The following is a 447,859-nucleotide window of genomic DNA, read 5'->3' as shown; positions in this document are numbered from 1 at the left end:
AAATCCTGTCGGGCCTGTTCCAGGGCTCGAAGGGCTCCGCGCCGGGCGAAACAGGGTGAAACGGAAAGGCCAACCATGGCATTGTACGAGCATGTTCTGCTCGCGCGGCAAGACGTCAGCGCGCAGCAGGTCGAGGCCCTTGTCGAGACGTTCAAGGGCATCATCGAGGCGAATGGCGGCTCGGTCCCCAAGGTCGAGTACTGGGGCGTGAAGTCCCTGGGCTATCGCATCAAGAAGAACCGCAAGGCGCATTATTCGCTGCTGAACATCGACGCTCCCGCCGCGGCGGTCGCCGAGATGGAGCGCCAGATGCGCATCAACGAAGACGTTCTGCGCTTCCTGACCGTCCGCGTCGAAGAGCTCGAGGAAGGCCAGTCGGCCATGCTCCAGAAGCGCGACCGCGACGATCGTGGTGATCGCGGCGACCGCTTCGACCGTCCCGGCGGCGGCGACCGCTTCGACCGCGGCCCGCGTCGTGACCGTCCGCGGCGCGACGACGAAGCTGCTCCTGAAACGACCGGCGCGGAGGCCTGAGCCATGTCGACTGCATCTGCCGGCGCCCGCCGCCCCTTCTTCCGCCGCCGCAAGTCCTGCCCCTTCTCGGGCGAGGGCGCTCCGAAGATCGACTACAAGGATGTGCGCCTGCTCTCGCGCTACATTTCCGAGCGCGGCAAGATCGTGCCGTCGCGCATCACGGCCGTCTCGGCCAAGAAGCAGCGCGAGCTCGCCCAGGCGATCAAGCGCGCCCGCTTCCTCGGCCTGCTGCCCTACGTCATCCGCTGAGCGGACCTGAACACCCCGGCGGCGATCGTTCGCCGCCGGGGTTCCTTCACTGAACCAGTCGCCCCGTGGTGAGACTCCACCGGGTTCGTTGAGGCGGGACGCCTCTCACCCTGCCCGGCCCGCACGGCCGGAAGCAGCGGGACAGCAGGACGAAGCATGACCCAGGCCGTCGGCATCGGCGCAGGCCTCGTAGCGGCACTGCTCTTCTCCGTGGTGATCACCGGATCGCCGCTGGCGGTGCTGTTGTATTCGGCCGCCCCCCTCCCGATCCTGATCGCCGCGCTGGGCTGGAACCACCGCGCCGGCCTCTATGCCGCCGGCACCGGTGCGCTCGCCGTCTCCGTCGCGCTGACCCTGCCGGCCGGACTGGCCTTTGCCGCGATCATCGCGCTGCCGGCCTGGTGGATCGCATATCTCGCTCTGCTCGCACGCTCGGACGAGACCGGACCGGTCGAATGGTACCCGCTCGGGAACCTGATGATCTGGGTCGCCGGCACGGCGACCCTGGCCAGCGTCGCCAGCGCGCTGGTGATGACGACGGACTACGACACCTACCGTGCCGTGATCGCGCGGATGGTCGAGAATCTCCTCGCCGAGATGGTGCGCAGCAAGATGCTGACCCTGCCGGCGGGCGTGACCCAGGCCGAAATGGCCGCCAATGTGACGCCGCTTCTGGTGCGCGCCGTGCCGCTCGGCATCGGGGCCTCGGTCGTCACGACGATCACCGCCAATCTCTGGCTGGCCGCCAAGACCGTGCAGCTCTCGGGGCGGCTGCCGCGGCCCTGGCCGTTCATTCCCTCGACGACACTGCCGCGTTCGGCGCTCGTCCTGCTCGTGGCGGGGCTGGTGACGGCGGGGCTGGACGGCTTCGTCGGGCTGGCGGGTGTCGCGCTGATCGGCGCCCTCTTCGCCGCCTTCATGTTCTCCGGCCTGTGCATGCTGCACGACCTCTCGCGCGGCCAGGCCTGGCGCACGCCCATGCTCATCAGCGTCTATGTCGCACTCGTCGTGATGCAGGCCGTGCTGACGCCGCTGCTGGCACTGGCCGGCATGGTCGATTCCCTTCTCGGCCTGCGCAAGCGGGCCGCGATGCCTCCCCCGCCCCCTCCCGGGAGCTGAGGGCGCCCGCCCCGGTTCCAAGAGCTTTCGAAGACATCAACCCTCAAAGGAGACAACACCATGGAAGTGATCCTGCTCGAACGCGTCGCCAAGCTCGGCCAGATGGGCGACGTCGTGCGCGTCCGCGACGGCTTCGGCCGCAACTACCTGCTCGCCCGCGGCAAGGCCCTGCGCGCCACCGAAGAGAACAAGAAGCGCTTCGAGAGCCAGAAGATCGAGCTCGAGACCCGCAATCTCGAGCTGAAGTCGGAGGCCGAATCGGTCGCCGAGACGCTCGACGGCCTGAGCGTCGTGATGCTGCGCCAGTCGGGCGAGTCCGGCGTGCTCTACGGCTCGGTCTCGACCCGCGACATCGCCGATGCGCTGATCGGCGAAGGCTTCCATGTCGCCCGCAGCCAGATCACGCTGAACGCGCCGATCAAGACGCTGGGCCTGCACACGGTCCCGGTCGTGCTGCATCCGGAAGTCGCGGTGAAGGTCACGGTCAACGTCGCCCGCTCCGCCGAGGAGGCCGAGCGCCAGGTGCGTGGCGAGAACGTCACGGCCCGCGAGGAATTCGACCTCGACGATCTCGGCCTCGAGGTCGGCGCGGCGCTGGCGGAAGCCGGCGAGGACGACCGCTGAGCGCTTCGACTCGGCACGACATGTCAAGGGCGCCGCGGTCACGCGGCGCCCTTTTTCGTGACGGCCTGTGCAAAGGCGTGGATCGTCCAATCGCTGCTGGCGCGATCCGTCAGAGTGGTAGAGTAAGCGCAGAGTCGGACAGCCGCAGACCCGAGACATTCGCGCCCTCATGGCCACAGCAACCGCCCTCGTCACACGCCTCGAAACCCGCGAGGCCGAATACCGCGTCCAGCCGCACAACATCGAGGCGGAGCAGGCGCTGCTGGGGGCGGTGCTGGTCAACAACGACGCGTTCTACCGCGTCTCCGACTTCCTGCTGCCGGACCATTTCTTCGAGCCGATCCACCAGCGCGTGTTCGAGCTGACGGCGAGCCTGATCCGGGCGGGCAAGATCGCGACGCCGATCACGCTGAAGACCTTCGTCGGCGAACTCGACCTCGGCGGCATCACCGCCTCGCAGTATCTCGCCCGGCTCGCCGCCGAGGCGACCACGGTCATCAATGCCGGCGATTACGGCCGCACGATCTACGAGCTGGCCATCCGCCGCCAGCTGATCGGCGTCGGCGAGGATCTGGTCAACGTCGCCTATGACGCGCCGGTCGACATGCCGCCGCGCGAGCAGATCGAGGAGGCCGAGCGCAAGCTCTACGAACTGGCCGAAAAGGGCCGCTACGAGGGCGGCTTCCAGAAGTTCGACACCGCGCTCTACACCGCCATCGACATGGCGGCGAACGCCTATCAGCGCGCGGGCGGGCTGTCGGGCATCTCGTCGGGCCTGCGCGACCTCGACCAGCGCATGGGCGGCCTGCAGCCGTCGGACCTGATCGTGCTCGCAGGCCGCCCGGCCATGGGCAAGACCTCGCTCGCCACCAACATCGCCTTCAACATCGCCAAGGCCTGGCGCGGGGAACGCCAGACCGACGGCACGATCAAGACGGTCGATGGCGGGATCGTCGCCTTCTTCTCGCTCGAAATGTCGGCCGACCAGCTCGCGACGCGCATCGTCGCCGAGCAGTCGGGCATCTCCTCCTACAAGATCCGGCAGGGCCGCATCACCGAGGCCGAGTTCGCGCGGCTGACCGATGTCGCCGCCCAGATCGAGAAGCTGCCGCTCTATATCGACCAGACCGGCGGTATCTCGATCGCCCAGCTCGTCGCCCGGGCACGCCGCCTCAAGCGCCAGAAGGGGCTCGACGTCCTGTTCATCGACTACCTCCAGCTCCTTTCCGGCTCGGCCAAGAACGGCCAGAACCGCGTGCAGGAACTAACCGAGATCACGACCAGCCTGAAGGCGCTCGCCAAGGAGCTGGCGGTGCCGATCGTGGCGCTCTCGCAGCTCTCTCGTCAGGTCGAGAGCCGCGACGACAAGCGGCCGCAGCTCTCCGACCTGCGCGAATCCGGCTCGATCGAGCAGGACGCCGACGTGGTGATGTTCGTCTATCGCGACGAGTACTACCTCAAGGGCAAGGAGCCGCGCCCCGGCACCGAAGAACACAACAAGTGGCAGATCGAGATGGAGGCCGCCCATGGCGTGGCCGAGCTCATCATCGGCAAGCAGCGCCATGGCCCGACCGGGGCGATCGCGCTGCAGTTCGACGCCGAGGTGACGCGCTTCTCCGATCGCGCCGACGACATGCGTCTCCCGGACCGCGAATGAGCCCCTTCGACACGCCCGACGCCGAAACCTGCGGCACCATCCTGACGATCGACCTCGGCGCGCTCGTCGCCAACTGGCGTGCGCTCCAGACGCGGGCCGGAACGCAGGCGGCCGCCGTCGTCAAGGCGAACGCCTATGGGCTCGGCATCGAGCCGGCTGTGACCGCGCTCGCCGCCGCCGGCTGCGAGAGCTTCTTCGTCGCCCATCTCTCCGAAGGCGTCAGGGCCCGCGCGGTGGCGCCGGATGCCACCATCTACATCCTCAACGGCCTGCTGCCCGGCAGCTGCGGCCGCTACGCCGAGCATGATCTGTCGCCCGTTCTCGGCTCTGCGGAGGAACTGCAGGAATGGGCGGGCTTCCGCGCCGGCGGCGCGCGGGTCAGGCCCGCGGCGCTGCATCTCGACACGGGGATGAACCGACTCGGCCTCTCGGCGGGCGGCAATGCGGATGCCGTCTCGGCGCTCAAGAACGAGATCGACGCGGCCGGCATCGGGCTGGTGATGAGCCATTTCGCCGCCTCGGAAGACGAGGCGGACCCGGCCACTGCACGCCAGATCGCGGCCTTTGCCGCCATCGCCGCCGCGCTGCCCGGCATCCCGGCCTCGCTGAAGAATTCCTCGGGGCATTTCCTGATGGATTGCCCCTCCTACCAGCTGACACGACCCGGCTATGCGCTCTACGGCGGCAATCCGACGCCGGGCCGGCCTAACCCGATGCAACCCGTCGTGGGGCTAACCTCGCGCATCCTGCAGCTGCGCGACGTCCAGGCCGGCACGCAGGTCGGCTATAATGGGCGCTGGACCGCCAAGCGCGACAGCCGGCTCGCCACGATCTGCCTGGGCTATGCCGACGGCTACCCGCGCAATGCGAGCGGAACCGACGCCAGCCCGGGCGGTAGCGCGATCGTCGATGGCGTGGTCTGTCCCTTCGTCGGCACGGTCTCGATGGATCTGGTCATCATCGACCTGACGGATCTGCCCGCGGCATCAGTGAAGCGGGGCGATCCGGTCACGCTGATCGGCGGCCCGCTCGATCTCGATGCGGTCGGTTCCGGCGCGAAGACGATCGGCTACGAGATCCTCACCAGCCTCGGCCGGCGCCATGCGCGGCGCTATGTCGGGGTGTGAGGTGAGCGGGCCATCGAGCGTCATGCTCGGGCCTGACCCGAGCGTCTCTGGCCCGTCATTCTCGGGTCTTCGCTCCGCTTCGCCCGAGAATGACGGCTGATGGCCAAGCGCGGCCCCACCTACACCTGCCAGGCCTGCGGGGCGGTCTATCACCGCTGGCAGGGCAAGTGCGACGCCTGCGGCACCTGGTCGTCGCTGTCGGAGGAGGCGCAGGCCGCGCCCGTCCCCGGTGCGCGCGGAGCGTCGGGCGGCCGGGCGCGCGGTCGCGTCTTCGCTCTGGAAGGGCTGAAGGGCGAAACCCAGGACGCGCCGCGCATCGTCTCCGGAATCGGCGAATTGGATCGCGTCACGGGCGGGGGCTTCGTGCCCGGCTCGGTGCTGCTGATCGGCGGCGATCCTGGCATCGGCAAATCGACGCTGCTGATGCAGGCCTGTGCCGCGCTCGCCCTGTCGGGACGCCGCGTCGTCTATGTCTCCGGCGAGGAATCGACCGGTCAGGTCCGGCTGCGGGCCGAGCGCATGGGGCTGTCTGAGGCCCCCGTCGAGCTCGCTGCCGAGACCAATGTCGAGGACATCGTCGCCACCCTCGGCCAGGGATCGCGACCGGCGCTGGTGGTGATCGATTCGATTCAGACGATGTGGTCGGGTGAGGTCGAGAGCGCACCGGGCACGGTCACGCAGGTGCGCGGCTCGGCGCAGGCGTTGATCCGCTACGCCAAGACCAGCGGCGCCTGCATGATCCTGGTCGGTCACGTCACCAAGGACGGGCAGATTGCCGGCCCGAGGGTGGTCGAGCACATGGTCGACGCCGTGCTGTCTTTCGAAGGCGAAGGGGCGCACTCGTTCCGCATCCTGCGCGGCCAGAAGAACCGCTTCGGCGCCACCGACGAGATCGGCGTCTTCGAGATGACGGGCAAGGGCCTCTCCGAGGTCTCGAACCCTTCAGCCCTGTTCCTGGCCGGGCGTGACCAGGCGGCGCCCGGCGCCGCGGTCTTCGCCGGCATGGAGGGCACGCGTCCGGTTCTCGTCGAGATCCAGGCGCTGGTCGCGCCAACCTCGCTCGGCACACCGCGGCGCGCGGTCGTCGGCTGGGAGAACAGCCGCCTGTCGATGGTGCTGGCCGTGCTCGAGACGCATGGCGGGCTGCGGCTGGGGCAGCACGACGTCTATCTGAACGTCGCCGGTGGATTGCGGGTCAACGAGCCGGCCGCCGATCTCGCGGTGGCGGCCGCGCTGGTGTCCTCGCTGACAGGGGCGATCCTGCCGCCCGAATCGGTCTATTTCGGCGAAATCGCGCTGTCGGGCGCGGTCAGGCCCGTTTCCGTGGCGGCGGCGCGGCTGCGCGAGGCCTCCAAGCTCGGTTTCGAGGCGGCGCTGATGCCGGCCGGCGGCGCCGAGGCCGGCGACGGCAGCGGCCTGTCGCTGCGGCGTTTCGGCCATGTCACGGAACTCGTTGCCGATATCGCCGCGCGCGCACCGCGCCGGGATGTGAAATGAGCCTGTCGCAATAGTGACGCAACGGGCGCGAACGCGTATAGCAAACCCGATGCGGCCAGCCCATCTGTTGCAGGCCATTCCGAGACCATAACGAAGCGGCTCATCCATGCCTGTGACCATTCTCGATCTCGTCGTCATCGGCGTGGTTCTGATCTCGGCTTTGCTGGCAGCGGTGCGCGGGCTCACGCGCGAGGTGCTCGCGATCGCCTCCTGGGCGGCCGCCGCGGCCGTCGCCTGGGTGTTCCACCCGCAGCTGCTGCCGATCCTGAAGCAGTACATCCCCAATGACATGATCGCGTTGATCGCCTCGATCGCCTCGCTGTTCCTGGTGACGCTGATCGTGGTCTCGCTGGTGACGGCGCGAATCTCGGATTTCGTGCTCGATTCCCGGATCGGCGCGCTCGACCGGACACTGGGCTTCGTCTTCGGCGCCGGGCGCGGCCTTTTGCTGGCGGTGATCGGCTATCTCTTCTTCGCCGCGCTGATGGGCGACAAGAACATGCCGCCCTGGGCCAAGGACGCCAAGGCCAAGCCGATGCTCGAGGAGACCGGGCGCTCGCTGCTGGCGATGCTGCCGCAGGACGTGAATGCCGACTTCATCAAGAAGCTGCTGAAGCCCAAGGGCGAAGGCGAACCGACGGAAGCCCCCGCGGAGGAGCCGCGCCCGCCCGCCACCCCGGGAACCGAGCCGCAGCGCCGCACCGAGGTGCCCAACGCGACGGACCGGCAGGCGCTGCAGCGCGCCATCGACGGGACGCGCCCCGCCACCCCTGCCCCAACTCGCCCGTAATTCGCACGTAAAAGCCCGTCGTCCAGCTTCCAGGAGCCCCGTGATGGTCGCAGAATCCTCGACGAAGGCCCGCGCGAGCGAGGCCGCCTTCGACCCCTATGCCGACCGGCTGCGCGAGGAATGCGGCGTCTTCGGCATCTTCGGCCACGCGGACGCGGCGGCTCTAACCGCGCTCGGCCTGCATGCGCTCCAGCATCGCGGCCAGGAGGCGGCGGGCATCGTCACCTTCGACGGCGCGCGCTTCCATTCCGAGCGTCGCCTCGGCCTCGTCGGCGACGCCTTCTCCGAAGCCTCGGTGATCGACAAGCTGAAGGGCTCGCAGGCGGTCGGGCATGTTCGCTATTCGACCACCGGCGAGACGATCCTGCGCAACGTCCAGCCGCTGTTTGCGGAGCTTCATGGCGGCGGCTTCGCGGTCGCCCATAACGGCAACCTGACCAACGGCCTGACGCTGCGGCGCAACCTCGTGCGGGACGGTGCGATCTACCAGTCGACCTCCGACACCGAGGTGCTGCTGCATCTCGTAGCGCGCAGCCGCAAGCCGCGCTTCATCGAGCGCTTCGTCGAAGCGATCCGCCAGATCGAGGGCGCCTATGCCTTCGTCGGCATCACCAACAAGAAGCTGATCGGCGCGCGCGACCCGCTCGGCATCCGCCCGCTGGTGCTGGGCGAACTCGACGGCGCCCCGATCCTGACGTCCGAGACCTGCGCGCTCGACATCATCGGCGCCCGCTTCATCCGCGAGATCGAGAACGGCGAGGTCGTCGTCATCTCGGAGACCGGCATCGAGAGCCACAAGCCGTTCCCGGCCGTGCAGGAGCGCCCCTGCATCTTCGAATACATCTATTTTGCCCGCCCCGATTCGATCGTGAAGGGCCGCAGCATCTATGAACACCGCAAGGCGATGGGCGCGCAGCTCGCCCTCGAATCGCCGGCCAATGCCGATGTGATCGTGCCGGTGCCGGATTCCGGCGTGCCGGCAGCGCTGGGCTACGCGCAGGCGAGCGGCATTCCCTTCGAGCTCGGCATCATCCGCAACCACTATGTCGGCCGGACCTTCATCGAGCCGACGCAGAAGGTGCGCGAGCTCGGCGTCAAGCTGAAGCACTCGGCCAACCGCTCGGTCGTCGAGGGCAAGAGCATCGTGCTCGTCGACGATTCGATCGTGCGCGGCACGACCTCGTTCAAGATCGTGAAGATGATGCGCGAGGCCGGGGCGCGCGAGGTGCATTTCCGCATCTCCTCGCCGCCGATCACCCATCCCGACTATTACGGCATCGACACGCCCGACCGCGAGAAACTGCTGGCGGCGACGCATTCGCTCGAGGAGATGCGCGAGTTCGTCGGCGCCGATTCGCTCGCCTTCATCTCTGTCGACGGGCTCTACCGCGCCATGGGCCATGAGCGGCGCGATCCGGTCCGGCCGCAGTTCACCGATCACTGCTTCACCGGCGATTACCCGACCTCGCTGACCGACGTGATCGGCGAGAGCGCCAAGCAGCAGATCTCGCTGCTGGCCGAGGCGGGCTGACGACGGCGCCGCGACCTCCGCAGCCCTCATCCTGAGGAGCCGCGGCACGCGGCGTCTCGAAGGATGATCCAGATTTCTCCGGAGCCCCATTTGAGCATCCTTCGAGACGCGCCTTCGGCGCTCCTCAGGATGAGGGCTGCGGATGTGGGCACGGGGGACCAGGAATGACCCAACCTCTCTCAGGGCGCGTCGCGCTCGTCACCGGCGCGTCACGCGGGATCGGGCGGGCGGCTGCGCTCGCCTTCGCCAGGGCCGGCGCCCATGTCGTCGCGCTGGCGCGCACCAGCGGCGCGCTGGAGGAGCTCGACGACGAGATCCGGGCCGAGGGCGGCAGCGCCACGCTGGTCCCGCTCGATCTCGGCGACGCCCCGGCGGTCGAGAAGCTCGGCCCGGCCCTGCTCCAGCGCTGGGGCAAGCTCGACATTCTGCTGGCCAATGCCGGCATCCTCGGCCCGCTCTCGCCGCTGACCCATGCCTCCCCGAAGGAATGGGCCAAGGTCTTCGACACCAATGTCACGGCGAACTGGCGGCTGCTGAAATCGGTCGAGCCCGCGCTCCAGGCGTCAGATGCCGCACGCGTCATCCTGATGTCCTCGGGCGCCGCGCATAAATGCCTCGCCTATTGGGGGCCCTATTCGATCTCCAAGGCCGCGGTCGAGGCGATGGGGCGCACCTATGCGGCTGAGACGGCGACGACGCCGCTGAAGGTGATGCTGGTCAATCCGGGGCCGCTGCGCACGCGCATGCGGGCCGAGGCCATGCCCGGCGAGGACCCGCTGACACTGAGGACGCCGGAAGAGCTGGCGCCGCATCTGGTTGCCATCGCCTCGCCGGACTGGGCCGAGAGCGGCAAGATCTTCGACTTCCCACAGGGCAAGGTGCTCAGCCCGCAGATGCCGGGCTGAGAGCGGCTCTTCCCTTTTCCCCTCGCGGGAGAAGGTGGCAGCGTGCAGCGCTGACGGATGAGGGGCGCTGTAAGCTTCCCGCCTGATCGGCGCGACACAGACGGACGGGGCACGGCGCCCCCTCATCCGTCTGCTTCGCAGACACCTTCTCCCGCGAGGGGAGAAGGGAACGTCTTCACCCCGCGCGCTTGTTCTTGTCGTAGGGGTTCTCGCCGCCGCGGGTGTGCAGGCGGATCGGCGTGCCCGGCAGATCGAAGGCCTCGCGCAGATTGTTGACCAGATAGCGGGTGTAGGACACCGGCAGATGGTCGAGCTGGTTGCCGAACAGCGCGAAGGTCGGCGGGCGCGCCTTGGCCTGCGTCATGTAGCGGATCTTGATGCGTCGGCCGGCCACGGCCGGGGGCGGATGGGCCGAGAGCACACCTTCGAGCCAGCGGTTGATCTTCGCCGTCGAGATGCGGCGGTTCCACACCTCATAGGCGGTGAAGACGGCCTGCATCAGCCGGTCGATGCCCTCGCCGGCGAGGCCCGAGAGCGGGATGATCGGCACGCCGCGGACCTGCGCCAGGAGATGGCTCGCCTTCTCCTTCAGCTCGGCCAGGAGGCCGTTCTTGTCGGCGACGAGGTCCCATTTGTTGAGCCCGATGACGACGCAGCGGCCTTCGCGCTCGGTCAGGTCGACGAGCGTCAGATCCTGCTTCTCGAAGGGGATGGTGGCGTCGAGCAGCACGACCACGACCTCGGCGAAGCGGATCGCCCGCAGCGAATCCTGCACCGACATCTTCTCGAGCTTTTCCTCGATGCGGGCGCGCTTGCGCATGCCGGCCGTGTCGAACAGCTTCACCGGCCGGCCGCGCCATTCATAGTCGACCGAGATCGTGTCGCGGGTGATGCCGGCTTCGGGGCCGACGAGCAGGCGCTCCTCACCGATCATCTTGTTGACCAGCGTCGACTTGCCGGCGTTGGGGCGGCCGATGATGGTGACGCGCAGCGGCTTGTTGGGGTCGTTGTACTCCGCCTCCTCGTCGACGAAGGCAGCCGGAGCCTCGACCCATTTCTTGTCGCCATAGCTCTCGTCGAAGGGCTCTTCCTCCTCGGGCTCGACATCGACGTAAGGCGCCAGCGCCTCGAGCAGATCGGAGGTGCCCTCGCCGTGCTCGGCCGAGAAGGGGACGGGGTCGCCGAGGCCGAGCGCATAGGATTCGAAGATGCCGTCGAGGCCCTTCCGCCCTTCCGCCTTGTTGGCCAGGAGGATGACGGGCTTGCCGGACTTGCGGACGAGATCGGCGAAGGGCTGGTCCATCGGCGTCAGGCCGAGTCGGGCGTCGATCATGAACAGGATGACGTCCGCCTGGGCGATCGCCACCTCGGTCTGCGCGCGCATGCGCCCGGCGAGCGAGCCGGGATCGGCCTCCTCGAGCCCCGCCGTGTCGATGATGGTGAAGCGCAGATGGCCGAGCGCGGCATCGCCCTCGCGCCGGTCGCGCGTCACGCCGGGCCGGTCGTCGACCAGAGCGAGCTTCTTGCCGACGAGCCGGTTGAACAGCGTCGACTTGCCGACATTGGGACGGCCGATGATGGCGACGGTGGCGGTCATTCGGTTTCTTGCATCCTGTTACGCCGACGGCCCGGGCGCCGGCCGAAGGCGCCGGACAAAAGCCCGGCCCCTCACCGGCCTGCACTCCGGCGCCAAGCCCGGCCCCGTGCCGCGGCGCGGCGGGTCCGGGCAGACGGCGTCTACGCGGTCAATCGTCAGTTCTTCGTCTCGACCGGCCCACCGCGCACCAGAGCGAGATAGAGTTCGGTGCGCTGGCGCAGGACGGCGGGCGATTGCGGGTCGGTGACGATGGCATCGAACCAGCGGCCGGCATCCTCGAAGAGGTTGGCCTTGAGCGCGGCGATGCCGAGGAACTCGCGGGCCGAGTGGCGCCAGGCCCCCTGCGGCGTCGCCAGCGGCTCCAGCGCCGTCCGCAACTCCGGATAGGGCACGAGATCGACGCGCAGCATGCCAGCCCGCAGGCGGGCGAGATCGCGGTAGAGTTGGCCGAGCGAGCCATCGGCCGCAATCTGGTCGAAGGCGGTCGCCCCGGCGGCAGCGTCGCGCTTGGCCGTCTCGGCCGCGAGGCGGAAGCGGGCGATCTGGCGGTAGCCCGCCGGCGCGCTCGCCGCGAGTTCGCCGAGGATGGTCTCGGCCTCCGAACCGTTGCCGTCGCGCGAGGCCTTCAAAGCCGCCTCGAGCCGGGCGCCGACGACCTGCGAGGCCTGCTGCTCGCGGTAGAGCCAGAACTGCCAGCCGGCCATGGCCGCGACCGCGAGCACGGCCAGCCCGGTGAGCAGCCAGCCATACTTCTTCCAGAGCTCCGCCGCCTTGTCGCGGCGCACTTCCTCGTCGATCTCGCGGAAAATATCGGCCATGGTCCGTCAGATATCCTGTGTGGTGCTGCCCGGTAGCATTTCCGCCCGGCAATGGCGAGCCGGAACAGGATTTTCCTGGCCCTCATCCTGAGGAGCCGCGTCACCGGCGTCTCGGAGGATGCTCCAGGAGGTGCCGGAGATCGCTGGAGCATCCTTCGAGACGCGCCTGCGGCGCTCCTCAGGATGAGGGCTCAGAAGCCCGGTGCAGCAGGCTGCCGTCGCCATAGGAGTAGAAGCGGTAGTTTTCTGCGATCGCATGGGCATAGGCCCGCTTCATCACGTCCAGGCCGCAGAAGGCGGAGACGAGCATGAACAATGTCGAGCGCGGCAGGTGGAAATTGGTCAGCAGCAGGTCGACCGCGCGGAAACGATAGCCCGGCGTGATGAAGATCGCGGTATCGCCTGAAAATGGCCGGATGACGCCATCCTCGCCCGTGGCGCTTTCGAGCAAGCGCAGCGACGTGGTGCCGACCGCGACGATGCGCCCGCCTTTCGCCCGCACCGCGTTGAGGGCCGCGGCCGTCTCCGGCGCGATCGTCCCCCATTCGGCATGCATGCGATGGTCCTGCGTATCTTCCGCCTTTACCGGCAGGAAGGTGCCGGCCCCGACATGGAGCGTGACGAGATGGCGGGTGACGCCCCTCGCCTCCAGCGCGGCGACGAGGTCGGGCGTGAAGTGCAGGCCGGCCGTCGGCGCCGCGACGGCACCGTCGTTGCTGGCGTGCATGGTCTGGTAGTCCTGCGCATCGGCGGCATCGGTCGCGCGCTTGCCGGCGATGTAGGGCGGCAGCGGCAGTTCGCCGAGGCGGGCGATGGCCTCGTCGAGATGCGGGCCGGCGACCGCGAAGCGCAGCTCGACCTCGCCGCCGTCGGCCTTGGCGACGATCTCGGCCTGGAGGCGGCCGAGTTCGCAGGCGCTGCTCTCGGATTCGTCGCCGAAGGTGACCGTCTCGCCGAGCGCCAGCTTCTTGGCTGGCCGCGCGAAGGCGCGCCAGCGATCGGCACCCTCGCGCTTGTGCAGCATGATCTCGATGCGGGCGGAGGCATCGCCCCGCCGGCGCCGGCCATAGAGCCGGGAGGGAATGACGCGCGTGTCGTTGAGGACGAGCGCGTCACCCGGTTGCAGCAGTTCGACGAGGTCGCGGATGCCGCGGTCCTCGAAGGGCTGCGGGGCATCGGGCCTGACGACGAGCAGCCGCGCCGCATCGCGCGGGCTGACGGGCCTCAGCGCGATGCGGTCTTCGGGCAGGTCGAAGTCAAAGAGCCCGACATCCACGGTGATGTCAGGCCGCGTCGGCCATGACCTTCAGCGAGACGATGGAGTCGGGATCGCGCACGGGCTCGCCGCGCTTGATGTTGTCGACATTGTCCATGCCTTCCACGACCTGGCCCCAGACCGTGTATTGCTTGTCGAGGAAGCGGGCGTCGTCGAAGACGATGAAGAACTGGCTGTTGGCCGAGTTCGGGTTCTGGGCGCGGGCCATCGAGCAGATGCCGCGGACATGCGGCTCGGCATTGAACTCCTGCGCCAGGTCGGGGTGCTTCGAGCCGCCGGTGCCGGTGCCGTGCGGGCAGCCGACCTGGGCCATGAAGCCGTCGATGACGCGGTGGAAGACGATGCCGTCATAGAAGCCCTCGCGCGCGAGCAGCTTGATGCGCTCGACATGCTTGGGCGCGAGGTCGGGGCGCAGCTTGATCACCACCTTGCCCTTGGTGGTTTCCATGACGAGGGTGTTCTCGGGATCGAGCGACATCAGATCGGCCTTTCGTTGGACGGCGCGCGGCCGTGGAAGCGGATGGACAAGGGTCGCCCCGCGATAGCGGCTCCGAGCTGCGGCGACAACCTCATAGGTGTGCAGCTGCGAACGGCTGCGACAACGGAGTCGGTGAAGCGGCGGCGCAGATCGGCTTGCGTCTGCTGCGTCTGCCAGGTCACGCGCGGCTCGCCGAAGAGCGAGCCGTCGCGACGCAGGCTGAAGCGCACGGTCGCCATCGCGCCGCTCGACGGACCGTCCATCGCCGGCGGCGCCCAGCAGCGGCGCAGCGCCGGCGCGATGTCGGCGAGACGGTCGAGCGCGCCGACGTCTGGCGTCTTCATCGCCGGCTCGACCGTGCCGACCACGCCGATCTCGCCGCTGCCGGCGCGAGGCGCCGGCGGGATCGGCCGCGTCGCAGCGCCCGGGAGATCGGGCTCGCCACCGAAGCGGCCGCCGGTGCCGGGCACATAGCGCTGGCCCGACGGCGGCGGCAGCACGGGGTTCTGGGAGCCAGAGGGCGGCGGCAGGACCGGATTTTGCGAACCGGACGCCGGCGGCAGGCCGAGTTCGGTCGTCCCCTGCGCCGCAGCCACGCCCGCCGTGACAGCGGACAGCGCGCAGAGGAACAGGCCGTTCAGGGCGCGCGGCGCCCTGCCCGCCATCGGCTTACTTTACGTCGGACTGGAGCCGCATGCGGACGATCTTGTCGGGGCCGGTGACCATGCCGCTGCCGGCGGCGCCCTTCTTGATCTTGCGGACGGCCTCCATGCCCGAGACGACCTCGCCGAAGAGCGTGTACTGACCGGTCAGCGAGCCGCAGCCCTCATAGCAGATGAAGAACTGCGAATTGGCCGAATCGGGCGACTGCGAGCGCGCCATGCCGACCGAACCAACCTTGTAGGGGGTCGGGGTGAACTCGGCCTTGATGTTGGGCAGGTCGGAGCTGCCGGTGCCGGTGCCCGTCGGGTCGCCGGTCTGCGCCATGAAGCCGTCGATGACGCGGTGGAAGACGATGCCGTCATAGAAGCCGCGCTTGGTCAGCGTCTTGATCTGCTCGACATGCTTGGGCGCGAGGTCCGGCCGCAGGCGGATCGTCACCGGCCCGTCCTTGGTCTCGAGGATCAGCGTGTTGGCGGGATCCGTGGCCTGGGCCCGAACCGGCGCGGTCGCCAGGCCGAGGGAGGCGAAAAGAGCGAGAGTGGCGAGCGAGTGGCGCAGCATGATCGTCTCCTTGGCCGCCGAGATGTCGGCGGGCGTGTCGTCGCGGGCGTCGTAGCGGCATCCTTTGGCCGGAACAAGGCGCCGCAGGACGACGAATCGTACGATGTTGCACCGCACAAGTGCAGCGGAGAATAATTTTGCAAAAAGTTGAGGCTCGACCTGCTCAAAGTGATGACAGACGTGTGGCAATCGGTTATCAAACCCTTGCTGGACACGCTTTGTTGATCGAAGCGCCGCGGACCAGGTCTCGGGAGGACAAACGCCCGTTCAGTATACGAGTCGCACGCGAACAGATGTGTGCCGTTACTGCGGTAAAAACAGACTAAGAAGGCAAGGCATCGGCCTTGCCTTTTTCTTTGTCTGGTGTCCGGCGGGCCGTTGGCCGCCCAGTCTCCGATTGCCCCAGGGCCTGCCCGTGCCCTCCGCATCCGCCGGTCTTTGCCGGCTCAGATGTCGAGCGCCGCCCAGCCATACCAGACGAAGAGGAAGACCACGGCCGCGATCAGCGAGGTGATCACCACCTTGCGGCGAAGGCCCGGCAGGGCCGGAGCGCCGGGCTCGGTGCCTTCGACGACCTCCCCGGTTTCCACCTGGCTGCGCACGCCGAAGGGCAGGACGGCGAAGAGCACCGTCCACCAGATCACGAAGTAGACGGCGAGCGCACTCGCGATCGTCATGGCTGCAGGTCCTTTCCGGCGGTGTCGGCCAGCGCGATGCAGGAGAAGGCGACGCGGGCCTGCGTGGGCACGCCGAAGCGGGCGGTGTGGCGCGCCGGCAGCCCGCCGGGAAAGTGCTTCACATATTCGGCGTTGCAGGCGGCATAGTCGGCCGGATCGGTGATCAACATGGTCATCTGCACGACGCGCCCGAGGGAACTGCCGGCTTCGGCCAGGATGCCGGCGATATGGGCCAGCGCGTTGCGCACCTCATCGGCCGGCGTCTCGCCGCGATGGATACCGCGGGCGGGATCATGCGGCGCCGAATGGCCGGAGACGAAGACGAGGCCGCCGGCGCGCGTGGCTGCGCTGAAGGGGCGCGGCGAGCCCGGCACCGGCTGGCCGAAGAAGCTGATCGCGGATGTGTCCATCGGCTCAGGCCTGCTCGAGCTCGACGAGCGTGCCGGTGAAGTCCTTCGGATGCAGGAAGAGGACGGGCTTGCCATGCGCGCCGATGCGCGGCTCGCCCGTGCCCAGCACCCGCGCACCCGCCGCCTTCAGCCGGTCGCGCGCGGCGAGGATGTCGTCGACCTCGTAGCAGATGTGGTGGATGCCGCCATCGGCGTTGCGTTCGAGGAATTTCGTGATCGGGGAGTCGGCGCCCAGCGGCTCGAGCAGCTCGACCTTGGTGTTCGGCAGCTCGACGAAGACGACGGTGACGCCATGCTCCGGCTGCGGCAGTGGCTGCGAGACGCGGGCACCGAGCGTGTCGCGATAGAGCGCGGTCGCCGCCGCGAGATCCTTCACGGCAATGGCGACGTGGTTGAGGCGTCCGATCATGTTGCTCCCCTGCTGGCTTCGGCGGATCCTAAACCTCGATCACCAGCGCATGCACCAGCGGCTTCTTGCCCCACTCCTCGTTGACCGCGCTGCGCAGGCCGCGCTCCAGCGCATTGCGCAGCGCTTCCGGGTCACGGCGACGGGCCTTGGGAATGCCGTCGATCAGCTCCGATACCGCATCGGCGACGTATTCGTCGAAGCCCGTGCCGTCGCGCGTATAGGGCGGCAAGCCCAGCACCGCGATCTCCGGATCCCCGGCGAGCCCGCCCTTCTCGTCGATCGCGACGGCGACCGAGATCATGCCGACGAAGGAGAGCCTGCGACGCTCGGGAATGGTCTTCTCGAGAGCGTTCACGAGGAGATTGCCATCCTGGTAGAGCCGGCCATGGGTGACCTCGTCGATCTTGCTGGCGCCCTCCGGGGTGATCGCGACGACGTCGCCATTGCCGGCGCGCACCACGATCTTGACGCCGAGCCCGCGCGCGAAGGTCGCGTGCTCCGAGAGATGGAGGTCCTCGCCATGGGCGGGGATCACGATCTTCGGCTTCAGCCAGCCATAGAGCCTGGCCATCTCCTCGCGGCGTGGATGGCCGGAGACATGGACCAGATGGGTCCGGTCGGTGATGATCTCGATGTTGTCGCGGGCGAGCGCGTTCTGGATGGCGCCCACCGCCTTCTCGTTGCCGGGAATCGTGCGCGAGGAGAAGATCACCCGGTCGCCGGGCGACAGCGCGATCTCGGGGTGGTCGTCGGAGGCGATGCGGGAGAGCGCGGCGCGCGGCTCGCCCTGGCTGCCGGTCAGGAGCGCGACGACCTTGTCGCGCGGCAGGTAGCCATAGGTGTCGGCCGAGCGGAAGGCCGGGATGCCGTCGAGATAACCGCATTCGCGGGCGACATCGATGACGCGATCCATGGCGCGGCCGACGACGACGACCTCGCGCTGATCGGCCATCGCCGCTTCCGCGACCGCGCGCAGCCGGGCGACGTTGGAGGCGAAGGTGGTGACCGCGACGCGACCGGGAGCCGAGTGCACCAGTTCCTTGATCTTGGCGGCGACGTCGGCCTCGCTCGGCGAGGTGCCGTCGCGCATCACGTTGGTCGAGTCGCAGACCAGCGCCAGCACGCCCTCTTCGCCGAGCTCGCGCAGGCGCTTCTCGTCGGTCGGCAGGCCGACCCCGGGCGTCACGTCGATCTTCCAGTCGCCTGTATGGACGACGAGGCCCACGGGGGTGCGGATGGCGAGCGCGTTCGATTCGGGGATCGAATGCGCGACCGGCACGAATTCGATGTCGAAGGGGCCGAGCGTGATGCGGCCACCCTGGGCGACGATGTGCATCGGCACCTTGGGCGCGCCCGGCTCCGAGAGGCGACGCGTGGCCAGGAGCCCCGCGGCGAACTGCGTGCAGTAGACCGGCGCGCGCAAGGACGGCCAGAGCGCAGCGAGCGCGCCGATATGGTCCTCATGGGCGTGGGTGATGACGATGCCGAGCAGGTTCGCCCGCTCCTCGACGATGTAGCGCAGGTCTGGCAGCACGATGTCGACGCCCGGAACCTCCGGGCCGGCGAAGGACAGGCCGCAATCGACGAGGATCCATTTCCGCCTCCCCTCCGGCCCATAGCCGTAGAGGGCGGCATTCATGCCGATCTCGCCGAGGCCACCGAGGGGAACGAAAACGAGCTGGTCTTTGGAACGGGTCACGAAGAATCCTGACTGATCGACAGCCGGCGGCGCCGGGATGGTGCGGGAGCCCTAACACGCGGCGCCCCAGGGCTCCATAGCGGCGCGGCGTCGCCCGTCCGCCGGGAGCGGACGCCTCCGTCAGCGGGGCGCGGCCTCGGGGATGGCCGCGCCGAAGAACAGATCGCCGGCATCGAAGGCTCGTATCCCGCCCGGCGTCTCGAGCAGCAGTCGACCGGCGGGGTCGAGGCCGGAGAAGACACCGGTGACGGCGCCCGAGGGCGGGCGGATGGTGATGGTCTGGCCGAGGAACGCCGCCCGCTCCAGCCAGGCCTGCCGCGTGGGGCCGAAGCCGCCGGGCCGCTGCCAGATGGCGAAGCGCTCGGCGAAGGCCTCGGCGAGCGCCGCCAGCGTCGCCTCGATGCTGACGTCGGGCGCATCGGCGCGCAGGAAGCTCGCCGGATAGGGCGTGCCTTGCGCGCAGGACGCGATGTTGACGCCGAGACCCGCGATGACGGCGAAGCGCCCTGCCCCGCTCTCGCCCTCGAGCAGCAGGCCCGAACATTTGGCGCCGTCGACGAGCAGATCGTTCGGCCATTTGAGCGCCAGCCGTGGCGCCGCCAGCCCTGTGACGCGCGCCGCGGCATCGTGAAGAGCGAGCCCCGCGACGAAGCCGAGTTGCGGCGCCAACGCCGGCTCGCAAGGGTTCACCAGGAGAAGGCTCGCGTAGAGATTGCCCGGCGGAGAGGTCCATTGCCGGCCATGGCGCCCGCGCCCGGCATTCTGGCTGCGCGCCACGATCCAGAGCTGGCCGGGATCGCCCTGCTGGAGCGCGCGCCGCGCCTCCTCCATGGTCGAGCCGACCTCGTCACGGACGATCAGCCGGTAGCCGGCGGCGCGGGCGAGGTCGCCTAACATGCGCGTCCGATCGGGAGCCACGCCGTCATGCTCGCCCTTGTGGCGAGCATCCACGTCTTGAACACAGGTCGCGCCAGAGCAAGACGTGGATGGTCGGGACAAGCCCGACCATGATGGCCGCGCCTCAAAACAGCGACTTCGCCGCCGCGCCGGCCGAGTTCAGCAGCGGTGCCGGCAGCAGCGAGAGCGCCAGCACGAACAGCGCGGAGACCAGCAGCACGGCCCGCACGCCGAAGTCGCCCTTCTCGAAGGCGGGCTTCGCGTCGTCGAAATAGATCACCTTGACGAGGCGCAGGTAGTAGTAAGCGCCGATGACGCTGGTGACGACGCCGACCACGGCCAGGACATAGAGCTTGGCGTCGATGGCGGCGAGGAAGACGTAGAACTTCGCCCAGAACCCGGCCAGCGGCGGGATGCCCGCGAGCGAGAACATCATCATCGAGAGCGCGAAGGCCATCCACGGATTGGTCCGCGACAGACCGGCGAGTTCGCCGATCTCCTCGACCGCCTTGCCGTCGCGGCGCATCAGCAGCACGCAGGCGAAGGCGCCGAGCGTCGTCGCCAGATAGATCGCCATGTAGACCAGCACGCCCTGGACGCCATTGGCGGTGCCGGCGGCGAGACCGACCAGCGCATAGCCCATATTGGCGATCGATGAGTAGGCGAGCAGGCGCTTGATGTTGGTCTGACCGATCGCGGCGAAGGCGCCGAGCGCCATCGAGGCGATTGCGATGAAGATGACGATCTGCTGCCACTCGTGCAGCGCGCCCGGGAAGGCCCCGACGAAGATGCGCACGACCATCGCCATCGCCGCCATCTTGGGGGCGGAGGCGAAAAAGGCGGCGACCGGGGTCGGTGCGCCCTCGTAGACGTCCGGCGTCCACATGTGGAACGGAACGGCTGAGATCTTGAAGGCGACGCCGGCGGCGATGAAGACGATGCCGAAGATCAGGCCGATCCCGGGATTCCCGCCCTGGACCGCCGCGGCGATGCCGGCATAGTTGACCGTGCCGGTGAAGCCATAGACCAGCGAGGCGCCGTAGAGCAGCATGCCCGACGAGAGCGCGCCGAGGACGAAGTACTTCAGGCCGGCCTCGGTCGATTTCGGATTGTCACGGTCGAAGGCGGCGACGACATAGAGCGCGAGCGACTGCAGTTCGAGGCCGACATAGAGGCTGATGAGGTCGTTGGCCGAGATCATCATCATCATCCCGATCGTCGACAGGACGATCAGGATCGGGAACTCGAAGCGCATCGAGCCGTCGCGGCGCAGGGCGTCCGAGGACAGCAGGATCGCCGCGGCGGCGCCCAGCAGCGTCAGCACCTTGAAGAAACGGGCGAAGCTGTCGACGACGAAACCGCCGTTGAAGGTGAGCGCCCGGCCCTCGCCGGCGAGAACCAGCACGAGCGCCAGCGCAAACAGCGCCAGGGCCGCGCCCTCGAGCAGGCGTGTCGACCGCTCGCCGCGGATCGCACCGACCAGCACCATGCCGATGGCGCCGATCGCGAGGATGATTTCCGGAAGCGCCGGGCCGAGAGCGGGCAGAGCCATCCTGCGAGACCTTACTGAACGACCAGCATCGCCGTTTTCGCGGCGGTGAGTGCGGCCTGATAATTCTTGATGAGGGCTTCGGTCGGCGCGGCGAAGGCGTCGAGGATGGTCCCCGGACGGATACCGTACCAGACCGTGAGCACGACCAGCGGGATCAGGATCACCATTTCACGGCGATCGAGATCGGCGATGTCCTTGAGCTCGGGCTTGACCAGCTCGCCGAAGACGACGCGGCGGTAGAGCCAGAGCGCATAGGCAGCCGACAGGATGACGCCCGAGCAGGCGATGAAGGCCACCCAGGGATTGGCCCGGAAGGCGCCCATCAGCGTCAGGAACTCGCCGACGAAGCCGGCCGTGCCGGGCAGGCCGACATTGGCCATGGTGAAGACCATGAAGACGACCGCGTAGACCGGCATCCGGTTGACCAGCCCGCCATAGGCGGAAATCTCGCGGGTGTGCATGCGGTCGTAGATCACGCCGACGCAGAGGAAGAGCGCGCCCGAGACCAGCCCGTGGCTGACCATCTGGAACATCGCACCCTGGATGCCCTGCGGCGTCAGGGTGAACAGGCCCATGGTGACGAAGCCCATATGCGCCACCGAGGAGTAGGCGATCAGCTTCTTGATGTCCTCCTGCATCAGCGCCACCAGCGAGGTGTAGACGATGGCGATGACCGACAGCGCGAAGACGAAGGAGGCGAAATAGGCCGAGGCCTCCGGGAACATCGGGATCGAGAAGCGGATGAAGCCGTAGCCGCCCATCTTCAGCATGATCGCCGCAAGCACGACGGAGCCCGCGGTCGGCGCCTCGACGTGAGCGTCCGGCAGCCAGGTGTGGACCGGCCACATCGGCATCTTCACCGCAAACGAGGCGAAGAAGGCGAGCCAGAGCCAGGTCTGCATGCCCGCCGGGAACTTGTGTGCCAGCAGCGTCGGGATGTCGGTGGTGCCGGCGTGCCAGTACATCGCCATCAGCGCCAGCAGCAGCAGCACCGAGCCCAGCAGCGTGTAGAGGAAGAACTTGTAGGAGGCGTAGACGCGCCGCTTGCCGCCCCAGATGCCGATGATCAGGAACATCGGGATCAGGCCGCCCTCGAAGAAGAGGTAGAACAGCACGAGGTCGAGCGCCACGAAGACGCCGATCATCAGCGTCTCGAGGATGAGGAACGCGACCATGTATTCGCGCACCCGCTTCGTGATCGAATGCCACGACGCCAGGATGCAGAACGGCATCAGGAAGGCGGTGAGCACCACGAAGGGGAAGGAGAAGCCGTCGACGCCGAGCTTGAACTGGATCGCGTCGGAGACCCAGGCATGGGTCTCGACCATCTGGAAGCCGGGATTGGCGGGGTCGAACTTCGACCAGGCGTAGCAGGCGAGCACGAAGGTCGCGACGGTGGCGCCGAGCGCCACATAGCGCGCATTGGACTCGACCGCGGCCTGATCGCCGCGCAGCGTCAGGATGAACGCCGTGCCGACCAGCGGCACGATCAGAAGACCGGTGAGGATACCGAAGCCCAACATCATCTCACCCGCGCGCCACGAGATACCAGGTCACCAGGCCCGCGACGCCCATCAGCATGGCGAAGGCATAGTGGTAGAGATAGCCGGTCTGCAGCCGCACGACCCGGTTGGTCACGTCGACGACGCGGGCGGAAATCCCGTCCGGGCCCATGCCGTCGATGACGAAGCCGTCGCCCTTCTTCCAGAGGAACTTCCCGATCCACATCGACGGCTTCACGAACAGGAAGTCGTAGATCTCGTCGAAATACCACTTGTTGAGCAGGAAGCGGTACAGGACCGGGTTGGCGGCCGCGAGCTTGCCCGGCACGTCGGGGCGCAGGACGTACATGTAGAGCGCCAGCACGAAGCCGATCAGCATGGCGACGAAGGGCGACCAGATCACCCATTTCGGCACCTCGTGCATCTCGTGCAGGATGTGGTTGTCCTTGCCCGTGAAGAGCGAAGCCTTCCAGAAGTGCTCGTAGCCGTGCCCGATGAAGGCGCCCTTGAAGGCGAAACCGGCGGCCACCGCGCCGAGCGAGAGCACGGCGAGCGGGATCAGCATCACCAGCGGGCTCTCATGCGGCTTGTGGTCGTGGCCATGGCCGTGGTGGTCGTCATGCGCATGGGCAGCATGGGCATGATCGTCGTGACCATGCGCGGCGTGACCATGAGACGCGTGGGCATCCGCACCCCAGCGCGGCTTGCCCTCGAAGGTCATGAAGTAGAGGCGCCAGGAGTAGAACGAGGTCATGCAGGCGGCGACGACCAGCAGCACATAGGCATAGGAGGCGGCGAAGCCCTTATGCGCGACCGCGGCATAGGCGCTCTCGATGATCGCATCCTTGGAGAAGTAGCCGGCGAAGAGCGGGAAGCCGGTGAGCGCCAGCGTGCCGATGGTCATGGCGGCCGCCGTCAGCGGGATGTGCTTCCGCAGGCCCCCCATGTTCCGCATGTCCTGCTCATGGTGCATCGCGTGGATGACCGAGCCGGCACCGAGGAACAGCAGCGCCTTGAAGAAGGCGTGGGTGAAGAGGTGGAAGACGCCGGCCGAATAGGCGCCGACGCCCAGCGCGACGAACATGTAGCCGAGCTGCGAGCAGGTCGAGTAGGCGATGACGCGCTTGATGTCGTTCTGGACGAGGCCGACGGTGGCGGCGAAGAACGCGGTCGTCGCGCCGATGACGATGACGACGGTGAGCGCCACCGGGGCGTATTCGAAGATCGGCGACAGGCGCGCAACCATGAAGACGCCGGCGGTGACCATGGTCGCGGCGTGGATCAGGGCCGAGACCGGGGTCGGGCCCTCCATCGCGTCGGGCAGCCAGGTGTGCAGCAGGAACTGGGCCGACTTGCCCATGGCGCCCATGAACAGCAGCAGCGCGGTCAGCGTCAGCGCGTTCCAGTCATAGCCGAGGAAGCGGAAGCTCTTCTCGGTCAGGCCGGCGATCTGCGGGAAGATGGTGTCGAAGGCGACCGAGCCGGTCAGGACGAAGACCAGGAAGATGCCGAGCAGGAAGCCGAAATCGCCGACGCGGTTGACGATGAAGGCCTTCATCGCCGCGGCGCAGGCGGAGGGCTTCTGGTACCAGAAGCCGATCAGCAGATAGGAGGCGAGGCCGACGCCCTCCCAGCCGAAGAACATCTGCACCAGGTTGTCGGCCGTCACCAGCATCAGCATGGCGAAGGTGAACAGCGACAGATAGGCGAAGAAGCGCGGCCGGTGCGGATCCTCGTGCATGTACCCGATCGAGTAGAGGTGCACGAGCGACGAGACGGTGTTGACGACGACCAGCATCACCACGGTGAGCGTGTCGACGCGGAAGGCCCAGTCGACCTGCAAGCCACCCGAGGACATCCAGGTCGCGACCTGGACGCGCGTCGTGCCGGCGCCGAAGCCGACATTGAAGAAGGCGACCCAGGACAGGACCGCCGAAACGATCAGCAGCGAGGTGGTGACGATCTCCGATCCGCGCGCGCCGATCAGCCGGCCGAAGAGGCCGGCGATCAGGAAGCCGATCAGGGGGAGGAAGACGATCGCGTGATACATGGGGCGGATCCGGGCGCGTGCGCGCCTCAGCCTTTCATCATGTTGATGTCTTCCACCGCGATCGTGCCGCGGTTGCGGAAGTAGACGACGAGAATGGCGAGCCCGATGGCGGCTTCCGCCGCCGCCACCGTCAGCACCAGCAGCGCGAAGATCTGCCCGACGATGTCGTTCAGGAAGCTCGAAAAGGCGACGAAGTTCAGGTTGACCGCGAGCAGGATGAGCTCGACCGACATCAGGATGACGATGACGTTCTTGCGGTTCAGGAAGATGCCGAGCACGCCCAGCGTGAACAGGATCGCCCCGACGGCGAGGTAGTGGCCAAGCCCGATCATCAGACCGTCTCCTCCGGCAGCGCGGCGCCCGGCTGCACCTTCTTGACGTCCATGGCGGTCGCCTTGGTGCGCGCGTTCTGCTGCGCGATGTCCTGGCGCTTGATGCCGGGGCGGTCGCGCAGGGTCAGCACGATCGCGCCGATCATGGCGACGAGCAGGACGAGGCCGGCGGCCTGGAAGTAGTAGACATACTGGGTGTAGAGCACCCGCCCGATCGCCTCGGTGTTGGTGATGCCGGCGGGGATGGCGGCCACCGGCGCGCGCACGATCTGCGGGTCGATGACCCAGGCGCCGACGACGAGCAGCAGCTCGACCGCGAAGATCAGGCCGATCAGCGCGCCGATCGGCAGGTAGTTCAGGAAGCCCTGGCGGAACTCGGCGAAATCGACGTCGAGCATCATCACCACGAAGAGGAAGAGCACCGCGACCGCGCCGACATAGACGACGATCAGCAGCATCGCGAGGAATTCGGCCCCCAGCAGCAGGAACAACCCGGCCGCGTTGACGAAGGCCAGGATCAGGAAGAGCACCGAGTGAACGGGGTTGCGCGAGGTCACCACCATGAACGCCGAAGCGACGGTGATGCCTGCGAACAGATAGAAGAAAGCCGCTGCGGCATTCATCTCGGTCAGCCTTTCCGCCCCGGCGGGCGGCTCTCGTGTTCACCTGCGCCCGACTCTCGCCGGACGCCGTTTGGAGCGTCTATAGTCAGGCCCACCGGCTGCGACAACCGCGCGACGGGTCTGGCCGAAGCCTCAGCGATAGGGGGCGTCCATCGCGATGTTGCGCGCGATCTCGCGCTCCCAGCGGGCGCCGTTCTCGAGCAGCCGGTCCTTGTCGTAGAACAGCTCCTCGCGGGTCTCGGTGGCGAATTCGAAGTTGGGCCCCTCGACGATCGCATCGACCGGGCAGGCCTCCTGGCAGAAGCCGCAATAGATGCACTTGGTCATGTCGATGTCGTAGCGCGTGGTGCGGCGCGTGCCGTCATTGCGGCGCGGGCCGGCCTCGATGGTGATGGCCTGGGCCGGGCAGATCGCCTCGCAGAGCTTGCAGGCGATGCAACGCTCCTCGCCATTGGGATAACGGCGCAGGGCATGCTCGCCGCGGAAGCGCGGGCTCTGCGGATTCTTCTCGAAGGGATAGTTGATGGTCGCCTTCGGCTTGAAGAAATAGCGCATCGACAGCGCGAACGCGCCGACGAACTCCTTCAGCAGCAGGCCCTTTGCGGCTTGTGCGAGCGACATAGCCTTCGTCCTTCCCACTCAGCCGAACACGGTCCGGCCGATCACGTAACCCATCACCGGCGTGCCGCCGATCATCAGAACGGCCAGCGCCACCTTGAGCCAGCGGATGCGACGCTCGTAGTCGTCGCGCTCCGCCTGCGTCGTCGATCGATCGGTCCGGCGCAGCGCCGCGATGACGACGCCCGACACGATCCTGTACTCCAGCAGCCCCAACACGAAGCCGATGACGGCTCCGATCGCGCCTGCCTGGCTCATGCCGGCACCAGCTCCAGCCAGTGCATCACGCGGTTTCCGAAGAGGCCTCCGAAAAACACCGCGAACACCCAGCCATTCCAGGCGATGTCGAGCACCACATCGCCCACTCCGAACCACTGGCCGCGCCAGGCGAGGTAGCACCCCGCGAAGAACAGCCCGCCGCCCGCGATCATCCCCGCCAGCGCTCCGAGGACGGCGGCCAGCATCAGCGCACCGGCCCCCAGCCCGTGAGCTGCAGCACGAAGGCGACGACCACGACCGAGGCCAGTGACAGCGGCAGGAAGACCTTCCAGCCCAGCCGCATCAGCTGGTCGTAGCGGTAGCGCGGCACGAAGGCCTTCACCATCGCGAACATGAAGAAGACGCCGCAGACCTTGATCATGAACCAGACGACGCCCGGCACCCAGGTGAAGGGCGCGACTGGGAACGGCGGCAGCCAGCCCCCGAGGAAGAGGATCACCATCATGGCGCACATGGTCATGATCGCCACGTACTCGCCGAGCATGAACAGCAGATACGGGGTCGAGGAGTATTCGACCATGTAGCCGGCGACGAGCTCCGATTCCGCCTCGGGCAGGTCGAAGGGCGGCCGGTTCGTCTCGGCCAGCGCCGAGATGAAGAAGATCACGAACATCGGGAACAGCGGCAGCCAGTACCAGCCGAACAGGCCGGCCTTGGTGTTCTGCGCCTCGACGATGGCCGAGAGGTTGAGCGAGCCGACGCAGAGCAGCACGGTGATGATGACGAAGCCGATCGAGACCTCGTAGGACACCATCTGCGCGGCCGAGCGCAGCGCGCCCATGAAGGGGTACTTCGAGTTCGAGGCCCAGCCGGCCATGATGATGCCGTAGATGCCCAGCGACGAGATCGCCAGGACATAGAGGATGCCGACATTGATGTTGGCGATCGCCCAGCCCTCGGCGACCGGGATCACCGCCCAGGCCGACAGGGCCAAGAGGCAGGTCACCAGCGGCGCCAGCAGGAAGACGCCCTTGTTGGCGCCCGACGGGATGATCGGCTCCTTGAAGGCGAATTTGAGCAGGTCGGCGAAGCTCTGGAACAGGCCGAAGGGCCCGACCACGTTGGGGCCGCGCCGCAGCTGCACCGCCGCCCAGATCTTGCGGTCGGCCAGCAGGATATAGGCGATGAAGACCAGGAGGCAGGCGATGAGCAGGAAGCTCTTGCCCAGCATGATCGCGAGATCGAGAACGAGGTCCCAGTTCATGGCCGGTTACTCCGCCGCCTGCTGCAGCCGGCCCGAAGCCAGCGCCGAACACTCGGCCATCACGGCGGAAGCGCGCGCGATCGGGTTGGTCTGGTAGAAGTCGGCGACCGGCGAGACGAAGCCGGTCTTCTCGGCCTTGCCGCCGAGATCGGCGAGCGTGCCGAGCCCCGAGGCGTCCGCCGGATCGAGCCGGTCGAGCGCGGCAAAATGCGGGTGCGCCGCATAGAGCGCCCTGCGCAGGCCGGCCAGCGAGTCAAAGGGCAGCGTCTTGCCGAGCGCGGCCGACAGCGCCCGCAGCACCGCCCAGTCCTCGCGGGCGTCGCCCGGCGGGAAGGTGGCGCGATCGGTCATCTGCACGCGGCCCTCGGTGTTGACGTAGGTGCCGGATTTCTCGGTGTAGGCCGAGCCCGGCAGGATGACGTCGGCGCGGTGCGCGCCCTTGTCGCCATGCGTGCCCTGATAGATCACGAAGGCACCGGCCGGCACCTCGATCTCGTCGGCGCCGAGCAGGAAGAGGACGTCGAGCGCGCCCGGCGCGACCATGCCGGCGACGTCGAGCCCGCCCTCTCCCGGCACGAAGCCGAGATCGAGCCCGCCGACGCGCGAGGCCGCCGTGTGCAGCACGCCAAAACCGTTCCAGCCGTCCTTGACGACGCCGAGCGCGCGGGCCGCCTTGGCCGCCATCGCCAGGATCGCCTCGCCATCGGGACGGGCCAAGGCGCCCTGCCCGATCAGCAGCATCGGCTTCTGCCGGTTGGCCGGGGCGTGGTCGCCGAAGCCGGCGAGCGTCTCCGGCCCTGCGCCGAGATGAGCGTAGTCATAGGTCAGGTCGACCTTCTCGCCGACCAGGCCGAGGGTGAAATCGCCGCGCAGCCAGCGCTTGCGGATGCGCGCGTTCAGGATCGGCGCCTCCTTGCGGGGATTGGCGCCGATGATCATCAGCGCATCCGCCTCCTCGATCCCGGCGATGCCGGCATTGAGGATGTAGCTGGCGCGGCCGAACTTCGGATGCAGCTTGGTGCCGTCCTGACGGCAATCGAGGTTAGCCGACCCGAGCGAGGCGATCAGGCCCTGCAGCGCGAACATCTCCTCGACCGCGGTGAGATCGCCGGCAATGGCGCCGATCTTCTCCGGCTTGGTCGCCTTCACCTTTTCCGCGATCAGCGCGAAGGCCTCGGCCCAGGAGGCCGGGCGCAGGGCTCCGTTCTGGCGGATATAGGGCCGGTCGAGACGCTGAGTGCGCAGGCCGTCGACGATGTGGCGGGTCTTGTCGGAGATCCACTCCTCGTTCACCGCCTCGTTGAGGCGGGGCAGGATGCGCATGACCTCCTTGCCGCGGGAATCGACGCGGATCGCCGAGCCGACGGCGTCCATCACGTCGATCGACTGCGTCTTGGTCAGCTCCCAGGGCCGGGCCTTGTTCTGGTAGGGCTTCGAGGTCAGCGCACCGACCGGGCAGAGGTCGACGACGTTGCCCTGAAGCTCCGAGGTCATCGCCTGCTCGAGATAGGTGGTGATCTCCATGTCCTCGCCGCGGCCGATGGCGCCGAGGTCCTGGCCACCGGCGACTTCGGTCGTGAAGCGGACGCAGCGCGTGCACTGGATGCAGCGCGTCATCGAGGTCTTGACCAGCGGGCCGATATACTTGTCCTCGACCGCGCGCTTGTTCTCGGCATAGCGCGAGGTGTCGACGCCATAGGCCATCGCCTGGTCCTGCAGGTCGCACTCGCCGCCCTGGTCGCAGATCGGGCAATCCAGCGGGTGGTTGATCAGGAGGAACTCCATCACCCCCTCGCGCGCCTTCTTGACCATGGGCGACTTGGTCGAGACGACCGGCGGCTCGCCATTGGGGCCGGGGCGCAGGTCGCGCACGCCGATGGCACACGACGCCTGCGGCTTGGGCGGGCCGCCCTTCACCTCGACGAGGCACATGCGGCAGTTGCCGGCAATCGAGAGCCGCTCATGGAAGCAGAAGCGCGGCACCTCGGCACCCGCCGCCTCGCAGGCCTGAAGGAGCGTGTATTCGGCCGGAACGTCGACCTCGATGCCGTCGATGAGGAGTTTGGTCATTGTCTCACTCCGCCGCCATCATGCGCACGGGCTCGCTGTGCGGGTTGGCGGCATAGTCGTCGATGCGCTGCTCGATCTCGTGACGGAAATGCGCGATCAGGCCCTGGATCGGCCAGGCCGCGGCGTCGCCCAGCGCGCAGATGGTGTGGCCTTCGATCTGCTTGGTGACGTCGAGCAGCATGTCGATCTCGCGCTTCTGGGCGCGGCCCTCGACCATGCGCTCCATGACGCGCCACATCCAGCCCGTGCCCTCGCGGCAGGGCGTGCACTGGCCGCAGCTCTCATGCTTGTAGAAATGGCTGAGGCGGGCGATGGCGCGGATCACATCGGTGGACTTGTCCATGACGATCACGGCCGCGGTGCCGAGGCCCGATTTCAGCTTGGAGAGCGAGTCGAAATCCATCGGCGTGTCGATGATCTGCTCGGCGGGAACCATGCGCACCGAGGAGCCACCGGGAATGACGGCCTTGAGGTTGTCCCAGCCGCCGCGGACGCCGCCGCAATGGCGGTCGATCAGCTCGCGGAAGGGGATGCCCATCACCTCCTCGACATTGCAGGGCTTGTTCACATGGCCCGAGATGCAGAACAGCTTGGTGCCGACATTGTTGGGGTTGCCGAGCGAGGAGAACCAGCTCGCGCCACGGCGCAGGATGGTCGGTGCCACCGCGATCGACTCGACGTTGTTCACCGTGGTCGGGCAGCCATACAAGCCCACATTGGCCGGGAATGGCGGCTTCATCCGCGGCATGCCCTTCTTGCCCTCAAGGCTTTCGAGCAGGGCCGTCTCCTCGCCGCAGATATAGGCGCCGGCACCGTGATGCACATAGAGATCAAAGGGATAGCCGTGGACGTTGTCCTTGCCGATGAGCTTGGCCTCATAGGCCTCGTCGACGGCGCGCTGCAGCGCCTCGCGCTCGCGGATGTATTCGCCGCGGATGTAGATGTAGGCCGCATGGGCGCCCATGGCGAAGGAGGCGATCAGGCAGCCCTCGACCAGCGTATGCGGGTCGTTGCGCATGATCTCGCGATCCTTGCAGGTGCCCGGCTCCGACTCGTCGGCGTTGACGACGAGGTAATGCGGGCGCCCGTCGTTCTTCTTGGGCATGAACGACCATTTCAGCCCGGTCGGGAAGCCGGCGCCGCCACGCCCGCGCAGGCCCGACTTCTTCATCTCGTCGATGATCCAGTCCTGGCCCTGCTCCAGCAGGAACTTGGTGCCGTCCCAGGCGCCACGCGCCATGGCGCCCTTCAGCGACAGGTCGTGAAGGCCGTAGAGATTGGTGAAAATACGATCGCGATCGGCGAGCATCGTCTGGACCTCACTTCACCGTCTTGTCGGCGGGAGCGTCCGCCGACTTCGCGGCTTCCGCCTTCTTGGCCTCAGCCTCGGCCGCAGCCTTGGCGGCGGCAGCTTCGGCGGCGGCCTTGCGCTGCTCGGTGACCCGCTTCTGCCAGTCGCCGGCGCCGATCACCGTGCCGTCATAGAGGGCCGGATCCTTCAGGGTCTCGCCGCCGCCAACCGGCTCGGAGCCGGAGCGGCCGATCTGCGAACCCGCCTTGACCGGGCGGCCATGGCGCAGATCCTCGAGCAGGGCCTTGAAGTTCTCGGGCGTCAGATCCTCGTAATAGTCGAAATTGATCTGCGCCATCGGGGCGTTGCAGCAGGCACCGAGGCACTCGACCTCGAGCCAGGAGAGCTTGCCGTCGGCGCTGACCGTCGATTGCGGGCCGATCACGTCCTGGCAGACCTTCTTCAGCGCCTCGGCGCCGCGCAGCGCGCAGGGCGTGGTGCCGCAGAGCTGGACGAAATGCTCGCCGACCGGCTGCAGGTTGAACATGGTGTAGAAGGTCGCGATCTCCATGACGCGCATCGGCGCCATGCCGAGCTTGCGCGCGACCACCTCGATCGCGGCGCGCGGCAGCCAGCCGTCATGCTGCTCCTGGGCCTTCCACAGCAGCGGGATGACGGCCGAGGCCTGGCGCCCTTCCGGATATTTGGCGATCTGCTGGTCGGCCCAGTTCTCATTCGCCGCGTCGAAGGCGAAGGAGGCGGGCTGGACGGCATCGGGGGCGAGACGACGGACGGACATCAGCGGTCAACTTCACCAAAGACGATATCGAGGGAGCCCAGGATCGCGGAGACGTCCGCGAGCATGTGCTTGCGGCACATGAAATCCATGGCCTGGAGATGGGCGAAGCCCGGCGCCTTGATCTTGGCGCGGTAGGGCTTGTTGGTGCCGTCGGCGACGAGATAGACGCCGAATTCGCCCTTGGGCGCCTCGACGGCGGCATAAACCTCGCCCGCGGGCACCTTGAAGCCCTCGGTGTAGAGCTTGAAATGGTGGATCAGCGCTTCCATCGAGCGCTTCATCTCGCCACGCTTGGGCGGCACCATCTTGCCGTCGAGCGCCGAGATCGGGCCGCCGCCGTCAGCCGAGAGCAGCTTCTCGCAACACTGCTTCATGATGCGCACCGACTGGCGCATCTCTTCCATGCGGATGCAGTAGCGGTCGTAGCAGTCGCCGTTCTTGCCGATGGGGATGTCGAAATCCATCTCGCCATAGCACTCGTAGGGCTGCGACTTGCGCAGGTCCCAGGCGGCGCCGGAGCCGCGGACCATCACGCCCGAGAAGCCCCATTTCCAGCAGGTCTCGAGATCGACCACGCCGATGTCGACATTGCGCTGCTTGAAGATGCGGTTGTCGGTGAGCAGGCCCTCGAGATCGTCGCAGACCTGCAGGAACGGGTCGCACCATTCCGCGATGTCGTGGATCAGCGAGGGCGGCAGGTCCTGATGAACGCCGCCGGGCCGGAAATAGGCGGCGTGCATGCGCGCGCCGCAGGCGCGCTCATAGAACACCATCAGCTTCTCGCGCTCCTCGAAGCCCCAGAGCGGGGGCGTCAGCGCGCCGACGTCCATCGCCTGCGTGGTGACGTTGAGGATATGCGAGAGGATGCGGCCGATCTCGGAGTAGAGCACGCGGATGAGCTGGCCCCGGCGCGGCACCGTGACGCCCATCAGCTTCTCGACGGCCAGGCAGTAGGCATGCTCCTGGTTCATCGGCGCGACATAGTCGAGCCGGTCGAAATAGGGCAGCGCCTGGAGATAGGTCTTGGCCTCGATCAGCTTCTCGGTGCCGCGATGCAGCAGGCCGATATGCGGGTCGACGCGCTCGACGATCTCGCCGTCGAGTTCCAGCACGAGGCGCAGAACGCCGTGCGCGGCCGGGTGCTGCGGGCCGAAATTGATCGAGAAGTTGCGGATGTTGTGTTCGGTCATCGCCAACTACCTCACCGCGAGCCGCGAGCAGTCGAAGGACTGCGACAGACGAAAGCCGACATAGCCCATGCCTGCGTGCAACGCGCCATAACCCATGAAAATCGCGAGACCGGCGAACATGCCGGCGATCCCCGCCGCAGCCAGCCCCGACAGCACCATCAGCCCCGCAAGAGTCCCGATCAGCGCGCCGCGCCATCCGGCGGGACGGCAGCGGTAAACCACGCCGGCGAGATAGCCGCCCGCGAAGGTGGCGCCGCCCAGCAACAGGATGAGACCGAGAATGCCTTCCATCGTCAGACCTTCGCCTTCTCGTCGCCCGGCAGGACGTAATCCGTCCCTTCCCAGGGCGAGAGGAAATCGAAGTTGCGGAATTCCTGGTTGAGCTTCACCGGCTCGTAGACGACGCGCTTCTGCTCGTCGTCGTAGCGGACCTCGACATAGCCGGTCAGCGGGAAGTCCTTGCGCAGAGGATAACCCTCGAAGCCGTAGTCGGTGAGGATGCGGCGCAGGTCCGGATGGCCCGAGAACAGGATGCCGTAGAAATCGTAGGCCTCGCGCTCGTACCAGTTCGCGGCCGGGAAGACCTCGATGATCGAGGGCACGGGGGTCGCCTCGTCGGTCTGGACCTTCACCCGGATGCGGCGGTTCGAATAGGGCGCCAGCAGGTGGTAGACGACGTCGAAGCGCTTCTCGCGGCCGGGATAGTCGGCGCCGGCGATGTCGGTGAAGTTGACGAAACGGAAGCGGCGATCGCCCGAGAGCGTCTTCATCACCTCGAGGATCGAGGCCGCCTCGGCATGAACCGTCAGTTCGTCGAAGGCGACGACGGCATCGGTGACGGCACCCGGCAGCGCCGCCTTGATCTCTTCGCCGAGTTGTACGAGCGCTTCGCTCATCATCTCACCTTCATTGCCCCATCTGCATCATGGTCGGGCTCGACCCGACCATCTCGTGCAGGATTGGGCCCAATCCCTGTCGTGTCCGGCGCCTGTCCGTCGAGAGATGGCCGGGCCAGGCCCGACCATAACGGCGACGGCCTATCGCTCGATCGTGCCCGTCCGCCGGATCTTCTTCTGCAGCAGCAGCACGCCGTAGAGCAGCGCCTCTGCCGTCGGCGGGCAGCCCGGCACGTAGATGTCGATCGGCACGATGCGGTCGCAGCCGCGCACCACCGAGTAGCTGTAGTGGTAGTAGCCGCCGCCATTGGCGCAGGAGCCCATCGAGATGACGTAGCGCGGCTCGGGCATCTGGTCGTAGACCTTGCGCAGCGCGGGGGCCATCTTGTTGGTCAGCGTGCCCGCCACGATCATCACGTCGGACTGGCGCGGTGAGGCGCGCGGCGCGAAGCCGAAACGCTCGACATCGTAGCGCGGCATCGACAGCTGCATCATCTCGACGGCGCAGCAGGCGAGGCCGAAGGTCATCCACATCAGCGAGCCGGTGCGCGACCAGTTGATCAGGTCGTCGGTGGCCGTGACGAGGAAACCCTTGTCGGCGAGCTCGCTGTTGATCGCGGTGAAGAACGGGTCACGCTGGCCGACGGGCAGGCCGTCGGGCCCGAGCAGGCCCTTCGGCGCGGGGGCGACGAGCGGGTCACCGCGGTCGATCGCTGTTGTTGCCATTCTCGTATCCTCGTGAACCGTAACCGTCAGATATGCCTCGCGCTTTGCATCTGCGAGACGACAGTTAGTCCCACTCCAGCGCACCCTTGCGCCACTCATAGACGAAGCCGACCGTCAGCACGCCGAGGAACACCATCATTGACCAGAACCCATACCAGCCGAGGTCACCGAAGGCGACCGCCCAGGGAAACAGGAAGGCGACCTCGAGGTCGAAAATGATGAACAGGATCGCCACGAGGTAAAAGCGCACATCGAACTTCATGCGCGCGTCGTCGAAGGCGTTGAAGCCGCATTCATAGGCCGAGAGCTTTTCCGGATCCGGCTTCGAATAGGCGATCGCGAAGGGCGCGATCAGCAGTGCCAGCCCGATGAACGCCGAGACGCCGACGAAGATCACCAGCGGCAGATAGTCGTTCAGCAGGGACGGCACTGGAAGGGCTTGCATGGGCGTTCCCGCTCAACCGGATGGCGGCGACGTGCCGCCGGTGTCGATTAGACCCTCGATTAGAATGAAGCAAGACTTCGCCGCGCCGCAGCATCGCGAGGGAGGGTTGATTCTGGCGCAAGCATAGCCGTTTCCGCGCTCGCCGTCCGCTGGTCCGCCGGGGCCTGCCGGAATTTTGCCGCATAGTGCGGACTTGTCGCTAGCCGAGGCCGGCGCGACCCGACACACTCGCGCCGAATCGATTCAACAGCGCGGCCCGTCCGCCCAACCGGGAAAGCTCATGATGCGCGCGCACCGTCGGCTCCTGCTCGCTTCGCCGATCCTGCTGCTGGCGGCTCTCGCACCGGCGGCCGATGTCCGCGCCGAGGCGCTCGACCTCGCCCGCGCAAGCTGCGCGGATTTCACCGCGATGAGCGAGGCCGACCGCAGCCAGTTCTCGCTCTGGCTCGCCGGCTATTTCGCCGGCAGCGCCATGCGCCCGCTGCTCGATCTCGAGAAGATCACCGCCGCGCCCGCCGCGCTGGCCGAACTCTGCGCCAAGTCGCCACAGGTGGCGCTGGTCGGCGCCGAGACGCGTGCCGTGTTCATCCCCGCGCCGGCTCCCTGACCGGCATGCATCGCGCCCGGCTCGTCGCGTCGTCGCTGGCGCTCGCCTGTGTCATGGACATCGCGGCCCTCGCGCAGGAGGGCACGACGATGCGCGCGCCCCTGCCGCCGCAACGCCCCTTCGATCTCGAACTGCCCGGCACCCCTGCCCTGCCGGCGATCATCGTTCCGGCACCCACGCAGGCGCAGGATGCGCCCCCGCCCGACGCGAACTCGCCGATGACGAGCGAACCGGACGAGGGCGAAGGTCCGGAATGGCCGCAGCTGACACCAGGCCAGAAGGCGGGCGCGGAGCCGGCCTACGACCCCGACGAGAAGCCGGAGCGGCCGGGCATCTCCACCGATCCGGGGACATCGATCGCCTGCCTGCCCCCACGGCTGAAGCAGATCCTGACCAAGATCTCGGACAAGTACGGGGCGGTGAAGGTGACCTCGACCTGGCGCCCGCCCTGGCGGGCGCGGCGCGGTTCCTATCACAAGCGCTGCGAGGCGATGGATTTTCGCGTCCCGGGCGTGCGGCCGCGGGCGGTCATCGAATGGGTCCGGACCCTGCCCGAGGTCGGCGGGCACAAGGTCTACTGGAACGGCATCCTGCACATCGACACCGGGCCGCGCCGGCCCTGGTGAGTGGCCTCACTCGGGGGCGCGCTCCATGCCCTTCTCGGCGAGGATGCGGCGCGCGGAATCGCTCTGCAGGAAGGCGAGGAAGGCCTTGCCCGCGACCGAGCCGGCCGAGGTCGCGGCGAGACCGCCGGTATAGACGGTGTAGTTCTGGATCTCGGCCGGCAGAGGCCCGACAAGGACCGTGCCGGGAACGGCGAGAATCTCGCTGATCTGGTGGATGGCGAGATCGGCCTCGCCGGTAACGAGCCGCTGCGCGACGAGCCCGCCCGGCACCAGCACCGCCTTGGCGCGGATCGGCTCGGCGATGCCCATGGTCTCGAGCAGCTTCGAGAAGTAGATCCCGCTGGAGCCGCCGGCGGCGGGGTCGATATAGGCGACCTTGCGGGCTTCCAGCAGCGCCGTCTTGAAGGCTGCCACCGTCGCGATGTCGGGGCGCGGCGCGCCCGCCTTCACGGCGACGCCGACCGAGGTCCGCGCCAGATTGACGGGCGTGCCGGCCGCGATCTTGCCGCTGGCGACGAGGTCCTTCACCGCAGCCGGTGTCAGAACAGCCACGTCGAAGGCCTCGCCCCCACCGATCCGGCGCAGCAGCCCGCCGGCCGTGTCGTTGTCGATGACGAGCTTGTGCCCGGTGCTGGTCTCGAATTCCGCCGCGACGGCAGTGACGATCGGCTTGAAGGCGCCGGCGGTCAGCACCTTGATCTCGTCCGCCTCAGCCGAAGCCGCGAAACAGGACAACAGGCCGGCGACGGCCAGGGCAGCGGCTGATCCAAGGCGCATGACGAACTCCCCTGCCCGGGCGACCGGGCCTCCTCGACGCAAGGCCCAGGACTAGGGGGTTGCCGTGACAGGGGCAACGGGCCGGCGGCGCCGCCGCGCCGAACGCCGATCACAGCCTGGTGAGCGGCTGCCGGGAGTGCGCGACGTCAGGCCGCCCGGGCCATCACGTCCTCGATCTCGCGATGGGTCCGGTGCAGCAGGCCGGCGACCACCTCGTAGCTGTCGGGGCCGGGCGGCGTGGCGTCCTCGCGCGCCGCGCGCTCCATCTCGGCCGCCGCCGCCGCCAGGCTCTTCGCGCCGAGATTGGCGCTCATCGACTTCAGCGCATGGGCACAGCGCGCGATCCGCTCGCCGTCGCCCGCACGGGTCGCGTCCGCGAGGCGATCGGCCTCCTCCAGCGACGAGACGCGATAGAGCTCGGCAATGCGCCGGGCGGTCTCGATCGAGCCATTGGTCATGGCGATCAGGTCGTGCAGGACCGCTTCGTCGAGACAACCCTTCTCGGCGACAACAGATTCGGGCGCAGGCTGCGGCGGCAGGCTGCCGCCCTGCCTCTGCCCCGGCGCCAGGGCCGCGATGACGCTGCCGAGCCGGGCGAGCGTGAAGGGCTTGTGGACGACATCGTCCATGTCGGCCTCGCGCCAGGCATCGGCCGCCGTGCCGACGACATGGGCGGTGAGCGCGACGATCGGCACGCGCGCCCGGCCCGTCTCGGCTTCGCGGGCGCGGATGGCGCGCGTGGCCTCGAAACCGTCGAGACCCGGCATGCTGCCATCCATCAGGATCAGATCGAAGCCCTCGCGCTCGACAGCGGCGACGGCCTGCAGGCCGTCCTCGACGAAGCGCGCCGCGATGCCGAAGCGCCGCAGCGCCGCGTCGGCGACCTCGCGATTGACCTCGCTGTCATCGGCCACCAACACGCGCAGCCCCGGAAACTGCAGGCTTTCCGGCGAGGCCGTGCCGGCCGTCCGGGCCCGCCGCAGCGGCTGTCCGTCCTGCAGCGCGGCGAGCAGGGCCGCCAGGTCGCGCCGCTGCACCGGCCAGGTCAGCACCTCGGCGGCTCCGGCCCGGATCAGGGCGTCGGCGTCCTCGGACGGTCCGGCCACGACCACCACGGTCCCCGAACGGCAGCGACAGGCCGGCAGCCTGTCCGGCGAGGCGAGCACCAGATCAAAGCGCGCACTCTCCTGCGCGAGCACGGCGGCGTCGCTGCAGACGGCATAGCCGGCCCGCCCGAGTTCCTGCGCCAGCATCTCGCCGGTCTGCCCCCTGGAGAGAAGGATGCCGACCGTCCGGCCGGTCGGCACGGGGACCGCGGCCGGCGCCGGCTCGGTCACGATCGGGAGCGCGAAGGAAAAGCAGCTGCCGGTCCCGACCGTGCTTTCCACCCTCAGCGTCCCGCCCATGGCGTCGACGAGCTGGCGGGCAATGGCGAGGCCAAGCCCGGTGCCGCCATGCGTGCGCGTGGTCGACTGATCGGCCTGCGAGAAGGATTCGAAGATCGTCCCGAGCTTGTCGGCGGGAATGCCGATGCCGGTATCGGAGACCGCAAAGCGCAGCCACCCCTCGCCCTCGCGGGTCAGGGCGACCGTGACGCCGCCGGCCTCGGTGAACTTCAGCGCGTTGTTGACGAGGTTGGCGAGAACCTGCCCGAGGCGGACCGGATCGGCCTGAACCGTCAGGCCCGGCGGCGTCGCGATCGACCCGCAGAGATCGAGCGTCTTCGAGCGAGCCCGATCGCCGAAGAGCTGGAGGACGGAATCGACGGCTTCCTCGGGATCGATCTCCAGCGCCTCGACCTCGAGCTTGCCGGCCTCGATCTTCGAGATGTCGAGAATGTCGTTGATGATGGCCAGCAGGCTGGTGCCCGAGCGCGCGATCACCTCCGCCTGGCGCCGGGCGCGATCCGGCAGTTCGCCGGCCGCCAGCAGCTCCGCCATCACGAGGATGCCGTTCATCGGCGTTCGGATCTCATGGCTCATCGTCGCCAGAAAATCGGACTTGGCCTGGTTCGCCTGATCGGCGGAATGCGCGGCGCGCTGGTAGTCGGCGGTGCGGTCGGCGACCTCGCGCTCCAGCTTGTCGCGGTGGTCGGCCAGCCGGCGATCGCGCTCGCGGATGTCGCCGATCATGCCGTTGAAGCTGTCGACGAGGATGCCGATCTCGTCGCGGGAGGTCGCGGCGAGGGTGACGGAATAGTCGTGCTCGCGACGCACGCGCATCATCGTCTGCGTCAGGGCGCCGAGCGGGCCGGTGATGCGCCCCTGCAGCCGGAGCGCCAGCGCGACCGCGAGCAGCGTCGCGACGGCTCCGGTCAAAAGGGTGCTCGTGACCGCACGCCCGATCAGTTCGGCCAGGTCGCGCGTGTCGGCGATGATGCGCAGGCTGCCGACCGGCACTCCGCCATGGATGACGGGGACGGCCGCCTCCATGGTCCGGCTGCGCAGGATCGCCGGCAGCGGCCAGCGCGTGTCGGCCCCCTCCACGACGAGATCGCCGGCGAGTTGCTCGGCCGCCCCGATCTCGGCCAGCGGCCGGCCGTCAGCCGTCTCGATGCCGGCGAAGACGATCCCCTTCAGGCGGGCGATGGCGTTGATCGCCTGCGCAGCCGAGACAGAATCCTGGTCCGCGACAGGCGTCGCGGCCGCGGCAGCGATCGCATGGGCCGTGTTCAGGAGCGCATCGCGCCGCGACTGGCCGTAGCTTTCAGTTTCGCGCCAGACGGTCACGCCGACCAGGAAGGCACTGGCCAGCAGCGTCGCGCTCACGACGAGCAGGATCAGCCGGCTGCGAATGGAGAGGTGGGGACGAAAGGTCATGCCCCAGCATAGCCAGACCATGCTTTCGCAATTGCAAACAACGCCCCCGAAAATTTGAACGAGTCGGAACCGTTTGTTTGGAACTCAGTGTCAAGGTGATCGTCGCAGGCACCAGAACAGTGCCAACGGAGCGATGCGATGACGATGGCTGAAGCAGCCGCGATCCCGTTCAGTTACGTCCTCTGCGACCAGATCTCGATCCTGGCCGTGGACGACGATCCGATTCAGCGTGAATTCTGCACGGTCTACCTCGCTTCCCCCCATGCCGAGATCTCGACGGCCGCCTCGGCGGAAGAAGGGCTGGCGTTGCTGGAGCGGCAGCGCTTCGACGTCGCACTGGTCGATGTCGACATGCCCGGGATCAATGGCATCGAGATGGTCCGCCGCATCCGGGCCGACAGCCGGCTCGACGATCTCCCGGTGATGGTGATCACCGGCCGCGAAGACACTCTCTCGATCGACCAGGCCTATGCCGCCGGCGCGACCTCCTTCATGTGCAAGCCGGTTAACTGGCGGCTGCTCGGCCACCAGATCCGATTCATGGTGCGGGCGCACCGCGCCCTGGCGGGAGCCTGACATGGACAGGACCCTGACAGCGGTGATCGGGCGCCTGCGCCGCGACGAGCGCGGCGGCGTGCTGGTGGTGCTCGGCGTCGCCCTGCCGGCCCTGCTGATGGCTGCGGGCGTGGTGATCGACTACGGGACGCTGTCCGAGCAACGCACGGCCTTCCAGGCGGTGGCCGACGGCTCCGCGCTCGCCGCCGCCCGCGAATTCCGGCTCGCCAATGCGACGCCGACCGGCGTGCAGTTGGCGGCGGAAAAATTCGCCAGCACGCAGCTCAAGACCCTCGACAAGACGGGTACGATCGCGGCGACCGTCGACCTCAGGAAGATGACCGTCACCGTCGAGGTGACGAATGTCGCGCGCACGAACATCATGCACATGTTCGGTTCCGACAACGTCACCGTCAGCGCGCGGGCCACCGCCCGCGTCCTCGGCACCTCCTCGATCTGCGTCATCGGCCTGGAGACCAAGAAAAAAGAAACGATCCATCTCGAGATGAACGCCAAGCTCGAAGCGCTGGAATGCGCGGTCTACTCGAACTCCTCCCAGCCGCATGGCCTCGCGGCCAAGCAGAACTCCCAGGTTCGCGCGCGCTTCATCTGCTCGGCCGGCGGCGTCTACAAGGACAAGTTCGACAGCTTCCAGCCCAGCCCGACGCTGGACTGCCCCATCCTCACCGATCCGCTCGCCTCGCGGCCGCCGCCGTCGATCGGCGGCTGCAGCGCCAACGCCCTCAGCATCACCAAGAGCACGATTCTGAGCCCCGGCACCTATTGCGGCGGCATCCGGATCAGCAAGGGCGCCGTGGTGACGCTCAACCCCGGCGTCTACGTCTTCAAGGACGGGCCGCTTGACGTCTCCGGCGGCGCCACCCTCAAAGGTGCGAATGTCGGCCTTTACTTCAACGGCAAGGGCTCGGTGCTGCGCTTCGAGGCCGACACGAAGATCGACCTCACGGCGCCGCAGAGCGGCGTGCTGGCGGGTATCCTGTTCTATGAGGACCGCACCTCGCCGGCGAACCAGATCCACCGGATCCTGAGCAACGACGCGAAGGTGCTGCTCGGCACGCTCTATCTGCCCCAGGGCGAGCTCAACATCGGCGCCAACAAGCCGGTGGCGGCGGAATCGGCCTACACGATCGTGGTGGCGCGCCGCTTCACCCTCTCGGCCGGCCCCACCATGGTGCTGAACGCGAAATACTCCTCGACCAATATTCCCGTGCCGGAGGGCGTGGGACCGGGCTCGACCGCCGCCCATCTGGCGAAGTGAGCGCCTGAGGCGCGATCAGCGGACCGCCGGCCAGCCGTCCCGGACGAAGGCGTCGATCCGCTCGGCACTGACGGCGGGCGAGAACAGATAGCCCTGCAGGAGATGGCAGCCGGCGACGCGCAGGAACTGCTGCTGGGCCACGGTTTCGACGCCCTCCGCCACCACCTTCAGGCCCAGCGAGCGCGACAGGGCTGTGACGGCCTGGACGATCGCGGCCGCCTTCAGTTCGCCGGTTCCGTCGATCAGCGACTTGTCGAGCTTGAGCTTGTCGATCGGCAGCTTCTGCAGATAGGCGAGGCTCGAATAGCCGGTGCCGAAATCGTCCAGCGCGATGCGGACGCCGCTGCGCCGGAGGATGTCCATGGTCTCGATGGCGCGGTCGAAATTCTCGATGATCCCGCTCTCGAGCAGTTCGAGCTCGACCTGCTCGGGGGCGTTGCCGATCTCCGTGATCACGGCCAGCAGCCTGGCGGCAAAGTCCGGCGCCTGGAACTGGCGCGCGCTGATGTTGATCGCGACGGGAAGCTGAGGCCAACGCAAACCGTCGGTGAGCGCCTGTCGGATCACCCACCAGTCGAGGGCATCGGCCTGGGCATCATCGGCGATACTGTCGAGGATGGCACCGGGACCCGAAATCGATCCGTCCGGCGCGACCGCGCGGAGCAAACATTCGAGGCCGATCAGCACCTTTCCGTCGGCGCTGACCTGAGGCTGGTAATATAGGCGGGCGCTCGTGAAAATCGCGTCCTCGGCATGTTCATCTCGGCCGCTCGCGCGGTCCGGCTCGGGCATCCATTGCACCCGGGCAGCACCAGTCATAGTCGATCGACCACAAGCCCGCCATGCGCCGCATGAGCGCAGGCACAGGGCGCCATGGCCGGCTGCCGCCAGCACGAAACCGCCGTCAGCCAGCTTATGCCGCGATGACCTCGACGAAGATCCGTCGCCGGATCAGACGAAGCCGGCGCGTCGGCGGCGATCGTCCGTCTCGGCGACGGCACGCGTAGGCAGTTCGTGTTCGGTGATCTCCCCTGCGGTCAGGCGTTCGGCGCGGGTGGCTCAGCCCAGGTCAGGTGACGACCCAATCTCGGCCTGACGGGTCGATGAAGCTCCTCACGGAACCTGAATCTGATCGCGTCTCTGACACCCATGGGGCCTGACCCTGGCATCGACGCAATATGCGAGTTTTTCTGAAATCATTTTAAGATTCTTAAAATCTGATTGGTCCGATACTGGGGCATGCATGATGTGCTTGCAGGCCCCGAACCAGACAGACGCACGGCGTGGCGTTATCATATCCGCCTGCTGGGACGTTACATGCTTCTTGACCGCAGCGAGTGGAACTGCAGGACTGTCGACATTTCGCCCAATGGCATTCGGATGTCTGGGATGGCCCGCCCTTATCTCGGCCAGACTGTCGTGGTCTACCTGGATGAACTCGGGCGTCTCGAGGGCAGCGTGGCTCGCATCCAGGAAATGGAATTTGCCCTGCATTTCCGTATGACAGAGCGCAAGCGTGAACTGCTTGCGGCATCTCTGGCCATGCTCGCCGAAGGTGGGAGCGCGCCGCGCCGCCTCTATCCCGCACTGGCCACCAAAGTTCTTGGGTATTCCGAAGCGCCAATCCCACCCTCAGTAAGCGCGCCAGTTCACGCCGCAATTCCGCTTTCCTCGAATGCAGGCACTGCTGACAGAGCATTCCGCGTCTATCTTGATGCTTTGTAACGCCGCGCACTGACGCTTTGGATCTGATCGCCCCCGGAGACAAGGTCCGGCTGGAGGCTATCGCTCTGGTCTGTGCGAACTGCCATCGCATGATCGAACGGACGCGCCTTTCCACTCGTCAGATGCTCTGCAAGTCGGCCGAAGATGTCTGCCCAGGTGGCGAGCTTGCGCTCGGCCATCGCCGTGCGCGTCTGATCGAAGATCAGTATCTGCCTTGTGCGGTCACGTCCCAAAGCGCTTTCACCTCATCAAAAAGCTCTTTGGCAGAGTCACGAAGACCCGTCATGGCGCGGGCACCGTTGACGTCTCAGGCTGTTCGCCACGACAGAGCTGAATTCGACGCCCTGGGTCGCGGGGCATTCCTGCGACATTGCCAAGGTCTCGGTCATCATTGGGATCGCCGAAAGCATTTCGCTCGAGGGCGTCCAAGCGGCAGCTGACCGCGCGCTCTACATTTCAAAGGCTCACGGACGCGATCGAGCCGAGCGCTTCGTCGTTTGATGTCAAGGCCAAGATGATGCCGGCTTTCGAGATGCATTTTTCAACTCGCAGATCGAGCCGGTAACGCGCGTCGTCTAAAACCGGCTATTCCGGCACCTCGTCCACCGCCTTGACGACCCAGCGCGTGATCTCGCCTTCGATTTGGTGTTTGAATTCGAGATTGCTCGCTTTCTCGCGCGCGACAAGAGCATCATAGGCCTCGATCACGGCGGTTACGGTGCGGGTGACCTCCAGTTCAACGCAATAGGTTTTGGGCTCGTTCATGATTCTTACCGCGGTCAAATACTATGATGAGACCCTTGGCCTCACTTAGGCCGCGCCAAATATGATTTCGGGCGCATAAAGAAAGCCTTTCGTCGATCGAATAAACTTCGATGTCCGACGTGAACTGCTCCTCGGCGGACAATGGATATTACGTTACGGTAGCCATGGCGTCGTTGACGCGCTCCGTTTCTAAGCGGCCGCGTCCGGAGGAAGCCGGCCGATCAGACGAAGCCGGCGCGTCGGCGGTGATCGGCCGTCGCGTCGCCGGCCAGCAGCTTCACGAGTTCACGGGCGGCCTGCGGATGCGGCGCCCGCAGGGCGACCCCGGCCGTGTAGCGGGTGGCGAGGCTCAGGCCCGGCGGGAGTTCGGCGACGAGAGCGACCCCGGCGACGGCCTTGATCTCCGTCACCTGGGTGCAGCCGATCGGGCGCGCTTCCGGCGCGTTCGCGAGAGCCGCCATGGCCGACGCGCCGTTGGGATAGGTGCGCAGACGCTCCGCCACCGCCGCGCCGATCCCGAGCTTGTCGATGACGCCGGCGAAGTGGATGCCGGCCGTCGCCAGCTTCGGATCCGGGAAATAGATCGCGTCCGCCGAGAGCAGTGCGTCCCGCAGCGCAGCCGCATCGGCGACGTCGGGAACCGGGTCGCCAGCGCGCACCGCAATCGCCGTCCCGACATCGCCGAGATCGGCGATGCTGTCGGGCGCGACGACGCCGCCCGCGACCAGTTCTGCGATGATCGCTGCCGTGAGGATGACGACGTCGGGCTGCGCGCCCTCGGCGAGCCTGGCCCGCATCGCGCCGACGGCACCGAAGCTGCCCTCGATGCCATGGCCGGTGGCTGCAAGGAACCGCGGCTCGAGCGCCCGGACGAGGGCCTGGGCGGCGCCGCCGCTGAGAATGCTGATGTCGGGCATAGGCTACTCCATCGCCGCGATGATGCGGTCGCGCGTGATCGGCATCTGGCGCACCCGGACGCCCAGCGCCGCATGGACGGCGTTGGCGAGGGCGGCCGCGGTCGGCCCCTGCGCGCATTCGCCGGCGCCGAGCGGCGGAAGGTCGGGCCGCGGCACGATCTCGACCGTCACCTCCGGGACCTCGCTGAAGCGCAGGATCGGGTAGGTCTCCCAGGAGGTGCTGGTGACCGCCTCGCGGCTGAAGGCGACCTCCTCCTTCAGCGTCCAGCTCGTCGCCTGCACGGCCCCGCCCTCGATCTGGTTGGCGACGCCGTCGGGGTTGATCGCCTCGCCGACATCGACCGCGATCCAGAGCTGCGTCGCGCGGGGTTCGGACGCGAGGTCGATCTCGGCGACGACGGCGCAATAGGCGCCGGTGTTCTTGTAGCGCGCGAAGGCGAGTCCACGCCCCCTGCCCTCCAGGACGGGTCCGCCCCCATCCGCCATCGCGGCGGCGCGCTCCAGCACGGTGCGCGCCCGCGCGTCGCCGAGATGGCGCAGGCGGAAGGCGAGCGGGTCCTCGCCTTGCTCATGGGCGAGCTCGTCCATCATCGATTCGATGGCGAAGACATTGCCGAAGGCGCCGAGCGCGCGCATCGAGGACGTCCGCAACGGCATGGTCAGCAGGCGGTTCTTGGCGATGCGCCAGGAGGGGAAATCGTAGAGCGGCACGGCATTGCGCTGGGCTCCGCCGCCACCCGCCAGCGGCGGATCCTGCGAGATGTAGAGCGGGAACGGCTTTTCGAGATCGAAGCTCGCCAGCAGGGCCGGGCTACCGGCGCGGCCGGGCCGTGCGACATAGCCGTTGCTCCAGATCTCGTGGCTCCAGCCCGCGATGCGGCCGTCGTCCCCGACCTCGGCGGCGATCTCGATCGCCATCGCGGCCCCGAAGGGCGAGCGCGCCAACTCGTCGGCGCGCGACCAGCGCAGGCGCACCGGGCGGCCGGGCACGGCGCGCGCCAGCAGCGCGGCGTCGAGCGCGGCATCGTCGGCGCCGTTGTGGCCGTAGCAGCCGGCGCCCTCGGCATGGCCGACGACGATCGCGTCCTCCGGCAGGCCGAAGACGAGCGCGAGATCCGCCCGCAGGTTGAAGACGCCCTGGCTGTGGGTGACGACGCGAAGGCCATCCTCCGCCCAGGTGGCGATCGCGCAGGAGGGGCCGATCGAGGCATGGGCGAGATAGGGCTTGAGGTAGCGGCGCACCAGCCGGCGGGTCGCAGGCGATGGCGCCGGGCCCTCGCGGAGATCGACGATGGACGCCTCCGCCGGCTCGGTTTGCAGCCAGGCGCAGAGATCGTGCTGGTCCGGCAGCTCGAAACCACCGGTCCAGCGCGCCGCCGTGGCGAGGCGGCCGAGGGCGGCCTCGGCCTGGACCTCGCTCTCGCAGACGAGGCCGATAAAGCTGCCGTCCCGCACCCAAGCGACCAGCCCGTCGAGGCCGGCCGGCGCCGCCTCGTCCAGGCTCTCCAGCGTCGCGCCGGGGCGCGGCGGGCGCAGGACGCGGCCATGGAGCAGGCCGGGTTCGTCGAGATCGTGGATGAAGGGCCGCGTGCCGAAGACCTTGCCGGCAAGGTCGATGCGCGGGACCGGGCGGCCCGCCAGGGTGCGCGCGCCGGGCGCTTTCGCCTGCACCGCAGGATCGGCAGAACAGGCGAGCGAGACCTGTCCGGCCAGTTCCCAATAGCTGGTGGCGAGATTGCCGGGCCCGGTAATGGCGCCGTCCTCGACCGATAGCGCCTCCTGCGGCACCGACAACAGTCGCGCGGCTTCCGCAAGGAAGAGCCCGCGCGTCTGGGCTGCCGCGAGCCGAACCGAGAGGCCGCAATCGGAGACCGAGAGGCTACCGGAGGTGACGCCCTCATTGGGGCTCGTCGCGGTGTTGGCCGGCCGCAGGCGCACGCGCTCGATGGCGATGTCGAGTTCGTCGGCGCAGATCTGGGCGAGCGCGGTGAGAATGCCCTGGCCGATCTCGACCTTGCCGGGCGAGAGCGTGACATGCCCCTCGGGCGAGATCGAAAGCCAGCGGTCGAGCCGCGGCGTCACCCGCAGCCCTGCGGGAAGGAGGGTCGCGGCGCTCATGCCGCGCGATCCCTCATCGCGGCAGCGGCGCGACGGACGGCGCGCAGGATGCGGTTATGCGCGCCGCAGCGGCAGAGATTGGGGTCGAGCGCGGCCCGGATCGCCGCATCGTCGGGATCGGGCGTGTGCGCCAGCAGGGCCGCGGCGCTGACGACGATGCCGGAGATGCAGTAGCCGCATTGCGCCGCCTGCTCGGCGATCAGCGCCGCCTGCACGGGATGGGGCGCATCCGCCGTGCCCAGCCCCTCCGGCGTCGTGACCTCGCGCCCCGCGACCGACCAGAGCGGCGTGTTGCAGGAGGCGACGGCGTGCCCGTCGACGAGGACGCGGCAAGAGCCGCAGAGGCCCTCGCCGCAGCCGAATCGCGCCGCCTTGAGGCCGAGCTCGCCGCGCAGGACGTCGAGCAGCATCGTGTCGGGCGCCGAGGCCAGCGTCCGGCCCGTGCCGTTGACGGTCAGGCGCGTGCCGGCCTCCATCGCCTCAGTTCACCTTGATGTTCGCGGTCTCGATGATCTTGGCCCATTTGGCGATGTCGGCCTTGATGAAGTCGCCGAACTGCGCCGGGCTCATGTCCATGCCGGCCGTGCCCTGCTTGGCCCAGGCCGCCTTCACATCGGGCCGCGCCTGCGCCTTGCGGATCTCGGCGTTCAGCAGATCGACGATCGGCTGCGGCGTGCCGGCCGGGGCCATAAAGCCGAGCCAGATCGTCGCCTCATAATCCTTCAGCCCGGCCTCGGCGGCGGTGGGCACATCCGGCAGCAGCGCCGAGCGGGTGGCGCCTGTCGTGGCGAGCGCCCTCACCTGGCCGGCCGCGATGCTCGGCGCCATGGTGGTGACTGAGTCGATCATCATCTGGACATGGCCACCGATGACGTTGGAGCGCGCCTCGCCGCTGCCGCGATGGGGCACATGCACGATGTCGGTGCCGCTCAGCGCCTTGAAGCTCTCGCCGGCCAGGTGATAGGGCGTGCCGACGCCCGAGGAGGCGTAGTTGAGCTGCTTCGGCTTGGTCTTGGCGAGCGCGATGAACTCCTGCAGCGTCTTCGCCTCGACCGCCGGATTGACCACGATCACCAGATCGGCCTCGTTGACGGGCGCGACCGGGACCAGATCCTTGGTGAGATTGTAGCCCTTGCTCGGGATCAGCGTCTCGTTGGCGGTGTGCGTGTTGGACATCATCAACAGGGTGTAGCCGTCGGGCGCGGCGCGCGCGGCCTCGGTGGTGCCGATGACGGCACCCGCACCCGGCTTGTTCTCGATGGTGAAGGGCTGCTTCAGCGCCTCCTGCAGCTGCTGGCCGACGGCCCTGGCATAGATGTCGGCCGGGCCGCCCGCGCCGAAGGGCACGATCACCCGGACGCCGCGGCTGGGATAGGCCTGGGCCATGGCGGAGGTCGCGAGCGCGGCCGACGCCAGGGCGGCGAGACAGAGAACCTTGATCCGACGCATCGTTTCCTCCTCCTGATGGGCCGCTTTGGCGCGGCTTCCTTATGGTTTGGTCGTTGGCCGAACGGGTGTTCAGCCGACCGGGTTTTCGAGCACGCCGATCCCGTCGATCTCGATGCGCACGACATCGCCGGCCGCGAGGAACTTCGGCGGGTTGAAGCCGATGCCGACGCCGACGGGCGTGCCGGTGGCGATGATGTCGCCGGGCTCCAGCGTGATGTAGGCCGAGATCGTGCTGATCAGCGTCGGGATGTCGAAGATCAGGTCGGACACCGTCGCGTCCTGGCGTAGCTCGCCATTGACCCAGGTGCGCAGGCGCAGCGTGCGCGGATCGGGCACCTCGTCGGCGGTCAGCACGGCCGGGCCCATCGGGCAGAAGCCGTCGATGCCCTTGCCGAGCACCCATTGGCGGTGCTTGTGCTGGAGCTGGCGCGAGGTGACGTCGTTGACGATGGTGTAGCCGAAGACATGGCCGAGCGCGTCGGCGGTGGCGATGCCGCGCCCGCCCTGGCCGATCACCACGGCGAGCTCGCCCTCGTAATCGACGGACTTCGTCGGATCGAGATGGCCGGGAATCGTCTGGCCCGGACCGATCACCGCCGAGGGCGGCTTGGTGAAGACCACCGGCGCCTCGGGCACGACATCCTTGGTGCTGGCGTCGAAGCCGCTCTGGGCGAACTCCTTGGCATGCTCGTGATAGTTCTTGCCGACGCAGAAGACATTGCGCGCCGGGCGCGGAAACGGCGCATGCAGCGTCACCGCGGCGAGCGGCAGCTTCGGCGCCGCCCCGGCCAGATGGGTCAACCGATCGACGGCCCCGGCGCCCAGCGCGCAGCAGGCCGCCATCGTCTCCGGGGCGCCGTCGACACCCGACAGGTCGGCGATGTGGTCACCGAGGATGACGCCGAGGCGGCCCCTGGCAGCCCCGCTGGTGCCCTGACTGAAGATGGCGAGTTTCATGAGGCCGGCCCGATGCTGGCGCCGAGGTGGCGCGATGCCCCAGAGCTAGAGCAGGCCTCGGCAAGCTGTCAACCAATCAGGCAAAATTGCGTCACATTGGCTCTATTGGTCAACCAATTTAGGTCTCAGCGCCCCAGCAGGTTGCTGCGCACGCGTTCGAGGTGGCCGAGCAGCGCGGTCTCGGCCGCGGCGGCATCCCGCGCCTTCAGTGCCGCGACGATGGCGTGATGCTCGCGCCGGTAATGGTCGCGCCGCTCGGCGCTGAGGCTGCGGCGCTTGAGCTCGCCCCAGGCGGTGAGATCGCGCGCGCGGGTGATCATCGCATAGAGCTCGATCACGAGGCGGTTATGGGTCGAACGCGCAATCGCCTGGTGGAGGGCCGCGTCCCAATGCTCGAAGGCCTCGAAATCATCGGCCGCATCGCCCTGGCGAATGCAGTCGTCGAAGCGCGCGAAATCATCCTGATCGGCGTTGATCGCGGCAAGCTCGGCGAGACGGGGCTCGACCAGCAGGCGTGCCTCCATGATCTCGGCCGGGCTCGCCGAAGGCGGCGAAGGCTCTGCGGGCGGCGGCCCGCTCGCGGCCGCGCGGACATAGGTGCCGCTGCCGATGATCCGCGTGACGGCGCCGCCGCTTTCCAGCACGGCGAGCGCGTCCCGGACGGCCGAGCGCGGCACGGCGAGCTGCGCCGCCAGCGCCCGCTCGGTCGGCAGCTTGCTCCTGGCCCCGTAGACGCCCGCGCGGATCCCATCGGTGATGAAATCGCGAACCCGCTGGGCGTGTCCTGTGGTCGTGCTCATCGTGTTCCAGTCGCGCGCGGCGGGATCGCCCATGGAGGCGCCCCGATTGGTTTACCAATTTCTGCGGGGCTGGCAAGACGTTGCGTCCGGGGCCCCACCCGTAGGGCCGGACTGCGCGGGCGCATTGCCACAGTGGCGCGCCGGCTGTTCAATGCCGGCAGAGACCCACAGCCGAAGAGCGCGACGTGTCCCCACCCGACGGCCCGAAGCGCCCGGTCTTCACCACCATCAACGCCAGCAGCACGGACGGTTTCATCATGAGGACGGGCCTCATCGCGCCGCTGCAGCATCGGATCCTGGTCAAGGGCGGCGCCTGCGTCGCGGGAGCATCGGTATGAGCCTCGGGCGTCGGGACGCGGGACGGACACTGGTCAGCGGGCGCTGGGTCGTCGGCCACCAGGACGGGCGCCACCTTCTGATCGAGCGCGGCGAGGTGGTGTTCGAGGACGGCGCGATCGTCTTCGTCGGCCACGCCTTTCCCGGCGAGGTGGCGCGGCGGATCGATCGTCCCGACGCGCTGATCGCGCCGGGCTTCGTCGATCTCGATGCGGTCAGCGACCTCGACACCGCCGTCCTCAGCCTCGACAACACGCCGTCCTGGCGCAAGGGCCGCGTCTGGCCGCAGAGCTACGTCGCGCGCGGCCCCTACGAGATGTACTCGCCCGACGAACTGGCCTTCCAGAAGCGCTATGCCTTCGCGCAGCTGCTGCGCAACGGCGTCACCACGGCCCTGCCGATCGCCTCGCTGTTCTATCGGCAATGGGGCGAGACCTATGGCGAGTTCGCCGCCGCCGCACAGGCCGCCGAGGAGCTCGGCCTCCGCGTCTATCTCGGACCGGCCTATCGCAGCGGCCATACCATCGTCGACGAGGCCGGCACGGTCAGCCTGCTGATCGACGAGGCGCGCGGGCTGGCGGGGCTCGACGAGGCCGTCCGCTTCTGCCGCGACATGGAGGGCCGGGCCGGCGGGCTCGTGCGAACCATGCTGGCGCCGGACCGGATCGAGGGCTGCACGCCGGAGCTGCTGCGCCGCACCGCCGAGGCCGCCCGCGCGCTCGACGTGCCATTGCGCCTGCACTGCCATCAGTCGCGCTTCGAGGTCGACGAGGTGGCGAAACGCCATGGCCTCTCGCCAACCGGCTGGCTGGCTTCGCTCGGCCTGCTCGGCCCGCGGGTGCTGCTGCCGCATTTCACCGATTTCCCGGCCTTCGACGGCGTCTCGACGCGCGAGCGCGATCTGGCGACCCTGCTCGAGGCCGACGCCACGGTTGTCCACTGCCCGGTGGTGATGGCCCGCAATGGCGCGGCGCTCGACCATCTCTCCGATCTGCGCGAACGGGGGCTGCGGATCGGGCTGGGCACCGACACCTGGCCGCCGGACATGATCCTCAACATGCAGGTCGGCCTGATGCTCGGGCGGGTGATGGCGCGCTCGGTCTCGCGGCCGAGCAGCGCCGAGATGTTCGACGCCGCGACCTGGATCGGGGCCGATGCGCTCGGCCGGCCGGATCTCGGACGGTTGATGCCGGGCGCGCGGGCCGATCTCATCGCGATCGATTTCGGCCATGACGGCATCGGCCAGGTCATCGATCCGATCCAGACGCTGATGCAGTCCTCCTGCGGGCGGGACGTCACCGATGTCATCGTCGACGGGCGCCTCGTGATGGAGGGCCGAATCCTGCCCGGCTTCGATGCGGCTGCGGCCCACCGGCAGGCGCAGGCGCAGTTCGACGGGCTGATCGCCCGCTATCCCGACCGGACCTTCGGTCATCCGCCCGTCTCGGAGATCTTCACGCCGACCTATCCGCTGCGGCGCGCGCCATGACGGAGGCGACGCGGACGATCCTCGGCAATGCGACGGTGATCCCGCTCGATGGTCGGCGCCAGATCCTCGATCCGGGGCATGTCGTGGTCGAGGCGGGCCGGATCGCGACCGTCGCGGCCGGTGCCTGGCCCGAGGGCGAGACGCCGGCTGCGCGCCGGATCGATCTCGACGGCGCGGCCCTGATCCCCGGGCTGATCGACCTCCATCTCCATGCCGGCCACGGGCTGACCAAGAATCTGGGCGGCGACGTCGACGCCTGGATGGAAACGGTGGGCGATGTCTATGCCCGCCACGCCGATGCCGAGTTCTGGGCGGCGGATGCGGCGCTGCAAGCCCTGGAGCGGACACTCGGCGGCACGACGCTGGCCGTGCCGTTCTTCGGCGGCGGCGACAACGTGATGCGCACGGAGGACACCGCCTGCGCGGAGGCCCATCTGCGCGAGATCGAGGCAAGCGGCCTGCGCGAGATCCTCGTCCTCGGCGTCGACCGCCCGCCCTTTCCCAAGCCCCGGCGCGCCTGGGCCGATGGCCGGGCCGTCGAGCGCTCGATGTCCCTCTCCGACCAGATCGCGGCGATCGGGACGCTCGCCGGCCGCTGGCGCGGCGCCGGCCAGGGGCTGATCGACATCGCCGTGTCCGCCCCCGTGATCGGCGAAGCCGAGTTCGCGGTGGCCGATGGCCCGCTCCAGGCCGCCCTGCGCGAGACCACGGCCGCCGCCTGGGCCCTTGCGCAGGGCAGCGGCAGCCGCTTCATCCAGGACGGGCATCGCGACGGGTCGGTGGCCTTCATGGCCGAAACGTTCGGGCTGTTCGACCGGCGCTCGGTCCTGGCGCATTGCATCGACCTGACCGAGGCCGATATCGCCACCTTCGTCGAGCGCGGTGCGGGCGCGGCCTACACGCCGAGTTCGCTGATGGCGGTGTTCGGCTACTGCCCCGCCCCGCGCCTGCTGGCGGAGGGGTTGCGCGTCGGGCTGGGCACGGACGGGCCGGCGCCGGACCGTTCGCTCGACATGTTCCGGACGATGTTCATGGGCCATCGGCACCAGGCGATCCGCTGGAAGGACCCGTCCGCGATCGACGCCTGGACGATCCTCGAGATGGCGACCCTCGGCGGCGCGAAGGCGCTCGGCCTCGACCACGAACTGGGTTCGATCGAGCCTGGCAAGCTCGCCGATCTCGTGGCGGTCTCGCGCCGCGGCGCGCATCTGCAGCCGCGCGACCTGCCCGTGCACCGGCTCGTCTTCTTCGCCAACGCCGCGGACGTCTCGCTGGTCATGGTCGCAGGGCGCGTGCTGGCCGAGAACGGACGCCCGAGCGCCCTCGAGGCCGGCGCGGTTCTGGACCGGGCCGAGCGCGCCTACCGCCTGATGAAAGAACGGGCAGGGCTCTGACACGGCGGCTCACAAACCCGTTGACGAGACTGCATGCAGTTCACCTATGATGACGCATACAAAGGGGGTCGCGATGCGGCTCGAACACAGAGGGGTGTCGTCATGAACCGCATCGCCATGCTTTTGGCCGCCGTCTCGGCCGCCGCCCTGATCTCGACGGCCGCGGAGGCAAAGACTGTGCGCTGGTCGGCACCGACCGACATCGCGACGCTCGATCCCTTCGCCCAGACCGAGAGCTTCACCACTTCGATGCTCCACCACGTCTTCGACCCGCTGGTGCGCCGCGGGCGGACGATGCAGCTCGAGCCGGCGCTGGCGACGAGCTGGAAGACGGTCAAGCCCGACACCTGGCGCTTCGAGCTGCGCAAGGGCGTGAAGTTCCACAATGGCAACGCCTTCACCGCCGACGACGTCGTCGCCTCCGTGACCCGCCTGCTCGACCCCGGCGCCCGCGCCCGCGGCAACCTCTCGCAGGTCATCCGGGCCGAGAAGGTCGACGACTTCACCGTCGATCTCGTCACCAAGGGCCCCTACCCGCTGCTGCTGAACGATCTCGCCGGCATCTACATCATGGACAAGGAGTGGATGGAGCAGACGGGCTCGCTCAAGCCCGGCAACATCGCCACCGGCGTCAGCACCGCCGCCTCCACTACCGCCATCGGCACGGGCCCGTTCAAGCTGGAGTCGTTCAAGCCGGACGCCGGCACGAACATGGTCGTGAACCCGGACTGGTGGGACAAGCCCGAGCACAACATCACGCGCATCGAATTCAAGCCGATCAAATCGGACGCCACCCGGGTGGCCGCGCTGCTGTCGGGTGAACTCGACCTGATCGCCCCGGCCCCGCTGCAGGATCTCGCCCGGATCGGCGCCAACAGCGCCTTCAAGGTGATCGAGGAGCCCTCGCTGCGGCTGATCTTCCTCGGCCTGAGCCAGCGCGACGAACTCAAGTCGATGCCGGGCGAGAAGAACCCGCTCAAGGACCTCAAGGTCAGGCAGGCGCTCTGGCAGGGCATCGACCTCGACGCGATCCAGAAGCGCGTCATGCGCGGCAAGTCCCAGAACACCGGCACGCTCGTGGCGCCGCCGGTGCCGGGCTACGACAAGGCTAACGACACGCTGCCCGGCTACAGCGCCGACAAGGCCAAGGCGCTGCTCGCTGAAGCCGGCTATCCCAACGGCTTCAAGCTCGGGCTGAACTGCCCCAACGACCGCTACATCAACGACGAGGCCATCTGCGTCGCGGTCGCCGCGATGTGGAGCCGCATCGGCGTGCAGACCGATGTGAAGACGGAATCGCGCGCCACCTATTTCCCGAAGCAGGACCGCGGCGAGTTCGACTCCTTCATGCTGGGCTGGGCGACCCTGCCGCCGATGGACGGGTTCAGCGTGCTCTCGGCCCTGCTGACCGCGCCGAAGGACGGTTTCGGCGGCTCGAACCCGATGGGCTACACCAACCCCGAGATCGAGCGGCTGACGCGGGAGGCGGCGGTCGAGCTCGACGAGCCCAAGCGGCGCGCGATGATGGTCCAGGCGCTCAAGGTCGCCAAGGACACCATCGCCTATATCCCCCTGCATCTGCAGCCGGTCGCCTGGGCCTCGCGCCAGGGCCTCGATGTACCGCAGTTCCCGGACGAGTATGTCCGCCTCTGGTTCGCTCAGGTGAAGTGACGCCAGCGACCGGACGGTCCCCAGACTGATGCTGCGCCTGCTTCTCGCCCGCCTCGGCCAGGCCGCGCTCGTCATGCTCGCGGTCTCGGCGGTGTCCTTCGGGATGTTCCGCTTCGTCGGGGACCCTGTCGCGGCCCTCTCGCGGGAGAATGCGACGATCGCCGAAAAGGCCGAGCTGCGCGAGCAGCTCGGGCTCGACCGGCCGGTCGTCGTGCAGTTCGCGGGCTTCCTGAGCCGGATCGTGCGCGGCGACTTCGGCATCAGTTTCCGCAACCAGCGCCCCGTGGCGACCCTGATCGCGGAGCGGCTGCCGGCGACGCTCGAACTGGTTCTCGTCGCGACGCTGCTGTCGCTGGCGCTCGGCATCCCGCTCGGCGTGCTCTGTGCGCTGAAGCCGGACGGGGTTGCGGCACGGCTGGTCCAGGCGGTGTCGCTGATCGGCATTTCGACGCCGACCTTCGTGACGGGAATCGTGCTGATCCTGACCTTCGCGGTGACGCTCGGCCTGTTGCCCTCCTTCGGCCGGGGCGAGACGGTGCAGATCGGCCCGTGGTCGACCGGCCTGCTGACGCTGAGCGGGCTCAAGGCGCTGACCCTGCCCTCGATCACGCTGGCGCTCTACCAGCTGACGCTGATCATGCGGCTCGTCCGCTCGGAGCTGATCGACGTGCTCTCCAGCGACTATATCCGCTTCGCCCGGGCGCGCGGCCTGTCGGCCCGGCACATCCATTTCACGCTGGCGCTGCGCAATGCGCTGATGCCGGTGATCACCGTGACCGGCCTGCAGATCGGCTCGCTGATCGCCTTCGCCATCGTCACCGAGACCGTCTTCCAGTGGCCGGGCATGGGGTTGCTCTTCATCCAGGCGGTCAGCTTCTCGGACGTGCCGGTGATGGCGGCCTATCTGCTCTTCGTCGGGCTGCTCTTCGTGTTGATCAACACCGCCGTCGACCTGCTCTATGCGCTGGTCGATCCGCGCCTACGCGTGAGGGCCTGACCGTGGCGGCTTCCCTCTCCAGGCGGCTGCGGCGCGTGCCGCTTTCGGTCTGGCTCGCCGGGCTGATGGCCGTCGTCATCGTGGCGGCGGCCGCCCTGGCACCGGTGATCGCGCCGTTCGATCCGACCGATCTGACCAGCTTCAACCTGATCGACGCGGAGCTGCCGCCGCGCTTCTCGCCCGATGGCGATCCGCGCTTCCTGCTCGGCACCGACAACCAGGGCCGCGACCTGCTTTCCGCCATGCTCTACGGCGCGCGGGTCTCGATCCTGATCGGCGGCGGCGCGGTGATGGTGGCGGCGGTGGTCGGCGTCGGGCTCGGCCTGATCGCGGGCTATTTCGGCGGCTGGGTCGATGCCGCGATCATGCGCTTCGGCGACATCATCCTGAGCTTCCCGACCATCCTCCTCGCCCTGCTCGTCGCCGGGGTGGCGCGGATGCTGTTTCCCGCGGCGAGTTCGGCCGAATGGGCGCCCTTCATCCTGATCGGGGCGATCGCGATCCATGAATGGGTGCAGTATGCGCGCACCGTGCGGGCTGCGACCATGGTCGAGAGCGCGCGCGACTATGTCCGCGCGGTCAAGGTGATCGGCCTGCCCTCCCGGCAGATCATGCTGCGGCACATCCTGCCCAATGTGATGGGGCCGGTGCTGGTGATCGCGACGATCAACCTCGCCGCCGCCGTGCTGACGGAAGCCACCCTCTCCTTCCTCGGCGTCGGCATGCCGCCGACCTATCCCTCGCTCGGCACGCTGATCCGCATCGGCAACGAGTTCGTCTTCTCCGGCGTCTGGTGGATCGCGCTGTTTCCGGCGCTGCTGCTGGTGCTGCTGGTGCTCGGCGTCAACATCGTCGGCGACTGGCTGCGCGACCTGTTCAACCCGAAGCTGCGGGGGCGCGGATGAGCGCGGTAGCCCCCATCCTCGCCATCGACCGGCTGCGGATCGAATACCCGCTGGCCGATGGCGGCGTGCTGACGGCCGTCGAGGGCGCCACGCTCTCGATCGCGCCGGGCGAGGTCCATGCGCTGGTGGGTGAATCCGGCGCGGGCAAGACGACGATCGGCAATGCGGTGCTCGGCCTGCTCGAAAAGCCCGGCCGGATCGCCTCGGGCACGATCGCGCTCGACGGCCAACCCTTCGACCCGCAGAAGCCCGGCGCGGTACGGCTCGGGCGCGACATCGGCGCGGTGTTCCAGGACCCGATGACGAGCCTGAACCCGCTCTTCACGATCGAGAGCCAGATCGTCGAGACGCTGCGGGCGCATCTGCCGCTCGACCGGGCCGCGGCGCGGACGCGCGCGCTCGAGCTGCTCAAGGCGGTCGGCATTCCCGAGCCCGAGCGGCGGCTGTCGGCCTATCCGCACCAGCTCTCCGGCGGGCAGCGGCAGCGCGTCGTCATCGCCTGCGCGCTGGCCTGCGAGCCCCGGCTGCTTGTGGCCGACGAGCCGACGACCGCGCTCGACGTCTCGATCCAGGCGCAGATCCTCGACCTGCTGCGTGGCCTCGCAGATCAGCGCGGCATCGGCATCCTGCTCGTCACCCACAATATGGGCGTCGTCGCGCAGATCGCCGACACGGTGACGATCATGCATCGCGGCCACATCGTCGAGAGCGGGCCGGTGGCGCAGGTCCTGCGCCATCCCCAGGCGGACTATGCGAAGGCGCTGATCGGCGCCGTGCCGCGCATCGATATCCGGCTCGACCGCTTTCCGATGCTCGACGGGGCGAACCAGACCGAGGCCGGCGCCGCGCGAGACCAGCTGCGGGCGAAGGCCCTGGCCGTCGGGGACCCGTCGTCGGGTCGCGACGTGCCCCTGCTCAGCGTCGACAACCTGAGCGTCGATTACGGGGCGGGCTTCCTCGCCGGCCGTGGCGCCCGCGCCTTCCGGGCCGTCGACGGGGTGAGCTTCGAAATCCGTCAGGGCGAGGTCTTCGGCCTCGTCGGCGAATCCGGATGCGGCAAGACCACGATCGCCAATGTGGTGGCGGGCCTGCGGGCGCCGACCGGCGGCACCATCCGCTTCGACGGCCAGGTGATCGCCGGCGCGGAGGCGGCGCCGCGCAAGGGCAAGGCCCGGCGCGCGATCCAGATGATCTTCCAGGACCCCTATTCCTCGCTGAACGCGCGGATGCGGGTCGGCCGCATCCTGGCGGAGCCGATCCTGTTCTACGAGCTGGCGCGGACACGGGCCGAGGCCGAGGCCGATGTCGGCCTGCTGATCGAGGCCGTCGGCCTGCCAGCGGAAGCCGCGCAGCGCTTCCCGCATGCCTTCTCCGGCGGCCAGCGCCAGCGGCTCTCGATCGCGCGGGCGCTGGGGGCGAGGCCGCGACTGATCGTCTGCGACGAACCGACCTCCTCGCTCGACGTCTCCGTCCAGGCGCAGATCCTCAACCTGCTCAAGGATCTGCGCGACGTGACCGGTCTGACCCTGCTGCTGATCAGCCACGACCTCGCGGTGATCCGCCAGATGTGTGACCGGGTCGCGGTGATGCGCGCGGGCCGGATCGTCGAGATGGCGGCGGCCGAGACGCTCTTCACGGCGCCCCAGGCCGATTACACCCGGCAATTGCTCTCGCTCGTGCCGACACTCGAGCGCATTCGCGGTGAAGCCTGACGGCCGGCTTCACCGAACAGAACACATAGGGCCCGAGGAGACGACCATGACCGACATCCTGATCCAGCACGGCGTCGTCGTGACGATGGACGGCACCCGCCGCGTCATCGAGGACGGCGCCGTCGCGATCAAAGGCGACCGCATCGTCGCCGTCGGCACCAGCGCCGAACTCGCGATCAGCCATGGCGATGCCGCCACCGTCATCGACGCCGCCGGCAAGATCGTGATGCCGGGTCTGATCGACGCGCACACCCATGCCGGCCACGGCCTGATCAAGACCATGGGCGGCGGGCGCAGCGACGAATGGTACGAGGTCTGCCACAGGGTCTACACCGTCGCCTCGACGCCGGAATGGTGGCGCGCGGAGGCGCAGCTCGCGGCGCTGGAGCGGCTGCGCTTCGGGGTGACGACCGCGGTCGCGCTGCTCGGCGGCGGCGACACGATCATGCGCTGCGACGAGCCTGTTTATGGCGAGGCGCATCTCGACGGCGTCGCCGAGGTCGGCACGCGCTCGGTGCTGGCGGTCGGCGCCACGCGCCCGCCCTTCCCGCGGACCTATGCGCGCTTCGAGAACGGCGAGGCCAAGGAGCATGCCACGACCTTCGAGGACATGTTCGCGACCTGCCAATCGCTGGTCGAGACGCAGCATGGCCGGCTCGGCAAGCGGCTCAACATCGCGCTGATCACGCCGACGCTGCGGGCCGAGCACGAGGCCGGGCTCAGCGCGTCGGATCTGGCGGATGCGCGTGCGCAGGGCCGCCGCATGTCCGATTTCGCCAGGGAGGCCGGGCTCGTCTTCACCCAGGACGGGCACACCAGGGGCAGCGTCGCCTATGCCAGGGAGCTCGGCATTCTCGGGCCCCATGCGCTGCTCTCGCACTCGACCGCGCTGACGGACGAGGAGATCGCGATCGTCGCCGATACCGGCACGCATATCGTCCATAATCCGTCCGCCGTCGCCTCGATCCTGGCGCGCTGCCCGGTCACCGAGCTGCTGGAGGCCGGCGCCAATGTCTGCCTTGGCTCGGATGCCACAGCGCCGGACCGCTCGGGCGACATGTTCCGGCACATGCAGCAATGCATGCATTACCACCGCACCTTCCACCACGATCCGAGCTGGCTGCCGCCGGGACGGGTGCTGGAGATGTGCACGGTGGATGCCGCGCGGGCGCTCGGCATGGCCGACGAGATCGGCTCGCTGGAGGTCGGCAAGAAGGCCGACGTCGTGCTGCTCGACTGGCGCCGGCCGCATCTCTACCCGGCCAACATGCCGCTGTTCCGGCTGGTCTACTTCGCCAATGGCAACGACGTCGACACCGTCATCGTCGATGGCCGGATCGCGCTGCGCGGCCGCAAGGCGATGTTCGTCAACGAGGATGCGGTGCTCGACACGGCGCAGGCCCAGACGGAATGGATGCTCGATTACTGCGGATACCGGCCTCTGCTGGAAACGCCGGCGAGCTTCTGGGGCCAGGTGCGCGCCATGGACCAGGTCGAGGCGCGCAGCCTGTCGGGGCTCAAGAAGAACTGAGCTTCGGCCTCAGGGCGCCGGGCGCAGCGGCACCCCGTCGCGGGCGACGATGCGGCCGCGCTTCAGGACGCGGCGGTTCGGCGAGCGGTTGACGACCGCCTCGGCCAGCGTCTCGCCGGGCAGGATCAGCAGGTCGGCGGCGCAGCCCTCGGCCAGCCCGTAATCGGCGACCTCCATCAGCTTCGCGCCCTCGACGGTGCAGGTGTCGAGCGCGAGCCGGACCTCGTCGTCACGGCGGAGATTGTTGCGCAGGCCGACGAGCACGGCGCGCTCCAGCATGTCGCCATTGCCGTAGGGGTTCCAGGTGTCGCGGATGCCGTCCGAGCCGGCGGCGATGCGGATGCCGGCGGCGAGCATGCGCTTGACGGCGGGAACCGGGCGGCTCGCCGGTGCCGTGGTGACGATGGCGATATCGAGTTCGGCGATCGCCTCGATGAGGGGATCCACAAGCGCCGGATCCGGCGTGCCCAGGCAGAAGGCGTGGCTGATCGCGACCTTGCCCTGCATGCCCAGCACCCGCGTCCGCTCGATGATCAGGTCGAGCGAAAACGCGCCCATTTCCCCGGGCTCGTGCAGGTGGATGTCGAGCGGCTTCCCATAGCGCTGGCAGAGCCCGAAGATCGCGTCGAGATGGCCCTTGGGGTCGCGGTCGATGCCGCAGGGATCGAGCCCGCCGACGACCTCGCAGCCGGCCTTCATGGCCGCGTCCATGATCTCGAGCGTGCCCGGGCGGCGCAGCAGGCCCGATTGCGGAAAGGCGACCAGCTCGATGTCGACGATGTCGCGCCAGGCATCGCGGGTCGCCATCACGCCCTCGATGCCCCACAACCCATGCTCGGTATCGACGTCGACATGGCTGCGGATCTGGGTCGCGCCGCAGACCGAGGCCCGCACCGCCTGTCGGGCCGACTGCCGGGCGGGCTCGATGTCGAGCCGCTTCTTGTTCATCCGCTCGTTGTCGATCTTGTCGAGCAGGTTCGGGCCGACCTGGTTCACATACCAGGGCAGGCCGAGCAGGTTCTTGTCGAGATGGGTGTGCGCCTCGACGAGGCCGGGCACGACGATCTCGCCGCGTCCCTCCTCCACCGGGACGCCGGGCGCCTCGATCCCGGTCGCGATCCGGGCGATGCGGCCGTTCTCGATCAGGATGTCGGTCGCCGCCCCGGCATAGGGGCGGACATCGCGCAGGAGCAGGGAAGCCGTCGTCGCCATCGTGACCTCGCGCTGGATCAGGTCCAAACCGGCGCCTGGCCCCGCGGCCGAGCGCTCGATTGCATGCAGTTCATCCTAGCTATGGCATGCATCCGGCCGAGGCAACCACGCGGCCGATGCCCAGGATGGCGGGATCGATCTGACCGTTCATGCGAGGACGCCCTGCCCAGACAAGGCTCTCCTGCAAGGCTCATGACAGCGCGAGCGCCGCCTCGGAGCGGTTGGCGAGCTTGCGCCCGATCAGCCGGCCGGCGCGTTCGACATGCTCGCGCATCACCGCCTCGGCTCGCCCGCCCTGCCGGGCCAGGATGGCCTCGCCCAGGTCGAGGTGATCGTCCTGCGAGCGGCGATAGGCCGCGCGATCCCACCAGACCACGGCGCGTTCGGCGAGGAAGGTCCGGACGCCGGATTCGGTCAGCAGCGGCAGGGTGCGCGTCCGCTGAATCGAATTGGCGAGGTAGCCATTGCCGGAGGCTGCGATGATCTGGCCGTGGAAGGCGATGTTGAGGTCGCCCCAACGCTGCTGCTCGGCATCGCCCCAGCTGTCGCCGGCGACCAGCCGCTCCATTTCGTCGAGCGTCTCGCGAAAGCGCTGGCGCGCGGCATCGGCCAGCCCGATCTCGGCCGCCAGACGTGCGGCCAGCCCCTCGAGCGTCGCCCGGACCGTGTAGATGTGGACGGCCTCGTCGAGCGAGAGGCGGCGGACGACATAGCCGCAATTGGGCTCGTAATCGAGCAGACCCTCGGCGAAGAGCGCGCCCAGCGCCGCCCGCACCGGCGTGCGCGACACCTGCATGGCCTCCGCCAGCGCCATCTCGTTCAGCCGCCCGCCCGGCATATAGGCGCCACCGAGAACCGCCTCGCGCAGGCGCCGGGTGACCGATTCCGCTCGTGTGACCATCTCGCCCTCTGCCCTCCGTCTTGTGCAATTCGGGCCTACCAAACCAGGCCAACTCCGGATCGCTGCTCTTTGTACACAATTTATGCAAAAATCGAAAACGAAGAAGTCATCCTCTAAGATGTTTATCTTGTTACGATATTCGGCGCCGCTCACCAAGCCCTGCCCATCTGCGGATCGCTTCGCTGGCTCTGGATTGAGCACAGTGTCGCGTCAACCGGGATTTGTCGGCCGCCCATGCGATCGAAACCGCGCCGGGACCGGAGCCACAGGCTCCGCGAACGAGATATACAAGGATTAAATCGAATAAATACAGATTCTTATCCGGATCCTCCGAGGCGAAATCCAGATCCAGCATCGGGCCCACAGACCGCTGGATCGGTTGGCATGTGGCTTGCTGAGAGACAGGCAACGGGGGCGAACCGGCCTCCCGATCGACGCCTACATTGCATGCAATACCGGCAGATCGAAGGAGAAGCGCATGTCCGTCATCGAAGCTGAGCCGGTCGCGACCACGGATCTGGTGGATCTCAGCGTTCTCGAACTGGGACGGATGATGCGCTCCGGCGACCTCTCCCCCGTCGTGCTGACCCAGACCTGCCTCGACCGGATCGCCCGCTATGACGGGCGTCTCAACAGCTTCATCACGGTCTGCGCCGAGACGGCGCTGGCGCAGGCGAAGACCGCGGCGCGGGAACTGGCGGAGGGGATCGATCGCGGACCGTTCCACGGCATTCCCTTCGCGCTGAAGGACAATGTCGACACCGCCGGCGTCCTGTCCTCCTCGCATTCGAGAATCTTCGTCGATCGCTTCCCGACTGAGAGCGCGACCGTCGCCAGCAAGCTCGAGGCGGCGGGCGGCATCCTGATCGGCAAGACCGCGACCTTCGAGTTCGCCATCGGCGGCCCGTCCTGGGACCTGCCCTGGCCGCCGGCGCGCAATCCGTGGAACCGCGACTACCTCCCGGGCGGCTCCTCGTCCGGCTCGGGGGCGGCCGTCGGCGCCCGTTTCGTTCCGGCCGCGATCGGCACCGACACCGGCGGCTCGGTGCGCTGGCCCGCCGCGATGTGCGGCATCACCGGGCTGAAGCCGACCTATGGCCGCATCAGCCGGCGCGGCGTCCACCCCAACACCTATTCGCTCGACCATTGCGGGCCGATGACCCGCACGGCCGAGGACTGCGCGATCATGCTCGGGGCCTGCGCCGGCTACGACCCGCGCGACCCGGGTTCGATCGACGAACCGGTGCCGGACTATCTCGCCGCGCTGACCGGCTCGATCAAGGGCCTGCGGATCGGGCTCGTGCGGCACTGGTACGAGGCGGACGCGACCGATGAGGTCGTCGCCGCCGTGGATGCGGCGGTGGCGGTGCTGCGCGACCTCGGGGCGATCGTCGAGCCGGTCACGCTCGATCCGCTGCGCGACTATGTCGACGCGAAGACCACGATCTCGATCGCTGAGCTGTTCAGCGTCCACGAGAAGGACATGCGCACGCGGCCGCAGGATTTCGGCAAGCTGCTGCGCAGCCGCGTCATGGCCGGCGGGCTGGTGCGGGCCGAGGACTATGTCCAGGCGATGCGCTGGCGGGCCGAACTCGCCAGCCGGATGATGGCGCATTTCGGCCGCTTCGACCTCTTCGTCACCGCCGGCTGGCTCGCTCCGGCCGACCCCGCCGATCCCGAGGGCGTCGACTTCTTCAAGAAGCGCCAGCTCGTCACGATGCCGTTCAGTCTCACCGGAATGCCCGCGCTGAACGTGCCCTGCGGTTTCTCGGCCGGCGGGTTGCCGCTGTCGCTCCAGTTCGGCGGGCGCCCCTTCGACGAGGCGACGGTGCTGCGCGCCGGCGACGCCTATCAGCGCGCCACCGACTGGCATCTCGCCACACCCGACCTCGCCTGACGGGAGAGCCCCATGACCGCGACCAAGACCGTGCCGCCCGCCCCCGCCAGCCGCGACGACATCGCGGTGATGGCGCGCCAGGCCGGGCTTGAGCTGCCGCCCGACCTCTTCGAGGAGCTGGTGGTCGCCTACGGCAATGTCGAGCCGATGCTGATGCGGCTGCGTCGTGGCCGCGACCGGGCCGACGAGCCCGCCCATGTCTTCGACCCGCGGAAATTCATGCCGTCCGACGGCGCGTGATCCACGCAGCGATCGCGCGACACCAGCGAGAGCGGCCATCAAGGCCGCCGGTCACCGGGAGCGAACACCGAGGATGCACTGACCGAACACGGGAAGGGTTTCGTTCATGACCAGACGTTCGTTCCTGCGGCTCTCGTCGGCGGCCTCGCTGGCGGCACTCGGCCTGCTGACCGCCCTGCCCGAACCCGCCCGCGCGCAAAGCAGGCCGGGGGTGCTGCGTGTCGCGATGACCGCCGGCGACATTCCCCTGACCACCGGCCAGCCGAGCCAGGGCGGCGAAGGCATCCGCTTCATGGGCATCACGCTCTATGACGGGCTGACGCGCTGGGACCTCTCCAAATCCGACAAGGCCGCGCAGATCGTTCCCGGCCTCGCGGAGAGCTGGGTGGTCAACCCGGCCGATCAGAAGATCTGGACCTTCACCCTGCGCAAGGGCGTCAAGTTCCATGACGGCTCGGAGTTCAACGCCGACGCGGTGGTGTGGAACTTCGACAAGCTGATGAACAAGGAGTCGCCGCAGTTCGACCAGAGCCAGGCGAACCAGGCTGCCTCCTATTTCGCCCCGATCGCGAGCTGGCGGAAGATCGACGACTGGACGGTCGAGATCACCACCAAGCGGGTCGACGCCGTCCTGCCCTACAATCTCGCCAGCCTGTTCATGTCCAGCCCCAAGCGCTGGGAGGAGCTCGGCAAGGACTGGAGCAAATTCGCCGAGAAGCCGTCGGGGACCGGCCCCTGGATGCTGGAATCCTTCAAGCCGCGCGAGCGCGCCGAGCTCGTCCGCTATGCCGACCACTGGGACAAGACCCGCATCACCAAGTCGGCGCGGCTGATCCTGCTGCCGATGCCCGATGCCAACACCCGCGTTGCCGCCCTGCTCTCGGGCCAGGTCGACTGGATCGAGGCGCCGCCGCCGGACTCGGTGTCGCGGCTCAAGCAGCAGAAGATGCAGATCGTCACCAATCTGTATCCCCACATCTGGCCCTACCAGCTCTCCTTCCTGGACGACTCGCCGTTCAAGGACATCCGCATCCGCAAGGCGGCCAATCTCGCGATCGACCGCGAGGGCATCGTCAAGATGCTGGGCGGGCTGGCCGTGCCGGCCAAGGGCATGGTGGACGACAAGCACCCCTGGTTCGGCAAGCCGAACTTCCAGATCAGATACGACCCCGCTCAGGCCAAGGCGCTGCTGAAGGAGGCCGGCTACGGCCCCGACAAGCCCGTCAAGGTCAAGATGATCATCTCGCCTTCGGGCTCGGGGCAGATGCAGCCGCTCCCGATGAACGAGTTCATCAAGGAGAACTTCAAGGATGTCGGCATCGACATGGAGTTCGAGGTGATGGACTGGGAGGCGCTGCGCACCCGCCGCCGCCTCGGCGCCGACGCCCCCGAGAACAAGGGCCGGCACGGCATCAACAACTCCTGGGCCTATTGGGACCCCGATATCGGCCTGATCGCGGCGGCCGGTTCCTTCGCCCGCGTCCCCGTCGGGTTCAACTGGGGCGACTACAAGGACGCCAAGGCCGACGAACTGGCGCTCAAGGCCAAGGCGACCTTCGACGCGGCCGAGCAGAACAAGATCCTCGGCGAGCTGCACACCCGCCTCGTCGACGAGGCGATGTGGATCTGGGTCGTCCACGACCTCAACCCGCGCGCCATGCGGCCCAACGTCAAGGGCTTCGTCCAGGCCCAGAGCTGGTTCCAGGACCTGACGCCGGTCTCGGTCGAGTAAGCGCAGAGGCCTTCCCCCTTTTGGCGCGCGGCAAGCGCCCCTCCCCAGTCTTTCGGAAGGATCCCGCCATGATCTCCCTCAAGCGCCGCACGCTGGCGCGATCGGTTCTCGCCGCCTCCTGCCTCGTCCTGATGACCGGCGTGTCCCCGTCGGTCTGGGCGCAGGGCAAGCCGGGCACGCTGCGTGTCGCGATGACCGCCGCCGACATCCCCCTCACCACCGGTCAGCCCAGCCAGGGCGGCGAGGGCATCCGCTTCATGGGCATCACCGCCTATGACGGGCTGACGCGCTGGGATCTGTCGCGCTCCGACAAGCCGCCGGTCATCATCCCGGCGCTGGCGGAGAGCTGGAGCGTCGGCGAGGCGGACAAGAAGGTCTGGACCTTCAAGCTGCGCCAGGGCGCCAAATTCCACGACGGCTCGGAGTTCACGGCCGATGCCGTGGTGTTCAACTTCAACAAGCTGCTGCGCAAGGACACGCCGGAGTTCGATCCCGCCCAGGCCGCGCAGGGCTCGCTCTGGTCCGGCACGCTGGCGAGCTGGCGCAAGATCGACACCTACACCGTCGAGATCACCACCAAGACGGTCGACGCGGTCCTGCCCTATGCGCTCGCCAATCTCTTCATGTCGAGCCCGGCGCGCTGGGAGGAGGTCGGCAAGGACTGGGGCAAGTTCGCCGAGAAGCCCTCGGGCACCGGCCCCTGGATGATCGAGTCGTTCAAGCCGCGCGAGCGGGCCGAACTGGTGCGCAACACCAACCATTGGGACAAGGCCCGCATTCCCAAGTCGGAGCGGCTGATCCTGCTGCCGATGCCCGACGCCAACACGCGCTCGGCGGCGCTGCTCTCGGGCCAGGTCGATTTCGTCGAGGCGCCGCCGCCCGACGTGATCCCGCGGCTGCGCCAGCAGAAGATGCAGATCATCACCAATGTCTATCCGCACAACTGGCCCTACCAGCTCTCCCATCTCGAGGATTCGCCGTTCAAGGACATCCGCGTCCGCAAGGCGGCCAATCTCGCGATCGACCGGGACGGGCTGGTCAAGCTGCTCGGCGGCATGGCGATCGCCGCCAAGGGCCATATCGACCCGGGTCACCCCTGGTACGGCAAGCCGGCCGAGCCGCTGCGCTACGACCCCGAAGCCGCGAAGAAGCTGCTGAAGGAAGCCGGCTACGGGCCCGACAAGCCGGTCAAGGTCAAGGTGATCATCTCGCCCTCGGGCTCCGGCCAGATGCAGCCGCTGCCAATGAACGAGTTCATCAAGGAGAACTTCAGAGATGTCGGCATCGACATGGAGTTCGAGGTGCTCGACTGGGAGGCGCTGCGGACGCGCCGCCGTCTCGGAGCCTTCGCGCCCGAGAACAAGGGCCGGCACGGCGTCAACAACTCCTTCGCCTATTGGGATCCGGATATCGGGCTGATCGGCACGGCCGCGTCCTTCATGCCGGTGCCCTTCGGCTTCAACTGGGGCGGCTACAAGAACGAGAAGGCCGACATCCTCGCCCGCAAGGCCAAGGAGACCTTCGACACCAAGGAGCAGGACAAGCTCCTGGCCGAGCTGCACGAGGTCATCCTCGCCGACCACATGTGGATCTGGGCGGTGCACGACCTCAACCCGCGCGCGCTGCGGCCCAACGTCAAGGGCTTCGTCCAGGCCCAGAGCTGGTTCCAGGACCTGACGCCCGTCACCGTCGAATAGCCGACCCCGTGCGGCGGCCCGGCTGCCGCCGCCCCACAGGTCCAGAGGAGTTCGGCGATGTTCATCTATGTGCTGCGGCGCATTCTCTACACGGTCCCGATCGCGATCGGCGTCTCGCTGGTGTGCTTCGCGCTGATCCATCTGGCGCCGGGCGACCCGCTGAGCGCGATCATCCCGGAAGGCGCCTCGCCGGAGATGATCGCGCAGATCCGCACCGCCTATGGCTTCGACCGGCCGCTGCCGGTGCAGTATCTGAAATGGCTCGGCCATGTCGTGACCGGGGATTTCGGCACCTCGATCATGACGCGGCGGCCGGTGCTCTCCGAGGTGCTGCCGGCGATCGCCAACACGCTGACGCTGGCGGCCGCGGCGGTGACCTTCGGCTTCCTGCTCGGCTGCGCCTTCGGAGTCGTCTCCGGCTATGTCGCGGGCACGCCGACCGACCGCGCCGTCACCGCCGTCTCGATCACCGGCGTGTCGATCCCGCATTACTGGCTCGGCATGGTCCTGATCGTGGTCTTCGCGGTCAACCTCAACCTGCTGCCCGCCACCGGCATGGGCGAAGGCGGGTCGGGCTCCTTCGGCTTCGGCTGGGACAGCCTGCAATACCTGATCCTGCCTGCCCTGACGCTCTCGGTCATTCCCGCCGGCATCATCGCCCGCTCGGTGCGCGGCACCGTCGCCGAGGTGCGCAAGCAGGACTACATGCAGACGCTCTACGCCAAGGGCCTGCCCGGGCGGCGCGTCTTCGTCCATGTCGTCAAGAACGCGCTGCCGGCCGTGCTGGCGGTGATGGGGCTGCAGCTCGCGCAGCTGCTCGGCGGCTCCATCCTGGTCGAGACGGTGTTCTCCTGGCCGGGCACCGGCTTCCTCCTGAACAACGCCATCTTCACCCGCGACCTGCCGATGCTGCAGGGCACGATCCTCGTGCTGGCGATGTTCTTCGTCCTGATCAACCTGCTCGTCGACATCCTGCAGACCGCGGTCGACCCGCGCATCAAGCGCGCCTGAGGGGACAAGCCATGTCGCAGCCCGCCATCGCCGTCGCCGGCACCGCCCCGCTCAAGGGCAAGCGCCCGGCCACCCGCAGTTTCTGGCGCAACGTGCTGCGCCGCCTGCTGCAGGACCGCTTCACGATGATCTGCTTTGGCGTGCTGATGCTGATCATCCTGGCGGCGATCTTCGCGCCGCTGATCGCCCCGCACGACCCCTACCGCACCAGCATGGCGCGGCGGCTGATCGCGCCCGGCGATGCGCGCCACTGGCTCGGCACCGACGAGCTCGGGCGCGACCTGCTCTCGCGGCTGATCTATGGCGGCCGGCTCTCGCTCTTCACCGGCTTCACGCCCGTCCTGCTGGCGACGCTGATCGGCGGGGCGCTGGGGGTGATCGCCGGCTATGTCGGCGGCGCCGTCAACATGCTGATCATGCGGGTGATCGATGTCTTCTACGCCTTCCCGTCCGTGCTGCTGGCGGTCGCGATCTCCGGCGTGCTGGGCGCGGGCATCGGCAACACGATCCTGTCGCTGACGCTGGTCTTCATCCCGCCCATCGCCCGCGTCGCCGAAAGTGTCGCAACGCAGATGCGGGCTCAGGACTTCGTCGAGGCCGCGCGCGCGACCGGCGCCGCGAACTGGCGCATCGTCACCGCCCATGTCGTGCCCAACGTCACCGGGCCGATCCTGAGCTACGCCTCCAGCCTGATCAGCGTCTCGATCGTGCTCGCCTCGGGGCTGTCCTTCCTCGGCCTCGGCATCACGCCGCCCGAGCCGGAATGGGGGCTGATGCTGAACACGCTGCGCCAGGCGATCTACGTCGCTCCGCTCAACGCGATCATCCCCGGCGCGATGATCTTCATCACCTCGATGTGTTTCAACCTGATGAGCGATGGCCTGCGCAGCGCCATGGACGTCAAGCAGTGAGGTCCCCGCGATGAGCGCCGTTCCCACCTCCCCGCGTGGGGCCGCCATGACCGCGGTTCCCAGCGATCCGGACCCGCGCGACCGCGGCGGGCCCGCCCAGCCGCTCCTCATCGTCGAGGGGCTGAAGAAGCACTTTCCCATCCGCGGCGGGCTGCTCGGCCGGGCCCAGGCCTGGGTGCAGGCGGTCGACGGCGTCGATCTCGTCGTCGACAAGGGCGAGACGCTCGGCATCGTCGGCGAGTCCGGCTGCGGCAAGTCGACGACGGCGCGGCTGCTGATGCATCTGATGGTGCCCGATGCCGGCGAGATCATCTTCGACGGCGAGGCGGTCGGGGCGCTGCGCGGACTCTCGGTGCGCGACCTGCGCCGGCAGATGCAGATGGTTTTCCAGGACTCCTATTCGTCGCTGAACCCGCGCATGACGATCGAGGATTCGATCGCCTTCGGCCTGATCGCGCAGGGCACCGCGGTCAAGGACGCCAAGACCCGCGCCGCCAGCATGCTGCGCATGGTCGGGCTGACGCCGGACATGTTCGCCCAGCGCTATCCGCACGAGCTCTCCGGCGGCCAGCGGCAGCGCGTCAACATCGCCCGCGCGCTGACCATGGGGCCGCGGCTGCTGATCCTCGACGAGGCCGTCTCGGCGCTCGACAAGTCGGTCGAGGCGCAGGTGCTCAACCTGTTGCAGGAGCTGAAGCGCAATCTCGAGCTGACCTACATCTTCATCTCGCACGACCTCAACGTGATCCAGTACATGAGCGACCGCGTGCTGGTGATGTATCTCGGCAAGGCGGTCGAGGTCGGCCCGGTCGACGAGATCTATCGCGCGCCCAAACATCCCTACACCCGCGCCCTGCTCTCCTCGCGCCCGTCGATGGATCCGCGCCGGCGGATGAGCAAGCCGCCCTTGTCGGGCGACCCGCCCAACCCGATCAACCCGCCCAGCGGCTGCCGCTTCCGGACCCGCTGCCCGATCGCCGAGCCGGTCTGTTCGGAGACGGTACCGCTTCTGGGCAGCCTCAAGGGCGGCGAGACGCATCCGGTCGCCTGTCACGCGCACCGCCCGGGCTCCGGCCATAGCGCGGCGCCAAGCGAGGGAGCGGTGCATTGACCCCAACCTCCCCCCTTGCCACGGCCGCGCCGACTGCGGTCCCCACCCGTACCCCTCTGGTCGAGGTCGAAGATCTCACCGTCCGGTTCACCGGACGCGATCTCGACATCGCCGTCGTCAACGGCGTCTCCTTCACGCTCGATCGCGGCTCGTCGATGTGCGTGCTCGGTGAATCCGGCTCGGGCAAGAGCGTCACGCTGCGGGCGCTGATGCGGCTGTTTCCGCCGACGGCCCGGATCGGCGGGCGCATCACCGTCGACGGCACGGACGTGCTCGCGCTCGGCGAGAATCAGCTTCGCCGGATCCGCGGCGGCCTGATCTCGATGATCTTCCAGGAGCCTATGACGGCGCTCGACCCGGTCTTCACCATCGGCGAACAGATCGCCGAAACGCTGGTCTATCACGAGGGCATTTCGTTCCGGTCCGCCAACGCTCGGGCACTGGAACTGCTCGAACTCGTCCAGGTGCCCTCGGCGAAGCGCCGGCTCGCCGCCTATCCGCACGAATTGTCGGGCGGCTTGCGCCAGCGCGGCATGATCGCGCTCGCGCTCGCCTGCAAGCCCAAGCTCCTGCTCGCCGACGAGCCGACGACGGCGCTCGACGCCACCGTGCAGATCCAGATCCTGCTGCTGCTGCGCGAACTCCAGCGCGAGCTCGGCATGGCGACGATCTTCGTCACCCACGACCTCGGCGTCGCCTGCGAAGTCGCCGACAAGATTGCCGTGATGTATGCCGGCCAATTCGTCGAGACCGGCTCGGTCGAGCAGGTGATGGATGCGCCGCGCCACCCCTACACCCAGGGGCTGATGAACTCGACGATCCATGCCGACATGCGCGGCGCGACGCTCGACCCGATCCCCGGCTCGCCGCCCGATCTCACCGATCTTCCCGCCGGCTGCCCCTTCGCGCCGCGCTGCTCGGCCGCCCGCGAGCCCTGCCTTTCCCTCCAGCCTGAGCTGATCGCGCTCGAGGGCGGCCAGAGGGCGCGCTGCCTGCAATACGGCCCCGGCCCGGGCTTCGCCCAGGCGCCGCTGCTGCAGGCCCCCCTCCTGAAGGCGAGCTGAGCGGCGCGACGATGATCTCACCCGGCCATCTCGGGCGCATCGCGCTCGGCCTCGCGATCGGTGCCCTCGGCGGCGCCGTCTTCAATGCGCTCGGGACGCCCCTGCCCTGGATGATCGGGCCGATCGTGTTCAGCGGGCTGGCGACCTTCTGCGGCCTGCCGGTCGCGGGCACGCCGGTCGGTCGCATCGCCGGCATGCTGGTGCTGGGCACGGCGCTCGGTCTCTATTTCACGCCGGAGGCGGCAGGCATGGTGCTGTCGCACCTGCCGGTGATCATCGCCGCCAGCGCGATCACGCTGGTCGTCGGTGCGGCAGCCTCCTTCCTGCTCGCCCGCACGGCGCGCATCGACCACGCCACCGCCTTCTTCTGCAGCGTGCCCGGTGGGGTCGCCGAGATGAGCCTGATCGGCGAGCGTTTCGGCGGGCAACCACTGCCGATCGCGGTGACGCAGCTGCTGCGCGTCGTCAGCGTGACCATCGTGATCCCGAGCGCGCTGACGCTGCTGGGCGCCGGCGGCAGCAGCACCAATGTCCATGGCGTACTGCCGGCCTCCGCCCCCGGCCTGCTGGCGACGCTGGCCTTCTCGCTCGGCTTCTCGGCGCTGCTGGCGGCTTTGCGCTTCCGCAACGCCTGGCTGCTCGGGCCGATGGCGGTGGGCTGCCTGCTGGGCCTGTTCGAGGCAAACCTGTCCTCGATCCCGCCCTGGCTCTCGGCCGCGGGGCAGGTGCTGGTCGGAGCGCAGATCGGCTCGCAGTTCCAGCGCGCGCTGCTCGCCAGCATGCGCCGCTTCATCCCCGCTGCCCTGCTCAATCTCGCGGTGCTGATGGCCGGTTGCGCCAGCGTCGGCCTGCTGGTGGCGCATCTCACCGGAATCTCGCCGGCCAACATGATCCTGGCGACTTCGCCCGGCGGCGTCACCGAGATGTGCATCACCGCCAAGGTCCTGCACCTCGATGTGCCGATCATCGTCGCCTTCCACCTCGTCCGGATCTTCCTGGTGATCCTGTCCTCGCCTCACGTCTTCCGGCTGCTGCGGGCGGCCGGTGTCTTTCCCGCAATGCCGGCCGAGGACGCAAGGCGCGTCCCGGCCGAATGAGAGGTGCCGCCATGAACAAGCCGAGCCCCGCCGCCAGCTTCGCGACCGACAGCACCCCGCTGCACTATCTCACCGTCACCGAGGCCTCGCGCCTGATCGGCAGCGGGCAGCTTTCGCCGGTGACGCTGGTCGAGGCCTTCCTCGCCCGCATCGCCGCGCTCGACGCGACCCTGCATTGCTACATCACCGTGACGGCCGAGCGCGCACTCGCCGCCGCCCGCATCGCCGAGGCCGAGATCGCGGCCGGGCGCTGGAAGGGTGCGCTGCATGGCATCCCCTTCGCGGTGAAGGACAATTACTACGTCGCCGGCCTGCCGACGACCGGCGGCTCGCGGCTGATGCTGGACCATGTCTCGACGACGACGTCGACGGCGGTGGCCCGGCTGGAGGCGGCCGGCGCGATCCTGCTCGGCAAGCTCAACACCTGGGAATACGGCACCGGCAATGGCGGGGTCTATCACGACCTGCCCTTCCCGGTGGCACGCAATCCCTGGGATCTGGAACGCTTTACCGGCGGTTCCTCGACCGGCGCGGGAGCCTCGGTTCCAGCGGGGCTGGCGATGTTCTCGCTCGGATCCGACACCGGCGGCTCGATCCGCCTGCCGGCCGCCGCCTGCGGGCTGCAGGGCCTCAAGGCGACCTTCGGCCGGGTCAGCCGGGCGCATTGCCTGCCCAATTGCTGGACGCTCGACCATACCGGCCCGCTGACCTGGACGATCGAGGACAACGCCATCGTGATGCAGGCGATCGCGGGGTACGACGCGGAGGACCCCTCCAGCGCCGACATGCCCGTCCCCGACTACCGCAAGGCGCTGCATGCCGGCGTGAAGGGGCTGGTCATCGGCTATGTCCGCGATCTCGGACCGGGTGGCGAGGCGCTCGACGCCGCCAATGCGCAGGCGATGGACGAGGCGGCCGCACTGCTGGAGGCGCAGGGCGCGATCATCCGCGAGGTCCGGCTGCCGGCGCCGCTGGCCGAGTACCGCAGCGTGACCAAGGTCATCAACTGGGCGGAGTCATACTCGATCCACGAGAAGGACTTCCTCGAGCGCAGCGCGCTGATGGGCCAGGCCCTGCGCGAGAAGATGATGGCGGGCTTCACCGTCCGCGCCGCGGACTATCTCGCCGCGACGCGGCTGCGGCGCACGCTGACGGCGGCGACTGATGCGCTGATGGCCTCCTGCGACGCGCTTTTGATCGCGGGCGCCTTCCATGTCGCGCCGCGCTTCGACGAGCCGGAGACGATCACCCCCTTCACCACCGACACCGCGACCTCGGTGTTCAACGTCACCGGCCACCCGGCGCTGTCGCTCTGCACCGGCTACGATGCCGGCGGCGTGCCGCTCAACGCCCAGATCGTCGGCCGCTTCTTCGACGAGGCGACCGTGCTGCAGGTCGCCCAGGCCTATGAATCCGCGACGCCCTGGCGCGCGCGCCGCCCCGCGCTCTGACCCATCGAGGAACGACGATGTCCGACATCCAGACCACCAGCCTCGACGAGATCAGGCTCTATGCCGAGCGGCATGGGCTCAACGGCTTGCCAGAAGCCCAGTTCGCGCGGCTCGCCGAGCTGGCGAAGACCGTGCGCGAAGCCGGGCTCGGCGTCCGACGCATGCCCTCCGAGGAGGACGAACCCGCCCATCTCTTCACCGTGACGCCGCGGCGGGCCGCACCGTGACGGGAACCGAACCCTGCTTCCTGACGGCGGCCCAGGCCGCCGAGGCGATCAAGACGGGCCGGCTCACCAGCGAGGCGCTGATCCGCTCCTGCCTCGAGCGGATCGAGGCGCGCGACCCGGTGGTCAAGGCCTGGCTCCATGTCGATCGCGCCCACGCCATCGCCCAGGCGCGCGAGATCGACAAGCGCCCGTCCATGGGGCCGCTGCACGGCCTGCCCTTCGGCGTGAAGGACATCATGGACACGGCGGACCTGCCGACGACCTATAATTCGCCGGCGTGGCAGGGCCACCGCCCGACGCGCGACGCGGCCTGCGTCGGGATCGTGCGCCAGGCGGGCGCGGTCATCCTCGGCAAGACCGACACGGTCGAGTTCGCCTTCAATTCGCGCCGCGCCGCCAGCACCAACCCCTACAACGCGGCCCATACGCCGGGCGGCTCCTCCTCGGGCTCGGGCGCGGCGGTCGGGGATTTTCAGGTGCCCTTCGCCTTCGGCACCCAGACCGCCGGCTCGCATATCCGGCCGGCCTCCTTCAACGGCATCTACGCGCTGAAACCCAGTTGGGGCACCGTCAGCCGCGAGGGGGTGCACATGATCTCGGCCATTCTCGACACGGTCGGCTGGTATGGCCGCAGCGTCGAGGATCTGGTCCTGGCCGCGCAGGCATTCAGGCTCGAGGGAACCGGGGCCATCGCCGTTCCCGACGTGAAGGGCCTGCGCATCGGCTCTTGCGAGACCCCGTTCTGGGCCCAGGCCGAGGACGGCGCGAAACAAGCGATGGCCGCGGCGGTCGAGCGGCTGCGCAAGGCCGGCGCGGTCGTGGAGGAGATCGTCCTCCCCGCCCATTTCGGCGATCTCGCCGAGGCCCATACGATGATCATGTATGGCGAGGGGCGCGTCGCGCTGCATGACGAATATCTGCGCCATGGCGACAAGCTCCATCCGGAATTGCGGCTGACGGTCGAGAACGGGCGCGGTGTAACGCCGAAACGGCTCGTCGAGGCGTTCGATCTGTCCGACATCTGCCGCAAAGAGTTCGACGCCATCGCCGCGGGCTATGACGCCGTGCTGGCGCCGGCCTCGACCGGCGAGGCGCCGAAGGGCCTCCAGAACGTCGGCAACTGGATCTTCAACGGCCTCTGGACGCTGCTGCACACGCCCTGCGTCGCCATCCCCGCCATCCTGGGCGGGCTCGGCCTGCCGGTCGGCGTCCAGCTCGTCGGCCCGCGCCTGTCCGATGCGCGGCTGCTCGGGATCGCGCAGGCGCTCCAATCCGTCATCGACACGGGTGCCGAAGAGCGCACCCGCCTCCTCTCCGCCGCCTGAGAAAGCCCGAGCCCATGGAACCCTGTTTTCTGACCGCAGCCGAGGCCGCCGCGCAGATCCGCGACGGCAAGCTGACCAGCGAGACCCTGATCCGCTCCTGCATCGCCCGGATCGAGGCCCGCGACCCGCAGGTCAAGGCCTGGCTCCATCTCGACAAGGCCAAGGCGATCGCGGCCGCCCGCGAGGTCGACAAGCATCCGGTCAAGGGCCCGCTGCACGGGCTCCCCTTCGGCGTGAAGGACATGATCGACACCGCCGACATGCCGACGACCTACAACTCGCCGGTGTTCCAGGGCCACAGGCCGTCACGGGACGCAGCCTGCGTCGGCGTGGCGCGGCTCTCCGGTGCGGTCATCCTCGGCAAGACCGACACGGTGGAGTTCGCGGCCGGCGGCCGGCGGGCGGCGACGCGCAACCCGAAGAACCTCGCCCATACGCCCGGCGGCTCCTCCTCCGGCTCGGGCGCGGCGGTCGGCGACCGGCAGGTGCCGCTCGCCTTCGGCACCCAGACCGGCGGCTCGCATATCCGCCCCGCCTCCTTCAACGGCATCTACGGGCTGAAACCGACCTGGGGCTCGGTCAGCCGCGAGGGCGCCAAGCAGTATTCCAACATGCTCGACACGATCGGCTGGTATGGCCGCAGCGTCGCGGATCTCTCGCTCGTCGCCTCCGCCTTCCGCCTGCATGATGTCGGTGCACTCACGACGCCCGACCTCACCACACTCAAGGTGGCGGCCTGCCGCACGCCCTATTGGGGCAAGATCGAGCCCGCGGGCGAAAAGGCGTTCGACCTCGCCTGCGACCGGCTCCGGCAGGCCGGGGTGACGGTGACCGAACTGACGCTGCCCGAGCCGTTCGGCGGCCTATTCGACGCCCAGCACACGATCATGATGGGCGAGGGCCGCGCCTCCTTCCTCGATGCGGCGCTCGAATTCGGCGACCGGCTGCACCAGGATTTTCGCGACCGCGCCGAGAACAAGCTCGGCATCACGCCGGCCCAGCTGATCGCCGCCTATGACCTCGCTGCGGAATGCCGGCGCGCTTTTGAAGCGCTCTATGCTGATTTCGACGTGGTGCTGACCCCGGCCGCGCCCGGCGAGGCGCCCGAGGGCAGCTACAACACCGGCGACCATGTCTTCAACGCGATGTGGACGCTGCTGCACGTCCCCTGCCTCGGCATTCCCTGCACGACCGGGCCGATCGGCCTGCCCGTCGGCGTGCAGATCGTGGCGCCGCGCTTCGACGATGCGCGGCTGCTCGCGATGGGCGAGGTCCTGGCGCCGGTGATCGATCTCGAAACGCCGCAATACCGCCCCGAAGCCTGAGCCCCCCGACCGCGAGAGGAAAGCCGCCATGAGCGACGTGCTGGACCAGAGCCTGCGATCGATCTTCGCGGAGAATTCCGCCTTCTATGCGCAGCGCGGCTTCGAGCGCCGCGTCGGCTGGGGCCAGGCGCCGGCACTCGTCGTCATCGACATGGCCAATGGCTGGACGCGGCCGGGCAGCCCCTTCACCTGCGGCGGCATGGACAGCGTCATTCCCGCCAACCGGGCGCTGCTCGACGCCTGCCGCGCCAAAGGCCTGCCGATCATCTTCACCACCACGGCCTATGACGTGACCGCCGGCCCGCACAGTGACATGGGGCTGTGGTCGCGCAAGGTGCCGATCGAGGCGATGAAGACCGGCAGCTGGGAGGCGGAGATCGACGCCGAACTCGCCCCGCGCGAGGGCGAGTTCGTCATCCTGAAGAAGCGGGCGAGCGCCTTCCACGGCACCAACCTGTCGAGCCTGCTCAAGGGCATGGGCGTCGACACGGTGATCCTGACCGGCGTCACGGCCTCGGCCTGCGTCCGGCACTCGACCGAGGACGCGATCGCCGAGGGCTTCCGCCCGATCGTGGTGCGCGAGGCGGTGGGCGACCGGATCGCCGGCGCCGTCGCCTGGAATCTGTTCGACATCGACGCGAAGTTCGGCGATGTCGAGCCGCTCGATGCCGTGCTCGCCCATCTGGCGCGCAACGATGTCTGACGGCGTGGTCATCGATCGCCCGCTCTGGCAGTTGAGCGTCTGCGAGGCGTCGGAGCGCATCGCCGCCGGCACGCTCTCACCGGTCGATCTCGTCGAGGCCTGCCTCGCGCGCATCGCAGCAGTGGACGGGGCAATCCACAGCTTCATTCATGTCGCGGCCGAGCAGGCTCGCGCCGCTGCCCGCGAGGCGGAAGCGGAGATCCGAGCCGGCCGGCGGCGCGGGCCGCTGCACGGCATCCCCTATGCGGTGAAGGACAATTACGACGCCGCCGGGCTGCCCGCGACCGCGGGCTCCCGCGTCAGGCTCGACCATGTGCCGACGCAGGATGCGGCGCTCGTCGCCAGGCTGCGCGCGGCCGGCGCGATCCTGCTCGGCAAGCTCAACACCTGGGAGTTCGGCACCGGCAATGGCGGCGAGTATTTCGACCTGCCCTTCCCGACCGCCCGCAATCCCTGGGACACGGAACGCTTCGCCGGCGGCTCCAGCACCGGTGCCGGTACGAGCGTCGCGGCGGGGACCACGCTGTTTGCGCTCGGCTCCGACACCACCGGCTCGGTGCGCCTGCCGGCGGCCGCGACGGGCACGCTCGGCCTGATCGCCACCTCCGACGTGCTCGACCGCTCGGGCATCCTGCCCAATTGCTACACGCTGGACAAACCGGGGATCTTCGCCTGGACCGCGCGCGATGCGGCGCTGATCTTTGGCGAACTCACCGGCAAGGGCCCGACGGTGCCGGGCCGCCCGGGCCTCGCCGGACTGCGGATCGCGGTCGTGTCCGATCCCGGCCCCGGGATGCCCCCGCCGGACTCACCGCTGGCCGCCGCCTTCGCCGACGCGGTCGCCCTGCTGGAGGCCGAGGGCGCGATCCTCGAGACCGTCGCCCTGCCCGTCAGCGCGGCGGATTGCTACGCCGTGACCCGGCTGATCGGCCCGCCGGAATCGGCGGCGATCCACGAGAAGGAGCTGCGCGAGCGACCGGGCGAGCTCGGCTTCGCGCTGCGCGACAAGCTGATGGCGGGGTCGCTGGCCTCGGCCGTCGACTACATCGCCGCCCAGAGGCGGCGCGGCCAGATCGCGGCGCAGATCGATGCGCTGATCCAGCGCTACGACGCGCTCGTCACCTATGGCCCGCTGCATGTCGCGCCGCGGCTCGGCGTCGAGCCGGAAATGACGGATTTCACCACGCAGACGCTGCTGACGCCGTTCAACCTCTCCGACCATCCCGCCCTGATGCAGTGCATCGGCTTCACGCCGGCCGGGTTGCCGCTGTGCTGGCAGATCGTCGGCCGCCGCCATAGCGAGAGCGATATCCTCGCGCTCGCCGCGGCTTACGAGGACCGCACGCCCTGGCGGGCGCAGCGCGCGATGACGGAGACGGCACGATGACCTGGACGCGCGAGAGCATCGCGGCACTCGCCGCCAGCCGCGGCTTCGACAGGCTCGCGCCCGAGCATCTCGACCGCTGGCTCGCCCTGGCGCAGCGCCAGCCCTCGACCCTGCCCCTGCGCGCTTCGGTGGAGCGCAAGCAGGACGAGCCGGCCTATGGCCCGCAGGCCTTCGCGCCCTCAGGGGTCTCGCCTCGGGAGAGTGCGGCGGAGAACTACCGCGGCGTCTTCAACAACCGGCTCGGCTTCGGCCGGCACCCGGCCGTGATCGCGATCGACTTCGTGCGCTCCTACACGACGCCCGGCGCGCCCTTCTATGCCGAGGGCGTGGTCGGGGCGGTGGCGCAGACGCGGGCCCTCTTCGCCCAGGCGCGCAGGCTCGGCGTGCCGGTCCTGCACACGCGGCCCATCTACCATCCCTCCGGGCGCGACGGCGGGCTCTTCGTGCAGAAGGTGCCGGCGCTGCGCGCCATGGTGCGCGGCGAGCCGCTGGCGGAGTTCGACCCCGCGGTCGCCCCGCTTTCCGACGAGATCGTCTTCGAGAAGGCCTATCCGAGCAGCTTCTTCGGCACGGCGCTGGCGCCGACGCTGACGGCGCAGGGCATCGACACGGTCATCCTCGTGGGATGCTCGACCTCCGGCTGCGTGCGGGCCACCGCGGTCGACGCGCTGCAATACGGCTTCCGCCCGATCGTCGCGCGCGAATGCGTCGGGGACCGCCATCCCGGCCCCCATGACGCCGCTTTGTTCGACATCGACGCGAAATATGGCGACGTCGAGGATCTCGCAACCATCCTGGCGACGCTCGAAACCCTCGCGGCGGCGCGCGCGGCCTCCTCCGGCTCGTCCGAGGGGCGCTGACGGTCGCGCGACACCACGCCCGCCGCCAGAACGGTTCCCGCGGCGGCCGACAGCGGCGGCGCGGGGCCGCCGCCAGGTCAGGTCGGGATGCGTTCCAAGCCGCGCGCATCCCGTTTCGACGGCCGCCCAAAAAGCAGACCCAGCGCAATATCCGCGGTCTTGGCAGCGTCAGGCGCTATGTTACCGTGTCCTCAGAGCGGTTCCAAAAGCCGCCACCGGCTTCGCCGTCAGAACCTTCGGCGCGGCCAGCACGCAGGGAGGACTACGATGCGCAAGACGCTTGCGGCCGCCATCGCGGCCTGTTTCGTCGCGGCTGCACCGGCCGCGCATGCCCAGGAAAAACTCAAGATCGGTGTGATGGCGACGCTGTCGGGCCCTCTGACGTCCGGCGGTGAAGACGGCGTCCGCGGCGTCCAGATCGCGGCCAAGGAACTCGGCAACAAGATGGCCGGGCGCGAATTCGAGTTCATCATCACGGCCACCGACGCCAGCCCGGATTCCGCGCTGCGCGCGGCCCGCAAGCTGGTCGAGCAGGACAAGGTGCAGCTGATCATCGGGCCGCTCTCCGGCTCCGAAGGCATCGCCATGCGCGACTACAGCAAGACGGTGCCGAACCTCGTCATGGTCAACGGCTCGTCGGGCGCGCTCGAGACGACCTTCGTCAATCCCTCGCCGAACTTCTTCCGCTTCAACAGCGACGGCGCGATGTGGATGGCCGGTCTCGGCGAATACGTGCTGAAGGACAAGGGCTACAAGAAGATCTCGGTGATCGCCGAGGACTACTCCTTCCCCTACACGCAGGTCTTCGGCTTCGCGATCGGCTATTGCCGCGCAGGCGGCGAGATCGTCCAGCGCCAGTGGGTTCCGCTCGGCACCAAGGACTTCGGTTCGGTGATCGCCAACATCCCCGACAATGTCGATGCCGTCTTTCTCGGTCTCGGCGGCGGCGACGCGGTCAACTTCCTGAACCAGTACAGCCAGACCGGCGGCAAGGCGAAGTTCATCGGCGGCTCGATCATGGTCGACCAGACCGTGCTGTCGTCGAAGGGCGCCGCCAAGCGCCTGCTCGTCGGCACGCCCTCGTCGGGCGGCGTCGCGGACGCCTGGGACGATCCGCGCTGGAAGACCTGGGTGAAGACCTATCAGGACGCCTTCCCGGCCGACAAGCGCTTCGCCAGCCCCTCGCTCTTCGCGACCAACTACTACAACGCCGTGATGGCGCTCTCGATCGCGATGGACAAGGTCAAGGGCGACCTCTCGGATGGCGGGGCCAAGCTGCGCGCCGAACTCGCCAAGGTCGAATTGAATGCGCCCAACGGCAAGATCCGGCTCGACGACAACCGGCAGGCGATCGCCACGACCTTCATCACCGAGGTCGCTGAGCTGCCCAATGGCGATCTGACCAACAAGTTCGTGCGCGCCGTGCCGGACGTGACGCAGACGCTGGGCCTCCCGCTGGAGGCGTTCAAGGCGATCGGCCTGCCGTCCCGGACCAATCCGGAATGCAAGAAATAGGGCGCACGAGCGCCCGATGGAGGGGACGCGCGCCCTGCGTGCCCCCTCCGCTTCCGTCACGTCCCGACTCCCGGCGCCTGCGAGCGGATCTCGCGGTGCCAAGCCGGTGGCTTGCCTGACGAGGCCCAGCTTCCTGCGTCGGACCTACTTTCGCGAGGCATCATGAGTCGCGCAGTTGCGGTCTGCCACGGCCCCTTCGGCCGCGTCGCGATCTACGATCTCGACCGCCCGCTGGTGCTGCACGCCCACCGCGAGGCCCATCTGATCTTCTTCCTCGAAGGGTCGCGCGGGATCGTGACCGTGAATGGCCGCGCCACGCTGGTCGACCCCTTCATGGGGGTGGCGATCAACCCGTGGGAGCCGCACAACTTCCAGCCGGAACGGGCGGGCGCGCTCGGCCTCTTCCTCGTCGTCTATCTCAAGCCCGAATGGCTCGCGGCCCAGACCATGACGCCGCCCGGTGCGCTGGCCTTCCCGGCGTCCGAGCTGGTGATCACCCGCGAACTCGCCTCCTGGCGTGACGAGGCGGTCGAAATGCTGCTGTCGGCGCATCGCGACCTCAATTTGGCGCCCGTGCTGATGGCCCTGGCCCAGGCCTCGAGCGAGCCGATCGGCCAGGACCTCGCCTCCGCCCTGCTGCATGTCGCGCCGGAAAGCGTGCTCGATCGGCGGGTGGCACGGGCGCAGCGCCTGATCGAGGCCCATCCCGCCCATGAGGGCGCGCTCGCCCGTGTCGCCCGGGAGGCCGGGCTGTCGCGGGCGCATTTCTTCAAGCTCTTCCGCGAGCAGGTCGGCGTCACCCCGACCGTCTTCGCCAACACCGTCCGGCTCGACGCCGCGCTCGATCGCCTCGTGCTCTCGGGCGATCCGGTGACGCAGATCAGCCAGACGCTCGGCTTCTCCTGCCAGAGCGTCTTCACCCGCTTCTTCACCGCCCATATGGGCATGGCGCCGCGCGATTATCGCCGGGTCCTGCGCCGTGTCGGCCAGCCGCCGCTCCTGTCCGGCCCATCGCTGCGGGCCTGCCATGTCTGACTTCGTCGCCCGCCGCCCGATCTGGTCGCTGATCATCCTGCTGGCGCTCGCCGTCCTGGCCTGGCTCGTCTTTTCGATCTGGACGCCGGGGATGGAGGCGATGTTCGGGCGCAAGCGCGTCTTCCTGAGCGCGCTGTTCAACGGCATCACGCTGGGGGCGCTGTATTTCCTGGTCGCCAGCGGGTTCACGCTGATCTTCGGGCTGATGCGCAACGTCAACCTCGCGCACGGCTCGCTGTATCTGTTCGGCGGCTATGTCGGCTACAGCGTCGGCGAATGGACCGGCTCCTGGCTGATGGCGCTGCTGGTCGCCTTCCTCGTCGTGGCGCTGGCTGGCATCCTCATGCAGGTGCTGCTCTTTCGCTGGATGGAGGGCCAGGACCTCCGCCAGACGCTCGTCACCATCGGGCTCTCGATCATCTTCGCCGACCTGCTGTTGTGGAGCTATGGCGGCGACACCTTCCAGGTCACGGCGCCGGACTGGCTCTCGGGGCCGGTGACGCTGCCCTTGGCGGTCGCGCTGCGCAGCAATGGCGAGGCGGTGATGATGACCTACCCGCTGGTGCGCATCGCCATCCTGATCGGGGCGATCGTCGTCGGCGTGCTGATGTGGCTGGCGCTCAACCGCACGCGGGTCGGCATGCTCGTGCGCGCCGGGGTGGACGATCGCGACATGCTGTCGGCGACCGGCGTGCGCGTGCAGCTCGTCTTCGTCATGGTCTTCGCTTTCGGGGCCGGGCTCGCGGGCCTCGCCGGCGTCGTCGGCGGCACCTTCCAGTCGCTGCAGCCGGGCGAGGATACGCGCATCCTGCTGTCCTCGCTCGTCGTCGTCATCGTCGGCGGCATGGGCTCGATCCCGGGCGCGGCGGTAGGGGCGCTGATCGTCGGCCTCGCCGAGCAGTTCGGCTCGGTCTACATGCCGACCTATGCGGTGATGCTGACCTTCCTGATCATGGTCGCGGTGCTGGCGATCAGGCCCGAAGGCCTGGCGGCGAGGCGCTGACGATGGCCATCGCCGACCTCGATCTGGAGCAGCGCGCCCGTCCCCAGGAGGGCTTCGGGGACTGGGTTGCCCGGCGGGGCACCGCCTTCTGGATCGTGGCCGCCCTGTTGCTCGCCATGCCCGCCATCGCCAGCCCGTTCTGGCTCGTCCAGATCATCGCCTATGCGATGATCCTGGGCATGGTTGCGCTCAGCCTGATGTTCCTGGCCGGCTATGGCGGCATCGTCAGCCTGATCCAGATGACGGTGGCGGGCTTTGCCGGCTATCTCGTGGCGATCCTCGGCGGCAGCGCCATCACCCAGATCAGCCTGAACTGGCCGTGGTGGACGGCGGTGCCGGTCGCGATCCTGGTCGCGACGCTGTTCGGCACGCTGAGCGGGGCGCTCTCGGTGCGCACCGAGGGCATCTACACGATCATGATCACGCTCGCGATCGCCTCGGCCTTCTATTACCTGACGCTGCAGAACTACACGATCTTCAACGGCTTCAGTGGCTTCAACGGCATCCTGCCGCCGGTCTTCCTCGGCATCGACTGGGGCCAGAGCCTGCCCTTCTACTACCTGACGCTGGCCTGTGCGGCGCTGGCCTATGGCGTGGTGATCTATGTCTCGCGGGCGCCCTTCGGGCTCGCCTTGCAGGGCACGCGCGACAACCCCCGCCGCATGGCGGCGCTCGGCTTCGACGTCGTCGCACACCGCATCGCCGCCTATACCTTCGCCTCGCTGATCGCGGCTTGCGCCGGGGTGCTGCTGGTCTGGTACCAGCGCCAGATCTCGCCCGGCACGGCCGGCGTCGGGCCCGTCGTCGACATGCTGATCATCGCGGTGGTCGGCGGCCTGAGCCGCCCGATCGGCCCCTTCATCGGCGCGCTCGTCTATGTGCTGCTGCGCACCTTCGCGCTCGACGTGCTCGAGGGTGTCGGCCTCGACGGGCGGCGCTACCAGCTGCTGATCGGGCTCGGCTTCCTCGTGATCGTGCTGTTCTCGCCCGACGGGCTGATCGGCATCTTCCAGCGGCTGCGCGAGCGCTATCGCCGTGGCCGCGACGCCCGCGACAGCCAGATGGGATCCGGCGGAGGCGCGCCATGAGCGCGGTCGTCTCCCGCGAGCGGCTGACGGCGGCGGGCTCCGCCAATGCGCTCGAACTGCGCGGGGTCTCGCGGCTATTTGGCGCGCTGGCGGCGCTGACCGACATCACGCTCTCGGTGAAGCCCGGCGAGCGGCGCGCCGTGCTGGGCTCGAACGGGGCGGGAAAGACGACGCTGTTCAACTGCGTCACCGGCGATTTCGCGCCGAGTTCGGGCGTGATCCGCTTCTTCGGCGAGGACGTCACCGCCTTTCCGCCGCAGGAGCGGATCAGGCGGGGCCTGCGCCGGACCTACCAGATCTCGTCGCTGTTCACCGGGCTTTCGGTGCTCGACAACGTCTATCTCGCCTGCCGGGGCGTCTCGCGGAACCGGTTCTCGCTGCTGCGCCCGCGCCGGGACGACGCGCTGGTCCATGCAGCCGAGACGCTGGTCGAGGCGGTGCATCTCTCGGCCGTCAAGGACAGGCTGGTCGGCGAGCTCGCCTATGGCCAGCAGCGCCAGCTCGAGATCGCGCTCGCCTTGTCGGGCGCGCCGCGCTTCATCCTGTTCGACGAGCCGGCGGCGGGGCTGTCGCCGACCGAGCGGCGCGACCTCGTCCACATCCTGACCTCGCTGCCGAGCCACATCGGCTACATCATCATCGAGCACGACATGGACGTGGCGCTGCGCGTCGTCGAGAGCGTGACGATGATGCACAACGGCCGCATCTTCAAGGAAGGCGCGCCGCAGGAGATCGAGAGCGACCCGGAAGTCCAGGAACTCTATCTCGGCGGCGGTCACGGCGGAGGCGGGCATGGCTGAGCGCCTCAAGGCCCCGCCCGGCGTCGGCGTGCCGATCCTGCAGATCGCCGGCCTCAACGTCTTCTATGGGCGCTCCCATGCGCTTCAGGGCGTCGACCTCACGCTCCAGAGCGGCGTGCTCTCGGTGGTCGGCCGCAACGGCATGGGCAAGACGACCATGTGCAAGGCGATCATGGGGCTGGTGCCGGTCAGCTCGGGCTCGATCCGCTTCTTCGGCGAGGAGATCGCGGGGCGCAGCCCGGCCGAGATCGCGCGGCTCGGCATCGGCTATGTGCCGCAGGGGCGCCGGCTCTGGCGCTCGCTCACGGTCGACGAGCATCTGCGGCTGATGCAGCGCTCCAAGCGCGGGGCCTGGACGCCGGAGCGGATCTACGAGGCCTTCCCGCGGCTGGCGGAGCGCCGCAACAATGGCGGCGCCCAGCTCTCGGGCGGCGAGCAGCAGATGCTGGCGATCAGCCGCGCCCTGCTGATGAATCCCCGCCTGCTGATCATGGACGAGCCGACGGAAGGGCTCGCGCCCGTCATCGTCGCCCATGTCGAGGAGATGCTGGTGCGCCTCGCCGAGCAGGGCGACGTCGCGATCCTCGTCATCGAGCAGAACATCGGCGTCGCCACCGAGATGTCGGACCCGGTCGCCATCATGGTCAATGGCCGGATCAACCGCATCATCGCCTCCGCGACTCTGGCCGGCGATCGCGACCTGCAGCAGCGCCTGCTCGGCGTCGGCCGGCACAGCCACGACGAAACCGACAGCGCGCCCGACACAGCGGAGTCGTCCGAGAGCGGGGCGGCCCGCGCCCCTGCCCCGCCGAGCGGCCCGATGCGGGTCTACAACGCCAATCCGGTGATCCCGACGCGCTGGTCGCAGCCCGTCCCGGCGGCGCGGATCGAGGCGCAGGCACGGACGATCTCGCGCCCGACGCTGGCGACGCGCGACGGCACCCGGGTCGCGGACGGCCGGCGCCATGCGCCCTCGGGCAGCGGCGAGCCGCATGTCGTCGTCGTCGGCACGCTCGACACCAAGGGCGAGGAACTGCGCTTCATCCGCGATCTCGTCCAGGCGGACGGGGTACGGGCACGGCTCGTCGATATCTCGACCTCGGGCCGCAGTGCCGGCGGCGACGTCAGCCCGCAGGAGATCGCGCTCGCCCATCCGCGCGGCTCGGCCGGCATCGCGTCGGGTGACCGCGGCGCGGCCGTGGCGGCGATGACGGAGGCGTTCAAGGCCTGGCTCCCGCGCCAGCAGGGCGTTCTCGGCGTGATCTCGGCCGGCGGCTCGGGGGCGACCGCCATGGTGACGCCCGCCATGCAGGCCCTGCCGATCGGGCTGCCGAAGCTGATGATCTCGACCATGGCGTCGGGCGATGTCGCGGCTTATGTCGGCGCCGCCGACATCACCATGATGCATGCCGTCACCGATGTGCAGGGGATCAACCGGGTCTCGCGGCTCGTGCTCGGAAACGGGGCGCGGGCGATGGCCGCCATGGCCAAGGCGCGGCTGGCCGAATTGACCAGACCGGCGACGACGCGGCGCGCCGAGCCCGAGAAGCCGCTCGTCGGCCTCACCATGTTTGGTGTCACCACGCCCTGCGTGCAGCAGGTCTCGCGGCTGCTGGAGGCCGACTGGGAGCCGCTCGTCTTCCACGCCACCGGCACGGGCGGGCGGGCGCTGGAGAAGCTGGTCGAGTCCGGGCTGGTCGGGGCCGTCATCGACGTCTCCACCACCGAAATCTGCGACATGATGATGGGCGGCTTCCTGCCGGCGACGGAAGACCGCTTCGGGGCGATCATCCGCACGCGCATTCCCTATGTCGGCTCGGTCGGCGCGCTCGACATGGTCAATTTCTTCGCCCCCGAGACGGTTCCGGAGCGGTACCGGGGTCGCAATCTCTATCCGCACAATCCGCAGATCACGCTGATGCGCACGACCGCCGAGGAGAACGCCCGGATGGGGCGCTGGATCGGCGAGCGGCTGAACCTGATGGAGGGGCCGGTGCGCTTCCTCCTGCCCGAGCGCGGCGTGTCGGCGCTCGATGCGCCCGGCCAGCCTTTCCACGATCCCGCCGCCGACGCCGCCCTGTTCCAGGCGCTGGAGCAGACCGTGCGGCAGACGCCGACGCGGCAGCTGATCCGCTGCCCGCATCACATCAACGACCCGGCCTTCGCCGCCGCTTTGGTGCGGGAGTTCAGGGCCCTGCACGCCGGGCGCCGGCGCGAGCGGGCAAGTGGAGGCAGGGCATGAACTCGACGATGATCGCCTCACCGTCATTGCGAGGAGCGCAGCGACGAAGCAATCCAGGGGCGGCAGCGCCCTACCTCCTCCTGGATTGCTTCGCTGCGCTCGCAATGACGGCGTTCGGCGGCGGCTTCGACTTCGAGGACCGCCCATGACCGCCCTCGACAAGACGGCCCTGCTGAAGCGCTTCCGGGCGATGGTGAAGGCCGGCGAGCCGATCGTCGGCGGCGGCGCCGGCACCGGGCTATCGGCCAAATGCGAAGAGGCCGGCGGGATCGACCTCATCGTCATCTACAATTCCGGCCGGTACCGCATGGCCGGCCGCGGCTCGCTGTCAGGCATGATGCCCTATGGCGACGCCAATGCCATCGTCATGGAGATGGCGGCCGAGGTGCTGCCCGTGGTGAAGACCACCCCCGTGATCGCCGGCGTCTGCGGCACCGACCCGTTCCGGCGGATGGACGTCTTCCTCGACGAGGTCGCGCGGATCGGCTTCGCCGGGGTGCAGAACTTCCCGACCGTCGGGCTGATCGACGGCGTCTTCCGCAAGAACCTCGAAGAGACCGGCATGGGCTACGGTCTCGAGGTCGAGATGATCCGTCTCGCCAACGCCAAGGGCCTGCTGACGACGCCTTACGTCTTCTGCGAGGCCGATGCGCGCGCCATGGCGACAGCGGGCGCCGACATCATCGTCTGCCATCTCGGGCTGACGACCGGCGGGGCGATCGGCGCCGAGACGGCGCTCAAGCTCGCAGACTGCCCGGCGCTGGTCGACGCCTGGGCTGCCGCTGCCCTCGCGGTGAAGAAGGACGCGCTCATCCTCGTGCATGGCGGCCCGGTCGCCGAGCCGGCGGATGCCGACTTCATCATGAAGCACACCAAGCACTGCCACGGCTTCTACGGCGCCTCCTCGATGGAGCGGCTGCCGGTCGAGGTCGCGATCCGCGACCAGACGCGCGCCTTCAAGCGCATCGGGCGCGATCTCACGAACAAAAAGCCCGCCGGCAAGGCGGGCAAGGCGAAATGACCCGGGCCACGGGTGGGAGGATGAGGACATGACGGGACAGCTGATCGGATCGCTGATCCTCTGGCTGATCGTGGCGGTGATCATCATCGCCATTGTCGTCTATCTGGTGAACTGGCTGTATCGGCGCTCGTCGAAGGAGGTGTCCTTCGTCCGCACCGGCCTGTTCGGCGAACGGGTGGTAATCAATGGCGGCGCCTTCGTGCTGCCGATCATCCACGACGTCACGCCCGTCAACATGAACGTGCTGCAGCTCGCCGTGACGCGCGCCAGCAACGACGCGCTGATCACCCGCGACCGGATGCGCGTCGACATCGACGCAGAGTTCTATGTCCGGGTGAAGCCGGAGCGGGATTCGGTCTCGATTGCCGCCGCAACGCTGGGCCGCCGCACGCTCCAGCCCGACCAGCTCCACGCCCTGCTGTCGGGCAAGTTCATCTCGGCGCTGCGCACCGTCGCCTCCGAGATGACGATGGAGGAGATGCACGAGCAGCGCGGGATGTATGTCCAGCGCGTCAAGGAGGCCGCGGCCGAGGCGCTCGACCAGAACGGCCTGCTGCTGGAATCGGTGGCGCTCACCGACCTCGACCAGACCGACCTGCAGTATTTCAACCCTTCCAACCGCTTCGACGCCGCCGGCCTGACGCGGATCATCGAGGAGATCGAGGACAAGCGGAAGCTGCGCAACGACATCGAGCAGGATTCGATGATCCGCATCCGCACCCGCAACCTCGAAGCGGAGCGCCAGGCGCTCGACATCGAGCGCGACAGCGAGGCAGCGCGGCTCGAGCAGCAGCGCGAGATCGAGATCAAGCGCGCCGTGCAGCGGGCCGAAATCGCCCGCGAGCGCGCGGCCCGCGATACGGAAGCCGAGCAGGCGCAGATCCTCTCCCGCGAGGAGATCGAGAAGTCGCGCATCTCCAACGAGCGCGCGATCAGCGAGGCGCGCATCGCCTCCGAGCGCGATATCCGCCAGCAGGAGATCGCGCGCACGCAGGCCGTCGAGGAGGCCGAGATCAGCTCGCGCGAGCTGATCGAGAAGGCCCGCATCGCCAATGAGCAGGCGATCAGCGCGGCCCGCATCGCCTCCGAGCGCGACATCCGCCAGAAGGAAATCGAGCGCGCACAGACGCTTGAAGCCGCCGAGATCGCGGCACGGGAGGCGACCGAGAAGGCGCGCATCCTGCAGGAAACCGCGATCAGTGCCGAGCGCATCATCCGCGAGCAGGAGATCCGCAACCGCGAGATCGAGCGCACCCGCGTGCTCGACCAGGAGGACATCGCCGCGCGCGAAGCGGTCGACACCGCCCGCATCGGCCAGGAGGAGCGCGTCCGCGCACTCGGCATCGCGCGCAACCGCGCCCTCGACGAGGCCGAGATCGCAGCCCGCGAGGCGGTCGAGAAGGCCCGCATCGCCCAGGAAAACGTGCTGACGGCCGAGCGCATCGCGCTGGAGCAGCGCAAGCGCCTGCTCGAGATCGAGCAGACCGAGACGATCGAGGCGGCCGAGATCGCGGCGCGCGAGAGCGTCGAGAAGGCGCGCATCAGCCAGGAGCGGACCGTCGCCAGCGAGCGCATCCGCCGCGACGAGGAGGTCCGCAATCTCGAGATCGCCCGCAACCAGGCGATCGACACCGCCGAGATCGCCGCGCGCGAGGCGACGGAAGCCGCGCGCATCGCCCAGGAGAAGGTCGTCGCTGCCGAACGGATCGCGGCGGAACTCGCCACGAAGGAGCTGGAGATCCGCCGCAACGCCGATCTCGACACCGCCGAGCTGAAGCGCCGCGACACCGTCGAGCGCCGGCGCATCGCCACGGAACTCGGTCTGGACGAAGAGCGCATCGACGCGGCGAAGTCCCGCGAGATGCTGCAGATCGCCCAGAAGAAGGCGGTCGAGGTGGCGGAGGAAGACCGCGCCATCGTGCTCGCCGCCAAGAGGGTCGAGCGCACCGACGCCGACAGCGCGCTGCGCCAGGCCGAGATCGCCGCCAAGCAGCAGGTCGAATCCGTCGACATCGTCCGCGAACAGGCGCTGGAGGCCGCCCGGATCGAGCGCCGGCGCGCGCTGGAGCAGCTCGAGATCGCCCGGACTCAGGCGCTGCAGGAGGCGCAGATCGCCTCGAACGAGGAGGTCGAGCGCGCCCGCATCTCGTCGGATCGCGGGCTCGACGAGGCCCGGGTCGGGCGCCAGCGCGAGCTGCGCAAGCTGGAGATCGCGAGGGAGCGCGACGTCGAGGCGGCCGCCATGGACAAGGCGATCGCGCTCTACACCAAGTCGCTTGAGGAATCCGCCGCCCAGGCCAATGCCGAGAGCGCCCGCGCCAAGGCGGTCGAGGCCGAGGAACAGGTCAAGACGATCCGCGAGAGCGAAGGTGCGAAACGGCGCAAGACCGTCGAGGTCCTGCTCGCCGAGAAGGCGGCGGAGGAATCCAACATCGCCGCCGCCGCCGACAAGGTCCGCCGCGCCGTCGAGGCCGAGGCCCAGAAGCTGCTCTACGAGGCCGAAAACGTGCTCAGCGACGGCGCCCGCTACGGGCTGTTCCGGCGCCGCCTGCTCGACAAGATCGAGGGCATCGTGCGCGAGAGCGTCAAGCCGATGGAGAAGATCGAGGGCATCCGCATCCTCCATGTCGACGGACTCGCCGGTGGCGGCGGCTCGGGCGGGGCCGGCGGTGCGGCGCGCTCGCCCACCGACGAGGTCATCGAGTCGGCACTGCGCTACCGCGTCCAGGCGCCCATGATCGACCAGGTGCTGAAGGAGATCGGCATCGAGGGCGGCAACCTCGCCAAGATGGGCGGTCTGATGCGCGAAGCGTCCGACATGCAGCGCGTCGCCAAGGATGCGCAGCCGGCCAGGCCGAAGGGCGGCGGCGATGCCAAGAGCGAGCCTACGACCGGCGGCGAGGGCCCTGCCCCCGAAGCCGGCCCCGGCAAGACCTCCTGAGGCTGCAGCATCATGGCCCGCGTCTACGTCTCCAGCGTCATCTCCGCCCCCGCCGCCAAGGTCTGGGCCCGCGTGCGCGATTTTAACGGCCTGCCGAACTGGCATCCGCGCATCGCCGAAAGCCGGATCGAGAATGGCGAGCCCGCCGACAAGGTCGGCTGCATCCGCGCCTTCTCGCTGCGCAGCGGCGACCGGCTGCGCGAGCAGCTGCTCGGGCTCTCCGACTACGACATGTTCTGCACCTACTCGATCCTGGATTCGCCGATGCCGCTGACGAACTACGTCGCGACGCTGCGGCTGACGCCGATCACCGACCAGGAGCGCACCTTCATCGAATGGTCGGCCGATTTCGACTGCGCGCCGGAGCGCGAGGCGGAGTTGATCGAGGGCATCGGCACCAACGTCTTCCAGGGCGGTTTCGACGCCCTCAAGCGCGCATTCGGGGGATGAGGCATGCCTCACGTCGTCCGCAGCACGATCATCGACGCGCCGGTCGACCTGCTCTGGTCGGTGCTGCGCGACTTCAACGGCCATGACCGCTGGCACCCGATCGTCGCCCGTAGCGAAATCGAGCGCGGCCACCCGTCCGACAGGATCGGCTGCGTGCGCCGGTTCTGGCTGCAGGACGGCAGCGAATTGCGCGAGCAGCTCCTCACGCTCTCGGACCTCGAAATGACCTTCAGCTACTGCCTGCTCGACACGCCGATCCCGCTCTTCAACTACGTCGCCCATGTCCGGCTGCTGCCGGTGACCGATGGCAACCGCGCCTTCTGGCACTGGGAGAGCCGGTTCACCACGCCGCGCGGCCGCGAGGCCGAACTCGCCCGCATCGTCGGCGACGAGGTCTACACCAACGGCATCGAGGCGGTGCGCCGCCTGCCCGAACTCGCACGGGAGGCGGTCTGACATGCTCGCTGTGAGAAGCTGCGCAACCCTGTCTGAGGCCGCCGGCATCCTGTCCGGAGACCGGCAGGCGGTGCTGATCGGCGGCGGCACGCTGGTGATGCGCGATGTCAACGAGGGAAAGCTGACGGAAGGCACGCTGCTGCGCGTCACCGACCCGGCCTTCCGGCGGATCGATGCTGGCGGCGGCCGGATCGAACTGGGCGGGGGTGTCACGATGGGGCAGATCTTGGCGACGCGTGAACTCGCCTTCCTCCACGCGCCGGCCCGCGCCATCGGCGGCCCGGCCGTGCGCAATATGGCCAGCGTTGGCGGAAACCTCTTCGCGAGCGCCCCCTATGGCGACTTCGCCGTCGCACTGCTCGCCCTCGACGCCCAGGTCGTGGTGCAGTCGGGTTTCGGCAGCGGGCGCGCGACGCCGCTGGAGGAATTCCTGTCCGCCCGGGAGAGGATGGGAACGGCGTTGGTGGCCACGATCCAGATCCCGCGTCCGGCCAGCCCCGGCGACTTCCACTTCCGCAAGATCAGCCGGGTGAAGCCCAAGGGGATTTCGGTGCTCTCGATCGCCGCGCATCTGCCACTGGCGGGCGGGCGGGTGAGCCAGACGCGGGTGGCCTATGGCGCGATGGCGCCGACACCGATCCGCGCGCGAGGCGTCGAGCGGGCGCTGGAGGGCAAGGCACTCGATGCCGCGGCCATCGCCGCCGCCAAACAGGCCGCGCTCGAAGGCTGCCGTCCCGCGACCGACGCCATCGCCAGCGAGTGGTATCGCCGCGAGGTGCTGCCCGTCCATCTCGGCCGGCTGCTCGCCGGCGAGCCCCGCTGAGGAGCGCGCGATGGCCAAGATCCCCGTCCAGTTCCGCCTCAACGGCACCGACCGCGCCGCCTTCGTCGATGCGCCCGAGACGCTGCTCAACACGCTGCGCCGGAGCCTGGGCGATTTCGCCCCGAAATATGGCTGCGGCCAGGGAGCCTGCGGCGTCTGCACTGTGCTGATCGACGGCGAGCCGCATCTCTCCTGCCTGACGCTGTCCGTCGCCTGCGAGGGCCGGCAGGTCGAGACGGCGTCGGGGATGGCTGATGGCCCCGATCTGCACCCGCTGCAGGTGCAGTTCATGGAGCATTTCGCCGCGCAATGCGGGTTCTGCACGCCGGGCATGCTGACGGCGGCGCGAGCCCTGCTCGACCGGAACCCCACCCCCACCCGCGACGAGGTCATCGAAGCCATCAGCGGCAACATCTGCCGCTGCACCGGCTATGAACCGATCGTCGCCGCCATCCTCGCCGCAGCCGGTTCGCCCGGCCTTCGCCGCGCCTGAGGGAGTCCGACATGCTGGAAATGCGCAAGGACCTCTTTGCCGATGAGCGCGACGACAATCTCAACGTCGTCGGCAAGGGCATCCAGCGTCAGGACATGCCCGGCCATGTCACCGGGCTGACGCGCTATTTCGACGATCATGGCTTCGACGGCCTGCTGCATCTCAAGGTGGTGCGCAGCCCCCACGCCAGCGCCCGCATCCGCTCGATCGACGTCTCGGCCGCGGCGCGCGCGCCGGGCGTCAAGCGCGTGCTGCGCGCCGCCGACGTGCCGGTGAACAAGAACACGCTGCTGAGCCTGATCGGCTTCGGCAAGGACGACGAGCCTTCGCTGGCGGTCGACAAGGTGCACTATGTCGGCGAGCCGGTCGTCGCGATCATCGCCGAGAGCGAGGCGCAGGCGCTGGCCGCGAAGAAACTCGTCCGCATCGACTATGAGCCGATGCCCGCCGTTTTCGATGTCGAGGAGGCACTGAAGCCCGGCGCGCCCGTCGTCAACGAGACCTATCCCGCCAATTACTTCGAATATCACGAGCGCTTCGACCACCAGAAGCTGCGCTTCGGCGATGTCGAACGCGCCTTTGCCGGTGCCGACATGGTGCTGGAGCATCGCTACCAGATGTCGCCGATCGAGCATGCGCCGACGGAGACCAACGGCTCGATCGCGGCGCCCGAGCAGAACGGCCGCTTCGTGGTGCACTCCTGCGCGCAGGGTCTGTTCTTCGCGCTCGGCACCACCGCGAAGATCGTCGCGGTCGAGTCGAACCGCCTGCATTTCATCGGCGGCACGGTCGGCGGTGGCTTCGGCGGCAAGGTCGACTCGCTGACCGAACCTCTGGCCGTGCTGGGCGCGATGGTGACGGGGCGCCCGGTCCGCTTCGTGCTCGATCGCGAGGAGGAGATGCTCTACGGCTCGCCGCGCGGGGCCGAGCGCATCTACATCAAGGACGGGCTGATGCGCGACGGGCGCATCGTGGCCCGCTCCATCCGCAGCTATTTCGATGCAGGCGCCTATACGCGGCTCTCCAGCTATGCCGCGATCAAATGCACCGCGCATCTGCCGGGACCGTACTGGATTCCCAACGTCGCCTCCGACGTCCATGTCGCCTACACCAACCGCTGCCCGTCCACCGCCATGCGCGGCTTCGGCATCACGGCGGTCGATTTCGCGCTGGAGGTCCAGATGGACCGGCTCGCCGAAGCCGCCGGCATGGACCCGATGGAGTTCCGGATCCTCAACGCCTATCGCGACGGGGACATGAAGCCGCATCGGCGCAAGGCCTCGAACACGGCGCTGATCGAATGTGTCCAGGTCGCGGCCGGGAAGGCGAACTGGCCCATCTCCGAGCAGGCGCAGCGCCAGTCGTCCCTGACCGGCGGCGGCGCCGGCGAGCGCGCCCAGATCCCCGCCACCGTGCTCGATGCACGCGGCCAGATCGGCCGGCCCGACAGCCGCACCTCAGGCCCGACGCAAACCCTGCCGGCAGGCACCTCCCGCATCGCCTTGAGCAAGCAGCCGGTGATGGAGGGCGCGCGCGACGGTCGCGCCGCGCCGACGCAGGTGCCGCGCTACGAGCCGGCGCGTCCGGCGACGGCCGTGCCACCGTCCTACGCAGCGCAGCCGGCCTATCCGCCGCCGCAGGCCCCCTCTCCCTACCAGCCGGTATCTGGCCAGCAGCCGCCACCCTATCAGCCGCCCCCGACGCCGCCTTCGCCTGCGCCCGCTCCGGCCGCGCCGGCCCAGACCCAGCATGGCGCGGTGCGCTTCTCATCCGTCTTCGGCAGGAGGCGCTGAGATGGCCCGTCACGAAGGTCGCGGCATGGCGTCGGTGAACTACCCGATCGGGATGAATCTCGGCGGGGATCCGAGCCAGGCGCTGATCCACTCGAATCCGGACGGCAAGTTCACCGTCGCGCTCTCGGCGATCGATCTCGGCCAGGGCATGAAGCAGGTCTCGCGGCAGATCGCGGCGGAAACGCTCGGCGTGCCCGTCGAGGACGTCTATGTCGACACCGCCGATAGCGACACCGGTCCCCATGACATGGGCTCGTTTGCCTCGCGCGGCACGCACCGCATGGGCAACGCCATCATCGTCGCGGCGCGCGAGGCGCGCGGCGTTCTGCTGGAGGCTGCGGCCGAGGAGCTCGAGGTCGATGCCGGCGACCTCGTCACCGACGGGCGCGGCAACATCCATGTCCGGGGCGCGCCCTCGCGCTCGATCACGGTCAAGGCGACCGCCCAGGCGGCGCAGTTCAAGCAGGGCAAGACCATCGCCGGGCGCGGCATCTTTCTGATCCCGCTCTCGGCCGTCGATGCCGAAACCGGCGAGATGAACCCCAACACCGCTTTCGCCCATGCCTGCCTGGTGGCGGACGTCACTGTCGACGACGAGACCGGCGAGGTCGAGGTGCTCAGGATGACCAGCGCCTATGAGCTCGGCCGGGTGATCAATCCGCGCATGGTCGAGCAGCAGCTGGTCGGCGGCGCCTGGATGGGCATGAGCCATGCGCTCTACGAGACGCCCGAGCCCTATTATCCCGACACCGCCCATGGCCCGCGCGACTTCAACGAATACCTGATGCCGGGGCCGGGCGAGATCGCGCCCTACCATGTCACGGTGCTGGAGCGCCCGGCGCCGGACGGGCCCTATGGCGGCAAGGGGCCCGGCGAGATGTGCGCCAATCCGGTCCTGCCGGCGATTGCCAACGCCGTCTACAATGCCGTCGGCGTGCGCGTCGACGAGCTACCGATCACGCCCGAGAAGATCCTGCGCGGCTTGAAGGCCAATGGCGGGGTCAAGCCCGGCCCGCGCCGCGGCGGCCCCGTGAACTGGCGGTGATTGCATGGCGCTGAGGACAACCGTCGCCGGCATCTCGAGCCCCGAGGACCTCGCCCGGGCCCTGACGGGCGCGATGTATCTCGCCGATGACGGCATCGCCACCGCCGGCTATCTCGCGCTGGCGCTCGGCAAGCCGCTGCTGCTCGAGGGCGCGCCCGGCGTCGGCAAGACCGAAGCCGCCAAGGCGATCGCCGGCATCCTGGGGCGCCAGTTGATCCGGCTGCAATGCTTCGAGGGCATCGACGCGTCGGCTGCGCTCTACGAGTGGAACTATCCGCGCCAGATGCTGGCCATCAGGCAAGCCCGCGAAGGGGAAACGCTCGACATCTACCGCGACGATTTCCTGATCGAGCGGCCGATGCTGACGGCGCTGCGGCGGCCGGAGTCGACCGTGCTGTTGATCGACGAAATCGATCGGTCGGACCATGAATTCGAGGCCTTCCTGCTCGAATTCCTCTCCGATTTCTCGATCTCGATCCCCGAGCGCGGCACCTTGCGCGCCGCCGAGCGGCCGGTCGTGGTGCTGACCTCGAACCGGACGCGGGAGCTGCACGAGGCGCTGCGGCGCCGCTGCGTCTACCACTACATCGCCTATCCCGAGCCCGAGCGGGAGGCGCAGATCATCATGATGCGCTCCTCGGCCGTCGCCGAGGGCACAGCACGTGCCGTCGTCCATGCCATCGGGCTTTTGCGCCAGGAGCCGCTGGCCAAGCCACCGGGCGTGGCCGAGGCCGTCGACTGGGCCGAGGCCGCCACCGCGCTCGCCCGGGCCGGCGCGCCCTGGCCGGAGGCCTTCCGCCGGTCGCTGGGCGCCGCGATCAAGGACGAGGAGGATTTCGTCCATCTGCGCCCCCGCCTGCCACTGATCATTCCGGGGCTGGCGGCATGAGCATCCAATCGTCATTGCGAGCGCAGCGAAGCAATCCAGAAGCGGCCGCGCTCGACGCCCCCCTGGATTGCTTCGTCGCTGGCGCTCCTCGCAATGACGGCTGGGGCGCCTCATGATCGCCCCCCTCCCCGCCGCCGCACGCCTCTTCGTCGCCTTCCCGACGCTCCTGCGCGGCCATGGCTTCTCGGTCGCGCCCGAGCAGACGACGAGCTTCCTGATGGCGGTCGAGCTGCTCGGGCCCCGCAGCATCGAGCACATCCGCAAGGCGGCGGTCGCGACGCTCGCGCCCCATCCCGAGCAACGCGCGCTGTTCGACGCGCTGTTCGACCTGCATTTCCTCGGCGCCATCGCGGAACCCGGCGACGAGGATTTCGCGCCCGACGAGGAGATGGCGGTGCAGGAGGATTCCGGCTCGCGCGAAATCCTGATCGGCGAGGAGGTCAACGAGACCGGTCAGGCCGCAACGGGGGCGGAGGCCTTGTCGGTCCGGGCGCTCAAGCCGCTCGATGAGAGCGAGACCCTGCGGCGCTTCGCCCGGGCGCTGCCGACCGCCCTGCCCCGCCGCCGCGGCTACCGCCATCGCGGTGCCCGGCGGGGCGGAAGCGTCGATCTCGCCCGAAGCCTGCGCGCCGCGATCCGGCATGACGGCGAGGTGATGAGCCTGAAGAAGCTCAGGCGCGTCACGCGCCCCCGGCCGATCCTGCTGCTGATCGACGTCTCCGGCTCGATGAAGCAGCGCAGTGACGCCAATCTCGCTTTGGCGCATGCGATCGTGCAGGCGACACCGCGCGTCGAGGTCTTCACCTTCGGCACGCGGCTGACGCGGGTGACGCGGGCGCTGCGCCGCCGGCGCCGCGAGCAGGCGCTTGCCGAGGCGGCGGGCCTCGTCGCCGACTGGGATGGTGGCACCCGCATCGGCGATGCGCTGCAGGCCTTCCTCGCCGTGCCGCGCTTCGCGTCCTATGCGCGCGGGGCTGTCGTCGTCGTGCTGTCGGACGGGCTGGAGCGCGGCGACCCGGCCGCGCTCGTGTTGGCGGTGGCGCGGCTGGCGGCCCGCGCCCATCGCATCGACTGGCTGACGCCGCTCGCCGCCGATCCCGGCTACCGGCCCGAGACCGAGGCGCTGCGCCTGATCGCGCCTGCGCTCGCCAGCCTCGGCCATGGCGGCAGCACGGCGCGGATCTGCCGGCACATCCTCTCGCTCGGAGGCTCGGCCGCAGCATGACCGGTATCGTCGACTCGCATTTCCATATCTGGCGCCAGGCCGATCTGCCCTGGCTGCTGGGCCCGATGCAGCCGCGCATCTTCGGCCCCTATGAGCCGATCCGGCGTGACTATCCGGTTGCGGAGTACCTCGCGGATTGTCGCCCCCGCGGGGTGACGCAAGCCGTCTATGTCCAGGCGAACTGGGCGCCGGCGCGTCATCTCGACGAGGTCGCCTTCGTGTCGCAGGCCTCCGACGACGCCGGCTTCCCGATCGCCATCGTCGCCTATGCCGACATGCTCGCAGACGACGTCCGGCCGCAACTCGATGCGCTGGCGCGGAACCCGCGGGTGCGCGGCGTGCGGATGCAGCTGCACTGGCATGACAACCCGCTCTATCGCTTCGCCAGCGGCGCCGATCTCTGCCGCGACCCGCGCTTGCAGGCGAGTGTCGGCCGGCTGGCGGATTACGGCTTCAGCTTCGACCTGCAGGTCTTCGCCCCGCAGATGGAAGGCGCGGCCGAACTCGCCGCCGCCTGCCCGCAGGTGACCTTCGTGCTCCAGCATGCCGGCATGCTCGAGGATGTCTCGCCAGACGGCGTGGCGCAGTGGCGCGACGGCATGGCTGCCCTCGCCGCCCGGCCGAACATCGTCAGCAAGCTCTCGGGACTCGGCACATTCCAGCGCCGCAACGATCCCGCGCAGATCGCCTTCGTCGTCGCGGACACGCTTGCGCTGTTCGGCGCGGAGCGCTGCCTGTTCGGCTCCAACTTCCCGATCGAGAAGCTCTGGACGAGCTATCCCGAGCTGATCGGCGCCCATCGCGCCGCCGTGCCTGAAGGCGCGGCGGACGCTGTCTTCAGCCACACCGCGCGGCGGGTCTACCGCCTCGCCCAGCCCTGACGGAGAACCTCCATGGCGCTCGAAATCAAGATCCTCGACTATGGCGACATCGAGCTGGAATCGAGCTTCCTGGTGCTCGGCCGCGACTGCGGCCGCACGCGGCGCGTGCCGACCTATGGCTTCCTGATCCTCGGCGGCCCCTGGCCGGTGGTGGTCGACACGGGCTACCGCCACAACCAGATCATGGAGACGCTCGGCATGCGCGGGCTCCAGTTCCACGAGAACATGATCGAGAACCAGCTCGCCAAATACGGCGTGCGGATGGGCGATGTGCGCTACGTGATGCACACCCATCTCCATATCGATCATGCCGGGAAGGACGAGCTCTTCCCGATGAACACGACGGTGATCGTCAACCGGCGCGAACTGGAATACTCGGTCTCGGGCCTGATGCATCCGCAATATCCGGCGCCCGACATCAAGCACCTGATCGACCGGCTGCACACGCGCGATGCGCTGCGCTTCGAGGATCTGGAGCTGTCGGGAATGATCGAGCTCTTCCCCGGCTGCTATCTCGAGGCCGCCGGCGCCCATACCGAGGGCTCGATGAATGTCCATGTCGACACGATCGAGGGGCGCGCCATCATCTGCGGCGACGTGATCTACGATTTCAACGACCAGATCGTCACGCCCTTCCACGAGATCAGCGCCAACGAGCCGCGCACCACCGGCAATCACGGCGTCTCCAAGCGCGAGGAAAAGGCGGCCATCAAGAAGCTGCTCTCGACGGGCAAATTCCTGCTGCCGGTCCACGACAAGCCGGCCAAGATCGCACACGGTCAGGTCGTCGGCCGGATGGACATGGCGGTTCCCGGCCCGGTCGTGCAGTCGCTGCCGCCGCGCCACTGGTTTGCGGCGTAAGGCCTGCCGCCATGACCACGCACGTCGCCGTCCGCCCGGCCTTCGCCGACCTCGTCGATCTCTGGGCGCCGGTGCGCCAGCTCGGCACCGGCTTCGAATTCTGCGAAGGGCCGGTCTGGCATCCGCGCGATCAGCATCTGCTGTTCTCCGACATGCCTGGCGACGTCCGCCGTCGCTGGGACAAGGCTGGCGTGCGCGAGGTCAGGCGGCCGGCGAACAAATGCAACGGCATGACCTATGATGCCGACCTCAACCTGATCGTCTGCGAGCACGCGACCTCGTCGCTGATCCGCGAGCGGCCGGACGGCCGGCGCGAGGTGCTGGCCTCGCATTTCGAGGGGCAGGAACTCAACAGCCCCAACGACGTCGTGGTGAAGTCCGACGGGTCGATCTACTTCTCCGATCCCTGGTATGGCCGCATGCCCGTCTTCGGCGTCGAGCGGCCCCGGCAGCTCGGCTTTCAGGGGGTGTATCGGATTCCGCCCGGCGGCGGCGAGCCGCAGCTCCTGGTCGACCGCTATCTCTTCGACCAGCCCAACGGCCTGTGCTTCTGCCCGACGGAAGACCGGCTCTTCGTCAACGACACTGTCCAGCACAACATCCGCGTCTTCCCGATCCTGCCCGACGGGCGGCTCGGACCGGGGCGCATCTTCGCCTCCGGCATCGTCTCGGCCAGCGAGCCAGGCGTGCCCGACGGCATGAAGTGCGACGCGCAGGGCAACCTCTGGGTCTGCGGACCCGGCGGCGTCTGGGTCTACACCATCAAGGGCGAGCTGATCGGCACGCTGCGCGTGCCGGAACTGGTCGGCAACCTGAGCTGGGGCGGGCCGGACTGGCGCACGCTGTTCCTGACCGCGACGCATTCGCTCTATGCCGTCGAGACGAAGGTCGGCCCGCGGATGGAGCCCTATATGAAGGCCGGTGGCGGGCCGAGCGGCCGCAGTTCCCAGGCCGAGCCGGTCTCGGGCGTCAAGCCCGCCGCGACCGTCGCCGCCAGCGGCGCGAAGAAGGCCGCGGCCGGCTACCGGCTCGACCCGGCGCGTTGCGCACTGATCATCCAGGACATGCAGAACGACGTCGTGATGGAGGGCGGCGCCTTCGCGTCGTCCGGTTCGCCGGAGCATTGCCGGCAGCAGAACGCGATCGGCAATGCGGCCCGTCTGGCGCAGGCGGCGCGTGCCCGCGGCATCCCGGTGATCCATGTCTGGTTCGTGGTCGAGCCCGGCGCGCCGGGCGTCACCATGAACGCACCACTGTTCGAGGGGCTGGCGGACGCCAAGGCGCTGGTGCGCGGGACCTGGGGCTGCGCGCCCGTGCCGGGGCTCGAGGCGCAGGCCGGCGACCATGTCGTCGAGAAGTGCCGCATGAGCGCCTGGGAGGGGACGAGGCTGGAGACCGTGCTCAAGGCGCTGGGCCGCGACGTCGTCATCGTCACCGGCGCCTGGACCAACATGTCGATCGAGCACACGGCGCGCAGCGGCGCCGACAAGGGCTATTTCATGCTGGTGCCGGAGGATGCCTGCTCGACCATGAACGCCGAATGGCACGCGGCCTCGGTCAATTACGCGCTGCAGAATGTCTGCGTGGTCACGGATGTCGATGCCGTCGTTGCCGCGATGGCGTGACCGTGCCTGGCGATGATCGCGAGGCGTGCCGAAACCGCGGCGGCGGCCGCCTGGGCGAGGGCCGATCGAGCGTCGGACGGGAGATCCCGTCCGGGCCGGCTCGGCCGGAGGTGCCGGCGCGGTGCTGCTGGTTGCGCGCCGCGCCGACGCGGGGTCACGGACGAAGCGAATTCGGCGCGGGCTAGAACATCGCCTCATAGGCGCAGTTGACGGCCAGTTCGGAGATCGAGGCCGTGTTCGGCAGTTGGACGATCAGGGCGACGAGCCTTGCCAGATCCTCGGGGCGCGTCATCTCCTCCTGCGGCACCGGCGCCTGCGCCGTCATGTCGGTCGCGACATAGCCCGGACAGAGCGCGAGCGAGCGCACGCCATCGGCGAAGGCCGCCTGCCGCACCGCATGCGACAGCGCCACCATCGCGAACTTGCTCATCTGGTAGCCGGCATTGCCGTTGCGCACGCGCTTGCCGGAGAGGGAGGCGACATTGACCACCCGGCCCTGCCCGCTCGCCCGCAGAAGCGGCAACGCGGCCTGGATCAACCGGAACGGCGCCTTGAGATTGACCGCGAGCATCGCGTCGAGGTCCTCCTCGGTACCGTCCGCCAGCGAGACGTTGCGCAGGATGCCGGCCGCGTTGACGAGGATGTCGATGCGGCCGAAGTGCGCCATCGTCGCCTCGACCCAGGCTCGTTCGGAGCCGGGATCGGTCGCCTGGTAGGCGAAGCTCATCATCCCGGCCGGTGCGAACCCCTCTCCGGGCGCCAAGGCGGAATCGCGGATGGCGAGGCTGAGCGCGATGCCCTGACGCCCCAGCTCCTCCGCGATCGCCCGCCCGATCCCGCGGCTGGCTCCGGAGATCATCGCGACTTTCGTCATCATCCCGCCCCTCACAGCCGGGCCATGCGGCGATCGATCGCGTCCTGGAGGTGATACCAGCCGCTGACGATCGGCAGGAACCAGGGCCGCCCGTCATAGAAGGGCACGGGAATCTCGGGAAAGGCCGGGCTGTCGAAGGCGCTCGGCTGGTTCTGGTGCCCGAGCAGCTTCAGGGCCGACTGGTGCCCGAGATAGGTCATCAGCGCGACGCCGTTGCCATTGCAGCCTAGAGCGAAGTCGATGCCGTCGCGGCGGCCCATATGGGCGATCTTGTCGGCGGTCATGCCGACCTTGCCGCTCCAGCAATGGGTCACCCGGTAGCCGGCGAGTTGCGGCCAGACCTTCAGCATCATCGCGTGAAGGCGCGGCGCAGCCTCCCGCTCCGGCAGATCGAACAGGCCCGGCCGGCAGCCGAACAGCACGCGCGTCCCGTCCGGCGAGGGGCGCGAATAGACCAGCTCGCGCTTGGAGTCGGTGATCATGCGGCGGCCGGGGTTGATCTGCGCCATCAGCTCCGGCGGCAGCGGCTCGGTCGCGATCTGGTAGCTGCGCACGCCGACGATGCGCTTGCGCAGATCGGGATTGCCCTGGCCGGTGTAGCCATTGGTGCCGAAGAAGACGTTTCGCGCCCGGATCGTACCACGGCCGGTCTCGACGCTGTGGAAACCGTTCGTGAGCGGCCCGACTTTCAGCACCGGCGCATGCGAGCGCAACCTCGCCCCGCTCTCGGTGGCGAGGCGCCGCAGCGCGCGGTGATACTTGCCCGGATGCAGGCCGCCATACTCGTCGATGACGATGCCGCCATGGTAGAAATCCGTCTGGGTGACCTCGTGCTGGCGCGATTTCGGGATCTCGTGAACCGTCACGCCCGTGTGCCTGGCGAGGAGTTCGCCATGCCGCCGCAGGCGGTCGTAATGGCGCGGGACATGCGCCCCGAAGTAGCGCCCGAAGACGCCGAGATCGGCATCGAGCTGCTTCTCGGCGATCAGCGTCCTCAGATGCTCATAGGACGAGATCGAATCCGCCAGCAGCCGCTCCATCCGCGCCGCATCGACGCCCTTGACCGCGCCGCCGATGACGAGCTTCTGGCCGCTGGAGACCATGCCGCCCGAGCGCGTCGAGGCGCCGGCGCCGAGTTCCTCGGCATCGACGACGGTGACGTCGACGCCGTTGCGCGCCAGTTCCGCCGCCGCCGACAGCCCGCAATAGCCCGAGCCCACCACCAGAACGTCGGTTGTCTCCGGCAGCGCCTCGCGGGCCGTCGCCGGGGGCGCGGCATCCCACCAATAGGGATCGGTGGTGAAATTCGGCGCCAGAACGGCGGTTTCGTCAGGCATGATCGGCCGCTCCGAAGGATCTGATATTGGACAGGAAGGCGCGCGTGCGCTCGTGCCGGGGGGCCGCGAAGAAGGGCCCCGGCGGGCCCTGCTCGACGATCTGTCCGTCGGCCATGAAGACGACGCGGTCGGCGACCTCGCGCGCGAAGCCCATCTCATGCGTGACGACCACCATGGTCGTGCCCTCCCGGGCGAGAGCGCGCATGACGTCGAGGACGCCGGTGATCGTCTCCGGGTCGAGCGCCGAGGTCGGCTCGTCGAACAGGATGGCTTTGGGCTGCATGGCCAGGGCGCGCACGATGGCGACACGCTGCTGCTGCCCGCCCGACAGCGCGGAGGGGTAATCGTCCGCCTTGTGGGCGAGGCCGACCTTGGCCAGCAGCGCCCGCGCCTGCGCTTCGGCCTCGGCCCGCGGGAGCTTGTGCCGGCGCTGCGGCGTCAGGGTCATGTTGCGCAGGACCGTGAGATGCGGAAACAGCGCATAATCCTGGAAGACCATGCCGATCTCGGTCCGAAGCACCTGCCAGGCGCTCTCCTTGTGGATGTCGACCGCCTTGCCGGCCACCGTCAGGCTGCCCTCGTCGGGCCGGACGAGCCCGTTGATGCAGCGGATCAGCGTGCTCTTGCCCGAACCGCTGGGGCCGATCAGCACGAGCACGCTGCCGGGCGCGACGTCGAGATCGATGCCGCGCAGCGCCTGGTGGCTGCCGAAGCGCTTGCCGATCCCGCGCAGGCTGATCAGGGGCTCTGCGCTCATGCGGCGAGCTCGGCCAGATCGCGCTTCAGCGTCTCGCGCGCCTTCTGGAGGCGGCCGCGCTTGTCGGCCAGCGCGGCGTGCCGCGCTTCCAGCCGGGCCTGCGCGGCTTCGACCGAGCGGGCCACGGCCTCGGGAGCCGGTCCGCCCGGCAGGGTGCGGCTGGCGACACTGGCCGTGGGATCGAGGCTGCGCCGGACGAGATCGGCATCGAGCCCGATCGCCCGGCCGAGCTGGTCGCGGGCGGCATCATCGACCATCTGCGTGGTGATGCCGTCGGCGGCGAGCCCGGCATCCATCGCCGCGCGCACAACGGCGCCGACGATGTGATGGGCCTCGCGGAAGGAGAGATCGGCGTCCCGGACCAGGACGTCGGCGAGATCGGTGGCCGAGGCGAAATCCTCCGTCACACGGCGCTTCATCAGGGCGGCGTTGGGCCGCCCCGTCGCAATGATCAGATCGAACAGCGAGAGGCAGCGCAGCACCTCCTCGCCCGCCTCCCAGACGCCGCGCATGCCCTCGCGGTTGGCGTCGATCGTGTTGGTGAAATGCGTGCCCTTCACCGCCGTCGCCGAGGCGACGTAGAGGCCCAGCAGATGCCCCGCCTTGCCCTTGAGATGTTCGAGAACGACGGGGTTCTTCTTCTGAGGCATGATGCTGGAGGTGCCGGTGACGCGGTCGGGGAACTCGACCGTCTGGAACTCGTGTGAGACCAGCACATGATAGTCCTGCGCGACGCGGCTCCAGCCGATCGCGATCTGCGAGAGACCGTTCAGGATCTCCAGGCCGAAATCGCGCGTCGCCACCGCATCGAGCGTGTTCTCGACGAGGCCATCGAAGCCGAGCGAGGTCGCGATCGCGTGGCGGTCGATGGCGAAGGTCGTGCCGGCCAGCGCGCCGGCGCCGAGCGGGCTGATATTCGTGCGAGCCCAGGCATCGGAGAGGCGGCCGAAATCGCGCTCCAGCGATTGCGCGACGCCCGCCAGGAAGAAGCCATAGGTCACCGGCTGCGCCGGCTGGAGATGGGTGTAACCCGGCATCACCGCCTCGCGGAAGCGGAAGGCGCCGTCGAGCGCGTGCTCCTCGACGGAGAGCAGCGCCTGGCTGGCATCGAGCAGCAGGTCGCGTGCCCGCATGCGGTCGAGCCCGGCGCTGAGATCGTTGCGGCTGCGGGCGATGTGCATGCGGCCGCCGGCATCGGTGCCGATCAGCTTGATGAGATGGGCCTCGTAGTTGAAGTAGGAATCCTCCCGCTGCGGGTCGAGTTCGACGACGTCGGGGCCCTCCGCCTCCATCCGCAGCAGGCCTCCTGCCAGCGCCTTGGCCGCCTGCGGCGAGATCAGCCCGCAGCGCGCGAGCATGAGCACATGGGCCTGGTTGAGGTCGCTCATATGCCCGAAGACGCTCTTGAAATCGCGGGCGAGGCGCGGCGCATAGATGTGATCGCAGACCTCCTCGGCGACCTTTTCGGTCAGGCGACGGCTGACTTTGGATTCCATGGCGAGGTCCTTCGGGAGGCGAGGAATGCAGTCGGGGGTCAGGGAAGCTGGGTGACGGGCTGCTCGACGACCGGCGTGCCCGGCGCCACGCGGCTCCGGTCGGCCTTCAGGCGTCGTTCGAGCCAGCGGCCGAACCAGCTCAGCGTCGAGCAGATGACGAAGTAGATCAGCAGCACCGCGCCATAGACGGTGAAGGCGGGATTCCAGCCCTCCATCATCGTGGTGCGCTCGACGATGATCTGGCCGACCTTGAAGAACTCGGTCACCCCCACGAGCGCGCCCAGCGACGTCGCCTGCACGAGCAGTGTCAGCAGGCCGACGAAGGGCGGCAGGATCGAGCGCAGCGCCTGCGGGCCGGCGATGAAGAGGTAGACCTCCCAGCCTTTCAGGCCGAGCGCGGCCGCGCTCTGCCACTGGTGCCGGGGCACGGCGTTGAATCCGGCCCGGACGATCTCGGTGCCGTTGGCGCTGCCCCAGAGCGAAAGACCGACCGTGACCGCGGCGAAGGGCGACAGCTCGAGGCCGAAGAGCGGCGCGACGAAGAACACGAAGAAGATGTTCACGATCAGGGGGATGTCGCGGAACAGCTCGACATAGACCTTCACCGCGATCCGAAGCCAGGCGAAGCGCAAGGTCGCCAGCGTGCCCAGCACGAAGGCGATGAGGGTCGAGAAGAACAGCGTCGCCAGCGCCAGCGACAGCGTCATGGCGATGCCCTGGAGGATGAAGGGCAGGTTCTTGATCAGGAGGTCCATCGCCCCGCCCTCAGGTCCGGAACGGGGTGTTCAGCCGGTATTCGAGCCGGCTGGCGAAGAAGGACAGCGTGAGGACGAGCGCGAGATAGATCACGCAGATCGCCGCGAACATCTCGACCGTGCGGAAGTCCATCGAGATCCGGTCGATCGCGACGAAGGTCAGCTCGGCGAGCCCGATCGCCTGGAGATAGGAGGAGTTCTTGAGAAGCGAGATCGATGTGTTGAGCATCGACGGCAGCCCGACGCGGACCGCCATCGGCGCGGCGATCAGCCGGAAGAAGCGCCAGGGCGAGAGACCGAGCGAAAAGGCCGCCTCGCGCAACCCCTTGCCGACCGTCTCGAGCCCGCCGCGAATGTTCTCGATCTGGTAGGCACCGGCCCAGAGCGTCAGGCTCAGGACCCCCGACCAGAACAGGGACAGCTTCAGGCCGAGCCCCGGCAAGCCGTAGAAGATGAAGAAGAGCTGGGCGAGCAGCGGCGTGTTGCGGATGAATTCCACATAGGCCACGACGATCTTGTCGAGCACCGGCACCTGCAGGACGCGAATGGCCGCGCCGCAGAGCCCCACCGCGATGGACAGCCCGATGGACAGGGCACTGACCTGAATGGTCAGCCACAGGCCGCGCATCAGCGCCGGCCGCTGGGCCGCCAGGTAAGCGAGGTCGAATTCCATGGTCGCGCCGGCCCCTGGCCCGAGGGAGGAGCCGGAGGCGGTCTTCCGCCTCCGGCCGACGAAGGACGCGGATCAGCGCGCGGTTGGCTTCGGCTTGGTGAAGGCGTCGGTGTAGAAGGGGCGGATGTCAGCCGGAATCCACTTCTCGACCCATTTCGCGTAGAGGCCTTCGGCCTTCATCCGGTCGAGCGCGGCATCGACATAGGCGAGCCAGGCCGCCTCGTTCTTGCGCACGCCGACGGCTGCATCCGACACCGCGAAGGGCTCGCCGACGAGGCGCAGCGACGGATCCTTCGACGCGATCACGATCAGCGTCGCGGCATCATGGGTATAGGCGTCGCCGCGGCCCTGCTTGAGCGACTGAAGGGCGTCCGAGGCCGTGTTGAGCCTGAGATTGTCGACCTTCGGCATGGTGTCCTCGAACCATTTCGCCTGGGTCGACCCCTTCAGCATGATGACGATCTTGCCGGCGACGTCGTCCAGCTTCTTGATCGGGCTGTCCTTGGCCACGAGGATGTCGGAGCCACCCCAGCGATAGGGCTTGGAGAAATCCACGACGCGGGCACGCTCGGGGGTCACACCGAGCGTTGCGATCAGCAGATCGACCTTCTTGCCGTTGAGCTGCGGGATGCGGTTCTCGGCGGTGACGCAGGTGAGCTCGATCTTGTCAGCCGAGCCGAACGCCCAGGTCGCGATCTGGATCGCCATGTCGGTCTCGACCCCGGCGAACTTGCCGGTCTCGTCCTTGTAGCCATAGGGCGGCTGGTCGCAGCGCACGCCGGCCTTGAGAAGGCCGGCGGACTTGATCGCTTCGGGGAGCGGAGGCAGGCTCTGGGCCTCGGCATGAAAGGCAAAGCCGAGGCCGGCGAGCGCCGACAGGGCGATGCGGCCCGCTGAGATGGTCTTGGTCATCCGTTGTCCCTCTGTTGGACCGATGTTTCGGTTCTCGGTGGCAGAAAGCCGGACATTGCCGGCGGCGCGGCGGCGTGAGGCCGCTCGTTGGTGTGGGGCCATGTGGCCGGATCGTGGGCGCCAGGATCGCGGAGACCGGACCCGGTCAGCACCAGGGTGACGTGTCGACCGGCGAGACATCCATCGCGGGCCATCTCCTCCACGGCGGCCAGTGCCGCGGCGGCGGAAAGCTCGGCGTGAAGACCGCAGGCTGCCAGCGCCGCCTGCGCCCGGCGTGCGGCCTTGTCGTCGACGGGAACCGCGAGCCCGCCGGTCGCACGCAGGGCGGCGAGCGCCTGGAAGGTCACGGTCTCGCCCGCGATCGAAACCTGAGCGGTGCGCCCGTCGAAACGCGAGCGATAATCCTCACCAGCCATCACGCGGGCGAGCCTGGGAAAGGGCTCGACGGCGATCAACCGGGGCATGACACCGCCGATCTCCTCGAAACCCAGACGGAGGCCGGAGAGAAGGTCGCCGCGCGAACTCGGGACCATGATGAGGTCCGGCTGCGCGGGACCGGCGAGTTCGGCCGCGAGCGTCTTGTAGCCGTCGATCCCGAACGGATCCGTGCCGATCGCGGGCAGACGGTAATTGCTGGCGGCGAAGGCGCCTTCGGTGACGCGGCGCGCCAGATGCTCCCAGCGCGCCAGGCTGTCAGGCGCCTCGACCAGTCGCGCGCCATGGGCCGCCATGGCGCGGCGATAGGATGGGACGAGGGAAGCCGTGACGGCGATCTCGGCGGGGAGCCCGGCCCGGGCCGCATAAGCCGCGATCGACAGGCCACCATTGCCGCTCGACGCGGCCACGACCAGCGGAGCATCGCAAGACATGGCGCGGGCGATGAGCCGGGCGCTCATCCGGTCCTTGTGCGAGCCGGTCGGATTGCACCATTCGAGCTTGGCCGTCAGCCGGCCGAGCTGCATCATCTGCGCCAGGGCCGGCAGCTCGACGCTGGGTGTCGCGCCCTCCTCGAGTGCCAGCGCCGCCGGCAGGCGGATACACCTGCCCTCGCTGACATAGGTCAGCTTCAGGTTGGACGCGTGGCCCTCGCTGGCACAGCGCGGGCACCCGGCGGCATACGTCTCCACAGGCCAGGCGGCGTCACAGCGCAGACAGATCATCCCGCTGGGGACAGTCGTCGCTGCGGTGGGGGGCGCGCTGGACATGGACAAAAGTATTGCGACCACCCGCCATCTGGTCAAATCTCAGTTTTTGAGCCTGCTATTCACTGGTGATATGAGCTCCCCGATGAATCTCCGCCATGTCGACGCCTTCCGGACCATCATGCTGCGGGGTTCGATGACGGCTGCGGCGCAGGAGTTGCGCACCTCCCAGCCCAGCATCAGCCGGCTCATCGCGGAACTGGAAACCGAGATCGACCTGAGGCTGTTCGAGCGCAAGGCGGGCCGGTTGCGCCCAACGCCGGATGGACTCGCCTTCTACCGGGAGGTCGAGCGCAGCTTCACCGGCCTCGAGAACCTGGCCTCGGCCGCGCGTGACATCCGCGCCTTCGGCACGGGCCGGCTGCGCATCGCCGCCATGCCGGTGATGGCGCTGGGTTTCATCCCGCGCTGCATCCGCCGTTTCAAGGAGCGCTTTCCGCGCGCCATCATCTCGCTTCAGATGGGCAATGACGGCACAGTGACACGCTGGATGTCCTCGTCCTATTGCGACATCGGCTTCGTCGCCAACGTCATCGACATTCCGCAGGTCGAGCATCAGCCGCTCTACGTCGTGCCCGGTGTCTGCGCGCTGCCACCGTCGCATCGACTGGCCTCGCGCGAGGCCGTCCATGCGAGGGATCTCGACGGCGAGGCGTTCATCTCGCTCTCGCTGGAGGACGGCGCGCGGGCCCGTGTCGACCGGGTCTTCGAGGATGCCGGCATCCGCCGCCAGATGACGTTGGAGACGCCCTTCAGCGCCGCGATCTGCGCCCTGGTCGAGCAGGGCCTCGGCCTGGGACTCGTCAACCCGATCGCGGCGGACGACTACCGGCATACCGAGATCGTCTTCAGGCCCTTCCGCCCGCAGGTGATGTTCCACGGCCATGCGATGTTCCCCAGCCGCAATCGCGAGGATCCGCTCGTCGCGGGCTTCCTGTCGGTGGTCCGGGAGGAACTCGCCGGCTATCAGCCCAAGCCGGCCGAGGATCGCAGGCCCAGGGGCATGGCGCGATAACGGGAGTTGGCGCCCTCCGCGCGCGGCAGAGGTGACCTGGTCAGCACCTCTCGCAGCGCGCATCAGGTCCCCTTGGCAGCGGCTGCGCCCCCGAGCGTGCAGCCTGCATGGCCTAGACGTCCACCATGTCCGAGGCGAAATGCGCGTCCTGCTCGCGGCGCAGCGCGAGCAGGACACCGTCTGGCGGAAGCTCAACGTCGGCGCCGGTGAGGATCGCGCCGCGTGCGACCGGCCGCACGATCCTGGCGTTCGTGGCGAGATAGTATGGAACCGCCTGATGCGGCCCCAGCGGCCGCGCGGGGACGAGCAGCGGATCGAGGCCGTCGATGACGTGACGCGCGCCCATCGCCAGCGTCTCGCCGACGGCCATGTCGCGATTGGTGCGGGCGACCAGATCGACGCGCGGCCGGACGTCCCCACCGCCGGTCGAGGCGCCCAGAAGCGCCGCCGACAACGCCGACATCGGCGCCTCTGCGCCGAGCAGGTGCACCGGGTTGTGCAGCAGGACATAGCGGCCGTCGGACGAGGCGGGCATCCCTTTGGCAGCGAAGAGCCGGCCGCTCTGCAGGTCGGGCGCCTCGACGATGACGAAGACGCCACCGGCGAAACTCAGTTCATCGGGACGGCGCAGGCAGTTGAACATGTCGATGCGCCCTGCCCCCGACAATAGCCCCCCCTCGGAGGCCGGCCTGAACAGACTCGGGAGTTCGATCGTGCGGGCGATCGGGGCGTGAAGTTCGGGACGGTCCGGCATGAAGCCGGTGTGGTTCGCGACGATGCCCATCTCACAGAGATCCGGCACGGTCGTCCGGGGAAATGGGAGGCTGGCGCGCGCCGCCAGCAGCGCCTGCGCTTGGCTGTGCCGGTCGCCGAAGGCAGTCCTGAAATCCGGAGCGTCGACCGCGCGCTCCCAGGCCGTGACGGTTCCGGCCTCGTCATCCCAGACGAAATCCGACTCGCTCGACTTGCCAGCGGCCACCACGGGAAGCCCCAGTGTCCGCGCCCATCCGATCAGCCCGATCAGGAGGCTGGGCTGATCGCCGTCGACCGGCGTGTGAACGACGCCCTGGCGCCGCGCCAATTCGGCCAGGATCGGGCCGATGACGACCTCGGTCTCCTTGGTGACCATCACGACGTGACGCCGATTTCGGATCGCCGCCAGCGCCGTCCGGGCCGCGCCCTCGGGGTCGCCGGTTGCCTCGACGACGACGTCGATCGGCAACCGCGCCATCATCTCGGCATCGGCGACGAGCGCCACCTGCCCGCGCTCGATGGCTGCAAGCGCCTCGCCCTCGCTGTCGCACCGCGCCAGATCACCATCGCAGAAACCGCCGGTCAGGGCCGCCGTCCTGGCACGGCCGAGATCGCGGTCGCAGATGGCCCGTGTCGCGAAATGCGGGGTACGGCGGGCCTGCGCGATGAAGCAGGCGCCGAACTCGCCGGCACCGACCAGACCCGCCGACACGGTCATCACCGTGTTCTGGCGCCTGAGCCGCAGGATTTCTTCGAGGTTCATGGCGGGATCTTGCGCTGGGGGTGGTCGTGGGTGGGCCGGCTCAGACGCCGAGGCCCTCGATGGCGTAGATGCGGGCGGGCGCACCGTCGGCATCCGGAATCAGCAGCGGGGCGGCCGAGAACAGATTGCGCGGCGCGCTGAGCCGGCTCGTGTTGACGACATACTCGATCAGCGTGACGCCGTGACTGAGCAGCACGTCGTGGGTGACGTGCTCGGGCTTGGGGACCTGCTTGCCGTCGAGCAGCAGCCGGATGGGAAAATCCTGCGGAAAATCGAAGGCGACGGCGGTTGGCCTTCGCGCGGCCAGCCACTGCGCCGCCTCGCGCGTCAGCCAGGGAGCCTGCGTCCAGAAGGTCCTGTCGCGGTAGTCGCGCCGGTCGGCCCAATGCGCCGCCAGAAGCAGGATCTCGCCATCGGGGCCACCGGGATCGGCGGCCGCGAGATGTTCGGCCTCGATCGGGGCGTTGTCAGGCCGTCCGCTGAGGTCGAGCACGCGGCACGGCCCGACCACGTTCGACAACGTCGTCGCCTCGATCGTCGGCGCCCCGGCAACGAAGTGCGCGGCGGCATCCACATGCGAGAAGCCGTGGCACGGCGTATTCAGCCGTGACACTCGGAACTGATCGCCCGCCGCGATATCTCCTTTGACGGTGAGCTCTGCTGGCCAACGGAAATGAGGCTCGATCGGCATGGACAGGTCGATGATCTGCATGGCGCACCCTGCTGACGCGACGGGCAAGGGTCGCGGAGTGTGAGCTGTCGCGTGCCCAGCGGCCACGACGTCAGCGAAGCACAATCTTGCATGCAAGAATTTTTAGCCGTCAAGTAGCGCTGGACTAGCAGGAACGGACGATGGTCAACCCGAACGAGACGACACCGCTGGCGGCGCTGCTCGCCCAGATGCCGTTGACGGACACGGACCGACGCAAGGGGCGTCTGCACGGAAGCACCGTTAAGCAGCTGCGCAGCCTCATCGTGACGGGCGTCCTCGCCCCAGGGACGCGCCTCAACGAACGTGAGCTCTGCGAGCAGCTCAACGTCTCGCGCACGCCCGTCCGCGAGGCCATCAAGACGCTGATCCAGGACGGATTGCTGCGCGCCCTGCCGAACCAGTCACCCGTCGTGACCGAGCTCGATCTCGTCGAGATCGCGGCCTTGATCGACGTCGTCACCGCCATCGAGGGGTTGGCGGGCGAACTCGCCGCGGCTCACGCGACCGAAGAGGCCGTCGCCGAGATAGGCCTGCTCCATTACCGGATGATGCTGCATCACACGCGCGACGAGCTCCCAGGCTATTTCGAGGCCAACAAGGCTTTCCATCGCAAGATCGTCGAGCTTTCGCGCAACCCGATCCTGATCTGGGTGTGGGAGCTCCTGGCGCTGCGCGTCGATCGCGCACGCTACTCCTCCAATCTCTGGCCGACGCGCTGGAAGACGGCGATCCAAGAGCATCAGCAGATCCTCGATGCGCTGTCGGCGCGCGACCCAGCCCGGACGGGCCAAGCCCTGAAGGATCATGTCCGCAACGGGCTGTCGGGGCTTGTGGCCGCGCTGCAGGACCGACACTCCCGGCGCGACGGGGTTGCGCGGTCCGCGCCTCGAAGCGATTGACGCCTCAAATCTTGCATGCAAGATTTCCTGCGATCCCGCAGAGGATCGGCGGCACGCGCGCTCACCACGCACCTGACCGTCACACAAGGCGCCGCATTCGTGCAGCGAAGGGACAGGGAGGACGTCATGACTTCACGCCAGGAAACCGCCTCGCGCGGTCTGACACGCCGGAGCGCGCTGGGCGCGACCGCAGCCTTCGCCGTCACACTGCCAGCCATCCGCCCGGCCCGCGCCGCCGTCGAGCTGCGGCTCACGCACCCCGCGGATCTCAGCCATCCGGTCCATCTCGAGGCCGAGGCGATGGTGAAGCGGATCAGCGAACGGACCAATGGCGAGGTGAAGATCACGATCTTCCCCAACAACGCGCTCGGATCACCGGTCGAGGCGGCACAGCAAACGAGGCTCGGCGCCATCGACATGATGCTGCTCAACCCGGCGAACATCGAGGCGCTGTCGAAGACGATCGGGGTGATCAACATCCCCTACCAGTTCGACAGCTACGAGCATGCCCACAAGACGCTCGATGTGACCGCCCGTGACTGGATTTCTGACCAGCTCAAAGCCGCCGGATTCGCCTGGATCGCCAATTTCGAGTGGGGGTTCCGGGCATTGACCAACAGTCGCCGGCCCATCAATCAGCCTGCCGACGTCCAGGGCCTGAAGATCCGGGTGCCTCCCGAGCTCGCGATCAAGGCGGCGTTCGAAGCTCTCGGGGCTTCGACCCAGACCATCGCTTTCCAAGAGGTCTATCTCGCCCTCGCCAACAAGGTCGTCGATGGCCAGGACAACCCGGTGGGCACGACCTTCGCCGCGAAATTCTTCGAGGCGCAGAAGCATCTGGCGCTGACCCGGCACATCTACGCCTCGATCATGTTCTGCGCCAACCCGCGGACCTGGACGACGAAGCTCAACGAGGCCCAGCGCAAGATCGTCCAAGAGGAAGGCACGACGGCCGGCATGGCGGCGCGCAAGGGCGTTCGCGACAACGAGGAAGCCAACCTCGCAGCGATGCAGAAGGCCGGCGTCGAGATCACGCGACCTGACGTTGGCCCCTTCCGCGACAAGATGGGACCGGCCTACGACCAGTTGCGCAAGGCCCTGGGCGAAGAGACCTGGGCTGCCTGGGCCAAGCTGGTCGCCTCTGCGCGCGCCTGACGCGCGCAGAGACCCGCATGCTCATCACGGCTGTCCTCGTCTCGGTCTGCTTCGTCATCCTGATCGGCATCCCGATCGCGGTCGCGCTCGGGCTGGTCGCGATCGTGCTGATGGTTGTGAGCGTCGGCCCGGACCTGCTGGTCGTCTTCATCCAGCGCACCTATGCCGGCACGACTTCGTTTCCCCTGCTGGCGATCCCGTTCTTCGTGCTCGCCGGCAACCTGATGAATGTCGGCGGCACGACCGAGCGCATCTTCCAGGTGGCACAGCTCTGCGTCGGCCGGATTCGCGGCGGGCTCGCGCATGTCAACGTCATCGGCTCGGTCATCTTCGCCGGCATGTCGGGCTCGGCCGTTGCCGATGCCGCCGGAATGGGCGTGATCGAGCACCGTGCCATGACCAAGGCCGGATACACCGGACGCTTCGCTGCGACGATCACGGCCGTTTCCTCGACGATCGGGCCCATCATTCCGCCGAGCATTCCCTTCGTCATCTATGGCAGCCTGGCCAATGTCTCCGTGGGGGCGCTGTTCCTGGCTGGCATCATCCCCGGCCTGCTGATGGCTGCGGCCCTGATGGCCGTGATCATGCTGGTCGCCAAACGCATGAACCTGCCTCGCGGCGATGCGCTGCCGCCGCTGCGCGAAGCCGCCGCGATTGTCTCCAAGGCAGGGCCTGCCCTCCTGCTGCCCCCGACGATCCTCCTGGTGATCCTCACCGGCATCGCCACGCCGACGGAGGCGGCGGTGGTGGCGGCGGCCTATGCCTTCGTGCTGGGCCGCTTCGTCTATCGCGAGCTCGGCTGGGCGGCGACGGTGGACGTGCTCTGGGACACCGCCCGTCAGACCGCACAGGTCATGTTCATCATCGCGCTGGCGGCCCCCTTCGGCTGGGTTCTGATCCAGCAGCAGATCCCCAACGCGATCCTCAATGCCCTCCTGGGGATGTCGTCTGAGCCTTGGGCGATCCTCCTGATCATCAACGCCGTGCTGCTCCTGCTGGGCATGTTCATCGAGGGCATCGCCATCATGATCATCGCCTATCCGGTCCTGCTTCCGATCATCCTGAAAATCGGGGTCGACCCGGTGCATTTCGGCGTGATCCTGGTGCTGAACATCATGATCGGCTTGGTGACGCCCCCCGTCGGCCTTTGCCTCTACGTGGTTGCCGGCATCGCCAAGATCTCGATCGCCGAGATCACACGCGAGATTTGGCCCTATGTGCTGGCCCTGATCGGCGTGCTGATGCTGATCACCTTCGTGCCTGCGATCTCGCTGTGGCTGCCGAACCTGCTCGGCTACGGAGTGACGCGATGATGGCTGTGCTGAGGGGCATCGACCGGATCATCTTCCTCAGCTGCAAATACGGCGCGCTGGCCTGCTTCATCGGTCTGTTCGCCCTGCTCGGCCTCGCCATCATTCTCAGGCTCGTGCCGCTCTTCACGATTCCCGGCTACGACGAGATCGTCGAATTTCTCTTCATCTGGCTGGTCATGCTCACCTCGCTTGCCCTCTGGCGCGAAGGTTCGCTTTACCGCGTCGTCATCTTCGAGGATCTGCTGCCGGCGGCTGGGCGCAAAGTCCTCGAGATCGTCATCAACCTCGCCATGCTCGCCTTTGCATCGACGCTCGCGATCTACGGCTTCGCCTTCATGCAGATGTCGGGTGAGACGACGCCCTTCCTGCGCCTCGACAAGGCATGGTGGTACGCCGCGATCCCACTCTGTGCGGGATTGATGGCGCTCTACAGTCTGGTCTGGCTCTGGCGCGTAATCCGCGGCGAGGCCGCTCTCGAACCGGCCGGTACCTTGATCGGCTGACGACGCATACTCTGACAGGACGACGACATGGCACGCTTGGACGGCAAGGTCGCGATCATCACCGGCGGCGCGGGCGGCATCGGGGCGGCCACGGCCGAACTCTTCGTCGCCGAGGGAGCGGCCGTCGTGCTGGTCGACATCGACGCCTCCGCCCTGAAGGACGTGTCAGAGGCGATCCGCACGAGGGTCCCTGCCGCCCGCGTGCTGGACCTGGAGATCGATGTCGGACAGGAGGCCTCGGCCGCCGCGATCGTCGAGAGAACACTGGCGGCGTTCGGCAAGATCGACATTCTCGTCAACAACGCAGGCATCCGCGCCTATGAGCCGCTCGACGCGGCCAAGGCCGAGACGTGGTCGAAAATCCTGTCGGTCAACCTGCTGAGCTATGCCTACCTCGCCCGCGAGGCGCTGCCGTCACTGCGGTCGTCCCAGAAGGGCGCTATCGTCAATGTTTCGTCGACGCATGCGTTCAACCCCCGCGGGGGCATGGGACAGTATGACGTTGCCAAAGCCGGCATCATCTCGATGACGAAGACGCTCGCCTTCGAGGAGGCCGATCGCGGCGTGCGCGTCAACGCCGTCTGTCCCGGCCTGACGCTGACGCCGTTCCATGTCCGCCGCTTCGCGCCGGAGGGGAAAACCGAGCAGGACCTCCGAACCGAAAGAACCGACCACAATATCCAGCGCCGCTGGGCCGATCCGCGCGAGGTCGCGTGGCCAATCCTGTGGCTGGCGTCGGACGAGGCCTCGTTCATGACGGCCTCCGTCATCATGGCCGACGGCGGGACGCGGGTCTGACCGCCATGGTCTGCGAGCCAGCGGGCTCGACCTGGCATCACCGCGCAATCTGACGTCAGGGAGCCCTGAGGGGCCACCGGCGGCTGCCCCTGTCTCGAAGAGCAAGCCCGGTCTCGACTGGCGAGTCGTTGGCGCCGCCGACATGCTGCGCCGTGAAGGCCGCGCAACGCTTTGAAAGAACGATCCGGGAGCGAAAGCGTCGTGAGCCCACTCAGGACAGTGTGACGGCTCAAGGGCGATGCCATCTCAGCATCGAAAATAAATGGCGCGGGCGACGGGGCTCGAACCCGCGACCTCCGGCGTGACAGGCCGGCACTCTAACCAACTGAGCTACGCCCGCGCAGGGCTGCCGAAGCGCTGTGGCCGTCGGCGAGGTGTGGATTATGGCGACGGGCCCGAAGTGTCAAGCGCGGGTGCCCGGCAAAATGAAGATGTCCCGGACGCATGGCGGAATGGCCCGCTCCCGAGCCGCATGACACGGGCACTGAACGCTTGATGGCGAGGGCGGCAGGGCTTACATCCGGCGACGCGGGCGGTTAGCTCAGTCGGTAGAGCATCTCGTTTACACCGAGAGGGTCGGCGGTTCGAGCCCGTCACCGCCCACCAGGTTTCGCCCTCAGGCCGCGGCAATCTCGCGCGAGAGCGAATCGGCGTGGTGGTCGAGCTGCCGGACCGCTGCCGCCACCCGCGACGTGGCCTCGTCCAGCGCCCGCACGCTGCCCCCTGCCTCGGCCGTCTCGCTGCGAACCCGGTCCAGTGCCGCGACCATGGCGCGGGCTTCCTCGAACACGGTGCGCATGTGGCGCTCGATGTCGTTGGAGACGGCCACGTCGTCGCGCAGCCGCTGGGCGAGATCGCGCGCGGTCGCCCCATCGGCCACGAGTCCGCCGGTCATGTCGGTGATCTGCGCCGCGACCTCGCCAGAAGCCTGCTGAATCTTGCAGATGCGGTCTGAGATGTCCTCGGTCGCCGCAGCCGTGCGCTCGGCCAGCGCCTTCACCTCGCCGGCGACGACGGCGAAGCCGCGCCCGGCCGGCCCGGCGCGAGCGGCCTCGATCGTCGCGTTGAGGGCCAGCAGATTGACCTGTTCGGCGATGTCGCGGATGACGCCGACGACATCACCCACGCGGGTCGCCTCCGTGGCGAGGCGGCGTGTCCTGTCCTCGGCGTCGCGCGAGCGTCTGACGGTCTGCTCGGCATGGTGTCCGACGAGGTCGAGATGCGCCTCCACGGCGTGGACGGCGGTCCCGATGGCCTCGCTCAGCGCGATCACGGCCCGCCCCGCCTCATCGAGACGGGTGGCATGGGTCTGTGCCTGGTGTACCAAGTCGGAGCTCACGGAGGACAGGGCCGCGACCTCGCTCACCGCGCCCCGGATCGCTTCCGAGGACGAGGCGGCTTCGGCCCGCAGGCGGTGCAGGTCCTCGCCCAGCCCGGCACTGAAGCGATGCAGCCGGCCGGCCCGCTCGAGCCGCTGGCGGGCCTCCTCATCGGCCACCTGCTGCGCGGCGAGCGCGGCGCGCCGTTCCAGCTTCAGCATCTGCAGCGCGCGGGCGACGACGCCGAGTTCGTCGCGCCGGGCGACATAGGGAATCGTGACATCGCCACGGTCATGGGCGAGTTGCCCGATCGTCGCGGTCAGGTCGCGCAGGGGACGGACCACGCGCAGCGCCACGAGGATGAAGGTCAGCAGCAGGATCGCGGCCGCCAGCAGCCCGCCCTGGGTCAGCCGCCAGCCGATCTCGCGGGCCTCCTTGGTGACGGTCGCGAGCGACTGCCGGATCTCGATGAGCCCCCGCACATCGCCGACCTTCCAGATGCGGATCGGCGAATCGGGATGGCTGTTGTGACATTCGACACAGCTCTGCGTCATGCGGTCGGCGATTGCGACGCGCAGCACGGCGCCGGGCCCGCTGCCCTCGATGGTGCTGAACGAGGGCGTCCGGTCCTCGGTCAACGCTTTCCAGGCTGCCGTCTGGAAAGCGTCGAGGTCCTCGCGCCGCTGCCGCTGCGGCCAGGGGAAAGGGCTGACCAGCCTGATGTGGTCGCCGCCGGCGTTGAGCCGCGCCGTATAATCGAGGAGAAAGGTCGTGGGGACAGGAATGGCGTGCGGATTTGAGCCGTAGTTGGCGGTGGCGACGACATCCCCCCCGGGCGTCAGGCGCGAGACCACGGTTTCCGAGTAGAAGGCCCTGAGCGACACCAGCCGTGTCGCCGCGGCGACCGCGCGTTCGCGCGCCGCGCGAACCTCGATCGCGACGATCGAATCGGGCAGATAAGCGGCAAGCGCCACCATCAGCAGGGCGATGGTGGCGACCCCCGGCAGAACGATCGACCAGATCAGGGATCGCGGCGCGAAGAAACCCGAGAGGGCATCGCCACGGCCCGCGGCCTCGCCTTGCACCTTCGCCGAATCAACCATCGTCCGTCATGAGTCACCCTGGATCGGGGCGATCATGCGCAGGCGTGGTTAACACATTACCATAGGAAAGGCCGCCGGTTGCCCGGCGGCCTCGGTTGTTCCGTTCAGATGCTTCAGTGAGCGACCACGCCCGCGGCGTCGTCGTCCGAGACCTTGGGAAGCGCCTTGAGGTCCTCCTCCCAGACGATCGGCACGGGCTGCCGCGTCAGGGCGTGCTGGAGAACCTGCTCCATCCGCGAGACCGGAACGATCTCCATGCCCTCCTTCACGGACTTGGGCAGATCGACCAGATCCTTGGCGTTGTCCTCGGGGATCAGCACCTTCTTGATGCCGCCCCGCAGCGCCGCCAGGAGCTTCTCCTTCAGACCGCCGATCGGCAGCACCCTGCCCCGCAGCGTGACCTCGCCGGTCATGGCGACGTCGCGATTGGTCGGGATGCCGGTCAGGATCGAGACGATCGAGGTCGCCATCGCGATACCGGCCGAGGGACCGTCCTTCGGGGTCGCGCCCTCGGGAACGTGGACGTGGATGTCCCGACGATCGAAGAGTGGCGGCTCGATGCCGAAATCGACGGCGCGCGAGCGGACATAGGACGCCGCCGCGGAGATCGATTCCTTCATCACCTCCTTGAGGTTGCCGGTGACCGTCATCTTGCCCTTGCCGGGCATCATGACGCCTTCGATCGTCAGCAGCTCGCCGCCGACCTCGGTCCAGGCCAGACCTGTGACGACACCGACCTGATCCTCCGTCTCGGCCATGCCGTAGCGGTAGCGCGGCGGGCCGAGATACTCCTCCAGCAACTCGCCGGTGACGGTGACCTTCTTCTTCTTGGTCAGCACGATGTCCTTCACCGCCTTGCGGACGGTGTTGGAGAGCTCGCGCTCGAGGTTGCGGACGCCGGCTTCCCTCGTATAGCGGCGCACCAGGGTCTGCAGCGCGTCGTCCTCGATCGACCACTCCTTCGATTCCAGCCCGTGCTTCTTGATCGCGTTGGGGATCAGGTGGCGGCGGGCGATCTCGGTCTTCTCGTCCTCGGTGTAGCCGGCGATGCGGATCACCTCCATCCGATCCAGCAGGGCCGGCGGGATGTTCAGCGTGTTCGCCGTCGTCACGAACATGACGTTCGAGAGGTCGTAGTCGACCTCGAGATAGTGGTCGTTGAAGGTGCCGTTCTGCTCGGGATCGAGCACCTCGAGCAGGGCCGCCGACGGGTCGCCGCGAAAGTCCTGGCCCATCTTGTCGATCTCGTCGAGCAGGATCAGCGGGTTGGCGGTCTTGGCCTTCTTCATCGACTGGATGATCTTGCCGGGCATCGAGCCGATATAGGTGCGCCGGTGACCACGGATCTCGGCCTCGTCACGCACGCCGCCGAGCGACATGCGCACGAATTCGCGCCCCGTCGCCTTGGCGATCGACTTGCCGAGCGAGGTCTTGCCGACGCCCGGAGGGCCGACGAGGCACAGGATCGGGCCGGCGAGCCGGTTGGCGCGCTGCTGCACCGCGAGGTACTCGACGATGCGGTCCTTCACCTTGTCGAGCCCGAAGTGATCGTCGTCCAGCACCGCCTGGGCAGCCGGGAGATCCTTCTTGATCTTCGACTTCTTGCCCCACGGGATGCCGAGCATCCAGTCGAGATAGTTGCGCACGACCGTCGCCTCGGCCGACATCGGCGACATCTGGCGCAGCTTCTTCATCTCCGCGATGGCCTTGTCGCGGGCCTCCTTGGAGAGCTTCGTGCGCGCGATCCGCTCCTCCAGCTCGGCCAGTTCGTCGCGGCCTTCCTCGCCGTCGCCGAGCTCCTTCTGGATCGCCTTCATCTGCTCGTTGAGGTAGTACTCGCGCTGGGTCTTCTCCATCTGGCGCTTGACGCGCGAGCGGATGCGCTTCTCGACCTGGAGCACGGACATCTCGCTCTCCATCAGCGAGAGCACCTTCTCCAGACGATGCGCGACCTGGGTGATTTCCAGCACGGCCTGACGGTCGGCGATCTTCACCGCCAGATGCGAGGCCACGGTATCGGCGAGCTTGGAGGGCTCGTCGATCTGCGACACGGCCGCCACGATCTCGGGCGAGATCTTCTTGTTGAGCTTCACATAGCTCTCGAACTCGCTGATGACCGAACGGCCGAGCGCCTCGACCTCGACCTTCTTGCCCTCCTCCTCGGCGAGGCTCACGGCCTCGGCCTGGTAGAAGGCCTCGTCGGCGACATAAGCCGTTGCCTTCGCGCGGCCGACGCCCTCGACCAGCACCTTGACGGTGGAGTCGGGCAGCTTGAGCAGCTGCAGCACACGGGCGAGCGTGCCGATCTCGTAGATGTCCTTGGTCTCCGGATCATCGTCGCCGGCGTTCTTCTGGGTGGCGAGCAGGATCAGCCCGTCGGTCTTGACGACCTCTTCGAGCGCACGGATCGACTTCTCGCGGCCGACGAAGAGCGGCACGATCATATGGGGGAACACGACGATGTCGCGCAGGGGAAGAACCGGATAAGTGCCGGTCTCGCCGGGCACGAAAGGAGCGCGGGGCGCCGAGCCAGTCATGACTTTTCCTTTGTGGTTGCGCCCGACGTCCCCCCGCAATGGGCGTAGGCGCCGGACGTAAGCGGGCGTGGCGACCATTCACCGCGTCCGCCCCCGCGCATCGCACCCTCGACAGGCATGCGACTCTCGCGAGTGGAATTAAAGTGGAGACTTCCGCGCCGGCTTTCAAGCGATCCGGCAACAGTTGGCCCCAGAAGTTTGCACTGCGTCAATCGGCTCGCGGCCAGACGCAGACCTGTTTTCGCAGGCCTGAGGCAAGGCCCCGTCGGAGCAGCCCCAAGCATACGCCCGAGTGACCGAAGCAGATCTCTGGTCCGATACGCAAAACGCGCGCCAGACAGCGCGCGTTCGACGTCAGCAGAGCTAGCGAAGCAGGTTCGTAGCTTCGTTCGCCGCGGGGGCAATACCTGCCCCGGGCCATCGACCGCGACATCAGGCCGAGGCGGACTTCGCCTCTTCCTCGCGCTCCGAGTAGATGAACAGCGGCCGGGACTTGGATTCCACCGCCTCCGGGCCGATCACGACCTGCTCGACGCCTTCGAGGCCCGGCAGTTCGTACATCGTCTCGAGCAGGATGCCCTCCATGATCGAGCGCAGGCCGCGCGCGCCGGTCTTGCGCTCGATCGCCTTGCGGGCGATCAGGCTGACTGCCTCGTCGGTGAAGGTCAGCTCGGTGTCCTCCATCTCGAAGAGACGCTGATACTGCTTGACCAGCGCGTTCTTCGGCTCGGTCAGGATGGTCTTCAGCGCCGCCTCGTCGAGATCCTCCAGCGTCGCCAGGACCGGCAGACGGCCGACGAATTCCGGGATGAGGCCGAACTTCAGCAGATCCTCCGGCTCGACCTCGCGGAAGATCGCGCCGGTGCGGCGCTCGTCGGGGCCCTTCACGGTCGCGCCGAAGCCGATCGAGGTGCCCTTGCCGCGCCCGGCGATGATCTTGTCGAGGCCCGCGAAGGCGCCACCGCAGATGAAGAGGATGTTGGTGGTGTCGACCTGCAGGAACTCCTGCTGCGGATGCTTGCGCCCGCCCTGCGGCGGCACGGAGGCAACGGTGCCCTCCATGATCTTGAGCAGGGCCTGCTGCACGCCCTCGCCCGAGACGTCGCGGGTGATCGACGGGTTGTCGGACTTGCGGCTGATCTTGTCGATCTCGTCGATGTAGACGATGCCGCGCTGCGCCCGCTCGACATTGTAGTCGGAGGCCTGGAGCAGCTTGAGGATGATGTTCTCGACATCCTCGCCGACATAGCCGGCTTCGGTCAGCGTCGTCGCGTCGGCCATGGTGAAGGGCACGTCGAGGATGCGCGCCAGCGTCTGCGCCAGCAGCGTCTTGCCCGAGCCCGTCGGTCCGATCAGAAGGATGTTGGACTTCGCGAGCTCGACGTCGTTGTGCTTGGTCGCGTGCGAAAGCCGCTTGTAATGGTTGTGGACGGCGACCGAGAGCACCTTCTTGGCGTGCTCCTGGCCGATGACGTAGTCGTCCAGGACCTTGCGGATCTCCTTGGGCGTCGGCACCCCGTCCTTGGACTTGACCAGCGCGGATTTCGATTCCTCGCGGATGATGTCCATGCACAGCTCGACGCATTCGTCGCAGATGAACACGGTCGGTCCTGCAATGAGCTTGCGAACCTCGTGCTGGCTCTTGCCGCAGAAGGAGCAGTAGAGCGTGCTCTTGGAATCGCCGCCGCTGACCTTACTCATCGTCCATCTCCATTCTCGGAGCCGGAGACCACATCAGCCCAAAGCGGATGCAACCGTCGTCTCTTCGTCATCATAGGCGTTCAGTTCACGATCATCAGGTTAACGGCTCGTTCCGAAACGCCTGAATTCGCGGCCGATCCACAATCGGATCAGGCTGAAACACCTGCGGGATCATCCCGCGTCCATTCGATTCCCCATGCAAACACGGGGCCGACCACCTTGCAATATGGGGCCGGATGGCGGGCGAGCCAACCCACAGGCGGCGCGCCCGCTCGTCGCAGCCGCCTCAGGCCGCGTCCTCCGGGCGCTTGTCGATGACCTTGTCGATCAGACCGAACTCGCGGGCGGCCTCGGCGGTCATGAAGTTGTCGCGCTCCAGCGCCGCCTCGATCTCGGCATAGCTGCGGCCGGTGTGGGTGACGTAGATCTCGTTCAGCCGGCGCTTCAGGCTCTCGACCTCGCGGGCGTGGATCAGGATGTCGGTGACCTGGCCCTGATAGCCGCCCGAGGGCTGGTGAACCATGATGCGGGCGTTGGGCAGCGCGAAGCGCATGTCCTTGGCGCCGGCGGTCAGCAGCAGCGAGCCCATCGAGGCGGCCTGGCCGACGCAGAGCGTCGTCACCGGGCAGCGGATGAACTGCATGGTGTCGTAGATCGACAGGCCCGAGGTGACCACGCCACCGGGCGAGTTGATGTAGAAGGAGATCTCCTTCTTGGGGTTCTCGGCCTCGAGGAACAGCAGCTGCGCCACGATCAGCGACGCCGAGTAATCCTCGACCGGACCGGTCAGGAAGATGATGCGTTCACGCAGCAGGCGCGAATAGATGTCGAAGGCGCGCTCGCCGCGGCTCGATTGCTCGACCACCATCGGGACGAGATTGTTGTAGGTCTCGATCGGATCGCGCAGCATGAAACTGTCCTTGGGTGCAGAGCCGGGGGCGGGAGCCGGAAACCGGCGGTCGTTCGAATCGGATGTCCTGAGAGGCTACCCACATAAGCACGGCAAACGCGGCTGAAAAGAGAAGCGCCGCCCGGCATGAGCCGAGCGGCGCCACTGTCTCTGGTTAAGGTTTCCGGCGTGTTCAGGCGGACGCGTCGTCGCCCTCAGCCTTGTCGGCCTTCTTCGCCTTCTTGGCTGCGGCCTTCTTGGGCTTGGCCTCCGCCGATCCCTCGGCGTCCTCGTCGGCGTAGAGCGCCTCGCGGGACACGGTCTGATCCTCGACCTTGATCTGGCCGAGCAGGTGGTCGACGACCTTCTCCTCGAAGATCGGGGCGCGGATCTCGGCAAGCGCCTGCGGGTTCTTGCGATAGAACTCCCAGACCTGCTTCTCCTGGCCGGGGAACTGACGGGCGCGCTCGACCAGCGCCTGGGTGACCTCGTCATCGGAGATCTGGACCTTGGCCTGCTCGCCGATCTCGGCCAGCACGAGGCCGAGGCGCACGCGGCGCTCGGCGATCTTGCGGTAGTCGCCCCGAGCGGCGTCCTCGGTCGTGCCCTCGTCCTCGAAGGACTTCTTGGCGTCCTTCATGTCGGCCTCGACCTGGCTCCAGACGCTCGCGAACTCCTGCTCGACCAGGGTCGGCGGCAGCTCGAAGGTGTATTTCGTATCGAGCGCGTCGAGCAGGCTCTTCTTGAGCTTGCGGCGCGACTGGGTGGCGAAATCGCGGCCGATCTGCTCGCGGATCGCCTTCTTGAGCGCATCGAGCGACTCCAGCCCGAAGGCCTTGGCCAGCTCGTCGTCGATCGTGACGGGCTCGGGGGCCTGGACCTCGGTCACGGTGACCTCGAACTCGGCCGGCTTACCGGCAAGGTGCTCGGCGGTGTAGTTCTCGGGGAAGGTGACCTTGACGGTGCGGGTCTCGCCGGCGGCCGCGCCCTCGAGCTGCTCCTCGAAGCCGGGGATGAACTGGCCGGCGCCGACGTCCAGCGCGATGCCCTCGCCCGTGCCGCCGTCGAAGGGCTTGCCCTCGAGCGTGCCGACGAAGGAGATCATCAGGCGGTCGCCCTTCTCGGCCTTGGCCTTCTCGCCCTTGTTGGAGAAGCTGCGGTTCGAGCCGGCCATCCGCTCCAGGGCGGCGTCGACATCGGCGTCGGGAACCTCGGCGACCGGCTTGGTGAGCGCCACGTCCGACAGGTCGGCGAGCTCGATCTTGGGCAGGACCTCGAGGGCGACGGTGAAGGCGAGATCGCCCTTGGCCTCCATCGCGGCCTCGATCTCGTCCTTGTTCTCGGGGAACTTGATCTGCGGCTCGAAGGCGAGCTTCAGGCCGTGGTCGGCGACGATCTTCTGGTTGGCCTCGTTGACCGCGTTCTGCACGACATCGGCCATGACCGAGCGGCCATAGAGCCGGCGCAGATGGCCGACCGGCACCTTGCCGGGACGGAAGCCATTGATCTTGGCCTTGCCCTGAAGACCCTGCAGGCCGTCATCGAGCCGCGTCTTGAGGTCGGCGGCGTTCAGCACCACCTGAAATTCGCGCTTGAGGCCCTGCGAGAGGGTTTCGGTCACGTTCATCGTTTTCGATCCGCCAACAGCTCGTTACTTCAATGTCCAAAGCGCGACGCCGGGAGACCGCCGCCGCGCTCACGAAACTCGCATCGGACCGAAAAGTGGAATGCACTTTTCGGAAAATCCGATGCAGCATCAAATACATCGATCACCGTCTTTCGCGCCCAAAAGGGCGCGCGGTGATCGAGGCCGATGGTGCGGGCGGAGGGACTCGAACCCCCACGACTTTCGCCGCTGGTACCTAAAACCAGTGCGTCTACCAGTTCCGCCACGCCCGCCGGCCCGATGGCGCCAGCACGCGGGAAAGCGCAGCGCGGCCATCATTGGGCGCCGGTGCTATACGCATTTCAGGCGGCCCATGCAGCAAAAAAATGACGGTTCTGCAAAAGACGCCGGGCGGCCGTCCTCACGCGATCGCAAGGATGCGGCCTCTCGCCTTCGGTCCCGCCGCCGATTATGCCGGTGATCATGACCGACGCGACAGACCGCCCCGCCCCGCCGACCCGCCGCACCGCGCTCGCGGCGCTGGGAGCCCTCGCCGCCCTGCCCGGCCTTTCCTCGCGGGCCGGGGCGCAGACAACGCCTCCCCACGCCGCCACCACCCCTGCCCCCGTTGCCCGGAGCCTGTCGGCCGGGCCGGCGCGGCAGAGGCTGCGCCCGGCGCCGGCCGTCGATACCGAACTCTGGGCCTTCGACGGCGCGACACCGGGGCCGGCCCTGCGGCTCCAGCAGGGCCGCACGCTGCATCTTCGCCTCGCCAACAAGACCACCGCGCCGCTGGCGCTGCATTGGCACGGCCTGCGCGGCGAGGCGGCGATGGATGGCGTCGGCGGGTTCAGCCAGGCGCCGATCGCGCCGGGCGAGAGCTTCGAGTACCGGCTGACGCCGCCTGATTCCGGAACGATCCTGTATCGGCCGCTGGTCCTGGGTGGCGCGGCAGAACCCGCCGGCCGTGGCCTGAGCGGGCTTCTGGTGGTCGAGGAGAAGGACCCACCGCCGGTCGATCTCGACCTGCCGGTCCTGGTCACCGACTGGCTGCTGGGCAACGACAACGCGCTCCAGCCCTTCCCGGTCGAAAGCCCCGCGGCCGCCGCCGCGGGCCGGCTGGGCAGCTGGATCACCGTCAATGGTGCTGCGCCCCCACAGCGCGTGCCGGTCGCGCCAGGCGCGCGGGTGCGCCTGCGGCTCGCCAATGCCTGCAATGCCCGGATCATGCGGTTGCGCTTCGACGGCATCAAGGCCGTGGTCATCGCGGTCGATGGGCAACCGACCGAATCCTTCGAGCCGGTGCGCTCGCAACTGCCCTTCGCACCGGGGACCCGCTACGACCTCCTGGTCGACATGCCCACAGAGGCCGGGGCGACCGCGATCGTGACGGCGCTGGTCGGCTCGGGGGTGCCGCTGGTCCGGCTCGTCACCGAGGGCGCCGCCCGGCCGGCCTCGACCGCGCCGATGGCGCTCAAGGCCAACCCGACGCTGCCGGCGGCGGTGCGCCTGCAGGATGCGGTGCGGCCGCAGATCGTGATCGAGGGCGGCGCGAAGCTCGGCGCCGACCTGAAGCTCGACATGGCGGGGCTCGATCCGTCCCGCCCCTGGCGCCTGAATGGCGGGGTGGGCGACGCTTCGGGCAAGCCGCTCTTCAGCGTCAAGCGCGGCACGCCAATCGTGCTCGCGATCGACAACCGGACCGCCTTCCTGCAGCCGCTGCACGTCCACGGCCATTGCTTCCGCCTGCTCCACCCGCTCGACGATGGCTGGGAGCCCTATTTCCTCGACACGGTGCAGATCCCCGACGGCAAGCGCCTGCACATCGCCTTCATCGCCGAGAATCCGGGACGCTGGCTGATCTCCTCGACGGTGCTGGAACGCTTCGACCGCGGCCTGTGGACCTGGTTCGAGGTGACCTGATGGCCGAGAGCCGCTGGCGCCGGGGGATGCGGTGGCTGCTGGCGGCGTTCTATCTCGCGGCCGGCCTGATGCATCTCGCCCGTCCGGAGGGTTTCCTGCCGATCGTGCCGGACTGGGTGCCGGCGCCCCTGGCGGTGGTGATCGCCACGGGCCTTGCGGAGATCGCCGGTGCCATTGGCCTGATGATCCCGCGCCTGCGCCCGGCCGCGGGAATCGGGCTCGCGCTCTATGCGGCCTGCGTGTTCCCGGCCAACATCAAGCATGCGCTGGAAGGCATTGCAGTGGCAGGCCTTCCCTCCAGCTGGTGGTATCACGCGCCGCGGCTGGCGCTGCAGCCCGTGCTGGTGTGGTGGGCGCTGCAGGCCGGCGGCGTGATCCGCTGGCCATGGCGCCGCCGATGACTGTTTAACGTCATTGCGAGCGTAGCGAAGCAATCCAGGGCCGCGCGCTCTACGAGTTTGGATTGCTTCGCTACGCTCGCAACGACGTCAGCCCTTCACGCCAGTCCGAGCCGCGTCAGCACATCCGCGACGATCGCGTCCTTCGACGATTCGACCGAAACGACGAGCGGTCGCTCGTCCTCGCCCGGCTCCTCGAGCGTGGCGAACTGGCTGTCGAGCAGCGCCGTCGGCATGAAGTGATGCTGCCTCTGCGCCATGCGCTCGCCGATCAGCGCGCGCGAGCCCCTGAGATAGACCAGCGCGACATCCGCCCGGTCGCCGACGATGACGCGGCGATAGGCCCGCTTCAGCGCCGAGCAGGTGACGATGCCGTGGCCGCCCGATGCGCGCAGATCGTCGATCCAGGCGGCGATGGCGGCGAGCCAGGGCTTGCGGTCCTCGTCGTTCAGCGGCGTCCCGCCGGCCATCTTGGCGACGTTCTCCGGCGGGTGGAACGAGTCGGCGTCGCGGAACGGCCAGCCGAGCTGGCCGGCGAGGCGCTCGCCCAGCGAGGTCTTGCCCGAGCTGGCGACGCCCATGACGACGATGACGGCCGGCTTGACGGCCGCGTTGGAGGCAACCATCCGGAGTCAGCCCTGCTTTTTGGGTTCGACATGGCCGCCGAAGCCGGCCCGCATCGCCGAGAGCACCTTCTCGCCGAAGGTGTGGTCGACGCGCGAGCGGAAGCGCGCGAACAGCGCCGAGGTCAGCACCTCCGCCGGCGTCGCGGTCTCGACCGCGGCATCGACGGTCCAGCGCCCCTCGCCCGAATCGGAGACATTGCCGGAATAGGCGGAGAGGTCCTCGTCGGCGGCCAGCGCCTCGGCCGTCAGGTCGAGCAGCCAGGAGGTCACGACCGAGCCGCGGCGCCAGACCTCGGCGATCTCGGCGGTGTCGAAGGCAAAGCCGTATTCAGGCGGCAGGCCTTCCTTGGCCGACGCATTGCGCAGCAGGTCGAATCCCTCGGCGAAGGCCTGCATCATGCCGTATTCGATGCCGTTATGGACCATCTTGACGAAATGGCCGGCGCCGACCGGGCCGCAATGGAGATAGCCCTCCTCGCTCGTCGGATTGCGGCCCTCGCGATGCTTGGTCGGCTCGATCTCGCCCTTGCCGGGCGCGAGCGTCGCGAAGATCGGCTCGAGCCGGTCGAAGGCTTCCTTGTCGCCGCCGATCATCAGGCAATAGCCGCGGTCAAGGCCGTGCACGCCGCCCGACGTGCCGACATCCATGTAGTGCAGGCCCTTGGCCGCCAGCTCGCGCCCGCGGCGGACGTCGTCCTTCCAGAAGGCGTTGCCGCCGTCGATCAGCGTGTCGCCCGGCGAGAGCAGGCCTGCGAGCTCGGCCAGCGTCGCCTCGGTGATCTTGCCGGCCGGCAGCATCACCCAGATGGCGCGCGGCGCCTGGAGCTTGGCGACCATGTCGGCGAGATCGGCCGCGACGAGCGCGCCATCGGCCGCCAAAGCGGCGCCGGGCTTGGGATCGCGGTCGTAGACGACGCAATCATGACCGGCGCGCATCAGCCGGCGCACGATGTTGCCACCCATCCGGCCGAGGCCGACCATTCCAAGCTGCATGAGAGTCCCTCCTCGGCAGCGGGCATCGTCCCGCCAGGGAGCTTCTGGCACCGGGCCGCCGCCGCGACAAGCCGTTCCCCGATGCGGGAACCGTCAGCCGCGGCGCTCGTGCTGGCGGATGGTGAAGGAGAAACCCGAATGCGGATTCTTCGTAGGCGGATGAGGAAGGTAGACGACGAATTCGCGTCGTTTGTTCAACTCAGTGAACAGGTTGCCCTGATAGCACTCATAGAGCCCACCCCTGAAGGTGTAATACAGCGCAGCATGCGCATAGGTGATCTTGGGATCAATCAGCCGAGCGCCCGAGCCTACCGGGTGGAGACCGAAGGCGTGGCAGAAGGCGAACAGGTCGCGCGCCTCCGCGGTCGACTCGGCGAAGCGATCCGCCGCGCGTTCAATCAGGTCTTCGCCGGCCTCATGGAGTTCGGGGGCCCATTGCTGGAACTGATGTTTGATGGCAAAGGCGAGATAGGCGCTGTTTTCGCGTCGGCGCAGCGGGTCCATCTCACCCATGCGCTTGAGTGCCTGGCCAATCCCGAAGGTCAGGACGCTGTCGAGGGCCTTCTTCGCCTTGTCACGGTAGCCTCCCAGCAGGTCCGGAAAGGTTCGCGAGATCGTCGTGATGTCGCCCTTCCTGACAATCGCCACGCACGCGCTCCTCGTCACCGGAGTGCTAATAAACCGCGGCCGCTGAGCGTCCACAAGCTTTGCTGTACCGGGGAGGGTCGGTGGCGTCAGGGGAACATCAGCGCCAGCGGCTCCATCGACCAGAGCGGCTGGACGGCGAGATAGCGTACCGAGGCACCGGTCGGCAGCGCCCCGTCCTCGCGCCAGCGCGCGACGAGCGCCGTGGCCTCGGCCGCCCGCGCCAGCCCGACCGCCAGCACCTCGCGGCCCGGCCCGTCGGCCTCGCCCGGGGCGGTGCCGAGGAAGCTGAGCCGGCCCCGCCCGGAGAGGGCGAGCGCCCCGACCCGCTCCAGCAGGGCCGCGCGCCCGGGCGCGGCAGCCTCGAACTCGATGAGGAGGACGACCTCCATCGCCGTCAGCCGTTTCGGAAGGTGTAGCTGTAGCCGTTGATCGCCGGCACGCCGCCGAGATGGGCGTAGAGCACCTTCGAGCCGGCGGGGAAGAAGCCCTTCTTCACCAGGTCGATCATGCCCTGCATCGATTTCCCCTCATAGACGGGGTCGGTCATCATGCCCTCGAGCCGGGCCGAGAGTCGGATCGCCTCGATGGTCTCCTGCGAGGGCACGCCATAGACGGGGTAGGCATAGTCCTCGTTCAGGACGATGTCGTCTGCGACGATGTCCCTGCTGCCGACCAGGGCCGAGGTCTTCTGCGCGATGTCGAGCACCTGCGCCCTGGTCTGGGCCGGGGTGAAGGAGGCGTCGATGCCGATGACGTTGCGCTGGCGGCCGTCCTTGGCGAAGCCGACGACCATGCCGGCATGGGTCGAGCCCGTCACGGTGCAGACGACGATGTAGTCGAACTGGAAGCCGAGCTGGGCCTCCTGCGCCCTCACCTCCTCGGCGAAGCCGACATAGCCGAGGCCGCCGAACTTGTGGACGGAGGCGCCGGCGGGGATCGGATAGGGCTTGCCGCCCTTGGCCTTCACATCCGCCAGCGCATTCTCCCAGCTCTGGCGGATGCCGATGTCGAAGCCCTCGTCGACGAGCTGGACGTCGGCGCCCATCACCCGCGACATCAGGATGTTGCCGACGCGGTCATAGACGGCATCCTCGTGCGGCACCCAGCTCTCCTGCACGAGACGGCACTTCATGCCGATCTTGGCGGCGGTCGCGGCGACCATGCGGGTGTGGTTCGACTGGACGCCGCCGATCGAGACCAGCGTGTCGGCGCCCGACGCGATCGCATCCGGCACGATGTATTCGAGCTTGCGCAGCTTGTTGCCGCCGAAGGCGAGGCCGGAGTTGCAGTCCTCGCGCTTGGCGAAGAGCTCGACCTGACCGCCAAGATGGGCGGACAGACGCGGCAGCGGCTCGATCGGCGTCGGGCCGAAGGTCAGCGGATAACGCTCGAATTTCGACAGCATGGTTCTTGCTTGCTCCGGATTGAACTCCGGAAAAACTAGCCAAAATCAACTGAAAGGTGCTTCCGATGTTCGATCACGAAACGACGGCTTGACGTCGTATTCGATCCCACCTCCTGTCCTTGCTCTCAGATTGATCCTCTATTTCGGAAGATCCTTTCATGGAGCCCAAACTCGACCGGACCGACCTCAAGATTCTGCGGCTGCTGCAGAGCGACGGGCGGATGGGCAATGCCGAGATCGCCAAGCGCGTGAACACCAGCGCCGCCACCTGCCACAGGCGCATCCAGCGCCTCTTCACGGAGGGCTATGTCACGGGCGTGCGGGCACAGGTCTCGCCGCAAAAGGTCGAGATGGGCACGCTCGCCTTCGTCGGCGTGGTGCTGGACCGCTCGACGCCAGAAAGCTTCGGCGATTTCGAAGCGGCGATCCGGGCCATGCCGGTCGTGCTCGACTGCCACATCGTCGCGGGTGATTTCGACTACATCCTGAAGATCCGCGTGCGCGACATGGCGGATTTCAACAAGCTCCACGGGGACAAGCTGATCGCGCTTCCGGGTGTGCGGCAGACGCGCACCTTCTTCGTGATGAAGGAGGTCGTCGACAACGCGCCGCTGGCGTTCTGATCGCCGCATCCGCCGCCGCCCGAGGCGGCGGGGCGAGCGGTGTCGTCAGGCCGACTGGCCGGGCACCTGCTCGTCGCGCTCGTAGACGAAATTGGCGCGGCCGACGAGCAGCGTGTCGACCGCGCCGATGCGGTCGACGTCCTTGCCGGCATAGGGCAGCGAACGCAGCACATAGCGAAACGCGTTGAGCCGCGCCCGCTTCTTGTCGTCGGACTTCACCACCGTCCAGGGCGAATCGGCCGTGTCGGTGGCGAAGAACATCGCCTCCTTGGCCGCCGTGTAGTCGTCCCATTTATCGAGGCTGGCGAGATCGACGGGCGAGAGCTTCCACTGCTTCAGCGGATGCGCCTCGCGCTCCTTGAAACGCCGATGCTGCTCGTCACGGCTGACCGAGAACCAGAACTTGATCAGGTGGATGCCGCTGCGCACGAGGTTGCGCTCGAATTCCGGCGCCTGGCGCAGGAACTCGCGGTATTCGGAATCGGAGCAGAAGCCCATGACGCGCTCGACGCCGGCGCGGTTGTACCAGCTGCGGTCGAACAGGACGATTTCGCCGGTCGTCGGCAGATGCTGGACATAGCGCTGGAAATACCACTGGCCGCGCTCGACCTCGCTGGGCTTCTCCAGCGCGACCACCCGGGCGCCGCGCGGATTGAGATGCTCCATGAAGCGCTTGATGGCGCCGCCCTTGCCGGCCGCGTCGCGGCCCTCGAACAGGATGACGACGCGCTGGCGCGACTCCTTCACCCAGGTCTGCAGCTTGAGAAGTTCGGACTGCAGCCTGAACTTGTCGCGCTCATAGTCCTTGCGCAGCATCTTGTAGCGATAGGGATAGGCGCCCTGGCGCCAGTCGCCCGACAATTCGTCGCTGGTTTCGCGCGGCTTCCCCGGCGCCTTCGGCAGGCCGAGCGCGCTGCGCATCCGGCGGGCGTCATCGGGTGCAGCGCCCGCGAGGATCGCATCGATCCCCTCTGCCGCGTCGGCCTCGCCGGATACCGAAGCAATGGCGGCGATCTGCGCTTCCTGAACGGCTTCCGTCCGTTCCGCGGCCAGACCGGCCTCAATGCCCTCGGCGGTCATGGCGGACTCGCCGGATTTCGGCGCCGGGCGGGGCTGCCGACGCGCGGCACCGGCTGAGGGCTGTCGACGGGTCGCCACGATCACTCTCCCTCGGAGGGGCCGGCTGGCCCGATCCGAGGAGTGTCCGTGCAATTGACGCTGCGTCGCCATGATCTGGATCAAGCCGCCGCTGCCGGCCGGGCGGTCAACCGAGGCCGGCGTGCTGGCCCTCAGACCTGGATCAGTCGCTGGACCTGGTTGGCGTCGAGGTCCTTCATCGCGCCGGACAGCACGACCTCGCCGCGGTCCATCACGAACATCGTGTCGGCGAGGTCGCGGGCGAAGTCGAAATACTGCTCGACCAGCACGATCGCCATGTCGCCCTTGGAGCGCAGATAGTCGATCGCGCGGCCGATATCCTTGATGATCGAGGGCTGGATGCCCTCCGTCGGCTCGTCCAGCACCAGCAGTTTGGGTCGGGTCACCAGCGCCCGCGCGATCGCGAGTTGCTGCTGCTGGCCTCCCGAGAGGTCTCCGCCGCGTCGGCCCAGCATGGACTTGAGCACGGGGAACAGGTCGAAGAGCTCGTCCGGGACATAGCGCTCCCGGCGCGGCAGCGGCGCGAAGCCGGTCTCGAGATTTTCCTTCACGCTGAGCAGCGGGAAGACCTCGCGGCCCTGCGGCACGAAACCGATGCCGGCACGGGCGCGGTCCTCGGTGCGCAAGGTCGAGATATCCTCGCCGCCGAAGGAGATCTTGCCGGCGCTGATCGCCTGCTGCCCGACGATGGCGCGCATCAGCGTGGTCTTGCCGACGCCGTTGCGGCCCATCACGCAGGTGACCTTGCCAGCCTGCGCGGTGATCGAGACGCGCCGCAGCGCCTGGGCGGCGCCGTAATGCAGGTCGATGGCGTCGACGGTCAGCATGCTCATCGTCCCAGATAGACTTCGACGACGCGCTCGTTGGCGCTGACCTGGTCGAGCGGGCCTTCGGCGAGGACCGAGCCCTCATGCAGCACCGTGACCTTCACGCCGAGTTCGCGGATGAAGCCCATGTCGTGCTCGACCACGATGACCGAATGGTCCCTCGCGATCTCCTTGAGGAGCACGGCCGTCTCGGCGGTCTCGCCGTCGGTCATGCCGGCGGCGGGCTCGTCCACGAGCAGGAGCTTGGGGTCCTGCGCCAGCAGCATGCCGATCTCGAGCCACTGCTTCTGGCCGTGCGAGAGCGAGCCGGCGAGCCGCTCGCGCGCATCGCCCAGCTTGATGATGCCGAGGATGTCGTCGATGCGCTTCTGCTGCGCGGCCGCCGTCTTCCAGAACAGGGTCCGCGCCACCGTGCGTGGCGCCTTCAGGGCCAGCAGGATGTTGTCCTCGATGGTGTGGAAGTCGAAGACCGTGGGCTTCTGGAACTTGCGGCCGATGCCGAGATTGGCGATTGCCGCCTCGTCCAGCCGCGTCAGGTCGATCGACCCGCCGAACATCACCGTGCCGACATCGGGCTTGGTCTTGCCGGTGATGATGTCCATCATCGTCGTCTTGCCGGCGCCGTTGGGGCCGATGATGGCGCGCATTTCGCCGGGCTCGATCGTCAGCGACAGGCCGCGGATCGCCTTGAAGCCGTCGAAGGAGACGCTGACGCCGTCGAGATAGAGCAGTGACGAGGTGAGCTGGCCGGGGGTGGGAGCGTTCATGCGCGTCACTCCGCCGGGGCCGGTTCGGGCGTCTTCGCGGGAGCGGGCCTGCGCCGCTTCTCCCACCAGTCCTGCGCCGTGCCGAGGATGCCCTTGGGCATGAAGATGGTGACGAAGACGAAGAGCGCGCCGAGCGCAAACAGCCAGTAGGGCGCCATGAAGCCCGAGGTGAAGATCGTCTTGGCGTAGTTGACGACGACGCCGCCGAGCGCAGCGCCGACCAGCGTGCCGCGCCCGCCGACCGCAACCCAGATCACGGTCTCGATCGAGTTGGCGGGGGCGAACTCGCTGGGGTTGATGATGCCGACCTGGGGCACGTAGAGCGCCCCCGCGACACCCGCCATGCAGGCCGAGACGGTGAAGACGAAGAGCTTGAAGCGGTCGACCCGGTAGCCGAGGAAGCGCGTGCGCGATTCCGCGTCGCGGATCGCGATGACGACCTTGCCGAGCTTCGAGACGACGATGCCGCGCGCGATCAGGAAGCCCGCGATCAGCATGACGCAGGTCATGGAAAACAGAGCCGCACGAGTCGCTTGCGCCTGGACGTTGAAACCAAGGATGTCCTTGAAATCGGTCAGGCCGTTGTTGCCGCCGAAGCCCATGTCGTTGCGGAAAAAGGCGAGCAGCAGAGCGTAGGTCAGCGCCTGGGTGATGATCGAGAGATAGACGCCGGTAACGCGCGAGCGGAAGGCAAACCAGCCGAAGACGAAGGCGAGCAGCCCCGGCGCGAGCAGCACCATCAGCATCGCGAAGGGGAAGGAGTCGAAGCCGTACCAGTACCAGGGCAGCTCCTTCCAGTTCAGGAAGACCATGAAGTCCGGCAGGATCGGGTTGCCATAGGTGCCGCGCGAGCCGATCTGGCGCATCAGGTACATGCCCATCGCGTAGCCGCCGAGCGCGAAGAAGGCGCCATGGCCGAGCGAGAGGATGCCGCAATAGCCCCAGACGAGGTCGAGCGAGATCGCCAGCAGCGCGTAGCAGAGATATTTGCCCCAGAGCGACATGGTCGAGGTCGGCACGTGGAAGGGCGAGCCGGCCGGCACGAGCAGGTTCAAAGCCGGGATCAGGATGGCAAGCCCGGCGATGATGGCGAGGAAGACCGTACCGCGCCGGTCCATGTCCTGCAGGAGGAAGCGCGCGATCATGCTTCCACCGCCCGGCCCTTGAGCGCGAACAGGCCGCGCGGGCGCTTCTGGATGAAGAGGATGATGAAGACGAGCAGCGCGATCTTGCCGAGCACCGCCCCCGCATAGGGTTCGAGCAGCTTGTTGGCGACGCCCAGCGTCATCGCGGCGACCAGCGTGCCCCAGAGATTGCCGACGCCGCCGAAGACCACGACCATGAAGCTGTCGATGATGTAGCTCTGGCCGAGATTGGGGCTGACATTGTCGATCTGCGAGAGCGCGACGCCCGCCAGCCCCGCCACGCCGGAGCCCAGCCCGAAGGTGAGCGCATCGACGCGGCCGGTCCGGATGCCCATGGCCGAGGCCATGCGCCGGTTCTGGGTGACGGCGCGCATCTGCAGGCCGACCGGCGTCAGCTTCAGGATCGCCAGCAGGGCCGCGAAGACGAGGATCGCGAAGACGATGATCCAGAGCCGGTTCCAGGTGATCGCCATCTCGCCGATCTCGAAGGCGCCCGACATGAAGGCGGGCGCGCCGACCTCGCGGTTGGTCGGCCCGAAGGCGGTGCGGACCGCCTGCTGCAGGATCAGGCTGATGCCCCAGGTCGCCAGCAGCGTCTCCAGCGGCCGGCCATAGAGGAAGCGGATGACGCCGCGCTCGATGGCGATTCCCACCAGCCCCGCCACCAGGAAGGCGAGCGGCACGGCGATCAGCAGCGAATAGTCGAACAGGCCCGGCGCACTGGTGCGGATGACCTCCTGGACGATGAAGGTCGTGTAGGCGCCGATCATGACCATCTCGCCATGGGCCATGTTGATCACGCCCATCACGCCGAAGGTGATGGCCAGCCCGATCGCGGCGAGCAGTAGCACCGAGCCGAGCGAGAGCCCGTACCAGAGGTTCTGTCCGGCCCGCCACAGCGCCAGCCGGCCCTCGATGTCGGAGATGGCGCGGGCCTGCGCTTCCTTGAGCGAGGCGGAGGCATCGGCCGGCAGGGAGCGCAACGTCGCCAGCGCATCCTGGTCGCCGCGCTCGCGCAGCACGTCGATGGCGGCGATCCGGTCGAAGGGCGGCGCGTCGGCCTTGGCGACGAGGATGGCGGCCTGGGCCTGCCGCAGCGCGGCCTTGACGCGGGCATTCGTCTCCTTGGCGATGGCGCCTTCGAGCACGGGCAGCAGCGAGGCGTCGCGTGACTTGAACACGGCCTCGGCCGCGGCGATGCGCTTGCCGGCGTCGGGATTGAGCAGGCCGAGCCCGCCGAGCGCGCCCTGGATGGTGCGGCGGACGCTGTTGTTGAGCCGCACGGCCGCAAGACCCGCAGGCGCCGCGGGCAGGGTCGCGCCGGTGCGGGCGTCGAGGATGCGGCCGTCCGGCATCCGGACGACGACGGCGCCGCCGCCCGCCAGCAGCCGGCCCTCGGCCAGCGCCTCGATGATCACGGCCGCCTGCGGATGCGCCTGGGCGATCAGCCCTTCGATGGCGCGGTTGGTTTCGGAAAAACTGTCGGCAGCGAGCCGGACGAAGGGGTCGTCGGCGTTCTGGGCGGCGGCCGCACCCGGATGGAGCGCGAGCAGCATCGCCAGCGCCAGGGTGCGCAGAAGGCAGGACAGGATCCGCATGGGCTCGCTTCGCATGGTCGGTCGGCGGGCGGGGCGCAGCGCCGGCTCTTGTGTGGCGAACACCCCCGGCCCGAGCCGGGGGTGCCGCTGATTGCGAGGGCCGGCCGGACCTTATGGCGCCCGTGCCGGCCCTCCCCCTCTCAAGTCGTCAGGCGCCGCCGCACTTGCCGGTCTTGGTGTTGAAGTTGCCGCACTTCTTGTCGACCCAGTCGCCGATCAAGTCCTTGGAGCCGTCGAGGTGCTTGGACCAGGCGTCGCCGGGAACGAGATCGGTCTTCGAGACCACGTCGAACTGGCCGTCGGCCTTGATCTCGCCGATCAGGACGGGCTTGGTGATGTGGTGGTTGGGGAGCATCGTCGAGATGCCGCCGGTCAGGTTCGGCGCGGTGATGCCCGGCAGCGCGTCGATCACCTTGTCGGGATCGAAGCTCTTGGCCTTCTCGACCGCCTTCACCCACATGGCGAAGCCGATGACATGGGCCTCCATGGGGTCGTTGGTGACGGCCTTGTCGTTTTTCTTGAAGGCCTTCCACTGCTTGATGAAGGCCTCGTTCTCCGGCGTCTTGACCGACTGGAAGTAGTTCCAGGCGGCGAGATGGCCGACCAGCGGCTTGGTGTCGATGCCGGCCAACTCTTCCTCGCCGACCGAGAAGGCGACGACGGGGATGTCGGTGGCCTTGACGCCCTGGTTGCCGAGTTCCTTGTAGAACGGCACGTTGGCGTCGCCGTTGATCGTCGAGACCACGGCGGTCTTCTTGCCGGCGGTTCCGAACTTCTTGATGTCGGAGACGATCGTCTGCCAGTCAGAATGACCGAACGGCGTGTAGTTGATCATGATATCCTCCTTGGCCACGCCCTTGGCGAGCAGATAGGCCTCAAGGATCTTGTTGGTCGTGCGCGGGTAGACGTAGTCGGTGCCGGCCAGCACCCAGCGCTGGACCTTCTCCTCCTTGGCGAGATAGTCGACCGCGGGGATCGCCTGCTGGTTCGGCGCCGCGCCGGTGTAGAAGACGTTGCGCTCGCTCTCCTCACCCTCGTACTGGACGGGGTAGAACAGGATCGAGTTCAGCTCCTTGAAGACCGGCAGCACGGATTTGCGGGACACCGAGGTCCAGCAGCCGAACACGGCCGAGACCTTGTCCTTGGTGATCAGCTCGCGCGCCTTCTCGGCGAAGAGCGGCCAGTTGGAGGCGGGGTCGACCACGACCGGCTCGAGCTTCTTGCCGAGCACGCCGCCCTTCTTGTTCTGCTCCTCGATGAGCATGAGCATGACGTCCTTCAACGTCGTCTCGGAGATCGCCATCGTGCCCGAGAGCGAGTGGAGGATGCCGACCTTGATGGTCTCCTGCGCCGCCGCCGGCAGATGGGATGCAAACATGGTGGCGCCCGCGAGAGCGGCGCCCAGAATAACGCGACGTGTGGTGTTCACGGATGATCCCCCGAACCAACCCTGGTTGGCCGCGCCGTCGGAGTGAGGCGTCGGCGGGCCTCCCCGGCCCGAAGGCTGAACTGGCAAGCGGCGTGCCAACGGCACAACCGGACGTTACAACCCCGCAAGTCTCTGCCATTCACGCGTCCCGGGCGCCATTTCCTGCGATGCAGCCACGCCGCCACGCAAGGATCGTGCGCCACCGGACGATTTGCTCATTTCGTGAGCAAACAGACCGCCCATCGAACAGGCAGCGGGCCGCAACAGTGACGATATCGCCGCAAAACCCGGGTTCGCGGCCGCAACATGCAGCGCGTTTTTTGACATTTACGCCGCCGCGGGAATCGCCCTAGCCTCTTTGCGTCGGTAACAACTGAAAGGAGGTGATCCAGTGTCTCATTGTCATCAACCGCTGGTTCAAAGCGGGCAGACAGGGTCTCTTTCTCCGTGGGGGTCGTGTTCCGCCTGAGTTTTGGACCTTCAGGCCCGGTTACCGGGGCTGCGGTTCGGCAATGGAAGGGCTGCCCGAAAGGGCGGCCCTTCTTCCGTTGCAGGGACGAAATCCGCTGCGGGTTCTGGTGTCGCGTGCCCGCGCATGCCACATCAGGCGGATGACGCAGCCCCTGCCCCATCCGGAAAGCCCCGGCCTTGTCCGCGCCTGAACCCAGCCGCGAGGCGATCCTCGACTTCATCGACGCAGAGCGCGAAGCCGGGCGCGAGGTCGGCCGCCGCGAGATCGCCAAGGCCTTCGGGCTCTCGGGCGGCGGCAAGATCTGGCTGAAGCGCCTGCTCAAGGAGCTCGAGGAAGAGGGCGAGACCGGCGGCGACGGCGTCGACCGGCCGGTGCATCCGCGTGGCGCCCTGCCCCCGGTGCTGCTCTGCGAGATCAAGGGCAAGGATCGCGACGGCGACGCCTATGGCGTGCCTTTGGAATGGAACGAGGCCGAGCAGGGTGTCGCGCCGCGCATCCTGATCGAGCGGCCGCGTGAGTTCCGGGCCAAGCGCCATGCCGCGCCGGCGCCGGCCTTCGGCGACCAGGTGCTGCTGAAGCTCACGCGGCTGAAGGGCGTCGAGGGCTATGCCTATTCCGGCCGCGTGCTGAAGGTGATGGGCAAGGGCAAGGCGCAGGTGCTCGGCATCTTCCGCGCCATGCCGGACGGTTCGGGCCGCCTGATCCCGATCGACAAGAAGGCGCAGGGCCGCGAGGCGCTGATCCCGAAGGGCCAGACCGGCGACGCCGAGGATGGCGACCTCGTTTCCGTGGCGCTGCGCAGCGAGAGCCGCTTCGGTCCGCCGGAGGCACAGGTCAAAGAGCGGCTCGGTTCGCTGAAATCCGAGCGCGCGGTGAGCCTGATCGCGATTCACGCCCATGGCATTCCCAACGTCTTCCAGCCCGCCACGATCGCGGAATCGGAGGCCGTGCGGCCGGCCGGGACGGCGGGGCGCGAGGACTGGCGCGACCTGGCCCTGATCACGATCGACCCCGCCGACGCCAAGGACCATGACGACGCCGTCCATGCCGCGCCCGACGCCGATCCCGACAATCCCGGCGGCCATGTCGTCACCGTCGCCATCGCCGATGTCGCGGCCTATGTGCGGCCGGGCTCGGCGCTCGACCGCGAGGCGCTGGAGCGCGGCAACTCGGTCTATTTCCCCGACCGCGTCGTGCCGATGCTGCCCGAGCGGATCTCGAACGACCTCTGCTCGCTGCGCGAGGGCGAGGACCGGCCGGCGCTGGCCGTGCGGCTCGTGCTCAAGGCCGACGGCTCGAAGAAGAGCCATTCCTTCCACCGCATCCTGATGCGCTCGGCGGCCAAGCTCTCCTACCAGCAGGCCCAGGCCGCCATCGACGGACAGGGCGACGAGAAGGGCTCGGCCGTCCGCGACACGATCCTGATGCCGCTCTGGGCGGCCTACGGCTTGGCGGCCCGCGCCCGGGACGCGCGCCAGCCGCTGGATCTCGATCTGCCCGAGCGCAAGCTGATCCTGAAACCCGACGGCTCGGTTGACCGCGTCGTCGTGCCGGAGCGGCTGGCGGCGCACAAGCTGATCGAGGAGTTCATGATCCTCGCCAATGTCGCGGCGGCGGAGACGCTGGAGAAGGCCGGGAGCCTGCTGGTCTATCGCTGCCATGACGAGCCCTCGCTCGAGAAGATCCGGGCGCTCGGCGAAGTCCTGGCCTCGATCGGCATCAAGCTGCCGAAGGAGGGCGTGCTGCGCCCGGCGCTGTTCAACCGCATCCTCGGCATGATCAAGGGCTCGGAGAACGAGATCTTCATCAACGAGGTCGTGCTGCGCAGCCAGGCCCAGGCGGAGTATGTCGCCGAGAATTACGGGCATTTCGGCCTCAACCTGCGCCGCTACGCCCATTTCACCTCGCCGATCCGGCGCTATGCCGACCTCGTCGTCCACCGCGCCCTGATCGCGGCCCAGCGCTTCGGCGAGGACGGCCTGCCGAAGGGCACGACGCTGGAGACGCTGCGCGAGGTCTCGACGCGGATCTCGGCCGCCGAGCGGCGCGCCATGGCGGCCGAGCGCGAGACGGTCGACCGGCTGATCGCACATTTCCTGGCCGACCAGATCGGCGCCTCCTTCGACGGGCGCATCGGCGGCGTCAACAAGGCGGGGCTCTTCGTCAAGCTCGACGGCACCGGCGCCGACGGCTTCATTCCCGCCTCGACGCTCGGCGCCGACTACTACCGCTATGACGAGGCGGCGCATGCGCTGATCGGCGAGCGCACGGGCGAAAGCTTCCGTCTCGGCGACCGCGTCCATGTGAAGCTGGTCGAGGCGGCACCCGTCGCGGGTGCGCTGCGCTTCGAGCTGCTTTCGGCCGGCCGGGCGGCAACGGCGGGCGGCCTGGGCGGACGCGGTCCCGCGCCGCGCCGCGGCAAGGGCGGCGCCTTCGGCGGTCCGCCCGGCGGCCGCAGCGGCCCGGGGCGCTTCGCCAAGGGCAAGGCGGGCAAACCCAAATCCGGAAAGAGACGGTGATGGCAGTCCAGATCCATACGGCGAGCCTACAACCTCAGGCGCGGGACTGGCGCCGGGCGATCGGCAACGGCCTGCGCGGGCGCTGCCCGCATTGCGGCCAGGGGCGCCTGTTCAAGGGCTTCCTGAAGCCGGTCGATGTCTGCGAGGCCTGTGGCGAGGCGCTGCACCACCAGCGCGCCGACGATTTGCCGCCCTATGTCGTCATCACCATCGTCGGCCATGTCGTGGTCGGCGGCCTGCTGCTGGCCGAGAAATACGCCGACTGGTCGATGGGCCTTCACATGGCCATCTGGCCGGCGCTGACCGTCCTCCTCTCGCTGCTGCTGATGCAGCCGGTGAAGGGCGGCGTCATCGGGCTGCAATGGGCGCTGCGCATGCACGGCTTCGGCGGCCGACCGGACACCCCCGAGCGCCAGCCCCTTCCCCCTGCGGTCCAGCAGCCATGAACGACCACGCCGTCACGCTGACGAATGCCGAGCGGGTTCGGGTCGCCGCCAATCAGCGCCCCCGCGACGCGGCGACGATGATGATCCTCGACCGCAGGGCCGCCAAGCCGCGGATCCTGATGGGCAAGCGCCATCCCGGCCACAAGTTCATGCCCGGCAAATACGTCTTCCCGGGCGGACGCCTCGATCCCGGCGACCGTCGCATGGCCGCCACCGGGGCGCTGGCCCAGATTTGCGAGGACCGGCTGCTGAAGCGCACCGTGCGTCCCAGCATCGGCAAGGCGCGCGCGCTGGCGCTGGCCGCGATCCGCGAGACCTTCGAGGAGACCGGGCTGCTCTTCGGCTCCGCCGACTATGGTGCGCCCGAGACGCCGCCGGCCGGAAGCTGGGCCGACTTCGCCGGCCACGGCATCTATCCCGACCTCTCCGCCGTCTCCTATGTGGCGCGGGCGATCACGCCGCCGCGGCGACCCAAGCGCTTCGACACCCGATTCTTCACCGTCGACGCCGCGGCCGTCGGCAAGCGCATCGAGAACGTGGTCGGGCCCGATTCGGAACTGGTCGACCTGGTCTGGGTCGATTTCGACGAGGCAAAGGAACTCGACCTGCCCACCATCACCAAGGTGATCATCCAGGAGGTCGAAGCCCGGATTGCCGGGGGTTTCGCGCCCTGGCTGCCGGTGCCCTTCTACTGGGAGAAGAATGGCCGCTTCGTGCGCGAGGAGCTCTGAGGCACGATTTGCGTCGCGGGCCGGCGTGACGCAGCGATCCGCCTTGACTTCGCCGGCCCTTTCCGGCATTCCCACGCCCGACGGTTTGCCGGGCTCGCCCGGCCTTTCTCATTTTCCGTGGGCCTCACCAGCCCCACATGGTTCGAGGATATCCCCATGGCCAAGGCCGTGACCATCAAGATCAAGCTGCTTTCGACCGCCGACACCGGTTACTTCTACGTGACGAAGAAGAACTCGCGTACGATGACCGAGAAGATGTCGATGAAGAAGTACGACCCGGTCGCGCGCAAGCACGTCGAGTTCAAGGAAACCAAGATCAAGTGAGGCGCTTGCGCCTGCCGATCCCGGTCGCCATCGAAACCGCCCTTTCCGGGGCGGTTTTTTGTTGCCGGCGTCGCTGCTGCGGCCGCCTCCGCAGACCTATTTCAGGAAGGTCATGACGCCATGAGCACCGACAGGCCCCGCCGGCCGATGAGCGCACGCGACAAGGCCGAGGCGCTGTTCACCGTGGCCGTGCCGAGGGTGGCCCCGCCCGCCGAGAAGCGCACGACCGTCCCCGGCGCGCGCGAACTCGTCTCGCTGCGGATCGACAGCGACGTGCTGGCGCATTTCCAGGACGAGGGCCCCGGCTGGCAGGATCGCATCAACGCGGCGCTGCGGCGCGCCACCGGGCTCTAGATCCTCTCGCCGGCAGGCGGCGGGCGCATCGGCGCGGCCATGATGGCGCCAGCGAGGGACCTGAGCGCGGTTTTAGCGTGGCTGCGGCGCAATTGTCACGCCGCGGCAAGCAGAATGGTGTCACGCTGAGGATCGGTCGGGGGCGACGACCACCTGCGGCAGCGGCAAGCGCTTCGCAGGCGTTCGTTCCCTGTGACCGGAAGATCGACCCGTGAACGCCGCAGACCCCGATCCCGACGCTCGCAGCACGCCTCACGGGGCCGGCCGCCGGCTGCTGAAGCTCCTCGTCGAAATCGATTCCTCGCGCTTCCTCGGCAACCGCGTCGTCGCGGCCATCGCGCTCATCGCGATCCTCGCGATCTTCGCCGGCCTCGGCTATCTCGTGCCGGCCGTGCTCTCGCAGTATTTCTGAAGCGGGGGAGAGGTGGCCGGCCGGCGGCGGTTCTGAGGAGGCCAGAATGTCCGCAACCGACCGGCCGAGCCCTCCGGGTTCCCAGGAGATGCGGCGGACCTGAGAGCCGAGGGGCGTCGCGAGGCAGCGGATGACGCTGCGTCGACCGGACCATTGCAGGCCTGCAGACCTCGAATCAATCGCCGGAGCGCGATTCACCAATGTTCTTCAAAGCTTAACCTTACCGCGTAACCAGTCGCGGCCGGGCGGAGCGTCCGATCAGGCGGCGTTGGCGGCGATCACGCGATTGCGGCCATTGGCCTTGGCCAGATAGAGCGCGTCGTCCGCGCGCTTCATGATCTCGGCGGGCGAGGCGTCGCCGGCGCGCCGGCTCGACACGCCGATCGAGACGGTGACGGGAATGCTGTTCGTCGCGCCCTGGATGCCGAAGGGTTCGGAGACGACCCGCTCGCGGATGCGTTCAGCGACGGCATAGGCGGCGTCGAGCGCGGTATCCGGCAGCACCACGACGATCTCCTCGCCGCCCATGCGGGCGACGAGATCGATGCCGCGGGTGCAGGAGCGGACGCGGTCGGCAAATTCGCGCAGGACCTCGTCGCCGACATCGTGGCCGTAGTTGTCGTTGACCCGCTTGAAGTGGTCGATGTCGAGCACGAGCAGGGCCAGCGAGCGGGCGCGCAGGGCAGACTCGTCGAACAGCACCGCCATGCGGGAGTCCATGTAGCGGCGGTTGTGCAGCCCGGTGAGCTGGTCCATCACCGCCATCTCCATCGAGGACTGCACGCTGTCGCGCAGCTTCTCGGTGAAGCGCTTGCGGCGCACCTGGGTGCGGACGCGGGCGAGCAGCTCGTTGCGATCGATCGGCCGGATCAGAAAGTCATGCGCGCCGATCTCGAGGCCGCGCAGGATGCGGGTGCGGTCCTCCGCCTCCCCCATCATCAGCACGGAGACGTTGCGGGTCCGCTCGAGCGACCGCAGCTGGCTGCACAGGCGCAACCCGTCATAGCCCTGCAAATCGAGGCTGACGAGGACACTGTCGAAATCGCCCTCGACGGCGCGCAGCAGCGCCTGCTGCGGGTCCGGCTCGGTCTCGACGACATGGAAGGCCGACAGGGCGCTCTCCAGCCGCTCGATCACGCGCGGCCGGTCCTCGACCACGAGGATGCGGCCGTTCAGCCCCGTCTCCGAGGCCGCCGCCGCCAGCGGATCGGCGATGCCGAGGCGGCGCGAGGCGAGCGCACGATTGCGCAGTTCGTCGGTCATCGACTTCAGCCGCACGAGGCTGCGGACCCGCGCGAACAGCGCGGTGTCGTCGAGCGGCTTGGTCAGGAAATCGTCGGCGCCGGCATCGAGGCCCTTGAGGCGGTCGCCCGGCTGGTCGAGCGCGGTCACCATCACGACCGGGATATGCGCCGTCGTCGCCTCGCTCTTGAGGCGGCGGCAGACGTCGAAGCCGTTCATGCCGGGCATCATCACGTCGAGCAGGACGATGTCGGCCTCGCCGCGTTCGCAGATGGCGATCGCGTCGGGGCCGTTCAGCGCCGTGACGACGTCGAAATACTCCGCCGAAAGCTTCGCCTCCAGCAGCTTCACGTTGGTGATGATGTCGTCGACGACGAGGACGCGCGCTGACATGGGTTCGCTTTCGAACGCTCAGGCCGCGCCGGCATAGGCGCGGACGGTCTCCAGGAACTTCGCAACCGAGATCGGCTTCGAGAGATAGGCCTCGCAGCCGCCCTCCCGGATGCGTTCCTCGTCGCCCTTCATCGCGAAGGCGGTGACCGCGACGACCGGAATCGCCTTCAGGTCGTCATCCTCCTTCAGCCATTTCGTGACCTCCAGCCCCGAGACCTCGGGCAGCTGGATGTCCATGAGGATCAGGTCGGGATGATGCGCGCGGGCCAGCTCGATCGCCTCGATGCCGTCGGCCGTCTTCAGCGTGGCGTAGCCATGCGCCTCGAGGAGGTCGTTGAAGAGCTTCATGTTGAGCTCGTTGTCCTCGACGATCAGAACCGTCTTCATGATGCCGCCCTTCATTTGCGCCACGGACATCGGGGACTGATCCAGATTGTCCAAGCTGGCAGCCTCGTTCAATGATGCCTACCACGTAAGCCGTTGACGAAACGCAAACCCGATGACCAATTCCGACAGGAGCCTTTCGAAAGCCATGGCCAGATCACCGAGCCTCGACGAAGCGGAGACGCTGGCCCTGCGCGCCCTGGGCTTTCTCGCCGCCGAGCCCGAGCGGCTCGAGCCCTTTCTCGCCGTCACCGGCCTCGGACCGGCGACCTTGCGGGCGGCGGCGGGGGAGCCGGCCTTTCTCGCCGCCGTTCTCGAGCATGTCGGCGGCAGCGATTCGCTGCTGCTCGAATTCGCCGCCAATCTCGGCGTGGCGCCCGAGACGGTCGCCCTGGCGCGGGAGCGGCTGAGCGGCCCGCCCGGCGGCGTGGCGGATTGAGCCCCGCGCGGCCCCTGGCGGCGCGGCGCGTCCTCTGCCGTGACTGCCTGACCGACCACGAGGCGGAGGGGGATTCGCCCCGCCGCTGCCCCGCCTGCGGTTCGCCACGGCTGCTGCGGCACCCCGAGCGGGATGCCCTGAGCCTCGCGCATATCGACTGCGACGCCTTCTACGCCGCCATCGAGAAGCGCGACGACCCCAGCCTGCTCGACAAGCCGGTGATCATCGGCGGCGGCAAGCGCGGCGTGGTCTCGACCGCCTGCTACATCGCCCGGACCTATGGCGTGCGCTCGGCCATGCCGATGTTCAAGGCGCTGAAGGCCTGCCCCCAGGCTGTGGTCGTCAAGCCCGACATGGCGAAGTATGTCGCGGTCGGGCGGCAGGTGCGCCGGCTGATGCAGGAGCTCACGCCGCTGGTCGAGCCGATCTCGATCGACGAGGCGTTCCTCGACCTGGCCGGCACCGAGTTGCTGCACCATGCCAGCCCCGCCGTGACGCTGGCGCGGTTTGCCCGGCGCATCGAGGCCGAGATCGGCATCACCGTCTCGGTCGGGCTGTCCTATGCCAAGTTCCTGGCCAAGGTCGCCTCCGACATGGACAAGCCCCGCGGCTTCTCGGTGATCGGGCGGGCGGAAGCCGTGGCCTTCCTCTCCGCCAAGCCGGTCGGTCTCATTCCCGGCATCGGCCAGGCCAGCGCGGCTAAGCTGGCGGAGGCGGGCTTCCGTGTGATCGGGGATCTGCGCGAGGCGCCGGTCGAGACACTCTTCCGGCTGGCCGGCAAGGACGGCCCGCGGCTGAAGAACCTCGCCAACGGCATCGACCCCCGCCGCGTCACGCCCGACCGGGACACCAAGAGCGTGTCCAGCGAGACGACGCTGGATGTCGACCTGTCACGCTTCGACGAGCTGGAGCCGGTGCTCTGGCGGCTCTGCGAGAAGACCTCGAAGCGCCTGAAGCATCAGGAACTGGCGGGACGCACGATCACGCTGAAGCTCAAGACGGCGGATTTCCATTCGATCACGCGGGCGACGCGGCTGCCCGAGCCGACCCAGCTCGCCGCGCGGCTGTTCACGGCGGGGCGCGAGCTGCTGCGGCGCGAATGCACCGGACCGCGCTACCGGCTGATCGGCATCGGCGCGAGCGACCTGACCGGCCCGGAGGAGGCCGACCATGGCGACCTCGCGGATGTCGCGACACCGCGGCTGAAGGCGATGGAGGGCGCGCTCGACAGCCTGCGCGCGCGCTTCGGCGACGCCGCCATCGGCAAGGGCCTGAGCCTGCGGCTGCCGCAGCGGGCCGGCTCCGGCACGGTTATTTCGCGCAATCCGCCTGAGGCAGAAGATCCAGACGCGTGAGCGTGCCGCGCAGCGCGAAGCTGCCATAGTCGAGCCTGACGGCGCCGGTGATGCCGTTCTCGTAGAGCTCGAACGAGATCGTATAGGTCGGCGTGGTCTCGCCGGAGCCGACCTTGAAATAGGACATCGTCACCGGCCAGCGCGCCAGCTTCTCGAATTCGGGGCGCTGCAGCGGCTCCTCGCCGGGCTTGCTGTCGAGCTTGCGGCCGATGACCGAAAGCGTCTCATAGACGTCCTTGCCGCCATTGGCGCCGTCATAGAGCCGCACGCTCAGCGTGTTGCGCCCCTCGCGCGCCGCCTTGATGACCGCCTTCATCTGGGCGTTGGGGAACAGGGCCGCGACCGGCTCGCGATGGGTCTCGGGCTTGGGCGCGGTGAGCTTGACCTCATAGCCCTGCCCCGTGCGGGTCGCCGTGCCATCGACGGTCTCCTTCGGCGTGCCGCTGGCCGAACTCTCGGTCTTGAAGCGGTAGCTGGCGCCGTCGCCGGCCTCGAAGCTCGTCGTCCGCGCATCGATCAGCCGCGGGCCACCCTCGCCGCTCTGGAGCTGCGTGACCTGCCGGAAGGAGAGCGCATAGCCGTCGCAGGCGTCGCCGGTGAAATCGAAGGCGATGCGGCCGCGGGCCGAGTCGACGTTCTTGGCTGCCTTGCCGGCATCGAGCACCAGATCGTAGACCGCCCGGTGCGGGGCGAGGACGACGCGATCGGCCGGTTGCGCCTGGGCGCCGGACGGCCCGCTCCAGAGCGCCAGGAGCGCCAGACATCCCGCCAGACCGGTTGCGTTCGTCGTCATCGGGCCCGCCGCCTTCCTTGTTCCTGCTGCGGGAATCTAGGTGCATTGCGGCGATGGCGCAAACAAGGCGACGGCGCAGCCTTCAGGCCCTGTCGCCTTTTGCGCCGCGCGGGCGACGCGGCAGCGCGGCGCATGGCCGCCAGCTTGCGGGCGGCCCGGGCATCGGCCATGAAAGACGCCTGCGTGCGGGACCGTTTCCCCGCCGACCGCACCCTGTGGAGCTGTCCCGATGAACGCCGTCGATACCCGTCTCGCCGAACTCGGCATCACCCTGCCGACCCCGGCTGCACCGATCGCGAACTATGTGCCCTACGTCATCACCGGCAATCTCCTGGTGATCTCGGGGCAGCTCTGCTTCGGGCTCGACGGCAAGCTCTCCGACGCCCACAAGGGCAAGCTCGGGGTCGAGATCTTCAACGAGGCCGGTCTCGAGGCCGCGCGGCTGTGCGCCATCAACGTGCTCGCCCAGGCCAAGGCGGCGCTGAACGGCGATCTCAGCCGAATCACGCGCTGCGTGCGGCTTGGCGGCTTCATCAATGTCGCGCCGCATTTCGCCGCCCTGCCCGCGATCATGAACGGCGCCTCGGACCTGATGGTCGAGGTCCTCGGCGACAAGGGGCGCCATGCCCGCTCGACGATCGGCGTGGCGGAACTGCCCGCCGATGCGGCGGTCGAGGTCGAGGCGATGTTCGAGATCGCCTGATGCGCGGCCCTCTCCTGAACGATGGCGCCCGCCCCGATCTCGGCTGGCTGATCGCCCGCCCGATCGCCCATCGCGGGCTCCATGACGCTGCCGCCGGTGTGATCGAGAACAGCGGCCCGGCGGCGGAAGCCGCCATCGCCGGCGGGTTCGGCATCGAATGCGACGTCCAGCTCAGCGCCGATGGCGAGGCGATGGTGTTCCATGACTTCGTGCTGGACCGGCTGACCGAGCGCCAGGGCGCCGTCTCGGCGCAGACGGCGGACGCGCTCGCCGCGATTCCGCTGCGCGGCAGCCAGGCGCTGATCCCGACGCTTTCGGGTTTTCTCGACCTGATCGGCGGGCGCGTGCCGTTGGTGATCGAGATCAAGAGCCGCTTCGACGGCGATCTCCGGCTGACGCGGCGCGCCGCCGAGATCGTCGCCGGCCGCGCCGGCCAGCCGATCGTGTTCAAGTCCTTCGATCCCGAGATCGTCGCGGCGCTGCACGAAATCGCGCCCACTGTGCCGCGCGGAATCGTCGCGATGAACGACTATTCCTACCCGGATTACGCCCATCTCGATGGGGGCCAGCGCCGCGCCATGGCCAATCTGCTGCATTTCGAGCGGAGCCGGCCGGATTTCCTGTCCTGGAAGGTGGCGGATCTCGACAGCGCGGCCCCTTATCTCTGCCACAACGTCCTGGGCATGCCGCTGATGAGCTGGACGGTGCGGACCCCGGAGGACCGGGAGAAGGCCGGGCGCCTTGCCGACCAGATGGTCTTCGAGGGCTTCACGCCTTGAGCGAGGGCGGGGCCGGCGACCTCCGGGTGCGCGTCGCGACCTCGCTGAAGGCGGTTCCGGCCGCGGCCTGGAACGCCTGCGCCCACCCGCAGATGCAGGACGCGATGGCGGCCGGGTTCGATCGCGAGAACCCCTTCGTCTGCCATGAATTCCTGCGCGCGCTCGAAGAGAGCGGCTGCGTCGGCGGCCGCTCGGGCTGGTCGCCGGCCTATCTGCTGGTCGAGGATGGCGAGGACAGGCTGCTCGCCGCCGCGCCGAGCTTCCTGAAGAGCCACAGCCAGGGCGAATATGTCTTCGACCATAGCTGGGCCGAGGCCTATCAGCGGGCCGGCGGGCGCTATTACCCGAAGATCCATGTCGCGGCGCCCTTCACCCCCGCGACGGGGCCGCGTCTGCTGGTGGCGCCCGGGCCGCGGGCGGAGGAGGCCCGCGCGGGGCTGATCGCCGGGCTGGAGGCGCTGCGCGACCAGACCGAGGCCTCCTCCGTCCATGTCACCTTCGCAGGGGAGCCCGACGTCGCGGCGCTGCGGGAGGCCGGCTATCTCGAGCGGCACGACCTGCAGTTCCACTGGTTCAACGAGGGCTTCGGGCGTTACGATGATTTCCTGGCGACGCTGGCCTCGCGCAAGCGCAAGGCGCTGAAGCGGGAGCGTCGCGAGGCACTGGCCGCCGGGATCAGCATCGAGGTGCTCAGCGGCAGCGACCTGACCGAGGCGGTCTGGGATGATTTCCACGCCTTTTACGAGGACACCGGCTCGCGCAAATGGGGGCGGCCCTATCTCAACCGGGCCTTCTTCTCCTGCGTCGGTGCGGCGATGGGCGAGCGCATCGTGCTGGTGATGGCACGACGCGCAGGGCGCTACATCGCCGGCGCGATCAATTTCCGCGGCGCCAACACGCTTTACGGCCGCAACTGGGGCTGCATCGAGGATCACCCCTTCCTGCATTTCGAGGTCTGCTACCACCAGGCCATCGACTACGCGATCGCGCAGGGGCTCGCCCGCGTCGAGGCCGGCGCCCAGGGTGAGCACAAGCTGGCGCGCGGCTACCGCCCGGTGGTGACGCGCTCGCTGCACCATCTCGCCGAGCCCGGGCTGCAACGGGCCGTGGCGCATTTCCTGACGCGTGAGCGGGCCCAGATCGCCGAAGCGCAGGCGGCGCTGGCGGCCGAAAGCCCGTTCCGCAAATCCGGCGATCCCGATGGCTGATCGGCAGGCTTCCGCAGCATCCGACGGGCCGGCCTTCTGCGCGGACGGCGAACTGGGCTACCGGCGCAGCCTGACCGCCTTCGCGGACGGGCCGCTGACGCTGGACGAGCCCTATCGGCTGGCGCATCTGCCACTGGTGGCGCCGAACCACCCCCGCGTGATCGCGCGGCAGGAGGGGCGATCCTACGAGATGGGCGTCCATCCGTGCGTCTACTCGCTGGTATTGCCCGTCGACGGAGCTTTGCTGGCGGATTCCGAACCCTTCCAGCGGCTCGACGCCGAGATGCGCGCCGCCCCGTTCGCAGCGAAGATCGCCTGGGACATCCTGCCGCGACGGTCCGAGCGGCTGCATGCGACGCTGTGCGGCACGCTCTCGACCGGCGAGGCTCCCTCGATCGACGACGGCACCTGGCAGGCCCTCGCCCGGATCGCGCCCTTCGCGGTCGATCTGCGCGGGCCCTTTTCGGGCAACGTCAATCGCGGGCGGATCTATCTGCGGGTCTATCCGGAGAAGCGGGACGGGCTGAACCCCATCCATGCGGTCCAGGCCGCCTTCGGGCGTCCGCCCGGCGATCTCTACCTCGTCGGGCTCTACAACCTGACCGACGATCTCGATGCCGGCGAGACCGCCGCGCTGGCGGAGATCATCGCGCGCTGGTGGGATGTGTCGCTGCTGCGCTTTACGGTGAGCGATCTCTGGGTGCTCGGCGCCAGCGACGACCTCGTGCTGGATTCGCAGATTGCCGACAGGCTGGCCCTGCAGGCCGACGCGCCGATCCCTGCGAAGCCGCCACGGCCTTGACGGCGACCGCCCGGGCGCGACAGGCTGGCGCTCCGTTCGTCCCGCCTGCCCCGGATGTCGCATGACCGCCTACGATCCCAGCAATGTCTTCGCCCGCATCCTGCGGGGCGAGCTGCCTTCCCACACGGTTTACGAGGACGAGGCGACGGTCGCGATCATGGACATCATGCCCCGGGCTGACGGGCATGTGCTGGTGATCCCCAAGGTGGCCTGCCGGAATGTGCTGGACGCGCCGGCCGAGGCGCTCCAGGCCGTCGCGCTGACGACGCAGCGGCTGGCGCGGGCCGTGAAGGCGGCCTTCGACGGCGATGGCGTCACCATCCAGCAGTTCAATGAGTCGGCCGGCGGCCAGGTGGTGTTCCACCTGCATGTCCATGTCATTCCGCGCCATGACGGGATGTCCATGAAGCCCCACACCGGCGCGATGGAGAAGCCCGAGGTCCTGGCCGCGAACGCCGACAAGATCAGGAGCGCGCTGACGGCGCTCTGAGCGGGACGCTCATGGCGCCAGCAGCCAGTAGGCACCGCCGATCAGCGTCGCCTCCCCCGCCAGCACCGCAAGCAGCACCCGCCTTCGGTCCAGCAGCATGATCGCGAGCGTGACCGAGAGCGCCCCGACCCGCAGGGCGAGCGGCACGGCGGCGAGCGCGCCGGGCGGCGCGACGATCAGCTTGGCGACGATGCCGGCGAGAAGCGCCGTCGCCACCGCCCTCACCCATTCGAGCGCCGGCGAGTCGGCGTCGATGCGCCGCGAGAAGGCGACCGCGAGCCAGCGCCAGATCTCGGTCGGCAGCACCGCAAACAACACCAGCGCGAGATAGGGCCAGAGCGGGCCGTCGAGCCAGGCGATCGGCGGCGTGATCGCGGTCGCCGTCATGGCGCGGCCTTCTTCGGCCGCAGCGCGAAGGCGATCGAGCCTGCGATCAGCCCGGCGACGATCAGGTCGAAGCCGCCACCGATGAACCGGTCGCAGATCGGCGCCAGCGCGAGACCCAGCACGATCGCCGCCACATCGCCGCGATGGCGCAGGCCCGCCGTGAGCGAGGCGAGGAAGAAGATCGGCGTCAGGCAGAGCAGCCCGGCGGCGAAGGGGATCGGCAGGGCCCCGATCAGATAATAGCCGAGGAAGGTGCCGACCGAACTCGTCGCCATGCAGGTGTTGGCGAAGCCGAGGAAATAGGCGACGCGCTGGGGCGGCGGGACGTGCGGCAATCGGCGCAGCCCTTCCGTCCAGGCCGTCACCGCCACGTAATGCGCGAGCAGGAGTTGCATGCCGACGCCCTGCCCCGGGCGGCGCAGCAAGGGCAGGATCGCCACCGTCATCGGCAGGAAGCGCAGCGAGGCGAAGCCGACCGCGATCGCGATCGCGCTCCACGCGGCGCCGGCCGCGATCGAGGCGAAGAAGATGACCTGCGAGGGGCCGGCCCAGACCAGCATGGTCGAGAGCACCGCGACCTCGACAGGATAGCCGACATCGCGCGCCAGCGAGCCGACGCCGATCAGCCCGAAGCCGACGACCCAGGCCGGCAGCGACAGCGCGTCGCGCATGCCGGCCAGCGCGACGCGCCACCAGCTCCAGTCTGCGGATACGGTCATCGGGGGATCAGCACGCGGCCAGTTCGGAGGGCGAAAAACCAACCCGGCCCCGCAAGGCGGGTCCGGCCAATCCTTCTAGCCCGCCCGGAGGAGCGCGCCGAGCCGTCGCGATATGCATCGGGCATTGCGCCGGCTGCAGGGGCGTCCGGCCGCGGCGGCGGTCTCAGCGCCCGCCCTTCATGAGGATTCCCAGCAGTTCGTTGCCGAAATCGACGATTTCCTTGGGGATGCCGCCGACCGCCTTCACGCCGAGATAGATCAGGTAGACAAAGGCGGGAACGAGGATCCAGCCGAGGATTTCCTCGAACAGCTTGCGCCGACGCCGGCGCCGGTCGCGCTTCTCGAACCAGCTCAGCTTTTCCTTGCGCGCCGGAACAGCCTGTTCCGGCGCGGGCTCGGCCACATGGGCGAGCAGCGTATCGGTCTTTCGCCTGAAGAACACGGTCTCAAGCCTTCGTCAGCGGGACCTTGGGGACGGTGCGGACCGAGCGCGGGCCCTTGGGTGCCTCGGGCCCTTTGCCGCCGTCCCCCTTGCCGCCATCGCCCTTGCCCGCCTTGCCGGCCGGACCACTGCGGCGCGGCGCGGCCGCAGCGGGCTTGGCGACGGCCGCCTTCGCGCGCGGCTTGCGCTCGCGCTTCTCGGCTGCGGCGGCCACATCCTTCTCCGGCTTGGGCTTGACCGGGCCGTCGGGGAATTCGAGGCCGAGCACCTTGATGCCCGTCTCCGACTGCACGACCACGACCTTGACCGCGCCGCCGTTCTTGAGGCGCCCGAACAGCACCTCGTCGGCGAGCGGCGTCTTGATCGTCGACTGGATCAGCCGCGCCATCGGGCGGGCGCCCATCGCCTCGTCATAGCCGTTCTCGACCAGCCATTCGCGCGCCTCGTCCGAGAGCTCGATGGTGACGTTGCGATCGGCGAGCTGCGCCTCGAGCTGCAGCACGAACTTGTCGACGACGCGGGCGACGACCGTCTTCGGCAGATGGCCGAAGGAGATCACCGAATCGAGGCGGTTGCGGAATTCCGGCGCGAACAGCTTGTTGATCGCCTCCGTATCGTCGCCCTCGCGCTTCTGGCGGGTGAAGCCATAGGCGTTGCGGGCCATGTCGGCGGCGCCGGCATTGGTGGTCATGATCAGGATGACGTTTCGGAAGTCGACCTGCTTGCCGTTGTTATCGGTCAGCTTGCCGTGGTCCATGACCTGCAGAAGGATGTTGAACAGGTCGGGATGGGCCTTCTCGATCTCGTCGAGCAGCAGCACGCTGTGCGGATGCTGGTCGATCTGGTCGGTCAGGAGCCCGCCCTGGTCGAAGCCGACATAGCCCGGAGGGGCGCCGATCAGCCGCGAGACGGTGTGGCGCTCCATGTATTCCGACATGTCGAAGCGGATCAGCTCGACGCCGAGCGAGGTGGCGAGCTGGCGGGCGACCTCGGTCTTGCCGACGCCGGTGGGTCCCGCGAAGAGATAGCAGCCGATCGGCTTCTCGCCGTCGCGCAGGCCGGCGCGGGCGAGCTTGATCGAGGAGGACAGCGCCTCGATCGCCTTTTCCTGCCCGTAGACGGTGCGCTTAAGCGTGGTCTCGAGGTTGCGCAGCACCTCGGCATCGTTCTTCGAGACGGTCTTGGCGGGGATGCGGGCCATCGTGGCGATCGCCGCCTCGATCTCCTTCACGCCGATCGTCTTCTTGCGCTTGTTCTCGGCGACCAGCATCTGCGAGGCGCCGGTCTCGTCGATCACGTCGATCGCCTTGTCCGGCAGCTTGCGGTCATGGATGTAGCGCGCCGAGAGTTCCACCGCCGCCTTGATGGCGTCGTTGGTGTAGCGCAGCTTGTGGAACTCCTCGAAATAGGGCTTCAGCCCCTTGAGGATTTCGATCGTGTCCGGAATCGAGGGCTCGCTGACGTCGATCTTCTGGAAGCGGCGCACCAGGGCCCGGTCCTTCTCGAAGTACTGGCGGTACTCCTTGTAGGTGGTCGAGCCGATGCAGCGCAGGCTGCCCGAGGCGAGCGCCGGCTTGAGCAGGTTCGAGGCGTCCATGGCGCCGCCCGAGGTCGCACCGGCGCCGATCACCGTGTGGATCTCGTCGATGAACATGATCGCCTTGGGGTGGGCCTCGATCTCCTTCATCACCTGCTTGAGGCGTTCCTCGAAATCGCCGCGGTAGCGGGTGCCGGCGAGCAGGGTGCCCATGTCGAGCGAGAAGACGGTGGCGTCTTCCAGCACCTCGGGCACCTGGCCGCGGGTGATCTTCAGCGCCAGCCCCTCGGCGATGGCGGTCTTGCCGACGCCGGGATCGCCGACCAGCAGCGGATTGTTCTTCTGCCTGCGGCAGAGGATCTGGATCGTGCGCTGGACCTCGGCCTCGCGGCCGATCAGCGGGTCGATCCGCCCGTCGCGCGCCTTGCGGTTGAGGTTGACGCAATAGGCGTCGAGCGCGCTTTCCTTCTTCTTTTTGTCCTTGTCGGCGTCGTTGACCGGATCGGCGGCGCGCGAATCGCGCTGCTGCTCGGGCTCCTCCTCGACGCCGCGGACGGGCCGCGCCTCGCTCGCGCCCGGGCGCTTGGCGATGCCGTGGCTGATGTAGTTGACCGCGTCGTAACGGGTCATGTCCTGCTCCTGCAGGAAATAGGCGGCGTGGCTCTCGCGCTCGGCGAACATCGCCACCAGCACATTGGCGCCCGTCACCTCTTCCCGGCCCGACGACTGGACATGAATGACCGCGCGCTGGATCACGCGCTGGAAGCCGGCGGTCGGCTTCGAATCATCGCGCCCGTCGGTGACGAGATTGGCGAGTTCGGCGTCGATATAGTCGACGAGGTTGCGCCTGAGCGTGTCGAGATCGACGCTGCAGGCGCGCATCACCGCAGCCGCGTCCTGGTCGTCGACCAGCGCGAGCAGCAGGTGTTCGAGGGTGGCGTATTCGTGATGGCGTTCGTTGGCGAGCGCCAGAGCCCGGTGAAGCGCCTGTTCGAGACTGCGCGAGAAACTCGGCACGGATTGCGCTCCTATTCCGATTTCGAGGGGATGAGCGAACTCAAGAGGCTACTTCTTCTCCATCACGCATTGCAGCGGATGCATGTGCTTGCGGGCCAGATCCATCACCAGCGTCACCTTGGTCTCGGCGACCTCGTAGGTGAAGACCCCGCATTCGCCGACGCCGTTCTGATGCACATGCATCATGATCTGCGTCGCCGCCGCGCGGTCCTTCTGGAAAAAGCGCTCGAGCACATGAACGACGAACTCCATGGGGGTGTAGTCGTCGTTCAGAAGCAGGACACGGTAGAGATTGGGCTTGCGCGTGCGCGTCCGGGTCAGGACGGCCGTGCCGGCGCCCTCGCGTCCGCCATCGGCCGGCGGCCCCGCCCGGCGCGGCCGGTCGGCCATGAACGGTCCGGTCTCGACGGAAGCGGCGCATGAGCCGGCGCTGGCCGCCCTGCTGCTGCCCTCCGCCCGCCTCGTGCTCGCAACCGTCGTTCTCAAGTTCGATCCCTGTCGTGACCCGCCCGACATAATGCTTCGCGAATGAATTTACAGACCTCGCGGCTGCTTCGCCAGTGCGATCGCGCGGCTGATGCATAACTTCGGCGTCGCAGGGCCGCGGCTTGACCCGCGCCCCCCGCCGGCCATAAGCCCGGCGCCTCAGCAGACGGGAGATGCCGCCCATGACCGCCAATGCCATCGTCACCGTCGGTGCCGATCTCGCCGCCCCGGTCCGCTTCGGCAACCGGTTGCCGCTGGCGCTCATCGCCGGGCCCTGCCAGATGGAAAGCCGCGACCACGCCCTGGAGATGGCCTTCGCGCTGAAGGAGATCGCCGAGGAACTCGGCATCGGCCTCGTCTTCAAGACCTCCTTCGACAAGGCCAACCGCACCAGCGTCAAGGCGGCGCGCGGCATGGGTCTCGCCGCGGCGCTGCCGGTCTTCGCCGAGATCCGCGAGCAGACGGGCCTGCCGGTGCTGACCGACGTGCACGAGGTCGAGCAGTGCGCCGCGGTCGCCGAATGCGTCGATGTGCTGCAGATCCCGGCCTTCCTGTGCCGGCAGACGGACCTGCTGGTCGCCGCCGCCCGCACGGGCCGCGTCGTCAACGTGAAGAAGGGCCAGTTCCTCGCCCCCTGGGACATGGTCAACGTCGCCGCCAAGATCACCGAGAGCGGCAACCCCAATGTGATGCTGACCGAGCGCGGCGCCTCCTTCGGCTACAACACGCTGATCTCGGACATGCGGGCCCTGCCGATCATGGCGCAGACGATCGGCGCGCCGGTGATCTTCGACGCGACCCATTCGGTGCAGCAGCCCGGCGGCAAGGGATCTTCCTCGGGCGGGCAGCGCGAATTCGTGCCCGTGCTGGCACGCGCTGCGGTCGCCGTCGGCGTCGCCGGCGTGTTCATCGAGACGCATGAGGACCCCGACAGCGCCCCCAGCGACGGCCCCAACATGGTGCCGCTCTCGGCCTTCCCTGCGCTGATCGCAGAGCTGCAAGGCTTCGATCGACTTGCCAAGGCGAGAGCCCAGCCTACGCTGGCTTATGTCTGAAACACCGCCTCCGGGACCGGCCGACGCGCCGGCCCCCACCTCGCTGCCCGCCCTCATCCTCGTCCTCGGCGCCTGCGGCTTCGCCTCAACCTTCACGATGCGGATCATCGATCCGCTGATTCCGACGCTCGCCGGCGAGTTCGCGCGCAGCGTGCCGCAGATCGTGATGATGGTGACGGGGTTCTCGCTGGCCTATGCGCTCGGCCAGCCCTTCCTCGGGCCGGTCGCGGACGCCATCGGCAAGATCCGGACGATCCTGACCTGCCTCATTGCGCTGGCCCTGTTCTCGACGGTGGCCGCGCTCTCGCAGTCCTACGAGATCATGACGGCGGTGCGCGCGGTCACCGGCATCGCCGCGGGCGGGATCATCCCCATCGCCATGGCCGCGATCGGCGACCGCGCTCCGATGCAGGAACGCCAGATCGCGCTCGGGCGCTTCCTCGTCCTGATGATCATCGGGCAGATGTCGGGCTCGGCCTGTTCCGGGCTCATCGCCACCCATGCCGGCTGGCGGGCCGCCTTCCTCTCGGCGGCCATCGTCGCCGCGCTGGCGGCGGTGCTGGTCGCGCTGGTCCTCAAGCCGCGACGCAACGTGACGCGCGCCGGGCTCAGCGTCGCGGGCGCGCTCGCCAACTACCGCATCGTGTTCGCCAACCCGCGGACCAAGCTGCTCTACGGGCTGGTGGTGATCGAGGGTCTCCTGCTGTTCGGCATCCCGGCCTATGTCGCCGCGATCCTGTTCGCGCGGTCGGGTGTCGGTCCGGCCGAGGCCGGTCTCGTCATCGCCGGGATGGGCTTCGGCTGCCTGGTCTACGGGCTGATGACGCGCATCCTGGTCGAGCGGCTGGGCCCGACATTGATGACTCGCCTGGGCGGGGTGGTCTGCGCGATCGGCCTCTCCCTCTTCGCCTTCGACTGGGTCTGGTGGAGCGCGATCCCGCTCTTCGCACTGCAGGGCTTCGGCTTCTTCCTGCTGCACGGCACGTTCCAGGCACAGGCGACAGAGCTCGCCCCTGCCGCCCGCGGATCCGCCATGGCCTTGTTCGCCTGCTGCTTCTTCCTCGGCCAGGCCACCGGGCCGCTGGCGATGGGCGCGGCTATGAGCGTCCTGGGAACCCCGATCGCCATCCTCGCCTTCGCGATCGCGATCGCCCTGTTCGGCTATCTCACACCGCGCATCCTGCCGGTTCCGCGCAGCCGGACCTGACATCCGATAAAATGCGAAACATCGCGGAGTTTCATCGATTGACGGAACGGAATCGCAACCTCTCGCCAGCATAACATCCGGCATCGTGAACGGCTTCAGGCTTCCGGCGCTCGCTCGGATAGTCATGGGGCCATCGCCAGAGTTGTGAGGCTGCGATGCGCCAGTCCTATCGGGATGCTGTCTTGGGGTTTGCCCGCCGTTTCCGCCGCGATGAATCCGGCGCAACCGTCACGATGTTCGCATTCGCGGGCGTCGCAGTGATCTGCATGGCCGGAGCGGTCGTCGACTATGGGCGGCTCAGCAAGGCCCATTCCGGCCTGCAGGCGGCGACCGATTCCGCCGCGCTCGCCGCAGCGAGGCTGCCGAGCAAGGATGCCGCCACCATGCGTGCGGCGGCCGACAAGTTCTTCATCGCCAACACGAGCGGTATGGCTGGCCAGAACATCCAGATCACCAAGTTCGACTTTCAGGAATCGTCGGGCACCGTGACGATCGAGAGCAGCGGCGTGCTCGACACCACGCTGATGTCGATCATCGGCTTCACGACGATGGGGTTCAGCTCGCGCTCGGCCGCGCTGAAGGAGGTCACCGGTACCGTCGAGATGGCGCTCGTGCTCGACAACACCTGGTCGATGTCGGACAGCGCCGGCGGCGGCGGCTCCAAGATCACCGTGCTGAAATCGGCCGCGAAAAACCTGATCAACACGATCCTCGCCCAGGGCGGCACCAATGTGAAGATCGGCATCGTGCCCTTCGCCGACTACGTCAATGTCGGCGTCGGCAACCGCAACCAGGCCTGGATGTCCGTCCCCGCAGACTATTCGACGACGACCACCACGCCCGCCGTTCCCTACAACTGCAAGACGATCTCGACGAAGCAGGTCTGCACGAAGGGGGCGCCGAAGACCTGCACCTCGACGACCGACGGCGTCGTCTCGACCTATGACTGCACGCCGCAGACCTGCGTCCAGCAGCCGATCACGCCCTACCAGTCCTGCAGCGGCCCCACGCCCGCCAAGACGACCGTGACCAACTACAAGTGGTATGGCTGCGTCCTGTCGCGCAAGACCGGCGAGTTGCGCCTTAACGACAGCGAGCCGACCTCGCCCTATACGGGCTTCCTCGGCACCAGCCAGCGCTGCCTCAACCCGATCGTGCCCCTGACCTCCGACAAGGCCGTTCTAACCAGCGCGATCGACAACCTGATCATCAACATCGGCGGCTACAAGCCCTCGACCTATATTCCGGGCGGGCTGATCTGGGGCGTCAACGTGCTGTCCCCCACCGCGCCCTTCGCGGAGGCCAAGGCCTACGACACCGCCAACAAGATGCCGCGCAAGGCGATGGTGCTGATGACGGACGGCGCGAACACCATGTATTTCCGCGCCTCGGACGGCACCCACCAGAACGCCACTAACAATGGGCACGTCACGACGACAAACGTCGACACGACAAAGATCTGCGACTACGCGAAGTCGAAGAAGATCGAGGTCTTCACGGTCGCCTTCGCCGTCACCGACGTGGCCGCGAAGACCATGCTGCAGGGCTGCGCGACCAGCGCCGGTCACTATTACGACGCGACCGACGCCGCTGCCCTGACCGCCGCCTTCCAGTCGATCGGCCAGTCGCTGACCAGCCTGCGCCTGTCGCAGTGAGACCTGATGGCCCGGCCGCCCGGCCGGGCCGTCAGCGCCCGCGATAGGGTGCGACGCCCTGGTCGGGCAGCCAGAGGCCCTTGGGCGGCTCGCCCGTCTGCCAGAAGACGTCGATCGGGATGCCGCCGCGCGGATACCAGTAGCCGCCGATGCGGAACCACTCCGGCTCGAGTAACTCGACCAGCGTCTTGCCGATGCCGACGGTGCAGTCCTCATGGAAGGCGCCGTGATTGCGGAAGGCGCCGAGATAGAGCTTCAGCGACTTTGACTCGACCAGCCATTTCCCCGGCAGATAGTCGATCACGAGGATACCGAAATCGGGCTGGCCGGTGACCGGGCAGATCGAGGTGAACTCCGGGCAGGTGAAGCGCGCCAGATAGGGCGTCCCGGCATGGGGATTGGGGACGCGGTCGAGGCGCGCCTCCTCCGGCGAGGCGGGCAGCCCGGTCTGCTGCCCGAGTTGCAGGGTCGCGGCATCGAGGGACATGGAAGGCTCCTGAGGTTGGCCGCCTTCTAGAGCAAGGTCATGCCGGGTGGGAACCGGTTTTCGCGGGCGCCGGTGCCGCAGCCCTCACCAGAACCAGATCGGGCGGCCGGCGACCAGGCAGAGACCGACCCAGTACAGCACCGTCACGGCGACGCAGGCCAGCACGATGCCCCGCGAGGGCCGGCGGTTGTTGGACAAGATCTGGAACATAGTCGTCTCCCGATGGAACAGCGCCGCTGTCGGCATCGGCAGGTCCGCAAGCGGCAGGCCGTTCCGGGGAGGCACAGGCGACGGTCGCAGGAGGCAACCGGACGACTCTCTCGGGCGATCGGGGCTTCCCGCGGGCCGGGCGCTTGGCTAGAAGCACGGCCGACGCCCTCCCCTGTGCCCGCCACGGAGCCCTTCCATGACCGCGATCATCGACATCATCGGCCGCCAGATCCTCGATTCCCGCGGCAACCCGACGGTCGAGGTCGATGTGGTGCTGGAGGACGGCTCGATGGGCCGCGCCGCCGTGCCGTCAGGTGCCTCGACCGGCAAGCACGAGGCGGTCGAACTGCGCGACGGCGACAAGAGCCGCTATCTCGGCAAGGGCGTGCTCAAGGCGGTCGAGGCCGTCAACGTCGCGATCGCCGAGCAACTCGTGGCGATGGACGCCGAGGACCAGGTCGCCATCGACGAGGCGATGATCGCGCTCGACGGCACGCCCAACAAGAGCAAGCTCGGCGCCAATGCCATCCTCGGCGTCTCGCTCGCCGTGGCCAAGGCCGCGGCCGAAGCGGCCGGCCTGCCGCTCTACCGCTATGTCGGCGGCACCTCGGCGCGCGTGCTGCCCGTGCCGATGATGAACATCGTCAATGGCGGCGCCCATGCCGACAACCCGATCGACTTCCAGGAATTCATGATCATGCCGATCGGCGCGCCCTCCTTCTCGGAGGGGCTGCGGATGGGCTCGGAGATCTTCCACACGCTGAAGAAGAAGCTGCACGACGCTGGCCACAACACCAATGTCGGCGACGAGGGCGGCTTTGCCCCCAACATCAAGTCGGCGGAAGCGGCGCTCGACTTCGTCATGTCGGCGATCGAGGCCGCCGGCTACAAGCCGGGCGAGGACATCGCGCTCGCGCTCGACTGCGCCGCGACCGAGTTCTTCAAGGACGGCTCTTACGTCTATGAGGGCGAGCGCAAGAGCCGCGATCCCAAGGCGCAGGCGAAGTACCTCGCCAAGCTCGTCGGCAGCTACCCGATCGTCTCGATCGAGGACGGCATGTCCGAGGACGACTGGGAGGGCTGGAAGGCGCTGACCGACCTCGTCGGCTCCAAGTGCCAGCTCGTCGGCGACGACCTCTTCGTCACCAACGTCACGCGCCTGTCGCGCGGTATCAAGGAGAAGACGGCCAACTCGATCCTGGTCAAGGTCAACCAGATCGGCTCGCTGACCGAGACGCTGGCGGCCGTCGAGATGGCGCAGCGCGCCGGCTACACCGCCGTGATGTCCCACCGCTCGGGCGAGACCGAGGATTCGACCATCGCCGACCTCTCGGTCGCGACGAATTGCGGGCAGATCAAGACCGGCTCGCTCGCCCGCTCGGACCGGACCGCCAAGTACAACCAGCTGCTCCGGATCGAGGAGGAGCTCGGCGCCCAGGCGGTCTATGCCGGCCGCAGCGCGCTGAAGGCCCTGGCCTGAGCCGTCACAGGCGCGGCAGCAGGCTGGAGGCGCGCGACAGCGTCCAGATGCCGGCCGCGCCGACGACACCGACCGCCCCGGACATCGCGTCGCCGACGCGGGCGACCGGGGTGGGCATCGCCACCCCCAGAACCCTCAGTTGCGGCTGGGACGGCGCGCCGCCTTCCACGGCCACAGCCTGAACGGCGGGAGCGATCTGGAGCGGCGCAGCGTCCGCGGTCACCACCGCCCGCTCGATGACAGGGCGGCGCGGCGGAGACGGCTGGACCGTCGCCGCGGCCTGCGCCTGCACGAGATGGAGCCGCGGCTCGGCGGCAGCCGGCCGCTCCTGCCGCAGGGCGGCGATGTCGGTCGCAGGCAGCTTCCAGTCGAGCGACATCGGCATCACGATCGCCGCCGGGCTGATCAGCCCCTGGGCGGCCCGCAGCGGCGGCTCGCTGGCCGTGGCATCCTGATGCCGCTCGCGGATCTTGCCATCCGAGGCCACGGGCGAGACCCAGCGCTCCTGCCGTGCGCCGGCCGCCTCGGTCTGGGCGGATGCGCCGAAGAACGGCAGCGGAATGCCCGCAGGCAAAGCGAGCACGGCCGCCGCCAGTGCGGAGGCCGCGACCGAAACGGTCGCCTGTGCGCCGACGCCCCGCAGGAACCTGGCCGTGGCCGTGAAGACCGAATCCGTCATGTCCGACTACCCTCCGTGAACGGCCTCACAAGAGCGGGCGCGTTCGGCCCCGCGAGGGCCGAAGCGCGGAGCAATTGCGGCGTTTCATCTCGGATTGTTTCCGGCGCCATGCGCCGGGGGCGCGGCAGCGCGGAATTCGCGCGGGGGCCATGCAGCCCGGGCGCTAACGCGTGGCCGACGAAACGGGCGATACCGGCTGATGCATCAGACCGCGCCCCTGTCGGAAGCCGCCCGCCTGCGAGACCGGCGCCTGTGGCGGCTGGCCTTTGCCGGCATGGTGCTGGCGATGCTGATCTTCGGCTCGAATTTCGTGGTCAGCCGACACGCGGTGCTGAACGGCCTGACCTCGCATGACCTCCTCGCCTTGCGCTTCGGCATCGCCGGCCTGCTGCTGCTGCCAGGTTTCATCGCGGGCGGGGTGAAAGGCTGCAACGGGCTCGGCTGGGGCCGCGGCGTGCTGCTCGCCGTAATGAGCGGCTTCCCGATGAGCTATCTGCTGCTGACCGGCGTGACCTATGCGCCGGCCGCCCATGGCGCGACGATCGGGCCCGGTCTCGTGACGGTGATCTCGATCATCGGCAGCGTCGCGCTGTTCGGCGCGATCATCACGCGCCAGCTCGTCGTCGGCATCGTCGCCGTGCTGCTCGGCCTGGCCTGCCTCGGCATTGCCGGCACGACCCACACCAACCCCTCGATCCTGTTCGGCGACCTCTGCTTCGTCGGCGTCGGGCTGATCTGGGGCATGTATCCGCTGCTTGTGCAGCTCTGGCGGCTCGACCCGCTGAAGGCGACCAGCGTGGTCGCGGTGCTGTCGATGGCCTATCTGCCGTTCTACGCGCTGTTCTTCTTCCGCGGCTTCGACGTCGCGCCCTGGTGGGTCATCGTGCTGCACGGCATCAACCAGGGCGTGCTGAACGTCATCCTCGGACTGTGGCTGTGGAGCGTCGCGGCCCGGCGGATGGGGCCGGCGGTGGCCGGGCGCTTTCCTCCGACGATTCCGATCATCGGAACGCTGCTCGCCATCCCCGTGCTGGGCGAGATCCCGAGCGGGCTGCAGGTCGCCGGCATCGGCCTGATCATCGCGGGCCTGTTCGTGGCCTCCTGGCGGCGTTCAGCCCGCCCGGCGGCTTAGCCGCATCACGCCGAGATTCCAGCCGACGGCAATGGCGAGCGCGAGGCTGAGCGCAGCGGCCGAGCCCAACGGCACGGCCGTCAGATGCAGCGCCGCCAGCGCGAGGCCAAAGCCGATCAACGGGAGCGCGCCATTGGCGAGAACGGCGGCCGTGGCGGGGCCGCCGATGCGTGGCTGCAGCATCGCGATCATGCTGCTGAGAACCACCGGCAGGGCCGCGAGCGAGCCCGACCAGCCCGGCCCGACATGGGCGCTGAGCGTCGTCACCGCGCCAGCGAGAACCGCGACGAAGCCAGCCCGCATCGGGATGAGATACCATGGCCGCCCCGGCGGCCGGTCGGGACGCGCCGCGAGATAGGGCCGGAACAGCCGGTGAAGCCCGCCATAGATCGCGATGGTGGCGACGGTCATCATCGGGAAAGAGAGATCGAGGCCGCGCATCAGCAGCAGCGTCGCGCACCAGGCCGCCAGCGCTGCGGCGAGGCAGAGCACCGTGCCGAAGCGCTGCGCCAGCAGCACATAGGCGCAGCTCAGCCCGGCATTGGCGATGTTGGACGTCATGGCCCCGAGCGCACTCTCCGCGATGAAGGCCGCATCGTGTTCGAGCGCGAGGAAGACCAGGACCGGCCCGGCCGAAATCGGCAGGGTGGCGATCAGGGCTGCGATCAGCGGCCCGCTGCGCTCGGCCAGAAGCGAGCAGCCGACGACGATGGCAGCCGCGGTCGCCATCTTCGCCGCCAGCATCAGGAACCAGGGGTCGATCACGGCGTGCCGGGGATGTCGCCCCTCGCCCAGCCTTCCTTGGTCTGCGCGACGAAATCCTCCAGCCGCCCCTCGGCGATGGCGGCACGCAGGCCGGCCATCAGCTCCTGGTAATAGGCGAGGTTGATCCAGGTCAGCAGCATCTTGCCGAGCATCTCCTCGGCCTTGACGAGGTGGTGGAGATAGGCGCGCGACCAGCCGTTCGCGGCGGGGCAGGACGAGCCTTCGTCGACCGGGCGCGGATCGTCGGCGTGCCTGGCGTTCTTCAGGTTCATCCGGCCGAAGCGGGTGAAGATCTGGCCGTGGCGGCCGGCCCGCGTCGGCATCACGCAGTCGAACATGTCGATGCCGCGGCGCACCGCCTCGACGATGTCGTCGGGCGTGCCGACACCCATCAGATAGCGCGGCTTCTCGACGGGCAGATGCGGCTCGACCGTCTCGATCATCGCCAGCATGATCTCCTGCGGCTCGCCGACAGCCAGTCCGCCGACGGCATAGCCCTTGAGGTCCATCGCCGCGAGTTCGCGCGCGCTCTCGACGCGCAGATGCGGCACCGCCCCGCCCTGGACGATGCCGAAGAGCGCCCGGCCGGGATGGTGGCCGAAGGCGTCCTTGCAGCGCTGCGCCCAGCGCAGCGACAGGCGCATCGCCTTCTCGGCGACCTTGTCCTCGCAGGGCAGCGAGACGCATTCGTCGAGCTGCATGACGATGTCGGAGCCGAGCAGGTTCTGGATCTCGACCGAACGCTCGGGCGAGAGCATGTGCTTCGAGCCGTCGATATGGGAGCGGAAGGCGACGCCCTCCTCGGTCAACTTGCGCAGATTGGCCAGCGACATCACCTGGAAGCCGCCGGAATCGGTCAGGATCGGGTGCGGCCAGTTCATGAAGCGGTGCAGGCCGCCGAGCCCCGCGACCCGCTCGGCGCCCGGCCGCAGCATCAGGTGATAGGTGTTGCCGAGCACGACATCGGCGCCGAGCGCCCGCACCTGGTCGGGATACATCCCCTTGACCGTCGCGGCCGTGCCCACCGGCATGAAGGCCGGCGTGCGGATGACGCCGCGCGGCATGCGGATCTCACCCGTCCGGGCGGCGCCGTCGCGGGCATGGAGATGGAAGCTGAAGTCGGTCGCGGGAGCGGGGGCGGCCGGCACGGACGGGGGCAATGCGGTCATGGCCCGCGAGGTAGAGCAGCGGGCGTGATTAGGGAAGAGGCTGCAGCCGCCGCAATGTCAGGCCCCCGGCTGCGCGCGGTAGGACTGGCGCAACGCGAAGACGAGGATGCCGACCGTCAGCCAGAGACGCACCGTCGCGAAGGAGAAGATGAAGATCATCGACAGCAGGCTCTTGAGCGCCACGGGCAGCGGGGAATCCTGCCACATCTGGGTCACCCATCCGCGGACATAGCCCTGAATGGGATGCAGCAGGACCGCCACCGCCGCGACGAGCAGAACGCCGAGGATGAGCCAGCGCGCATGGTCCCCAAACCGCCTGATCGCCCTGAGCAGGCTGGGTTTCGACGCCTCGTCGACCTGCAGCACCATCAGCAGCACGAGCGCGGCGACGAGGGCGCTCCAGAGGCGGCCGGCATGGCTGGCCTGATCGAAGGCGATGCCATCGAAGCCGAGCATGAACTCGCCCGGCCGGCCGGTCAGCCCGGTCACAGCCGCCACCGCCGTCGCCGCCACGAGCAAACCGAAGATCGGCGGCAGCACGGCGCGTGCCATCCCGATCTGCTGGCTCAGGCCGAGCAGCCCGAGCCCGCTGCGTCCGTCGGTGGCCAGCACCATCCGCCAGGTCACGATCACGAAGGCGAGCAGGAGCGCGATGTTGGCCAGCATGATGGCGGGCAGCGCGATCAGCCCGCCGGCGAAGGCGATGACCCGCATCGTCGCCGCGACCAGCAGCCAGGGCACGGCCTCCAGCAGGCGAAACGGGCCGAAGGAGACGTTCGGGAAGGCGGGGCGCGTTGCGGCAGACGGAGCGATCATGCGTCGGACCATAACTGCGGATTCTCAAGCCCGCGTTGCTCCAACGCTTCAAATGTCCAACGTTGAGGCCGATCCGACGGCTTCACGCCGCCGGTTTCAGCGCCGCCGCATAGATCTCCGGCTTGAAGCCGACGATCGTCCGTTCGCCGAGGTCAAGCACCGGGCGCTTGATCATCGAGGGCTGGGCCAGCATCAGCCCGATCGCCCTGTCGGCGTCGAGGCCCTGCCTGTCGGCCTCCGGCAGGGCGCGGAAGGTCGTGCCGGCCCGGTTCAGCACCGTCTCCCAGCCATGCTCGCCGACCCAGCGCGCGAGCGCAGCACGGTCGATCCCGCTCGCCTTGTAGTCATGGAAGGCATGCGCGACGCCCTGCCCGTCGAGCCAGGCGCGCGCCTTCTTCATCGTGTCGCAGTTCTTGATGCCGTAGATGGTGATCGCCATGTCGCTTGCCCTCACGCCGGCCGCTTGGGGATTTCCAGCCCGCGCTGGACGGCCGGCCGCGCCAGGCCGCGCTCGAGCCACGCCGGCACGGCCTTCAGGCTGGCATAGTCCACCAGCTCGCCCGCGCCATAGAAGCCGACGAGGTTGCGCACCCAGCCGAGCAAAGCGATGTCGGCAATCGTATAGTCGGAGCCCATGATCCAGTCGCGGCCCGTCAGCCGGTCCTCAAGCACGCCGAGCAGCCGCTTGCTCTCATTGGCGTAGCGGTCGCGCGGGCGCTTGTCCTCGTAGTCCTTGCCGGCGAATTTGTGGAAGAAGCCGAGCTGGCCGAACATCGGGCCGACGGCCGCCATCTGGAACATCACCCACTGGATCGTCTCATAGCGGGCGGCGGGATCGGTGGGGAGCAGCTTGCCGGTCTTCTCGGCCAGATAGATCAGGATCGCGCCCGATTCCCACAGGGCGAAGGGCTTTCCGCCCGGACCGTCGGGGTCGATGATCGCCGGGATCTTGCCGTTGGGGTTCAGCGACAGGAACTCCGGCCCCCAGGTCTCGTTCTGGCCGATGTTGATGGTGTGCGGCTCGTAGGGAAGGCCAAGTTCCTCCAGCGCGATCGAGACCTTCACGCCATTGGGGGTCGGCAGCGAATAGAGCTGGATGCGGTCGGGGTGCCGGGCGGGCCAGCGCTGCGTGATCTTGAAGGCGGAGAGGTCTGCCATGGCGGGCTCCGGGAGGGGGACGGCAGCGCTGATGGGCGCCGGATCGACTGGGAGATAGTCGCGCCGCCCAGCCGCGCAATCGCGCCCGCGCCGCACGGAGCGCATCGTGACCGCGCGCTCAGCGCGGGGCAGGCGCCGCAAGCGCCTCATGGCGCGGGCTTGCGGCCGTCCCCTGCTCGGAGCGGAAGGTGGCGATGGCCTCTTCCAGAAGCGCCTCCAGCGAGGGGCCGGCATCGTCGCAGATGATCGGCCGCAGCCGCGTCTCGACCAGCGAGAGATGGCTGCTCATCGCCTTGACCGCCCTGCCGCGCTCGCGGCCCGCCAGCGCCTTGAAGATCAGCCGGTGCTCCTCGCAGCCGCAGGCCGAGCCCAGCGTCGTCTCGTAGCGTTTCACCAGCATGATCGTCCGGCCGATCAGCTCATGAGCCTGACGCTGGACGATCGGGTTGCCGATCATCTCCGCCAGCAGGAAATGGAACTCGGCCGAGAGTTTTTGCCATGTCGCCTGATCGCCGCGGCGCAGGGCATCCGCCTCCGCGTCGACATGCTCGCGCAGCCGCGCGATCTGGGCCTCGGTCAGATGGTCGGCGAGATGGGCGACCATGCCGCTCTCGAGGATGCGGCGGGCCTCGTAGACGACCCTGCCCTCTCGCAAATCCGGCTCGATGGTGAAGGCGCCGCGGTTCTTGACGATCTCCAGCAGCCGCTCATGGCCGAGCCGGTGCAGCACCTTGCGGACGCGCTCGCGGCTGACCCCGAAGAGTTCGGCGAGACGATGCTCGCCGAGCTTGGTGCCGCCCGGCAGCGAGCCCCCCAGCAGCAGGCGCGAGAGGATCGTGTGGATCGCCGCTTCGTTCATGCCCACCTGTCTCGACAGCACAGCCCACTCGGCCGGAAGCGACCGTCGCGAAGCCCGATCCTAGCACCGATGGGGCGAATTTTTATGCACATTCAAAAAGCGATTGTGCACAAATTTGACGCCTGAGCCTGTTCGCGCAGCACGCGCTGGGATCGAGAAACAGATTCCGAAATCGATCGTAACATTCTGTTTTATCGATCTTTTCGTCTCGCGTGATTGTCGCGTGTCGTGCTGGCACGCCGGTTGCTGACGCCTGTTCCCGTCCGCGCCACCGAGGAGCGCGCCCAATGTTCGAAAGGTCCGACCATGGATAAGCCGTTCGCAGGCATGCCGAGCCGCCGCGCCCTCCTCAAGGGCGGCGCCGTCGCGACGGCGCTGGTCGCCGCTCCCGCGGTGCTGCGGGCCCAGACGAAGGAACTCGTCGTCGGCGGCGCGGCCGGGCACAAGCCCTGGGTCGAGCAGACCGTCGTGCCGATGTTCGAGAAGAAGTACGGCTGCAAGGTGATCTTCGAGGGCACGCGCTCGCTGGTGAACCTCGAGAAGATGCAGAAGAACAAGGACAAGCCCTACATGTCGGTCGTCCAGATGGACGATCCGGTCATGATCCTGGCGGTCAAGGAAGGCCTGCTGGAGCCGCTCACCGTGGCCAAGGCGCCTAACCTGGCCGATCTCCTGCCGGGCTCGACCCATATGGACGGCATGTGGGCCAATTACCTCCAGCCCTGGCTCGGCGTCGCCTACAGCAAGACCGCGATGAAGACCCCGCCCTCCTCCTGGGCCGAGATGTTCGACCCCAAATACAAGGGCCGCATCGTCATTCCCTCGCTGCAGAACACCGAAGGCCTGCCCTCGCTCTTCGTCGCCGGCCTGCTCGCGGGCGGCACGATGGAGAGCGTCCAGAAGGACACCGATGCCGGCTTCAAGAAGCTCGCCGCGCTGAAGCCGAACCTGCTGACGATCTACACGCAGCAGCCGCAGGCCTTCAATCTGCTCGAGCAGGGCGAGGCCTGGATGATCGGGCCGGCGATGTCGTCCTATGCGCTGGAGCGCAAGGCGGCCGGCGCGCCGATCGACCTCGCCGCACCGAAGGAAGGCGTCTTCGCCATGCCGTCGGGCATCGCGGTGGTGAAGGGCGCACCGCAGCAGGAGCTCGCCTTCGCCTATGTCAACGAGCTCTTGGGCGCCGAGCTGCAGAACCGGCTGGCCGGGCCGACCTTCTCGATCGGCACCAACAAGGCGGTGCCGAAGCCCGAGGGCCTGGGCGCCGACGTGAAGATCCACCAGATCGACTGGGCCAATGTCGCGGCCCAGCGCGGCGACTGGATCAAGCGCTGGGATCGCGAGATGGCGATCTGAGCATGAGCCAGGGTTTCCTGTCCGTCGCGGGAGCGGCCAAGACCTTCGGCGCCGCCACCGTGCTCGACGGCGTCGACCTGTCGATGGACCGCGGCGAGTTCGTCTCGCTGCTGGGTCCCTCGGGCTGCGGCAAGACCACGCTGCTGCGGATCGTGGCCGGGCTGATGCGGCCCGACCAGGGCCGTGTCGCGCTCGACGGACAGGACATCACGAGGCTGCCGCCACACCGGCGCGACGTCAGCGTCGTGTTCCAGAGCTATGCGCTGTTTCCGCATCTGAGCGTGGCGGAGAACGTCGCCTTCGGCTTGAAGGCGCGCGGCGCGCCATCAGCAGAGATCGCGCCAGCCGTGGCGCGCTTTCTCGACCTCGTCCAGATGGGCGCCTATGCCGACCGCTCGATCAAGGCGCTCTCGGGCGGCCAGCAGCAGCGCGTGGCGGTGGCGCGCGCACTCGTCGTCGGGCCCAAGCTTTTGCTGCTCGACGAGCCCTTCTCGGCGCTCGACCGCAAGCTGCGCGAGACCATGCAGATCGACCTGAAGCGCCTGCTGCGCGAGGTCGGCACCACTGCGATCTTCGTCACGCATGATCAGGACGAGGCGCTGACGATGTCGGACCGGATCGCGGTGATGCATCGCGGCCGGATCGAGCAGCTGGATACGCCGGCCGCGATCTATGCCAAGCCGGCGACGCCCTTCGCGCTGGGCTTCGTCGGGCTGTCGACGCGGCTTCCCGGCACCGTCACCGATTCCACCAACGGCATCGTCACCGTCGCGACGCCGGCCGGGCCGCTGAGAGGGCCCGGCAACTTCCTGCCCGGCAGCCCGGTCCTGCTCGGAGTCAGGCCCGAGCGCATCGCGCTCGACCATGGCGGCGCGAACCGGATCGAGGCGCCACTCGCGGACGCCGCCTTCCAGGGGGCGCGGGTGCAGCTGCATTTCCAGGCCCCGCCCGACGGGCAGATCCTGGTCGAGACGCCATCCCTGCCGGCTGCGGCGGGGCCCGGCACGTCGCTGAAGATGTCCTGGGCGATCGACGACACGCTGGTCTACCCCGCGCCGGCAGAAGCAGCATGAGCGCGTCGCGACGTCTCGACCCGGTGCTGCTGCTGGCGCTGCCGGCGGTGCTTTATCTCGCCGTCGTCTATGGCGTCCCGTTGATGATGCTGCTCGGCCGCAGCATCCTCAGCGGCGGCGCCCCGTCGCTCGCCCCCTTCGCGGCCTTCCTGTCCGACCCCTTCAGCTGGACAGTGATCGGCAACACGCTGCGGATCGCGGTGCTGGTGACGCTGCTGTGCCTGCTGATCGGCTATCCGACGGCCCTGGCGCTGGCGCGGGCGCGCGGCGCGGCTCAGGCGCTGATCCTGGTCGCGATCATCCTGCCGCTCTCGGTCGGCGTCGTGGTCAAGGCCTTCGCCTGGCAGATCGTGCTGCGGCGCGACGGCGTGGTCTCGCAATTGATGATGGGCCTGGGCCTGTGGAGCGAGCCGCAGCGCCTGCTCTTCACCGAGGCCGGCCTCGTGATCGGCGCGGCCAATGTCTTCGTGCCCTTTATGATCCTGCCGATCTATTCGGTGCTGAAGCTGGTCGATCCGCGGCTCGGCGAGGCGGCGGCGACGCTCGGCGCCTCGCCGATCTACCGCTTCTTCAAGGTCGCCCTGCCCCTCTCGCTGCCCGGCATCGTCACCGGCGTCGCCTTCGTCTTCTCGATGGCGGCCTCGATGTACGTCATCCCCAACCTGCTGATCGGTGACCGTTTCCAGACGCTGGCGACGCTGACCGGGCGCTCCTTCCTGTTCATGCGCAACGAGCAGCTGGGATCGACGACGGCGGTCGTCCTGCTCGTGCTGACGGTCGCGGTCGTGGTCGGCAGCGCCGCGCTCTCGAAACGGCTGGGAGGCGCGTCGTGACGGCCATCGAGCGCATCGCTTCGGCCGTCGTCTGGACGCTGGCCGCCTTCACGGTGGTCTTCCTGCTGACGCCGCTGGTCGTCACCGTGCTGGTGTCGTTCGGATCGAGCGCCGTCTTCACGCTGCCGGCGCCGAGCTGGTCGCTACGCTGGTACCAGGCGCTCGGCCGTTCGCGCGAGCTCTGGCCGGTGGTCGCGACCTCGGTCCAGCTCGCAGCGCTGTCGACGGCGATCGCGCTTGGGCTCGGCACGCTCTGCGCCATCGGCCTGCTGCGCGGCCAGTTCCGCGGCCGCGACGGCATCGTCACCTTCCTGGTCTCGCCCCTGATGCTGCCCGGCCTCGTCATCGGCATCGCGATGCTGGAGAGCTTCCGGGCGGCGGGCCTGCGCGACGTGTGGGCCAGCCTGATCCTGGCCCATGTCGTGATCACGCTGCCTTACGTGGTGCGCACCGTCTATGCGGCGCTGTCGCTGTTCGACTTCACGCTGATCGACGCCGCCCGCACGCTCGGCCTGTCCTATCCCAAGGCTGTTCTCAAGGTGCTGGTGCCCTCGCTCGCCCCGGCCTTCCTCACCTCGGGAATGTTCGCTTTCCTGGCATCGATGGATAACTATCCGATCTCGATCTTCTTTACCGACGCCTGGACCAAGACCTTGCCCATCCAGATGCTGCAATATGTCGAGGAAAGCCCCGATCCGACGATCGCGGCGATCTCCGCCCTGCTGATCCTGCTCGCCGCCGCCGTGCTCGTCATCGGCGACCGGCTGGTGGGCCTGCGCCGGATGGCCGATCTCTGATGGCTTCTCCCGTGAGCGACCGCGATTTCCGTGGCTATGGCGACGCCCCGCCCGCGATCCGCTGGCCGAACGACGCGCGGCTCGCCGTCTCGTTGGTGGTCAATGTCGAGGAGGGCGCGGAGCTCTCGATCGGCCAGGGCGACGAGCGCAACGAGAGCGTCTACGAGGTGGTCGAGGAGATCACCGGCGTGCGCGATCTCTGCATGGAATCGCATTTCGAATATGGCCCGCGCGCCGGCTGGCCGCGCATCCGCGCGCTGCTGAAGCAGTATGGCGTGGCGGCGACGCTGAACGCCAATGGCCGCGCCGTCGCGCTCTCGCCCTGGCTGGTGCAGGAGGCGGTGGCCGATGGCCACGAGGTCGCCGCCCATGGCTGGCGCTGGGAGCGGCACGCCCATATGGACGAAGCGCAGGAGCGCGAGGCGATCGCGCGCGCGGTTGCCGCGATCACGGAGGCCGCCGGCACGCCCCCCGTGGGCTGGCACACGCGCTCGGCGACCTCGATCAACACCCGCCGGCTGCTGCGCGAGCATGGCGGCTTCCTCTATGATTCCAACGCCTACAATGACGACCTTCCCTTTCTGGTCGATGTCGAGGGCGGACAGCAGCTGGTGCTGCCTTATGCCTTCGACACCAACGACATGCGCTTCCAGCGTGGCGGCGGCTTCGTTTTCGGCGACGATTTCGCGCGCTACTGCATCGACGCCTTCGACCGGCTCTACGCAGAAGGCGGCACGGCGCCGCGGATGATGTCGGTGGGCTTGCACCTGCGCATCATCGGCCGGCCCGGGCGGATCGGGGGGCTCGAGCGCTTCCTGGCGCATGCGGCGTCGAAGCCCGGCGTCTGGTTTGCGCGGCGCGACGCGATCGCGCGGCACTGGCTGGCGGAGCTGGGTCGAGGGTGAATGTTCGAGCCCGCCGCGTCATAGGCGGGCATATAACGAGCCCTCATCCTGAGGAGCGCTCTGCAGGAGCGCGTCTCGAAGGATGCTCCAAATGGTTCAGGAGCCTCCTGGATCATCCTTCGAGACGCCGCGTGCCGCGGCTCATCAGGATGAGGGCTTGCCAGGTGACGACGGCATCGGGGACTTTGAGCCATGACCCACCGCGACCTCGAAGGCTATGCCGGCGCCTGGCCGGATTTCTCCTGGCCCAATGGCCGGCGGCTCGCCGTCTCCGTCGTGATCAATTTCGAGGAGGGCGCGGAGCTTCAGGTCGGCGACGGCGATGCGCGCTCGGAGAGCATGGGCGAGGTGATCAGCGTCGTTCCCGCCGGCAAGCGCGACCAGGGCCAGGAGCAGATCTTCGGCTATGGCACGCGCGCCGGGCTCTGGCGCATGCTCGACGCGCTCGACGACAGCGCCGTCCGCGCGACCATCTTCTTCTGCGGCCGCGCCGTCGAACGCTCGCCGGCGCTGGCGAAGGCGGTGGTGGCGCGCGGCCATGAGCCGGCCGTTCATGGCTGGCGCTGGCGGCCCCATGCCGATTACGAAACGCGCGAGGCGGAGGCAGCCGACATCGACGCCTGCGTCGCCACCATCACGGCAGCGACCGGTGTCGCGCCTGTCGGCTTCTTCTGCCGCGGCGGAGAAAGCCCCTGGACGCGGGAGATTCTGGCGCAGCGGGGCTTTCTCTACACCTCCAACGGCTTCGACGACGACCTGCCCTATTGGGATCGCGCACCGGGGCGCCCGCCTCTGCTCGTCGTGCCCTATGCGCTCGACAGCAACGACATGAAGTTCTTCCACCCCAACGGCTTCGTCCGAGCCCGCGAGATGGTGGAGTACGTCACCGACGCGCTCGACGTGCTGGAAGCGGAGGCCGCGCGCGGCCTGCCGCGGCTGCTCAATCTCGGCTTCCACCTGCGGATCGTCGGGCGCCCGGCGCGCTTCGCCGCCTTTCGCGACATCATGAACCTGCTGGCGGCCCGGCGCGACCGACTCTGGATCGCGGGCCGCGCCGAGATTGCGCGCGCCTTCATCGCTGCCGTGCCGGAGAGCCCCTGATGCGCCTGCTGCTGATCAACCCCAACACCAATGCCGGCACCACCAGCATGATGCGCGGCATCGCCCAGGCCACGGCATCGGCCGGCACTGTCATCGACGCGATGAGCGCGCCCTATGGCGTGCCGCTGATCACCAATGAGGAGGCGCTGGCCCAGTCGGCAAAGGCTGTGCAGGCGCTGACGGGGGCGATCACTACAGCGCCGCCGGACGGTGTCATCATCGCGGCCTTCGGCGATCCCGGCCTGGCGGCGCTGCGGCTGCGCCTCTCCTGCCCGGTCACCGGCATCGCCGAGGCCGGCATGGCCGAGGCCGGAGCGGGCCGGCGGCCCTTCGCCGTGGTGACGACGACGCCCGATCTCGTTTCCTCGATCACCGGGCTGGCACGGGCCTATGGCCATGAAAAGACGTTCCGGGGCGTCGCCCTGACCAAGGGCGACGTCCACGCGATCATGGCCGATCACGCCACGCTGGTGGAGGCGCTGGCCGAAGCCTGCGCGGAGGCGATCGAGACGATGGGGGCGCAGGCGCTGGTGATCGGCGGCGGCCCGCTCGGCCAGGCGGCGCAATCGCTCAATCTGCGCTTCTCGGTGCCGGTGATCGCGCCGATCCCGGCGGCGGTGCGGCTGGCGCAGAAGCGGGTTTCGCGGGGGCATTGAGCGGTCAGCCTCGAAAGGCGCGCCAACCTCCGCGTCATCCCCGATGGAGCGAAGCGGAACTCCGGGATCCATCGGAGAGCTCCGGAGCCCTCCATGGATCCCGGGGCAAGCCCGGGATGACGGTGGTGGTTCCGAGCGCCAAAACCACCGCACGCAGCAAGCCTTAGTCCGTCAGAAGCGCCCGCTCGGGCGGTAGAAGGGCTCGTCGCCCTGCCCATCGAGATAGCCGTCATAGAAGCGGCGGACATGCGGCAGCAGCGCCTGCGAGAGGGCGATGCGGTCCTGCTCGGCCGGCGTCTTCGGCTTCGCCAGCGCCTCGGCGAGGCCGGCCAGTACGGCGTCGCGGTCGAGCCTCGTGAAGCGGCGCTCGCGATAGACGAATTCGCCGGCGATCATGACGCTGTGGACGGCCTTCGCCTTGGCGCGCTGGACCAGCACCTCGACGAAGCCGAGACCCTCGTCCTGATAGGGATAGGTCACCGCCGGCCAGTCGAACATCACGAGATCGGCGGCCATGCCCGGCTCCAGACGGCCGATGCGGCCGGCGAAGGGGGTCGTGCGCGCGCCGCCTTCGGTCGCCATGCGCAGCACCTGCGCCGGCGAGGGATGGGGCGCGTCGATGCCCGGCTCGCGATGGGCGCGCAGGACGAGCCGCATCTCCTGCAGCATGTCGCGGTCGTCGTTGATGCCGGCCTCGTCGATGCCGATGGCGACGGGAATGCTGCGGGCGAGGAAGCGGTTCACAGGCGCGACGCCGCTCTTCAGCCGGAAGTTCGAACTGCAATTGTGGCAGATGCAGACGCCGCGATCGGCGGCGAGCTCGATATCGGCCTCGCTCATCCAGACACCATGGCCGATGGTGAAATGCGGGCCGAGCAGGCCGAGCCGATCAAGATGGCTAAGCGCCGAGCCGCCCGTGCGCTTGCGGGCATAGGCCTTCTGATAGGGCGTCTCCAGCACATGCATATGAACCGGCAGCCCGGTGCGGCGCTGCAGCTCGCCGGTGACGTCGAGGGCTTCCTCCGAGAGCCAGTGCAGGTTGGCGGGCGCGATCTGGATGCGGATGCGGTCACCGTTGCCATGGCGCGCCAGCAATTCCTCGAAGACCGCGACCTGGTCGGAGAGCGGCACGGTGAAGCGCTGGAAGAAGGCGCTCGCCGCGGGGCGCAGTTCCTCCGGCAGGCGGGCGACGAAATCCTGGTCGGCCTCGTAGACGAGCCGGTTCTGGTCGCGCAGCGCCATCGAATAGGAGGCGCGCATGCCGATGTCGCGATAGGCACTGATGACCTTCGCGGCGGCGGCGAGAATGTCGGCCGGCGTTCCCGGCGCGCGGCTGTGGAGGTGCTGCACGGTGGTGACGCCGCTCTCGATCATCTCGAAGGCGGAGAACAGCGTATCGGCATAGAGATCGACGTCGCGCAGCGCGATGCGGCTGGCGAACCAGAGCTCCAGCGGGTGGTCGGGCGAGCCGAGCTGCAGCGGCGTCAGGCCGACATGGTGATGCGCGTTGACGAAGCCCGGCGTGATCGCGAACTCGCGCCCGCCGGTCACGGTCGCTTCGGGATAGGCCGCCTTCAGATCGGCGAGCGGCCCGGTTGCAAGGATCGCCCCCGCCTCGCAGGCGACGCCGGCATCCTGCAGCAGGACCGGCTCGCCCGCAGCGTCGAAGCCGGTGAGGAGCGTCCCGCCCCAGATGATCTGTGTGGTCATGGCCATTCCTGGATGTCGCGTGGGGCTGCCGTCATTGCGAGCGAAGCGAAGCAATCCAGAAGCACTCGCGCGACGCCCCTGGATTGCTTCGTCGCTTCGCTCCTCGCAATGACGGTTCGGGCTGTCTGCAGAACGCTAGTCCAGCAGCCGCAGTCGCGTCAGCCGGCTGGGATTGCTCTCGGCCAGCAGGATATCGCCGCCCGGCATACCGTAGATGCCATGCGCGCCATTGAGGAACGGCCGGCAGCGGCCGAGGCGCTCGCCATGGGGGCCGATCTTCTGCAGGGTCGGCTGCGTGTCGGTGACATAGGTGTTGCCGTCCTCGTCGCCCCAGATCGCGACGGGGTCGCGGAAATGGCTCCAGGTCGCGAGGTGCTGGCCGTTGCGGTCGAAGACCTGGACGCGATTATGCGTGCGGTCGACGACGACGACGCGGCCGTCGGCATGGGTCCAGAGCGCGTGCGGCCAGCCGAACTGACCCTCGCCGGCGCCATGCTCGCCCCAGCTCTGGAGATGGACGCCATAGGCCGAGAAGCGGTGGATGCGGCTCGCGGCATAGCCATCGGCGACATAGATGTCGCCCCAGGCCGAGACATGCACGTCGGTGGGGTGGTTGAAGGGCGAAAGCGGCTCGCCGCGCTGGCCGAGGCCGCCCAGGCGCTCGCCGCTCGCCGAGCAGATGACGATCTCATGCATGTCGCGGTCGACGCAGAGGAGACGCCCCTGCGCATCGACGGTGAGCATGTGGGAATCGGCGATCAGATCGCCGCCCCAGCCGCCGAGATACTCCCCCTCGGGCGACAGCTCGACGACGCGCGGATCGTCAGGTTGAGTCAGCGGGTCGTGCCGCAGCATCACGAAGACATGCCCGCGGGCATCGACCGTCACATCGGTGACGAAGCCGGCATTCTGCGGCCAGGAGCCGAAGGGCCGCTCGATCAGGTAGCGGGCATCGCCGAGGGCGACGATCAGGTCGGGCTTGGGCAAGGTGTCGTTCCTTCGATGATATCGCGACCGTCATTGCGAGGAGCGATAGCGACGAAGCCATTCAGGGGACGTAGCGCTCTACGTCACTGGATTGCTTCGCTCCGCTCGCAATGACGGTGTGTTGCGTCAGGCCGGCTGGAAAGGATGCGTCTTCGCCCAGTGCTTCGCAATGTCGAGCCGGCCGGTCACCCAGACATTCTCATGCTTCTGGACATAGTCGAGGAAGCGCGCGAGGCCCGCCGCGCGGGCGGGATGGCCGATCAGGCGCATATGCAGGCCGACCGACATCATCTTGGGTTGGGTCGCGCCCTCGGCATAGAGCATGTCGAAGGCATCCTTGTGCCAGTCGAAATAGTCGTTCGAGGTGCCGAAGAAGCCCGAGCCGAACTTGCCGTCATTGTTCACGAGCGAGTAGGGCACGACGAGGTGCGGCTTGCCGTCGACCACCTTCCAATAGGGCAACTCGTCGTCATAGGCGTCGGAATCGTAGAGGAAACCGCCCTCCTCCACGACGAGCCGGCGCGTGTTCACGCTGGGCCCATAGCGGCAGTACCAGCCCAGCGGACGCTCGCCGACCGTGGCTTCGAGCGACTTGATCGCTTTGGCGATGTGCTCGCGCTCCTCGGCCTCCGTCAGGTCGTAATGCTTGATCCACCGCCAGCCATGGCAGCAGACATCGAAGCCGGAAGCCCGGATCGCGGCGGCGGCGTCAGGGTTGCGCTCGATGGCGAGCGCGCAGCCGAACACCGTCATCGGCAGTCCCCGCTCCTGGAACAGCCGCATCAGCCGCCAGAATCCGACGCGGCTGCCATAGGCGAACATGCCCTCGCCGGCGAGGTCGCGGCCCTTGACCCCGGTCGGCAGGCCGTTCGCCTCGGTCAGGCCGAGCTCGGTATAGCCCTCGCCGTCCTGGATGGAGGGCTCGGAGCCCTCCTCGTAGTTCATCACGAAGTTGATCGCGATGCGGGCGCCGCCCGGCCATTGCGGGTTGGGCGGGTTGGCGCCGTAGCCGATCAGGTCGCGGTCATAGGGGATGGTCATCGAGGGGCTCCTGGCGTCATTGCGAGCATAGCGAAGCAATCCAGAGGCGACGTCGAGCGCGGGGCTGGATTGCTTCGCTGCGCTCGCAATGACGGTCTGCCCATCACCCGCTCATCCGCCGCGTCAGGCCGGTCAGGCGGTCCATCACGATCATCAGGATCAGCGTCGCCAGGATCAGCACGCCGGCGATGGCGGCGATGCGGACGTCCAGCGTCGTCTCCATCATCCCCCACATCCGGATCGGCAGCATGGCCGTGCGCGCGGTCGAGAGGAAGAGCGAGACCGGGACATTGTCCATCGAGGAGATGAAGGCCAGGAAGCAGCCCGCCGCGATGCCCGGCGCGATCAGCGGCAGGGTGATCCGGCGGAACCCGTAGAGGCGGCTCGCGCCGAGATTGGCGGAGGCCTCGAGCAGCGCCGGATCGAGCTGCGACAGGCTCGCCAGCGTGGTGCGGAAGACGAAGGGCGCGATCACCACGAGATGGCCCGCGATCAGCAGGTTGAGCGAGGGCCTGATGCCGAGCACCGAGAAGAACATCAGCGCGGCGAGGCCGTAGGACAGGGTCGGGAGCACGAGCGGCGACAGGAAGCTCGCCTCCAGCACGCGTGCCGAGGGCCGCGCGACCCGTGAGATCGCCAGAGCCGCGAACACGGCGAGCACGCCGCCGATGGCGGTGGCGAGGCCTGCGACCCAGAGACTGTTCAGCGCGGCCGTGTGAATCTGGGCCGAACGGGCCGGGTTGAACAATTCGCCGTACCAGCGCAGCGACAGGCCGGGCGGCGGGAATTTCAGCGTCTGCGACGTCGTGAAGGAGGTCGCGATCACGACCAGCACCGGCCCGATCAGGATCAGGATGCCGAGGCCCGCGAGCAGGCCGATGATCCAGGTGTAGGCGACGTCGCCGGGGGTGGAGCGCTGCATGGCCTGTTCCTCAGCTCGTCCTGGCGAAGCGGCCGAGCCAGCCGAGCGCCATGATGCCCGCCAGCACGGTGAAGAGCAGCGTCAGCGAGGCGACCGCCGCGAAGGGCCAGTTGTAGACCACCATCGACTGCTGCCAGATCAGCGAGGGCAGATAGACCAGCCGCGCTCCGCCGATGACCGATTGCGAGATGAAGGCGGTCGTCGCCGAGGCGAAGACCAGCGTCGCGCCGGCGATCCAGCCCGGCAGCGTCAGCGGCAGGATCACCCGGAAGAAGGTCCGCCATTTCGAGGCGCCGAGCGCGCGCGAGGCATCGACGAGGTTCTGGTCCATCTGGTTCATGATGGTCAGAAGCGGCAGCAGCATCAGCGGCATCTCGATCTGCGTCAGCGCGATGACGAGGCCGAGCTCGGTCTGCAGCAGATTGAGCGGGGTCGAGGTCAGCCCGAGCCCGATCAGCGTCTGGTTGAGCACGCCCTCGCGCGCCAGGATGACGATCCAGGCGAAGGTGCGGATCACGACCGAGGTCAGGAGCGGCATCAGGATGATGAAGATCAGCAGGCGCTGCACGCGCGGGCTCGACGCCCGGAAGACCAGCGCGAGCGGATAGGCGAGCAGCGTGGTGGCCAGCACGGCGAAGACGCCGAGCTTGAGCGTGTCGAAGATCACCTTCCGGTAGAAGGCATCGCCGTAGAACTTGGTCCAGGAATCAAGCCCCAGCCGCGTCTGCTCGGCATCGGCATAGAAACTGATGCCGAGCAGGATCGCGAAGGGGGCTGCGAAGAAGGCGAGATAAGTCAGGCCGAGCGGCGCCGCGAGGCGCCAGTCGACCCTGGCCCCCGGAACACCACCGCTCCCGGCGGGCGCTGCAGCCATGCCTGCCATCGTGGCGTCCTACTTGGTGATTTCCTTGTTGAAACGCTCGATCCAGGCGGCGCGCTGCGGGTTGATCACCGTCCAGTCATGCGTGACCATCGTCGCCAGTTCATCGAGTGACTTGATGTCGAGCGTCTCGACCAGCTTCACGTCCTTGTTGATCGGGACCATGTTGTAGGGCTGCTTCTGCAGCTCGGCCTGAACATCCGACGAGATCGCGGTGTCGATGTACTTGTAGGCGTTGGCGACGTTGTCGGCGCCCTTCACGATGTGCAGCGTGGTCTGGAAGGTGATCGCGCCGGTCTCGGGCTTGATGAACTCGATGTCGACGCCACGACCCTTCAGCGTCGCGACCGTGTTGGTGTTGGTGTACATGATGTCGATCTGCCCCTGCTGGAACAGGCCGGGCATGGCGGCGGGCGCGGCGACCGCGGCCGCCTTCGAGACAGCCTTCTTCAGCTCGGCGAAAACCGGCTCGACATTGGTGGCGGAGCCGCCGAAGACCTTCGCCATCTCGATGATTGAGACCGTGCCAAAGGTGGTCTGAAAGCCGGTGAGGCCCAGCCGCTCGACATAGGGGCTCTTGAACAGGTCGGCCCAGCCCTTGGGAGGCGTGGCGAACTTCTTCGGGTTGTAGGCGATGCCGACGACCTGGGCGTTGCAGGTCACGCCATGCGACTTGATCAGGCCCGTCGGAATCTTCGCGGCATTGGTCAGCTTGGAGGCATCGATCGGCTCGAACAGGCCGGCGGCCTGCGCCGCCGCTGCGGGGCCGGGATCGAGAACGAAGCAGTCGAAGGGCGGCACGCCGCGCGCGGCGCGCACCTTGGCGACCTGATCGACGGCGAACAGCGCGTCGAAGGCGACGTCGACGCCGGCGTTCTTCTTGAGCGCCGGAGCGACGACGCCGCGATAGGCTTCTTCCCAGGTGCCGGGATAGATCGCGGCGGTGAGGCTGCCGGAGGCGCTGGCGCGCAGCGGCAGGAGCGAAGCCAGGCCGAGCGCGCCGGCGCCGGCCAGGAGATCTCGACGGTTCATCTGTGTCATCGGCATGGGCTCCGGATCAGGGTTGAGAGGCGGGAAAGAGAACGGGGCGGGCGTGGTCGGCGAGCCCGCAATAGGCGGTGCCCGAGCGGCCCGAGGCCATGCCGGGACGGCGCGACATGGCAATCTTCAGCGAGCTGCCATCGGCACTGGTGACGTCGTGGATCAGTTCGCCGCCGATCGGCAGGCTGAGCTTGAGTTCGACCGGGAAGCGGCCCTCGCCGGCTTCGTCGGCGAGCCGCATCTGCTCGGGGCGGACCGACACGAGAACCGGCTGGCCGGGGGCGAAGCGGGCGGCGGAGGGCACGGTCCAGGCGGCACCGTTGCCGAGCGTCACAGCGTAACCGCCCTCGACAGGCGCCGCGATCTGCCCGCTGAGGAGGTTGCTGGAGCCGATGAAGCTGTTGACGAACAGCGTGGCGGGCTCGTCATAGACCTGAACCGGCGTGCCGAGCTGCTCGATCCGGCCCTGGCTCATCACGGCGATACGGTCGGCGATCGCCATCGCCTCGTCCTGGTCGTGCGTGACCATGATCGCGGTCAGGGCGAACTGGCGCTGGAGCCGCTTGATCTCGATCTGCATGTCGAGGCGAAGGTTCTTGTCGAGCGCCGCAAAAGGCTCGTCCAGCAAGAGGATGCGCGGCCGCATGGCGAGTGCCCGCGCCAGCGCGACACGCTGCTGCTGCCCGCCGGAGAGCTGCTTGGGCTTGCGGTCAGCGAAGCCCGCCATCTGGACGGTGGCGAGCATTTCCTCGACGCGCTGGGCCTGAACGCTGCGGCTCTCGCCGCGGGCGGCCAGCCCATAGGCGATGTTCTCGGCCACCGTCATGTGCGGGAACAGCGCGTAGTTCTGGAAGACGATGCCGATCTCGCGGCGGTTCGGCGGCAGGGTGTCGATCGGACGGCCGTCGATCAGGACCTTGCCGTTGCCCTGCTGGATGAAGCCGGCGACGATCCGCAGCAGCGTGGTCTTGCCACAGCCGGAGGGGCCGAGCAGCGCGACGAGTTCGCCGCCCTTGACCTCGAGCGTGACGTTGTCGACCGCCAGCCCGCCGCCATAGCTGTGCGTGATGCCGTCGAGCGTCAGCGGCTGGGCGGACATGGTCGCGGAAGGGGCAGGCGCAGCCATCTGAATGACGTCGATCCTCGGCCGGTGGGCGCCGCTGGCCAGCAACTGCCGTGCCAACCGCTTTCCGTCGGGCACAATGGCCGGCAAACGGCCGAAGGTTTTGAGCAAAGCCGCTCAGGCGCATACCTGCGCCGCAACGTGACGTATCGTAAGGCATCTCGGCCCACTCGCTCGGCATCTGCCTGTTTATGCGGCAACACGCCGGTTCGATCGGTGCGGGGCCATGTTGCCTGAGGGCTGGTCGCTCTCCCCGAGGCCCGGCGCTATCACCGGGGCGAATAGAGCCGCGCCATAAATCATAGCGGCGCGTGCGCCGACCGGCTCGCCGGGCTCATGCGCCTTGCTATCCTCGTACCGTGAGGCGCGGTTGGCCTCGCGCGAGGAGAGGTTACGATGACGCCCGTCTTCCCGATGCGGATCGCCAATCCCGCCGACCCGGCGCCGGACTATCCCTGGCCCGCCGGCAAGAGCTGCGCGCTGTTTCCGGCCTTCGACGTCGATGGCGAGACCGCCTGGCTGCAGCACGACGCCGCCAACACCGACCGGCTGGTGACGCTCTCCTTCGGCGGCTACGAGGAGCGCGTCGGCGTGCCGAAGATCCTCGGCCATCTGCGATCGGTCGAGATCAAGGCGACCTTCTTCATCCCGGGCTGGATCGTCGATGTGCATCCGGCGATGTGCGAGGCGATCGTCCGCGACGGGCACGAGATCGGCCATCACGGCTATCTGCACAAGCGCCCCGACCCCGCCGATTTCGACGAGGACGTCGAGGAGTTCGAGAAGGGGATGGAGGCGCTGAAGCGCGTGCTCGGCGTGGTCCCGGTCGGCTACCGGGCGGCCGGCGGCGAGAACTACGACGCGCTCCTGACCTATCTGCGCGAACGCGGCATCCTCTATTCCTCCTCGTTCCGCGACGACATCCGGCCCTACCGGCACCGGCAGCGCGACGGATCGGCCGGCGTGGTGGAACTGCCGATCAACGCCTCCTTCGACGACTGGCTCTACGGGCTGTCGCAGCGCTTCAGCCCGCGCCCGATGTTCCCCAGCGAGCATGTGCTCTCGATCTGGAACGGCGAACTCGACCAGACGCGCGAATGGGGCGGGCTGGTCAGCATGGTCATGCATCCGCAGGTCTCGGGGAGGCCGATGCGCTTCGGCATCATGCGCGATTTCCTGGCGCGGGCCCGCGGCTTCGGCGATGTCTGGATCGCGACGGGACGCGAGATCGCGGAGCATTTCGTGGCGCAAGAGAAGGCGGCGACCGCGGGTCTCTCCAACCAGCGGACGCCGTCATGAACCTGCTCATCACCGGCGCCACCATCGTCACCTGCGACGAGGAGCGGCGCATCCTGCAGGACGCCGCGATCGCCATCACTGGCGACCGGATCGCCGCCATCGGCGAGACCGCCACGCTGGAGCGGGATTTTCCGACGCATGAGCGGATGGCGGGGCGCGGCCTGGCCGTTCTGCCCGGCTTCGTCAACGCGCATACGCATACGGTGCTGACGGCGCTGCGCGGCACGGTCGAGGACTGGGACGGCGAGATCATCTACCGCTACATGTCGCCGATCTCCTACACGATGAGCGACCATGAGCGGGCGGTGATGGCCGCGCTCGGCTGCCTGGAGGCGATCCGCAGCGGCACGACCACACTGGTCGACCCGTTCCGCCATGTCCCCTCCTATGCCGGCGCGATGGCAGATACCGGCCTGCGGCTCTGGCTCTCGGAAAGCTGCGCCGACATCGACACGCGCAAGATCCGCTTCGGCGAATACGGGATCGACGAGGCCTTCGGGCGGCAGTTCCTCGAGCGCACGCAGGAGCTGATCGAGACCTGGCACGGCGCGCGCGACGGCCGGGTGAGCTGCCAGGTCGCGGCGCATGCCCCCGACAACTGCTCGCCCGCCATGCTGGCGGAGATCATGGACCTCGCCGCCCGCCATAATCTGACGCGCACCTGCCACCTCGCCCAGAGCCCCGGCGAGGTCGCGGCGGTGAAGGCCGCGCACGGGCTGACACCGGCCTTCTATCTGGAGCGCGAGGGTTTCCTCGGGCCGGACCTGACCTGCGCGCACTGGACCTTCTGCACGCGCGAGGACATCGAATTGCTGGCGCAGCGCGGCGTCCACATGGCGCACAACCCGGCGCCCTCCTCCCGCAAGGGGCCGCATCGCGTGCTGATCGGGCCGATCCGGGACGCCGGGGTCAATATCGCGCTCGGCACCGACAACATGACCGAGGACATGTTCCAGGCGATGAAGATCGGCATGATCGTGCACCGGGCCGGCTTCGGCCGCGCGCAGGAGGGCGGCGTCGATCCGCAGCCGCAAGCCGTGCTCGACATGGCGACGCGCAACGGCGCCCGCACGCTCGGCGCGCTGGACCGGATCGGCTCGCTCGACGTTGGCAAGAAGGCGGACATCACCCTGCTCGACCTCGACCAGCCGGCGCTGCGCCCGATCCTGCGGCTGACCTCCAACATCGTGAACTACGCCCATCCCGGCGTCGTCCATTCGGTGATGGTCGACGGCGCCTTCGTCATGCGCGACCGCAAGGTGCTGACCGTGGACGAGCCGGCGCTGCTGGCGGAGGCGCAGGCGGTGACGGAAGCGGTCTGGCGACGGATGGTGGCTGCGAATGCCGACATCGCGCCGCCGCGGGGCGAGATGCCCTTTCTCGACGCCTGAGCGACAGGCCGCTTGCGGACGGCTCTCCGCTGGCACATGATTTGCTGACGAAATAGGGAGCACCCCACCCTATTCGGAGGCGTGATATGAACCTGCGCCAGATCGAGCTGCTTCGAGCAGTCGTCCGCTGCGAGACCACGGTGCGCGCGGCGCATGAACTCGGCCTGTCGCAGCCCGCCGTCAGCAACGCGATCAAGCATCTCGAGAGCCAGATCGGCTTTCCGCTGTTCGAGCGCGTCAACAACCGGCTGTTCCCGACCGCCGAGGCGCGCGAACTCTGCCTCGACTCCGACCCGATCTTCAGCATGCACGCCGCTTTCGAGGCGAAGGTGCAGGACCTGAAGGAGAACCGCACCGGGCATATCCGCATCCTCGCGACACCGCCTCTGGGCTACAGCGTGATCCCGATCGCGCTGCGCAACTTCCTCGAGAAGCGCCCCAACACGCGCGTGTCCTTCGACATCCGCCGCTTCGAGAACGTGGTCGAGAGCGTCGACAACGGGCTGGCGGAGCTCGGCTTCGTGCTGGGGCTGAACGATTATCGCGGCGTCGAGAGCGAGTGCTTCTTCTCCGAGCGCATGGTCTGCGTGATGCGACCCGATCATCCGCTCGCGGCGATGGAGACGATCACGCCCGACGATCTGCGCGCCACCGCCTTCATCGCGCTGGAACGCGGCACGCGGATGGGGACGATCGTGCGCCAGGCCTTCGCGGAGGTCGGCGTGCCGTTCCGCTCCTCGGTCGAGGTCCGATACTGCAACACCGCCTGCATCCTCGCCGAGACCGGCATCGGCGTGGCGGTGGTCGATCCGCTCTCACCGCTCTCCTCGCGCAACCTCGCGGTCCGGCGCTTCGAGCCGGCCTCGCCGGTCTCGGCCTCCGTCGTGTATTCGCGCAAGCGGCCGCTGTCGCGGGCCGCGCAGGCCTTCCTGCGGGAGGTGCGCGTCGTGGCGGGCGAGACGGTGCCGCGCCTCTCCTGACGGCCTGAGTATTCGCCGGACGAATGCCACCCGCGGATTCCTGATAAGCGCCTCCATTGCCTGCGCTCCCCCCCTCCAGCAGTGTCGGGCGCAAGTCGGCGACGCCTCTCTCTGCGGGGGCGGAAAACCGGCGGACAGCCGGCGAGGATGGCTCCATGTCGTTGACGACCGCCCCCAAGACGGGCCACGCGACCTTTCTCTATTCCGAACTGGCGACCGATCTCGACCATCTCCAGGCCGACATCGCCTTTCTCGGCATTCCCTATGGCGATGCCTACAGCTTCGCCGAGATCGTCAACGACCAGACCAACATGCCTGCCGCGATGCGTCGCGCCACGGACCGGATCGTCCGCTCGATCGAGCGCTACGATTTCGATCTCGGCGGGCCGCTCTATGACGGCCGGCCGATCCGCACCGTCGATTGCGGCGACATCATCGGCGATTTCCGCGACCTCACCGCCCATTACGTCAAGGCCGAAGCCGCAATCCGCAAGATCCGGGCGTCGGGCGCGATGCCGATCGTGCTCGGCGGCGACCATGGCGTGCCGATCCCGGTGCTGCGCGCGCTCGACGGCGACGGGCCGATCACGCTGATCCAGATCGACCAGCATCTCGACTGGCGCCAGGAGGTGAACGGCGTCACGACCGGCTATTCCAGCCCGATCCGGCGCGCCTCCGAGATGGCCCATGTCGGCGAGATCTTCCAGATCGGCCTGCACGGCACCGGCAGCGCCCGGATCGAGGAGGTCGAGGCGGCGCGCGCCTATGGCGCCCAGCTGGTGACCTCCTACGAGGTCCATGAGCGCGGCATGCAGGCGGTGCTCGACCGCATTCCCGCAGGCGGGCGCTACTACCTGACGATCGATCTCGACGGCATCGATCCCGCCATCGCGCCCGGTGTCGCCGGCCCCTGCCCGGGCGGGCTGACCTTCCCGCAGGTGCGGACCCTGATCCACGGCCTCGTCGGCAAGGGCCGCGTCGTCGGCATGGACGTGGTCGAGATCACCCCGCGCAGCGACGTCAACCAGATCACATGCATCACGGCGGGGCGCTTCGTCGTCAACATGATCGGTGCGGCCGTCCGCGCGGGCTATTTCGACAAGGCCACCTCGTGATCGCCCCGGAGCGGTTGGCGGCGGCGGTCGCGGGCCAACGCGGCCTGGCCGAGCGGCTGTTCGCCACGCTGGCCGAGGGCAGCCAGGGCGATCCCGGCATCATGCGCGACACCTATGGCGCGGGCGAGGATTTCGGCCATCGCGTCTTCGCGGAGGCGGCCACAGCGGCCGACCTCACAGTCACCACCGACGCCTCGCTGAACACCTATGCGACCTGGCGCGGCAGCGATCCGGCCGCGCCGGCGATCCTGATGGGCTCGCATCTCGACAGCGTCCCCCATGGCGGGAATTTCGACGGGGCAGCGGGCGTGATCGCGGGCCTCGTCACCCTCGCGGCGCTACGCGAGCTCGGCGTGGCGCCGCGTTGCGACCTGACGGTGATGGGCGTCCGGGCCGAGGAAAGCGTCTGGTTCCAGGTGTCCTATATCGGCAGCCGCGGGGCGCTGGGAACGCTTCCCGAGGGCGCGCTGGAGGCCAGGCGCATCGACACCGGCCGCCCCCTCGCCGACCATATCCGCGACTGCGGCGGTGATCCCGAGGCGCTGCGGCGCGGCGAGCGCAGTCTCGACCCCAAGCGCATCCGGGCCTTCCTGGAGGTCCATATCGAGCAGGCGCCGAGCCTGGTCGAAGCCGGGTTCCCGATCGCTGTCTGCACCGGCATTCCCGGCAATTTCCGCTATCCGGGGGCACGTATCCTTGGCCGCTACGACCATGTCGGCACGCCGCGGCGCTTCCGCCGCGACGCCGCCATGGCCGGCATGGCGCTCGCCGCCGAACTCGATGCCATCTGGGCGGAGCACGAAGCGCGCGGCGAGGGCATGGCCGTGACCTTCGGGCGCTTCCACACCGATGCCGACAAGCATGGCATGACCACTGTGCCGGGCGAGTTCTGCTTCAGCCTGGATGTGCGCGCCTATGACGAGGCGGTGCTCGCCGGTGTCGAGGCGCGGATGCACGCCGCGATCGCGCGGATCGAGGCCGAGCGCGGCGTCGTGTTCGAACTCGGTGCGCGCGCCTCGGCGGCGGTCGGGCCCGTCGATCCCGGCATCAGGACGGCCCTGACACAGGCGGCGGAGAGAATCGGCATCCCCGCCATGCCGCTCGGCAGCCCGGCCTCGCATGATTCCGCCGCCTTTGCCGCCGCCGGCGTGCCCGTGGCGATGCTGTTCGTGCGCAACGAGCATGGCAGCCACAACCCGCGCGAGGCGATGGCGATCGACGACTTCATGGCAGCCGCCACCGTGCTCGCGCAATGGGTCGCCGACAACGCCGGCTGAAGGGCGTCGAGGATCCTAAAGGCGGGCTATAAGCGCGGCGAATAATGCGGGCCGGTTTTTAATTCGATCCCGGCGCCGGTTCCGGCCTAGCCTCTGCGATGTGCCGGGATGCTGTTCGGAAACCGCCACCGCGGGCTCCGTTCTTGCATCGCCGGCACGGCCTGAGACGTGCCGATGCCGCGAGGCGGGGCGCGAGCCGCGGAGACCCCATGCAACGCCACGCCATCGCTCCAGCCGCCCTCCCCGGCCTTGCAGGCACGCCCATCGCCGGAGCGGTGCGCGCCGGCGAACGCGTCTTCCTCAGCGGCGCGAGCGCGCTCAACCCCGATGGCAGCATCGCCGGCATCGGCGACGCGGCCGCCCAGACCCACGCGGCGCTCGACCGGCTCGAGGCGGCGCTGAAGGAGGCCGGCGGCTCGCTCGCCAGCCTGACCAAGCTCACCACCTGCATCGTCGACCGCGGCTATCGCGCCGAGGTCTATGCCGTGATCGCACAGCGTCTCCCCGAGGTCCGCGCGGTCAGCACCGGGCTGGTCGTCGCCGGGCTGGCCCTGCCGGAGCTGATCGTCCAGATCGACGCGGAGGCCGCGATCCCGTCCTCGCCGCCGCGCCACACCCGGCCCTACACCTTCGAAAGCTGGCACGGCCAGGGTTTCCCCTGGCAGGGGTCGATGGTGCTCGCGACCGACGAGGAGTTCTTCCTGCGCGGCCAGACCGGCGCGGGGCTCGACCATAGCGGCGTCACCGCCAAGGGCCGCGGCGTCGCGGACTCGGCCGCCCAGGCCGACCTCGCCATGGCGAACCTCAAGACGCTGCTCGACGAGGCCGGCGCCTCCGTCGAGGACATCTGCAAGATCACCGTCTACATCTCCGACCGGGCCTACCGCGCTGGCGTCTATCCGATGATCGGCAAGCACCTCGCCGGTGTCCGGCCGGTCTCGACCGGCATCGTCACCACCGGCTTCGCCCGGCCCGACATCCTGTTCGAGATCGATGTCACGCTCGTCCGCAAGCAGGGCGGCCAACCGCATGAGCGGCTGCGGACCTATCATTCGAGTGCGGCCCGCTACGGGACGCAGCAGCAGCCGCTCGACTGCGAGTTCTGCATGGCGGTGGTGTCGGGCGACCGCGTCACGCTGCGCGGCCAGACCGGGATGGGGCTCGACGAGGTGCTCTACGGGGCCGGCGATGCGAAGGCGCAGGCGCAGGTCGCGATGGACAATGTCGCGACGCTGCTTTCAGAGGCCGGAGCCGGGCTCGACGACGTCGCCAAGGCGACGGTCTACGTCACAGACCGGGCCTTCCTCGCGGACGTCAACGCGGTCGTCCGCGAGCGTCTGGGGGACAATGCCAGCGCCTTCACCAGCGTCATCATCAAGGGGCTCGCCAGCCCCGAGCTGCTGATGGAGGTCGATATCGTCGCCATCCGGAAGGGCGCGCGATGACCTATTCGCTTGCTGGTCGCTGTGCCCGCACGGGCATGCTCGGGGCGGTGGTCACCACCTCCTCCATCGCGGTGGGCTCGCGCTGCCAGCATGCCGCGGCCGGCGTGGGCGCGGCGCTGACGCAGCACATGACCGATCCGCGGCTCGGCCCGCTGATGCTGGACCTGCTCCGGCGCGGCTCCTCCGCACAGCAGGCCGTCGACGCGGCAGCCGCCGCCACGCCGCGCAGCGACTGGCGCCAGCTCGCCGTCATCGATGCCGCCGGGCGCACCGCGAGCTTCAGCGGCGGCAACGTCCAGCCCGAACTGGCCGAAGTCCATGGCCGCGACTGCGTCGCGCTCGGCAACATCGTACGCTCCAAGGAGGTGCCCGCCGCCATGGTGCGCGCCTTCGAGGCCGATCCGGCGGCGCCGCTCGCCGCCCGGCTGATCGCGGCGCTGAAAGCCGGCGACGAGGCCGGTGGCGAGTTCAAGCCGCTGGTCTCGACGGCGCTGATCGTCGCGCATGAGCAGGCCTTTCCCTATGTCGACCTGCGCGTCGACGGCGATGCAGACCCGATCGCGACGCTCGAGCGCCTCTGGCGCGAATACGAGCCGGTCGCCGATCTCTACGTGACGCGGGCGGTCGATCCGGACACCGCCATCGCGAACCGGCCGAAGCAGAGCTGACCACACAAGAACGAGGGGATCACCATGCGACGACATCTTGCGACACTGGCCGTCACGATCGGCCTTTCGACGGCGCTGACGGCGCTGCCCGCCGCCGCCCAGGGCACCGTGCGCGTCGCGCTCGGGACGACGCTCAGCCAGCTCGACCCGGCCAAGACGACGATCGGCGACGAGTACGTCTACGTCCACCTGCTGTTCAACGGCCTGTCGCGCATCGACCCCGACATGACGGTGAAGCCGGATCTCGCCGAGAGCTGGACGGCCTCCGCCGACCTGAAGACCTGGACCTTCAAGCTGCGCCAGGGCGTCAAGTTCCACCATGGCCGGGTGATGGACGCCGAGGATGTCATCGCCACGATGAAGCGCATCCTCGACCCGGCGACCGGCTCGCGCGCCCGCACCAGCCTGTCGATGGTCGAGGGCGTCTCGGCCAGCGACCCGATGACGGTCGAGTTCAAGCTCAACATCCCCTATGCCGGCTTCGCCGACATCTTCGCCGACCGGCAGTTGCGCATCGTTCCCAAGGACAAGCTCGCCGAACTCTCGACCCAGCCGATCGGCACCGGCCCTTTCATGTTCAAGTCCTGGTCGCCCGGCGACCGGCTCGAGCTGGTCAAGAACCCCGATTATTTCGAGAAGGGCCTGCCCAAGGTCGACGGTGCGACGCTGCGCATCATTCCGGAATCCGCGGCGCGCATGGCGGCGCTGGAATCGGGGGCGATCGATATCGTCTGGAGCATGCCCTATGAGGCGGTCGACAAGCTGAAGACCAGTGCGACCGCACGGGCCGACAGCGTCTCGACGCCGACCTGGGACGGCGTGATCCTCAACAACGACCGCCCGCCCTTCAACGACGTGCGCGTCCGCAAGGCGCTGGCGCTGACGATCGACAAGGCGGCCATCGTCGAGCTCGCCCTCTTCGGCCAGGGCGACCCGACCTTCAGCCCGATCCCGCCCAGCCACCCCTATTTCAACAAGTCGCTCAAGGCGGCCGCGCCCGACATCGCCCAGGCCAAGAAGCTCCTCGCCGAGGCCGGCTTCCCCAACGGCTTCGACGTGCCGATGCAGGTTCCGCAGGAGCGCGAGCAGCGCGTGCGCGTCGGCGTGGCCGTGCGCGACATGGCCCGGGCCGCCGGCATCCGCATCAATGTCGAGCGGGTGCCCTTCGCCTCCTACACCGCCAATGTCGCGGGCAAGGCGCAGATGTATGTCGACGGCTATTTCGCCCGGCCGACGATCGATACGGCGATCTATCCGTTCTACCATTCGTCCGGAAGCTGGAACAAGCAGCTTTGGATCTACAAGGACGCCCGTGTCGACCAGTTGCTGGACGATGCCCGCAAGACCAATGACGAGGCGGCGCGCAAGGTGATCTTCGAGAAGTTCCAGGAGATCGCCGAGGAGACCGTGCCCGGCATCATCGCCTACTCGGCGGCGCATGTGAACGGCGTCAGCAAGAAGGTCGACGGCTTCAAGTCGACCCCGATGCAGTGGCTCGAGCTCAAGAACGTCTCGATCAAGCCCTGAGCCAAGCCTCTGCGTCCGCCCTCCCCGCGCTGCGGCGCGGGCGGACGCAGCCCCGGCCCTCTGGAACCCGTCCGCGATGGCAGCCTACATCACCCGACGCCTGGCCTTCGTGGTCCTCGTCCTCGTGGCGGTGTCGATGCTCGTCTTCGGCGTCACCACGCTGCTGCCGGCCAATGTCGCCTATCTGATCCTCGGCGCCTTCGCGACGCCCGAGCAGGTCCGCGCGCTCGAACTCAAGCTCGGCCTGACCGACCCGGTCTGGCAGCAATATCTGCGCTGGGCGGGCGGCTTCATCACCGGTGATCTCGGCGTCTCGACGCTGATGAACCGGCCGGTCGGGCCGATGCTGCTGGAAGCGCTGCAGCGCTCGCTGATGCTGACGGGCCTCTCCTTCGTGCTGATCGCCGTCATCGGTGTGGGGCTCGGCATCGTGGCGGCGCTGCGCCATGGCCGCCCGCTCGACCACGGTGTCTCGGTCGCGACCTATCTCGGCATCGCCGTGCCCGAGTTCTTCTGGGCGATCGTCGTCATCATCGTCTTCGCCGCCTGGCTCGGCTGGCTGCCGGCCTCGGGCTACGAGCCGCTCTCGGCCGGCGTCTGGGAATGGGCCAAGCACCTGATCGCGCCCACCATGACGCTGGTCTTCGGCCATCTCGCCCATGTCTCGCGCCTGACCCGGTCGAGCATGATCGAGGTGATGCAGAGCCCCTACATCACAGCCGCCCGCGCCAAGGGCCTGCCCGAGCGGGTGATCGTGCTGCACCATGCGCTGCGCAACGCCCTCCTGCCGACGATCACGGTGCTGGCGCTGGATTTCGGCCGGCTGATGGGCGGCATCGTCGTGATCGAGACCGTCTTCGCCTATCCCGGCCTCGGCCGGCTCGTCGTCTTCTCGATCCAGAACCGCGATCTGCCGACGCTGCAGGCCGCGATCCTGGTGGTCGCCGCGATCTACGCGCTCGCCAACCTCCTGGCCGACCTGCTCTATGCCCGCCTCAACCCAAAAATCCGGTTCGGCCGCCATGTCGCCTGAGCCAGCCCTCGCCACGCCCGCAAAGCCGCCGCGCAAGCCGATGCCGCTGCAGCTCAGGGCCGGGCTCGCCATCACCGGCACCATCCTGCTGCTCGGGCTGCTCGCGCCCTGGATCGCGCCCCATCCCTGGGACACGATCTCGATGCGCACGCGCTTCCTGGCGCCGAACGCGACCTATTGGCTCGGCACCGACGAATATGGCCGCGACGTGCTCAGCCGCCTCCTGATGGGGGCGCGCCTCTCGATCGGCATGGGTGTCGCGGCGACGCTGTTCAGCCTCGCCATCGGCGTGCCGATGGGGTTGGCGGCCGGCTATTTCCGCGGCTGGGTCGACGAGGCGCTGATGCGGCTGGCCGACGTGCTGATGGCAATCCCGCCGATCATGCTCGGCCTGCTCGTGCTGGCGGTGACGCCGCCCGCCCTGTGGAAGACCGCGCTCGCCGTCGGCTTCGTCTACATCCCGCCGATCGCGCGGCTGGCGCGCAGCGTCACGCTGACGCTGGCCAATGAGGAGTTCGTGCAGGCCGCCAAGGCGCGGGCCGAGAGCACGTCCTACATCCTGTTCCGCGAGATCCTGCCCAATGCCTGGCCGCCGCTGATTGTCGAGGCCAGCCTGCGCGTGACCTACGCGATCCTGCTCGGCTCGGCGCTGTCCTTCCTCGGGCTCGGCGCCCAGCCGCCCAGTTCCGACTGGGGGCTGATGATTTCGGAGGCGCGCTCCTTCCTCGACCGTGCGCCCTGGATCGCGCTGGCTCCGGGGCTGGCCATGTGCCTGCTGGTGATCGGCATCAACCTGCTCGGCGACGGCGCCCGCGAGCGCCTCGATCCGCGCCTCAAGGCGCGGCTGGGGAAGGCCTGATGCTGATCATCGACGACCTGACCGTCCGCTACCGCACCGCCGGCGGCGAGATCGAGGCGCTGTCCTCAGTCAGCCTCCAGGCCCGCAAGGGCTCGACGCTGGCACTCGTCGGCGAATCCGGTTCCGGCAAGAGCACGATCGCGCTGGCCGCCATGGGGCTCTTGCCGGCGGAGGCCTCGGTGCCCTCCGGCCGCATCGTCTTCGACGGCGCCGACATCCTGACGATGGGGGCGGAGGCGCGCCGGCAATTGCGCGGCTCGCGCATCGGCCTCGTCTTCCAGGACCCGTTCTCGGTGCTCAACCCCAGCTTGCGGATCGGCGACCAGGTCGGCGAAGGCCTCGTGCACCACCGCGGCTTCACACCGGAGGCCGCCTTCGAGCGGGCCATCGCGCTGCTCGACGAGGTCGGCATCGTCAACCCCGAGGCCGTCGCGAAGGCCTATCCGCACGAGCTCTCGGGCGGCATGCGTCAGCGCGCGCTGATCGCGGGTGCGCTCGCCTCCGAGCCCGAGCTGCTGATCCTCGACGAGCCGACCACGGCGCTGGACGTCACCATCGAGGCGCAGATCCTCGACCTTCTCGAAGATCTGCGGGCCCGGCGCGGCCTGACGATGCTCTTCATCAGCCACAATCTCGGCGTCGTCAGGCGGATCGCAGACGAGGTCGCCGTGCTCTATGCCGGGCAGATCGTCGAGCAGGGCGCGACCGAGGATGTGCTGCAGCGGCCGGCCCATCCCTACAGCAAAGGGCTGCTCGCCGCGATCCCGCGGATCGGCCGCAAGACCGCGCGGCTCGCCGCCATTCCGGGCCGCCTGCCCGATCTGCGCCAGCCGCCGACGGGCTGCCGCTTCGCGCCGCGCTGCCCCTTCGCGACGCCCGATAGCCAAAGGCCGCAGAGCCTGCGCGACATCGGCGGCCGGCTCGCGCGCTGCAGTTCCGCCGAGGCGCTGCGCGACACGCCCTGGCCGGTGCCGGTGGAGCCCGACGCCGTCGGATCCCCCTCACCCGCCACCCAGGCCGTCGCGGCCGAACCGGTCGTCGCGGTGGAGCATCTCAGCAAGAGCTTCGTGCTCGGCCGCGGCAAGCTGCGTTTCGAGGGCTGGCGCCCGGTTCGCGACGCCATCCGCATCCGGCCGGTCGACGACATCTCGCTGACGATCGCGCCCGGCGAGGTCGTCGGGCTCGTCGGCGAATCCGGCTCCGGCAAGACCACGCTGGGCCGCACGATCCTGCGGCTGGTCGAGGCTGATTCCGGCGTCATCCGGATCGGCGGCGAGACCGTCTCCGGCAAGCCGCAGAGCGCGCTCGAAGCGATGCGGCGCACGGCGCAGATCGTCTTCCAGAACCCGGATTCCTCGCTCAACCCGCGCAAGACGATCCGCGAGCTGCTGGGCCGGCCGATCGCCCGCTTCGGCCTCGCTCCGGCGGGCGAGATTCCCAGGCGCGTCGACGAGCTGCTCGATCTGGTGCGCCTGCCGGTGCATTACGCCGACCGTTACCCGCACCAGATGAGCGGCGGCGAGAAGCAGCGCGTCGGCATCGCGCGGGCGCTGGCAACGCAGCCGCGGTTCATCGTCTGCGACGAGCCGGTCTCGGCGCTCGACGTCTCCGTGCAGGCGGCGATCGTCAACCTGCTGGCGGATCTGAAGGACCGGCTCGGCGTCGCCTATCTCTTCATCTCGCACGACATCTCGGTCGTCGCCCATCTCGCCGACCGGGTGGCGGTGATGCATCACGGCAAGATCGTCGAGGTCGGACAGGCCGACGCGATCATGAGCGCGCCGAGCCACCCCTACACGATCAGGCTGCTCTCGGCGGTGCCGCGCGTCGACGGACCACCGCATGCGCAGCCCAAGGCCGGCCGCGAGGCTGCGATGCCGGCCTGAGCTGGCAAGCGCCGGTGCCGGGGGCCGGATGGCCACCCGGACCGATGTCGGGCGCCTATTTGCCCCAGCGCAGGGCGAGCGGATCGAGTTCGCGGGCGAGTTCGATCAGCCCCTCGCGGGTCTTGGGATGCAGCGACGTCAGCGGATGGCGCACGGCTTCCGAATTGATCACGCCGCCCTCCTTCATCACCGCCTTGGCCGAGCGCAGGCCGCACTGGCGGTTCTCGTAATTGATGATCGGCAGCACCCTCGCATAGAGCGCGGCGGCCTGCTTGCGGTCTCCCGCCGCGTGGGCGGCGAGGATCGGCTTGATCAGATCGGGGATCATGGCCGACGTCATCGTGCCGGTCGCGCCGGCGTCGAGATCGGCCATCAGGGTGATCGCCTCCTCGCCGTCGAAAGGACCGACGACCGCCTCGCCGCCGGCCTCGATCAGCGCGCGCAGCTTGTTGGCCGTGCCGGGAATCTCGATCTTGAAATAGCGGACGAGCGGCACCTCTTTCGCCAGCCGGACCATGAAGGGCACGGTCAGCGTGACGCCCGAGAGCGGCGCATCCTGCAGGATGATCGGGATGCCGCAGGAGTCGGCCACCTGCTTGAAATGCTCGACCATGCCCTGCTCGTCGGCCTTGAGAAGAGCGCCGTGATAGGGCGGCATCATCATCAGCATCTTGGCGCCGGCATCGGCGGCGGCCTTGGCGCGCTGGGCGGCGATCCGGGTCGAGAAATGCGAGGTGGTGACGATCACCGGCACGCGCCCGGCGACCTGCTCCAGCGAGAGATGCATCACCTGCTCGCGCTCGGCGTCGGTGAGCAGGAACTGCTCGGAGAAGTTCGCGAGGATGCAGATGCCGTCGACGCCCTGGTCGACCATCAGATCCATGACGCGGCGGTTGCCCTCGAGATCGAGGTCGCCATTGTCGTGGAAGATGGTGGGGGCGATCGGCAGGATGCCCTTGTAGGGTTCGGTCATGGTGATGCCTCGTTGGGTCAGGCGGCAGGAGCCAGGGTTTTGCGGCCGAAGAGCCGGCGCAGAAGGGAGCCGATCAGCGGCAGCAGCAGCAGGGCCAGCCCGATGCCCATCAGCGTCGAGACCAGCGCGTTCGACCAGAAGATCGAGAGCGAGCCCTGGCTGAAGATCATCGACTGGCGGAAAGCGTCCTCGGCCTTGTCGCCGATGACCATGGCCAGGATCAGCGGCGCGATCGGATAGTCGAGCTTCTTGAAGACATAGCCGACGATGCCGAAGGCGAGCGCGACCCAGATGTCGAACTCCTTGCTGGCCACCGTATAGGCGCCGATGAAGCAGATCATCACGATCAGCGGGCCGACGATCGAGAACGGAATCCGCAGGATCGAGGCGAAGAGCGGGACCGTGGCCAGCACGACGACCACGGCGACGACGTTGCCGAGATACATCGAGGCGATCAGCCCCCAGACGAAGTCCGGGCGCTCGATGAAGAGCATCGGGCCGGGGTTGAGGCCCCAGATCATCAGGCCGCCCATCATCACCGCCGCGGTCGCCGAGCCGGGGATGCCCAGCGCCAGCATCGGCAGCATCGCGGCGGAGCCGGCGGCGTGGTCGGCCGTCTCGGGCGCGATCACGCCCTCGGGCTCGCCCTTGCCGAACTTCTCCGGGTTGCGCGAGGAGCGCTTGGCCATGGCGTAGCTCATGAAGGACGCCGCCGTCGGACCGCCCGGCGTGATGCCCATCCAGATGCCGATGGCGCTCGAGCGCAGCAGCGCGACCCAGTAGCGCGGCAGCTTCGCCGCGGTCCGCAAGACGTCGCGGACGCGAACCTTGGCGGCGACGCCCTCGAAGCGCAGCCCCTCCTCCATCGTCAGCAGCAGTTCGCCGATACCGAACAGGCCGATCACCGCGATCAGGAAGGAGATGCCGCCGAGCAGGATGTCGAACTCATAGGTCAGGCGGATATTGCCGGACACCGAGTCCATGCCGACCGAGGCCAGCGCGAAGCCGACGCCCATGGAAACGACCGCCTTGAAGGGCGAGGCCCCGCCCAGGCCGATGAAGCTCGCGAAGGTCATGAAATAGACCGCGAAATACTCGGGCGAGGAGAAGCGCAGCGCGAATTTCGCGACCCAGCCGGAGAGCAGCGTGATCAGGATGACGCCGGCCAGCGCCCCGATCCCGGCCGAGAGGAAGGCGAAGGAAAGGGCTTCCGTCGCGCGGCCCTGCTTGGCCATGGGGTGGCCGTCGAAGGTCGTCGCCACCGAGGAGGGCTCGCCGGGAATGTTGAACAGGATCGAGGTGGTCGAGCCGCCAAACAGCGCGCCCCAGTAGAGCGAGGTCAGCAGGATGATCGCCGACACCGGGTCCATGGTGAAGGTCAGCGGCAGCATCAGCGAGACGCCGTTGGGCGCGCCGAGCCCCGGCAGCACGCCGACGAGGATGCCCAGCAGCACGCCCGCCATCATCAGCAGAATGTGGTGGGTGGTGAGCGCGACCGAAAAGCCGTGCATCAGCGAGGCGATGTTTTCCATGGCGGCGTCCTCGTTGGCGAACGGCGGGCCTCAAAGCCCGATCAGGCGCTCGACCGGGCCCTTCAGCAGCCCGATCTGGAAGAAGCGCTCGAACACGGCATAGAAGACGAACGCCGCGCCCAGCGCGCTGGCGACCGAGACCAGCCAGCCATAGCCGCCCTGGAAGCGCATGGCGTAGACAAGGTAGGTGACGGTGGCGACGTACATGCCCGCGAAGGCCGTGATCAGCACGAAGGCGACCAGCGGGGCAAAGAATGCGACCACGCGGCCGGCACGCTCGCGGTCGAGGAAGATCTCCCCGGCGACGGCCGCCCCGCGCAGGCGCTGGGCGAAAGTGACCACCAGCGTCCCGACACTGGCGAGCGCCACCAGGGCGCCGGTGTAGAAGGGAAAGGCACCGGGCTGCGGGCCGGATGTGTCCCAGCCGATCCCGAATTCGAGCGCGCCCCAGACGACGATCAGCCCGAAGGCGAGCGTGACGAGCGCGGTCGCGGTTTCCGCCCAGAAGCGCGTGATCATGGAGCGTTTCCTCCCGGCCAGGATGGCCGCTCGAAACTGGCGGGGAGTGCCCGAGAAACAACCGGACGGCCGGGAGGCCGTCCGGAGAGGCATCAGCCGCGGTGCGTCAGTTGACGACCCAGCCCTCGGCCTGGAAGATCTTCTTGTTGGCCGCATCGTCCCTGGCGACGAAGTCGGCCAGTTCCTTGCCCTTCATGAACCGGGCGGTCTGGGCCGTGCGGGTGACGAACTCCTGCCACTCCGGCGTCTTGGAGACCTTCTCCAGCACGCCCTCGTAGAAGGCGACGGCGTCGGCGGGCACCTCGGCCGGCAGCCAGACGGTGCGGGGCATCTGGAAGGTCTCGATCGGCAGGCCGGCTTCCTTGCAGGTGGGAATGTCGCCCCAGCCCTTGCCCTCGAAGACGGGCTCGCCCTTGGCGAGGCGCACCGGCGAGAAGACGCAGAGCGGCTTCACCTGGCCGGCCTTCCACTGGCCGATGTTCTCGTTGGGATTGTTGACGTTGGAATCGATGTGCCCGCCGGCGAGCTGCACGGCCGCGGCGCTGCCGCCCTGGAACGGGACGTAGATCATCTTGGCGCCGGTGGCCTCCTGGATCATCATCGTCAGCGTCTGGTCGGTGTCCTTGGACTGGCTGCCGCCCATCTTGAAGCCCATCGGCTTGGCCTTGACGGCCTCGATGTAGCTCTTGGCATCGGCATAGGGCGCGTCGCCCTTGACCCAGAGCAGGAACTCGTCGAGCGCGAGCGCCGCGACCGGGGTCAGGTCGGAGACCTTGTAACCGAGCTTGGCGACATAGGGCAGCAGATAGGCGTTGTTGGTGCCGAAGACGACGCGGTGGGCGTCGCCCTTGCCGGCCTTGCCGTGGAGATAGCCCTCGGCGCCCGAGCCGCCGCCCTTGTTCACCACCACGATCGGCTGGTCGATCAGCTTGTGCTTGCTGATGATCGACTGGATCATGCGGGCGAAATTGTCGGTGCCGCCGCCGGCCCCCGAGGTGACCACGAACTCGACCGGCTTGGTCGGCTGCCAGGCCTGGGCCGTCCCGGCGGCGCCGATCGCGATGGCGCCGGCGAGTGCGGCTGTGATGCTGAAGCTCTTCATGCGTTGTCTCCCTGGATGATGGGTTTTCGCGGCCGCTCTTGGATGGCGGCTTTTGAAAGGATGGCCAGCTCAGGCGGCGGCCTTGGCCCTCGCCTTGCCGTCCTGAGCCATCTTGACGGCGAGCGCGAGCGCGGCCCGCGTGGCGCCGAGATTGGCGATGCCCTTGCCGGCAATCTCGTACGCCGTGCCATGGGCGGGGGTGCAGATCGGGAAGGGAAAGCCGCCGATCAGCGTGACGCCGCTGTCGAAGCCGATCAGCTTCATCGCGATCTGGCCCTGGTCGTGGTACATCGTGAGGACGGCGTCGAAATCGCCGTTGCGGGCGCGCAGGAACACGGTATCGGAGGGGAACGGCCCCTCGACGGTGAAGCCCCTGGCCTTCGCCGCCTGCACGGCCGGCTCGATGGTGTCGATCTCGTCGCGGCCGAAATTGCCGCCGTCGCCGGCATGGGGGTTGATCCCCGCGACCGCAATCCGCGGCGGCTCAAAGCCGGCGGCGCGCAGATTGGAATCCGCCAGCGACAGGGCGCGCAGGATGCGCTCCTGGGTGATGTTGGCCGCGACCTCCGAAAGCGGGATGTGCGAGGTGACGCGGGCATTCCAGAGCTTGCCGAGGATGTTGAATTCGCTGGCCGGCCCGTCGAAGCCGATGGCGTCGCGCACAAAGCGGATCTCGTCGTCATAACCGGGATAGGCGAAGCGCATCGCTGCCTTGTTGAAGGGCGTGAAGAAGACCGCATCGGCCTGGCCGGCGGCGGCGAACTGGAGCGCGCGGCGGAAGTTCTCGGTCGCGGCCTTGCCGCCGGCGAGCGTCGCCTTGCCGCGCTGCAGATCGGCCGGATCATGGTTGGCGAGATCGACGAAGACCGGGCGCTCGCCGAGCGGCAGCGCCTCTCCGTCGCGCACCATGCGGACCTGCGGATCGACGCCGGAATCGGCGATGCCCTGCTGCAGCAGCCGCGCATCGCCGAAGACGACATAGCGGGCCGCGGCGCGCAGATCGGCTTCGGCGAGGATGCGCGCCGTCAGTTCGGGGCTGATGCCCGACGGGTCGCCCATCGCGACCGCGACCACCGGCAGATCGCCCGTCATGCGCTCCTCCATCACCCTGCTCCGCTGCTGCATCATCTTCGATGACCTCTGGCTAACACAGCCCGGAAGCCCCCACAAGTATGCTGTATGCAGCATATCATAACTGCGATAGGAAGAGAGAAAGAGGCGGTGCAGCCGCGACAGGGCCGCCCTGGGAGGAGCCGATGAATTTCCACGCGCATTATGACCGCATCCGCGAGCCCATCGAAACCTGCCTCGTCGGCAGCGGCGGCTTCGGCCGCAGCTATCTCGCCCAGGGCCGCAAGATCCCGCTCGTCAACGCGCGGATCGCCGTCGACGTGACGGCCGAGGCGGCCGGCCAAGCCTTCGCGGCGGCGGGATACGCCGGCGCCGACATTGCGCTGTGCGAGACGCCGGCCGAGGCACGAGCGGCCTGGGAGGCCGGCCGCTGCGTCGCCGCCGGGCGGCTCGAGACCGTGATCGCCCTGCCCTTCCAGCTTCTCGCCGAGGCGACCGGCAGCCCGGAGGCCGCGACCCGCCACGCCCTGCTGGCGATCGAGGCCCGCCGCCATGTCGCGCTGGTCTCGAAGGAGGCCGACAGCGTCGTCGGCCCCGGGCTCGCCCGGCTCGCGCGTGAGGCCGGTGTCGTGGTGACGCCGGTCGATGGCGACCAGCCAAGCCTCCTGATCGGGCTGGCGAGCTGGGCCGAGGTGCTCGGGCTCGAAATCGTCGCCGCCGGCAAGTCGAGCGAATACGACTTCGTCTTCGACCCGGCCTCCGGCACGGTCACCTGCAACGGCGTCTCGGCCGCCCTGCCGGAGCTGGCGCAGCACTGGCTCGGTGGCGACCCGGCGGCGACCGCCGCGACGGCGGCGGCGCGGGCGGCGATCCTCGGCCGCGCCTTCCCGCTGCGGGCGGTGCCAGACCTCTGCGAGATGACGCTGGTCGCCAACGCACTCGACCTCAGCGCCGACCGCGCCGATTTCCACGCCCCGCCCGCGCGCGTGCCGGAACTGGCGGACCTCTTCGCCCCTGCGAGCCAGGGCGGGCTGATGTCCGGTCACCGGCGCATCGACGTCTTCCACCATCTGCGCCTGGCGGAGGAGGCCAGCTTCGCCGGCGGCGTCTTCATCGTCGTGACCTGCGACAATGCCGAGACCTGGGACATGCTGGCCGGCAAGGGCCATGTCCTCTCGCACGCGGGCGGGACCGCGATGCTCTACCTGCCGCGCCATCTGCTGGGCGTCGAGGTCGCGACCTCGGTGCTCGATGCGGCCGGGCTCGGCCGCTCCGGCTATGGCGAGGACTACCGCCCGCGGCAGGACCTCGTCGCCGTGGCCCGGCGCGATCTCGCGGCCGGTACGGTGCTGACCATGGGTGGGCACCATCACAGCATCGACGGGGTCGGCGCCGAGGTGAGGCCGGCGGCGGCGCTGGCCGAGGACCGGCCCGCGCCCTTCTATCTGGCGGCCGACCGGCGCCTCGCCCGCTCCGTGAAGGCCGGCGAGGCGATCCGGCTCGGCGATGTCGAGATCGCGCCCGATTCGGGGCTGCTGGCGATGCGCAGGCGGCAGGACGGCCTGTTCGCGGGCGGCGGTTGACGGGGCGTTTGACAGCGCCGGGTTCGCATGCCGTAACCGCATCACAGACAGGATTGACGAGCAGCGATGAGCGAGCCAGCGATCGACTTCCCCCGGATCACGCGGCGCACCCTGCATGACGAGGTGCTCGAGCGGGTTCGCGACATGATCATCGAGGGGCGCCTCGAGCCCGGCCAGCGGATCAACGAGGGCGTGGTCGGTGCCCAGCTCGGGGTCTCCCGGACGCCGCTGCGAGAGGCGATCAAGACGCTCGCCAGCGAGGGGCTGGTCGAGATCCTGCCCGCCAAGGGGGCGATCGTCCGACGCTTCTCGGCGCGCGACCTCGCCGACGTGCTGGAGGTGCTGAAGGCGCTCGAACAGCTCGCCGGGCGCATCGCCTGCGAAAAGGCCAGCGACGCGACGATCGAGACGATCCACGCCCTGCACAAGCAGATGCTGGCCCTCTACGAGACACGCAACCGCCTCGAATACTTCAAGCTGAACCAGGCGATCCACAGCGCCATCGTCGCCGCGTCGGACAATGCGGCGCTGATGGAAATGCACGGCACGCTGCAGTCGCGGATCAAGCGCCTGCGCTTCGTCGGCAATGAGGGGCCGGTGAAATGGGCGGGCGCCGTGGCCGAGCACGAGGAGATGATGGCCGCCCTGCTGAAGCGCGATGCCGCGGAACTCAGCCGCATCATCGGCCAGCACATGGACTCGACCCTGCTGCGGGTGCGCGAGGTTCTCTGAGGCAGCAGACCGTGGCGCCCCGGTCGGGGGGCGCCACGCCTAGACGTCAGCCTTGCCGCGAGGCGGCCGGCCGGTGCGCCAGCGCCGTCATCACGCCCCGAAGCTCCGCCAGGCCGCGCAGGCGGCCGATCGCCGGATAGCCGGGGAAGCTGCCGCGGCCGATGTCGTCGAGGATCTCGTGGCCATGGTCGGGCCGCATCGGGATCTCCCAGTCGTCACGCCCTTCGGCGCGGCGCCTCGCCTCCTCGTCGAGCAGCGCCGCGATCAGCGCGACCATGTCGGTGTCGCCGCCGAGATGCTCCGCTTCCATGAAGGAGCCGTCGGGGTCCTTGGCGACGTTGCGCAGATGCGCGAACCAGATCCGGTCGGCGAAGCGGCGCGCGATGGCGGGCACGTCGTTGTCGGGATGGGCGCCGAGGGAGCCGGAGCACAGCGTCAGCCCGTTGGCCGGCAGATCGACCATGCCGAGGACGGCTTCGATGTCGGATTCCGTCGAGACGATGCGCGGCAGGCCGAAGAGCGGCCGCGGCGGGTCGTCGGGATGCACGCAGAGGCGGATGCCGAGTTCCTGCGCGGTGGGGACCACGGCGCGCAGGAAGCGGGCGAAGTTCGCCCGCAGCCCGTCGGCGTCGATGCCGGCATAGCGCGCCAGCATGCCGCGCAAGGCCGGCACGTCGTAGCGGTCATAGGCGCCCGGCAGGCCGGCCATGATGTTGGCGAGCAGGCGGTCGCGGTCGGCCTGCGTCGAGGCCGCGAACCAGTCGATCGCCTTGTTGCGCAGCTCCGGGGACTGCCCCTCCTCGGCACCGGGACGCTCGAGGATCAGCCAGTCGAAGGCGAGATATTCATGGGCGTTGAAGCGCAGCGCGCGGGCGCCGGCCGGAAGCGGATGGTCGAGTTCGGTCCGCGTCCAGTCGAGCACCGGCATGAAGTTGTAGCAGATCGTCTTCAGGCCGCAGGCGGCGAGATTCGCCATCGACTGCCGGTAGTTGGCGAAGATCGGCTCGAGATCGCCTTCCCCCAGCTTGACGCGCTCGTGGATGGGCAGGCTCTCCACCACCGACCAGTCGAGGCCGAAGCCCGGCGCCGCGATCTCCGCCTTGCGCTTCTCGATCTCGGCGACGCTCCAGACTTCGCCATAGGGGATGTGGTGGAGCGCGGTGACGATGCCGCTCGCGCCGGCCTGGCGGGCAGCGGCGAGTGTGACGGCGTCGTCGGGTCCGAACCAGCGCCAGGTCTGTTTCATCAGATCAATCTCGGATCACATCAGGAGGTTGGGGAGGAACAGCACGACGCCCGGGAAGAGGGCGAGGAAGCCGACCACAGCGAGGATCGCGGCAATGAAGGGCAGCGATTCGACCAGGTATTCCTCGATCGAACAGTCGAGGATGGAGCAGACCGTGTACATCGCCACGCCGACCGGCGGCGTCATCGAGCCGAGCGTCACGATCGACATCATCAGGATGCCGAAATGCACGGGATCGACGCCGAGCTTGGTGATGATGGGCACGAAGATCGGCGTCAGCAGCAGGACCAGCACCGTGCTCTCGACGAAGAAGCCGGCGACCAGCAGGAAGAACAGGACCAGCAGCACGATCGCCAGCGGGTTCTGGGACAGGCCCAGCATCCATTCGGCGACCTCCTGCGGCGCCTGCTCGAAGATCAGCGCATAGCCGACCATGCCCGAGAGCAGGATGATCAGCATGATCACGCCGACGTCGAGCACGCCCTCGCCGAGCGCTTCCATGAAGCTCTCGGCGGTCAGTTCCTTGTGCAGGAAGACACCGACGACCACGGCATAGACGACGGCGAAAGCGCCGATCTCGGAGGGGGTGAAGATGCCAGCGCGGATGCCGAACAGCAGCGCGACCGGGAACAACAGCGCCCATTTGGCATCGACGATCGCGCGCCAGACGGCCTGCCGGGTCGGCAGCTCCTTCGTCGCGGAATGGTAGCCGCGCTTGCGGGCGACGAGCCAGACCACCGTCATCAACGCGGCCATCATCAGCAGCCCGGGAATGACGCCCGCCAGGAAGAGGCGGCCGATCGAGACGTTGCCGACGAAGCCGTAGAGGATCAGGCCCAGGCTCGGCGGGATCGTCGCCGTGATCAGGGACCCGACCGCGATGGCCGCGCAGGTGAAGCCCTTCGAATAGCCCTTGCGGATCATGTCCGGGCCGAGGATGCGCGCCTCCATGGCGGCATCGGCGACGGCCGAGCCGGAGACGCCGCCCATCAGCGTCGAGAGCAGGATGCAGACCTGGGCGAGGCCGCCCGCCATCCAGGAGACCAGCACGTTGGAGCAGGCGATCAGCCGGTGCGTGATGCCGGTCTTGTTCATCATGTGCCCGGCCAGCACGAAGAAGGGGACGGCGAGCAAGGGAAAGCTCTGCGAGGCCGTGGCGATCTGCTGGACGCCGATGCCGAGCGGGATCGAGCCGGAGAAGACGAAGAAGGAGAAGCCGGACATGCCGATGGCCAGCGCTACCGGCAGGCCGAGGAACATCAGGAAGAAGAAGAGACCCCAGAGAGTCAGCATGGTTTGGGCCTCACCCGAGCTGGCTGCCGGAGCGGTCGAGGCTCCGATCGGCATAGAAGACCAGCGAGCGTGTCCGCAGCGCATGGACCAGATTGATCGCGATGGTCAGGGCCAGAAGCGCAGCCCCGACGGGCACCGCCGCCGTGACCCAGGCGTAAGAGATGCCGCTGTCGCCATAGACGCGCTGCCAGTTCAGCATCGTCAGCCGATAGCCGGAGACGGCGAGCGCAATGAGGAAGGCGAGCGACAGCAGCGCGAGCGCGATCTCGACGAGCCAGCGCGGCGTGCGCGGCAGCTTCCGAACGAAGAGGTCGACGCCGATATGGGCCTTGAGCCGCATCGCGCGATTGGCGCCGAGGAAGCAGACCCAGATGAACAGCAGCTGTGCCACGTCGATCGACCAGATCAGCGGGTAGCCGAAGGTGCGCCCCAGGGCCGCGATGAAGACGAGGATGACGATCGCCGCCAACAGCAGCTTGGCCGCGAGGAACTCGGCCGAAATCAGGAATTGCGACATGGCGGCTTGGCCCAATCGATGCGCACGGACGGGTGGCGGCGCGCTGGGCGCGCGCCGCCGGATGGCAGGGGGGCAGATCGGGCCCGGTTACTTGAGGAGCTTCAGAACCTCGGCGCGCAGATCGGTGTAGCCGAGCTTCTCGTAGACGCCCTGCGTCGCGTCGATGAAGGGCTTCTTGTCGACCTCGGCGATGGTCATGCCGTTCTTCTTCATCGTCTCCTCGAAGCCGGCGAGCGACTCCTCGGTCAGCTTGGAGGCGAAGTCGCCGGCGGCGAGCGATTCCTCGCGCAGGATGGTCTGCAGCTCGGGCGTCAGCTTGTCGAACCAGGCGGCGCTGGTGACGATGCCGGTGATCAGGTTGAAATGGCTCGTCTTGGTGACGTGCTTGGCGACCTCGTAGAGCTTCGAGCCGACGGTGGCTGGGTGCTGCGCCTCGACCGCGTCGATCACCTTCTGCTGCATGGCCGGGTAGACCTCACCCCAGCCCATCGGCGTCGGGGTCGCGCCCATGGCCCGGATCGTCTCCATCCAGACCGGCGCGCCCGGCGTGCGCATGCGCACGCCCGCGAGGTCGGCGGGCACCTTGATCGGCTTGTTGGTGATCAGGTGGCGATCACCCTGCCACCAGTTGAACGACAGGACCTGATGGCCCGACGTGGTCCGCAGCTTGGCGACCCAGGTCTCGAACAGCGGCGAGGTCACGACCTTGCGCACGCCCTGGAAGCCATCGGCGAGATAGGGCGCGCTGAGCACGCCGAACTCCTTGACGAAGACGGCGAGGCGGCCGCCGTCGACGACGACGGCGACATTGGCGCCGGCGCGGGCCTGCTCCAGCACGTCCTCGTCCTTGCCGAGCTGCGAGCCCGGGAAGATGCGGACGGTGAGCTGCCCCTTGGAGCGCTCGGCGACGCGGTCGCGCAGACGCTCCAGCCCCTTGAAGAGCGGGTCGTCGCGGGTCAGCGCGGTGTTGACGTTGAGCTGGGCCTGGGCCTGGGCCGCGGCCGGCAGCGCCAGGCCGGCGGCTGCGAACGCGATTGCGCACAGCGTGCGCCTGTTGACGGTGAACATCTGATAGCCTCCCTGCGGTGCTTCCTGCGTCTCGGGACGCATTGAAGTATGGCACCATACCGGTATGATACCCCGACCTTCGGAGAAGGCAAGACGGATGAACGGCCCTGTTGCGCTGAAGCTGGCGGACCCGATCGTCCCGCAGATCATCCAGATCCTGCGGCAGGCGATCATCGAGATGCGCCTGAAGCCCGGCGAAGCACTGTCGGAGAAGGATGTCGCGCTGCGCTACGGCGTCAGCCGCCAGCCCGTGCGCGAGGCGTTCATCAAGCTGGCCGAGGCCGGCCTGCTCCAGGTGCTGCCGAGCCGGGGCACCTATGTCGTCAAGATCTCGGTGCGGGAGGTGCTCAACGCCCGCTTCGTGCGCGAGGCGATCGAATGCGCGCTGGTGCGCAGCGCCGCCGAACTGATCGATTCAGCCGGCGTGGCGCGGATCGAACAGCTCGTCGCCGACCAGAAGGCGGCGGCCGAAGCCGGCGATTCGGCTCGCTTCTATGCGCTCGACGAGGCCTTCCACCGCGCCATCGCCGACTGCGTCGAATGCGACCCGGCGCTGCGCGTGGTCGAGAGTGCGCGCGCCCAGACCGACCGGGTGCGCTATCTCAGCCTGCCGGACGCCTCGCCGCTGGCGCTGCTGATCGCCCAGCACGAGGCCATTCTCGACGCGATCAAGGCGCGCGATCCCGAGCGGGCGGAGGCTGCGATGCGGACCCATCTGCGCGAGATCCTGAGCGCCCTGCCCCGGCTGGCGGAGCGCTTCCCGGACGTGTTCGACCGCAGCGACGTGCCCCCGCACGCCCGCCCGATGCCGGGTTGAGGCCGGACCGGATCAGCCGACGGAGGGCGGCGTCGCCGTCGCCGCCTCGAGCCGGGCGACGGTTTCCTCCAGGCTCTCGGCGACGCCGAGCATGAAGTCCTTGCCGAAGGCGATGATCGTGTCGGGCGGCTCGCCCTTGAAGCTGTAGACGACGCTGACCCGGTCGGGGTTGACGTAAACCGGCTTGCCGTCGGCCGGCGAGGTGAACTGGCAGAGCTTGGCCATGGAACTCTCGCGATTCGCTGAAGTTGCCGAGCTATACGACGGACGCGCCGTTCTGTTGACCTCTGTCTCGGTTGACCTTCGTCGGTTAACGAGCCGCCGGCGGCGCGGCCCGCATCGGAAAACTTCGTAATCGCTTGCGCTCGATCAGGGCGCGCAGCCAGACGGCGTGGTCCCTTCCGCCGGCAACCGCGAAGGACGCCTTCCGATGAGCCACGCAATCCCCAGCCCCCTGAGCCCCGCTGAGCTCTCGCTGATCCATCGCTACTGGAGTGCGGCGAACTATCTCTCGGTCGGCCAGATCTATCTGCTCGACAATCCCCTGCTGCGCGAGCCGCTGAGACCGGAGCACGTCAAGCCGCGCCTGCTCGGCCATTGGGGCACGACGCCAGGGCTGAACTTCATCTATGCCCATCTGAACCGGCTGATCGCGGCGCGCGACCTCGACATGCTCTATGTCTGCGGCCCCGGCCATGGCGGGCCGGGCATGGTCGCCAACACCTATCTCGAAGGCACCTATACCGAGACCTATCCCGACATCACGCGGGATGCAGACGGCCTGCGCAAGCTGTTCCGCCAGTTCTCCTTTCCCGGCGGCATCCCCAGCCATGCCGCGCCCGAGACGCCCGGCTCGATCCATGAGGGCGGCGAGCTCGGCTATGCGCTGGTCCATGCCTTCGGCGCGGCCTTCGACAATCCCGAGCTGATCGTCGCCTGCGTCATCGGCGATGGCGAGGCCGAGACGGGGCCGCTCGCGGCCGCCTGGCATTCGAGCAAGTTCCTCGATCCGGTGCATGACGGCGCTGTGCTGCCGATCCTGCATCTCAACGGCTACAAGATCGCCAATCCGACGATCCTGGCCCGGATGCCGGCCGACGAATTGCGCAGCCTGCTCGTCGGCTACGGCTATGAGCCCTTCTTCGTCGAGGGCAGCGAGCCGGACTTGATGCACCAGCAGATGGCGGGCACGCTCGACCTCGTCTGCGACCGCATCCGCGCGATCCAGGCGCAGGCCCGCAGCGGCGGCGGGGCCGCGGGGCGGCCGCGCTGGCCGATAATCGTGCTGCGCAGCCCGAAGGGCTGGACCGGGCCGAAGACCGTCGACGGGAAGAAGGTCGAGGGCTTCTGGCGCTCGCATCAGGTGCCGATCGCCAATGCGCGCGGCAACGCGGAGCACCTCAAGCTGCTCGAAGACTGGATGCGCGGCTACGCGCCCGAGACGCTGTTCGACGACGACGGGCGCCTGAAGCCGGAGTTGCAGGCGCTGGCGCCGTCGGGGCCCCGCCGGATGGGCGCCAATCCCCATGCCAATGGCGGACTGCTGAAGCGCGAGCTGAAGCTGCCCGACTATCGCCGCTTCGCCATCGCCCTGCCCGGCCCCGGCGGCGCGGTCGCAGAGGCGACGCGCACGATGGGTCGCTTCCTGAAGGAGGTCGTTTCGCTCAACGCGGAGGCGCGCAACTTCCGGATCATGGGCCCCGACGAGACGGCTTCCAATCGCCTCGACGCCGTCTTCGACGTCACCGAGCGCGTCTGGCGGGAGGCGATCCTGCCCGAGGACGTGCATCTCGCGCCGGAGGGTCGGGTCATGGAGGTCTTGAGCGAGCATCTCTGCCAGGGCTGGCTCGAGGGCTATCTGCTCACCGGACGGCACGGCCTGTTCTCCTGCTACGAGGCCTTCATCCACATTGTCGATTCGATGGTGAACCAGCACGCCAAATGGCTGAAGGTTTCGCGCGAGATCGCCTGGCGGGCGCCGATCGCCTCGCTGAACTATCTGCTGACCTCGCATGTCTGGCAGCAGGACCATAACGGCTTCAGCCATCAGGATCCGGGCTTCCTCGACCTGATCGCCAACAAGAAGGCCGATACGGCGCGGATCTACCTGCCGCCGGACGCCAACACCCTGCTCTGGGTCACCGATCACTGCCTGCGGACCTATGACCGCATCAACGTCATCGTCGCCGGCAAGGCCCCGGCCCCGCAATGGCTGACGATCGACGAGGCCGCGATCCACGCCGAAGCCGGGATCGGAATCTGGCCCTGGGCCGGAGCAGAGCGCGCGGGCCGCGACCCCGACATCGTCCTCGCCTGCGCCGGCGACGTGCCGACGATCGAGACGCTGGCCGCGGCCGCCCTGCTGCGCGAGGCGCTGCCGGAACTCGCGCTGCGCGTCGTCAATGTCGTCGATCTGATGACGCTGCAGAGCCGCAGGCAGCATCCGCATGGGCTGAGCGACGTTGATTTCGAGGCGCTGTTCACGCGGGATCGGCCGGTAATCTTCGCCTTCCACGGCTATCCGCAGCTGATCCATCGCCTCACCTACGACCGCATCAATCATGGCGGGCTGCATGTCCACGGCTACCGTGAGGAGGGCACCACGACGACGCCCTTCGACATGCTGGTGATGAACGGGCTCGACCGCTTCCACCTCGCGATCGCGGCCATCGACCGGCTGCCCGAACGCAGCCCGGAGGCAGCGGGCGCGCGCCAGCGCTTCGAGGATCGGCTGGTCGCGCATGCGGCCTATATCCGCGCGCAGGGCGAGGACATGCCGGAGATCCGCGACTGGCGCTGGCCAGGCGTCGCCTCGCCGGCCTGAGGGTCGCGCGCGGCGGCTGCGACCGCATGGCGCGAGCGAGGGCGCTCGCGCGGATGTCCAAGCGCGCGGCTTCATAGTAGATGCCGCTGATGGATTTCGCCGCGCCGCTCGACAGCCTCGTCGCCCAGGGCCCTCTGCTGCTGACGGCGCTGCATCTCGCCACCGCCGGCACGGTCACCGTCCACGCGCTGATGCGCAAGCGGGAGGTGTCGTCGGCGATCGGCTGGATCGGCCTGGCGTGGCTGTCGCCCTTCTTCGGCCCGCTGCTCTATTTCGGCTTCGGCATCAACCGCGTGAAGCGGCGGGCGCGGCGCCTGCGCGGCGCCGACGAGGCCGGCCATGGCCGCGGCCAGAAGGCGATCGTCGTGGCGGGGCCGACCGGCAGCCTGGAGCGGGCGGTCGGCCGTATCACCCGCGCGCCGACGGAGCCCGGCACGGTCGCTGCCGTGCTGGAGTGCGGGGACGAGGCCTATCCGCGGATGCTGGCGGCGATCGAGGCCGCGACCACCAGCGTCGCGCTCTCGACCTTCATCTTCCGCACCGACGCGCTGGGCGAGAGCTTCATCGCGGCGCTGGTGCGGGCGCATCGCCGGGGCGTCGCCGTCCGCGTCCTGATCGACGGCTTCGGCGGCGGCTTCCTGTTCTCGCGGGCCTATCACGCCCTGCGACGCGAGGGCGTCCCGGCGGCACGCTATCTGCATTCCCTGCTGCCATGGAAGATGCCGCTGCTCGACCTGCGCCTGCACAAGAAGATCCTGCTGATCGACGGGCGGGTGGTTTTCCTCGGCGGCCTCAACATCGGCGGGGAGAACGTCCTGGCGTCGCGTCCGCAAGAGCCGGTTCGCGACGTGCATTTCATCATCGAGGGGCCGGTGGTGCGGCAGGTCATGGACAGTTTCCAGGAGGACTGGGCGTTCTCGACGGGCGAGACCCTGGAAGGCCCGGCCTGGTTTGCGTCCGGGCACGCCGTCGGCACCGCGCCGGCGCGGGTGATCTCGTCGGGTCCCGACCAGAGCGTCGACCAGCTGATGCTGGTTTTGCTCTCGGCGATCAACGGGGCCTCATCGAGCCTGCGGATCGCAACGCCCTATTTCCTGCCCGACGAGCAGATCATCACCGCGCTCCAACTCGCCGCGCTGCGGGGCGTGGAGGTCGACATCGTCATCCCCGCCCGCAACAACCACCGGCTGATGGGCTGGGCGATGCAGGCCCATCTTCGCCCGCTGCTCAAGGCCGGCTGCCGGATCTGGCGCTCGCCGGCGCCCTTCGACCATTCCAAGCTGGCGACCGTCGACGGAGTCTGGTGCCTGATCGGCAGCGCCAACTGGGATGCGCGCAGCCTGCGCCTGAACTTCGAGATCACGATGGAGCTCTATGCGGCCGATCTGGCGAACCGCATCGCCCGTCTCATCGACGGCAAGCGCGGAGAGCCTCTGACCCTGGAGCAGATCGACGCACGCTGGCCGATCGTGAAAATTCGTGATGCGGCCGCGCGGCTGCTGATGCCCTATCTGTGATGGTGATGAGCGAGGTCGCGTGAAGGTCGCATCCTACAATATCCACAAATGCCGCGGCACCGACCGACGCGTCCGGCCCGATCGCATCGTCTCCGTCCTGGCCGAGATCGGGGCCGATCTGGTGGCGCTGCAGGAGGTCGACCGGCGCTTCGGGCAACGCACCGGCCTGCTCGACCCCGCCGCCATCCTGCGCGAGACGGGGCTGCATCTGCTAGTTCAGTCCGACGTGGCCGACGGCCATGGCTGGCATGGCAACGCCCTGCTGGTGCGCGGCGAGCCGCTCTCCTACCGGCGCTTCAGGCTCAAGCTCCCGGGCGTCGAGCCGCGGGGCGCGGTGGTCGCCGAACTCGATCTCGGCGAGGGCCGCTTCCGGGTCATCGCGGCCCATCTGGGGCTGCTGCGGCGCTCGCGCATCGACCAGGCGACGATGCTGCTGCACGCCTTCCTCGAACTCACCCCGATGCCGACCATCCTGCTCGGCGACTTCAACGAATGGCGGCGCGGCCGCCGTTCGGCGCTGGACGTGCTCGTCCCGCATTTCGCCGACATGAAGCACCCGCCGAGCTTCCCGTCTCGCCGGCCGATGCTGCCGCTCGACCGGATCCTGGCCTGGCCGGAAGGGCTGATCTCCGAACTCTGCGTGCATGACACGCCGCTCGCCCGCAAGGCCTCGGACCATCTGCCGCTGACCGCGCGCGTCGACATCTCGCGCTGGCAGACGCGGCTCGAAAGCGCGGCCTGACGCGAGACGCCGCGGCGTCAGGCGTTCTCGACCGTCGCGGGCGCGACAAGAGGCATGGCAGGAGGCACGGCAAGCGGCGCCGGCTCATCCTCCGCCCCGCGCGGCAGCATCCGGGCCGAATTGCCGAGGAAGACCAGCTCGGAGCCGACATGGATGAAGGCCGCGATGACAGGGCTGAGAAAGCCGGTCGCGGCAAGGCCGATGCCGATCGCGTCGACGATGAGTGTCCCCGCGAAGTTCTGCCAGATCACGCTCCGCGTCCGCCTGGCGATCTGCAGCGTGTCGACGAGCTTCAGCAGATCGTTGCCGATCAGGATGATGTCGGCGCTGTCCTTGGCGATGTCGGTGCCTGCGCCCATGGCGATGCCGAGGCTGGCGGCCGTCAGGGCTGGCGCATCGTTGACGCCGTCGCCGACCATGCCGACGACGCGTCCCTCTTTGACCAGCGCCCGCACACGCACCAGCTTGTCCTGGGGCAGCATGTCGCCGACGGCCTCGGCGATTCCGATCTCGCGCGCGACACTCTTGGCGACGACAGATGAGTCTCCCGAGAACAGCAGGGTCCTGACGCCGATGGCGGCCAGTGCCGCCATCGCCGCCGCAGCCTCGGGCCGCAGAGCGTCGGCGACAATGATCTCGCCGATGAAGCGCCCATCCGTCGCGACCACGATGTCCGAGCCGATCACAGGGTGGTCGCGTGGCGGCACCGCGACGCCGGCTTCCTCCAGCAGCGCCCGATTCCCGACCAGGACGGTACGGCCCTCGACCACCGCCGTGATGCCACGCGCGACCTTGAATTCGGCGGATGAGGGCTCCGGCACCGCCAGGCCCTGCGCGCGCGCCTTCTCGACGACGGCGCGGGCGAGCGGATGCTCGGAGCGCATCTCTGCAGCCGCCGTCAGGCGCAGCAGTTCGAGCGGATCGACGCCCGGCGCCGGCAGGATCTGTTCGACGCCGGGCTGGCCCAGCGTCAGCGTCCCGGTCTTGTCGAGAACGATGGTATCGACACGTCCGAGCGTCTCGAGATGGATGCCACCCTTGATGATCGCACCCAGGCGCGCCGCGCGGCCGATGCCCCCGAGGATGGCGATCGGTGTCCCCGCCGCGATGCCGCAGGCCCCGGCGACGATGATCACCGAGATCGTGTCACGCATGTCGCGCGTGATCAGCCAGGTCAGCGCGGCGCAGATCGCCGCGACATAGACGAGGTAGCCGGCGAGCCGGTCGGCGAGCTTCTGCACCGGCGCACGGCTGTGCTCGGCCGCCTCGACCGCCTCGATGATCTGGCCATAGCTGGTGTCGCGGCCGACGCGCTCGACCCGGATCTCGAGCGCGCCCATGTGATTGATCGACCCGGCATAGACCGCCCCGCCCTCCGTCTTGTCGACGGGCATGGATTCGCCGGTGATGCGGGACTGATCGACCGAGGAGTGCCCGGCGACGACATCGCCGTCGACGGGAATCTTCTCGCCGGGATTGACCAGCACGATGTCGCCGAGCGCCACTGTGTCGACCGGCACCATCACCGTGTCGTCGCCGCGCCGGATGCGGGCCTCGCGCGGGATGAAGGCGACGAGATCGCCGATGGCGCGGCGGCCGCGGGCGATCGTGAGATGCTCGAGTTCCTCCGCCACGAGGACGAACAGGGTGACGACGAGCGCGGTGAATATCTCCGCGATCGCGGCTGCGGCGACGATGGCGATGAGCATGGAGAGTTCCATGGTCATGCGCCGCGCGAGCAGATTGGCCAGGGCTTCCCGCAGTACCGGCCAGACGCTGAAGGCGAGCGCCAGCAGCCCGATCACGCTGACCTGCGCGACGGGCTCGTAGACGCGGAACCAGACGGCGGCAGCCCCCAGCGCCGCAACGGCGATGCGGATGATCGCAATGGGCTCGAACGGCTCGTGCTGGTGAACGTCGTCGCGGACCCGACGACGCGCGCCCGGCGCGATCGGTTCCGGCACGGCGGCTTTGCTGTCGATCATCGCCATGGGATGCATCCTCCGCTTCGGCGGCCGCCTGGCCGCCCTGACCCGTGCCGCGTCGGACGATGCCTCCGGCAGAGCTAGACCGGCCGGCACTGCGCCGCCTTGCGAAGGATCAATCCCGGCTGGCCCCGTCGGGAGGGCCTGGTCGCGTGGTCAGGAGCCTCTCCCCGGACGCAGGAAGCGGGCCTCGACGGCGGTGATATAGGCGTCGCGCGAGGGGCCGAGATGCTGGCGGCAGAGCGCGACGAGACGGCCGCGGTCTCCCCCCGCCAGAGCCTCGACCATCGCGGCATGCTCGTCGCGCGCGAGCGCCAGATGCTCGGGGCTGGCGGCGGTGATCGAGCGGGCGCCATGGACCTTTTGGGCGAGCCCCTGGATCAGCTCGACCAGATGAGGGTTGCCGCAGGCGCGAAACAGCGTCTCGTGGAAGCGGATGTTGGCCCGGAAGGCGCCGCGCGCGTCGCCGGCCGCCACGGCCTCGGCGTGGAGCTGCTGCAAGGCGCGCAGCGGGCCCAGGACGTCGGGTGCAATCGGCAGCGGAATCTGCTCGGCGGCGAGCGTCTCCAGCACCTCGCGGACGGAATAGATCTGACGCACCTCGGCGGGGTCGAGCAGCCGGACCACCGCGCCGCGGTTGGGGATGCGCTCGACCAGCCCGACCCGCTCCAGTTCCGCCAGCGCCTCGCGCACGACATGGCGCTTCACCCCGATCCGTTCCGCGAGCTCCTCCTCGACGAGGCGCTCGCGCGGCAGGAGCCAGCCGAGGACGATCTCCTCCTCCAGCATGGCGGCGACGGAGCGGACGCGGTCGGCGGTCTGGGCCTTGAGAGCGGTATCCGGCATGCCCGATCGTAACCTTTGCCAGGATTGTTGACAATGATGGCGACAGCCCTAAAGCTGCCGACATGAGCGCTTCCGACGACGATACCCCATCCACGGCTCCTGCGGCACGCGGCCTGCGCCGCAATCTCGCGACCTATGGCGATCCCGGCTTCTCGCTGTTCCTGCGCAAAGCCTTCATCAAGGCGGCCGGCTTTTCGGACGACGCGCTCGACCGGCCGATCATCGGCATCACCAACACCTTCAGCGACTTCAATCCCTGCCATGGCAATGTGCCGCGGCTGATCGAGGCGGTGAAGCGCGGCGTGATGCTGGCGGGCGGCCTGCCGATGGAGTTCCCGACGATCTCCATCCACGAGTCCTTCGCCAACCCGACCTCGATGTTCCTTCGCAACCTGATGGCGATCGACACCGAGGAGATGATCCGCGCCCAGCCCTGCGATTCCGTGGTGCTGATCGGCGGCTGCGACAAGACCGTTCCGGCCCAGCTCATGGGCGCCGTCAGCGCCGATGTCCCGGCGATCCAGCTGATCACGGGACCGATGCTCGTCGGCCACCACAAGGGCGAGGTCCTGGGCGCCTGCACCGACTGCCGCCGCCTCTGGGGCCAGCATCGCGCCGGCCAGATCGACGAGGCCGAGATCGAGGTTCTGAGCGGGCGTCTCGCCCCCACCCAAGGCACCTGCATGGTGATGGGCACGGCGAGCACGATGGGCTGCCTGGTCGAGGCGCTGGGCATCGCGCTGCCCGGCTCCGGCACGATTCCCGCCACCCATGCCGATCGCATCCGCGCCGCGGAAGCCAGCGGGCGCGAGGCGGTTCGCCTCGCCAAGGGCGGGCCGAAGCCGAGCGACCTGCTGACCAAGACGGCCTTCCGCAACGCGCTGACCGTGCTGCAGGCGATCGGCGGCTCGACCAACGGCCTTGTCCATCTCGCCGCGATCGCGCGGCGTGCCGGCCTCTCGATCGACCTCGAGGAGTTCGACGCGATCGGCCGCAAGGTGCCGGTGCTGATCGACCTGAAGCCGTCCGGCGACCATTACATGGAGCATTTCCACTGGGCCGGCGGCGTGCCCAAGCTGATGAAGGAGCTGGGCGACCATCTCGACCGCTCGGCGCCGACCATCGACGGGCGCACGATCGGCGAGATTGCCGATGCGGCCGAGGACATCCCGAACCAGACGATCATCCGCAGCGCGGCGAGCCCGGTGAAGCCGACCGGCGGCATGGCGGTGCTGCGCGGCAACCTCGCGCCGGGTGGCGCGGTGATCAAGCATTCGGCCGCCTCGCCGGCCCTGCTGACGCATACCGGCCGCGCCGTGGTGTTTGCTTCGGTCGAGGACATGGTCCGCCGCATGGACGACCCGGACCTCGACGTGACGGCCGACGACGTGCTGGTCCTGACCAATGCGGGACCGAAGGGCGCGCCCGGCATGCCCGAGGCCGGCTACATCCCGATCCCCAAGAAGCTGGCCCAGGCCGGCGTCAAGGACATGGTCCGCATCTCCGACGCCCGGATGAGCGGCACGGCCTTCGGCACCATCGTGCTGCACATCACCCCGGAATCGGCCGTCGGCGGCCCGCTCGGCCTCGTTCGCGACGGCGACCAGATCCGGCTCGACGTCGAGGCGCGCGAGATCGCGCTGCTCGTGGACGACGCCGAACTGGAGCGGCGGAAGAGTGAATGGCAGCCGCCGGCGCATCTGGCCGAGCCCTCGCGCGGCTACCGCCATCTCTACCTCACCACCGTGCTGCAGGCGGACGAAGGCTGCGACTTCGATTTCTGCTGACCGGCCAGCCCGGCCCAAGCTTCTCGAACGAGACCGGACCAACCGGTCCTTTGCGACCCCCTCGGAGGATTCTCCCATGCTCGACCGCCGCCATCTCGTCGGCCTCATCGCCGGCCTGTCGCTCGCCCTCCCCGGCAGCGCCCTCGCCCAGGCCTATCCGCAGAAGCCGATCACGCTGGTCGTGCCCTATGCGCCGGGCGGCGCCACCGACATCATCGGCCGCGTCGTCGCCGAGGAGATGTCGAACGGGCTCGGCCAGCGCGTCATCGTCGAGAACCGCGCCGGAGCGGGCGGCAGCGTCGGCGCCGCGGCGGCCTCGCGTGCGCAGCCGGACGGCTACACCCTGCTGCTCGGCGCGCTGACCAGCCACTCGATCAATATGAGCCTGCAGGCCAAGCCGGGCTTCGACCTGAAGAAGGACCTCGTGCCCGTCGGGCTCGCCGGCAATGTCGGGCTGGCGCTGGTCGTCCACCCCTCGGTGTCCGCCAAGACGGTCCCCGAGCTGATCGCGCTGATCAAGGCGAAGCCCGAAGAGTACTCCTACGCCTCCTCCGGCCAGGGCTCGCCGCAGCACCTTTCCGGCGAACTCTTCAACCTCAAGGCCGGCACCAAGATGCCGGTCGTGCCCTATCGCGGCTCCGGCCCGGCCATGACCGACATGGTCGCCGGCCAGGTCAAGATCATGTTCGACACGATTCCCGCCGTGCTCCAGCATGTGAAGGGCGGGACGCTGCGGGCGATCGCCACCACCGGCACCGAGATCTCGCCCTTCATGCCGGAGACGCCGACGGCGATCTCGCAGGGGCTCGCCGGTTTCGAGGTCTCGTCCTGGTTCGGGATGCTCGCGCCGGCCGGCACGCCGCAGCCGATCCTCGACCGGCTCAACGCCGAGCTGAACAAGGCGCTGCAGAGCGCCAAGCTGAAGGAGGCCTTCGCGCTGCAGGGCGTGGCGCCCAAGCCGAGCACGCCGGCGGAAGCCGCCGCGCGCATCGACAGCGAGATTGCCAAATGGGGCGATCTGATCAAGACCAGCGGCATCAAGGCCGAGTGAGCGGCCAGGTCCATCGATCATGAGCCAGCCCGTCCAGCATCTCGCCATCGTCGGCGCCGGCATGATCGGCGCGAGCTGGGCGGCGCTGGCCTGCGCGCATGGCCTGCGCGTCAGTGCCTACGATCCGCATGAGGCGGCGCGCGAGCGCTTCCTCGGCCATGTCGAGCGGGCGCGGACCCAGCTGACCGAACTCGGCCTGACGGGGACCGGTCCGGTCTCCTTCTCGACGGACCTCGCCACAGCGCTCGCGGGCGCGGGCTTCGTCCAGGAGAACGGGCCGGAGAACGAGGCGGTCAAGCGCGCGCTGCTCGCGCAGATCGACGCCCTTCTTCCCCCGGACGCGATCATCGCCAGCTCGACCTCGGCTCTGGTGCGCAGCGCCATCGTCGCCGATTGCGCGAGGCCGGAGCGGATCGTGGTGGCGCACCCGTTCAACCCGCCGCATCTGGTGCCGCTGGTCGAGATCGTCGGCGCGGATGAGGGCGTCGTCGAACGGGCCGCCGCCTTCTATCGCGCGCTCGGGCGCAGGCCCGTGGTGCTCAACCGCGAAATGCCCGGCCATATCGCCAACCGGCTGGCCTCGGCGCTCTATCGCGAGGCCGTCTACCTCGTCGAGCAGGGCGTCGCCAGCGTCGCCGACATCGACGCGGCACTGTGCAATGGCCCGGGCCTGCGCTGGGCGCTGATGGGGCCGCACATGACCTATCATCTCGGCGGTGGCGAAGGCGGCATCGCGGGCTATCTCGCCCATCTCGGGCCGAGCCAGGTGCGGCGCTGGCAGTCGCTCGGCGATCCGTCGCTCGATGCCGAGACGCAAGCGAAGATCGTCGCCGGCGTCGCCGAGGAGGCGCAGGGGCGCAGCATCGCGCAGCTCGAGGCGCGCCGCGACGAAGGGCTGCTGGCCGTGCTGAAGGCCCGCACGCTGGTCAGCGAGTGACGAGGCCAACGACCCGATGACCCCGATCCCCGACGCCGCCCCGCGCATCGCGCTCATTCACGCGCTGGAGGAATCCGTGCTGCCGGCGCGGTCCGCCTTCGCCGCGCACTGGCCGGAAGCCCAAGCTTTCGATCTGCTCGACACCTCGCTCGCCACCGATCTCGCGGCGCGCGGGCGCCTCGACGCGGCGATGACCGAGCGCTTCCTGACGCTCGGGCGCTATGCGGCGGCGACGGAAGCCACGAGTGGGCCGGCCAGGGCCATCCTCTTCACCTGCTCCGCCTTCGGCCCGGCGATCGATGCGGTCAAGCGGGCTCTGCCGATCCCGGTGCTGCGGCCCAACGAATCCGCCTTCGCCGAAGCCTTGGCCCTGGGCGGGCGGATCGGGCTGATGGTGACCTTCGCCCCCTCCCTGCCCTCGCTCACGCAAGAGATCCGCGAAATGGCGGGCGCGCCCGTCGCGGTCACCGGCGTCATGGTCGAGGGGGCGTTGGCGGCGCTGAAGGCCGGCGACGGCGCCACCCATGACCGGCTGGCGGCCGAGGCGGCCGCGCGGCTCTCAGGGATCGACACGCTGATCCTCGGGCAGTTCTCGCTGGCACGCGCCCGCCCCGCCATCGAGGCGGCGACCGGGCTTCGCGTCGTGACCACGCCGGAAGCCGCGATCCGCGAGCTGAAGCGGGCGATCGGGGCCTGAGGCGCCGCGCCCGCCCGGCGGCTCAGATCTCGCCCATGCGGGTGGCGCCGCCGCGCGTCTTGAACAGGCTCCAGACGATGCCGGCGGCGATGATGCCGAGCGTGACGCTCAGCGAGATGGCCGGCGGGAATTTCTCCAGCCCGAGCAGGTCGGCGATGAAGATCTTCGAGCCGATGAAGACCAGCACGATCGCCAGCGCCGGCTTGAGATAGCGGAAGCGCTCGATCACGGCGGCCAGCGCGAAGTAGAGCGCGCGCAGGCCGAGGATGGCGAAGATGTTCGAGGTGTAGACGATGAACGGGTCGGTCGTGATCGCGAAGATCGCCGGCACCGAGTCGACCGCGAAGATCAGGTCGGCGATCTCGATCACGATCAGCGCCATGAAGAGCGGCGTGACGAACCAGGCCGGCTTGCCGGTCGCCGGATCGGGCTGCTTCACGAAGAAGCGCTCGCCATGGTGCTCGTCGGTGACGTTGAAGCGCCGCCGCATCAGCCGGATCAGGGCGTTGTTCTCGAGCGCGGGCGGCTTGTCGCCCATCACCAGCATCTTCACGCCGGTGACGATCAGGAAGACCGCGAAGATGTAGAGCACCCAGCCGAACTGGGAGACCAGCGTCGCGCCGAGCCCGATCATGATCGCGCGCAGCACGATGACGCCGAGGATGCCCCAGAACAGTACGCGGTGCTGGTAATGCGCGGGCACCGCGAAGAAGGCGAAGATCAGCGCGATGACGAAGACGTTGTCGAGCGCCAGCGTCTTCTCGACGACGAAGCCGGTCAGGTAGTTCATGCCCGGCTCGGCGCCGAGATACCACCAGACCCAGGCGCCGAAGGCGAGGCCCAGGCCGATATAGGTGCCCGAGAGGACGAGGCTTTCGCGGACCTCGATCGGCCGATGCTCCTTGTGGAGCACGCCGAGATCGAAGGCGAGCAGGGCCGCGACGATGCCGATGAAGGCCAGCCACATCCAGGCGGGCTTGCCGAGCCAGTCGGCGGCGAAGAAAGCGAAATCCATGATCGACCGTCAGCCGGGCGCGACATCGGAAAACGATCCGACATCGCGAACGCGCCGGCAGCGCTCGCCAGAGGGGCCCGGATCAGCGGGTGCGCCCGAGGTGGGAACCGGATTGTCGCCGGTCAAGAGGCGCCATGCAAAAATATTGACCCAGACCCGCTCTTGACGCATGCGATCCGACTCCCAATCTCAAGGCGGAACCCGGGTCCGGGCCCCTCTGGCAGCGACGCTGCGATGTCGGACTCTTCCACCTGACGAGCGCTCACGCGCTCCGATCTTGGGAGTACCGACGCCATGTCGATCGCCTATGACCTTCCTCACCTGCGCTCGCGCACCGAGACCCTCGAACGGCTCGACGCCATCGCAAGGCTGCTCGATTCAGCCGTCCGCGTGCCCGGCACCAATGTCCGCGTCGGTGCCGACGCGCTGCTCAATCTCATTCCCGGCATTGGCACGGCCGTCGCCAAGGGCGTCTCGGCCTATCTGATCTTCGAGGCCCGCCGTCACGGCCTGCCGACGCTGACGATCTGCCGGATGGCGGGGCGCGTCGGCATCGACCTGGCGATCAGCGCCGTCCCGGTGGTCGGCTGGTTCGGCGACGCCTTCTATCGCGCCAACCTCAAGAACATCGACGAGTTGCGCCGCCATCTGCGCACCATCGACGGCGCGCCGCCTTCCGGCTTCGGCGGGAGGGTCTGAGCGATGCGCAACCTCATTTGGCTGGGCGGCCTCGTCGTCCTGGGGCTCTGGAGCCTCGTGGCCTGGGGCGGCCACGCCCTGCTCGACTGGACCAGTAACTGGGCCGCGGCCAATGCCGACATGGTGTCCGGCGTACCCGAGATCGTCGAGACGGTCTCCTGGGCCGCCCGCGGCCTCGGCAATGCCAGCGAGATCATCGTGATCATCGTCTGGGCGCTCGGTGCGATCCTGATCCTGGGCCTCGTCGGTCTCGCCAACCGTTTCCTGGGCCGGCGGCGCCCGTCCCTGTCCCACCCCCGCAACTGGAGGGCTTGAGCCATGCCGACCCGTTCCCACCGCACACCGGCCGATCTGAAGCGCGATCTCGACCTCTGGCACGACGAGGAGGCCAGCCTGCAGATCGAGACGATCGCGGCCGCCTGCGCCCTGATCGCCTATGCCGACGGTGTCGTGCGCCCGGCCGAACACGACAGCATGGCGGCGTCGCTCTCCCGCTTCGGCCTCGTCGACGAACGCTCGCGCAGCGAGTTGCTGGCCGAATTCGAGCACGCCACGGCACGCTTCGAGATCGACCCTTCAACCGGCGAGCGGGCGGCCCTGACGGCCATCGCCCGGCTCGAGGGCAAGACCCGCTTCGCCCAGGCCCTGGTCGAAACCTGCCGGCTGATCGGCGAGGCGGATGGGCATTACATCGTCGAGGAGCAGTCGGCGCTGGTGAAGATCTGCCGGCAGCTCGGGGTCGATCCGGTGGCGACCGGCGCCTTCGCCGCCCTGGCAAGAGCCTGAGGCACGGAGCCGGCCTGCCTTGATCGTGGTTCTCGATGGCCTGATCGGCCTCTGCGCCCTCGCCTCGTCAGCGGTCTGGTGGCTCGCCAGCCGCCAGCGGCTGCGACGCATCAGCCGGCTGGAAGAGCTGGACGCCGCCGACATGAACCGGCTGGTGACGGTTCTCAACCGCACCCAGATCCTCAATGCCCGCGCAGCGCTGCTGGCCTCGGTCACTGCGGCACTGGCGGCCCTGCGCATCGGCATCCAGGCCGTGCGCGACGTCTAGCCCTTCTGCGGCCCGCCGCGGCCGGAAGCCGGCACAGCCTTGCTAGAATCCTTCTAAATCATTGTTCTTGAAGATGAATTATCCATTGTCTATGCCCGGTCCGGTTTAAGGTGCCGCCGATCCCGACGGGAGCGTGCGGCCCAGCCTTCCCGGCGGCGCATGACATCGACACCGACCAATCTTTCGGCGATCTATGCAGCTGAGCAGTCGCGCCTGCGGCGCCATCTGGTTCGACGCGGCTTGTCCGCGCCGGCCGCCGCCGACGTCGTGCAGGATGCCTTCCTCAAGCTGCTGCGGGCGCCGAAGGACGACATCCGCGACGTGCGCGCCTATCTGCGGCGGGCGGCGGAGACGATCGCGATCGACGCCTGGCGGCGGCAACATCGCAGCGAGTCGGTGATCGATCAGAGCGGCTATCCGCAGGAACTCGTGGCCGATCCCGCCCCCTCGCCTGATGCGACGATGATGGCGCAGGAGGAGCAGGCGGCTCTGCGCGCCGCCATCGAGGCGCTGCCGCCGCGCTGCCGCGAAGTCCTGCTGCTGCACCGCTTCGAGGGTCTGAGCTATGCCGAGATCGGGCAGCGGCTGGGAATCTCGCGCAACACCGTGATGGTCCACCTCGCCAATGCGATGACGGCCCTGCGGCGCCGCCTGCGCGACACGACCCCGGCAGCGCTCTAATTCGTTTTCCTGCCGCCATCGTCTAGAAAGGCAGGCCGAGGCGCCGACGCGCGTTCTCGCCGAGCAACCGGAGCCCCTTGCTTGTCCGTGGCGAACAATCCGCGCCCATGCCGCCGACGGGACCGCCGGTGAGACCGATGCCGACCTCGACCGAAGACGACGCGGTCGCCTGGTTCGTCCGCCTGCAGGACGAGGAGGCGACGCCGGGCGAGCGTGAGGCCTTCGAGGCCTGGCTGTCGGGCGATCCGGCCCATGCCGCCGCCTGGCGCGAGATCGAGCGGATCTGGGGCGGCCTCGGGGAGATCCGTCCGCCGCCTGCCGTGGCGCCCGTGCCGGCGCGCCGTCCGCCGCGGAGGTTGTGGAAACCGCTGGCGGCCGCGGCCGCGATCCTGCTGGCGGTCGCTCTCGCCTGGCAGGCGCTGCCCACCGGCCTGCTCGCCGACCATCGCACCGCTGTCGCCGAGCGCCGCGTCATCCCGCTCGCTGACGGGTCGGTCGTGGAACTCGCCCCCTTGAGCGCCCTCGACGTCGATATCGGCGGCGAGCGCCGCCATGTCCGCCTGATCGCCGGCGAAGCCTTCTTCACCGTGGCTCGCGATCCGAGCCGGCGCTTCGTCGTCGAGGCGGGCGGGGGCCGCGTCGAGGTGCTGGGGACCGCCTTCGACGTCCGGATCGACGGGGCCGCCGTCGCGGTTTCGGTCACCCACAACGCCGTCGCGCTGCGCGCCGGCCGTGGCGCTCCCGTCCAATTGGAACGCGGGCAGGCTGCGCGCTATGATCAGGCTGGCGTCTCGCCGGTGTCCGAGATCGACCCCGAGGCTGTCGCCTCCTGGCGCCAGGACCAGCTCGTCTTCCACGATGCCCCGCTGTCACAGGTTCTGGCCGAGCTCGGCCGCTATCGCCGCGGCCATGTGCAACTCATCGGCCGCGATCTGGGTGCGCGCCGCATCACCGCGGTCTTCGATGCCCGGCAGCCCGACGCGGCGATCGCCACGATCGCGCGCAGCCTGGACCTGCGCCTGCTCAGGGCCACGAGCCTGCTCGTCGCGCTGGCTGACTGGTGAGGCGAAAAAAGAATCGTGGCCGCCGCCTAATGACTTCTCCCGCCCGGGGCGTCTGAGCTTTCGGGAGCCGGCATGCCTGCCGCCGCTCCCGGACTCATCGGCACGGGGATCTGGGAACATGGGTGCGGACATCGCTGCGGGAACGAGGCGCGCGAAGGCGGTCAGGGTGGCGCTGCTTCTGGCGGGAACGGCTCTCGCCGGATCGATGGCGAGCGGGACGGTGCTGGCCCAGCCCGCGCCGGGCGCCACAGCCGCGCCGATCATCAATGTTCCCGCGCAACCCCTGAGCACGGCGCTGATCGCCTTCTCACGGCAGACCCGCGTCGAAGTGATCGTGCCCTCCTCGGTAGCGGCCGGGAAACGCTCCGCCACCGTCAACGGTCCGCTCACGGCCCAGGCCGCGCTCAGCCAGATGCTGGCGGGAACAGGGCTGAGCTACCGCTTCACCGGCGCCGGGACCGTGACGATCGAGGGGGCGCGCGCCGCGTCCGGCCGCACCGGTGCGAGCGAGGCCGGCGCAATCGAACTCGACACGATCACGGTGGCCGGTGCGACGATGGCCCGCGGGGGCGTCAGCGAGATCGTCGTCGGCCCGGCCGATCTGGCGCGCATCAATCCTTCCGATGCGCGCGAAGTCTTCGCCGGCCAGCCGCGGGTGAAGGTCGGCGGTTCGACGCCGATGTCGCAGAAGGTCTATGTCAACGGTGTCGAGGAGACCAATCTCGCGGTCACCATCGACGGCTCGCGCCAGAACAACAAGGTCTTCCATCACAACGGCACCACGCTGATCGACCCATCGTTCCTGCGTGCCGCGCGGGTGGATGCCGGCGTCGCACCGGCCGATGCCGGGCCGGGCGCGCTGGGCGGCGCCATCGCCTACGAGACCAAGGATGCGCGACTTCCTGGCCGGCGACGGCATGGGCGGCTTCGCCAAGTCGCAGTTCAACACGAACGGCTCGGTCTTCACCAACAGCCTCTCGGGCTACGCCCGCCAGGGCGGCTTCGACATTCTCGGCTACGGCACCTTCGCCAGGGGCGGCAACTACAAGGCCGGCAATGGCGACGAGGTGCTGGGCACCAAGAGCGACCTGCTGAGCGGGTTGCTCAAGCTCGGCTGGGAGGCGCCCTCCGGCGACCGCTTCCAGATCAGCCATGAGCGCGTGCGCGACGATGCGCTGCGGCCGTTCCGCGGCAATATCGGCTTCATCACCGGGCGCCCCGTCTGGGAGCCGCGCCTGCGCCGCTACGAGATCGATCGCCAGAACACAGTGTTCAGCTACAGCCGCACCACCGCGCTCGGCTGGTGGGACCCCAAGGGCGTGCTCGCCTACAGCCGGACCAATGTCGACACGCCGATCTTCGAGCGCCCGGTCGGCGCGAGCACGGTGCCGGTCAGCTATCCCGGCACCGGCACGACCGACAGCTTCAACGGCAAATTCGAGAACCGCTTCGGCCTCGGCAGCCTCGGCAGCGTCACCGCCGGCGTCGACTTCTACAAGGACAAGGCGCTCTACAAGGACCGCAACTTCCGCGCCGACGAGAAGGCCAGCAATGTCGGGCTCTACGCCCAGGCGAGGCTGACGCCGATCGAGCGCACGCGGATCTCCTTCGGTCTGCGCGGCGACCGGCAATGGTTCACCGGCACGACCGGCCGGGAGTGGGACAATGCCGGCCTCAGCCGCAACATCTCCGGCGAGTTCGACCTGATCCCCGAGCATCTGACGCTCAAGGCCGGCTATTCCCATGTCTGGGGCGGCATCCAGCTCGCCGAGAACTTCATCATGAACCCGGCCTGGAACTACGGCACGGGCCTGAAGCCGGTGACGTCGGACAACGTCACCGCCGGGCTGGTCGCGCGCTGGCAGGGCTTCACCCTCGAAGGCTCGGTGTTCCGGACCGTCCTCGACCATGCCCGCGCCGCCCGTTACGCCGTCGCCAGCGCGACGCTGACGCGCGAGGTCGAGTCGCAGGGCTTCGAGATCGGCCTCGGCTATGCCTGGGAGGACGGGTTCGTTCGCGCGAAGTATGCCGATGTCGATGTCCGCATCGACAATCAGCGCGCCGATTCCGACACCGGCACCTATCTGGCGACGCCGATCGGACAGATCTGGACGCTGACCGCCGCCCATACCTTCAAGGCCTACGGCGTCACCATCGGTGCCGATGTCGAGATCGTGCGGGACTACAAGAAGGTCGCTCCCGGAAACCAGCCGCTCAAAGGCTACGAGGTCGTCAACGCCTTCGTCGAGTACAAGCCGCTGCAGCTCCCCCACCTGACCTTCCGGGCCGAGGTCAAGAACCTGCTCGACCAGACCTATGCCGACCGGGCGACCTATGGCCAGGAGTTCGGCACGGTCACGCCGCTCTACCAGCCGGGGCGCAGCTTCGTGCTCTCGGCGGCGGCGCGGTTCTGATGCGCCGCCTGCTCCGCGCCGGCCTCGCTGCGCTGGCGCTGGTCTTCGCCCCGGTCCAGGCCGGGGCGAAGACGGTCGTCGACCTCGCCGGGCGCAGCGTCACCGTTCCGGACCGGGTCGAGCGTCTGATCATCGGCGAAGGGCGCTACATCCCGGCGCTCGCGATCCTCGACCGGGACGATCCCGTCGGCCGCATCGTCGGCATGATGGGCGATTACGAGGCCGTGGATCCGGCAACCTATGCGCGCTATCGCGCCCGCTTCCCGACGATCGCCGCGATCGCGCGGATCGGGCGCACGTCGCGCGAGAGCTTCAGCCTCGAGCGTGCCATCGCCCAGCAGCCGCAGGTCGCGATCTTCGGGCTTGGCGGCCATGGCCCCGACAGCCGCTCGGGCGAGGTCATCCGGGCGCTGGAGGCGACGGGCACGGTCGTCGTCTTCGTCGATTTCCGCAGCGATCCCCTGGTCAACACGCCGAAGTCGATGCTGCTGCTCGGCGAGGTTCTGGGCCGGCAGGCCGAAGCGGAGGCCTTCGTGGCGGAATGGCGCGCGGCGCTCGCCGTCGTCACCGAGCGGCTGGCCCGGGCCGCGCCCGCCCCGACCCGCGCCTTCGTCCAGAGCCGCGTCGGGCTCGACGAGAGCTGCTGCGAGACGATGACGCGGGGCATGATGGGCCGGTTCGTCACCGCCGCGGGAGGGCTCAACATCGCCGAGGCGCTGGTTCCCGGCGAGGCTGGCGTCGTGGCGCTCGAATGGCTGATCGCCAACCCGCCCGAGGTCTATATCGGCAGCGCCATCGGCGGCGGGTCCAGCCTCGACAAGCCCTGGCTCGCGCTCGGCGCCGACGTGCCCGAGGCGACGGCGCGGGCGTCCCTGCTGCGCTCGCTGCAGCGGCCCGGCATCGTGGCGCTGCCGGCGGTGCGCGCGGGCCGGGCCCATGCGATCTGGCACCATTTCTACAACTCGCCCTTCAACGTCGCGGCGGTCCAGGCCTTCGCCACCTGGCTGCATCCGGCGCTCTTTGGCGATCTGGACCCCGTGGCGACGCTGCGCGGCCTGCATGCGCGCTTCCAGCCCTTCCCGCTCGAAGGCACCTACTGGATCTCGGCCCGATGACGACCACCGCTCCCGCCAGCCCTGCGCAACCCCGCTACGAATGGGATCTCACCGTCGTCGAAGCCTTCGATGTCACGCCGCGCCTGCGCCGCGTCATCTTCACCGCGGCACATCTCGACGCGCTGCACTACCAGCCGGGCCAGGCCCTGGTGCTGCAGATGCCGCTGCCGACCGGCGGCACCGGACGCCGGGACTACACCATCCGCTGGCTCGACCGGGCGGCGCAGCGCCTTGCCATCGACTTCGTCCAGCACGGGCCGGCCCCGGCCGCCGACTGGTCACGCGCGGCCCGGCCGGGGGACGAGATCGTGGCCGCCGGTCCGCGCGGGCGCATCACGCTGTCGGCGGATGCCGACTGGCACCTGTCCTGCGCCGACGAGACCGGGCTTCCCGCCATCGCCCATATGCTGGAGACGATGCCCCCGGGCGCAAGGGCCTTCGCCTTTCTGGAGGTCGACGGGCCCGCCGACCGGATCGCCATCGCGACGCAGGCCCGACTCGACCTCGTCTGGATCGAGCGCGGCGGCCGCCGGGCCGGCCCGAGTTCGCTGCTGCTCGACCATCTCGCCGGCTTCGTTGCCCCGGCCGGCCGGGGCAAGGCCTGCCTCATCGGCGAGACCAGCAATGTCCGGGCCCAGCGCCACCACCTGATCGCGCGCGGCTGGGGGCGCGACCAGATCGCCTCCGAGGGCTACTGGCGCCCCGGCCGCATCGGCGGTCACGACCATGTCGATGACTGAGACGGGGCGCCGCCGCCCTCAGCCATAGAGGGCCGCGGCCATCGCGGCATAGAGCGGGATGCCCAGGATGAGGTTGAAGGGGAAGGTCAGGGCGAGCGAGGCCGTCAGGTAGAGGCCGGGATTGGCGTCGGGCAAGGCCATGCGCACGGCGGCCGGCGCCACGATGTAGGAGGCACTGGCGGCGAGCGTCGCCAGCACGACGGCGCCGCCCTGGGACATGCCGGCGAGCCAGGCGGCCGTGAGGCCGAGACCGCCATTGATGACGGGCGCGAGCAGCGCGAACAGGGCGAGCTTCAGGCCGTTCTCGCGCCAGGCGCCGGCCCGCTCCATCGCCTGGCGGCCGAGATCGAGCAGGAACAGGCAGAGCAGCCCGCGAAACAGGTCGCCGAAGAGCGGCTTGACCGGCACCAGCCCCTCGCGACCGACGACGAGGCCGATGACGAGGCCGCCGAAGAGCAGGACGATGCTCTTGCTGGCGAGAATCTGCGACAGCACGGCCCCGAGCGGCTGCCCCTGCTTCTGGGCCGGGCCGGCCAGCAGGAGTGCCACGATGATCGCCGGCGCCTCCATCAGCGCCAGCAGGGCCGTGACCGTCGGCTCGTAGGTCATGCCGACGCTGTCGAGATAGCTCAGGACCGCGAGGAAGGTGACGGCCGACACCGAGCCGTAATGCGCGGCCAGCGCCGCCGCATCGCGCGCGCCGAGCCCGGCCAGGCGCCGCAGCGCGACATGGCACCAGAGCGGAATCACGACCGACAGGGCCAGCGCCGCCAGGATCGGGACCGCCATCTCGGAGGGCGAGACCGTGGCGAGATCGGCCCCGCCCTTCAGCCCGATCGCCAGCATCAGATAGATCGACAGCGCCGTGAAGACCGGTTCCGGCAGGCGAAGATCGCTGCGCACGAGCGCCGCAAAGCCGCCGAGCGCGAAGCAGAGCGTCATCGGGGAGAACAGATTGGCGGCGGCGAGTTGCAGCGAGGTCATCGGCGGATCCTGATGGGAGGCCGCTGCCGATAGCGCCTCGTTTCCATTGAAGGAATACGAGATCACCAATCTTATCGATTGAATTTTTCAATCCAAACGAGGAGTCCGGCCGGTATCATGGCCGGCCTCTCAGCCTCGCGCCGCCGCGGCCTCGAGCGACTGGACGATATGGTCGCCGAGGCGGTCCGCCGCGGGTGAGCGGGCGCCGGGCGCCCGGTAGAGCACGATCGCCGTCGCCGGCAGGACCGGCAGACGGTGCTCCGCCTCGCCGAGCACGACCAGATCGGGCGGAACCATCTCGCGCGGCAGCACGGTGACGCCGAGCCCGGCCCGCACGGCCGCCTGCAGACCGGCGAGGCTGGGGCTGGTGAGAACGATCCGCCAGGCGCGACCGGCGGCGTCGAGCGCCGCCAGCGCACCCCGGCGATAGACGTCCGGGGCCGGCGCCAGCACCAGCGGCAGCGGCCCGTCCGGCGGCAGGACCAGCCGCGGGCCTGCGACCCAGACCAGCGTTTCGCGCCAGACCCCGGTGCCGCCATCCTCCGGGCCGGCCTCCCCCTGCCCCGGCAGCAGGGCCCGCTTGAACAGCACGAGATCGTACTGCCCCTTGGCAAAGCCATCGAGCAGATTGACGGTGAAGTCGCAGTTCACCGCGAGCGCGACCTGCGGATAGGTCCGGGCGAAGCGGGCGAGCACATCGGCGAGATGCACGGTCGCGAAGTCTTCCGGCGTGCCGAGCCGGACGATCCCGCCGACCTCCGGCTCCATCAGCCGGGCGCGGGCCTCGTCGCTGACATGCAGGATCTGGCGCGCATAGCTCAGCAGCACCTCGCCCTGCGGCGTCAGCAGGGTGCGCCCGCCGCGGCCACCCTCGCGCCGGAACAGAACCTGGCCGAGCCCGGCCTCGAGCCGCTTGATCTGCAGGGAGATGGTTGACTGGGTGCGACCGATCCGCTCGGCCGCACGCGAGAAACCGCCCGCATCGGCGATCGCCACGAAGCTGCGCAGCAGGTCCAGATCGAAAGGCGGCAAGGGTGTCGGCATGATCGGGTCCGGACGCGTGCCGGACAGTCGACGTCGGCCGGAGGGTCGTCAAGTCGCGACCATCCAGCCGACGGCCGGCGCGCGCTCCGCCGGGCCCGCCCGGCGACGGCGCTAACGCTAATGCGAAGACATTGTGGAGTTGCACCCGGCCAAGGGTTATCACGCCTGACCCGCAAAGCGTGATGCGGTCTCCATCCAGAAGGATCTGCCACGCGTGGCTCAGAACACTCGCTCCGAGACAGGCGGTCCTGACGCCCCTCCATTCGGCGTCCAGCCACGCGAATTCTGGCATTCCCCTGCGTCGCCCATCGTGAAGCGGAACCACTCATCTCGCTGGCCCGGTTTTTCGTTGGGACGGATCGTGTCCCCATGGTGATCGTGATCCAGTATCTGCGCGGGCTCGCGGCGGCGCTGGTGGTCTACACCCACCTCGATACGCAGATCTCGAGAATTTCCCCGGGAGCCGCGTTGCCCTGGGCCGAGATCGGCAACTGGGGCGTCGACATCTTTTTCGTGATCAGCGGCTTCATCATGTATGTCGCCGCGATCGATCTCGATGCGAGGCCGCTGAATTTCCTGATGCGGCGGGCGGTGCGGATCGTGCCGCTCTACTGGGCGATCACGGCGGTCATCGTCGCTGCGGCCTCTGTCGTGCCCAGCATGCTCGCCAGCACGAGCCTCGACGCGAACCATGTGCTCGCGTCGCTGCTGTTTCTCCCCTGGCCCAATCCAGCCTATCCCGGTCTCTGGCCGGTGCTGATCCCGGGCTGGACGCTCAATTACGAGATGTATTTCTACATCGCCGTGGCGATCGGCCTTCTGGCGCCGCGCCGGTTCCGCGTCCTGCTGACCTCGGCGATCGTGATCGGCGTCCTCGTCGCCGTCCAGGTCTCGCAGCCGACGACGGCCATCGCCTTCTACGGCAATGACATCGTCCTCGAGTTCCTGTTCGGGCTGCTGGCCGGCCATCTGTTCACGCATCGCCGGCCGCTGGGCGCGGCCATGGGCGGGTGTCTGATCGCCCTGTCGATCGGTTCGGTGCTGTGGATGGCCGATTCAGCCCTGCCCCGCTCCCTGGCATCCGGCCTTCCCGCGCTGCTGCTCGTACTGGGCAGCCTTCAGTTCGAGGCCCGCGCCCGGCAGTCGGTCTTCAAGCCCGGCCTCCACCTCGGCGACATGTCCTATTCGCTCTATCTGACCCATGTGATCGCGCTGCCCATGGTCACTGCCGTCTTCAGCCGGCTGGGGGCGCGATCCGGCTTCGATCTGTCGTGGGCCTATCCGGTCGTCGCCGCGCTCTTTGCCCTGCTCGTGGCCGCGATGGTCTATCGCGTGGTCGAGAAGCCGCTGACCCGTCAGTTCCGCAGCGTGACGGGCGAGTTTCGGGCGCGCGAAGCCGGCGCCTGAGGCCGGCGAGGAGCCCGGCCCGCCATGGTCCTGACGTTAGCGATAACCGAGGGCGGTGATGGAAACCCCTGCCCCCCTATGCGATCAAGCCGCGGGCGGAGGTCGCGAGTCGAGATGGACAGCAGCGAAGCGGGCATCGAACCCCTCACAGGCGGGCCAGTGACGATCATCGGCGGGCTGCCGATCACGACGCTCGACCGCAAGGCTTCGGCGCAGGGCCTGGTCGAGATCGCGCTGCGCGCGCGCGGCCAGGGGCAGCGGCCGTTCTACTCGACCTCGGCGAATGGACAGGTCATCGCTCTGGCGCGGCACGATCCGGCGTTCCGGGCGCTTCTCCTCGAGGCCGACCAGATCCATCCCGACGGCATGCCGATGGTTCGCCTGTCGTCGCTCGTGGCGCGCGTGCCCCTGCGCGAGCGCGTCGCGACGACGGATCTGATCCACGACGTCGCGAGGCTGGCGGAGCGGGCCGGCATCAGCTTCTACTTCCTGGGCGGCACCGCCGAGGTCAACGCCGCCGCCGTCGAGCGGATCCGGCAGGCCTATCCCGCTCTCGCCTTCGCCGGCGCCCGCTCGGGCTATTTCGCCCCGGACGAGGAGATCGCGATCGTCGACGAGATCGCCCGCCTGCGGCCGGACATTCTGTGGATCGGATTCGGCGTGCCGCTCGAACAGCGGTTCGTCGCCCGCCATATCGACCGCCTGCGCGGTGTCGGCGTCATCAAGACCTCGGGCGGCCTGTTCGACTTCCTCTCGGGCCGCAATTCGCGGGCGCCGCAGTGGATGCAGGCCGCGGGGCTGGAATGGGCCTACCGCACCATGCTGGAGCCGCGCCGTCTGCTCGGCCGCTATCTCCGGACCAACCTCGTGGCGCTCTGGCAGATCCTGAGACATTCGAAGTAGCGCCAGCCGGCCATCGCGCCGCTCACCGGGCTCTCGACGGCCTCAGGCATCTCGACGACGGATGATGACGTCTCCGGCGACCTGCCACAGCCTGTCGAGTTCGGTGGTCAGGTCGATGGACGACGGCGCGTCAGTGGTCGCGCTCAGGACGGCCTCCGCCAGACTGTCGGCATCGGCGTCGATGGCGACGAGGCGAATGAGGCCCGTCTCGATCAGCTTGAGGTAGAGGCCGTGGTGCTGCAGCGCATCGGCCGCGGCCGGCGCGTTGACGACGACGGCCTTGCCGAACAGGGCGGCGGCCAGCACGCTGGCGCGGCGCGAGGTCAGCCCCTCGGCGAAGACGTAGCAGAAGACATCGACCTGCTCGAACAGGGCAAACAGCTCGGCCTCGTCGCCGATATAGCCGGTCACCAGCACGCGGTCGCTCAGCCCGGCGGCCTGCACGCTCCCCCGGAAATCCGCCTCGACATCGTCGCTGCCCTTGATGAAGGAGCCGATGAAGACGGTGAACACGTCATGGCCGCGCGCGATCAGCCGCTCGGCGACCTGCAGCACCGCCTTGGACTGCTTCTTCGGGTAGATCGAGCCGAACTGCGCGAGGATGATGCGCCCCCTGGCGCGCTCCTCGTCGAGCCGCCGGCTCACCGCCGAGGCGCGCCGTTGCGGCGGCGCCCGGAGGTTGGGCGGAATCGGGATGACGTCGCGGTCGCCCGTCGCGACGCGCGACAGCGGGCTGTGGCCGAATTCGGTGGCGATCTCCGGCGCCGAGAAGACGATCCGGCTGGCCAGCGCCATGACCGGCGCCAGCACGAGCCTGCGCTTCCAGTCGAGCGCCGCCCATTCATGCAGGACGACCAGCACCTCCCTGCGGCGCAGCCGGGCGGCCAGCGCCGTCAGCGCCGGCCAGACGAGCTTCCTCTTCCAGGCAACGACGGGGAAGTTCAGGATGATGCCGTCCACCGCGCGCAGCCGCGCCAGGAACCGGCCAAAGCCCTCGCCGAGGACCCAGGTCTCCGCGGGTCCGGGCAGGCGCTGCGCCAGTTGCCGCGCGAACTCCTCGACCCCGCAGGTCTCCGTCGCCGCCGAGCGGAGGATGAGATAACGCTTCGACATGCTCGGAAGGGCCGTCCGGTCCGGGAAGGGTGCAACGTCAAATTAGGATTGTCGCGTTAACGGATCGCCCTGTGGCGGCGTCGCGACGCGCGCGGGGCGAGGATTTCGCCGGCAAGGGACGGCAGATGATCGGTGAGCTTTCCGTCGTGACGCCCAGCTATCACGGCGATCTCGAGCGGTGCAGGCTGCTCTGCGACACGATGGACCGTTTCTGCACGGGCCATGCCCGGCACTTCATCGTGGTGGACGACGCAGATTACGGGCTGTTTGCGCCGCTGGCCGGGCCGAAGCGCGAGGTGATCGCGACCTCGGCGCTGCTCCCGCGCTTCTGGACGGCCGGGCGCTGGCGGGGGCGGCGCTATCTCTGGCGCCCCGGGCTCGGATTGCCGATCTATGGCTGGCATCTCCAGCAGCTGCGGAAATTCGCGGTGACGCTGTCCCAGCCGGCCGAGCGGGTGATCTGCATCGACTCCGACATCTGCTTCTGCCGCCCGGCGGACCTGTCGGGCCTCGCCACGGCCGCCCGCGTCCCGCTCTTCACCCGCCGGCGCGCGATCACTCCCGAGTTGCCCCGTCATGTGCTCTGGCGGGAGAACGCCCACAGGGCGCTGGGTCTCGTCACCCCGCCCCTGCCGGGCGACGACTATATCGGGCCGATGATCACCTGGGACCGCACGACGGTTCGCGCCATGGCGGACCGGATCGAGGCGGTGAATGGCCGGCCCTGGTGGCAGGTCCTGGCCCGCCAGCGCCACTTCTCGGAATATCTGACCTATGGCGCCGCGGTCTCGAACGATCCGGTCCTCGAAGAGCGGCATGAGCGGGTCGAAACCTCGCCCTGCCTGACCTACTGGTCCGGCCCCGCGCTGGACGAGCGGGGCGTCAGCGCGCTGATCGGGCAGATGCGGCCCGACCAGTTCGGCCTGACCATCCAGTCCCATACCCAGACATCCGTGGCGACGATCCGGGCGGCGCTGCTGCGCGGTTGAGCGGGGCTCGCTAGGTGGACGAACGGTAGGGCTTCGGCAGCAGGCCGAGGCTCGCGACGACCCGTCCGACCGGCATCAGCAGCGGATGGCTCGCCAGCAGCGGCGAGCCGGTGCGCAGCAGCACACTGACGCCGCGCAGCACGCCGAGCCCGAGGCTGGCGGCGTTCTTCGCCAGCGCGATCGCCAGCGGCCGGTGCAGCCGGTCGATCATGTAGTTGATGCTGCCGGTGCGCAGCGAGCGCTTCATCAGGAACGAGGCGGTCGTCCGGCCGCTCGCGACGAACTCATGCGCCACCGCTTCCGCACTCCACCAAGTCTCGAACCCGGCGAGCCGGCAGCGGGTGAAGAACTCCATGTCGCCGCCGCCGAGGAAATTGAAGCGGACGTCGAAGGGAGGCGCCGGCAGCCTCTCGAAGACGCGCCGCTGGATCAGGCAATTCCCCGAGCCGTGAAGCTGGTCGATCCGGCGGGTCTCGCCGTCGATGGAGACAAAGAGCGGGTGCCGCATCACGGTGGCGTCGGGCTCGACCTCGAACTGGCGGATGACGGGCCCGCCGACGAGATCCGCGCCGCGCTCGCGAGCGAGGCCGACCATCGCCTGCAGCCAGCCCGGCAGCGCGATCTCATCGTCGTCGATCATCAAGAGGTAGGGCGCATCGGGATAGGTCGCGAGCGCGACCTCGAAGGCCCGGTTGATCGCGTGGCAGTTGCCCTGCCGGTGCTCCACAACGACCGTATGGGGCAGCGCGGTCGCGCCGAGGACCTCGCTCGCCAGCGCCGCCCCGACCGGGTTAGCGCCGTCATTGTCGACGACCACGACCGCATAGCCGACATCGCCCTGCTGGGCCGCAACCGAGGCCAGCGTGCGCCGCAGCCAGTCCGGGCGACGAAAGGTCGGGATGCAGATGACGGCTTCGACGGGCATGGGGCGCTGCTGACGATCGATCATGAGAACACGCTCAGGCCGCCTTGCCATCCGGGTCGAGTTGCGAACCGGGAGCGGACCTCGTCCGTGCATAGGCCGACGGCTTCAAATTTCCGTAAGCGAGCATGCGCAGCCCGAAAACGGAGATCAGCATGGTGAACCAGACCGGACCGCGATTGTCGAAAAACGGGCTCTCGAGGCAGGACAGGAACAGCATGAAGAGCCAGCAGCGCATGAACAGCCGCGCGAGATCGGGATGCTGCGCGCGCTTGAACGCCAGTCCGACATGGTGACAGGGCAGGACGACGAGCCAGATGATCATCATGACCAGCAGCGGAAAGCCGCCATTGATCACCTGGTCGAGATAGCCGTTATGGGCATTGGCCGCCGTCACCGCCCAGCTGGTGTCGGCCTCCTCGCCATAGACGAGCGAGTCCATCTGCCAGAAGCTCTGGAATCCGTGCCCGAGCAGCGGCCGCTCCGCGATGGCGCCGAGCGCCAGGCGCCAGACCGAGGCCCTGTCCGTGAAGGTCGGGTCGATCCCCCAGGAGACGAGCAGGTCCTGCGTCTCGCGCGAGACCGCGGCCGACAGCAGCAGGTAGTTCATCGCCGCCAGGCAGGCGAGCAGGAACACGACCCGCAGCGGCCCGATCCGTTCGAACAGCCAGGCCACGGCGAGGATCGCCGGCAGCATGGCGGCGGAGGTCTTGCCGCCCGCATTCAGCAGGAACACCCCGGCGCAGGCGACGATCAGCGCCCCCTGCCAGAACGCCCTCATCCGCATGAAGAACAGACCGAAGAAGACCGCAAACACCATCGCGGCGGCGGCGACGTTCTTGTGGCCGAAATGCCCGCGCCAGGCGCCTGCGAGCTGATGCTCGAGCGCGTCGGAGCCCTGGTGGATGGCGCGCTGGGGCAAGGCGAAGACCCCGAGGAAGGCCAGCAGCACCGCCGTGAGCACGCAGATGCCGAGCAGCTTGCCGAACTGGTCGCTGTCGCGGGGCAGCAGCAGGACGCTGCTGGCGCACAGGCACACCAGCATCGCATAGACGATCCGCCGGAACGCGGTCGCGGGCACGTCTGAAAACAGGGCGGTGAACAACAGCCAGCAGAAGATCACCGCGAGGGGGCCGAAGGAGCGCAGGACCAGCCCGCGGGCCGGGTGGTTCGCCAGCGCCAGGAAGACCAGACCCGCCAGCCCCACGACCATGATCTGGTTCATCACGTTCGAGGACGTGCCATAGGCCGTCAGCAGGCCCGAGGCGTTGGGGTCGGGAAAGGGCGCGAGCCCGATCCAGAAGAAGCAGAAGACAACGACGAGCAGCAGCGACGAGGCGCCGCCCGGGACAGCCCCGCTTCGTGACGCGATGCGGGTCTCCGTCATCCGCGCGGACCTGCCGCTGTCAGCGCTGCCGGCGCGCGCCGGGAACGAGACGCGCGGGCCCCGACGACGCAGGGCGCGACGCGATCCGATCGCTCGTTGACAGCCTGTCTGCGGCCCATCGATCCCTGCCGGCGCTTTCGTCTGGCGCCGCTGTCAGGGGGAAACGGCAACGGACGCAACCGGGCTCATCAGACGCCGATGACGTTAAGTATGCCATAACGCGAAGCCGGACCCGGCCGCTTTCGCGCCGATTTCTGTGGTATTCCGGCGGCCGGGTTGCGGCGGGCCGTACCGGTTCGTTCCCCGAGGGAGGCCGCGATGCGCAGGAGGCAGTTCGTCCTGGGAGGCCTGAGCGCCGGGCTGGGCGCAGGCGCGCTGCCGGCCCTGGCCCGGGCGCCGGCCAAGACGACGGCCCGGGCGGCGATCCCCTTCGGCGCCGCGATGCGTGTCGACCTGCTGCGCGACGATCCCGATTACCGCCGCGCCGTGCTCGAGCACTGCCAGGTGCTCGTCGGCGAGGGAGGCCTGAAATGGATCGATCTGCGTCCCGCGGCGGATCGCTTCGTGTTCGACCATCCCGATCGGCTGCTCGCCTTCGCCGACGCCCATGGCATGCAGATGCGCGGCCACACCCTTGCCTGGTATGCCGGTATGCCGAAATGGACCGAGGCGATCACCACCAAGCAGGCGGCGGAGCGGGCGCTCTACGAGCACATCGACACCGTCGTCGGGCGCTACAAGGGGCGGATCCCGAGCTGGGACGTCGTCAACGAGGCGATCAGCGACAATCCCGCCATCGACAAGCCGATGCGGCCCTCGCTCTGGCAGGATCTGCTGGGCACGCAGCATATCGACATGGCGTTCCGCCGGACGGCGGCCGTCGACCCCAAGGCCCAGCTCGTGCTGAACGATTTCGGCTTCGAGAACCCGACCGGGCAGTGCCGGGCGAAGCGGACGGCTTTCCTGCGGCTGGTCAAGGAGTTGAAGGACCGGGGTACGCCGCTGCACGCCATCGGCCTGCAGGGCCATCTGCCCGGCGAGAAGGAGATCGACCGCGAGGGTCTCTCGCGCTTCGTCTCCGAACTGCACGGCATGGGCCTGGCGATCCTGGTGACGGAGCTCGACGTCATCGACGACAAGCTGCCGCCCGACCCCGCCATCCGCGACGAGATCGTGGCGTCGCGCGCCCAGGCCTTCCTGCAGGCGATCGGCGATGTCGTCCGCCCCGAGGTGGTGCTGACATGGGGCATCAGCGACAAATTCACCTGGGTGCCGATCTGGTTCAGCCGCAAGGATGGCCTCCCCAACCGCCCCCTGCCCCTCGACGCCAACTACCAGCCGAAGCCGCTGATGCGCGTGATCAAGGCCTTCACCGGCGCCAAGGCCTGACGACGGGCCGCCGCGTGCTGCGGCGCCGGGATCCGCGCTATCGCGGCTTCGGATAGAGATCCCAGCAGGGCGCCAGCGCGACGACCGGTCGGCCGGCCAGCGCGGCGGCATAGTGCCGGGCGATCGCGGCGCGCCCCGGCGTGACCGGGCATTTGGGCGCGAGGATCGCGTCCGTCTGGGCCAGCGCGGCCAGGACCTCGGGCGTGGGCGGCGGCAGGTTGCGCCCGGGCGTGATCCCGATCGGCACGAGCCGCGGGGCGCGGCGGTCGAGCAGCGCGTTGAACGGATCGACGAAGTCGAGCGTGAAGACGCCGTTCAGCTGGCGCCCTTCGCGCGTCTCCCAGTCGCGCAGAGCCAGGAGTCCCTGCCGGACCTCGAGCAGCCAGGTCGCCTGGCTGTCGATCTCGGCGTGGAAGAGCGCCGACGGCTCGAGACCCGCCTCGGCCAGGGCCCGGTAGGTTCCGGCCTGGGCCGGATAGAGCGCGAGCATGAAGCCGGCGCGCTCCGCCAGCCCGCGCTTCAGGCTGACGCGGCCGAGCGGCCCGAGTTCCGGCGCCGGCAGCGCAACGACATCCCCCCGCGCCCCGGCGAGCGCGCGCGCGCCGCGCTCGATGCCGAGCAGCAGGCTGGGCAGGGCCACCGCGAGCGTCAGGACCAGGACCGCCGGCCTCCATCCGCCGGACCGCGAGCGCTCCTGCCGCAGCACGAGCAGGAGCACCGGCCAGAGCGCGATGAATTCCAGCGACCCGGTGTTCTGGGTTTCGAACAGGGCCAGCGCGAAGAGCGTGACCGCCAGCCAGCCGGCCGGCCCCGCGACCAGGCCCCGCGCCCTCTGGAGAAGAGACCCCGGCTCGCGCCAGCCGGTCCAGACGAGCAGCGCCAGCAGGGCGGTGGCCGGCAGCACGACGCCGAACTTGGCGGACGCGACCGTCAGCAGCCGCGGCAGCAGCGTCTCGCTGTTGAGTCGCAGCAGGGTCAGGATATCGGCCAGATAGGCCCTGATCAGCCCCGTCGCGAGATCGATGAGCGCCAGCGCGAGGAGACAGGCCAGCGCGGCGAAGACGGCATCCGCGAACCGCAGGCGGCCGGCGAGCCAGGCGTATCCGACCAGGATCGCGCCGGCGACCGCGCCCGTCACCTTGGTCAGCACCAGCGCCAGCATGAAGGCCGCGACCAGCGCCGTCTTCGTCCGCGAGGACGGCCAGAACAGCAGCGCGGCGACGAGCCAGTAGAGCAGCAGCGCGGCGTGGCGGTTGTAGGTCCCGAAGCCGTCGAGCCCGGGCGCGGGATAGAACACGGCGAGGTTGATCGGCAGGGCTGCGAAGACCAGGAACGGGACGACCAGTGCGAGCGCGAGCCCCTTCATGTCGCGCTGCAGCAGCACGGCCAGCGCCAGCGGCAGGACGAGCGGCAGGATCGCCCAGTTCACCAGCAGCATCGGCTGCGCCAGCGGGAAGGCGCTGTGCAGCCAGGCGCCGAGATAATAGCCCGCCGGCCCGACCGGGGCGAAGAAGTCGACGGCCGGCATCTGGCCGATGTGGATGCGCTGGAAGGCGTCGAGATAGACGGCGGCATCCCAGTAGAAGGCGCCGAGCGGCAGCCGCAGCGGCAGCGACAGGGCCAGCACCGCAGCGGCGGCGAACAGCGCGAGCAGGGCCAGCGCCAGGAGCCAGCCCGCCGCGCCGCTTGCGCCTCGTCCCTGCGCTCCGGGCGCACTCGGCTGGGTCGTCATGTCGCTGAGCCGGTCCGGGTTGTTCCGTGCGGAAAGGGCACGGATCGACCCGTTCCGTGCGGTCGATCGTCGCCCTGCCCCGGTGTTGTCATGGCATCGCGCCGGCTGTCAACGCGGCGTCGGGCGAGCCAGAGCCCCGTGGCGTCTGGACAAGCAGCTCATAGGTTTTGTGGCGTGGCGGCACCCGGAAATGGGTGGCGCGACCTACGGGAGTCGAACCCGTCTCCCCAGCGTGAAAGGCTGGTGTCCTAACCGATAGACGAAGGTCGCGGGCTTCCGAACCGCGGGCGGTCCGTGTCGAAGCGGGGCGAGGTATAGTGGCAGGCTTGCGGCTCCGCAAGCGCCGGCTTCCGGTTTTTGCACCCCGCGCCTGCGACACAGGGCCGTCCATGTCGGCCGCGGCGCCGCAGCCTGCCGGCGCCTCAGACCGGGCGCGCCAGATCGAGGACGCGCAGTTCCGCCTTCTCGTTGCCGCCCCAGCGGTTTAGGGTCAGGGTCGCGGCGAGATGGACGCTCTCGCCCCGCGCGGCCAGCAGCGCGCGCCCGAGCGGCTCCTGGGCGCAGCGGAAGGCGACCCCGCCCACGCTCGCACCGTCGCCGCCCTTCAGCTTGACGCGGACATGGCCGCCGCTGCCGATCTCGACCGCATCAGTCAGGCGATGCGCGGGAAAGACGAAGACCGGCTCCGGGCTGCCCTGGCCGAAGGGGCCGGCCCTGTCGATTTCGGCCAGCAGCCGCGGCGTCGCCCCGCCGGCGCTCAGCGCGGCGTCGACGAGGAGGGCTTCCGATTCGCCGGCCGCCGCGACCTCGCTTGCGAGCCGCTGCGCCAGGAAGGCGTGGAAGGTCGCGTCCTGCCCCGGCGCGAGCGTGACGCCGGCCGCCATGGCATGGCCGCCGCCCTTGACCGCCAGCCCGGCCTCGACGGCGGCACGCACCGCGCGTCCGAGATCGACACCGGCGACCGAGCGGCCCGACCCGGTCGCGCCGCCCTCCCCGTTCAGGGCGAGCGCGAAGGCGGGCCTGCGGAAGCGCTCCTTCAGCCGCGCCGCGACCAGGCCGACGATGCCGGGATGCCAGTCCGGCGAACTCGCCAGCAGCACGGCCAGGGCGGGATCGCGCATCAGCGCATGGTCGGCCTGCGAGATCGCCTCGATCACGGCCTGGCGCTCGATCTCCTGGCGCTCCTGGTTCAGGCGGTTGAGTTCGGCGGCGATCGCGCGGGCCTCGATCTCGTCAGCCGTCAGCAGGAGGCGGGCGCCGAGGCCCGCATCGCCGATACGGCCGCCGGCATTGATGCGCGGGCCGAGCAGGAAGCCGAGATGCCAGGGCTGGACCGGCCCGTCGAGCCCCGCGACATCCATCAGCGCCGCCAGCCCCGGCCGTGCGCGTCCGCGCAGGATGGCAAGCCCCTGGCGCACGAAGGCGCGGTTGAGCCCCTGCAGCGGCACCACGTCCGCGACCGTCGCCAGCGCGACGAGGTCGAGCGCGGCGAGCAGGTCGGGCTCGCCGCCGCGCGAGCCCCAGGCACCGCGGCGGCGCAGTTCGGCGCGGGTCGCGACCAGCGCCAGAAAGACGACACCGGCCGCGCAGAGATGGCCCAGCCCCGAGAGATCGTCCTGCCGGTTGGGATTGACCAGCGCCTCGACCTCCGGGAGCCGCTCCGGCGCCTGGTGATGGTCGAGCACGACGACATCGAGGCCAAGCCGCCTGGCCTCGGCCAGCGGCTCGTGGCTGGTGGTCCCGCAATCGACCGTGACCAGCAGCGTCGCGCCCTCGGCGGCGAGCTGCCGGATCGCCTCGCTGTTGGGCCCGTAGCCTTCGATCAGGCGGTCGGGGATATGGATGCGCGGGTGGGCGCCGGCTTGCGTCAGGAAGTCCGCCAGCAGGGCCGCCGAGCAGGCGCCGTCGACGTCATAATCGCCGAAGATCGCGACACGCTCGCCGCTTTCGACCGCGCGCGCGAGCCGTGCGGCGGCGGGGCCCATGTCGATCAGCGTGCCGGGATCGGGCAGCAGGTCGCGCAGCCTCGGCTCGAGGAAGGATTGCGCCTCGTTGGGCTCGACACCGCGACCGGCCAGGAGCCGCGCCAGGATGTCGGGAAGGCCCTCGCGCTGAGTCAGCGCCTCGGCGCGGCCGAGGCCGGCGGCGTCGAGCCGGTCTCGCCAGGGCCGGCCCAGGGCGGAGCGGGTGACGCCGAGAAAGGCACGCGGAGGGTTGAGACTCATGGGCAGAGGGCGTCGCGCAGGCGAGCCCTTTCGTCAACCGTGAGCCCGCGGCCCGCCATGGTTTCCAACGCGGAACGGCCGGGCGAGCCCGGCCGTCGTGGTCAGGTTGGTCGCCGCCCTCGGCTCAGTCGAGCTTGAACTTGCCGAAGTCGCGATGCTCGCCATGGATGCGACGGACCGTGCCGGTGATCGAGCGGTAGACGATCGTTTCCGTCTCGATCACGTCCTTGCCGAACTTCACGCCCTTCAGCATGCCGCCATTGGTGACGCCGGTGGCGCAGACGATGGTGTCGCCCGAGGCCATCTCTTCCATGCTGTACTTCTTGTTGGGGTCGGTGATGCCCATGGTCAGGGCGCGCGCCCGCTTCTCCTCGGTGTCGAGGATCAGGCGGCCCTGCATCTGGCCGCCGACGCAGCGCAGCGCCGCCGCGGCCAGCACGCCCTCGGGCGCGCCGCCGATGCCGAGATAGAGGTCAATGCCGGTCTTGTGCGGCTCGGTGCAGTAGATCACGCCGGCGACGTCACCATCGGTGATCAGGCGAATCGAGCAGCCGGTCTTGCGGACCTCCTCGATCAGCTTGGCATGGCGCGGGCGGTCCATGATCAGCGTCGAGATCTCGCTCGGCTTGACGCCCTTGGCCTTGGCCAGCGCATGGATGTTGTCGGTCGGCGAGGCGTCGAGATCGACGATGCCGCGGGCATAGCCCGGGCCAATCGCGATCTTGTCCATGTAGACGTCGGGTGCGTTGAGCAGCTTGCCGGCTTCCGCCATCGCCATCACGGCGATCGAGTCGGGCATGTCCTTGGCGCAGAGCGTGGTGCCCTCGAGCGGATCGACGGCGATATGGACCTTCGGCCCCTGCCGGGTGCCGACCCGCTCGCCGATGAACAGCATCGGCGCCTCGTCGCGCTCGCCCTCGCCGATGACGATCTCGCCATCGATCGGCAGGCGGTTGAGCTCGCGCCGCATCGCGTCGACCGCCGCCTGATCCGCCGCCTTCTCGTTGCCATGGCCGCGCAGCCGCGCCGCCGATACCGCCGCGCGCTCGGTGACGCGCACCAGCTCCATCGAGAGATAGCGCTCGATGATCTGGGAGGAGGAAATGCGGAGATCGTCGGACATGAGCGGTTCCCTTTGGTTTTGCGGTCGGCGGCGAGCGGTCACGGCGCAAACAACGCCTGAAGCCTACTCCCGTTCGATCCGGATGACTTGCGGCGGTTCTGCGATATGGCCGTCGGCCGAGACCTGCGCGAGGGCGGAGCGGATCGCGGCCTCGCTCGTGGCGTAGGTAATCAGCACGACTGGCACCGGCGTGCCCGAGCGCCCCGCCGGGTCCTGCGCCGCGGCGGCGGCCGAGCGGCGCTGCACGATGCTCTCCAGCGAGATGTCGGCCTGGGCCATGCGGGTGGCGATGCCGGCGGCGGCGCCGGGGCGGTCGACCACCGAGAGGCGGACATAATAGCCACCCTCGTGGCGCTGCATCGGGGTGCGGGCCGCGGTCTCGAGCCGTGCGACCGGCAGGCCGAAGGGCAGCCCCGCCGTGCCGCGGGCGATGTCGGCGATGTCGGCGACGACCGCCGATGCTGTCGGGTCGCCACCAGCGCCGGGGCCGACGAGGGTGAGTTCGCGCACGGCATCGGCGTCGACCGTGACGGCGTTGAGAACGCCCATCACCTGCGCGATGGCCGAGGATTTCGGCACCATGGTCGGGTGGACGCGCTGCTCGATGCCGGCCTTCGTGCGCTCGGCGACGCCGAGCAGCTTGATCCGGTAGCCGAGTTCGTCGGCCATCTTCAGGTCGAGCGGGGTGATCGAGGAAATGCCTTCGACATGAATCGCTTCGGCGTCGATCTTCGTCCCGAAGGCGAGGCTGGTGAGGATGGCGAGCTTGTGGGCGGTGTCGTAGCCCTCGACATCAAAAGTCGGGTCGGCCTCGGCATAACCCAGGCGCTGCGCGTCCTTCAGGCAGGCCTCGAAGGTCAGCCCCTCCATCTCCATGCGCGAGAGGATGTAGTTGCAGGTGCCATTGAGAATTCCGTAGAGCCGCGTCACGCTGTTGCCGGCGAGCGCCTCGCGCAGCGTCTTGACGATCGGGATGCCGCCGGCCGACGAGGCCTCGAAGGCGAGCGCGACGCCCTTCTCCTCCGCCAGCGTCGCGAGCGCGACGCCATGATGGGCGAGCAGCGCCTTGTTGGCGGTAACGACCGATTTGCCCGCGGCCAGCGCCGCCTCGACGGCGGCCTTGGCTGGGCCCTCGGAGCCACCGACCAGTTCCACCAGGCAATCGATCTCGGGCGAGCGCGCGAGGTCGACGGGATCATCGAACCAGGTCAGCCCGCCGAGATCGACGCCGCGATCGCGGGTCCTGTCGCGGGCGCTGACGGCGGTGACACGGATGGCGCGGCCGCAGCGTTCGCTGAGCGCGTTTTCCTGGCGGCGCAGGATGCGCAGCACCGAGGCGCCGACGGTTCCGAGCCCGGCAAGGCCGATGCGGAGGGGAGTGGCGGGGGTTTGGGCAGAGGCGCTGGTCATGGCGGCGGCGTCGCATGAGGGGGCCGGCCGAGTCAACGGCGAAGCCTCGACTGGCGCTCAGCCGAAGCGGCAAACGACCTCGGCCGCCAGGCGACGCAGCTTGCCCTCTCCAAAGGTCATGTGGATGCGCAGCAGATTGGTGCCGAAGGCGGTGATCTTGATGGTGCGCAGCGCTTCCAGCGTGTCGCCGTTCCAGCTCGTGGCGGTCTCGTTCACCGGCGTCCAGAACCAGGGTTGCGGCGGCTCGATCACGGCCGCGGCGAGGATTGCCTCCGCAACCGCCTGCTCGATGCCCGGCGGCAGATGACGGGCGACCACCTCGGTGGCGTCGCGGCCGCATTCGCGGGCGGTGGTCGCGGCGAGCACATCCGAAATCAGCGGCGAGCTCGTCTGGGGGACGCGCCCCCGCGAGAAGTCGAAGGTGCTGACGAGGCAGACCAGCGCGAAGAGCACCACACCACCGGCGAGCAGACGGCCTTTGCTGAACATCGTGCGTGGGAGCCCCATTCCGGACGGGATCGTCCGTGGCGACGGGTTCCCATGTTTCGGGGTCGCGGTCCAGTCTCCCGAGCCCTCATCCTGAGGAGCCGCGTCAGCGGCGTCTCGAAGGATGGTCCAATGGGTTCGGGAGCCTCCTGGAGCATCCTTCGAGACGCGCTCCTGCGGAGCGCTCCTCAGGATGAGGGCTGAGGCCGGGGCCAGTCCGCCCCCCCTACCCCGCCTTGGGCATCTGGATGATGTTGTGCAGCGTGTGGTCGGCGCCCTTGAGGAAGCGGCCGACATTGCGGGCGGCCTGGCGGATGCGCTGTTCGTTCTCGACGATGGCGATGCGGACATAGTCGTCGCCATGCTCGCCGAAGCCGATGCCCGGCGCGACCGCGACCTCGGCCTTCTCGATCAGCAGCTTCGAGAACTCCAGCGAGCCGAGATGCCGGAACTTCTCGGGGATCGGCACCCAGGCGAACATCGAGGCCGCCGGCGCCGGGAACTCCCAGCCGGCCTTGCCGAAGCTCTCGACCAGCGCGTCGCGACGCTTGCGGTAGATGTCGCGCATCTCGCGGATGCAGTCGTCGGGGCCGTTGAGGGCGGCCGCCGCCGCGACCTGGATCGGGGTGTAGGCGCCATAGTCGAGATAGGACTTCACCCGGGCGAGCGCCGCCAGAAGCCGCTCATTGCCGACGGCGAAGCCCATGCGCCAGCCGGCCATCGAGAAGGTCTTCGACATCGAGGTGAACTCGACGGTGACGTCCATCGCGCCCGGCACCTGCAGCATCGAGGGCGGCGGGTCGTTCTCGTCGAAATAGACCTCGGCATAGGCGAGGTCCGAGAGCAGGATCAGTTCGTGCTTCTTGGCGAAGGCGACGAGATCCCGGTAGAAATCGAGCGAGGCGGTGTAGGCTGTCGGGTTTGCCGGGTAGCAGGTGACGAGCGCGATCGGCTTGGGCACCGAATGGATCATCGCCCGCTCGAGCGCGGGGAAGAAGGCCGGCGTCGGCTCGGCCGGCACGGAGCGGATCACGCCGCCCGCCATCAGGAAGCCGAAGGCGTGAATCGGGTAGCTCGGATTGGGCACCAGCACGACGTCGCCCGGTCCGGTGATGGCCTGCGCCATATTGGCGAAGCCCTCCTTCGACCCCAGCGTCGCGACGACCTGGGTGTCGGGGTTGAGCTTCACGCCGAAGCGGCGCTCATAATAATGAGCCTGGGCCCGGCGCAGGCCGCCAATGCCCTTGGAGGCCGAATAGCGGTCGGTGCGTGGCTTGCCGGCGGTCTCGACCAGTTTCTCGATGACATGCTTGGGAGCCGGCAGGTCGGGATTGCCCATGCCGAGATCGACGATGTCGACGCCCTTGGCGCGCTCGGCGGCCTTGATCTTGTTGACCTGTTCGAAGACGTAGGGCGGCAGGCGCTTGATGCGGTGAAAATCGGCCATTCGAACGGTTCCTTCGCCGGGCGCGCCGGCGTCCTTGTCTCCGGGAGGGCGTGCGGCGGCACCCCAAATGGTGCCGGGCCCTCCCCTTGCGATTCAGATCGTTGCGCGCAGCGCGCCTCCGGCGGCATCTTTGGTCACGGGCGGACGAAAAACGCAAGATTCAATCGACATCTGCCGCAAGAGCGTCGCGGGCGCCGGTCGAGCCGGCGCGCTCAGTTGGTCGGCAGCGTCGCGGGCTTGGGGGCAGGCGTGGAGCCCAGCGTCTTCGCCACGTTGCCGGCGGCCTCGTTGGCGGTGCGTTTCGCTTCGAGTTCGGCCTCGATCTTCTTGAACTCCGCCCGCGGCTTGCAATCCTCGTTCGGCTTGCGGCCGTCGGGCCTGTAGGAGAAATGCGCAGCCTGACCGGCGGGGACGAAGGGTGGCGGGGGCGGCGCATCGCCCTGGCAGAGCGGGTTCACCGGCAAGGTCGAGCCGATCGGGATGAAGCTCGCATCGGCCGGGCGGGATTCGCGCACGAAGGGCTTGGGCTCGGCGGCCGTGGTCGCCATCCCGGCCGCTTCCGCCACGCTCTTGCCGGCCTCGCCCGCGCAGCCCGCCGCGGCGACCGCCAGGCCCGCCGAGATCAGGAGCGGCAGGAGCGGCGTGGACTGGTGTCGGGCTTGCGGCATGGCTGGATCCGGCGCGTTGCGGAATTCTCTTTGTAGTCGATATCCGTTACGTCCTTAATAGGACCAAAATGGGGAGCAGACAGCATCCCCTCAGAAGACGTGCGACGGGGAGAGCGCGATGGACCGGCGAGCCGGGGAGAAGTCCGGGGATACGACCGGCCCGGCCGAGATGCCGGCGCCCGATCTCGACGCCTTCGCACAGAACATGAGCCGCCTCGTCGAGGAATACGGCAAGGTCACCGCCGCCTATCTCAAGCCGATCGAGCGTGGCGAGGCCAAGGGCGGGCAGGCCGACGAGGCCAGCGAGATGGTCAAGACGCTGGGCCGCGTCGCCGAGAAATGGGTCTCCGACCCGCGCAAGATCATCGAGGCGCAGGCCTCGCTGACGGGCGATTTCCTGACGCTGTGGAGCACGATGCTCAAGCGGGCGGGCGGCGAGGAGGCCAAGCCCGTCATCGAGCCGGACAAGCGCGACGCCCGCTTCGCCGACCCCGACTGGTCGGCGCATCCGATGTTCGACTTCGTCAAGCAGGCCTATCTGATCGGCACGCGCTGGGCCGAATCGATGGTCGACCGGGCCGAGGACCTCGACCCGCACACCCGCGAGAAGGCGCGCTTCTACGTGAAGCAGATCGCCAGCGCGCTCTCGCCCTCCAACTTCGTCGCGACGAATCCCGAACTGCTGCGCGAGACGCTGCAGCAGAACGGCGAGAACCTGGTGCGCGGCATGAAGATGCTGGCGGAGGACATCGAGGCCGGCCGCGGCGAGCTCAAAATCCGGCAGTCCGATCCGGGCGCCTTCAAGATCGGCGTCAACATCGCCGCGACGCCCGGCAAGGTCGTCTACCGCAACGACATCATGGAGCTGATCCAGTACGCGCCCGCGACCGAGACCGTGCTGAAGCGCCCGCTCCTGATCGTGCCGCCCTGGATCAACAAGTTCTACATCCTCGATCTGAACGCCGAGAAGAGCTTCATCCGCTGGGCGGTCGCCCAGGGGCTGACCGTGTTCTGCATCTCCTGGGTCAACCCGGACGAGCGGCACGCCACCAAGGATTTCGAGAGCTACATGCGCGAGGGCGTCTTCGCGGCCCTGGAGGCGATCGAGCAGGCGACCGGCGAGAAGAAGGTCAGCGCGATCGGCTACTGCGTCGGCGGCACGCTGCTCGGCGTCACGCTCGCCTATATGGCGGCGGTCGGGGACAAGCGCATCGACGCCGCGACCTTCTTCACCACCCAGGTCGATTTCTCGCAGGCCGGCGAGCTCTCCGTCTTCGTCGACGAGGAGCAGATCCGGGCCGTCGAGGAGCAGATGACCAAGAGCGGCTATCTCGACGGCGCGCGCATGGCGGGCGCCTTCAACATGCTGCGGCCCAACGACCTGATCTGGTCCTATGCGGTCAACAACTACCTGAAGGGCAAGGCGCCGACGCCCTTCGACCTGCTCTACTGGAACTCCGATTCGACGCGGATGCCGGCGGCCAACCACTCCTTCTACCTGCGCAACTGCTATCTCGAGAACAAGCTCTCCAAGGGCGAGATGGTGATCGGCGGCCAGCGGCTCGATCTCGGGGCGGTGACGATCCCGATCTACAACCTCGCCACCCGCGAGGACCACATCGCCCCGGCCCGCTCGGTTTTCACCGGCTCGCAATGCTTCGGCGGGCCAGTCGACTACATCGTCGCGGGCTCGGGCCATATCGCCGGCGTCGTCAACCCGCCCGGCAAGGTGAAGTACCAGTACTGGACCGGCGGGCCGGCACGCGGAAGCTATGAGGACTGGATCGGCGCGGCGCAGGAGCATCCGGGCTCCTGGTGGCCGCACTGGTTCTCGTGGGTCGAGGCGCAGGCGCCCAGGCGGGTCAAGGCGCGGGTGCCGGGCGCGGGCAAGCTGCCGGCGCTGGCCGATGCGCCGGGGACCTATGTGCTGAAGAAGGCCTGAGCGGGGCTGGCGCGGACGAGGGATCGGGATCGGCCGAGGGCTGATGCACGAGCGTGCTGCGTTTTCTCGGAACCACCGCCGTCATCCCGGGCTTGCCCCGGGATCCAGCGGAGGGCTCCAGAGCTTGACGATGGATTCCGGATCGGCGCGGCTGCGCCGCTTGTCCGGAATGACGGTCTGTTTCCGAATGAAAACAGCATTCTGCAACAAAAAAGCCGGCCCGCGAGGGCCGGCTTTCGCGTCGGGCGCTGGGCGCCCGGTCAGTTCTTGCGGACCGCGGGGCGGACCGGGATCGCTTCCGTCGGGTTGTCCCAGCGATAGGTCAGGCCGGCCGAGACGATGTGGATGTAGGGCTTGGCCTCGGCGGTGAAGAAGACCGGGCCCTGCTGCGGATGGGTGCCGCTGTAGTTCACCTTGGCCTTGTTCACGTTGATGTAGGTGTAGCCGACATCAAGCTTGAGCTTGTCGGTGACCTGGTAGCTCGCACCGGCCGAGAGCCAGAGCCGGTCGTTGTCCGAGATGAAGACGGTGCGGTTGGTGTCGTTCACCGGCGACAGCTCGTAGGCGACACCGGCGCGCAGGGTCAGGGCCGGGCTGTACTTGTACTCGACGCCGCCGCTGAAGAACCAGCTGTCGTCATAGACGAAGTTGAGGCTCGAGATCGGCAGGCCGCTGATCTGGCTGACGATCGGGATGCGGCGGAAGCGGCTCCAGTTGGTCCACTCGACGCCGAGATGGGCCTGCCACTGGTCATTGATGACCTGCGACACGCCGAAGACCACCGAGTCCGGCAGGTTCAGGTTGGCCTTGATCGGGCTGACGCCGGCGAGGGTCGAGATCGTGCCCTCGAGCGTCTGGTGGATCGAGGAGCGGTAGGCGATACCGATCGTCGTGCCCTCGCGCGGCGTCAGGGTCGCACCGACGCGGAAGCCGAAGTCGATGGTGTCGCCCTTGAGGACCTGGTTCGGGGCCGCCGGGCCGATCGCGCCGGGCAGCGTGGCGCCGGTGGCGTTCTTCAGGCTCGTGCTGAGATACTGGACCTGGAAGGCCGCACCAACGGAGAGCCAGTCATTGACCTTGTAGCCGATGGTCGGGGAGACGTTGATCGTGCGCAGATTGGCCGAGCGGCCATAGACCTGGCCGGCATAGACCTGGTTGTCGGCCTTGGAGCGCAGGCCGAAGGGCGCCCCGGTGGTCATGCCGATCCAGAAGCGGTCGGTCAGCTGCCAGGCCGAATAGGAGGCCGGGATGAAGGCGCCGTCGCCACCGATGTTGCCGGAGCCGTTCTGGATCGGGTTCAGCGGGCCGACCGGCGAGCCGAGCCGCGTCGGCGAGGTCGGATCATAGGAGGCGTTGGCGTTGAGATAGGTGAAGTTCCACTGGCTGTTGCGGCCGGGGAACATGGTGATGGTCGCGGGGTTCCAGGCCATCGCGCCCATGCCGATGCCGCCGGCGGCCGCGCCGGCATAGGCCATGCCGAGACCCTCGGCGCTTTGGCCGCTGCGGATCGCGAAGGAGCCGGCCTGGGCGGCGCCGGCGGCGAGGAGCGCCGCCATCGAAACCGTAGCCACCGCGGCTGTGCGAACAATGCCCTTCATGGAATCCATCCCGTCTTGATGTTTCTTCGGGGCGCATGGCCCCGCTCGAATCCGAGCATGCCGCGAGGCGGTTCCCGCCGCAATCCCGCCGCGAAGGCGCCGTTTTCCCGCCCGCCCCCCGGTCTGCCGCTTGGGCAAGCGCGAGAAACGGGCGAAATCGGCGATATTTCATGTTGCCGGCTTGGTGCTGTCGCCAAAGATATCGTTTATATAAGAACTATCGCCGGTTTTGGTGTTTCTGGCTCGTTTCGGGGCAGCCCCGCCCAAGGCAGAGGCAATCCGCTTTGACGGCGGGCGTGGCATTCCCGCAACATGCCCGTTGGCCGCTCGCCGCAGCCGCGCCATGCGCGCGAATGCACTTGTCTTTCGGGCCTGCGTCTTGTCAGGATCGCGCCCCAATTAGATCGTTTGAAAACGGGGGAAACGACGTGAAACTGCTACGCTTCGGAGCCGCGGGCGCTGAAAAGCCCGGTCTCCTCGATGCCAAGGGCGTCCTGCGCGACCTGTCGGGCATCATCCCCGATCTCGCCGGCAAGGCCCTGACATCCGCCTCGCTGGCGAAAATTGGGGCGATCGACCCCGAGTCGCTGCCGAAGGTCGCCGGCGCACCGCGCATCGGCGCCTGCGTCGGCGACGTCCGCAACTTCATCGCGGTCGGCCTCAACTTCGCCGACCATGCGGCGGAGACCGGCGCCGAAATCCCCAAGGAGCCGATCCTCTTCAACAAGGCGCCGAACTGCATCGTCGGCCCGAATGACGACGTGATCATTCCCAAGGGCTCGAAGAAGACGGACTGGGAGGTCGAGCTCGCCATCGTCATCGGCGACGGCGGCTCCTACATCCCGGAAGACAAGGCCATGGCCGCGATCGCGGGCTTCGCCGTCTGCAATGACGTCTCGGAACGCGAATTCCAGATCGAACGCGGCGGCCAGTGGGCCAAGGGCAAGGGCTGCCCGACCTTCGGCCCGCTCGGCCCCTGGATGGTGACGACGGACGAGGTCAAGGACGTCCAGAACCTCGCCATGTGGCTCGAAGTCGACGGCGAGCGCGTCCAGAACGGCTCGAGCAAGACGATGATCTTCGGCTGCGCCTATCTCGTCCACTACATCAGCCAGTTCATGCGGCTGGATCCGGGCGATGTCATCACCACCGGCACGCCGCCCGGCGTCGGCCTCGGCTTCAAGCCGCCGCGCTTCCTGAAGGGCGGCGAGGTCGTCAAGCTCGGCATCGAGGGCCTGGGCGAGCAGCAGCAGCACTTCAAGGCCTATCAGGGCTGAGATCGCTCCTCACCGACGTGGAAAAGGGCCGCTCGCGCGGCCCTTTTTTGTGCCTCCGTCCAGGCGGGCCGGCTCACTTCTCGGGCAGGCCGAGCATCAGCCGGATGTTCTGCACGGCGGCGCCCGAGGCGCCCTTGCCGAGATTGTCGAGCCGCGCGACCAGCACCGCCTGGCGGAGATCGTCGTCACCGAAAACCCGCAGTTCCAGCTTGTTGGTGTCGTTGAGCGCCTGGGGCTCGAGCTTGCCGCCGGCCTGTACGGCCGGAACAATCGAGACATAGGTCGAGCCGGCATAATGCTCGGCCATCGCGTCGGCGAGATCGGCCGCCTTGGGCTTGCCCGGCAGCGTGTCGAGATGCAGCGGCACCGAGACCAGCATGCCCTGCCGGAAATTCCCCACCGAGGGAATGAAGATCGGCCGCCGCGACAGCCGCGCATAGCGCTGCAGTTCGGGCAGGTGCTTGTGCTTGAGGCCGAGCCCGTAGAGCTCGAAGGCCGGGGCCGTGCCGGCCTCATAGGCCTCGATCATGCTTTTGCCGCCGCCGGAATAGCCCGACACCGCGTTGATGGTGACGGCGTGATCGGGCGGGATGAAGCCGGCATCGACCAGCGGCCGCAGCAGCGCGATGCCGCCGGTGGGATAGCAGCCCGGGTTGGAGACGCGGGTGGCCTTGGCGATGGTGGCAGCGTGGCCGTGCTCCAGCTCGGCGAAGCCGTAGACCCAGTCCGGCGCGACGCGATAGGCGGTCGAGGCGTCGACGATCTTGGGCGACTTCGCCCCCAGCGCGTCGGCGAGCGCGACCGATTCCTTCGCTGCGTCGTCGGGCAGGCAGAGCACGACGAGATCGACCTGCGCCATCATCTCCTGGCGGGCGACCGGGTCCTTGCGCTTCTCGGGGTCGATGCTCCTGACGACGACGCCCGGCATCGCCGCCAGCCGGTCGCGGATGCCGAGCCCGGTCGTGCCGGCTTCGCCGTCGATGAAGATGGATTTCGGGTTCTGGCTCATCGGACCCTCGCAAGGCGTCTGGGGGATCGGCTCAAAGAACTTGGCCGGCTTCGGGCATAAAAAAACCGCGCTCCGGGCGCGGTCGCGGACAGTCGGGCTGCAAGCCGAGCGTCACCGCGGTCGCGCAGGGGCGGCCGTGACAGGGCGACGTCGGGACAGGTTGGTGGTCATCAGCGGGATATGAGGGAGGGATGCAGCGCTGTCAATTGTCCGCTCGCGCAGGAAGACAGGCGTCATGGTCGGCCTTGTGCCGACCATCCACGTCTCCCGGTATCGAGGGCTGTCTTCAAGACGTGGATGCTGGGCACAGGCCGAGCACGGCGAAGCATCGTTCCTCAACGATCGGAATCGCTTGCCGCCGTCCTTGGCACGGATCCGCTTCAACCGGCCTTCTTCAGCGCCAGCGCCTGAATGTGGTGCTGGACCAGGGTCGAGCCGGCGATCGCGGTGATGTCCGCGTGGTCGTAAGGCGGCGAGACCTCGACGAGGTCCATGCCGCGAATGTCGAGGTCGCGCAGGCCCCAGACTAGGCGCAGCGCCTGCTCGGCCGACAGCCCGCCCGAGACCGGCGTGCCCGTTCCGGGTGCGAAGGCGGGGTCGAGCGCGTCGATGTCGAAGGTCAGATAGGCCGGCCCCTCCCCGACCCGCTCGCGGATCCGCGCGAGCGTCCCCGCCACACCGAGCTCGTGGACGGTGTAGGCGTCGAGGATCGCGATGCCGCCGTCGCGCGGCGCGACGGTGCGGATGCCGATCTGGATCGAGCGCTCGATGTCGATCAGGCCCTCGCGCACCGCCTCCAGCACGAAGGAGCCGTGGCCGATGGACCCGACACCGTCGTCCCAGGTGTCCTGATGCGCGTCGAACTGGATCAGAGCGAGCCGGCCATGGCGGGCGACATGGGCGCGCAGCAGCGGCAGCGTGACGAAATGGTCGCCACCCAGCGTCACCAGATGCGCGCCGGAGGCGAGGATGCCGGCGGCTTCCGCCTCGATGGCGCGGGCGCAGCCCGGCAGGTCGCCGCGCGGCAGCAGGCAGTCGCCATAGTCGAGCGCCGCCAGATGCGCGAAGGGATCGAGGCCGGAGGGATATTGCGGGTCGCCGTCGAAGATCGCGCTGGCGCGGCGCAGCGCCTGCGGGCCGAAGCGCGCGCCGGGCCGGTTCGTCACGGCGAGATCGAAGGGCACGCCCCAGACCACGAGATCGCAGCCGGCGACGTCCTTGCCGTAGCGCCGGCGCATGAAGGAGAGCGCGCCGGCATAGGTCGGGTCGGCCGCGCCGCCACGGCGCTCGCCGGTGAAGGCGTGGTCGATCGAACCCGGGCCGGTCTGCTCGGTCATCGCGACGCTCCCCTTCTCACGGGCGGCGCCCCATCAGCCAGACATAGAGGCACCAGGGCAGGATCAGCGCGAGACCCGTAAGCACCAGCCGCAGCACCGTCCAGGCGACAGGGTTCTGCAGCGCGCGCCCGTCGAGCTCCGGCACGCCATGGATCAGGCCGAGCGCGAAGGCCGGCGCGAGGAAGATCACCAGCGCGTTGGCGATCCGGCGCCCGCGCGGCAGGTCGCGTCGCGCCAGCGCGAGCAGCGCGGGCACGGCGACCATGCCGAAGGCGATGAGGATCAGGAGGACGCGCATGGTCGTGGCCTATCGCAGCCGCTCTGCCGAGAAAACCCCGTCCGTCATGGCGAGCGCAGCGAAGCCATCCAGGGAGACGTCGAGCGCGCGTGGCTGGATTGCTTCGCTGCGCTCGCCATGACGCGGCTACCGCCCGCCGCCGACGCGCAGGATCGAGCCGACGACATAGGACGCGGCCTCCGACAGGGCGAAGAGCACGACCTCCGCGATCTCCTCGGGCTGAGCGGCGCGTCTGAGCGGGATCGAGGGCGCGATGCGGGCGACGCGGCCGGGCTCGCCCGATGACAGGGCGTGGATCTCGGTCTCGGTCATGCCCGGCGCGACCGCGTTGACCCGGATGCCGGCGGGCGCCAGCTCCTTCGCCATGCCAACCGTCAGGGAATCGATTGCGCCCTTCGAGGCCGCATACCAGACGAATTCGTCGGGCGCGCCGAGGCCCGACGCGATCGAGGAGATGTTGACGATCACCCTGCCCTTCGCGTCCGGGTTGGCGAGCAGCGCGCGCGTCGCCTCGCGTGCGACCAGGATCGCGCCGGTGACGTTGACGTCGATGCAGGTGCGGATCGTCTGCGGGTCGGCCTCGGCCAGCTTGCTCGCGGGACCGGTGATGCCGGCATTGTTGACGACATGGGTGAGCGGGCCCAGCGCAGCCTGCGCGTCCGCGAAGACGCGGGCGATGTCGTCCTGCACGGCCATGTCGCCCTGCAGCGCGACCGCTTTCGCCCCAGCGGCCTCGCAGGCCGCGACGACCTCGGCGGCGGCCTTCGCCGCGCTCTGGTAGTTCACCGCGACGTCATAGCCGCGCTGTGCGGCCATCACGCAGATGGCGGCGCCGATGCCCCGGCTGCCGCCGGTGACGAGGAGAACGGGTCGGGCGGCGGTCATGATGTCTCTCCTCGAGCGGTTCCGAAACCGTCATTGCGAGCGCAGCGAAGCAATCCAGGCGAAGGTCGAGCGTACGACCCTGGATCGCTTCGCTGCGCTCGCGATGACGGTGGGGACAGAGAATACGAAAAGGGCGGCTCTTGCGAGCCGCCCTTTCCACATATCGGACAGTCTGGAAACGATCAGCGCTTCGAGAACTGGAAGCTGCGGCGGGCCTTGGCCTTGCCGAACTTCTTGCGCTCGACGACGCGCGAGTCGCGGGTCAGGAAGCCTTCCTTCTTGAGCGGGCCGCGAAGCTCGGGCTCGTAGAAGGTCAGGGCCTTGGAGATGCCGTGACGGACAGCGCCGGCCTGGCCGGAGAGACCGCCGCCCTTGACCGTGACGACGACGTCGTACTGGGTCAGGCGATCGACGAGCTGCAGCGGCTGCTGGAGGACCATGCGCAGCACGGGGCGCGCGAAGTAGACCACCTGGTCACGGGTGTTGACCGTGATCTTGCCGGTGCCGGGCTTGATCCAGACGCGGGCGATGGCGTTCTTGCGCTTGCCGGTGGCATAGGCGCGGCCCTGCGCATCGACCTTCTTGACGTGGACGGGAGCATCCGGCTGCGCGGTCTTGGCGACCTGGCCGAGCTGCTCGAGAGACTGAAGAACCTCGGCCATGGTCAGACCCTCGCATTCTTGCTGTTGAGCGCGGCGACGTCGAGCGTCTCCGGCGACTGGGCCGCATGGGGGTGCTCGGCGCCCTTGTAGACGCGCAGGTTGCCGAGGATCTGGCGGAAGAGCGGGCCGCGGGGCAGCATGCGCTCGACGGCCTTCTCGACGATGCGCTCCGGGAAGCGCCCCTCGAGGATGAACTTGGCCGAACGCTCCTTGATGCCGCCGGCATAGCCGGTGTGGTGGTAGTACACCTTCTGGTCGCGCTTGCGGCCGGTCAGGACCACCTTGTCGGCGTTGATGACGATGATGTTGTCGCCGCAGTCGACATGGGGGGTGTACGCCGACTTGTGCTTGCCGCGCAGACGCAACGCCACAACCGCGGCGAGACGACCCACGACGAGCCCGGAGGCGTCGATCACAACCCACTTCTTTTCGACATCGGCGGGCTTGAGCGAGATGGTCTTCATCGCGGGCACCCTTCGGAGCGTTGAAAAAAGGACAAGCCGCCGGAGGACCGGCGGCGGTGTGAGCGGGGGATAGGGGCAGGTCGCTCCGGTGTCAAGCGCTGTTCGACGGTCGCAGTCCCGAAAAACGCATTGTTTTCAGCGGAATGCCGAAAACGGTATCATGATACCGCGACCCGCCGCAGTCAGCGCTCCGCCGGAATCGAATAGGTCCCCGTCGCATGGGCGACCATCTCGCTCTCCCCTTGCGAGTAGAGCGAGACTTCGCCGACCGCCAGCCGCTTGCCGAGCTTCAGCAGCCTCGCCTCCCCGATCAGCGCGGCGGGCGCCGGCTTGCGCAGGAAATTGAAGGACAGGCTGGTGGTGACGGCGAGCGCGACCGGGCCGATCTGGCCGAGGATGGCGGCATAGAGGGCGACGTCCGCCAGCGCCATCATGGTCGGGCCGGAGATCGTGCCGCCCGGCCGCAGATGCTTCTCGTGATAGTCGCAGCGCATGCGGGCCGTCATCGGCCCGACCTCCTCGACGAAATAGGTCCGCCCGCCGCTATGGAGCTGCGGGAAGACCTCGTCGAGAAAGGCCTCGAGCTGCGCGGCGGTCATGCGGGGCGTGGTGTCGCGCAGGGTCATCTCGGGCGGTCCGGCACAGGCTGCGGTGAGGCGATGCCCCTTGCAGCATGGGGGCGCGCGGCGGACAATACGGCAAAACGCACAGGCAGACGCGTAAGGAAACGCCGAGGTCACCGCCATGAACGCCCATGCCCCCCCGGAAGCCGCGCCCGCACTGCGGCGCGACGACAGCGACGGCATCGCCGTCCTCACGCTGAACCGCCCGCAATCGCGCAACCCGCTGAGCGAGGCGATGCTGGCCGCGCTGGCCGAAAACTTCACCGCCATCGCCGCCGACCGCAGCGTCAAGGCCGTCGTGCTGGCAGCCGAAGGTCCGGTTTTCTGCGCCGGGCACGACCTCAAGGAGATGAGCGCGCACCGCGCCGATCCCGACCGGGGCCGTGCCTACTTCACCGACATCCTCAGGCGCTGCTCGGGCGTGATGCAGCAGATCACCGCCCTGCCCCAGCCGGTGATCGCAGCGGTGGAAGGCACGGCGACGGCGGCGGGCTGCCAGCTCGTCGCAAGCTGCGACCTAGCGGTCGCGGGCGACGGCGCACGTTTCTGCACGCCAGGCGTTCATATCGGGCTGTTCTGCTCGACGCCGATGGTGGCGCTGACGCGCAACCTCTCCGCCAAGCACGCCATGGAGATGCTGCTGCTGGGCGAGATGGTGCCCGCCGACGAGGCCGCCCGGATGGGGCTGGTCAACCGCGTGGTGGCGGCCGGCAGCGCGCTGGCGGAGGCCAAGCGTCTCGCCGGCGTGATCGCCTCGAAATCCTCAGGCACGATCCGCATCGGCAAGCGCGCCTTCTACGAGCAGCGCGAGATGGGCCTGGCTGAAGCTTACGACCACGCCTCGGCGGTGATGGTCGAGAACATGCTGGCGCGCGATGCCGAAGAAGGCATCGGGGCCTTCGTGGAAAAGCGTGCGCCCGTGTGGGAGGGGTAGGCGCGAGGAACCCCTCTCCTGTAAGGAGAGGGGTTCCTCGCGCCTCTATTTGCCGGATCAGAGCCTTTTCCATGTCCCACGACGCCTATCCCGACGCCCAGATCCGCCAGATCCTCAAGGACACCAAGCGCATCGCGCTGGTCGGCGCCTCGGCCAGCGAGGCGCGGCCCTCCTGGATCGTGACGAAATACCTGCTCGACCGCGGTTATGACGTCATCCCCGTCAATCCCGGCCTCGCCGGCCAGACGCTGCTGGGCAAGACCGTCTACGGTTCGCTGAAGGATGTGCCGGGCCCGATCGACATGGTCGAGATCTTCCGCAACTCGGAGGCCGCCGGGCCGCTCACCGACGAGGCGCTGGCGCTCGAACCGCTGCCGAAGGTGATCTGGATGCAGCTCTCGGTGCGCAACGACGAGGCGGCGGCGCGTGCCGAGGCGAAGGGCGTCACCGTGATCATGAACCGCTGCCCCAAGATCGAGTATGGCCGGCTCTCGGGCGAGATCGGCTGGCAGGGCATCAATTCCCGCATCCTGTCGTCGAAGAAGCCGGTGCTCGCCGGCAAGGGCTTCCAGAAGCTGACGATCCACCGCCCGGGGACGTGAGGGCCTGCCCCCTCACTTGAAGCCACGCGGATAGGGTTTCAGCCAGTCCGCACCGGTCTTCGATGGCTCCACCGGGATTTCGTAGACCCAGGGCCCCGGCTCGCGCCAGACGATCCGGAGCGTGTAGTTCTTCGGCGGCCTCTGCCCCATCGCCCGCGTCATGCTGCGGGCCAGCCGATCGAAGCTGGCATCGCTGCCGTATTGATAGTTCGGATCGACGATGTCGTTAAAGGTGAGGACATTGTTGGTGTACTTCACCGTCAGGTTCGGCGCCTTCAACGACGCCTGCTCGATCGAGATCGTGCCGGACACCTGGACATCGCCCACGGCCCGGTTGGAGCCGTGAAGCACCGCGTAGCCGGAATTGTAGCCACCGGTCTGGGTGCCGACCTCGCCGTGAAACTGAACCTGGTAGGCCTGGAACCTCAGGTCGATCCGGCCATCCGGGAGGACCTTGCCGGCGCGCAGCGCCTCGTCCCTCAAGAACTTCGCGTGTCTGAAGAGGACATCGTCGATGATCCGTTCGAGGCCCTTGTCGGCCTTCATGTAGTCGGCCCATTTCGGACTGTCGAAGATCACCTCGTCGGGCGCATTGCCGCTGAACCAGAGGTCGAAAATCTCCTGGGCGTAGGGATCCATGACCCCGCGGGCGCCGCCGAGCAGCATCCTCGCGGTGAACTCGTCAAAGACCTTCCTGTCATCCCCGCCCGGCTCAGACATCGTTCCCCCCTGACATGGAAACCGTCACCGGCGCCGCGACCCAGCGTCACGAGCCGGAATCGCATGGCCGAATGGGGGCTGGCAAGGCCCCCGGTCTTGGCCAAACTCCCCCGCCGGGCCGACCCCAGCGGGACGAGCCGGCGGGCCCCGGTGAAGGCCGGGCCTGTCTCGCGTGGATGACCCTGGCGCTTTGGGTCGCCCTCCCGGAACCGGCTCATCATGCCGCTCCTGGCCGGCGATAGCGACATCGCCCCACTGTGGTCGCTGAAGCCGCGGCCGTGGTTTCCATGGCTGCGGCGCCTCCCCGGCCCGGCTGATCGGAACGGGCTTGCGCCCCGGCCTGATGACCCCGATCTCGCGCCTCGCGTGAATTGACGCTGACGGGGTCGTTCGATAAAACGAACGCAATGTCTCGCATTCAGAAGATCGCAGGGAGTAGACGATGACCGACCGCGCACCCGGTTTCCATACGCTCGCCATCCATGCCGGCGCCGCGCCCGATGCGGCCACCGGCGCGCGCGCCACGCCGATCTACCAGACAACCTCCTTCGTCTTCGACGACGTCGACCATGCCGCCTCGCTGTTCGGGCTGCAGGCCTTCGGCAATATCTACACCCGCATCGGCAACCCGACCAACGCCGTGCTGGAAGAGCGCGTCGCGGCGCTCGAGGGCGGCACGGCGGCGCTCGCCGTGGCCTCCGGCCATGCGGCCGAGTTCCTCTGCTTCCACGCGCTGATGCAGCCCGGCGACGAGTTCGTCGCCGCCAAGAAGCTGTATGGCGGCTCGATCAACCAGTTCAACCACTCCTACAAGAACTTCGGCTGGAACGTGATCTGGGCCGATTCCGACGATCTCGAGGCGTTTGCCGCCGCCGTGACGCCCAAGACCAAGGCGATCTTCATCGAATCCATCGCCAATCCGGGCGGCGTCATCGTCGACATCGCCGGCATCTCCAAGATCGCCCGCAAGCACAACATCCCGCTGATCGTCGACAACACCATGGCGACGCCCTACCTGATCCGCCCCTTCGAGCACGGGGCCGACATCGTCGTGCATTCGCTGACCAAGTTCCTCGGCGGGCACGGCAACTCGATCGGCGGCATCATCGTCGATGGCGGCTCGTTCAACTGGGTCGGCGACGACCGCTACCCGATGCTCTCCAAGCCGCGACCGGAGTACAACGGCATGGTGCTCGGCGAGACCTTCGGCAATTTCGCCTTCGCCATCGCGACCCGCGTGCTCGGCCTGCGCGACATGGGCCCGGCGCTCTCGCCCTTCAACGCCTTCATGATCCTGACGGGCATCGAGACGCTGCCGCTGCGCATGCAGCGCCATTGCGAGAGCGCGCTCGCGGTCGCGACCCATCTCTCGAAGCATCCGGCGGTGGAGTGGGTCAGCTATCCCGGCCTGCCCGGCGACAAGTATCACGACCTCGCCAAGCACTATTCGCCCAAGGGCGCCGGCGCGGTCTTCACCTTCGGGCTGAAGGGCGGCTACGACGCCGGCGTCAAGCTCGTCACCGAGCTCAAGCTGTTCTCGCATCTGGCCAATATCGGCGACACGCGCTCGCTGGTGATCCACCCGGCCTCGACGACGCATCGCCAGCTCAGCGACGCGCAGAAGACGGCGTCCGGCGCCGGCCCGCAGGTGATCCGCCTGTCGATCGGACTGGAAGACGTGCAGGACCTGATCGACGATCTGGATCAGGCGCTGGCCTGAGCGCTGTCTTTCCGGGGCGTCGCGCAGCGACGAACCCGGAACCCACGACCGGGTGAGCCTGTCTTGGACACTGCTGCGTCGGCAAGGAACCCGCGACCGCTCACCCGGTCGTGGGTTCCGGGTTCACGCCTGCGGCGTGCCCCGGAATGACGGGAAGGCTCACCCCCGCGCGGCGGCTTCCGTGCGCGTCACATGGACGACGCCCATCGCAAGCACGAGGAAGCCGAGCGCCTGGTGGGCAAGCCCGGCCCAGAGCGGCACGACCAGCAGCAGCGTGACGATGCCGAGCACGGCCTGGCTCAGCGTCAACCCGAGGATCGCGGTGGCGCGCTTGGCCCCGCCTGAGCCCGGCGCGATCTTGCGCAGCGAGACCATGTGCCAGAGCGCCAGCGCCAGCAGCAGATAGGCGCCGAGGCGGTGGTTGAACTGCACCAGCGCGGCGTTGTCGACGAAGTTTTCCCAGAAGGCGGGCCGCACGAACAGCGTCTCGACGCCAGGCACCAGCGCGCCGTCCATCAGCGGCCAGGTGTTGTAGACGAAGCCGGCGCGCGAGCCGGCGACGAGCCCGCCGAGCGCGATCTGCCCGAAGAGCAACGCCAGCAGCAGCCAGGCCACCGCGCGTCCATGCCCCGGCTCGGCCCGGCGCGCCGGCGTCATCCAGGTGGCAAAGGCCACCACCGAGGCAAAGAACAGCGCGGCGAAGGTCAGGTGCAGTGTCAGCTTGACCGGCGCGACCGCGACCATGCCGGGCTGGAGCCCCGAGGCGACCATGATCCAGCCGATCGTGCCCTGCAGGCCGAGCAGCAGCCCCATGCCGAAGATCACCAGCGTCTGGCGCCAGGGCAGAAGGCGAAGCGCAGCGATAACGAGGAAGCCACCGAGATAGACCAGGCCGATGAAGCGGCCGAGCTGGCGGTGGCCCCATTCCCACCAGTAGATGAACTGGAACTCGCCGAGGCTCATGCCCTGGTTCAGCAGCTGGTATTGCGGGCTGGCGCGGTACTTGGCGAATTCGCTCGCCCAGGTCTCGGCCGAGAGCGGCGGCAGGGCGCCGGTGATCGGCTTCCACTCGGTGATGGACAGGCCCGAGCCGGTGAGCCGCGTCGCGCCGCCGACGACGACCATGACGAAGACGAGGGCGGCCACGGCCCAGAGCCAGCGGCGGATGCCGGCATGGCTGGTCGCTGGCGCGGTCGCAGGGAGGGCTCGGTCGAGGGCGATCGTCACGGGGCCGGGGCTTTCCGTCGCAAGGGCTGCGCTTCACAAGCGGGATGACAGGTGACAGATAGTCGGCGCGCCCGGGGCCGACAACGCCCGCATTGCCGCAGGCCGGCGCCCGCGCCGAAAGTCAGGACGAGACCACCCGATGAGACAGACCCACCGCAAGCTGATCGGCACCGTCCTCATCCTCGTCTTCGTCTGCGTCTATGCGCTGGTCGCGATGGCGCTGGCGCAGGGACGCATCACCACGGCGCCGAAGCTCGTCCAGACGATCGCCTATATCGCGCTCGGGCTGGCCTGGGTGCTGCCGCTGCTGCCGCTGATCAAGTGGATGGAGCGGAAGGACCGGGCCTGACGATTTTGGCGCCGCTCAGGGTCGGCCGCCTTATCAGCGAGAAGGGCTGGCGTTGAGCTGTCGGGCGGACGGTCGGCCAGCATGTGTCCCTGTCACAAGAAGCGCGACTGGCAAGTCAGGCCTTCCGATACCGGAAGGCGTGCGCGTTTTCCTGACGCCGCTGTCCGCAGCGGGGCGGAAGTTGACATGCGTAATGCGTATTGCGGTCCCACTTCATGCCCGATCATGAGCATGCTAGGGCGTGTGATCACCTTCGAACTCGGCCTTCAGCTCAAGATAGGTTTGATAACGCAACTCGCGGACTTCTGCTTCCGTGAAAGGGTTTTCTTGCACTTCGATATCGGATCGATACCGTTTCGTTGGCGCATTGGGCTGTTCGCATTCTACGATCTTGATCGCTATTTCTGATCCGACTGCGATTTCCGGTGTCTTCCAGCGGGCATTGTGAGCGCGATCTTCTCGATCTTGGCTCATGCCGTGAACTGCCAGTCGATAATCTACGTCGTTAATTCTGTCGGTTCGCACCATAGTCACAGTAACGCTCATGACCGCCCAATCGGCCATACCAGCGCGTGTTACGCGCTTCCCGTTCACTTCAACATCGTAAGCGAGCATTTGGCTCCCTTCTCAATAGTAAGCGGCCTTGTGAAACGGTAGTGTCATCCGTGCCAAGTGGCGACAATGTATCCCACGCAATGTCGAACGTTCTCGCAATGTCCGCAACGGGTCGAAAGCTGAATTCCTCTGCAAGACGTTCACCAAATCTCCCGTCATGGAATGCAGGCTGAGCGCAATGATAAACGTTGATGGCACCCGCTGGTCCACCGACATGGAATTGTTCGCTGCTCTTCCGGGCGGGCGGGCAGTGATCGAGTGGTTCGGCTTCGTGCCGTCCTTCCATGACGCAGAACTGCATCGGCTGGAGGTGGCGAAAGGTGCTGCCTCGATGGCGCTTCGAGCTTTCCGCATGACGGATGCCATAGACGAGAAGGGCTTCTTCGTGCTCGACAAGCACGCGGTCGTGACCCTCCACCTGTCTGACGTGAGCGGCGTGCATCTAACCGGCAACGCCGCATCGATCCTGTCAGAACTCGGCATTCGTCGGGTTGGGGTCGCCCCGGCTGGCTTCAGCACATGCGGGGGACCGACTGCCGGTGACATCGAGGTGAGCTTCGAGACCAGCTACGGCTTGGAGGGATCGATTTACGCGCGTGAGCTGAGCTTCAATATTGATCCCGTCCGCTAAGGGTCGTCAGCCGACATTCACCCGCCGCCCCCGGTTCCACAGCCAGAACGGCAACCCCGAGAGCAGCGCTTTCACAGCCGCCTCGCTCTGGTGCAGGCCGTTGAGCGAGACGCGCGGCAAGGCGTGGAGATGGTCGGCATGCTCCGCGAAGAGATGCCCAGGCCGGGTCGTCACGGCGCTGGCGAAACCCGCTGCCTTCGCCAGCGCGAACTCCCGCGGCCCGGCCGAGGTCGGGTCGCCGACCGGATAGGCGAAATGGCGGATGGGGAGGCCGAGCTGCGCTTCGAGCCGGGTCTGGCTGTCGGTGATCTCGGCGCGGGCGAAGGCCTCGTCATGCCTGGCCAGCATCGGATGCGTCAGCGTGTGGGCGCCGATGGTCACGCCCGGCGCGCCGGCCAAAGCGCGCAGCGTCTCCCAGGGCAGGCATTCGCGGTCCACGAGCGCGGCGGAGTCGATGCCGGCCTGGGCCATGAGATCGGAAATCGCTGACAGCAGAATCGCTTCCGGCTGTTTGCGCAGACGCCAGTAGAGCGCCTCGAAGGCGCGCTGCTTGTCGGTGTCGCTGTCCGTCCGTGCGGTGAAGGGGCCGTCCGGCAGGGCGAGCGAGAGCGCCGGCAGCGCGCGAAGCGCCTCCTCCAGCTCCAGCCACCAGAGCCGCGCCGTGCGGTCGGCGAAGCCCGGCGTGACGAAGAGCGTCCAGGGCGCGGCATGTTTCGCCAGCACCGGCCAGGCGTGCTCGACATTGTCGCGATAGCCGTCGTCGAAGGTCAGCGCGACGAAGAAGCGGCCCGGGCGCGGCGCCGCCAGCCGGGCAAGCGCTTCGTCCAGTGACACCAGATCGTAGCCCTCGGCGCGGATCAGGGCGAGCGTGCGGTCGAGGAAGTCGGGCGTGATCTCGAGCAGGCCATTGGGCCGGAAGCCGCCCGCGCTCTGCGGCCGGACATGGTGCAGCGTCAGGATCACGCCGCGGCCTTGCGCGAGGCCCCTGCCCCAGCGGTCGGCGCCCGTGGCCGCGATCGCCTTGAAGACGGCGGAGAAGACAAGGTGGCGCAGGTTCATCTGTCCGTTCCGCGGCAACCGCCCGCTAACGCTGTTGTCCGATGGCGGCGCCATCTCCGGCGATCGTGGGCGATCTTGCCCAGTCCGTTCACAATAGCGGGTTAAGGAGGCGGCATCGCCGTTGCTCCCGAGGCTTTCAGATCCATGTCAGCGCTCGTCGAACCCAGTCCCTCCGCTCCGACGCATCGCCGCACGGACGCGCCGGTCACGCGCGCGCCGGACGCCGCGAAGAGCTGGTCCAGCCTGTCGGTGGTCGACGAGATCGCCGCGCTCGCAGACGAGTGGCGCGCGCTGGAAGACCGCGCCCTGGTGACGCCCTATCAGGCCTATGGCTGGGTGCGGCCCTTCACTGACACGGTCGGCGCCGCCGAGCGCATGGCCTTCCGCCATGCCGTGCTGCGCGATGCCGGCGGGGCCGCGCTGGCGATCCTGCCGCTGGTCATCACCCGCCGCAGCGGCATCCGCTTCGCCGAGTTCATCGGCGGCAAGCACGCCAACTACCATATGGGAATCTACGACCCCGCCTTCGCCGCCGGTCTCGACGCCGCGGGCGCGCGGCTCATGCTGGCCGAGATCGGGGCGGCCATCGGCGGGCTCGACGCCTTCATCTTCGTCAACCAGCCGATGCAGTGGCAGGGCGTGCCCAACCCGCTGGCGCAGCTCGCCGGCGGCCCCAGCCCGAGCGGCGCCTACAAGCTCGCCCTCGTGCCGGGCGATGGCGAGGGCTCGCTGCGGCGCTCGATGAGCAGCCACGCCCACAAGAAGCTCAAGAACAAGCGCAACCGCTTCGTGACTTACGGCCCCTCCGAAATGGTGCGGGCCCGTACGCCGGCCGAGATCGCCCGCGTGATCGACGCCTTCCTCCGGCAGAAAGCCGCCCGCTTTGCGATGATGGGCATCGCCGACCCCTTCGCGCCGCCGGCCGTGCGCCGCTTCCTGGAGCGCGGCGCGCAGGCGGAGGGGGACCGGCCGCCGGTGCTGGAGCTCTATTCGCTCGACGTCGCCGGGCAGTCGGTCGCGACTTATGTCGGGGCGGTCCAGGCCGGGCGCTTCTCCGGCATGGCGACCTCCTTCGCCATGGACAGCGAGGTCGCGAAGACGAGCCCGGGCGAGATCCTGCTGGTCGACCTGATCCGGCTGAAATCGCGCGAGGGCATCACCGTCTTCGATCTCGGCGTCGGGGAAGCCCGCTACAAGACGACGATCTGCGACGAGCGCGACGACCTCGTCGACAGCTTCCTGCCGCTGACCGCCAGGGGCCATGCCTTCGCGCTGTTCAGCCGGGCCAAGCGCGAGGCGAAGCGGCGCATCAAGGCGTCCCCCGTCGCGCTGAAGCTCGCCCACCGCGTCTCGGGCTGGCTCAGCCGCGGGCGCAAGCCCGCCGCCGACGAGTAGCCGGGCTCAGAGCGGCGCCGGGTCGCGCTCGCGCAGCTCGCCCATGCGGGCCGGCTCGGGCGCGTCCAGCATCAGGGTGACCGGCGCGCGGGTCAGGTCCGACAGGCGATAGGCCGCCTCGACGGCATGGCCGTTGCCAAGCTGGCCGGCCATCACGAGCCCGCCCTGGGCGCGCTTCGCCAGGGGGCCGAGGACCTGCGCCTCGTCGCTGGAGGCAGCGGCGACGAAGACCCAGTCATAGGTCTCGCAGAGCGCATCCAGCGCGACCTCGACGAGGTCCGGCGCCGCCAGGACCGCGTCGCGGCCGGCGCGACCCGGCCCGATGCGGTGCAGCCGCGAGCCGGGCTTGCGGGTGATGATGTCGGAGAACAACGCCTCGCCCGCCAGGAGCTCGGAGAAGCCCGGCTCGCCGCGGCCCTCATCGGCCGCGAGATCGACGATGATGCAGCGGCAGCGCTGCGACAGCAGATCGGCGAGGTCGTGCGGCGTGGTCGCGCCCTCCCCCGACCCGTCGAGCACGAGCACCATCGGCGCCATGCCGCGGGGCGGCTCGTCGATGCGCTCGGCGAGATCGGCGAGCGTCTGCTCGGGACGGGCGAGGTCGAGCGTGATCTGTCCCAGCCGTCCGCCATGGGTGAGCAGGCCCGCCACCCGCTCGCGACGGGCCTCGGCCTGCGATTCCTCGCTGCGATGCGCGCCGGTGCCGGCGCCACCCACCCAGCCCGGGGTGCGCCGCGGCTGGCTCGGGGCCTGGTCGCGCTGCCCGTTCAGGAGTTCGCGCGAGACCACGGTGGCGAGCGCGGTGAGGAAGGTCGCCAGCGTCACGACCAGCACGGTCGGCAGCTTCTTGGGGAAGGAGGGCTCGGTCGGCTCGATGGCGCGCGAGATGACGCGGGCATCGGCGGGCGTGGCGTTCTGGGTGTCGCGGGCCACGGCCTCGCGATAGCGCAGCATGTACTGCTCGAGCTGCTCGCGCAGCGTCCGCGCCTCGCGCTCCAGCGCGCGCAGCTGGACCTCGCTGTCATTGCCGGTCGACACGCTCTTTTTCTGCCCGTCGAGGGCGGCGGTGAAGCTCTCGACGCGCTGGCCGGCGATCTTGGCCTCGTTCTCCAGCGTCCTGACGGTGCGCTCGGCGGCGGCCCGCAGCTGGCCCTCGAGATCGGCGAGCTGGGCGTTGAGCTCCTTGATGCGCGGATGCTCGGAGAGGAGGTTGCGCGATTCGAGCGCGATCTGCGCGCGCAGATTGACGCGCTGCTCGATCAGGCGCCGCACCAGCTCGTTGTTGGCGACATCGGGGATCTCGAAGGTGCGGCCCTGCTTGATCGCGTCGCGGATCAGGCCGGCCTTGGCCTGCGCCTCGGCCTGCTGGCTGCGGGCGGCGGAAAGCTGGGTCGAGAGGTCGCCGAGCTGCTGGGCGTTGATCGTGGTGTTGTTGGCGCCGACGAGCAGCCCGTTGCGCGAGCGGAACGCCTCGACCTTGGCCTCGGCCTCGCTCAAGCGCTGGCGCAGCGGCTCGATCGTGGTCGAGAGCCAGGAGGAAGCGCTGCGGGCGGAATCCTGCTTGGCGGCCTCCTGCAGCTCGAGATAGGCGTTGGCGATGATGTTGGCGCCCTTGGCGGCGAGCGCGGGGTCCTGCGAGGTGAACTCGACCGCGACGATGCGCGAGCGCCCGACAGGGTAAACCAGCAGCCTGTCGTAGTACTTCTCCAGCACGCGATCCTCGGGCGAGCGATCGGCCGGATGGCCGCCGAGCCCGATCAGGACGCCGATCTTGCGCAGCGCGTTGAGCGCGCCGGCACCGGAATCGAACTCCGGATTGCCGACGAGGCCGATGCGCTTGATCGCCTCGCGCGCCAGATCGCGCGACATGATGATCTGGACCTGGCTCTGCACGGCCTCCGCGTCGAACTGCCCGACGCTGTCGGTCGAGGGCTGGCCGGGCAGCGTGAAGAAGGTGCCGCGATTCTCCAGCAGAATGCGGGCCTCGCCGGTGTAGCGGGGCGTCACCAGATTGACCGCGACGAAGGACAGGCCCAGCGCCGCCAGCGTCGGCCCGATGATCCAGGCGCGGCGGCGCTTGATCGCTGCCCAGAGCGCCGTGAGATCGAGCATGTCGCCGCGGCCGTCGTCGCGTGCGGCCGGCTCGCGCAGATCATCCCTGACGTGGCTCTCGGTGTGAGCGGTCATGACCCATCCATTCACGCAAAACTCGCGCGCCCTGAACAGGACGCAGTCGCGATCAGAACCCAGTAAGGTTAGTGCCGGGTTAAGAGGGCGCGTTTCGCCTGTCTCGATCCCGGCCAGACAGGATCGGGCGGAAGCTTTTCTTAACCATATCGCGCCCATGCTTCGCGCAGCTTCGCATGGGTATTGCTTGTGATGAGTCGACGTCTCGCTTCCCTCGCTCTGGCCGTCGCCATGACGGCGGGCGCCTGCGCGCCGCGCGTCGGCCCGTCCGACTACGCGCTGGCCCAGCCGAGCGGCCCCTACCGTCTCGCGACAGGCGACCGCCTGCGCATCATCGTCTTCGGGCAGGACAACCTCTCCAACATCTATGCGGTCGATGGCTCGGGCCGGATCGCGATGCCGCTGATCGACGCCGTGGAGGCGCAGGGGCGCACGACGCGCGAGCTGGAGCGCGCGATCGAGGCCAAGCTGCGGGCCGGCTATCTGCGGGAGCCGAAGGTTTCGGTGGAGGTCGACACCTACCGCCCCTTCTTCGTGCTCGGCGAGGTCACCAATTCCGGCCAGTTCCCCTACGTGCCGGGCATGACCGTGCAGACCGCGGTCGCCATCGCCGGCGGCTTCACGCCACGGGGGCAGCGCTCCTATGCCGAGGTGACGCGCCAGATCGAGGACCAGCTCGTCACCGCGAGCGTTCCGATCACCTATGCGGTCCAGCCCGGCGACACCATCGTCATCAAGGAACGCTGGTTCTGAGCCTGCGCGGAGAGCCCCGATGACGGACGCACCGCGCCTGCGGATCCTGCATGTCTTCCGGGCGCCGCTCGGCGGGCTGTTTCGCCATGCCATCGATCTCGCCAGGGGCCAGGCCGAGCGCGGCCACGCGGTCGGCATCTTCTGCGATTCGACGACCGGTGGGCGCCGCGCCGACGAGGTCTTCGCGGAGCTCTCGGGCCAGCTCTCTCTGGGAATCACGCGCGTGCCGATGTCGCGCTATCCGAGCGTCACCGATGCGCGCGCGCAGATCAGCGCGATGCGCCTGCGCAGCAAGCTCGATCCCGACATCGTCCATTGCCACGGCTCCAAGGGCGGGGTGTATGGACGGGTTCCCGCGCTCGTCAGCCCCGGGCGGCGCTATGTCACGGCCTACACGCCCCATGGCGGCAGCTTCAACTACAAGCCCGGCGGCACCGAGCATAAGGTCTACATGGCGGTGGAGCGGCTGCTCGAGCGCGCCACAGACATGTTCCTTTTCGAGAGCCGGTTCATCGCCGGGCGCTTCGAGGCCTATATCGGCCACATGCCGGCGACGGACCACCGCATCGTCCTCAACGGCATCTCCGACCCCGAATTCGAGCCGATCGACCACAGCGAGGCGACCTTCGACCTCGTCTATCTCGGCGAATTGCGCTCGGCCAAGGGCATCGACACGCTGATCGAGGCGCTCAGCCTGCTGAAGACCCGCGACGGAATCACGCCGCGCATGCTGATCGTCGGCTCGGGCCCCGACGAGGCGGAACTGCGGGCGCTGACGGTCTCGCGCGGGATCGCCGACCAGTGCGTCTTCGAGCCCCCGGGTCCGATCCGCAAGGCCCTGTCGCGCGCGCAGGTCATGGTCGTGCCCTCGCGCGCCGAATCCCTGCCCTATGTCGTGCTCGAGGCGGCGGCGGCGGCCCAGCCGCTCGTCTCGACGGATGTCGGCGGGATCAACGAGATCTACGGGCCGCGCCATCGCCACCGGCTGATCCAGCCGAACGATCCGCTCGTCATGGCCGACGCGATCGGCCGGGCGCTGGCGGCACCGGAGGCGGATCGTCACGCGGAGGCGAGCGATCTCGCCGCCCATGTCCGCGACACGTTCCGGCTCGCCCCGATGATCGACGGCGTCACCGCCGCCTATCGCGATGCGCTGGCCAGGCGCCGGGGCGCCTGACCGCTCAGAGCAGCTTAAGCGAGACGACACCGACGAGCACGAGGGCGATCCCCGCCCAGCCTGTGGGCCGGATGCGCTGGCCGAAGACCAGCGCGCCGATGATCGCGGTGATCACCAGCCCGGCGCCACCCCAGACCGCATAGGCGACGGACAGGTCCATGCCGCGGATCGCCTGGGCGAGCGCGGCGAAGGCGCCGATCACCAGCGCGATGCCGGCCAGCCCCGGCAGGCGCCGGCGCATGCCGTCGGAGAGCTTGAGCAGGCAGGAGCCGAGAACCTCGAGCACGACCGCCAAGGCGAGCCAGGCGAGAGCGAGCGTCTGCGGCAGCAGGGCGGAGGTCATGCCGGCCTCCCCTGCGCCGTGCGGACCGGGGCGTCACCGACGCCACGCTCCAGCAGGAGGATGCCGGCCAGGATCGCCGCCAGGGCGACGATCCGCTCCGCCGTCAGATGCTCGCCGAACAGGAGATGGCCGACGACAGCGATGCCGACGATGCCGAGCCCCTCCCAGACCGCATAGGCGACGGCGAGCGGAATGACCCGCAGCGCGATCGAGAGCAGGGCGAAGGACAGGCCGATCAGGGCCAGCGGCAGGAACGCCACGAGCCAGGGTGCGGACACGACGGATTTCAGCGCGGCCGTCGCGACGATCTCGACGGCGATGGCCGCGAGCAGGAAGAACCAATGGGAAAACATGTTGCACACGGGCGAAGCCGGCAACGGGCACCACGGAGGCAGTGCCGGAGGGCTCAGCGAAAGTTCGAGTTTGAGATCAGCATCCGGTCGAAAAAGGCTTTCGGCACTTCGATCCCGAAAGCAGCACGGCGACGGCACTCCGACGGCAGGGCCGGAACTTCAATCGCGCAAAAATGTGCTTCTCAGACACTCATCACGCAACGATATAGCCTCGCGATTGCTTTGCGTCAACCTCGAACGTCTTTTTTCCATGCCCTCAAGCGGCAAACGACGCGCGAAACACGCGATTTCGACTGCAACAATACCTTGATCGGGCTGGGAAAAATCCGATTTCCGCAGCGTGGCGGGCGGCCCCGCCGCCACAGGCGCTCGCAGCCGGGTTCGCGGCGGCAGCGGGAGCGCCGCGAAACAGCGATCGGTCGGATTAAGCCTTCCGTGAGCATTTTCCGGTAGGCCATCGGCACGATCGGCTGGCCGGCAGAAGGCAATGCGTCCGGCGATGCCGACCGCGACGGGGATGTGACGTCATGGGTGCCTTCGATGTCCGCGATCTGATGAAGGCGGATGCGGCCGCCTCGGCCACGCCGGAGATGTTCGGCCCGGCGCGAAGCGGGACGCGCGTGTTCCACCCGCTCGCCGAGCGGATCGCGGCGATCCCGGTCAAGCCGACGCTGTCTCCCGTGATGATCGAGGGGCTGGTGCGCCTGCTCGACGTAATCGCCATCCTCGCAGCGGGCGGGCTGATCTACTGGCTCTATGCGGCCGGCAACACCGAGAGCACCCTGCCCTATCAGGTCACGGTTCCGGCGCTCGCGGTCGGGGCGCTGGCGGCCTTCCAGGCGCTGCACCTCTACCATGTCGGGGCGCTCAGGAACTTCATCGCGATGGCGGTGCGGCTCGCCAGCGGCTGGACGCTGCTGTTCCTGATCACGCTCGCCGCCTTCTTCTTCCTCAAGATCGGCGACCAGGTCTCGCGCGTCTGGCTGCTGGGCTTCTACAGCGTCGGCGCTGCCGCGCTGCTGGGCGAGCGGCTGGCGGTGACGCTGGCGGTGCGCCATCTGACGCGCTCGGGGCGGCTCGAGCGGCGCACCGCCATCGTCGGCGGTGGCGAGGGCGGCGAGGCGCTGATCAAGGCGCTGGAAGCCCAGCGCGACACCGGCCTGCGCATCTGCGGCGTCTTCGACGACCGCAACGACGACCGCTCGCCCGATCTCGTCGCCGGCTATCCCAAGCTCGGCACGATCGACGACCTCGTCGAGTTCGCGCGGCGCACCAAGCTCGACCTCGTCATCTTCACCCTGCCGATCTCGGCCGAGGCGCGCCTGCTGGCGATGCTGCGCAAGCTCTGGGTGCTGCCGATCGACATCCGGCTCTCGGCGCATATGTCGAAGCTGCGCTTCCGGCCGCGCTCCTATTCCTATTTCGGCGCGGTGCCGGTGCTCGACGTGTTCGACAGGCCGATCGCCGACTGGGACATCGTCGTCAAATGGGCCTTCGACAAGGTCGTCGGGGCACTGGCGCTGGTGCTGCTCTCGCCGGTCATGCTGGCCACGGCGATCGCGATCAAGCTCGACTCGAAGGGGCCGGTGCTGTTCCGGCAGAAGCGCTACGGCTTCAACAACGAGCAGATCGAGGTCTTCAAGTTCCGCTCGCTCTACCACGAGATGACCGACCACACCGCCGCCAAGCAGGTGACGAAGGACGATCCGCGCGTCACCCGCGTCGGCCGCTTCATCCGCAAGACCTCGCTCGACGAGCTGCCCCAGCTCTTCAACGTCGTCTTCAAGGGCAATCTCTCGCTGGTCGGCCCGCGGCCGCATGCGCTGCACGCCACCGCCTCAAACCGCGCCTATGAGCAGGTGGTCGACGGCTATTTCGCGCGCCACAAGGTCAAGCCCGGCATCACCGGCTGGGCGCAGGTCAATGGCTGGCGCGGCGAGACCGACACCGAGGACAAGATCCAGCGCCGCGTCGAGCACGACCTCTACTACATCGAGAACTGGTCGGTGCTGCTCGACATCTACATCCTGATCAAGACACCGTTCTCGCTGATGACCAAGAGCGAGAACGCCTATTGAGCGCGCTGGCCGACAGGGGCCATGCGGAGCCGGCGCGCCGCGGCGGCCTGCGCATCTCCTATGCCGCGCTCAAGCGCGGCGCGCTCTGGCTGCTGACCGCCTCGAGCGGGCTGGCGCTGATCGAGCCCTCGCCCTACGAGGTCGTGTTCCTGCTGGCCGTCTTCGTCTTCATGATCACCGGCATCCGCTTCTCGCAGAAGCTTTTGCCGCTGGCCCTGCTGCTGCTGCTCTACAACATCGGCGGCACCTTCTCGCTGATCCCCTGGATGGATGAATCGGCCTCGGTGCGCTTCACCGCCGTGTCGGTCTATCTGATGGTCACTGCGGTCTTCCTCGCCGCGATCATGGCCGACGACGCGCTGGGACGCCTCGAGACGCTGCGCCGGGGCTATCTCTTCGCCGCCTGGGGCGCGGGCCTCGCCGGTCTGCTGGGCTATTTCGACGTGGCGGGGCTGGGGTCTGTCTTCACCCTCTATGGCCGCGCCTCGGGCACCTTCAAGGATCCCAACGTGCTCGGCCCCTTCCTGGTGCTGCCGATCATCTATGTGCTGCATCACATCCTGACCGGCCGGCTCGGGCTGATGCGCGGGCTCCTGCTGATGAGCGTGCCGTTGGCGGCGCTGTTCCTGACCTTCTCGCGCGGCGCCTGGGGCAATCTCGTCGCCGCCGCGCTGCTGATGATCGCGCTGACCTTCCTGACCGCCCCGAATGCGGCGCGGCGTGCCAGGGTCGTCGCGCTGACGCTGACGGCACTCGGCCTGCTGACGGTGGCGCTGCTCTTCGCGCTCTCCTTCGAGAACATCCGCAGCATCTTCGAGGTCCGCGCCAGCCTCGTCCAGGAGTATGATGGCGGCGTCACCGGCCGCTTCGGCAACCAGCTGCGCTCGATCCCGCTGCTGCTGGAGGAGCCCAACGGCTTCGGCCCGCTGCGCTTCCGCTGGCTCTTCCCGGAGGATCCGCACAACGTCTACATCAACGCCTTCGCCTCCTATGGCTGGCTCGGCGGCTTCTCCTGGCTGGCGCTGATGGCGGCGACCTGCCTCGTCGGCTGGCGCCTCGTCTTCCAGCGCTCGCCCTGGCAGAACCATGCGATCGTGCTGTGGTCGGTGCTGTTCGTCACGATCCTGCAGGGGCTGCAGATCGACACCGACCATTGGCGCCACATGTATCTGATGCTCGGCCTGGTCTGGGGGCTCGCCGCGCTGCCGGCGCCGCCCGCAGCGCGGCCTCAGCCGCGGTCCTTGCGGACGACGACATAGGCGTAGGTCGTCACGAAATCCCAGCCGATCTTCGCAGCCAGCGCGTTGAAGGCGTGGTCGGCCTGCTTCAGCCCGGGCATCCGGTCGAAATAGCCGTGGCCCCAGAAGCGCTGGATGTGCACGTCCGAGAAGCCGGCGCGGGTGAGCATCGGCGTCAGCGTCGCCCGGCTGCCGCGGCACCAGTCGTAATGGGCCGGGAACTTCGGATCGCCGCCGCCGTCGCGCCGCGCCGGAAACAGCGCATGGACGATGGCGCGCGAGGCCTTCTCCGGCAGGATGTGGTTGAGCGCGAAGACCGGGGCCCAGAGCGTCGGGAAGAAGGCGAGTGCGACGCCGCCGGGCGCCAGCAGGGCGTGGATGTTGGTCCAGGCGCGCTCGACATCGCCGACATGCTCGAAGACCATGCGCGAGACCATCAGGTCGTAGCCGCCGCGTGCGATGTCGGGCTCGGAGAGATCGCCGGCAATGTCGAAGCAGGCCGTCTTCAGCCCGGCCGGCGTCAGCGCCAGTTCGCCGGCATCGATGTCGTTGACGGTCAGTTCGAGGCCGCGGCGATGGGCCTGCTCGGCGCTGAAGAGCGGATCACGCCCACCGCCGATCTCGCAGACCCGGCGCAGGCCATAGTGCTGGGCCAAGGCGAGGATGGTGGATTCGTAGTTGTCCCAGGCCCATTGCGAGTGCCAGTCCGGCCCGAGCCCGTCGAACAGGGCCGCGATCGTTGCGGGGGACTGCGCCGCCGCGCGCATCGCGGGCCGCACCGGATTCGCCGTGACCGTCGCCAATGACATGGTTGTCTCCGCCTGCTGTCCTCCCCGTCCGCGGAAAACCATGCGCGCAGCGCTTCTGCTCCGCAATCACAGCCTTAATCGACGGTTAATGGCGTGGCGCCCGCCCTGTCCCGCCCTGGCGCAGACGCCCCCCTCGCCGCGGGCCCGATGAAACAAGCGCGCGAAGCCGATTGCATCCGCGGAACACCGCCACTATAAGCCGACCCGTCGGAGCGTAGCGCAGCCCGGTTAGCGCACTTGTCTGGGGGACAAGGGGTCGGAGGTTCGAATCCTCTCGCTCCGACCATTTACCGAACGCCGGTTTTTCGGCCCGAGCCGCGTTGATGGCCGGGCGCCTGATCCCTCCACGGATCGGGTTCTCCACAGGCTCGCGCCCCCTCGCCCTTGCCCGCCCCCCTGCAATGACGGAACGTCAGAGTGCTGCCGTTCGGGAGTGGGGTGCGCCATGTCTGCGTCGTCGGGTCGTGCCGTGTTGCGGGTCTCCGGACAGGGGGCCGTGTTCCTGAGGGCGCTCGCCGTCCTGATGATCGGCATGGCGATCATCCTGCCGCTGCTGGCCTGAGCACCGAGCAGCCCGCCGTCGGCGCCGACGCGCGCCATGCGTGAAGCGGCTCGTATCCTGCGCCGATCGCGGGTAAGCTCCGCTCCAGAGACCGAAGACGGAGGGACGAGACCGATGGCAGGGGACAACCGAGGCCCGCGCGCCTGGCACGACGTCAACAGCGTCCAGGAAGCACCGCGCGAGAAGCAGAAGTCGAGCGGCCGGATCGCCGCCGAAGAGGCCGCCGCCCGCAAGAAGATCGAGGCGCTGCGCGCCCAGCGCCTGGCCAAGCAGGCGGCCGAGCCGCCGCCCCGCCCCCGGCCGCGAAGACCCCGAAGCGCAAGGCCGCCGCACCCTCGGCCTGACCACCCCAGATCACCCCATGCCGGCGGCGCTCACACGCCGCCGGATGGCCGTCAGGCGGCCGCCAGCCAGCTCTGGAGCAGGCCGATATCGGGCTGGGACAGGCCGTGGCCCGCCGGCAGCGTGCGATGATCGACGCTTGCCCCATTGCCCGACAGCGTCTTGGCCAGCCGCCCGACATCGTCAGCCGGGACGATCGGGTCCATCGCGCCGGACAGGATCAGCACCCGCTTGCCGGTCAGATCCGCCTGCGGCGGCTGCGCGAAGGGCGACATCGCGCGCAGCAGCGCCGCCCCGGCGAGCACCTCCGGCCGCAGCAGCAGGAGGCTCGCCGCGATATTGGCCCCGTTCGAGAAACCCACCGCGACCGGCTGCGCCAGCCCGTAGCGGGCGCGGCTTGCCTCGATGAAATCGGCCAGTTCATGGGTGCGCCGACGCAGGTCGTCCTCGTCGAAGACGCCTTCGGCGAGCCGGCGGAAGAAGCGCGGCATCGGACCTTCGAGCACCTTGCCGCGCGGCGAGAGCAGCGCCGCGCCGGGCGCCACTGCCCGGCCCAGCCCGATCAGATCGCGCTCGTCGCCGCCGGTGCCGTGCAGCAGCAGGAGCGGCGCGCGGGCGGGATCGCCGCCCGGCTCATAGAGATGGATGAAGTCGGTGGTCGCAGTCGCGTCCATCGTGGACCTCCTTGGGATTTCAGGACAACATCCGCTCCGCCCGGCGCGGCGGCAGGGCGGAGTGGTCGGGTCAGGCCAGTTCGGGCAGCAACGCCTCGATGCGGGCGCGCTGCCCCTCCAGCCCGGGCGGGAGCTTCAGCGCCTGGCCGAGCCTGTCGGCCGGCTCGTCCACGGCGAAGCCCGGCACATCGGTCGCGATCTCGAACAGGACATGGCCGGGCTCGCGGAAGTAGACGGAGCGGAAATAGTTCCGGTCCCGCTGTTCCGTGGTGCGGATGCCATGGTTCTGCGCGAGCTTGCGGACCATCTCCTCCTGCGCCGCGTCATCGGCAGCCCTAAAGGCGATGTGATGGACCGAGCCGGCGCCCTGCCGGGCCGGCAGGAAGCCACCGGCGACGCGCAGATCGACGATCGCGCCCTGGGCCGCGCCCTCGGCACGGTAGCGCACCAGCGTCTCCTCGCGACCGATCTCGCGGAAGCCGAAGACGTCGCCGAGGATCGCACCCGTCGGCGCCGCATCGGCGACGAGCAGGCTGACGCCGTGGAAGCCGCGGATCGCATGCTCGGCCGGAATGTCGCCGGCGCCCCAGGCGGGCTCGGCCTCGATCCCGGGCACACCGACGACCGCCAGCCGCATCCCATCGGGATCGCGGAAGGCCAGCACCGTCTCGCCGAAGCGCTTCACCGGCACGTCATGAGGCACGCCGTGCTCGACAAGGCGATGCGCCCAGTAGCCGATCGCCCCCTCCGGCACGCGAAACACGGTCTCCTGCGTCTCGCCGACGCCGAGGCGGCCCGGCGCCGCATGCTCCCAGGGGAAGAAGGTCAGGATCGAGCCCGGCGCGGCAGCGGCGTCGCCGTAATAGAGGTGGTAGGTGCCGGGATCGTCGAAGTTGACCGTCTTCTTGACCAGACGCAGGCCGAGGACGCGGCCGTAGAAATCGAGATTGCGGCGCGCCGGACCGGCGATCGCCGTGACATGATGAAGACCGTTGATCTGCATGGCTGACATCCTTCCGACGTCGTGCTGGGCAAGGCTGCCCCGTTGGCGAGGAGATTGGGCCGCCCGGCGCGGAATGCCAGAGTTCATTCATTGCACTGATGCAATCGAACGATTGATGGATATCCGTTTGCATTGCGCCAATTCGGAAGCGATCTCTTGGGGCGAGACCAGCCCGGTCCCGTTTCAGGAGACTGCCCCCATGATCGACACCCGCCTCGCCCCCTATGGTGCTCTTGCCCTGCGCGTCGCGCTCGGCCTGATGTTCATCGCCCATGCCTATCTGAAGATCGCGATCTTCACCCCGGCGGGCTTCGCCGGCTTCCTCGGCAAGGTCGGCCTGCCGGCCTTCCTCGCCTGGCCGATCATTCTGGCCGAGCTTCTCGGCGGCCTCGCCATCCTCGTCGGCTTCTACGGTCGCTACGTCTCGCTGCTGCTGCTGCCGATCCTGCTGGGGGCGCTCTTCGTCCACGCCCCCAATGGCTGGGTCTTCAACGCGCCCAATGGCGGCTGGGAATATCCGGCGTTCCTGGCCCTGACCGCCCTCGCCCATAGCATGCTCGGCGACGGCGCGCTGGCCCTGAAGTCCGCCCGGCTGCCGGCGCTCGGCACCCCCGCCGCCGCCTGACGCCTCGCTGCGCCATCCCTCGCCGCCTTCGGGGCCTCCCGGCCTTGAAGGCGGCGATGTCCTGTCGGAGATTGGCGCGATGAGCGCACCCGACAAGACGCCCGCCGGCCAGGCTCCCGCGAGCAGGCCCATCACCAGCAAGTCTCCCGGCAGCAAGTCTCCGACGGGCAAGCCCCTGTCCTGGGACGATTTCCGGCTGATTAACGCGATTGCGGAGCGACGCACACTGCCGGCTGCGGCGGCCGGGCTCGGGCTCAACCACTCCACCGTGTTCCGGCGCCTCGGCCAGATCGAGGAGGCGGTCGGCACGCGGCTGTTCGAGCGCCACCGCAGCGGCTATGTCGCCACGCCGGCCGGCGAGGAGATGGCGAGGCTCGCCGAGCGCTTCGACAGCGACATCAGCGCCTTTGCGCTCAAGCTCGCCGGCCAGGAGATCAAGCCCGCGGGCGAGCTGCGGGTCACCACCAACGACACGCTGCTGGTCGATCTGCTGACGCCGGTCTTCGGCAGTTTTCTGGCGCAATGCCCCGACATCCGCCTGGAGGTGCTGCTGAGCAACCAGGCGCTCAACCTGTCCAAGCGCGATGCCGATGTCGCGATCCGGGCCACCGACCATCCGCCGGAAACGCTGGTCGGCCGCAAGGCGGCGCGGATCGCCTGGGCCCTCTACGGCCTCGCCGCCGATTTCCCGGAGGGCGGCAGCGAGCCGATCGAGGCCCTCTGGCAGCGCAGCTGGGTGTCGCTGGGCGAGTCGTTCGCTGCGCTCAAGGCCGTGCGCTATCTCGCACAGCATGTCGCGCCGGAGCGCATCGTCTACCGGGTCAACACGGTTCTGGGACTGGCGGAGGCGGTCGAAGCCGGCATCGGCATCGGCTTCCTGCCCTGCTTCATCGCCGACCGGAAGCCCGCCCTGACCCGGCTGGCCCCGCCCGACCCCGGCTTCTCCGCCGATCTCTGGCTCCTGACCCATCCGGATCTGCGGCATTCGCCGAGGGTGCGCCTGTTCCTGGACTACATGGCCGGCGAACTCGGCCGAATGAAGCCTCTGATCGAAGGCGGGCTGGCGCTGTCGTCGCGTGACGCGCCGTGAGCGGCGACGGGGACGCGCGGACGACAGGGTTCGAGCCCCTCCAGCGAACATGCGGGGCCGGGATGGGGTGCGCGGTCCGCCGGGCCGCAATCGGCGACCGGCCGCCGCGGGTTTCTTCGCTCGCCGACCTGCTCTAGGCTGTCGCCATGGAGATCTTCGTTCCCCTGATGATCGGCCTGACGCTGATCTGGCTGATCGGCCGCGGCACGCCCTGGAACGCCAAGCTGCTCACGCTGGCGGTGACGCTGGCCGTGATCGTGCTGATCGTCTTGCTCGAGCGCGGCGGCTACTGGCCGGAGGCCTGGCGGCGTTCCTAGCCGCCCGCGATCAGGCGACCAGCTTGAGCCCGACGATGCCGGCCACGATCAGCCCGATGCAGGCGAGGCGCAGCGCGGTGGCTGGCTCGCCGAGCAGGACGATGCCGAGAATGGCCGTGCCGACCGTGCCGATGCCGGTCCAGACCGCATAGGCCGTGCCGACCGGGAGGCTCTTGAGGGCGAGCCCGAGCAGGCCGAGGCTGACCGCCATGCTGGCGAGCGTCAGCACGGTCGGCACGAGGCGGGTGAAGCCTTGCGTGTATTTCAGGCCGATGGCCCAGCCGACCTCGAACAGACCGGCGATGAAGAGATAGAGCCAGGCCATGACGGCGCTCCTCGATCAAGGGCGAGGTCGTCCACGCCGGACAGGACAGCGCATCGCGCCGGGGTCGTCCCCGGAGGACGATCTAGGACGCGCGACAGCGGCTGACAACCGCCGAAAATCAGGCGAGTTCGGCCGGCGGCTGCAGGGCGCGGTCGAGGATGCGCTTGCACTCGCCCAGTTCGGCGAGGACCGCGGTCAGCAGGGTGATGTCGTCGAGCCCGGGCGGAACCGGCGCGCGGCCCGGCGGCGCCGGATGGGCGGCAGCCCCGCCCCGCCCCTTGGCGGCGTCGGGCGGCGCACCGACCGGCGCCCCCCGGCCAATGGCCTGGACATGGCGCGGGCCCTGTTCCTTCAGGATGCGCTGGAGCCCCTTGATCGTGTAGCCTTCGCCATAGAGCAGGCGGCGGATGCCCTTGAGCAGGGCGACATCGTCGGGCCGGTAATAGCGCCGGCCGCCGCCGCGCTTCAGCGGCTTGATCTGGGGAAAACGCGTCTCCCAGAAACGCAGGACATGCTGGGGAATATCGAGGTCTTCAGCGACCTCGCTGATGGTTCGAAAGGCATCCGGGCTCTTGGTGTCCATGTCGGCCTCTGTGTCGCCGTTGTGGAACTCCAGGCTCACGCGTCGTCGCCCTCACCCAACTGCCCGTTGATGCGGGCCTTCATCACATTCGACGGCTTGAACACCATCACGCGCCGCGGTTCGATCGGCACCTCGACGCCCGTTTTGGGATTACGCCCGATTCGCTCGCCCTTGTCGCGCACGACGAAGGACCCGAAGGAGGACAGCTTGACGTTCTCGCCGCGTGCCACCGCGTCGCAGATTTCGTCGAGGACAGCCTCGACGAGCTTGGAGGACTCCGTCCGCGACAGGCCGATCTTCTGATACACCGCCTCGCAGAGGTCCGCCCGCGTAACCGTGTGCCCCGCCATCCATATCCTCCAAGGCGTTATCTCGGCTGGCGGGTATGCCACCTGCCTTTCGCCATTCCGGACGATGAACGCTAGGCGCACCCGCAGCCCGGGTCAATGCTCGAACGGGCGCGGATGCACCCGGCTTATGAAAATTGCATGAAAACGGCGCGAAATTCCGGAAAATCTGACGATTTCTCCGCCGGTCCGATCACCAACGGATCAAGGCCGACCCCCAGGTGAAGCCGCCACCCATGGCCTCGATCAGCACGAGCTGTCCCGGCTTGATGCGGCCGTCGCGATGGGCTTCCGCCAGCGCGAGCGGGATCGAGGCGGCCGAGGTGTTGCCGTGGCGGTCGACCGTGATCACCACCCGCTCATGGCCGATGCCGAGCTTGTCGGCCGTCGCGTCGATGATGCGGCGATTGGCCTGGTGCGGCACGAACCAGTCGATGTCGGCGCCGCTCAGGCCGGTTTCCGCGAAGGTGTGGCGCACGGTCTCGGCGAGGTTCTGCACCGCATGGCGGAAGACCTCCTTGCCCTCCATGCGCAGGAAGCCGACCGTCCGGGTCGAGCCCGGACCGCCATCGACGTAGAGCTTGTCCTTGTAGCGGCCATCCGAGCGGATATGGGTGGCCAGCACGCCGCGATCGGCCAGGGTGCCCTCGCCCGGCGCCGCCTTCAGCACGACCGCGCCGGCGCCGTCGCCGAAGAGCACGCAGGTGGTGCGGTCCTCCCAGTCGAGGATGCGCGAGAAGGTTTCGGCGCCGATGACGAGCGCGGTGCGGGCGGCGCCCGTGCTCAGGAACTTGTCGGCGGTGGTGAGCGCGAAGACGAAGCCGGAGCAGACGGCCTGCAGGTCGAAGGCGACACCGTCCTCGATGCCGAGCGCCGCCTGGATCTGCGTCGCGGTGGCCGGGAAGGTGTGGTCCGGGGTCGCCGTCGCGACGATGATGAGGTCGATCTCGGAGGGCTTCATCCCGGCATCGGCGAGCGCGGCCTGCGCCGCCCTCAGGCCGATCACCGAGGTGGTCTCGTCCGCGGCCGCGACATGGCGCTGGCGGATGCCCGTGCGCTGGACGATCCACGCGTCGGTGGTGTCGACCCGCTCGGCGAGTTCGGCATTGGTGACAATGCGCGCGGGCAGGTAGGAACCGCAGCCCACGATCTGGGAACGCAGAATTGACAAGGCTATTTCCTTACTGGGCGGCGGCCGCCCGCGCCGCGGCCTCCTGTTCGGCCGAGGCCGCCACCATCTCCCGCACCTTCGCCATCAGGTTCTCGCGCGCCATCTCGTAGCCGAGTTCGGTCGCGCTGGCGAAACCGACCGCGTCGGTGCCGCCATGGCTCTTGATGACGATGCCCTCGAGCCCGAGGAACACGCCGCCATTGACCTTGCGCGGGTCCATCTTGTCCTTCAGCGCCGCAAAGGCGCTGCGCGCGAAGAGATACCCGATCTTGGCCATCAGCGAGCGGCTCATCGCCGCCTTGAGATAGGAACTGATTTGCCGGGCGGTACCCTCCGCCGTCTTCAGCGCGATGTTTCCGGTGAAGCCCTCGGTGACGACGACGTCGACCGTGCCCTTGCCGAGGTCGTCGCCCTCGACGAAGCCGTGATAGTTGAGATGCGGCAGGTCAAGCTCGCGCAGGATGCGCCCGGCCTCCTTGACCGCCTCGACGCCCTTGATCTCCTCGACGCCGACATTGAGCAGGCCGACCGTCGGCCGGTCGAGATCGAAGATCACCCGCGCCATGGCCGCGCCCATCACCGCGAGATCGACGAGATGGCGGGCGTCGGCACCGATCGTCGCGCCGACATCGAGCACCACGCTCTCGCCGCGCACCGTCGGCCACAGGCAGGCGATTGCCGGCCGGTCGACCTCGGGCATCGACTTCAGGCAGAATTTCGACATCGCCATCAGCGCGCCGGTGTTGCCGGCCGAGACGGTGACGTCGGCCTCGCCGGTCTTGGTGGCGTCGATCGCGCGCCACATCGAGGATTTGTAGCGGCCATAGCGCAGCGCCTGGCTCGGCTTGTCGTCCATCTTCACCGACACCTCGGTGTGGTGGAAGGTCGTCACGGCCTTGAGCCTGGGGTGCTGGTCGAGCAGCGGCAGCACCTGCCCCTCGTCCCCGAAGATCACGAAGCGCGCATCGGGACGACGCTCCAGCGTCAGCGCGGCGCCGGGGATGACGATGGCAGGGCCATGGTCTCCGCCCATCGCATCGAGCGCGATTGTAACCGGTCGTGTCATGGAGTGATGGTTGATCCCAGGAGCGGCCGACCTGCTTGCCGGGGCGGCTCGATGCGGGCGGGACAATAGCGACTTGGGCGTCCGCCGCAAGCCGCCCGGCGCCCCGGACGAGACCTCATTCGCCGCGCTTGAGCCGCGCCAGCATGGCGAAGGGCGATTCGGGCGGCGTCTCCGGTGCCGGCTCGGCGAAGACCGCTCCGGGCTTGCGCGGGTAAGGATCGAGCGCGAGCGCCAGGAATTCGAGCGTCACGGCGCCGAGATCGATCGTGCCGTCGACGATCGGCTCCGGCGGGTCCGCCTCGTTGAGCCTGACCTCGATGTCGATCTCCGCCTCGTCCTTGTCGCCCCTGCGCCGTGGCACCTCGGGCTCCTGCGGCGCGAAATCGAGGCTCATCGGCACGGTCAGCGTCACCGGAAAGGCCTCGAGCGTGATGGTGCAGGTCTGGTGGAACGCCGCCGCGATCTCGCCTTCCAGCTTCACCCGCTCGCCGTTGCGGGCGAGCACGTAGCGCGCCTCCAGCGATTCGAGCGCGGGCAGCCCGAGCAGATCGGCGATGCCGGCCCGCTCGGCCGGTTCGGCCTGCACGGTCACGCGCGTGCCGCGCATCTTGATGTCGTCGACATGGATCGGCCGGGTCATCGGCGAAGCGGCTTGTGGGGTCATCGCGCCGTTCCCTCCTGCGCCGCCGGAAACAGGGCGGTCTCGTTCAGGAGCCCTTCGAGATCGAGCCCCGCCAGACGCCGCTGCACGCGCAGCGCATAATCGGACAGCGCGGTCGCGGCCTCCGGCGCGTCCGGCGTGGCGTTGCGGCGCAGCGCCTCGGCGAGCTCGGCCGGCGTGTCCGAGACCAGCGCCGCCTCATAGGCCTGCACCCGCCCGTAGAACATCTGGCCGATCTTCTTCATCCGCTTGGGCACGGCGATGTCGCTGACGCCGCCATTGCGCACCCCGAGTTCGAGATAGGCGAAGTTCGCGTCGACCAGATCCTGCGCGACCTCGTCGGCGGGCGGCGGCAATTCGCGAAGGCGCCGCAGCACGAGAAAGACGTGGAGCGTGAGCGATTCGAAGCGGCCCTCGAAGCTGTCGGCGATGCCGCCTTCGAGATAGAAAGCGGGCTGCCGCGACGCCTCGACCACCCGCGCGAAGACGGCATCGACCGGCGCCTGACGCTTCTCGCGCTTTCCGAACAATCCGAACATGGGGTCAGCACTCTCCGGCCTGAGGCGGCGAAACGTCCTTGCCTTGCCAAAGCCATCCTCGGGCGTTACGCCAACCTTGACCCGTTTGACAAGCGGCGCGGGCCCCGGCCCATCGCCGCAGCGCCACTGGATACCCTCCGCATGAACGCCGTCTCCCGCCGCACAGCCCTCCTCGGCCTCCTCGCGACGACGTCCCTGGCTCTCGCGGCCTGCGGCCCCAATGCCGGCGGCTTCAAGCTCGCGACCTCGTCGGGCATGAACGAGGAATTCAAGCGCGGCTTCGTCGCCGACGATGCGCTGATCTCCCAGATCAAGGTCGGCATGGACGTGCAGCAGGTGCTGTCCATCCTCGGGACGCCCTCGACGACGTCGACGGTCGGCAACCGGACCTTCTACTACATCAGCCAGACGGTCTATCGCCGCTTCCAGTTCCAGGAGCTGACGGTCGTCGACCAGACCGTGCTGGTGATCTCCTTCAACAAGGGCTTCAAGGTCGAACGCATCGCCAATTACGGCCTGCAGGACGGCGTGATCTTCGACTTCATCAGCCGCACCACCGCCACCGGCGGCGAGGAGCAGAGCTTCCTGCGCAACCTCTTCCGCGGCGTGACGCGCTTCAACCCGCTGGGGGCGTGAGGCGCCTCGCCATCATCGAGACACCACAAAGCCCGCGGCCTGCGCCGCGGGCTTTTTTCGTTGCGGCGCGCGGGCGGACTCAGGTGGGATTGCGGCGGCCGCGGGCCGGCATTGTCATCGCCAGGACGCCGCCGACGATCAGGACGAGGCCGGCCCAGGCCGTCGGTGCCAGGCTCTCGCCGAGGACAACCATGCCGATCAGCACGCCGGTCGGCACCCGCAGATAGGCCACCGACGTCGTCGCGACCGAGCCCAGCCGGGCGATCAGGCGGAAATAGATCACGAAGGCGAGCGCGGTCGAGGCGACCGACAGCGCGAGCAGCGCCTGGATCGAGGCGCCGGAGGGCGCCAGGGTCCAGGGTCGGTCTACGGCGAGGCTGAGCGGGATCAGGAGGGCTGCCCCGCAGATGAGGGAGCCGGCCGCCGGCATGATCGGGTCCAGCGCCTTGAAGTGACGCCCGAACAGCGCCGCGCCGCCATAGCAGAGGCTGGCCGCGACGAGCGCGAGCTGGGCAGCGAGATCGGCCCCGAAGCCCGCCATTGCCTCGGTGCCGACGATCAGCAGGGTCCCCGCCAGGCCCGACGCGATGCCGGCGAGCTTGAGCAGCGACAGTCGCTCGCCCGTTCCCGCGAGCAGACCCAGAACCACGACGAAGATCGGGCTGGTCGAGCTCAGGATCGTCGCCAGCCCCGCCTCGACGCTGCGCTCGGCCCAGGCGATCAACGTGAACGGCAGGACGCTGTTGAGGCAGGCCTGGACCAGGAAGAGCCGCCAGGTCGCGCCATCGCGCGGCAGGCGCAGGCCGCGCCAGCGGAGCACCGCGAGCAGGATCGCACCCGCCAGCAGCGTGCGCGCCGCGATCAGCGTCACCGGCGGAATCGTCTCCACGCCGACTTTGATAAAGCTGTAGGAGCCGCCCCAGAGCGTGGCGAGGAGGAGCAGAAGGGCAAGGTCGGAGAAGCTCCCTGCCCCGGAGCGGGGTGCGGCAGCGGCGGTGGATGGGATCATGTGAGGTCTCCTGTGATGGAGACGTCATGCGCTCCGGGGCGCGCGCTGGCTTGCGGGAACGCTACGGGGACGGCGGTAGCGTCGGGGGCAGATTGGCGCGGCCTACCGGTGACTCGGACTCATCGGATCCTCGTCCGACCACGATCCGTCTTTCTGTGCGCTCGTCAAAGACCATCGACGATCCTGTCGACGTCACGCGCGGCGTGGACGACCCTCAAAATCTCGACCAAGCCGTTCCGGACACGATAGAAAATCAGGTAGTCGGCATAAGGAGCACGCCGGATCTCGCGATCGGCACGGTGCATCAGGAGGGGATAACGTTCAGGCTGCGCGAGCAAAGTGGCGCAGAACCCTTCCAGCGCCGCGATGAAACGCAGGGCCTGCCGACGGCTGTCTCGAGCGATGTAGTCACCAACCTCGTAGAGGTCGCGCCTCGCCGCCGCCGTGAAGGCAAGTTTCATCACTCGCTCGGCGCTTCTTCGCCGTAGCGGGCGCGCAGTTCGCCAAAAACATCGTCTCCCGCGAACATCCGTCCGGCCTGCGCGTCGGCTAGCCCGGCGTCGAGCATGAGGTCGAGCGCCTGAAGCCGCTTTTCACGCTCTTCGACCAAGCGGACCCCCTCCCGCAAGATCTCGCTTTTCGAGTTGTAGCGCCCCGATGCCACCAGCGTTTCGAGGAGTTGTTCCAGGCGAGTCCCGAGATCTGCGCTGACGGCCATTCACATGCCTCCCATAAGTGAATTCAATATCTATTATTAACCGATCAGGGCGGCCCAGCCAATGAAAAACCCCGCGGATCGCTCCGCGGGGTCGACGATGATCGCGATGGGCGCTCGGCTCAGCTGTGAGCCAGGATCGCCAGCAGCAGCAGCGCGATGATGTTGGTGATCTTGATCGCCGGGTTCACGGCGGGGCCCGCCGTGTCCTTATAGGGGTCGCCGACAGTGTCGCCGGTGACGGAGGCCTTGTGCGCCTCGGAGCCCTTCATGTGGCGCACCCCGTCCTTGTCGACGAAGCCGTCCTCGAAGGACTTCTTGGCATTGTCCCAGGCGCCGCCGCCCGAGGTCATCGAGATCGCGACGAAGATGCCGGTGACGATGACGCCCATCAGCATGGCGCCGACGGCCGCGAAGGCCTGGTTCTTGCCGGCGATGGCGTTGATCGCGAAGAAGGTCACGATCGGCGCGAGCACAGGCAGAAGCGAGGGCACGATCATCTCCTTGATCGCCGCCTTGGTCAGGAGATCGACGGCGCGGGCATAATCGGGCCGCTCGGTGCCGTCCATGATGCCCGGCTTCTCCTTGAACTGGCGCCGGACCTCCTCGACGACGGAGCCCGCCGCGCGCCCCACCGCCGTCATGCCCATGCCGGCGAAGAGGAAGGGGATCAGGCCGCCGAGCAGCAGGCCGACGACGACATAGGGGTTGGACAGCGAGAAATCGACGACCACGCCCTTGAAGTACTGGAACGAGGTCGAGCCCGCCTTGTTGGCCTCCGCCACAAAGAAGTTGAGGTCGGAGGTATAGGCCGCGAAGAGCACCAGAGCGCCCAGACCCGCCGAGCCGATCGCATAGCCCTTGGTGATCGCCTTGGTGGTGTTGCCGACGGCGTCGAGCGCGTCGGTGGAGTGGCGGACCTCCTTGGGCAGGCCGGCCATCTCGGCGATGCCGCCGGCATTGTCGGTGACAGGGCCGAAGGCGTCGAGCGCGACGACGACGCCCGCCAGCGCCAGCATGGCGGTGGTGGCAATCGCGATGCCGAACAGGCCGGCGAGGCCATAGGAGACGATGATGCCGGCGATGATCACGATCGTCGGCAGGGCGGTGGATTCCAGGGAGACCGCGAGGCCCTGGATGACGTTGGTGCCGTGGCCGGTGACCGAGGCCTGGGCGATCGAGACCACCGGGCGCTTGCCGGTGCCGGTGTAGTACTCGGTGATGACGACGATCAGCAGCGTGACGGCAAGACCGACCAGCGCGCAGGCGAAGAGCCCGCCCGAGGTGAAGGTGACGCCCTGCACGGTGGTGAAGGAGGCCGAGAAGCCGCCGAACATCAGATAGTTCACGGCTGCGATCGCGCCGATCGAGAGCACGCCGGCGGCGATGAAGCCCTTGTAGAGCGCGCCCATGATCGACTGGTTGGCGCCGAGCTTGACGAAGAAGGTGCCGATGATCGAGGTCACGATGCAGGCTGCGCCGATCGCCATCGGGTAGAGCATCATCGTGCCGAGCGTGGCCTGGCCGGCGAAGAAGATCGCGGCCAGAACCATCGTGGCGACCAGCGTCACCGCATAGGTCTCGAACAGGTCGGCCGCCATGCCGGCGCAGTCGCCGACATTGTCGCCGACATTGTCGGCGATGGTGGCCGGGTTGCGCGGATCATCCTCGGGAATGCCGGCCTCGACCTTGCCGACGAGGTCGGCGCCGACATCGGCTCCTTTAGTGAAGATGCCGCCGCCGAGACGGGCGAAGATCGAGATCAGCGAGGCACCGAGGCCGAGCGCCACGAGCGAATCGATGACGACGCGGCTCGAGGGCGAGAAGCCCAGCATCGAGGTCAGCACGCCGTAATAGACGGCGACGCCGAGCAGGGCGAGGCCGGCGACCAGCATGCCGGTGACGGCGCCGGCCTTGAAGGCGACGTCGAGCCCCTCGCCGAGCGACTGCATGGCGGCCTGGGCGGTGCGGACGTTCGCGCGCACCGAGACGTTCATGCCGATGAAGCCGGCCATGCCGGACAGGACGGCGCCGATCAGGAAGCCAATCGCGACCCACTGCCCCAGCAGATAGGCGAGCGCGACGAAGAGCACGACACCGACCATGCCGATGGTGATGTACTGGCGCTTCAGATAGGCCTGCGCACCCTCGGCGACCGCGGCCGCGATCTCCTGCATGCGCTGGTTGCCGGCATCGCGCTTCATGACGTCGGCATAGGCCCAGACGCCATAGGCGATCGATAAAGCACTTAAGACGATGATGATAAGCAGGGCTGACATTCGGTTTCCTGACCTTGAGCTTCCGACCGAGAGGGAGCGCTGTCGCTCCTCATTTGCCGCTTTGGACGCCAGGCACAGGAAATGCGGGCCGAAAGACTAATCGGCCCGCTTCGCGTCGCCAGTGTCGGGCGAATTTGTGGCAAGTTTCGCAAGGAAGCGCAAACGCGATGACGCGTGGGCGCAATGCCGGAGCCGGGGAACCATGACGATGTCGAAGCCTGCCGCGCCCCTGCAGACCGCATCCCCCGCCGGGCCTGCGCCCATGCCCTATGCCTGGCCAGCCGGAAAGGCCTCCGCCGCCTGGATCAGCATCGACGTCGACGCCGACACGCCGCTGCTCTGGCGCCTGCGCGAGACCGGGGATGACGGCTATCTCTCCGAGCGGGAACAGCGGCAATACGGGCTGCGGGCGGGGCTGCAGCACCTGCTGCAGGTCCTGGCGCGCCACGAAGTCCAGGCGACCTTCTTCGTGCCGGGCCTGATCGCCGCGCGTCAGCCGGCGCTGCTGCCGGATCTGGTCGCGGCCGGGCACGAAGTCGGCCTGCACGGTTTCGCCCATGAGGCGACACGCGAGATTTCGACCGAGACCTTCGGCGAGGCGCTCGAAGCCTCGCTCGCAACCTTCGTGGCGCAGACGGGGCAACGGCCGGCCGGGTTTCGCGCACCGGGGTGGGAGCTGACGCGGCCGATGCATGCGCTCCTGCGCGCGCAGGGGCTCTATGACAGTTCGCTCGCCGGGCTCGACCACCCCTACACGCTCGACGGCGTTCTGGAACTGCCGGTGTCGTGGAACCGCGAGGACACGGCCCGCTTCAAGATGACCGGCCTCGACGCCCGCTGGCCACCGACGAGCCCGGTCGTGGTGCTGCAGGAGTGGCTGTTCGACTGGGAGGCCTGCGCCGCGGCCGGCGGCCTGTTCACGCTGACGCTGCACGACTGGGTTTCGGGTCGCCCCGGCCCGGCGCGGGTCCTGGACCAGCTGCTGGCCCGCATCCGCCAGGACGCGACGGCCTGGATCACGACCGGCGCGGACCTCGCGGCCCATGACCGGACGATCGATCCCGCGCGGCGGCGGGCCTTCTCTTCGGCCGGGCCGTGACGATCGTCGCGCTCAGACGGTGGCCGGCCGGGCGCCCGCGCCTGCCAGAGAACCAGCGCCATCGCCACCGCGACGGGCGGAAACACCAGCCAGTTCACGCTCGCCCAGCCGCCGGCATGGAGCAGCCCGCCCGAGGAGAAGGAGGCGATCGCGACCGAGCCGAAGACCAGGAAATCATTGGCGGCCTGGACCTTCACCCGCTCCTCGGGTCGGTAGCAGTCTGTCACCAGCGCGGTCGCGCCGATGAAGCCGAAGTTCCAGCCGACCCCGAGCACGACCAGCGCGATCCAGAAATGCGCGACGCTGAGGCCGGTGAGCCCGATCACCGCGGCGAGCGCGGTGAGCAGCAGCCCGGCGATGGTGACCTGGGCCTTGCCGAAGCGCGCGATCAACCGGCCGGTGAAGAAACTCGGCCCGAACATCGCCAGCACATGCCACTGGATGCCGAGCGCGGCGTCGCCGACCGAATGGCCGCAGCCGACCATGGCGAGCGGCGCGGCCGTCATCACGAAGCTCATCAGCCCGTAGGTCACCAGCGCCGCCGTCACCGAGGCGATGAATTTCGGCTGCCGCATGATCTCGGGCAAAGGCCGCCCGCCACTCGCCTTGACCTGTGCCACCGGCGGGGCGCGCAGTTGCAGGATGACGAGCATGGCGATCAGCGCCAGAGCGGCCTGGGCGAGGAAGCTGGCGGCGAAGGGCGCGGCCGGCGTCAGATCGCGCGTCCAGTAGACCGATTGCGGGCCGATGACGCCGGCTGCGATGCCGCCGATCATGACCCAGGAGATCGCCCGCGGGCGGAAGCTCTCGGTCGCGGCGTCGGCGGCGGCAAAGCGGTAGCTCTGGACGAAGGCGCCGTAGAGACCGCAGGCGAAGGTGCCTAGGCAGAACAGCCAGAACAGCCGCGTGCTGGCGCCGGCCGCCGCGACGCTGGCGGCGGTCGCGCCGATCAGCGCGCCGATGAGATAGCCGTTGCGACGGCCGTGACGGCGCATCAGCATGGCCGCGGGAATGACGCCGACGGCGATGCCGAGCTGCATCAGGCTCACCGGCACGGTGGCGAAGGTCTGGTCGGTGACGAGCTGCGAGCCGACGATGCCGCCGAGCGAGATCACGATCGAGGGGCTGGCGCCGCCGAGCGCCTGGGCGCAGGCCAGGACGACAGAGTTGCGCTTGGCGAGCGCATCTGCGTCTGCGACCGGAACATGCTGGTTCATGGTTCTGCCGTCCCTGCGAAGGCGGCTTGAGGGCCGGCTTCAGAAATGAGCGAAGGAGCCGGCCGCGAAACTGCGCGCCCCGCCCTTCTCGCGATACTGTACGGCGCCCGTCGCCCCGGTCACCACGCCGATGGCCGTCAGCGCGATGCCGGCGGCCGCGGCCGCTGAGGCCAGAGCAGGATATTCTCCCTGCGAGGCTGTGCAGAGAATTTCGTAGTCGTCTCCACCGGTCCAGGCCAGTTCCGCCAGCGCAGGATCGGCCATGATCGCAGCGCGCGCCGCCTCCGACAGCGGGACGGCATCGAGATCGACCTCGGCGCCCGTGCCCGAGGCCTTCAGCAGCTTGGCGAGGTCGCCGACCAGCCCGTCGGACACATCCATCGCCGCGGAGGCATGGGCCTGCAACCCGGCGGCGAGACGCAGCCGCGGCTGCGGATGGAGATAACGATCCGCCAGCGCCGCGCGATGCGCCTCCGACAGCCCTGCCGCCCAGGGCGGAGCGGCCGGGCCATGGACCTTCAGGCCGAGCGCGCCGTCACCAATCGTGCCCGAGACGGCGAGGACATCGCCCGGCTTTGCGCCGGAGCGCAGCACCATCCGACCGGCCGGAACGCTGCCGAAAGCGGTGATCGAGAGCGTCAGCGGTCCCGGCGTCGAGACGGTGTCGCCGCCGATCAGCGGGCAGCCTGCCTCATCGGCCGCCTGCTTCAGCCCGGCGGCAAAGGCGGCGAGCCAGCTGTCGGTCCAGCCCTTCGGCAAGGCGAGCGCCAGCACGAAGCCCTCAGGCTTTGCGCCCTTGGCGGCGAGATCGGAGAGATTGACCGCCAGCGCCTTGCGGGCGATCGAGCCCGGCGGATCATCGGGGAAGAAATGGACGCCGGCGACCACTGCATCGGCGGTGACGACGATCTCGTAGCCGCGCGCCGGCCGCAGCAGCCCGGCATCATCGACCAGCCCGAGCCCGCCCGGCCCGGCTATCGGGGCGAAATGGCGGGCGATCAGCTCGAATTCGCCGGGGCGTTCGCGGGTTTCCACCGTCATCCGCAGGCCTTTCCGTCATTGCGAGGAGCGAAGGGACGAAGCAATCCAGGAGCGCTGGTGCCCTGTCTCCTCTGGATTGCTTCGCTACGCTCGCAATGACGAGTATCACGCCGCGGGCGCGTCGAACTCGTCGGTGCGGAAATCGCGGGCGAGCCGGTCGAGCACGGCGTTGACCATGCCGATCTCCTCGCCCTCGTAGAAGGCGCGCGCGACCGCGACATATTCCGAGATCACGGCGCGGGCCGGCACGTCCTTGCGGAAGGCCAGTTCATAGGCGCCGGCGCGGAAGATCGCGCGCACGACCGCCTCGATCCGCTTCAGCGGCCAGCCGGAGGCCAGGGCCTCGTCCACCGAGCGGTCGACCAGGCGCTGCTCGCGCACGACGCCGCCCAGCAGGTCGCGGAAGAAGGCGATCTCGGCCTTGGGCAGCTCGATGTCCTCGACCAGCTTGCCGATCCAGAACGCCTCGAACTCGGCCATGGCCTCGACCACGCCACGCCCGCCGATCTCCATCTCGTAGAGCGCCTGCACGACCGATAGCCGGGCGCCGCGGCGCATCTCGGCGCGGTTGGATTCGGGCCTGCTCATGTGGATTGTTCCCCGAGCGAGCGCTTGTAGCGCAGGACCGCCAACGCCGCTTCCGCTGCGCCGCCGCCCTTGTCCATCTCCGAGCGGTTGGCGCGGGCCCAGGCCTGCGCCTCGTTCTCGACGGTGAGAATGCCATTGCCGAGCGGCAGGGCGAAGGCGACCGAGAGGTCCATGAGCGCGCGCGAGCTCTCGCCGGCGACGATGTCGTAATGGCCGGTCTCGCCGCGGATCACGGTGCCGAGCGCGACCACCGCCTCATAGGGGTCGACCGCCTCGTCGGCGGCGCGCAGGCCGATGACGATGGCGGAGGGGATTTCGAGCGCGCCGGGAACGGTGACGACATCGACGCGGCAGCCCGCCTTGTCGAGCACGGCGCGTGCGCCTTCCAGCAGTTCGTCGGCGAGCGTGTCGTAGAAGCGCGCCTCGACCACGAGAACGCGCGCGCCGTCGAGATCGACGGCCGAAGTTGCGGCCGGTGCGGCCGAGGATTGCCGGGGTCCGGCCATGGTTCTTGTCCTATTCGAAAGAATGAGGCCGCTGGTTAGACCTCCGCACGCGCCTCCGCAAGCCGCGCGGCGTAGCGCGCCATCAGATCGACCTCGACATGGACGGGATCGCCCGCCTTCCGCTGCCCCCAGGTGGTGACCGCGAAGGAGTGCGGGATCAGGAGCACGGTGAAGACGTCCTCCTCGACCGTGTTGACGGTCAGCGAGGTGCCGTCGAGGCAGATCGAGCCCTTGGCGGCGATGAAGCGCGGCAATCCCTTCGGCGCGCGGACGTGGAACCGGGCGGTCGCGCCCCAGGGCTCGTCGGGATCGGGGGCGATCGGCTCGATCGTCAGGATCTGGCCGACGCCGTCGACATGGCCGGTGACGAGATGGCCGCCGAGCTCATCGCCGACCTTCAGCGAGCGCTCGAGATTGATCGCGCTGCCGACCTCCCATTCCCCGACCAGCGTCTTCGACAGGGTTTCGGCCGCGGCCTCGACCTGGAAGATGCAGCCGGGCTCGCCATCGGTGCGCGGCCGCAGCGCCGTCACCGTCAGGCAGACGCCAGCGCAGGCGATCGAGGCGCCGATCTCGATGCCGGCAGCCTCATAGGGGCAGGCGATGGCCAGCCGCTTCAGGCTCGGGCCCTTGCGTTCGCTCTCGACGACGGTGCCGATGGCGGTGACGATGCCAGTGAACATCAGCCTGTCCTCACGAAATGCTCGAAACGGTCGTGACCGATCAGGCCGGTCTCCGCAAGGCGGTAGAGATCGGGGTTGGCCAGCGCCGCTGCAAGGCCCGGCCGCACGGCGACGATGCCGGGCTGGCCGAGCGCATTCGGCGAGGTCGAGACCACGACCTCGTCGAGCAGCCCGGCGCGCGCGAGCGTCTCCGCGACCGTCGGCCCGCCTTCCGAAAAGACGCGGGTAATGCCGCGCGTCCCCAGCAGGCTCAGCGCCTCGGCGAGATCGAGATGGCCGTGAGCGTCGGCGGAGACGCGCATCACCTCGGCCCCGGCGGCGACCAGCGCCCTCTCGCGCTCGACCGGTGCCGTCTCGGCGGCCACCACCCAGAGCGGGACCTCGGCCGCCGTCCGCACCAGTTGCGAGGCCACGGGCAGCCGCAACTGCGAATCGAGCACGACACGCACCGGCGAGCGTTCCGCCATCCCCGGCAGGCGCACGGTCAGGAGCGGATCGTCGGCCAGCACCGAGCCGATGCCCAGCATGATCGCGTCATGATGGGCGCGCTGGAGATGGACCCAGCCATTCGCCTCGGGACAGGACACCGCGAGCCGCGCCCCGCCCGGCCCGCCGGCATAGCCATCGGCCGTGCGCGCGATCTTGAAGGTCACCATCGGCCGGCCGCGCGTCACGCGCAGGACATGGCCGCGATGGACCCGTTGCGCCTGCGCCTCCAGCACGCCGGTCGTGACCGCGATGCCGGCCGTGCGCAGCAGGGCGAAGCCCAGCCCCTGGAAGCGGGGATTGGGGTCGGCCATCGCCGCGACGACGCGCCGGACACCGGCGAGGATGGTGCGCTCGACGCAAGGCGTCGCGGCCCGGATCGTGCGATGGGAGCAGGGTTCCAGCGTGACGTAGAGCGTGCCGCCGGCCGCGGCGCTGGGGCCGGCCCGGTCGAAGGCGTTGGCCTCGCCATGGGGGCGCCCGCCGGGCTGGGTATGGCCGCGCGCGACGATGACCGGCCCGTCGGCCGTGTCCTGCGTCACCAGCGCGCCCACGCAGGGGTTCGGCCAGGTCGTGCCCTGTCCGCGTGCCCCGAAGGCCAGCGCCTGGCGCATGAACTCGCGGTCGATGGCGGCGCGGTCCGCGGGGCCTCAGCCATCGGCCCGGGGCGGCAGCGGGACGGCCTCGCCCGCCTCCTCGTCGCTGCTGAGCTGGTCGAGGATCGCCTCGAAATCGCGGGCCTCGCGGAAATTCTTGTAGACCGAGGCGAAGCGGACATAGGCGACGTCGTCCAGTGCCTTCAGCCCCTCCATGACGAGCTCGCCGATGGCGGAGCTGGTGATCTCGCCCTCCCCCGAGCTTTCGAGCTGGCGCACGATGCCGTTGACCATGCGCTCGATCCGCTCGGGCGCGACGGCGCGCTTGCGCAACGCCACCTCGATCGAGGTCTGCAGCTTGTCGCGGTCGAAGACCGTCCGCCGGCCCGAGCGCTTGACCACGGTCAGCTCGCGCAGTTGCACCCGCTCGAAGGTGGTGAAGCGGCCGCCGCAATCGGGGCAGACGCGGCGGCGGCGGATGGCGGCGGAATCGTCGGTCGGGCGCGAATCCTTCACCTGCGTGTCGAGGGAGCCGCAATAGGGACAGCGCATGGCGGGCCTTCAGTCCTCTTCAGAGCTCTTCGCGGGCCAAAGCAGCCCTCAGATTGGCGGTAGACCAGGATGGCCATCCTGTTCCGGCGAAGTCGCGATCGTGAGACCAGATGTCAGCCTCCGCCAGCCATCCGAGCGCCAGGACGTGCGCATCGGCCGAACTCCCATTGCGGGAGGCGGGCGCTAGCATCAGCGTCTTCGCGGCCTCGGGGATGAGGCGTGAATACTCCGTCTCTGCGACAATCTTCAAATCATCAACCAGCTTTGGAGCAAACAAAGCGGTCGGATGCCCGTCTTCGACCAGGCGCATCGCAACTTTGTCGATTTCGTCCACGGCGCGCTGGGAGATTGCCAGGAGGCGGTGCCGGGCCACGACCGCGAGAACATCCCCTCCGCGCAACCCCAGCGCGCAGCTCAAGACGATGTTTGCGTCGACGACCAATATGGCGGAAGGCGGTCTCACCTCAGACTTCGCGTTCTTCCAGCCACCGCTCCAGTTCAGCCGTCTGTTCGACCGTGCGGTCCTTCGTCAGATCGCGCACAGTCTTCAGCAGCTCCGCAACCTGAGCCGCGCGGTCCGACCCGCTCGGGTCAATTACCGCGTCGATCGAGGCGCCTCGCTGCGAAAACGGGTCCGGAAGCGAAACCGCGCCAGCCGCAGCGAGCCGGCGCAGTTCCTCGATTGTGATCGTCGTCATGATCAACCCTCGTCTGTGATCATCATACCACGATCTGGCAACGACAGGCAGGTCCCTCAATAGATCGGGAAGCGCCCGGTCAGTTCGTGGACCTTGGCCTTGACCGCCTGCTCGACGGCGGCGTTGCCCTCCTCGCCGTTCTGGCTGAGGCCGTCCAGGACCTCGGCGATCAGCTCGCCGACCTTCTTGAACTCGGCGACGCCGAAGCCGCGCGAGGTGGCGGCGGGCGTGCCCAGCCGGATGCCGGAGGTGACCATCGGCTTCTCGGGGTCGAAGGGGATGCCGTTCTTGTTGCAGGTGATGTGGGCGCGGCCGAGCGCGGCCTCGGCCGCCTTGCCGGTCACCTTCTTGGAGCGCAGGTCGACCAGCATCAGGTGGTTGTCGGTGCCGCCGGTGACGAGGTCGAAGCCCTTGGTCCGCAGCGTCTCGGCGAGCGCCCTGGCGTTCTCGACAACGGCGCGGGCGTAGATCTTGAACTCCGGCTGCAGCGCCTCGTGGAAGGCGACGGCCTTGGCGGCGATGACATGCATCAACGGCCCGCCCTGGATGCCCGGGAAGATGGCCGAGTTGAACTTCTTCGCCAGCGCCTCGTCATTGGTCAGGATCATGCCGCCGCGCGGGCCGCGCAGGGTCTTGTGCGTGGTCGTGGTCGCGACATGGGCGTGCGGGAACGGCGAAGGGTGCGCGCCGCCCGCCACCAGGCCGGCGAAATGCGCCATGTCGACGAAGAGCCAGGCGCCGACCTCGTCGGCGATGGCGCGGAAGCGGGCGAAATCCCAGTGGCGGGCATAGGCCGAGCCGCCGGCGACGATGACCTTGGGCTTGTGCTCGCGGGCGAGCCGCTCGAGCGCATCGTAGTCGATCAGCTGGTCGACGACGCAGACGCCGTAGGAGACGACGTTGAACCACTTGCCGGACTGGTTGACCGGCGCGCCATGGGTCAGGTGCCCGCCGGCGGCGAGGTCGAGGCCCATGAAGGTGTCGCCCGGCTGCATCAGCGCCATGAACACGGCCTGGTTGGCCTGGCTGCCGGAGTTGGGCTGGACGTTGGCGAAGCCGCAGCCGAAGAGCCGGCAGGCCCGCTCGATCGCCAGCTTCTCGGCGATGTCGACGAACTGGCAGCCGCCATAGTAGCGGCGGCCGGGATAGCCTTCCGCGTACTTGTTGGTCATCACCGAGCCCTGCGCCTCCAGCACCGCCCGCGACACGATGTTCTCCGAGGCGATCAGCTCGATCTCGTCGCGCTGGCGGCCGAGCTCGAGGTCGATGGCGCGCGCGATCTCCGGGTCGGCATCGGCCAGCGAAGCGCCGAAGAACGAGTTCGAAAGGTGCTTTTCGGCGGCGGCGTCATGGCTCATGGCGAGGCTCCATCGGCGCTGGATCGTCGCATGGTCCCGACCGGGGCCCATGCGGTTTCACTCTGTCGTGCGGAATCCGCGCTCGATCCCGCCATGCGCGGTCCCGTAGCACCCGCGGAGCCCCTTTCCAAGCGGGAAGCGGGTGACATGAGCGCGCGGTCACGGCACAAGGGAGGATGACCAACAACCGCGAGGGAACAGGACCGGAGATGCAGCTGAAGACCGACGAAGCCCCTTTCGCCAGGCGCTCGCCCTTGGGCGCCTTCCTGAAAAGCGAGGCCGCCGGCGGCGTGCTGCTCATGATCTCCGCGGCACTGGCGCTGATCATCGCAAACTCGCCGGTGGCGCCGCTCTATTTCGCGACGCTGGGCAGCTATGTCGCCGGCCTGAGCATCCTGCACTGGATCAACGACGCGCTGATGGCGGTGTTCTTCCTGCTGGTCGGCCTCGAGATCAAGCGCGAGCTCCTCGAAGGGCAGCTCTCGACCTGGTCGCGCCGGGCGCTTCCCGGTATCGCCGCGCTCGGCGGCATGGTCGTGCCGGCGCTGATCTTCCTGGCGCTGACGCGGGGCGACCCGGTCGCGATGCGCGGCTGGGCGATTCCCGCCGCCACCGACATCGCGTTCGCGCTCGGTGTGCTGGCACTGCTCGGCTCACGCGTGCCGGTCTCGCTCAAGATCTTCCTGACCGCGCTGGCGATCCTCGACGATCTCGGCGCCGTCATCATCATCGCGCTGTTTTACACCAAGGGCCTGTCCCTGCCGATGCTGGTGCTGGCGGGCGCCTGCATCGTCGGGCTCATCGTGCTCAACCGCCTGCATGTGACGAAGCTCTGGGCCTATCTCGGCCTCGGGGCGCTGCTCTGGTTCTTCGTGCTCAAATCCGGCGTCCACGCGACGCTGGCGGGCGTTGCGCTGGCGCTGACCATCCCGATCGGCGACGGCAGCGACAGCGACGAGCCGGAACACTCGCCGCTGCACACGCTGGAGCACTGGCTCCACCCCTATGTCGCCTTCCTGATCGTCCCGATCTTCGGCTTCGCCAATGCCGGCGTGTCCTTCACCGGCATGACGCCCGCCAGTGCGCTGGCGCCGGTGCCGCTGGGCATCGCGCTCGGCCTGTTCCTCGGCAAGCAGATCGGCGTGTTCGGCTTCTCCTGGCTCGCCATCCGCGCGGGGCTCGCGGCGATGCCGGCGCAGGCCAACACGCTGCAGCTCTACGGCGTCGCGCTGCTCTGCGGCATCGGCTTCACCATGAGCCTGTTCATCGGCGCGCTCGCCTTCGACAGCCCCGAACTGGGCAAGGCGACCAAGATCGGCGTGCTGTTGGGCTCGATCGCCTCGGCGGTGCTGGGCGCGCTCGTGCTGCGGATGGCAGGGCGCAGACCGGCGGCGGAGTGAGAGGCAGCCGCAGCGCCTTGATCTCACCGGAGCGCCCCCTTATCTGTAACATGTAACGGATTGCGGAGGTGCTCATGCCCACACCCGTCAACCAGCGGGTTCAGAAGCGTCGCGATGCGCTGCGGGCCGCCGGGCTGCGGCCCGTTCAGATTTGGGTTCCAGACACCCGCCGTCCGGGTTTTGTCGAAGAGTGCCGCCGTCAGTCGCTCATTGTCGCAGCGGCGGACGCCGACGATAACGGCCTGAACAGCTTTCTCGAGGCCGCTCTGGCCGATCTCACCGGCGAGGACGAGGCGTGACGCGTGGCGAGATCGTCACCGTCGCGATGACGGGCGATTTCGGAAAGCCCCGCCCTGCCCTCGTCGTCCATGCCGATCCTTTCGATCAGACCGGCACCATCACCGTTCTGCTGATCTCGGGAACGCTGGTCGATGCCCCCCTGATCCGCCTGACAGTCCAGCCGACCCCACAGAACGGACTGCTCAAACCCTCGCAGATCCAGATCGACAAGGCGATGTCGGTCCAGCGGCACAGGGTCGGCGCCGTCATAGGAAGACTGGACGATACGACCATGCTGGCGGTGACGCGGTCACTGGCGCTGTTTCTCGGGATTGCGTGAGAGGGATGCGCAGCAGTTCGATGGCAACGCCTTACCGGCACTAGCAGCGCGACCCGCTTTGGGTAAACATCTCACAAGCGAGTGGCTGCAATCGAGCCCCTCAGCCTGAGCAGCGGAGAGCCGCTTGAGACTTGGCCTCAATCTTCGCGGAGACCTCGCGAAACTCCCGGATGATGAGCTCGTTTCTCATTTCGAGAGATGTGTCGCCTACAGGGAGTGGCTGGCGCCACATGCGGGCGACCTGCCAAACCGCTGGCTTTACAAGTCCGGGCTAGCCATGCCGTTTGGTAGAGGCCCTGTGCATGCCCGCATCTGCTATCGGCTTATGGGCCTTCTGTATGGCGGTTCTTGGAACGGATTGAATGGTCGCACGCTGGGGGATTTTTTCGCCCTCGACTGTGAAATCAAGGATGTCGTGGACGAAATGCGGCGTCGGTCGCATCCCAAGCACCGGTAACGGCAACCGCTGATCCTAAGCTGATCTACATCACGCGAGACATCCCCACTGTCGATGCTCCGTCCCCCAAAACGAAAAAACCCGCCGTTGCCGGCGGGTTTCCTCGTCTTAGACGGCTCGCAAACAGCCGCTCAGATGTCCTGCTCGCCCTGCAGCGCGGCAACGGGGGCCGGGCCGAGTCCGTCCTTGTTGTAAATGTCGTCGCGGAACTGGACGCCGCCGTCGGGCGTCGCCCAGGCGGTGATGTAGACCCAGTGACAGGGCACCGGATTGGCGAGGCGCGCATTGATGCGCTCGCCCGAGGCGATGACCTGGTCGATCTTGGCGCGATCCCAGCCGGGGGTCTCCTTGAGCAGCCAGGCGATGTAGTCGCGCACGTTCTGGACGCGGATGCAGCCCGAGGAGACGAAGCGGAAATCGTCGCCGAAGATGCCCTTGGCCGGCGTGTCGTGCATGTAAACGCCGTGCGGGCTGGGGATGTTGATGCGCACGAAGCCGAGCGAGTTGAACTCGCCACCCGGATCCTGCCGGAAGGTGTAGCGGGTCGCCTCGTCCGAGTTCCAGTTCACCCGCTCCGGGGCGATCTCGCCATTGGGGCCGATGATGCGGATCTTGTTCTCGGTGAGGTAGTTCGGCTCCTTGCGCATCTTCGGGATCAGATCCTTGCGGATGATCGAAGCGGGCACGGTCCAGGTCGGGTTGAAGTTGACCTCGGGAATGCGGGTCGAGAGCAGCGGCGACTGGCGGTCGATCTTGCCGACGCCGGCGGCGTGGCGGGTCGCGACCTGACCGTTCTCGACGGTTTCCACCGTCGCGGCCGGAATGTTGGCGACGACATAGCGGTTGCCGAGATTGCCCGACCAGGTGCGCAGGCGGATGACGTTGGTCTCGAGCTGGCGGATGCGGCGGTCGATCGGCACGTTCATCGCCGCGACGGTCGCCCGGTTGATCGCGCCAGTGGTCGAGAGACCGACGCGGGCCTGGAAGTTGCGGACACCGGCCTCGACATAGGAGTCGTAGACGTTGCTCGTGCCGGCATTGGCCTCGAGATCGCCGGTGATGATCAGGCGCTGGCGCAGGGCCACGACGCCGGGACCGCGCGAGCCGACCGCCATGCGCTCGGCGAGCTGGATCTGCGGCCAGCCGCCGCGCGCCGCGAGATCGCGATAGGCGACGATCGCCGCTTCCGTCGCCTGGAGCGATTCCGGCGAGAGCATCGGCGTGTGCGAGCGGGCCACGGCGTTGCGGGCGCCGGCATCATAGCTCTGGCGCCACTCCGCCTGCTGGGCGAAGGCCGGCACGGCCGTGGTCGCAGCGGCGCCCGAAAGCAGCGCCAGAACTGTTTCGCGGCGGGTCAGGCTCATCGTCGGCATCACGTCCCTCTCGAACTCGTTCATCGTGCGCGGGTCCGGCAAGGACCCGCAGGCCGCCCGCTGGCGCGGGAGCCTCATACCGGGCGAAACTGCCGTAACACAATTAACGAGGCGTGATGAGCGCGGCGAATTTAGGGCATGGCCGCATCCTGCAACATGCAGGGCGCGATTGTGGCGGCGGCGCAACGCGACGCCGCCCCCGGCCGGCGGCGGGAGCGGCGACAGCGTGCGAGAGAGGCGGAAGCGGGAGCGATCCCGCCCCGTTTCAGAGCTTGTAGCGGATCTGGTCGGTCCAGAAGCGCTCGAGACGCAGCAGGGCGTTGTTCATGCGCTCGAAGTCGTCGGCCGCGATGCCACCGATCTGCTCGACCGTGCGGACGTGCTTGTCGTAGACGCCCTTCACGAGATTGTGCACTTCCGCGCCCCTCTCGGTGAGGCTGATGCGCACCGAGCGACGGTCGATCCGCGAGCGGGCATGGTGGAGATAGCCGAGCTCGACCAGCTTCTTGACGTTGTAGGAGACGTTCGAGCCGAGATAGTAGCCGCGGGTGCGCAGCTCGCTGGCCGACAGCTCGGCGTCGCCGATGTTGTAGAGCAGCAGGGCCTGCACGCTGTTGACGTCGTCGCGGCCGCGCCGCTCGAACTCGTCCTTGATGACGTCTAGGAGGCGGCGGTGCAGCCGCTCCACCAGCGTGAGGGACTCGAGGTAGAGGGGCTTCACCTTCAGGTCAGCCTCTTCAGACCTGTCGACGGCCGAAGTCTTGACGCTCGCTTTCATGGTATATCCCGCCTGTTGACTGCCGGTCAGGATTGATCTCCCGATCCGCTTCTGAGAAACACCATAGGCCGGGCGGATGAAAACGAGTTTAAATATCAGGATGAATCAGGGATTTACCCCTTTGGGTGAATGCAAGATGAAGCCAGAAAGGCTTAAGCTAAAGCGTTAGTTACCGTGACTCGTCGCTGTCGAACGGTCGGTCGTCAGGCGCTTTCGTTCTCGGCGGCCCAGGTCGCGACGAAATAGGCCAGAATCGCGCAGAGATAGGCGCCCGCCAGCCAGGGCGTCATCGGCAGCAACCGCGGGAAGAAGAAGGCCAGCAGCAGATGGCTGATCGCGGCCAGCAGCCAGAGCACGCCGCCCCAGGTCGAGGTCAGCCAGAGCCCGACGGCCGCGACGAGATCGATCACCGCGAAATAGACGATGATGGCCTGGAAGCTGAGCAGGCGGTTCTCGAAGGGCGGCTGCGCCTCGCCCCAGACACCGAAGATCACGGCCCAGGCGAGCAGCCCCTTGGCGAGCCAGAGCACGGAGAGGATGCGCAGCATCCAGACCAGCAGCGTGCGCCAGCGCGTCGAGGCGGCCTGCGCGCCGCCGCCCGCCCCACCCTCGATGCGCCCGCTGCGCAGCGTGTCGGTGTCGCCCGCCGGCATCGCCTCAGGACTCCAGCGCCAGCTCGGCCGCGCCGAGGGGAGCGAAATAGGCCGCGATGGCGCCGGGGTCGACGTCGTCGAGCGAGGCCGGCTGCCAGTGTGGCGCGTGGTCCTTGTCGATCACCACCGCGCGCACGCCCTCGTAGAAATCATGGCCGTGGGCGATGCGCGAGACGATGCGGAACTCGGTGCGCATCGCCTCGGCGAAGTCGAGCCCGGCGCCGCGGCGCATCTGCTCGAAGGCGATGGCGACGCTGGTCGGCGACTTCACCGCGAGTGTCTGGCGCAGCTTGGCCGCAAACGCGCTGCCGGCGGCGGCGGCCGCATCGAGACGGGCGAGAATGGCGGGCAGGGTCGGCGCTCCGAAGCAATCGGCGATCGTCTCGCGCTCAGCGGCGAGTTTCGGCGGGCCGGGATCATGGCTCACCGTGGCCAGGATGTCGTCCAGCGCGCCACGGCGGGTCAGCGCGTCCGTGACCTCCGCCATGCGCGCGCTCGGCACCGCATGGGTCACCAGCCCGAACGCCAGCGCATCGGCCGCGCCCACCCGGTCGCCCGTCAAGGCGAGATAGATGCCGGCCGCGCCGGCCAAGCGCGGCAGCGCATGGGTCGCCCCGACATCGGGGAAGAAGCCGATGCCGACCTCGGGCATCGCGAAGAGGTAGCGGTCGCCCGCGATGCGGTGGCTGCCGTGCAGGGAGATGCCGACGCCGCCGCCCATGACGATGCCGTCGATCAGCGCGACATAGGGCTTCGGATAGCTCTTGATGCGGGCGTTGAGGATGTATTCCTCGCCCCAGAAGGCGAGCATCTCGTCATGGCGGCCCGCCTTGCCGAGATCGTGCAGGGTCCGGATGTCGCCGCCGGCGCAGAAGGCCTTCTCGCTCGTGCTGGTGACGACGACCCGCTCGACGGCCGGGTCCTTCTCCCAGGCGTCGAGCGCGCGGGCGAGTTCGCGGACCATCGGCAGGGTGAGCGCATTCAGCGCCTTCGGCCGGTCGAGCACGACCATGCCGGCCGCACCGCGCACCTCGCACAGGATCTCCGGGGTCTGCGACATGCGGCTGCGCTCCCTGCTGCGTCGGCCCGGTTCTGGGCCGGGCCGGCGACGCTTGTCAACGCGCCCGAACGCCCGACGATCCGTGCGACGACAGGCCCTTTTTTGGAACCGTTCCGATGTGCTACGGTTCTATGACCGGCCTTGCCGGCACACCCAGCCGACGGAGGCCTCATTGGACACCCGGAACGTGCGGCCCTTCCCGGCGCCGCAGCTTCGCCCGGACATGGCCCCCGCTCTCGGCCTGACCCGGCGCATGCGGCGCAACCGCAAGGCGGAATGGTCACGGCGGCTGGTGCGCGAAACGCGGCTGACGACCGACGACCTGATCTGGCCGCTCTTCCTGATGGATTCGAGCGAGGCCCGCACGCCCGTCGCCTGGATGCCGGGCGTCGACCGCCTCAACATCGAGGAGGCCGTGCGCCAGGCCGCGCATGCGGCGTCGCTCGGCATTCCGGCGATCGCGCCCTTCCCCTTCGTCGACAAGGCGCTGCGCGACCCGACCGGCTCCGAGGCGCTGAACGCGCGCAACCTGATGTGCCGGGCGGTGCGGGCGATCAAGGCCGAGGTGCCGCAGATCGGCATCATCTGCGACGCGGCGCTCGACCCCTACACCTCGCATGGCCATGACGGCGTGATGGAGGGTGAGCGCATCCTCAACGACGCCAGCGTGGCGATCCTCGTCCAGCAGGCGCTGGCGCTGGCTGATGCCGGGGCCGACGTGATCGCCCCCTCCGACATGATGGACGGGCGCGTCGGCGCGATCCGGGCCGCGCTTGACGCGTCGGGCCAGGAGGACGTGCAGATCATGGCCTATGCGGCGAAATACGCATCGGCCTTCTACGGCCCGTTCCGCGACGCCATCGGCACCAACGCCACGCTGGTCGGCGACAAGCGCACCTACCAGATGGACCCCTCCAACTCGGACGAGGCGATCGCCGAGGTCGGCCTCGATCTCGAAGAGGGCGCCGACATGGTGATGATCAAGCCCGGCCTGCCCTATCTCGACATCGTCGCGCGGGTGAAGGACCATTTCCGGGTGCCGACCTTCGCCTACCAGGTCTCGGGCGAGTACGCGATGATCATGGCGGCGGCCGGCAATGGCTGGCTCGACGGCGAACGCGCGATGATGGAGAGCCTGACCGCCTTCAAGCGGGCCGGCGCCGACGGCGTGCTGACCTATTTCGCGCCGCAGGTGGCGCAGAAGCTCAAGGCCGCCGGCTGAGGACTCGCACCTCCGCTCGTCATTGCGAACGCAGCGAAGCCATCCAACGACTTGGCGCTCGACGCCCCCTGAATTGCTTCGTCGCTGCGCTCCTCGCAATGACGAATGGCGCGCGGTCGCTTCTGCGCTACGCTGGCCGCCGCATGCGCCCTCTCCTGCCGACGATTCTGCTGGTTCTCGCGCTCGCCTCCTGCAGCGAGCGCTTCGACACCGACCAGCAGCGGCTCTGCCGCCAGGCGATTCCCGCCCTGAACGCACCGGGCACGCCGATCACGATCGAGCGGTCGGGCACGGGGTCCCGGCCCCATGTCCTGCGCATGATCTATCTGGCGGGACCGGCCGCAGGCCCGGTGCGGCGGCGCAGCATCGACTGCCTCTTCGCCGGCGAAGGCCAGGGGCCGCGGCGCGGCGGCCTGATCGGCATCGCCTCAGACGGCCAGCCGATGACCGATGCGAGCTTCTACCTGCTGCGCCGCTTCTATCTGGAGGACCGCGCCGAGCCGCCGGTCGACCCCGGCGCCGCCTTGCCGCTCTGGCTGCCGGAGCTACCTCACGCCGCGGCCTATGGCCTGCAGCAGGGGCTCAGCACCCTGCCAACGGCGGCGATCTACGCCCTGCTCGCCTGCGCCTATGCGCTGATCTACGGCCTGAGCGGGCGCATCATCCTGAGCTTCGGCGAGTTCGCGGCGTTGGGCGCGACGGCCGCGGTGGTCGGGGCGGCCCTGTTCGTCTCCGTCGCGGCGTCGACACCGGTCGCAGGGCTGATGGCGGCCTTCGTGGTCGCCATCCTCGTCGCAGCGCTGCACGGCTTCGCGATGGGCCGGTTCGTGCTGAGGCCCCTCGCCCGCGCCAGGGGCCAGGCGGTGCTGATCGCGACACTGGGCCTCGCGCTCGCTCTGTCGGAATATCTGCGGCTGGCGCAGGGCACGGGGCTGCGCTGGCTGCCGCCCGTGCTGAACGAGCCGATGCCGCTGGCCCGCGCCGGCAGCTTCATCGTGACCGCGACGCCGCTGGGGCTGGGCGTGGCGGCGGCCGGGTTCGCGGCGACGCTCGGGCTCGTCCTGCTGATCGGGCGCTCGGCCTATGGCCGGCAATGGCGCGCGGTCGCCGACGATTCGCGCACCGCCGCGCTCTTCGGCGTCGATCCCCGGGCGGTCCACGACCGGGCGCTGATCCTGGCCTGCGCGGCCAGCGGCATGGCCGGCGTCATCGTCACCGCCGTCTATGGCGGGATGGGGTTCGCCGGTGGCTTCACGCTCGGGCTGAAGGCGCTGATCGGCGCCATCCTCGGCGGCATCGGCACGCCGGCGGGCGCCGCGCTGGGCGGGCTTTGCATCGCCCTGTTCGAAGTGCTCTGGTCGGCGATGATGCCGCTCGAACAGCGCGACATCGCCGTCTATGCCCTGCTCGCCGTGGTCCTGATCCTGCGGCCGGGCGGCTTCTTCGGCGATGGCGCGCTGACCCCGCGGCCCGTCTGAGCGCCCCGCCTGTCCGCCCTCACCCTCACGCCCTCTTCAGCAACCGGACTCCCCACCATGAGCGAGCCCTTCACGATCACGCCGGCGGATATCGAGGCGGCGGCGCGGCGCATCGAGGGCCATGTGCTGCGGACCCCGCTGGTGCCGGCGCCGCGCCTCTCGGAGCTCACCGGCGCGACCGTGCTGGTCAAGCACGAGAACATGCAGGCGACGGCCTCGTTCAAGGAGCGCGGCGCGGTCAACAAGCTGCTGACGCTGGACGAGGATGAGCGCGAACGCGGCGTCATCGCCATGTCGGCCGGCAACCACGCCCAGGCTGTGGCCTATCACGCGCGGCGCTTCGGCATTCCCGCGACGATCGTGATGCCGGAGACGACGCCGCTGGTGAAGGTCGAGAACACGCGCTCCCACGGCGCCCGCGTCGTCCTCCATGGCGAGACGCTCTACGAATCGGCGCAGAAGGCACGCGAACTCGCCGCGGCCGAGGAACTGGTCTTCGTGCATCCCTATGACGATCCCGCCGTGATGGCCGGCCAGGGCACGATCGCGCGCGAGATGCTCGACGACGACCCCGAGCTGGAGGTTCTGATCGTTCCGCTCGGCGGCGGCGGGCTGATGGCGGGCAATGCGGTGGCCGCCAAGGCGCTGAAGCCGTCGATCGAGCTGATCGGGGTGGAGGCTGCGCTCTATCCCTCCTTCTTCAACGCCATCAATGCCGACGACCTGCCCGTCGGCGGGCCGACGCTGGCGGAGGGCATCGCGGTCAAGACCGTCGGCGTCCAGACCCTGCCGATCGTCTCCAGCCTCGTCTCCGACATCGTGCTGGTCGGCGAGGACCTGATCGAACGCGCGGTCTACGCTTACGCCAGTCTTCAGCACAGTCTTGCAGAAGGCGCCGGCGCGGCCGGGCTCGCCGCGATGCTGAAGGAGCCGGGGCGCTATGCCGGGCGCAAGGTCGGCCTGCTGCTCTGCGGCGGCAACATCGACACCCGCCTGCTGGCGGCGATCATGGTGCGCGAACTCGAGCGCGAGGACCGCATCGTCGCCTTCCGGCTGACGACCGCCGACCGACCGGGCCTGCTCGGCAAGGTCGCGAGCCTGCTCGGCGAGCAGGGCGCCAATATCCTCGAGGTCAGCCATGGCCGGCTCTTCCTCGACGTGCCCGCCAAGGGCGTGACGCTGGACGTCACCGTGGAGACCCGCGGCAGCGCCCATTCGGCCGCGATCGAGGTGGCGCTGCGCGAGAGCGGCTTTGCGCCCCATCGCGTGCTGCCGCGGGGACTTGCGGGCCGCGACCTTGCGGAACCGGGGCGCTGACCAAACATTGTATCGAGGGCCGCACCGGCCCGAACGAGAACAGGACACGAATTCAAGATGAGCGACACCCGCTACGGCCAGCCCCCGATCGTCGCGATGGGCGAGCGTCCGGTTCAGGATGTCAGCGGCGTCCTGGGCTCGCGCATCTTCGCCTGGATCGGCGACATCATCATTCTCGCGATCCTCGGTTCGCTGGTCTGGTTCGCGCTCGCGGTGCTCGGCATCATCACCTTCGGCGCGACCTGGCTGCTGATCCCGATCGCGACGGTGGCAACCGCGCTCGGATACGCCGCGCTGACCATCGGCGGCCCGCGCCAGTCGACCTGGGGCATGCGCATGGCCGGCCTGCGCGTCGAGACCGCCACCGGCGGCCGGCCCGACGGGCTGGCGGCCGCCGTCCACGCGCTGTTGTTCTATGTCGCGGCCTCGACGGTGGCGCTCTGGGTGCTCGACATCCTCTGCGGCATCGTGCGCAGCGACCGGCGCCTCGGCCATGACCTGCTCACCGGGCTGGTGGTGGTGCGCGCCTGACGGCACGGCGACAGGCGCAACCAGCGCCTGTTACCGCCCCACCGTTCGAGAGGGCTTGGCTTCGGCGTCCAGCCGGTCGAGAACCGCCAAGGCAGCTTCGATGTCGCCCGTCGCGGCGACGCTTCGGAAATGGTTTTCGGTGTCCCACGCTGCCAGCGCCTGCGCGCTCAACTGCTCGACGAGCTTGTTGACGCTGAGCCCCCGGCTTTGCGCGAGCGACTTGAGCCGCGATGCCGTTTCCTCCGGCAGCCTGATGGTCATGACCGTCATCGTTTCACCTCCAGGAACTGAGCGGGCGTCAGGATGGCGAGCCGTCCGAAGCGGAGTTCGCCGCGGCCGAGATCCCGCAAATTGTGTGTAATGATAGCGGAAGCGCCCCCTGCGATCGCCAGCTCAATCAGATGATTATCTGCTTCGTCGGGCAAATTCGGACGCCACCCGAAGTAGATCGTGACCCAACGCCCTCGCTTTGCCAGCGCCGCGAGGACTTGGTCGCGCTCCTGCGGCGTCGTGATGTCGCTCCAGACGGGGCGAGCGAGCAGATCGCGATACTCGAGCCAAAGGGCATTGCCGAATAGCGGCTCGACCTCCCCTTGCAGCGCAGCGCGCAAAACAGCACGCGATGCACCGCCCTCCGACCGCAGGCCGGATACGAATACGTTGGTATCGATCACGACCGAGATCGTCATGATAGCATATATGCCGTCAGGTCGACGGCGATCAAGATAGGGCGGTCATGCCGTTGGGTCATCGACAGGCGGCCCTTGTTGCCGTCGACACTGCTGCTAAACTCAGGTTCGACCCCGATGCCGGAGCGAACCTGACGTGACGCGCCCGTTGCGGGATGCCCCGCAATTCTACCTGACGTCGCCGACGCCGTGCCCCTATCTGCCCGGGCGCGAAGAGCGCAAGGTGTTCACGCATCTCGTCGGCGCCCGTGCACGCGATCTCAACGACGTGCTCAGCCATGGCGGCTTCCGTCGATCGCAGAGCATCGCCTATCGCCCGGCCTGCGAGACCTGCCGGTCCTGCATTTCCGTCCGCGTCCTGGTGGATGAGTTCCGGCCCTCGCGCAGTTTCCGAAAGGTGATGTCGCACAACAGCGACCTGATCGGCGAATGGCTGCCGCCGCGGCCCCGCTCGGAGCATTACTCGCTGTTCCGGACCTATCTCGACGAGCGCCATCCCGATGGCGGGATGGCGACGATGTCGGCGCTCGACTTCGCGATGATGGTCGAGGACACGCATGTCGAGACCGCGCTGATCGAGTATCGTCGGCGCGGCCCCGACAGCGGCTTCACCGGTCGCGGCCGGGGCGATCTCTTCGCGATGGCGCTGACGGATACGCTGAGCGACGGGCTCTCCATGGTCTATTCGGTGTTCGACCCGTCGCTGGAGGCGCGCTCGCTCGGCACCTTCATGGTGCTGGACCATATCGAACGGGCCAGGCGGCTGCGCCTGCCTTATGTCTATCTCGGCTACTGGGTCGAGGGCTCGCCGAAAATGGCCTACAAGCAGCGCTTCCTGCCCCAGGAAAGGCTGCTGCCGCAGGGTTGGGAACGCTTCGGCTGACATCGTCGCTGAGCCCCGACGTCGTTGACGCTGCGGCAATAGGTTTTGTTCATACCAATTCCCGACAATGGTTTTCGCGGTCACCGGGCTGCGCCACACTGGGCCGTGCCCCGTGGGGCTGGCCCGTCACGAGAAAGGCTTCGGGGGCGTCATGCTGCACTCGCTGTTCAAACTCGCCGCGGAGACGTCGTCCGACGCGCGTCGAAAGCTGCTGCAGGCGGTGACGGACCTGTTTTTCTGCGACCCGGAGCCGACGGGTCTGTCCAAGCACCATTACGGCGAGATCGCGCTGCGCGCCCTGCCCCATCTCGATCCCCAGGCGCGGCAGGGTTACGCCGACGAGGTCGCCGCCGAGCCGAACCTGCCGCGCAGCGTCGCCAATGCACTGGCGGGGGATCCGGATGGCGAGGTGGCGCGGCTGGTGCTGCGGCTGTCCCCCGTCCTGACCGACCGCGACCTCGCGGCGATCGCGCTGAACCAGTCGCAGGCGCATCTCGCCGCCATCGCCGAACGCGTGCGTCTGTCGGAGAACATCACCGATATCCTGGTCGAGCGCGGCGACACCGGCGTGCTCAAGACCGTGGGCGGCAACGAGGGCGCCGCCTTTTCCGAGGAAGGCTTCGACCGCCTGCTCGAGCGCGGCCGCGAGGAGGCGGCGATTCCGCGCGCGGTCGCCGTCCGCTCTGACCTCAGCGATGCCCGGGCCGAGCGCGTCCTGCGGGTCCTGGTGGAACTGGGCGAGGACGACGATGTCGACTTCGCCTCCGACAGCGAGGCGGCCGCGATCGCGCGGCTGGCGCGGCGCCAGCGGCTCGAGGTCAGCCAGCTGATCAAGGACCTGAAGGACCGCTCGCGCACGATCGACGACATCGTCGTCATGCTCGCCGAGGAGGACCGCGCCTATCATCTCGCGCAGGTGATCGCCCAGGCCTCGGACATCAGCGCCGAACAGGCGCTGCGGGTGCTGCTGCGGCGCGACGTCAGCGGGATCGCGCTGGCCTGTCGCGCGCTGGAGGTGGGCTTCCCCGCCTTCGCCGCCGTGCTGGCGCTGCGGGCGCGGCGCCTGATGTTCGCCAACAAGGACACCGACGAGGATCTGCGCCGCTACGCGCAGATCGACATGGCGGCCGCCGAGCGCAGCATGCGCTTCATCCGCATGAAGGCGCGGGTCGCCTGAGGGCGCCCTGCCCCGCAGAATCGAATGCTGCGAATTCGCCGATCACGCAGCGTCATCTTAATCATCGGTCAAACCCTCGGCGCTATGGTGACGCTCTGATTTGTTCCCGGATCACCCCATGCTCAGCGAACTGTCCCGAATGCCTGCGGAAATGTCGTCGGACAGCCGGCGACAGCTGCTGAATGCGGTCACCGACCTGTTCCTGCTGGACGAGGCGCCCAACGAGGCGTCGCAGGCGCATTACGGCGATATCGCGCTCAAATCGCTGCCGCATCTCGAAGCCGATGCACGGCGCGACTATGCCGACCGCGTCGCCGAGACGCCGACCCTGCCGCGCGACGTGGCGGTGACGCTCGCCTCCGACCCGGACGCCGACGTGGCCCGCCTCGTCCTGAAGCTCTCGCCGGTCCTGACCGACACGGATTTGGCCGCGATCGCGGTGACGCAGTCGCAGCGCCATCTCGTGGCGATCGCCGAACGCGCCCGTCTCTCCGAGAGCGTCACCGACATCCTGGTCGAGCGCGGCGATCGCGAGGTGCTGCACACCGTCAGCGCCAACGAGGGCGCCAGCCTGTCGGAGAAGGGCTTCGACCGGCTGATCGAGCGCGGCGGCCATGACGGCCAGATCAGCCTCGCCCTGTCCTCCCGCTCCGACCTGACGCCCAACCGCGCCGAGCGCGTGATGCGCATCGTCGAGCAGATGGGCGAAGACGGCGCGCTCTGGAACAAGCCCGGCAGCGAGGCGCTGAGCCTCGCCCGCCAGGCCCGCCAGCAGCGGCTCGAGATCAAGCTGCTGATGGCCGACCTTTCGGCCGGCAAGCGCGCGCTCGACGAGATCGTCACGATGCTGGCCGACGAGGACCGCGCCTTCCACCTCGCGCTGGTCTTCGCCCAGGTCGCCCATCTCAGCACCGACCAGGCCCTGCGCGTGCTGATGCAGCGCGATGCCAGCGGGATCGCCGTCGCCTGTCGGGCGCTGGGCGTCTCGACGGACGCCTTCGGCGCCGTGCTGAAGCTGCGCGGCCGGCGCATGATGTTCGCGAAGACCGCGACCGAGGACGACCTGAAGGCCTATGCCGCGCTCGACACCGCCACCGCCGAGCGGACGATGCGCTTCCTCAAGCTCAAGACCAAGCTGTCCTGACGCGCCAGCCCGCCACAAATCCGCGACATTCCGGCCCCCTCATGCTAGCCTGCCGATGCAGACTGCAGCGACGAGGATGTGTTCGACTGTGAGAGTGCCGCTTCTCTCCGCCGTGATCGCCGGCGCCCTGCTCCTGCCGGGCGCGGCCCGCGCCCAGTCATGGCTGCCCTTCGACGGCTTCGCGCCGCTGCCCTCCTTCGCCTGGTCGCAGCCGACGGTGGCGCCCGGCGGCGTCCGCTGGGAGGGCTCCTATGCCCGCATCTCGACGGGCTTCAACGTCACCAGCTCGAAGCGCTTCGGCAGCAGCGCCGGCCCGACCTTCGGACTCGAGGCCGGCGTGATGAAGCGCGAGGGCAATTTCGTCTACGGCATCGTCGGCGCGCTCGACTACATGCCGAGCTTCGGCGGCTCGAACACGCCGGGCTTCGGCCAGGCGAGCTTCACGCGCGACTTCGCCGGCGCCTTCCAGATCAAGACCGGCGTGCTGGTGACGCCCGACGTGCTTGTCTACACCAAGGTCGGCATGGCCGCCGCCAACGAGACCTACCGCTACGGCGCGACGCCCTGGTCGGCGCCGTTCTCGCGCAGCGACATCGCGGTGCGGCCCGAGGCACGCGCCGGCGTCGAATGGGCGGTGACCAACAACCTCACGCTCGGCCTTGAAGTCGGCGTCGTCGGCCAGAGCATCCGCTGAGAGATTGATTCAGACGCTTGCGGGGGTGATTCCGCCGGCGGGCGTAAGTGACTGGCGGATCTCGGTTTCCACTGCGTCATGCTCGCCCTCGTGGCGAGCATCCACGTCTTGAACACCGCACTTTCCCGATGAAGACGTGGATGGTCGGGACAAGCCCGACCATGACGGCGGCGCCGAGCGCCTACCGTCTGCTCAGCCCCCGAACTTGTTGTTCTTCGGGAAGCCCTTGGGCGGCAGGCGGCCGGCTTCGCCGCGGTGGCCGAGCCATTCCAGCAGCTCGGCCTGCGCCACGGTCCAGGTCCGGCCCGAGGTGTCGCGCCAGGTCAGGCCGTCCGCCAGCTTGAAGGTCTTGGCGTCGGAGACGCCGCCATCCTTGTAGCGCTGCAGGCGCACGCCCTTGCCGCGGCTCATCTCCGCGACCTCCGAGAGCGGGAAGCAGATCAGCTTGCGGTTCTGGCCGATGATCGCGACATGGTCGCCCTCGGCCGGGGTCGCCAGCAGCGCCTCGACGGGCATGTCGACATTGAGCACCTGCCGGCCCTTGCGGGTGTTGGCGACCACGTCGTCGGCCGGGGCGACGAAGCCGCGCCCGTCCGTCGTCACCATCAAGAGCTTGAGGCCAGGCCTGTACGGGAAGGCCTCGACGATCTCGGCATGTTCCTCGAGGTCGATCATCAGGCGGATCGGGTCGCCGAAGCCGCGGCCGCCGGGCAGCTTGGCCGCCTCCAGGGTGAAGACCTTGCCGTTGGTGGCGAGCACCAGGAGCTTCGCGGTCGTCTCGGTGAAGAAGGCGGTCTTCAGCCCGTCATCGCCCTTGAAGGTCAGGGTCGACTGATCCTGCACATGGCCTTTCAGCGCGCGGATCCAGCCCTTCTTCGAGATCACCACGGTCACCGGCTCGCGCTCGACCATCGCCTGGGTCAGGTCGATGTCGGTGGTGTCGGGCATGTCGGCGAAGGAGGTACGTCGCTTGCCGATCGCGGTCTCCGGCCCGAACAGCTTCTTCACCTGGCGGATGTCGTGCTGGATCAGCTTCCACTGCACGGGTTCCGAGGCCAGAAGCTCCTCGATCTGGCCCTTCTCCTTGGTCAGCTCGTCGAGCTCGGTCTTGAGCTGCATCTCCTCGAGCTTGCGCAGGGCGCGCAGGCGGGTGTCGAGGATGGCGTTGGCCTGGACCTCGTTGAGCTCGAAGACGCGCATCAGCTCGGTCTTTGGCTCGTCCTCCTCGCGGATGATCTTGATGACGCGATCGAGGTCCAGATAGACGATCAGCAGGCCGCGCAGGATTTCGAGCCGCTTCTCGATCTGCCCGAGGCGGAAGCGCGAGCGCCGCAGCAGCACGTCGCGGCGGTGGTCGAGCCAGGCGCGCAGCGCCTCGTTGAGGCCGAGCACGCGCGGGACCAGGCCGCCGGTCAGCACGTTCATGTTCATCGAGATGCGCGATTCCAGCTCGGTCAGCCGGAACAGCGATTCCATCATCAGCGCCGGATCGACGTTGCGCGCGCGCGGCTCGATGACGACGCGGATGTCCTCCGCCGATTCGTCGCGGATGTCGGCGACGAGCGGCAGCTTCTTGTCGTTCAGAAGCTCGGCGATCTTCTCGATCAGCCGGCCCTTCTGGACCATGTAGGGGATCTCGGTGACGACGACGTGCCAGGTGCCGCGGCCGAGATCCTCGGCGTGCCAGCGCGCGCGGGTGCGGAAGGCGCCGCGGCCGGTGCGGTAGGTCTCCGCCATCGAGGCGCGGCTCTCGACGATGATGCCGCCGGTCGGGAAATCCGGCCCCTGCACGAAGGTCATCAGCTGTTCGGAGGAGGTCTCCGGATGCTGGATCAGATAGAGCGCGGCGTCGCAGAGTTCGGCGGCGTTGTGCGGCGGGATCGAGGTCGCCATGCCGACCGCGATGCCCTGCGAGCCGTTCGCCAGCAGGTTCGGGAAGGCGGCGGGGAGCACGATCGGCTCCTCGTCCTCGCCGTTGTAGGTCTCGCGGAAATCGACCGCGTCCTCGTCGATGCCGTCGAGCAGGAGCCTCGCGACCTCGGTCATGCGGGCTTCGGTGTAGCGATAGGCCGCCGCATTATCGCCGTCGATATTGCCGAAATTGCCCTGGCCATCGACGAGCGGGTAGCGCTGGGCGAAGTCCTGCGCCAGGCGCACCAGCGCGTCGTAGACGGACTGGTCGCCATGCGGGTGGAACTTGCCGATGACGTCGCCGACGATGCGGGCGCACTTCTTGTGCACCTGGCCGGGGTCGAGCCGCAGCAGGCGCATCGCGTGCAGGATGCGCCGATGGACGGGCTTCAGCCCGTCGCGCGCATCCGGCAGGGCGCGGTGCATGATGGTGGAAAGCGCATAGGCGAGGTAGCGCTCCTCGAGCGCGGCCTTCAGGTCGATGCGCTCGGACTCCTCCTCCGGCGGCGGATCGACCGGCTTCCCCATGGCTTGCTCACCTCCGCTGCGATTCCCGACGCGCCTCTATCGCACGCCGCGAATCGCCCCGCTAGAACGTTGGCGGGCGAAGACCAGCGTTGCAATCGACCGGCGCAGGCCCGGTTCCCAGGGAGACCCGCATGACCAGCCAAGACTCGAGCGCGGAGAGCGGCGTCTGCTCACTGACCGGGCGCACGCTGCCGCGGCGCCATCTGATCGGGCTCGACGCACTGCGACCGGCGCTGGCCGACGCGATCCGCCGCGACCACCCCGATCTCGCGGCTCATGCGCTGGTCTCGCAGGACGCCGTCGCGACCTACCGCTCGCGCTATGTCAACGCGCTCTTCGCCAGCGAGCGCGGCGAGATGACCGAGCTCGACCGGCAGGTGGCCGAAAGCCTCGCCTCCTCCGAGCTGATCACCAGCAACACCGACGATGAACTCGACCGCGACCGGACCTTCGGCCAGCGCCTGGCCGACCATGTCGCGAGTTTTGGCGGGAGCTGGGCCTTCCTGATCTCGTTCGGCGTCGTCATCACCATCTGGATCACGATCAACATGGGCGGCGCGACCAGTTTCGACCCCTACCCTTTCATCCTGCTCAATCTGATCCTGTCTTGTGTCGCCGCCGTGCAGGCCCCCGTCATCATGATGAGCCAGCAGCGGCAGGAGGCGAAGGACCGGGCCCGCTCACGCAACGACTACCAGGTCAACCTCAAGGCGGAGCTGGAGATCCGGCATCTGCACGAGAAGATGGACCATCTCGTCAACCGGCAATGGCAGCGCCTCGCCGAGATCCAGGAGGTGCAGATCGAGCTGCTGCAGGAGTTGCGCAGCGCTCAGGCCTCCGATGCGAGCGACGCCCGCGCCGCGAGTTCGACCAGACGCGCCCGCTCGGGCGGCTCGGCCAAGCCCCGCGGCTCCAAGACGTAACGGCGCAGGAAGAAGCCCGTCAGCGCGAAGCCGGCGGCGAGATCGGCGGCAGATGGCGACCTCGCGCCCTGCCCTTCGCTCAGGAAGGGCGGCAGCGCCAGCAGCCGGTCGCGATAGGGTTCGGCCGCCTTGCGGCTGACGGCCTTGCCCGATTTCGGCGAGACATGGCTGAGATCGTCGGGCGAGCCGGTGACGGCGCAGCGCGAAAGATCGAGCCCGAAGCCGAGTTCGGACAGCATCGCGACCTCGAAGCGCACCACCAGCGCCGGCGCGAGCGCCGGCTCGTCGAGATGGGCGACCATCACGGAGAGCGCCTCGTGCAGGCCGGGATGGGGATCGCGCTCCGGCAACAACCGCAGCAGCGCCCCGATCGTGCCGAGGCCATAGAGCGCCACCGGCGCCGCGATCAGCCGCGCGGCATGCGAGGCGAGCAGTTCGACCTTGTATTCGCCGAGATGCTCGTCGAGCCGCGCCCGCCACACCAGCGCGACGGCGTTGCCGGGCTGGAGCACCGGCTGCTGCTTCGCGGAGCGCCCGCCGCGGACGAGGCCGAGATGGCGGCCATGGTCACGCGTCATCACCTCCAGGATCACGGCGCTCTCGCCATGGCGCCTGACGCCGATGATCGTGCCCTCGTCGCTCCATTCCATGGGATGGGTTTAGGGCGGCTCGCGCGAGGCTGCAATTTCACGCGCAACGTCATCCCGGCCGCAGCGAAGCGGAGCGCCGGGATCCATCGGAGGGCTGCCACACCCTATGATGGATTCCGGAACTGCGCGGCTTCGCCGCTTGTCCGGAATGACGGCGTGGTTGGCGAGTACAATCGCAACGCTCACGCCACATACTGCGCCACGCCGCCGCCGAAGGACCAGTCCTCGCGCTTGACCTCGACCAGGTTGATGAAGATGTCGTCGGGCTTCAGCCCGGGATCCTGCTGGAGATGGGCCGCGATCGCGGCGAACAGCGCCTTCTTCTGGGTGACGCCGCGGGTGTTGGCGACCGTGATCTGGATGATCACAAGCCCGGCCGAGCGCTGGAAGCCGAAGAAATTGGCGTCGAAGACGAACTCCTCGGCCTCGTGCTGATGGACGACCGCGAAGAGGTCGTTCTCCGGCACCTCGAAGGTCGCGCGAAGCGCCCGGTAGACGCCGTCGACGATGACCGCGGGATGCGAGGCGGGGCGCCCGCGGCGCATCGAAATTCGGATCAGGGGCATGAGAGGTCTCCGTTGGCACAGCGGCGGTCCCGCCAGTGAGGAAGACCCTAGCTTGCGCAATTCATCCCGAAACCGTATCGAAGATGATATCAGCGATATCGATTAGGGATCATTATGCTCGCCGCGCTCGATCCGGACGCCGTCGCCGCCTTCCTCAAAACGGCCGATCTCGCCAGCTTCACCCGGGCGGCCGAGGCGCTCGGCACGACGCAATCCCTGGTCAGCACGCGCATCCGGCGGCTGGAGGAGCGGCTGGGCAAGGTTCTGCTGCAGCGCCATCCAAGGCTGGTGCGGCTGACGGCGGAGGGCGAGCGCTTCCTGCCCGCCGCGCGCGAGCTGATGGCCGCGCAGGGCAAGGCGCTCACCGTCTTCGCCGCCGCGCCGGAGCGCATGGCGATCGGGCTCAGCGAGCAGGCGGTCGGAGCGGAGATTCCCGCGGTACTGGCGCGGCTGGCGGCGGCCCATCCCAGTGTCGTGATTGCGCTGCGGATCGAGCCGTCGCGGGCGCTGGAGGCGGCCTTCGAGCGCGGCGAACTCGACGTCGTGATCATCCGCCGGCTGGCCGCGGGCCGCAGCGGCGAGGTGCTGCGGGAGGATGGGTTCGGCTGGTTCGCGGCGCCGCGGCTGATCCGGCGGCCCGACGAGGCGCTGCCGCTGGTGAGCCTGATGCCCGATTGCTGGCTGCGCCAGCATGGCATGGCGGCGCTCGACCGCGCCGGCCTCGCGTGGCGCGAAGCCTTCATCGGTGGCGGCATGGCCGCGGTGCAGGCGGCGGTCGCGGGCGGGCTCGGCGTCTCGCCGCTGGCGGCAAGGCTGGCGCCGGCAGGAACGACCGATGTCGGGCGCGACTGGGGCCTGCCCGATCTCGGCACCTCCTGCGTCGTGCTGCGCAGCCAGGTGGCGACGCCGCGCGCCAACGCCTTCGTGCGCGAGTTGGCCGCGGCCTTCCGGGCCGGCTGAGGCCTAGCCGACCACCCGCTCGACCCGGCTGATCACCCGCTTCTCGCGCAATTCGCTGATGATGGCGCTGAGATGCTTCAGGTCCCAGACCGTCAGGTCGATGGTGACGTTGGTAAAGTCCGGGTTGGGGCGGTGCATCGCGACTGCGTCGATGTTGCCGTCATGCTCGGCGATGGTGGTGGTGATCTGGGCGAGCGAGCCGGGCTCGTTGATCGAGTTCAGGGCGATCCGGGCCGGGAAGCGCTGCATCGCCTTGTCGTCGAGATCCCAGCGCACGTCGAGCCAGCGCTCGGGCTCGTTGTCGAAGGCGGCGAGCGCCGGCGACTGGATCGGGTAGATCGTCACCCCCTCGCCCGGCGTCAGGATGCCGACGATGCGGTCTCCCGGCACCGCCCCGCCATTGGGCGCGAAGCGCACCGGCAGGTCGCCGCCGAGGCCGCGGATCGGAATCGCGTTGTCGCCGGGCCCCTCACCCGGCAGCTTGAACTTCAGGTTCTCGCCCTGGCGCAGCTCGAACCAGCCCTTGCCGTTGCCGGTGCCGGCCCCGGCCGCCTTGGGATCGGGCGTGGCGCGCTTCTCGGGCTCGAGGTCGGGATAGACGGCCTTGACCACGTCGCCGGAATACATCTCGCCGCGCCCGACCGCCGCGAGCACGTCGTCGACGGCGTTGCGGGCGAGGCGCTTGAGCGCCGCCTTCAGCTTCTCGTCGCTAAAGGGACGGTCGGCCCGCCCGAAGGCGCGCTCCAGAATCTGCCGGCCGAGGCCGGAATACTGCCGGCGCACGGCGCTGCGGGTGGCGCGGCGGATCGCGGCACGTGCCTTGCCGGTGACGACGAGGGATTCCCAGGCGGCCGGCGGCGTCTGCCCCTCGGCACGGGTGATCTCGACCTCGTCGCCATTGGCGAGCTCGGTCAAGAGCGGGGCGATGCGGCCGTTGATCTTGGCGCCGACGGCGCTGTTGCCGACATTGGTGTGGATCGCATAGGCGAAGTCGATCGGCGTGGCGCCGCGCGGCAGCGCGATCAGCCGGCCTTTCGGCGTGAAGCAGAAGACCTGGTCGTGGAACAGCTCGAGCTTGGTGTGCTCGAGGAATTCCTCCGGGCTGTCGCCCTCGGCGAGCAGGTCGACGGTGCGGCGCAGCCACTGATAGGCCCGGCTCTCATCGGCATAATGAGCGAGTTCGGTGGTGCGCCCGTCCTTGTAGTGGGCATGGGCGGCGATGCCGTATTCGGCGATCCGGTCCATCGTGTCGGTGCGGATCTGCAGCTCGACGCGGCTGTGGCCCGGCCCGACCACCGTGGTGTGGATCGAGCGGTAGTCGTTCTGCTTGGGCGTCGAGATGTAGTCCTTGTAGCGGCCGGGCACCATCGGCCAGGTCATGTGGACGATGCCGAGCACGCGGTAGCAATCCTCCGGCGTGGCGACGATGACGCGGAAGCCGAAGATGTCGGAGAGCTGCTCGAAGGAGATGGATTTGCGCTCCATCTTCTTCCAGATCGAATAGGGCCGCTTGCGCCGGCCGGAAACGTCGGCCTCGATGCCGCTGGCGGCGAGCTTGTCCTTGAGGTCCTTCTCGATCTCGCCGATGACGCTGCCCTCGCGCTCGGTGACCTCCTCCAGCCGCTTGGTGACGGTGGCATGAGCCTCCGGCTTGATGTGGCGGAAGGCCAGTTCCTCCAGCTCCTCGCGCAGCTCCTGCATGCCCATGCGCCCGGCGAGCGGGGCATAGATCTCGGCGGTCTCCTCGGCGATGCGCAGGCGCTTTTCGGGCGCCATGAAATGCAGGGTCCGCATGTTGTGCAGCCGGTCGGCGAGCTTGACCAGGAGCACGCGGACATCGTCGACGATGGCGAGCAGGAGCTTGCGGAAATTCTCGCCCTGGGCCGCCTTCTTGGAGACGAGGTCGAGCTTCTTGATCTTGGTCAGCCCGTCCACCAGCCGGCGGATGTCGGGGCCGAACATGCTCTCGATCTCTTCGAGCGTCGCCGCCGTATCCTCGACGGTGTCGTGCAGCACGGCCGCCACGATCGTCGCATCGTCGAGCTTGAGATCGGTCAGCAGCGCCGCGACCTCGAGCGGATGGGCGAAGAACGGGTCGCCGGAGGCGCGCTTCTGCGTGCCATGAGCACGCATGGCATAGACATAGGCCCGGTTGAGGAGGTCCTCGTCGGTGTTGGGATTGTAGCTTCGAACCCGGTCGACGAGTTCGTATTGCCGCATCATGCCCATGCGGGCCCTCTGTCACGCCTGCCTGATCTGGAGTCCGTCAATATCGGCGCAGGCGGGGCAGGCAGCAAGGCGTAATCCCCGAAGCGGGCACGAAAAAGCCCGGCGGCGCCGGGCTTTAGCGGAGTGGGTGAAGAAGCCGTTAGGCCGGGCGGCCTGGCAAGGCTCAATCCTCGTCGTCGGCGCTCTCGGTCGGCGGCACGAGGCCGTCGAGGCCGCGCAGCAGATCGTCCTCGCTCATGCGGTCGAACTGGACCTCCGAATCGGGGGTCGAGGCGCTCTGGCCGGGGGCTGCGAGCAGCGGCACGGTCTCGGCCTCCGGCTCGTCGACCTCGACATGCTTCTGCAGCGAGTGGATCAGGTCTTCCTTCAGATCCTCGGGCTTGAGCTTCTCGTCGGCGATCTCGCGCAGCGCGACGACAGGGTTCTTGTCGTTGTCGCGCGGCACCAGGATCGCGGAGCCCGACTGGATCATGCGCGCGCGATGGCTGGCGAGCAGGACCAGCTCGAAGCGGTTGTCGACCTTGTCGATGCAATCTTCAACGGTGACGCGAGCCATGGGCGGCTCCTTCTGATCTGTCGCGATGCAGGGAAATGGGTAGCGCGTGCCATTACAGGCAAAGCACCGCGGATGCAAGATTGGCGTCGCCCGCGCGCGGGCTCAGCCGCGCATCCGGCGAACCATCTCGTCGAGCCCCGGCTCGCGCCGGCCATCGCCGCCGGTGACGAGGTCCATCGCCGGCAGTTCGTGCGGGGCGAGCTCGGCGAAGCGCATCCGCATCGTCGTGGCGACGCCCTCGCCGAAGGCGATCGCCTCGCGGTTGCCGACCGAGGAGAGGAATTTCAGCGTGCTGGCCGAGGCGTCCGAGATGGCGGAGCGGATGATCTGCTGGTCGATCTCGTTGGCGAGACGCATGGCGAAGATCGTCGAGCACTGCGACAGGATCGTCGGGTCGAGCTCGCCGGGGCGCTGCGTCACCACGCCGAGATAGGCGCCGTATTTGCGGCCCTCCTTGGCGATGCGGGCGATGGCCTGGCGCGTCGGCTGGAAGCCGAGCGATGGATCGGCCGGCACGTAGCGATGGGCCTCCTCGCAGAGCAGCAGGATCTCGTAGGTGCCCTGGCTCGCCCAGGCGAGGTCGAAGGAGAGCCGCGCCAGCACGGACGCCACCGCATCGACGACCTCGGACGGCAGCCCGCCGAGCTGGAAGACCGTGATCGGGCGCCCGTGATGGGGCACGCGGAAGATCTGCGCGACGACCGGCGCCATCGTCTCCATCATGTTGGCGCGGGCGAACATGAACTGGTAGCGCGGGTCGTTGTGCAGGGTCTCGAGCCGGACCTTCAGCGAGCGCAGCGAGGCGTGCGGCCAGCGCTTCTCATGCAGGCCGATGAACTCGTCGATGATCGCGATGGCGTCGATGATCCGGTAGGGCGTCGGCATGTCGCCGGCGCTGCCCGCCCCCTCCTCGCGGCGGCCGAGGCCGGCGTCGAGCGGCCGCTTCAGCAGGGTGGAGTTCAGATCGCGCATTGTGTTGCGGGAGCTGCCGGCGCGATAGCGCTCGCGCGCGCCCATCACGACCTCACGCAGGATGTCCGCCTCCTCGTCGAAGGCGGTCCGGCCGCGGAAGACGACCTCGGCGAACTCCTCGAGCTTGAACATCCAGAACGGCAGGTCGAGCGCCTCGGCGTCGATCGCCAGAGCGCGGTCAGGAAAGGCGCAGGCGTACTCGTTGTGCGGGTCGAGGATGAGGACGCGCAGCCGCGGGCGGTCTGCGATGGCGCGTCGCAGCAGCAGCGAGACGGCGCTCGACTTGCCGACGCCAGTGGTGCCGACCAGCGCGAAGTGCCGCGCCAGCATGTCGTCGATGCAGACGGTCGCGGGGATCGTCGGATCCTGGGTCAGCGTGCCGATGGTCACGGCCTTGCGCGTGCCGAGATCGTGGACGAGGGCGAGATCGCCGGACCGGATGCGGTGGGCGACGGCGCCGATCGGCGGATAGGTCGAGATGCCGCTCTGGAAGCTCGTGCCGCCATCGGCTCTCTCGATGACTTCGCCCAGGAGCTCGACCTGGACATGGATCGCGTTGTCGGCGCCCTCGTCCCAGACGGCGTTCACCGCCGACATTTCGTAGACCAGACCGACGATGCGGGTGCGGCCGAGGTTGATCGAGATCATCCGCCCGACGGTCCAGGATTCCGGACCGAGCCTCGCCATTCCGGCCACCGTGCTGGCGATGGTGGCGCGCGAGCCGTCGCAGGAGACAACGCGACCGAGGGAACGATCGGGCTCCTGGGCGTGATCGCGCCGGTCGCGCGTCGCCTCGGCCTCGAACATTCCTGACTTTACGGCAAGCTGCACGATACGCGCCCCATGACACCCGGATACCCTGACCTTTCATGGTAGGGCCGAGTCTTTACGATTGCCTTATTCGCGGCCCGGCGCCCGCCCGCCCTGACGACGCGGTTACCGAAACACCAAGGCCAAGCCGCCAATCATCGCGACCCATCAGTTTTCGTGGGGGCGGGCGTGACAATGCGTGTCTTGAGACAGCGGCGCATTCTCGTCTATGCACGCCCGGTCCCGAGGAGATTTGACCCATGGCGAACCGGCTGCGACTGGGCGTGAACATCGATCACGTCGCGACGGTGCGCAATGCGCGCGGCGGCGCCCTGCCCGATCCGGTGCGGGCCGCGCATCAGGCGGTCGCTGCGGGAGCCGACGGCATCACCGCGCATCTGCGCGAGGACCGGCGCCATATCCGCGATGCCGACATGGCGCGCCTGGCAGCCGAACTGACCAAGCCGCTGAACTTCGAGATGGCGGCGACCGAGGAGATGATCGCGCTCGCCGAGCAGCTGAAGCCGCACGCGGCCTGCCTCGTCCCCGAGAAGCGCGAGGAGCGCACCACCGAGGGCGGGCTCGACGTCGTCGGCCAGGAGGCGGCGCTGCGGCCCGCCATCACACGGCTGAAAGCAGCCGGCTGCCGTGTCTCGCTCTTCATCGAGGCGGATGAGGCGCCGATCGCGATGGCGGCCAAGCTCGGCGCCCCAGTGATCGAGCTGCATACGGGGACCTGGTGCCACGCCGTGGCCGACGGGCATCCCGACAAGGCGCAGGCCGAGTTCGCGCGCCTCGCCAAAGGTGCGGCCTTCGCCGCCTCGCTGGGGCTCGAGGTCCATGCCGGGCACGGGCTCGACTATGACACGGCGCGGCAGCTCGCGGCGGTGCCTGAGTTCGTCGAGTTCAACATCGGCCATTTCCTGATGGGCGAGGCGATCTTCATCGGCCTCGATGCCGCGCTCCTGCGGATGCGGCAGGCGATGGACGAGGGGCGCGCCGCGACGTAAGTCTCGCGCATGATCCTCGGCATCGGCTCCGATCTCTGCGACATCGACCGCATCCAGAAGTCGCTCGACCGTTTCGGCGAGCGCTTCACCCATCGCGTCTTCACCGAGATCGAGCGCGCCAAATCCGACCGGCGGGCAACGCGCGCGGCGTCTTACGCCCGGCGTTTCGCGGCGAAAGAGGCCTGCTCCAAGGCCTTGGGAACGGGCCTGCGCGCCGGCGTGTTCTGGCGCGACATGGAGGTCGTCAACCTGCCCGGCGGACGGCCGACGCTGCGGCTGACCGGCGGCGCGGCCGCACGGCTGGCGGCGATGACGCCGCCCGGGCACGAGGCGATCGTGCATGTCTCGATGACCGACGACCCGCCGATGGCGCAGGCCTTCGTGGTGATCGAGGCACGCGTGCTGCCGGCCTGAGCGGATCCGCAGGCCGGACGACGAGCGCTCACGCGACCGGGGCCGCGCCCACGACCTACGCCTTCGATTCGTCGCTCAGCCAGCGATAGAGGATGCCGCCCAGCGCCCCGCCGATCAGCGGCGCGACCCAGAACAGCCAGAGCTGCCCCATGGCCCAGCCGCCGACGAAGAGCGCCGGGCCGGTGCTGCGCGCCGGGTTCACCGAGGTGTTGGTGACGGGGATGCTGACGAGATGGATCAGGCACAGGCCGAGCCCGATCGCCAGCGGCGCGAAGCCCGCCGGCGCCTTGCCATGCGTCGCCCCCATGATGATGAAGAGGAACATCATCGTCATGACGACTTCGGTCAGGAACCCGGCGAAGAGGCTGTACTTGCCCGGCGAGTGCTCGCCATAGCCGTTCGAGGCGAAGCCCTTGGCGAGATCGAAGCCCGGCGCCCCGCGGGCGATGAGATAGAGCACGCCCGCCGCGACGACGGCGCCGCCCACCTGCGCCACGATGTAGGGCAGGATCTGGTTCGTCGGGAAGCGGCCGCCGGCCGCCAGGCCAACCGTGACGGCCGGGTTGAGGTGGCACCCCGAAATGTGGCCGATGGCATAGGCCATGGTGACGACGGTGAGGCCGAAGGCGAGCGAGACGCCGAGAAGGCCGATGCCGACCTGCGGGAAGCCCGCCGCGATGACGGCGCTGCCGCAGCCCGCGAAGGTCAGCCAGAAGGTCCCGATGGCCTCCGCTGCATATTTCTTGCTGTTCATGATGCCGTCTCCCCCGAGCCCGGCCAAGATGGTGCCCGCGACGTTTCGCAAGGTCAATCGGGCGGCCCGCGCGTCGCCGCCGGGCGACCTCATAAGGGGAAGGTGATGTGTGTCACCAGGCCCGCGCCCGACTGGCGAACCAGCGTGCCCTTCAGCTGCTTGGCCAGGGCCTCGACGATGCGATTGCCCAGGCCATGTCCCGGCGCCGCGTCCTCCGGCGCCTCGGGCAGCCCGACACCGTCATCGGCGATGGTCAACACCGCCGTCTCGCCGTCGACCAGGCGAATGGACACCGCGATGCGCCCGACACGGCCATCGGGAAATGCGTGCTTGAGCGAGTTGGTGATGATCTCGGAGACCAGCATCGACAGAGTCGTCAGCTTGCGGATGTCTAAGGTCATCTCCGGCACATCGACCTCGCAGGCGACGCCGGATACCCCGCTGGCCTCGATGACGTCCGTGCAGAGATCCCTGAGATAGGCCCCCACCGGCAGGTCGACCTGGTTGGGGTCGTGCAGGCGCCGATGGATACGCGCCATGGTCTCGATGCGGTTGCGGGCCTCGTCGAGGATCGCGGGGGCCGCCGCGGGATCGGCCTTGAGGCGCCGCCGCGACATGTTCAGCAGACTGGCGACGAACGCCATGTTGTTGGCGACGCGATGCTGCAGTTCCTCGAACATCGTCCGCTGCTGCTCGACCAGCGCGTTCGAGACGCGTTTCTCGGCCTCGAGCCGTCGCATTGCGCGCGTCATCAGGTGGATCAGCACGATGTCGACGGTGACGATGAAGACGTAAAACGCCAGCGCGAAAGCGCTCTGCCGGTCGAGAGCGAAGCCGTTGGGCGGGATGAACCAGTACCAGGCCGCGAATCCGCAGAGCACGGCGCAGAGCGTGCCGGCGGCCGTCCCGCACAGGAAGCTCGTGATGATGACGGCAGGAAAGAAGGTCAGGAACGGATAGCCGGGCGGCAGCGTGCCTTCGAGCGCAAAGCGGGCCGCCGTGGCGGCGGCCGAAATGAGGCCGGCGAGCGCGATCGCCACGGCCGTCTGGACGGCCGGCCGCGAGCGGGAAACGAGCGGCGGTGAGCGGAAGAGGAGCTTCACGGTTTCCTGGACGGTCGGGTCTTCAAGACGGCGGGGATCGCGGGGACAGGACCGTCGGAACCGGCGGCCCACGCTCTCCTAGACCGGTTCGCAGCGCCGTCCATGTTAAAAGACGTATTGTCGCTTGAAAATGACGACCCGTCCGGACGGGCCGAACGGCGCCAGGGCGCCGCGCCTCTGCCGGCGTTGTCTGGCGGGCGACATTCCGCTAGACCGCGCGCTGGACCCCCGTCCCAGGAGCGCCCGCGTGGCCAACGACGTCGATTCGAAGAAGAAGACCGCCAAGGACGAGGGCGGCATCGTCGAGACCATCAAGGTCGTCGTACAGGCCCTGCTCATCGCGCTGGTGATCCGGACGCTGCTGTTCCAGCCCTTCAACATTCCCTCGGGCTCGCTGATCCCGACCCTGCTGATCGGCGACTATCTCTTCGTCTCGAAATACACCTACGGCTATTCCAAGCACTCGATCCCGTTCAGCCCGCCGCTGTTCTCCGGCCGCGTCTGGGCGGCCGAGCCCAAGCGCGGCGACATCGCCGTGTTCAAGCTGCCGACCGACAATTCGACCGACTACATCAAGCGCGTGATCGGGCTGCCCGGCGAGCGCATCCAGATGATCGACGGCATCCTGCACATCAACAATCAGCCGGTGAAGCGCGAGCGGATCGCCGATTTCGTCACGACCGACAATTGGGGCCGCAGTTCGCCGGCGATCCAGTATCGCGAGACGCTGCCCAACGGCGTCTCGCACCAGATCATCGAGCGCGAGGGCGACCGCGGTTCGTTCGACAACACGCCGGTCTTCGTCGTGCCGCCCGGCCACTTCTTCATGATGGGCGACAACCGCGACAACTCGCTGGATTCGCGCGACCGCAGTGTCGGCTTCGTGCCCTTCGAGAATTTCGTCGGCCGGGCCGAGATCATCTTCTTCTCCATCGAAGAGGGCGAATCCGCCTGGAAACTCTGGGAGTGGCCCTGGACGGTGCGGTGGAACCGCCTGTTCAGCGCGATCAAGTGAGGCCGATGCAGCAGTGAGCGAGAACCGCACGTGAGCAAGGCCGGCGACAACGGGCGCAAGCCGCCCGAGACGGCCCGCCTGCAGGCGACGCTCGGCCATGCCTTCAAGGACCAGGGGCTGCTCAACACCGCGCTGACCCATATGAGCGCGGAAGGCCCGCGGCTGCAGAGCTACCAGCGTCTCGAATTCCTCGGCGACCGGGTACTGGGGCTGTGCATCGCCGACATGCTGTTCGTCCGCTATCCGACCGCGGCCGAAGGCGACATGTCGCGGAGGCTGGCTGATCTCGTGCGCAAGGAAACCTGCGCCGAGGTCGCGATCGCCTGGAATCTCGGCGCCTTCATGCGGCTGGGCGAAGGCGAGATCCTCGGCGGCGCCCGCAAGAACAAGGCGATCCTGGCCGATGCCTGCGAGGCGATCATCGGCGCCGTCTTCATCGACGGCGGCTATGAGGCGGCGCGCGGACTGGTCGAGCGCGCCTTCGGCGAGCGCCTGCTCAAGCCGGTGCGGCCGCTGCGCGACGCCAAGACGGCGCTGCAGGAATGGGCCCAGGGCCAGGGCTATCCGACACCGACCTATTCCGAGCGCGGCCGCTCGGGCCCCGACCATGCGCCGGTATTCCGGGTCGCGGCGCGCATCACCGGCCTCGTCGATGCCGAGGCGCAGGGCCCGTCCAAGAGGCTGGCCGAGCAGGCCGCCGCCGAAGCCTTCCTGCGCCGCGAGGGGCTGTGGACCGAAACAATGGAGAGCGACCATGGCTGACGAGACGGACGGCGCGCCCCGGGCGCCGACGCGGGCCGGCTTCGTCGCGCTGATCGGCGCGCCCAATGCCGGCAAATCGACGCTGCTGAACCAGCTCGTCGGCGCCAAGGTCTCGATCGTCTCGCGCAAGGTGCAGACGACCCGCACCCAGGTGCGCGGCATCGCGATGTCGGGCGCGGCGCAGATCATCTTCGTCGACACGCCCGGCATCTTCCAGCCCAAGCGCCGGCTCGACCGCGCGATGGTGACGAGTGCCTGGGGCGGCGCCACCGATGCCGACCTGATCGGCGTGCTGATCGATGTCGAGCGCTTCGACAACGAGGAGAACACGCGCCTGCTCGAGAAGCTCGCCGAGCTGAGGCAGCCGAAATTCCTGATCCTCAACAAGATCGACACCATCGCCAAGGACAAGCTGCTCGAGATTACCGCCAGGGTGAACGCGCAAGGGTCCTTCGAGACGACCTTCATGATCGCGGCGCTGACCGGCTACGGCGTCAAGGACATCCTGTCCTGGCTGGAGACGCGGCTGCCGCTGGGCCCCTGGCTCTATCCGGAGGACCAGATCTCGGACGCGCCGCTGCGCTTCCTCGCCGCCGAAATCACGCGCGAGAAGATCTTCGAGCGGCTGCACGATGAGCTGCCCTATCGCTCCACCGTCGAAACCGAGCAGTGGCAGCAGCGCCCGGACGGCTCGGTGCGGATCGAGCAGACGATCTATGTCGAGCGCGAGGGCCAGCGGAAGATCGTGCTCGGCGAAGGCGGCCAGACGATCAAGGCGATCGGCCAGAAGGCCCGCATCGAGATCGCGGAAGCCGCCGAAGCGACGGTGCACCTCTTCCTGTTCGTGAAGGTGCGCGAGAACTGGAGCGACGACCCGGCCCGCTATCGCGAAATGGGGCTGGAGTTTCCGAAGGGCTGAGCGTCGATCGCACCGCGCATCCCCGGTTGCCGGCGCGCGAAGGATTTGCCATCGATACGGGAATCCCGTAGTCTTTCGTTGGCATGACGGACGATCGGTTCGACCCTGCGAAGGACGCGGCCAACCGCGACAAGCACGGGGCCTCGCTGGCCTTCGGCGACGGGATCTTTGCCGACGACAACCATCTGATCCTGCCCTCGATCCGCGAGATCGACGGGGAGGAACGCTTCAAGGTGATCGGCATCGTCGGCGCGAGGCTCTTTACCGGCGTCTTCGTCTGGCGGGGCGATGCGCCCCGCTTCATCTCGGTGAGAAGGAGCAATCAGGGTGAAGAACGCGCCTATCGCAGTGGCTGCTGACCCCACGGATGCCGCCGATTTCGACGTCACGGTCGAGGCCTTGGACCGCGCGCAGCGCGCCCGCCTGATCCGTCGGACGAGGACCGGGCTCGGCCTCTCGCAGGCGGAGTTCGCCAGCCGCTTTTGCGTCCCGGTCGGTACGCTGCGCGACTGGGAGCAGGCCCGGGTAACCGCGCCGGACTTCGCCGTCGCCTATGTGCGCGTGATCGCCCAGCATCCGGAGATGGTGGCGAAGGCCGTCGCCTGAGGCGTCGCGGCCTTGAGTTTTGCGCGCCGATGCCCTTTATCGCGCACACCATAAGACGCGCGACCACTTGATGACGGGGCCTGCCATGACCAACGACGAGGTTCTCGCCGAATTCCGCGAGGCGGGTGCGCTGCTCGAGGGGCATTTCATCCTGTCGTCGGGCCGGCGTAGCGGCGTCTTCCTGCAGAAGATGTTCGTCTTCCAGGATCCGGTGCGCACCGAGCGGCTGTGCAAGGCGCTGGCCGCCAAGATCGCAGCGCGCTTCGGCAAAATCGACTATGTCGTCTCGCCCGCGATCGGCGGCATCGTGCCAGGCTACGAGACGGCCCGGCATCTGGGCGCCAAGGCGGTCTTCGTCGAGCGCGAGGGCGGCAGCTTCAGGCTGCGCCGCGGCTTCACCCTGCCCGCCGGAGCGCGCTGCATCATCATCGAGGACATCATCACCACCGGCCTCTCGCTGCGCGAATGCCGCGACTCGGTGAAGGACGAGCCCGGCACGATCGTCGGCGCCGCCTGCCTGATCGACCGCTCGGCGGGCCGGGCCGAGCTCGGCATGGAGCTGGTCAGCCTGATGGACTACGCCGTGCCCGACTACGCGCCCGACGCGCTGCCGCCGGAGCTCGCCGCGATTCCCGCGACCAAGCCCGGCAGCCGGGGCCTGAGCGTCTGAATCCCATCACGTTTGCCGGCTGCGGCGAGAGGTCACAGCAGGGGGCGAGCGGCCGCCGACGATTTTCGCCGATCCGACATGGTTCGACCGTGTTTGCTTTTCATTTGAGTTTTTTGAAGCGATTTCAGACGGAGTGATTTCCATGGCGGCCGACCCGCGCATCGCGCTTTTCATCGATGGCGCCAATCTCTACGCGACCTCGAAGCAGCTCGGCTTCGACATGGACTATCGCCGGCTGCTGCGGGAATTCCAGGGCCGCGGCAACCTGATCCGCGCCTTCTATTTCACCACGCTGATCGAGAGCGAGGAGTATTCCTCGATCCGGCCGCTGGTCGACTGGCTCGACTACAACGGCTACCGCGTCATCACCAAGGCGGCCAAGGAGTTCACCGACGCCACCGGGCGCCGGCGGATCAAGGGCAACATGGACATCGAGCTCGCCATCGAGATGCTCGAACTCGCACCCCATCTCGACCAGATCTACCTGTTCTCGGGCGATGGCGATTTCCGCCCGCTGGTCGAGGCGGTGCAGCGCAAGGGCGTGAAGGTCTCGGTCGTCTCGACCGTCTCGACCAGCCCGCCGATGGTCTCCGACGATCTGCGCCGGCAATGCGACGAGTTCATCGACCTCGCCCAGCTGATGCAGAAGATCGGCCGCGACCCCGCCGAGCGCAACGCCCGCAGCGGCGCCGCTGGGGCGCCGGTGACGCCCGGCAATCCCGGGCTGGAGCGGCGCTACGGCATCCGCCAGGGCGACGAACCCGCCGAGGCCTAAGTCACGACGCACCGAAAGCCCCGGCCGGCTGATCGCCGCGGGGTTTCGGGCTCTCCAAGGCGTATCCGAGGGGATGCGCGGGACGCTGGTGGCGTCGCAGTCGACGGCTGCGTGCCGATGTCGATGTCGAATGTCGTGTCGAAGCAGCGCCAACAGCCGCCGCCCCGCCCCGCGCGCAGGTGTTTGATGCCGACCAGATCGCCTTCTGGTTATCCGGGTCTCGGGTCGCGCGGCCTGACTCACCCGCGCGATGGCGATCTGCGCCTCCGCCGCCCTCAGCCCGCAACAGCCTCGAACGACGAAACCCGCAAACCCCGCCCGGCCGCACGATGCCTCGCGACAGCCCCCTTGGTCGGGCGGAGCGAGGGAAGAATAGGCACGGGTTTCGGGGGCGGGGATAAGGTTTGTCGCAGGGCGCGAACCTGCCCGGCCAGGGCGCGGGGAACCCTCTCCTGTAAGGAGAGGGCAGGGTGAGGTGTCGGCCGTTATCCGCATGAGGCGAGCCCTTCCCGCCGGCTGAGGTTGGCTCAGCGCCTTACGGGTCAAGGGGCCGACACCTCTCCCCTGCCCCTCTCACTGATCTCGGGCCTGCCCGAGATCAGCTCTCAGGGTGTCGAAGTCGGCAACAGCCGACTTCGATGCAGGAGAGGGGTTCCCCGCGCCGTCATCTCACGCGCAGCGCCTCACGCCCCCGCCTTCATGATCCTCGCCTTGTCGCGGTTCCAGTCGCGGTTCTTCTCGGTCTCGCGCTTGTCGTGCAGCTTCTTGCCGCGTCCGAGGCCGAGTTCGACCTTGGCCCGACCCTTGTCGTTGAAATAGACCTTGAGCGGGATCACGGTGTAGCCGTCACGCTGGATCGCGCCCATCAGCTTGTTGATCTGGCGGCGGTGCAGCAGGAGCTTCCGCGGCCGCTTGACGTTGTGGTTGAAGCGGTTGGCCTCGAGATATTCCGGGATATGCGCGTTGAACAGGAAGAGCTCGGTGCCCATCGGCCCGGCATAGCTCTCCCCGATCGTCGCCTTGCCGCCGCGCAGCGACTTGATCTCCGTGCCCTGCAGAGAGATGCCGGCCTCGAGCGTCTCGGTGATCTCGTAGTTGTAGCGCGCCTTGCGGTTGTCGGCCGCGAGCTTGAAGCGCTCCGGATCGGGCTTCTTCATGACGTCCCTCCCAGGGCATGGGCCTTGACGAGACTCGCCATCGCCTGCGATTCCGATTCAGGATCGGCCGCCAGGCCATTGAAAACGCCCAGCTTGTCGGCGTCCTGCCGGTTCTGGCTGAGCTTGAACTTGCCGACCAGCGAGGCGATCTCGATCTCGATGCCGACGATGCCGCGCATCTGCGCCGCCACAAAAGCTTCCGGCGCGTCGGTGACGTTCCAGGGCTCGTCGCGCGGCGCTTCCTGCTGGCGCGTCAGCGAGTCGAGCTGGGCGTGGAGCCAGGCGGGATCCTCGATCGTGCGGGCGGGGCCACGGACCTGGACGGTGACGTAGTTCCAGGTCGGCACGACCTTGCCGTGTTCGCGCTTGGAGGCATACCAGGCCGGCGTGACATAGCGCTCGGTGCCGGTGAAGATCACCAGCGTCTGCGCGCCGGCCGCAATCGCCTTCCATTGCGGGTTGGGGCGGGCGAGATGCGCGCGCAGCACGCCCTGTACGCCCTCCCCCTCATGCAGCACGAACGGGACCGGATTGGCGATCAGCCCGTCCTCGCCGACGCTGACCAGCGTCGCGAGCGGGTGGTCGCGCATGACGGCGAAGAGCGCCGCGCGATCCTCGACCTTGAAATGGCTCGGCTCGTACATACTCGGTCTCCCTGGCGTCGGCCGGGGGACCGGACGGACGCAGACTCCCTATTTAGGCATTCAGCAGGCCGGCGAACACCATGGCGTCGCGGATGACCTTGCCGGTCGCGGCCGTCACCGGCAACAGCGGCAGACGGACCTCCTCCTCGACGCGGCCGAGCAAAGCGAGCCCATGCTTGGCGCCGGCGAGGCCGGGCTCCTTGAAGATCGCATCATGCAGCGGCACGAGACGGTCCTGAACCTTCAGCGCGCCGGCATAGTCGCCCTTCAGAGCGGCCGTCATCAGATCGGCGCAGAGGCGCGGCGCGACATTGGCGACGACCGAGATGCAGCCATGGCCGCCGGCCGCCATATAGGCGAGCGCCGTCATGTCCTCGCCCGAGAGCTGGATGAAATCCGCGCCCATGGCGTGACGCTGCTGCGAGACGCGGGCGAGATTGGCGGTGGCGTCCTTCACCCCGGCGATGTTCTTCAACTCGTAGAGCCGCGCCATGGTCTCGACCGACATGTCGACGACCGAACGCGGCGGGATGTTGTAGATGATGATCGGGATGCCGACTGCATCGTTGACCGCCTTGAAGTGGCGGTAAAGGCCCTCCTGGGTCGGCTTGTTGTAATAGGGCGTGACGACGAGCGCGGCCTGGGCACCGGCCTTCTCGGCATGAACGGCGAGATCGATCGCCTCGGTGGTGTTGTTAGAGCCGGCGCCGGCGATGACGGGCACCCGGCCCTTGGCCTGGGCGATGACGATCTCGACGACGCGCTTGTGCTCGTCATGCGACAGCGTCGGGCTCTCGCCGGTGGTGCCGACCGGGACCAGGCCGCTCGACCCGTTCTCGATCTGCCACTCGACCAGCGCGCGCAGCGCGTCCTCGTCGATCCGGCCGCCCTTGAACGGCGTCACCAGCGCGGGGAGCGAACCGGTGAAGGCGGGATGCTGGGTCATGGAAGCGGCGTCCTGGAGCGAGATTTCGTTACGAGGGCGTCACACATAAACCGTCCCCGGCGGCAGGCAAAGCCGGCCTGCCGTAAAAACAGGCCCTTCCATGGTTAAGGCTTCATAAACCCGCTTCCCCGAGCATCGCTGGTGACGCATCCGACCGTGGAGCCCGCCATGGCCTCGCCTGCCATCCGCTCGCGGATGATCGCCCTGCTGCTGCCGCTCCTGCTCGCGACGCCATCGCTGGCGGGCGACGACGGCGCCCATCCCGCCCAGCGCGATCCGGTCGGCGCCGTCGATGTCGAGACCACGGCGGCGCTGCCGCCCTACCCGGCCGACGCCTTGCGGGCGGCGGAGGTCGATCTCGACCTGCTCGCCAAGGCCGTCACCGCCTATCGCCGCGGTCAGCTGTCGGAGGCCGACGCCATCGCCACCTCGCTCGACGAGCCCACGGCCCGCGCGCTGCTCGAATGGGTCGCGATCCGCAGCGCCGCGAGCGTGCTGCCCTTCGCCCGGATCGACGCCTTCCTGAAGGCGAACCCGAACTACCCGGCGACCACGCTGTTCCGCAGGCGGGCCGAGGAGATGCTGGTCGCGGAGCGGAAGAGCCCGGCCATCGTGCGGGCCTTCTTCCAGGGACAGAAGCCGGTCAGCCCCGCCGGGCGGATCGCGCTCGCGCTGGCGCTTGCGGCGGAGGGCCGCAACGCGGAGGCGACCGCGCTCGCCCGCCAGAGCTGGCTGCAGGACCATCTCGGCGCGCCGCTCGAGAAGATCGTGCTGGATGCGTTCGGCGACAGTCTGACGACGGCCGACCATCGCCTGCGGGCCGAGCGCTACATCTTCCGTGGCAACGACACCGCGGCGCTGCGCAATGCGGCGCGGGTCTCGGCCGATTACGTGCTGCTGGCGCGGGCCCGGCTCGCCAGCGGCCAGGCGCGGCGGCCGATCGCGCCGGCGCTGATCAGCGCGGTGCCGGCCACGCTGAAGGGCGACGTCTCCTTCGCCTTCCTGCAGGCGCAGCAGGCGCGCCGCGCCGACAAGCCGCTGGAGGCGGCCAAACTCCTGGCCGGCGTGCCGCGCGATCCCGCCCTGCTCGGCGACGGCGACGAGTGGTGGACGGAACGTCGCCTGATCGCTCGCAAGCTGCTCGACGGCGGTCATGCCGCGACCGCCTATGAGGTCGCGGCCGGCCATGGCGCCGAGGATGCGGCCGAGCGCATCGATGCGGAATGGCATGCCGGGTTCATCGCCCTGCGCTTCCGCGACCAGCCGGGGATCGCGCTCGAGCATTTCAGCGAGGCCGCGCGGCATGCCGAGACGCCGATTTCCGTCTCGCGCGCCGGCTATTGGCAGGGCCGCGCCTTCGAGGCGATCGGCAAGGCCGAGGACGCACGCGCCGCCTATGAGCGCGCCGCCGAGCATCCGATCGCCTATTACGGGCAGTTGGCGCGGGCGCGGCTCGGCCTGCCTGATCTGCCGCTGCGGCGCTCGGCGGCGGCGGCGCTGCAGCATCTGCCCGGCCATGCCGGCGTGCGCCTGCTCTACCGGATCGGCGAGCGCGATCTCGCCGCGCAGATGCTGGTCGATCTCGGCCTGCGGCTCCACACCACGCCTGCCCTCGAGGCGATCGCGGCGATCGCGCAGCGGGAAGGCGACACGCGCGCCCTGCTGGCGCTGGGCAAGAGCGCGCTGCAGCGCGGCTTCCCGCTCGACACCGCCGCCTTCCCGACCACGGGCGTGCCTGAATTTCCCGTGCTCGGCGACCCGATGGAGCGCGCCATCGTCCATGCCGTCGCCCGGCAGGAGAGCGCCTTCGACCCGACCGCGGTGTCCCATGCCGGTGCGCGCGGGCTGATGCAGATGATGCCCGCCACGGCGCGCGAGACGGCCCGGCGCGCCAGCCTGCCCTTCGACTGGCCGCGGCTCGGCCGCGACGCGCGCTACTCCGCGCAGATGGGCGCCGCCCATCTCAACGACCTGCTGAGGGAGTGGCGCGGTTCCTACATCCTGACCTTCGCCGCCTACAATGCAGGCTCCGGCAATGTGAAGAAGTGGATCGAGGCCTATGGCGACCCGCGCAAGCCGGAGGTCGATGCGGTCGACTGGATCGAGCGCATTCCCTTCTACGAGACGCGCAACTATGTGCAGCGGGTGATGGAGAACCTGCAGGTCTACCGCCAGCGGCTGAACCAGCGCACGGCCTATCTGATCGACCATGACTTGAAGCGCGGCGGGCGGCGGGATTAATTTGCGGCAGATGGCTGGTTTCGCGCAGCCCTCATCCTGAGGAGCCGCGGCCCGCGGCGTCTCGAAGGATGCTCCAGCGCGATCTGGAACCATCCTTCGAGACGCGCCTGGCGGCGCTCCTCAGGATGAGGGCTGAGTATTGACTGCAACAGAGACGAAAACCGGCTTCACCTCGCTGTTCGTCACGGCCCGCGACGGCCTGCGGCTTCATCTGCGCGACTATGGCCCGCTGGCGGCCACCGCCCTGCCGGTCGTCTGCCTGCCGGGCTTCGCGCGCACGGCCGCCGATTTCCATGAACTGGCGTTCGCGCTGTCGCAGGACGAGGCGAAGCCGCGGCGCGTGCTGGCGCTGGATTATCGCGGGCGCGGCCTCTCCGGCTTCGACAAGGACTGGAAGAACTACGACATCCGCATCGAGCTCGACGATCTGATGCAGGTGCTGGTGGCGACCGGGATCGAGGCGGCCGTCTTCGTCGGCACCTCGCGCGGCGGGCTTCTGACCATGGCGATGGGGGCGGCCCGGCCGGGCGCGATCCGGGGTGTCGTGCTCAACGACATCGGTCCGATCATCGACGCGCGCGGGCTGCTGCGCATCCGCGGCTATGTCGGCAAGCTGCCGCTGCCGCGCAGCTTCGCCGAGGGCGCCGAAATCCTGAAGCGGCTCTCCGACCAGCAATTCCCGCTCTTCGGCGAGGCGGAGTGGGAGATGATGGCGCGCCGGACCTGGACCGACCGCGACGGGCCGCTGCGGCCGGACTACGACACCAACCTGATGAAGGTGCTGGAGGAGCTCGACCTCGAGGCCCCGCTGCCGATCCTCTGGCCCTATTTCGACGGGCTCAACGCCGTGCCGATGCTGGCGATCCGCGGCGCCAACTCCGACCTGCTGGCGGAGAAGACGCTCGTCGAGATGGGCGAGCGCCACCCCGATTGCGAGACCTTCGTCGCGCCGGGCCAGGGCCATGCGCCGATTCTGGGCAGCCGGGACATGGTGCGGCGCATCGGCCGGCTGATCGCCCGGGCCGAGCGCCGGGCGGCCTGAGGCCCCTCACGCCTTCGCCGGCTCGTCCTCGTCGCGCGAGCTCTCGACCAGGCCGGCCCGGGCCCGCTTGGCGAATTCGGTGTCGCCGCCGGCAGCCAGCGTCTTGGCCTGGCTGACCCAGTCCTCGCGCTCGATCCGGCCCGGGAAGGCGAGATAGCTGCCGACCCATTCGACATTGGCCGGCGTCCAGGCGGCGATCTGCTCGAAATGCCAGATGCCGAGCGCCTGCAGCCGGTCCTCGTTCTGGCGGCCGATGCCCTTGATCAGCTTGAGATCGTCGGGCCTGGCCTCCTTCGCCGCGACGAGCCCGGCCGGGCGCTGCCCGGGAATGTCGGCCTCGCCGGCGACGGGCGGCAGCGTGGCGACGGCGGAGGGGGCTTCGGCCCCGGCCGAGGCGCGCGTGCCGGAGAACAGCGCCCCGGCGACACAACCGGCGACATAGACGCCCGTGAACAGCAGCGCCGTCTCGACCCAGACCGCCGGCTTGCCATTGAGGAACTGCAGCCAGGTCAACGCGGCGCCGAGCCCCCAGATCGCGGCGAACCAGCCGGTGGCGGCGCCACCGAGCCGAAGCTTGCTGCCATCCTGGCCGATCCAGCCCATGACGAGGCCGAGCGCGAAGGCGGCGGCGAGGAACCAGACGAACTGGCTGGCGAGATACAGCATGTCCGACCCTCCCTTACTTCGCGACCGTGAACTGGACGCGCCGGTTCATCGCCCGGGCCTCGGGCGCGCCATGCGGCACCAGTGGCCGCGTGCTGCCGAAACCCTGCGTCTCCAGCCGCGCCGGATCGATCCCGCGCTGGACCAGCTCGTCGCGCACGCGCAGCGCGCGCCGCGCCGACAGATCAAGGTTGTTGAAGCCCGTGCGCTCGCCGTCCCGGTTGGCGTGCCCCTCGATGGTGATGCGCGTCGTCGGGCACTGGGCCAGGATCGCGACGGCCTCCGCGATGACGCGCTCGGTCGGCGCGTCGAGCTGAACGACCGAAGTGCCCTGCGCGAAGAGCACGGTGTTGTTCTTGGTCAGCGCGTCGAGATCGTTCTGGCAGGTCGCCGGAGGATCGACGACGCAGCCGGTCTGGCGCAGACCGATCGACGCGTCGGCGCGGAAACCGGCCGGAAGGCCGGTGGCGGCGCTGGTCTCGACCTCGCGCTGGATCAGATCGCGACAGGTCAGGCCGCGCAGGGTGACGAGGTCGTCGACGATCGTGGCCGAGCCGAGGTCCAGCCGCAGCAGGTTGGTCACCGCCATGGCGGCCGCCGCGGCGAAGCCCGCGGGCGCGCCGGGGACGATCTGGGTGTCGTCGCTCCACTTGCCCTGGAGCGGCGACGCCTCGACGAGTGCGCGCAAGGCCTCGCGCGTCGCCACGTCCGGCAGATGCCCCGAGAGCGAAAGCCCGGTCCGGTCGACCGAGATCGCCAGTCCGTAAGGGCGAAGGGCGAGCGTCGCAGCCCCGTCGCCGACCAGGGACAGGCCGGCCGGCAGCGGCCGCCGGCGCAGGGCCGCGTCGAGCTCGGTCCAGGCGCGGCCATCGGCGACCTGCCCGGCGAGGCTCAGGGCCGAACCGGCCAGGGTCACGGTCCCCTCCTTGAGGCGGCCGAGCAGATCGAGCGCGAAACCGGTCGCCGCCGCATAGTCGGCGGCGTCGCGCAGGTTCGGTTCCACGGCCATGCGGTCGGCGACAGCGCCCGACGCGGCAAGGCCACGGGCGCGCGCCAGAAGCGCTTCGCGCGTCGCGGCATCGGGCACGAGCCCCTGCAGCGCGACACCGTCCCGCCCGATCGTGGCGGACCAGGCGAGCGCAACGGCCGGCGGCGGGGCAGGAGGCGGAGGCGGAGCCGGTGGCATCGGGGCCGGCGGGACGGCGGCCTCGACCGGCGGCGGCGCCGGGGCCGGAGCCGGAAGCTCGGACGGCAGGAAGATCGGTGCCGGGAGGTCCGGCAGGGCCGGGATCAGGCTCTCGATCGGTGGCGGAGGCGGCGGCGGGGGCGGCGGGGGTTCAGGCGGGCAGGCGATCGTCGCCTGGGCGACCGAATCGGGGCCGTCTCCCTGCGCAATCTGCAATCGCAGCGCCTGGCAGGCGTCATAGGTGTCGGGGCCGTCTCCCGACAGCCGGTAGGCGTCCCCCTCCAGTTCCGCCTTGCCCTGCCGCAGCCGCGCCAGATCCGCGAGTGCGCGGCCGACCTTGGTCAGATAGGCAGCCGGCTCGCCAGCGCCCGGCTTCAGCCGGTCGTCGACAGAGACCTGGCCGGGAAAGGCATTCCGCAGCAGGGCCAGAACCTGCTGGCGCGCCGCGTCGGACGGATAGAAACCCTCGAGGCGCAGGACATCGCCGGCGAGCCGCTCGACGCTCCAGCGATAGGGCGAGACGACCGACGGCTCGATGGTGCAGGGCACGGCCTGGAACCCGTCGCGCGCGAGGCGGCCGAGCGCGGCCTGCAGGGCAAGATAGGCGTCGGGCCCGGTCGCGCGGCCCTCGAGGCAGAAGCGGGTGTCGTCGAGCGCCACCTTGCCGGTGGCGAGTTGCGGCAGCTCGGCCAGGGCCGAAGCCGCCATCGCGCCGAAACCGGTCGGCGCGCCGAAGGCGAAGGCCTGCCGATCCTCGACCTTCGCACCCGGCAGTGCCTTTTCGGCCGCGGCGACGAGCGCCCGGGCCGTGGACTCGTCGGGGACATAGCCTCCCAGCGTCACCACATCGCCCTGGCGGGTGGCCGACCAACTGTAGGGGCGTTGCGGGACGACCTGCGACAGCCCACCGAGCGCACGCCGGACGCCGAATTCGGCCCGCAGCCGCGCCAGCGCGCGTGCGGCGCCGTCGGCTGACAGGGCCTCGCCGCTGATCGTGACGTCGCGCCCGTCGATCTGGGCCGTGACCGGGCGCGCGCCCGGCGCCTCGCCGGCGACGGACACTGCGGCGGCGACGGCCCGGCGCGTCACGTCCCGCTCGATGGTCTCGTCGAGAAACAGGTTCCCCGCGCCCCAGAGCAGTGCCAGCGGCACCAGCCCCCAAAGCCAACGTCCCGGCTGCGACATGCCCTCACCCCCAAGCCCCTTCGCCCCCGGCCTGAAGCGTCGAGGCCCGAGCACCAGAGGCGGCGTCGCGCCGATCCAGGAAAAGGCCGCGATCCGGGCTCCGGACGGAGCGGAGATCGCAGTCCCCGTCCGAACGCGGCGACACCTCCAAGAAGGCGTCTCGCTCGACCGCTGTCAACAGCAGAGCGGCCTGCAGCCGCACGCAGCGGGACAGGCCGACATAAAAAAAGCCCCGGGTTTCCCCGGGGCTTCCTGACTAAGATCGCTTGAGACGATCAGAAGTCGCGCTGGATGCGGAAGCGCGCGGCGACAGCGTCGTCGCTCTTCACCAGGCGGCCACCGGCAGCCAGGACCGGACGGGCGCCAGCGTTGTTGGCGGCCAGGACGGCCTGCTTCAGCTCGGTGCGGGTGTAGATCACCTCGAGACCGATATCGAGACCCGAAACCGGCGACCAGATCAGGTTACCAGCGAGGATCATCTCCTTCGGATCGAGCGGACGCGACACGACGCCCGGGACCGCCTGAGCGGCGAGGGTGTAGCCGAGGCTCAGCTCGCTATACGAACCGTAGATCTCGGTGCGCAGCTGCGGGGTCCAGAAGTGACGGAACGCAGCGACGATCGACCAGCCGGTGGCCGACTTCGTGTTGCCGAACGCCGAGACGCCGAAGTCGTTGATGACGAGCTGGTTGCCGGCGACCGCAGTCGTCTGGCGGCCCGAACCGAACTGACCACCCCAGCCGAGATAGCCGAGAGCGCCATCAGCGTAGGCAGCCTGCAGGAACAGGACGTCGCCAGCGGCGAGCATCGGCAGGTTGATCTTGACGCCGCCCTGAATGGCGAAGCCCATCTCATCCTTCGACGCGTTGAACAACGGGCCGGTGTTCGAGATGTTGCGCTGGGTGATCGCACCCGACAGCTGGGCAGAGCCCCAACCCTGATCGACGCGCAGCGAAGCGACGACGTCCGGGAAGTCCTGACCGAGAACCGCAGCGGTGCCGAGCGGGCTGACGACGCCGTTCTCGCGCTGGCCGGTGCCGGTGTTGCGGTCTTCGAGCGACACGGTGGCCGAGAAGCCCGAACCGAACGTGGCGGTGTAGGCCAGGAGGTTCAGACGCGAGTCAGCCGTGCGCAGGGTCGAGAAGCCGAAGTCGTTGGCGTAGAAGTCGAAGAACGACTGCGCGCGACCAGCGGTGATCGGGCCGAACTGGACGAAGGCCAGGTCGAGGTTGGAAGCGGTGCCAGGACCGCCCTGGCCGTTGCGGGCCTGGCCGGGGGCGATGATGCCCTGGTTGCCGCCGATGGTGCCGGCGTAGAAGCCCGACGAAACCGTCAGCTCGTAGCGGAAGAAGGTGCGCAGCGTGCCGTAGGCGGTCGCGGTGCGGGCGTCGACGTTCAGACGACCGCGCGAGCGGGTGCCGTAAGCGTCCTGACCTTCACCGTAGCGGGTGCCGACCGTGTACTCGGCGCGAACGCGGCCGCCGACGCGGAGGCAGGTCTCGGTGCCGGGGATGTAGAAGAAGCCTGCGCCGTAGGCGGAGCAGACGCGAACGTATTCGACCGGAGCGGCCTTCCGCGAGGGAAGGTCGGCGGCCTGAGCCCCGGCGACCGCGGCGAAGCCGGCGGCGGAACCGAGGAGGAGGCTCTTAACGAGCTTCATTGGTAACCTCCAAAAGAGTTTCGAGACCCTCGGGCTTCCACCGCTTCATTGGTGAGAGGCCCCAGGAGACCCTATTCACCGAACCGGCTTGTTCCCGGTCTTTCGCCCGCGTCCCTGACCATTCAGAGGCGAAGACGAAAAACAGCGACCGGGAACGTCCCGACGCAGGACAACCATACGAAAGCCCTCCCGCCGATCAACCGCGATCACGCCGCCGCGAGGCCCGAGGGGGTGCTTTGGAACCCGGTGTTGCAGGCAGGCCACGCTTTGAACGCCGAAATTTACCACCCGTTAACCGCACCCCGCCGGTAGCGCCGGTTTGGAGCCGTTCCAAAGCAGAATCACGGGTGTCGTGCCGGGCGAGCGCGCTGCGACAGGCCGCAGAGCGATTCCCCTCGGCGCCTCAGTATTCCCACTCGGCGCCGACGCCGACGGCCGCGCCGCCCTCGGCATTGGTCTCCGCCTGCAGCTTGAGACGGCGCGTCACGTCGATGTTGACGGAGACGCCAGTGTCCTCCGGCCGCGCCCCGGCCTTAACGCCGACGGACACATTGTCGCTGATGTAGCGCGAGACGCCGATCGTCGGCCCGCCCGCGCCGACGCCGATGTCGAGATTGTCGACACCGAGCGACTTGCGCAGCCGCTCGAAGGAATCATCCCCGCCCCCGCCGGCGAACTGGGCCGCCGTCTGCGCCAGCTGCAGCGCCTGGAAGGGCGACAGCGAACCCGAGGCACGCGCGAAGAGCAGGCGCGAGAGCACCTCGTCCTGCGGCAGGTCCGGATCGGAGGTGAAGGCAAAGGCGGGCTGGTCGGCCGGGCCGGTGACGACGACGCGGGCTGTGACGTCGCCCGCGCGTGTTTCGGCGACGAAATCGAGTTCCGGCAGGGTGCCGCCCGCGAAGGTCAGACGACCACGGCTGAAGTCGAGCCGCTGGCTCAGCACGGAGAGACGCCCGCGGCGCAGTTCGAAGCCGCCATCGAGCTGCGGCGCCGCCAGCGTGCCGCCGACGCGCAGCTGGCCGCCGAGTTCCGCATCGATGCCACGGCCCCGAACGAAGACCCGGTTGGGGGCCGCGACCGTCAGCGCCAGCGCCGCATCGAAGGCGGGCACCGGCCTGGCGCCGCGGGCGGCCGGCCGGGCGGCGCGCTTCTGCGCGGCGAGACGGGCCGCGGCGGTGCCAGTCGGGCGGACATGCTTGATTCCGTCGACAGGGCGCAGCGTCGCGGGCAGCCGGTCGGGCACGGCGACGTCGAGCGAGAGGACATCGACGCGCCCGCCGATTCGCGGCCGCTGCGCCAGCGGCCCGGCGAGTTCGAGATTGAGATTGGCGACTGCGGTGACGATGTCGCTGGAGACCAGCTGCGCGCGGTTGCCCTGGACCCGGATCTGGCCGGGAAACCCGGCCGCGGGATCGAGCGCGATGCGGCCGCTGGCGGAGAGCGTGCCGCCATTGGGCGTGCTGGCGCTGGCGCGCTCGATGGTGAGATTTTCGCCCTGCGCGGCGATGCGGGCCTCGACCGCCGTCAGGCGGATGCCCTGGATCACATCAGTGAAGCTGCCGCCGGTGAGGGTGGCGGTGCCCGACAGGCGCGGGGCCGAGGGGCTGCCGGCCGCGCGCAGATCGAGCGCGACGGCGCCGGTGACCCGCTGGCCCTGCGCGCCGATCAGCGGATTGGCGAGCGCGGCATCGACCCGCCCGCGCGCCGCGAGGTCGAGCCCGCCGGACGCGTTCAGCGGGGCCGTGCCGCGCAGGGTGAGGCTGGCGCCGCGGCCGGCGTCGACCTGTGCATCGACGCTCGTGACATCGCCGTTCAGCGCGCCGGACGCCGCGATCTCGACGGACGGCAGGCCGGCCCGGCGCGTCTCCGGCGTCACCAGGCGCGCCACCTTGACGCTCCACGGCCCGGTCGGCGCCGCGGCTGTGCCGCCGATCTTCGCCTGCGCCTCGAGCGTGCCGGAAAGGTCGAGCCCCGGCGCGAGGATGCGGACGGCAGAGAGCGGAATCTTGCCGGCGGCGAGATCGAGATCGAGGCGCTCGCCGACGCGCCCGCTCAGGGTCAGGCGGCCGCCATCGATCGCCAGGGCGAGATTGGCGATCTCGACGCCCCCGGCCGGGAAGCGCAGGCTGGCGGGATTGGCGAGCGCGATGCGCTTTCCGTCGCGGCGCGCCTCGAAGCTCGCCAGTTCGAGGCTGAGCGGTTCGCCGGGCACGAGCCGGCCGGCGCCGTTCAAGGCAAAGCCGCGCGCGGCGGCGCTCAGGGTGAAGGCGCTCGCATCGGGGGCGCCCTTCGACTCGAAGCGGATGGCGCTGATCGCCTCGCCGGCCACGACGGCGCGGTCGATGGCGAGCGAAGCATCGAGCTGCGGGCGCCCATAGACGTCACGCGCGGCGGCGGTCGCGTCCAGGCGGTCGATCGCGACCGAGGGGCCGGCGAGCCTGGCGCCCTTCGCGGTGAGGTCGAGATTCTGGCGCCCCTCGACGACGGCGAGGCGGATGTCGGCGTCGAACTGGCCGCCGAGCTTGGTCAGGGCCAGCGCCGAGAGATCGTCGAGATTGCGCGCAGCCAGCGTCAGGCGGCCCTCGGCGCGGCTGGCGGGATCGAGCGTCAGCGCGCCGTTCAGGCGCACCGAGCCGATGGCGAGATCTAGCGCCGACAGGTTCCAGCCGTCGCCGGGCAGGCGCATGAGCGCGAGCGTGCCGGTGGCGGGCTTGGAATCAATCTCGCCGGCGAGTGTCAGGCGGGTGTCGAGCGCGCCCTGGAGATCCTTGATCACCGCGTCGATGGCCAGCCGCGGGATCGGGCGGGCGAGCGCTGTCGCGTTGGCGACCGCGATGCGGGCGGTGGCGTCGAGCCGGTCGCGCGGGCCGGTGATCTGCGCGGTCACGTCGCCGCGGCCCGAGAGACGCGGATCGGCGCGCTTGAGGTCGGGCATCGACAGCGCGAGCTTCAGATCGGAGGCCTGCCGGGCGATGCCGCCCTCGGCGGTGATGGCGGCGTGCTCTCCGGCCAGCTTCAGGCCGGACACCGTGAGGTCGCCCGCTAGCGACCGGACCCGGCCGTCGAGCGTCAGCTTACCGGCCAGCAGCCGGTCGAGCCGGGCATCGCCGGTGGCGAGGCGGTCCCCTCGCCCGCTCAGCGTCGCACCATAGTCGTTGCGGCGGGGCGTGGCGTCGATCTCGGCGCCGAATTCGGCGCGGCCGGCGAGCGGGCGACCAGCCAGGCCGCTCAGGCGCGCGAGATCGGGCAGCACGGCCTGGAGGCGGCCGAGGATGCGGGCGTTGCCGGCCTTGCCGCGATAGTCGAGCTCGACGCCCGACATCGCCAGCCGCAGCGTTTCGAAATCGGCCGTGCCATCGTCCTGGGCGACGCCGCGCAGGGTGAAGGTGACACGCTCGCCGACGGCACGCGCCAGCGCGCGATCGGCCAGGGTGATGCCGGCGGCCTGGCCGTCGGCGGTGAGGCTGATGCGCGTGCCGGCTTCGCCGATCGTGCCCGTCGGCGTGGCGTTGAAGGTGAGGCCGAGGCTGGCGAAGCCGCCAGCCGGCAGCCTGGCCTGCTGCGCGTCGAGCGTGGCGACGATGGTCGGCCCGGCGACGGGGCCCTTGATCGTGGCATCAAAAGCGAGCTTGCCGATCTCGGTGCCCGCGGCGACGGTCTTGCCCTCCGCATTGGGGCGGGCGGCGGCGGTGACGCGCAGGTCGAGCTGCCTATCGGCGGTGTAGCGGCCGAGCACGTCGAGCCGCGCCAGCGCCGAGACCAGCGCCATATTGCGAATGTCGATGCCGCCGGCATCGGCGAAGCCGACCGAGCCGTCGAGGCGGGTCGAGCCGGCGAAGACCGGCGCGACGGGGGCCGGCATCAGCCCCTCGATGCGGGCATCCAGCGCGAGATCGAGCTTGCGCTCGGCCCCGCTGCGATCGAGCCGGGCATCGCCGCGCGCGCCGATGGTCGGGCCCGCATTGAAGATCAGCGTCGAGCCGAAGGAATCGAGCGGGCCGTCGCCGCCGAGATCGAGCGTGACCGGCGGTTCGCCCGGCAGGCCGGCGACCTTCGAGATCAGCCCGCCGGCGGGCTCGTCGAGCTTCACGGCGAGCTGGAGCCGCGTCGTGTCGGGCACGAAGGCGATACTGACGTCGAACTGGCCGCCGGCATCGAGGCGGCGTGCCGCGAGCTTGAGGTCGAGCCCTTCGCTCGGCGGCCCCAGCGTCGCCGAGCCGGTGGCGCCGAGCCGCGCGGCGACGCCGATCACCGGCTCGCCGAGCGCGAGTTCATTGAGCTGGAAGGCGCGGACGATCACCTTGAGCGGCAGTTCCGGCAGGATCGGCTGGTCGCTCGGGGGCGCGGCACCGGCCGGCTGCGGCGCCTGGCGGCGCAGCAGCTCGAGCTTGCCGATCTCCAGCCGGTCGATGTCGAGGCGGCGCAGCAGCAGCGCGCTGCGCGTCCAGATCAGGCGCACGCGGTCGAGCCGCAGCCAGGGGCCGTCCCGGTCCGAGAGGACGATGTCGCGGATCTCGACATCCGAGGAGAGCGCGCCGTTGACCGCGCCGATCGAGACCTGGCTGGTATCGCTGGAGAGCGCTTTGGAGATCAGATCGGCGACGACGCCGCGATCGGTCTGGGCGTTCTGGGCGAAGCCGCCGAAGGGCGCGAAGGCGAGCACGCCCGCGAGAAGCAGCAGGGCCGGCAGGACCAGCCGAAGCGTCAGGGGCCGCAGCGATGTGAGCAAGGTCCGCATCAGAAGGCCTGCCCGATGCTGACATAGAGCGAGACGGGCTTGTCGCCCTTGCGCGGGTTGAGCGGCGCGGCGACGTCGACGCGGATCGGCCCGATCGCGGTGTAGTAGCGCAGGCCGAGACCCGCAGCCATCTGCAGGCGCTGCTTGAAGTCGGGCACACTGCCCTCAAACGCGGTGCCGGCATCGAAGAAGGGCACCACGCCGATCGTGTCGGTGATCTTGATGCGCGCCTCGAGCGAGGCCTCGAACAGGCTGCGCCCGCCGGTCAGACGGTTGAGCGGGCCGAGCGGCGAGAGCGTGCGATACGCATAGCCGCGCACCGAGCCACCGCCGCCGGCATAGAAGCGCCGCGTGGCGGGGATCTCGTCGAGATCGGCGCCCGCGATCGATCCGAGCCCGACGCGGCCGGCGAGCACGTAGCGGGCGTCCTCGTCGAGCGCGTAATAGGTGGAGAAGCTGGCCTTGCTCTGGATGATCCCGACGGTCGAGCCGAGGAAGGTCGGATAAGGAGCGACCGAGGCGGTGGCGCGGATGCCGCGGGTTGCGTCGAGCAGGCTGTCGGTCGAATCGTATTTCACCGAGAGCGGGATACCGACCAGGGTGTAGTCAACCTGGCCGAGCACGTCGCTGGTCTGGCCGCGCTCGACCTCGAGGCCGGCCTGGACCGAGAAGGTGTCGCTGAAGCGGCGCTGGATCGCGGTGGTGACGTTGCCATAGCGGGCGGTGTAGCCGCCGAAGCGGTTGGTCCCGACGCGCTGGCGGGTCGCGACGCCGTCGAGCAGCCAGTCATAGCGGCTGCCGCCGAGCGCGGGCTTGAGGAAGCTGACGGCAAAGCGGCCACCGAGGTCGGAGCGCTCGAAATCCTCAAATGTGGTGATCTTGGTGCCGTCGATGCGGGGCGCCAGGAACAGGTCGCCCTCCAGCCGCAGGCGCTCGGCCCCGCCGAAGAGGTTGCGGTGTTCCCAATAGGTCTTCACCGCCGGGCCGTCGATCGTGGAGTAACGCGCCGAGAAGCCGAGCAGGCGCTTGGGCCGCTCGGTGACCTCGACGAAGATCGGCAGATTGCCGGCGGCGTCCAGCCGCTCGGCCTCGCGGATGCGCACGGAGGCGACGGCGGGCACCGTGGCGATGGATTTGCGGGTGTCGGTCAGCGCCTTCGGCGAATAGGGATCGCCCGGCTCGAGATAGATGAAGGATCGGATGACGGCGGGCGGGATATCCCCTGTCTCTGCGACCGAGACCGTGCCGAAGCCGGCGACGGGGCCAGGCTCCACCACATAGGTGACGTCCATGACGCGCGCGGCGTGGTCGACGACCGGGCGCAGCTCGACGACCCTGGCGAGCGGGCGCGACTGGGCGCGCAGATGATCGACCAGCGCCGCCCGCGCCGAACGCAGCGAGGCGGAGGTCGCGGGGTCACCCGGCTTGAGCCGGCTGACCTTGAGCGGATCGGCGATGGCGGGTGCGCCGGACGCGCCACGCTCGGCGACATCGACCTGGCGCAGCGCGAAGACGGGGCCTGGCCGGATCGTGGCGGTGATCGGCACGGGCTCGCGGTTGCGGTGCGATTCGAGGGCGCGGACCAGCCTGGCATCGGGCTCGGCGCCGACCCGCAGCGCCACGCCGTCGACCACGAGCGCGACCTCGGCATTGAAATAGCCCTGCGACCAGAGCGCATCGACCAGCGGGTTGAGGTCCGCCGCCATGCGGCGCGCCAGCGTCTCGCCATCGGGCGGGGCGTCCGCGCGGAGCCTGTAGAGCAGCGAGGCATCCTGCAGCGTGCGCGTCAGCGCCTTCGCGTCATCGGCGCCGCCGAGATCGAAGTCGAGCCTGTACGGCAGCGTCGCAGCCGTCACCGCCGGCGGCTCGTCCTTCTTGGTGAAGAGGCCGAACAGATCCAGCGACGACAGATCGAAGGCCTGCACCGGCGCCGGCCGCAGGGCGGCCATCAGGGCGAGCGCACAGGTTCCTGTCAGCGCGACCGCGCTGCCTGTTCTCCGCCACGACCGCATCCGACCTCCAAGCAACCCCCCACACACGCAACCGCAACACCCTACCGATGTTCCGCGCCCGACCATACCGAAAGAAGGCGAGCGCGGGCAAATCCGGCGGATGTGATCGTCCTGGCTACCGAAGCGTCAGCGAAACGCCCCCCAGCGGGGCGAGCTTGGTGACGATCTCGCCCTTGCCCGGCGAGAGCACGCCGCCGCAGAGGCTGCCCGTCGTGACGATCTGGCCGGCGCGCAGGCCGCCCATCAGTTCGTCCTTGCGGTTGGCCCAGGCGAGGAACGGCGCCATCGGATCGCCGTTGGAATGCACCGCCGGCCGGTCGTAGAGCGTCACACCGTTGAGCGAGATGAAGCAGTCCAGGCCCGAGAGATCGTCGAGCACCGTCATGTCGAGTTCCTGGCCGAGATAGTAGCCACCATGGCCGAGCGCGTCGGCGAGCCAGAGCGCGAAGGGCACGCCCTGCCAGTTGGCGAGACGGCTCTCGACGATCTCGATGCCGAGATAGGCCTTGTCGCAATGGCCGAGCAGTTCGGCGCGCGAATAGGGCTGGCCCGGGCGCATCGGCACGTCGCGGGCGAGGCGCAGGGCGATCTCGATCTCGACGCGCAGTTCGGCCCCGATCGCACCGTCATAGACGTCGCCGGGCGCGAGCCAGGGGCCGGGCATCAGGCCGGCGACCGGCATGCCGTCCTCGGCGATGGCCACCTTCCAGCCCGCCTTCACATGGCCGAGCGTCCTGGCGATGTCGGCCTGGATCGCCAGCCCGTCGAGGAAGGAGCCCGGCACCGGCTGCTCGGCCATCTCGATCAGGCTCTTGTCGCGGCGGCTTGCGACCAGCGCATCGCGCAGGGTCTCATTCGTGGTCGGCATGGCGTCTCGTCCCTGTCCTCATCGTCCCGGCCTGGCCGGTGTTCGGCGCGCACCCTGCACGACCCGCGCCCGCGAGGCCACCCCCGCCGCAGCGACGGCGAGGCCATGGTTCGGGCGCTCGGGGCTTTCGGGCTGCAGAGGCCGAGAGATCCGCCCCTCCCCTCCGGCGGCTTGACAGCCGGGCGTCGCTCGCCTCCGCTCGGCGTCAAAAGACGCTGAGGGGACGGAACGGCCATGCTCACCTTGCGACAGATCGAGGTGATCCGCGCCATCATGATCACCGGCACGATCAGCGGTGCGGCCAAGCTGCTCGCTGTCTCGGCGCCGGGCATCAGCCGGCTGATGAAGCACACCGAGCGAACCCTGCGGCTGAAGCTGTTCGAGCGCCGGCACGGGCGCTATGTGCCGACGCCGGAGGCCAACGACATCTTCGAGCAGATCAACGGCGTCTACAAAAAGGTCGACGACCTCCACTATACCTTGGCGCGGATCGAGCGTGGCGGCGGCGTCGAATTGCGGATCGGCTCGGTGCCGAGCATCTGCCATGTGATGGTGCCGCGCGCGATCGAGAAGCTGAAGCGCAAGCACCCCGATCTTCGGCTCGACATCAACATCCTCAAGATCGAGGAGGCGCTCGACTACCTCCTCCTCGGGCGCGGCGAGATCGCGGCGATGAGCTACAAGCTCGACCATCCCGGCATCGATTTCGTGCCGCTGAGCCGGGGCGAGTTGCTCTGCATCGTGCCCGAGGGTCATGAGCTCGCCGGGCGGCCGGTCATCTCGGCGACCGAGATCGTGCGCCACCCGCTGATCGGCATCGACCCCAACGACCCCTACGGACGGATCATGGCCGAGATCTTCAGCCGCCAGGGCCTCGCCTACGACATCGTCATCAAGGCGCGCTTCGGCACGACCGTCTGCTCGCTCGTCCGGGCCGGGCTCGGCATTGCGGTGATCGACCAGTTCACCGTGGCGCATGGCTCGATGCAGGGCATCGCCACGATCCCGATCGCCGAGCCGACGCAGTTCCAGACCTATGTCGCGATCAAGAACGACAAGGCGCCGTCCGTCTATGCCGAGACCTTCGTGACCCTGCTGCGGCAGGAGATGGACGCGGTGGTGAGACCGCGTGCCCCAGAGGCCCGCAGCCGGCTGGCAGGATAACATCAGGTTAGGTAATGCGATCAAATTGGTTATCGCGTTATCGCGAGCGATCGGCTTATCTGGCAGCGGCAACGCCTGCGATCATGATGGGCGAGCCACAGGGACGAGACCATGCCGGACATTGCCATCGCCAACCGGACGAAGCGCGTGCTGCTGGGCCTGATCGGCACGCCGATCGCCCATTCCGCCGCGCCGGCGATGCATGAGGCCGCCGCGCGCGCGGCCGGTTTCGAGCTGCATTACCATCTGATCGAGGTGGCGGGCGCCGGCCGCGCCGATCTGGTCGCGATCCTCGATGGCGTGCGCCGCATGGGCTTCTCGGGCATCAACGTGACCTACCCCTACAAGGAGGCGGTGGTTCCGCTGCTCGACGCGCTCTCTCCCGAAGCGCGGGCGATGGGGGCCGTCAACACGGTGGTGGCGCGCGACGGCATGCTGACCGGCCACAACACCGATGCGACCGGCTTCGCCACCGCCTATCGCGCGCTTGATCGCGCCGATGGCGACGCGCCCGTCGCGATCATCGGCACGGGCGGCGTCGGCAAGGCGATCGGCTTTGCGCTGGCCGGCTGCGGCGTCAGCCATCTGCGGCTCTATGACAGCGACCGCGCCAAGGCGCAGGCGCTGGCGGACCAGATCGGCGCGCGCGCCCGGGTCGAGATCTGCGCCAGCGTCGAGGCGGCGGTGTCGGGCGCGGCGGGCCTCGTCAACGGCACGCCGGTCGGCATGCTGCCCAACCGCGACAGCCCGGTGCCCGCCGATCTCATCCGAAAGTCGCAGTGGGTGGCCGACGCCGTCTATCATCCCCTCTGGACACCGTTGCTCAAAGCCGCGCAGAAGGCGGGCGCCACGGTGATGACGGGGCGTGAGCTCAGCATCAACCAGGCCGTCGACGCCTTTGCGCTGTTCACGGGGGTGCAGCCCCCGGATGGAGCGATCGCCGACGCCTTCGACCGATCGCTCGCCGCGCAGGAGGCCCAACACCGCGCAGCGTGAGATCACGCCACTTCAAAGACGGCCCGCGGGCCACCCGCGAAGACCAAGAAAAAACGAACCAAAGCTGGAGGAGACAACCAATGAAGACCCCATGGATCATCGCCGCGGCCGTGACAGTCGGGCTCGCCACGCCCGCGCTCGCGCAGGAGAAGGTGAAGCTCGTCAACGTGGTCGAGCTGTCGGGCGCGGGCGCCACCGCCGGCACCAACTGGAAGAACGGCATCGACCTCGCGGTCGCCGACATCAACGCCAAGGGCGGGATTCTCGGCCGACAGATCGAGATCGTCCATTACGACACGCAGACCAACCCGGGTAACACCCGCGCCGCCGTGCAGCGCGCCATCGACGAAGGCACCTATGCGGTGCTCGGCCCGGTCTTCTCCGGCCCGATCGGCGCCTCCATGCAGATCGCGCAGCGCGCCGAGATCGCGCAGATCGTCGGCGGCGAGGCGGCCGGCCTGACCAAGCAGGGCAACCAGTACATCTTCCGGACCTCGCTCAGCCAGGCGGCCGCGATGCCGAAGATCGCCAAATATCTGAAGGACACGGTCAAGGCCGGCTCGGTTGCGGTCGTCTGGGTCAACAACGACTTCGGCAAGGGCGGGCGCGACGCGATCATCCCCGAACTCGAAAAGGTCGGCATCAAGGTCGCCGCCGACGTCTCGACCGAACAGGGCCAGGCCGACTTCGCCGCCGACGCGATCAAGATCAAGAACGCCAATGCCGACGCCGTCTTCGTCTATCTGAACGAGGAGGAGAGCGCCCGCTTCCTGCGCGCCGCCAAGCAGCAGGGCATCACCAAGCCGATGGTCGGCGAGACGACGCTGCTCGGCGCCAAGGTGATCGAGCTCGCGGGCGACGCCGCCAACGGTGTGCGCGGCCATGTCGGCCTGTCGATCGACGCGCCGATCCCGGCCTTCCAGGAATTCGGCAAGAAGTTCCAGGCGAAGTACAACTACGCCTCGGATCATAACGGCATGAAGGGCTACATGGCCGTCTACATGATCAAGTGGGCGACCGAGAAGCAGAAGAAGTTCGACAAGAAGGGCGTCGCCGACACGCTGCGCGGCGCGACGATCAAGCCCTCCGAGGAGCCGGGCATCCTGATCGAGACCACGATCGAGACCAATGGCGACCTCGACCGCGAGAGCTTCCTCGCCGAGGTCCAGAACGGCAAGCAGGTGATCACGGCGACGCTGCCGAAGATCAAGCCGTAAGCCGCGTGAATCGCGACCGAGACCCCTCCCCCTCGTGGGGAGGGGAAGGGGTGGGGGGCGGAAAGTCAAAGCCCTCCGGAGATTGACGAGGCAGGGCGCCGATACCAGCCAGCCTTCCGCATCGAACGCTCACCCCGTCGTTCGCCCCCCACCCCAACCCCTCCCCACCAGGGGGAGGGGCTCGGGTCGAGCTGAACCGCGCCCAGTAAGACAAGGCACCCCCATGGCCGAATTCACCGCCTATCTCATCGCCGGCATCGCCACGGGCGCGATCTATGCACTGGCTGCGATCGGCTTCACGCTGGTCTGGCAGACCTCGCAGACGATCAACTTCGCCCAGGGCGAGTTCGTGATGCTGCCGGCCGTGCTGGTGCTGCTCGCGATCAAGCTCTTCGGCGCGCCGGTCTGGCTCGGCGCGCTGATCGGCATCGCCGCCTTCATTCTGATCTTCGGCGTCGGCTTCAAACTCACCGTGGTCGACCCGATGATCCGCCACGGCGTGCTGCCGCTGGCGATTGCCACCATGGCGCTGTCGATCATCATGAAGGAAGGCGCCAAGGACGGGTTCTCGGCCGAGGCGCAGAACTTCCCCTCCTTCGTGCCGACCTCGACGATCGAGGTCTTCGGCGCCGCGATCTCCCTGCAGCATCTGGCGATCATCGCCTGCGCCTTCGCCGTCATCGGCCTGCTGCAATGGTTCGTCGGCGGCACGCGGCTCGGCCGGCAGATGCAGGCGACCGCGCAGAACCCCACCGTGGCGCGCATCCTCGGCATTCCCGTCGAGCGGATGGTGCTCCTGACCTTCGTGATCAACGCCGCGCTCGCCGTCGTCGCCTCGGTGCTGATCTCGCCGATCTACCTGGCGAAGTTCTCGAATGGCGAGGTCATCGGCCTGTTCGCCTTCATCGCCGCCATCGTCGGCGGGTTCAACCAGGTCCGCGGCGCGCTGGTGGGCGGTCTGATCGTCGGCGTCGTCGACTCGATGGCGGCGGCCTATGTCTCGAGCTCCTACCGGCTGGCCGTGCCGCTCGTCCTGCTCGTCGTGATCATCCTGCTCAAGCCGGAAGGCCTGATGGGCCGCAAAGAGGAGCGCCGCGTATGACCGTGCAAGCGACCCGCGACGCCGTGAACGCCTCCCCTCGCCTCGCAAGGCTGCCGCTCGGCGGCACCTTCGACGGCGCCTTCCTGACCCTGCTCGCCGGCGCCGTGATCCTCTGGTTCGCGCCGGTCGGCATGGGCCGCTACGGCACCTATGTGCTCTCGCTCTGGCTGGTGATGAGCATCGCCGTGATGGGGCTGAACCTGACGCTGGGCTATGCCGGGCTGAAGTCGCTGGCGCAGGCCGCCTTCATGGGGCTGGGCGCCTACACCACCGCGATCCTGACCACGAAATACGGCGTCTCCTGGTATGCCGCCTTCGGTCTGTCGGGCCTGCTGACCTTCGCGGTCGGCATCGTGCTCGGCTTCCCGGCGCTGCGGGTGAAGGCGCATTACCTCGCCTTCGTGACGCTCGCCTTCTCGACGCTGGTCTGGCTGATCCTGCGCAACGAGCAATGGCTGACCGGCGGCGTCTTCGGCATCTCCAACATCAACCGGCCTGACTTCTTCGGCATCAAGCTGTTCGGTGCGCTGGAATTCCACCGCTTCGTCGTGGTGGTGACCTTCATCCTGGCGGTGGCTTTGTGGTGGCTGATCCGCAGTCCCTGGGGCCGCGCCTTCACCGCGCTGCGCGAGAATCCGATCCGCGCCGCGAGCCTGGGCATCGACACCCGCGCCTATACGCTGCTCGCCTTCGCGATCGGCTCCGCCTATGCGGGTTTCGCGGGGGCGCTCTATGCGCCGCTGGTCGAGTTCATCGACCCCTCGCCGTTCTCGCTGTCGCAGAGCTTCTTCCTGCTGCTGATGGTGGTGGCGGGCGGTTCGGGCTACCTGCTCGGGCCCTTCGTGGGGGCGCTGCTCGGCGTCGTGCTGCCGGAATGGCTGCGCTTCGCCGGCTCGCTCTACCTGATCATCTTCGCGGCCATCGTGATGCTGCTGCTGATCGCCTGCCCGCAGGGGGTGAGCGGGCTGATGGAGCGGGCCTGGGCGAAACTCACCGGCAAGCGGGGACAGGCCCGATGAACACGGTTCTGGAAGTCGACAACCTCCACAAGGCGTTCGGCGGCATCAAGGCGGTCAACGGGGTGTCCTTCTCGGTGAAGGAGGGCGAGATCCTCGGCATCATCGGCCCCAATGGCTGCGGCAAGTCGACCCTGTTCAACTGCATCCTCGGCCAGCTCGAGCCGACGGAAGGGCGCGTGAAGCTGGACGGCCGCGAGGTCACCAACATGCGCCCCTCCGAGCTGAACCGGCTCGGCGTCAGCCGCACCTTCCAGCTGCTGCAGGTCTTCCCCGAATTGTCGGTGCGCGAGAACCTGATCCTGGCCGGCCAGGAGCACGAGGGCACGATGCTGTCGCGCCTGTTCGGGGCGCGCGATGCCGGGCTCACCGAGAAGGCCGAGCAGATGATCGGCTTCTTCAAGCTCGGCCATCTCGCGGACGCCAAGGCGGGCGGGCTCTCCTATGGCCAGCAGAAGCTGCTCGACGCGGCGATGGCCTTCATGGCGGGCCCGCGCCTCGTGCTGCTCGACGAGCCGGCCGGTGGCGTCAACCTCACCATGCTGGGCGACCTCAAGGAGCGGCTGCGGGCGATCAATGCCGAGCAGGGCGCGACCTTCGTCGTCATCGAGCACAACATGGATTTCGTGATGAGCCTGTGCTCGCGCGTGATCGTGCTGGCGGAGGGACGGGTGCTGGCGGAAGGCACGCCGGCCGAGGTCCGCGCCAACCCCGCCGTGATCGACGCCTATCTGGGGCATTAGCGATGACGGGCGCGACGCGAGCCCCCTTCCCCCTTGTGAGGAAGGGTTGGGGATGGGGGTGGCGCCGCCCGGTGAGCGGCGGGCGGACTAACCGCGGCGGCGGAGCCTCGTCTATCAACCACGCACCAAGCCTCCCGACCCCCGCCCCTCTCCCCTCCCCACAAGGGGGAGGGGAAGCGCCTATGCGATCCTCGTGGAGCAAGATGCCATGACCACCCCCATCCTCGAACTCGACGGCGTGGTCGGCGGCTATGGCGCCATGACCATCCTGAACGGCACGACGTTCAAGGTGCGCCGCGCCGCCATCACCACGGTGATCGGCCCCAACGGCGCCGGCAAATCGACCGTGTTCAAGGCGATCTTCGGCCTGCTCAAGCTGCGCGAGGGCGCGATCCGGCTGGAGGGCACCGACATCACCAACTGGAGCCAGCGCAAGCTGCTGGAAGCCGGCATCTGCTATGTGCCGCAGGGGCGCAACATCTTCCCCGAGCTGTCGGTGCGCCACAATCTCGAACTCGGTTCGGTCGCAGCGGGCGCCCACATCACCGACATGCCCCGGCGGATCGAGGCGGCGCTCGACCGTTTCCCGGCGCTGCGGGCCAAGGCCGACGTCCAGGCCTCGACACTCTCGGGCGGGCAGCAGAAGCAGCTCGAGATCGTCCGCGGGCTACTGCTCGATCCCAAGCTCGTGCTGATCGACGAGCCCTCGATCGGGCTCTCGCCGATGCTGGTCCAGGAGACCTTCGCGATCCTGATGGAGCTGCGGGCCAAGGGCGTCACCATCCTGATGATCGAGCAGAACGCCCGCTCGGCGCTGGAGATCTCGGATGAGGGCCTCGTGCTCGAACTCGGCCAGACCCGGATGCAGGGCCCGGCCGCGGAAATCCTGGCCGATCCGCGGGTGGCACAGCTCTTCCTGGGCGGCGCCCTGACGGACGCGGCGTGATGGCAAACCTGAAGATCGCACTCGTCGGCGCCGGGCTGATCGGGCGTGCGCATCTGGAGCGGCTGGACACCTCGGCGGATTGCGACTGCGCCGCGATCTGCGACCCGACCGAGGCGGCCAAGGCGCTGGCAGCCGAGCGCGGCACACCCTGGTTCGCCTCGATCACGGACATGCTGGCGGCGATGACGCCGGACGGGGCAATCATCGCGACGCCCAATGCGCTGCATGTTCCCGGCGCGATCGAATGCCTCGAGGCCGGTGTCCCGGTGCTGATCGAGAAGCCGCTGGCGGAGAGCGTCGCGGCGGCGCAGCGGCTGGTCGCGGTTCAGAAGCGGACCGGCGTGCCGGTTCTCGGCGGCCATCACCGCCGCCACAACCCGATCGTCAAGGCGGCGCGCAAGCTGGTGCGCGAGGGCGGGATCGGCCGGCTGGTCGCCGTGACCTCGCTGTTCCTGATCCGCAAGCCGGACGACTATTTCGACGTCGCCTGGCGACGCGAGCCCGGCGGCGGGCCGGTGCTGATCAACCTGATCCACGACATCGACAATCTCCGCTTCATCTGCGGCGAGATCGAGAGCGTGCAGGCGATGACCTCGAACGCGACGCGGGGCTTTGCGGTGGAGGACACCGCCGCCCTCGTCTTCCGTTTCGAAAACGGGGCGCTGGGCACGGCCACCGTCTCCGACGTGACGCCGACGCCCTGGAGCTGGGAGCTCTCGTCGGGCGAGAACAAGGTCTATCCGCAGCGCGACGGGCTCTGCTACCTGATCGCCGGCAGTGAGGGCTCGCTCTCGGTGCCGACGCTCGACCGCTGGCATTATGAGGGCCGCCAGGGCTGGTGGGAGCCGCTGCTGCGCGAGACGCTGGCGCTGACGCCACTGGAGCCGCTGGCCGAGCAGATCCGGCATTTCTGCGCGGTGATCCGGGGCGAGGAGCAGCCGATCACCGATGCGGCGGATGCGGCCCGGACGCTGGCGGTGATCGAGGCGGTGGCGCAGGCCGCGCGGCGGGGCGAGCCCGTCACCATCGACCCGACGGAGGGCTGACAGCCATGACGGACCCCGCGCCGAACCCGACCTCGATCGCCACCGTCTCGCTGAGCGGCGACCTCGCGGAAAAACTGCAGGCGATCGCAGCGGCCGGGTTCGACGCGGTCGAGGTGTTCGAGAACGATTTCCTCACCTTCGACGGCGGGCCGCGCGAGGTCGGCCGCATGGTCGCCGATCTCGGCATGAAGATCTGCGCCTTCCAGCCCTTCCGCGATTTCGAGGGCATGCCGGAGCCGCTGCGCGCGCGTGGCTTTGCCCGGGCGGAGCGCAAATTCGCGATCATGAACGAGCTCGGCACCGATCTGATGCTGATCTGCTCGAACGTTTCGCCGCAGGCGCTGGGCGGGATCGACCGGGCGGCGGCGGATTTCCACGAACTCGGCGAGCTCGCCGCGCGCTTCGGCGTGCGCGTCGGCTACGAGGCGCTGGCCTGGGGCCGGCACGTCAACGATTACCGCGACGCCTGGGAGATCGTGCGCCGGGCGGACCATGAGCGGATCGGGCTGATCCTCGATTCCTTCCACACGCTGGCGCGCCAGTCGCCGCTCGGACCGATCGCGTCGATCCCGGGCGACCGCATCTTCCTGGTCCAGCTGGCGGATGCGCCGAAGCTCGACATGGACGTCCTGAGCTGGAGCCGGCATTTCCGCTGTTTTCCGGGCCAGGGCGATCTCGCGGTGGCCGAGTTCATGCGGGCGGTGTCGCAGACCGGCTATGCCGGGCCGCTCTCGCACGAGATCTTCAACGACCAGTTCCGCGCCGGCTCGGCGCGGCGCCTCGCGACCGACGGCATGCGCTCGCTGATCGCGCTCGCCGACCAGGCGCAGCCGCATCTGCCGGCGCGCGCGAAAGTGCTCGATGTCGAGTTCATCGAGTTCGCGCTCGACGAGGACACCGGGGCGGACCTCGCGCAGTTGCTGGCGGCGCTGGGCTTCCGCCACTCCGGCCAGCACATCAGCAAGGCGGTCGCGCGCTGGAGTCAGGGCGGCATCAACCTGCTGCTCAACACCGAGACGGACGGCTTCGCGCAATCGCATGCGATCATGCACGGGCCGGGTGCCTGCGCGATTGCGTTACGCGTCGACGATGTCGAGCAGGCGATGACCCGGGCGCTGGGGCTGAAGATCCAGAGCTTCGAGCAGGCAGTGGGCCCAGGAGAGCTGCACATCCCCGCGATCCGCGGCGTCGGCGGGTCGCTGATCTATTTCACCCAGCCCAGCGGCGAACTCGGCCAGATCTGGGAGCGGGATTTCGAGGCGGTGCCGCCCGCGGCCGGCACGCCCTCCCCCGACCGGCTGGCGCGGGTCGACCACATCTCGCAGTCTATGGACTATGAAGAGATGCTGTCCTGGCTCTTGTTCTACTCCTCGCTCTTCGCGCTGGAGCGGATTCCGCAGCTCGCCATCGCCGATCCGGCGGGGCTGGTGGAGAGCCGGCCGCTGGTTTCGCCCGAGGGCGGCGTGCGCTTCGTGCTGAACGGCTCGCAGGCGACGCGGACGCTCTCCTCGCGCTTCGTCTCGGAGCATTTCGGCTCGGGCGTGCAGCACATCGCCTTCAGCGCGCCCGACATCTTCGCCGCGGTCCAGGCGATGCGCGAGGCGGGCCTCTCCTTCCTCGCCATCCCCGAGAATTACTATGACGACCTCGAGGCGCGGCACGGGCTCGATCCCGCCTTCATCGACGCGCTGCGCGACCACCACATCCTGTACGACCGCGACGGCGAGGCCGAGTTCCTGCAGGTCTACACCCATGTCTTCGCACAGCGCTTCTTCTTCGAGATCGTCGAGCGGCGCGGCGGCTATGCCGGCTTCGGGGCGGTCAACGCGCCGGTGCGGCTGGCTGCGCAGGCGCGCGAGGCGCGGCCCGTGACGATGCCGCGTTCGCTGCGGGAGGTCTGAGGCGCGCCCCGGCGGCTGGCCCTGCAGCGCCGCCGATTGACCCGCAGGCGAATGCTTGTGTATTATGATACACATTATCGAGGTCGTGGAGACGACTGAATTCTCTGGGTGGCTGGGGAATCTTCGCGATGTCTCGGCCCGTGCCCGTATTCTCGTCCGGATCTGAAGGGCGCAGCTCGGCAATCTGGGGGACGTCAAATTCTTCGACGGCATCGGCGAGATGCGGATCGATCATGGACCGGGCTATAGGCTCCATCTCGTCCAGCGAGGCCCGAAGCTGGTGATCCTGTTGAGCGGCGGTGACAAGCGCCGCCAGTCTGCGGACATCGCGCGGGCCAAGCAGTTGGTGAAGGAAATGCTCGATGCCGAACGCAATGCGTGAATTCGACGTCCAGAACTATCTCACGACCCCTGAGGAGCAGGCCGCCTATATCGAGGCTGCACTCGAAGAGGGCGATCCGTCCTTCATCGCCGCCGCGCTGGGGGACATCGCCCGTGCGCGCGGCGTCACGGCTTTCGCGGCCGAGAGCGGGCTGAGCCGCGAGGCGATCTACAAGGCCTTTCGCCCGGGAGGAAACCCGACGCTCGAAACCCTGGCCAAGGCGACGAAGGCGCTTGGGCTCAGGCTGTCGGTGGTTGCGGCCTGAGGCTGCACGCAGTCGGTCCAACCCGGCCGCTCATCGCCCTGCGACCGTCCTTCACCGCTTGCCCCTGCTTCACGCCGCCTGGGAGGTCTTCAGCACGACCGCTTCGAAGGCCCGCACCAGGGCCGCGTCGAGCTTCGTGCCCATCAGCACCAGCATACCATAGGCCTGGTCGGGCGCCATCGGCGGCTTGTAGCTGCGTCGCTCGATCAGCGCCGCATAGATGTCGCAGATCGTGATCATCCGCACGATGTCGCCGATTTCTGCGTCCTTCAGCCCGTCGGGATAGCCCGAGCCGTCGAGATATTCGTGGTGGGAGCGCACCGCCGCCAGCACCTCCGGCCGCAGGCCGCCCTGCTTCATCAGCATCTCGTAGCCGATCACCGGGTGGCCGCGCATCACCACCTGCTCGGCGGGATCGAGCGCGCCGGGCTTGTGCAGGATGGCGAGCGGGATGCGCGCCTTGCCGATGTCGTGGAGGACGGCGGCGCGCGTCACCAGCTTGCGGTCCTCCACCGAGAAGCCAAGCTGATGGCCGAAGCTCGCGGCCAGGCCGGCGACCAGCATGCAGTGCTGATATGTCAGGTCGTCATAGCTCCAGACCACCTGCAGCAGGTCGCCGATGTCGCTGGCGCCGGCGGCCTGCTCGATCGCCTCGACCGAAGCCTCGACCGCCCGCAGCGGGACCGGCGCGCCGTTTGCGACCGACCCCAGCATGTCGGCGAGCGAGGCCGCCGCGGTGGCCAGCTGGGCCCGGGTGAAGGCGACGGTGCCTCTCGCGGGATCACCGTCCTTCCCCTCGCCGAGGAGCTGCTCGATGGTCTTGACCAGCAGCGCGGCCGCGGCATCCGCCGGCAGCACCTCCGTCGCGCCGATGGCCCGCGCCTGGATGGCGGTGCGGACCGTCATCTCGCGCAGCAGGCAGAGATAGGGCGCGCCCTTGCTGCGATGGCGCGCCAGCGCCTGGCGCATCGCCTCGACGCTCTCGCGCCGGCCGAGATCGACGTCGCCAACGATGATCGAGTCCGGCTGATCGGCCTTCGGCGCCTCGCACCCCAGGATCAGGACCGCGCATGGCCTCAGGAGGCCGAGCCGGCGTGCCAGCTCGGGGTTCCCGTCCGAACGGTCGGTGATCAGAAGCATCCAGCAACAGTTCCGTAACGGCACATTCGCGTCAATCAGGCACGCGAAGCGTAAATTTGCCGTTGTTCCGGATGCCTAAACATTAGGCGGAGCGGGTTGTTTGTCCCTCCTCGACGAGGCGCCGGGCGATGACCTGCGCCTGGATTTCCGCCGCGCCCTCGAAGATGTTCAGGATGCGCGCGTCGCAGAGCACGCGGCTGATCGCGTATTCGAGCGCAAACCCGTTGCCGCCATGGATTTGCAGCGCGTTGTCGGCTGCCGCCCAGGCGACGCGGGCGCCGAGCAGCTTGGCCATGCCGGCCTCCAGGTCGCAGCGGCGCTCGGCATCCTTCTCGCGGGCGGCGAAATAGGTAAGCTGGCGGGCGATCAGGATTTCGGCGGCCATCATCGCCAGCTTGTCGGCGACGCGGGGGAAGGCGATCAGCTTCTTGCCGAACTGGACGCGCTCGCGGGCATAGCGCAAGCCGAGATCGAAGGCGGACTGGGCGACGCCGACCGCGCGCGCCGCCGTCTGGATGCGGGCGGCCTCGAAGGTCTGCATGAGCTGCTTGAAGCCCTGGCCCTCGACCCCGCCGAGCAGGTTCTCGCCCTTGACGGTGAAGCCGTCGAAGGCGAGCTCGTATTCCTTCATGCCGCGGTAGCCGAGCACCTCGATCTCGCCGCCGGTCAGGCCGGCGACCGGGAACGGATCGTCGTCGGTGCCGCGCGGCTTCTCGGCGATCAGCATGGAGAGGCCCTTGTAGCCGCTCTCCGTGGGGTCGGTGCGCACCAGCAGGGTCATGATATCGGCGCGGACGGGATGGGTGATCCAGGTCTTGTTGCCGGAAACCTTCCAGACGTCACCGTCCTTCACCGCCCGGGTGCGCAGGCTGGCGAGGTCGGAGCCGGTGTTGGGCTCGGTGAAGACGGCGGTGGGCAGCACCTCGCCCGAGGCCAGCTTCGGCAGCCAGTGTTCCTTCTGCGCGGCCGTGCCGCCGCAGAGGATCAGCTCGGCGGCGATCTCCGAGCGGGTGCCGAGCGAGCCGACGCCGATATAGGCGCGCGACAGCTCCTCCGAGACGACGCACATCGAGACCTTGGTCAGGCCCATGCCGCCGAATTCCTCGGGGATGGTCAGCCCGAAGACGCCGAGCTCGGCCATCTTCTCGACGACCGCCATCGGGATGTAGTCGTTCTTGAGGTGCCACTCATGGGCGTGGGGCGTCACCTCCGCGGCGCAGAAGCGACGCATCTCGGAGCGGATCGCCTCGAGCGTCTCATCGAGGCCGGGATCGCCGACGCCGGCGGCGCCGTCATCCTGGCTGAACAGGTCGACGAGGCGGGCGCGGTTCTCGGGCGTGTTGCCCTGCGCGATCAGGGCCTGGGCCACCGGCGTATTGGCGGCCGCGATCGCCTTCTCGGAGAGGCCGAGCGCAGCCAGGCGCACGATCTCGCCCTGGCTCATCGGAATGCCGCCGAAGATCTGCGCGGCATATTCGCCGGCGCCGATGCGGATGGCGTGATCCTCGATCGCGCCATAGCGGTTCTCGGACGCGAGGCGCTCGCCATAGGCCTTCAGCTCGCGCAGCGCCATGACATAGGTCGCCAGCCAGGCGAGGCCATGGGCGGCGTGCTGCTGCGCTTCGAGCCGGGCGGAGGAGATCTTCCCCTCCACGGTCACGCCCGCGCGCACCGCCGCGACGGCATTCTGCAGCAGGGTCTCGAAGCCCGGCAGCGCAGCGGCGATCAGCGCCGTGGCGCTCTCGGGGACCGGCTCGGCGACAGGAATGGCGGCGGCTTGTGCGCTCATGGTTGCTCTCCCTTGTGCGTCGCAGCATAGGGCGAGATTTCGAAAGCCGGAATGCCTCTTTCGGCGCAAGAATGCCGCATGGCCCAAGAACGCCGCATGGTGCGACCCTGCGCCTACGGCGCTATTTGCGGCTGGCCAGCGCGACCCCGATGATGGTGAGCGCCATGCCGGCGATCTGGAGCGGCGCCAGCGTCTCGCCGAAGAGTATCCAGGCCTCGACCGCCACCAGAGCCGGCACGAGATAGAGGAAGGTCGCGATGCGCGAGACCTCCCCGCGACGCAGGATCAGCAGGTAGAGCCCGATGGCCCCCAGCGACAGCGCCAGCACCGACCAGGCCAGGACGAGCGCCATGGTCAGGTTCCACTCGATCCGCATCGGCTCGAGCGCGAAGGCGAGCGGCAGCGTGAAGGCGACGGCCGCGGCATACTGGATCGTCGTGACGGTGCGCAGATCGCCGGAGACAATGCGGGCCTTCTGGAAGAAGGAGCCGAAGGTCACCGCGACCATGCCGACGAGGTTCACAGCGACGGGAATGAGGATGCCCCAGAGCGCAACCGGATCGACCCCGACCAGCTTGGGCTCCAGAACCAGCGCGATGCCGAGGAAGCCGCAGACGATGCCGGCCCAGCGGATGGCCGAGATGCGCTCGCCGACCAGCGCCGGCGCCAGCAGCGCAGTCAGGATCGGCTGCAGGCCCGCGATCAGGCCCGATATCCCGGCCGGCAGGCCATGGCGCACCGCCCACCAGACGCCGCAGAGATAGATCGCGTGCAGCAGCACGCCGGCGATGATGCAGTTCAGCCAGGCCCGTGGTGTCTGCGGCCAGGGCGCGCCGACGGCCCAGGACAGCGCACCCAGCAGGACCGCGGCGCTGGCAAAGCGCACGGAGAGGAAGGTCAGCGGGTCGGCGTATTGCGCCGAATAGCCCGCGACGATCCACCCCGACGACCAGAGGAAGGTGAAGACGAGCGGGACAATGCGCAGGAAGAGGGGCGAGGACAGCATGGGACGCCTTTGCGAGCGCGATGCTCTACAGCCCTTCCCCGCACCGCGACAGCGCGTCGGCGCCCGCCCGCCATGTCATGACTGCGGGCGGAGGCGCCGTCGCCTCAATCCCGATCGGGGGCGCCGAGCGGAAAGAGGTGGCGATAGGGCCTCGCCGCCTCGACGGCACGGGCGACCGAGGGGCGCGCCAGCAGCCGCGCCCGGTAGGCGCGCGTGTTCGGGAAGGCCGCGTCGATCTCGTGGACCCAGTCGGCGTAGAACAGCGAAGGCGCCGCCGCGCAGTCGGCCATGGAGAAATCGCCCTCGCAGGCCCAGGCCCGTCCGGCGAGCTGGCCGTCGAGCCACTGATAGGCGGTGTCGAGCAGGGCGCGCGCCTCGGCGACGCCGAGCGCATCCCGGTCCTCCGCCGGCCGGATCCGGTCGAAGACGATCCGCATCATCGGGCTCATGATGTAATTGTCGAAGAAGCGGTCCATCGCGCGCACGGGGAGCGCCTCCTTCGGCTGCCGCGGCAGCAGCGGGCGCGGGCCGGGGTGATGCAGTTCGAGATGCTCGATGATGATGCTGGATTCGACCACCGTCTCGGCCCCGTCGACCAGCACCGGGAAGCGCTTCAGCGGCCACAGCGCGGCGAATTCCGCACCGGTCTTCGTATCCTCGCTGCTGAGCAGGCGCAGCGTGAAGGGCGTCTCGTTCTCGTCGAGCGCGATCAGCACCTTCTGCGAGTAGGAGGAGAAGGGATGGGCATAGAGCTGGAGCGACATCGGCGCCTCGTCCGGTGAATTACTTTACCGAACGGTTATCTGTTTGCGCGCTGGCACGCAAGCGCCGCCGCAGCAGACAGATTTGGTGGACCATTTACGCAGTTGAGAGACGGCGATGTCGATCTCAGACCTCAGCGCAATCCGCCACCTTGGCCAACGGGAGTTGCGTGTGTAAAACATCCACAATCAGTCGGGCTTCAGGGCCGATGGATTCGCGCGACTTGATCAAGGAACTGGAGCGCGATGGATGGGTGCGTCACTCCGTGACCGGCAGCCATCACCATTTCAAACACCCCTCGAAGCCCGGCAAGGTCACGCTGCCGCCCCCCGTCAAGGACATGCATCCAAAAACGGTGAAATCCGTGAGACGGCAGGCGGGTCTGGCTTGAGCCTGAGCGGTGGCGAAACTCGCGATAGGAGGATTTGATGTCGGCCAGCTATTTTGCCCTGCTTCATTTGCCCGAGCCGGGATCGGCGACCTGGGGTGTGACCTTTCCCGATCTGCCCGGCTGCGTTTCGTCGGGAGCCACGGATGAGGAAGCCAGAAAGAAGGCGCGAGAAGCCCTTGCCGGCCATATCGCAGCGTTGCGCGCGGACGGGGACGACGTTCCCCACGCCCGGACCCTGAAAGAACTTCTCGGCGATCCTGACATCATCTCGGAGATCAAGGACATCTTCGTCGATGAGCATCTGCGGAGCGGAGCGGTTCTGGAGAACATTCCGCTCGACGATATCGCCCCGCCGAAGGAGCGCATCAACGTCATGCTGGACCGGAAGGTCCTGAGGGCCATCGACGAGGCGGCGCGCGCCCGCGGCGTGAGCCGGTCGGCCTTCATCGAGCAGACGGCGGGCAAGGCGGCGCTGAAGCGCTCCGCCTGAGCGCCGCTCCGCCCGAACCGCCCCTACCCCGCCAGCGCCTCGACCACGTCCTCATAGGTGCGCAGGCCCGTGCGCGGGGCGTAGACCAGCACGGACATGTTGCCCGGCGCGTGCTCGTTCTTCCACATCTTGTGATGGGCGAGCGGGATCTTGTCCCAGGGGAAGACCTCGGACATGCAGGGGTCGAGGCGCCGGTCGATGACGAACTGGTTGGCCGCGCTCGCCTGCTTGAGATGAGCGAAATGCGAGCCCTGCACGCGTTTCTGCCGCATCCAGACATAGCGGGCGTCGAAGGTGATGTTGAAGCCCGAGGTGCCCGCGCAGAACACCACCATGCCGCCGCGCTTGGCGACGAGGCAGGAGACCGGGAAGGTCGCCTCGCCGGGATGCTCGAAGACGATGTCGACGTCCTTCTTGCCGGTGATGTCCCAGATCGCCTTGCCGAACTTGCGGGCCTCCTTCACCCAGACATCGTATTCCGGGCTGTTGACGGTGGGCATCTGGCCCCAGCAGTTGAAATCCTTGCGGTTGATCACGCCCTTGGCGCCCAGCCCCAGCACATAGTCGCGCTTGGTCTCGTCCGAGATCACGCCGATGGCGTTGGCGCCCGAGGCCGCACAGAGCTGCACGCCGAAGACGCCGAGCCCGCCCGAGGCGCCCCAGACCAGGACGTTGTCGCCCGGCTTGATCGTGTGCGGGGCGTGGCCGAACAGCATGCGGTAGGCGGTGGCGAGCGTCAGCGTGTAGCAGGCCGCCTCCTCCCAGGAGAGGTGCTTGGGCTTGACCATGAGCTGGCGCGACTGCACCCGGCAGAACTGCGCGAAGGAGCCGTCCGGCGTCTCGTAGCCCCAGATGCGCTGGGAAGAGGAGAACATCGGGTCGCCGCCATTGCACTCCTCGTCGTCGCCATCGTCCTGGTTGCAATGGACGATGACCTCGTCGCCGACCTTCCAACGCTTCACCTTGGAGCCGACCGCCCAGACGATGCCCGAGGCGTCCGAGCCGGCGATATGCAGCGACTGCTTGTGGACGTCGAAGGGCGAGATCGGCTGGCCGAGACCGGCCCAGATGCCGTTGTAGTTGACGCCGCCGGCCATCACGAGCAGCAGCACCTCCTCCTCGCCGATCGCCCAGGTCGGCACCACCTCGACCTGGAAGCTCTCCTGCGGCGGCCCATGGCGCTCGCGGCGGATCGTCCAGGCATACATGTTCGCCGGCACATGGCCGAGCGGGGGCAGTTCGCCCAGTTCGTAGAGGTCCTTGAGCGGTTGCGCGGCGGCCTGCGTCTTCGACATGGTCGTCTCTCCCCTGCTTGGTCTGCCGATTGACGGTCGCCTTGGCGGCTGCGGCAGATTTGACCGAGATCATGCACCATATGTTGCGCCGCGCCATAGGCCGAACGAACTATGATGCAACGCAACAGGGCAGCCCGCGAGTGCTCGGCGCGCTCCCTCCGGCGGTCCGTGCGGCCGCGGGGCAGACGATGCGGCCGGCTGCGCCATCGGCAGCGTCCCCTTAACCACCGCTCGCTATGATGGCGCGGTTTCCGGAGACTGCACCATGCGCACGCTGATCCTGATGCTCGGCCTGCCCGACATGTCGACGCCGCAGCTGGTCGTGTTCCTGGCCATCGTCGGGGTCGGCGTTCTGCTGTTCGGCTGGATCTCCGACATGCTGCTGCGCGACGGCGCCTTCGGCATCATCCTCAATGGGCTGATCATCCTGGCCGGCGCCGTCGGCGGCACGCTGATCTGGCGCAAGCTCGACTATGCGACGACATGGCGGCATCTGGGCTACGCGATCGGCGCCAATCCGGCGGCGACCACGGCCTTCGTCGCATTGGGCGCCGGCCTCGCGACGCTGATCATCCTCACGGCGATCAGGCGCTGGATGTGAGCGGCGGGTCGACCCGGCTCCCCATCAGACCCGACGATACGCCGCCTGCATGTAGTTGACGTCCATGTCGCGGGCCACCGACCAGCGGTCCGAGAACGGATTGTAGACGACGCCGGTGCTCTCGCCGAGCTCAAGGCCGCTCCGCTCGATCGCCGCACCGAGTTCGCCGGGCGTGACGAACTTCTCCCAGTCATGGGTGCCGCGGGGCAGCCAGCGCAGGACGTATTCGGCCCCGACGATGGCGAGCGCATAGGACTTGAGCGTGCGGTTCAGCGTCGCCATCACCAGAAGACCGCCGGGCTTCACCGCCGCGCAGCAGGCTGCGACGAAGGCCTCGACATCGGCGACATGCTCGACGACCTCCATCGCCAGGACGATGTCGAAGCGCGCCCCTTCGGCCACGAGGGCCTCGATGGTCTCCTGGCGATAATCGACCGCAAGGCCCGAGGCCTCGGCATGGGCGCGGGCGACCGCGACATTGGTCGGCGCCGGGTCGAGCCCGGTCACCTGCGCCCCCAGCCGCGCCAGCGGCTCGCTCAGCACGCCGCCGCCGCAGCCGATGTCGACGAGGGTGAGCCCCTCGAGGGCCCGCATCGTCTTCGGATCGCGGCCGAAGCGGGCACAGGCGAGATCGCGGATGAAGGCGAGGCGAACGGGGTTGAACTTGTGCAGCACCGCCATGGGCCCCTTCGGGTCCCACCAGGTTTTCGCGATGCCCTCGAAGCGCGCCACCTCGGCGGGGTCGATGGTGGAACCGTCCGGGGTTGCGCCCTGCGTCCGTGCGGTTGCCGCCATGCTCGTGCTCCATTCGAAGGTGCCGGACCCTCGTCGCATTGACAGGCCCGCCGCTGCCCGTCATCTACACGCGCCCTGCGCCCGGCGCGAGGGTGACCTTTCGTCCCGCCCGTCGGGATCTTCTTTGGTTTTGAGAGCCTCTGGACCGCCATGGCCCGTCTGGTGATGAAATTCGGCGGTACGTCCGTCGCAACCGTCGAGCGCATCAAGAACGCGGCCCGGCACGTCAAACGGGAATTCGACGCCGGCCACGAGGTCGCGGTCGTCGTCTCGGCGATGTCGGGCAAGACCAACGAGCTGGTCGGCTGGTGCAAGGAGGCCGCGCCGCTCTACGACCGCGCCGAATATGACGTCGTCGTGGCCTCGGGCGAGCAGGTCACCTCCGGCCTGATGGCGCTCGTGCTGCAGGAGATGGGGATGCCGGCCCGCTCCTGGCAGGGCTGGCAGATCCCGATCTTCGGGTCCGACGCGCATGGTTCTTCGCGCATCGAGAGCGTCGACGGGGCCGGCATTCTCGCCGGCTTCGGCCGCAACCGCGAGATCGCGGTGTGCTCGGGCTTCCAGGGCGTCCATGCCGGCAGCAACCGCATCGTCACGCTCGGGCGCGGCGGCTCGGACACTTCGGCGGTGGCGATCGCGGCGGGGCTGAAGGCGGACCGCTGCGACATCTACACCGATGTCGACGGCGTCTACACCACCGACCCGCGCGTCGTGCCCAAGGCGCGGCGCATGGACAGGGTCTCCTTCGAGGAGATGCTGGAGATGGCCTCGCTCGGCTCCAAGGTGCTGCAGGTGCGCTCGGTCGAGATCGCGATGGTGCATCGCGTGCCGACCTATGTGCGCTCCTCCTTCGACGACCCCACCAATCCCAATCCAGGCACCCTCATCTGCGACGAGGACGACATCGTGGAACAGCAGATCGTCACCGGCATCGCGTTCTCGCGCGATGAAGCCCAGATCACGCTCCGGCGCGTGGCCGACAAGCCGGGCATCGCCGCCGCGATCTTCGGCCCGCTGGCGGACGCCAACATCAATGTCGACATGATCATCCAGGTCGTCTCCGACGACCAGGCGACGACCGACATCACCTTCACCGTACCCACCGCCGATTACGAGCGCGCCAAGACGCTGCTGGAGAGCCTGCACGGGCAGATCCACTACCAGGCGCTGCAGGGCGCGACCGACGTGGTCAAGGTCTCGGCGATCGGTGTCGGAATGCGCAGCCATGCCGGCGTGGCGGCGCGCGCCTTCCGGGCCCTGTCGGAAAAGGGCATCAACATCCGCGCCATCACCACCTCCGAGATCAAGTTCTCGGTGCTGATCGACGCCGCCTATACCGAACTCGCGGTGCGCACGCTGCATTCGCTCTACGGTCTCGACGCGGCTTAAGAAGCGGCTGCGGCCCGCCGCCTGACGCGGCCGCGCCGAAAGGCCAATGGCGCCCGGCGCGTGAGGGTGGCACAGCGGAGGCCCGATCCCCGCGGTCCTGCCGCCCATGCGCATCGCCGTCCTCACGGATCTGCACGCCAACCGCGAGGCGACCGAGGCGGTCCTCGCCGAGGTCGTACGGCTGGCGCCCGACCGCATCGTGCTGCTCGGCGACATCGTCGGTTACGGGCCCGATCCCGCCTTCGCAGTCGAGACGACCGAGCGGCTGGTCGCGGACGGGGCGCTCTGTGTTCTGGGCAATCATGACGAGGCCACGGTCCAGGGCCCAAGCGGGATGACGCCGCATGCCCATGACGCGATCGTCTGGACACGCGCGCAGCTCTCGCCCGCCCATCTCGCCTTCCTGTCGCGCCTGCCGCTGACGGCGGAGCTGCCGGGCCTGCTGCTGGTCCATGCCAGCGCCGCGACGCCAGCGAAGTGGCCCTATCTGCGCCATGAGAAGGCGGCGCGCGACTGCCTGGCGGCGACGGCCGCCCCGCTGGTGCTCTGCGGCCATACCCATGTGCCGGCGATCTACTACGCGCTGCCGGGGCGCGAGCCGGTGCGCTTCACGCCGCTGGCGCAGGTCGCCGCGCCGCTGTCCGCGATCCGCCGCCATGTCGTTGTGGTCGGTGCCGTCGGCCAGCCGCGCGACGGCAATCCCGCCGCCTGCCTTGCGCTTCTCGATACCGACCGGCGCGAGGTGACGATGGTCCGCGTGCCCTATGACACGCAGGAGACCGCCCGCAAGATCGCCGCTGCCGGCCTGCCGGACTGGCTCGGCCTGCGGCTGCAGGTCGGCCGCTAGGATGAAGGGAACCGCCATGGAGATGCCCCGCATCGGCTCGGTCATCGACGGCTTCACCCTGACGGAGCGGCTGCCCTCGGGCGGCATGGCGACGCTCTGGCGGGCGAGCCATCCAGGGCACGCCGTGCCTCTGGTGATGAAGATCCCGATCCTCGACCCCGGCGCCGACGTCTCGACCATCGTCGGCTACGAGACGGAGGTGATGGTCCACAAGCGGCTCTCCGGGCCGCATGTGCCGGCCTTCGCGGGCGCCGGCGACCTCGCTGCCATCCCCTACATCGCGATGGCTTTCGTCGCGGGCGAGCGGCTGGCGGAGACCATGGGCAAGGCGCCGCTGCCGATCGCCGAGGTGGTGCGCATCGGCAGCGCGATCGCCATCGCCCTGGCGGATCTGCATCGGCAGAAGGTGGTGCATCTCGATCTCAAGCCCGAGAACGTGATGATCACGCCGAATGGCGCCGTGCTGCTCGATTTCGGCCTGTCGCGCCATGCCGAGCTGCCGGATCTGCTCGGCGAGGAGAGCTCCGCCCCGATGGGGACGGCGGCCTATATGGCGCCGGAGCAGGTGCTGGGCGACCGCTCCGACCCGGCGAGCGACATCTTCGCCCTGGGCTGCCTGCTCTACCAGATGGCGACGGGCGAGGAGCCCTTCGGCCGGCCGGCTACGCTGCCCGGCATGAAGCGGCGGCTCTATCACGCGCCGCGCCCGCCACGCGCGCTGCGGCCGGAGATACCGGCCTGGCTCGAGGAGATCGTGCTGCGCTGCCTCGAGGTCGACCGCAGCCGGCGTTATGCCGAGGCCGCCAAGGTGGCCTTCGACCTGCGCCATCCCGACCAGGTCGTCGTCGCCCGCCATCGCAAGCCGTCAGCCCCACCCAGTCTCGGGCAGCGCCTGCTGGCGCGCTTCCAGAAGCGCGAGGAGAGCGAGGTGCTGGGGCCGCCGACGCGTGCACGCCGCGAGGCCGGCCCCGCGATCGTGCTGGCGGCGGTCGATCTCTCGGGCGCCCATGACGAGCTGGCGCAGGCGATCCTGGCGGAGACGCGCCGCCTTCTGGACGCGCGGGAGGATTCCTGGCTCGCCTGCCTGAGCATCCTGCGCACCGAGCTGTTGCGCGACGATCAGGGCCTCGATGCGCAGGGCCGCTCGGCCTATATCGGGCGGCTCGTCGCGCTGAAGGACTGGGCCCGGCCGCTGCATCTGCGCGAGGACCGGGTGAGCTATCACGTGATCGAGGCGGTCAGCGCCGCCGATGCGATCCTCGGCTATGCCGAGCACAACGACATCGACCATATCGTGCTCGGCGCCCGCAGCTCCTCGGCGGTGCGGCGCCATCTCGGCAGCGTCTCGACCAAGGTCGTGGCCGAGGCGCGCTGCTCGGTCTCGGTGGTCAGGATCAAAGGCGGCGCGACATCGTGACCCGTCCGTCGCGTTGACCCCGTCCCTCCCCCTGCCGATGATGCCGCCCATGCCTGCGCCCGCCCCTGCCCCGCTGGAATTCGACGCCGCCCGCCTCGATGCCTATCTGCGCGCGGCCCTGCCCGGGCGGGCCGCGGGGCCGATGACTCTGGAGCGGATCAGCGGCGGCCAGTCCAACCCGACCTTCTTCCTGTCCTATCCGGACGCCGGCACGCGGCTCGTCCTGCGCAAAAAGCCGCCGGGGCCGCTGCTGCCCTCGGCCCATGCGGTCGATCGCGAATATCGGATTCTCAAGGCGCTGGCGGGATCGGCCGTGCCGGTGCCGCCCGTATTGCTGTTCGAGGCGGACGAGGGCGTTGTCGGCACGCCCTTCTACCTGATGGAGCGGCTGGAGGGGCGCGTCTTCCACGACACCGCCCTGCCCGGCGTGACGCCTGACGACCGCGCGGCGATGTATTTCGCGATGGCGGAGACGCTGGCCGCGCTGCACGGCTTCGACTGGCAGGCGGCGGGGCTGGCCGATTACGGCAAGCCCGGCAATTACTACGCCCGCCAGATCGCCCGCTGGAGCCGGCAGTGGCAGGAGACGAAGACGCGCGATATCCCCGCGGTCGACCGCGTCTTCGCCTGGCTGAGCGAGCATCTCGACGAGACGCCGGAGACGACCATCGTCCATGGCGACTTCCGGCTCGGCAACCTGATGTTCGCGCCTGAGCGGCCGGAGGTGATCGCCGTGCTCGACTGGGAGCTCTCGACGCTCGGGCACCCGCTCTCGGACGTCGCCTTTTCCTGCCTGCCCTGGCATTCGACGCCCGCCATGTATGCCGGCATCGTCGGGCTCGACCGGCAGGCGCTAGGCATTCCGACACAAGCCGCCTATCTCGACCGCTACTGCGCCGCGGCCGGCCGGGCCGAAGGGCCGGGCCGCTTCCACCTCGCCTTCTCGCTGCTGCGCTTCGCGGTGATCCTCGACGGCATCGCGGCGCGGGCGAAGGCCGGCAATGCTGCCGCCGAGAATGCGGTGGCGGTCGGCGAGATGGCGGAGAGTTTCGCGCTGCGCGCAGAGGCCGTGATCGACGGCCGCGACTGAGGGACGACACCATGGATTTCGCCTATTCCGCCCGGGTCGAGGAACTGCGCACGCGGCTGCAGGCGTTCATGGACGCCCATGTCCAGCCCGCCGATGCGCGCTGGCGCGAGGAGGTCGAGGCCGGGCGCTATCCCATCGCGCTGATCGACGGGCTGAAGGCGCGGGCCAAGGCGGAGGGGCTGTGGAACCTGTTCCTGCCGGCGCTGAGGCCCGACGAGCCGGGCACGCGGCTCTCCAATCTCGAATATGCGCCGCTCGCGGAGATCATGGGGCGGATCTACTGGTCGTCGGAGGTGTTCAACTGCAACGCCCCCGACACCGGCAACATGGAGATCCTGCATCTCTTCGCGACGCCGGAGCAGCGGGCGCGCTGGCTGGTTCCCCTCATGAACGGCGAGATTCGCTCCTGCGTCGGCATCACCGAGCCGGGCGTCGCTTCCTCCGACCCGACGAACCTGCAGACCACGATCATCCGCGACGGCGACGACTACATCGTCACCGGCCGCAAATGGTGGACCACCGGGGCGCTGCATCCCAACGTCAAGTTCTGCATCGTGATGGGGCTGTCGGACCTCGCCGAGGATGCCGACCCGCACAAGCGCCACTCGATGATCATCGTGCCGATGGATGCTCCGGGCGTCAGCGTGATGCGCAACCTGCCGCTGCTCAACCACCATTCGCCGGAGGGGCATACCGAGACCGATTTCGACGCCGTACGCGTGCCCGCCACCAACCTGCTCGGCGAGGAAGGCGCGGGCTTCGCGCTGGCGCAGGCCCGGCTGGGGCCCGGGCGCATCCACCACTGCATGCGCTCGATCGGGCAGTGCGAGGTGGCGCTCGAACTGATGGTGGAGCGGGCTTTGCAGCGCAAGGCCTTCGGCCGCACCCTTTCCGACTACGCCAATGTGCAGGACTGGATCGCCGAGGGGCGCATGGAGATCGACCAGGCGCGGCTGCTCTGCCTGCGCGCCGCCTGGATGATGGATACCCACGGCAACAAGGCCGCCCGCACCGAGGTCTCGGCAATCAAGGTGGTGGCGACGCGGCTGCAGACGAAGATCGCCGACCGGGCAATGCAGGTTTTCGGCGCCGCGGGGCTCTCCAACGACACCCCGCTGGCCTTCATCTACTCCTGGGGCCGGGCCCTGCGCTTCATCGACGGGCCCGACGAGGTGCATCTGCGCACGGTGGCCCGCGCCGAGGTCAAGAAGCACCAGCAGAGCAACCGGAGCACATTCGCCGAGCAGGGGGTGCGGGCGCCCTACAGCAAGCCCAACGCCTAGCGATGGGTCCGTCTGGCCCGATCTGGCTTTATGACGGCGTCTGCGTGCTGTGTTCCGGCGCCGTGCACTACACGCTGCGCCATGAGCGCGAGCCTGCGATCCGCTTCGTCGCGATCCAGTCGCGCGAGGGCCGCGCGCTGGCGCAGGCCCATGGCATCGACCCGGACGAGCCCGAGAGTTTCCTGTTCATCGAGGGCGGCGAGGCGCTGGCGAAATCCGATGGCGTGCTGGCGCTGCTGCGCCATCTCCGTGGGCCGGCGCGGCTGCTGCGGATCGGCTCCGTGCTGCCGCGCGCGATGCGGGACTGGCTCTACGACCGCGTCGCCCGCAACCGCTACCGCCTGTTCGGCCAGAAGACCGCCTGCGAGAGACCCGATCCCACCCAGCGTCACCGCTTCAGCCTGCCCGACGGGACATGATGCGGCGCGTCCTGCTGATCGGTGGAACCGGTGTGTTCGGCCGAAGGCTCGCGCGCCATCTCGCCGCGATCCCAGGACTGGACCTGCTCGTCACCTCACGCGACGATGGCAAGGCCCGCGCGCTGGCAAGCGCGATCACACCCATTTCCGGGACGACGATCTCCGGGCTGGGTTTCGACCATCGCCGCGAGCCGTCCAGAGACATCGCGAGACTGGCGCCCTGGCTGGTGATCGACGCCTCCGGGCCGTTTCAGGGCGCCGGATACGAGGTTCCGCTTGCAGCCCTGTCGGCGGGTGCCCATGTCGTCGATCTCGCGGATGCGCGCGACTACATCCTCGGCTATGGCGCCGCGCTGGACGGGCTGGCGCGAGAGCGCGGTCTGGTAGCCCTGGCTGGCGCGAGTTCGACGCCGGCGCTGTCGACGGCCGCCGTGGCCGCCCTCACGACGGGCTGGCAGCGCATCGACACCCTCGACATCGCCATCACGCCGGGCGGACGCAGCGAGGTCGGCGAGGCTGTCATCGCCGCGATCCTGTCCTATGCCGGCCGACCGATCCCGATCTGGCGCGAGGGCGCGCTTCAGGCCACGGATGGCTGGCTGGACAGCCGGCGCATCGCCATCCCCGGTCTTAGCCGACGCCGCGTCGCGGCCGTGGAAACGGTTGACGCGCAATGGCTTGGACCAAGCCTGAACGTCCAATCCCGGGTCGCCTTCCGGGCCGGACTCGAGTCCCCGGTCGAGCAGTGGGGCATCATGAGCCTGGCCTGGCTGCGCCGTCATGGGGCCATCGGCAGCCTCGATGCGCTGATCCCTGCCCTTCTGGCAGCCCGACGCATCACGCGCCTGCCGACCTCGGATCGCGGCGGCATGCTGGTCGCCGTCAGGGGGCTCGATGCCGAGGGTCGGTTGCGGCGTTCGTGCTGGTCGCTGCTGGCCGAGCATGGCGACGGCCCGCATGTGCCGACGCTGCCCGCAGCCGCCGCACTTCGGGCCTTGCTCAACGGCCGACTGACACCCGGTGCCCGGCCTGCCATCGGGGTGCTGACGCTGGCGGAGATCGAAGCCGAGACGGCCCCCTATGCGATCACGACGCGCCGGGAGGAGGCGGTGCTTGGCCAGTCCATCGTCCGTCAGGCCCTCGGCGAGGCGGCGTTCGCGGCGCTCCCTGCCCCACTGACGACATTCCACGCTCCAGAGGGGCCGCCGGTTTGGCACGGCCGTGCCTGCATCGAGGCCGGATCGCATCCCCTCGCTCGATTGCTGCGATGGCTGATTGGCCTGCCGTCAGCCGCACGGGACCTCCCTGTCACCGTGACCGTCGACCGCGTTACCGATGCCGAGGGCGAGGCGGAGGTCTGGACGCGGAATTTCGGCGGGTCACGCTTCAGCTCGCGCCTGTCGGTGGACGGTCGCGGCCGGCTCGAGGAAGCGTTCGGGCCGATGCGGTTCGGGCTCGACGTCGCGGCGAGCGCGGACGGGCTCGCGCTGGCCGTCTCGGGCGCCCGCTGCCTGGGCATCCCGCTTCCGCGCCTGCTGCTGCCCCGCGCGGAAGCGCGTGAGCATGCCGACGACCAGGGCCGCTTTCGCTTCGACATCAGGCTGACGCTGCCTTTCGTCGGGCTGGTGACGCATTATCGGGGCTGGCTCGCGCCGGCCGGTGGTGCGGTTACTCGGCCGGAGCGGGATGAGGATCGGTCGCTCGCGAGATCGCCGGCTGCTGGCGCGTGAGCAGCCGCTCTATCCGGTCCATGTAGATGAACAGCACCGGCGTGATGAACAGCGTCAACACCTGGCTGATCATCAGCCCGCCGACGACGACGATGCCGAGCGGCTGGCGCAGTTCCGCGCTGGCGCCGGCGCCGAGCGCGATCGGCAGCGTGCCCATCAGCGCCGCCAGCGTCGTCATCAGGATCGGCCGGAAGCGCATGACGCAGGCCTGGTGGATTGCCTCCTGCGCGCTCTGGCCCTCGCGCTTCAGCACCAGCGCGACGTCGATCATCATGATCGCGTTCTTCTTGACGATGCCGATCAGCATCAGGAGGCCGATGATCGCGATGACCGAGAGGTCGAGGTCGAACAGGCGCAGCGCGCCGAGCGCCCCGATTGCGGCCGAGGGCAGCCCGGTCAGGATCGTCAGTGGGTGGATGAAGCTCTCATAGAGGATGCCGAGCACGATGTAGATCGTCAGGATCGCGCCGGCGATCAGCAGGCCCTGGTTGGCGAGCGAGTCCTGGAAGGTCTTGGCCGTGCCCGCCAGCGTGGTCGAGAGCGAGGCCGGCAGGCCGATCTCCGCCTTCAGCGCCTCGATGCGCTTGACGCTGTCGCCGAGCGCCACGCCCGCCGGCAGGTTGTAGGCAATCGTCACCGCCGGGAGCTGACCGAGCTGGTTGACAGTGAGCTGGCCGGCGCGGCGCTCGACATGGGCGAAGGCGCCCAGCGGCACCAGCGTGCCGTTGCCGGCGCGCACGCGGATCTGGTCGAGACGGTCGGGAGTCCAGCCGCCCTTGGGGTCGAACTCGACGACGACCTGATAGCTGTCGCCGGCGGTGTAGATGGTCGAGACCTGGCGGACGCCGAAGCCGGAATACAGAGTCGAACGAAGGACATCGGCGCCGATCTTCAACTGGTTTGCCTTGTCGCGATCGACCACCAGCGTCGCCTCCAGCGCGTTGTTCTGGAGGTCGGTGGTGACGTCGGCGAAGCTTGCGCGATCGCGGCCCATCGCATCGGCGAGGCGCACCGCCCAGTCGTTCATCAGGGCCTGGTCGAGCCCCTGCACGACGAGCTGGTACTGGCTCTTGGCAGCCCGCGCGCCGATGTTGAGGTTCTGCACCGGCGTCATGAAGACGTTGATGCCGGCGACGCGCGACAGGTCGCGGCGCAGATCGGCCAGCACCGTCTGCAGCGCCGGGCGCTGCCCCTGCGGCTTCAGCTCGACGAAGAGGCGCCCGGCATTGAGCGCGCCGGCGCTGCCCGAGCTGCCGCCGACGGTGGAGGCGACATGGGCGACATGGGGCGAGGCGCGGAAGACGCGGGCGACCTCGTCCTGCGCCTGCTTCATCGCGGTGAAGGAGATGTCCTGCCGCGCCTCGGTCGAGACCTGGAGCTGGCCGATGTCCTCCTGCGGGAAGAAGCCCTTGGGCGTGGTCTGGAGCAGCCAGATTGTCGCCGCCAGCGTGGCGAAGAAGGTCAGCAGGATCACCGGCTTGATGCGCAGGCACAGCACGAGCGCGCGGTCATAGCCCGCCAGCAGCGCCGAAAAGCCGCGCTCCAGCGCGCGGCCGAAGGCGTTCTCCTCCTGCGCAGGCCCGTGATGCGACAGAAGCCGCGCGCAGAGCATCGGCGTCAGCGTCAGCGAGACGAAGGCCGAGGCCAGGATCGAGACCGTCACCACCACGGCGAACTCGTTGAAGATGCGGCCGATGACGCCGCCCATCAGCAGGACGGGGATGAAGACCGCGACCAGCGAGAGCGAGATCGAGACGATGGTGAAGCCGATCTCGGAAGAGCCCTTCAGGGCGGCGTCGAAGGCCGAGAGACCGTCCTCCTCCATGTGGCGGACGATGTTCTCGAGCATGACGATGGCATCGTCGACGACGAGGCCGACCGAGAGCGTCAGCCCGAGCAGCGAGATGTTGTCGATCGAGAAGCCGAAGGCATACATCGCCGCCAGCGTGCCGACGATCGAGATCGGCACCGCGACGGCGGGGATGAAGGTCGCCGCCAGCCGCCGCAGGAACAGGAAGATCACCATCACCACCAGCGCGATGGTCAGGAGCAGCGTGAACTGGACGTCCTCGACCGCCTGGCGGATCGATTGCGAGCGGTCGTTGAGCAGCGAGAGCGAGGCGGCGGCCGGCAACTGCTCCTCGAAGGCCGGCAGCATCGCCTTGACCTTGTCGACCACCGCGACGGTGTTGGCGTCGGGCTGGCGCTGGACAGCGAGGACGACGGCGGGAATGCCGTCATAGGTGCTGGCGGTCTGCAGGTTCTCGACGGAGTCGATGACCTTGGCGACATCGCCCAGCCGCACCGGGCGGCCATTGCGGTTGGCGACGATGACATTGGCGAACTGGCCGGCATTGGCGAGCTGGGTGCGGGCCTGGATGGTGAGCTGCTGGTTCGTGCTCTGCAGCGTGCCGACGGGGGTGTTGGCGTTGGTGGCGGTGATCGCGCTCTGCAGCTCGTCGACGCCGATGCCGCGCGCGGCCAGCGCGACGGGGTCGATCTGGATGCGGACGGCGTATTTCTGGCTGCCGTAGATCTGCACCTGGGCGACGCCGTCCACGGTGGAGAGCGCCGGCGAGATGACCTGCTGGGCGAAGGCATCGAGCTGCGACAGCGGGATCAGATCGCTCTTCAGCGCCAGCAGGATGATCGGCGCATCGGCCGGGTTCACCTTCCGGTAGCTCGGCGGCGTCGTCATCTCCAGCGGCAGCTGCTTCTGGGCGCGGGCGATGGCGGCCTGCACATCGGCGGCGGCCGCATCGATGTTTCGGTTGAGCACGAACTGGATCGCGATCGAGGTCGAGCCCTGGGAATTCGTCGTTGCGATCGAATCGATGCCGGCGATGGTGGCGAACTGCTTGATCAGCGGCGTCGCGACCGAGGTCGCCATCGTGTCGGGCGAGGCGCCGGGCAGCTGGGCGGAGACGTTGACGACCGGGAACTCGGCGCGCGGCAGCGCGGCCACCGGCAGGAAGCGCCAGGCGAAGAGGCCCGCCATGACGAGCGAGGCCGACATCAGGATGGTCGCGACCGGATGGCGGATACAGAAGGCGGAGAGGCTCATGAGCGGTCTCCCTGGGCGACGGGGGCCGGCATGGGCGCGGCCGGCGGGGTCTGCGGCGGCTGCGGCTCACGGAAGCGGGCGCCCTCCTTCAGCCGCTGCTGGCCATCGACGACGACGCGCTCGCCAGGCTCGACGCCGGCGGTCAGCGCCGTGCGGTCGCCATCGGCGAGGGCGACGGTGACCGGGCGCAGCGAGACGGTCTGGTCCGGCCGGGCGACGAAGACGTAAGGCCCCTTTTGCCCGGCCTGGACCGCGACGGTGGGCACCACGACGACGTCCTTCAGCGTGTCGGCGGCAATCTCGACATCGACGAACTGGCCGGGCCAGAGCGCAAGGTCGTCATTGGCGAAGAGCGCCTTGGCGGTGATCGTGCCGGAGCTCATGTCGACGGCGGAATCGACGAAGTTGAGCGTTCCCGTCACGGCCGGGCGGCCGCTGTCGGGGATGCGCGCGGCGACCGCAACCGGCCGGCCCGAGGCGAGCGCGCCCTGCAAGACCGGAAGATCGCGCTCCGGGAGGGCGAAGCCGACGCGCAGCGGCCTCATCTGCGTGATCGTCACGAGGCTGGCGCCGGAGGTGCCGGCGGCGACGAGATTGCCCGGCGTCACCTGCACCGCGCCGGCCCGTCCGTCGATCGGGGCGGTGATGCGGGCATAGCTCAGCTTCAGCCGGTCGGCCTCCAGCGCCGCCTTGTCGGCGAGGATGGTGGCGGCGGATGAGCGCTCGTCGGCGGTGGCCTGGTCGAGCGCCTGCTGGGTGCCGGCATTGCGCGCCAAGAGCTGCTGATAGCGCGCCAGATCGGCCTCGGTTCGCCGGTGAGTGGCCTCGTCGCGGGCGATGGCGGCCTCGTCCCTGTCGATCTGGGCCCGGATGTCGCGGTCGTCGAGGGTGAAGAGCAGATCGCCCTTGCGGACGAACTGGCCGTCGACGACATGCTGCTCGACGATCTGGCTGTCGATGCGCGACTTGATCACCACGCTGGCCGGTGTCTCGACGAAGCCGATGGCGCGCTTGCGGACCGGCATGTCGGCCCGCTCGGCCATGGCGGTCACGACCGCCGCCGGCGCGCCGTCACCGCCCCGTCCGGCGCGGGCGCTGCGGGCGCCGTCCGTGGGATCGACCGCGCCGCGCGAGGTGGCGAGCCAATGGCCGCCGGCGAGCCCGACGGCGGCGAGGCCTGCAATGGCGAGGAAGGTCTTGCGCTTCATCGATCGGCTCCGGTGAATTCAGGCTGCGCCGGCGGTGGCGGCGGTTGGAACGGCGGGTCCGGCCTGGCGTTCACGCCGGCCGTCGCGGATGCGGCTGCGGATGGTGGCCAGCGTGTCGAGCGTGGCGCGCAGGGCCTCGTCCTCGACGCCACCGAGCAATTCGGCGGCGATCTCGGTGCGCAGCGCGTCCAGCCCCTCGACCAGCGCCCGCCCCTGTGGCGTCAGGTAAAGCAGGTGGGCGCGTCGGTCGGCGGGATCGGCCCGGCGCTCGACGAGCCCCTGCCCCTCGAGCCGATCGATCAGCCGCGCCACCGAGATCGGCTGCATGTCGAGCTGCTCGGCCATCGCGACCTGGTTCTGGCCCTCGCGGCGGCGCAGCCGCGAGAGGACGCCCCATTGCGCGCGGGTGGTGCCGTGCTCGCGGGCACGCTGGTCGACATGGGTGCGCATCAGCCGCGCCGTCTCGACCATCTGGAACATCAGCTCGCGCCGAAGGGGCCGCTCCATTGCAGTCTCCTTATGATAAGCAGGCTTATCAATTGCCCCGATTGCGGCCAAAGCGGGGCATCCTTTCGCGCCCGCACAATCTCTTGATGCGCGCCGGCGGGAGTGGCCGCGGGCGCGGCAGGCGCCTATACCGGGTTCGCCTCAGGAGACCCGTGATGAGCCAGCTCTTCAGCCCCTTCCAAATCGGCGGCTTGACCCTCGCCAACCGCATCGTGATCGCGCCGATGTGCCAGTATTCGGCCGAGAACGGCCACACGACCGACTGGCATACGATCCATCTCGGTAATCTCTCGCATTCGGGCGCCGGCCTGCTGATCATCGAGGCGACGGCCGTTGAGCCGGCCGGGCGCATCAGCCCGCAGGATGTCGGGCTCTGGGACGACGGCACGGAGGCCGCGCTGGCCCGGACGATGAAGGCCGTACGCGCTCATTCCGACATGCCGATCGCGATCCAGCTCGCCCATGCGGGCCGCAAGGCGTCCGTTGCGCAGCCCTGGCATGGCGGCGGTCAGCTCGCGCTGGATGCCGGCGGCTGGCAGACGATCGCCCCCTCCCCGGTTGCCTTCGACGGCCATGCACGCCAGCCCCGCGCGCTGACGAGCGACGACATCGCCAGGCTCTGCGAGCAGTTCGCGGAAGCGGCCCGGCGCTCGGTGCGGCTGGGCTTCGCCGCGATCGAGCTCCACGCTGCCCATGGCTATCTGATGCACCAGTTCCTCTCGCCGCTCTCCAACAAGCGCGAGGATGATTTCGGCGGTTCGCTGGAGAACCGGATGCGCTTCCCGCTCGCCGCCTTCGAGGCGGTGAAGGCCGTGGTCACCGCCGACTACCCGGTCGGCGTGCGGCTGTCGGCGACCGACTGGGTGCCGGGTGGCTGGGACCTCGAGCAGACGCTCGCTTTTTCGCAGGCGCTGAAGGCACGCGGGGCCGATTTCATCCATGTCTCCAGCGGCGGCAATTCCGGCGCGCAGCAGATCCCGCTCGGTCCGAACTACCAGGTGCCCTTCGCGCGGGCGGTGAAGCAGGCGACCGGCCTGCCGACCATCGCGGTCGGGCTGATCACCGAGGCCGAGCAGGCGGAGGCGATCGTCGGCACGGGCGACGCCGATCTCGTCGGCATCGCGCGCGGCATCCTCTACGATCCGCGCTGGCCCTGGCATGCCGCCGCTCAGCTCGGCGCCACGGTCAAGGTGCCCAACCAGTATCTCCGCTCGCAGCCGCGGCAGTTCAAGACGCTGTTCGGCTGAGGCAGGCTCAGCCGTAGCGGTAGGAGCTGACCACGATGCGCTTCCAGCCGAAGGACGCCATGCAGGCGGCGTAGGTCTGGTGATAGGCGGGTTCGCCGCCTTGGGCCCAGATGTTGGCGGCCGCCGCGCGCTTGGCCGCCGCCGCACGGCCGAGGCAGGTCGCATCGGCCTCGCCCGACGGGATGGCCGGCGGTCCCGCCAGGGGTTGGAAGCCATAGGTCGGGATGGTGCCCTGGCAGGCGCACAGGAACAGCAGACCGGCACATGCCGAAGCCTTGACCGCCATGGGGTTCACGCTCCAGCGCCGCATCAGATGACGAATGCTAGCTGCACCCGTGGCGGCCCGCAATCGAGACCCGAGGACACGCCATGACCGCCTATGCGAACCTTTCCGCCCATTTCGGCCGGGCCGCCGCGCTCGGGAACGCCATCGGCATCCTGCAATGGGACAATGACGTGATGATGCCCAAGGGCGCGGCCGGCACACGAGCCGAGAGCCTGGCGCTGCTGCGGGTGATGCATCACGGGCTGACCACCGATGCCCGCATCGGCGACTGGCTGGCGGAGGCCGAGGTGCAGGACGGGCTCGGGCCCTGGGAGCGGGCCAATCTGCGCGAGATCCGGCGGCTCTGGACCGTCGAGACCGCCTTGCCGGCCGATCTCGTCGAGGCCTCCTCCAAGGCGATCTCGGCCTGCGAGATGCGCTGGCGGCAGGCGCGGGCAGAGAGCGATTTCGCCGGCCTGCTGCCGTATCTGGCCGAGGTTTTGACGATTCAGCGCGAGATCGGTCGGGCCAAGGGCGAGAAGCTGGGCTTGTCTCCTTACGACGCGCTGCTGAACGACTACGAACCGGGCGGGCGCTCGGCCAAGATCGATGCGCTCTTCGACGATCTCGCCGCCTTCCTGCCGGGCTTCACGCAAGAGGTGCTGGCGGTTCAGGCGCGGCGCCCGCAGACGCCCGATCCGGAAGGGCCCTTCGCGATCGAGGCGCAGCGGGCGCTCGGCCTCCGGATGATGGCGGCGCTCGGCTATGATTTCGAGCGCGGGCGGCTCGACGTTTCCACCCATCCGTTCTGCGGCGGCGCCGACAATGATGTCCGGATCACCACCCGTTATGACGAGGCCGATTTCGCCAAGGCGCTGATGGGCGTGCTGCACGAGACCGGGCATGCGCTCTATGAGCAGGGCCGGCCGCAGGGTTATCTCCATCAGCCGGTCGGCCAGGCCCGTGGCATGAGCCTGCATGAGAGCCAGTCGCTTCTGGTCGAGATGCAGGCCTGCCGCTCGGAAGAGTTCATCGCCTATGCCGCGCCGCTGATGCGCGAAGCCTTCGGAGGCTCCGGCCCGGCCTGGGAGACCCAGGCGCTGTGGCGGCGCTACACCAAGGTCGAGCCCGGTTTCATCCGCGTCGATGCCGATGAGGTGACCTATCCGGCCCATGTCATCCTGCGCTACCGGCTGGAAAAGGCGCTGATCGCCGACGCGATGCCGCTGTCGGAGCTTCCCGCCGCCTGGAACGCTGGGATGAAGGATCTGCTCGGCGTCACCGTTCCCCATGACCGCCTCGGCTGCCTGCAGGACGTGCATTGGCCGAGCGGCGGCTGGGGCTATTTCCCGACCTATACGCTGGGCGCCATGACCGCCGCCCAGATCTTCGAGGCCGCCTGCCAGGCCCAGCCCGAGATCCTGCCCGGCATCGGCCGGGGCGATTTTGCGCCGATGCTGGCCTGGCTGCGCAGCCATATCCACAGCCAGGGCTGCCTGCTGGAGACCGACGATCTGCTGACGCAGGCGACCGGCCGCCCGCTCGATGCCTCGGTGTTCAAGGCGCATCTCCAGCGGCGCTATGGCGGCTGACTCATCGCAACCTTTGGTTGCATTAATTCGAGATTAGTGCCTATTCTGCTGCAACTCGATCAGAGGGGCGCCGGTCATGACGATGCGAAGGATGCTTGGGGCCACCGTGCTGATCGGGCTGTGCGTCGCGCTCGCGCCAGCCGCTTCGACACAGACGGCGGAGCCACCGGCGATCCGGCCGAGTGCCGGCCCGCTCGAGGCTGGCGACGGTTTCGCCTTCGCCAGCAAGCCGAAGAAGACGCGGCAGTCGCTGAGCGGGATCGCCTGTCCGCCCCTCCCCGTAGGCGCCCCGCGTCTGTGCCTGGCGGTTTTCGACGAAGGCGGCGAGGCGCGCTACCTGACGCTGGAGGGCGCCGCCCTGCGTCCCCAGGGCGAGCGGATCGTGCTGCTGCCGGGCAAGGTCGAGCTCGACGCGGAGGCGGCGGCGACCGACGGGCGCTTCTACTACGTCGCGGGATCGCACAGCGCCAAGCGCAGCGACTGCAAGAGCAATCCGGAGAGCCGCCATCTCATCCGCTTCGGGCTCGACCCGAAGACCGGGCGCGCCGTTCTCGACGGCTCCGGCCGGCCGAAGGACATCGCCGACAAGGACGCCCTGTGGCGCCTGATGGGCACTCTCCCCGGCCTCAAGCCGCATGTCGGCGACGGCATGTGCCTCGGCACGGTTCCGCCCGGCCGCAACGGCGTGAACATCGAGGGGCTGGCGGTGAAGGGCGAGCGGCTCTTCGTCGGCTTCCGGGGGCCGGTCGCCAAGGACGGTGCCAAGGTCCTGTCGGTCGACAAGAAGGCCCTGTTCGAGAGTGGTCCGGCCGATCCGAAGCTGTTCACGCTTCCGCTTGGGCCGGGACGCTCGGTGCGCGATCTCGTGGCCGTCGGCGACGGCCTCCTGATCCTGGCCGGGCCGGACGACGACAAGGCGAATGAGGGCCGCGGCTTTGCGGTGCTGCACTGGACGGGCGCGGACGAGACCATCCGGCCGCTGGCGAGCCTCGATCTCGGCGGCGTCACGCTGCGCGGCTGCGACGAGGAGATCAAGCCGGAGGCGATCGCCGTGCTCTCGGACGAGCCGGGGCGTCCCTATGAGGCGCTGATCCTGTCGGACGGGCTGTGCGACGGCGGCGCGCTGCGCTTCGGCATTCCCCGCTGAGCGGCCATGCCGGAACGGCCTTGCGCCGGGTGGGCCAAGCATGGTCTCGAAGGCCACGCCCATCCTGCGAAAGCCTGACGCCCATGACCGAGACCGCCGCCCGCCCCCTGCCCCGGATCACCATCACCTATTGCTCGATGTGCCAGTGGATGCTGCGCGCCGCCTGGCTCGGCCAGGAGCTGCTCTCGACCTTCGGGCAGGATCTCGGCGAGGTCGCGCTGATCCCGCGCACCGGCGGCATCTTCCAGATCCATTACGAGGGCGAGCTGATCTGGGACCGCAAGAGCGAGGGCGGCTTCCCCGATTCCAAGGTGCTGAAGCAGCGCGTCCGCGACCGGCTCGATCCCGAGCGCAGCCTCGGCCATGTCGACGGGCATGCGGCGGCGGAGAGCGTTTGAGCGCGATTTCGTCGCCCTCGGAACCACACCGTCATCCTGGGCGACCGAAGGTCGTCCCGGGATCCATCATCGGGCGTTGTCGGTGCCTTATGATGGATCCCGGCCCGCGCGGCTGCGCCGCTTGTCCAGGATGACGAGGGTGGTTCGGAGTCAGGCTGGCCGGGGTTAGGCGGCGCGACTGCGCGTCGCCGCGATCCAGGCCTTCAGCCGCGCTTCCGGATCGGCGTTCAGCGTGATGTCGGTGACCGCCGAGACGATGTCGGCGCCCGCTTCGAAGACGCCCGGCGCGCGCTCCAGCGAGACACCGCCGATGCCGACGAGCGGGATGTCACCGAGGCGGCGCTTCCACTCGGTGACGCGCTCAAGCCCTTGCGGCGCCCATTTCATCGCCTTCAGGATGGTCGGATAGACCGGGCCGAGCGCGATATAGTCCGGCTGCGTGCCAAGCGCACGCTCCAGTTCGGCCTTGTCATGGCTGCTGACACCGAGCCGCATCCCGGCCTTGCGGATGGCGGCGAGATCGGCGCCGTCGAGATCCTCCTGGCCGAGATGGACGAAGTCGCAGCCCTCCTCGATGGCGAGCCGCCAGTAATCGTTCACGACCAGCACGCAGCCGGCTTCTGCGCAGAGCGTCTTCGCGCGGGCGATCTCGCGGCCGGTCTCGGCTTCGCTCCGGTCCTTGACGCGCAGCTGCACCAGCCTGACGCCGAGCGGCAGCATGCGGGCGAGCCAGTCGGCGCTGTCGAAGATCGGATAAAACGGGTCGAGCTTCACGGTGGATGCTTTCATGAGAGGAACGCCTTGCCCATGACCGGGGTCGAGGGCGCGGCCATGTCGCGCGCCTCGATCGGCTGCGCCTGGAAGGCCTGGTGGCCGGCCTCGATTGCCTTCGCGAAAGCCTGCGCCATCAGCACCGGATCGCCCGCCTTGGCCACCGCGGTGTTGAGCAGGATCGCGTCATAGCCCAGCTCCATCGCCTGGGCGGCGTGGGATGGCAGGCCGATGCCGGCATCGACCACCAGCGGGATGCCGGGGAAATGCGCGCGCATGCTGCGCAGGCCGTAGACATTGTTGAGTCCACGCCCCGAGCCGATCGGCGCGCCCCAGGGCATCAGCACCTCGCAGCCGGCATCGAGCAGGCGGCCACCGACGACGAGATCCTCGGTGGTGTAGGGGAAGACCTCGAAGCCATCGTTCGTGAGGATGCGCGCCGCCTCGATCAGCCCGACGACATCGGGCTGGAGCGTGTCGTCCTCGCCGATGACCTCGAGCTTGATCCAGTTCGTGCCGAAGACCTCGCGCGCCATCTGGGCGGTGGTGACGGCTTCCTTGACGCCGTGGCAGCCGGCCGTGTTGGGCAGCACGCGCACGCCGAGATCGCGGATCAGCGACCAGAAGGCCTGCCCTGCCCCGCCCTCGCCCGCCTCGCGCCGCAGCGAGACGGTGACGATCTCGACGCCCGACGCCTTCACCGCCTCCGCCAGGATGGCGGGGGACGGGTATTGCGCCGTGCCGAGGAAGAGCCGGCTCTTCGGCTCGAAACCATAGAAGCTCGCCATGTCGGTGATCCTCTCAGCCGCCCTGCATCGGGGCGACGACCTCGATCCGGTCGCCCTCCGCCAGCGTCACGGTCTCGCGCTTGCGGGCCGGAACGAAGTCGCCGTTCACCGCGGTGGCCACGATCTTGCCGGCATAGCCGAGCTCGGCCAGCGCCTGCTCGAGCGTGGTGGCGGCGACCTCGCGCGGCTCGCCGTTAAGCAGCAACGTCATGAAGCCTCTCCGGGATGCTGGCGGGATCGAGCAGGGCGTCCGACGCCAGCCGCGCCATCGCGGGGCTCAGCAGAAAACCGTGCCGATAGAAGCCATTGACATGGATCACCCGGCCGCGGCGCGTCAAGCGCGGCAGGTTGTCGGGGAAAGCTGGGCGCGCATCGACGCCGATCTCGACGATCTGCGCCTCGCCGAAGGCCGGATGCAGCGCATAGGCGCCGCCGAGCAGTTCCAGCATCGAACGCGCGGTGACGGCGCCGCGGTCGCCGCCCTCGATCATCGTCGCGCCAACCATGAAGATGCCGTCCGCCCGCGGCACGACATAGAGCGGGATGCGCGGATGCAGCAGCCGAACGGGACGCGACAGGGTGACGTCGCGGGTGCGCAGCAGCAGCATCTCGCCCTTGACGCCGCGCAGATCGGGCAGCGCCCCGCGGGCGGCGAGCCCGCGACAATCCAGCACCGCGTCAGCCGCGACGTCCTCGGGCGCGACCTCGCGGCCGTAATGGATGCGCCCGCCAAGCGCGATCACCTTCGCCGCTAGTCCTGCCAGCGCGAGGCGCGGATCGAGATGGCCCTCGCTCTCGAAGAACAGCGCCTTGCCGAAGCGCCCGGCGAGATCGGGCTCGAGCGCGGCGATGGCCTCGGCCTCGATCTCGACCAGATGGGAGGTGCGGCTGGCGAAGCGGCGCAGTTCGGCGCGATCACGGCTGGGAGCGACCACGAGCGTGCCCTTGCGGACCACGCCTTCGACATGGCGCTCCCACCAGGAGGCGGCCTCCTGGCCGAGCCGGACCACCGGTTCCTCGGCGCTCTCGCCCTCGCACCAGGGCGCCAGCATGCCGCCGGCCCACCAGGAGCAGGCCTTGGCCCCGGCCGTTTCGCCGCGCTCGAAAATCTCGACCTCGGCGCCGCGCCCGAGCAGTTCGACCGCGCAGGCGAGGCCGACGACGCCGGCGCCGACGATGCCGACGCGCAGCGGCGCCGGGGATCGAGACGGAATGGATGCGTGCGGCATGCCCTACCCTCGCGGCCGTGAAGGCTGCGGCCGTGGCAGGACGGGTGAAGCGACGCTGCGACGACCGTTCCCTTCGCCGGCATTATCCGGATCAGGTTCGATGGGTTGGCGACTTGCGCCTCTCAGCCTTGCGGCACCCCAACGGATCGACCTCAATTTAGGTCCGACGTTGCCCAGCGGCAAGCCCGGCGCCATGCCGGCGCAGCCGAGCCGCCCTGCGCGCGTCAGCCGAGCGGCAGCATCAGCCCAGCGGCTTGGCGAAGCGAGCGAAGGCGTCGTTCGTCGGTGTCGTGCCGGCGCCCGGCCGCTGGGGTTTCAGGAAGCAGCCATCGACGACGTTGGCCGGCTCCTCGAAGGCGTCCTTGATCCAGGGGATGTATTCGAGGACCGGCGTCGCCTGGTGCCAATAGGCGAGATGGACATGGACCTGGCTCATCTCGCCGGCATGGGGCGCAACCGGCAGGCGGCTCGCCAGAGCGAGATCGGCGACCTGGATGTATTCGGTGATGCCGCCGAGCCGGGTCACATCGGGCTGGACATAGTGGATCGCATCCGCCGCGATGAAGGCGCGGAAGGCGTCCAGCGAATAGAGCTGCTCGCCGAGTGCGACGGGGATCGACGTGTCGCGGGCGAGCGCGGCATGCGAGCCGACATCGTCATACCAGAGCGGCTCCTCGAACCAGAAGATGTCGAGCGGCTCGGCCCGGGCGCAGAAGCGCTTGCAGGTCGGCAGATCCCATTTGCCGTTGCCGTCGATGGCGAGCGAAACATGCGGGCCGACCGCCCGCCGCACCGCCTCGAGCCGGCCGATGTCGATGCCGGGATCGGCATGGCCGACCTTGACCTTGATGCGGTGAAAGCCGTCCTGCTCGACGGCCCTCCGGCAGCCCTCGATCAGTTGGTCCTTCGGGATCGAGAGCCAGCCGATATCGGTGTTGTAGGCCTCGAGCCTCGGCTTGCTGGCGCCACCGAGCAGGTGCCAGAGCGGCACGCCGGCCTTCTTCGCCTTGAGATCCCAGAGCGCGACATCCACCGCAGCGAGCGCGAGCTGGGTGATGCCGGCGCGACCGACCCATTGCAGGGCCGGGTGCCGGGCGAGCTTGAGCCAGAGCCGGTTGCTCTCCGAGGCATCCTCGCCGACCAGCAGCGGGGCGTAGCAATCGCGGATGCAGGCGGTGATCAGCCGGTCGGAGGGCAGATCGGCATGGGTGCCGGTGAAACCATAGCCCTCCAGCCCCTCCTCCGTGACGATCTTGGTGCCGACGACGCCCCAATGGCTGATCCGATGCGTCGAATCGGCGATCGACCCGCCGGTGACGGGGATATGCAGGATGAAGGGTTCGATTCTGGCGATGCGCATGGCTGTCCTCCCGGGCCTCCGCTCGCGACCATCGGGGCCGCGGCGGCTTGTTGGGCCCGAGACGACCACAGCCGGAGACGCGGTTCAACGCCGGAAGCGGCGCGCCCGACATGCAGACGCAGAGGGGCGGGTCGCCGCGCGCCAGATCAGGCGAGGCCAAGCGCAGTGGTGCGGACCCGTGGCGAGTGGGCGGAGACCATCGATAATCAGGAAGGGAATGGTGCCCAGAGCTGGAATCGAACCAGCGACACTGCGATTTTCAGTCGCATGCTCTACCAACTGAGCTATCTGGGCGCCGGGGATGCGAAAGCCGCGTCCCTGTTGGTGGGCGCGGTATAGCCAGTGCCGGCGGGGCTGTCCAGTCGCTTCGTCGGCTTTCCGGTCACGATCCGGTAGCCCCGGCCCGGCGCCCCGGCCTGCCACCGCCTCCCCGCCGCAAAAGCTGCGCGAAAGCGCGCTGCGACGGCTTGTCAAAGCGCCCGGCCATCGGGCATAGAGCATCCAACGGAGACGTGGCCGAGAGGCTGAAGGCACTCGTTTGCTAAATGAGCATACCCCACAAGGGTATCGAGGGTTCGAATCCCTCCGTCTCCGCCACTCCTAAGCCCTTGATATTGCGTACGTGGATCGTCTCTCCCGAGGACGATTCTGTCACAGCCGCCCGTCACAGCACGGGGGCGTTTCTCGTATGCATCGATTCGACCGAGCCTGTCTGTCGAGGCGCAGCCACGTCTTCTGGATCCGCAAGGCGGTTCCAGTGGAACTGGCCGCGAGCCTCGGGAAGACGGACGTCCGGCGCTCGCTGAGAACCAAGAGCCCGCTGGTCGCCCGCCAACGGGCGAGAACGGTTCTGATCGTCATCGAGGAGGCTTTTGAGACGCTTCGCGCTCTGAGGTTGCCCCCGGAAGCGCGCACTGCGTTCGATGCCATCGTCAATCATATTGGACGATCTCGACCGCACGGGCGTCAGATGGGCCCAGCGAGCGAAGTATCGCATGCTGCTGCAGTACCTGACCCAGCCCGACCAGATTCGGACCGACTGAGCTGAGACCCTGATCCTCCTCCAGATTTGAGCAGAGTCCGTCATACAAGGAGACGGACAGTGCGCCCCTTACGATTTACGGGGAGCAGATCATCGGGATGCTGAAGGAGCAGGAGGCCGGAGCGGCGACGGCTGACGTCGCCCGCAAGCACGGCATCTCCTCGGCGACCTTCGACAAGTTCAAGGCCAAGTATGGCGGGATGGACGTGTCGGATGCACGCCGGCTGAAGACCTTAGAGGACGTCGCGATCAACCCGGAACGGGTTTACGCTGTGGACGCCCGCCTCAAGAAGCCGCTGGCCGAACAGAGGCTCGACAACGGGATCCTCAAGGATGTCGCCGCAAAAATGGTGACGCCCGATGCGAAGCGGAAGGCGGTCCCTCATGCCTGCACGGTGCATGCGGTGAGCCAGCGTCGAGCGTGCCTGGCCTTGAAGATCGACCGCTCGACGGTGCGCTACACGAGCACCCGGCCGGACGATGCCCTGTTGCGCGAGGCGATGAAGGCCGCGGCGACGGAGCATCGGCGGTTCGGCTATCGCAGGATCCACGTCATGCTGGACCGCCAGGGCATCGTGATGAACCAGAAGAAGCTGAGACGGCTCTATAGCTGATGATTGGATGGACGCTGCTCGCGCATGCCGCCCGGATCAATGTCCAGCGCTTGCGGCACAACGCACACTCAGTCGAGACAATGAAACCTGTGCGAGGCCTTGCCGCGGGAGAGTTCGATTCGGATGGAAAGATCAGGCTCCCGACCCGGCGTCCTCGCCAAGATGCGTCACCGCAGCCTGCGCAGGGCTGGGCCTGGGGTCACGCGGCGCCCGCAATAGGCAGTTTTTGCCGCCGACCCGGCATAAATTTCCTATCTAAGTATATGAAATTAAATACGTTTTTTTGATTTCATCGCGCCTGGTTCGGCGCCCTGCTCCGTTTCAGTTCCAGACGCCCCTTTCAGGCACCGGGCCTGGAAGTGGTTTCTGGAGGTTTCCGGACCATGAATGCCCAGCCATCCCGCCTCGATTTCGTGTCACATGCGGATTGCGCCGCCCCCGCCCTGCTGCTTGCCGTCGGAGGGATGCCGGCGAGGACAGCGGAAAGGATGCAGGGCCGCCGGCCAATGGATCGTGACGACGAATTGCTGGACCTGATCGCTGGGGGCGACGAGGGCGCCTTCCGCGAACTGGTGTCGCGCCACGTCGACCGCGCCTATGCGCTGGCGCTGCGAATCCTGCGCAACGGCGCCGATGCGGAGGACGTCGTCCAGGACTCGCTGCTGAAGATCTGGAGTCATCGCGGCAGCTGGCAGGCCGGTCGGGCGAAATTCTCGACCTGGCTCTACCGCGTCGTCACCAATCGCTGCCTCGACATGCGCCGCCGCCCCAAGACGGAGGGCATGGACGAGGCGCCGGAGATGGTCGACGCGCAGCCCGATGCGCTCACGACCCTTCAGCGTCACGAGGCCAGCGACCTGCTCGCCCAGGAGATGGAGCGCCTGCCGGACCAGCAGCGCGTCGCCCTGATCCTCTCCTACTACGACGACCTCAGCAACGCGCAGATCGCCGAGGTCATGGACACAACCATCCAGGCCGTGGAGTCGCTGCTCAAGCGCGGGCGCCAGCATCTGCGCCGGCAGCTCGACAGCGCGCGGGCCGACATCTGCCGGACGTTTACCGGCGATTAGCCATGATCGCGGCCAGTCCGGCCGCGCGTGCCAGCCCCAGGCCCCTGCCCCGTTGAACCCCAGGACGCCGCAAAGCGGCGTCTGCTCCCAGGAGGGGAGCGTCACCGGAGCAAGGAGTAGCCGCCATGGCTGTGATCTCGACCAATCTCGCCGCCAATTCGGCGGTCCGCTACCTGAACGCCAATTCCGCCGACCAGACCGCCTCGCTGTCCAAGCTGGCCAGCGGCTCGCGCATCGTCTCCGCCGCCGACGACGCCTCGGGCCTGGCGATCTCGACCCGCATCTCGTCGGACGTGACGGCCCTGACCCAGGCCGCAACCAACGCCTCGCACGGCACCTCGATCCTGCAGACGGCCGATGGTGGCGCTTCCAACATCAGCGACATGCTCCAGCGCATGAAGGCGCTGGCCTCGCAGTCCGCCTCGGGCACGGTGACGGATTCCGAGCGCACCTACATCCAGGCCGAGTTCGCCCAGCTCGTCGAGGAAATCGACGGCATCGCCCAGAGCACGCGCTACAACGGCGAGAGCCTGCTCGACGGCACCAGCGACTTCTCGACCGGCATGGTCGTCGTGGTCGGATCGGACGCCACCAGCGACACCATCACCGTGACGATCGACGCCCTCACCTCCACCGAGCTCGGCGTGGACACCTCGGACATCTCGACGCAGGCCGGCGCGACGACGGCGATCACCGCGATCGATGCCGCGATCGACTCCGTCTCCAGCGCGCGGGCCAATATCGGTGCGCTCGAATCGCGCTTTGAGTTCCGCTCCAACACCATCGCGACCAGCATCGAGAACCTCGAAGCCGCCAATTCGGCGATCAAGGACGTCGACGTCGCCGCGGAATCGGCGAACCTCGCCTCGATCAAGGTCAAGACCCAGGCCGCCGTCGCCGCCGCGGCCCAGGCCAATTCGATGCCCCAGGAGCTGCTGAAGTTGCTGCAGTAAGCCCCGGGCGGCGGGGTGGGCCGGTCCTGGACAGCCGGCCCACCCCTCACATCTTGCGGAGACGTCGATGGCCACGGTCAGCAGCAGCACGAGTGCCAGCACCACCACCTACACCAGCGCGACATCCACGAGCGCCACGACCGACACCTCGGACATCGACTGGAACGCGCTGATCGAGGTCGCGGTCCAGGCCAAGCTGTCGAAGGCGGACACGATCGACCTGAAGATCACCGCCAACGAAGCGAAGATCGCGGCCTATCAGGAGTTGCAGTCGCTGCTGTCGGATGTCGCCGACGCGGCCGACGCCCTGCGCGCGGTCTCGGGCACGTCGAACAGCGGCACGGACGTCTTTCTCGACCGGGCCGCCTATCTCACCGCCAATGGCGATGTCGACGCCTCCGCTGCCCTCTCGGCCACGGTCGAGGACGGCAGCGATGTCGGCAGCTACGACATCCAGATCCTGCAACTCGCCAAGGCGCACAAGATCGCCGGCAGCACGCAGGCGTCGAAGTCGGAGGATCTCGGACTGTCCGGCGTCATGAGCCTCGGCGTCGTCGATGGCGAGGCGGTCGAGGTGACGATCACGGACACGATGTCGCTCGCCGACATCGCCGATGCGATCAACGCCGAGTCCGAGGAGACCGGCGTCCAGGCCACGGTGCTGCGCGTCTCCGATTCGAGCTACCGGCTCGTCCTCTCGGGCGTCGAGACCGGCGAAACGATCGCGGCGAGCGCCGTCTCGGGCGACGACGTGCTGGCCTCGCTGGGCGTGACCGCCTCGGACGGCGCCTTCGCCGACGTGCTGCAGGAGGCCCAGGATGCGATCCTGACGCTGGACGGCATCACGGTCACGCGCAGCAGCAACAACATCGACGATCTGCTCGATGGCGTGACGCTGCATCTCTACCAGACGACGCAGGACGACCCCGACACCGACAGCGATGTCTCGATCACGCTCGAAGTCGGCGCCGATGTCAGTTCGGCCAAGGAGGCGATCCAGGCGCTCGTCGACGCCTACAACGCCTTCCGCGACTTCGTCGCCACGCAGCAGACCCTCGCCAGCGACGGCACGGTCGCGGAAGACGCGGTCCTGTTCGGCGACGGCACGATGCGCAGCGCCACGCTCTCCGTTTACAGCGCCCTGACGGCCACGATCGACGACGAGAGCATGGCGCTGATCGGCCTCTCCTTCGACAGCGATGGCACGCTGGTCGTCGACGAGGATACGCTCGACAACGCCCTGCTCGACGATCTCGATACGGTGAAGGCCCTGCTGAGCTTCCAGATGGACGCCTCGTCCAGCCAGCTCAAGCTGCTGTCCCGCGGCACCTCTGTGCCCGCAAACTTCACCCTCGACATCAGCGTCGATTCCAGTGGCGCACCGACCGCGGCCTCGGTCGGCGGCGACAGCTCGCTCTTCACCGTGTCGGGAACGCGCATCATCGGGGCGGAGGGGTCGATCTACGAGGGCTACACCTTCGTCTTCACCGGCTCGAGCGCCCAGTCGATCGACGTCTCGCTCAAAACCGGCATCGCCGAGCTGCTCTACAACGCCGCCGACCCGGTCGCCGACGGCACGGACGGCGCGATCCAGACGCTGATCGACAACCTCGGCGAGGTCGATGACGACCTCCAGACCAAGAGCGACTCCATTCGCTCGGCTGCAGAAACCTACCGGACCAATCTCAGCGCCCGCTACGCCCGCTACCAGGCTGCCATCGCGGCCGCGGAATCGACCCAGGACTACCTCACCGCGCTCATCGACCAGTGGAACTCATCGTCATGAACCAGCACGCCCAGCCTCTCGCCGCCTATCGCCGGGTCGCCGCCCAGGTCCATCCGCTCGTCGCGGTGGTCAAGCTCTATGACGAGGCGATCCGCCAGCTCAGGCTGGCGATCCTCGCGACGCAGGACCGGCGCCACGAGGAGAGCCACGCCTGCATCACCAAATCCTCGACGATCCTGCGCGGCCTCTGCCACTGCCTGCGCTTCGACAAGGGCGAGGAGGTCGCCCAGCAGCTGCTGAAGGCCTACACCTACAACATCATGGCGATCCACACCGCCTATGGAAGGCGCGACGCCGCCTTCCGCTACGAAAAGATCATCTTTCACCTCACCGGCCTGCGCAACAGCTGGGCGGAGATCGCGGGGCTGGCGCCCAAGGCGCAGGTCGCTCCCGCGGCGAAGGCTCCGATGCGGCGCTGACCGCAGCCTGCCGAAACGGCAGCTTCGCCGGTTCCACAACAATCCGAAACAGTTTACACACAAGGAGACGCAAGCGGGAAACGCGCCGACATGAATCGCAGCGAGTTGCAGGACGCGATCGACCGCCACGGCGAGGATCTGTCGGCCTGGCCACTCGCCGACCGCGATCGCGCGCTTGAGTTTCTGGCGCGCGAGCCGGAGTCGCGCTCACTGTTCCAGGACGCTGCGGCCTTGCGCACGGCCCTGCGCGACCAGCTCGTCATCCGTGCGCCAGCAGGCCTGGCAGACCGGATCGTGCGCGCCGCGCTCGGCTCCAACCCCGCCCCCACCAGCGAGACGAGCCGGGCCTGAGGCCTGCTGTGTCGGGTTCCTGCTTGCGCAAGAGCGGTCAAACCTTAACGCAATCCCAACATCGATGGTTAAGACAAGCTTAACGCTGAGGTTCAGCGTCGAGTCGCTGCGTTTTTCGCCGTGTCCGCCAATAATCGCCGCCTGAAAATCTGAGCTCCCGCGTTTCAACTTCGAGCCGGCCGAAGACCGCCGCGCTCGATCGAAACGCCGCTCCGGGACCTGAACCGTCCCGCGGCATCAGGGAGGCTCGCCATGAGCGTCAGTTCGGTTTCCTCGTCCACAACGACGACAGCAGCCAGCACCGCCAGTACTTCGACCTCGTCGTCCTCCTTCTCGGACAGCGAGTTCATGACGCTGCTGGTCGAGCAGTTGCAGAACCAGAACCCGCTCGAGCCGACCGATGCGAGCCAGCTGGCATCGCAGATGCTGTCCTATGCCAGCTACAGCCAGCAGGTCTCGATGAACGACACGCTGGCCTCGCTGTCCTCGACGATGACCAGCCTCTCCTCGACCGTGAGCAACCTTTACAGCTCGGTCGACGCGATCTCGTCGCAGCTGAACATCTCCGCCTGAGCGCAGCCGCCGCACGATCCAGTTCCCGCGTAACGTCGAGTAACCGCCATGAGTCTCACCGGCGCCCTGAATTCGGCTGTCTCGGCCCTGTCGGCCCAGAGTTCGACCCTGTCGATGGTCAGCCAGAACCTCGCGAACTCTAACACCTACGGCTACAAGACGACCACGGCGAGCTTCGAGAGCCTGATCGCCGATTCCTCCTCCTCCGCCTATTCGGCCGGCGGCGTCGCCGTCACCGGCGTCTCCAGCATCTCGACGCAGGGCTCGCTGGTTTCCTCGGCCACAGCGACCAACATGGCGATCGAAGGCAACGGCTTCTTCGTCGTCAGCAACGACTCCGCCAATGGCGACGTCTACTATTCGCGCAACGGCCAGTTCACGATCGACAAGAACGGCTATCTGTCCAACGGCGACTACTACCTCCAGGGCTGGCCGACCGACGCCGACGGCAACGTCACCGGAGCCACCAGCACCGCCGCACTCCAGACCATCGACACGAAGACGATCGGCAGCATCGCGGCCGCCACGACCAGCCTGTCCCTGCAGGCCAACCTCCCGGCCGACGCCGCCATCGGCGACACCTTCGAGAGCGAACTCGAACTCTACGATTCGCTCGGGACCGCCGCCACCACGACGATCACCTGGACGAAGACGGCCGAGAACAGCTGGAGCGCGTCCTTCTCCAATCCCACCAGTTCGGACGGCAGCACGGAGCTGGCGACCTCGCCCGCCAGCAACACAATCTCGATCAGCTTCAACACCAACGGGACGCTCGCCTCGACCACCCCCAGCCCGCCCACTCTGTCATTCACGGGCTGGACAACCGGGGCGGCCGCCAGCGCGATCACCGTCGACATGGGAGCGGCGGGATCATCGAGCGGGCTGAGCCAGCTCTCGACCGGCGATGATGATGTGTCGGTCTCGCTGGAATACGATCAGGACGGCATCAGCTACGGCACGCTGACCGGCGTCGAGCTCGGTGACGACGGCACGGTCTATGCGACCTATGACAACGATCAGCGCCGGGCGATCTACAAGGTCGCGGTCGCCACCTTCAACAATGCCGACGGGCTGACCTCGCTCAGCAGCGGCATCTACGCGGCCAACTCCGTCTCCGGCGCCAGCGCCCTCCATATTGCGGGAACCAACGGCGCCGGCACGATCTCGGGCGGCATGCTCGAGGCCAGTACGACCGACACCAGCCAGGAATTCAGCAATATGATGGCGGCGCAGCAGGCCTATTCGGCGGCCGCGCAGGTCATGTCCTCCGTCAACAGCATGTACGACACGCTGCTGAGTGCGATGCGATGAAAAGGAACCGCCCCGCCCCCCGCGTTGCGCGCCCGATACGTGCCGCCGCCCCCGATATCCTCGCGCAGGACCCGCTGCTCGCGAGGCTTGCCGCGGCGGAGAGCGAAGCGAAACAGCAGATCGCCGGCGCCCGCCTCAAACCGGCGGCTGCCAGACCGCCCGAGCGCCAGCGCAAGGATGCGCTCGTCACCCTCGCCAATCTCGATTTCGCGATCGCGGCGCTGCGCGGCGCGCGTGACGAGATGCGCAGCGCTCTCGACGACCGACTGACCGCCCACCGCGCGGTGGACGCTTATCACCGCGCCGGGGCCCTCTCAGACATCCCCGTCAGGCGCTGAACCATGCCGGACACCGCCATGCCGCCCACCACCCCCGACGCTGCCGCACGCGCCCTGCTCACTCTGCTCGATGAGATGATCGCCGTGATCGCCCAGGAAAACGAGCTGATGGCCACCGGAATTCCGGGCTCGACCTCCCATGTCGTGGCCCGCAAGCGCGAGCTCGCCGAGATCTTCTCCCGCTGGATTGCCACGCTACGCAGCGGCGAAATCGTGCTCGCGGGGGCCGATCGGGCCCTGCGCGCCCGGCTGGTCGAGAAGAACGAGGTGCTGCGCCGGCAGATGGACGCCAATGTCGGAAGCCTGCGCGCCTCGATGGCGGCGACGCGCCGCCGCATCGACGCGATCATGCGGGCGATCCGCGAACAAGCGGCGCCGCCGCCCAGCCGCTATGGCGCCGATGGCCGGACCGCAGGACCGCACGAAGCCCGGGCGATACGGCCGGGCCGCTATCTCTGACACCCCATCCAGCCGAGGCCGGCCATGTCCTTCTCCGCCATCCGCAGCATTGCCACCAGCTCCCTGGCGGTCACGCAGATGCAGACGGCGCTGACTTCGGCGAACATCGCCAACGCCGACACGCAGGGCTACACCCGTAAGGTCGCGACCCAGAGCGCCGTTTCCACCGGCACCGTCGGGTCCGGCGTCAGCGTGACGGCCGTCACCAGCACGGTCGACAAATACCTGCTTCAGGATCTGGTGGCGGCGACGAGCACGCTGGGTGCGGCGACCACGGCCGGAACCTATGCCGACAAGCTGCAGAACCTGCTCGGCTCGACGACCGGCAGCGACAGCGGCGGGACCTCGCTGGCCAACAGCCTGGCCGATCTCGAGACCGCCCTGACGGCATTGAGCGGGACGCCGGAAAGCGAGACGCTCCAGGCTTCCGCCATCGCCGCGCTCGACACGCTGGCCAGCCAGCTTCGCGAGACCTCCGACGGCATTCAGGGCCTGCGCGCGGATGCCGATGACGCGATCGAGCAGACGGTGGCGACGATCAACGATACCCTCAACGCCATCGCGGCGCTCAATGACCGGATCGCCGGCGCACAGAGCCGCGGCGAGCCGACGGCGGATCTCGAGGACCAGCGCAACACCGCCCTCCAGACACTCTCCGAACAGATGGAGGTCCGCTACTATGTGACGGCGGACAACCAGATGCGGATCACCACCGCATCGGGCACGACGCTGCTCGATGGCAGCGTCCACGAACTCTCCTATTCCAGCGCCGCCGCCGTCACGAGCGCGACGGTGTTCGACGCGATCACCGTCAACGGCAAGGACATCACCGCGCAGCTCGGGTCCGGCGCGCTCGGCGCCCTGGTCGAGCAGCGCGACAGCGTTCTCCCCGCGGCACAGGCGGAGCTCGACGAACTGGCGACGGCTCTGATCGCGACGCTGAACAGCATCCACAACGCCGGGTCCTCGCTGCCCCCGCCCTCGACGCTGACCGGCTCGACAGCCCTCTCGGCGAGCGACGCCTTCACGGGCAGCGGCACGACCCGCTTCGCCGTCACCGACGCCGACGGCGCGCTGGTCAGCTATGCCGATCTCGATCTGTCGGATTACGCCACGGTCGGCGATCTCGTTTCAGCCATCGAAGCCGTCGACGGTCTCTCGGCCTCGCTCGATGCATCCGGCCATCTGGTCGTCAGCGCCGACGCCGCCACGAACGGTGTCGCCATCGCCGACGTCGACGGCGTCGCCGGCGATTCCGATCAGGGCCTGTCGGATTATCTCGGCCTGAACGACCTGTTGACCGGCAGCGACGCCGCGACCATCGCCGTGCGCCAGGACCTGCTGGCGACGCCAGGCCTGCTCGCGACTTCGGCGCTCTCCGTCGAGAACAGCCCAGCCGTCGGCGAGACGGTCGTCAGCATCGGCGAGAGCGGCATCGGACAGGCGCTCGCGTCCGCCCTGTCCGGCAACCAGGACTTCGCGGCGGCGGGCAGCCTCAAAGCATCGAGCGCCTCCTTCGCCGATTATGCCGCCAAGATCGTCGCCGGCGTGTCCGCCACAGCGCAGAGCAACGCCACGGTGCTGGAGGCCAGCGAAAGCGCACAGCAATCCCTGGCCGATTCCCTGTCCTCGCAGTCAGGCGTCAATCTCGACGAGGAAACCGCGAAGCTCTCGGAGCTGGAGCAGCAATATGCGGCCGCCGCCCAGCTTCTGGAAACGCTCAACAGCATGTTCGACACCCTGCTTCAGGTCGCGGCGTCAGCCTGACGTCGCGACGGCCCGAGGGGAACGGAACCGATGATTACCCGCGTCGCGACTTTCGCCATGAGCGAACGGATGCTGGAGGCGTCTCTGCGCACCCAGTCCAGAATGAGCGAGGCCCAGTTGCAGCAGGCCTCCGGCGCCGTTTCGACCGACTATGGCGGGCTGGGCCGCTCGGCGGGCACGCTGGTCAGCCTCGAGGTCTCGCTGGCCCGCTCCAAAAGCCAGTCAAGCGCCGCCGAGGAGGCGGGCAACCGCGTCCAAGTCATGTACGATGCCGTCGGCTCGATGAACGAGCTGATGTCGAGCTTCCGCACCAGCCTGTCTTCCGCCATCAGCGCGGGCGGCGACGACGACGCGACGCTGGCCGCTACCGCGCAGAGTTTGCTGGAGGAGTTCGCGAGCCTGCTCAACACCCGCTTCGAAGGGCGCTATCTCTTCGCCGGCAGCGACACCGGGACCGCACCGGTCAATCTCTCGGCCTATGCGGCGACGGACGCAGCGACGCAGGATACGAGCTACTATCAGGGCAACAGCGTGAAGGCCTCGGTCGCGCTCTCCTCGGAGCGCACGCTGACCTATGGCGTCACGGGCGATGCCAGCGCTTTCGAGCAGGCGCTGCGCGCGCTCAGCGCCATCGCCAACGCGACCACCCCTCCCGATACGGCGACGCTGCAGGCGATCTCGGACCTGACCGTGGACGCGATCGACCAACTCGCCGTGGTCCAGGCCAAGCTTTCGATTGACGCCGCCACACTCGAACGCAGCACCGCCGCGCAAACCGACTATCAGGACGAAGCCACGAGCCTGATCTCGGCGATCAACGGGGCGGACGTGACGGCCATCGCCGTCGAGCTCTCGTCCTACGAAACGCAGCTTCAGGCGTCCTACTCGGCGCTGGCGAAGGTGCAGTCGCTCAACCTGATGGATTATCTCAACTGAAGGTGTTTTACGCCGTTCATATGCTCAATCATGAGCCTCCGATTTGATAAATCTCGAACCTCAGCACGGCAGACATTGTCTCGATCGACAACGGAGGGCACTCCTTTCGCGAGCGTCGAGAAGCCAACCTCAGGAATGGCCCACCCCGGAGCATTTTGGCGTAACGGCTCCCGGGCGGCGTGTCGTCAGGGAGGCGCCTGTCGGTCGGGCTGATGGCCAGCCGCAGAACCAATACAGCGGTAACACCGATCGCGAGCTTCACAGGCGCCCGGCATCAGCCGCCGAACGAAGAGGTTCAAATCAACCTCGTGTTTGCAGGCGCCAACACTCTCTCGCAGGGTGGCTGATTGGCGCGGCTGCATGGCTAGCTGCGCGGTCCCCTAGTCCAGCCAAGTATCAGCCGAGTGACGCCCAACGCGTCTGTGCCAAGCGGGGGAACGCGCTGATGCAAGCCGATTGCAAATGTCCGGTACCGGACAGAGACTGAATATCAGCTCTTGGCGCACGTCTGCTATGGCCGTCGATCTGAGACGGGCCCAGCGGGCCTTCGTGGCTGCCCCACCACTCGTGTCTGCGAAACGGCTGCCAAGCCATCTGCCGGCCACGAAACCGCTATTGCGCCAAGCCCTCGAGGTTAGCCCGTAGTGTGACATAGTCGACCTTTGAGCGGTGACGTTTGTCCAGCGGGATCTCGCTGATCGGCATCACGCGCACGTCGCCGATCAGGGCTGCTGCGCGGGTCCAGGCCGGGAACTGGTCCAGATCGCCTTCCACAGCCAGAAGCGCGCGTCCACCGGACTCGACCAGCGCGCTGCGGCGAACGCCTGGCCAGAACCGGGATGCGGCCTCGACGCCGAAGGGAAGCATCCCGCCGGCCCGGCCATCGAGCCGGCCACCGAGCCAGAGCCGGCCTGCGCCATCGAAACGGCCAGCATCGCCGGTGCGATGCCAGATTTCGCCCTCGCGCCGCAACTTGGTCGCGCCGTCATCGGCAGGGTCAAGATAGCCCTTATTGACGTGATCGCCGGCAACGATGATCTCGTCCTCGCGAATGGCGACGCGGATGGCCTCGACCGGGCGCCCTGCAAGCAGGCCAGCCCCGGTTTTCATGGCGTGCCAATCCTCGGGCTCGATGTCGCGGTGGTGCAGATGCGCGATCGGCTCGGCCTCCGTCGAGCCGTAGACCGCGACGATGTCTGTTCCTGGCATCGTCTCCGCGAGGCGCTCCAGCAGGTCAGGGAAGACCGGGCCGCCTCCCGTGAAGATTGTGTCCAGCCGCAAGGACGCGGCGGGGTGGGTCAGCGCCTCGCAGACCGATGGCGGCAGGAGCGCTCGCGTCACGCGTTCCTCGGCGATCTGTCGGGCGATAAGGCCGGGCTCAGCCTGATCGTGCCGGCGCAGGTTCCATCGCGGCAGGACCGAGGTTACGCCCATGCCGAGATTGGCGACGACGAAGACCGGAAAGGCGACGAGGTCGGTCTCATCGGTGCGTTGCGGCGCCAGCAGCTCCGCCAGAATAGCGCTCTGCGCCGCCAGGAAGCCGTGGCTGCGCTGGATCGCCTTCGGCCTGCCGGTCGAGCCACTGGTGAATGAGATCAGCGCGGGGTGATCGAGCGACAGCCCCTCCAGCGGGTCGCCCGTCACAGATCTGTCGGCGGGCGTGAGCGAAAGCCTGATCGGCCAGAGTTCAGGCACGAGATGTTTCAGCAGCCGATACCAGCCGTCGCTGAGATAGGCCTTGGGCGAGGTTGCCCGGGCGGCATGACGAAGGCCCTTGAGGCCGAGCGCCGGCTCCGGCAGTACCGCGATGGCGCCGATGCGCCAGAGTGCCGCGAGACCTGCATAGAGCGAAGGCCCCAGCGGCATCGCGATCAGGACGCGGTCGCCCTTGCCGATGCCGGCGCGCCGCCACGCCGCGGCCAGCGCCGACGAAACCGCGATGAGATCGGCGAAGCTTGTTTTGTCGCCGTTCCCGGCCACGATCGCCGTGCGGTCGCCGTGCAGCTCGGCGCTCTGCAGGAAAGGGTCGAGCAGATTCATCCGCTCAGGTGTCCAGCCGGCGGCCAAGCAGCGCGTAGCGGCGGAAGACCGTGCCGGCATGCCGGGCGCTGCGGGCAAGCGAGACATTGTCGACATGCATCAGGGCATGGATCGCCTGCGTGTAGCCGGCCTCGCGCGCCGATCTGTGGAAGTGGTCGGCGAGCAGATGGCCGACGCCGCGCTGGGCGCTGGCATAGGTCTTAAGGATGACGGTCCGAGGCGCCGCGCCTTCGAGACGGTCGGGCATGCCGAACAGGAAGCCGACCAGCGCATCGGCCTCGTTGCGCGCAAACAGCACGAAGCGCGGATCGACCAGCGGCATGACGGGCTCGTAGAGATCGAGGAAGCCCTGCTCGTCGAGGGGCTTGAAGAACGCGTTGTTACGGAAAGCCGCAGCCGACATGGCGTACAACTGACGGATGAGGCCGGCAGCGTCGCTGCCATCCCAGGACTGCACCGAAACGCCCGCAATCGAAACCGGCTCAGGCGCGATCGCCGCATCGAGCGTCGTCCGGGTCGATACATACCCCGACAGCGTCGTGAAACCGGCGGCGGCGAAGGCTTCTGCGTCGTAGGGTCCGCTGACCGGCTCCATGAGGAAGGGCGGCGAGCCGTCGGTTTCCGTCACCAGCCGGTAGCTGTGCCAGGTGTCCCCATCCATGGGGCCGATCAGTGCCTCGTAGCCCTCGGCTGTCAGATCGGTTGCGACGCTGGCGAGCAGGTCGCGGCCCGTCGCGACGCTGTCGCAGCGGAAACGCCCGACGCTCGCTGTGCGGCGCCCTTCCCAGGAGGGTGCGTTCCGGAAGATCAGGCAGGAGGCGCCCGCTATCGTGCATTCGGCTGCTTGCGTCATGTTAACGGCGTCCTCGTCGCGAGCTTGGCCACGAACAGGGTCAAAGGGACGGCAAGTGACAGCGCCATGATGCGCGGAGCGCGATAGCGGTCGAACCAGGCCGGCATGGCCGAGATCACGGCCAGGCAGAGCGCGATCGAACCCAGCGCCCAGGGCCAGAGCGGGCCGTGCCAGTGGCTATGGGCCGGGTTGGCCGAGGCGATGAGGAAGAGGCTCCCGCCGATCGCCGGGACGCCGATCGCGGTCAGCAGCACCAGCCGGCGCGGCATCAGAGCCAGGAACGCGATCGCCGCGCCCGCGAAGCTGAGATTATAGGCGTTGAGCGCGTTCTGGCCGGTGTAGTCGCCCAGGAACAGCCAAAACAGCGCCGTGCCGCTCATCGCGGCGATCAGGTCGAGATCGGGATAGGGCGAGCGGCAGGGCCGCGCATTGCGGGCGAGAATATGCGTGAAGACGGCCGCGACAGGCAGGATCGCGTTGTGTGGCGCCGTCACCGCGCAGATCAGGAAGATCAGCACCGCATAGGCCCGCGCGGCATGGTTCGTCAGGCCAAGGAGCGGTGCGAAGGCCAGCATGAAGGCGAGCATCGCGAGGAAGGCCAGAACCAGCAGGCCGAGCGCCAGTGGCACGGTGTCGAGATTGTTGGCGAGGAGAAGATGGATGCCGATCGGCACGAAGAGATTGTCGAAGCCGCGCCAAGAATCGGCCTCAACGAGCGCACCGAAGGCCGCGATCATGACCGAAAACAGCACGACCTTCGACCTGTCCATCTCCGTCATCATGAGAAGCAGGGTCATCGCCAGGATCCAGGTCACCAGGAAGAACATGGTGACGCCTTCCCAGGTCTTGGTGCCGGCTTCGACCTGAAAATGTTTGCGCCCATAGCGCGTGCCCGTCAGCGCGGCAGCCGCATCCGAAAGCGTCAGCACCAGAATCGGCAGCGCATAGAGCACCGGCTGCCCCTGCGACGCGAAGAACAGAAAGCCGACGCTGAGCGCCAAGAACAACTCGCCATAGGATTTCCGCGCGACGCCATGGACGGCAGAGCTGATGCCGTCACCGGCGAAACGGCGCATGCGCAGGCCGAGCAGGACGAGAAGCGACAGAGCAATCAGCAGAAGCGCGGGCCATCGCTCCGAGAACGTCAGCGGCAGGGTCAGGGCATAGAGACCGGTACCGACATGGACGCATTTGCGCTGCAGCTCGACCGACAGACCATGGCGGCTGCCGAGCCATTTCACCCCGGCCAGCAAGCCAAGCATAGCGGAGATCGAACCCGCGACCAGCAGCAGGTTGACCGCCACGCTCACGCCAGCACCTCCTCGACGACGAAGTCGGAGTAGAAGAAGGCCTTGTCGGCCGCCTTGCCCAGCGCCTCGAGATCTGGCCGGCGCAGCATGCGGTCGGCATGGGCCGGCGGCAGGCGGCGCGGCGCCATCATGTTCCAGTAGACCAGCCTCGCGCCCGGCTGGGCCGCAGCGACGACGCTGCCATAGACCGCCGCGAAGGTCTGCAGGTTCATGTATTCGAAAATATCCGAGAGGTTGAAGCCGTCGGCCTTTTCGCCGGTCGAGACGAAGGCCTCGAGCGAGCCCTGGCGGATGTCGAGCCGGTCGAGCCGGTCGCGGATCGTCTCGTAATGCTCCGCGCGCCAGGCCATCGGCAGCGCCTCGCCATGGCTCCCGGTCAGGATCCAGCGCAAGTAGGGGTTCAGGGCCGGATCGAGATCGACGGCGGCGTGGCGGATGCGGCGGGCGACATGCCCGGCGACGCTGCCCTCGACATGGTCGAAGAAGGCGGGATCGCGGCCGAGCCGTCCCATGGTGAAGCGCGAGAAGAAGCCGCGCAGCAGCAGGTTCCAGCGCCAGCTGTTCCAACGCGTGTCGAGGAAGTGCTCACGCTCCTGGCGGCTCTTGCCTGGCTGAAAAATGGCCGCGATCGTGTCGCGTGAATGGACGAGCGGCAACAGGTAACGCTGCATCACCCGGAAATAGCGCTCGAATTTTCCGACGCCGCCGAGCCCGTGGGCGACGATGTCCTCCCGCCTTTCCGCCCAGAAGGCGCGTTCTGTTTCCGGCAGGGTTTGCACGACGCGGTCCAGCAGATCGCCGCGCCGCGCGCTTGGGCGAGAGCCCATCAGTTCGAGGAACGCGGCATGGTCCAGCGCGCGATAGGCGGAGATGCGGATGCGCAGGCACGCGATCTGCGCCGGCGACAGGTCGACGACCACGACGCGCGCGGGGTCGAGCGTCAGCATGGCGAGCGCGTTGTCGCCGGCGGAACAGATCGAGACCAGCGTGGCCCCGGGCTGCGTGCCGAGCGCGGCGGTCAGCACATCGGCGTCCTCCCAGAGCTGGGCATAGCGGATCGCCTCGAAGGAGGCCTTGCCAGCGATTTCGCTCTCAGCCATCGGTCTTCCTCACCTCGCCCGAGGCCCCTTCCACGCTGATCATCTCGCCATCGACGATCCAGTCGAGCGCTCCTTTCAGCCCGACGACGCAGGGGATGCCCATCTCGCGCGCGACGATCGCGGAATGCGACAGCAGGCTGCCGCGCTCGACGACGATGGCCGAGGCATTGCTGAACACCGCGATCCAGCCGGGATCGGTGTGCCTGGCCACCAGGATCTCGCCCTGGACGAGCGCGTCCCGGCGCGGATCGCGGATCACCCGCGCCCTTGCGCGTACCAGGCCGGCCGAACAGCCCGTGCCCTTGCGGATCGTCTCCGGCGCGCCTGCCGGCGTGGCGGCCGAAGCAGCCGCGACTGCAGAGGAGAGGCCGGCAGCGCCGGTCACGGTGATGCGCTCGGGCGGGTCGGGTCGTTCGGCTGCCCGCGCCATCTCCGCCTTGCGGGTGGCGACGAGGCCTTTCAGGTCCGCCGTCGTGCCGAAGCCCTCGATGGCGCCGAGCAGTTCGGGAACGGTCAGCAGGAACACGTCGCGCGGGGCCTCGATCGCGTCCAGCGCCGCGAGCTGGCGCCCCATGGCGACGAGGACGCGTCGGGCATGGCCGAAGATGCGGGTGCGCTCGAAGCGCAGGTTCTCGCGGTCGCGGACCCGGTCGCGGGCCCAGCCCATGACGAGATGCGCGATCCGGCGTCGAACCGGAAACTCCTTCAGAACGCGGTCCAGCGCTGCTGCCCCGTCCTCGCCCCGAACATGGGCGGCGCGCGGCGTCAGGGCGGCTGCGGCGATCGCGGCGAGCAGAGGCGCGGGATCTTGGTCGAGCGTGATACTCTCCAGCTTCAGCTCTTCTGTGCAACGGTCGGAGAATTTGGCCAGATAGGCGTCGATCTCGCGGGCAAGCGCCGGATCGCCCTTGCTGGCCACCAGATCGCCGCGCTGCAGGGCTTCGATCAGTTTCGGCTTGCCCGCCGCCAGCGCTCCCATCGCCGCGATGCGCCGGGCGGGCTCGGCCGAGACGATGTCGCCCTGGCCAATCATGACCGCGTTGTGGATCTCGATGCCCTCGGGCCCGCACCAGCGCTCAAGCAGCTTTCGCGAGGCGCCGAAGGCGATCATGCAGAGGAAGTCGTTGATCAGCGGCGCGTCCCAGCGGTCGAGCAGCCCGGCCTCGATCGTCCGGTATTCCGTCGCGAGCGCCGAGAGCGGCATCGCGGCGATCGCGTCGGGCCTGACCCGCAGCGCGCCGTTGAGCCGCGCATAGAAGCCCCGGATCGTCCGTTTCAGTCGCATTGCCTCGAAGGCGAGACCGAAGCCGGCGCGGCCCATCCGGGCGAATTCGGCCACCTTCGCGAAGCCGCGCGCCGGCGGCGGCCCGATGCTGGCGCTGATCACGGCCGGCAACGGCTCGCTGACGCCCATCATGGTTTCCATATGGGCCCGATTGAGGCTGAAGCCCGGCAGCAATGCCAGCGCGCGATACCAGTTGACGAGGTTGTAGTAGACCCGCCCGTCGACCCGCCCGAGCATGTTGTCGAAGACCGGAGCGCTCTCCGAGATCCGGCCGGGCGCGACGCCGAGCAGTGCGACGAAGCGGCGGTAGACACGCGCATAGGCGTATTGCGCGAAGCTGTAGGTCAGGGGCGAGACGAGGCCGGGATAGCTCTCGACGATGTTGGAGTTGTCGAAGATCGTCACCATCGGGTCGGGGAGCGTCGGCTCGCGCAGCCCGGTCGTGATCGGGCGGGCCTGAAGCAGGAAGAGCTGATCCTCCTCGAAGGCCCATTCGAGGTCCTGGGCCGAGCCCCGGACCGCGGCGACGCGGGCGATCAGGCCACCGAGCGCCGCCAGATCGGTTGCGGTCAGAACGCCTGCTTCCGGCCCCTGCAGGACAGTATGGCCGCTGGCGTCGAGCACATAGTCGTCGCCATCCGCCTCGCCGCCGACGAGCCTGTCGCCAAGGCCGGCGATGGCGGATATGACAAAGCGATCGCGCCGACCGGCAACCGGATCGGCCGAGAAGGCGACGCCGGCCGCACGCGCGCGGACGAGCCGTTGCACGATGATGGCGGGCGCGCCGCCGGCCGGATCGAGCCCGCGCGAGGCGCGGTAGGCGCGCAGGCTCTCGGTGCTGCCCGAGCGCCAGACCTTCAGCGCCGCGGCAGGAACATCGGGAGCGGCGATCTCCAGCAGGGAGAGAAACTGTCCGGCATGGGAATGGCTGCTGCCATCCTCGTCGCGCCCCGAGGAGCGGACAGCGAAGGGGCCGGGGCCAAGCTCGGCCAACGCCGATTCGAGGCTCTTGCGCACATCTGGCTTCAGCCCGCGCGCTGACAGCCCTTCGGGCAGGATGACCACGAAGGGCGGAACGTCGAAACCGGCTCGCGACAGCGCCGACAGCGCAGCCGCCTTGCCTCCCGAGACGGCCGGATCGCCCGAATCATTCGCCTGAAGCACCCAGCCGCTCACGCCATGCCTCCTGCCAGCAGCGGCGCAAAGCCCGCCGCGCCATAACAGACGAGGACCCACAGACCCGCCATCGCATCCACCATCTTTTGCGTGCCGCCATCGGGTTTACCGGCATAGCGCGCTGCGCAGGCGAGCGTTGCGGCCAGCGCGACTGCACCGACGATGGCAACGGGCAGAAGGGCCGCGACCGCAGCACCGACACCAAGCAGGAAGCCATAAGCGAGGATGGCGCAGGCACACCACGCCAGCGCCGCACGCCTCGGCCCCAGCAAAGCGGAATAGGTCTCGACGCCCGGTCGCTCATTCTCTCGACCGTAGAGCTTGCGGCCAATCTCCAGCACGCAGCCATTGACGAAGCTCAGCGCCAGGAAGAGCCAGAGCCCGGCGGGCGGCGCGCCGGCGCGCGGCAGCCATTCGCAGGCGGTCACGAACAGGTCGATCAGCGGCATGATCGCCATATGCGAGACGAGGTAGAGGAACGGCCGCGCCTTCAACCAGTGCGGCGCGAAGAACTCGAAGCTCATCAGCGCCATCCAAACCCAAACCAGCGCCAGGGGCCAAAGCAGAAGCGGAGACAAGAAGGCAGCGGGCAGCGCAGCCAATGGCACGCCGGCAATCCCGAGCCCGACAACGAGCCGCAGGCTCACCAGCCCGCGCGGCACGGCACGCTCCGGCCGGTAGCGGCGATCGTCGTCGGCGTCCTTGATCTCGTCGCAGGCGCGCAACTGGAAGAAGATGATCAGCGTCGCCAGGAACGCCGTTGTGAAAGCGGACCAGGCCGGGAGCGCGCGGCCACCGAGATTGGCCGAGACGCTGATGCTCGCCGCCGTGAAGACCACAAGCAGAACCGAGGTCTTCGCCAGCGGGAAGCGTTCCGTCTGGTAGATCCAGAGCCTGCGCAAGAGTGGCAGAGCGGCTTCGTCCGACATCGCCGCCGTCATCTGCGCCTCGCGAGTTTGTCGTGAGCTGACGCGAAATGTCCGGCGGCGATCGCGCCCATGATCGAGATCTCGCCGCACAAGCACAAGGCCGCCGCGACCTCCGCCAGCGCCGCACCATGGCCCGCGCCCTTCAGCCCCAGCAGCGAGAGCGCCGCCGACTGGCTCGGCAGACCCGTGCCGCCGCCTACCGATCCGACCAGGATATTGGGCAGGGTTACGGAGACAAAGAGATCTGCGCCGCGCCGCTCCATGCGGGTGAAGCCGACCGCCGATTCCGAGACGCAGGCCGCGTCCTGGCCAGTGGCGATGTAGAAGGCTGCGAGGCCATTGGCGTAGTGGCCCTGTGCGCCGAGCTGCCCGCTGAGCAGGGCACCGAGATTGGCCATCTCCGCGTAGGCCATCATCCGGTCGACGCCGACATGGAGGTGCTTCTCCACGAGGGCGCCGGGAATAATCACGCTGGCGCTCACCTTACGGCCGCGGCCGGTGAGCAGGCCGAGATAGGAGGCCTTCTTGTCGCCTGAGAAATTGGCCTCGATGAACCAGTGCAGCGGCTTGATCGGGCACGTCTCCTCGATACGCCGGCAGAGCGCGTCGGTCGCGAGCGTCACCATGTTCTGCCCTGCGGCGTCGCCGGTGGTGTAGCGGCACAGCAGGAAGACGATGTCGTTGTCGATCATCGGCTCGAGCGAGATCAGCTTGCCATAGCGCGTCGTCGCCTCGGCCGCGGCCTGCAGGTCGTCGACAGAGCGCGTTACCCAGGCGACGAAGAGGCCGGCATCGATCAGGCTGGCGAATTTGAAGCCGGGGCTGCGTAGCACGCCTTCGTTGAGCAGCCCGGTTGTCACGCCGCCGGATTTAGTCACCACCGCCGCGCCTCGGGCATAGGAAGCGACCAGCGCCGCCTCCGTGGTGGCCAGAGGCACGTAATAGGCTCCGTTGGCGTTGAGGCCGTTGATCAGGAGCGGACCGATGACACCGACCGGCACCTTTGTCGTGCCGATCATCGCCTCGATGTTCGCAGAGTAGCCTTCAGCATCGGCGAGCGCCTGCTCATCCGCCAGGACGGGCTCGGAGGCCTGTGTCGAAACACCGGCCTGGGCGAGCTGCCGCCAGAGAGACGTGATGCTAGCTGCGTCCGCCTCCCGCGGCGAGCGCAGCATCCGCTCGGGAATCCTGTCGGCCTGATGGCTCATCCGGCTGCGTGCCTGCTCGGCCGTGTAGGACGCGCGCAGACGATCGAGCAGGCGCAGGACCGAATAGGGAATGACCGACATGCCTGTTCAATGTCCTGTTGAAGAACGCTCACGGAAGATAACGAGAAGGGGGTAAACATCTGATGTTCTTGAGGCTGTTGGCGCCTAGAGCCCGTTGCCTTAGGAGGCGCTATCGCCAAAACCCGTCCGGGACGATGCGGGTTGCACCCGCGAATCCCAGAATGCCCAAACCGAGAATCGGCATGGTAGACGCAACTTTGATCCTGCCCAGCATCCACATTTCGGAGACGCACTTGCTATTGGCGTAAGCCGCGACGCTCCCTGGGTCGCCTGGCTGCTGGGTCACCACAACAATACGCTCGCCCGCGCGCGCGCGCAGACGGCTATCGACAGCCAAGGGTTCGTCGGGCCGGAGCGTTCCGAGCGCTGACGAAACCGGCAGCGGGTCACTTCGTACAATGGCTAATGTGTCGGCAGCCTAGGAGACGGCCGTGTCTGAGGGAATGTCCGCTTCCCGGCACGTCGCCAAGTTCAGCTTTTGGCGCGAAGCTCCTGGATGCGGAGAGTGACAGACGATCTTCGAGTATTCGTTGTCCGATCGCCTTATCGCATCGCGGGCGATCGTCATCCACGGGTCGAGGAGGTCGTTAAGAACCCAAAAATCGCAAAACCTACCGTTCGCCGAGACCCGGAGCCTTCAGGGGCTATCGGCCAGGGCCGCCTTCCGATTGCGCAGGATCGTCGGCGAAAGCATCGCCAAGAGAAGCGCGGCGACCACAGCCAGCAGCACCGCGCTGATCGGACGGGACAGGAAAACCAGGAAATCCCCGTCAGAGAGCAACATGGCGCGGCGGAAATTCTCTTCCAGCTGCGGGCCGAGCACGAGGCCGAGCAGCAGGGGCGCCGGCTCGACGCCGACCTTGATGAAGAAGTAGCCGATCGCTGCGCAGCCCAGCATGAGCCAGACATTGAACAGGCTGTTGGCGATGCCATAGGTCCCGATGCAGCAGAACAGCACGATCGCCGGGAAGAGCAGGCGATAGGGAATCTTCAGCATCGAGATCCAGAGCCCGATCAGGGGCAGGTTGATCACCAGCAGCATCAGGTTGCCGACCCACATCGAAGCGATCACGCCCCAGACGAGCCTGGGCTGCTCGGTCATGATCTGCGGCCCGGGCTGGATGCCCTGCATCATCAGCGCGCCGATCATCAGCGCCATCAGCGCGTTCGCGGGAATGCCGAGCGTCAGCAGCGGAATGAAACTCGTCTGCGCGCCGGCATTGTTGGCGGCCTCGGGGCCGGCGACGCCCTCGATCGCGCCCTTGCCGAAACGGGACGGGTCCTTCGCCAGCTTCTTTTCCAGCGCATAGGACGAGAAGGGCGGCAGCGCGGCGCCGCCACCGGGCAGCACACCCAGCACCGAGCCCAGCGCCGTTCCGCGCAGCATGGCGGGGAAGGCGGCGCGCAGATCGGCCCGGCTCGGGATCAGGTCGCGGACTTTCTGACTGACGACGCGCCGTTCCGCCGGCCGCTCCAGATTGGCGATGATCTCGCCGAGCCCGAACAGGCCCATGGCGATGGGAACGAAGTCGAGCCCGTCCGAAAGCTCGGCGATGCCGAAGGTCATGCGCGCGGCGCCGGAGCTGACATCGATGCCGACGAGGCCGAGCAGCAGGCCGAGCAGCACCATCGCGAGCGACTTCGCCACCGAACCATGCGCCAGCGCGACGGCCGCGATCAGGCCGAGCACGAGCAGGCTGAAATACTCGACCGCGGTGAACTTGAGCGCCAGGACCGAGAGCGGGACGCTCATCACGGCGATGACGATCGTCGCCATCGTGCCGGCGAAGAAGGACGCGATCGCGGCGATGGCCAGCGCCGTTCCGGCCCTGCCCTGCTTGGCCATCTCGTGACCGTCGATGCAGGTCACCACCGAGGAGGTCTCGCCGGGCACATTGACGAGGATGGCGGTGGTCGAGCCGCCATATTGCGCGCCGTAGAAGATGCCGGCGAGCATGATCATGGCGCCGGCCGGGTTCAGGCCGAAGGTGAAGGGCAGCAGCAGCGCCACCGTCGGGATCGGCCCGATGCCCGGCAGCACGCCGATGGCCGTGCCGATCAGCACGCCGAGCAGGCACAGGCCGAGATTGTTGAGTTCCAGGGCTGTCGAAAGCCCCAGCAGCAGATTGTCGAAGAGGTCCATGGCAGGCAGCCTTCAGCGCGGCCAGACAGGCACCGGCAGCGCCAGAACCTTGATGAAGAGAAGGACGGCCGCGCCCGAGAGCAGCAGCGCGAAGGGCACGGTCTCGCGCAGACGCGCTTCCCGGGTGGCGAAGCTCGCCAGGACGATGGTGACGACCGAGGCGATCGCCAGCCCCAGCTTTTCCGCCGTCAGTGCGAAGACGCCGACCGCGGCCAGCACCGCGAGCAGCGGGCGCCACTGAACCGGCTCGATCGCCAGGCCGGCCCGCCTGACGCCCCGCCCACAGAAGAACAGGCCGAAGGCGAGCAGGCCGAGCGAGACGACGCGGGGCATGTAGCCCGCGCCCATGTCGGCCGCATGGCCGACATTGAGGTTGCGGGTCGCGAAGAGAGCGCCTGCCGACACGGCAACGAGGAACAGGCCGAAGAGCAGGTCGCGCCAGTCTTTTCCGGAACGGGTCACCGGGGCGCTCACCTCAGCTGCCCTTGATGCCGGCTTCCTTGATGATGCCGCCCCAGCGGATGGTGGCATCCTTCAGCCAATCCGCGAACGCGGCGGGAGAGCCGGCCTTCACCACCCCGCCCTGCTCGGCGATCCTGGCCTTGATCTCGGGGTCCTGCAGGATCTTGCCGATCTCGGCGTTGAGGCGCGCGACCGTCGCGGGCGGCGTGCCGGCGCGGGTCAGGATGCCCTGCCAGGTGCCGGCATCTCCTCCCGGCAGCCCCGCCTCCCTGAAGGTCGGGAGCCCCGCGACGCGCTCCTCGCCCGTGACGGCGAGACCGACGAGCTGCTTGTTGGCGACGAAGGGCAAGGTCGCGGTCGAGCCGTTGATGATGACCCCGCTCTCGCCCGAGACGACGGCCCGCGAGGCCGCAGCGCCACCCTTGTAGGGCACGTTCTTCCAGGTGATGCCGAGTTCCTTGGCCATCTGCACGGCCGTGATGTGGTTGGCCGCGCCGACGCCGGAGTTGGCGACCGCGAGCTTGTTGGGGTTGGCCTTGGCGTAGGCGATCAGCTCCTGCGCCGTCCTGGCGGGAACCGATTCATGAACGGCGAGCACATAGGGGCCGAACATCACCATCGAGACCGGAGCGAGATCCTTGGCAGGATCATAGGTCAGATCCGAGAACAGGCTGGGCGCCGTCGCCAGCGAGCCGACATCCATCAAGAGCAGGGTGTGGCCATCTGCCGGCGCCTTGGCGACGGCGTCCGCGCCGAGATTGCCGGCAGCGCCCGGCTTGTTCTCGATCACGACGGGTTGGCCGATCGCGGCCGAGAGCTTGGGCCCGATCAGCCGGGCGAGGATGTCCGAGGTGCCGCCGGGCGCGAAGGGAACGACGAGCCGCACGGGACGCTCGAAGTTCTGGGCCCTGGCAGGCTGGGCGGCGAGCGTGACGCCCGCGAGCAGGGCGATGGCGAGGCCCTTCAGCGAAGCTGCGGAAAGACAGAACGGGAATCGGGTTGGGCTCATGATGGTGTCCTCCGGTGGGGCGCGCACCGGCCGTTGGCCGAGGTCGCAGACAGTCTTGGAAGCTGTCTTGTCCATCGCAGGATAGGCCCGGCACGATGCGTCGGTGAGTTAGATTGGCAATGGAACCATACCTTTTTTGGATGGCACGATAGCGCCAAGCGGCTTGCCCGAACCCCGCTCCCGCCTACTCTGCCAGCCAGACGGCCAAAGCCGCGACTGGATCCTGGGAGGGACACGATGAGCCGATCGATCACGCGCCGTGCGGCGCTCAGCCTCGCGGGCGGTGCAATCGCCGCACCGCTGGTGTCACGCAGCAGTTTTGGGCAGGCCTATCCCGCCAAGCCCGTGACGGTCATCGTTCCCTTCGGCGCCGGCGGCACCACCGACCTCGTCGGCCGGATCATCTGCGAGAAGCTGACGCAGAGGATGGGCAAGGCCTTCATCATCGAGAACCGCGCCGGCGCCGGCGGCAACACCGGGGTCGCCGCGCTCTCTCATGCCACGCCCGACGGCTATACCATCGGCATGACCACGCCCTCGACGCATGGGATCAACCCAAATCTCTACAAGGAGAAGCTGCCCTTCAAGCCGTTCGACAATTTCGAATTCCTCTCCCTGGCCTCGTCGCAGCCGAACTTCCTGTGCATCCACCCGTCGATCCCGGCGCAGAACGTCAGGGAGTTCATCGCCTATCTGAAAGCCAATCCGGGGAAGGAGAATTTCGGCTCCTCTGGAATCGGCACGTCGATCCATCTCTCCGGCGAACTGTTCATGCAGTTGGCCGGGGTGAAGATGCAGCACGTCACCTACCGCTCCTCGGGCGCGCTGGTGCAGGATCTGATCGCGGGCAACGTCAAGGTCTCCTTCGACAACTTCACCTCGCCCTATCCGCACTACAGGGCCGGCACGCTGCGCGGGCTTGCGGTCACCACGACCGAACGGGCCAAGATCGCACCGGAGATTCCCACGCTGGCCGAGACGCTGCCCGGCTTCGACATCAGCTCCTGGAACGGCTTCCTGGCGCCCAAGGGCACGCCGAGGGAGATCTGCGACAGGCTCGTCAGTGAAATGCAGGCCGTATTGAAGGATCCGACGGTGGTCTCGCGCTTCGAGGAACTGGGCGCGGCGGCGACACCGTCCACGGGAGAGCAGGCGAAGGCCAAGGCGCAAAGCGAGATCGCCAAATTCAAGGACATCATCGACAAGGCCGGGATCAGCATCCAGAACTGACCCCCATTTCCGGGCGGCACCGGGCGAGCATGGCGTGATGAAAGGCTGGGGATGTTCGAACTGAGCCAGCTGCGCTGTTTCGTGGCCGTCGCGGAGGAACTGCATTTCGGCCGGGCGGCGCTGCGCCTCAACATGACGCAGCCGCCGCTCAGCCGGCAGATCCAGATCCTCGAGCGGGTTCTCGACGTCATTCTGCTGGAGCGCAGCAACCGGACGGTCAAGCTCACGCCGGCCGGGCAGAGCTTCCTGGCCGAGGCACGTCGTCTCCTCAAGCTCGCCGAGAGCGCGGCCCTGCTCGCCAAGCGCGTCGCCAACGGCAAGGCTGGATCGATCCATATCGGCTTCACCGCGACCTCGGCCTATTCCTATGTGCCGGAACTCGTCGCGGCCTGTCGCCGCGAGCTGCCCGACGTCGAGATCTCGCTCAAGGAAATGGTCAGCGGCGATCAGCTCAAGCGACTGGACTCCGGCGAAATCGACATCGGCCTGCTGCGGCCGCCGATCCCGCGCAACGGTCTCAGCGCCTTTCGCGTCACGGCCGAGCCCCTGATCGCGGCGGTCCATGCCGACCATGCGCTGGCGCGCTCGGCGACGGTCGCGATCGAGGACCTCGCAGCCGAGCCCTTCATCATGTACGCGCCCTATGAGGCGCGCTATTTCCACGATCTGCTGGTCGAGCTGTTTTCCCGGGCCGGGCTCGTCCCGAACTATGTCCAGCACCTCGCCCAGATCCATTCGATCCTGGCGATGGTGCATTCCGGTGTGGGTGTCGCGCTGGTGCCGGAAGCCGCGATGAACCTGCATTTCAGCGGCGTGGCCCTGCGGCCGGTCGATCTGCCGCGGCAGCGACCCGCGGAGCTCTTTTTCGTCAGCCGCGAGGACAATGACAATCCGCTCGTACCGATTGTCGCGGCGCTGGCGAAGAGGCTGGCCCAGGACCTGACCAAAACCGGCTGAGCGATCCAATGATTGGATCGACCGATACAGGGATTGGTCACCTTCGGCATCGCTCTTGATCTACTCCTCGCTGCAGTCAGCGAAGGAGCCGAGCATGAGCAAGATGACCCCGCAGGAGATGGCGCGCCACATCGGCAATGGCCTCCTGTCCTTTCCTGTGACGCCCTTCACGGCCGGCAACACCTTCGACGAGACGCGCTACCGCTCCAATCTCGACTGGCTTTGCGGCTACGAGGTCGCAGGCCTCTTCGCCGCCGGCGGCACCGGCGAGTTCTTCTCGCTCTCTCCGGCCGAGGTCGTCGCGGTGGTCGCGACCGCCGTTCAGGAGACGCGCGGCCGCGTGCCGGTGCTGGCCGGCGTCGGCCATGGCACGCAGATCGCGACCGAACTCGCCGGCGCCGTCGAGCACGTCGGCGCCGACGGCATCCTGCTGCTGCCGCCCTATCTGGTCTTCTCCGAGCAGGAGGGGCTGGCGGCCCATATCGAGGCCGTCTGCAAGGCGACGAAGCTCGGCGTCATCGTCTACAACCGCGACAACGCGATCATCACCGAAGAGACGTTGGCGAAGCTCTGCGAGCGCAACCCCAACCTCGTCGGCTACAAGGACGGCATCGGCGACATCGAGCTGATGACCCGCATCCATCTGCGCCTGGGCGACCGCCTGACCTATATCGGCGGCCTGCCGACCGCCGAGACCTTTGCGCTGCCCTATCTCGAGATGGGCGTCACGACCTATTCCTCCGCGGTGTTCAACTTCGTCCCGCAGTTCTCGACGACCTTCTATGCCGCGGTGCGCCGCCGCGACCGCGACATGGTCCAGGCGGGTCTGCGCGACTTCATCCTGCCGCTGATCGCCATCCGCAACCGCAAGCGCGGCTATGCCGTCTCGATCATCAAGGCCGGCATGAGGGTCATCGGTCGGGACTCCGGGCCGGTGCGGACCCCGCTGACCGATCTCAGCGAGAGCGAGACGGCGGAACTCGCGGCGCTCGTCGCCCGGCTCGACACCAGCGAATTCGCGACGCGCCAGCGCGCCGCCGCCTGAGCCCGCCCCATCGCCGACCTCGACGCTGCCGCCCCGTCCGGGCGGCTGCATTGTCTTGTGTCGACGTATCTGGTTCCACGATGCGTCGATTGGATCGGTCGATACGCCCTTTGGGCTGTCCCTCATCGATCCGGGCCCGAATAGTCTCCCCTCAAGGTCACGCGCCAGCCATGGCAGACGAAAGACCGTCAGGGGAAACACCATGCCGAGGAACAACACGGGCGCTGCGGCGCTGTTTGCTGTCATGATGAGCGCCATGCCGGCTGCCGCAAAGACCATGGTCTATGTCTCGAACGCCGACAGCCGCGAGATCAGCGTGCTGGAGCTCGACGCCTCATCCCATCAGCTGAAACCCGTCGAGACGATGGCCGTCAGCGGCACCGCGATGCCCATGGCGATCTCGCCGGATCGTCGCCATCTCTATGTCTCGTTGCGCTCGCAGCCCTTCTCGGTGAGCTCCTTCGCCATTGATCCGCACAGCGGCCGGCTCGACCTTCTTTCGACCGTGCCACTGCCGGACAACATGGCCTATGTCGCCACCGACAGGACGGGCCGCTTCCTGCTGAGCGCCTCCTATACGGGCCACAAGATCGCGATCAATCCGATCGGCCCGAACGGCGCGGCCAAGGGCGAGCCGGTTCAGGTGCTTGAGACGCGCAAGCATGCCCACGCGATCCTGACCGACCGCTCGAACCGGTACCTTTTCGCCAGCAATCTCGGTGGCGACATCCTGCTGCAATACCGCTTCGACGCCGCGACCGGGCAGGTTGCGCCCAACGAACCGCCCTTCGTCGAGACCAAGCAAGGCGCAGGCCCGCGCCACTTCGTCTTTCACCCGAACGACCGGTTTCTCTACCTCGTCAACGAACTTGACGGCACGGTGGACAGCCATCGCTTCGACGCGGCCAAGGGTGTGCTGTCCAGGCTTGGCAGTATCAGCCTGATGCCGGCCGGCTTCAGCGGCGGGGCACCGGCAGCCGCCGAAATCCGCATCACGCCGGACGGGCGCTTCCTCTATGCCTCGGAGCGCACCTCGAACACGATCGCGGCCTTCAAGGTCGATGGTCAGAGCGGCGCCCTGACCGCAGCCGGCCATTTCGCCACCGAAACGCAGCCGCGCGGGTTCAACATCGACCCGCGAGGGCAATTCCTGGTGGCGGCGGGCCAGAAATCGAATTCGGCGACGCTCTACGGCATCGATCCGGAAACCGGCGGACTGAAGGAACTGCAGCGGCTGCCGCTGGGCAAGAACCCGAACTGGGTCGAGATCATAGACCTGCCGTGACAGGCTGATCCGGCATCAAGCCGTCCTTGGGCCGGGCGCTTTCAACGTCGGCTTCCCGGCGGCGAGCCAGCGTCAGCTTATGGCGCTGACTGCTCTCCATCACTGGAGACGGCCGCTCGATCATTCGGGGTTTGGGCGGAACGGCTGAGACCCTTATGGTGCCGCGATGGCCTTCGGCGTTTTCATTCACCGCCCCGACTCGATCTACGACGACAGCCCGGCGGAGCGCTATCAGTTCCCGCGCCCGTATCTCGGTCGCGTGCGGGCCTGTATCGACGACTGGATCATCTATTATGAACCTCGCAAGCTGAAAGGCACTCGCGGGTACTACGCGATCGCACGGGTTCAGGAGGTCATCCCCGACCCTGCCGCTTCCGGCATGTACGTCGCCATCATCGAGCCGGGCAGCTATCTCGACTTCGCCCGGCCGGTGCCGTTCGCAGATGCCGATGGCGCACCGGTCGAGAGAGGCGTCCTGAACGAGGACGGACGCATTTCCGGCCGAGCGCAGGCCGCTGTACGGCCTATTTCGCCGACCGACTTCGATCGCATCCTCGCCCTAGGCCTGGATCAGCAAAACGATTTGCTGCCAAGGTCGGACCAACTGGATGCCGGGTCCGGGTTCGCCGAGACCCAGGCGCCATTCGTCTTCGAACAGGAGCGCGAGCGGCTGGCCGTCGTCGCCAACCGGGTCGTCCGGGATCGCGTGTTTCGGCGCGTGGTTCTCCGTGCGTACGATGAGCGGTGTGCCATCACAGGGCTGAAGCTGATCAACGGCGGCGGCCGTGCCGAGGTCGATGCCGCGCATATCCGGCCGGTCGAGGCGAACGGTCCGGACGTCGTCAACAACGGCATCGCGCTTTCCGGAACGGCTCACTGGATGTTCGATCGCGGCTTGATCAGCCTCTCTGACGACCTCGACATCCTCATCTCCCGCCAGGCCAACGACCCTGACGGCATCCGCAGCTTCGTGAACAGGGCAGGACGGGCCTTTGCGCCGCACAGTCCGCGCGAGCGCCCGCACCCGCGCTTCCTGCAATGGCATCGGGAGAATTGCTTCAAGCAATAGGCCGCGACGAGGTGGAAGCCGCTCTTCGATCGCGTGAGGTCGGCGGCAAAGCGGCCTCCGATTGCGCAAATCCCTCGAACATCATTGCATTCTGTCACAGGGCGCTGTCGCAGCAACCGGCCCTCTGGAGGCCGAAGCGAGTGCAGAAGCAAGCGCTTGCGCGGGAAACAGTTCGGACCCCTCCGTCTCCGCCACTTCCCCATTTCGAACCAAAATCACTTGATAGCTCGTTGAAACGGGCGACCGAGGGCCATTACAGCCCCGACAGTCCCCAAGTCGGGTCCCAATCTGGGCCCATCTCGATGAGCTGTACCCAGCTTAAGTGGCGCAGCTGGCCACGAAATCACCCGGCACGACGTCCGAGTGCGGAGCCCAACGATTGGCAGCGCCCTACGTGGCGGAGTGGTCGCGTCAGATCAGTGACCCATCACCAGCGGCTGAAAGCAATGCGCCGGAAGGCTGCTGGCGACACGAAATCGCTGCTCCGGGAGTGATCCCGATCCCCGCTGAATCCGGTCATTCGGGCGATATTCTGTTGCCGGACCGCGCGTTGCGTTCCTCCAACAATTCCAGCAGTTCACTGGCACCAGAGGCGTGCGGGTCAATCCGCAGGAACGAGCCGTCGGCAAAAAACACAACCGCCTGCCCTAGCGGATTGACCCGGACCTGCTGGACTTCGTCGAACTTCCGCTGCTCCGTCACCGAACCCCTTTTGAACGACAGACTCGTTCCGCGCCACCGGACACTACGTCGCTGAAGTGCATGCATGGCGATGGCTGTCGCGATCGTCAACAAGCCAAATAAGATGATGAGCCAGGTCAGGATTGTCATCTGTGTTTCGGCGTCGGCCCGTGACGATCCGACAAATAATCGAATATAGACCATCAATAAACAGAGGCCACCACCAAGCCCGATACCAGCCCAATGCATCGGGCTTGGCTTGAGATGCCGCCATCCTCTGATGTCGGGTCGCGATTTTGCTCTTGCGACCAATAACGACAAAATCGCTGTCACGACACCGCCTGCAATCGCCGCCAGCAGCGGCTTGAGCACATCCACTTGGTTCTCCGGATTTTACAAGCTCATAAGAGACAAACGGGCACTCCTGATCGCTCATAGGATGAAAAGGTGAACACGCTACTAGCCACCGATGCGCCCTGCGGATGCGGGCCACGCATCGCCTCAACCGAGGGCACGAAATCTGGTGCTCTCGACGAGTACGCTGGGTCTCCGGCACAAACCGTCTGATTTCTGGCGCGGTCGTGGCTCGGCGCGATTTCGGCATGATGATCAGCCCTGGGCCGCCTAAGGGTCGTCATCTCGAGCCGATTTTGGCATCTTTTGCCAGTTGCGGGCCGTTTCATCGCGCGGCTTTGGCCCGCTCATGCAAGGCGAGCCGGTCGACATTGTTGGCAATGTTGCCGAGCGAAGCTCGCCGCCTCGCGGCGAGGCCCGATCAGCCGTCCTCGACAGCCCGCCTGATCTGACGTGAAGTCATGACGATCAGCGGTCGAACCCGAGAGCTTGCATGAGCATCAGCGCCTGGGTGAGCATAGGCAGGACCAACCTGAGGGCCGACGCGCCGATCGTGGTGTCGGCCGACTTCACCCCGGCAACGGCCGCCTTCCCGACTCAGCCTTTCAAACGCGACCAATCCCGACAGGATCAGCGCTTTGACCCGGCCCTCGCCGACGCCACCGGCGGTCGGCGACATGTGACTGGCGCAGCCGGTTGGCGTCCCGCGTTCACGTGAGCCGACCCGCCGGATCGTGCCGGCCAAGGCGCTGCCAATCCCGGCCGGGCACCGAGGCGAGCAGCATACGGGTGTATTCGTGCTGGGGATCGGCGAAGATATCCGCCGTCGCCCCCTGCTCGACGATCCGTCCGCCCTTCAGCACGACGATCTCCTCGCAGACATGCGCCGCGACGCGCAGATCATGGGTGATGAAGAGCATGGTGAGGCCCAGCCGGCGTCGGAGATCGTCGAGCAGATCCAAGACCTGCTTCTGCACGGAGACATCGAGCGCGGAGACCGGTTCATCGGCGATCAGGATATCGGGCTTCACGGCGAGCGCCCGGGCGATGCCGATGCGCTGACGCTGGCCACCGGAGAATTCGTGCGGGAAGCGCTCGGCCGCCTTGGCCTCGAGCCCGACCAGCTTGAGCAGCGCCTGCGCCTGAGCCATGGCGGCAGCCGGAGTCTCGCCCTGGAGAACGGCGCCGCGCGCGATGATGTCGCCAACCCTGGTGCGCGGGTTGAGCGAAGCAAACGGATCCTGGAACACCATCTGGATGCGGGCGCGAAGCGGACGCCAGCCGCTGCGGCTCAACCCGACGATCTCGTCGCCGGCAATGACGGCCGACCCGGCATCCGCCGTTTCCAGACCGATCAGACAGCGCGCCAGGGTGGACTTGCCCGATCCCGACTCGCCCACCAGCGCGACCGCGGTGCCGCGCATGATGTCGAGGTCGACCTGATCGACCGCCTTGACGGCTCCACGCCCCCCCTTGCCGATCCAAGGCAGCAGACGCGCCAGCCAGGCCGGCCCAACGCTGGGGCGACCATAGGTTTTCTCCAGGCCCCGAACCTTGAGGATGGGTTCGGCCATCGAGCGGGCCGGCGCGCCTGGATTGGGGCGGGGCACCAGGCTGGGAACGGCATCGATCAGAGCACGCGTATAGGGGTGTTGCGGGTTCGTCAGCACATCGCCGACCGCCCCGTACTCGACAAGCTCGCCCGACCGCATCACGGCCACGCGATCGGCGATCTCGGCCACCACGCCAAAGTTGTGGGTGATGAACAGCAAGGCGGTGCCATGCCGCTGCTGCAGTTCCTTCAGGAGCGTGAGAACCTGAGCCTCGGTCGTGACATCCAGCGCCGTGGTCGGCTCGTCGGCGATGATCAGTCTCGGTTCGAGTACGAGGCTCATGGCGATCATCACGCGCTGGCGCTGGCCGCCGGAGAGTTCATGCGGATAAGCCCCGACGATGAAGTCGGGATTGGGGAGGCGGACGTCCTCGAACGTCGCGACGACCCGCCGGCGCCTCTCGGCCTTGCTCCAATCCGTATGAACCTCGAGAATTTCCTCGATCTGGCGACCGATCGTCATCAGGGGATTGAGGGACACCATGGGTTCCTGGAACACCATGGCGATCCGGCCTCCGCGGATCTGGCGCATGCGCCGGTCATCGGCCAGGGCCAGATCCTCGCCGTCGAGCAAGACCTGTCCGTTGACGATGCGCAGATGCGGTTCCGGCAACAGCCGCAGGATCGAGCGCGCCATGACGGACTTGCCGGAGCCGGATTCACCGACGACGCAGAGCGTCTCGCCCCTGCCGACGGTGAGCGAAACGGCGTTCACGGCCAGGCGCCTGTCGGCCCAGGCCGGCAGGGCGACGGACAGGTCGCGGATCTCAAGGACCGGGTCGGCGGGAACCGCGGGCGACGGCCCGGCCTGGGTGCGAGGCGCCTCGGTCATGGCGTGCGCAGCCGGGGGTTCAGCGCATCGTTCAGCCCTTCGCCGACGAGGTTGATGCTGAGCACCGTCAGGAGGATCGCGATCCCCGGCGTGGCGACGAGCCACCAGGCATCGCGCAGGAAGCTGCGTCCCGCGCCGATCATGAAGCCCCAACTCATGAAGTTCGGCGCGCCGAGGCCGAGAAAGGACAGCGCCGATTCCGTCAGGATGGCGGTGGCGACCAGCAGCGAGCCCGTCACGATCAGCGGCGACAGGGCATTCGGCAGGATCTGGCGGAACAGGATGACGAAATCTTTCTCCCCCAGGGTGATCGCGGCCTGGACGAATTCCCGCGAGCGCAGCGACATGACCTCGCCCCGCACGATGCGGGCGATCGGCGGCCAGCTGACCGTCGCGATGGCAACGACCACGCTGGTCGCGGACGGGGACAGGACCGCCACGAGCAGGATGGCGAAGATGAAGGACGGAATGGTCTGGAAGAACTCGGTCACGCGCATCAGAACATTGTCGATGCGTCCGCCGTAGAAACCGGACACGGCGCCGACCAGCCCCCCGAAAGCGACCGCCCCCACGGTCGCGATGACCGCGATCAACAGCGTGGTGCGGGCGCCGTGCACGAGGCCTGACCAGACGCTTCGTCCCAGCGAGTCCGTCCCGAACGCGAAGCCTTCCAAGGGGCGCACGAAAGGCGGCCCCGACATCGCGAAGGGATCGAGCGGGGCAATCCATGGCGCCGCCAAGGCGCCGACGACGACGAGGGCGAGCCAGATCAGCCCGATCAGGACGCGCGCATTGCCGACGAACCGGACCCAGAAGGGCTTCGTCATGGGTTGCTGCCCACCCGGATGCGGGGATCGAGGAGGACGTAGATCACGTCGACCACGAGATTCACGATGACGACGAGGCAGGCAGAGAGGAAGAAGATTCCCAGCAGCAGATTGAAATCGCGCGCGAACAGGGACTGGAAGGCGAGCTGGCCGAGCCCTGGCCAGGCGAAGACGGTTTCCACGACGACCGAACCACCGAGCAGCGCGCCGACCTGCACGCCCGCCATGGTCACGATCGGCAGCAGCGCATTGCGCAGGACATGGCGCATCGTGATCGCGCGCTCCGTCAGCCCCTTGGCACGCGCGGTTGTCGCGTATTCGGCGCCCCGCTGCTCGAGCACGGTGGCCCGCATCAGCCGGGTGTAGAGGGCGAGGTAGAACAGGGACAGCGTCACGGTCGGCAGCACGAGGTGATGGGCGATATCGACGACACGCGCCCAGCCCTCATGGAAGGCGACGACATCCTCCATGCCGGAGGTCGGAAACCAGTCGAGGCGAATGGAGAAGACCAGGATGAGCATCAGGCCAACCCAGAAGAGCGGCGTTGCATAGGCGACGACGGCGGCAACGGAGATGAGGTGATCGCGCCAGGTGCGCACGCCGATGGCGGCGACCACGCCGAGCAGAACGCCTCCGCCGACGGAGATGACGAGCGTTGCCCCCATGAGGAGCAAGGTCGGCCAGAGCCGGTCGAGGATCAGCCCCAGGACGGGCGAGTTGTTGCGAAACGAAAAGCCGAGGTCGAGAAACAGGATGTTCTTGAGGTACAGTCCGAGTTGGACCAGCACCGGTTTGTCAAGGCCGAAACGGGCCCGGAGCTGCTCGACATACTCAGCCGGGGCCCCTCCGGCCTCGCCCGCCAGAACCGTCGCGGCATCGCCCGGAGCCAGTTGCAGCAGCAGGAAGTTGAGCACGACGACGCCGAGGACGACGGGGACCGCCTGAAGCAATCGCGTCAGGATGAACCGGACCAGTCGCATGCCGCGCATGGCGAGCCTCCCCCGCAGGCCGGTCGCGCGGCGATGGCCGCCGACCGGCGCTCCCCCGCCTATTCGCGCCAGGCGCGGTCGAACGACGAGAACAGGCCAAGCGGACTGACGATGACGTCGCGATAGCGCTTGTCGAGGACCGTCGCGAAGCTGATCTCGTGCGTCCAGGCCAACGGCGCAGCAGCGACGACGATCTTCTGGATCTCGGCATAAAGCTCCGCCCGCTTCTTGGGATCGGGCTCGATCGTTGCGCGGTCCATCAACTCGTCGGCGCGCGGGTCGCTCCAGCGCACGCCGTTGACGAATACGGTGCCCGGCCGGATGAACCGCGAATGGAACGCCCGGTGCACGCCCAGCACAGGGTCCGCCAGATTGAACAGGTGGTTGGACGAGACGTCATAATCGTAGTCGGTGTAGATGCGCTTCAGCCACGTCGCGACATCCTCGTAGCGCAGGCTCGCCTTGATGCCGATCCTGGCCAGAGCCTGCTGGGTGTACTCGCCGAACCGCCGCCATTCCTCGCCATAGGGCGTGATATCGTGGGTGATCTCGAAGCGGATGCCGTCTGCCTTGCGCGGGAAGCCGGCTTCATCGAGCAACCGGTTGGCGCGGTCGACCCCATCGGGCACATTGAAGTTCATCACATCGGCGCTGTAGAGGCCCGACGGAGCAAAATTCGAGCTGATCGGGCCATTGGTCGGCTTGCCGAAGCCAAACCAGATGTTGTCGATCACGAACTTGCGGTCGATCGCATAGGAGATCGCCTGCCGAACCTTGACGTTGTCGAAGGGAGGCTTGCGCGTGTTGAACATCAGCTCGACGACCGGCGAGAGCATTTCATAGCCCTTGGTCTCGATCTGGATGTTGGGGAGCTTCTCGAGCTTCTTGACGTCGTTGTAGGGCACCGCGCCGAAGCCCGCGATATGGGCCTCGCCCTTTTCGAGCGCGGCGGCCCGCGTGCCGGTATCGCCGATGAACCGCACGACGATGCGATCGAGATAAGGCCGACCCGGCTTCCAGTAGTCGGCATTGCGATCGAGCCGGACGAACTCGCCCCTGCGCCATTCGGTGAACTTGAAGGGGCCGGTGCCGACGGGCGCGTTGGCGTTCTGGTGACTGCGGATGTCGCCCTGACCGAAGACGTGCTTCGGAAGCATCGGCGATTCATAGCCCGAGAGCGCCGCCATCATGTAGGGCGCCGGCCGGTTCAGCCGAAACACCACCGTCTGGGCGTCGGGCGTCTCGACCGCCGTGACCTCGGAGAATGTGTTGATGCCGCGCGGATGGACCTTCTTCAGCACCTCCATGACGGTGAACTGGACGTCGGCGCTGGTGAAGGGCTGGCCGTCATGGAACTTGACGCCTGACCTGAGCCGGAAGGTCACGGTCTTGCCGTCATCGGAGATCGTCCATGACTCGGCCAGACTGGGCAGAGGTTTCAGGTCGAAATCATATTCGAGAAGCCCGTCATAGATCTTGGCGGCGACCTGTCCGACCGGATTGGCGGTGGAGATGTAGGAGCCGAGCGAGGGCGGCTCCGGCTGGGTGATCTGAACGAGCGTGCCGCCGCGCTTCTGCGCGACGGCAGGCCCTATGGCGAGGCCTGCGGCGGCCGATCCCAATCCAGCTGCAAGAGCGAGACATCTGACAAGGCGCATCGCAAACCTCCCAGTGAAAACGCCCCGCGCAAACAACGGGACAGACATCCTGAGATCGAAAACTAGCGAGCCGCGCGGGATCCCTGCCATTGCTCATTTTCGATACGTTATGCATCCTCTGCATTATCGCTCAGTGTTCGCCGGCCGCCCTGGCCCATGGATCGTGAGGGCTCATGGAAATCAGCTGGCTTGAGGACTTCATCAGCCTCGCCTCGACGGGCAATTTTTCGCGCTCGGCGGATGAACGCAATATCAGCCAATCCGCCTTCAGCCGGCGCATTCGTGCGCTCGAACACTGGCTGGGTGGCGATCTGATCGATCGATCGCGCTTCCCGACGACACTGACGCCGGCGGGCCACGCCTTCTATCAGTCCGCCCTCGATGTGGTTCGCGTCCTGCACCGCGAGCGGGCGGAATTCCGTGGCCTGGTCAAACGCGATGCGCGGACCATCCGGATTTGCGCGACACATACCCTCGCGATCCACTTCGCACCGGCCTGGATCGCGGCGCTGCGGCAGACCGACAGGACCGGCGAACTCAACGTCAAGATGATCACCGCCGATCTGCATGATTGCGGGCAAGCCTTGATGGAAGGCGCCTGCGATCTCGTTCTTGCCTATAATACGAGCGCTATTCCATCGATGTTCGGCATGTCCCGCTTCGAGGTCGCGGTGATCGGGGCGGATGTCGTCACCCCCGTATCGGCCCCCGGCGACGATGGGTCTCCGCGCCATGCGATCACAGCCTCGTCGGGTGACCCCTTTCCGCTGCTCGCCTATGCCGCCAACTCCTATCTCGGGCACCTCGTCGGTTCGGGCCTCGACGCCTGGGACCTGACCCGCAGGGCCCGTCCCGCCTATGAAAGTTCACTGGTCGAAGCCTTGAAGGGCATGGCGCTTGCCGGAGAGGGGATCGCCTGGCTTCCGCGTTCGGCGATCCAGACCGAATTGAAGGCCGGCCGGCTGGTCTCCTGCGCCCCGCAAGCGGGTTATGATCTGCACGTCGAGATCAGGGCGTATCGACGCGCCGAGCGTGAACGCTCGATCGTCGAACATGTCTGGCGCGCCCTGGTGGAGATGCCCAAAGATCATGCAAATTCCGCATAGCCATTGTGCAATTTGAATTTCTATGCGGCCGATGCGCGGCCTAGCGTTGGTCCGACTTCCTTCCAACAGGGCGGTTCGCCATGCTCCTCGACCGTTTTCCTCGCGTCAGCCTGTCTCATGCGCCGACGCCGCTCGAACCTCTCGACCGGCTGCGCAGCGTCGTCGGTGGACCGCGCCTCTGGATCAAGCGCGACGATTGCACGGGGCTGGCGCAGGGCGGCAACAAGGCGCGGAAGCTCGAGTTCCTGGTGGCCGATGCGCTCGCGCAGGGTTGCGACACCCTGGTCACGCCTGGAGCCGTCCAGTCCAACCATGTGCGCATGACGGCCGCTGCAGCCGCGCGCTTTGGTCTCAAGGCGCATGCCGTTCTCGAACGCCGCGTGCCCGATACCGATGCCGACTATGAAGAGAACGGCAACATCCTGCTGGATGACCTGTTCGGCTGCGCACGGAGCTATGTGCCCGGCGGCAGCGATGTCGCCGCCGCCTGCGCCGCTGTCGCGGACGATCTCAGGGCGAAGGGTGCGAAGCCCTATGTGATCTCCGGCGGGGGGTCCAATCCCGTCGGTGCGCTCGGCTATGTGGCCTGTGCGGTCGAACTGCTCGACCAGGCGAGCCAGCGTGGGATCACGGTCACGCGCGTCGTTCACGGCACCGGCAGTTCCGGCACGCAGGCCGGGCTCGTCGCCGGGTTCGCGGCCCTGAGAAGCCCTGTCGAGGTCTTCGGCGTGTCTGTTCGCCACCCCCGCGAGAAGCAGGAGGGGATGGTCTTTGATCTCGCCTGCCGCACGGCCGATCACCTCGGGCATGGCGGGACGGTGCAGCGGGAGCGGGTCTTCGCAGATGACGGCTATGTCGGGCCGGGCTATGGCCAGCCAACCCGCGGCATGGTCGATGCGGTGACCCTGCTGGCGCGGACGGAAGGAATCCTGCTTGATCCGGTCTACAGCGGCAAGGCGATGGCCGGGATGATCGATCACATCCGCCGGGGCACGTTCGGCGAGAACGAGCACGTCGTCTTCCTCCATACCGGGGGCTCGACATCCCTGTTTGGCTACAAGCACCTGTTCCTCGGCGCGCCTGATCAGGATGTTGCCCGTCTGCGCCCCTGAGACAGGCCTCGCCATCTCGGCCAAGGCTCACTCATGGCGCGATCGTTAACTTGTGCGTCGACCGAAAAACCCCGAGCTGGCCTGGCCGCGGCGCGTGAGGCCCTCGGTCAGCTTTGTCGCGCTCTATGAGGCCTTCGTATAAAACTGGTCCCGAATGCGCCGCTTCAGCAGCTTTCCTGTCGGCGACCGCGGAAACTCGACGCAGAAGTCGACCGTCCTTGGACATTTGATCGAAGACAGCCGCGTGCGGCAGAAGGCGATCAATTCGGCCGAGAGCGCCTCGTTCGGCTGCCGGCCTTCGACAAGCTGGACGACGGCCTTGACCTCCTCGCCGAACTCTTCGTTGGGGACGCCGATCACGGCAGCATCCAGCACCGCCTCATGCTCCAGCAGGAGATGCTCGACTTCCTGCGGATAGATGTTCACGCCACCGGATATGATGACGAACGACTTCCTGTCGGTGAGATAGAGATAGCCGTCGTCATCGAGGCGTCCGATATCGCCCAGCGACGTCCACCCTTGGGCATTGCGGCTGGACAGGGTCTTCGTCGGATCGTTGTGATACTCGAACTGGTGTCCGTTTTCGAAAAAGACCTCACCTTCCAGGCCGGCCGGCAGTTCGGCACCGGTCTCGTCGCAGATATGGATGATTCCGAGCTTGGCCTGCCCCACCGATCCGACGTGACGCAGCCATTCCTCGGTGTTGATGGCGGTGAAGCCGTTGTTCTCGGTCCCGGCATAGTATTCGTGGACGATCGGCCCCCACCAGTCGATGATCTTGTGCTTGACGTCGATCGGACAGGGAGCGGCCGCATGGACGGCCATCTTCATCGACGTCATCGCGTAGCGACCCCGGGTCGCGTCCGGCAGCTTCAGAAGCCGAACGAACATGGTCGGCACCCATTGGCTGTGGGTGATGCGCTCCTGCTCGATCAAGGCGAGCGCATCCTCGGCGTCGAATTTCGGCATCACGACGGCTGTCCCGCCCGCCTTGATCGTGACCATGGTGTGCCGCAGCGGCGCCGCGTGATACAGCGGTGCCGGACAGAGATAGCGCGTTTGCCCATCATATCCGAACAGGCCCGTCAGCAGGTCCGTCAGCATCGACGGGCTGCCGACCGGAGCCGCGGGCAGCAGCCATTTCACCCCCTTCGGCCGGCCTGTCGTTCCTGACGAGTAGAGCATGTCGAGGCCCTGCGACTCGTCGGCGATGGGTTCGACCGGGGCGAGCGCCGCCTGCGAACCAAAGCTCTCGAAGGCCCCGTCACACCGGCCAACGACCAGGACCGGGCATGCGAGCAAAGCGGTCGTCGAGAGGGTGGCGATCCTGTCGAGCATCGCGTCCGAAATGATCGCGAGCGAAGCGCCGCAATCGCGAATGATGTACTGGATCTCGTCGTCCGTGAGATGCGTGCTGGCGGTTGTATAGTAGAGCCCGCTGCGATCGGCTGCGAAGCAGACCTCCAGAAACTCGCGCCTGTTCTCCATCAGGATCACGATGTGGTCGCCGCGCTTCAGCCCTCTTTGGCGGAAGACGTGTGCAGCCTGATTGGCGCGCGCCTCCAGCTCCGCAAATGTCACGGCTTCGCGGCCCGTGCTGATCCGGAACGCGACAGCATCCGGCTTCTCGATCGCGTGGCGCCGTGGATGGAAAGGCGGCAGTTCACTCGACATGATCGTTGAACCTGATGACCGTTTTGCCAAGGGCATCTGGCTTGCCCAGCCCGGCCAGTGCCGACTTCAGCTCGGCGAAGCCGAAACGCGCGCCGATGACCGGTCGGATCCGATGATGGGCCATGGCCGCGAGCATGGCTTCGAACCCGTCGCGATGCCCGACGGTGACGCCTTGCAGCCTGATCTGTCGGGTCACGATGGCGCCGAGGGGCAATGTCGGCCCAAGCCCCGAGAGGACACCGATCAGGGCGATCGTCCCTCCAACCCTGATGCTCTTCACCGACTGCGCCAGCGTGGCCTCGCCGCCGAGTTCGATGATCGTGTCGAAACCGCCGCGCTCCGGCGCGATCTCTCGCGCGCAGCGAGACCAGTCGGGCGTGGTCGTGTAGTTGATGGTTTCGTCGGCGCCGAGACCGCGGACACGCTCCAGCTTTGCGTCGCTGGAGGAGATCACGGTGACATGGGCGCCATGCAGCTTGGCGAAGGCGAGCGCGAAGAGCGCGACGCCGCCGGTGCCCTGGATCAGAACCCGGTCGCCCGGTTTGGTCCGCGCATGGATCGCGATCGCGCTCCAGGCCGTCAGCGCCGCACAGGGCAGCGTGGCGGCTTCCTCATGCGTCAGATAGTCGGGAACAAGAACCGCACCCTGCTCGGACAGGCAGACCAGATCCGCCATGACGCCGTCGAGCGGGCCGCCCAGAGCGGAGGCGAACCGGTCCGGCGTCGGTTCGCCGGCGATCCAGTTCTGGAAATAGGTCGGGCACACACGATCGCCCGGTTTCATCCGGGTGACGCGGCTTCCGACGCCGATGACGGTGCCGACCCCGTCGGACACCGGGATCAGCGGCAATTCGCCGGTGGCGCGGCCATAGCCCCGGTTCGGGACGATCAGGTCGCGCGCATTCAGCGAGGCGGCGTGCATGCGGATCAGGATCTGATCGTCGCGCGGAACGGGCTCCGGCCGTTGCGACAGCCTCAGGTTTTCGAGCCCCCAATTGCCTTCGATCTGGAACACGCGCATGGATTTGGTCCTTCCCGCGCTCACAGCGGTATCGGCGTGGGGTCCCAACGACCCAGGCGCTCGAGCAGCATGGCGGTGCTGCCATCGGTCAGGGCCGCCAATTGGGCGGCGCCCAGGTGGCGCGTGAACGGATAGGAATCCCGCAGCCCTTCTGCCCCCATGGCGTGCAACAGGCGGGGCAGAACGGTCTGGGCGAGGTCGACGGCATTGACCTTGGCCGCAGCCGCCAGATGGCGCACGTCCCGCCCCTGTTCGGTCGCCAGAAGCGCAGCTTCCACCAGGCTCCAGGACGCGGCCAGAGTCGTGGCACTGTGTGCGATGCCCTCGCGCCAGGCCGGATGCTGCGTCAGTGGCTTGCCGAAGGTCTGCCGCGTCTCGCCATAGGCCTGCGCGACGCGCAGGGCGGACGACACCATGGCGCAGCACATCGCCGCGACGTAGATGCGGGCGCCATTGATCTCGGAGAGGATGGCCTTGAACGCGGTGCCCGGCGGCAGGACCATCCGCTCGGTCGGTACGTGACACCGCGTCAGCCGAAAGCCGCCGGTGCCGATGCTGGCCTGGGAAATCTCGGTCTCGATCGGGAAGCGGCGGCAGGACGCATCCGTCAGATCGACCAGGAACGCGCCGATCCCGGCACTCTGCCCCGCCTCTCCACACTGCGCGTAGACGATGGCGAGCGCGGCATGGCGGCCATTGACGATCCAGGTCTTCTCTCCGTCGAGGAGCCAGCCATCGCCTGCAGCCCGCGCCGTGCAGGACAGGGCCGCGACATCCGAACCGGCCCCTTCCTCGGTCAAGGCCGTGCAGGCCATCGAGGCTCCCGAAAGCAGGTCGGGCAAGAACCTGCGCGCCACGGTTTCCGGCAGGGTCGTCGCGATCCGCTTGGCGACATTGTGGGTGTTGACCAGCGACATCGCGAAGCCGAAATCGGCAGCGGCGACGATCGCGCAAGCCTCGACCTCGGCCCGAAAACCGAGCCCGAGCCCGCCGAGCCGCGTCGGCACCTCGATCCGGGTGAGACCGATCTCCGCGGCGCGGGCGAGCACCTCCGGTTCAATGGCCTGTCCCCTCGCCCAGTGAGGCGCGCGCACAGTGACGGTGTCGCGGGCAAGGTCGCGAACCTGCGCCAGGAACGGGGCTGCGTCCTCACCGATCATGGCGGACGCCGAGTCGATGGACCTTGGCGAGCAGCGTCTTCGCGACCCCGACGATCCCGATCGGCATGAAGATCGTCGCCAGGACGAGGATCAGGCCGTAGAGGATCAGTCGGAAGCTGTCGGCGAAACGCAGCAGTTCGGGGAGGAAGACGACCAGGAAAGCGCCGATGACCGGTCCTGCAATCGTCCCCGATCCGCCCAGGATGACGGCCAGGATCGCATCGAGTGATTGGGCGACGCCGAAGATCTCCGGATTGATGAACCCTTGGAAGTGCGCATAGAGCGCGCCCGCCAGCCCCGCATACATGGCCGAGATGACGAAGGCGAAGAGCTTGTATTTCCAGGCGGCAATGCCGATCGCACCGACCAGATCCTCGTTCTGGCGAATGGCCCGCAGAATTTCTCCCACACGCGACCTGGCGATCAGCGCCGCAAGCAGCGTCGTCCCGGCCGCGAGGATCAGGGCCAGATAGAAGTAGGCGTCGCGCCCCCCATCCCAGGGCTTGGGAATGTTCGATATGCCCGCTTCGCCTCGTGTGAGTTCGCGGAAATTGACCAGTACGATCACGATGATCAGGTTGAAGGCCATCGTGACGATGGCAAAGTAGTGGCCCTTCACGCGCAGGCTCGGATAGCCCGTCAGCAAGGCGAACAGGGCCGTGATCAACGGCGCTGCGGTGATCGTCGCCCAGATCGGCCAGCCGTAATGAATGCCGATCAGGGTCGAGCCATAGGCGCCGATGCCCATGAAGCCGGCCTGCACGATCGAGACATAGCCGGTGAAGCCCTGGATCAGATTCTGGCCCTGCGCCACGATCACCCAGATCAAGGCCAGGATGCTGAGGTGAAGGTAGTACTTCACGGTCAGGACCTGGGGCAGCGTCGCCAGCGCGGCGAAGGCCAGCAGCCAGGCGAGATTGACGAGCCGGGGCTTCATGGCGCGCGACCCAGCAGGCCCTGCGGGCGCACCAGCAGAACGATGATCATGACGGCGAAGGCGATCACATCCTTGTAGGCGGATGAGATGAACCCGGCGGCAATCGATTCCGTGATGCCCAGGACCGTTCCGCCGAGGATCGCTCCGGGGAATGAGCCGAGACCGCCGAGGATCAGGACCGCAAAGCCCTTCACGACGAGGCCCTCGCCGATGCCCGGCGCGATGGCGAAGAGCGCCCCCACCATGATCCCGGCCGCCACGCCGAGCGCGGTCGAGATGCCGAAGACGATCAACGGTATCGTGGTCACGTTGACGCCCATCAGGATCGCGGCGTCGCGATTTTCCGCGACGGCGCGGATCGCCTGTCCCGTCTTCGTCTTTTCGACGAAGATCATCATCGCCACGACAAGCAGGATTGCCGACAGGATCACGTAGAGCCGCAGTTCGGGAACGGTGACCCCGTTGATGTCGAAGACGCGGCTCAGGGTCGTCGGGATCACGATCTGCTCGTGGCCGAAGAACTGGAGGTTGATCCCCTCGACCATCATCGTGAGCCCGAGGGCCACAATGAAGGCATTGATGTGATTGGCATGGCGGACCGGTCGATAGGCCAGCATCTCGACCAGCACGCCCAGCAGGACGCCCGCGACCAGGGCGATCGGGATTGCCGCGATCAGCGGCAATCCCTGCCCCGTCATCAGGAAGTAGGTGAGATAGCCGCCGAACATCGAGATCGAGCCATGGGCGAAATGCGCGATGCCGAGGATGCCGAACACGGTCGTCAGGCCAAGCGCGATCAGCACATAAACGCCGCCGATCGCGAGCCCGTTGATCGTCTGCTGGAGGATTTCGATCAGCATCGCCCGGCCCGCGCCTTCACTTCAGCGTGCTGAGGAACAGCGAGTAGGCCTTTGCGTCCGAGGGCAGGTCCTCGACGAAGACCCACTTGCCCTTCTGCCACTGGAACGCACCGTTCGAGGTGTAGGCCTGCCCGTTCTCGTCGAACATCTTCCCGTCGACCGGCTGGTACTGCATGACCACCTGCGGCGGGACCGGCAGGGCGCGCAGCGCCTTGGCCACGGCCTCCGTGTTGTCAGCCGTTCCGGCTGCCTCGATCGCCGCCTTCAGCGCATAGAGCTGGTCATAGGCGTAGGGCGAGCTCGGCGACGGCGAGGCCTTGAACATCTTGGTGTAGTTCTCGTGGTAGGCGATCCCGTTCTTGCTGGCCGAGAGCAGGGTCAGCTCGGTTGGCCGAAGATCCCAGACGCCCTCCATCTGTTCGGATGTGGTCACGCGCAGGAACTGCTCCTCGCTGCCGCTGGTGAAGCCATAGCGCGGGACGTTGATGCCGAGCTCGACCGACTGGCGGTAGACGAAGGCCGCGGGCTCGACATACCCGACGACCAGAATGGCATCCGGATTCAGACCGCGGATCTTGGTCAGTTGCGGTGTCATGTCGCGATCGCGCAGCGAGAACACCTCGCGGGCGATGATCTCGCCGCCAGCCTTCTTGAGCTCCTTTTCGACGGCGTCGACATACTGGGAGTAAAAGCCCACTTCCAGGGCGCCGACGACGGCGACCCGCTTGTGCCCCTTGCGCGCGATGAAGGTCCCGGCGGCCTGTCCGGTATAATCGGCCGGCGGGCGCGTGCGGACGAGATTCGGGATCTTCTGGGTGGTGATGGACCGCTCGGCCGCATTGCCGACGAGCATCACGGCCTTCTCCTTCGCGATGAAGGAGGCCACCGCGCTGGTCGAGCCCGAGCAGCAGAAGCCCAGAATATACTTCACCCCATCGCGATCGATCAGCTTGCGAACGGCATTGGTCGCTTCGGTCGGGTTGGCCTTGTCGTCATAGGCGATGACGTCGATCTTGTAGGTGTCGGCGCCGACCTTGATCCCGCCTGCGGCATTGATCTCGTCGGCCGCCATCTTGACGGCGTTCGCCTGCGGCAGGCCGTAGACGGCGCCGCCGCCGGTCAGGGCATCGGCCACGCCGACGGTCAGCTTCTTCTCGGCGGCAGAGCTGGGGCTTGCAGCAACGGCAAAGGCTATCGCCAGCGCAAACGCGCCGGCTCTCGTTCGATTCAACATGGCTTCCTCCGCTTGATTTTGTTTTTTTGACTAGTGGCCGAGATACGCACGCACGACTTCGGGGTGGCTTTTCAACTCCTTTGCGGGTCCGTCCATGACGATCCGGCCGGCTTCGAAGAGATAGGCGCGATCAGCCAGGTTGAGCGCCATCATCGAGTTCTGTTCGACCAGCAGGATGGTCATCCCCATCGCCTTGATCTTCGCCAGGGTCTCGAACACGCTCGCGACGATCTTCGGCGCCAATCCAAGGGATGGTTCGTCGAAGAGGCAGATGCGCGGACGCGCCATCAGCGCACGCGCAATCGCCAGCATCTCCTGCTCGCCACCCGACAGCTTGCCGGCGGCCTGCGTCTGGCGCTCCCGGAGGATCGGGAACATGTCCATCATGCGGTCGAGATCGGCGTCCTGCTCGTTGTCGGTCCGCGTATAGGCTCCCATCCGCAGGTTCTGCAGAACGCTCATCTGCGGGAAGACCTGGCGGCCCTCGGGGCACATCGTGATGCCCGAGCGGACGATCGCGTGCCCGCTGAGATTGGTGATGTCGCGCCCCTCGAACTGGATGGAGCCCGCCCGCACCGGGACGAGGCCGCAGATCGCCTTCAGCGTCGAAGACTTGCCCGCGCCGTTGGCTCCGATCAGGGCCACGCACTCGCCGGCCGCGACGTCGAGGCTGACGCCATGGATCACCTCGATCGCGCCATAGCTCACCCGAAGATCACGAATGCCCAGCATCAGGCGGCCTCGCCGAGATAGGCATCGATCACCGCGGGATTGGCCCTGATCTCGGCCGGCGTGCCCTGTGCGATCTTCGAGCCGAAGTTCAGGACGACGATCCGGTCGCACAGCGCCATGATCAGGGCCATGTGATGCTCGATGATCACCACGGCGACGCCGCTGCTGCGAATGCCGCGGACGAGTTCCGCCAGTTCCTGGCGCTCATGCTCGACGAGGCCTGCGGCGGGTTCGTCGACGAGCAGAACCCTGGGCCGTGCCGCCAGGGCGGTGGCGATCATCAGGAACCGCTGCTGCGCCGACGAGATGCCGCCGACGGGGCGATCGGCAATGGACGCCAGCGAGCAGAGCTGCAGCAGGTGGTCGACATGCGCGGCGGTCTCGTCATCGTCCGCCGAGCTGCCGAACGGCAGGATCGAGGCGAAGGGATTGACCGTCCGGACCGCATGGCAGCCGATCGACACATGCTGGCGAACGGTGAATTCCGGGAAGACACGCGCGGTCTGGAACGTGCGGGCGAGCCCCTTGGTCACCCGCGCGGGCTCGGGCAGACCTTCGATGGGTTGCCCGGCCAGGATGATCGATCCCGATGTCGGCGTCAGCAGGCCGGCGAGGACATTGACCGTGGTCGACTTGCCCGAGCCATTGGGGCCGATGAGGCCGACGATCTCGCCGGCGGCCACATCGAACGACAGATCCCGAACCGCGCGGACGCCGCCAAAATTCTTGGACAATGCATCGACGCGCAGGATCGTCTCGGCCATGTGGCAGTTCCCGCTGATCGAGGACACCGACCAAAAGCTTATGCGCCGCCTCCGGTGAGGGGTATCGCAAAGATTCGCGCTAGATATTCAATTTTTCGATGTTATGGTCGGTCCACAGAAGCCGACCCAGGCTGCCGATGGTCCGGATCCGCAACCTCAATTCGATCCATGTTTTCGACAGCGTCGCACGCTTCGGAAGCGTGACGAAGGCAGCGCAACACTGCGGCAGCACGCAGAGTTCGGTCAGCTATCACATCAAGAAGCTCGAGACGGACCTCGGCGTGGCGCTGTTTCGGCGGAGCTCGCACGGCCTCGAACTGACCGAAGACGGGGCCCGTCTGGCGAGCCATGTCGATGCCGGTCTGCAGCAGATCGGCGCGGGTATCGCGCTGGTCGCCCGCAGAACGGCCGAGGTGCGGGTCGCGCTGCTGCCGATGTTTGCGAGCCGCTTCGTCTCCGCCCGCATCGGCGATCTGCGCCAGGCTTTCCCTGACGTCGACGTGACCTTGCTCAATCACAACAACACCTTCGTGAAACTTCCCGACCCGCACGCCTTCGCGGATTTCGGCATCCAGTGGGGAACCGGCGGCTGGCCGAAATTCGAGGCGGAAAAGCTGTGGGACGAGCGGCTCGTCGCGGTCTGCAGCCCCGGCTACCAGGCGATGCTCGGCCTGTCCGAACCTCAGGATGTTCAGCGCTGCACCTTGCTGCATGTCGACGACAAGCGGATGTGGGCGGAGTGGATGAAGGATTGCGGCAGCGCCTTGCGACCCGACCAGCCGAACATGATGCTGGAGGACCGCCATTTCCAATTGAGCTCGACCATTAACGGCCTCGGGATTTCGCTCTTTGCGGAGTGGCTGGTCCAAGGCGAACTCAAGGCCGGCAGCCTGGTGAACCCGTTCGGAAAGTCCTACCCGACGCAGTTCAGCTACTACCTCGTGGCGCCCAATGGACCGCCCCTGTCGGCGAGAGCCAGACAGGTCCGCGAGTGGTTCCTCGGTTTGGCTGCCGGACGAGAGCAACAGATCGCATCGGCACCATCGAGCTGACGTCGACAGCCGAGCGCCCTCGAGCACGCGAGGCGACGTCCAGCGCGAACGCGCAAGCCTGGTCGACAGGTACTTTGATCGTATTCATCAGCAAGACGCGGGCCTCGCTGTCGAAGCCATGAAGGTTGTTCAGCCGGGTCGCGGTCAACAGAACTCGCCCCCAGGAGATCGTCATTTGCGCTCGAGTTCCGCTCGCGGGCAGCGCCTCTGCGTCAGCTCTTGCAGCGGCCGCACCATTCGGCGCCTATAGGCGGCTCACTCTGCGACGGTTGACATGAATCAATGACGCGGGGGGATCCAAGGGTGGCTACTGCGTGCGAAGGGTGACGATGGTGGCTCTCGCCTCGACGTTCACGCAATCGACCACTTGAAGAACAAAGGTAGGCTGCCACAGGAGAACTGGCCGAGCAGCCCAACGGGGAGACGCGACGATGATGAAGGCCCTCTTGACGATGCCAGCCCTGGCCCTCCTGGCGGGAGCGCTGTCGATCTCAACCGCGGAGCCGGCCGCCGCCGTCGTCTACTGCAAGACCGTCGGCGTACCGAAAGGCTGCGTCGCGCGCGCCGGAGCGCCGGTGGCACGCCGTGCGGTCGTCACGCCCGGTGTCGGGGCGGCCGGGGTCGGTGTCCGGCCGGGCACGCCGATGAACCGGGGCGGGCCGGTCAACCGCGCCGGCCGACGCTGACGGGCGGCCGGGCCCTCCGGCCCGGCCACCGGACAACGACCTGCACGCGCTCTATCCTGCCGCAACGGCATGCCTTAGCATCACTCAACAAACAGAACATCCGGAGGTCTCCGATGACGACCATCAGGACTCTGACGCTGCTCGCGGTCGCTACGGCGCTCCACGGCGCGCCCGCCGTCTCGCAGCCTCGCACCACGACGCCCGATCGCACGTCCCTGCCGATTGCGGAGCCCAAGCGCCCGGTCTACACGGAGATCGACGCACGCAAGGTGACGCCTCCGCCCCGGTTCGAGGTGAAGGCCCCGGCCGGTGCCCCCAATGTCGTGATCGTGCTGATCGACGACCTCGGCTTCGGCGCTCCCAGCACCTTCGGCGGGCCGATCGGGACGCGCACGCTCGACCAGCTCGCCGAGAACGGCCTGCGCTTCAACAATTTCCACACGACGGCGCTGTGCTCGCCGACACGCGCCGCGCTCAAATCCGGCCGCAACCACCACACCGTGAACATGGGCTTCATCACGGAACTGGCGACCTCCTTCCCCGGCAATACCGGGCAGGTTCCGAGCTCGACCGCACCGTTGGCGGAGATGCTGCGGTTGAATGGCTATGCGACGGCGGCCTTCGGCAAATG

General features: G+C 68.4%; 431 protein-coding genes, 7 tRNA genes, 3 pseudogenes and 1 riboswitch (1 of these 442 cut by a window edge). Of the genes and pseudogenes, 222 read left to right on the top strand and 219 right to left on the bottom strand.

Translation table 11 applies throughout. The features are described from left to right. Positions 1-75 precede the first annotated feature (75 nt). From rpsF to BSY19_RS15940, 10 genes are all read left to right on the top strand, one after another. Positions 76-534, top strand: a complete 459-nt coding sequence (gene rpsF, locus BSY19_RS15985; RefSeq protein ID WP_067990871.1) for a 30S ribosomal protein S6 — start codon at positions 76-78, stop codon at positions 532-534. Positions 535-537: 3 nt separating this feature from the next. After that, positions 538-783, top strand: coding sequence for a 30S ribosomal protein S18 (rpsR, locus tag BSY19_RS15980; RefSeq protein ID WP_038367644.1), 246 nt, complete (start codon positions 538-540; stop codon positions 781-783). 156 nt (positions 784-939) lie between these two features. Further along, complete coding sequence (locus BSY19_RS15975; protein WP_069055006.1) at positions 940-1,902, top strand: hypothetical protein; 963 nt, start codon at positions 940-942, stop codon at positions 1,900-1,902. 60 nt (positions 1,903-1,962) lie between these two features. After that, positions 1,963-2,526, top strand: coding sequence for a 50S ribosomal protein L9 (rplI, locus tag BSY19_RS15970; protein ID WP_069055005.1), 564 nt, complete (start codon positions 1,963-1,965; stop codon positions 2,524-2,526). Positions 2,527-2,695: 169 nt separating this feature from the next. Continuing rightward, positions 2,696-4,183, top strand: a complete 1,488-nt coding sequence (locus tag BSY19_RS15965) for a replicative DNA helicase (protein WP_069055004.1) — start codon at positions 2,696-2,698, stop codon at positions 4,181-4,183. Continuing rightward, complete coding sequence (gene alr / locus BSY19_RS15960) at positions 4,180-5,310, top strand: alanine racemase (RefSeq protein WP_069055003.1); 1,131 nt, start codon at positions 4,180-4,182, stop codon at positions 5,308-5,310. Before BSY19_RS15965 ends, alr begins: the two co-directional genes overlap by 4 nt. 99 nt (positions 5,311-5,409) lie before the next feature. After that, a complete protein-coding gene (gene radA, locus BSY19_RS15955) occupies positions 5,410-6,807 on the top strand; it encodes a DNA repair protein RadA (RefSeq protein ID WP_069055002.1) in 1,398 nt (465 codons plus the stop codon). Positions 6,808-6,913: 106 nt separating this feature from the next. Next, positions 6,914-7,597 (top strand): CvpA family protein, encoded by a 684-nt coding sequence (locus BSY19_RS15950; protein ID WP_069055001.1) that lies wholly within the window; start codon positions 6,914-6,916, stop codon positions 7,595-7,597. A 43-nt stretch (positions 7,598-7,640) separates the two neighbouring features. After that, positions 7,641-9,128, top strand: a complete 1,488-nt coding sequence (purF, locus tag BSY19_RS15945; RefSeq protein ID WP_069055000.1) for an amidophosphoribosyltransferase — start codon at positions 7,641-7,643, stop codon at positions 9,126-9,128. A 164-nt stretch (positions 9,129-9,292) separates the two neighbouring features. Next, a complete protein-coding gene (locus BSY19_RS15940) occupies positions 9,293-10,033 on the top strand; it encodes an SDR family NAD(P)-dependent oxidoreductase (protein WP_069054999.1) in 741 nt (246 codons plus the stop codon). 175 nt (positions 10,034-10,208) lie between these two features. On the opposite strand, the gene der is transcribed toward BSY19_RS15940, so the two are convergent. The 28 genes from der to BSY19_RS15800 form a co-directional block, all read right to left on the bottom strand. Next, positions 10,209-11,630 carry a ribosome biogenesis GTPase Der gene (gene der / locus BSY19_RS15935; protein ID WP_069054998.1) on the bottom strand — a complete coding sequence of 474 codons (1,422 nt, stop codon included), beginning with the start codon at positions 11,628-11,630 and terminating at the stop codon, positions 10,209-10,211. 155 nt (positions 11,631-11,785) lie between these two features. After that, on the bottom strand, positions 11,786-12,448 hold the full coding sequence (locus BSY19_RS15930) for a tetratricopeptide repeat protein (RefSeq protein ID WP_069054997.1): 663 nt from the start codon (positions 12,446-12,448) through the stop codon (positions 11,786-11,788). Positions 12,449-12,626: 178 nt separating this feature from the next. Next, positions 12,627-13,724, bottom strand: a complete 1,098-nt coding sequence (gene queA / locus BSY19_RS15925) for a tRNA preQ1(34) S-adenosylmethionine ribosyltransferase-isomerase QueA (protein ID WP_069054996.1) — start codon at positions 13,722-13,724, stop codon at positions 12,627-12,629. 7 nt (positions 13,725-13,731) lie between these two features. Next, complete coding sequence (locus BSY19_RS15920; protein ID WP_069054995.1) at positions 13,732-14,202, bottom strand: peptidylprolyl isomerase; 471 nt, start codon at positions 14,200-14,202, stop codon at positions 13,732-13,734. Further along, entirely contained in the window at positions 14,202-14,867 is a 666-nt protein-coding gene (locus BSY19_RS15915; RefSeq protein ID WP_069054994.1) for a hypothetical protein, read from the bottom strand. The genes BSY19_RS15920 and BSY19_RS15915 overlap by 1 nt, the downstream gene beginning before the upstream one ends. 4 nt (positions 14,868-14,871) lie before the next feature. Beyond that, positions 14,872-15,426 carry a peptidylprolyl isomerase gene (locus BSY19_RS15910; RefSeq protein ID WP_069057168.1) on the bottom strand — a complete coding sequence of 185 codons (555 nt, stop codon included), beginning with the start codon at positions 15,424-15,426 and terminating at the stop codon, positions 14,872-14,874. A gap of 446 nt (positions 15,427-15,872) precedes the next feature. Then, on the bottom strand, positions 15,873-16,103 hold the full coding sequence (locus BSY19_RS15905) for a DUF1467 family protein (protein ID WP_069054993.1): 231 nt from the start codon (positions 16,101-16,103) through the stop codon (positions 15,873-15,875). Further along, entirely contained in the window at positions 16,100-16,513 is a 414-nt protein-coding gene (locus BSY19_RS15900; protein ID WP_069054992.1) for a RidA family protein, read from the bottom strand. Before BSY19_RS15900 ends, BSY19_RS15905 begins: the two co-directional genes overlap by 4 nt. A 4-nt stretch (positions 16,514-16,517) precedes the next feature. Further along, entirely contained in the window at positions 16,518-16,922 is a 405-nt protein-coding gene (gene mce / locus BSY19_RS15895) for a methylmalonyl-CoA epimerase (protein ID WP_069054991.1), read from the bottom strand. A 28-nt stretch (positions 16,923-16,950) separates the two neighbouring features. Further along, complete coding sequence (locus BSY19_RS15890; protein WP_069054990.1) at positions 16,951-18,621, bottom strand: ribonuclease J; 1,671 nt, start codon at positions 18,619-18,621, stop codon at positions 16,951-16,953. 120 nt (positions 18,622-18,741) lie between these two features. Next, positions 18,742-19,518, bottom strand: coding sequence for a biotin--[acetyl-CoA-carboxylase] ligase (locus BSY19_RS15885; protein ID WP_069054989.1), 777 nt, complete (start codon positions 19,516-19,518; stop codon positions 18,742-18,744). 124 nt (positions 19,519-19,642) lie between these two features. Continuing rightward, positions 19,643-21,070 carry an NADH-quinone oxidoreductase subunit NuoN gene (nuoN, locus tag BSY19_RS15880; protein WP_069054988.1) on the bottom strand — a complete coding sequence of 476 codons (1,428 nt, stop codon included), beginning with the start codon at positions 21,068-21,070 and terminating at the stop codon, positions 19,643-19,645. Positions 21,071-21,081: 11 nt separating this feature from the next. Continuing rightward, on the bottom strand, positions 21,082-22,593 hold the full coding sequence (locus BSY19_RS15875) for an NADH-quinone oxidoreductase subunit M (protein ID WP_069057167.1): 1,512 nt from the start codon (positions 22,591-22,593) through the stop codon (positions 21,082-21,084). Between the two features lie 4 nt (positions 22,594-22,597). Then, the gene (gene nuoL / locus BSY19_RS15870; RefSeq protein WP_069054987.1) at positions 22,598-24,622 is read right to left on the bottom strand and encodes an NADH-quinone oxidoreductase subunit L; all 2,025 of its coding nucleotides are present in this window, start codon (positions 24,620-24,622) and stop codon (positions 22,598-22,600) included. Between the two features lie 26 nt (positions 24,623-24,648). After that, positions 24,649-24,957, bottom strand: a complete 309-nt coding sequence (nuoK, locus tag BSY19_RS15865; RefSeq protein WP_054141432.1) for an NADH-quinone oxidoreductase subunit NuoK — start codon at positions 24,955-24,957, stop codon at positions 24,649-24,651. After that, positions 24,954-25,577, bottom strand: coding sequence for an NADH-quinone oxidoreductase subunit J (locus BSY19_RS15860; RefSeq protein WP_069054986.1), 624 nt, complete (start codon positions 25,575-25,577; stop codon positions 24,954-24,956). The genes nuoK and BSY19_RS15860 overlap by 4 nt, the downstream gene beginning before the upstream one ends. A gap of 132 nt (positions 25,578-25,709) precedes the next feature. After that, the gene (gene nuoI, locus BSY19_RS15855; protein WP_069054985.1) at positions 25,710-26,198 is read right to left on the bottom strand and encodes an NADH-quinone oxidoreductase subunit NuoI; all 489 of its coding nucleotides are present in this window, start codon (positions 26,196-26,198) and stop codon (positions 25,710-25,712) included. 18 nt (positions 26,199-26,216) lie between these two features. Next, positions 26,217-26,453, bottom strand: a complete 237-nt coding sequence (locus tag BSY19_RS15850; RefSeq protein ID WP_069054984.1) for a hypothetical protein — start codon at positions 26,451-26,453, stop codon at positions 26,217-26,219. Continuing rightward, complete coding sequence (locus tag BSY19_RS15845) at positions 26,450-26,659, bottom strand: hypothetical protein (RefSeq protein WP_069054983.1); 210 nt, start codon at positions 26,657-26,659, stop codon at positions 26,450-26,452. The genes BSY19_RS15850 and BSY19_RS15845 overlap by 4 nt, the downstream gene beginning before the upstream one ends. Further along, positions 26,659-27,678: an NADH-quinone oxidoreductase subunit NuoH gene (gene nuoH, locus BSY19_RS15840; protein ID WP_069054982.1), complete on the bottom strand. Its 1,020-nt coding sequence runs from the start codon at positions 27,676-27,678 to the stop codon at positions 26,659-26,661. Before nuoH ends, BSY19_RS15845 begins: the two co-directional genes overlap by 1 nt. Positions 27,679-27,684: 6 nt before the next feature. Beyond that, the gene (gene nuoG, locus BSY19_RS15835; RefSeq protein ID WP_069054981.1) at positions 27,685-29,748 is read right to left on the bottom strand and encodes an NADH-quinone oxidoreductase subunit NuoG; all 2,064 of its coding nucleotides are present in this window, start codon (positions 29,746-29,748) and stop codon (positions 27,685-27,687) included. Between the two features lie 4 nt (positions 29,749-29,752). Beyond that, positions 29,753-31,057: an NADH-quinone oxidoreductase subunit NuoF gene (gene nuoF, locus BSY19_RS15830; RefSeq protein ID WP_069054980.1), complete on the bottom strand. Its 1,305-nt coding sequence runs from the start codon at positions 31,055-31,057 to the stop codon at positions 29,753-29,755. A 10-nt stretch (positions 31,058-31,067) separates the two neighbouring features. Beyond that, positions 31,068-31,838 carry an NADH-quinone oxidoreductase subunit NuoE gene (gene nuoE, locus BSY19_RS15825; RefSeq protein ID WP_083247649.1) on the bottom strand — a complete coding sequence of 257 codons (771 nt, stop codon included), beginning with the start codon at positions 31,836-31,838 and terminating at the stop codon, positions 31,068-31,070. Continuing rightward, positions 31,838-33,028: an NADH-quinone oxidoreductase subunit D gene (locus tag BSY19_RS15820; RefSeq protein ID WP_069054979.1), complete on the bottom strand. Its 1,191-nt coding sequence runs from the start codon at positions 33,026-33,028 to the stop codon at positions 31,838-31,840. The genes nuoE and BSY19_RS15820 overlap by 1 nt, the downstream gene beginning before the upstream one ends. 6 nt (positions 33,029-33,034) lie before the next feature. Continuing rightward, positions 33,035-33,319, bottom strand: coding sequence for a hypothetical protein (locus BSY19_RS15815; RefSeq protein WP_069054978.1), 285 nt, complete (start codon positions 33,317-33,319; stop codon positions 33,035-33,037). Positions 33,320-33,321: 2 nt separating this feature from the next. Then, complete coding sequence (locus BSY19_RS15810; protein ID WP_069057166.1) at positions 33,322-33,924, bottom strand: NADH-quinone oxidoreductase subunit C; 603 nt, start codon at positions 33,922-33,924, stop codon at positions 33,322-33,324. A gap of 141 nt (positions 33,925-34,065) precedes the next feature. Beyond that, entirely contained in the window at positions 34,066-34,650 is a 585-nt protein-coding gene (locus BSY19_RS15805; protein ID WP_054141301.1) for a NuoB/complex I 20 kDa subunit family protein, read from the bottom strand. 64 nt (positions 34,651-34,714) lie between these two features. Then, positions 34,715-35,080: an NADH-quinone oxidoreductase subunit A gene (locus BSY19_RS15800; protein WP_150129788.1), complete on the bottom strand. Its 366-nt coding sequence runs from the start codon at positions 35,078-35,080 to the stop codon at positions 34,715-34,717. Positions 35,081-35,375: 295 nt separating this feature from the next. On the opposite strand from BSY19_RS15800, the gene BSY19_RS15795 reads away from it, so the two are divergent. Then, on the top strand, positions 35,376-35,702 hold the full coding sequence (locus BSY19_RS15795; protein ID WP_069054976.1) for an HdeA/HdeB family chaperone: 327 nt from the start codon (positions 35,376-35,378) through the stop codon (positions 35,700-35,702). A 5-nt stretch (positions 35,703-35,707) separates the two neighbouring features. Then, positions 35,708-36,328: a YcbK family protein gene (locus tag BSY19_RS15790; RefSeq protein WP_069054975.1), complete on the top strand. Its 621-nt coding sequence runs from the start codon at positions 35,708-35,710 to the stop codon at positions 36,326-36,328. 6 nt (positions 36,329-36,334) lie between these two features. Here the strand turns inward: BSY19_RS15790 and BSY19_RS15785 are convergent, their stop codons facing one another. Further along, entirely contained in the window at positions 36,335-37,105 is a 771-nt protein-coding gene (locus BSY19_RS15785; protein ID WP_083247648.1) for a molybdate ABC transporter substrate-binding protein, read from the bottom strand. 146 nt (positions 37,106-37,251) lie between these two features. Next, on the bottom strand, positions 37,252-39,924 hold the full coding sequence (locus BSY19_RS15780) for an ATP-binding protein (protein ID WP_069054974.1): 2,673 nt from the start codon (positions 39,922-39,924) through the stop codon (positions 37,252-37,254). A gap of 138 nt (positions 39,925-40,062) precedes the next feature. On the opposite strand from BSY19_RS15780, the gene BSY19_RS15775 reads away from it, so the two are divergent. Then, positions 40,063-40,500, top strand: a complete 438-nt coding sequence (locus tag BSY19_RS15775; RefSeq protein WP_210184379.1) for a response regulator — start codon at positions 40,063-40,065, stop codon at positions 40,498-40,500. Position 40,501: 1 nt separating this feature from the next. Next, entirely contained in the window at positions 40,502-41,758 is a 1,257-nt protein-coding gene (locus BSY19_RS15770) for a TadE/TadG family type IV pilus assembly protein (protein WP_069054973.1), read from the top strand. Between the two features lie 15 nt (positions 41,759-41,773). On the opposite strand, the gene BSY19_RS15765 is transcribed toward BSY19_RS15770, so the two are convergent. Continuing rightward, positions 41,774-42,550 (bottom strand): EAL domain-containing protein, encoded by a 777-nt coding sequence (locus BSY19_RS15765; RefSeq protein WP_069054972.1) that lies wholly within the window; start codon positions 42,548-42,550, stop codon positions 41,774-41,776. Between the two features lie 447 nt (positions 42,551-42,997). Here BSY19_RS15765 and BSY19_RS27040 point away from each other — a divergent pair, with 447 nt between their 5' ends. Continuing rightward, on the top strand, positions 42,998-43,483 hold the full coding sequence (locus tag BSY19_RS27040) for a PilZ domain-containing protein (RefSeq protein ID WP_083247644.1): 486 nt from the start codon (positions 42,998-43,000) through the stop codon (positions 43,481-43,483). Between the two features lie 585 nt (positions 43,484-44,068). On the opposite strand, the gene BSY19_RS15760 is transcribed toward BSY19_RS27040, so the two are convergent. The 7 genes from BSY19_RS15760 to BSY19_RS15730 form a co-directional block, all read right to left on the bottom strand. After that, complete coding sequence (locus BSY19_RS15760) at positions 44,069-44,248, bottom strand: hypothetical protein (protein WP_069054971.1); 180 nt, start codon at positions 44,246-44,248, stop codon at positions 44,069-44,071. A gap of 221 nt (positions 44,249-44,469) precedes the next feature. Beyond that, positions 44,470-45,165, bottom strand: coding sequence for a substrate-binding domain-containing protein (locus BSY19_RS15755; protein WP_069054970.1), 696 nt, complete (start codon positions 45,163-45,165; stop codon positions 44,470-44,472). Between the two features lie 3 nt (positions 45,166-45,168). Continuing rightward, a complete protein-coding gene (locus tag BSY19_RS15750; RefSeq protein ID WP_069054969.1) occupies positions 45,169-47,283 on the bottom strand; it encodes a molybdopterin cofactor-binding domain-containing protein in 2,115 nt (704 codons plus the stop codon). Then, the gene (locus tag BSY19_RS15745; protein ID WP_069054968.1) at positions 47,280-47,759 is read right to left on the bottom strand and encodes a (2Fe-2S)-binding protein; all 480 of its coding nucleotides are present in this window, start codon (positions 47,757-47,759) and stop codon (positions 47,280-47,282) included. Before BSY19_RS15745 ends, BSY19_RS15750 begins: the two co-directional genes overlap by 4 nt. Before the next feature lie 4 nt (positions 47,760-47,763). After that, complete coding sequence (locus BSY19_RS15740; protein ID WP_069054967.1) at positions 47,764-48,732, bottom strand: tripartite tricarboxylate transporter substrate binding protein; 969 nt, start codon at positions 48,730-48,732, stop codon at positions 47,764-47,766. A 69-nt stretch (positions 48,733-48,801) separates the two neighbouring features. Further along, entirely contained in the window at positions 48,802-49,689 is an 888-nt protein-coding gene (locus BSY19_RS15735; protein WP_069054966.1) for a fumarylacetoacetate hydrolase family protein, read from the bottom strand. Between the two features lie 125 nt (positions 49,690-49,814). Further along, on the bottom strand, positions 49,815-50,522 hold the full coding sequence (locus BSY19_RS15730) for a FadR/GntR family transcriptional regulator (protein WP_083247643.1): 708 nt from the start codon (positions 50,520-50,522) through the stop codon (positions 49,815-49,817). Between the two features lie 152 nt (positions 50,523-50,674). Here BSY19_RS15730 and BSY19_RS27985 point away from each other — a divergent pair, with 152 nt between their 5' ends. The 8 genes from BSY19_RS27985 to BSY19_RS15695 all read left to right on the top strand — a co-directional run bounded on the left by BSY19_RS27985 (position 50,675) and on the right by BSY19_RS15695 (position 60,524). Next, positions 50,675-50,827, top strand: coding sequence for a hypothetical protein (locus BSY19_RS27985; RefSeq protein ID WP_171905156.1), 153 nt, complete (start codon positions 50,675-50,677; stop codon positions 50,825-50,827). Next, positions 50,824-52,314 carry a chlorohydrolase family protein gene (locus BSY19_RS15725; RefSeq protein ID WP_069054965.1) on the top strand — a complete coding sequence of 497 codons (1,491 nt, stop codon included), beginning with the start codon at positions 50,824-50,826 and terminating at the stop codon, positions 52,312-52,314. The genes BSY19_RS27985 and BSY19_RS15725 overlap by 4 nt, the downstream gene beginning before the upstream one ends. Continuing rightward, positions 52,311-53,708, top strand: coding sequence for an amidohydrolase family protein (locus tag BSY19_RS15720; protein WP_069054964.1), 1,398 nt, complete (start codon positions 52,311-52,313; stop codon positions 53,706-53,708). Before BSY19_RS15725 ends, BSY19_RS15720 begins: the two co-directional genes overlap by 4 nt. A 102-nt stretch (positions 53,709-53,810) precedes the next feature. Then, positions 53,811-55,379 carry an ABC transporter substrate-binding protein gene (locus tag BSY19_RS15715; RefSeq protein ID WP_069054963.1) on the top strand — a complete coding sequence of 523 codons (1,569 nt, stop codon included), beginning with the start codon at positions 53,811-53,813 and terminating at the stop codon, positions 55,377-55,379. 28 nt (positions 55,380-55,407) lie between these two features. Then, positions 55,408-56,376 (top strand): ABC transporter permease, encoded by a 969-nt coding sequence (locus BSY19_RS15710; protein ID WP_069054962.1) that lies wholly within the window; start codon positions 55,408-55,410, stop codon positions 56,374-56,376. Between the two features lie 65 nt (positions 56,377-56,441). Next, positions 56,442-57,281: an ABC transporter permease gene (locus BSY19_RS15705; protein ID WP_083247926.1), complete on the top strand. Its 840-nt coding sequence runs from the start codon at positions 56,442-56,444 to the stop codon at positions 57,279-57,281. Further along, the gene (locus BSY19_RS15700; protein ID WP_069054960.1) at positions 57,278-58,993 is read left to right on the top strand and encodes a dipeptide ABC transporter ATP-binding protein; all 1,716 of its coding nucleotides are present in this window, start codon (positions 57,278-57,280) and stop codon (positions 58,991-58,993) included. The genes BSY19_RS15705 and BSY19_RS15700 overlap by 4 nt, the downstream gene beginning before the upstream one ends. Positions 58,994-59,039: 46 nt before the next feature. Next, positions 59,040-60,524 carry an amidohydrolase family protein gene (locus BSY19_RS15695; RefSeq protein ID WP_069054959.1) on the top strand — a complete coding sequence of 495 codons (1,485 nt, stop codon included), beginning with the start codon at positions 59,040-59,042 and terminating at the stop codon, positions 60,522-60,524. A 9-nt stretch (positions 60,525-60,533) separates the two neighbouring features. Here BSY19_RS15695 and BSY19_RS15690 read toward each other — a convergent pair whose 3' ends face one another. Together BSY19_RS15690 and BSY19_RS15685 are read right to left on the bottom strand one after the other, a co-directional pair. Continuing rightward, complete coding sequence (locus BSY19_RS15690) at positions 60,534-61,736, bottom strand: amidohydrolase family protein (protein ID WP_069057162.1); 1,203 nt, start codon at positions 61,734-61,736, stop codon at positions 60,534-60,536. Between the two features lie 190 nt (positions 61,737-61,926). After that, entirely contained in the window at positions 61,927-62,637 is a 711-nt protein-coding gene (locus BSY19_RS15685; protein WP_069054958.1) for a GntR family transcriptional regulator, read from the bottom strand. Between the two features lie 478 nt (positions 62,638-63,115). Between BSY19_RS15685 and BSY19_RS15680 the strand changes: the two genes are divergently transcribed. From BSY19_RS15680 to BSY19_RS15510, 36 genes are all read left to right on the top strand, one after another. Further along, the gene (locus BSY19_RS15680; protein WP_069054957.1) at positions 63,116-64,534 is read left to right on the top strand and encodes an amidase; all 1,419 of its coding nucleotides are present in this window, start codon (positions 63,116-63,118) and stop codon (positions 64,532-64,534) included. Positions 64,535-64,546: 12 nt separating this feature from the next. Next, positions 64,547-64,774 carry a hypothetical protein gene (locus tag BSY19_RS15675; RefSeq protein ID WP_069054956.1) on the top strand — a complete coding sequence of 76 codons (228 nt, stop codon included), beginning with the start codon at positions 64,547-64,549 and terminating at the stop codon, positions 64,772-64,774. 106 nt (positions 64,775-64,880) lie between these two features. Continuing rightward, positions 64,881-66,506 (top strand): ABC transporter substrate-binding protein, encoded by a 1,626-nt coding sequence (locus tag BSY19_RS15670; protein ID WP_069054955.1) that lies wholly within the window; start codon positions 64,881-64,883, stop codon positions 66,504-66,506. Between the two features lie 68 nt (positions 66,507-66,574). Beyond that, complete coding sequence (locus tag BSY19_RS15665) at positions 66,575-68,203, top strand: ABC transporter substrate-binding protein (protein ID WP_069054954.1); 1,629 nt, start codon at positions 66,575-66,577, stop codon at positions 68,201-68,203. Positions 68,204-68,260: 57 nt separating this feature from the next. After that, positions 68,261-69,214 (top strand): ABC transporter permease, encoded by a 954-nt coding sequence (locus BSY19_RS15660; RefSeq protein WP_069054953.1) that lies wholly within the window; start codon positions 68,261-68,263, stop codon positions 69,212-69,214. A gap of 11 nt (positions 69,215-69,225) precedes the next feature. Further along, positions 69,226-70,125, top strand: coding sequence for an ABC transporter permease (locus tag BSY19_RS15655; RefSeq protein ID WP_083247642.1), 900 nt, complete (start codon positions 69,226-69,228; stop codon positions 70,123-70,125). Positions 70,126-70,171: 46 nt separating this feature from the next. Continuing rightward, complete coding sequence (locus tag BSY19_RS15650) at positions 70,172-71,236, top strand: ABC transporter ATP-binding protein (protein WP_069054952.1); 1,065 nt, start codon at positions 70,172-70,174, stop codon at positions 71,234-71,236. Beyond that, positions 71,233-72,300 carry an ABC transporter ATP-binding protein gene (locus BSY19_RS15645; protein WP_171905155.1) on the top strand — a complete coding sequence of 356 codons (1,068 nt, stop codon included), beginning with the start codon at positions 71,233-71,235 and terminating at the stop codon, positions 72,298-72,300. Before BSY19_RS15650 ends, BSY19_RS15645 begins: the two co-directional genes overlap by 4 nt. A gap of 11 nt (positions 72,301-72,311) precedes the next feature. Beyond that, positions 72,312-73,397, top strand: a complete 1,086-nt coding sequence (locus BSY19_RS15640; RefSeq protein ID WP_069054951.1) for an AbrB family transcriptional regulator — start codon at positions 72,312-72,314, stop codon at positions 73,395-73,397. A gap of 11 nt (positions 73,398-73,408) precedes the next feature. Continuing rightward, positions 73,409-74,848, top strand: a complete 1,440-nt coding sequence (locus BSY19_RS15635) for an amidase (protein ID WP_171905154.1) — start codon at positions 73,409-73,411, stop codon at positions 74,846-74,848. Between the two features lie 17 nt (positions 74,849-74,865). After that, the gene (locus BSY19_RS28155) at positions 74,866-75,075 is read left to right on the top strand and encodes a hypothetical protein (RefSeq protein WP_069054950.1); all 210 of its coding nucleotides are present in this window, start codon (positions 74,866-74,868) and stop codon (positions 75,073-75,075) included. Then, positions 75,072-76,400 carry an amidase gene (locus tag BSY19_RS15625; RefSeq protein ID WP_210184378.1) on the top strand — a complete coding sequence of 443 codons (1,329 nt, stop codon included), beginning with the start codon at positions 75,072-75,074 and terminating at the stop codon, positions 76,398-76,400. The genes BSY19_RS28155 and BSY19_RS15625 overlap by 4 nt, the downstream gene beginning before the upstream one ends. A 14-nt stretch (positions 76,401-76,414) precedes the next feature. After that, on the top strand, positions 76,415-77,725 hold the full coding sequence (locus BSY19_RS15620; protein WP_069054949.1) for an amidase: 1,311 nt from the start codon (positions 76,415-76,417) through the stop codon (positions 77,723-77,725). A 28-nt stretch (positions 77,726-77,753) separates the two neighbouring features. Further along, complete coding sequence (locus BSY19_RS15615) at positions 77,754-78,428, top strand: isochorismatase family protein (RefSeq protein ID WP_069054948.1); 675 nt, start codon at positions 77,754-77,756, stop codon at positions 78,426-78,428. A gap of 4 nt (positions 78,429-78,432) precedes the next feature. After that, positions 78,433-79,815 (top strand): amidase, encoded by a 1,383-nt coding sequence (locus BSY19_RS15610; protein WP_210184377.1) that lies wholly within the window; start codon positions 78,433-78,435, stop codon positions 79,813-79,815. Continuing rightward, positions 79,812-80,675, top strand: coding sequence for an isochorismatase family protein (locus BSY19_RS15605; protein ID WP_083247638.1), 864 nt, complete (start codon positions 79,812-79,814; stop codon positions 80,673-80,675). The genes BSY19_RS15610 and BSY19_RS15605 overlap by 4 nt, the downstream gene beginning before the upstream one ends. Positions 80,676-80,942: 267 nt before the next feature. Continuing rightward, positions 80,943-82,190 (top strand): ABC transporter substrate-binding protein, encoded by a 1,248-nt coding sequence (locus BSY19_RS15600; protein ID WP_069054947.1) that lies wholly within the window; start codon positions 80,943-80,945, stop codon positions 82,188-82,190. A gap of 162 nt (positions 82,191-82,352) precedes the next feature. Next, positions 82,353-83,225, top strand: a complete 873-nt coding sequence (locus tag BSY19_RS15595; RefSeq protein WP_069054946.1) for a helix-turn-helix transcriptional regulator — start codon at positions 82,353-82,355, stop codon at positions 83,223-83,225. Then, complete coding sequence (locus BSY19_RS15590; protein WP_069054945.1) at positions 83,218-84,228, top strand: branched-chain amino acid ABC transporter permease; 1,011 nt, start codon at positions 83,218-83,220, stop codon at positions 84,226-84,228. The genes BSY19_RS15595 and BSY19_RS15590 overlap by 8 nt, the downstream gene beginning before the upstream one ends. A 2-nt stretch (positions 84,229-84,230) precedes the next feature. Then, a complete protein-coding gene (locus tag BSY19_RS15585; protein WP_069054944.1) occupies positions 84,231-85,316 on the top strand; it encodes a branched-chain amino acid ABC transporter permease in 1,086 nt (361 codons plus the stop codon). Next, positions 85,313-86,116 (top strand): ABC transporter ATP-binding protein, encoded by an 804-nt coding sequence (locus BSY19_RS15580; protein ID WP_069054943.1) that lies wholly within the window; start codon positions 85,313-85,315, stop codon positions 86,114-86,116. Before BSY19_RS15585 ends, BSY19_RS15580 begins: the two co-directional genes overlap by 4 nt. Then, positions 86,109-88,358 carry an ABC transporter permease gene (locus BSY19_RS15575; protein WP_069054942.1) on the top strand — a complete coding sequence of 750 codons (2,250 nt, stop codon included), beginning with the start codon at positions 86,109-86,111 and terminating at the stop codon, positions 88,356-88,358. The genes BSY19_RS15580 and BSY19_RS15575 overlap by 8 nt, the downstream gene beginning before the upstream one ends. Continuing rightward, positions 88,355-88,507, top strand: coding sequence for a hypothetical protein (locus BSY19_RS27980; protein WP_171905152.1), 153 nt, complete (start codon positions 88,355-88,357; stop codon positions 88,505-88,507). Before BSY19_RS15575 ends, BSY19_RS27980 begins: the two co-directional genes overlap by 4 nt. After that, positions 88,504-89,379 carry a phosphoenolpyruvate hydrolase family protein gene (locus BSY19_RS15570; protein WP_069054941.1) on the top strand — a complete coding sequence of 292 codons (876 nt, stop codon included), beginning with the start codon at positions 88,504-88,506 and terminating at the stop codon, positions 89,377-89,379. The genes BSY19_RS27980 and BSY19_RS15570 overlap by 4 nt, the downstream gene beginning before the upstream one ends. Positions 89,380-89,407: 28 nt before the next feature. Next, positions 89,408-92,320: a flotillin family protein gene (locus BSY19_RS15565; protein WP_069054940.1), complete on the top strand. Its 2,913-nt coding sequence runs from the start codon at positions 89,408-89,410 to the stop codon at positions 92,318-92,320. A 12-nt stretch (positions 92,321-92,332) separates the two neighbouring features. Beyond that, a complete protein-coding gene (locus BSY19_RS15560) occupies positions 92,333-92,770 on the top strand; it encodes an SRPBCC family protein (RefSeq protein WP_069054939.1) in 438 nt (145 codons plus the stop codon). 3 nt (positions 92,771-92,773) lie between these two features. Then, a complete protein-coding gene (locus BSY19_RS15555) occupies positions 92,774-93,226 on the top strand; it encodes an SRPBCC family protein (RefSeq protein WP_069054938.1) in 453 nt (150 codons plus the stop codon). Between the two features lies 1 nt (position 93,227). Next, complete coding sequence (locus BSY19_RS15550; protein ID WP_069054937.1) at positions 93,228-94,049, top strand: FAD binding domain-containing protein; 822 nt, start codon at positions 93,228-93,230, stop codon at positions 94,047-94,049. A 10-nt stretch (positions 94,050-94,059) separates the two neighbouring features. Beyond that, positions 94,060-94,542 (top strand): (2Fe-2S)-binding protein, encoded by a 483-nt coding sequence (locus BSY19_RS15545; protein WP_069054936.1) that lies wholly within the window; start codon positions 94,060-94,062, stop codon positions 94,540-94,542. Between the two features lie 11 nt (positions 94,543-94,553). Further along, positions 94,554-96,335, top strand: coding sequence for a xanthine dehydrogenase family protein molybdopterin-binding subunit (locus tag BSY19_RS15540; protein WP_083247637.1), 1,782 nt, complete (start codon positions 94,554-94,556; stop codon positions 96,333-96,335). A 1-nt stretch (position 96,336) separates the two neighbouring features. Beyond that, positions 96,337-97,380, top strand: a complete 1,044-nt coding sequence (locus tag BSY19_RS15535) for a xanthine dehydrogenase family protein molybdopterin-binding subunit (protein ID WP_069054935.1) — start codon at positions 96,337-96,339, stop codon at positions 97,378-97,380. Between the two features lie 4 nt (positions 97,381-97,384). Beyond that, on the top strand, positions 97,385-98,269 hold the full coding sequence (locus tag BSY19_RS15530) for an AAA family ATPase (RefSeq protein WP_069054934.1): 885 nt from the start codon (positions 97,385-97,387) through the stop codon (positions 98,267-98,269). Between the two features lie 112 nt (positions 98,270-98,381). Beyond that, positions 98,382-99,494: a vWA domain-containing protein gene (locus BSY19_RS15525; protein ID WP_069054933.1), complete on the top strand. Its 1,113-nt coding sequence runs from the start codon at positions 98,382-98,384 to the stop codon at positions 99,492-99,494. After that, the gene (locus BSY19_RS15520; RefSeq protein WP_069054932.1) at positions 99,491-100,375 is read left to right on the top strand and encodes an amidohydrolase family protein; all 885 of its coding nucleotides are present in this window, start codon (positions 99,491-99,493) and stop codon (positions 100,373-100,375) included. The genes BSY19_RS15525 and BSY19_RS15520 overlap by 4 nt, the downstream gene beginning before the upstream one ends. 12 nt (positions 100,376-100,387) lie before the next feature. Continuing rightward, the gene (locus BSY19_RS15515) at positions 100,388-101,236 is read left to right on the top strand and encodes an MBL fold metallo-hydrolase (RefSeq protein WP_069054931.1); all 849 of its coding nucleotides are present in this window, start codon (positions 100,388-100,390) and stop codon (positions 101,234-101,236) included. Positions 101,237-101,247: 11 nt separating this feature from the next. Further along, on the top strand, positions 101,248-102,861 hold the full coding sequence (locus BSY19_RS15510) for an isochorismatase family protein (protein ID WP_069054930.1): 1,614 nt from the start codon (positions 101,248-101,250) through the stop codon (positions 102,859-102,861). A gap of 181 nt (positions 102,862-103,042) precedes the next feature. Here the strand turns inward: BSY19_RS15510 and BSY19_RS15505 are convergent, their stop codons facing one another. The 8 genes from BSY19_RS15505 to BSY19_RS15470 form a co-directional block, all read right to left on the bottom strand. Next, positions 103,043-103,738: an SDR family NAD(P)-dependent oxidoreductase gene (locus tag BSY19_RS15505; RefSeq protein ID WP_335622301.1), complete on the bottom strand. Its 696-nt coding sequence runs from the start codon at positions 103,736-103,738 to the stop codon at positions 103,043-103,045. A gap of 8 nt (positions 103,739-103,746) precedes the next feature. Then, entirely contained in the window at positions 103,747-105,072 is a 1,326-nt protein-coding gene (locus BSY19_RS15500; protein WP_069054929.1) for an NAD(P)/FAD-dependent oxidoreductase, read from the bottom strand. Continuing rightward, positions 105,065-105,829, bottom strand: a complete 765-nt coding sequence (locus BSY19_RS15495) for an amino acid ABC transporter ATP-binding protein (protein ID WP_069054928.1) — start codon at positions 105,827-105,829, stop codon at positions 105,065-105,067. Before BSY19_RS15495 ends, BSY19_RS15500 begins: the two co-directional genes overlap by 8 nt. Continuing rightward, on the bottom strand, positions 105,826-107,325 hold the full coding sequence (gene argH / locus BSY19_RS15490) for an argininosuccinate lyase (protein ID WP_069054927.1): 1,500 nt from the start codon (positions 107,323-107,325) through the stop codon (positions 105,826-105,828). The genes BSY19_RS15495 and argH overlap by 4 nt, the downstream gene beginning before the upstream one ends. Positions 107,326-107,363: 38 nt before the next feature. Continuing rightward, positions 107,364-108,080 carry an amino acid ABC transporter permease gene (locus BSY19_RS15485; protein ID WP_069054926.1) on the bottom strand — a complete coding sequence of 239 codons (717 nt, stop codon included), beginning with the start codon at positions 108,078-108,080 and terminating at the stop codon, positions 107,364-107,366. Between the two features lie 10 nt (positions 108,081-108,090). Continuing rightward, positions 108,091-108,753, bottom strand: coding sequence for an amino acid ABC transporter permease (locus tag BSY19_RS15480; RefSeq protein ID WP_069054925.1), 663 nt, complete (start codon positions 108,751-108,753; stop codon positions 108,091-108,093). Positions 108,754-108,825: 72 nt separating this feature from the next. Next, positions 108,826-109,665, bottom strand: coding sequence for a transporter substrate-binding domain-containing protein (locus BSY19_RS15475; protein ID WP_069054924.1), 840 nt, complete (start codon positions 109,663-109,665; stop codon positions 108,826-108,828). Then, the gene (locus tag BSY19_RS15470) at positions 109,662-110,792 is read right to left on the bottom strand and encodes a PLP-dependent lyase/thiolase (protein ID WP_069054923.1); all 1,131 of its coding nucleotides are present in this window, start codon (positions 110,790-110,792) and stop codon (positions 109,662-109,664) included. The genes BSY19_RS15475 and BSY19_RS15470 overlap by 4 nt, the downstream gene beginning before the upstream one ends. A gap of 160 nt (positions 110,793-110,952) precedes the next feature. Here BSY19_RS15470 and BSY19_RS15465 point away from each other — a divergent pair, with 160 nt between their 5' ends. Then, on the top strand, positions 110,953-111,882 hold the full coding sequence (locus tag BSY19_RS15465; protein WP_069054922.1) for a LysR substrate-binding domain-containing protein: 930 nt from the start codon (positions 110,953-110,955) through the stop codon (positions 111,880-111,882). 112 nt (positions 111,883-111,994) lie between these two features. Here the strand turns inward: BSY19_RS15465 and BSY19_RS15460 are convergent, their stop codons facing one another. Next, on the bottom strand, positions 111,995-113,398 hold the full coding sequence (locus BSY19_RS15460) for an NAD(P)H-dependent oxidoreductase (RefSeq protein ID WP_083247635.1): 1,404 nt from the start codon (positions 113,396-113,398) through the stop codon (positions 111,995-111,997). A 40-nt stretch (positions 113,399-113,438) separates the two neighbouring features. Further along, the gene (locus BSY19_RS15455; protein ID WP_069054921.1) at positions 113,439-114,110 is read right to left on the bottom strand and encodes a cyclase family protein; all 672 of its coding nucleotides are present in this window, start codon (positions 114,108-114,110) and stop codon (positions 113,439-113,441) included. A 140-nt stretch (positions 114,111-114,250) separates the two neighbouring features. Between BSY19_RS15455 and BSY19_RS15450 the strand changes: the two genes are divergently transcribed. The 5 genes from BSY19_RS15450 to BSY19_RS15430 all read left to right on the top strand — a co-directional run bounded on the left by BSY19_RS15450 (position 114,251) and on the right by BSY19_RS15430 (position 118,781). Then, positions 114,251-115,009: a GntR family transcriptional regulator gene (locus BSY19_RS15450; protein ID WP_083247634.1), complete on the top strand. Its 759-nt coding sequence runs from the start codon at positions 114,251-114,253 to the stop codon at positions 115,007-115,009. Positions 115,010-115,135: 126 nt separating this feature from the next. Then, a complete protein-coding gene (locus BSY19_RS15445) occupies positions 115,136-116,164 on the top strand; it encodes a TRAP transporter substrate-binding protein (protein WP_069054920.1) in 1,029 nt (342 codons plus the stop codon). 17 nt (positions 116,165-116,181) lie between these two features. Beyond that, a complete protein-coding gene (locus tag BSY19_RS15440) occupies positions 116,182-117,480 on the top strand; it encodes a TRAP transporter large permease (protein ID WP_069054919.1) in 1,299 nt (432 codons plus the stop codon). Next, on the top strand, positions 117,477-117,983 hold the full coding sequence (locus BSY19_RS15435) for a TRAP transporter small permease (RefSeq protein ID WP_069054918.1): 507 nt from the start codon (positions 117,477-117,479) through the stop codon (positions 117,981-117,983). The genes BSY19_RS15440 and BSY19_RS15435 overlap by 4 nt, the downstream gene beginning before the upstream one ends. A 27-nt stretch (positions 117,984-118,010) precedes the next feature. Next, positions 118,011-118,781, top strand: coding sequence for an SDR family NAD(P)-dependent oxidoreductase (locus tag BSY19_RS15430; RefSeq protein WP_069054917.1), 771 nt, complete (start codon positions 118,011-118,013; stop codon positions 118,779-118,781). A gap of 263 nt (positions 118,782-119,044) precedes the next feature. On the opposite strand, the gene BSY19_RS15425 is transcribed toward BSY19_RS15430, so the two are convergent. Further along, positions 119,045-119,121, bottom strand: a tRNA-Asp gene (locus tag BSY19_RS15425). Positions 119,122-119,311: 190 nt separating this feature from the next. Here BSY19_RS15425 and BSY19_RS15420 point away from each other — a divergent pair. Continuing rightward, positions 119,312-119,387 (top strand) — tRNA-Val (locus tag BSY19_RS15420). Positions 119,388-119,397: 10 nt separating this feature from the next. Here BSY19_RS15420 and BSY19_RS15415 read toward each other — a convergent pair. The 6 genes from BSY19_RS15415 to BSY19_RS15390 form a co-directional block, all read right to left on the bottom strand. Then, positions 119,398-121,203 carry a methyl-accepting chemotaxis protein gene (locus BSY19_RS15415; protein WP_069054916.1) on the bottom strand — a complete coding sequence of 602 codons (1,806 nt, stop codon included), beginning with the start codon at positions 121,201-121,203 and terminating at the stop codon, positions 119,398-119,400. A 113-nt stretch (positions 121,204-121,316) separates the two neighbouring features. Then, positions 121,317-123,740, bottom strand: coding sequence for an endopeptidase La (gene lon / locus BSY19_RS15410; RefSeq protein WP_069054915.1), 2,424 nt, complete (start codon positions 123,738-123,740; stop codon positions 121,317-121,319). Positions 123,741-124,172: 432 nt separating this feature from the next. After that, positions 124,173-125,441, bottom strand: a complete 1,269-nt coding sequence (gene clpX / locus BSY19_RS15405) for an ATP-dependent Clp protease ATP-binding subunit ClpX (RefSeq protein ID WP_069054914.1) — start codon at positions 125,439-125,441, stop codon at positions 124,173-124,175. Positions 125,442-125,727: 286 nt separating this feature from the next. Continuing rightward, positions 125,728-126,351 (bottom strand): ATP-dependent Clp protease proteolytic subunit, encoded by a 624-nt coding sequence (locus tag BSY19_RS15400; RefSeq protein WP_371126650.1) that lies wholly within the window; start codon positions 126,349-126,351, stop codon positions 125,728-125,730. Positions 126,352-126,523: 172 nt separating this feature from the next. Continuing rightward, entirely contained in the window at positions 126,524-127,957 is a 1,434-nt protein-coding gene (gene tig / locus BSY19_RS15395) for a trigger factor (protein ID WP_069054913.1), read from the bottom strand. A gap of 187 nt (positions 127,958-128,144) precedes the next feature. Further along, positions 128,145-128,229 (bottom strand) — tRNA-Leu (locus BSY19_RS15390). Between the two features lie 190 nt (positions 128,230-128,419). On the opposite strand from BSY19_RS15390, the gene BSY19_RS15385 reads away from it, so the two are divergent. After that, positions 128,420-129,859 carry a multicopper oxidase family protein gene (locus BSY19_RS15385; protein WP_069057151.1) on the top strand — a complete coding sequence of 480 codons (1,440 nt, stop codon included), beginning with the start codon at positions 128,420-128,422 and terminating at the stop codon, positions 129,857-129,859. Then, entirely contained in the window at positions 129,859-130,260 is a 402-nt protein-coding gene (locus tag BSY19_RS15380; RefSeq protein ID WP_069054912.1) for a DoxX family protein, read from the top strand. Before BSY19_RS15385 ends, BSY19_RS15380 begins: the two co-directional genes overlap by 1 nt. A gap of 95 nt (positions 130,261-130,355) precedes the next feature. On the opposite strand, the gene BSY19_RS15375 is transcribed toward BSY19_RS15380, so the two are convergent. The 5 genes from BSY19_RS15375 to BSY19_RS15355 form a co-directional block, all read right to left on the bottom strand. Continuing rightward, positions 130,356-130,883 (bottom strand): gluconokinase, encoded by a 528-nt coding sequence (locus tag BSY19_RS15375; RefSeq protein WP_236840373.1) that lies wholly within the window; start codon positions 130,881-130,883, stop codon positions 130,356-130,358. Positions 130,884-130,889: 6 nt separating this feature from the next. Beyond that, entirely contained in the window at positions 130,890-131,876 is a 987-nt protein-coding gene (gnd, locus tag BSY19_RS15370; protein ID WP_069054911.1) for a phosphogluconate dehydrogenase (NAD(+)-dependent, decarboxylating), read from the bottom strand. A 93-nt stretch (positions 131,877-131,969) separates the two neighbouring features. Then, positions 131,970-132,524: a hypothetical protein gene (locus BSY19_RS15365; protein ID WP_069054910.1), complete on the bottom strand. Its 555-nt coding sequence runs from the start codon at positions 132,522-132,524 to the stop codon at positions 131,970-131,972. 86 nt (positions 132,525-132,610) lie between these two features. Then, complete coding sequence (locus BSY19_RS15360; RefSeq protein ID WP_069054909.1) at positions 132,611-132,913, bottom strand: hypothetical protein; 303 nt, start codon at positions 132,911-132,913, stop codon at positions 132,611-132,613. A gap of 5 nt (positions 132,914-132,918) precedes the next feature. After that, positions 132,919-133,929, bottom strand: a complete 1,011-nt coding sequence (locus BSY19_RS15355) for a 1-aminocyclopropane-1-carboxylate deaminase (RefSeq protein WP_069054908.1) — start codon at positions 133,927-133,929, stop codon at positions 132,919-132,921. A 158-nt stretch (positions 133,930-134,087) separates the two neighbouring features. Between BSY19_RS15355 and BSY19_RS15350 the strand changes: the two genes are divergently transcribed. Further along, entirely contained in the window at positions 134,088-134,552 is a 465-nt protein-coding gene (locus BSY19_RS15350) for an Lrp/AsnC family transcriptional regulator (RefSeq protein ID WP_067991020.1), read from the top strand. A 45-nt stretch (positions 134,553-134,597) separates the two neighbouring features. Here the strand turns inward: BSY19_RS15350 and ppk2 are convergent, their stop codons facing one another. From ppk2 to urtA, 6 genes are all read right to left on the bottom strand, one after another. Continuing rightward, positions 134,598-135,632 carry a polyphosphate kinase 2 gene (gene ppk2, locus BSY19_RS15345; protein ID WP_069054907.1) on the bottom strand — a complete coding sequence of 345 codons (1,035 nt, stop codon included), beginning with the start codon at positions 135,630-135,632 and terminating at the stop codon, positions 134,598-134,600. Between the two features lie 209 nt (positions 135,633-135,841). After that, complete coding sequence (gene urtE, locus BSY19_RS15340) at positions 135,842-136,537, bottom strand: urea ABC transporter ATP-binding subunit UrtE (protein ID WP_069054906.1); 696 nt, start codon at positions 136,535-136,537, stop codon at positions 135,842-135,844. A gap of 2 nt (positions 136,538-136,539) precedes the next feature. Beyond that, the gene (gene urtD / locus BSY19_RS15335) at positions 136,540-137,304 is read right to left on the bottom strand and encodes an urea ABC transporter ATP-binding protein UrtD (RefSeq protein WP_066716481.1); all 765 of its coding nucleotides are present in this window, start codon (positions 137,302-137,304) and stop codon (positions 136,540-136,542) included. Between the two features lie 5 nt (positions 137,305-137,309). After that, a complete protein-coding gene (gene urtC / locus BSY19_RS15330; protein ID WP_069054905.1) occupies positions 137,310-138,449 on the bottom strand; it encodes an urea ABC transporter permease subunit UrtC in 1,140 nt (379 codons plus the stop codon). Beyond that, positions 138,446-140,047, bottom strand: coding sequence for an urea ABC transporter permease subunit UrtB (urtB, locus tag BSY19_RS15325; protein WP_150129633.1), 1,602 nt, complete (start codon positions 140,045-140,047; stop codon positions 138,446-138,448). The genes urtC and urtB overlap by 4 nt, the downstream gene beginning before the upstream one ends. Before the next feature lie 148 nt (positions 140,048-140,195). Then, a complete protein-coding gene (gene urtA, locus BSY19_RS15320) occupies positions 140,196-141,425 on the bottom strand; it encodes an urea ABC transporter substrate-binding protein (protein WP_150129786.1) in 1,230 nt (409 codons plus the stop codon). Positions 141,426-142,124: 699 nt separating this feature from the next. On the opposite strand from urtA, the gene rnr reads away from it, so the two are divergent. The 6 genes from rnr to BSY19_RS15290 all read left to right on the top strand — a co-directional run bounded on the left by rnr (position 142,125) and on the right by BSY19_RS15290 (position 146,734). Continuing rightward, positions 142,125-144,467, top strand: coding sequence for a ribonuclease R (gene rnr, locus BSY19_RS15315; RefSeq protein WP_335622300.1), 2,343 nt, complete (start codon positions 142,125-142,127; stop codon positions 144,465-144,467). Continuing rightward, on the top strand, positions 144,467-144,913 hold the full coding sequence (locus BSY19_RS15310; RefSeq protein WP_069054903.1) for a DUF983 domain-containing protein: 447 nt from the start codon (positions 144,467-144,469) through the stop codon (positions 144,911-144,913). The genes rnr and BSY19_RS15310 overlap by 1 nt, the downstream gene beginning before the upstream one ends. After that, the gene (locus BSY19_RS15305; RefSeq protein ID WP_069054902.1) at positions 144,910-145,644 is read left to right on the top strand and encodes an NUDIX hydrolase; all 735 of its coding nucleotides are present in this window, start codon (positions 144,910-144,912) and stop codon (positions 145,642-145,644) included. The genes BSY19_RS15310 and BSY19_RS15305 overlap by 4 nt, the downstream gene beginning before the upstream one ends. Positions 145,645-145,800: 156 nt before the next feature. Continuing rightward, entirely contained in the window at positions 145,801-145,968 is a 168-nt protein-coding gene (gene rpmG, locus BSY19_RS15300; protein ID WP_054141277.1) for a 50S ribosomal protein L33, read from the top strand. Between the two features lie 120 nt (positions 145,969-146,088). Then, a complete protein-coding gene (locus BSY19_RS15295; RefSeq protein ID WP_069054901.1) occupies positions 146,089-146,322 on the top strand; it encodes a BrnA antitoxin family protein in 234 nt (77 codons plus the stop codon). A gap of 211 nt (positions 146,323-146,533) precedes the next feature. Then, positions 146,534-146,734: a hypothetical protein gene (locus tag BSY19_RS15290; RefSeq protein ID WP_069054900.1), complete on the top strand. Its 201-nt coding sequence runs from the start codon at positions 146,534-146,536 to the stop codon at positions 146,732-146,734. A gap of 258 nt (positions 146,735-146,992) precedes the next feature. Here BSY19_RS15290 and BSY19_RS15285 read toward each other — a convergent pair whose 3' ends face one another. Next, positions 146,993-148,369: a PleD family two-component system response regulator gene (locus BSY19_RS15285; protein WP_069054899.1), complete on the bottom strand. Its 1,377-nt coding sequence runs from the start codon at positions 148,367-148,369 to the stop codon at positions 146,993-146,995. 18 nt (positions 148,370-148,387) lie between these two features. Further along, positions 148,388-148,759, bottom strand: a complete 372-nt coding sequence (locus tag BSY19_RS15280) for a response regulator (RefSeq protein ID WP_069057147.1) — start codon at positions 148,757-148,759, stop codon at positions 148,388-148,390. Positions 148,760-148,901: 142 nt separating this feature from the next. On the opposite strand from BSY19_RS15280, the gene BSY19_RS15275 reads away from it, so the two are divergent. Further along, positions 148,902-149,192, top strand: a complete 291-nt coding sequence (locus BSY19_RS15275; protein ID WP_069057145.1) for a DUF3572 domain-containing protein — start codon at positions 148,902-148,904, stop codon at positions 149,190-149,192. Continuing rightward, on the top strand, positions 149,189-150,547 hold the full coding sequence (locus BSY19_RS15270) for a DNA polymerase IV (protein WP_257785726.1): 1,359 nt from the start codon (positions 149,189-149,191) through the stop codon (positions 150,545-150,547). Before BSY19_RS15275 ends, BSY19_RS15270 begins: the two co-directional genes overlap by 4 nt. Here the strand turns inward: BSY19_RS15270 and BSY19_RS15265 are convergent. Continuing rightward, positions 150,504-151,340 (bottom strand): cell envelope integrity EipB family protein, encoded by an 837-nt coding sequence (locus BSY19_RS15265; protein WP_069054898.1) that lies wholly within the window; start codon positions 151,338-151,340, stop codon positions 150,504-150,506. The genes BSY19_RS15270 and BSY19_RS15265 overlap by 44 nt on opposite strands. 229 nt (positions 151,341-151,569) lie before the next feature. On the opposite strand from BSY19_RS15265, the gene BSY19_RS15260 reads away from it, so the two are divergent. The 5 genes from BSY19_RS15260 to BSY19_RS15240 all read left to right on the top strand — a co-directional run bounded on the left by BSY19_RS15260 (position 151,570) and on the right by BSY19_RS15240 (position 155,322). Next, complete coding sequence (locus BSY19_RS15260; RefSeq protein ID WP_069054897.1) at positions 151,570-152,043, top strand: RidA family protein; 474 nt, start codon at positions 151,570-151,572, stop codon at positions 152,041-152,043. Continuing rightward, positions 152,043-152,822 carry a glycerophosphodiester phosphodiesterase family protein gene (locus BSY19_RS15255; protein ID WP_069054896.1) on the top strand — a complete coding sequence of 260 codons (780 nt, stop codon included), beginning with the start codon at positions 152,043-152,045 and terminating at the stop codon, positions 152,820-152,822. Before BSY19_RS15260 ends, BSY19_RS15255 begins: the two co-directional genes overlap by 1 nt. Next, positions 152,819-154,030: a GNAT family N-acetyltransferase gene (locus tag BSY19_RS15250; RefSeq protein WP_069054895.1), complete on the top strand. Its 1,212-nt coding sequence runs from the start codon at positions 152,819-152,821 to the stop codon at positions 154,028-154,030. The genes BSY19_RS15255 and BSY19_RS15250 overlap by 4 nt, the downstream gene beginning before the upstream one ends. Next, positions 154,023-154,832: a hypothetical protein gene (locus tag BSY19_RS15245; protein WP_069054894.1), complete on the top strand. Its 810-nt coding sequence runs from the start codon at positions 154,023-154,025 to the stop codon at positions 154,830-154,832. Before BSY19_RS15250 ends, BSY19_RS15245 begins: the two co-directional genes overlap by 8 nt. 61 nt (positions 154,833-154,893) lie before the next feature. Further along, positions 154,894-155,322, top strand: a complete 429-nt coding sequence (locus BSY19_RS15240) for an HIT family protein (RefSeq protein WP_069054893.1) — start codon at positions 154,894-154,896, stop codon at positions 155,320-155,322. Between the two features lie 9 nt (positions 155,323-155,331). On the opposite strand, the gene BSY19_RS15235 is transcribed toward BSY19_RS15240, so the two are convergent. From BSY19_RS15235 to clpS, 5 genes are all read right to left on the bottom strand, one after another. After that, positions 155,332-155,709: an AzlD domain-containing protein gene (locus BSY19_RS15235; RefSeq protein WP_069054892.1), complete on the bottom strand. Its 378-nt coding sequence runs from the start codon at positions 155,707-155,709 to the stop codon at positions 155,332-155,334. Continuing rightward, entirely contained in the window at positions 155,706-156,428 is a 723-nt protein-coding gene (locus tag BSY19_RS15230; protein ID WP_083247631.1) for an AzlC family ABC transporter permease, read from the bottom strand. The genes BSY19_RS15235 and BSY19_RS15230 overlap by 4 nt, the downstream gene beginning before the upstream one ends. 163 nt (positions 156,429-156,591) lie before the next feature. Beyond that, positions 156,592-156,870 carry a hypothetical protein gene (locus tag BSY19_RS15225; protein WP_083247630.1) on the bottom strand — a complete coding sequence of 93 codons (279 nt, stop codon included), beginning with the start codon at positions 156,868-156,870 and terminating at the stop codon, positions 156,592-156,594. A 4-nt stretch (positions 156,871-156,874) separates the two neighbouring features. Next, on the bottom strand, positions 156,875-159,424 hold the full coding sequence (gene clpA / locus BSY19_RS15220; protein ID WP_069054891.1) for an ATP-dependent Clp protease ATP-binding subunit ClpA: 2,550 nt from the start codon (positions 159,422-159,424) through the stop codon (positions 156,875-156,877). Between the two features lie 48 nt (positions 159,425-159,472). Then, positions 159,473-159,814, bottom strand: a complete 342-nt coding sequence (gene clpS, locus BSY19_RS15215) for an ATP-dependent Clp protease adapter ClpS (RefSeq protein ID WP_066716606.1) — start codon at positions 159,812-159,814, stop codon at positions 159,473-159,475. Here clpS and BSY19_RS27975 point away from each other — a divergent pair. The 4 genes from BSY19_RS27975 to BSY19_RS15200 all read left to right on the top strand — a co-directional run bounded on the left by BSY19_RS27975 (position 159,813) and on the right by BSY19_RS15200 (position 163,827). Further along, positions 159,813-159,956 (top strand): hypothetical protein, encoded by a 144-nt coding sequence (locus tag BSY19_RS27975; protein WP_171905151.1) that lies wholly within the window; start codon positions 159,813-159,815, stop codon positions 159,954-159,956. The genes clpS and BSY19_RS27975 overlap by 2 nt on opposite strands. A gap of 136 nt (positions 159,957-160,092) precedes the next feature. Continuing rightward, positions 160,093-160,965 carry a 3-deoxy-8-phosphooctulonate synthase gene (gene kdsA, locus BSY19_RS15210; protein ID WP_171905150.1) on the top strand — a complete coding sequence of 291 codons (873 nt, stop codon included), beginning with the start codon at positions 160,093-160,095 and terminating at the stop codon, positions 160,963-160,965. After that, entirely contained in the window at positions 160,958-162,172 is a 1,215-nt protein-coding gene (locus tag BSY19_RS15205) for an MFS transporter (RefSeq protein ID WP_069054889.1), read from the top strand. Before kdsA ends, BSY19_RS15205 begins: the two co-directional genes overlap by 8 nt. A gap of 233 nt (positions 162,173-162,405) precedes the next feature. After that, on the top strand, positions 162,406-163,827 hold the full coding sequence (locus tag BSY19_RS15200) for a pilus assembly protein TadG-related protein (protein WP_171905149.1): 1,422 nt from the start codon (positions 162,406-162,408) through the stop codon (positions 163,825-163,827). Positions 163,828-163,858: 31 nt separating this feature from the next. On the opposite strand, the gene queF is transcribed toward BSY19_RS15200, so the two are convergent. Further along, positions 163,859-164,314, bottom strand: a complete 456-nt coding sequence (gene queF / locus BSY19_RS15195) for a preQ(1) synthase (RefSeq protein WP_069054888.1) — start codon at positions 164,312-164,314, stop codon at positions 163,859-163,861. Between the two features lie 84 nt (positions 164,315-164,398). Next, entirely contained in the window at positions 164,399-164,524 is a 126-nt protein-coding gene (locus BSY19_RS28515) for a hypothetical protein (RefSeq protein ID WP_257785725.1), read from the bottom strand. Between the two features lie 196 nt (positions 164,525-164,720). Here BSY19_RS28515 and eno point away from each other — a divergent pair, with 196 nt between their 5' ends. Continuing rightward, positions 164,721-166,004: a phosphopyruvate hydratase gene (gene eno, locus BSY19_RS15190; RefSeq protein ID WP_069054887.1), complete on the top strand. Its 1,284-nt coding sequence runs from the start codon at positions 164,721-164,723 to the stop codon at positions 166,002-166,004. A 4-nt stretch (positions 166,005-166,008) separates the two neighbouring features. On the opposite strand, the gene BSY19_RS15185 is transcribed toward eno, so the two are convergent. Next, on the bottom strand, positions 166,009-166,683 hold the full coding sequence (locus BSY19_RS15185) for a hypothetical protein (protein WP_069054886.1): 675 nt from the start codon (positions 166,681-166,683) through the stop codon (positions 166,009-166,011). 199 nt (positions 166,684-166,882) lie between these two features. On the opposite strand from BSY19_RS15185, the gene BSY19_RS15180 reads away from it, so the two are divergent. Beyond that, positions 166,883-167,815, top strand: a complete 933-nt coding sequence (locus BSY19_RS15180; protein WP_069054885.1) for a DMT family transporter — start codon at positions 166,883-166,885, stop codon at positions 167,813-167,815. On the opposite strand, the gene BSY19_RS15175 is transcribed toward BSY19_RS15180, so the two are convergent. The 6 genes from BSY19_RS15175 to BSY19_RS15150 form a co-directional block, all read right to left on the bottom strand. Continuing rightward, positions 167,795-168,580: a hypothetical protein gene (locus BSY19_RS15175; protein ID WP_236840372.1), complete on the bottom strand. Its 786-nt coding sequence runs from the start codon at positions 168,578-168,580 to the stop codon at positions 167,795-167,797. The two genes, BSY19_RS15180 and BSY19_RS15175, sit on opposite strands and share 21 nt — an antisense overlap. Beyond that, positions 168,577-169,749, bottom strand: a complete 1,173-nt coding sequence (gene tgt, locus BSY19_RS15170) for a tRNA guanosine(34) transglycosylase Tgt (RefSeq protein ID WP_069054884.1) — start codon at positions 169,747-169,749, stop codon at positions 168,577-168,579. The genes BSY19_RS15175 and tgt overlap by 4 nt, the downstream gene beginning before the upstream one ends. Positions 169,750-169,806: 57 nt before the next feature. Then, complete coding sequence (locus tag BSY19_RS15165; RefSeq protein ID WP_150129632.1) at positions 169,807-170,565, bottom strand: hypothetical protein; 759 nt, start codon at positions 170,563-170,565, stop codon at positions 169,807-169,809. Between the two features lie 82 nt (positions 170,566-170,647). Then, a complete protein-coding gene (locus BSY19_RS15160; RefSeq protein ID WP_069054882.1) occupies positions 170,648-171,004 on the bottom strand; it encodes an ArsC family reductase in 357 nt (118 codons plus the stop codon). 11 nt (positions 171,005-171,015) lie between these two features. Further along, complete coding sequence (locus BSY19_RS15155; protein ID WP_069057140.1) at positions 171,016-171,723, bottom strand: glutathione S-transferase N-terminal domain-containing protein; 708 nt, start codon at positions 171,721-171,723, stop codon at positions 171,016-171,018. A 118-nt stretch (positions 171,724-171,841) separates the two neighbouring features. Continuing rightward, positions 171,842-172,582, bottom strand: a complete 741-nt coding sequence (locus BSY19_RS15150) for a GntR family transcriptional regulator (RefSeq protein WP_069054881.1) — start codon at positions 172,580-172,582, stop codon at positions 171,842-171,844. A gap of 306 nt (positions 172,583-172,888) precedes the next feature. Between BSY19_RS15150 and BSY19_RS15145 the strand changes: the two genes are divergently transcribed. The 7 genes from BSY19_RS15145 to BSY19_RS15115 all read left to right on the top strand — a co-directional run bounded on the left by BSY19_RS15145 (position 172,889) and on the right by BSY19_RS15115 (position 179,303). Beyond that, a complete protein-coding gene (locus tag BSY19_RS15145; protein WP_069054880.1) occupies positions 172,889-173,938 on the top strand; it encodes an ABC transporter substrate-binding protein in 1,050 nt (349 codons plus the stop codon). Between the two features lie 2 nt (positions 173,939-173,940). After that, the gene (locus BSY19_RS15140) at positions 173,941-175,011 is read left to right on the top strand and encodes an ABC transporter ATP-binding protein (protein ID WP_069054879.1); all 1,071 of its coding nucleotides are present in this window, start codon (positions 173,941-173,943) and stop codon (positions 175,009-175,011) included. Then, on the top strand, positions 175,008-175,844 hold the full coding sequence (locus BSY19_RS15135; RefSeq protein WP_069054878.1) for an ABC transporter permease: 837 nt from the start codon (positions 175,008-175,010) through the stop codon (positions 175,842-175,844). Before BSY19_RS15140 ends, BSY19_RS15135 begins: the two co-directional genes overlap by 4 nt. Next, on the top strand, positions 175,841-176,641 hold the full coding sequence (locus tag BSY19_RS15130) for an ABC transporter permease (RefSeq protein WP_069054877.1): 801 nt from the start codon (positions 175,841-175,843) through the stop codon (positions 176,639-176,641). Before BSY19_RS15135 ends, BSY19_RS15130 begins: the two co-directional genes overlap by 4 nt. Beyond that, positions 176,641-177,546, top strand: a complete 906-nt coding sequence (locus BSY19_RS15125) for an allantoinase PuuE (RefSeq protein ID WP_069054876.1) — start codon at positions 176,641-176,643, stop codon at positions 177,544-177,546. Before BSY19_RS15130 ends, BSY19_RS15125 begins: the two co-directional genes overlap by 1 nt. A gap of 192 nt (positions 177,547-177,738) precedes the next feature. After that, the gene (locus BSY19_RS15120; protein ID WP_069054875.1) at positions 177,739-178,647 is read left to right on the top strand and encodes a polysaccharide deacetylase family protein; all 909 of its coding nucleotides are present in this window, start codon (positions 177,739-177,741) and stop codon (positions 178,645-178,647) included. Further along, a complete protein-coding gene (locus tag BSY19_RS15115) occupies positions 178,647-179,303 on the top strand; it encodes an aspartate/glutamate racemase family protein (RefSeq protein WP_069054874.1) in 657 nt (218 codons plus the stop codon). Before BSY19_RS15120 ends, BSY19_RS15115 begins: the two co-directional genes overlap by 1 nt. Positions 179,304-179,474: 171 nt before the next feature. Here the strand turns inward: BSY19_RS15115 and BSY19_RS15110 are convergent, their stop codons facing one another. The 7 genes from BSY19_RS15110 to BSY19_RS15080 form a co-directional block, all read right to left on the bottom strand. Beyond that, entirely contained in the window at positions 179,475-181,013 is a 1,539-nt protein-coding gene (locus BSY19_RS15110) for an amidohydrolase family protein (RefSeq protein ID WP_069057139.1), read from the bottom strand. Positions 181,014-181,148: 135 nt separating this feature from the next. Next, complete coding sequence (locus BSY19_RS15105; protein ID WP_069054873.1) at positions 181,149-182,000, bottom strand: NHL repeat-containing protein; 852 nt, start codon at positions 181,998-182,000, stop codon at positions 181,149-181,151. Positions 182,001-182,126: 126 nt separating this feature from the next. Then, entirely contained in the window at positions 182,127-183,041 is a 915-nt protein-coding gene (locus BSY19_RS15100; protein WP_171905148.1) for an allantoinase PuuE, read from the bottom strand. A gap of 103 nt (positions 183,042-183,144) precedes the next feature. Continuing rightward, complete coding sequence (locus tag BSY19_RS15095) at positions 183,145-183,963, bottom strand: ABC transporter permease (RefSeq protein WP_069054872.1); 819 nt, start codon at positions 183,961-183,963, stop codon at positions 183,145-183,147. 10 nt (positions 183,964-183,973) lie between these two features. Continuing rightward, a complete protein-coding gene (locus BSY19_RS15090; RefSeq protein WP_069054871.1) occupies positions 183,974-184,837 on the bottom strand; it encodes an ABC transporter permease in 864 nt (287 codons plus the stop codon). Between the two features lie 18 nt (positions 184,838-184,855). Beyond that, positions 184,856-185,884, bottom strand: a complete 1,029-nt coding sequence (locus BSY19_RS15085) for an extracellular solute-binding protein (RefSeq protein WP_069057137.1) — start codon at positions 185,882-185,884, stop codon at positions 184,856-184,858. A gap of 16 nt (positions 185,885-185,900) precedes the next feature. Continuing rightward, entirely contained in the window at positions 185,901-187,010 is a 1,110-nt protein-coding gene (locus BSY19_RS15080; RefSeq protein WP_150129631.1) for an ABC transporter ATP-binding protein, read from the bottom strand. A gap of 393 nt (positions 187,011-187,403) precedes the next feature. Between BSY19_RS15080 and BSY19_RS15075 the strand changes: the two genes are divergently transcribed. From BSY19_RS15075 to BSY19_RS15025, 11 genes are all read left to right on the top strand, one after another. Beyond that, the gene (locus tag BSY19_RS15075; RefSeq protein ID WP_069054870.1) at positions 187,404-188,306 is read left to right on the top strand and encodes a polysaccharide deacetylase family protein; all 903 of its coding nucleotides are present in this window, start codon (positions 187,404-187,406) and stop codon (positions 188,304-188,306) included. Continuing rightward, complete coding sequence (locus BSY19_RS15070) at positions 188,303-189,697, top strand: amidohydrolase family protein (protein ID WP_069054869.1); 1,395 nt, start codon at positions 188,303-188,305, stop codon at positions 189,695-189,697. Before BSY19_RS15075 ends, BSY19_RS15070 begins: the two co-directional genes overlap by 4 nt. A gap of 86 nt (positions 189,698-189,783) precedes the next feature. Continuing rightward, positions 189,784-190,677 carry a LysR family transcriptional regulator gene (locus BSY19_RS15065; RefSeq protein WP_069054868.1) on the top strand — a complete coding sequence of 298 codons (894 nt, stop codon included), beginning with the start codon at positions 189,784-189,786 and terminating at the stop codon, positions 190,675-190,677. Positions 190,678-190,832: 155 nt separating this feature from the next. Beyond that, positions 190,833-191,792, top strand: a complete 960-nt coding sequence (locus tag BSY19_RS15060) for an agmatinase (RefSeq protein ID WP_069054867.1) — start codon at positions 190,833-190,835, stop codon at positions 191,790-191,792. Beyond that, the gene (locus BSY19_RS15055; protein WP_236840541.1) at positions 191,789-193,069 is read left to right on the top strand and encodes a Zn-dependent hydrolase; all 1,281 of its coding nucleotides are present in this window, start codon (positions 191,789-191,791) and stop codon (positions 193,067-193,069) included. Before BSY19_RS15060 ends, BSY19_RS15055 begins: the two co-directional genes overlap by 4 nt. 209 nt (positions 193,070-193,278) lie before the next feature. Further along, the gene (locus BSY19_RS27035; protein ID WP_171905147.1) at positions 193,279-194,514 is read left to right on the top strand and encodes a RidA family protein; all 1,236 of its coding nucleotides are present in this window, start codon (positions 193,279-193,281) and stop codon (positions 194,512-194,514) included. Next, the gene (locus BSY19_RS15045) at positions 194,511-195,182 is read left to right on the top strand and encodes a DUF1028 domain-containing protein (protein WP_069054866.1); all 672 of its coding nucleotides are present in this window, start codon (positions 194,511-194,513) and stop codon (positions 195,180-195,182) included. Before BSY19_RS27035 ends, BSY19_RS15045 begins: the two co-directional genes overlap by 4 nt. Before the next feature lie 24 nt (positions 195,183-195,206). Further along, positions 195,207-196,709 (top strand): ABC transporter substrate-binding protein, encoded by a 1,503-nt coding sequence (locus BSY19_RS15040; protein ID WP_069054865.1) that lies wholly within the window; start codon positions 195,207-195,209, stop codon positions 196,707-196,709. A gap of 76 nt (positions 196,710-196,785) precedes the next feature. Then, positions 196,786-197,742, top strand: coding sequence for an ABC transporter permease (locus BSY19_RS15035; protein ID WP_069054864.1), 957 nt, complete (start codon positions 196,786-196,788; stop codon positions 197,740-197,742). After that, a complete protein-coding gene (locus BSY19_RS15030; RefSeq protein ID WP_210184435.1) occupies positions 197,732-198,601 on the top strand; it encodes an ABC transporter permease in 870 nt (289 codons plus the stop codon). Before BSY19_RS15035 ends, BSY19_RS15030 begins: the two co-directional genes overlap by 11 nt. Further along, positions 198,601-200,487, top strand: coding sequence for a dipeptide ABC transporter ATP-binding protein (locus BSY19_RS15025; RefSeq protein WP_069054863.1), 1,887 nt, complete (start codon positions 198,601-198,603; stop codon positions 200,485-200,487). The genes BSY19_RS15030 and BSY19_RS15025 overlap by 1 nt, the downstream gene beginning before the upstream one ends. A gap of 55 nt (positions 200,488-200,542) precedes the next feature. On the opposite strand, the gene BSY19_RS15020 is transcribed toward BSY19_RS15025, so the two are convergent. The 5 genes from BSY19_RS15020 to BSY19_RS15000 form a co-directional block, all read right to left on the bottom strand. Beyond that, a complete protein-coding gene (locus tag BSY19_RS15020; RefSeq protein ID WP_069054862.1) occupies positions 200,543-201,460 on the bottom strand; it encodes a dihydrodipicolinate synthase family protein in 918 nt (305 codons plus the stop codon). Between the two features lie 17 nt (positions 201,461-201,477). Next, the gene (locus BSY19_RS15015) at positions 201,478-202,992 is read right to left on the bottom strand and encodes a tripartite tricarboxylate transporter permease (RefSeq protein WP_069054861.1); all 1,515 of its coding nucleotides are present in this window, start codon (positions 202,990-202,992) and stop codon (positions 201,478-201,480) included. Between the two features lie 30 nt (positions 202,993-203,022). After that, positions 203,023-203,511, bottom strand: coding sequence for a tripartite tricarboxylate transporter TctB family protein (locus BSY19_RS15010; protein ID WP_083247626.1), 489 nt, complete (start codon positions 203,509-203,511; stop codon positions 203,023-203,025). A 106-nt stretch (positions 203,512-203,617) separates the two neighbouring features. Next, positions 203,618-204,613: a Bug family tripartite tricarboxylate transporter substrate binding protein gene (locus BSY19_RS15005; protein ID WP_069054860.1), complete on the bottom strand. Its 996-nt coding sequence runs from the start codon at positions 204,611-204,613 to the stop codon at positions 203,618-203,620. Positions 204,614-204,682: 69 nt separating this feature from the next. Then, positions 204,683-205,705, bottom strand: a complete 1,023-nt coding sequence (locus BSY19_RS15000) for a 4-hydroxythreonine-4-phosphate dehydrogenase PdxA (RefSeq protein WP_236840540.1) — start codon at positions 205,703-205,705, stop codon at positions 204,683-204,685. Between the two features lie 164 nt (positions 205,706-205,869). Between BSY19_RS15000 and BSY19_RS14995 the strand changes: the two genes are divergently transcribed. Together BSY19_RS14995 and BSY19_RS14990 are read left to right on the top strand one after the other, a co-directional pair. Next, positions 205,870-207,267 carry an SAF domain-containing protein gene (locus tag BSY19_RS14995; RefSeq protein WP_069054858.1) on the top strand — a complete coding sequence of 466 codons (1,398 nt, stop codon included), beginning with the start codon at positions 205,870-205,872 and terminating at the stop codon, positions 207,265-207,267. A gap of 66 nt (positions 207,268-207,333) precedes the next feature. Next, positions 207,334-207,999: a GntR family transcriptional regulator gene (locus tag BSY19_RS14990; protein ID WP_069054857.1), complete on the top strand. Its 666-nt coding sequence runs from the start codon at positions 207,334-207,336 to the stop codon at positions 207,997-207,999. A 46-nt stretch (positions 208,000-208,045) separates the two neighbouring features. Here BSY19_RS14990 and uxuA read toward each other — a convergent pair whose 3' ends face one another. From uxuA to BSY19_RS14970, 4 genes are all read right to left on the bottom strand, one after another. Then, positions 208,046-209,245: a mannonate dehydratase gene (gene uxuA, locus BSY19_RS14985; protein ID WP_069054856.1), complete on the bottom strand. Its 1,200-nt coding sequence runs from the start codon at positions 209,243-209,245 to the stop codon at positions 208,046-208,048. A gap of 15 nt (positions 209,246-209,260) precedes the next feature. Next, the gene (locus BSY19_RS14980) at positions 209,261-210,538 is read right to left on the bottom strand and encodes a TRAP transporter large permease (RefSeq protein WP_069057131.1); all 1,278 of its coding nucleotides are present in this window, start codon (positions 210,536-210,538) and stop codon (positions 209,261-209,263) included. A 10-nt stretch (positions 210,539-210,548) separates the two neighbouring features. Then, positions 210,549-211,055 carry a TRAP transporter small permease gene (locus BSY19_RS14975; RefSeq protein ID WP_069054855.1) on the bottom strand — a complete coding sequence of 169 codons (507 nt, stop codon included), beginning with the start codon at positions 211,053-211,055 and terminating at the stop codon, positions 210,549-210,551. Positions 211,056-211,142: 87 nt separating this feature from the next. Further along, entirely contained in the window at positions 211,143-212,123 is a 981-nt protein-coding gene (locus BSY19_RS14970) for a C4-dicarboxylate TRAP transporter substrate-binding protein (RefSeq protein WP_069054854.1), read from the bottom strand. A gap of 97 nt (positions 212,124-212,220) precedes the next feature. On the opposite strand from BSY19_RS14970, the gene BSY19_RS14965 reads away from it, so the two are divergent. Next, positions 212,221-212,940, top strand: a complete 720-nt coding sequence (locus tag BSY19_RS14965) for a GntR family transcriptional regulator (RefSeq protein WP_069054853.1) — start codon at positions 212,221-212,223, stop codon at positions 212,938-212,940. Between the two features lie 12 nt (positions 212,941-212,952). Here BSY19_RS14965 and BSY19_RS14960 read toward each other — a convergent pair whose 3' ends face one another. Next, positions 212,953-213,165 (bottom strand): hypothetical protein, encoded by a 213-nt coding sequence (locus tag BSY19_RS14960; protein ID WP_069054852.1) that lies wholly within the window; start codon positions 213,163-213,165, stop codon positions 212,953-212,955. Between the two features lie 205 nt (positions 213,166-213,370). Between BSY19_RS14960 and BSY19_RS14955 the strand changes: the two genes are divergently transcribed. The 3 genes from BSY19_RS14955 (at position 213,371) to BSY19_RS14945 (ending at position 218,023) form a co-directional block, all read left to right on the top strand. After that, positions 213,371-215,764: a phosphoketolase family protein gene (locus BSY19_RS14955; protein ID WP_069054851.1), complete on the top strand. Its 2,394-nt coding sequence runs from the start codon at positions 213,371-213,373 to the stop codon at positions 215,762-215,764. Between the two features lie 89 nt (positions 215,765-215,853). Next, positions 215,854-217,281 carry a phospholipase D-like domain-containing protein gene (locus tag BSY19_RS14950; RefSeq protein ID WP_069057130.1) on the top strand — a complete coding sequence of 476 codons (1,428 nt, stop codon included), beginning with the start codon at positions 215,854-215,856 and terminating at the stop codon, positions 217,279-217,281. A 19-nt stretch (positions 217,282-217,300) separates the two neighbouring features. Beyond that, complete coding sequence (locus BSY19_RS14945) at positions 217,301-218,023, top strand: endonuclease/exonuclease/phosphatase family protein (protein ID WP_069054850.1); 723 nt, start codon at positions 217,301-217,303, stop codon at positions 218,021-218,023. Positions 218,024-218,040: 17 nt separating this feature from the next. On the opposite strand, the gene BSY19_RS14940 is transcribed toward BSY19_RS14945, so the two are convergent. Beyond that, a complete protein-coding gene (locus BSY19_RS14940) occupies positions 218,041-220,014 on the bottom strand; it encodes a heavy metal translocating P-type ATPase (protein WP_236840539.1) in 1,974 nt (657 codons plus the stop codon). A 150-nt stretch (positions 220,015-220,164) separates the two neighbouring features. Next, the gene (locus BSY19_RS14935) at positions 220,165-220,854 is read right to left on the bottom strand and encodes a GntR family transcriptional regulator (RefSeq protein ID WP_069054849.1); all 690 of its coding nucleotides are present in this window, start codon (positions 220,852-220,854) and stop codon (positions 220,165-220,167) included. A 62-nt stretch (positions 220,855-220,916) separates the two neighbouring features. Between BSY19_RS14935 and BSY19_RS14930 the strand changes: the two genes are divergently transcribed. The 4 genes from BSY19_RS14930 (at position 220,917) to BSY19_RS14915 (ending at position 225,326) form a co-directional block, all read left to right on the top strand. Continuing rightward, positions 220,917-222,641, top strand: a complete 1,725-nt coding sequence (locus BSY19_RS14930) for an IlvD/Edd family dehydratase (RefSeq protein ID WP_069054848.1) — start codon at positions 220,917-220,919, stop codon at positions 222,639-222,641. A gap of 76 nt (positions 222,642-222,717) precedes the next feature. Beyond that, a complete protein-coding gene (locus tag BSY19_RS14925; protein ID WP_069054847.1) occupies positions 222,718-223,692 on the top strand; it encodes a Bug family tripartite tricarboxylate transporter substrate binding protein in 975 nt (324 codons plus the stop codon). 19 nt (positions 223,693-223,711) lie between these two features. Beyond that, positions 223,712-224,629: a 3-hydroxyacyl-CoA dehydrogenase NAD-binding domain-containing protein gene (locus BSY19_RS14920; protein WP_069054846.1), complete on the top strand. Its 918-nt coding sequence runs from the start codon at positions 223,712-223,714 to the stop codon at positions 224,627-224,629. 16 nt (positions 224,630-224,645) lie between these two features. Continuing rightward, positions 224,646-225,326, top strand: coding sequence for an aspartate/glutamate racemase family protein (locus tag BSY19_RS14915; RefSeq protein WP_150129630.1), 681 nt, complete (start codon positions 224,646-224,648; stop codon positions 225,324-225,326). Positions 225,327-225,348: 22 nt separating this feature from the next. On the opposite strand, the gene BSY19_RS14910 is transcribed toward BSY19_RS14915, so the two are convergent. Next, the gene (locus BSY19_RS14910) at positions 225,349-226,341 is read right to left on the bottom strand and encodes a TerC family protein (protein WP_069054845.1); all 993 of its coding nucleotides are present in this window, start codon (positions 226,339-226,341) and stop codon (positions 225,349-225,351) included. Positions 226,342-226,635: 294 nt separating this feature from the next. On the opposite strand from BSY19_RS14910, the gene BSY19_RS14905 reads away from it, so the two are divergent. The 10 genes from BSY19_RS14905 to BSY19_RS14865 all read left to right on the top strand — a co-directional run bounded on the left by BSY19_RS14905 (position 226,636) and on the right by BSY19_RS14865 (position 234,108). Then, positions 226,636-227,040, top strand: coding sequence for a DUF4112 domain-containing protein (locus tag BSY19_RS14905; RefSeq protein ID WP_069054844.1), 405 nt, complete (start codon positions 226,636-226,638; stop codon positions 227,038-227,040). 3 nt (positions 227,041-227,043) lie between these two features. After that, positions 227,044-227,355: a hypothetical protein gene (locus BSY19_RS14900; RefSeq protein WP_069054843.1), complete on the top strand. Its 312-nt coding sequence runs from the start codon at positions 227,044-227,046 to the stop codon at positions 227,353-227,355. Positions 227,356-227,358: 3 nt separating this feature from the next. Then, positions 227,359-227,826, top strand: coding sequence for a TerB family tellurite resistance protein (locus tag BSY19_RS14895; RefSeq protein ID WP_069054842.1), 468 nt, complete (start codon positions 227,359-227,361; stop codon positions 227,824-227,826). A 19-nt stretch (positions 227,827-227,845) separates the two neighbouring features. After that, entirely contained in the window at positions 227,846-228,094 is a 249-nt protein-coding gene (locus BSY19_RS14890; RefSeq protein WP_069054841.1) for a hypothetical protein, read from the top strand. Positions 228,095-228,253: 159 nt separating this feature from the next. Beyond that, a complete protein-coding gene (locus tag BSY19_RS14885) occupies positions 228,254-228,775 on the top strand; it encodes an RNA polymerase sigma factor (RefSeq protein ID WP_069054840.1) in 522 nt (173 codons plus the stop codon). Positions 228,776-228,912: 137 nt separating this feature from the next. Next, on the top strand, positions 228,913-229,839 hold the full coding sequence (locus tag BSY19_RS14880; RefSeq protein WP_069054839.1) for a FecR family protein: 927 nt from the start codon (positions 228,913-228,915) through the stop codon (positions 229,837-229,839). A gap of 118 nt (positions 229,840-229,957) precedes the next feature. Further along, the gene (locus BSY19_RS28150) at positions 229,958-230,995 is read left to right on the top strand and encodes a TonB-dependent receptor (protein ID WP_210184433.1); all 1,038 of its coding nucleotides are present in this window, start codon (positions 229,958-229,960) and stop codon (positions 230,993-230,995) included. Then, complete coding sequence (locus BSY19_RS28380; RefSeq protein WP_236840574.1) at positions 230,907-232,253, top strand: TonB-dependent receptor domain-containing protein; 1,347 nt, start codon at positions 230,907-230,909, stop codon at positions 232,251-232,253. The genes BSY19_RS28150 and BSY19_RS28380 overlap by 89 nt, the downstream gene beginning before the upstream one ends. Next, positions 232,253-233,368, top strand: a complete 1,116-nt coding sequence (locus BSY19_RS14870) for a TroA family protein (RefSeq protein ID WP_069054838.1) — start codon at positions 232,253-232,255, stop codon at positions 233,366-233,368. The genes BSY19_RS28380 and BSY19_RS14870 overlap by 1 nt, the downstream gene beginning before the upstream one ends. Then, positions 233,365-234,108, top strand: a complete 744-nt coding sequence (locus BSY19_RS14865) for a siderophore-interacting protein (RefSeq protein WP_069054837.1) — start codon at positions 233,365-233,367, stop codon at positions 234,106-234,108. Before BSY19_RS14870 ends, BSY19_RS14865 begins: the two co-directional genes overlap by 4 nt. A gap of 18 nt (positions 234,109-234,126) precedes the next feature. Here the strand turns inward: BSY19_RS14865 and BSY19_RS14860 are convergent, their stop codons facing one another. Both BSY19_RS14860 and BSY19_RS14855 read right to left on the bottom strand, forming a co-directional pair. Continuing rightward, complete coding sequence (locus BSY19_RS14860; RefSeq protein WP_069057128.1) at positions 234,127-235,092, bottom strand: sodium-dependent bicarbonate transport family permease; 966 nt, start codon at positions 235,090-235,092, stop codon at positions 234,127-234,129. Positions 235,093-235,221: 129 nt separating this feature from the next. Beyond that, the gene (locus BSY19_RS14855; protein ID WP_069054836.1) at positions 235,222-236,136 is read right to left on the bottom strand and encodes a LysR substrate-binding domain-containing protein; all 915 of its coding nucleotides are present in this window, start codon (positions 236,134-236,136) and stop codon (positions 235,222-235,224) included. A gap of 369 nt (positions 236,137-236,505) precedes the next feature. On the opposite strand from BSY19_RS14855, the gene BSY19_RS14850 reads away from it, so the two are divergent. Together BSY19_RS14850 and BSY19_RS14845 are read left to right on the top strand one after the other, a co-directional pair. Next, positions 236,506-237,543, top strand: coding sequence for an acyltransferase family protein (locus BSY19_RS14850; RefSeq protein ID WP_069054835.1), 1,038 nt, complete (start codon positions 236,506-236,508; stop codon positions 237,541-237,543). A gap of 114 nt (positions 237,544-237,657) precedes the next feature. Further along, on the top strand, positions 237,658-238,446 hold the full coding sequence (locus BSY19_RS14845; protein ID WP_069054834.1) for a WecB/TagA/CpsF family glycosyltransferase: 789 nt from the start codon (positions 237,658-237,660) through the stop codon (positions 238,444-238,446). 42 nt (positions 238,447-238,488) lie between these two features. Here the strand turns inward: BSY19_RS14845 and BSY19_RS14840 are convergent, their stop codons facing one another. Beyond that, the gene (locus tag BSY19_RS14840; protein WP_069054833.1) at positions 238,489-239,559 is read right to left on the bottom strand and encodes a glycosyltransferase; all 1,071 of its coding nucleotides are present in this window, start codon (positions 239,557-239,559) and stop codon (positions 238,489-238,491) included. 125 nt (positions 239,560-239,684) lie between these two features. On the opposite strand from BSY19_RS14840, the gene BSY19_RS14835 reads away from it, so the two are divergent. After that, the gene (locus BSY19_RS14835) at positions 239,685-240,548 is read left to right on the top strand and encodes a DUF6492 family protein (RefSeq protein ID WP_069057127.1); all 864 of its coding nucleotides are present in this window, start codon (positions 239,685-239,687) and stop codon (positions 240,546-240,548) included. A gap of 10 nt (positions 240,549-240,558) precedes the next feature. Here BSY19_RS14835 and BSY19_RS14830 read toward each other — a convergent pair whose 3' ends face one another. Both BSY19_RS14830 and BSY19_RS14825 read right to left on the bottom strand, forming a co-directional pair. Then, positions 240,559-241,473, bottom strand: a complete 915-nt coding sequence (locus BSY19_RS14830; protein ID WP_069057126.1) for a glycosyltransferase family 2 protein — start codon at positions 241,471-241,473, stop codon at positions 240,559-240,561. Between the two features lie 34 nt (positions 241,474-241,507). Beyond that, the gene (locus BSY19_RS14825) at positions 241,508-242,857 is read right to left on the bottom strand and encodes an O-antigen ligase family protein (RefSeq protein ID WP_069054832.1); all 1,350 of its coding nucleotides are present in this window, start codon (positions 242,855-242,857) and stop codon (positions 241,508-241,510) included. 318 nt (positions 242,858-243,175) lie between these two features. On the opposite strand from BSY19_RS14825, the gene BSY19_RS14820 reads away from it, so the two are divergent. Next, on the top strand, positions 243,176-244,246 hold the full coding sequence (locus BSY19_RS14820; protein WP_069054831.1) for an endo-1,4-beta-xylanase: 1,071 nt from the start codon (positions 243,176-243,178) through the stop codon (positions 244,244-244,246). A 37-nt stretch (positions 244,247-244,283) separates the two neighbouring features. On the opposite strand, the gene BSY19_RS27970 is transcribed toward BSY19_RS14820, so the two are convergent. The 8 genes from BSY19_RS27970 to BSY19_RS14780 form a co-directional block, all read right to left on the bottom strand. Beyond that, on the bottom strand, positions 244,284-245,978 hold the full coding sequence (locus BSY19_RS27970) for a hypothetical protein (protein ID WP_069054830.1): 1,695 nt from the start codon (positions 245,976-245,978) through the stop codon (positions 244,284-244,286). Between the two features lie 195 nt (positions 245,979-246,173). Next, a tRNA-Glu gene (locus BSY19_RS14810) sits at positions 246,174-246,248 on the bottom strand. Positions 246,249-246,400: 152 nt separating this feature from the next. After that, positions 246,401-248,203 carry a single-stranded-DNA-specific exonuclease RecJ gene (recJ, locus tag BSY19_RS14805; RefSeq protein WP_069054829.1) on the bottom strand — a complete coding sequence of 601 codons (1,803 nt, stop codon included), beginning with the start codon at positions 248,201-248,203 and terminating at the stop codon, positions 246,401-246,403. A gap of 124 nt (positions 248,204-248,327) precedes the next feature. Then, on the bottom strand, positions 248,328-249,326 hold the full coding sequence (glpX, locus tag BSY19_RS14800) for a class II fructose-bisphosphatase (RefSeq protein WP_069054828.1): 999 nt from the start codon (positions 249,324-249,326) through the stop codon (positions 248,328-248,330). Positions 249,327-249,389: 63 nt separating this feature from the next. After that, complete coding sequence (locus BSY19_RS14795) at positions 249,390-250,736, bottom strand: homoserine dehydrogenase (RefSeq protein ID WP_069054827.1); 1,347 nt, start codon at positions 250,734-250,736, stop codon at positions 249,390-249,392. A gap of 57 nt (positions 250,737-250,793) precedes the next feature. Next, the gene (locus BSY19_RS14790; protein WP_150129629.1) at positions 250,794-251,225 is read right to left on the bottom strand and encodes a hypothetical protein; all 432 of its coding nucleotides are present in this window, start codon (positions 251,223-251,225) and stop codon (positions 250,794-250,796) included. Positions 251,226-251,448: 223 nt separating this feature from the next. Then, a complete protein-coding gene (locus BSY19_RS14785) occupies positions 251,449-252,669 on the bottom strand; it encodes an LL-diaminopimelate aminotransferase (protein WP_069054825.1) in 1,221 nt (406 codons plus the stop codon). Positions 252,670-252,881: 212 nt separating this feature from the next. Then, entirely contained in the window at positions 252,882-253,337 is a 456-nt protein-coding gene (locus BSY19_RS14780) for a hypothetical protein (RefSeq protein ID WP_069054824.1), read from the bottom strand. 169 nt (positions 253,338-253,506) lie between these two features. Here BSY19_RS14780 and phaC point away from each other — a divergent pair, with 169 nt between their 5' ends. Continuing rightward, positions 253,507-255,279, top strand: coding sequence for a class I poly(R)-hydroxyalkanoic acid synthase (gene phaC, locus BSY19_RS14775; RefSeq protein WP_069057125.1), 1,773 nt, complete (start codon positions 253,507-253,509; stop codon positions 255,277-255,279). 260 nt (positions 255,280-255,539) lie between these two features. On the opposite strand, the gene BSY19_RS14770 is transcribed toward phaC, so the two are convergent. Then, positions 255,540-256,877 (bottom strand): OmpP1/FadL family transporter, encoded by a 1,338-nt coding sequence (locus BSY19_RS14770; RefSeq protein WP_069057124.1) that lies wholly within the window; start codon positions 256,875-256,877, stop codon positions 255,540-255,542. A 428-nt stretch (positions 256,878-257,305) separates the two neighbouring features. Between BSY19_RS14770 and BSY19_RS14765 the strand changes: the two genes are divergently transcribed. After that, on the top strand, positions 257,306-258,154 hold the full coding sequence (locus BSY19_RS14765) for a fumarylacetoacetate hydrolase family protein (protein ID WP_069054823.1): 849 nt from the start codon (positions 257,306-257,308) through the stop codon (positions 258,152-258,154). Positions 258,155-258,227: 73 nt separating this feature from the next. On the opposite strand, the gene argC is transcribed toward BSY19_RS14765, so the two are convergent. The 7 genes from argC to BSY19_RS14730 all read right to left on the bottom strand — a co-directional run bounded on the left by argC (position 258,228) and on the right by BSY19_RS14730 (position 263,435). Continuing rightward, positions 258,228-259,163, bottom strand: coding sequence for an N-acetyl-gamma-glutamyl-phosphate reductase (gene argC, locus BSY19_RS14760; RefSeq protein WP_069054822.1), 936 nt, complete (start codon positions 259,161-259,163; stop codon positions 258,228-258,230). 380 nt (positions 259,164-259,543) lie between these two features. Continuing rightward, positions 259,544-260,500, bottom strand: coding sequence for an agmatinase (gene speB, locus BSY19_RS14755; protein ID WP_069054821.1), 957 nt, complete (start codon positions 260,498-260,500; stop codon positions 259,544-259,546). Positions 260,501-260,516: 16 nt separating this feature from the next. After that, complete coding sequence (locus tag BSY19_RS14750; protein WP_069054820.1) at positions 260,517-260,798, bottom strand: hypothetical protein; 282 nt, start codon at positions 260,796-260,798, stop codon at positions 260,517-260,519. A 126-nt stretch (positions 260,799-260,924) separates the two neighbouring features. Continuing rightward, positions 260,925-261,683: an SDR family oxidoreductase gene (locus BSY19_RS14745; RefSeq protein ID WP_069054819.1), complete on the bottom strand. Its 759-nt coding sequence runs from the start codon at positions 261,681-261,683 to the stop codon at positions 260,925-260,927. A 182-nt stretch (positions 261,684-261,865) separates the two neighbouring features. Further along, the gene (gene rpsI, locus BSY19_RS14740; protein ID WP_069054818.1) at positions 261,866-262,345 is read right to left on the bottom strand and encodes a 30S ribosomal protein S9; all 480 of its coding nucleotides are present in this window, start codon (positions 262,343-262,345) and stop codon (positions 261,866-261,868) included. 2 nt (positions 262,346-262,347) lie between these two features. Then, positions 262,348-262,809, bottom strand: a complete 462-nt coding sequence (rplM, locus tag BSY19_RS14735) for a 50S ribosomal protein L13 (RefSeq protein ID WP_069054817.1) — start codon at positions 262,807-262,809, stop codon at positions 262,348-262,350. Positions 262,810-262,991: 182 nt separating this feature from the next. Continuing rightward, positions 262,992-263,435 (bottom strand): PaaI family thioesterase, encoded by a 444-nt coding sequence (locus BSY19_RS14730; RefSeq protein WP_236840538.1) that lies wholly within the window; start codon positions 263,433-263,435, stop codon positions 262,992-262,994. Positions 263,436-263,553: 118 nt separating this feature from the next. Between BSY19_RS14730 and BSY19_RS14725 the strand changes: the two genes are divergently transcribed. Together BSY19_RS14725 and BSY19_RS14720 are read left to right on the top strand one after the other, a co-directional pair. Then, positions 263,554-264,366, top strand: a complete 813-nt coding sequence (locus BSY19_RS14725) for an enoyl-CoA hydratase (protein ID WP_069054816.1) — start codon at positions 263,554-263,556, stop codon at positions 264,364-264,366. A 71-nt stretch (positions 264,367-264,437) separates the two neighbouring features. Next, complete coding sequence (locus BSY19_RS14720; RefSeq protein WP_069054815.1) at positions 264,438-264,968, top strand: CoA-binding protein; 531 nt, start codon at positions 264,438-264,440, stop codon at positions 264,966-264,968. A gap of 12 nt (positions 264,969-264,980) precedes the next feature. On the opposite strand, the gene BSY19_RS14715 is transcribed toward BSY19_RS14720, so the two are convergent. Continuing rightward, positions 264,981-265,688 carry a hypothetical protein gene (locus tag BSY19_RS14715; RefSeq protein ID WP_150129628.1) on the bottom strand — a complete coding sequence of 236 codons (708 nt, stop codon included), beginning with the start codon at positions 265,686-265,688 and terminating at the stop codon, positions 264,981-264,983. Positions 265,689-266,130: 442 nt separating this feature from the next. Here BSY19_RS14715 and BSY19_RS14710 point away from each other — a divergent pair, with 442 nt between their 5' ends. Continuing rightward, on the top strand, positions 266,131-267,408 hold the full coding sequence (locus tag BSY19_RS14710; protein ID WP_069054813.1) for an O-acetylhomoserine aminocarboxypropyltransferase: 1,278 nt from the start codon (positions 266,131-266,133) through the stop codon (positions 267,406-267,408). A gap of 159 nt (positions 267,409-267,567) precedes the next feature. On the opposite strand, the gene BSY19_RS14705 is transcribed toward BSY19_RS14710, so the two are convergent. After that, complete coding sequence (locus tag BSY19_RS14705; protein WP_257785742.1) at positions 267,568-268,635, bottom strand: COX15/CtaA family protein; 1,068 nt, start codon at positions 268,633-268,635, stop codon at positions 267,568-267,570. 139 nt (positions 268,636-268,774) lie between these two features. Here BSY19_RS14705 and BSY19_RS14700 point away from each other — a divergent pair, with 139 nt between their 5' ends. Further along, the gene (locus BSY19_RS14700; RefSeq protein WP_069054812.1) at positions 268,775-268,984 is read left to right on the top strand and encodes a DUF2842 domain-containing protein; all 210 of its coding nucleotides are present in this window, start codon (positions 268,775-268,777) and stop codon (positions 268,982-268,984) included. Positions 268,985-269,218: 234 nt separating this feature from the next. On the opposite strand, the gene BSY19_RS27585 is transcribed toward BSY19_RS14700, so the two are convergent. Continuing rightward, a complete protein-coding gene (locus tag BSY19_RS27585) occupies positions 269,219-269,599 on the bottom strand; it encodes a hypothetical protein (RefSeq protein ID WP_150129627.1) in 381 nt (126 codons plus the stop codon). A gap of 178 nt (positions 269,600-269,777) precedes the next feature. On the opposite strand from BSY19_RS27585, the gene BSY19_RS14695 reads away from it, so the two are divergent. Beyond that, the gene (locus BSY19_RS14695) at positions 269,778-270,230 is read left to right on the top strand and encodes a hypothetical protein (RefSeq protein ID WP_236840537.1); all 453 of its coding nucleotides are present in this window, start codon (positions 269,778-269,780) and stop codon (positions 270,228-270,230) included. Positions 270,231-270,236: 6 nt separating this feature from the next. On the opposite strand, the gene BSY19_RS14690 is transcribed toward BSY19_RS14695, so the two are convergent. Continuing rightward, positions 270,237-271,289: a polysaccharide deacetylase family protein gene (locus BSY19_RS14690; RefSeq protein ID WP_069054811.1), complete on the bottom strand. Its 1,053-nt coding sequence runs from the start codon at positions 271,287-271,289 to the stop codon at positions 270,237-270,239. Between the two features lie 144 nt (positions 271,290-271,433). Between BSY19_RS14690 and BSY19_RS14685 the strand changes: the two genes are divergently transcribed. Then, on the top strand, positions 271,434-272,684 hold the full coding sequence (locus BSY19_RS14685) for a GNAT family N-acetyltransferase (protein WP_069054810.1): 1,251 nt from the start codon (positions 271,434-271,436) through the stop codon (positions 272,682-272,684). A 6-nt stretch (positions 272,685-272,690) separates the two neighbouring features. Here the strand turns inward: BSY19_RS14685 and BSY19_RS14680 are convergent, their stop codons facing one another. After that, a complete protein-coding gene (locus BSY19_RS14680; protein ID WP_069054809.1) occupies positions 272,691-274,871 on the bottom strand; it encodes a GumC family protein in 2,181 nt (726 codons plus the stop codon). A gap of 192 nt (positions 274,872-275,063) precedes the next feature. Here BSY19_RS14680 and BSY19_RS14675 point away from each other — a divergent pair, with 192 nt between their 5' ends. Further along, positions 275,064-275,624 carry a polysaccharide biosynthesis/export family protein gene (locus BSY19_RS14675; protein WP_069054808.1) on the top strand — a complete coding sequence of 187 codons (561 nt, stop codon included), beginning with the start codon at positions 275,064-275,066 and terminating at the stop codon, positions 275,622-275,624. Positions 275,625-275,643: 19 nt separating this feature from the next. Then, complete coding sequence (locus tag BSY19_RS14670; protein WP_069054807.1) at positions 275,644-276,801, top strand: glycosyltransferase; 1,158 nt, start codon at positions 275,644-275,646, stop codon at positions 276,799-276,801. A 4-nt stretch (positions 276,802-276,805) separates the two neighbouring features. Here the strand turns inward: BSY19_RS14670 and mdtI are convergent, their stop codons facing one another. Both mdtI and BSY19_RS14660 read right to left on the bottom strand, forming a co-directional pair. Next, the gene (gene mdtI, locus BSY19_RS14665; RefSeq protein ID WP_069054806.1) at positions 276,806-277,144 is read right to left on the bottom strand and encodes a multidrug/spermidine efflux SMR transporter subunit MdtI; all 339 of its coding nucleotides are present in this window, start codon (positions 277,142-277,144) and stop codon (positions 276,806-276,808) included. Beyond that, positions 277,141-277,497, bottom strand: coding sequence for a DMT family transporter (locus BSY19_RS14660; protein WP_069054805.1), 357 nt, complete (start codon positions 277,495-277,497; stop codon positions 277,141-277,143). Before BSY19_RS14660 ends, mdtI begins: the two co-directional genes overlap by 4 nt. A 527-nt stretch (positions 277,498-278,024) precedes the next feature. Here BSY19_RS14660 and BSY19_RS14655 point away from each other — a divergent pair. Both BSY19_RS14655 and BSY19_RS14650 read left to right on the top strand, forming a co-directional pair. After that, complete coding sequence (locus BSY19_RS14655) at positions 278,025-279,575, top strand: undecaprenyl-phosphate glucose phosphotransferase (RefSeq protein WP_069054804.1); 1,551 nt, start codon at positions 278,025-278,027, stop codon at positions 279,573-279,575. Beyond that, positions 279,572-280,834 carry an O-antigen ligase family protein gene (locus BSY19_RS14650; RefSeq protein WP_083247623.1) on the top strand — a complete coding sequence of 421 codons (1,263 nt, stop codon included), beginning with the start codon at positions 279,572-279,574 and terminating at the stop codon, positions 280,832-280,834. The genes BSY19_RS14655 and BSY19_RS14650 overlap by 4 nt, the downstream gene beginning before the upstream one ends. Here BSY19_RS14650 and BSY19_RS14645 read toward each other — a convergent pair. Beyond that, complete coding sequence (locus BSY19_RS14645) at positions 280,804-281,622, bottom strand: class I SAM-dependent methyltransferase (protein WP_069054803.1); 819 nt, start codon at positions 281,620-281,622, stop codon at positions 280,804-280,806. The genes BSY19_RS14650 and BSY19_RS14645 overlap by 31 nt on opposite strands. A gap of 208 nt (positions 281,623-281,830) precedes the next feature. On the opposite strand from BSY19_RS14645, the gene BSY19_RS14640 reads away from it, so the two are divergent. Next, positions 281,831-281,908 (top strand) — tRNA-Pro (locus BSY19_RS14640). A 671-nt stretch (positions 281,909-282,579) separates the two neighbouring features. On the opposite strand, the gene BSY19_RS14635 is transcribed toward BSY19_RS14640, so the two are convergent. After that, positions 282,580-283,200, bottom strand: a complete 621-nt coding sequence (locus BSY19_RS14635; RefSeq protein WP_069054802.1) for an alpha/beta hydrolase — start codon at positions 283,198-283,200, stop codon at positions 282,580-282,582. 70 nt (positions 283,201-283,270) lie between these two features. Further along, positions 283,271-284,203: a ring-cleaving dioxygenase gene (locus BSY19_RS14630; RefSeq protein ID WP_069054801.1), complete on the bottom strand. Its 933-nt coding sequence runs from the start codon at positions 284,201-284,203 to the stop codon at positions 283,271-283,273. A gap of 199 nt (positions 284,204-284,402) precedes the next feature. Between BSY19_RS14630 and BSY19_RS14625 the strand changes: the two genes are divergently transcribed. The 3 genes from BSY19_RS14625 to BSY19_RS27965 all read left to right on the top strand — a co-directional run bounded on the left by BSY19_RS14625 (position 284,403) and on the right by BSY19_RS27965 (position 286,235). After that, complete coding sequence (locus BSY19_RS14625; protein WP_069054800.1) at positions 284,403-284,828, top strand: DoxX family protein; 426 nt, start codon at positions 284,403-284,405, stop codon at positions 284,826-284,828. A 79-nt stretch (positions 284,829-284,907) separates the two neighbouring features. After that, positions 284,908-285,918: a LysR family transcriptional regulator gene (locus BSY19_RS14620; protein WP_083247621.1), complete on the top strand. Its 1,011-nt coding sequence runs from the start codon at positions 284,908-284,910 to the stop codon at positions 285,916-285,918. 146 nt (positions 285,919-286,064) lie between these two features. After that, positions 286,065-286,235 (top strand): hypothetical protein, encoded by a 171-nt coding sequence (locus BSY19_RS27965; protein WP_171905146.1) that lies wholly within the window; start codon positions 286,065-286,067, stop codon positions 286,233-286,235. A gap of 10 nt (positions 286,236-286,245) precedes the next feature. On the opposite strand, the gene sugE is transcribed toward BSY19_RS27965, so the two are convergent. The 7 genes from sugE to BSY19_RS14585 form a co-directional block, all read right to left on the bottom strand. Then, entirely contained in the window at positions 286,246-286,560 is a 315-nt protein-coding gene (gene sugE / locus BSY19_RS14615) for a quaternary ammonium compound efflux SMR transporter SugE (protein ID WP_066735621.1), read from the bottom strand. Positions 286,561-286,678: 118 nt separating this feature from the next. Beyond that, the gene (locus BSY19_RS14610) at positions 286,679-287,143 is read right to left on the bottom strand and encodes a MerR family transcriptional regulator (RefSeq protein ID WP_069057119.1); all 465 of its coding nucleotides are present in this window, start codon (positions 287,141-287,143) and stop codon (positions 286,679-286,681) included. A gap of 35 nt (positions 287,144-287,178) precedes the next feature. After that, on the bottom strand, positions 287,179-287,493 hold the full coding sequence (locus BSY19_RS14605; protein ID WP_069054799.1) for an integration host factor subunit alpha: 315 nt from the start codon (positions 287,491-287,493) through the stop codon (positions 287,179-287,181). A gap of 190 nt (positions 287,494-287,683) precedes the next feature. Next, the gene (locus tag BSY19_RS14600) at positions 287,684-288,661 is read right to left on the bottom strand and encodes a beta-ketoacyl-ACP synthase III (RefSeq protein WP_069054798.1); all 978 of its coding nucleotides are present in this window, start codon (positions 288,659-288,661) and stop codon (positions 287,684-287,686) included. Positions 288,662-288,671: 10 nt separating this feature from the next. Next, a complete protein-coding gene (plsX, locus tag BSY19_RS14595) occupies positions 288,672-289,727 on the bottom strand; it encodes a phosphate acyltransferase PlsX (RefSeq protein ID WP_069054797.1) in 1,056 nt (351 codons plus the stop codon). Between the two features lie 115 nt (positions 289,728-289,842). Next, positions 289,843-290,391 carry a YceD family protein gene (locus BSY19_RS14590; protein WP_069054796.1) on the bottom strand — a complete coding sequence of 183 codons (549 nt, stop codon included), beginning with the start codon at positions 290,389-290,391 and terminating at the stop codon, positions 289,843-289,845. Beyond that, a complete protein-coding gene (locus BSY19_RS14585) occupies positions 290,388-290,927 on the bottom strand; it encodes a ubiquinol-cytochrome C chaperone family protein (protein WP_069054795.1) in 540 nt (179 codons plus the stop codon). Before BSY19_RS14585 ends, BSY19_RS14590 begins: the two co-directional genes overlap by 4 nt. 141 nt (positions 290,928-291,068) lie before the next feature. Between BSY19_RS14585 and BSY19_RS14580 the strand changes: the two genes are divergently transcribed. Further along, a complete protein-coding gene (locus tag BSY19_RS14580) occupies positions 291,069-291,563 on the top strand; it encodes an outer membrane protein assembly factor BamE (protein ID WP_069054794.1) in 495 nt (164 codons plus the stop codon). A 79-nt stretch (positions 291,564-291,642) separates the two neighbouring features. On the opposite strand, the gene BSY19_RS14575 is transcribed toward BSY19_RS14580, so the two are convergent. The 4 genes from BSY19_RS14575 to BSY19_RS14560 form a co-directional block, all read right to left on the bottom strand. Next, positions 291,643-292,572, bottom strand: coding sequence for a DMT family transporter (locus BSY19_RS14575; RefSeq protein WP_069054793.1), 930 nt, complete (start codon positions 292,570-292,572; stop codon positions 291,643-291,645). A 164-nt stretch (positions 292,573-292,736) separates the two neighbouring features. Then, positions 292,737-293,033, bottom strand: coding sequence for a type II toxin-antitoxin system RelE/ParE family toxin (locus BSY19_RS14570; RefSeq protein WP_069054792.1), 297 nt, complete (start codon positions 293,031-293,033; stop codon positions 292,737-292,739). Beyond that, positions 293,033-293,290 carry a type II toxin-antitoxin system ParD family antitoxin gene (locus BSY19_RS14565; protein ID WP_069054791.1) on the bottom strand — a complete coding sequence of 86 codons (258 nt, stop codon included), beginning with the start codon at positions 293,288-293,290 and terminating at the stop codon, positions 293,033-293,035. The genes BSY19_RS14570 and BSY19_RS14565 overlap by 1 nt, the downstream gene beginning before the upstream one ends. Before the next feature lie 119 nt (positions 293,291-293,409). Next, positions 293,410-295,566 carry a sodium-translocating pyrophosphatase gene (locus BSY19_RS14560; RefSeq protein WP_069054790.1) on the bottom strand — a complete coding sequence of 719 codons (2,157 nt, stop codon included), beginning with the start codon at positions 295,564-295,566 and terminating at the stop codon, positions 293,410-293,412. Between the two features lie 202 nt (positions 295,567-295,768). On the opposite strand from BSY19_RS14560, the pseudogene BSY19_RS28375 reads away from it, so the two are divergent. After that, positions 295,769-296,272, top strand: a pseudogene (locus tag BSY19_RS28375) (polysaccharide deacetylase family protein); the annotation flags it as partial. Between the two features lie 44 nt (positions 296,273-296,316). Here the strand turns inward: BSY19_RS28375 and BSY19_RS14555 are convergent. The 10 genes from BSY19_RS14555 to glyA all read right to left on the bottom strand — a co-directional run bounded on the left by BSY19_RS14555 (position 296,317) and on the right by glyA (position 304,390). Continuing rightward, positions 296,317-297,882 (bottom strand): MFS transporter, encoded by a 1,566-nt coding sequence (locus tag BSY19_RS14555; RefSeq protein ID WP_069054789.1) that lies wholly within the window; start codon positions 297,880-297,882, stop codon positions 296,317-296,319. 39 nt (positions 297,883-297,921) lie between these two features. Next, on the bottom strand, positions 297,922-298,923 hold the full coding sequence (gene thiL, locus BSY19_RS14550; protein WP_069054788.1) for a thiamine-phosphate kinase: 1,002 nt from the start codon (positions 298,921-298,923) through the stop codon (positions 297,922-297,924). A gap of 105 nt (positions 298,924-299,028) precedes the next feature. Further along, on the bottom strand, positions 299,029-299,511 hold the full coding sequence (gene nusB, locus BSY19_RS14545; protein ID WP_083247619.1) for a transcription antitermination factor NusB: 483 nt from the start codon (positions 299,509-299,511) through the stop codon (positions 299,029-299,031). Next, a complete protein-coding gene (ribH, locus tag BSY19_RS14540) occupies positions 299,508-300,017 on the bottom strand; it encodes a 6,7-dimethyl-8-ribityllumazine synthase (RefSeq protein ID WP_069054787.1) in 510 nt (169 codons plus the stop codon). The genes nusB and ribH overlap by 4 nt, the downstream gene beginning before the upstream one ends. 35 nt (positions 300,018-300,052) lie before the next feature. After that, positions 300,053-300,700: a riboflavin synthase gene (locus tag BSY19_RS14535; RefSeq protein WP_069054786.1), complete on the bottom strand. Its 648-nt coding sequence runs from the start codon at positions 300,698-300,700 to the stop codon at positions 300,053-300,055. After that, entirely contained in the window at positions 300,700-301,800 is a 1,101-nt protein-coding gene (gene ribD, locus BSY19_RS14530; protein WP_069054785.1) for a bifunctional diaminohydroxyphosphoribosylaminopyrimidine deaminase/5-amino-6-(5-phosphoribosylamino)uracil reductase RibD, read from the bottom strand. Before ribD ends, BSY19_RS14535 begins: the two co-directional genes overlap by 1 nt. A 36-nt stretch (positions 301,801-301,836) precedes the next feature. Next, a complete protein-coding gene (nrdR, locus tag BSY19_RS14525; protein ID WP_069054784.1) occupies positions 301,837-302,334 on the bottom strand; it encodes a transcriptional regulator NrdR in 498 nt (165 codons plus the stop codon). Positions 302,335-302,353: 19 nt separating this feature from the next. Beyond that, positions 302,354-302,797, bottom strand: coding sequence for a PIN domain-containing protein (locus BSY19_RS14520; protein WP_171905145.1), 444 nt, complete (start codon positions 302,795-302,797; stop codon positions 302,354-302,356). 1 nt (position 302,798) lies between these two features. Next, on the bottom strand, positions 302,799-303,032 hold the full coding sequence (locus BSY19_RS14515; protein WP_150129626.1) for a hypothetical protein: 234 nt from the start codon (positions 303,030-303,032) through the stop codon (positions 302,799-302,801). A 56-nt stretch (positions 303,033-303,088) separates the two neighbouring features. Continuing rightward, positions 303,089-304,390 carry a serine hydroxymethyltransferase gene (gene glyA / locus BSY19_RS14510; protein ID WP_069057117.1) on the bottom strand — a complete coding sequence of 434 codons (1,302 nt, stop codon included), beginning with the start codon at positions 304,388-304,390 and terminating at the stop codon, positions 303,089-303,091. A gap of 209 nt (positions 304,391-304,599) precedes the next feature. Between glyA and nhaA the strand changes: the two genes are divergently transcribed. The 3 genes from nhaA to BSY19_RS14495 all read left to right on the top strand — a co-directional run bounded on the left by nhaA (position 304,600) and on the right by BSY19_RS14495 (position 306,409). Continuing rightward, complete coding sequence (gene nhaA / locus BSY19_RS14505) at positions 304,600-305,790, top strand: Na+/H+ antiporter NhaA (RefSeq protein ID WP_069057116.1); 1,191 nt, start codon at positions 304,600-304,602, stop codon at positions 305,788-305,790. Between the two features lie 74 nt (positions 305,791-305,864). After that, positions 305,865-306,089: an antitoxin MazE family protein gene (locus tag BSY19_RS14500; RefSeq protein ID WP_069054781.1), complete on the top strand. Its 225-nt coding sequence runs from the start codon at positions 305,865-305,867 to the stop codon at positions 306,087-306,089. Next, positions 306,086-306,409, top strand: coding sequence for a type II toxin-antitoxin system PemK/MazF family toxin (locus BSY19_RS14495; protein ID WP_069054780.1), 324 nt, complete (start codon positions 306,086-306,088; stop codon positions 306,407-306,409). The genes BSY19_RS14500 and BSY19_RS14495 overlap by 4 nt, the downstream gene beginning before the upstream one ends. A gap of 588 nt (positions 306,410-306,997) precedes the next feature. On the opposite strand, the gene BSY19_RS14490 is transcribed toward BSY19_RS14495, so the two are convergent. From BSY19_RS14490 to BSY19_RS14475, 4 genes are all read right to left on the bottom strand, one after another. Continuing rightward, positions 306,998-308,230, bottom strand: a complete 1,233-nt coding sequence (locus BSY19_RS14490) for a L,D-transpeptidase family protein (protein WP_069057115.1) — start codon at positions 308,228-308,230, stop codon at positions 306,998-307,000. Between the two features lie 274 nt (positions 308,231-308,504). Next, positions 308,505-309,017 (bottom strand): transcriptional regulator LdtR, encoded by a 513-nt coding sequence (gene ldtR / locus BSY19_RS14485; RefSeq protein WP_069054779.1) that lies wholly within the window; start codon positions 309,015-309,017, stop codon positions 308,505-308,507. A 203-nt stretch (positions 309,018-309,220) separates the two neighbouring features. Beyond that, positions 309,221-309,670, bottom strand: coding sequence for a DUF6163 family protein (locus BSY19_RS14480; RefSeq protein ID WP_069054778.1), 450 nt, complete (start codon positions 309,668-309,670; stop codon positions 309,221-309,223). A 4-nt stretch (positions 309,671-309,674) separates the two neighbouring features. After that, entirely contained in the window at positions 309,675-310,730 is a 1,056-nt protein-coding gene (locus BSY19_RS14475; RefSeq protein ID WP_069054777.1) for an enoyl-CoA hydratase/isomerase family protein, read from the bottom strand. A 223-nt stretch (positions 310,731-310,953) separates the two neighbouring features. Here BSY19_RS14475 and hemB point away from each other — a divergent pair, with 223 nt between their 5' ends. The 4 genes from hemB to BSY19_RS14455 all read left to right on the top strand — a co-directional run bounded on the left by hemB (position 310,954) and on the right by BSY19_RS14455 (position 315,278). Beyond that, on the top strand, positions 310,954-311,952 hold the full coding sequence (gene hemB / locus BSY19_RS14470) for a porphobilinogen synthase (protein ID WP_069057114.1): 999 nt from the start codon (positions 310,954-310,956) through the stop codon (positions 311,950-311,952). Positions 311,953-312,095: 143 nt separating this feature from the next. After that, entirely contained in the window at positions 312,096-313,430 is a 1,335-nt protein-coding gene (locus BSY19_RS14465; RefSeq protein ID WP_171905144.1) for a branched-chain amino acid ABC transporter permease, read from the top strand. A gap of 57 nt (positions 313,431-313,487) precedes the next feature. Then, positions 313,488-314,747 carry a threonine ammonia-lyase gene (locus tag BSY19_RS14460; protein WP_069054775.1) on the top strand — a complete coding sequence of 420 codons (1,260 nt, stop codon included), beginning with the start codon at positions 313,488-313,490 and terminating at the stop codon, positions 314,745-314,747. A 57-nt stretch (positions 314,748-314,804) separates the two neighbouring features. Further along, positions 314,805-315,278, top strand: a complete 474-nt coding sequence (locus BSY19_RS14455; RefSeq protein WP_083247616.1) for an RDD family protein — start codon at positions 314,805-314,807, stop codon at positions 315,276-315,278. Between the two features lie 30 nt (positions 315,279-315,308). On the opposite strand, the gene BSY19_RS14450 is transcribed toward BSY19_RS14455, so the two are convergent. Then, positions 315,309-315,548, bottom strand: a complete 240-nt coding sequence (locus tag BSY19_RS14450; RefSeq protein WP_069054774.1) for a ribbon-helix-helix domain-containing protein — start codon at positions 315,546-315,548, stop codon at positions 315,309-315,311. Continuing rightward, a complete protein-coding gene (locus BSY19_RS14445) occupies positions 315,545-315,967 on the bottom strand; it encodes a putative toxin-antitoxin system toxin component, PIN family (RefSeq protein WP_069054773.1) in 423 nt (140 codons plus the stop codon). The genes BSY19_RS14450 and BSY19_RS14445 overlap by 4 nt, the downstream gene beginning before the upstream one ends. Positions 315,968-316,103: 136 nt before the next feature. Between BSY19_RS14445 and BSY19_RS14440 the strand changes: the two genes are divergently transcribed. The 4 genes from BSY19_RS14440 (at position 316,104) to BSY19_RS14425 (ending at position 319,865) form a co-directional block, all read left to right on the top strand. Then, positions 316,104-316,850 (top strand): arginyltransferase, encoded by a 747-nt coding sequence (locus BSY19_RS14440; RefSeq protein WP_069054772.1) that lies wholly within the window; start codon positions 316,104-316,106, stop codon positions 316,848-316,850. Positions 316,851-317,001: 151 nt separating this feature from the next. Beyond that, positions 317,002-318,027, top strand: a complete 1,026-nt coding sequence (locus tag BSY19_RS14435) for a DUF2336 domain-containing protein (RefSeq protein WP_069054771.1) — start codon at positions 317,002-317,004, stop codon at positions 318,025-318,027. Between the two features lie 118 nt (positions 318,028-318,145). After that, positions 318,146-319,171: a DUF2336 domain-containing protein gene (locus BSY19_RS14430; RefSeq protein WP_069054770.1), complete on the top strand. Its 1,026-nt coding sequence runs from the start codon at positions 318,146-318,148 to the stop codon at positions 319,169-319,171. Positions 319,172-319,265: 94 nt separating this feature from the next. Then, positions 319,266-319,865: an outer membrane protein gene (locus BSY19_RS14425; RefSeq protein ID WP_236840536.1), complete on the top strand. Its 600-nt coding sequence runs from the start codon at positions 319,266-319,268 to the stop codon at positions 319,863-319,865. A gap of 192 nt (positions 319,866-320,057) precedes the next feature. On the opposite strand, the gene parC is transcribed toward BSY19_RS14425, so the two are convergent. After that, positions 320,058-322,304, bottom strand: a complete 2,247-nt coding sequence (gene parC, locus BSY19_RS14420) for a DNA topoisomerase IV subunit A (RefSeq protein ID WP_069054768.1) — start codon at positions 322,302-322,304, stop codon at positions 320,058-320,060. Between the two features lie 131 nt (positions 322,305-322,435). Here parC and BSY19_RS14415 point away from each other — a divergent pair, with 131 nt between their 5' ends. Then, positions 322,436-323,227: a DUF1003 domain-containing protein gene (locus tag BSY19_RS14415; RefSeq protein ID WP_069054767.1), complete on the top strand. Its 792-nt coding sequence runs from the start codon at positions 322,436-322,438 to the stop codon at positions 323,225-323,227. Here BSY19_RS14415 and recO read toward each other — a convergent pair. Next, positions 323,134-323,877: a DNA repair protein RecO gene (gene recO, locus BSY19_RS14410; protein WP_069054766.1), complete on the bottom strand. Its 744-nt coding sequence runs from the start codon at positions 323,875-323,877 to the stop codon at positions 323,134-323,136. The two genes, BSY19_RS14415 and recO, sit on opposite strands and share 94 nt — an antisense overlap. A gap of 182 nt (positions 323,878-324,059) precedes the next feature. Further along, on the bottom strand, positions 324,060-324,443 hold the full coding sequence (locus BSY19_RS14405; RefSeq protein ID WP_069054765.1) for a tautomerase family protein: 384 nt from the start codon (positions 324,441-324,443) through the stop codon (positions 324,060-324,062). A gap of 114 nt (positions 324,444-324,557) precedes the next feature. Here BSY19_RS14405 and BSY19_RS14400 point away from each other — a divergent pair, with 114 nt between their 5' ends. Beyond that, positions 324,558-325,403, top strand: coding sequence for a LysR family transcriptional regulator (locus BSY19_RS14400; RefSeq protein WP_069054764.1), 846 nt, complete (start codon positions 324,558-324,560; stop codon positions 325,401-325,403). A 3-nt stretch (positions 325,404-325,406) separates the two neighbouring features. Here BSY19_RS14400 and BSY19_RS14395 read toward each other — a convergent pair whose 3' ends face one another. The 3 genes from BSY19_RS14395 to BSY19_RS14385 form a co-directional block, all read right to left on the bottom strand. Continuing rightward, positions 325,407-327,626 carry a RelA/SpoT family protein gene (locus BSY19_RS14395; RefSeq protein ID WP_069057112.1) on the bottom strand — a complete coding sequence of 740 codons (2,220 nt, stop codon included), beginning with the start codon at positions 327,624-327,626 and terminating at the stop codon, positions 325,407-325,409. Between the two features lie 169 nt (positions 327,627-327,795). Further along, positions 327,796-328,188: a DNA-directed RNA polymerase subunit omega gene (rpoZ, locus tag BSY19_RS14390; RefSeq protein WP_069054763.1), complete on the bottom strand. Its 393-nt coding sequence runs from the start codon at positions 328,186-328,188 to the stop codon at positions 327,796-327,798. 102 nt (positions 328,189-328,290) lie between these two features. After that, positions 328,291-329,991, bottom strand: coding sequence for an ATP-binding protein (locus tag BSY19_RS14385; RefSeq protein ID WP_335622338.1), 1,701 nt, complete (start codon positions 329,989-329,991; stop codon positions 328,291-328,293). 239 nt (positions 329,992-330,230) lie between these two features. Here BSY19_RS14385 and BSY19_RS14380 point away from each other — a divergent pair, with 239 nt between their 5' ends. Together BSY19_RS14380 and acpS are read left to right on the top strand one after the other, a co-directional pair. Beyond that, positions 330,231-330,980 (top strand): pyridoxine 5'-phosphate synthase, encoded by a 750-nt coding sequence (locus tag BSY19_RS14380; RefSeq protein WP_069054761.1) that lies wholly within the window; start codon positions 330,231-330,233, stop codon positions 330,978-330,980. Positions 330,981-330,989: 9 nt separating this feature from the next. Further along, positions 330,990-331,394, top strand: a complete 405-nt coding sequence (acpS, locus tag BSY19_RS14375; RefSeq protein WP_069054760.1) for a holo-ACP synthase — start codon at positions 330,990-330,992, stop codon at positions 331,392-331,394. Between the two features lie 55 nt (positions 331,395-331,449). On the opposite strand, the gene aqpZ is transcribed toward acpS, so the two are convergent. Beyond that, complete coding sequence (aqpZ, locus tag BSY19_RS14370; protein ID WP_069054759.1) at positions 331,450-332,148, bottom strand: aquaporin Z; 699 nt, start codon at positions 332,146-332,148, stop codon at positions 331,450-331,452. Between the two features lie 89 nt (positions 332,149-332,237). Continuing rightward, positions 332,238-333,251 carry a histidine kinase dimerization/phosphoacceptor domain -containing protein gene (locus BSY19_RS14365; protein WP_171905143.1) on the bottom strand — a complete coding sequence of 338 codons (1,014 nt, stop codon included), beginning with the start codon at positions 333,249-333,251 and terminating at the stop codon, positions 332,238-332,240. Between the two features lie 247 nt (positions 333,252-333,498). Here BSY19_RS14365 and lepB point away from each other — a divergent pair, with 247 nt between their 5' ends. From lepB to BSY19_RS14330, 7 genes are all read left to right on the top strand, one after another. Next, a complete protein-coding gene (gene lepB / locus BSY19_RS14360) occupies positions 333,499-334,266 on the top strand; it encodes a signal peptidase I (protein WP_069054758.1) in 768 nt (255 codons plus the stop codon). Between the two features lie 30 nt (positions 334,267-334,296). Further along, the gene (gene rnc, locus BSY19_RS14355) at positions 334,297-335,028 is read left to right on the top strand and encodes a ribonuclease III (protein WP_069054757.1); all 732 of its coding nucleotides are present in this window, start codon (positions 334,297-334,299) and stop codon (positions 335,026-335,028) included. Beyond that, entirely contained in the window at positions 335,021-335,947 is a 927-nt protein-coding gene (era, locus tag BSY19_RS14350) for a GTPase Era (protein WP_069054756.1), read from the top strand. The genes rnc and era overlap by 8 nt, the downstream gene beginning before the upstream one ends. 83 nt (positions 335,948-336,030) lie before the next feature. Further along, on the top strand, positions 336,031-336,306 hold the full coding sequence (locus tag BSY19_RS14345; protein ID WP_069054755.1) for a BrnT family toxin: 276 nt from the start codon (positions 336,031-336,033) through the stop codon (positions 336,304-336,306). Next, a complete protein-coding gene (locus BSY19_RS14340; RefSeq protein WP_069054754.1) occupies positions 336,275-336,553 on the top strand; it encodes a helix-turn-helix domain-containing protein in 279 nt (92 codons plus the stop codon). The genes BSY19_RS14345 and BSY19_RS14340 overlap by 32 nt, the downstream gene beginning before the upstream one ends. An 85-nt stretch (positions 336,554-336,638) precedes the next feature. Further along, complete coding sequence (gene pyrE / locus BSY19_RS14335; RefSeq protein WP_069054753.1) at positions 336,639-337,223, top strand: orotate phosphoribosyltransferase; 585 nt, start codon at positions 336,639-336,641, stop codon at positions 337,221-337,223. 142 nt (positions 337,224-337,365) lie between these two features. After that, positions 337,366-337,998 (top strand): LabA-like NYN domain-containing protein, encoded by a 633-nt coding sequence (locus BSY19_RS14330; protein ID WP_069054752.1) that lies wholly within the window; start codon positions 337,366-337,368, stop codon positions 337,996-337,998. 683 nt (positions 337,999-338,681) lie between these two features. On the opposite strand, the gene smpB is transcribed toward BSY19_RS14330, so the two are convergent. From smpB to dapA, 3 genes are read right to left on the bottom strand one after another with little or no spacing between them, the layout of a single operon-like run. Further along, complete coding sequence (gene smpB, locus BSY19_RS14325; protein WP_069054751.1) at positions 338,682-339,155, bottom strand: SsrA-binding protein SmpB; 474 nt, start codon at positions 339,153-339,155, stop codon at positions 338,682-338,684. After that, entirely contained in the window at positions 339,152-339,799 is a 648-nt protein-coding gene (locus tag BSY19_RS14320; RefSeq protein WP_069054750.1) for an FMN-binding negative transcriptional regulator, read from the bottom strand. The genes smpB and BSY19_RS14320 overlap by 4 nt, the downstream gene beginning before the upstream one ends. A 52-nt stretch (positions 339,800-339,851) precedes the next feature. Next, positions 339,852-340,745, bottom strand: a complete 894-nt coding sequence (gene dapA / locus BSY19_RS14315; RefSeq protein WP_069054749.1) for a 4-hydroxy-tetrahydrodipicolinate synthase — start codon at positions 340,743-340,745, stop codon at positions 339,852-339,854. A 168-nt stretch (positions 340,746-340,913) separates the two neighbouring features. On the opposite strand from dapA, the gene BSY19_RS14310 reads away from it, so the two are divergent. Next, positions 340,914-342,986 (top strand): lytic transglycosylase domain-containing protein, encoded by a 2,073-nt coding sequence (locus tag BSY19_RS14310; RefSeq protein ID WP_069054748.1) that lies wholly within the window; start codon positions 340,914-340,916, stop codon positions 342,984-342,986. A 139-nt stretch (positions 342,987-343,125) separates the two neighbouring features. Beyond that, a complete protein-coding gene (locus tag BSY19_RS14305) occupies positions 343,126-344,028 on the top strand; it encodes an alpha/beta fold hydrolase (RefSeq protein ID WP_069054747.1) in 903 nt (300 codons plus the stop codon). A 6-nt stretch (positions 344,029-344,034) separates the two neighbouring features. Here BSY19_RS14305 and BSY19_RS28590 read toward each other — a convergent pair whose 3' ends face one another. From BSY19_RS28590 to BSY19_RS14275, 6 genes are all read right to left on the bottom strand, one after another. Beyond that, complete coding sequence (locus BSY19_RS28590) at positions 344,035-344,694, bottom strand: hypothetical protein (protein WP_069054746.1); 660 nt, start codon at positions 344,692-344,694, stop codon at positions 344,035-344,037. 13 nt (positions 344,695-344,707) lie between these two features. Next, on the bottom strand, positions 344,708-347,062 hold the full coding sequence (locus BSY19_RS14295; RefSeq protein WP_150129624.1) for an OmpA family protein: 2,355 nt from the start codon (positions 347,060-347,062) through the stop codon (positions 344,708-344,710). A gap of 275 nt (positions 347,063-347,337) precedes the next feature. Beyond that, positions 347,338-348,720 carry a porin gene (locus BSY19_RS14290; protein WP_069054744.1) on the bottom strand — a complete coding sequence of 461 codons (1,383 nt, stop codon included), beginning with the start codon at positions 348,718-348,720 and terminating at the stop codon, positions 347,338-347,340. A gap of 403 nt (positions 348,721-349,123) precedes the next feature. After that, the gene (locus tag BSY19_RS14285; protein WP_069054743.1) at positions 349,124-353,458 is read right to left on the bottom strand and encodes a translocation/assembly module TamB domain-containing protein; all 4,335 of its coding nucleotides are present in this window, start codon (positions 353,456-353,458) and stop codon (positions 349,124-349,126) included. Continuing rightward, positions 353,458-355,470 carry an autotransporter assembly complex protein TamA gene (locus BSY19_RS14280; RefSeq protein ID WP_069054742.1) on the bottom strand — a complete coding sequence of 671 codons (2,013 nt, stop codon included), beginning with the start codon at positions 355,468-355,470 and terminating at the stop codon, positions 353,458-353,460. The genes BSY19_RS14285 and BSY19_RS14280 overlap by 1 nt, the downstream gene beginning before the upstream one ends. Positions 355,471-355,585: 115 nt before the next feature. After that, positions 355,586-356,338, bottom strand: coding sequence for a hypothetical protein (locus BSY19_RS14275; RefSeq protein WP_069054741.1), 753 nt, complete (start codon positions 356,336-356,338; stop codon positions 355,586-355,588). 234 nt (positions 356,339-356,572) lie between these two features. On the opposite strand from BSY19_RS14275, the gene BSY19_RS14270 reads away from it, so the two are divergent. From BSY19_RS14270 to BSY19_RS14220, 11 genes and pseudogenes are all read left to right on the top strand, one after another. Further along, positions 356,573-357,502, top strand: coding sequence for a LysR family transcriptional regulator (locus tag BSY19_RS14270; protein ID WP_069054740.1), 930 nt, complete (start codon positions 356,573-356,575; stop codon positions 357,500-357,502). Between the two features lie 111 nt (positions 357,503-357,613). Then, entirely contained in the window at positions 357,614-358,498 is an 885-nt protein-coding gene (locus tag BSY19_RS14265) for a shikimate dehydrogenase (protein WP_069054739.1), read from the top strand. 80 nt (positions 358,499-358,578) lie between these two features. Beyond that, a complete protein-coding gene (locus BSY19_RS14260) occupies positions 358,579-359,715 on the top strand; it encodes an ABC transporter substrate-binding protein (protein ID WP_069054738.1) in 1,137 nt (378 codons plus the stop codon). 223 nt (positions 359,716-359,938) lie between these two features. Next, a complete protein-coding gene (locus BSY19_RS14255; RefSeq protein WP_069054737.1) occupies positions 359,939-360,817 on the top strand; it encodes a branched-chain amino acid ABC transporter permease in 879 nt (292 codons plus the stop codon). Further along, positions 360,814-361,836, top strand: coding sequence for a branched-chain amino acid ABC transporter permease (locus BSY19_RS14250; RefSeq protein WP_083247613.1), 1,023 nt, complete (start codon positions 360,814-360,816; stop codon positions 361,834-361,836). Before BSY19_RS14255 ends, BSY19_RS14250 begins: the two co-directional genes overlap by 4 nt. Further along, complete coding sequence (locus tag BSY19_RS14245) at positions 361,833-362,576, top strand: ABC transporter ATP-binding protein (RefSeq protein WP_069054736.1); 744 nt, start codon at positions 361,833-361,835, stop codon at positions 362,574-362,576. The genes BSY19_RS14250 and BSY19_RS14245 overlap by 4 nt, the downstream gene beginning before the upstream one ends. Before the next feature lie 208 nt (positions 362,577-362,784). Continuing rightward, positions 362,785-363,522, top strand: coding sequence for an ABC transporter ATP-binding protein (locus BSY19_RS14240; RefSeq protein ID WP_069054735.1), 738 nt, complete (start codon positions 362,785-362,787; stop codon positions 363,520-363,522). Beyond that, entirely contained in the window at positions 363,522-364,568 is a 1,047-nt protein-coding gene (locus tag BSY19_RS14235) for a Gfo/Idh/MocA family protein (protein WP_069054734.1), read from the top strand. The genes BSY19_RS14240 and BSY19_RS14235 overlap by 1 nt, the downstream gene beginning before the upstream one ends. Positions 364,569-364,573: 5 nt before the next feature. Further along, positions 364,574-366,469 carry a bifunctional sugar phosphate isomerase/epimerase/4-hydroxyphenylpyruvate dioxygenase family protein gene (locus BSY19_RS14230; protein WP_069054733.1) on the top strand — a complete coding sequence of 632 codons (1,896 nt, stop codon included), beginning with the start codon at positions 364,574-364,576 and terminating at the stop codon, positions 366,467-366,469. Between the two features lie 178 nt (positions 366,470-366,647). Further along, a pseudogene (locus tag BSY19_RS28365) lies at positions 366,648-366,851 on the top strand (type II toxin-antitoxin system RelE/ParE family toxin); the annotation flags it as partial. Next, on the top strand, positions 366,832-367,116 hold the full coding sequence (locus tag BSY19_RS14220; protein WP_069054732.1) for an addiction module antidote protein: 285 nt from the start codon (positions 366,832-366,834) through the stop codon (positions 367,114-367,116). The pseudogene BSY19_RS28365 and the gene BSY19_RS14220, both read left to right, overlap by 20 nt. 69 nt (positions 367,117-367,185) lie before the next feature. On the opposite strand, the gene BSY19_RS14215 is transcribed toward BSY19_RS14220, so the two are convergent. From BSY19_RS14215 to BSY19_RS14200, 4 genes are all read right to left on the bottom strand, one after another. Beyond that, the gene (locus BSY19_RS14215) at positions 367,186-368,256 is read right to left on the bottom strand and encodes an HD-GYP domain-containing protein (protein ID WP_069054731.1); all 1,071 of its coding nucleotides are present in this window, start codon (positions 368,254-368,256) and stop codon (positions 367,186-367,188) included. 82 nt (positions 368,257-368,338) lie between these two features. Next, the gene (locus tag BSY19_RS14210; protein WP_069054730.1) at positions 368,339-370,045 is read right to left on the bottom strand and encodes an acyl-CoA dehydrogenase family protein; all 1,707 of its coding nucleotides are present in this window, start codon (positions 370,043-370,045) and stop codon (positions 368,339-368,341) included. 121 nt (positions 370,046-370,166) lie between these two features. Next, positions 370,167-371,051 (bottom strand): DMT family transporter, encoded by an 885-nt coding sequence (locus BSY19_RS14205; RefSeq protein WP_069054729.1) that lies wholly within the window; start codon positions 371,049-371,051, stop codon positions 370,167-370,169. A 104-nt stretch (positions 371,052-371,155) separates the two neighbouring features. Further along, the gene (locus BSY19_RS14200) at positions 371,156-371,815 is read right to left on the bottom strand and encodes a glutathione S-transferase family protein (protein WP_069054728.1); all 660 of its coding nucleotides are present in this window, start codon (positions 371,813-371,815) and stop codon (positions 371,156-371,158) included. A 221-nt stretch (positions 371,816-372,036) separates the two neighbouring features. Here BSY19_RS14200 and BSY19_RS14195 point away from each other — a divergent pair, with 221 nt between their 5' ends. Next, complete coding sequence (locus BSY19_RS14195) at positions 372,037-372,204, top strand: type II toxin-antitoxin system HicA family toxin (RefSeq protein ID WP_236840534.1); 168 nt, start codon at positions 372,037-372,039, stop codon at positions 372,202-372,204. Between the two features lie 37 nt (positions 372,205-372,241). After that, positions 372,242-372,694, top strand: a complete 453-nt coding sequence (locus BSY19_RS14190; protein WP_069054726.1) for a type II toxin-antitoxin system HicB family antitoxin — start codon at positions 372,242-372,244, stop codon at positions 372,692-372,694. A 23-nt stretch (positions 372,695-372,717) separates the two neighbouring features. Here the strand turns inward: BSY19_RS14190 and ccrA are convergent, their stop codons facing one another. Then, positions 372,718-373,989 carry a crotonyl-CoA carboxylase/reductase gene (gene ccrA, locus BSY19_RS14185; RefSeq protein ID WP_066720525.1) on the bottom strand — a complete coding sequence of 424 codons (1,272 nt, stop codon included), beginning with the start codon at positions 373,987-373,989 and terminating at the stop codon, positions 372,718-372,720. Positions 373,990-374,254: 265 nt separating this feature from the next. Here ccrA and BSY19_RS14180 point away from each other — a divergent pair, with 265 nt between their 5' ends. Next, positions 374,255-374,590, top strand: coding sequence for a hypothetical protein (locus BSY19_RS14180; protein WP_069054725.1), 336 nt, complete (start codon positions 374,255-374,257; stop codon positions 374,588-374,590). Between the two features lie 24 nt (positions 374,591-374,614). On the opposite strand, the gene ubiG is transcribed toward BSY19_RS14180, so the two are convergent. Beyond that, entirely contained in the window at positions 374,615-375,385 is a 771-nt protein-coding gene (ubiG, locus tag BSY19_RS14175) for a bifunctional 2-polyprenyl-6-hydroxyphenol methylase/3-demethylubiquinol 3-O-methyltransferase UbiG (protein ID WP_069054724.1), read from the bottom strand. A 150-nt stretch (positions 375,386-375,535) separates the two neighbouring features. Here ubiG and BSY19_RS14170 point away from each other — a divergent pair, with 150 nt between their 5' ends. From BSY19_RS14170 to BSY19_RS14140, 7 genes are all read left to right on the top strand, one after another. After that, positions 375,536-376,774: an aspartate kinase gene (locus tag BSY19_RS14170; protein WP_069054723.1), complete on the top strand. Its 1,239-nt coding sequence runs from the start codon at positions 375,536-375,538 to the stop codon at positions 376,772-376,774. A gap of 106 nt (positions 376,775-376,880) precedes the next feature. Further along, positions 376,881-377,621, top strand: a complete 741-nt coding sequence (locus BSY19_RS14165; RefSeq protein WP_069054722.1) for a metallophosphoesterase family protein — start codon at positions 376,881-376,883, stop codon at positions 377,619-377,621. A gap of 16 nt (positions 377,622-377,637) precedes the next feature. After that, positions 377,638-379,038: a bifunctional serine/threonine-protein kinase/universal stress protein gene (locus BSY19_RS14160; protein ID WP_083247612.1), complete on the top strand. Its 1,401-nt coding sequence runs from the start codon at positions 377,638-377,640 to the stop codon at positions 379,036-379,038. A gap of 49 nt (positions 379,039-379,087) precedes the next feature. Beyond that, positions 379,088-380,128, top strand: coding sequence for a phosphotransferase family protein (locus BSY19_RS14155; protein ID WP_150129621.1), 1,041 nt, complete (start codon positions 379,088-379,090; stop codon positions 380,126-380,128). Positions 380,129-380,139: 11 nt separating this feature from the next. Then, positions 380,140-381,411 (top strand): acyl-CoA dehydrogenase family protein, encoded by a 1,272-nt coding sequence (locus BSY19_RS14150; protein ID WP_069054719.1) that lies wholly within the window; start codon positions 380,140-380,142, stop codon positions 381,409-381,411. Positions 381,412-381,413: 2 nt separating this feature from the next. Further along, complete coding sequence (locus tag BSY19_RS14145) at positions 381,414-381,830, top strand: thiol-disulfide oxidoreductase DCC family protein (RefSeq protein ID WP_069054718.1); 417 nt, start codon at positions 381,414-381,416, stop codon at positions 381,828-381,830. Beyond that, positions 381,827-383,560 carry an SDR family oxidoreductase gene (locus BSY19_RS14140; protein WP_083247611.1) on the top strand — a complete coding sequence of 578 codons (1,734 nt, stop codon included), beginning with the start codon at positions 381,827-381,829 and terminating at the stop codon, positions 383,558-383,560. The genes BSY19_RS14145 and BSY19_RS14140 overlap by 4 nt, the downstream gene beginning before the upstream one ends. Here BSY19_RS14140 and BSY19_RS14135 read toward each other — a convergent pair. The 3 genes from BSY19_RS14135 to BSY19_RS14125 are packed head-to-tail and all read right to left on the bottom strand — an operon-like array spanning position 383,499 to position 388,339. Then, positions 383,499-386,624: an efflux RND transporter permease subunit gene (locus tag BSY19_RS14135; RefSeq protein ID WP_069054717.1), complete on the bottom strand. Its 3,126-nt coding sequence runs from the start codon at positions 386,622-386,624 to the stop codon at positions 383,499-383,501. The two genes, BSY19_RS14140 and BSY19_RS14135, sit on opposite strands and share 62 nt — an antisense overlap. After that, positions 386,621-387,832 carry an efflux RND transporter periplasmic adaptor subunit gene (locus BSY19_RS14130; protein WP_069054716.1) on the bottom strand — a complete coding sequence of 404 codons (1,212 nt, stop codon included), beginning with the start codon at positions 387,830-387,832 and terminating at the stop codon, positions 386,621-386,623. Before BSY19_RS14130 ends, BSY19_RS14135 begins: the two co-directional genes overlap by 4 nt. A gap of 18 nt (positions 387,833-387,850) precedes the next feature. Further along, entirely contained in the window at positions 387,851-388,339 is a 489-nt protein-coding gene (locus tag BSY19_RS14125; protein WP_069054715.1) for a MarR family winged helix-turn-helix transcriptional regulator, read from the bottom strand. 155 nt (positions 388,340-388,494) lie between these two features. On the opposite strand from BSY19_RS14125, the gene BSY19_RS14120 reads away from it, so the two are divergent. Then, entirely contained in the window at positions 388,495-389,586 is a 1,092-nt protein-coding gene (locus tag BSY19_RS14120) for an NADH:flavin oxidoreductase/NADH oxidase (protein ID WP_069054714.1), read from the top strand. Between the two features lie 7 nt (positions 389,587-389,593). Here the strand turns inward: BSY19_RS14120 and BSY19_RS14115 are convergent, their stop codons facing one another. After that, on the bottom strand, positions 389,594-389,872 hold the full coding sequence (locus BSY19_RS14115) for a hypothetical protein (RefSeq protein ID WP_069054713.1): 279 nt from the start codon (positions 389,870-389,872) through the stop codon (positions 389,594-389,596). 83 nt (positions 389,873-389,955) lie between these two features. On the opposite strand from BSY19_RS14115, the gene BSY19_RS14110 reads away from it, so the two are divergent. From BSY19_RS14110 to BSY19_RS14100, 3 genes are all read left to right on the top strand, one after another. Further along, entirely contained in the window at positions 389,956-391,443 is a 1,488-nt protein-coding gene (locus tag BSY19_RS14110) for a carboxypeptidase M32 (protein ID WP_069054712.1), read from the top strand. 91 nt (positions 391,444-391,534) lie between these two features. Continuing rightward, positions 391,535-392,590, top strand: coding sequence for a DUF3616 domain-containing protein (locus BSY19_RS14105; protein WP_069054711.1), 1,056 nt, complete (start codon positions 391,535-391,537; stop codon positions 392,588-392,590). An 83-nt stretch (positions 392,591-392,673) separates the two neighbouring features. Next, the gene (locus BSY19_RS14100; RefSeq protein WP_069054710.1) at positions 392,674-392,988 is read left to right on the top strand and encodes an Rdx family protein; all 315 of its coding nucleotides are present in this window, start codon (positions 392,674-392,676) and stop codon (positions 392,986-392,988) included. Between the two features lie 165 nt (positions 392,989-393,153). Here BSY19_RS14100 and BSY19_RS14095 read toward each other — a convergent pair whose 3' ends face one another. The 6 genes from BSY19_RS14095 to BSY19_RS14070 form a co-directional block, all read right to left on the bottom strand. Then, positions 393,154-393,777, bottom strand: coding sequence for a thiamine phosphate synthase (locus BSY19_RS14095; protein WP_171905142.1), 624 nt, complete (start codon positions 393,775-393,777; stop codon positions 393,154-393,156). Next, positions 393,774-394,547 (bottom strand): thiazole synthase, encoded by a 774-nt coding sequence (locus BSY19_RS14090; protein WP_069054708.1) that lies wholly within the window; start codon positions 394,545-394,547, stop codon positions 393,774-393,776. Before BSY19_RS14090 ends, BSY19_RS14095 begins: the two co-directional genes overlap by 4 nt. A 13-nt stretch (positions 394,548-394,560) precedes the next feature. Continuing rightward, complete coding sequence (thiS, locus tag BSY19_RS14085) at positions 394,561-394,758, bottom strand: sulfur carrier protein ThiS (protein WP_069054707.1); 198 nt, start codon at positions 394,756-394,758, stop codon at positions 394,561-394,563. Further along, the gene (gene thiO / locus BSY19_RS14080; RefSeq protein WP_069057108.1) at positions 394,742-395,737 is read right to left on the bottom strand and encodes a glycine oxidase ThiO; all 996 of its coding nucleotides are present in this window, start codon (positions 395,735-395,737) and stop codon (positions 394,742-394,744) included. The genes thiS and thiO overlap by 17 nt, the downstream gene beginning before the upstream one ends. Before the next feature lie 90 nt (positions 395,738-395,827). Next, a riboswitch (TPP riboswitch) is annotated at positions 395,828-395,927 on the bottom strand. Between the two features lie 90 nt (positions 395,928-396,017). Then, on the bottom strand, positions 396,018-397,136 hold the full coding sequence (locus BSY19_RS14075; RefSeq protein ID WP_069054706.1) for a mandelate racemase/muconate lactonizing enzyme family protein: 1,119 nt from the start codon (positions 397,134-397,136) through the stop codon (positions 396,018-396,020). Between the two features lie 218 nt (positions 397,137-397,354). Then, positions 397,355-397,430 (bottom strand) — tRNA-Phe (locus BSY19_RS14070). Between the two features lie 212 nt (positions 397,431-397,642). Between BSY19_RS14070 and BSY19_RS14065 the strand changes: the two genes are divergently transcribed. From BSY19_RS14065 to BSY19_RS14005, 14 genes and pseudogenes are all read left to right on the top strand, one after another. Further along, positions 397,643-397,733: transfer RNA gene (locus BSY19_RS14065), tRNA-Ser, on the top strand. A gap of 91 nt (positions 397,734-397,824) precedes the next feature. After that, complete coding sequence (locus BSY19_RS28650; protein WP_442856696.1) at positions 397,825-398,184, top strand: DUF6538 domain-containing protein; 360 nt, start codon at positions 397,825-397,827, stop codon at positions 398,182-398,184. Positions 398,185-398,252: 68 nt separating this feature from the next. Next, a pseudogene (locus BSY19_RS27025) lies at positions 398,253-398,786 on the top strand (transposase); the annotation flags it as partial. 389 nt (positions 398,787-399,175) lie between these two features. Beyond that, positions 399,176-399,862 carry an RNA polymerase sigma factor gene (locus BSY19_RS14055; RefSeq protein ID WP_083247608.1) on the top strand — a complete coding sequence of 229 codons (687 nt, stop codon included), beginning with the start codon at positions 399,176-399,178 and terminating at the stop codon, positions 399,860-399,862. A gap of 125 nt (positions 399,863-399,987) precedes the next feature. Continuing rightward, positions 399,988-400,815 (top strand): flagellin, encoded by an 828-nt coding sequence (locus tag BSY19_RS14050; protein WP_069054704.1) that lies wholly within the window; start codon positions 399,988-399,990, stop codon positions 400,813-400,815. A gap of 67 nt (positions 400,816-400,882) precedes the next feature. Then, the gene (fliD, locus tag BSY19_RS14045; RefSeq protein WP_069054703.1) at positions 400,883-402,601 is read left to right on the top strand and encodes a flagellar filament capping protein FliD; all 1,719 of its coding nucleotides are present in this window, start codon (positions 400,883-400,885) and stop codon (positions 402,599-402,601) included. Then, positions 402,598-403,020 carry a flagellar export chaperone FliS gene (locus BSY19_RS14040; RefSeq protein ID WP_069054702.1) on the top strand — a complete coding sequence of 141 codons (423 nt, stop codon included), beginning with the start codon at positions 402,598-402,600 and terminating at the stop codon, positions 403,018-403,020. Before fliD ends, BSY19_RS14040 begins: the two co-directional genes overlap by 4 nt. A 90-nt stretch (positions 403,021-403,110) precedes the next feature. Next, the gene (locus tag BSY19_RS14035; RefSeq protein WP_069054701.1) at positions 403,111-403,371 is read left to right on the top strand and encodes a hypothetical protein; all 261 of its coding nucleotides are present in this window, start codon (positions 403,111-403,113) and stop codon (positions 403,369-403,371) included. A 252-nt stretch (positions 403,372-403,623) separates the two neighbouring features. Beyond that, positions 403,624-403,944, top strand: coding sequence for a flagellar hook capping FlgD N-terminal domain-containing protein (locus BSY19_RS14030; RefSeq protein ID WP_069054700.1), 321 nt, complete (start codon positions 403,624-403,626; stop codon positions 403,942-403,944). 48 nt (positions 403,945-403,992) lie between these two features. After that, on the top strand, positions 403,993-405,255 hold the full coding sequence (gene flgE / locus BSY19_RS14025; protein WP_069054699.1) for a flagellar hook protein FlgE: 1,263 nt from the start codon (positions 403,993-403,995) through the stop codon (positions 405,253-405,255). Further along, on the top strand, positions 405,252-405,593 hold the full coding sequence (locus BSY19_RS14020; RefSeq protein WP_069054698.1) for a hypothetical protein: 342 nt from the start codon (positions 405,252-405,254) through the stop codon (positions 405,591-405,593). Before flgE ends, BSY19_RS14020 begins: the two co-directional genes overlap by 4 nt. Positions 405,594-405,611: 18 nt before the next feature. Further along, complete coding sequence (locus BSY19_RS14015; protein WP_150129620.1) at positions 405,612-406,052, top strand: flagellar protein FlgN; 441 nt, start codon at positions 405,612-405,614, stop codon at positions 406,050-406,052. 24 nt (positions 406,053-406,076) lie between these two features. Then, entirely contained in the window at positions 406,077-407,819 is a 1,743-nt protein-coding gene (gene flgK / locus BSY19_RS14010) for a flagellar hook-associated protein FlgK (protein WP_069054696.1), read from the top strand. Between the two features lie 30 nt (positions 407,820-407,849). Beyond that, complete coding sequence (locus tag BSY19_RS14005; RefSeq protein ID WP_069054695.1) at positions 407,850-408,755, top strand: flagellin; 906 nt, start codon at positions 407,850-407,852, stop codon at positions 408,753-408,755. Between the two features lie 612 nt (positions 408,756-409,367). On the opposite strand, the gene BSY19_RS14000 is transcribed toward BSY19_RS14005, so the two are convergent. The 10 genes from BSY19_RS14000 to BSY19_RS13955 form a co-directional block, all read right to left on the bottom strand. Next, positions 409,368-410,795 carry an AMP-binding protein gene (locus tag BSY19_RS14000; RefSeq protein ID WP_069054694.1) on the bottom strand — a complete coding sequence of 476 codons (1,428 nt, stop codon included), beginning with the start codon at positions 410,793-410,795 and terminating at the stop codon, positions 409,368-409,370. Between the two features lie 4 nt (positions 410,796-410,799). Then, complete coding sequence (locus tag BSY19_RS13995; protein ID WP_069054693.1) at positions 410,800-411,648, bottom strand: GNAT family N-acetyltransferase; 849 nt, start codon at positions 411,646-411,648, stop codon at positions 410,800-410,802. Beyond that, positions 411,645-412,958, bottom strand: coding sequence for a diacylglycerol/polyprenol kinase family protein (locus BSY19_RS13990; protein ID WP_069054692.1), 1,314 nt, complete (start codon positions 412,956-412,958; stop codon positions 411,645-411,647). Before BSY19_RS13990 ends, BSY19_RS13995 begins: the two co-directional genes overlap by 4 nt. Further along, the gene (locus BSY19_RS13985; RefSeq protein ID WP_069054691.1) at positions 412,955-414,058 is read right to left on the bottom strand and encodes a BtaA family protein; all 1,104 of its coding nucleotides are present in this window, start codon (positions 414,056-414,058) and stop codon (positions 412,955-412,957) included. The genes BSY19_RS13990 and BSY19_RS13985 overlap by 4 nt, the downstream gene beginning before the upstream one ends. Further along, entirely contained in the window at positions 414,051-416,519 is a 2,469-nt protein-coding gene (locus BSY19_RS13980; RefSeq protein WP_171905141.1) for a PEP/pyruvate-binding domain-containing protein, read from the bottom strand. The genes BSY19_RS13985 and BSY19_RS13980 overlap by 8 nt, the downstream gene beginning before the upstream one ends. After that, the gene (locus tag BSY19_RS13975) at positions 416,516-417,448 is read right to left on the bottom strand and encodes a UbiA family prenyltransferase (protein WP_069057106.1); all 933 of its coding nucleotides are present in this window, start codon (positions 417,446-417,448) and stop codon (positions 416,516-416,518) included. Before BSY19_RS13975 ends, BSY19_RS13980 begins: the two co-directional genes overlap by 4 nt. A gap of 8 nt (positions 417,449-417,456) precedes the next feature. After that, positions 417,457-418,737: a hydroxymethylglutaryl-CoA reductase gene (locus tag BSY19_RS13970; RefSeq protein ID WP_069054690.1), complete on the bottom strand. Its 1,281-nt coding sequence runs from the start codon at positions 418,735-418,737 to the stop codon at positions 417,457-417,459. Between the two features lie 637 nt (positions 418,738-419,374). Beyond that, positions 419,375-420,880 (bottom strand): tripartite tricarboxylate transporter permease, encoded by a 1,506-nt coding sequence (locus tag BSY19_RS13965; RefSeq protein WP_069054689.1) that lies wholly within the window; start codon positions 420,878-420,880, stop codon positions 419,375-419,377. Positions 420,881-420,892: 12 nt separating this feature from the next. Next, on the bottom strand, positions 420,893-421,342 hold the full coding sequence (locus tag BSY19_RS13960; RefSeq protein ID WP_069057105.1) for a tripartite tricarboxylate transporter TctB family protein: 450 nt from the start codon (positions 421,340-421,342) through the stop codon (positions 420,893-420,895). 13 nt (positions 421,343-421,355) lie between these two features. Continuing rightward, the gene (locus BSY19_RS13955) at positions 421,356-422,351 is read right to left on the bottom strand and encodes a Bug family tripartite tricarboxylate transporter substrate binding protein (RefSeq protein ID WP_083247604.1); all 996 of its coding nucleotides are present in this window, start codon (positions 422,349-422,351) and stop codon (positions 421,356-421,358) included. A 237-nt stretch (positions 422,352-422,588) separates the two neighbouring features. On the opposite strand from BSY19_RS13955, the gene BSY19_RS13950 reads away from it, so the two are divergent. From BSY19_RS13950 to BSY19_RS13930, 5 genes are all read left to right on the top strand, one after another. Continuing rightward, complete coding sequence (locus BSY19_RS13950; RefSeq protein WP_069054688.1) at positions 422,589-423,581, top strand: Bug family tripartite tricarboxylate transporter substrate binding protein; 993 nt, start codon at positions 422,589-422,591, stop codon at positions 423,579-423,581. A gap of 51 nt (positions 423,582-423,632) precedes the next feature. Next, positions 423,633-424,538, top strand: a complete 906-nt coding sequence (locus BSY19_RS13945; protein ID WP_069054687.1) for a LysR family transcriptional regulator — start codon at positions 423,633-423,635, stop codon at positions 424,536-424,538. 94 nt (positions 424,539-424,632) lie between these two features. Next, positions 424,633-425,583 carry a 5-dehydro-4-deoxyglucarate dehydratase gene (gene kdgD, locus BSY19_RS13940; protein WP_069057103.1) on the top strand — a complete coding sequence of 317 codons (951 nt, stop codon included), beginning with the start codon at positions 424,633-424,635 and terminating at the stop codon, positions 425,581-425,583. A gap of 202 nt (positions 425,584-425,785) precedes the next feature. Further along, on the top strand, positions 425,786-426,868 hold the full coding sequence (locus tag BSY19_RS13935; RefSeq protein WP_150129619.1) for a lactonase family protein: 1,083 nt from the start codon (positions 425,786-425,788) through the stop codon (positions 426,866-426,868). Between the two features lie 166 nt (positions 426,869-427,034). Then, the gene (locus tag BSY19_RS13930) at positions 427,035-427,937 is read left to right on the top strand and encodes an HNH endonuclease (protein ID WP_069054686.1); all 903 of its coding nucleotides are present in this window, start codon (positions 427,035-427,037) and stop codon (positions 427,935-427,937) included. A gap of 516 nt (positions 427,938-428,453) precedes the next feature. Here BSY19_RS13930 and BSY19_RS27575 read toward each other — a convergent pair. Then, the gene (locus tag BSY19_RS27575; RefSeq protein WP_150129618.1) at positions 428,454-428,996 is read right to left on the bottom strand and encodes a hypothetical protein; all 543 of its coding nucleotides are present in this window, start codon (positions 428,994-428,996) and stop codon (positions 428,454-428,456) included. 469 nt (positions 428,997-429,465) lie between these two features. On the opposite strand from BSY19_RS27575, the gene BSY19_RS27570 reads away from it, so the two are divergent. Further along, positions 429,466-429,690 carry a hypothetical protein gene (locus BSY19_RS27570; RefSeq protein WP_150129617.1) on the top strand — a complete coding sequence of 75 codons (225 nt, stop codon included), beginning with the start codon at positions 429,466-429,468 and terminating at the stop codon, positions 429,688-429,690. On the opposite strand, the gene BSY19_RS13920 is transcribed toward BSY19_RS27570, so the two are convergent. The 4 genes from BSY19_RS13920 to BSY19_RS13905 are packed head-to-tail and all read right to left on the bottom strand — an operon-like array spanning position 429,683 to position 434,890. Then, positions 429,683-431,416, bottom strand: coding sequence for an ABC transporter ATP-binding protein (locus BSY19_RS13920; RefSeq protein WP_069054684.1), 1,734 nt, complete (start codon positions 431,414-431,416; stop codon positions 429,683-429,685). The genes BSY19_RS27570 and BSY19_RS13920 overlap by 8 nt on opposite strands. Then, positions 431,413-432,243: an ABC transporter permease gene (locus tag BSY19_RS13915; RefSeq protein ID WP_069054683.1), complete on the bottom strand. Its 831-nt coding sequence runs from the start codon at positions 432,241-432,243 to the stop codon at positions 431,413-431,415. Before BSY19_RS13915 ends, BSY19_RS13920 begins: the two co-directional genes overlap by 4 nt. Then, the gene (locus BSY19_RS13910) at positions 432,240-433,232 is read right to left on the bottom strand and encodes an ABC transporter permease (RefSeq protein ID WP_171905140.1); all 993 of its coding nucleotides are present in this window, start codon (positions 433,230-433,232) and stop codon (positions 432,240-432,242) included. The genes BSY19_RS13915 and BSY19_RS13910 overlap by 4 nt, the downstream gene beginning before the upstream one ends. Before the next feature lie 59 nt (positions 433,233-433,291). Next, positions 433,292-434,890 carry an ABC transporter substrate-binding protein gene (locus tag BSY19_RS13905; RefSeq protein ID WP_069054682.1) on the bottom strand — a complete coding sequence of 533 codons (1,599 nt, stop codon included), beginning with the start codon at positions 434,888-434,890 and terminating at the stop codon, positions 433,292-433,294. A 173-nt stretch (positions 434,891-435,063) separates the two neighbouring features. On the opposite strand from BSY19_RS13905, the gene BSY19_RS13900 reads away from it, so the two are divergent. Both BSY19_RS13900 and cuyA read left to right on the top strand, forming a co-directional pair. After that, positions 435,064-435,996 (top strand): LysR substrate-binding domain-containing protein, encoded by a 933-nt coding sequence (locus BSY19_RS13900; RefSeq protein ID WP_069054681.1) that lies wholly within the window; start codon positions 435,064-435,066, stop codon positions 435,994-435,996. A gap of 80 nt (positions 435,997-436,076) precedes the next feature. After that, positions 436,077-437,108: a D-cysteate sulfo-lyase gene (gene cuyA / locus BSY19_RS13895; RefSeq protein WP_069054680.1), complete on the top strand. Its 1,032-nt coding sequence runs from the start codon at positions 436,077-436,079 to the stop codon at positions 437,106-437,108. 123 nt (positions 437,109-437,231) lie between these two features. Here cuyA and BSY19_RS13890 read toward each other — a convergent pair whose 3' ends face one another. The 8 genes from BSY19_RS13890 to BSY19_RS13855 are packed head-to-tail and all read right to left on the bottom strand — an operon-like array spanning position 437,232 to position 445,490. Continuing rightward, a complete protein-coding gene (locus tag BSY19_RS13890) occupies positions 437,232-438,782 on the bottom strand; it encodes an AMP-binding protein (RefSeq protein ID WP_069054679.1) in 1,551 nt (516 codons plus the stop codon). Further along, positions 438,772-439,803 carry a zinc-dependent alcohol dehydrogenase family protein gene (locus BSY19_RS13885; protein ID WP_069054678.1) on the bottom strand — a complete coding sequence of 344 codons (1,032 nt, stop codon included), beginning with the start codon at positions 439,801-439,803 and terminating at the stop codon, positions 438,772-438,774. The genes BSY19_RS13890 and BSY19_RS13885 overlap by 11 nt, the downstream gene beginning before the upstream one ends. Before the next feature lie 20 nt (positions 439,804-439,823). After that, the gene (locus BSY19_RS13880) at positions 439,824-440,963 is read right to left on the bottom strand and encodes an acyl-CoA dehydrogenase family protein (protein WP_069054677.1); all 1,140 of its coding nucleotides are present in this window, start codon (positions 440,961-440,963) and stop codon (positions 439,824-439,826) included. Next, the gene (locus BSY19_RS13875) at positions 440,953-441,900 is read right to left on the bottom strand and encodes a branched-chain amino acid ABC transporter permease (protein WP_069054676.1); all 948 of its coding nucleotides are present in this window, start codon (positions 441,898-441,900) and stop codon (positions 440,953-440,955) included. The genes BSY19_RS13880 and BSY19_RS13875 overlap by 11 nt, the downstream gene beginning before the upstream one ends. Continuing rightward, positions 441,897-442,760: a branched-chain amino acid ABC transporter permease gene (locus BSY19_RS13870; RefSeq protein WP_083247602.1), complete on the bottom strand. Its 864-nt coding sequence runs from the start codon at positions 442,758-442,760 to the stop codon at positions 441,897-441,899. Before BSY19_RS13870 ends, BSY19_RS13875 begins: the two co-directional genes overlap by 4 nt. Positions 442,761-442,776: 16 nt before the next feature. Continuing rightward, a complete protein-coding gene (locus tag BSY19_RS13865; protein WP_069054675.1) occupies positions 442,777-443,994 on the bottom strand; it encodes an ABC transporter substrate-binding protein in 1,218 nt (405 codons plus the stop codon). Between the two features lie 30 nt (positions 443,995-444,024). After that, complete coding sequence (locus tag BSY19_RS13860) at positions 444,025-444,726, bottom strand: ABC transporter ATP-binding protein (RefSeq protein WP_069054674.1); 702 nt, start codon at positions 444,724-444,726, stop codon at positions 444,025-444,027. After that, positions 444,726-445,490, bottom strand: coding sequence for an ABC transporter ATP-binding protein (locus BSY19_RS13855; protein ID WP_069054673.1), 765 nt, complete (start codon positions 445,488-445,490; stop codon positions 444,726-444,728). The genes BSY19_RS13860 and BSY19_RS13855 overlap by 1 nt, the downstream gene beginning before the upstream one ends. 137 nt (positions 445,491-445,627) lie before the next feature. On the opposite strand from BSY19_RS13855, the gene BSY19_RS13850 reads away from it, so the two are divergent. The 3 genes from BSY19_RS13850 to BSY19_RS13840 all read left to right on the top strand — a co-directional run. After that, complete coding sequence (locus BSY19_RS13850) at positions 445,628-446,542, top strand: LysR substrate-binding domain-containing protein (RefSeq protein ID WP_083247601.1); 915 nt, start codon at positions 445,628-445,630, stop codon at positions 446,540-446,542. Between the two features lie 431 nt (positions 446,543-446,973). Continuing rightward, the gene (locus BSY19_RS13845; RefSeq protein WP_069054672.1) at positions 446,974-447,228 is read left to right on the top strand and encodes a hypothetical protein; all 255 of its coding nucleotides are present in this window, start codon (positions 446,974-446,976) and stop codon (positions 447,226-447,228) included. 113 nt (positions 447,229-447,341) lie between these two features. Next, a protein-coding gene (locus BSY19_RS13840; protein WP_069054671.1) for an arylsulfatase crosses the window boundary here: on the top strand, positions 447,342-447,859 show its start. Its footprint extends 1,849 nt past the window's final position; only the first 518 of its 2,367 coding nucleotides appear in the window; its start codon is at positions 447,342-447,344; the stop codon falls past the right edge of the window.

The sequence above is a fragment of the Bosea sp. RAC05 genome, from assembly GCF_001713455.1.
Lineage (GTDB): Bacteria > Pseudomonadota > Alphaproteobacteria > Rhizobiales > Beijerinckiaceae > Allobosea.
The sequence above is the reverse complement of the archived record's forward strand: the minus strand, read 5'-3'. Positions and strand labels throughout refer to the sequence as shown.

Excerpts from the sequence above, each read along its gene's own strand:
- rpsF (WP_067990871.1), top strand. The coding sequence starts at position 76 with ATGGCATTGTACGAGCATGTTCTGCTCGCGCGGCAAGACGTCAGCGCG.
- rpsR (WP_038367644.1), top strand. The coding sequence starts at position 538 with ATGTCGACTGCATCTGCCGGCGCCCGCCGCCCCTTCTTCCGCCGCCGC.
- BSY19_RS15975 (WP_069055006.1), top strand. The coding sequence starts at position 940 with ATGACCCAGGCCGTCGGCATCGGCGCAGGCCTCGTAGCGGCACTGCTC.
- rplI (WP_069055005.1), top strand. The coding sequence starts at position 1,963 with ATGGAAGTGATCCTGCTCGAACGCGTCGCCAAGCTCGGCCAGATGGGC.
- BSY19_RS15965 (WP_069055004.1), top strand. The coding sequence starts at position 2,696 with ATGGCCACAGCAACCGCCCTCGTCACACGCCTCGAAACCCGCGAGGCC.
- alr (WP_069055003.1), top strand. The coding sequence starts at position 4,180 with ATGAGCCCCTTCGACACGCCCGACGCCGAAACCTGCGGCACCATCCTG.
- radA (WP_069055002.1), top strand. The coding sequence starts at position 5,410 with ATGGCCAAGCGCGGCCCCACCTACACCTGCCAGGCCTGCGGGGCGGTC.
- BSY19_RS15950 (WP_069055001.1), top strand. The coding sequence starts at position 6,914 with ATGCCTGTGACCATTCTCGATCTCGTCGTCATCGGCGTGGTTCTGATC.
- purF (WP_069055000.1), top strand. The coding sequence starts at position 7,641 with ATGGTCGCAGAATCCTCGACGAAGGCCCGCGCGAGCGAGGCCGCCTTC.
- BSY19_RS15940 (WP_069054999.1), top strand. The coding sequence starts at position 9,293 with ATGACCCAACCTCTCTCAGGGCGCGTCGCGCTCGTCACCGGCGCGTCA.
- der (WP_069054998.1), bottom strand. The coding sequence starts at position 11,630 with ATGACCGCCACCGTCGCCATCATCGGCCGTCCCAATGTCGGCAAGTCG.
- BSY19_RS15930 (WP_069054997.1), bottom strand. The coding sequence starts at position 12,448 with ATGGCCGATATTTTCCGCGAGATCGACGAGGAAGTGCGCCGCGACAAG.
- BSY19_RS15920 (WP_069054995.1), bottom strand. The coding sequence starts at position 14,202 with ATGTCGCTCGATCCCGAGAACACCCTCGTCATGGAAACCACCAAGGGC.
- BSY19_RS15915 (WP_069054994.1), bottom strand. The coding sequence starts at position 14,867 with ATGGCGGGCAGGGCGCCGCGCGCCCTGAACGGCCTGTTCCTCTGCGCG.
- BSY19_RS15910 (WP_069057168.1), bottom strand. The coding sequence starts at position 15,426 with ATGCTGCGCCACTCGCTCGCCACTCTCGCTCTTTTCGCCTCCCTCGGC.
- BSY19_RS15905 (WP_069054993.1), bottom strand. The coding sequence starts at position 16,103 with ATGACGATCGCGAGTGCGCTCGCCGTCTACTTCGTGATCTGGTGGACG.
- BSY19_RS15900 (WP_069054992.1), bottom strand. The coding sequence starts at position 16,513 with ATGGACACATCCGCGATCAGCTTCTTCGGCCAGCCGGTGCCGGGCTCG.
- mce (WP_069054991.1), bottom strand. The coding sequence starts at position 16,922 with ATGATCGGACGCCTCAACCACGTCGCCATTGCCGTGAAGGATCTCGCG.
- BSY19_RS15885 (WP_069054989.1), bottom strand. The coding sequence starts at position 19,518 with ATGTTAGGCGACCTCGCCCGCGCCGCCGGCTACCGGCTGATCGTCCGT.
- nuoN (WP_069054988.1), bottom strand. The coding sequence starts at position 21,070 with ATGGCTCTGCCCGCTCTCGGCCCGGCGCTTCCGGAAATCATCCTCGCG.
- BSY19_RS15875 (WP_069057167.1), bottom strand. The coding sequence starts at position 22,593 with ATGTTGGGCTTCGGTATCCTCACCGGTCTTCTGATCGTGCCGCTGGTC.
- nuoL (WP_069054987.1), bottom strand. The coding sequence starts at position 24,622 with ATGTATCACGCGATCGTCTTCCTCCCCCTGATCGGCTTCCTGATCGCC.
- BSY19_RS15860 (WP_069054986.1), bottom strand. The coding sequence starts at position 25,577 with ATGAATGCCGCAGCGGCTTTCTTCTATCTGTTCGCAGGCATCACCGTC.
- nuoI (WP_069054985.1), bottom strand. The coding sequence starts at position 26,198 with ATGTCGCTCGCACAAGCCGCAAAGGGCCTGCTGCTGAAGGAGTTCGTC.
- BSY19_RS15850 (WP_069054984.1), bottom strand. The coding sequence starts at position 26,453 with ATGAGCCAGGCAGGCGCGATCGGAGCCGTCATCGGCTTCGTGTTGGGG.
- BSY19_RS15845 (WP_069054983.1), bottom strand. The coding sequence starts at position 26,659 with ATGCTGGCCGCCGTCCTCGGAGCGCTGGCGGGGATGATCGCGGGCGGC.
- nuoH (WP_069054982.1), bottom strand. The coding sequence starts at position 27,678 with ATGAACTGGGACCTCGTTCTCGATCTCGCGATCATGCTGGGCAAGAGC.
- nuoG (WP_069054981.1), bottom strand. The coding sequence starts at position 29,748 with ATGACCAAACTCCTCATCGACGGCATCGAGGTCGACGTTCCGGCCGAA.
- nuoF (WP_069054980.1), bottom strand. The coding sequence starts at position 31,057 with ATGCTCGCCGATCGCGATCGTATTTTCACCAATCTCTACGGCCTTCAC.
- nuoE (WP_083247649.1), bottom strand. The coding sequence starts at position 31,838 with ATGTCCGTCCGTCGTCTCGCCCCCGATGCCGTCCAGCCCGCCTCCTTC.
- BSY19_RS15820 (WP_069054979.1), bottom strand. The coding sequence starts at position 33,028 with ATGACCGAACACAACATCCGCAACTTCTCGATCAATTTCGGCCCGCAG.
- BSY19_RS15815 (WP_069054978.1), bottom strand. The coding sequence starts at position 33,319 with ATGGAAGGCATTCTCGGTCTCATCCTGTTGCTGGGCGGCGCCACCTTC.
- BSY19_RS15810 (WP_069057166.1), bottom strand. The coding sequence starts at position 33,924 with ATGAGCGAAGCGCTCGTACAACTCGGCGAAGAGATCAAGGCGGCGCTG.
- BSY19_RS15805 (WP_054141301.1), bottom strand. The coding sequence starts at position 34,650 with ATGGCAACAACAGCGATCGACCGCGGTGACCCGCTCGTCGCCCCCGCG.
- BSY19_RS15795 (WP_069054976.1), top strand. The coding sequence starts at position 35,376 with ATGATGCGCGCGCACCGTCGGCTCCTGCTCGCTTCGCCGATCCTGCTG.
- BSY19_RS15790 (WP_069054975.1), top strand. The coding sequence starts at position 35,708 with ATGCATCGCGCCCGGCTCGTCGCGTCGTCGCTGGCGCTCGCCTGTGTC.
- BSY19_RS15785 (WP_083247648.1), bottom strand. The coding sequence starts at position 37,105 with ATGCGCCTTGGATCAGCCGCTGCCCTGGCCGTCGCCGGCCTGTTGTCC.
- BSY19_RS15780 (WP_069054974.1), bottom strand. The coding sequence starts at position 39,924 with ATGACCTTTCGTCCCCACCTCTCCATTCGCAGCCGGCTGATCCTGCTC.
- BSY19_RS15775 (WP_210184379.1), top strand. The coding sequence starts at position 40,063 with ATGACGATGGCTGAAGCAGCCGCGATCCCGTTCAGTTACGTCCTCTGC.
- BSY19_RS15770 (WP_069054973.1), top strand. The coding sequence starts at position 40,502 with ATGGACAGGACCCTGACAGCGGTGATCGGGCGCCTGCGCCGCGACGAG.
- BSY19_RS15765 (WP_069054972.1), bottom strand. The coding sequence starts at position 42,550 with ATGCCCGAGCCGGACCGCGCGAGCGGCCGAGATGAACATGCCGAGGAC.
- BSY19_RS27040 (WP_083247644.1), top strand. The coding sequence starts at position 42,998 with ATGCATGATGTGCTTGCAGGCCCCGAACCAGACAGACGCACGGCGTGG.
- BSY19_RS15760 (WP_069054971.1), bottom strand. The coding sequence starts at position 44,248 with ATGAACGAGCCCAAAACCTATTGCGTTGAACTGGAGGTCACCCGCACC.
- BSY19_RS15755 (WP_069054970.1), bottom strand. The coding sequence starts at position 45,165 with ATGCCCGACATCAGCATTCTCAGCGGCGGCGCCGCCCAGGCCCTCGTC.
- BSY19_RS15750 (WP_069054969.1), bottom strand. The coding sequence starts at position 47,283 with ATGAGCGCCGCGACCCTCCTTCCCGCAGGGCTGCGGGTGACGCCGCGG.
- BSY19_RS15745 (WP_069054968.1), bottom strand. The coding sequence starts at position 47,759 with ATGGAGGCCGGCACGCGCCTGACCGTCAACGGCACGGGCCGGACGCTG.
- BSY19_RS15740 (WP_069054967.1), bottom strand. The coding sequence starts at position 48,732 with ATGCGTCGGATCAAGGTTCTCTGTCTCGCCGCCCTGGCGTCGGCCGCG.
- BSY19_RS15735 (WP_069054966.1), bottom strand. The coding sequence starts at position 49,689 with ATGAAACTCGCCATCTTCAGTCAGGGCACCAGCGGGGCTGCCAGGGGC.
- BSY19_RS15730 (WP_083247643.1), bottom strand. The coding sequence starts at position 50,522 with ATGGGCGATCCCGCCGCGCGCGACTGGAACACGATGAGCACGACCACA.
- BSY19_RS15725 (WP_069054965.1), top strand. The coding sequence starts at position 50,824 with ATGAGCCTCGGGCGTCGGGACGCGGGACGGACACTGGTCAGCGGGCGC.
- BSY19_RS15720 (WP_069054964.1), top strand. The coding sequence starts at position 52,311 with ATGACGGAGGCGACGCGGACGATCCTCGGCAATGCGACGGTGATCCCG.
- BSY19_RS15715 (WP_069054963.1), top strand. The coding sequence starts at position 53,811 with ATGAACCGCATCGCCATGCTTTTGGCCGCCGTCTCGGCCGCCGCCCTG.
- BSY19_RS15710 (WP_069054962.1), top strand. The coding sequence starts at position 55,408 with ATGCTGCGCCTGCTTCTCGCCCGCCTCGGCCAGGCCGCGCTCGTCATG.
- BSY19_RS15705 (WP_083247926.1), top strand. The coding sequence starts at position 56,442 with ATGGCCGTCGTCATCGTGGCGGCGGCCGCCCTGGCACCGGTGATCGCG.
- BSY19_RS15700 (WP_069054960.1), top strand. The coding sequence starts at position 57,278 with ATGAGCGCGGTAGCCCCCATCCTCGCCATCGACCGGCTGCGGATCGAA.
- BSY19_RS15695 (WP_069054959.1), top strand. The coding sequence starts at position 59,040 with ATGACCGACATCCTGATCCAGCACGGCGTCGTCGTGACGATGGACGGC.
- BSY19_RS15690 (WP_069057162.1), bottom strand. The coding sequence starts at position 61,736 with ATGGCGACGACGGCTTCCCTGCTCCTGCGCGATGTCCGCCCCTATGCC.
- BSY19_RS15685 (WP_069054958.1), bottom strand. The coding sequence starts at position 62,637 with ATGGTCACACGAGCGGAATCGGTCACCCGGCGCCTGCGCGAGGCGGTT.
- BSY19_RS15680 (WP_069054957.1), top strand. The coding sequence starts at position 63,116 with ATGTCCGTCATCGAAGCTGAGCCGGTCGCGACCACGGATCTGGTGGAT.
- BSY19_RS15675 (WP_069054956.1), top strand. The coding sequence starts at position 64,547 with ATGACCGCGACCAAGACCGTGCCGCCCGCCCCCGCCAGCCGCGACGAC.
- BSY19_RS15670 (WP_069054955.1), top strand. The coding sequence starts at position 64,881 with ATGACCAGACGTTCGTTCCTGCGGCTCTCGTCGGCGGCCTCGCTGGCG.
- BSY19_RS15665 (WP_069054954.1), top strand. The coding sequence starts at position 66,575 with ATGATCTCCCTCAAGCGCCGCACGCTGGCGCGATCGGTTCTCGCCGCC.
- BSY19_RS15660 (WP_069054953.1), top strand. The coding sequence starts at position 68,261 with ATGTTCATCTATGTGCTGCGGCGCATTCTCTACACGGTCCCGATCGCG.
- BSY19_RS15655 (WP_083247642.1), top strand. The coding sequence starts at position 69,226 with ATGTCGCAGCCCGCCATCGCCGTCGCCGGCACCGCCCCGCTCAAGGGC.
- BSY19_RS15650 (WP_069054952.1), top strand. The coding sequence starts at position 70,172 with ATGACCGCGGTTCCCAGCGATCCGGACCCGCGCGACCGCGGCGGGCCC.
- BSY19_RS15640 (WP_069054951.1), top strand. The coding sequence starts at position 72,312 with ATGATCTCACCCGGCCATCTCGGGCGCATCGCGCTCGGCCTCGCGATC.
- BSY19_RS15635 (WP_171905154.1), top strand. The coding sequence starts at position 73,409 with ATGAACAAGCCGAGCCCCGCCGCCAGCTTCGCGACCGACAGCACCCCG.
- BSY19_RS28155 (WP_069054950.1), top strand. The coding sequence starts at position 74,866 with ATGTCCGACATCCAGACCACCAGCCTCGACGAGATCAGGCTCTATGCC.
- BSY19_RS15620 (WP_069054949.1), top strand. The coding sequence starts at position 76,415 with ATGGAACCCTGTTTTCTGACCGCAGCCGAGGCCGCCGCGCAGATCCGC.
- BSY19_RS15615 (WP_069054948.1), top strand. The coding sequence starts at position 77,754 with ATGAGCGACGTGCTGGACCAGAGCCTGCGATCGATCTTCGCGGAGAAT.
- BSY19_RS15605 (WP_083247638.1), top strand. The coding sequence starts at position 79,812 with ATGACCTGGACGCGCGAGAGCATCGCGGCACTCGCCGCCAGCCGCGGC.
- BSY19_RS15600 (WP_069054947.1), top strand. The coding sequence starts at position 80,943 with ATGCGCAAGACGCTTGCGGCCGCCATCGCGGCCTGTTTCGTCGCGGCT.
- BSY19_RS15595 (WP_069054946.1), top strand. The coding sequence starts at position 82,353 with ATGAGTCGCGCAGTTGCGGTCTGCCACGGCCCCTTCGGCCGCGTCGCG.
- BSY19_RS15590 (WP_069054945.1), top strand. The coding sequence starts at position 83,218 with ATGTCTGACTTCGTCGCCCGCCGCCCGATCTGGTCGCTGATCATCCTG.
- BSY19_RS15585 (WP_069054944.1), top strand. The coding sequence starts at position 84,231 with ATGGCCATCGCCGACCTCGATCTGGAGCAGCGCGCCCGTCCCCAGGAG.
- BSY19_RS15580 (WP_069054943.1), top strand. The coding sequence starts at position 85,313 with ATGAGCGCGGTCGTCTCCCGCGAGCGGCTGACGGCGGCGGGCTCCGCC.
- BSY19_RS15575 (WP_069054942.1), top strand. The coding sequence starts at position 86,109 with ATGGCTGAGCGCCTCAAGGCCCCGCCCGGCGTCGGCGTGCCGATCCTG.
- BSY19_RS27980 (WP_171905152.1), top strand. The coding sequence starts at position 88,355 with ATGAACTCGACGATGATCGCCTCACCGTCATTGCGAGGAGCGCAGCGA.
- BSY19_RS15570 (WP_069054941.1), top strand. The coding sequence starts at position 88,504 with ATGACCGCCCTCGACAAGACGGCCCTGCTGAAGCGCTTCCGGGCGATG.
- BSY19_RS15565 (WP_069054940.1), top strand. The coding sequence starts at position 89,408 with ATGACGGGACAGCTGATCGGATCGCTGATCCTCTGGCTGATCGTGGCG.
- BSY19_RS15560 (WP_069054939.1), top strand. The coding sequence starts at position 92,333 with ATGGCCCGCGTCTACGTCTCCAGCGTCATCTCCGCCCCCGCCGCCAAG.
- BSY19_RS15555 (WP_069054938.1), top strand. The coding sequence starts at position 92,774 with ATGCCTCACGTCGTCCGCAGCACGATCATCGACGCGCCGGTCGACCTG.
- BSY19_RS15550 (WP_069054937.1), top strand. The coding sequence starts at position 93,228 with ATGCTCGCTGTGAGAAGCTGCGCAACCCTGTCTGAGGCCGCCGGCATC.
- BSY19_RS15545 (WP_069054936.1), top strand. The coding sequence starts at position 94,060 with ATGGCCAAGATCCCCGTCCAGTTCCGCCTCAACGGCACCGACCGCGCC.
- BSY19_RS15540 (WP_083247637.1), top strand. The coding sequence starts at position 94,554 with ATGCTGGAAATGCGCAAGGACCTCTTTGCCGATGAGCGCGACGACAAT.
- BSY19_RS15535 (WP_069054935.1), top strand. The coding sequence starts at position 96,337 with ATGGCCCGTCACGAAGGTCGCGGCATGGCGTCGGTGAACTACCCGATC.
- BSY19_RS15530 (WP_069054934.1), top strand. The coding sequence starts at position 97,385 with ATGGCGCTGAGGACAACCGTCGCCGGCATCTCGAGCCCCGAGGACCTC.
- BSY19_RS15525 (WP_069054933.1), top strand. The coding sequence starts at position 98,382 with ATGATCGCCCCCCTCCCCGCCGCCGCACGCCTCTTCGTCGCCTTCCCG.
- BSY19_RS15520 (WP_069054932.1), top strand. The coding sequence starts at position 99,491 with ATGACCGGTATCGTCGACTCGCATTTCCATATCTGGCGCCAGGCCGAT.
- BSY19_RS15515 (WP_069054931.1), top strand. The coding sequence starts at position 100,388 with ATGGCGCTCGAAATCAAGATCCTCGACTATGGCGACATCGAGCTGGAA.
- BSY19_RS15510 (WP_069054930.1), top strand. The coding sequence starts at position 101,248 with ATGACCACGCACGTCGCCGTCCGCCCGGCCTTCGCCGACCTCGTCGAT.
- BSY19_RS15505 (WP_335622301.1), bottom strand. The coding sequence starts at position 103,738 with ATGATGACGAAAGTCGCGATGATCTCCGGAGCCAGCCGCGGGATCGGG.
- BSY19_RS15500 (WP_069054929.1), bottom strand. The coding sequence starts at position 105,072 with ATGCCTGACGAAACCGCCGTTCTGGCGCCGAATTTCACCACCGATCCC.
- BSY19_RS15495 (WP_069054928.1), bottom strand. The coding sequence starts at position 105,829 with ATGAGCGCAGAGCCCCTGATCAGCCTGCGCGGGATCGGCAAGCGCTTC.
- argH (WP_069054927.1), bottom strand. The coding sequence starts at position 107,325 with ATGGAATCCAAAGTCAGCCGTCGCCTGACCGAAAAGGTCGCCGAGGAG.
- BSY19_RS15485 (WP_069054926.1), bottom strand. The coding sequence starts at position 108,080 with ATGGACCTCCTGATCAAGAACCTGCCCTTCATCCTCCAGGGCATCGCC.
- BSY19_RS15480 (WP_069054925.1), bottom strand. The coding sequence starts at position 108,753 with ATGGAATTCGACCTCGCTTACCTGGCGGCCCAGCGGCCGGCGCTGATG.
- BSY19_RS15475 (WP_069054924.1), bottom strand. The coding sequence starts at position 109,665 with ATGACCAAGACCATCTCAGCGGGCCGCATCGCCCTGTCGGCGCTCGCC.
- BSY19_RS15465 (WP_069054922.1), top strand. The coding sequence starts at position 110,953 with ATGAATCTCCGCCATGTCGACGCCTTCCGGACCATCATGCTGCGGGGT.
- BSY19_RS15460 (WP_083247635.1), bottom strand. The coding sequence starts at position 113,398 with ATGAACCTCGAAGAAATCCTGCGGCTCAGGCGCCAGAACACGGTGATG.
- BSY19_RS15455 (WP_069054921.1), bottom strand. The coding sequence starts at position 114,110 with ATGCAGATCATCGACCTGTCCATGCCGATCGAGCCTCATTTCCGTTGG.
- BSY19_RS15450 (WP_083247634.1), top strand. The coding sequence starts at position 114,251 with ATGGTCAACCCGAACGAGACGACACCGCTGGCGGCGCTGCTCGCCCAG.
- BSY19_RS15445 (WP_069054920.1), top strand. The coding sequence starts at position 115,136 with ATGACTTCACGCCAGGAAACCGCCTCGCGCGGTCTGACACGCCGGAGC.
- BSY19_RS15440 (WP_069054919.1), top strand. The coding sequence starts at position 116,182 with ATGCTCATCACGGCTGTCCTCGTCTCGGTCTGCTTCGTCATCCTGATC.
- BSY19_RS15435 (WP_069054918.1), top strand. The coding sequence starts at position 117,477 with ATGATGGCTGTGCTGAGGGGCATCGACCGGATCATCTTCCTCAGCTGC.
- BSY19_RS15430 (WP_069054917.1), top strand. The coding sequence starts at position 118,011 with ATGGCACGCTTGGACGGCAAGGTCGCGATCATCACCGGCGGCGCGGGC.
- BSY19_RS15415 (WP_069054916.1), bottom strand. The coding sequence starts at position 121,203 with ATGGTTGATTCGGCGAAGGTGCAAGGCGAGGCCGCGGGCCGTGGCGAT.
- lon (WP_069054915.1), bottom strand. The coding sequence starts at position 123,740 with ATGACTGGCTCGGCGCCCCGCGCTCCTTTCGTGCCCGGCGAGACCGGC.
- clpX (WP_069054914.1), bottom strand. The coding sequence starts at position 125,441 with ATGAGTAAGGTCAGCGGCGGCGATTCCAAGAGCACGCTCTACTGCTCC.
- BSY19_RS15400 (WP_371126650.1), bottom strand. The coding sequence starts at position 126,351 with ATGCTGCGCGATCCGATCGAGACCTACAACAATCTCGTCCCGATGGTG.
- tig (WP_069054913.1), bottom strand. The coding sequence starts at position 127,957 with ATGAACGTGACCGAAACCCTCTCGCAGGGCCTCAAGCGCGAATTTCAG.
- BSY19_RS15385 (WP_069057151.1), top strand. The coding sequence starts at position 128,420 with ATGACCGACGCGACAGACCGCCCCGCCCCGCCGACCCGCCGCACCGCG.
- BSY19_RS15380 (WP_069054912.1), top strand. The coding sequence starts at position 129,859 with ATGGCCGAGAGCCGCTGGCGCCGGGGGATGCGGTGGCTGCTGGCGGCG.
- BSY19_RS15375 (WP_236840373.1), bottom strand. The coding sequence starts at position 130,883 with ATGGTTGCCTCCAACGCGGCCGTCAAGCCGGCCGTCATCGTCGTCATG.
- gnd (WP_069054911.1), bottom strand. The coding sequence starts at position 131,876 with ATGCAGCTTGGAATGGTCGGCCTCGGCCGGATGGGTGGCAACATCGTG.
- BSY19_RS15360 (WP_069054909.1), bottom strand. The coding sequence starts at position 132,913 with ATGGAGGTCGTCCTCCTCATCGAGTTCGAGGCTGCCGCGCCCGGGCGC.
- BSY19_RS15355 (WP_069054908.1), bottom strand. The coding sequence starts at position 133,929 with ATGCTGTCGAAATTCGAGCGTTATCCGCTGACCTTCGGCCCGACGCCG.
- BSY19_RS15350 (WP_067991020.1), top strand. The coding sequence starts at position 134,088 with ATGGAGCCCAAACTCGACCGGACCGACCTCAAGATTCTGCGGCTGCTG.
- ppk2 (WP_069054907.1), bottom strand. The coding sequence starts at position 135,632 with ATGACCGCCGAGGGCATTGAGGCCGGTCTGGCCGCGGAACGGACGGAA.
- urtE (WP_069054906.1), bottom strand. The coding sequence starts at position 136,537 with ATGCTGACCGTCGACGCCATCGACCTGCATTACGGCGCCGCCCAGGCG.
- urtD (WP_066716481.1), bottom strand. The coding sequence starts at position 137,304 with ATGAACGCTCCCACCCCCGGCCAGCTCACCTCGTCACTGCTCTATCTC.
- urtC (WP_069054905.1), bottom strand. The coding sequence starts at position 138,449 with ATGATCGCGCGCTTCCTCCTGCAGGACATGGACCGGCGCGGTACGGTC.
- urtB (WP_150129633.1), bottom strand. The coding sequence starts at position 140,047 with ATGCGGATCCTGTCCTGCCTTCTGCGCACCCTGGCGCTGGCGATGCTG.
- urtA (WP_150129786.1), bottom strand. The coding sequence starts at position 141,425 with ATGTTTGCATCCCATCTGCCGGCGGCGGCGCAGGAGACCATCAAGGTC.
- BSY19_RS15310 (WP_069054903.1), top strand. The coding sequence starts at position 144,467 with ATGGCAGTCCAGATCCATACGGCGAGCCTACAACCTCAGGCGCGGGAC.
- BSY19_RS15305 (WP_069054902.1), top strand. The coding sequence starts at position 144,910 with ATGAACGACCACGCCGTCACGCTGACGAATGCCGAGCGGGTTCGGGTC.
- rpmG (WP_054141277.1), top strand. The coding sequence starts at position 145,801 with ATGGCCAAGGCCGTGACCATCAAGATCAAGCTGCTTTCGACCGCCGAC.
- BSY19_RS15295 (WP_069054901.1), top strand. The coding sequence starts at position 146,089 with ATGAGCACCGACAGGCCCCGCCGGCCGATGAGCGCACGCGACAAGGCC.
- BSY19_RS15285 (WP_069054899.1), bottom strand. The coding sequence starts at position 148,369 with ATGTCAGCGCGCGTCCTCGTCGTCGACGACATCATCACCAACGTGAAG.
- BSY19_RS15275 (WP_069057145.1), top strand. The coding sequence starts at position 148,902 with ATGGCCAGATCACCGAGCCTCGACGAAGCGGAGACGCTGGCCCTGCGC.
- BSY19_RS15265 (WP_069054898.1), bottom strand. The coding sequence starts at position 151,340 with ATGACGACGAACGCAACCGGTCTGGCGGGATGTCTGGCGCTCCTGGCG.
- BSY19_RS15260 (WP_069054897.1), top strand. The coding sequence starts at position 151,570 with ATGAACGCCGTCGATACCCGTCTCGCCGAACTCGGCATCACCCTGCCG.
- BSY19_RS15255 (WP_069054896.1), top strand. The coding sequence starts at position 152,043 with ATGCGCGGCCCTCTCCTGAACGATGGCGCCCGCCCCGATCTCGGCTGG.
- BSY19_RS15245 (WP_069054894.1), top strand. The coding sequence starts at position 154,023 with ATGGCTGATCGGCAGGCTTCCGCAGCATCCGACGGGCCGGCCTTCTGC.
- BSY19_RS15240 (WP_069054893.1), top strand. The coding sequence starts at position 154,894 with ATGACCGCCTACGATCCCAGCAATGTCTTCGCCCGCATCCTGCGGGGC.
- BSY19_RS15235 (WP_069054892.1), bottom strand. The coding sequence starts at position 155,709 with ATGACGGCGACCGCGATCACGCCGCCGATCGCCTGGCTCGACGGCCCG.
- BSY19_RS15230 (WP_083247631.1), bottom strand. The coding sequence starts at position 156,428 with ATGACCGTATCCGCAGACTGGAGCTGGTGGCGCGTCGCGCTGGCCGGC.
- BSY19_RS27975 (WP_171905151.1), top strand. The coding sequence starts at position 159,813 with ATGAACGGTCCGGTCTCGACGGAAGCGGCGCATGAGCCGGCGCTGGCC.
- clpS (WP_066716606.1), bottom strand. The coding sequence starts at position 159,814 with ATGGCCGACCGGCCGCGCCGGGCGGGGCCGCCGGCCGATGGCGGACGC.
- kdsA (WP_171905150.1), top strand. The coding sequence starts at position 160,093 with ATGACCGCCAATGCCATCGTCACCGTCGGTGCCGATCTCGCCGCCCCG.
- BSY19_RS15205 (WP_069054889.1), top strand. The coding sequence starts at position 160,958 with ATGTCTGAAACACCGCCTCCGGGACCGGCCGACGCGCCGGCCCCCACC.
- BSY19_RS15200 (WP_171905149.1), top strand. The coding sequence starts at position 162,406 with ATGTTCGCATTCGCGGGCGTCGCAGTGATCTGCATGGCCGGAGCGGTC.
- queF (WP_069054888.1), bottom strand. The coding sequence starts at position 164,314 with ATGTCCCTCGATGCCGCGACCCTGCAACTCGGGCAGCAGACCGGGCTG.
- BSY19_RS28515 (WP_257785725.1), bottom strand. The coding sequence starts at position 164,524 with ATGTTCCAGATCTTGTCCAACAACCGCCGGCCCTCGCGGGGCATCGTG.
- eno (WP_069054887.1), top strand. The coding sequence starts at position 164,721 with ATGACCGCGATCATCGACATCATCGGCCGCCAGATCCTCGATTCCCGC.
- BSY19_RS15185 (WP_069054886.1), bottom strand. The coding sequence starts at position 166,683 with ATGACGGATTCGGTCTTCACGGCCACGGCCAGGTTCCTGCGGGGCGTC.
- BSY19_RS15180 (WP_069054885.1), top strand. The coding sequence starts at position 166,883 with ATGCATCAGACCGCGCCCCTGTCGGAAGCCGCCCGCCTGCGAGACCGG.
- tgt (WP_069054884.1), bottom strand. The coding sequence starts at position 169,749 with ATGACCGCATTGCCCCCGTCCGTGCCGGCCGCCCCCGCTCCCGCGACC.
- BSY19_RS15165 (WP_150129632.1), bottom strand. The coding sequence starts at position 170,565 with ATGATCGCTCCGTCTGCCGCAACGCGCCCCGCCTTCCCGAACGTCTCC.
- BSY19_RS15160 (WP_069054882.1), bottom strand. The coding sequence starts at position 171,004 with ATGGCGATCACCATCTACGGCATCAAGAACTGCGACACGATGAAGAAG.
- BSY19_RS15155 (WP_069057140.1), bottom strand. The coding sequence starts at position 171,723 with ATGGCAGACCTCTCCGCCTTCAAGATCACGCAGCGCTGGCCCGCCCGG.
- BSY19_RS15150 (WP_069054881.1), bottom strand. The coding sequence starts at position 172,582 with ATGAACGAAGCGGCGATCCACACGATCCTCTCGCGCCTGCTGCTGGGG.
- BSY19_RS15145 (WP_069054880.1), top strand. The coding sequence starts at position 172,889 with ATGGATAAGCCGTTCGCAGGCATGCCGAGCCGCCGCGCCCTCCTCAAG.
- BSY19_RS15140 (WP_069054879.1), top strand. The coding sequence starts at position 173,941 with ATGAGCCAGGGTTTCCTGTCCGTCGCGGGAGCGGCCAAGACCTTCGGC.
- BSY19_RS15135 (WP_069054878.1), top strand. The coding sequence starts at position 175,008 with ATGAGCGCGTCGCGACGTCTCGACCCGGTGCTGCTGCTGGCGCTGCCG.
- BSY19_RS15125 (WP_069054876.1), top strand. The coding sequence starts at position 176,641 with ATGGCTTCTCCCGTGAGCGACCGCGATTTCCGTGGCTATGGCGACGCC.
- BSY19_RS15120 (WP_069054875.1), top strand. The coding sequence starts at position 177,739 with ATGACCCACCGCGACCTCGAAGGCTATGCCGGCGCCTGGCCGGATTTC.
- BSY19_RS15115 (WP_069054874.1), top strand. The coding sequence starts at position 178,647 with ATGCGCCTGCTGCTGATCAACCCCAACACCAATGCCGGCACCACCAGC.
- BSY19_RS15110 (WP_069057139.1), bottom strand. The coding sequence starts at position 181,013 with ATGACCACACAGATCATCTGGGGCGGGACGCTCCTCACCGGCTTCGAC.
- BSY19_RS15100 (WP_171905148.1), bottom strand. The coding sequence starts at position 183,041 with ATGACCATCCCCTATGACCGCGACCTGATCGGCTACGGCGCCAACCCG.
- BSY19_RS15095 (WP_069054872.1), bottom strand. The coding sequence starts at position 183,963 with ATGCAGCGCTCCACCCCCGGCGACGTCGCCTACACCTGGATCATCGGC.
- BSY19_RS15090 (WP_069054871.1), bottom strand. The coding sequence starts at position 184,837 with ATGGCTGCAGCGCCCGCCGGGAGCGGTGGTGTTCCGGGGGCCAGGGTC.
- BSY19_RS15085 (WP_069057137.1), bottom strand. The coding sequence starts at position 185,884 with ATGACACAGATGAACCGTCGAGATCTCCTGGCCGGCGCCGGCGCGCTC.
- BSY19_RS15080 (WP_150129631.1), bottom strand. The coding sequence starts at position 187,010 with ATGGCTGCGCCTGCCCCTTCCGCGACCATGTCCGCCCAGCCGCTGACG.
- BSY19_RS15075 (WP_069054870.1), top strand. The coding sequence starts at position 187,404 with ATGACGCCCGTCTTCCCGATGCGGATCGCCAATCCCGCCGACCCGGCG.
- BSY19_RS15070 (WP_069054869.1), top strand. The coding sequence starts at position 188,303 with ATGAACCTGCTCATCACCGGCGCCACCATCGTCACCTGCGACGAGGAG.
- BSY19_RS15065 (WP_069054868.1), top strand. The coding sequence starts at position 189,784 with ATGAACCTGCGCCAGATCGAGCTGCTTCGAGCAGTCGTCCGCTGCGAG.
- BSY19_RS15060 (WP_069054867.1), top strand. The coding sequence starts at position 190,833 with ATGTCGTTGACGACCGCCCCCAAGACGGGCCACGCGACCTTTCTCTAT.
- BSY19_RS27035 (WP_171905147.1), top strand. The coding sequence starts at position 193,279 with ATGCAACGCCACGCCATCGCTCCAGCCGCCCTCCCCGGCCTTGCAGGC.
- BSY19_RS15045 (WP_069054866.1), top strand. The coding sequence starts at position 194,511 with ATGACCTATTCGCTTGCTGGTCGCTGTGCCCGCACGGGCATGCTCGGG.
- BSY19_RS15040 (WP_069054865.1), top strand. The coding sequence starts at position 195,207 with ATGCGACGACATCTTGCGACACTGGCCGTCACGATCGGCCTTTCGACG.
- BSY19_RS15035 (WP_069054864.1), top strand. The coding sequence starts at position 196,786 with ATGGCAGCCTACATCACCCGACGCCTGGCCTTCGTGGTCCTCGTCCTC.
- BSY19_RS15030 (WP_210184435.1), top strand. The coding sequence starts at position 197,732 with ATGTCGCCTGAGCCAGCCCTCGCCACGCCCGCAAAGCCGCCGCGCAAG.
- BSY19_RS15025 (WP_069054863.1), top strand. The coding sequence starts at position 198,601 with ATGCTGATCATCGACGACCTGACCGTCCGCTACCGCACCGCCGGCGGC.
- BSY19_RS15020 (WP_069054862.1), bottom strand. The coding sequence starts at position 201,460 with ATGACCGAACCCTACAAGGGCATCCTGCCGATCGCCCCCACCATCTTC.
- BSY19_RS15015 (WP_069054861.1), bottom strand. The coding sequence starts at position 202,992 with ATGGAAAACATCGCCTCGCTGATGCACGGCTTTTCGGTCGCGCTCACC.
- BSY19_RS15010 (WP_083247626.1), bottom strand. The coding sequence starts at position 203,511 with ATGATCACGCGCTTCTGGGCGGAAACCGCGACCGCGCTCGTCACGCTC.
- BSY19_RS15005 (WP_069054860.1), bottom strand. The coding sequence starts at position 204,613 with ATGAAGAGCTTCAGCATCACAGCCGCACTCGCCGGCGCCATCGCGATC.
- BSY19_RS15000 (WP_236840540.1), bottom strand. The coding sequence starts at position 205,705 with ATGACGGGCGATCTGCCGGTGGTCGCGGTCGCGATGGGCGACCCGTCG.
- BSY19_RS14995 (WP_069054858.1), top strand. The coding sequence starts at position 205,870 with ATGAATTTCCACGCGCATTATGACCGCATCCGCGAGCCCATCGAAACC.
- BSY19_RS14990 (WP_069054857.1), top strand. The coding sequence starts at position 207,334 with ATGAGCGAGCCAGCGATCGACTTCCCCCGGATCACGCGGCGCACCCTG.
- uxuA (WP_069054856.1), bottom strand. The coding sequence starts at position 209,245 with ATGAAACAGACCTGGCGCTGGTTCGGACCCGACGACGCCGTCACACTC.
- BSY19_RS14980 (WP_069057131.1), bottom strand. The coding sequence starts at position 210,538 with ATGCTGACTCTCTGGGGTCTCTTCTTCTTCCTGATGTTCCTCGGCCTG.
- BSY19_RS14975 (WP_069054855.1), bottom strand. The coding sequence starts at position 211,055 with ATGTCGCAATTCCTGATTTCGGCCGAGTTCCTCGCGGCCAAGCTGCTG.
- BSY19_RS14970 (WP_069054854.1), bottom strand. The coding sequence starts at position 212,123 with ATGTTCACCGTCAACAGGCGCACGCTGTGCGCAATCGCGTTCGCAGCC.
- BSY19_RS14965 (WP_069054853.1), top strand. The coding sequence starts at position 212,221 with ATGAACGGCCCTGTTGCGCTGAAGCTGGCGGACCCGATCGTCCCGCAG.
- BSY19_RS14960 (WP_069054852.1), bottom strand. The coding sequence starts at position 213,165 with ATGGCCAAGCTCTGCCAGTTCACCTCGCCGGCCGACGGCAAGCCGGTT.
- BSY19_RS14955 (WP_069054851.1), top strand. The coding sequence starts at position 213,371 with ATGAGCCACGCAATCCCCAGCCCCCTGAGCCCCGCTGAGCTCTCGCTG.
- BSY19_RS14950 (WP_069057130.1), top strand. The coding sequence starts at position 215,854 with ATGGATTTCGCCGCGCCGCTCGACAGCCTCGTCGCCCAGGGCCCTCTG.
- BSY19_RS14940 (WP_236840539.1), bottom strand. The coding sequence starts at position 220,014 with ATGGCGATGATCGACAGCAAAGCCGCCGTGCCGGAACCGATCGCGCCG.
- BSY19_RS14935 (WP_069054849.1), bottom strand. The coding sequence starts at position 220,854 with ATGCCGGATACCGCTCTCAAGGCCCAGACCGCCGACCGCGTCCGCTCC.
- BSY19_RS14930 (WP_069054848.1), top strand. The coding sequence starts at position 220,917 with ATGAGCGCTTCCGACGACGATACCCCATCCACGGCTCCTGCGGCACGC.
- BSY19_RS14925 (WP_069054847.1), top strand. The coding sequence starts at position 222,718 with ATGCTCGACCGCCGCCATCTCGTCGGCCTCATCGCCGGCCTGTCGCTC.
- BSY19_RS14920 (WP_069054846.1), top strand. The coding sequence starts at position 223,712 with ATGAGCCAGCCCGTCCAGCATCTCGCCATCGTCGGCGCCGGCATGATC.
- BSY19_RS14915 (WP_150129630.1), top strand. The coding sequence starts at position 224,646 with ATGACCCCGATCCCCGACGCCGCCCCGCGCATCGCGCTCATTCACGCG.
- BSY19_RS14910 (WP_069054845.1), bottom strand. The coding sequence starts at position 226,341 with ATGGATTTCGCTTTCTTCGCCGCCGACTGGCTCGGCAAGCCCGCCTGG.
- BSY19_RS14905 (WP_069054844.1), top strand. The coding sequence starts at position 226,636 with ATGTCGATCGCCTATGACCTTCCTCACCTGCGCTCGCGCACCGAGACC.
- BSY19_RS14900 (WP_069054843.1), top strand. The coding sequence starts at position 227,044 with ATGCGCAACCTCATTTGGCTGGGCGGCCTCGTCGTCCTGGGGCTCTGG.
- BSY19_RS14895 (WP_069054842.1), top strand. The coding sequence starts at position 227,359 with ATGCCGACCCGTTCCCACCGCACACCGGCCGATCTGAAGCGCGATCTC.
- BSY19_RS14885 (WP_069054840.1), top strand. The coding sequence starts at position 228,254 with ATGACATCGACACCGACCAATCTTTCGGCGATCTATGCAGCTGAGCAG.
- BSY19_RS14880 (WP_069054839.1), top strand. The coding sequence starts at position 228,913 with ATGCCGACCTCGACCGAAGACGACGCGGTCGCCTGGTTCGTCCGCCTG.
- BSY19_RS28150 (WP_210184433.1), top strand. The coding sequence starts at position 229,958 with ATGGGTGCGGACATCGCTGCGGGAACGAGGCGCGCGAAGGCGGTCAGG.
- BSY19_RS14870 (WP_069054838.1), top strand. The coding sequence starts at position 232,253 with ATGCGCCGCCTGCTCCGCGCCGGCCTCGCTGCGCTGGCGCTGGTCTTC.
- BSY19_RS14865 (WP_069054837.1), top strand. The coding sequence starts at position 233,365 with ATGACGACCACCGCTCCCGCCAGCCCTGCGCAACCCCGCTACGAATGG.
- BSY19_RS14860 (WP_069057128.1), bottom strand. The coding sequence starts at position 235,092 with ATGACCTCGCTGCAACTCGCCGCCGCCAATCTGTTCTCCCCGATGACG.
- BSY19_RS14855 (WP_069054836.1), bottom strand. The coding sequence starts at position 236,136 with ATGCCGACACCCTTGCCGCCTTTCGATCTGGACCTGCTGCGCAGCTTC.
- BSY19_RS14850 (WP_069054835.1), top strand. The coding sequence starts at position 236,506 with ATGGTGATCGTGATCCAGTATCTGCGCGGGCTCGCGGCGGCGCTGGTG.
- BSY19_RS14845 (WP_069054834.1), top strand. The coding sequence starts at position 237,658 with ATGGACAGCAGCGAAGCGGGCATCGAACCCCTCACAGGCGGGCCAGTG.
- BSY19_RS14840 (WP_069054833.1), bottom strand. The coding sequence starts at position 239,559 with ATGTCGAAGCGTTATCTCATCCTCCGCTCGGCGGCGACGGAGACCTGC.
- BSY19_RS14835 (WP_069057127.1), top strand. The coding sequence starts at position 239,685 with ATGATCGGTGAGCTTTCCGTCGTGACGCCCAGCTATCACGGCGATCTC.
- BSY19_RS14830 (WP_069057126.1), bottom strand. The coding sequence starts at position 241,473 with ATGCCCGTCGAAGCCGTCATCTGCATCCCGACCTTTCGTCGCCCGGAC.
- BSY19_RS14825 (WP_069054832.1), bottom strand. The coding sequence starts at position 242,857 with ATGACGGAGACCCGCATCGCGTCACGAAGCGGGGCTGTCCCGGGCGGC.
- BSY19_RS14820 (WP_069054831.1), top strand. The coding sequence starts at position 243,176 with ATGCGCAGGAGGCAGTTCGTCCTGGGAGGCCTGAGCGCCGGGCTGGGC.
- BSY19_RS27970 (WP_069054830.1), bottom strand. The coding sequence starts at position 245,978 with ATGACGACCCAGCCGAGTGCGCCCGGAGCGCAGGGACGAGGCGCAAGC.
- recJ (WP_069054829.1), bottom strand. The coding sequence starts at position 248,203 with ATGAGTCTCAACCCTCCGCGTGCCTTTCTCGGCGTCACCCGCTCCGCC.
- glpX (WP_069054828.1), bottom strand. The coding sequence starts at position 249,326 with ATGTCCGACGATCTCCGCATTTCCTCCTCCCAGATCATCGAGCGCTAT.
- BSY19_RS14795 (WP_069054827.1), bottom strand. The coding sequence starts at position 250,736 with ATGACCAGCGCCTCTGCCCAAACCCCCGCCACTCCCCTCCGCATCGGC.
- BSY19_RS14790 (WP_150129629.1), bottom strand. The coding sequence starts at position 251,225 with ATGTTCAGCAAAGGCCGTCTGCTCGCCGGTGGTGTGGTGCTCTTCGCG.
- BSY19_RS14785 (WP_069054825.1), bottom strand. The coding sequence starts at position 252,669 with ATGGCCGATTTTCACCGCATCAAGCGCCTGCCGCCCTACGTCTTCGAA.
- BSY19_RS14780 (WP_069054824.1), bottom strand. The coding sequence starts at position 253,337 with ATGCCGCAAGCCCGACACCAGTCCACGCCGCTCCTGCCGCTCCTGATC.
- phaC (WP_069057125.1), top strand. The coding sequence starts at position 253,507 with ATGCCGGCGCCCGATCTCGACGCCTTCGCACAGAACATGAGCCGCCTC.
- BSY19_RS14770 (WP_069057124.1), bottom strand. The coding sequence starts at position 256,877 with ATGAAGGGCATTGTTCGCACAGCCGCGGTGGCTACGGTTTCGATGGCG.
- argC (WP_069054822.1), bottom strand. The coding sequence starts at position 259,163 with ATGAGCCAGAACCCGAAATCCATCTTCATCGACGGCGAAGCCGGCACG.
- speB (WP_069054821.1), bottom strand. The coding sequence starts at position 260,500 with ATGACCGAGCAGACCGGCCCGGGTTCGATCGACCACGCCTTCACCGGC.
- BSY19_RS14750 (WP_069054820.1), bottom strand. The coding sequence starts at position 260,798 with ATGCGCGTCCTCCTGATCCTCATCGCCTTCGGCATGGTCGCCGTGCCC.
- BSY19_RS14745 (WP_069054819.1), bottom strand. The coding sequence starts at position 261,683 with ATGACCGCCGCCCGACCCGTTCTCCTCGTCACCGGCGGCAGCCGGGGC.
- rpsI (WP_069054818.1), bottom strand. The coding sequence starts at position 262,345 with ATGGCCGAGGTTCTTCAGTCTCTCGAGCAGCTCGGCCAGGTCGCCAAG.
- rplM (WP_069054817.1), bottom strand. The coding sequence starts at position 262,809 with ATGAAGACCATCTCGCTCAAGCCCGCCGATGTCGAAAAGAAGTGGGTT.
- BSY19_RS14730 (WP_236840538.1), bottom strand. The coding sequence starts at position 263,435 with ATGACCCTGCGCGACACCACGCCCCGCATGACCGCCGCGCAGCTCGAG.
- BSY19_RS14725 (WP_069054816.1), top strand. The coding sequence starts at position 263,554 with ATGAACGCCCATGCCCCCCCGGAAGCCGCGCCCGCACTGCGGCGCGAC.
- BSY19_RS14720 (WP_069054815.1), top strand. The coding sequence starts at position 264,438 with ATGTCCCACGACGCCTATCCCGACGCCCAGATCCGCCAGATCCTCAAG.
- BSY19_RS14715 (WP_150129628.1), bottom strand. The coding sequence starts at position 265,688 with ATGTCTGAGCCGGGCGGGGATGACAGGAAGGTCTTTGACGAGTTCACC.
- BSY19_RS14710 (WP_069054813.1), top strand. The coding sequence starts at position 266,131 with ATGACCGACCGCGCACCCGGTTTCCATACGCTCGCCATCCATGCCGGC.
- BSY19_RS14700 (WP_069054812.1), top strand. The coding sequence starts at position 268,775 with ATGAGACAGACCCACCGCAAGCTGATCGGCACCGTCCTCATCCTCGTC.
- BSY19_RS27585 (WP_150129627.1), bottom strand. The coding sequence starts at position 269,599 with ATGCTCGCTTACGATGTTGAAGTGAACGGGAAGCGCGTAACACGCGCT.
- BSY19_RS14695 (WP_236840537.1), top strand. The coding sequence starts at position 269,778 with ATGATAAACGTTGATGGCACCCGCTGGTCCACCGACATGGAATTGTTC.
- BSY19_RS14690 (WP_069054811.1), bottom strand. The coding sequence starts at position 271,289 with ATGAACCTGCGCCACCTTGTCTTCTCCGCCGTCTTCAAGGCGATCGCG.
- BSY19_RS14685 (WP_069054810.1), top strand. The coding sequence starts at position 271,434 with ATGTCAGCGCTCGTCGAACCCAGTCCCTCCGCTCCGACGCATCGCCGC.
- BSY19_RS14680 (WP_069054809.1), bottom strand. The coding sequence starts at position 274,871 with ATGACCGCTCACACCGAGAGCCACGTCAGGGATGATCTGCGCGAGCCG.
- BSY19_RS14675 (WP_069054808.1), top strand. The coding sequence starts at position 275,064 with ATGAGTCGACGTCTCGCTTCCCTCGCTCTGGCCGTCGCCATGACGGCG.
- BSY19_RS14670 (WP_069054807.1), top strand. The coding sequence starts at position 275,644 with ATGACGGACGCACCGCGCCTGCGGATCCTGCATGTCTTCCGGGCGCCG.
- mdtI (WP_069054806.1), bottom strand. The coding sequence starts at position 277,144 with ATGACCTCCGCCCTGCTGCCGCAGACGCTCGCTCTCGCCTGGCTCGCC.
- BSY19_RS14660 (WP_069054805.1), bottom strand. The coding sequence starts at position 277,497 with ATGTTTTCCCATTGGTTCTTCCTGCTCGCGGCCATCGCCGTCGAGATC.
- BSY19_RS14655 (WP_069054804.1), top strand. The coding sequence starts at position 278,025 with ATGGGTGCCTTCGATGTCCGCGATCTGATGAAGGCGGATGCGGCCGCC.
- BSY19_RS14645 (WP_069054803.1), bottom strand. The coding sequence starts at position 281,622 with ATGTCATTGGCGACGGTCACGGCGAATCCGGTGCGGCCCGCGATGCGC.
- BSY19_RS14635 (WP_069054802.1), bottom strand. The coding sequence starts at position 283,200 with ATGGACGCGACTGCGACCACCGACTTCATCCATCTCTATGAGCCGGGC.
- BSY19_RS14630 (WP_069054801.1), bottom strand. The coding sequence starts at position 284,203 with ATGCAGATCAACGGTCTTCATCATGTCACGGCGATCGCCGGTCCGGCG.
- BSY19_RS14625 (WP_069054800.1), top strand. The coding sequence starts at position 284,403 with ATGATCGACACCCGCCTCGCCCCCTATGGTGCTCTTGCCCTGCGCGTC.
- BSY19_RS14620 (WP_083247621.1), top strand. The coding sequence starts at position 284,908 with ATGAGCGCACCCGACAAGACGCCCGCCGGCCAGGCTCCCGCGAGCAGG.
- BSY19_RS27965 (WP_171905146.1), top strand. The coding sequence starts at position 286,065 with ATGGAGATCTTCGTTCCCCTGATGATCGGCCTGACGCTGATCTGGCTG.
- sugE (WP_066735621.1), bottom strand. The coding sequence starts at position 286,560 with ATGGCCTGGCTCTATCTCTTCATCGCCGGTCTGTTCGAGGTCGGCTGG.
- BSY19_RS14610 (WP_069057119.1), bottom strand. The coding sequence starts at position 287,143 with ATGGACACCAAGAGCCCGGATGCCTTTCGAACCATCAGCGAGGTCGCT.
- BSY19_RS14605 (WP_069054799.1), bottom strand. The coding sequence starts at position 287,493 with ATGGCGGGGCACACGGTTACGCGGGCGGACCTCTGCGAGGCGGTGTAT.
- plsX (WP_069054797.1), bottom strand. The coding sequence starts at position 289,727 with ATGACACGACCGGTTACAATCGCGCTCGATGCGATGGGCGGAGACCAT.
- BSY19_RS14590 (WP_069054796.1), bottom strand. The coding sequence starts at position 290,391 with ATGACCCCACAAGCCGCTTCGCCGATGACCCGGCCGATCCATGTCGAC.
- BSY19_RS14585 (WP_069054795.1), bottom strand. The coding sequence starts at position 290,927 with ATGTTCGGATTGTTCGGAAAGCGCGAGAAGCGTCAGGCGCCGGTCGAT.
- BSY19_RS14580 (WP_069054794.1), top strand. The coding sequence starts at position 291,069 with ATGAACGCCGTCTCCCGCCGCACAGCCCTCCTCGGCCTCCTCGCGACG.
- BSY19_RS14575 (WP_069054793.1), bottom strand. The coding sequence starts at position 292,572 with ATGATCCCATCCACCGCCGCTGCCGCACCCCGCTCCGGGGCAGGGAGC.
- BSY19_RS14570 (WP_069054792.1), bottom strand. The coding sequence starts at position 293,033 with ATGAAACTTGCCTTCACGGCGGCGGCGAGGCGCGACCTCTACGAGGTT.
- BSY19_RS14565 (WP_069054791.1), bottom strand. The coding sequence starts at position 293,290 with ATGGCCGTCAGCGCAGATCTCGGGACTCGCCTGGAACAACTCCTCGAA.
- BSY19_RS14560 (WP_069054790.1), bottom strand. The coding sequence starts at position 295,566 with ATGTCAGCCCTGCTTATCATCATCGTCTTAAGTGCTTTATCGATCGCC.
- BSY19_RS14555 (WP_069054789.1), bottom strand. The coding sequence starts at position 297,882 with ATGAACCAGCATGTTCCGGTCGCAGACGCAGATGCGCTCGCCAAGCGC.
- thiL (WP_069054788.1), bottom strand. The coding sequence starts at position 298,923 with ATGACGGTGGAAACCCGCGAACGCCCCGGCGAATTCGAGCTGATCGCC.
- nusB (WP_083247619.1), bottom strand. The coding sequence starts at position 299,511 with ATGAGCAGGCCCGAATCCAACCGCGCCGAGATGCGCCGCGGCGCCCGG.
- ribH (WP_069054787.1), bottom strand. The coding sequence starts at position 300,017 with ATGGCCGGACCCCGGCAATCCTCGGCCGCACCGGCCGCAACTTCGGCC.
- BSY19_RS14535 (WP_069054786.1), bottom strand. The coding sequence starts at position 300,700 with ATGTTCACTGGCATCGTCACCGCCATCGGCACCGTCGTCGAGAGCGAA.
- ribD (WP_069054785.1), bottom strand. The coding sequence starts at position 301,800 with ATGCGCCAGGCGCTGGCCTTCGGGGCACGCGGACAGGGCACGACCTGG.
- nrdR (WP_069054784.1), bottom strand. The coding sequence starts at position 302,334 with ATGCGCTGTCCCTATTGCGGCTCCCTCGACACGCAGGTGAAGGATTCG.
- BSY19_RS14515 (WP_150129626.1), bottom strand. The coding sequence starts at position 303,032 with ATGACGACGATCACAATCGAGGAACTGCGCCGGCTCGCTGCGGCTGGC.
- glyA (WP_069057117.1), bottom strand. The coding sequence starts at position 304,390 with ATGAGCCATGACGCCGCCGCCGAAAAGCACCTTTCGAACTCGTTCTTC.
- nhaA (WP_069057116.1), top strand. The coding sequence starts at position 304,600 with ATGCAGCTGAAGACCGACGAAGCCCCTTTCGCCAGGCGCTCGCCCTTG.
- BSY19_RS14500 (WP_069054781.1), top strand. The coding sequence starts at position 305,865 with ATGCCCACACCCGTCAACCAGCGGGTTCAGAAGCGTCGCGATGCGCTG.
- BSY19_RS14490 (WP_069057115.1), bottom strand. The coding sequence starts at position 308,230 with ATGAGCCTGACCCGCCGCGAAACAGTTCTGGCGCTGCTTTCGGGCGCC.
- ldtR (WP_069054779.1), bottom strand. The coding sequence starts at position 309,017 with ATGAAAGCGAGCGTCAAGACTTCGGCCGTCGACAGGTCTGAAGAGGCT.
- BSY19_RS14480 (WP_069054778.1), bottom strand. The coding sequence starts at position 309,670 with ATGCCGGCGGGCGACACCGACACGCTGCGCAGCGGGCGCATCGAGGGT.
- BSY19_RS14475 (WP_069054777.1), bottom strand. The coding sequence starts at position 310,730 with ATGTCGCAGACCCCGGAGATCCTGTGCGAGGTGCGCGGTGCGGCCGGC.
- hemB (WP_069057114.1), top strand. The coding sequence starts at position 310,954 with ATGGCCCCCGCTCTCGGCCTGACCCGGCGCATGCGGCGCAACCGCAAG.
- BSY19_RS14465 (WP_171905144.1), top strand. The coding sequence starts at position 312,096 with ATGCGCCCTCTCCTGCCGACGATTCTGCTGGTTCTCGCGCTCGCCTCC.
- BSY19_RS14460 (WP_069054775.1), top strand. The coding sequence starts at position 313,488 with ATGAGCGAGCCCTTCACGATCACGCCGGCGGATATCGAGGCGGCGGCG.
- BSY19_RS14455 (WP_083247616.1), top strand. The coding sequence starts at position 314,805 with ATGAGCGACACCCGCTACGGCCAGCCCCCGATCGTCGCGATGGGCGAG.
- BSY19_RS14450 (WP_069054774.1), bottom strand. The coding sequence starts at position 315,548 with ATGACGGTCATGACCATCAGGCTGCCGGAGGAAACGGCATCGCGGCTC.
- BSY19_RS14445 (WP_069054773.1), bottom strand. The coding sequence starts at position 315,967 with ATGACGATCTCGGTCGTGATCGATACCAACGTATTCGTATCCGGCCTG.
- BSY19_RS14435 (WP_069054771.1), top strand. The coding sequence starts at position 317,002 with ATGCTGCACTCGCTGTTCAAACTCGCCGCGGAGACGTCGTCCGACGCG.
- BSY19_RS14430 (WP_069054770.1), top strand. The coding sequence starts at position 318,146 with ATGCTCAGCGAACTGTCCCGAATGCCTGCGGAAATGTCGTCGGACAGC.
- parC (WP_069054768.1), bottom strand. The coding sequence starts at position 322,304 with ATGGGGAAGCCGGTCGATCCGCCGCCGGAGGAGGAGTCCGAGCGCATC.
- BSY19_RS14415 (WP_069054767.1), top strand. The coding sequence starts at position 322,436 with ATGACCAGCCAAGACTCGAGCGCGGAGAGCGGCGTCTGCTCACTGACC.
- recO (WP_069054766.1), bottom strand. The coding sequence starts at position 323,877 with ATGGAATGGAGCGACGAGGGCACGATCATCGGCGTCAGGCGCCATGGC.
- BSY19_RS14405 (WP_069054765.1), bottom strand. The coding sequence starts at position 324,443 with ATGCCCCTGATCCGAATTTCGATGCGCCGCGGGCGCCCCGCCTCGCAT.
- BSY19_RS14400 (WP_069054764.1), top strand. The coding sequence starts at position 324,558 with ATGCTCGCCGCGCTCGATCCGGACGCCGTCGCCGCCTTCCTCAAAACG.
- BSY19_RS14395 (WP_069057112.1), bottom strand. The coding sequence starts at position 327,626 with ATGATGCGGCAATACGAACTCGTCGACCGGGTTCGAAGCTACAATCCC.
- rpoZ (WP_069054763.1), bottom strand. The coding sequence starts at position 328,188 with ATGGCTCGCGTCACCGTTGAAGATTGCATCGACAAGGTCGACAACCGC.
- BSY19_RS14380 (WP_069054761.1), top strand. The coding sequence starts at position 330,231 with ATGGCGAACCGGCTGCGACTGGGCGTGAACATCGATCACGTCGCGACG.
- acpS (WP_069054760.1), top strand. The coding sequence starts at position 330,990 with ATGATCCTCGGCATCGGCTCCGATCTCTGCGACATCGACCGCATCCAG.
- aqpZ (WP_069054759.1), bottom strand. The coding sequence starts at position 332,148 with ATGAACAGCAAGAAATATGCAGCGGAGGCCATCGGGACCTTCTGGCTG.
- era (WP_069054756.1), top strand. The coding sequence starts at position 335,021 with ATGGCTGACGAGACGGACGGCGCGCCCCGGGCGCCGACGCGGGCCGGC.
- BSY19_RS14345 (WP_069054755.1), top strand. The coding sequence starts at position 336,031 with ATGACGGACGATCGGTTCGACCCTGCGAAGGACGCGGCCAACCGCGAC.
- pyrE (WP_069054753.1), top strand. The coding sequence starts at position 336,639 with ATGACCAACGACGAGGTTCTCGCCGAATTCCGCGAGGCGGGTGCGCTG.
- BSY19_RS14330 (WP_069054752.1), top strand. The coding sequence starts at position 337,366 with ATGGCGGCCGACCCGCGCATCGCGCTTTTCATCGATGGCGCCAATCTC.
- smpB (WP_069054751.1), bottom strand. The coding sequence starts at position 339,155 with ATGAAGAAGCCCGATCCGGAGCGCTTCAAGCTCGCGGCCGACAACCGC.
- BSY19_RS14320 (WP_069054750.1), bottom strand. The coding sequence starts at position 339,799 with ATGTACGAGCCGAGCCATTTCAAGGTCGAGGATCGCGCGGCGCTCTTC.
- dapA (WP_069054749.1), bottom strand. The coding sequence starts at position 340,745 with ATGACCCAGCATCCCGCCTTCACCGGTTCGCTCCCCGCGCTGGTGACG.
- BSY19_RS14310 (WP_069054748.1), top strand. The coding sequence starts at position 340,914 with ATGGCCTCGCCTGCCATCCGCTCGCGGATGATCGCCCTGCTGCTGCCG.
- BSY19_RS28590 (WP_069054746.1), bottom strand. The coding sequence starts at position 344,694 with ATGCTGTATCTCGCCAGCCAGTTCGTCTGGTTCCTCGCCGCCGCCTTC.
- BSY19_RS14295 (WP_150129624.1), bottom strand. The coding sequence starts at position 347,062 with ATGTCGCAGCCGGGACGTTGGCTTTGGGGGCTGGTGCCGCTGGCACTG.
- BSY19_RS14290 (WP_069054744.1), bottom strand. The coding sequence starts at position 348,720 with ATGAAGCTCGTTAAGAGCCTCCTCCTCGGTTCCGCCGCCGGCTTCGCC.
- BSY19_RS14285 (WP_069054743.1), bottom strand. The coding sequence starts at position 353,458 with ATGCGGACCTTGCTCACATCGCTGCGGCCCCTGACGCTTCGGCTGGTC.
- BSY19_RS14280 (WP_069054742.1), bottom strand. The coding sequence starts at position 355,470 with ATGCGGTCGTGGCGGAGAACAGGCAGCGCGGTCGCGCTGACAGGAACC.
- BSY19_RS14275 (WP_069054741.1), bottom strand. The coding sequence starts at position 356,338 with ATGCCGACCACGAATGAGACCCTGCGCGATGCGCTGGTCGCAAGCCGC.
- BSY19_RS14270 (WP_069054740.1), top strand. The coding sequence starts at position 356,573 with ATGCTCACCTTGCGACAGATCGAGGTGATCCGCGCCATCATGATCACC.
- BSY19_RS14265 (WP_069054739.1), top strand. The coding sequence starts at position 357,614 with ATGCCGGACATTGCCATCGCCAACCGGACGAAGCGCGTGCTGCTGGGC.
- BSY19_RS14260 (WP_069054738.1), top strand. The coding sequence starts at position 358,579 with ATGAAGACCCCATGGATCATCGCCGCGGCCGTGACAGTCGGGCTCGCC.
- BSY19_RS14255 (WP_069054737.1), top strand. The coding sequence starts at position 359,939 with ATGGCCGAATTCACCGCCTATCTCATCGCCGGCATCGCCACGGGCGCG.
- BSY19_RS14250 (WP_083247613.1), top strand. The coding sequence starts at position 360,814 with ATGACCGTGCAAGCGACCCGCGACGCCGTGAACGCCTCCCCTCGCCTC.
- BSY19_RS14245 (WP_069054736.1), top strand. The coding sequence starts at position 361,833 with ATGAACACGGTTCTGGAAGTCGACAACCTCCACAAGGCGTTCGGCGGC.
- BSY19_RS14240 (WP_069054735.1), top strand. The coding sequence starts at position 362,785 with ATGACCACCCCCATCCTCGAACTCGACGGCGTGGTCGGCGGCTATGGC.
- BSY19_RS14235 (WP_069054734.1), top strand. The coding sequence starts at position 363,522 with ATGGCAAACCTGAAGATCGCACTCGTCGGCGCCGGGCTGATCGGGCGT.
- BSY19_RS14230 (WP_069054733.1), top strand. The coding sequence starts at position 364,574 with ATGACGGACCCCGCGCCGAACCCGACCTCGATCGCCACCGTCTCGCTG.
- BSY19_RS14220 (WP_069054732.1), top strand. The coding sequence starts at position 366,832 with ATGCCGAACGCAATGCGTGAATTCGACGTCCAGAACTATCTCACGACC.
- BSY19_RS14215 (WP_069054731.1), bottom strand. The coding sequence starts at position 368,256 with ATGCTTCTGATCACCGACCGTTCGGACGGGAACCCCGAGCTGGCACGC.
- BSY19_RS14210 (WP_069054730.1), bottom strand. The coding sequence starts at position 370,045 with ATGAGCGCACAAGCCGCCGCCATTCCTGTCGCCGAGCCGGTCCCCGAG.
- BSY19_RS14205 (WP_069054729.1), bottom strand. The coding sequence starts at position 371,051 with ATGCTGTCCTCGCCCCTCTTCCTGCGCATTGTCCCGCTCGTCTTCACC.
- BSY19_RS14200 (WP_069054728.1), bottom strand. The coding sequence starts at position 371,815 with ATGTCGCTCCAGCTCTATGCCCATCCCTTCTCCTCCTACTCGCAGAAG.
- BSY19_RS14190 (WP_069054726.1), top strand. The coding sequence starts at position 372,242 with ATGTCGGCCAGCTATTTTGCCCTGCTTCATTTGCCCGAGCCGGGATCG.
- ccrA (WP_066720525.1), bottom strand. The coding sequence starts at position 373,989 with ATGTCGAAGACGCAGGCCGCCGCGCAACCGCTCAAGGACCTCTACGAA.
- BSY19_RS14180 (WP_069054725.1), top strand. The coding sequence starts at position 374,255 with ATGCGCACGCTGATCCTGATGCTCGGCCTGCCCGACATGTCGACGCCG.
- ubiG (WP_069054724.1), bottom strand. The coding sequence starts at position 375,385 with ATGGCGGCAACCGCACGGACGCAGGGCGCAACCCCGGACGGTTCCACC.
- BSY19_RS14170 (WP_069054723.1), top strand. The coding sequence starts at position 375,536 with ATGGCCCGTCTGGTGATGAAATTCGGCGGTACGTCCGTCGCAACCGTC.
- BSY19_RS14165 (WP_069054722.1), top strand. The coding sequence starts at position 376,881 with ATGCGCATCGCCGTCCTCACGGATCTGCACGCCAACCGCGAGGCGACC.
- BSY19_RS14160 (WP_083247612.1), top strand. The coding sequence starts at position 377,638 with ATGGAGATGCCCCGCATCGGCTCGGTCATCGACGGCTTCACCCTGACG.
- BSY19_RS14155 (WP_150129621.1), top strand. The coding sequence starts at position 379,088 with ATGCCTGCGCCCGCCCCTGCCCCGCTGGAATTCGACGCCGCCCGCCTC.
- BSY19_RS14150 (WP_069054719.1), top strand. The coding sequence starts at position 380,140 with ATGGATTTCGCCTATTCCGCCCGGGTCGAGGAACTGCGCACGCGGCTG.
- BSY19_RS14145 (WP_069054718.1), top strand. The coding sequence starts at position 381,414 with ATGGGTCCGTCTGGCCCGATCTGGCTTTATGACGGCGTCTGCGTGCTG.
- BSY19_RS14140 (WP_083247611.1), top strand. The coding sequence starts at position 381,827 with ATGATGCGGCGCGTCCTGCTGATCGGTGGAACCGGTGTGTTCGGCCGA.
- BSY19_RS14135 (WP_069054717.1), bottom strand. The coding sequence starts at position 386,624 with ATGAGCCTCTCCGCCTTCTGTATCCGCCATCCGGTCGCGACCATCCTG.
- BSY19_RS14130 (WP_069054716.1), bottom strand. The coding sequence starts at position 387,832 with ATGAAGCGCAAGACCTTCCTCGCCATTGCAGGCCTCGCCGCCGTCGGG.
- BSY19_RS14125 (WP_069054715.1), bottom strand. The coding sequence starts at position 388,339 with ATGGAGCGGCCCCTTCGGCGCGAGCTGATGTTCCAGATGGTCGAGACG.
- BSY19_RS14120 (WP_069054714.1), top strand. The coding sequence starts at position 388,495 with ATGAGCCAGCTCTTCAGCCCCTTCCAAATCGGCGGCTTGACCCTCGCC.
- BSY19_RS14115 (WP_069054713.1), bottom strand. The coding sequence starts at position 389,872 with ATGGCGGTCAAGGCTTCGGCATGTGCCGGTCTGCTGTTCCTGTGCGCC.
- BSY19_RS14110 (WP_069054712.1), top strand. The coding sequence starts at position 389,956 with ATGACCGCCTATGCGAACCTTTCCGCCCATTTCGGCCGGGCCGCCGCG.
- BSY19_RS14105 (WP_069054711.1), top strand. The coding sequence starts at position 391,535 with ATGCTTGGGGCCACCGTGCTGATCGGGCTGTGCGTCGCGCTCGCGCCA.
- BSY19_RS14100 (WP_069054710.1), top strand. The coding sequence starts at position 392,674 with ATGACCGAGACCGCCGCCCGCCCCCTGCCCCGGATCACCATCACCTAT.
- BSY19_RS14095 (WP_171905142.1), bottom strand. The coding sequence starts at position 393,777 with ATGAAAGCATCCACCGTGAAGCTCGACCCGTTTTATCCGATCTTCGAC.
- BSY19_RS14090 (WP_069054708.1), bottom strand. The coding sequence starts at position 394,547 with ATGGCGAGCTTCTATGGTTTCGAGCCGAAGAGCCGGCTCTTCCTCGGC.
- thiS (WP_069054707.1), bottom strand. The coding sequence starts at position 394,758 with ATGACGTTGCTGCTTAACGGCGAGCCGCGCGAGGTCGCCGCCACCACG.
- BSY19_RS14075 (WP_069054706.1), bottom strand. The coding sequence starts at position 397,136 with ATGCGCATCGCCAGAATCGAACCCTTCATCCTGCATATCCCCGTCACC.
- BSY19_RS28650 (WP_442856696.1), top strand. The coding sequence starts at position 397,825 with ATGCATCGATTCGACCGAGCCTGTCTGTCGAGGCGCAGCCACGTCTTC.
- BSY19_RS14055 (WP_083247608.1), top strand. The coding sequence starts at position 399,176 with ATGAATGCCCAGCCATCCCGCCTCGATTTCGTGTCACATGCGGATTGC.
- BSY19_RS14050 (WP_069054704.1), top strand. The coding sequence starts at position 399,988 with ATGGCTGTGATCTCGACCAATCTCGCCGCCAATTCGGCGGTCCGCTAC.
- fliD (WP_069054703.1), top strand. The coding sequence starts at position 400,883 with ATGGCCACGGTCAGCAGCAGCACGAGTGCCAGCACCACCACCTACACC.
- BSY19_RS14040 (WP_069054702.1), top strand. The coding sequence starts at position 402,598 with ATGAACCAGCACGCCCAGCCTCTCGCCGCCTATCGCCGGGTCGCCGCC.
- BSY19_RS14035 (WP_069054701.1), top strand. The coding sequence starts at position 403,111 with ATGAATCGCAGCGAGTTGCAGGACGCGATCGACCGCCACGGCGAGGAT.
- BSY19_RS14030 (WP_069054700.1), top strand. The coding sequence starts at position 403,624 with ATGAGCGTCAGTTCGGTTTCCTCGTCCACAACGACGACAGCAGCCAGC.
- flgE (WP_069054699.1), top strand. The coding sequence starts at position 403,993 with ATGAGTCTCACCGGCGCCCTGAATTCGGCTGTCTCGGCCCTGTCGGCC.
- BSY19_RS14020 (WP_069054698.1), top strand. The coding sequence starts at position 405,252 with ATGAAAAGGAACCGCCCCGCCCCCCGCGTTGCGCGCCCGATACGTGCC.
- BSY19_RS14015 (WP_150129620.1), top strand. The coding sequence starts at position 405,612 with ATGCCGCCCACCACCCCCGACGCTGCCGCACGCGCCCTGCTCACTCTG.
- flgK (WP_069054696.1), top strand. The coding sequence starts at position 406,077 with ATGTCCTTCTCCGCCATCCGCAGCATTGCCACCAGCTCCCTGGCGGTC.
- BSY19_RS14005 (WP_069054695.1), top strand. The coding sequence starts at position 407,850 with ATGATTACCCGCGTCGCGACTTTCGCCATGAGCGAACGGATGCTGGAG.
- BSY19_RS14000 (WP_069054694.1), bottom strand. The coding sequence starts at position 410,795 with ATGAATCTGCTCGACCCTTTCCTGCAGAGCGCCGAGCTGCACGGCGAC.
- BSY19_RS13995 (WP_069054693.1), bottom strand. The coding sequence starts at position 411,648 with ATGACGCAAGCAGCCGAATGCACGATAGCGGGCGCCTCCTGCCTGATC.
- BSY19_RS13985 (WP_069054691.1), bottom strand. The coding sequence starts at position 414,058 with ATGGCTGAGAGCGAAATCGCTGGCAAGGCCTCCTTCGAGGCGATCCGC.
- BSY19_RS13975 (WP_069057106.1), bottom strand. The coding sequence starts at position 417,448 with ATGTCGGACGAAGCCGCTCTGCCACTCTTGCGCAGGCTCTGGATCTAC.
- BSY19_RS13970 (WP_069054690.1), bottom strand. The coding sequence starts at position 418,737 with ATGTCGGTCATTCCCTATTCGGTCCTGCGCCTGCTCGATCGTCTGCGC.
- BSY19_RS13965 (WP_069054689.1), bottom strand. The coding sequence starts at position 420,880 with ATGGACCTCTTCGACAATCTGCTGCTGGGGCTTTCGACAGCCCTGGAA.
- BSY19_RS13955 (WP_083247604.1), bottom strand. The coding sequence starts at position 422,351 with ATGAGCCCAACCCGATTCCCGTTCTGTCTTTCCGCAGCTTCGCTGAAG.
- BSY19_RS13950 (WP_069054688.1), top strand. The coding sequence starts at position 422,589 with ATGAGCCGATCGATCACGCGCCGTGCGGCGCTCAGCCTCGCGGGCGGT.
- BSY19_RS13945 (WP_069054687.1), top strand. The coding sequence starts at position 423,633 with ATGTTCGAACTGAGCCAGCTGCGCTGTTTCGTGGCCGTCGCGGAGGAA.
- kdgD (WP_069057103.1), top strand. The coding sequence starts at position 424,633 with ATGAGCAAGATGACCCCGCAGGAGATGGCGCGCCACATCGGCAATGGC.
- BSY19_RS13935 (WP_150129619.1), top strand. The coding sequence starts at position 425,786 with ATGCCGAGGAACAACACGGGCGCTGCGGCGCTGTTTGCTGTCATGATG.
- BSY19_RS13930 (WP_069054686.1), top strand. The coding sequence starts at position 427,035 with ATGGCCTTCGGCGTTTTCATTCACCGCCCCGACTCGATCTACGACGAC.
- BSY19_RS27570 (WP_150129617.1), top strand. The coding sequence starts at position 429,466 with ATGAGCATCAGCGCCTGGGTGAGCATAGGCAGGACCAACCTGAGGGCC.
- BSY19_RS13920 (WP_069054684.1), bottom strand. The coding sequence starts at position 431,416 with ATGACCGAGGCGCCTCGCACCCAGGCCGGGCCGTCGCCCGCGGTTCCC.
- BSY19_RS13915 (WP_069054683.1), bottom strand. The coding sequence starts at position 432,243 with ATGACGAAGCCCTTCTGGGTCCGGTTCGTCGGCAATGCGCGCGTCCTG.
- BSY19_RS13910 (WP_171905140.1), bottom strand. The coding sequence starts at position 433,232 with ATGCGCGGCATGCGACTGGTCCGGTTCATCCTGACGCGATTGCTTCAG.
- BSY19_RS13905 (WP_069054682.1), bottom strand. The coding sequence starts at position 434,890 with ATGCGCCTTGTCAGATGTCTCGCTCTTGCAGCTGGATTGGGATCGGCC.
- BSY19_RS13900 (WP_069054681.1), top strand. The coding sequence starts at position 435,064 with ATGGAAATCAGCTGGCTTGAGGACTTCATCAGCCTCGCCTCGACGGGC.
- cuyA (WP_069054680.1), top strand. The coding sequence starts at position 436,077 with ATGCTCCTCGACCGTTTTCCTCGCGTCAGCCTGTCTCATGCGCCGACG.
- BSY19_RS13890 (WP_069054679.1), bottom strand. The coding sequence starts at position 438,782 with ATGTCGAGTGAACTGCCGCCTTTCCATCCACGGCGCCACGCGATCGAG.
- BSY19_RS13885 (WP_069054678.1), bottom strand. The coding sequence starts at position 439,803 with ATGCGCGTGTTCCAGATCGAAGGCAATTGGGGGCTCGAAAACCTGAGG.
- BSY19_RS13880 (WP_069054677.1), bottom strand. The coding sequence starts at position 440,963 with ATGATCGGTGAGGACGCAGCCCCGTTCCTGGCGCAGGTTCGCGACCTT.
- BSY19_RS13875 (WP_069054676.1), bottom strand. The coding sequence starts at position 441,900 with ATGAAGCCCCGGCTCGTCAATCTCGCCTGGCTGCTGGCCTTCGCCGCG.
- BSY19_RS13870 (WP_083247602.1), bottom strand. The coding sequence starts at position 442,760 with ATGCTGATCGAAATCCTCCAGCAGACGATCAACGGGCTCGCGATCGGC.
- BSY19_RS13865 (WP_069054675.1), bottom strand. The coding sequence starts at position 443,994 with ATGTTGAATCGAACGAGAGCCGGCGCGTTTGCGCTGGCGATAGCCTTT.
- BSY19_RS13860 (WP_069054674.1), bottom strand. The coding sequence starts at position 444,726 with ATGCTGGGCATTCGTGATCTTCGGGTGAGCTATGGCGCGATCGAGGTG.
- BSY19_RS13855 (WP_069054673.1), bottom strand. The coding sequence starts at position 445,490 with ATGGCCGAGACGATCCTGCGCGTCGATGCATTGTCCAAGAATTTTGGC.
- BSY19_RS13850 (WP_083247601.1), top strand. The coding sequence starts at position 445,628 with ATGGTCCGGATCCGCAACCTCAATTCGATCCATGTTTTCGACAGCGTC.
- BSY19_RS13845 (WP_069054672.1), top strand. The coding sequence starts at position 446,974 with ATGATGAAGGCCCTCTTGACGATGCCAGCCCTGGCCCTCCTGGCGGGA.